Annotated in this window: 418 protein-coding genes and 3 tRNA genes (2 of these 421 running past the window's edge); 203 read left to right on the plus strand and 218 right to left on the minus strand. The window is 68.8% G+C overall.

Features of this window, described 5'->3' with window-relative positions; all coding sequences use genetic code 11:
• Both DBV35_RS09805 and DBV35_RS09810 read right to left on the minus strand, forming a co-directional pair.
• Window positions 1–1,208, minus strand: the 5' portion of a protein-coding gene (locus DBV35_RS09805; protein WP_170134899.1) for a glycosyltransferase. Its footprint begins 769 nt before the window's first position; the window shows 1,208 of its 1,977 coding nt (coding positions 1–1,208); it begins with the start codon at window positions 1,206–1,208; its stop codon lies off the left edge, out of view.
• Window positions 1,205–2,410 carry an HlyD family secretion protein gene (locus DBV35_RS09810; protein WP_108659967.1) on the minus strand — a complete coding sequence of 402 codons (1,206 nt, stop codon included), beginning with the start codon at window positions 2,408–2,410 and terminating at the stop codon, window positions 1,205–1,207. Before DBV35_RS09810 ends, DBV35_RS09805 begins: the two co-directional genes overlap by 4 nt.
• A 655-nt stretch (window positions 2,411–3,065) precedes the next feature.
• Between DBV35_RS09810 and DBV35_RS09815 the strand changes: the two genes are divergently transcribed.
• From DBV35_RS09815 to DBV35_RS09825, 3 genes are read left to right on the plus strand one after another with little or no spacing between them, the layout of a single operon-like run.
• On the plus strand, window positions 3,066–4,868 hold the full coding sequence (locus DBV35_RS09815; RefSeq protein ID WP_108660652.1) for an FAD-dependent oxidoreductase: 1,803 nt from the start codon (window positions 3,066–3,068) through the stop codon (window positions 4,866–4,868).
• Between the two features lie 12 nt (window positions 4,869–4,880).
• Window positions 4,881–6,686 (plus strand): 2-oxoacid:acceptor oxidoreductase subunit alpha, encoded by a 1,806-nt coding sequence (locus DBV35_RS09820; RefSeq protein WP_108659968.1) that lies wholly within the window; start codon window positions 4,881–4,883, stop codon window positions 6,684–6,686.
• A gap of 12 nt (window positions 6,687–6,698) precedes the next feature.
• A complete protein-coding gene (locus tag DBV35_RS09825; RefSeq protein WP_108659969.1) occupies window positions 6,699–7,754 on the plus strand; it encodes a 2-oxoacid:ferredoxin oxidoreductase subunit beta in 1,056 nt (351 codons plus the stop codon).
• Between the two features lie 26 nt (window positions 7,755–7,780).
• Here DBV35_RS09825 and DBV35_RS09830 read toward each other — a convergent pair whose 3' ends face one another.
• Entirely contained in the window at window positions 7,781–8,797 is a 1,017-nt protein-coding gene (locus DBV35_RS09830; protein WP_108659970.1) for a LysR family transcriptional regulator, read from the minus strand.
• A 174-nt stretch (window positions 8,798–8,971) separates the two neighbouring features.
• Between DBV35_RS09830 and DBV35_RS09835 the strand changes: the two genes are divergently transcribed.
• The 5 genes from DBV35_RS09835 (at window position 8,972) to DBV35_RS09855 (ending at window position 13,644) form a co-directional block, all read left to right on the plus strand.
• Window positions 8,972–10,195, plus strand: coding sequence for a metal-dependent hydrolase family protein (locus DBV35_RS09835; RefSeq protein WP_108659971.1), 1,224 nt, complete (start codon window positions 8,972–8,974; stop codon window positions 10,193–10,195).
• Between the two features lie 83 nt (window positions 10,196–10,278).
• Window positions 10,279–11,268, plus strand: a complete 990-nt coding sequence (locus tag DBV35_RS09840; protein ID WP_108659972.1) for a TRAP transporter substrate-binding protein — start codon at window positions 10,279–10,281, stop codon at window positions 11,266–11,268.
• Between the two features lie 102 nt (window positions 11,269–11,370).
• A complete protein-coding gene (locus DBV35_RS09845; protein ID WP_108659973.1) occupies window positions 11,371–11,904 on the plus strand; it encodes a TRAP transporter small permease subunit in 534 nt (177 codons plus the stop codon).
• Complete coding sequence (locus tag DBV35_RS09850) at window positions 11,897–13,201, plus strand: TRAP transporter large permease (RefSeq protein ID WP_108659974.1); 1,305 nt, start codon at window positions 11,897–11,899, stop codon at window positions 13,199–13,201. Before DBV35_RS09845 ends, DBV35_RS09850 begins: the two co-directional genes overlap by 8 nt.
• Window positions 13,198–13,644, plus strand: coding sequence for a hypothetical protein (locus tag DBV35_RS09855; protein ID WP_108659975.1), 447 nt, complete (start codon window positions 13,198–13,200; stop codon window positions 13,642–13,644). Before DBV35_RS09850 ends, DBV35_RS09855 begins: the two co-directional genes overlap by 4 nt.
• A gap of 35 nt (window positions 13,645–13,679) precedes the next feature.
• Here DBV35_RS09855 and DBV35_RS09860 read toward each other — a convergent pair whose 3' ends face one another.
• From DBV35_RS09860 to DBV35_RS09880, 5 genes are all read right to left on the minus strand, one after another.
• Window positions 13,680–14,450 carry an SDR family oxidoreductase gene (locus DBV35_RS09860; RefSeq protein ID WP_205648534.1) on the minus strand — a complete coding sequence of 257 codons (771 nt, stop codon included), beginning with the start codon at window positions 14,448–14,450 and terminating at the stop codon, window positions 13,680–13,682.
• 143 nt (window positions 14,451–14,593) lie between these two features.
• On the minus strand, window positions 14,594–15,133 hold the full coding sequence (locus DBV35_RS09865; protein WP_108659976.1) for a cupin domain-containing protein: 540 nt from the start codon (window positions 15,131–15,133) through the stop codon (window positions 14,594–14,596).
• 35 nt (window positions 15,134–15,168) lie between these two features.
• Entirely contained in the window at window positions 15,169–16,224 is a 1,056-nt protein-coding gene (locus tag DBV35_RS09870; protein WP_108660654.1) for a proline racemase family protein, read from the minus strand.
• 87 nt (window positions 16,225–16,311) lie between these two features.
• Window positions 16,312–17,358, minus strand: coding sequence for a LacI family DNA-binding transcriptional regulator (locus DBV35_RS09875; RefSeq protein ID WP_170134900.1), 1,047 nt, complete (start codon window positions 17,356–17,358; stop codon window positions 16,312–16,314).
• A 207-nt stretch (window positions 17,359–17,565) separates the two neighbouring features.
• Window positions 17,566–18,066 carry an Lrp/AsnC family transcriptional regulator gene (locus DBV35_RS09880; RefSeq protein WP_108659978.1) on the minus strand — a complete coding sequence of 167 codons (501 nt, stop codon included), beginning with the start codon at window positions 18,064–18,066 and terminating at the stop codon, window positions 17,566–17,568.
• An 87-nt stretch (window positions 18,067–18,153) separates the two neighbouring features.
• On the opposite strand from DBV35_RS09880, the gene DBV35_RS09885 reads away from it, so the two are divergent.
• Entirely contained in the window at window positions 18,154–19,326 is a 1,173-nt protein-coding gene (locus DBV35_RS09885) for an MFS transporter (protein ID WP_108659979.1), read from the plus strand.
• Window positions 19,327–19,346: 20 nt separating this feature from the next.
• Here DBV35_RS09885 and chrA read toward each other — a convergent pair whose 3' ends face one another.
• The 3 genes from chrA to DBV35_RS09900 form a co-directional block, all read right to left on the minus strand.
• The gene (gene chrA / locus DBV35_RS09890) at window positions 19,347–20,738 is read right to left on the minus strand and encodes a chromate efflux transporter (RefSeq protein ID WP_108659980.1); all 1,392 of its coding nucleotides are present in this window, start codon (window positions 20,736–20,738) and stop codon (window positions 19,347–19,349) included.
• On the minus strand, window positions 20,735–21,556 hold the full coding sequence (locus tag DBV35_RS09895; protein ID WP_108659981.1) for a chromate resistance protein ChrB domain-containing protein: 822 nt from the start codon (window positions 21,554–21,556) through the stop codon (window positions 20,735–20,737). Before DBV35_RS09895 ends, chrA begins: the two co-directional genes overlap by 4 nt.
• Before the next feature lie 165 nt (window positions 21,557–21,721).
• The gene (locus DBV35_RS09900) at window positions 21,722–22,699 is read right to left on the minus strand and encodes an AraC family transcriptional regulator (protein ID WP_170134901.1); all 978 of its coding nucleotides are present in this window, start codon (window positions 22,697–22,699) and stop codon (window positions 21,722–21,724) included.
• A 196-nt stretch (window positions 22,700–22,895) separates the two neighbouring features.
• On the opposite strand from DBV35_RS09900, the gene DBV35_RS09905 reads away from it, so the two are divergent.
• The 4 genes from DBV35_RS09905 to DBV35_RS09920 all read left to right on the plus strand — a co-directional run bounded on the left by DBV35_RS09905 (window position 22,896) and on the right by DBV35_RS09920 (window position 26,094).
• The gene (locus DBV35_RS09905; protein ID WP_157961660.1) at window positions 22,896–23,231 is read left to right on the plus strand and encodes a helix-turn-helix transcriptional regulator; all 336 of its coding nucleotides are present in this window, start codon (window positions 22,896–22,898) and stop codon (window positions 23,229–23,231) included.
• A 300-nt stretch (window positions 23,232–23,531) separates the two neighbouring features.
• On the plus strand, window positions 23,532–24,002 hold the full coding sequence (locus DBV35_RS09910) for a hypothetical protein (protein WP_245943891.1): 471 nt from the start codon (window positions 23,532–23,534) through the stop codon (window positions 24,000–24,002).
• Between the two features lie 147 nt (window positions 24,003–24,149).
• Window positions 24,150–24,413, plus strand: a complete 264-nt coding sequence (locus DBV35_RS09915) for a hypothetical protein (RefSeq protein ID WP_108659985.1) — start codon at window positions 24,150–24,152, stop codon at window positions 24,411–24,413.
• Window positions 24,414–24,576: 163 nt separating this feature from the next.
• Complete coding sequence (locus DBV35_RS09920) at window positions 24,577–26,094, plus strand: DUF1254 domain-containing protein (RefSeq protein ID WP_108659986.1); 1,518 nt, start codon at window positions 24,577–24,579, stop codon at window positions 26,092–26,094.
• A 49-nt stretch (window positions 26,095–26,143) separates the two neighbouring features.
• On the opposite strand, the gene DBV35_RS09925 is transcribed toward DBV35_RS09920, so the two are convergent.
• The 4 genes from DBV35_RS09925 to DBV35_RS09940 form a co-directional block, all read right to left on the minus strand.
• On the minus strand, window positions 26,144–26,521 hold the full coding sequence (locus DBV35_RS09925; protein ID WP_211099944.1) for a VOC family protein: 378 nt from the start codon (window positions 26,519–26,521) through the stop codon (window positions 26,144–26,146).
• 87 nt (window positions 26,522–26,608) lie between these two features.
• Entirely contained in the window at window positions 26,609–27,460 is an 852-nt protein-coding gene (locus tag DBV35_RS09930; protein WP_108659987.1) for a 3-hydroxybutyryl-CoA dehydrogenase, read from the minus strand.
• 125 nt (window positions 27,461–27,585) lie between these two features.
• The gene (locus DBV35_RS09935; protein WP_108659988.1) at window positions 27,586–28,560 is read right to left on the minus strand and encodes a PH domain-containing protein; all 975 of its coding nucleotides are present in this window, start codon (window positions 28,558–28,560) and stop codon (window positions 27,586–27,588) included.
• A 184-nt stretch (window positions 28,561–28,744) separates the two neighbouring features.
• Window positions 28,745–29,344: a TetR/AcrR family transcriptional regulator gene (locus tag DBV35_RS09940; protein ID WP_108659989.1), complete on the minus strand. Its 600-nt coding sequence runs from the start codon at window positions 29,342–29,344 to the stop codon at window positions 28,745–28,747.
• A gap of 154 nt (window positions 29,345–29,498) precedes the next feature.
• Here DBV35_RS09940 and DBV35_RS09945 point away from each other — a divergent pair, with 154 nt between their 5' ends.
• Complete coding sequence (locus tag DBV35_RS09945) at window positions 29,499–30,260, plus strand: SDR family NAD(P)-dependent oxidoreductase (RefSeq protein WP_108659990.1); 762 nt, start codon at window positions 29,499–29,501, stop codon at window positions 30,258–30,260.
• A gap of 38 nt (window positions 30,261–30,298) precedes the next feature.
• Here the strand turns inward: DBV35_RS09945 and DBV35_RS09950 are convergent, their stop codons facing one another.
• The 4 genes from DBV35_RS09950 to DBV35_RS09965 form a co-directional block, all read right to left on the minus strand.
• Window positions 30,299–31,549: a DUF5996 family protein gene (locus DBV35_RS09950; RefSeq protein WP_108659991.1), complete on the minus strand. Its 1,251-nt coding sequence runs from the start codon at window positions 31,547–31,549 to the stop codon at window positions 30,299–30,301.
• Between the two features lie 92 nt (window positions 31,550–31,641).
• The gene (locus DBV35_RS09955; protein ID WP_108659992.1) at window positions 31,642–32,577 is read right to left on the minus strand and encodes a pirin family protein; all 936 of its coding nucleotides are present in this window, start codon (window positions 32,575–32,577) and stop codon (window positions 31,642–31,644) included.
• 61 nt (window positions 32,578–32,638) lie between these two features.
• Window positions 32,639–33,277 (minus strand): hydrolase, encoded by a 639-nt coding sequence (locus DBV35_RS09960; protein WP_108659993.1) that lies wholly within the window; start codon window positions 33,275–33,277, stop codon window positions 32,639–32,641.
• 54 nt (window positions 33,278–33,331) lie between these two features.
• Window positions 33,332–33,967: a hydrolase gene (locus tag DBV35_RS09965; RefSeq protein WP_108659994.1), complete on the minus strand. Its 636-nt coding sequence runs from the start codon at window positions 33,965–33,967 to the stop codon at window positions 33,332–33,334.
• A 165-nt stretch (window positions 33,968–34,132) separates the two neighbouring features.
• Between DBV35_RS09965 and DBV35_RS09970 the strand changes: the two genes are divergently transcribed.
• Entirely contained in the window at window positions 34,133–35,077 is a 945-nt protein-coding gene (locus DBV35_RS09970; RefSeq protein WP_108659995.1) for a LysR substrate-binding domain-containing protein, read from the plus strand.
• 34 nt (window positions 35,078–35,111) lie between these two features.
• Here DBV35_RS09970 and DBV35_RS09975 read toward each other — a convergent pair whose 3' ends face one another.
• Window positions 35,112–36,806, minus strand: a complete 1,695-nt coding sequence (locus tag DBV35_RS09975; RefSeq protein ID WP_108659996.1) for an adenylate/guanylate cyclase domain-containing protein — start codon at window positions 36,804–36,806, stop codon at window positions 35,112–35,114.
• Window positions 36,807–36,886: 80 nt separating this feature from the next.
• Window positions 36,887–37,288, minus strand: coding sequence for a hypothetical protein (locus DBV35_RS30525; protein ID WP_170134902.1), 402 nt, complete (start codon window positions 37,286–37,288; stop codon window positions 36,887–36,889).
• Between the two features lie 162 nt (window positions 37,289–37,450).
• Between DBV35_RS30525 and DBV35_RS09980 the strand changes: the two genes are divergently transcribed.
• The 5 genes from DBV35_RS09980 to DBV35_RS10000 all read left to right on the plus strand — a co-directional run bounded on the left by DBV35_RS09980 (window position 37,451) and on the right by DBV35_RS10000 (window position 43,717).
• Complete coding sequence (locus DBV35_RS09980; RefSeq protein WP_170134903.1) at window positions 37,451–39,556, plus strand: AfsR/SARP family transcriptional regulator; 2,106 nt, start codon at window positions 37,451–37,453, stop codon at window positions 39,554–39,556.
• Window positions 39,557–39,638: 82 nt separating this feature from the next.
• The gene (locus DBV35_RS09985) at window positions 39,639–40,544 is read left to right on the plus strand and encodes a LysR family transcriptional regulator (RefSeq protein WP_108659998.1); all 906 of its coding nucleotides are present in this window, start codon (window positions 39,639–39,641) and stop codon (window positions 40,542–40,544) included.
• Window positions 40,545–40,666: 122 nt separating this feature from the next.
• Entirely contained in the window at window positions 40,667–42,058 is a 1,392-nt protein-coding gene (locus DBV35_RS09990) for a uracil-xanthine permease family protein (protein ID WP_108659999.1), read from the plus strand.
• Between the two features lie 184 nt (window positions 42,059–42,242).
• A complete protein-coding gene (locus DBV35_RS09995) occupies window positions 42,243–42,884 on the plus strand; it encodes a sulfotransferase family protein (RefSeq protein WP_108660000.1) in 642 nt (213 codons plus the stop codon).
• 137 nt (window positions 42,885–43,021) lie between these two features.
• Window positions 43,022–43,717, plus strand: coding sequence for a FadR/GntR family transcriptional regulator (locus tag DBV35_RS10000; protein ID WP_108660001.1), 696 nt, complete (start codon window positions 43,022–43,024; stop codon window positions 43,715–43,717).
• 27 nt (window positions 43,718–43,744) lie between these two features.
• On the opposite strand, the gene DBV35_RS10005 is transcribed toward DBV35_RS10000, so the two are convergent.
• The 6 genes from DBV35_RS10005 to DBV35_RS30165 all read right to left on the minus strand — a co-directional run bounded on the left by DBV35_RS10005 (window position 43,745) and on the right by DBV35_RS30165 (window position 49,665).
• The gene (locus DBV35_RS10005) at window positions 43,745–45,028 is read right to left on the minus strand and encodes a TRAP transporter large permease (protein WP_108660002.1); all 1,284 of its coding nucleotides are present in this window, start codon (window positions 45,026–45,028) and stop codon (window positions 43,745–43,747) included.
• A complete protein-coding gene (locus DBV35_RS10010) occupies window positions 45,028–45,576 on the minus strand; it encodes a TRAP transporter small permease (protein WP_108660003.1) in 549 nt (182 codons plus the stop codon). The genes DBV35_RS10005 and DBV35_RS10010 overlap by 1 nt, the downstream gene beginning before the upstream one ends.
• Complete coding sequence (locus DBV35_RS10015; protein ID WP_157961662.1) at window positions 45,576–46,574, minus strand: TRAP transporter substrate-binding protein; 999 nt, start codon at window positions 46,572–46,574, stop codon at window positions 45,576–45,578. The genes DBV35_RS10010 and DBV35_RS10015 overlap by 1 nt, the downstream gene beginning before the upstream one ends.
• A 91-nt stretch (window positions 46,575–46,665) precedes the next feature.
• Window positions 46,666–47,589, minus strand: coding sequence for an N-acetylneuraminate lyase (locus DBV35_RS10020; protein WP_205648535.1), 924 nt, complete (start codon window positions 47,587–47,589; stop codon window positions 46,666–46,668).
• The gene (locus DBV35_RS10025) at window positions 47,576–48,772 is read right to left on the minus strand and encodes a mandelate racemase/muconate lactonizing enzyme family protein (protein WP_205648536.1); all 1,197 of its coding nucleotides are present in this window, start codon (window positions 48,770–48,772) and stop codon (window positions 47,576–47,578) included. Before DBV35_RS10025 ends, DBV35_RS10020 begins: the two co-directional genes overlap by 14 nt.
• A complete protein-coding gene (locus DBV35_RS30165) occupies window positions 48,769–49,665 on the minus strand; it encodes a Gfo/Idh/MocA family protein (RefSeq protein WP_108660006.1) in 897 nt (298 codons plus the stop codon). Before DBV35_RS30165 ends, DBV35_RS10025 begins: the two co-directional genes overlap by 4 nt.
• 291 nt (window positions 49,666–49,956) lie before the next feature.
• Here DBV35_RS30165 and DBV35_RS10035 point away from each other — a divergent pair, with 291 nt between their 5' ends.
• The 11 genes from DBV35_RS10035 (at window position 49,957) to DBV35_RS10085 (ending at window position 60,185) form a co-directional block, all read left to right on the plus strand.
• The gene (locus tag DBV35_RS10035) at window positions 49,957–50,808 is read left to right on the plus strand and encodes an ABC transporter permease (protein ID WP_108660007.1); all 852 of its coding nucleotides are present in this window, start codon (window positions 49,957–49,959) and stop codon (window positions 50,806–50,808) included.
• 50 nt (window positions 50,809–50,858) lie between these two features.
• Window positions 50,859–51,863, plus strand: coding sequence for an ABC transporter substrate-binding protein (locus tag DBV35_RS10040; protein WP_108660008.1), 1,005 nt, complete (start codon window positions 50,859–50,861; stop codon window positions 51,861–51,863).
• A 19-nt stretch (window positions 51,864–51,882) separates the two neighbouring features.
• Window positions 51,883–52,374: a MaoC/PaaZ C-terminal domain-containing protein gene (locus tag DBV35_RS10045; RefSeq protein WP_108660009.1), complete on the plus strand. Its 492-nt coding sequence runs from the start codon at window positions 51,883–51,885 to the stop codon at window positions 52,372–52,374.
• Window positions 52,375–52,387: 13 nt separating this feature from the next.
• Window positions 52,388–53,218 (plus strand): ABC transporter ATP-binding protein, encoded by an 831-nt coding sequence (locus DBV35_RS10050; protein ID WP_108660657.1) that lies wholly within the window; start codon window positions 52,388–52,390, stop codon window positions 53,216–53,218.
• Complete coding sequence (locus DBV35_RS10055) at window positions 53,215–54,015, plus strand: enoyl-CoA hydratase/isomerase family protein (RefSeq protein WP_108660010.1); 801 nt, start codon at window positions 53,215–53,217, stop codon at window positions 54,013–54,015. Before DBV35_RS10050 ends, DBV35_RS10055 begins: the two co-directional genes overlap by 4 nt.
• Before the next feature lie 31 nt (window positions 54,016–54,046).
• A complete protein-coding gene (locus tag DBV35_RS10060; RefSeq protein ID WP_108660011.1) occupies window positions 54,047–54,886 on the plus strand; it encodes an IclR family transcriptional regulator in 840 nt (279 codons plus the stop codon).
• A gap of 16 nt (window positions 54,887–54,902) precedes the next feature.
• Window positions 54,903–56,495, plus strand: a complete 1,593-nt coding sequence (locus tag DBV35_RS10065) for an acyl CoA:acetate/3-ketoacid CoA transferase (protein ID WP_108660012.1) — start codon at window positions 54,903–54,905, stop codon at window positions 56,493–56,495.
• A 15-nt stretch (window positions 56,496–56,510) separates the two neighbouring features.
• Complete coding sequence (locus tag DBV35_RS10070) at window positions 56,511–57,209, plus strand: DUF4286 family protein (protein ID WP_108660013.1); 699 nt, start codon at window positions 56,511–56,513, stop codon at window positions 57,207–57,209.
• On the plus strand, window positions 57,206–58,042 hold the full coding sequence (locus DBV35_RS10075; RefSeq protein WP_108660014.1) for a fumarylacetoacetate hydrolase family protein: 837 nt from the start codon (window positions 57,206–57,208) through the stop codon (window positions 58,040–58,042). The genes DBV35_RS10070 and DBV35_RS10075 overlap by 4 nt, the downstream gene beginning before the upstream one ends.
• A complete protein-coding gene (locus tag DBV35_RS10080) occupies window positions 58,039–58,866 on the plus strand; it encodes a shikimate dehydrogenase family protein (protein WP_108660015.1) in 828 nt (275 codons plus the stop codon). The genes DBV35_RS10075 and DBV35_RS10080 overlap by 4 nt, the downstream gene beginning before the upstream one ends.
• Before the next feature lie 98 nt (window positions 58,867–58,964).
• A complete protein-coding gene (locus DBV35_RS10085; RefSeq protein WP_157961663.1) occupies window positions 58,965–60,185 on the plus strand; it encodes a serine hydrolase domain-containing protein in 1,221 nt (406 codons plus the stop codon).
• 11 nt (window positions 60,186–60,196) lie between these two features.
• Here DBV35_RS10085 and DBV35_RS10090 read toward each other — a convergent pair whose 3' ends face one another.
• The 9 genes from DBV35_RS10090 to DBV35_RS10130 form a co-directional block, all read right to left on the minus strand.
• On the minus strand, window positions 60,197–60,790 hold the full coding sequence (locus DBV35_RS10090) for an NADPH-dependent FMN reductase (RefSeq protein ID WP_108660017.1): 594 nt from the start codon (window positions 60,788–60,790) through the stop codon (window positions 60,197–60,199).
• Window positions 60,787–61,491: a polysaccharide deacetylase family protein gene (locus DBV35_RS10095; RefSeq protein ID WP_108660018.1), complete on the minus strand. Its 705-nt coding sequence runs from the start codon at window positions 61,489–61,491 to the stop codon at window positions 60,787–60,789. Before DBV35_RS10095 ends, DBV35_RS10090 begins: the two co-directional genes overlap by 4 nt.
• Window positions 61,488–62,105, minus strand: a complete 618-nt coding sequence (locus tag DBV35_RS10100; protein WP_108660019.1) for a hypothetical protein — start codon at window positions 62,103–62,105, stop codon at window positions 61,488–61,490. Before DBV35_RS10100 ends, DBV35_RS10095 begins: the two co-directional genes overlap by 4 nt.
• Entirely contained in the window at window positions 62,102–62,905 is an 804-nt protein-coding gene (locus DBV35_RS10105) for a GntR family transcriptional regulator (protein WP_281262230.1), read from the minus strand. The genes DBV35_RS10100 and DBV35_RS10105 overlap by 4 nt, the downstream gene beginning before the upstream one ends.
• Window positions 62,902–63,768: a fumarylacetoacetate hydrolase family protein gene (locus DBV35_RS30875; RefSeq protein WP_108660020.1), complete on the minus strand. Its 867-nt coding sequence runs from the start codon at window positions 63,766–63,768 to the stop codon at window positions 62,902–62,904. Before DBV35_RS30875 ends, DBV35_RS10105 begins: the two co-directional genes overlap by 4 nt.
• 340 nt (window positions 63,769–64,108) lie before the next feature.
• Complete coding sequence (locus DBV35_RS10115; RefSeq protein ID WP_108660021.1) at window positions 64,109–65,131, minus strand: uroporphyrinogen decarboxylase family protein; 1,023 nt, start codon at window positions 65,129–65,131, stop codon at window positions 64,109–64,111.
• 32 nt (window positions 65,132–65,163) lie between these two features.
• On the minus strand, window positions 65,164–66,675 hold the full coding sequence (locus DBV35_RS10120) for an amidohydrolase family protein (RefSeq protein ID WP_205648538.1): 1,512 nt from the start codon (window positions 66,673–66,675) through the stop codon (window positions 65,164–65,166).
• Window positions 66,676–66,710: 35 nt separating this feature from the next.
• On the minus strand, window positions 66,711–67,517 hold the full coding sequence (locus DBV35_RS10125; RefSeq protein ID WP_108660022.1) for an IclR family transcriptional regulator domain-containing protein: 807 nt from the start codon (window positions 67,515–67,517) through the stop codon (window positions 66,711–66,713).
• A 5-nt stretch (window positions 67,518–67,522) separates the two neighbouring features.
• Entirely contained in the window at window positions 67,523–68,386 is an 864-nt protein-coding gene (locus tag DBV35_RS10130) for a dioxygenase family protein (RefSeq protein ID WP_108660023.1), read from the minus strand.
• Between the two features lie 323 nt (window positions 68,387–68,709).
• Between DBV35_RS10130 and DBV35_RS10135 the strand changes: the two genes are divergently transcribed.
• The 3 genes from DBV35_RS10135 to DBV35_RS10145 are packed head-to-tail and all read left to right on the plus strand — an operon-like array spanning window position 68,710 to window position 71,665.
• Window positions 68,710–69,783, plus strand: a complete 1,074-nt coding sequence (locus tag DBV35_RS10135) for a C4-dicarboxylate TRAP transporter substrate-binding protein (protein ID WP_108660024.1) — start codon at window positions 68,710–68,712, stop codon at window positions 69,781–69,783.
• Window positions 69,784–69,791: 8 nt separating this feature from the next.
• On the plus strand, window positions 69,792–70,355 hold the full coding sequence (locus DBV35_RS10140; RefSeq protein WP_205648539.1) for a TRAP transporter small permease subunit: 564 nt from the start codon (window positions 69,792–69,794) through the stop codon (window positions 70,353–70,355).
• Complete coding sequence (locus tag DBV35_RS10145) at window positions 70,352–71,665, plus strand: TRAP transporter large permease (protein ID WP_108660025.1); 1,314 nt, start codon at window positions 70,352–70,354, stop codon at window positions 71,663–71,665. Before DBV35_RS10140 ends, DBV35_RS10145 begins: the two co-directional genes overlap by 4 nt.
• Window positions 71,666–71,687: 22 nt before the next feature.
• Here DBV35_RS10145 and DBV35_RS10150 read toward each other — a convergent pair whose 3' ends face one another.
• On the minus strand, window positions 71,688–72,779 hold the full coding sequence (locus tag DBV35_RS10150; protein WP_108660026.1) for a hypothetical protein: 1,092 nt from the start codon (window positions 72,777–72,779) through the stop codon (window positions 71,688–71,690).
• 313 nt (window positions 72,780–73,092) lie between these two features.
• Between DBV35_RS10150 and DBV35_RS10155 the strand changes: the two genes are divergently transcribed.
• Window positions 73,093–74,520 (plus strand): peptidoglycan-binding protein, encoded by a 1,428-nt coding sequence (locus DBV35_RS10155; protein ID WP_205648540.1) that lies wholly within the window; start codon window positions 73,093–73,095, stop codon window positions 74,518–74,520.
• A 15-nt stretch (window positions 74,521–74,535) separates the two neighbouring features.
• Here DBV35_RS10155 and DBV35_RS10160 read toward each other — a convergent pair whose 3' ends face one another.
• The 4 genes from DBV35_RS10160 to DBV35_RS10175 all read right to left on the minus strand — a co-directional run bounded on the left by DBV35_RS10160 (window position 74,536) and on the right by DBV35_RS10175 (window position 78,328).
• The gene (locus DBV35_RS10160; protein WP_108660028.1) at window positions 74,536–75,387 is read right to left on the minus strand and encodes an SMP-30/gluconolactonase/LRE family protein; all 852 of its coding nucleotides are present in this window, start codon (window positions 75,385–75,387) and stop codon (window positions 74,536–74,538) included.
• A gap of 83 nt (window positions 75,388–75,470) precedes the next feature.
• Window positions 75,471–76,769, minus strand: a complete 1,299-nt coding sequence (locus DBV35_RS10165) for a TRAP transporter large permease (RefSeq protein ID WP_108660029.1) — start codon at window positions 76,767–76,769, stop codon at window positions 75,471–75,473.
• A gap of 9 nt (window positions 76,770–76,778) precedes the next feature.
• Complete coding sequence (locus tag DBV35_RS10170; RefSeq protein WP_108660030.1) at window positions 76,779–77,321, minus strand: TRAP transporter small permease; 543 nt, start codon at window positions 77,319–77,321, stop codon at window positions 76,779–76,781.
• Between the two features lie 20 nt (window positions 77,322–77,341).
• A complete protein-coding gene (locus DBV35_RS10175) occupies window positions 77,342–78,328 on the minus strand; it encodes a TRAP transporter substrate-binding protein (RefSeq protein WP_157961664.1) in 987 nt (328 codons plus the stop codon).
• A gap of 288 nt (window positions 78,329–78,616) precedes the next feature.
• Here DBV35_RS10175 and DBV35_RS10180 point away from each other — a divergent pair, with 288 nt between their 5' ends.
• Together DBV35_RS10180 and DBV35_RS10185 are read left to right on the plus strand one after the other, a co-directional pair.
• Window positions 78,617–79,579, plus strand: a complete 963-nt coding sequence (locus tag DBV35_RS10180; protein ID WP_170134904.1) for a sugar-binding transcriptional regulator — start codon at window positions 78,617–78,619, stop codon at window positions 79,577–79,579.
• 175 nt (window positions 79,580–79,754) lie between these two features.
• On the plus strand, window positions 79,755–80,663 hold the full coding sequence (locus DBV35_RS10185; protein WP_205648541.1) for a dihydrodipicolinate synthase family protein: 909 nt from the start codon (window positions 79,755–79,757) through the stop codon (window positions 80,661–80,663).
• On the opposite strand, the gene DBV35_RS10190 is transcribed toward DBV35_RS10185, so the two are convergent.
• Window positions 80,655–81,605 (minus strand): LysR substrate-binding domain-containing protein, encoded by a 951-nt coding sequence (locus DBV35_RS10190; RefSeq protein WP_108660032.1) that lies wholly within the window; start codon window positions 81,603–81,605, stop codon window positions 80,655–80,657. The genes DBV35_RS10185 and DBV35_RS10190 overlap by 9 nt on opposite strands.
• A 465-nt stretch (window positions 81,606–82,070) precedes the next feature.
• Between DBV35_RS10190 and DBV35_RS10195 the strand changes: the two genes are divergently transcribed.
• The 11 genes from DBV35_RS10195 to DBV35_RS10245 all read left to right on the plus strand — a co-directional run bounded on the left by DBV35_RS10195 (window position 82,071) and on the right by DBV35_RS10245 (window position 92,699).
• The gene (locus tag DBV35_RS10195) at window positions 82,071–83,120 is read left to right on the plus strand and encodes an ABC transporter substrate-binding protein (RefSeq protein WP_108660033.1); all 1,050 of its coding nucleotides are present in this window, start codon (window positions 82,071–82,073) and stop codon (window positions 83,118–83,120) included.
• 34 nt (window positions 83,121–83,154) lie between these two features.
• Entirely contained in the window at window positions 83,155–84,210 is a 1,056-nt protein-coding gene (locus DBV35_RS10200; RefSeq protein WP_205648542.1) for an ABC transporter ATP-binding protein, read from the plus strand.
• Between the two features lie 42 nt (window positions 84,211–84,252).
• Window positions 84,253–85,599 carry an acyclic terpene utilization AtuA family protein gene (locus DBV35_RS10205; protein WP_108660035.1) on the plus strand — a complete coding sequence of 449 codons (1,347 nt, stop codon included), beginning with the start codon at window positions 84,253–84,255 and terminating at the stop codon, window positions 85,597–85,599.
• A 10-nt stretch (window positions 85,600–85,609) separates the two neighbouring features.
• Window positions 85,610–85,927, plus strand: coding sequence for a DUF4387 domain-containing protein (locus DBV35_RS10210; protein WP_108660663.1), 318 nt, complete (start codon window positions 85,610–85,612; stop codon window positions 85,925–85,927).
• 3 nt (window positions 85,928–85,930) lie between these two features.
• Window positions 85,931–86,770, plus strand: coding sequence for an ABC transporter permease (locus DBV35_RS10215; protein WP_108660036.1), 840 nt, complete (start codon window positions 85,931–85,933; stop codon window positions 86,768–86,770).
• Window positions 86,767–87,612: an ABC transporter permease gene (locus DBV35_RS10220; protein ID WP_108660037.1), complete on the plus strand. Its 846-nt coding sequence runs from the start codon at window positions 86,767–86,769 to the stop codon at window positions 87,610–87,612. The genes DBV35_RS10215 and DBV35_RS10220 overlap by 4 nt, the downstream gene beginning before the upstream one ends.
• Before the next feature lie 40 nt (window positions 87,613–87,652).
• A complete protein-coding gene (locus DBV35_RS10225) occupies window positions 87,653–88,660 on the plus strand; it encodes a proline racemase family protein (protein WP_108660038.1) in 1,008 nt (335 codons plus the stop codon).
• Window positions 88,653–89,873: a CaiB/BaiF CoA transferase family protein gene (locus tag DBV35_RS10230; RefSeq protein WP_108660039.1), complete on the plus strand. Its 1,221-nt coding sequence runs from the start codon at window positions 88,653–88,655 to the stop codon at window positions 89,871–89,873. Before DBV35_RS10225 ends, DBV35_RS10230 begins: the two co-directional genes overlap by 8 nt.
• Window positions 89,874–89,897: 24 nt before the next feature.
• The gene (locus DBV35_RS10235; protein ID WP_108660040.1) at window positions 89,898–91,061 is read left to right on the plus strand and encodes a thiolase family protein; all 1,164 of its coding nucleotides are present in this window, start codon (window positions 89,898–89,900) and stop codon (window positions 91,059–91,061) included.
• Entirely contained in the window at window positions 91,058–91,480 is a 423-nt protein-coding gene (locus DBV35_RS10240; protein WP_108660041.1) for a Zn-ribbon domain-containing OB-fold protein, read from the plus strand. The genes DBV35_RS10235 and DBV35_RS10240 overlap by 4 nt, the downstream gene beginning before the upstream one ends.
• A 100-nt stretch (window positions 91,481–91,580) precedes the next feature.
• Window positions 91,581–92,699, plus strand: coding sequence for an MFS transporter (locus DBV35_RS10245; protein WP_157961665.1), 1,119 nt, complete (start codon window positions 91,581–91,583; stop codon window positions 92,697–92,699).
• 19 nt (window positions 92,700–92,718) lie between these two features.
• On the opposite strand, the gene DBV35_RS10250 is transcribed toward DBV35_RS10245, so the two are convergent.
• The 6 genes from DBV35_RS10250 to DBV35_RS10275 are packed head-to-tail and all read right to left on the minus strand — an operon-like array spanning window position 92,719 to window position 97,623.
• Window positions 92,719–93,915: a CaiB/BaiF CoA transferase family protein gene (locus DBV35_RS10250; RefSeq protein ID WP_205648543.1), complete on the minus strand. Its 1,197-nt coding sequence runs from the start codon at window positions 93,913–93,915 to the stop codon at window positions 92,719–92,721.
• A gap of 32 nt (window positions 93,916–93,947) precedes the next feature.
• Window positions 93,948–94,766, minus strand: a complete 819-nt coding sequence (locus DBV35_RS10255) for an enoyl-CoA hydratase (RefSeq protein WP_108660044.1) — start codon at window positions 94,764–94,766, stop codon at window positions 93,948–93,950.
• 35 nt (window positions 94,767–94,801) lie between these two features.
• Window positions 94,802–95,557 (minus strand): SDR family oxidoreductase, encoded by a 756-nt coding sequence (locus DBV35_RS10260; RefSeq protein ID WP_108660045.1) that lies wholly within the window; start codon window positions 95,555–95,557, stop codon window positions 94,802–94,804.
• Window positions 95,554–96,009 (minus strand): MaoC family dehydratase, encoded by a 456-nt coding sequence (locus DBV35_RS10265; protein WP_108660046.1) that lies wholly within the window; start codon window positions 96,007–96,009, stop codon window positions 95,554–95,556. Before DBV35_RS10265 ends, DBV35_RS10260 begins: the two co-directional genes overlap by 4 nt.
• Complete coding sequence (locus DBV35_RS10270) at window positions 96,006–96,407, minus strand: Zn-ribbon domain-containing OB-fold protein (RefSeq protein ID WP_108660047.1); 402 nt, start codon at window positions 96,405–96,407, stop codon at window positions 96,006–96,008. Before DBV35_RS10270 ends, DBV35_RS10265 begins: the two co-directional genes overlap by 4 nt.
• A gap of 49 nt (window positions 96,408–96,456) precedes the next feature.
• Entirely contained in the window at window positions 96,457–97,623 is a 1,167-nt protein-coding gene (locus tag DBV35_RS10275) for a thiolase C-terminal domain-containing protein (RefSeq protein ID WP_108660048.1), read from the minus strand.
• A gap of 141 nt (window positions 97,624–97,764) precedes the next feature.
• Between DBV35_RS10275 and DBV35_RS10280 the strand changes: the two genes are divergently transcribed.
• The 6 genes from DBV35_RS10280 (at window position 97,765) to DBV35_RS10305 (ending at window position 101,699) form a co-directional block, all read left to right on the plus strand.
• Window positions 97,765–98,712 (plus strand): LysR substrate-binding domain-containing protein, encoded by a 948-nt coding sequence (locus DBV35_RS10280; protein ID WP_205648544.1) that lies wholly within the window; start codon window positions 97,765–97,767, stop codon window positions 98,710–98,712.
• A gap of 479 nt (window positions 98,713–99,191) precedes the next feature.
• Window positions 99,192–99,494, plus strand: a complete 303-nt coding sequence (locus DBV35_RS10285; RefSeq protein ID WP_170134905.1) for a PAN/Apple domain-containing protein — start codon at window positions 99,192–99,194, stop codon at window positions 99,492–99,494.
• A gap of 133 nt (window positions 99,495–99,627) precedes the next feature.
• On the plus strand, window positions 99,628–99,912 hold the full coding sequence (locus DBV35_RS10290) for a hypothetical protein (RefSeq protein WP_157961667.1): 285 nt from the start codon (window positions 99,628–99,630) through the stop codon (window positions 99,910–99,912).
• On the plus strand, window positions 99,909–100,484 hold the full coding sequence (locus tag DBV35_RS30170; protein WP_157961668.1) for a hypothetical protein: 576 nt from the start codon (window positions 99,909–99,911) through the stop codon (window positions 100,482–100,484). Before DBV35_RS10290 ends, DBV35_RS30170 begins: the two co-directional genes overlap by 4 nt.
• Before the next feature lie 65 nt (window positions 100,485–100,549).
• Window positions 100,550–101,113 (plus strand): helix-turn-helix domain-containing protein, encoded by a 564-nt coding sequence (locus DBV35_RS10300; RefSeq protein WP_108660052.1) that lies wholly within the window; start codon window positions 100,550–100,552, stop codon window positions 101,111–101,113.
• 70 nt (window positions 101,114–101,183) lie between these two features.
• The gene (locus DBV35_RS10305) at window positions 101,184–101,699 is read left to right on the plus strand and encodes a GNAT family N-acetyltransferase (RefSeq protein WP_108660665.1); all 516 of its coding nucleotides are present in this window, start codon (window positions 101,184–101,186) and stop codon (window positions 101,697–101,699) included.
• Between the two features lie 11 nt (window positions 101,700–101,710).
• On the opposite strand, the gene DBV35_RS10310 is transcribed toward DBV35_RS10305, so the two are convergent.
• A complete protein-coding gene (locus DBV35_RS10310) occupies window positions 101,711–102,562 on the minus strand; it encodes an NmrA family NAD(P)-binding protein (RefSeq protein WP_157961669.1) in 852 nt (283 codons plus the stop codon).
• 49 nt (window positions 102,563–102,611) lie between these two features.
• Between DBV35_RS10310 and DBV35_RS10315 the strand changes: the two genes are divergently transcribed.
• Window positions 102,612–102,905, plus strand: coding sequence for a DUF1330 domain-containing protein (locus tag DBV35_RS10315; protein ID WP_108660054.1), 294 nt, complete (start codon window positions 102,612–102,614; stop codon window positions 102,903–102,905).
• A 58-nt stretch (window positions 102,906–102,963) separates the two neighbouring features.
• Here the strand turns inward: DBV35_RS10315 and paoC are convergent, their stop codons facing one another.
• From paoC to DBV35_RS10375, 12 genes are all read right to left on the minus strand, one after another.
• Window positions 102,964–105,153: an aldehyde oxidoreductase molybdenum-binding subunit PaoC gene (paoC, locus tag DBV35_RS10320; RefSeq protein WP_108660055.1), complete on the minus strand. Its 2,190-nt coding sequence runs from the start codon at window positions 105,151–105,153 to the stop codon at window positions 102,964–102,966.
• Window positions 105,154–105,156: 3 nt separating this feature from the next.
• Window positions 105,157–106,107, minus strand: coding sequence for an FAD binding domain-containing protein (locus DBV35_RS10325; protein WP_108660056.1), 951 nt, complete (start codon window positions 106,105–106,107; stop codon window positions 105,157–105,159).
• Window positions 106,104–106,760: an aldehyde dehydrogenase iron-sulfur subunit PaoA gene (gene paoA / locus DBV35_RS10330; protein WP_108660057.1), complete on the minus strand. Its 657-nt coding sequence runs from the start codon at window positions 106,758–106,760 to the stop codon at window positions 106,104–106,106. Before paoA ends, DBV35_RS10325 begins: the two co-directional genes overlap by 4 nt.
• Before the next feature lie 142 nt (window positions 106,761–106,902).
• The gene (locus DBV35_RS10335) at window positions 106,903–108,282 is read right to left on the minus strand and encodes an adenylate/guanylate cyclase domain-containing protein (protein WP_108660058.1); all 1,380 of its coding nucleotides are present in this window, start codon (window positions 108,280–108,282) and stop codon (window positions 106,903–106,905) included.
• The gene (locus DBV35_RS10340) at window positions 108,275–108,769 is read right to left on the minus strand and encodes a hypothetical protein (protein ID WP_211099945.1); all 495 of its coding nucleotides are present in this window, start codon (window positions 108,767–108,769) and stop codon (window positions 108,275–108,277) included. Before DBV35_RS10340 ends, DBV35_RS10335 begins: the two co-directional genes overlap by 8 nt.
• A gap of 53 nt (window positions 108,770–108,822) precedes the next feature.
• The gene (locus DBV35_RS10345; protein WP_108660059.1) at window positions 108,823–109,341 is read right to left on the minus strand and encodes a DUF6152 family protein; all 519 of its coding nucleotides are present in this window, start codon (window positions 109,339–109,341) and stop codon (window positions 108,823–108,825) included.
• Between the two features lie 141 nt (window positions 109,342–109,482).
• On the minus strand, window positions 109,483–110,529 hold the full coding sequence (locus DBV35_RS10350; RefSeq protein WP_108660060.1) for a PQQ-dependent sugar dehydrogenase: 1,047 nt from the start codon (window positions 110,527–110,529) through the stop codon (window positions 109,483–109,485).
• 23 nt (window positions 110,530–110,552) lie between these two features.
• Window positions 110,553–110,990, minus strand: a complete 438-nt coding sequence (locus DBV35_RS10355; RefSeq protein ID WP_211099946.1) for a cyclophilin-like fold protein — start codon at window positions 110,988–110,990, stop codon at window positions 110,553–110,555.
• Window positions 110,987–112,411 carry an MFS transporter gene (locus DBV35_RS10360; RefSeq protein WP_108660061.1) on the minus strand — a complete coding sequence of 475 codons (1,425 nt, stop codon included), beginning with the start codon at window positions 112,409–112,411 and terminating at the stop codon, window positions 110,987–110,989. The genes DBV35_RS10355 and DBV35_RS10360 overlap by 4 nt, the downstream gene beginning before the upstream one ends.
• Before the next feature lie 74 nt (window positions 112,412–112,485).
• Window positions 112,486–112,962, minus strand: a complete 477-nt coding sequence (locus tag DBV35_RS10365) for a (R)-mandelonitrile lyase (RefSeq protein ID WP_245943892.1) — start codon at window positions 112,960–112,962, stop codon at window positions 112,486–112,488.
• Window positions 112,963–113,081: 119 nt separating this feature from the next.
• Window positions 113,082–113,786 carry a RibD family protein gene (locus DBV35_RS10370; protein WP_108660062.1) on the minus strand — a complete coding sequence of 235 codons (705 nt, stop codon included), beginning with the start codon at window positions 113,784–113,786 and terminating at the stop codon, window positions 113,082–113,084.
• 58 nt (window positions 113,787–113,844) lie between these two features.
• Window positions 113,845–114,240 (minus strand): (R)-mandelonitrile lyase, encoded by a 396-nt coding sequence (locus tag DBV35_RS10375; protein WP_108660063.1) that lies wholly within the window; start codon window positions 114,238–114,240, stop codon window positions 113,845–113,847.
• 206 nt (window positions 114,241–114,446) lie between these two features.
• Between DBV35_RS10375 and DBV35_RS10380 the strand changes: the two genes are divergently transcribed.
• Entirely contained in the window at window positions 114,447–115,337 is an 891-nt protein-coding gene (locus DBV35_RS10380) for a LysR family transcriptional regulator (protein ID WP_108660064.1), read from the plus strand.
• Between the two features lie 39 nt (window positions 115,338–115,376).
• Here the strand turns inward: DBV35_RS10380 and DBV35_RS10385 are convergent, their stop codons facing one another.
• The 7 genes from DBV35_RS10385 to DBV35_RS10415 all read right to left on the minus strand — a co-directional run bounded on the left by DBV35_RS10385 (window position 115,377) and on the right by DBV35_RS10415 (window position 125,029).
• Complete coding sequence (locus DBV35_RS10385) at window positions 115,377–116,141, minus strand: carboxymuconolactone decarboxylase family protein (RefSeq protein ID WP_108660065.1); 765 nt, start codon at window positions 116,139–116,141, stop codon at window positions 115,377–115,379.
• A gap of 154 nt (window positions 116,142–116,295) precedes the next feature.
• Window positions 116,296–117,558 carry an MgtC/SapB family protein gene (locus tag DBV35_RS10390; protein WP_170134906.1) on the minus strand — a complete coding sequence of 421 codons (1,263 nt, stop codon included), beginning with the start codon at window positions 117,556–117,558 and terminating at the stop codon, window positions 116,296–116,298.
• A 154-nt stretch (window positions 117,559–117,712) separates the two neighbouring features.
• A complete protein-coding gene (locus DBV35_RS10395) occupies window positions 117,713–121,606 on the minus strand; it encodes a choice-of-anchor I family protein (protein WP_108660067.1) in 3,894 nt (1,297 codons plus the stop codon).
• A gap of 433 nt (window positions 121,607–122,039) precedes the next feature.
• Window positions 122,040–122,339, minus strand: coding sequence for a hypothetical protein (locus DBV35_RS10400; RefSeq protein WP_108660068.1), 300 nt, complete (start codon window positions 122,337–122,339; stop codon window positions 122,040–122,042).
• Window positions 122,336–123,031, minus strand: coding sequence for an SH3 domain-containing protein (locus tag DBV35_RS10405; RefSeq protein WP_205648545.1), 696 nt, complete (start codon window positions 123,029–123,031; stop codon window positions 122,336–122,338). The genes DBV35_RS10400 and DBV35_RS10405 overlap by 4 nt, the downstream gene beginning before the upstream one ends.
• The gene (locus DBV35_RS10410) at window positions 123,028–123,285 is read right to left on the minus strand and encodes a cysteine rich repeat-containing protein (protein ID WP_108660070.1); all 258 of its coding nucleotides are present in this window, start codon (window positions 123,283–123,285) and stop codon (window positions 123,028–123,030) included. The genes DBV35_RS10405 and DBV35_RS10410 overlap by 4 nt, the downstream gene beginning before the upstream one ends.
• A 184-nt stretch (window positions 123,286–123,469) precedes the next feature.
• Window positions 123,470–125,029, minus strand: a complete 1,560-nt coding sequence (locus DBV35_RS10415; RefSeq protein WP_108660071.1) for an oleate hydratase — start codon at window positions 125,027–125,029, stop codon at window positions 123,470–123,472.
• Between the two features lie 227 nt (window positions 125,030–125,256).
• Between DBV35_RS10415 and DBV35_RS10420 the strand changes: the two genes are divergently transcribed.
• Window positions 125,257–126,411 (plus strand): DNA topoisomerase IB, encoded by a 1,155-nt coding sequence (locus DBV35_RS10420; RefSeq protein WP_108660072.1) that lies wholly within the window; start codon window positions 125,257–125,259, stop codon window positions 126,409–126,411.
• Between the two features lie 40 nt (window positions 126,412–126,451).
• Here DBV35_RS10420 and DBV35_RS10425 read toward each other — a convergent pair whose 3' ends face one another.
• The gene (locus DBV35_RS10425) at window positions 126,452–127,168 is read right to left on the minus strand and encodes a fumarylacetoacetate hydrolase family protein (RefSeq protein ID WP_108660073.1); all 717 of its coding nucleotides are present in this window, start codon (window positions 127,166–127,168) and stop codon (window positions 126,452–126,454) included.
• 163 nt (window positions 127,169–127,331) lie between these two features.
• On the opposite strand from DBV35_RS10425, the gene DBV35_RS10430 reads away from it, so the two are divergent.
• The 4 genes from DBV35_RS10430 to DBV35_RS10445 are packed head-to-tail and all read left to right on the plus strand — an operon-like array spanning window position 127,332 to window position 130,780.
• The gene (locus DBV35_RS10430) at window positions 127,332–128,345 is read left to right on the plus strand and encodes an ABC transporter substrate-binding protein (RefSeq protein WP_108660074.1); all 1,014 of its coding nucleotides are present in this window, start codon (window positions 127,332–127,334) and stop codon (window positions 128,343–128,345) included.
• On the plus strand, window positions 128,345–129,151 hold the full coding sequence (locus DBV35_RS10435; protein ID WP_108660075.1) for an ABC transporter ATP-binding protein: 807 nt from the start codon (window positions 128,345–128,347) through the stop codon (window positions 129,149–129,151). Before DBV35_RS10430 ends, DBV35_RS10435 begins: the two co-directional genes overlap by 1 nt.
• On the plus strand, window positions 129,148–130,023 hold the full coding sequence (locus tag DBV35_RS10440; RefSeq protein WP_245943893.1) for an ABC transporter permease: 876 nt from the start codon (window positions 129,148–129,150) through the stop codon (window positions 130,021–130,023). Before DBV35_RS10435 ends, DBV35_RS10440 begins: the two co-directional genes overlap by 4 nt.
• A gap of 22 nt (window positions 130,024–130,045) precedes the next feature.
• Window positions 130,046–130,780: a GntR family transcriptional regulator gene (locus DBV35_RS10445; RefSeq protein ID WP_108660076.1), complete on the plus strand. Its 735-nt coding sequence runs from the start codon at window positions 130,046–130,048 to the stop codon at window positions 130,778–130,780.
• Window positions 130,781–130,793: 13 nt separating this feature from the next.
• Here the strand turns inward: DBV35_RS10445 and DBV35_RS10450 are convergent, their stop codons facing one another.
• Both DBV35_RS10450 and DBV35_RS10455 read right to left on the minus strand, forming a co-directional pair.
• On the minus strand, window positions 130,794–131,990 hold the full coding sequence (locus DBV35_RS10450) for an AI-2E family transporter (RefSeq protein WP_108660077.1): 1,197 nt from the start codon (window positions 131,988–131,990) through the stop codon (window positions 130,794–130,796).
• A gap of 157 nt (window positions 131,991–132,147) precedes the next feature.
• Complete coding sequence (locus DBV35_RS10455; RefSeq protein ID WP_205648546.1) at window positions 132,148–133,191, minus strand: LacI family DNA-binding transcriptional regulator; 1,044 nt, start codon at window positions 133,189–133,191, stop codon at window positions 132,148–132,150.
• A gap of 147 nt (window positions 133,192–133,338) precedes the next feature.
• Here DBV35_RS10455 and DBV35_RS10460 point away from each other — a divergent pair, with 147 nt between their 5' ends.
• From DBV35_RS10460 to DBV35_RS10485, 6 genes are read left to right on the plus strand one after another with little or no spacing between them, the layout of a single operon-like run.
• Complete coding sequence (locus DBV35_RS10460) at window positions 133,339–134,352, plus strand: TRAP transporter substrate-binding protein (protein ID WP_108660079.1); 1,014 nt, start codon at window positions 133,339–133,341, stop codon at window positions 134,350–134,352.
• Window positions 134,352–134,885, plus strand: coding sequence for a TRAP transporter small permease (locus tag DBV35_RS10465; RefSeq protein ID WP_108660080.1), 534 nt, complete (start codon window positions 134,352–134,354; stop codon window positions 134,883–134,885). The genes DBV35_RS10460 and DBV35_RS10465 overlap by 1 nt, the downstream gene beginning before the upstream one ends.
• On the plus strand, window positions 134,882–136,159 hold the full coding sequence (locus tag DBV35_RS10470) for a TRAP transporter large permease (protein WP_108660081.1): 1,278 nt from the start codon (window positions 134,882–134,884) through the stop codon (window positions 136,157–136,159). Before DBV35_RS10465 ends, DBV35_RS10470 begins: the two co-directional genes overlap by 4 nt.
• Before the next feature lie 8 nt (window positions 136,160–136,167).
• On the plus strand, window positions 136,168–136,707 hold the full coding sequence (locus tag DBV35_RS10475; protein ID WP_108660082.1) for a VOC family protein: 540 nt from the start codon (window positions 136,168–136,170) through the stop codon (window positions 136,705–136,707).
• Between the two features lie 5 nt (window positions 136,708–136,712).
• Window positions 136,713–137,978: a ribulose-bisphosphate carboxylase large subunit family protein gene (locus DBV35_RS10480; protein ID WP_205648547.1), complete on the plus strand. Its 1,266-nt coding sequence runs from the start codon at window positions 136,713–136,715 to the stop codon at window positions 137,976–137,978.
• Window positions 137,978–139,222: a four-carbon acid sugar kinase family protein gene (locus tag DBV35_RS10485; protein ID WP_211099947.1), complete on the plus strand. Its 1,245-nt coding sequence runs from the start codon at window positions 137,978–137,980 to the stop codon at window positions 139,220–139,222. Before DBV35_RS10480 ends, DBV35_RS10485 begins: the two co-directional genes overlap by 1 nt.
• Before the next feature lie 27 nt (window positions 139,223–139,249).
• Here DBV35_RS10485 and DBV35_RS10490 read toward each other — a convergent pair whose 3' ends face one another.
• The 5 genes from DBV35_RS10490 to DBV35_RS10510 form a co-directional block, all read right to left on the minus strand.
• The gene (locus DBV35_RS10490) at window positions 139,250–140,575 is read right to left on the minus strand and encodes an aspartate aminotransferase family protein (protein ID WP_205648548.1); all 1,326 of its coding nucleotides are present in this window, start codon (window positions 140,573–140,575) and stop codon (window positions 139,250–139,252) included.
• A gap of 123 nt (window positions 140,576–140,698) precedes the next feature.
• Window positions 140,699–141,985, minus strand: a complete 1,287-nt coding sequence (locus DBV35_RS10495) for a TRAP transporter large permease (protein ID WP_108660084.1) — start codon at window positions 141,983–141,985, stop codon at window positions 140,699–140,701.
• Entirely contained in the window at window positions 141,982–142,461 is a 480-nt protein-coding gene (locus DBV35_RS10500; RefSeq protein WP_108660085.1) for a TRAP transporter small permease, read from the minus strand. Before DBV35_RS10500 ends, DBV35_RS10495 begins: the two co-directional genes overlap by 4 nt.
• A gap of 57 nt (window positions 142,462–142,518) precedes the next feature.
• The gene (locus tag DBV35_RS10505; protein ID WP_205648549.1) at window positions 142,519–143,523 is read right to left on the minus strand and encodes a TRAP transporter substrate-binding protein; all 1,005 of its coding nucleotides are present in this window, start codon (window positions 143,521–143,523) and stop codon (window positions 142,519–142,521) included.
• A gap of 88 nt (window positions 143,524–143,611) precedes the next feature.
• Window positions 143,612–144,271, minus strand: a complete 660-nt coding sequence (locus DBV35_RS10510) for an RraA family protein (RefSeq protein WP_108660087.1) — start codon at window positions 144,269–144,271, stop codon at window positions 143,612–143,614.
• A gap of 109 nt (window positions 144,272–144,380) precedes the next feature.
• On the opposite strand from DBV35_RS10510, the gene DBV35_RS10515 reads away from it, so the two are divergent.
• Complete coding sequence (locus DBV35_RS10515; RefSeq protein WP_108660088.1) at window positions 144,381–145,394, plus strand: LacI family DNA-binding transcriptional regulator; 1,014 nt, start codon at window positions 144,381–144,383, stop codon at window positions 145,392–145,394.
• 3 nt (window positions 145,395–145,397) lie between these two features.
• On the opposite strand, the gene DBV35_RS10520 is transcribed toward DBV35_RS10515, so the two are convergent.
• The 3 genes from DBV35_RS10520 to DBV35_RS10530 all read right to left on the minus strand — a co-directional run bounded on the left by DBV35_RS10520 (window position 145,398) and on the right by DBV35_RS10530 (window position 149,348).
• Entirely contained in the window at window positions 145,398–147,176 is a 1,779-nt protein-coding gene (locus tag DBV35_RS10520; protein WP_205648550.1) for an SLC13 family permease, read from the minus strand.
• Window positions 147,177–147,421: 245 nt separating this feature from the next.
• Window positions 147,422–148,099, minus strand: coding sequence for a Vgb family protein (locus tag DBV35_RS10525; RefSeq protein ID WP_108660090.1), 678 nt, complete (start codon window positions 148,097–148,099; stop codon window positions 147,422–147,424).
• A 28-nt stretch (window positions 148,100–148,127) separates the two neighbouring features.
• Entirely contained in the window at window positions 148,128–149,348 is a 1,221-nt protein-coding gene (locus tag DBV35_RS10530) for a helix-turn-helix domain-containing protein (protein ID WP_108660091.1), read from the minus strand.
• Between the two features lie 127 nt (window positions 149,349–149,475).
• On the opposite strand from DBV35_RS10530, the gene DBV35_RS10535 reads away from it, so the two are divergent.
• The 3 genes from DBV35_RS10535 to DBV35_RS10545 all read left to right on the plus strand — a co-directional run bounded on the left by DBV35_RS10535 (window position 149,476) and on the right by DBV35_RS10545 (window position 151,265).
• On the plus strand, window positions 149,476–150,264 hold the full coding sequence (locus tag DBV35_RS10535; protein ID WP_108660092.1) for a DUF899 domain-containing protein: 789 nt from the start codon (window positions 149,476–149,478) through the stop codon (window positions 150,262–150,264).
• Window positions 150,245–150,553: a hypothetical protein gene (locus tag DBV35_RS10540; protein ID WP_205648552.1), complete on the plus strand. Its 309-nt coding sequence runs from the start codon at window positions 150,245–150,247 to the stop codon at window positions 150,551–150,553. Before DBV35_RS10535 ends, DBV35_RS10540 begins: the two co-directional genes overlap by 20 nt.
• 139 nt (window positions 150,554–150,692) lie before the next feature.
• On the plus strand, window positions 150,693–151,265 hold the full coding sequence (locus tag DBV35_RS10545) for a transglycosylase SLT domain-containing protein (protein WP_205648553.1): 573 nt from the start codon (window positions 150,693–150,695) through the stop codon (window positions 151,263–151,265).
• Between the two features lie 33 nt (window positions 151,266–151,298).
• Here the strand turns inward: DBV35_RS10545 and DBV35_RS10550 are convergent, their stop codons facing one another.
• The 5 genes from DBV35_RS10550 to DBV35_RS10570 form a co-directional block, all read right to left on the minus strand.
• The gene (locus DBV35_RS10550; RefSeq protein WP_108660094.1) at window positions 151,299–152,603 is read right to left on the minus strand and encodes a TRAP transporter large permease; all 1,305 of its coding nucleotides are present in this window, start codon (window positions 152,601–152,603) and stop codon (window positions 151,299–151,301) included.
• Window positions 152,604–152,607: 4 nt separating this feature from the next.
• The gene (locus DBV35_RS10555) at window positions 152,608–153,075 is read right to left on the minus strand and encodes a TRAP transporter small permease (RefSeq protein ID WP_108660095.1); all 468 of its coding nucleotides are present in this window, start codon (window positions 153,073–153,075) and stop codon (window positions 152,608–152,610) included.
• A 74-nt stretch (window positions 153,076–153,149) separates the two neighbouring features.
• Window positions 153,150–154,154, minus strand: a complete 1,005-nt coding sequence (locus tag DBV35_RS10560; protein ID WP_108660096.1) for a TRAP transporter substrate-binding protein — start codon at window positions 154,152–154,154, stop codon at window positions 153,150–153,152.
• A 47-nt stretch (window positions 154,155–154,201) separates the two neighbouring features.
• Complete coding sequence (locus DBV35_RS10565; RefSeq protein ID WP_205648554.1) at window positions 154,202–155,524, minus strand: phenylacetate--CoA ligase family protein; 1,323 nt, start codon at window positions 155,522–155,524, stop codon at window positions 154,202–154,204.
• A gap of 5 nt (window positions 155,525–155,529) precedes the next feature.
• Window positions 155,530–156,315 (minus strand): citryl-CoA lyase, encoded by a 786-nt coding sequence (locus tag DBV35_RS10570; RefSeq protein WP_108660097.1) that lies wholly within the window; start codon window positions 156,313–156,315, stop codon window positions 155,530–155,532.
• Between the two features lie 198 nt (window positions 156,316–156,513).
• On the opposite strand from DBV35_RS10570, the gene DBV35_RS10575 reads away from it, so the two are divergent.
• Window positions 156,514–157,200: a GntR family transcriptional regulator gene (locus DBV35_RS10575; protein WP_205648555.1), complete on the plus strand. Its 687-nt coding sequence runs from the start codon at window positions 156,514–156,516 to the stop codon at window positions 157,198–157,200.
• A 70-nt stretch (window positions 157,201–157,270) separates the two neighbouring features.
• Window positions 157,271–158,311 carry a 5-methyltetrahydropteroyltriglutamate--homocysteine methyltransferase gene (locus DBV35_RS10580; protein ID WP_108660099.1) on the plus strand — a complete coding sequence of 347 codons (1,041 nt, stop codon included), beginning with the start codon at window positions 157,271–157,273 and terminating at the stop codon, window positions 158,309–158,311.
• A gap of 33 nt (window positions 158,312–158,344) precedes the next feature.
• Here DBV35_RS10580 and DBV35_RS10585 read toward each other — a convergent pair whose 3' ends face one another.
• From DBV35_RS10585 to DBV35_RS10620, 8 genes are all read right to left on the minus strand, one after another.
• On the minus strand, window positions 158,345–158,656 hold the full coding sequence (locus DBV35_RS10585; RefSeq protein WP_108660100.1) for an AtuA-related protein: 312 nt from the start codon (window positions 158,654–158,656) through the stop codon (window positions 158,345–158,347).
• 1 nt (window position 158,657) lies between these two features.
• Window positions 158,658–159,992, minus strand: coding sequence for an acyclic terpene utilization AtuA family protein (locus DBV35_RS10590; protein WP_108660101.1), 1,335 nt, complete (start codon window positions 159,990–159,992; stop codon window positions 158,658–158,660).
• Window positions 159,989–161,848: a TRAP transporter permease gene (locus tag DBV35_RS10595; RefSeq protein WP_108660102.1), complete on the minus strand. Its 1,860-nt coding sequence runs from the start codon at window positions 161,846–161,848 to the stop codon at window positions 159,989–159,991. The genes DBV35_RS10590 and DBV35_RS10595 overlap by 4 nt, the downstream gene beginning before the upstream one ends.
• Window positions 161,849–161,852: 4 nt before the next feature.
• Window positions 161,853–162,815 carry a TAXI family TRAP transporter solute-binding subunit gene (locus DBV35_RS10600; protein ID WP_108660103.1) on the minus strand — a complete coding sequence of 321 codons (963 nt, stop codon included), beginning with the start codon at window positions 162,813–162,815 and terminating at the stop codon, window positions 161,853–161,855.
• Between the two features lie 34 nt (window positions 162,816–162,849).
• Window positions 162,850–164,433, minus strand: a complete 1,584-nt coding sequence (locus tag DBV35_RS10605) for a tripartite tricarboxylate transporter permease (protein ID WP_108660104.1) — start codon at window positions 164,431–164,433, stop codon at window positions 162,850–162,852.
• Between the two features lie 15 nt (window positions 164,434–164,448).
• A complete protein-coding gene (locus DBV35_RS10610) occupies window positions 164,449–164,943 on the minus strand; it encodes a tripartite tricarboxylate transporter TctB family protein (RefSeq protein WP_108660105.1) in 495 nt (164 codons plus the stop codon).
• 89 nt (window positions 164,944–165,032) lie between these two features.
• A complete protein-coding gene (locus tag DBV35_RS10615; protein WP_108660106.1) occupies window positions 165,033–166,007 on the minus strand; it encodes a tripartite tricarboxylate transporter substrate binding protein in 975 nt (324 codons plus the stop codon).
• A 178-nt stretch (window positions 166,008–166,185) separates the two neighbouring features.
• Window positions 166,186–167,412 (minus strand): CaiB/BaiF CoA transferase family protein, encoded by a 1,227-nt coding sequence (locus tag DBV35_RS10620; protein ID WP_108660107.1) that lies wholly within the window; start codon window positions 167,410–167,412, stop codon window positions 166,186–166,188.
• A gap of 360 nt (window positions 167,413–167,772) precedes the next feature.
• On the opposite strand from DBV35_RS10620, the gene DBV35_RS10625 reads away from it, so the two are divergent.
• The 15 genes from DBV35_RS10625 to DBV35_RS10695 all read left to right on the plus strand — a co-directional run bounded on the left by DBV35_RS10625 (window position 167,773) and on the right by DBV35_RS10695 (window position 181,855).
• On the plus strand, window positions 167,773–168,933 hold the full coding sequence (locus DBV35_RS10625; protein WP_108660108.1) for an ABC transporter substrate-binding protein: 1,161 nt from the start codon (window positions 167,773–167,775) through the stop codon (window positions 168,931–168,933).
• A 59-nt stretch (window positions 168,934–168,992) separates the two neighbouring features.
• Window positions 168,993–169,742, plus strand: coding sequence for an SDR family NAD(P)-dependent oxidoreductase (locus DBV35_RS10630; RefSeq protein ID WP_108660109.1), 750 nt, complete (start codon window positions 168,993–168,995; stop codon window positions 169,740–169,742).
• Window positions 169,743–169,747: 5 nt separating this feature from the next.
• Window positions 169,748–170,698 (plus strand): NAD(P)-dependent oxidoreductase, encoded by a 951-nt coding sequence (locus DBV35_RS10635; protein ID WP_108660110.1) that lies wholly within the window; start codon window positions 169,748–169,750, stop codon window positions 170,696–170,698.
• Window positions 170,695–171,597 carry a branched-chain amino acid ABC transporter permease gene (locus DBV35_RS10640; RefSeq protein WP_108660111.1) on the plus strand — a complete coding sequence of 301 codons (903 nt, stop codon included), beginning with the start codon at window positions 170,695–170,697 and terminating at the stop codon, window positions 171,595–171,597. Before DBV35_RS10635 ends, DBV35_RS10640 begins: the two co-directional genes overlap by 4 nt.
• Complete coding sequence (locus DBV35_RS10645) at window positions 171,590–172,570, plus strand: branched-chain amino acid ABC transporter permease (RefSeq protein WP_205648556.1); 981 nt, start codon at window positions 171,590–171,592, stop codon at window positions 172,568–172,570. The genes DBV35_RS10640 and DBV35_RS10645 overlap by 8 nt, the downstream gene beginning before the upstream one ends.
• Entirely contained in the window at window positions 172,570–173,346 is a 777-nt protein-coding gene (locus DBV35_RS10650; protein WP_108660112.1) for an ABC transporter ATP-binding protein, read from the plus strand. The genes DBV35_RS10645 and DBV35_RS10650 overlap by 1 nt, the downstream gene beginning before the upstream one ends.
• Window positions 173,339–174,073 (plus strand): ABC transporter ATP-binding protein, encoded by a 735-nt coding sequence (locus DBV35_RS10655; protein WP_108660113.1) that lies wholly within the window; start codon window positions 173,339–173,341, stop codon window positions 174,071–174,073. The genes DBV35_RS10650 and DBV35_RS10655 overlap by 8 nt, the downstream gene beginning before the upstream one ends.
• A gap of 15 nt (window positions 174,074–174,088) precedes the next feature.
• Window positions 174,089–174,913 carry an N-acyl homoserine lactonase family protein gene (locus DBV35_RS10660; protein ID WP_108660114.1) on the plus strand — a complete coding sequence of 275 codons (825 nt, stop codon included), beginning with the start codon at window positions 174,089–174,091 and terminating at the stop codon, window positions 174,911–174,913.
• 72 nt (window positions 174,914–174,985) lie between these two features.
• Window positions 174,986–175,621, plus strand: a complete 636-nt coding sequence (locus DBV35_RS10665; RefSeq protein ID WP_205648557.1) for a GntR family transcriptional regulator — start codon at window positions 174,986–174,988, stop codon at window positions 175,619–175,621.
• Between the two features lie 80 nt (window positions 175,622–175,701).
• Window positions 175,702–176,280: a cysteine hydrolase family protein gene (locus DBV35_RS10670; protein WP_108660116.1), complete on the plus strand. Its 579-nt coding sequence runs from the start codon at window positions 175,702–175,704 to the stop codon at window positions 176,278–176,280.
• Between the two features lie 296 nt (window positions 176,281–176,576).
• Window positions 176,577–177,791, plus strand: a complete 1,215-nt coding sequence (locus DBV35_RS10675) for an FAS1-like dehydratase domain-containing protein (protein WP_108660675.1) — start codon at window positions 176,577–176,579, stop codon at window positions 177,789–177,791.
• Window positions 177,792–177,808: 17 nt separating this feature from the next.
• Window positions 177,809–178,978, plus strand: a complete 1,170-nt coding sequence (locus tag DBV35_RS10680) for a CaiB/BaiF CoA transferase family protein (RefSeq protein ID WP_108660676.1) — start codon at window positions 177,809–177,811, stop codon at window positions 178,976–178,978.
• A complete protein-coding gene (locus tag DBV35_RS10685) occupies window positions 178,975–180,168 on the plus strand; it encodes a CaiB/BaiF CoA transferase family protein (RefSeq protein WP_108660117.1) in 1,194 nt (397 codons plus the stop codon). The genes DBV35_RS10680 and DBV35_RS10685 overlap by 4 nt, the downstream gene beginning before the upstream one ends.
• Window positions 180,169–180,188: 20 nt before the next feature.
• Window positions 180,189–181,052 carry an HTD2 family dehydratase gene (locus DBV35_RS10690; RefSeq protein WP_108660118.1) on the plus strand — a complete coding sequence of 288 codons (864 nt, stop codon included), beginning with the start codon at window positions 180,189–180,191 and terminating at the stop codon, window positions 181,050–181,052.
• An 8-nt stretch (window positions 181,053–181,060) separates the two neighbouring features.
• A complete protein-coding gene (locus DBV35_RS10695; RefSeq protein ID WP_108660677.1) occupies window positions 181,061–181,855 on the plus strand; it encodes an HpcH/HpaI aldolase/citrate lyase family protein in 795 nt (264 codons plus the stop codon).
• Window positions 181,856–181,871: 16 nt separating this feature from the next.
• On the opposite strand, the gene DBV35_RS10700 is transcribed toward DBV35_RS10695, so the two are convergent.
• On the minus strand, window positions 181,872–182,960 hold the full coding sequence (locus DBV35_RS10700) for a M24 family metallopeptidase (RefSeq protein WP_170134907.1): 1,089 nt from the start codon (window positions 182,958–182,960) through the stop codon (window positions 181,872–181,874).
• Between the two features lie 196 nt (window positions 182,961–183,156).
• On the opposite strand from DBV35_RS10700, the gene DBV35_RS10705 reads away from it, so the two are divergent.
• Complete coding sequence (locus DBV35_RS10705; protein WP_157961670.1) at window positions 183,157–183,354, plus strand: hypothetical protein; 198 nt, start codon at window positions 183,157–183,159, stop codon at window positions 183,352–183,354.
• Window positions 183,351–184,736: an amidase gene (locus tag DBV35_RS10710; RefSeq protein ID WP_108660121.1), complete on the plus strand. Its 1,386-nt coding sequence runs from the start codon at window positions 183,351–183,353 to the stop codon at window positions 184,734–184,736. The genes DBV35_RS10705 and DBV35_RS10710 overlap by 4 nt, the downstream gene beginning before the upstream one ends.
• A gap of 17 nt (window positions 184,737–184,753) precedes the next feature.
• Here DBV35_RS10710 and DBV35_RS10715 read toward each other — a convergent pair whose 3' ends face one another.
• From DBV35_RS10715 to DBV35_RS10755, 9 genes are all read right to left on the minus strand, one after another.
• The gene (locus DBV35_RS10715; protein WP_108660122.1) at window positions 184,754–185,824 is read right to left on the minus strand and encodes an ABC transporter ATP-binding protein; all 1,071 of its coding nucleotides are present in this window, start codon (window positions 185,822–185,824) and stop codon (window positions 184,754–184,756) included.
• A 13-nt stretch (window positions 185,825–185,837) separates the two neighbouring features.
• Entirely contained in the window at window positions 185,838–186,674 is an 837-nt protein-coding gene (locus DBV35_RS10720; protein ID WP_108660123.1) for a carbohydrate ABC transporter permease, read from the minus strand.
• The gene (locus DBV35_RS10725; protein ID WP_108660124.1) at window positions 186,671–187,609 is read right to left on the minus strand and encodes a carbohydrate ABC transporter permease; all 939 of its coding nucleotides are present in this window, start codon (window positions 187,607–187,609) and stop codon (window positions 186,671–186,673) included. Before DBV35_RS10725 ends, DBV35_RS10720 begins: the two co-directional genes overlap by 4 nt.
• A 40-nt stretch (window positions 187,610–187,649) precedes the next feature.
• The gene (locus DBV35_RS10730; RefSeq protein WP_108660125.1) at window positions 187,650–188,981 is read right to left on the minus strand and encodes an ABC transporter substrate-binding protein; all 1,332 of its coding nucleotides are present in this window, start codon (window positions 188,979–188,981) and stop codon (window positions 187,650–187,652) included.
• Between the two features lie 17 nt (window positions 188,982–188,998).
• Window positions 188,999–189,640 carry a GntR family transcriptional regulator gene (locus DBV35_RS10735; protein WP_108660126.1) on the minus strand — a complete coding sequence of 214 codons (642 nt, stop codon included), beginning with the start codon at window positions 189,638–189,640 and terminating at the stop codon, window positions 188,999–189,001.
• 313 nt (window positions 189,641–189,953) lie between these two features.
• A complete protein-coding gene (locus tag DBV35_RS10740; RefSeq protein WP_108660127.1) occupies window positions 189,954–190,844 on the minus strand; it encodes a DUF1402 family protein in 891 nt (296 codons plus the stop codon).
• Window positions 190,845–191,349: 505 nt separating this feature from the next.
• Window positions 191,350–192,108 carry an anti-sigma factor family protein gene (locus DBV35_RS10745; RefSeq protein WP_157961671.1) on the minus strand — a complete coding sequence of 253 codons (759 nt, stop codon included), beginning with the start codon at window positions 192,106–192,108 and terminating at the stop codon, window positions 191,350–191,352.
• On the minus strand, window positions 192,092–192,634 hold the full coding sequence (locus DBV35_RS10750; RefSeq protein ID WP_108660129.1) for a sigma-70 family RNA polymerase sigma factor: 543 nt from the start codon (window positions 192,632–192,634) through the stop codon (window positions 192,092–192,094). The genes DBV35_RS10745 and DBV35_RS10750 overlap by 17 nt, the downstream gene beginning before the upstream one ends.
• 43 nt (window positions 192,635–192,677) lie before the next feature.
• Complete coding sequence (locus DBV35_RS10755; RefSeq protein ID WP_108660130.1) at window positions 192,678–193,844, minus strand: 2OG-Fe(II) oxygenase; 1,167 nt, start codon at window positions 193,842–193,844, stop codon at window positions 192,678–192,680.
• A 217-nt stretch (window positions 193,845–194,061) separates the two neighbouring features.
• Between DBV35_RS10755 and DBV35_RS10760 the strand changes: the two genes are divergently transcribed.
• From DBV35_RS10760 to DBV35_RS30175, 8 genes are all read left to right on the plus strand, one after another.
• A complete protein-coding gene (locus DBV35_RS10760; RefSeq protein ID WP_157961672.1) occupies window positions 194,062–195,033 on the plus strand; it encodes a TRAP transporter substrate-binding protein in 972 nt (323 codons plus the stop codon).
• Between the two features lie 26 nt (window positions 195,034–195,059).
• Window positions 195,060–195,566, plus strand: coding sequence for a TRAP transporter small permease (locus DBV35_RS10765; protein ID WP_108660131.1), 507 nt, complete (start codon window positions 195,060–195,062; stop codon window positions 195,564–195,566).
• Between the two features lie 4 nt (window positions 195,567–195,570).
• On the plus strand, window positions 195,571–196,860 hold the full coding sequence (locus tag DBV35_RS10770) for a TRAP transporter large permease (RefSeq protein WP_108660132.1): 1,290 nt from the start codon (window positions 195,571–195,573) through the stop codon (window positions 196,858–196,860).
• Window positions 196,861–196,982: 122 nt separating this feature from the next.
• Entirely contained in the window at window positions 196,983–197,936 is a 954-nt protein-coding gene (locus DBV35_RS10775; protein WP_108660133.1) for a LysR family transcriptional regulator, read from the plus strand.
• Window positions 197,937–198,055: 119 nt separating this feature from the next.
• Window positions 198,056–198,586 (plus strand): thiamine pyrophosphate-binding protein, encoded by a 531-nt coding sequence (locus DBV35_RS10780; RefSeq protein WP_108660134.1) that lies wholly within the window; start codon window positions 198,056–198,058, stop codon window positions 198,584–198,586.
• Complete coding sequence (locus DBV35_RS10785) at window positions 198,574–199,167, plus strand: thiamine pyrophosphate-dependent enzyme (RefSeq protein ID WP_205648559.1); 594 nt, start codon at window positions 198,574–198,576, stop codon at window positions 199,165–199,167. Before DBV35_RS10780 ends, DBV35_RS10785 begins: the two co-directional genes overlap by 13 nt.
• Before the next feature lie 105 nt (window positions 199,168–199,272).
• Complete coding sequence (locus DBV35_RS10790) at window positions 199,273–199,593, plus strand: mannonate dehydratase (RefSeq protein ID WP_425428455.1); 321 nt, start codon at window positions 199,273–199,275, stop codon at window positions 199,591–199,593.
• Between the two features lie 406 nt (window positions 199,594–199,999).
• Complete coding sequence (locus DBV35_RS30175) at window positions 200,000–200,509, plus strand: hypothetical protein (protein ID WP_157961673.1); 510 nt, start codon at window positions 200,000–200,002, stop codon at window positions 200,507–200,509.
• Between the two features lie 94 nt (window positions 200,510–200,603).
• Here the strand turns inward: DBV35_RS30175 and dgoD are convergent, their stop codons facing one another.
• Complete coding sequence (gene dgoD / locus DBV35_RS10795) at window positions 200,604–201,974, minus strand: galactonate dehydratase (RefSeq protein WP_281262223.1); 1,371 nt, start codon at window positions 201,972–201,974, stop codon at window positions 200,604–200,606.
• 186 nt (window positions 201,975–202,160) lie between these two features.
• Between dgoD and DBV35_RS10800 the strand changes: the two genes are divergently transcribed.
• From DBV35_RS10800 to ftsH, 8 genes are all read left to right on the plus strand, one after another.
• Complete coding sequence (locus tag DBV35_RS10800; protein WP_108660137.1) at window positions 202,161–203,573, plus strand: cytochrome ubiquinol oxidase subunit I; 1,413 nt, start codon at window positions 202,161–202,163, stop codon at window positions 203,571–203,573.
• A gap of 3 nt (window positions 203,574–203,576) precedes the next feature.
• Window positions 203,577–204,596: a cytochrome d ubiquinol oxidase subunit II gene (cydB, locus tag DBV35_RS10805; RefSeq protein ID WP_108660138.1), complete on the plus strand. Its 1,020-nt coding sequence runs from the start codon at window positions 203,577–203,579 to the stop codon at window positions 204,594–204,596.
• Between the two features lie 98 nt (window positions 204,597–204,694).
• Window positions 204,695–204,771, plus strand: a tRNA-Arg gene (locus DBV35_RS10810).
• A 166-nt stretch (window positions 204,772–204,937) separates the two neighbouring features.
• Window positions 204,938–206,500, plus strand: a complete 1,563-nt coding sequence (locus DBV35_RS10815; RefSeq protein WP_157961674.1) for a calcium-binding protein — start codon at window positions 204,938–204,940, stop codon at window positions 206,498–206,500.
• Between the two features lie 419 nt (window positions 206,501–206,919).
• Complete coding sequence (locus tag DBV35_RS10820) at window positions 206,920–207,921, plus strand: 6TM ABC transporter family protein (protein ID WP_108660140.1); 1,002 nt, start codon at window positions 206,920–206,922, stop codon at window positions 207,919–207,921.
• Window positions 207,922–208,040: 119 nt separating this feature from the next.
• Window positions 208,041–208,784, plus strand: a complete 744-nt coding sequence (aqpZ, locus tag DBV35_RS10825) for an aquaporin Z (RefSeq protein ID WP_108660141.1) — start codon at window positions 208,041–208,043, stop codon at window positions 208,782–208,784.
• Window positions 208,785–208,955: 171 nt separating this feature from the next.
• A complete protein-coding gene (locus DBV35_RS10830; RefSeq protein WP_108660142.1) occupies window positions 208,956–209,411 on the plus strand; it encodes a host attachment protein in 456 nt (151 codons plus the stop codon).
• 46 nt (window positions 209,412–209,457) lie between these two features.
• Window positions 209,458–211,332: an ATP-dependent zinc metalloprotease FtsH gene (ftsH, locus tag DBV35_RS10835; RefSeq protein WP_281262224.1), complete on the plus strand. Its 1,875-nt coding sequence runs from the start codon at window positions 209,458–209,460 to the stop codon at window positions 211,330–211,332.
• Between the two features lie 4 nt (window positions 211,333–211,336).
• Here the strand turns inward: ftsH and DBV35_RS10840 are convergent, their stop codons facing one another.
• The 4 genes from DBV35_RS10840 to DBV35_RS10855 form a co-directional block, all read right to left on the minus strand.
• A complete protein-coding gene (locus tag DBV35_RS10840) occupies window positions 211,337–212,014 on the minus strand; it encodes a dienelactone hydrolase family protein (RefSeq protein ID WP_108660143.1) in 678 nt (225 codons plus the stop codon).
• An 18-nt stretch (window positions 212,015–212,032) separates the two neighbouring features.
• Window positions 212,033–213,379, minus strand: a complete 1,347-nt coding sequence (locus DBV35_RS10845; protein WP_108660144.1) for an erythromycin esterase family protein — start codon at window positions 213,377–213,379, stop codon at window positions 212,033–212,035.
• A gap of 21 nt (window positions 213,380–213,400) precedes the next feature.
• Window positions 213,401–214,045 (minus strand): phosphoribosyltransferase, encoded by a 645-nt coding sequence (locus DBV35_RS10850; protein ID WP_108660145.1) that lies wholly within the window; start codon window positions 214,043–214,045, stop codon window positions 213,401–213,403.
• 99 nt (window positions 214,046–214,144) lie between these two features.
• Window positions 214,145–214,639: an NUDIX hydrolase gene (locus DBV35_RS10855; RefSeq protein ID WP_108660146.1), complete on the minus strand. Its 495-nt coding sequence runs from the start codon at window positions 214,637–214,639 to the stop codon at window positions 214,145–214,147.
• Window positions 214,640–214,789: 150 nt separating this feature from the next.
• Between DBV35_RS10855 and DBV35_RS10860 the strand changes: the two genes are divergently transcribed.
• The 3 genes from DBV35_RS10860 (at window position 214,790) to DBV35_RS10870 (ending at window position 218,165) form a co-directional block, all read left to right on the plus strand.
• Window positions 214,790–215,437 carry a BON domain-containing protein gene (locus tag DBV35_RS10860; protein WP_108660147.1) on the plus strand — a complete coding sequence of 216 codons (648 nt, stop codon included), beginning with the start codon at window positions 214,790–214,792 and terminating at the stop codon, window positions 215,435–215,437.
• 118 nt (window positions 215,438–215,555) lie between these two features.
• A complete protein-coding gene (locus tag DBV35_RS10865; RefSeq protein ID WP_108660148.1) occupies window positions 215,556–216,041 on the plus strand; it encodes an Hsp20/alpha crystallin family protein in 486 nt (161 codons plus the stop codon).
• Window positions 216,042–216,203: 162 nt separating this feature from the next.
• The gene (locus DBV35_RS10870) at window positions 216,204–218,165 is read left to right on the plus strand and encodes a PAS domain S-box protein (protein WP_205648560.1); all 1,962 of its coding nucleotides are present in this window, start codon (window positions 216,204–216,206) and stop codon (window positions 218,163–218,165) included.
• Between the two features lie 13 nt (window positions 218,166–218,178).
• Here DBV35_RS10870 and DBV35_RS10875 read toward each other — a convergent pair whose 3' ends face one another.
• Entirely contained in the window at window positions 218,179–218,931 is a 753-nt protein-coding gene (locus DBV35_RS10875; protein WP_170134908.1) for a response regulator, read from the minus strand.
• Between the two features lie 146 nt (window positions 218,932–219,077).
• Here DBV35_RS10875 and DBV35_RS10880 point away from each other — a divergent pair, with 146 nt between their 5' ends.
• A complete protein-coding gene (locus DBV35_RS10880) occupies window positions 219,078–219,761 on the plus strand; it encodes a Crp/Fnr family transcriptional regulator (protein WP_108660150.1) in 684 nt (227 codons plus the stop codon).
• Between the two features lie 63 nt (window positions 219,762–219,824).
• Here the strand turns inward: DBV35_RS10880 and DBV35_RS10885 are convergent, their stop codons facing one another.
• The 4 genes from DBV35_RS10885 to DBV35_RS10900 form a co-directional block, all read right to left on the minus strand.
• A complete protein-coding gene (locus tag DBV35_RS10885) occupies window positions 219,825–221,492 on the minus strand; it encodes a bifunctional protein tyrosine phosphatase family protein/NAD(P)/FAD-dependent oxidoreductase (protein ID WP_108660151.1) in 1,668 nt (555 codons plus the stop codon).
• 30 nt (window positions 221,493–221,522) lie between these two features.
• On the minus strand, window positions 221,523–221,897 hold the full coding sequence (locus DBV35_RS10890; protein WP_342752361.1) for an ArsR/SmtB family transcription factor: 375 nt from the start codon (window positions 221,895–221,897) through the stop codon (window positions 221,523–221,525).
• Between the two features lie 53 nt (window positions 221,898–221,950).
• Window positions 221,951–222,592 carry a peroxiredoxin gene (locus tag DBV35_RS10895; protein ID WP_205648561.1) on the minus strand — a complete coding sequence of 214 codons (642 nt, stop codon included), beginning with the start codon at window positions 222,590–222,592 and terminating at the stop codon, window positions 221,951–221,953.
• Window positions 222,593–222,896: 304 nt separating this feature from the next.
• Window positions 222,897–223,769 (minus strand): alpha/beta hydrolase, encoded by an 873-nt coding sequence (locus DBV35_RS10900; RefSeq protein ID WP_157961675.1) that lies wholly within the window; start codon window positions 223,767–223,769, stop codon window positions 222,897–222,899.
• A 213-nt stretch (window positions 223,770–223,982) separates the two neighbouring features.
• Between DBV35_RS10900 and DBV35_RS10905 the strand changes: the two genes are divergently transcribed.
• Complete coding sequence (locus DBV35_RS10905) at window positions 223,983–225,227, plus strand: MFS transporter (protein WP_108660154.1); 1,245 nt, start codon at window positions 223,983–223,985, stop codon at window positions 225,225–225,227.
• A 9-nt stretch (window positions 225,228–225,236) separates the two neighbouring features.
• On the opposite strand, the gene DBV35_RS10910 is transcribed toward DBV35_RS10905, so the two are convergent.
• The 3 genes from DBV35_RS10910 to DBV35_RS31045 form a co-directional block, all read right to left on the minus strand.
• Window positions 225,237–225,803, minus strand: coding sequence for a hypothetical protein (locus DBV35_RS10910; RefSeq protein ID WP_108660155.1), 567 nt, complete (start codon window positions 225,801–225,803; stop codon window positions 225,237–225,239).
• Between the two features lie 145 nt (window positions 225,804–225,948).
• Window positions 225,949–227,079 (minus strand): hypothetical protein, encoded by a 1,131-nt coding sequence (locus DBV35_RS31040; RefSeq protein WP_245943895.1) that lies wholly within the window; start codon window positions 227,077–227,079, stop codon window positions 225,949–225,951.
• Window positions 227,080–227,259: 180 nt separating this feature from the next.
• Complete coding sequence (locus tag DBV35_RS31045) at window positions 227,260–227,850, minus strand: DUF262 domain-containing protein (RefSeq protein WP_245943896.1); 591 nt, start codon at window positions 227,848–227,850, stop codon at window positions 227,260–227,262.
• Window positions 227,851–228,865: 1,015 nt separating this feature from the next.
• Between DBV35_RS31045 and DBV35_RS10920 the strand changes: the two genes are divergently transcribed.
• Together DBV35_RS10920 and DBV35_RS10925 are read left to right on the plus strand one after the other, a co-directional pair.
• Window positions 228,866–229,954, plus strand: coding sequence for a glycosyltransferase family 2 protein (locus tag DBV35_RS10920; protein ID WP_157961676.1), 1,089 nt, complete (start codon window positions 228,866–228,868; stop codon window positions 229,952–229,954).
• Window positions 229,955–230,007: 53 nt separating this feature from the next.
• Window positions 230,008–230,988: a glycosyltransferase family 2 protein gene (locus tag DBV35_RS10925; RefSeq protein ID WP_157961677.1), complete on the plus strand. Its 981-nt coding sequence runs from the start codon at window positions 230,008–230,010 to the stop codon at window positions 230,986–230,988.
• Between the two features lie 90 nt (window positions 230,989–231,078).
• Here DBV35_RS10925 and DBV35_RS10930 read toward each other — a convergent pair whose 3' ends face one another.
• Window positions 231,079–232,854 carry an ABC transporter ATP-binding protein gene (locus DBV35_RS10930; RefSeq protein WP_245943939.1) on the minus strand — a complete coding sequence of 592 codons (1,776 nt, stop codon included), beginning with the start codon at window positions 232,852–232,854 and terminating at the stop codon, window positions 231,079–231,081.
• 96 nt (window positions 232,855–232,950) lie between these two features.
• On the opposite strand from DBV35_RS10930, the gene DBV35_RS10935 reads away from it, so the two are divergent.
• The 8 genes from DBV35_RS10935 to DBV35_RS10970 all read left to right on the plus strand — a co-directional run bounded on the left by DBV35_RS10935 (window position 232,951) and on the right by DBV35_RS10970 (window position 240,281).
• Window positions 232,951–234,054, plus strand: a complete 1,104-nt coding sequence (locus DBV35_RS10935) for an acyltransferase family protein (protein WP_108660159.1) — start codon at window positions 232,951–232,953, stop codon at window positions 234,052–234,054.
• A gap of 126 nt (window positions 234,055–234,180) precedes the next feature.
• A complete protein-coding gene (locus DBV35_RS10940; RefSeq protein ID WP_108660160.1) occupies window positions 234,181–235,035 on the plus strand; it encodes a transketolase in 855 nt (284 codons plus the stop codon).
• Window positions 235,032–236,075 (plus strand): transketolase family protein, encoded by a 1,044-nt coding sequence (locus tag DBV35_RS10945; protein ID WP_108660161.1) that lies wholly within the window; start codon window positions 235,032–235,034, stop codon window positions 236,073–236,075. Before DBV35_RS10940 ends, DBV35_RS10945 begins: the two co-directional genes overlap by 4 nt.
• A gap of 62 nt (window positions 236,076–236,137) precedes the next feature.
• The gene (locus DBV35_RS10950; protein ID WP_108660162.1) at window positions 236,138–236,890 is read left to right on the plus strand and encodes an SDR family NAD(P)-dependent oxidoreductase; all 753 of its coding nucleotides are present in this window, start codon (window positions 236,138–236,140) and stop codon (window positions 236,888–236,890) included.
• Window positions 236,891–236,976: 86 nt separating this feature from the next.
• Window positions 236,977–237,942, plus strand: a complete 966-nt coding sequence (locus DBV35_RS10955; RefSeq protein ID WP_108660163.1) for a TRAP transporter substrate-binding protein — start codon at window positions 236,977–236,979, stop codon at window positions 237,940–237,942.
• Window positions 237,942–238,514: a TRAP transporter small permease gene (locus DBV35_RS10960; RefSeq protein WP_108660164.1), complete on the plus strand. Its 573-nt coding sequence runs from the start codon at window positions 237,942–237,944 to the stop codon at window positions 238,512–238,514. The genes DBV35_RS10955 and DBV35_RS10960 overlap by 1 nt, the downstream gene beginning before the upstream one ends.
• A gap of 45 nt (window positions 238,515–238,559) precedes the next feature.
• Complete coding sequence (locus DBV35_RS10965; protein ID WP_108660165.1) at window positions 238,560–239,816, plus strand: TRAP transporter large permease; 1,257 nt, start codon at window positions 238,560–238,562, stop codon at window positions 239,814–239,816.
• 78 nt (window positions 239,817–239,894) lie between these two features.
• Entirely contained in the window at window positions 239,895–240,281 is a 387-nt protein-coding gene (locus DBV35_RS10970; RefSeq protein WP_108660166.1) for an ester cyclase, read from the plus strand.
• A gap of 11 nt (window positions 240,282–240,292) precedes the next feature.
• Here DBV35_RS10970 and DBV35_RS10975 read toward each other — a convergent pair whose 3' ends face one another.
• Window positions 240,293–241,276, minus strand: coding sequence for a LysR family transcriptional regulator (locus DBV35_RS10975; RefSeq protein ID WP_108660167.1), 984 nt, complete (start codon window positions 241,274–241,276; stop codon window positions 240,293–240,295).
• 128 nt (window positions 241,277–241,404) lie between these two features.
• On the opposite strand from DBV35_RS10975, the gene DBV35_RS10980 reads away from it, so the two are divergent.
• A complete protein-coding gene (locus tag DBV35_RS10980; RefSeq protein WP_108660168.1) occupies window positions 241,405–242,295 on the plus strand; it encodes an alpha/beta hydrolase in 891 nt (296 codons plus the stop codon).
• Here the strand turns inward: DBV35_RS10980 and DBV35_RS10985 are convergent.
• A complete protein-coding gene (locus DBV35_RS10985) occupies window positions 242,283–243,884 on the minus strand; it encodes an FAD-dependent monooxygenase (protein WP_170134909.1) in 1,602 nt (533 codons plus the stop codon). The genes DBV35_RS10980 and DBV35_RS10985 overlap by 13 nt on opposite strands.
• Window positions 243,885–243,957: 73 nt before the next feature.
• Window positions 243,958–246,810 (minus strand): EAL domain-containing protein, encoded by a 2,853-nt coding sequence (locus DBV35_RS10990; RefSeq protein WP_108660170.1) that lies wholly within the window; start codon window positions 246,808–246,810, stop codon window positions 243,958–243,960.
• 419 nt (window positions 246,811–247,229) lie between these two features.
• Between DBV35_RS10990 and DBV35_RS10995 the strand changes: the two genes are divergently transcribed.
• On the plus strand, window positions 247,230–248,654 hold the full coding sequence (locus DBV35_RS10995; protein ID WP_245943897.1) for an alkaline phosphatase D family protein: 1,425 nt from the start codon (window positions 247,230–247,232) through the stop codon (window positions 248,652–248,654).
• 10 nt (window positions 248,655–248,664) lie between these two features.
• Here the strand turns inward: DBV35_RS10995 and DBV35_RS11000 are convergent, their stop codons facing one another.
• Window positions 248,665–249,804: a zinc-binding dehydrogenase gene (locus tag DBV35_RS11000; RefSeq protein ID WP_108660682.1), complete on the minus strand. Its 1,140-nt coding sequence runs from the start codon at window positions 249,802–249,804 to the stop codon at window positions 248,665–248,667.
• 87 nt (window positions 249,805–249,891) lie between these two features.
• Window positions 249,892–251,238 (minus strand): aspartate aminotransferase family protein, encoded by a 1,347-nt coding sequence (locus DBV35_RS11005; protein WP_108660172.1) that lies wholly within the window; start codon window positions 251,236–251,238, stop codon window positions 249,892–249,894.
• Between the two features lie 148 nt (window positions 251,239–251,386).
• Here DBV35_RS11005 and DBV35_RS11010 point away from each other — a divergent pair, with 148 nt between their 5' ends.
• The 5 genes from DBV35_RS11010 to DBV35_RS11030 all read left to right on the plus strand — a co-directional run bounded on the left by DBV35_RS11010 (window position 251,387) and on the right by DBV35_RS11030 (window position 258,090).
• Window positions 251,387–252,499, plus strand: coding sequence for an NAD(P)/FAD-dependent oxidoreductase (locus DBV35_RS11010; RefSeq protein ID WP_108660173.1), 1,113 nt, complete (start codon window positions 251,387–251,389; stop codon window positions 252,497–252,499).
• 124 nt (window positions 252,500–252,623) lie between these two features.
• Window positions 252,624–253,106 carry a (2Fe-2S)-binding protein gene (locus tag DBV35_RS11015; protein WP_108660174.1) on the plus strand — a complete coding sequence of 161 codons (483 nt, stop codon included), beginning with the start codon at window positions 252,624–252,626 and terminating at the stop codon, window positions 253,104–253,106.
• A complete protein-coding gene (locus tag DBV35_RS11020; protein WP_170134910.1) occupies window positions 253,103–255,232 on the plus strand; it encodes a xanthine dehydrogenase family protein molybdopterin-binding subunit in 2,130 nt (709 codons plus the stop codon). The genes DBV35_RS11015 and DBV35_RS11020 overlap by 4 nt, the downstream gene beginning before the upstream one ends.
• Window positions 255,229–256,704 (plus strand): amidase, encoded by a 1,476-nt coding sequence (locus tag DBV35_RS11025; protein WP_108660176.1) that lies wholly within the window; start codon window positions 255,229–255,231, stop codon window positions 256,702–256,704. Before DBV35_RS11020 ends, DBV35_RS11025 begins: the two co-directional genes overlap by 4 nt.
• Window positions 256,705–256,851: 147 nt before the next feature.
• Window positions 256,852–258,090, plus strand: coding sequence for a metal-dependent hydrolase family protein (locus DBV35_RS11030; RefSeq protein ID WP_108660683.1), 1,239 nt, complete (start codon window positions 256,852–256,854; stop codon window positions 258,088–258,090).
• Here the strand turns inward: DBV35_RS11030 and DBV35_RS11035 are convergent.
• On the minus strand, window positions 258,087–258,803 hold the full coding sequence (locus DBV35_RS11035; RefSeq protein ID WP_157961678.1) for a TetR/AcrR family transcriptional regulator: 717 nt from the start codon (window positions 258,801–258,803) through the stop codon (window positions 258,087–258,089). The genes DBV35_RS11030 and DBV35_RS11035 overlap by 4 nt on opposite strands.
• 350 nt (window positions 258,804–259,153) lie before the next feature.
• On the opposite strand from DBV35_RS11035, the gene DBV35_RS11040 reads away from it, so the two are divergent.
• The 7 genes from DBV35_RS11040 to DBV35_RS11070 all read left to right on the plus strand — a co-directional run bounded on the left by DBV35_RS11040 (window position 259,154) and on the right by DBV35_RS11070 (window position 265,093).
• Window positions 259,154–259,918 carry an ABC transporter ATP-binding protein gene (locus DBV35_RS11040; protein ID WP_108660684.1) on the plus strand — a complete coding sequence of 255 codons (765 nt, stop codon included), beginning with the start codon at window positions 259,154–259,156 and terminating at the stop codon, window positions 259,916–259,918.
• On the plus strand, window positions 259,915–260,622 hold the full coding sequence (locus tag DBV35_RS11045) for an ABC transporter ATP-binding protein (RefSeq protein ID WP_205648562.1): 708 nt from the start codon (window positions 259,915–259,917) through the stop codon (window positions 260,620–260,622). Before DBV35_RS11040 ends, DBV35_RS11045 begins: the two co-directional genes overlap by 4 nt.
• A 65-nt stretch (window positions 260,623–260,687) precedes the next feature.
• Entirely contained in the window at window positions 260,688–261,902 is a 1,215-nt protein-coding gene (locus tag DBV35_RS11050) for an ABC transporter substrate-binding protein (protein WP_108660178.1), read from the plus strand.
• A 2-nt stretch (window positions 261,903–261,904) separates the two neighbouring features.
• A complete protein-coding gene (locus DBV35_RS11055; RefSeq protein ID WP_205648563.1) occupies window positions 261,905–262,771 on the plus strand; it encodes a branched-chain amino acid ABC transporter permease in 867 nt (288 codons plus the stop codon).
• The gene (locus tag DBV35_RS11060) at window positions 262,771–263,670 is read left to right on the plus strand and encodes a branched-chain amino acid ABC transporter permease (protein ID WP_108660179.1); all 900 of its coding nucleotides are present in this window, start codon (window positions 262,771–262,773) and stop codon (window positions 263,668–263,670) included. The genes DBV35_RS11055 and DBV35_RS11060 overlap by 1 nt, the downstream gene beginning before the upstream one ends.
• The gene (locus DBV35_RS11065; protein WP_108660180.1) at window positions 263,667–264,155 is read left to right on the plus strand and encodes a GAF domain-containing protein; all 489 of its coding nucleotides are present in this window, start codon (window positions 263,667–263,669) and stop codon (window positions 264,153–264,155) included. Before DBV35_RS11060 ends, DBV35_RS11065 begins: the two co-directional genes overlap by 4 nt.
• 251 nt (window positions 264,156–264,406) lie before the next feature.
• Complete coding sequence (locus tag DBV35_RS11070; protein WP_205648564.1) at window positions 264,407–265,093, plus strand: formyltransferase family protein; 687 nt, start codon at window positions 264,407–264,409, stop codon at window positions 265,091–265,093.
• A gap of 216 nt (window positions 265,094–265,309) precedes the next feature.
• On the opposite strand, the gene DBV35_RS11075 is transcribed toward DBV35_RS11070, so the two are convergent.
• Together DBV35_RS11075 and pucL are read right to left on the minus strand one after the other, a co-directional pair.
• Window positions 265,310–266,647 (minus strand): 8-oxoguanine deaminase, encoded by a 1,338-nt coding sequence (locus DBV35_RS11075; RefSeq protein WP_108660181.1) that lies wholly within the window; start codon window positions 266,645–266,647, stop codon window positions 265,310–265,312.
• Between the two features lie 20 nt (window positions 266,648–266,667).
• Window positions 266,668–267,507 (minus strand): factor-independent urate hydroxylase, encoded by an 840-nt coding sequence (gene pucL, locus DBV35_RS11080; RefSeq protein ID WP_108660182.1) that lies wholly within the window; start codon window positions 267,505–267,507, stop codon window positions 266,668–266,670.
• 147 nt (window positions 267,508–267,654) lie between these two features.
• Here pucL and DBV35_RS11085 point away from each other — a divergent pair, with 147 nt between their 5' ends.
• On the plus strand, window positions 267,655–269,064 hold the full coding sequence (locus DBV35_RS11085; protein ID WP_108660183.1) for a uracil-xanthine permease family protein: 1,410 nt from the start codon (window positions 267,655–267,657) through the stop codon (window positions 269,062–269,064).
• Window positions 269,065–269,115: 51 nt separating this feature from the next.
• On the opposite strand, the gene DBV35_RS11090 is transcribed toward DBV35_RS11085, so the two are convergent.
• From DBV35_RS11090 to DBV35_RS11115, 6 genes are all read right to left on the minus strand, one after another.
• The gene (locus tag DBV35_RS11090; RefSeq protein WP_108660184.1) at window positions 269,116–269,778 is read right to left on the minus strand and encodes a class II aldolase/adducin family protein; all 663 of its coding nucleotides are present in this window, start codon (window positions 269,776–269,778) and stop codon (window positions 269,116–269,118) included.
• A 1-nt stretch (window position 269,779) separates the two neighbouring features.
• Window positions 269,780–270,892 carry an S-methyl-5-thioribose-1-phosphate isomerase gene (gene mtnA / locus DBV35_RS11095; RefSeq protein ID WP_108660185.1) on the minus strand — a complete coding sequence of 371 codons (1,113 nt, stop codon included), beginning with the start codon at window positions 270,890–270,892 and terminating at the stop codon, window positions 269,780–269,782.
• Complete coding sequence (gene mtnK, locus DBV35_RS11100) at window positions 270,889–272,211, minus strand: S-methyl-5-thioribose kinase (protein WP_108660186.1); 1,323 nt, start codon at window positions 272,209–272,211, stop codon at window positions 270,889–270,891. Before mtnK ends, mtnA begins: the two co-directional genes overlap by 4 nt.
• Window positions 272,212–272,384: 173 nt before the next feature.
• Entirely contained in the window at window positions 272,385–274,286 is a 1,902-nt protein-coding gene (gene ilvD / locus DBV35_RS11105) for a dihydroxy-acid dehydratase (RefSeq protein WP_108660187.1), read from the minus strand.
• 255 nt (window positions 274,287–274,541) lie between these two features.
• Entirely contained in the window at window positions 274,542–275,024 is a 483-nt protein-coding gene (locus DBV35_RS11110) for an Lrp/AsnC family transcriptional regulator (RefSeq protein ID WP_108660188.1), read from the minus strand.
• Between the two features lie 40 nt (window positions 275,025–275,064).
• Window positions 275,065–275,787, minus strand: coding sequence for a haloacid dehalogenase type II (locus DBV35_RS11115; protein ID WP_108660189.1), 723 nt, complete (start codon window positions 275,785–275,787; stop codon window positions 275,065–275,067).
• A gap of 330 nt (window positions 275,788–276,117) precedes the next feature.
• Between DBV35_RS11115 and hydA the strand changes: the two genes are divergently transcribed.
• The 3 genes from hydA to DBV35_RS11130 all read left to right on the plus strand — a co-directional run bounded on the left by hydA (window position 276,118) and on the right by DBV35_RS11130 (window position 279,060).
• The gene (hydA, locus tag DBV35_RS11120; protein WP_108660190.1) at window positions 276,118–277,602 is read left to right on the plus strand and encodes a dihydropyrimidinase; all 1,485 of its coding nucleotides are present in this window, start codon (window positions 276,118–276,120) and stop codon (window positions 277,600–277,602) included.
• A gap of 187 nt (window positions 277,603–277,789) precedes the next feature.
• Complete coding sequence (locus DBV35_RS11125) at window positions 277,790–278,728, plus strand: DnaJ C-terminal domain-containing protein (protein WP_108660191.1); 939 nt, start codon at window positions 277,790–277,792, stop codon at window positions 278,726–278,728.
• On the plus strand, window positions 278,725–279,060 hold the full coding sequence (locus DBV35_RS11130) for a chaperone modulator CbpM (protein ID WP_205648565.1): 336 nt from the start codon (window positions 278,725–278,727) through the stop codon (window positions 279,058–279,060). Before DBV35_RS11125 ends, DBV35_RS11130 begins: the two co-directional genes overlap by 4 nt.
• A 3-nt stretch (window positions 279,061–279,063) precedes the next feature.
• On the opposite strand, the gene cueR is transcribed toward DBV35_RS11130, so the two are convergent.
• Both cueR and DBV35_RS11140 read right to left on the minus strand, forming a co-directional pair.
• Entirely contained in the window at window positions 279,064–279,471 is a 408-nt protein-coding gene (gene cueR / locus DBV35_RS11135; protein WP_108660192.1) for a Cu(I)-responsive transcriptional regulator, read from the minus strand.
• Window positions 279,472–279,480: 9 nt separating this feature from the next.
• Window positions 279,481–281,994, minus strand: coding sequence for a heavy metal translocating P-type ATPase (locus DBV35_RS11140; protein WP_281262225.1), 2,514 nt, complete (start codon window positions 281,992–281,994; stop codon window positions 279,481–279,483).
• Between the two features lie 141 nt (window positions 281,995–282,135).
• On the opposite strand from DBV35_RS11140, the gene DBV35_RS11145 reads away from it, so the two are divergent.
• Window positions 282,136–282,333 carry a heavy-metal-associated domain-containing protein gene (locus tag DBV35_RS11145; RefSeq protein ID WP_108660194.1) on the plus strand — a complete coding sequence of 66 codons (198 nt, stop codon included), beginning with the start codon at window positions 282,136–282,138 and terminating at the stop codon, window positions 282,331–282,333.
• A 30-nt stretch (window positions 282,334–282,363) separates the two neighbouring features.
• Here DBV35_RS11145 and DBV35_RS11150 read toward each other — a convergent pair whose 3' ends face one another.
• Together DBV35_RS11150 and DBV35_RS11155 are read right to left on the minus strand one after the other, a co-directional pair.
• Complete coding sequence (locus DBV35_RS11150) at window positions 282,364–283,533, minus strand: TIGR03032 family protein (RefSeq protein ID WP_108660195.1); 1,170 nt, start codon at window positions 283,531–283,533, stop codon at window positions 282,364–282,366.
• A 151-nt stretch (window positions 283,534–283,684) separates the two neighbouring features.
• Entirely contained in the window at window positions 283,685–284,647 is a 963-nt protein-coding gene (locus tag DBV35_RS11155) for a homocysteine S-methyltransferase family protein (RefSeq protein WP_108660196.1), read from the minus strand.
• A 151-nt stretch (window positions 284,648–284,798) separates the two neighbouring features.
• Between DBV35_RS11155 and DBV35_RS11160 the strand changes: the two genes are divergently transcribed.
• The gene (locus tag DBV35_RS11160) at window positions 284,799–285,422 is read left to right on the plus strand and encodes a TetR/AcrR family transcriptional regulator (RefSeq protein WP_108660197.1); all 624 of its coding nucleotides are present in this window, start codon (window positions 284,799–284,801) and stop codon (window positions 285,420–285,422) included.
• A gap of 15 nt (window positions 285,423–285,437) precedes the next feature.
• Here the strand turns inward: DBV35_RS11160 and DBV35_RS11165 are convergent, their stop codons facing one another.
• Window positions 285,438–286,112, minus strand: coding sequence for a GntR family transcriptional regulator (locus DBV35_RS11165; protein WP_245943898.1), 675 nt, complete (start codon window positions 286,110–286,112; stop codon window positions 285,438–285,440).
• A 107-nt stretch (window positions 286,113–286,219) separates the two neighbouring features.
• On the opposite strand from DBV35_RS11165, the gene DBV35_RS11170 reads away from it, so the two are divergent.
• Genes DBV35_RS11170 through DBV35_RS11205 form a run of 8 tightly spaced genes read left to right on the plus strand, consistent with a single transcriptional unit; the run spans window position 286,220 to window position 293,890 of the window.
• Window positions 286,220–287,329, plus strand: a complete 1,110-nt coding sequence (locus tag DBV35_RS11170; protein ID WP_108660198.1) for a 4-hydroxythreonine-4-phosphate dehydrogenase PdxA — start codon at window positions 286,220–286,222, stop codon at window positions 287,327–287,329.
• Window positions 287,330–287,380: 51 nt separating this feature from the next.
• Window positions 287,381–288,349: a Bug family tripartite tricarboxylate transporter substrate binding protein gene (locus DBV35_RS11175; protein WP_108660199.1), complete on the plus strand. Its 969-nt coding sequence runs from the start codon at window positions 287,381–287,383 to the stop codon at window positions 288,347–288,349.
• A gap of 4 nt (window positions 288,350–288,353) precedes the next feature.
• Entirely contained in the window at window positions 288,354–288,857 is a 504-nt protein-coding gene (locus DBV35_RS11180) for a tripartite tricarboxylate transporter TctB family protein (RefSeq protein ID WP_108660200.1), read from the plus strand.
• Between the two features lie 10 nt (window positions 288,858–288,867).
• Entirely contained in the window at window positions 288,868–290,388 is a 1,521-nt protein-coding gene (locus tag DBV35_RS11185) for a tripartite tricarboxylate transporter permease (protein ID WP_108660201.1), read from the plus strand.
• 46 nt (window positions 290,389–290,434) lie between these two features.
• Window positions 290,435–291,430, plus strand: a complete 996-nt coding sequence (locus DBV35_RS11190; protein ID WP_205648566.1) for a TRAP transporter substrate-binding protein — start codon at window positions 290,435–290,437, stop codon at window positions 291,428–291,430.
• 26 nt (window positions 291,431–291,456) lie between these two features.
• The gene (locus tag DBV35_RS11195) at window positions 291,457–291,927 is read left to right on the plus strand and encodes a TRAP transporter small permease (RefSeq protein ID WP_108660202.1); all 471 of its coding nucleotides are present in this window, start codon (window positions 291,457–291,459) and stop codon (window positions 291,925–291,927) included.
• A complete protein-coding gene (locus DBV35_RS11200) occupies window positions 291,924–293,207 on the plus strand; it encodes a TRAP transporter large permease (RefSeq protein ID WP_108660203.1) in 1,284 nt (427 codons plus the stop codon). Before DBV35_RS11195 ends, DBV35_RS11200 begins: the two co-directional genes overlap by 4 nt.
• Before the next feature lie 5 nt (window positions 293,208–293,212).
• Window positions 293,213–293,890 carry a cyclase family protein gene (locus tag DBV35_RS11205; protein ID WP_108660204.1) on the plus strand — a complete coding sequence of 226 codons (678 nt, stop codon included), beginning with the start codon at window positions 293,213–293,215 and terminating at the stop codon, window positions 293,888–293,890.
• Window positions 293,891–294,151: 261 nt separating this feature from the next.
• Here the strand turns inward: DBV35_RS11205 and DBV35_RS11210 are convergent, their stop codons facing one another.
• From DBV35_RS11210 to DBV35_RS11245, 8 genes are all read right to left on the minus strand, one after another.
• On the minus strand, window positions 294,152–295,099 hold the full coding sequence (locus tag DBV35_RS11210) for a cyclase family protein (RefSeq protein WP_108660205.1): 948 nt from the start codon (window positions 295,097–295,099) through the stop codon (window positions 294,152–294,154).
• A 100-nt stretch (window positions 295,100–295,199) separates the two neighbouring features.
• Window positions 295,200–296,147, minus strand: a complete 948-nt coding sequence (locus tag DBV35_RS11215; RefSeq protein WP_108660206.1) for an ABC transporter permease — start codon at window positions 296,145–296,147, stop codon at window positions 295,200–295,202.
• Complete coding sequence (locus DBV35_RS11220; RefSeq protein WP_108660207.1) at window positions 296,144–297,010, minus strand: ABC transporter permease; 867 nt, start codon at window positions 297,008–297,010, stop codon at window positions 296,144–296,146. Before DBV35_RS11220 ends, DBV35_RS11215 begins: the two co-directional genes overlap by 4 nt.
• Window positions 297,007–299,067 (minus strand): ABC transporter ATP-binding protein, encoded by a 2,061-nt coding sequence (locus DBV35_RS11225; protein ID WP_108660208.1) that lies wholly within the window; start codon window positions 299,065–299,067, stop codon window positions 297,007–297,009. The genes DBV35_RS11220 and DBV35_RS11225 overlap by 4 nt, the downstream gene beginning before the upstream one ends.
• 45 nt (window positions 299,068–299,112) lie before the next feature.
• A complete protein-coding gene (locus tag DBV35_RS11230) occupies window positions 299,113–300,612 on the minus strand; it encodes an ABC transporter substrate-binding protein (protein ID WP_205648567.1) in 1,500 nt (499 codons plus the stop codon).
• A 474-nt stretch (window positions 300,613–301,086) separates the two neighbouring features.
• Window positions 301,087–301,878 carry an IclR family transcriptional regulator gene (locus DBV35_RS11235; RefSeq protein WP_108660210.1) on the minus strand — a complete coding sequence of 264 codons (792 nt, stop codon included), beginning with the start codon at window positions 301,876–301,878 and terminating at the stop codon, window positions 301,087–301,089.
• Window positions 301,879–301,930: 52 nt separating this feature from the next.
• Window positions 301,931–303,226, minus strand: a complete 1,296-nt coding sequence (locus DBV35_RS11240; RefSeq protein ID WP_108660211.1) for a type III PLP-dependent enzyme domain-containing protein — start codon at window positions 303,224–303,226, stop codon at window positions 301,931–301,933.
• Window positions 303,223–304,683, minus strand: coding sequence for a M81 family metallopeptidase (locus tag DBV35_RS11245; protein ID WP_108660212.1), 1,461 nt, complete (start codon window positions 304,681–304,683; stop codon window positions 303,223–303,225). The genes DBV35_RS11240 and DBV35_RS11245 overlap by 4 nt, the downstream gene beginning before the upstream one ends.
• A 242-nt stretch (window positions 304,684–304,925) precedes the next feature.
• On the opposite strand from DBV35_RS11245, the gene DBV35_RS11250 reads away from it, so the two are divergent.
• The 5 genes from DBV35_RS11250 to DBV35_RS11270 all read left to right on the plus strand — a co-directional run bounded on the left by DBV35_RS11250 (window position 304,926) and on the right by DBV35_RS11270 (window position 310,632).
• Entirely contained in the window at window positions 304,926–305,753 is an 828-nt protein-coding gene (locus tag DBV35_RS11250) for an IclR family transcriptional regulator (protein WP_108660213.1), read from the plus strand.
• Window positions 305,750–307,231 carry a M81 family metallopeptidase gene (locus DBV35_RS11255; protein WP_108660214.1) on the plus strand — a complete coding sequence of 494 codons (1,482 nt, stop codon included), beginning with the start codon at window positions 305,750–305,752 and terminating at the stop codon, window positions 307,229–307,231. The genes DBV35_RS11250 and DBV35_RS11255 overlap by 4 nt, the downstream gene beginning before the upstream one ends.
• A gap of 192 nt (window positions 307,232–307,423) precedes the next feature.
• Window positions 307,424–308,677: an aspartate aminotransferase family protein gene (locus tag DBV35_RS11260; protein WP_108660215.1), complete on the plus strand. Its 1,254-nt coding sequence runs from the start codon at window positions 307,424–307,426 to the stop codon at window positions 308,675–308,677.
• A gap of 71 nt (window positions 308,678–308,748) precedes the next feature.
• Window positions 308,749–310,218: a M81 family metallopeptidase gene (locus DBV35_RS11265; protein ID WP_108660216.1), complete on the plus strand. Its 1,470-nt coding sequence runs from the start codon at window positions 308,749–308,751 to the stop codon at window positions 310,216–310,218.
• Between the two features lie 96 nt (window positions 310,219–310,314).
• Complete coding sequence (locus tag DBV35_RS11270; protein ID WP_108660217.1) at window positions 310,315–310,632, plus strand: SH3 domain-containing protein; 318 nt, start codon at window positions 310,315–310,317, stop codon at window positions 310,630–310,632.
• Between the two features lie 84 nt (window positions 310,633–310,716).
• Here the strand turns inward: DBV35_RS11270 and DBV35_RS11275 are convergent, their stop codons facing one another.
• The 15 genes from DBV35_RS11275 to DBV35_RS11345 form a co-directional block, all read right to left on the minus strand.
• Window positions 310,717–312,018, minus strand: coding sequence for an ABC transporter substrate-binding protein (locus DBV35_RS11275; protein ID WP_108660218.1), 1,302 nt, complete (start codon window positions 312,016–312,018; stop codon window positions 310,717–310,719).
• A 72-nt stretch (window positions 312,019–312,090) separates the two neighbouring features.
• Window positions 312,091–313,179: an ABC transporter ATP-binding protein gene (locus DBV35_RS11280; RefSeq protein ID WP_108660219.1), complete on the minus strand. Its 1,089-nt coding sequence runs from the start codon at window positions 313,177–313,179 to the stop codon at window positions 312,091–312,093.
• An 8-nt stretch (window positions 313,180–313,187) separates the two neighbouring features.
• Window positions 313,188–314,045, minus strand: coding sequence for a carbohydrate ABC transporter permease (locus DBV35_RS11285; protein WP_108660220.1), 858 nt, complete (start codon window positions 314,043–314,045; stop codon window positions 313,188–313,190).
• Window positions 314,042–314,974: a carbohydrate ABC transporter permease gene (locus DBV35_RS11290; protein WP_108660221.1), complete on the minus strand. Its 933-nt coding sequence runs from the start codon at window positions 314,972–314,974 to the stop codon at window positions 314,042–314,044. Before DBV35_RS11290 ends, DBV35_RS11285 begins: the two co-directional genes overlap by 4 nt.
• 40 nt (window positions 314,975–315,014) lie before the next feature.
• Window positions 315,015–315,773 (minus strand): SDR family NAD(P)-dependent oxidoreductase, encoded by a 759-nt coding sequence (locus DBV35_RS11295; RefSeq protein WP_108660222.1) that lies wholly within the window; start codon window positions 315,771–315,773, stop codon window positions 315,015–315,017.
• A 39-nt stretch (window positions 315,774–315,812) separates the two neighbouring features.
• Window positions 315,813–316,592 carry an SDR family oxidoreductase gene (locus DBV35_RS11300; protein ID WP_108660223.1) on the minus strand — a complete coding sequence of 260 codons (780 nt, stop codon included), beginning with the start codon at window positions 316,590–316,592 and terminating at the stop codon, window positions 315,813–315,815.
• Entirely contained in the window at window positions 316,592–317,467 is an 876-nt protein-coding gene (locus DBV35_RS11305) for an NAD-dependent epimerase/dehydratase family protein (RefSeq protein WP_108660224.1), read from the minus strand. The genes DBV35_RS11300 and DBV35_RS11305 overlap by 1 nt, the downstream gene beginning before the upstream one ends.
• Entirely contained in the window at window positions 317,467–318,144 is a 678-nt protein-coding gene (locus DBV35_RS11310) for an RraA family protein (RefSeq protein WP_108660225.1), read from the minus strand. Before DBV35_RS11310 ends, DBV35_RS11305 begins: the two co-directional genes overlap by 1 nt.
• Window positions 318,145–318,149: 5 nt before the next feature.
• Window positions 318,150–319,424: a mandelate racemase/muconate lactonizing enzyme family protein gene (locus tag DBV35_RS11315; RefSeq protein ID WP_108660226.1), complete on the minus strand. Its 1,275-nt coding sequence runs from the start codon at window positions 319,422–319,424 to the stop codon at window positions 318,150–318,152.
• A complete protein-coding gene (locus DBV35_RS11320) occupies window positions 319,421–320,485 on the minus strand; it encodes an ABC transporter ATP-binding protein (protein ID WP_108660227.1) in 1,065 nt (354 codons plus the stop codon). The genes DBV35_RS11315 and DBV35_RS11320 overlap by 4 nt, the downstream gene beginning before the upstream one ends.
• Window positions 320,478–321,527 carry an ABC transporter ATP-binding protein gene (locus tag DBV35_RS11325; RefSeq protein ID WP_205648568.1) on the minus strand — a complete coding sequence of 350 codons (1,050 nt, stop codon included), beginning with the start codon at window positions 321,525–321,527 and terminating at the stop codon, window positions 320,478–320,480. Before DBV35_RS11325 ends, DBV35_RS11320 begins: the two co-directional genes overlap by 8 nt.
• A complete protein-coding gene (locus tag DBV35_RS11330) occupies window positions 321,502–322,638 on the minus strand; it encodes an ABC transporter permease (RefSeq protein WP_108660691.1) in 1,137 nt (378 codons plus the stop codon). The genes DBV35_RS11325 and DBV35_RS11330 overlap by 26 nt, the downstream gene beginning before the upstream one ends.
• A gap of 14 nt (window positions 322,639–322,652) precedes the next feature.
• Window positions 322,653–323,639 carry an ABC transporter permease gene (locus DBV35_RS11335; protein WP_108660229.1) on the minus strand — a complete coding sequence of 329 codons (987 nt, stop codon included), beginning with the start codon at window positions 323,637–323,639 and terminating at the stop codon, window positions 322,653–322,655.
• 36 nt (window positions 323,640–323,675) lie between these two features.
• Window positions 323,676–325,613, minus strand: a complete 1,938-nt coding sequence (locus DBV35_RS11340; protein ID WP_108660230.1) for an ABC transporter substrate-binding protein — start codon at window positions 325,611–325,613, stop codon at window positions 323,676–323,678.
• A 72-nt stretch (window positions 325,614–325,685) separates the two neighbouring features.
• The gene (locus tag DBV35_RS11345) at window positions 325,686–326,429 is read right to left on the minus strand and encodes a FadR/GntR family transcriptional regulator (RefSeq protein WP_108660231.1); all 744 of its coding nucleotides are present in this window, start codon (window positions 326,427–326,429) and stop codon (window positions 325,686–325,688) included.
• A gap of 509 nt (window positions 326,430–326,938) precedes the next feature.
• Between DBV35_RS11345 and DBV35_RS11350 the strand changes: the two genes are divergently transcribed.
• Window positions 326,939–327,211, plus strand: coding sequence for a hypothetical protein (locus tag DBV35_RS11350; RefSeq protein WP_108660232.1), 273 nt, complete (start codon window positions 326,939–326,941; stop codon window positions 327,209–327,211).
• A gap of 271 nt (window positions 327,212–327,482) precedes the next feature.
• Here the strand turns inward: DBV35_RS11350 and DBV35_RS11355 are convergent.
• Window positions 327,483–327,557: transfer RNA gene (locus DBV35_RS11355), tRNA-Asn, on the minus strand.
• A gap of 64 nt (window positions 327,558–327,621) precedes the next feature.
• On the opposite strand from DBV35_RS11355, the gene cobU reads away from it, so the two are divergent.
• The 3 genes from cobU (at window position 327,622) to cobO (ending at window position 332,487) form a co-directional block, all read left to right on the plus strand.
• Window positions 327,622–328,158, plus strand: a complete 537-nt coding sequence (gene cobU, locus DBV35_RS11360; protein ID WP_205648569.1) for a bifunctional adenosylcobinamide kinase/adenosylcobinamide-phosphate guanylyltransferase — start codon at window positions 327,622–327,624, stop codon at window positions 328,156–328,158.
• 91 nt (window positions 328,159–328,249) lie between these two features.
• Window positions 328,250–331,879: a cobaltochelatase subunit CobN gene (gene cobN / locus DBV35_RS11365; protein WP_108660233.1), complete on the plus strand. Its 3,630-nt coding sequence runs from the start codon at window positions 328,250–328,252 to the stop codon at window positions 331,877–331,879.
• Window positions 331,876–332,487, plus strand: coding sequence for a cob(I)yrinic acid a,c-diamide adenosyltransferase (gene cobO, locus DBV35_RS11370; protein ID WP_108660234.1), 612 nt, complete (start codon window positions 331,876–331,878; stop codon window positions 332,485–332,487). Before cobN ends, cobO begins: the two co-directional genes overlap by 4 nt.
• An 88-nt stretch (window positions 332,488–332,575) precedes the next feature.
• Here the strand turns inward: cobO and DBV35_RS11375 are convergent, their stop codons facing one another.
• Entirely contained in the window at window positions 332,576–332,833 is a 258-nt protein-coding gene (locus DBV35_RS11375) for a bacteriocin (protein ID WP_108660235.1), read from the minus strand.
• A 132-nt stretch (window positions 332,834–332,965) separates the two neighbouring features.
• On the opposite strand from DBV35_RS11375, the gene DBV35_RS11380 reads away from it, so the two are divergent.
• On the plus strand, window positions 332,966–334,426 hold the full coding sequence (locus DBV35_RS11380) for a cobyric acid synthase (RefSeq protein ID WP_108660236.1): 1,461 nt from the start codon (window positions 332,966–332,968) through the stop codon (window positions 334,424–334,426).
• Here DBV35_RS11380 and cbiB read toward each other — a convergent pair.
• From cbiB to DBV35_RS11400, 4 genes are all read right to left on the minus strand, one after another.
• Window positions 334,399–335,316, minus strand: coding sequence for an adenosylcobinamide-phosphate synthase CbiB (gene cbiB / locus DBV35_RS11385; protein ID WP_108660237.1), 918 nt, complete (start codon window positions 335,314–335,316; stop codon window positions 334,399–334,401). The genes DBV35_RS11380 and cbiB overlap by 28 nt on opposite strands.
• Window positions 335,313–336,311: a threonine-phosphate decarboxylase CobD gene (cobD, locus tag DBV35_RS11390; RefSeq protein WP_205648571.1), complete on the minus strand. Its 999-nt coding sequence runs from the start codon at window positions 336,309–336,311 to the stop codon at window positions 335,313–335,315. The genes cbiB and cobD overlap by 4 nt, the downstream gene beginning before the upstream one ends.
• A 197-nt stretch (window positions 336,312–336,508) precedes the next feature.
• Window positions 336,509–337,918, minus strand: coding sequence for a type I glutamate--ammonia ligase (gene glnA / locus DBV35_RS11395; RefSeq protein WP_108660238.1), 1,410 nt, complete (start codon window positions 337,916–337,918; stop codon window positions 336,509–336,511).
• 48 nt (window positions 337,919–337,966) lie between these two features.
• Window positions 337,967–338,305, minus strand: a complete 339-nt coding sequence (locus tag DBV35_RS11400; protein ID WP_108660694.1) for a P-II family nitrogen regulator — start codon at window positions 338,303–338,305, stop codon at window positions 337,967–337,969.
• A gap of 194 nt (window positions 338,306–338,499) precedes the next feature.
• On the opposite strand from DBV35_RS11400, the gene DBV35_RS11405 reads away from it, so the two are divergent.
• The 8 genes from DBV35_RS11405 to DBV35_RS11440 all read left to right on the plus strand — a co-directional run bounded on the left by DBV35_RS11405 (window position 338,500) and on the right by DBV35_RS11440 (window position 350,143).
• Window positions 338,500–339,960: an NAD(P)H-hydrate dehydratase gene (locus DBV35_RS11405; protein WP_342752354.1), complete on the plus strand. Its 1,461-nt coding sequence runs from the start codon at window positions 338,500–338,502 to the stop codon at window positions 339,958–339,960.
• A gap of 45 nt (window positions 339,961–340,005) precedes the next feature.
• Window positions 340,006–340,090, plus strand: a tRNA-Leu gene (locus DBV35_RS11410).
• A gap of 335 nt (window positions 340,091–340,425) precedes the next feature.
• Entirely contained in the window at window positions 340,426–342,753 is a 2,328-nt protein-coding gene (locus DBV35_RS11415) for an arylsulfatase (protein WP_245943899.1), read from the plus strand.
• A 330-nt stretch (window positions 342,754–343,083) separates the two neighbouring features.
• Window positions 343,084–344,538, plus strand: a complete 1,455-nt coding sequence (gene tig / locus DBV35_RS11420; protein ID WP_108660241.1) for a trigger factor — start codon at window positions 343,084–343,086, stop codon at window positions 344,536–344,538.
• Window positions 344,539–344,549: 11 nt separating this feature from the next.
• On the plus strand, window positions 344,550–345,173 hold the full coding sequence (locus tag DBV35_RS11425; RefSeq protein ID WP_108660242.1) for an ATP-dependent Clp protease proteolytic subunit: 624 nt from the start codon (window positions 344,550–344,552) through the stop codon (window positions 345,171–345,173).
• A gap of 286 nt (window positions 345,174–345,459) precedes the next feature.
• A complete protein-coding gene (gene clpX / locus DBV35_RS11430; protein ID WP_108660243.1) occupies window positions 345,460–346,728 on the plus strand; it encodes an ATP-dependent Clp protease ATP-binding subunit ClpX in 1,269 nt (422 codons plus the stop codon).
• A gap of 422 nt (window positions 346,729–347,150) precedes the next feature.
• On the plus strand, window positions 347,151–349,595 hold the full coding sequence (gene lon, locus DBV35_RS11435) for an endopeptidase La (RefSeq protein WP_108660244.1): 2,445 nt from the start codon (window positions 347,151–347,153) through the stop codon (window positions 349,593–349,595).
• A gap of 272 nt (window positions 349,596–349,867) precedes the next feature.
• Window positions 349,868–350,143, plus strand: a complete 276-nt coding sequence (locus tag DBV35_RS11440; protein WP_108660245.1) for an HU family DNA-binding protein — start codon at window positions 349,868–349,870, stop codon at window positions 350,141–350,143.
• 150 nt (window positions 350,144–350,293) lie between these two features.
• On the opposite strand, the gene DBV35_RS11445 is transcribed toward DBV35_RS11440, so the two are convergent.
• A complete protein-coding gene (locus DBV35_RS11445; protein WP_157961679.1) occupies window positions 350,294–351,367 on the minus strand; it encodes an AI-2E family transporter in 1,074 nt (357 codons plus the stop codon).
• A 343-nt stretch (window positions 351,368–351,710) separates the two neighbouring features.
• Here DBV35_RS11445 and DBV35_RS11450 point away from each other — a divergent pair, with 343 nt between their 5' ends.
• The 4 genes from DBV35_RS11450 (at window position 351,711) to DBV35_RS11465 (ending at window position 355,469) form a co-directional block, all read left to right on the plus strand.
• Window positions 351,711–352,589 (plus strand): YihY/virulence factor BrkB family protein, encoded by an 879-nt coding sequence (locus tag DBV35_RS11450; protein ID WP_157961680.1) that lies wholly within the window; start codon window positions 351,711–351,713, stop codon window positions 352,587–352,589.
• Between the two features lie 100 nt (window positions 352,590–352,689).
• Complete coding sequence (locus tag DBV35_RS11455; protein WP_108660248.1) at window positions 352,690–352,887, plus strand: CsbD family protein; 198 nt, start codon at window positions 352,690–352,692, stop codon at window positions 352,885–352,887.
• A gap of 128 nt (window positions 352,888–353,015) precedes the next feature.
• Window positions 353,016–354,797, plus strand: a complete 1,782-nt coding sequence (locus tag DBV35_RS11460; RefSeq protein WP_108660249.1) for a PAS domain-containing protein — start codon at window positions 353,016–353,018, stop codon at window positions 354,795–354,797.
• Between the two features lie 195 nt (window positions 354,798–354,992).
• Window positions 354,993–355,469 carry a pyridoxamine 5'-phosphate oxidase family protein gene (locus DBV35_RS11465; RefSeq protein ID WP_157961681.1) on the plus strand — a complete coding sequence of 159 codons (477 nt, stop codon included), beginning with the start codon at window positions 354,993–354,995 and terminating at the stop codon, window positions 355,467–355,469.
• 70 nt (window positions 355,470–355,539) lie between these two features.
• On the opposite strand, the gene DBV35_RS11470 is transcribed toward DBV35_RS11465, so the two are convergent.
• Both DBV35_RS11470 and DBV35_RS11475 read right to left on the minus strand, forming a co-directional pair.
• Window positions 355,540–356,076 carry a sigma-70 family RNA polymerase sigma factor gene (locus DBV35_RS11470; RefSeq protein WP_108660251.1) on the minus strand — a complete coding sequence of 179 codons (537 nt, stop codon included), beginning with the start codon at window positions 356,074–356,076 and terminating at the stop codon, window positions 355,540–355,542.
• Window positions 356,073–356,318 carry a NepR family anti-sigma factor gene (locus tag DBV35_RS11475; protein WP_108660252.1) on the minus strand — a complete coding sequence of 82 codons (246 nt, stop codon included), beginning with the start codon at window positions 356,316–356,318 and terminating at the stop codon, window positions 356,073–356,075. Before DBV35_RS11475 ends, DBV35_RS11470 begins: the two co-directional genes overlap by 4 nt.
• A 230-nt stretch (window positions 356,319–356,548) precedes the next feature.
• Between DBV35_RS11475 and DBV35_RS11480 the strand changes: the two genes are divergently transcribed.
• Window positions 356,549–357,361 (plus strand): response regulator, encoded by an 813-nt coding sequence (locus tag DBV35_RS11480; protein WP_108660253.1) that lies wholly within the window; start codon window positions 356,549–356,551, stop codon window positions 357,359–357,361.
• Between the two features lie 46 nt (window positions 357,362–357,407).
• Here DBV35_RS11480 and DBV35_RS11485 read toward each other — a convergent pair whose 3' ends face one another.
• Entirely contained in the window at window positions 357,408–358,772 is a 1,365-nt protein-coding gene (locus DBV35_RS11485) for a deoxyribodipyrimidine photo-lyase (protein ID WP_108660254.1), read from the minus strand.
• 270 nt (window positions 358,773–359,042) lie between these two features.
• Between DBV35_RS11485 and DBV35_RS11490 the strand changes: the two genes are divergently transcribed.
• The 4 genes from DBV35_RS11490 to DBV35_RS11505 all read left to right on the plus strand — a co-directional run bounded on the left by DBV35_RS11490 (window position 359,043) and on the right by DBV35_RS11505 (window position 366,454).
• Window positions 359,043–359,558 (plus strand): hypothetical protein, encoded by a 516-nt coding sequence (locus DBV35_RS11490; RefSeq protein ID WP_157961683.1) that lies wholly within the window; start codon window positions 359,043–359,045, stop codon window positions 359,556–359,558.
• 202 nt (window positions 359,559–359,760) lie between these two features.
• Window positions 359,761–360,969 (plus strand): MFS transporter, encoded by a 1,209-nt coding sequence (locus DBV35_RS11495; protein ID WP_108660256.1) that lies wholly within the window; start codon window positions 359,761–359,763, stop codon window positions 360,967–360,969.
• Between the two features lie 140 nt (window positions 360,970–361,109).
• On the plus strand, window positions 361,110–365,603 hold the full coding sequence (locus DBV35_RS11500) for a CheR family methyltransferase (RefSeq protein WP_108660257.1): 4,494 nt from the start codon (window positions 361,110–361,112) through the stop codon (window positions 365,601–365,603).
• Between the two features lie 41 nt (window positions 365,604–365,644).
• Window positions 365,645–366,454 carry a 2-keto-4-pentenoate hydratase gene (locus DBV35_RS11505; RefSeq protein ID WP_108660258.1) on the plus strand — a complete coding sequence of 270 codons (810 nt, stop codon included), beginning with the start codon at window positions 365,645–365,647 and terminating at the stop codon, window positions 366,452–366,454.
• Between the two features lie 15 nt (window positions 366,455–366,469).
• Here the strand turns inward: DBV35_RS11505 and DBV35_RS11510 are convergent, their stop codons facing one another.
• The 10 genes from DBV35_RS11510 to DBV35_RS11555 form a co-directional block, all read right to left on the minus strand.
• Window positions 366,470–368,194 (minus strand): ABC transporter ATP-binding protein, encoded by a 1,725-nt coding sequence (locus DBV35_RS11510; protein WP_108660259.1) that lies wholly within the window; start codon window positions 368,192–368,194, stop codon window positions 366,470–366,472.
• Between the two features lie 190 nt (window positions 368,195–368,384).
• Window positions 368,385–369,263: an MBL fold metallo-hydrolase gene (locus DBV35_RS11515; protein ID WP_108660260.1), complete on the minus strand. Its 879-nt coding sequence runs from the start codon at window positions 369,261–369,263 to the stop codon at window positions 368,385–368,387.
• A 94-nt stretch (window positions 369,264–369,357) separates the two neighbouring features.
• Window positions 369,358–370,353, minus strand: coding sequence for a YeiH family protein (locus DBV35_RS11520; protein ID WP_108660261.1), 996 nt, complete (start codon window positions 370,351–370,353; stop codon window positions 369,358–369,360).
• Between the two features lie 7 nt (window positions 370,354–370,360).
• On the minus strand, window positions 370,361–372,685 hold the full coding sequence (locus DBV35_RS11525; RefSeq protein WP_108660262.1) for a molybdopterin-dependent oxidoreductase: 2,325 nt from the start codon (window positions 372,683–372,685) through the stop codon (window positions 370,361–370,363).
• Complete coding sequence (locus DBV35_RS11530) at window positions 372,675–372,881, minus strand: tautomerase family protein (RefSeq protein ID WP_108660263.1); 207 nt, start codon at window positions 372,879–372,881, stop codon at window positions 372,675–372,677. Before DBV35_RS11530 ends, DBV35_RS11525 begins: the two co-directional genes overlap by 11 nt.
• Window positions 372,882–372,892: 11 nt before the next feature.
• Window positions 372,893–373,654 (minus strand): SDR family NAD(P)-dependent oxidoreductase, encoded by a 762-nt coding sequence (locus DBV35_RS11535; protein ID WP_108660264.1) that lies wholly within the window; start codon window positions 373,652–373,654, stop codon window positions 372,893–372,895.
• A 3-nt stretch (window positions 373,655–373,657) separates the two neighbouring features.
• Window positions 373,658–374,968, minus strand: coding sequence for a TRAP transporter large permease (locus DBV35_RS11540; protein WP_108660265.1), 1,311 nt, complete (start codon window positions 374,966–374,968; stop codon window positions 373,658–373,660).
• Window positions 374,968–375,462: a TRAP transporter small permease gene (locus DBV35_RS11545; protein WP_108660266.1), complete on the minus strand. Its 495-nt coding sequence runs from the start codon at window positions 375,460–375,462 to the stop codon at window positions 374,968–374,970. Before DBV35_RS11545 ends, DBV35_RS11540 begins: the two co-directional genes overlap by 1 nt.
• Before the next feature lie 48 nt (window positions 375,463–375,510).
• Window positions 375,511–376,500, minus strand: coding sequence for a TRAP transporter substrate-binding protein (locus DBV35_RS11550; RefSeq protein ID WP_108660267.1), 990 nt, complete (start codon window positions 376,498–376,500; stop codon window positions 375,511–375,513).
• Window positions 376,501–376,510: 10 nt separating this feature from the next.
• The gene (locus DBV35_RS11555) at window positions 376,511–377,446 is read right to left on the minus strand and encodes a 4-hydroxy-tetrahydrodipicolinate synthase family protein (protein ID WP_108660268.1); all 936 of its coding nucleotides are present in this window, start codon (window positions 377,444–377,446) and stop codon (window positions 376,511–376,513) included.
• Between the two features lie 350 nt (window positions 377,447–377,796).
• On the opposite strand from DBV35_RS11555, the gene DBV35_RS11560 reads away from it, so the two are divergent.
• Window positions 377,797–378,597, plus strand: coding sequence for an IclR family transcriptional regulator domain-containing protein (locus DBV35_RS11560; protein WP_108660269.1), 801 nt, complete (start codon window positions 377,797–377,799; stop codon window positions 378,595–378,597).
• 9 nt (window positions 378,598–378,606) lie between these two features.
• Here the strand turns inward: DBV35_RS11560 and DBV35_RS11565 are convergent, their stop codons facing one another.
• Window positions 378,607–380,322 carry an FAD-dependent oxidoreductase gene (locus DBV35_RS11565; RefSeq protein WP_170134911.1) on the minus strand — a complete coding sequence of 572 codons (1,716 nt, stop codon included), beginning with the start codon at window positions 380,320–380,322 and terminating at the stop codon, window positions 378,607–378,609.
• 107 nt (window positions 380,323–380,429) lie between these two features.
• Here DBV35_RS11565 and DBV35_RS11570 point away from each other — a divergent pair, with 107 nt between their 5' ends.
• Complete coding sequence (locus DBV35_RS11570; RefSeq protein ID WP_157961684.1) at window positions 380,430–381,188, plus strand: SDR family NAD(P)-dependent oxidoreductase; 759 nt, start codon at window positions 380,430–380,432, stop codon at window positions 381,186–381,188.
• A gap of 11 nt (window positions 381,189–381,199) precedes the next feature.
• Here DBV35_RS11570 and DBV35_RS11575 read toward each other — a convergent pair whose 3' ends face one another.
• The 3 genes from DBV35_RS11575 to DBV35_RS11585 all read right to left on the minus strand — a co-directional run bounded on the left by DBV35_RS11575 (window position 381,200) and on the right by DBV35_RS11585 (window position 383,646).
• Window positions 381,200–381,454 carry a hypothetical protein gene (locus tag DBV35_RS11575; RefSeq protein WP_108660272.1) on the minus strand — a complete coding sequence of 85 codons (255 nt, stop codon included), beginning with the start codon at window positions 381,452–381,454 and terminating at the stop codon, window positions 381,200–381,202.
• A gap of 99 nt (window positions 381,455–381,553) precedes the next feature.
• Complete coding sequence (locus DBV35_RS11580; RefSeq protein ID WP_205648574.1) at window positions 381,554–382,702, minus strand: NADH:flavin oxidoreductase/NADH oxidase; 1,149 nt, start codon at window positions 382,700–382,702, stop codon at window positions 381,554–381,556.
• Window positions 382,699–383,646: a dihydrodipicolinate synthase family protein gene (locus DBV35_RS11585; protein ID WP_108660273.1), complete on the minus strand. Its 948-nt coding sequence runs from the start codon at window positions 383,644–383,646 to the stop codon at window positions 382,699–382,701. The genes DBV35_RS11580 and DBV35_RS11585 overlap by 4 nt, the downstream gene beginning before the upstream one ends.
• Before the next feature lie 237 nt (window positions 383,647–383,883).
• Between DBV35_RS11585 and DBV35_RS11590 the strand changes: the two genes are divergently transcribed.
• On the plus strand, window positions 383,884–385,014 hold the full coding sequence (locus tag DBV35_RS11590; RefSeq protein ID WP_108660274.1) for an NAD(P)/FAD-dependent oxidoreductase: 1,131 nt from the start codon (window positions 383,884–383,886) through the stop codon (window positions 385,012–385,014).
• 6 nt (window positions 385,015–385,020) lie between these two features.
• Here the strand turns inward: DBV35_RS11590 and DBV35_RS11595 are convergent, their stop codons facing one another.
• The 5 genes from DBV35_RS11595 to DBV35_RS11615 form a co-directional block, all read right to left on the minus strand.
• On the minus strand, window positions 385,021–386,187 hold the full coding sequence (locus DBV35_RS11595; RefSeq protein ID WP_108660275.1) for a WD40/YVTN/BNR-like repeat-containing protein: 1,167 nt from the start codon (window positions 386,185–386,187) through the stop codon (window positions 385,021–385,023).
• Window positions 386,188–386,319: 132 nt separating this feature from the next.
• On the minus strand, window positions 386,320–387,057 hold the full coding sequence (locus DBV35_RS11600) for an amino acid ABC transporter ATP-binding protein (RefSeq protein ID WP_108660276.1): 738 nt from the start codon (window positions 387,055–387,057) through the stop codon (window positions 386,320–386,322).
• Between the two features lie 24 nt (window positions 387,058–387,081).
• Window positions 387,082–387,795 carry an amino acid ABC transporter permease gene (locus DBV35_RS11605; RefSeq protein WP_108660277.1) on the minus strand — a complete coding sequence of 238 codons (714 nt, stop codon included), beginning with the start codon at window positions 387,793–387,795 and terminating at the stop codon, window positions 387,082–387,084.
• Window positions 387,796–388,473: an amino acid ABC transporter permease gene (locus DBV35_RS11610; protein WP_108660278.1), complete on the minus strand. Its 678-nt coding sequence runs from the start codon at window positions 388,471–388,473 to the stop codon at window positions 387,796–387,798.
• 62 nt (window positions 388,474–388,535) lie between these two features.
• The gene (locus DBV35_RS11615; RefSeq protein WP_157961685.1) at window positions 388,536–389,342 is read right to left on the minus strand and encodes a transporter substrate-binding domain-containing protein; all 807 of its coding nucleotides are present in this window, start codon (window positions 389,340–389,342) and stop codon (window positions 388,536–388,538) included.
• A 243-nt stretch (window positions 389,343–389,585) separates the two neighbouring features.
• Here DBV35_RS11615 and DBV35_RS11620 point away from each other — a divergent pair, with 243 nt between their 5' ends.
• The 5 genes from DBV35_RS11620 (at window position 389,586) to DBV35_RS11640 (ending at window position 396,120) form a co-directional block, all read left to right on the plus strand.
• Window positions 389,586–390,356 (plus strand): SDR family NAD(P)-dependent oxidoreductase, encoded by a 771-nt coding sequence (locus DBV35_RS11620; RefSeq protein WP_157961686.1) that lies wholly within the window; start codon window positions 389,586–389,588, stop codon window positions 390,354–390,356.
• Between the two features lie 145 nt (window positions 390,357–390,501).
• On the plus strand, window positions 390,502–391,632 hold the full coding sequence (locus DBV35_RS11625; RefSeq protein WP_205648575.1) for an ATP-NAD kinase family protein: 1,131 nt from the start codon (window positions 390,502–390,504) through the stop codon (window positions 391,630–391,632).
• A gap of 12 nt (window positions 391,633–391,644) precedes the next feature.
• Window positions 391,645–393,045 carry an aminomethyl-transferring glycine dehydrogenase subunit GcvPA gene (gcvPA, locus tag DBV35_RS11630; protein ID WP_205648576.1) on the plus strand — a complete coding sequence of 467 codons (1,401 nt, stop codon included), beginning with the start codon at window positions 391,645–391,647 and terminating at the stop codon, window positions 393,043–393,045.
• The gene (gene gcvPB / locus DBV35_RS11635) at window positions 393,042–394,631 is read left to right on the plus strand and encodes an aminomethyl-transferring glycine dehydrogenase subunit GcvPB (protein ID WP_108660282.1); all 1,590 of its coding nucleotides are present in this window, start codon (window positions 393,042–393,044) and stop codon (window positions 394,629–394,631) included. The genes gcvPA and gcvPB overlap by 4 nt, the downstream gene beginning before the upstream one ends.
• A 25-nt stretch (window positions 394,632–394,656) precedes the next feature.
• Window positions 394,657–396,120: an aldo/keto reductase gene (locus DBV35_RS11640; RefSeq protein ID WP_108660283.1), complete on the plus strand. Its 1,464-nt coding sequence runs from the start codon at window positions 394,657–394,659 to the stop codon at window positions 396,118–396,120.
• Between the two features lie 9 nt (window positions 396,121–396,129).
• Here DBV35_RS11640 and DBV35_RS11645 read toward each other — a convergent pair whose 3' ends face one another.
• The 6 genes from DBV35_RS11645 to bcp form a co-directional block, all read right to left on the minus strand.
• Window positions 396,130–397,218 carry an OsmC family protein gene (locus tag DBV35_RS11645; protein WP_108660284.1) on the minus strand — a complete coding sequence of 363 codons (1,089 nt, stop codon included), beginning with the start codon at window positions 397,216–397,218 and terminating at the stop codon, window positions 396,130–396,132.
• A 97-nt stretch (window positions 397,219–397,315) separates the two neighbouring features.
• Window positions 397,316–398,167: a universal stress protein gene (locus DBV35_RS11650; protein WP_108660285.1), complete on the minus strand. Its 852-nt coding sequence runs from the start codon at window positions 398,165–398,167 to the stop codon at window positions 397,316–397,318.
• A gap of 13 nt (window positions 398,168–398,180) precedes the next feature.
• A complete protein-coding gene (locus DBV35_RS11655) occupies window positions 398,181–399,674 on the minus strand; it encodes a SulP family inorganic anion transporter (RefSeq protein ID WP_108660286.1) in 1,494 nt (497 codons plus the stop codon).
• Between the two features lie 216 nt (window positions 399,675–399,890).
• Window positions 399,891–400,826 (minus strand): extensin-like domain-containing protein, encoded by a 936-nt coding sequence (locus tag DBV35_RS11660; protein WP_108660287.1) that lies wholly within the window; start codon window positions 400,824–400,826, stop codon window positions 399,891–399,893.
• Window positions 400,823–401,644: a ferritin-like domain-containing protein gene (locus DBV35_RS11665; RefSeq protein WP_245943900.1), complete on the minus strand. Its 822-nt coding sequence runs from the start codon at window positions 401,642–401,644 to the stop codon at window positions 400,823–400,825. Before DBV35_RS11665 ends, DBV35_RS11660 begins: the two co-directional genes overlap by 4 nt.
• 58 nt (window positions 401,645–401,702) lie before the next feature.
• Window positions 401,703–402,170, minus strand: coding sequence for a thioredoxin-dependent thiol peroxidase (gene bcp / locus DBV35_RS11670; RefSeq protein ID WP_108660289.1), 468 nt, complete (start codon window positions 402,168–402,170; stop codon window positions 401,703–401,705).
• Window positions 402,171–402,317: 147 nt separating this feature from the next.
• On the opposite strand from bcp, the gene DBV35_RS11675 reads away from it, so the two are divergent.
• Window positions 402,318–405,512 carry an AsmA-like C-terminal domain-containing protein gene (locus tag DBV35_RS11675; RefSeq protein WP_108660290.1) on the plus strand — a complete coding sequence of 1,065 codons (3,195 nt, stop codon included), beginning with the start codon at window positions 402,318–402,320 and terminating at the stop codon, window positions 405,510–405,512.
• Window positions 405,513–405,560: 48 nt separating this feature from the next.
• On the opposite strand, the gene tyrS is transcribed toward DBV35_RS11675, so the two are convergent.
• Complete coding sequence (tyrS, locus tag DBV35_RS11680) at window positions 405,561–406,805, minus strand: tyrosine--tRNA ligase (RefSeq protein ID WP_425428457.1); 1,245 nt, start codon at window positions 406,803–406,805, stop codon at window positions 405,561–405,563.
• On the opposite strand from tyrS, the gene DBV35_RS11685 reads away from it, so the two are divergent.
• Window positions 406,804–407,973: an anhydro-N-acetylmuramic acid kinase gene (locus DBV35_RS11685; protein ID WP_342752355.1), complete on the plus strand. Its 1,170-nt coding sequence runs from the start codon at window positions 406,804–406,806 to the stop codon at window positions 407,971–407,973. The genes tyrS and DBV35_RS11685 overlap by 2 nt on opposite strands.
• Before the next feature lie 61 nt (window positions 407,974–408,034).
• On the opposite strand, the gene DBV35_RS11690 is transcribed toward DBV35_RS11685, so the two are convergent.
• Complete coding sequence (locus DBV35_RS11690) at window positions 408,035–408,691, minus strand: alpha/beta hydrolase (protein WP_108660697.1); 657 nt, start codon at window positions 408,689–408,691, stop codon at window positions 408,035–408,037.
• Window positions 408,692–408,791: 100 nt separating this feature from the next.
• Here DBV35_RS11690 and DBV35_RS11695 point away from each other — a divergent pair, with 100 nt between their 5' ends.
• The 7 genes from DBV35_RS11695 (at window position 408,792) to DBV35_RS11725 (ending at window position 415,632) form a co-directional block, all read left to right on the plus strand.
• Entirely contained in the window at window positions 408,792–409,916 is a 1,125-nt protein-coding gene (locus tag DBV35_RS11695) for a cysteine desulfurase family protein (RefSeq protein WP_108660293.1), read from the plus strand.
• Window positions 409,917–409,973: 57 nt separating this feature from the next.
• A complete protein-coding gene (sufB, locus tag DBV35_RS11700) occupies window positions 409,974–411,491 on the plus strand; it encodes a Fe-S cluster assembly protein SufB (RefSeq protein ID WP_108660294.1) in 1,518 nt (505 codons plus the stop codon).
• Window positions 411,492–411,563: 72 nt separating this feature from the next.
• On the plus strand, window positions 411,564–412,322 hold the full coding sequence (sufC, locus tag DBV35_RS11705; RefSeq protein WP_108660295.1) for a Fe-S cluster assembly ATPase SufC: 759 nt from the start codon (window positions 411,564–411,566) through the stop codon (window positions 412,320–412,322).
• A complete protein-coding gene (locus DBV35_RS11710; RefSeq protein ID WP_108660296.1) occupies window positions 412,322–413,605 on the plus strand; it encodes a SufB/SufD family protein in 1,284 nt (427 codons plus the stop codon). The genes sufC and DBV35_RS11710 overlap by 1 nt, the downstream gene beginning before the upstream one ends.
• A complete protein-coding gene (locus DBV35_RS11715) occupies window positions 413,605–414,843 on the plus strand; it encodes a cysteine desulfurase (protein ID WP_108660297.1) in 1,239 nt (412 codons plus the stop codon). The genes DBV35_RS11710 and DBV35_RS11715 overlap by 1 nt, the downstream gene beginning before the upstream one ends.
• Before the next feature lie 11 nt (window positions 414,844–414,854).
• Complete coding sequence (locus tag DBV35_RS11720; protein WP_108660298.1) at window positions 414,855–415,256, plus strand: SUF system Fe-S cluster assembly protein; 402 nt, start codon at window positions 414,855–414,857, stop codon at window positions 415,254–415,256.
• Between the two features lie 22 nt (window positions 415,257–415,278).
• On the plus strand, window positions 415,279–415,632 hold the full coding sequence (locus DBV35_RS11725; RefSeq protein ID WP_108660299.1) for a HesB/IscA family protein: 354 nt from the start codon (window positions 415,279–415,281) through the stop codon (window positions 415,630–415,632).
• A 73-nt stretch (window positions 415,633–415,705) separates the two neighbouring features.
• Here the strand turns inward: DBV35_RS11725 and DBV35_RS11730 are convergent, their stop codons facing one another.
• Entirely contained in the window at window positions 415,706–416,767 is a 1,062-nt protein-coding gene (locus DBV35_RS11730; RefSeq protein ID WP_108660300.1) for a hypothetical protein, read from the minus strand.
• Between the two features lie 333 nt (window positions 416,768–417,100).
• Window positions 417,101–418,606 carry a DEAD/DEAH box helicase gene (locus DBV35_RS11735; protein ID WP_108660301.1) on the minus strand — a complete coding sequence of 502 codons (1,506 nt, stop codon included), beginning with the start codon at window positions 418,604–418,606 and terminating at the stop codon, window positions 417,101–417,103.
• Window positions 418,607–418,813: 207 nt separating this feature from the next.
• On the opposite strand from DBV35_RS11735, the gene DBV35_RS11740 reads away from it, so the two are divergent.
• The gene (locus DBV35_RS11740; protein WP_108660302.1) at window positions 418,814–420,400 is read left to right on the plus strand and encodes a gamma-glutamyltransferase family protein; all 1,587 of its coding nucleotides are present in this window, start codon (window positions 418,814–418,816) and stop codon (window positions 420,398–420,400) included.
• Window positions 420,401–420,438: 38 nt separating this feature from the next.
• Here DBV35_RS11740 and DBV35_RS11745 read toward each other — a convergent pair whose 3' ends face one another.
• Window positions 420,439–421,956, minus strand: coding sequence for a S8 family serine peptidase (locus DBV35_RS11745; RefSeq protein ID WP_157961687.1), 1,518 nt, complete (start codon window positions 421,954–421,956; stop codon window positions 420,439–420,441).
• A 129-nt stretch (window positions 421,957–422,085) separates the two neighbouring features.
• Between DBV35_RS11745 and DBV35_RS11750 the strand changes: the two genes are divergently transcribed.
• The 5 genes from DBV35_RS11750 (at window position 422,086) to DBV35_RS11770 (ending at window position 426,505) form a co-directional block, all read left to right on the plus strand.
• Entirely contained in the window at window positions 422,086–422,634 is a 549-nt protein-coding gene (locus DBV35_RS11750) for an RNA polymerase sigma factor (protein ID WP_425428464.1), read from the plus strand.
• On the plus strand, window positions 422,631–423,428 hold the full coding sequence (locus DBV35_RS11755; RefSeq protein ID WP_157961688.1) for a zf-HC2 domain-containing protein: 798 nt from the start codon (window positions 422,631–422,633) through the stop codon (window positions 423,426–423,428). Before DBV35_RS11750 ends, DBV35_RS11755 begins: the two co-directional genes overlap by 4 nt.
• A gap of 96 nt (window positions 423,429–423,524) precedes the next feature.
• Window positions 423,525–423,968, plus strand: a complete 444-nt coding sequence (locus DBV35_RS11760) for a hypothetical protein (protein WP_108660306.1) — start codon at window positions 423,525–423,527, stop codon at window positions 423,966–423,968.
• Window positions 423,969–424,246: 278 nt separating this feature from the next.
• Window positions 424,247–425,095, plus strand: coding sequence for a FadR/GntR family transcriptional regulator (locus tag DBV35_RS11765; protein ID WP_108660307.1), 849 nt, complete (start codon window positions 424,247–424,249; stop codon window positions 425,093–425,095).
• Window positions 425,096–425,257: 162 nt separating this feature from the next.
• On the plus strand, window positions 425,258–426,505 hold the full coding sequence (locus tag DBV35_RS11770; protein WP_108660308.1) for a Zn-dependent hydrolase: 1,248 nt from the start codon (window positions 425,258–425,260) through the stop codon (window positions 426,503–426,505).
• A 12-nt stretch (window positions 426,506–426,517) separates the two neighbouring features.
• Here the strand turns inward: DBV35_RS11770 and DBV35_RS11775 are convergent, their stop codons facing one another.
• From DBV35_RS11775 to DBV35_RS11840, 14 genes are all read right to left on the minus strand, one after another.
• The gene (locus DBV35_RS11775; RefSeq protein WP_108660309.1) at window positions 426,518–427,474 is read right to left on the minus strand and encodes a DUF6963 family protein; all 957 of its coding nucleotides are present in this window, start codon (window positions 427,472–427,474) and stop codon (window positions 426,518–426,520) included.
• A complete protein-coding gene (locus DBV35_RS11780) occupies window positions 427,471–429,195 on the minus strand; it encodes an ABC transporter ATP-binding protein (RefSeq protein ID WP_108660310.1) in 1,725 nt (574 codons plus the stop codon). Before DBV35_RS11780 ends, DBV35_RS11775 begins: the two co-directional genes overlap by 4 nt.
• Window positions 429,195–430,073: a nickel transporter permease gene (nikC, locus tag DBV35_RS11785; RefSeq protein WP_108660311.1), complete on the minus strand. Its 879-nt coding sequence runs from the start codon at window positions 430,071–430,073 to the stop codon at window positions 429,195–429,197. The genes DBV35_RS11780 and nikC overlap by 1 nt, the downstream gene beginning before the upstream one ends.
• Entirely contained in the window at window positions 430,073–430,993 is a 921-nt protein-coding gene (locus DBV35_RS11790) for an ABC transporter permease (RefSeq protein ID WP_108660312.1), read from the minus strand. The genes nikC and DBV35_RS11790 overlap by 1 nt, the downstream gene beginning before the upstream one ends.
• 61 nt (window positions 430,994–431,054) lie before the next feature.
• Entirely contained in the window at window positions 431,055–432,608 is a 1,554-nt protein-coding gene (locus DBV35_RS11795; RefSeq protein ID WP_108660313.1) for an ABC transporter substrate-binding protein, read from the minus strand.
• 226 nt (window positions 432,609–432,834) lie between these two features.
• The gene (locus DBV35_RS11800; RefSeq protein WP_108660314.1) at window positions 432,835–433,683 is read right to left on the minus strand and encodes a MurR/RpiR family transcriptional regulator; all 849 of its coding nucleotides are present in this window, start codon (window positions 433,681–433,683) and stop codon (window positions 432,835–432,837) included.
• Window positions 433,684–433,762: 79 nt separating this feature from the next.
• Entirely contained in the window at window positions 433,763–435,022 is a 1,260-nt protein-coding gene (locus DBV35_RS11805) for a Zn-dependent hydrolase (RefSeq protein ID WP_108660315.1), read from the minus strand.
• A 51-nt stretch (window positions 435,023–435,073) separates the two neighbouring features.
• Window positions 435,074–436,027 (minus strand): ABC transporter ATP-binding protein, encoded by a 954-nt coding sequence (locus DBV35_RS11810; RefSeq protein ID WP_108660316.1) that lies wholly within the window; start codon window positions 436,025–436,027, stop codon window positions 435,074–435,076.
• Entirely contained in the window at window positions 436,024–437,007 is a 984-nt protein-coding gene (locus DBV35_RS11815; RefSeq protein WP_108660317.1) for an ABC transporter ATP-binding protein, read from the minus strand. The genes DBV35_RS11810 and DBV35_RS11815 overlap by 4 nt, the downstream gene beginning before the upstream one ends.
• A complete protein-coding gene (locus DBV35_RS11820; protein WP_108660318.1) occupies window positions 437,004–437,885 on the minus strand; it encodes an ABC transporter permease in 882 nt (293 codons plus the stop codon). The genes DBV35_RS11815 and DBV35_RS11820 overlap by 4 nt, the downstream gene beginning before the upstream one ends.
• Window positions 437,882–438,802, minus strand: a complete 921-nt coding sequence (locus DBV35_RS11825; protein ID WP_108660319.1) for an ABC transporter permease — start codon at window positions 438,800–438,802, stop codon at window positions 437,882–437,884. Before DBV35_RS11825 ends, DBV35_RS11820 begins: the two co-directional genes overlap by 4 nt.
• 194 nt (window positions 438,803–438,996) lie before the next feature.
• Window positions 438,997–440,508, minus strand: coding sequence for an ABC transporter substrate-binding protein (locus DBV35_RS11830; RefSeq protein ID WP_108660320.1), 1,512 nt, complete (start codon window positions 440,506–440,508; stop codon window positions 438,997–438,999).
• A gap of 23 nt (window positions 440,509–440,531) precedes the next feature.
• Window positions 440,532–442,073, minus strand: a complete 1,542-nt coding sequence (locus DBV35_RS11835; RefSeq protein WP_108660321.1) for a M81 family metallopeptidase — start codon at window positions 442,071–442,073, stop codon at window positions 440,532–440,534.
• Between the two features lie 4 nt (window positions 442,074–442,077).
• Window positions 442,078–443,508 carry an amidase family protein gene (locus tag DBV35_RS11840; protein ID WP_108660322.1) on the minus strand — a complete coding sequence of 477 codons (1,431 nt, stop codon included), beginning with the start codon at window positions 443,506–443,508 and terminating at the stop codon, window positions 442,078–442,080.
• Between the two features lie 328 nt (window positions 443,509–443,836).
• Between DBV35_RS11840 and DBV35_RS11845 the strand changes: the two genes are divergently transcribed.
• The 3 genes from DBV35_RS11845 to DBV35_RS11855 all read left to right on the plus strand — a co-directional run bounded on the left by DBV35_RS11845 (window position 443,837) and on the right by DBV35_RS11855 (window position 446,694).
• Window positions 443,837–444,766: a substrate-binding domain-containing protein gene (locus DBV35_RS11845; RefSeq protein WP_245943901.1), complete on the plus strand. Its 930-nt coding sequence runs from the start codon at window positions 443,837–443,839 to the stop codon at window positions 444,764–444,766.
• A 172-nt stretch (window positions 444,767–444,938) separates the two neighbouring features.
• Window positions 444,939–445,946: an ABC transporter permease gene (locus tag DBV35_RS11850; RefSeq protein ID WP_108660324.1), complete on the plus strand. Its 1,008-nt coding sequence runs from the start codon at window positions 444,939–444,941 to the stop codon at window positions 445,944–445,946.
• Window positions 445,947–445,950: 4 nt separating this feature from the next.
• Window positions 445,951–446,694, plus strand: a complete 744-nt coding sequence (locus DBV35_RS11855; protein ID WP_108660325.1) for an ATP-binding cassette domain-containing protein — start codon at window positions 445,951–445,953, stop codon at window positions 446,692–446,694.
• 3 nt (window positions 446,695–446,697) lie between these two features.
• Here DBV35_RS11855 and DBV35_RS11860 read toward each other — a convergent pair whose 3' ends face one another.
• Both DBV35_RS11860 and DBV35_RS11865 read right to left on the minus strand, forming a co-directional pair.
• On the minus strand, window positions 446,698–447,795 hold the full coding sequence (locus DBV35_RS11860) for a mannitol dehydrogenase family protein (RefSeq protein ID WP_108660326.1): 1,098 nt from the start codon (window positions 447,793–447,795) through the stop codon (window positions 446,698–446,700).
• A gap of 140 nt (window positions 447,796–447,935) precedes the next feature.
• Window positions 447,936–448,460: a hypothetical protein gene (locus DBV35_RS11865; RefSeq protein WP_108660327.1), complete on the minus strand. Its 525-nt coding sequence runs from the start codon at window positions 448,458–448,460 to the stop codon at window positions 447,936–447,938.
• 69 nt (window positions 448,461–448,529) lie between these two features.
• Between DBV35_RS11865 and DBV35_RS11870 the strand changes: the two genes are divergently transcribed.
• Window positions 448,530–449,258 (plus strand): class I SAM-dependent methyltransferase, encoded by a 729-nt coding sequence (locus DBV35_RS11870; protein ID WP_157961689.1) that lies wholly within the window; start codon window positions 448,530–448,532, stop codon window positions 449,256–449,258.
• 13 nt (window positions 449,259–449,271) lie between these two features.
• Here the strand turns inward: DBV35_RS11870 and DBV35_RS11875 are convergent, their stop codons facing one another.
• The 4 genes from DBV35_RS11875 to DBV35_RS11890 all read right to left on the minus strand — a co-directional run.
• Window positions 449,272–450,798 (minus strand): OpgD/OpgG family glucan biosynthesis protein, encoded by a 1,527-nt coding sequence (locus DBV35_RS11875; RefSeq protein ID WP_245943902.1) that lies wholly within the window; start codon window positions 450,796–450,798, stop codon window positions 449,272–449,274.
• 259 nt (window positions 450,799–451,057) lie between these two features.
• Window positions 451,058–452,605, minus strand: coding sequence for an adenylate/guanylate cyclase domain-containing protein (locus DBV35_RS11880; protein WP_108660329.1), 1,548 nt, complete (start codon window positions 452,603–452,605; stop codon window positions 451,058–451,060).
• 7 nt (window positions 452,606–452,612) lie between these two features.
• Complete coding sequence (locus DBV35_RS11885) at window positions 452,613–452,978, minus strand: response regulator (RefSeq protein ID WP_108660330.1); 366 nt, start codon at window positions 452,976–452,978, stop codon at window positions 452,613–452,615.
• 10 nt (window positions 452,979–452,988) lie between these two features.
• Window positions 452,989–453,774: the 3' end of a response regulator gene (locus DBV35_RS11890; protein ID WP_108660331.1), read on the minus strand. Its footprint extends 1,905 nt past the window's final position; only the last 786 of its 2,691 coding nucleotides appear in the window; its start codon lies beyond the right edge, outside the window; the stop codon is at window positions 452,989–452,991.

Consider the following 453,774-nt stretch of genomic DNA (forward strand, 5'->3'; position numbering starts at 1 on the left):
GCGTCCACGACCGTCACGTTGAAGAACCAGTAGAGGAGCGGGTAGGTGAGGGCGGCGATGCGGAAGGTGAAGGTCGTCGTCCAGTAGAGGACCGAATCGACCACGCTCCACCGGTCGCGAAGGCGCAGCCCGTTGCGCTTCATGGGGCCGAGCGGCCCGCGCGCGATCTGCATCAGCCCCAGACACCAGCGCGCGCGCTGGGTGATGTATTCCTTGAGCCCCTCGGGGGCGAGGCCCTCGGTCAGCGGCTCGTCGAGATAGACCGTGCGGAAGCCGGCATTCTGGAGCGCCAGCGTCACGAGGAAATCCTCGGTGATGCTGTCGGTCGGGAAGAAGCCGATGCGCTTCAGCGCGGAGAAGCGCATCACCGAGGAGGTGCCGCAGCAGAAGGCCGTGCCCCACGCGTCGCGCGAGGGCTGGAGGTGGTCGAAGAAGAAGCGCTGCTCGTCCGGATAGGAGCGGCTGAGGCCGAGATTGTGCTGGATCGGGTCCGGGTTGAAGAAGTGCTGCGGCGTCTGGACGAGGCCGACATCCTCCTCGTGGAAGAGGGCGAGGGCGCGCGAGACGAAATCATGATGCGGGACGAAGTCCGCGTCGAGGACGGCCACGAAGTCGGGCGGGTCGTCGCTCGCGGCGAGCATCGCGAGCGTGTGGTTGATATTGCCGGCCTTGGCGTGGGCGTTGTCGGGGCGCGTGATGTGGCGCGCGCCATAGCGGGCGCAGAACTCGGTGAGCCACGCGCGCCGCCCGTCATCGAGGACGAGGACCTCGCAGTTCGGATGGTCGAGGCTCGCCGCGCCCGTCAGCGTGCGCGCCAACACCTCGCGGTCCTCGTTGTAGGTGGCGATGAGGATCGAGACCTTCGGCACCCGGTCCGCCGGCCACCAGCCCGCGTGCGTGTCGGCCTCGACATGGCGGTGGCGCACGCGCGACAGGATCGTGAAGGCCGACAGCGAGGAGAGAACCGCGCCCGCCTCGATCGCGAAGAAGGACCAGCTCGCGAGGCAGTCGATCGAGAATTCGAACGGGGCGAGCGTCTCCGTCGCGCGCCACCACACGTAGCGCAGGGCGAGGATGCCCGCGACGGCGAAGATGATGGTCCGATGGGTGTTGTTGTTCCGGCTGAGGAGAGCCGGAAGGAGGATCGCGAGGCCGACGACGAGCGCGAGATGGACGAGGCTCGACTCGAAGGCCGTGAGGTAGATCACGGCAGGAGGCTCGTGACCGTGTTGCGCAGCCACTCCATCGGCCTTCGGTCGAAGAAGGCGCGCCCCGTCCGGCCGATCGCGCAGCCGAGCTCGGGGTCGCCGCGAAGGCCGGGGGAGAGCAGCGTCACGTCGTAGCGCTCCAGATGCTCCTCGCTCGGCGCGACGGCGAGGTTCGAATAGATCGTCGCCGCGCCCGAGCCCGCGAGGCGGGAGATCGTCCCCTCATAGGTGTTGGTCTCGCCGTTGACGCGGAAATTGGCCGCGTCGCCGATCTCGAGGCGGTTGTAGACGCTCTCCGCGACCGAGAGCGTGATGATGGTGGAGCCGCAATCGACGAGACGCACGATGTCGTCGCCGCGCTGGACGCGCTCGCCGTCGGCGGCGAGCATCTCCCACAGCCGCCCCTTCACGTTGGCGAGGACGATCGCCTCCTTGAGGCGGTTCACGCGCCGGCGCTCGGCGTTGATGCGCTCGGTGAGGGAGGCGACGCGGGCGGTGGTCTCGGAGAGATCGGCCTCGAGTTCGCTGCGCTTGAGGATCAGCTCCTCGGCGCGCTGCTCGGAGTAGGGGGCGTCGTTGTAGCTGTCGCCGAGGAAGACGCCGTCCTGCGCGGCGGCGAGCTGGATCTCGAGGACGCGCATCGCGCTGCGGCTCTGCTCCAGCACGCGCTCGGCGACGCGCGCGTCGGCGGTCGCCTGGTCAAAGGCGGCGGTGGTCGACACGCCGCGCTCGTTGAGCTGCTGGGCGCGGCGCAGCGTGCCCTGCGCCTCTTCGAGCCGGGCCTCCGCAGCGGCGGCGCTCGATTTCGAGGCCTCGATCTCCGCCTCGAGCTGGCGAATGCGCTCCGAACCGTAGCGCTTGGCGCGGTCGGACAGGATCTCCAGCGAGTCGTTGAGGGCGCTGATATGGTCGGTCAGCCGCGTGCGGAGCGACTCGGCGAGATTGCGTTCGAGAATCAGATCCTCGAGGCGGATATCATCGACGAGGGGATCGCTGATGCGGGCGATCTGCTCGCCCGCCGCCATCTGCGTCCCAAGCGCGCGCTCCGGCATCGCGATTTCGCCCGAGATGGGCGCCTGGAGCGTGGTCAGCCGCGCGTTAATCACCGCGTCGGCGCTGGCGCCGGAAAGCTGTTCGCCGACGATGATGAACCCGGCGCCAATAAAGATGACCAAACCGAGCAGGATTACGGCAATTCGCATGTCGTCGACTTCAAACTATTGTTCATCAAGCCACGCAATGTCGCGTTCATTCGCCACATGGCTCAGTGTATCAATGAAACCAGTCTTTCTAGCAAAAAAATACCGGTGACATGCCGTGCCGGTTGGAGATTTCCGATCACAAGTTCGCCAAGAATTGATTTTCTAAACGGATTGGACTTTCCGGGCGGCAGAACTTCGCGACCACCGGATCGCACGCGGTCGGCCCGATCCGCGACGGCGCTCGAACCCTGCGCGCGCCGGCGCTCCACTCCTGCACAGAGAAATTGTTGGTGTTGATTGCCGACAACAGGGGGGCTCAAAGCTGGAACATGTTCAGTTCGAGGCGCTGACCCGTCGCGATTCCGAGGCGAAAGCCGCCTGAATCCAGCACGCTTGGGTGCGCGACAGAGGCGCGCGCGGCACCCTCTTTCTTGCCGCATGTGTGGTCACAGTTGGGAGAGCGCGCTGCGTCGTTCTCAGAACGCTTCTTGAAAACACTACAAAACACCTCCAAAACGTGATCGCAGTGATGGTGCGTTAGATCGGGTCAGACATAAGAACCGACGGCCCATCTGGAGGGAGGGCGACAAGGATCATGCAAAAGGCCGAAATGGGCCGATTGGACGAATATTCGTCCGTGCCCGGCGCGGACGGAATGAAGCCGACCGATACGTCGAATCCCCAATATTTCCACAAAGTCGTCGATTGTCAGTGGGCCTGCCCGGCACACACGCCGGTCCCGGAATATATTCGCCTGATCGCGCAGCGCCGCTACGCGGACGCCTACATGCTGAACTGGGAAAGCAATGTGTTCCCCGGCATCCTGGGGCGCGTCTGCGACCGCCCATGCGAGCCCGCCTGCCGGCGCGGCCGCATCGAGGAGAAGCCCGTCGCGATCTGCCGCCTGAAGCGCGTCGCCGCCGACAACAAGGGTGACGTGTCGGCGATGCTGCCGCAGGGGCCGTTCGCGCCGAACGGGAAGACCGTGGCGCTGCTCGGGGCCGGGCCCGCATCCCTCACCGTCGCGCGCGATCTCCTGCCGCTCGGCTACCGCTGCGTCCTCTTCGAGAAGGACCCGGTGGGCGGCGGCCTCATGCGCTCCAACATTCCCGCCTTCCGCCTCCCGGCCGAGGTGCTCGACGAAGAGCTCGGCACGATTTACGGGCTCGGCGTCGAGACGCGCTTCGGCGAGGCGGTGACCAGCCTTGCCGCCGTGCTCGACGAAGGGTTCGATGCCGTCTTCGTCGGCACCGGCGCGCCGAAGGGCAAGGACCTCAAGGTGCCGGGGCGGGCGGAAGCGGCCGCCAACATCCGCATCGGGATCGAGTTCCTCACCTCCGTCGCGTTCGAGCATGTCGACAAGATCGGCAAGCGCGTCGTCGTCATCGGCGGCGGCAACACGGCGATGGATTGCTGCCGCACCGCGCTGCGCCTCGGCGCGGATGCGGTCACCGTGACCGTGCGCTCGCCGCGCAAGGACATGAAGGCGTCGGCCTGGGAGATCGAGGACGCCGAGCGCGAGGGCGTTCCGGTGCTCGACAATCACAGCCCGGCCGAGTTCCTCGTCGAGAACGGCAAGCTCGTCGGCGTGCGGTTCGACAAGATGCGCGCCGAATATGGCGAGGACGGGCGGCGCAGGCTGATCCCGACCGGGGAGAGCGTCGTCATCGAATGCGACGACGTGCTGATGGCGATCGGCCAGGACAATGCCTTCCCCTGGATCGAGCGCGATATCGGCGTCGACTTCGACGAAGGGGGTATGCCCGTCGTCGATCGCACGACTTTCGCCTCGACGCGTCCGGGTGTCTTCTTCGGCGGTGACGCGGCCTGGGGTCCGGAGAACATCATCTGGGCGGTCGCCCACGGCCACCAGGCCGCGATCTCGATCGACAAGCACTGCCAGGGCGAGCCGATCAGCGAGCGGCCGCAACCCGGCTTTAACCTCGTCAGCCAGAAGATGGGCATCCACGAGTGGTCCTATTCGAACGGCTACGATTCGGCACGCCGCGTGCCGGTGCCGCACGCCGACACCGCGACGTCGCTGCGCAACCTGAAGCTCGAGGTCGAGCTCGGCTTCGACGAGAAGCTGGCGCTCAAGGAAGTCGAGCGCTGTCTGAACTGCGATGTGGAGACGGTCTTCGAGCAGCCGAAATGCATCGAGTGCGATGCGTGCGTCGACATCTGCCCGGTGGATTGCATCACGTTCACACCGAACGCACCCGAGCCGATCCTGCGTGAGTTGCTGCGGGCGCCGGCGCAGAATCTCGACCAGGCGCTCTACGTCTCGGACAACCTGCCCACGGGCCGGGTGATGGTGAAGGACGAGGATGTCTGCCTGCATTGCGGGCTGTGCGCCGAGCGGTGCCCGACCGGCGCCTGGGACATGTCGAAGTTCAAGTATGTCGAGCGGCAAGCGGCGCCCGCCTGCCAACGCCATCTCGACGCGTATCTGGACTAACCGGAGAAAGTAATGAGCGGCGTCAACGATTTCGTGGTTCGATTCGCGACTGTCAACGGCTCCGGTTCTGCCAGCGCCAATTCGATCTTCGCCAAGACCGTGTTCCGCATGGGCGTCCCGGTCTCGGCCAAAAACATCTTCCCCTCCAACATCCAGGGCCTTCCGACCTGGTACGAGGTGCGCGCCTCCGAGGCCGGCTGGGTCGGCCGGCGCGACGGGGTCGACCTCATGGTCGCGATGAACGCGCAGACCTATGGGGAAGACCTCGCGGCGGTGATCCCCGGCGGCTGGCTCCTCTATGACAGCAGCATGCCGCGTATCTGGCCGCGCCAGGACATCAACATTCTCGGCATCCCGATCGCCGAGATCTGCGCGCGCAAGTGGCGCGACCCACGCCAGCGCCAGCTTCTGAAGAACATGGTCTATGTCGGCGCGCTGGCGGCGCTGCTGAAGATCGATCCGGCGGTGCTCGAAGGCGTGGTGCGCGACCAGTTCCGCGGCAAGGACAAGCTGATCGCCACCAATATGGAGGCGGTCGCGCTCGGGCAGGATTATGCGGAGGAGCATTTCGCCTGTCCGCTCCCGATCCACCTGCGCCGCGCCAAGGGGGCCGAGGGCAAGATCCTCGTCACCGGGAACGACGCGGCCGGGCTCGGCGCGGTCTATGCCGGCGCGACGGTGTGCGCCTGGTATCCGATCACCCCGTCCACCTCGCTGGTGGAGGCGTTCGAGCGCTTCTGCGGCAAGCTGCGCGTGACGGCCGACGGCGAGAAGCTCTACGGCGTCGTCCAGGCCGAGGACGAGCTTGCCGCGATCGGCATCGCGCTGGGGGCAGGGTGGAACGGCGCGCGCGCCTTCACCGCCACGTCCGGCCCCGGCATCTCGCTGATGTCGGAGTTTCTCGGCCTCGGCTATTTCGCCGAGATCCCGATGGTCCTCTACAACGTCGCCCGCGGCGGCCCGTCGACCGGCATGCCGACGCGCACGCAGCAATCGGACGTGCTCGCCTGCGCCTACGCCTCGCACGGCGACACCAAGCACGTGCTCCTCTTCCCCGGCGATCCGGGCGAGTGCTTCTCGATGAGCGCCGACGCCTTCGACCTCGCCGAGCGGCTCCAGACGCCGGTGATCGTGGTGTCCGACCTCGATATCGGCATGAACAGCTGGATGGTCGACCCGTTCGAATGGGACGACAACCGCACCTTCGACCGCGGCAAGGTGCTCGACGCCGCCGCGCTCGACGCGCTGGAATCCTACGGCCGCTACCGCGATGTCGACGGGGACGGCGTGCCCTACAGGACATTGCCGGGCACGCATCCGGAGAAGGGCGCCTTCTTCACGCGCGGCACCTCGCACGACGAGAACGCCCGCTACACCGAGGACGGCACCATCCACGCCCGCGTCCTCGACCGGATCGCGAAGAAGTTCGAGACGGCGGCGACGCTGACCCCCAAGGCGGAGATCATCTCCGCCGGTGCCGGGGCGCACGACGGCCTGATCTGCTTCGGCTCCACGCGCCCGGCGGTGCTGGAGGCGATCGACGCACTCGCCAGCGACGGTGTGCGCCTCGATGTCATGCGCCTGCGCAGCTTCCCCTTCGGCGACGAGGTGGCCGAGTTCTGCGCCGCCCATCGCCGCATCTTCGTCGTGGAGCAGAATCGCGATGCGCAGATGCGCTCGCTCCTGATCCTGGAGGCGGGCATCGCGGCCGAAAAGCTCATCCCCGTCCTCAATTATGACGGGATGCCGCTCACCGCAGAATTCGTGCGCAAGAGGGTCCTCGATGCGCGTCCCAGCGCCGCCGTGGCGGCCGAGTAGGGAGTCCGGATCATGAGCTTCATCGCCAAACCCCTCGCGCATCACCCGAAACTGAAGCGCAACGCCCTCGGCCTCACGCACCGCGACTATGAGGGCGCGATGTCGACGCTGTGCGCCGGCTGCGGGCACGATTCCATCACCGCGGCGCTAATCGAGGCGGTCTGCGAGCTCGACCTGCCGCCGCACCGGATCGCGAAGATCTCCGGCATCGGCTGCTCGTCGAAGGCGCCGACCTACTTCATGCGCCAGGCGCACGGCTTCAACTCCGTGCACGGCCGGATGCCGTCGGTCGCGACCGGGGCGAACCTTGCCAACCGCGACCTCATCTATCTCGGCGTCTCCGGCGACGGCGACACCGCCTCGATCGGCCTCGGCCAGTTCGCGCACGCCGTCCGGCGCAAGCTGAACATGGTCTATATCGTGATGAACAACGGCTGCTACGGCCTCACCAAGGGGCAGTTCTCGGCCACGAACGACCGCAACTCCCCCTCCAAGAAGGGGCAGCCGAACCCGTTCGACCCGATTGACCTGTGCCAGATGGCGATCTCGCTGGGGGCGGGCTTCGTCGCGCGCTCCTTCTCCGGCGACAAGGCGCAGCTGAAGCCCCTCATCAAGGCCGCGATCCGCTACAACGGCTTCGCGCTGCTCGACGTCATCAGCCCGTGCGTGACCTTCAACAACCACGCCACCTCGACGAAGAGCTACGAGTATGTGCGCGCCCACAACGAGGCGCTGGAACAGCTCGACTATGTGCCGGCGGAGGAGGAGATCCGCGCCGAGCTCGCCGAGGGCGAGTCGCGTGACGTCTCCTTGCACGACGGCTCGATCCTGCGCCTCCATCGGCTGGATTCCAGCCACGATCCGCAGGACGCTGATTCCGCCCTCTCGGCGATCCGCACCCGTGCGGCGCGCGGCGAGGTGGCGACGGGCCTCCTCTATCTCGACCCCGCCGAGCAGGATCTCCACGGCTCGCTCGGCACCGTCAAGCGTCCGCTGAACGAGATCCCCCTGGCGGATCTCTGCCCGCGCTCCGATCGTCTCGCCTCGATCAACGCGTCCTTCCGGTAGGGGCGCGCGGACCGGCCGACCGCGCCTCAGGGCAAGGCGGCGGCCGGGTCCGTCGTCGCGAGCGGCTGGTCGATGAGGCGCTGCGTGTCGGACCATGTGCGCCTTGCCTCCGACCGCAGCCAGCGGCGGAAGCGCAGGAGCGCCGGCTTCGTGCGCCGGCTCTTCGGATAGATGAGGTGGTAGCCCCAGGGGGAGCGCACCGCCGCGCGGTCGAGGAGGATGAGGCGGTTGTCGGCAAGCTCCGACAGCATCATGAAGGGCGGCATCATGATTGCCCCCATGCCGGACAGCGCCGCCTCCAGCCCCATCAGATATTGCTCGAAGCGGGGCCCCGCCATCGGGCGCGGATGGTCGATCCCCGCCGCGCGGAACCAGTCGCGCCACGCCGTCGGGCGGTGAAGGTGCTGGATCAGCGTCAGGTCGCGAAGGAGAAGGCCTGACGGCGCGGTATATTGCGGCAGGATGCGCGGGATCGCCGCCGGGACGATCACCTCGTCCATCAGGAATTCCGACAGGCTGTCCGGCCAGATGTCGTTGCCATAATGGATGACGCCGTCGAGGCCGCTCGCCGCAAGGTCGAAGTGGCCGATCTGGGCGGTGATGCGCACCTCGATCCGGGGATATTGCGCCATGAAGCGGTGGAGGCGCGGGGCGAGCCAGCGCCCGCCGAGGCTCGGCAGGGTCGCGATGCTCAAGGTCTCGTCCGCGTCGGCGAAGGTGGAGAGGCGGAGCGTCGCCGCGCCGAGATCGTCGATGATCGCCTGCACGTCGTCATAATAGACGCGGCCCTGCTCGGTGAGGACGAGGCCGTGGCCCGTGCGCTCGAAGAGGGTCGCGCCGGCGAGATCCTCGATCCCCTTGATGGCGCGGCTGACCCCGCTCTGGGTCATGCCGAGCTCGTCGGCCGCCTTGGAGAAACTGCGATACTGGGCCGAGAAGAGGAAGGCGCGCAGCGCACTGACCGGCGGCAGCATCCCCTCGCGATCGATGACGTTGCGGGGCGCGCGGGGGATCGACGGATGCGCTTTCGGAACGTCTGTCATCCCCGCTCCTCATGACTTTGAGTCATGCGTTTACGATTTCCGGTCTGTTGTCAACGCCGTCGCGCTCCGTTCAACTTTGTCACACAAGCGGACGGGGTGGGGTGTCCTTCCAAGGATACGTCAAGTCCTTCGTCGCTCTTCCCGGACAGACCGGTGCAATCCGATAGGCTTCCAGTGACGACAATCAGCATCCGCAACGCATCCGTGCTCGACGTGGCAGAAGGCGTTCTCGGCGATACAACCGATCTTCTGATCGTCGATGGGAAGATCGCCGAGATCGGCCCGGCCAATGCGGCGACGACGGTGGACCACACCGTCGATCTCGGTGGCCGCGTGCTGATGCCGGGGCTTTGCGACGCGCACGTCCATGCGATCGTGCCGATCAACAGCTTCGCACAGCTGACGCGCTGGTCGCCCTTCTACACCGCGATCCGGGCGATGCCGATCCTGGAAGGCATGCTGATGCGCGGCTTCACGACGGTGCGCGACGCCGGGGGCGCCGATTTCGGCATCGCCCGCGCCGTCGCCGAAGGGCTCATTCCGGGCCCGCGAATCCTCTATTCCGGCAAGGCCCTCTCCCAGTCGGGCGGCCATGGCGACATGCGCGGCGTCGGCGAAACGGTCCATGACGGGCACTATTATGTGCCGAGCCTCGGGCGCGTGGTCGACGGTGTCGACGCCGTGCGCGCCGCCGCCCGCGACGAACTCCGGCGCGGCGCGACGCAGGTCAAGCTGATGGTCGGCGGCGGGATCGCCTCCTACACCGACCCGATCCACTTCATCCAGTTCTCGCGGGACGAGATCCGCGCGGCCGTCGAGGAGGCCGAGCACGCCCACACCTACGTGATGGCCCACGCCTACACCGACGCTTGCATCCGCCATGCGGTCGAATGCGGCGTGCGCTCCATCGAGCACGGCAATTTCATCGCCGCTGAGACGGCGGCCTGGATGGCGCAGCAGCAGGCGATCCTGGTGCCGACCCTCGTCGCCTATTCCACCATGTGGGAGGAGGGGCTCTCGATCGGGATGCCGCCGGAGCTTCACGCCAAGATCTCGCCGGTGCTCGAAGTCGGCTCGGCCCAGCTCGAGATCGCCGCCTCGAACGGCCTCAAGATGGTGTACGGGACCGACCTCATCGGCCCGCTCCACCGGCACCAGTCGCTCGAATTCCGCATTCGCCGCGAGGTGCTGCCCGCGGCCGAGGTGATCCGCCACGCGACCTGCAATGCGGCGGACCTCTTCAACATGGCCGACCGGATCGGCCATGTGCGCGATGGCTATGTCGCCGACCTCATCGCCCTCGACGGCAACCCGCTCGACGATATCGAGGTGCTGATGGCGCCCGAGAAGCTTGCCCTCATCATGAAGGAGGGGCGGATCTTCCGCCAATCCGTGTGACCCGCCCGGCGCCTTCGTCGGCGCCGGTAAATCGATGCCGCCCCGCGACGGGGCACCCCGTGAACACAATCGGAGAACGTTCGATGCAGCTCAAGTCCTTGGCGTTGGCATTGCCGGTGGCGGTGCTCCTCTCGGGCGCCGCGATGGCGCAAGACTACACGCTCGACCTCGCGAACGAGTATTCCGCCGCGACCCCGCCGGGCCTCGCCGACATCCACTTCGCCGAGCTTGTCAAGGAGAAGACCGGGGGGCGTGTCGAGATCGTCAACCAGCTCGGCGGCTCGGCCGGTTTCCGTTCCGCCGACATGATCGACGCGATCGGCGCGGGCGCGCTGCCGATGGGCAACTTCCCGCTCGAAGTCGGCGCCGGGCGCAACCCGATGTATCTCGTCACCAACCTGCCGCTGATCGGCCAGACGCTCGCCGAAGCCGAGACCATGCAGAAGATCGCGCGCCCCTATGTCGAGGCGGCGATGGAGGAGGACAATCTCGCCCTTCTCTACATGGTGATCTGGCCGGCGGTCGGTGTGTGGTCGGCCGAGCCGATCGAGACGCCTGCGGACCTCGAAGGCCTCAAGATCCGCGTGAACCACCCGATCGCGATGGAGCTCTTCCGCGCCGCCGGGGCGAGCCCGGTGCAGATCTCCTGGGCCGACGTCGTCCCGCAGCTTCAGGTCGGCGCGATCGAGGCGGTCCACGCGTCGATCTCGGGCATCTCGCTCGGCCTGCCGATGGGCGTCGTCCCGGCCTATAACGACATCGGCACCCATGTCGGCCAGGCCGCTGCGGCGATCAACCTCGACACGCTGAACGAGCTTCCGGACGATCTTCGCGCCGCCGTGCTCGAAGCCGCGGCCGAGACGGAGGCCTGGAACCGTGCGCAGATCGCGGATCTCGTCGCCTCCGAGGAGAAGCATGTGGCCGACGAGGGCGGCATGATGGTGAAGGAATTCTCGCCCGAGCTCATCGCGTTCCTGCGCGAGAAGGCGCAGCCGGTGATCGACGACTGGCTCGCAAAGTCCGGTGACGCGGGCAAGACCTTCCTCGACGACTACCGCGCCGCCACGCAATAAGCGGAACCGGCGTCGCGCGGACGCGGGCGGACGGGGCCCCCGAAAGGGTCCGTCCGCCCGCATCGCGGACGCCATCGCCGAATTTCGTCCTGGGAGATCGTCATGAAGCGCTTCGCCTCGAGCTTCGACAGGGTCGCCGCCATCGGCGCGGTGGTCGGCGAACTCCTCGCGGGCGCGGCGGTGGTGTGGATGTTCGTCCACATCGTCGTCGAGATCGTCATGCGGGCGGTGTTCGCGACCTCCACCTTCGTGCTGGACGAGTTCGTCGGCTACATGGTGGCGACGCTGATCTTCGGCGCGGCCGGCGGATGCCTGAGGGCGAAGGCGCACCTTCGGGTCGGCCTCCTCCTCGACCGCCTCGGCCCCCGCGCGCGGGCCGTCGCAGAGGCGTTCGCCCTCCTGGCGCTGCTCTTCGTCTCCATCCTCATCACCCAATATTATTTCGCCGCGGCGGAGCGGGCCTGGTCGCGCGGCACGGTGAGCCAGACGGTCGCCGAGGTGCCGCTCTGGATCCCCCTCGGGATGGCGACGCTCGGCGCGGCCAATCTGGTGCTCCAGGGCCTGTCGCGCCTCGGCCTCATCCTGACCGGCCAGCTCGGCGCGGCGGACTTCGCCGAAGAGATGCACGATGCCTGATTTCGCACTCTCCTTCGCCGCCTTCTTCGGCCTCCTCCTCGTCCTCATCGGGGCGGGGCTCTGGCTCTTCGTCGCGATCCTGCTCATCGGCATCGGCGCGCTCTATGTCGATGCCGGCTGGTCGCTCACCCGCATCGGCCTCATCCTGCAGACGACGACGTGGAGCTCGGCGCGGGCGTGGGAGCTGTCGGCCATCCCGCTCTTCATCTGGATGGGCGAGCTCCTGATCCGCAGCAACATCGCCGCCGCCGTGTTCGAAGCGATCGCTCCGCTGACGCGCCGCATTCCGGGCGGCCTCGTCCACGCCAACGTGCTCGGCTCGACCCTCTTCGCCTCCGTGAGCGGCTCGACCGCCGCGACGACCGCCACGATCGGCCGCATCACGCTTCCCGCGCTCAGCCAGCAGAACTATCCGCGGCGTCTGGCGCTCGGCTCGATGGCCGCCTCGGGCAGCATCGGCATCCTCATTCCGCCGTCGATCCCGCTCATCGTCTATGGCGTGCTGGCGCAGGTCTCGATCAGCGACCTGTTCCTCGCCGGGATCCTGCCGGGGCTGATGGTGGCGGGCCTCTTCATGGCCTATATCGCACTCCTGTCGCTGCTGACGGGCTCGGACAAGCGCGTCACGCCCCCGGCCTCCAGCGCGACGAGCCTGCGGCGCGTTCTCGACGTGCTGCCGCTGGTCGCGATCATCCTCGCCGTCGTCGGCGGCATTTATACCGGCCTCGCGACCCCCTCGGAGGCGGCGGCCATCGGCCTCGGGGCGACGATCATCCTCATCATCCTGCGCGGCCAGTTCGGCCTGTCGCTGATGCGCGAGACGCTGCAGAGCACGGTCCGCGTGTCCTGCATGATCGGCATCCTCCTCGTCGTCTCTGGTTTCCTGTCCTCGGCGATGAGTTTCCTCCACATCCCGCAGCAGGCCGGGGCGGCGATCGCGGCGCTCGACCTGTCCCCGGCGCTACTGATCGTCTGCCTTACGGTCTTCTACCTTCTCCTCGGCTGCGTCCTCGACGGCGTCTCGATGATGGTGATGACGCTGCCGGTGACGGCGCCGATGGCGATCGCGGCGGGCTTCGACCCGGTGTGGCTCGGCATCTACTTCGTCCTCACCATGGAGCTTGGCCTCTTGACCCCACCGATCGGCTTCAACCTCTTCATCCTGCGCGGGATCACCGGGGAGGGGATCGGCAGGATCGCCCTGTCGGCGATGCCCTTCTTCCTGCTCCTGTGCCTCGCGATCGCGCTGCTCACGGTCTTCCCCGGCATCGCGCTCCTGCTGCCGGGCCTCTCGTGAGCGCGCCGTCCGATGCGCGCGCGGCGGGCTTCGACGCGCTCGTCCGCCTGATCGCCCGCTCCGGCGGGGTGCAATATTCGACGGTCCTCGCCTTCGAGGCAGATGGTGGCGGCCTTGCCGGGCGGCGCGTCTTCACAACGGTGCCGGACATTTATCCGACGGGCCGTTCGAAGCCCTTGCCGGCGAGCGAATGGCTCGACCACGTCCATCACCGCGCGGCCCTCTTCGTGGCCGACGGGGAAGCGGCGATCCGCGCGGCCTATCCGGATCCCGAGACCGTGTTCGGGCTCGGCGCGGTGCGGCTCGCGAACAAGCCGGTGATGGTCGGGGGACAGTGCGTCGCGCTCCTCAACGTCGCGCAGGGGCCGGGGCACGACTGGGACGCGCTCGCCGCAACGCTCGACGACGCGGCGGCGGTGGTCGCGGCGCTCCTCGCGCAGTAAGCGCGCGGCGGCCCGAGCCGGGCCGCCTCATCTCGTCACCAGATGGAGGAGCCGCCGTCCACCGTCATCATGGAGCCGGTGGCGTAGGAGGCGCGCTCCGACGCGAGCCAGACGATGGCGTTCGCGATCTCCTGCGGCGTGCCCCAGCGGTGCGTCGGCGCACGGGCGCGCAGGCCCTCCTTGAAGGCCTCGGGGTCCGCCACCTGGCCGAGCATCACGTCGAAATAGTTCGACCAGATGACGCCGGGCGCGACCGAGTTCACGCGGATATTGTCCGCCGCGAAATCGAGCGCCATGGAGCGGGTGAGGGCGGAGACGGCGCCCTTCGCGGCGACATAGGCCGCGCGGTCCTTGATCGCCATCGCCATGGAGATGTTGGACGCGGTGTTCACGATCGCGCCGCCGCCCCGCGCGCGCATCACTGGGATCGCGTATTTGGAGCAGAGGAACGTGCCGTTGAGACTGACGGCGACGATGTCGTTCCACTCCGACTCCACCGCCGTCTCGACGGTGCCGAGCATCCCCTTGCCGGCATTGTTCACGAGCACATCGAGCCCGCCATAGGTCGCGACGGCGAAGTCCACCATCGCCTGCGCCTCGGCCTCGACGCGCACGTCGACGCGGAAGGGGACGGCCGCGCCGCCATTCCCCGCGATCTCGCCGGCGACCTTCGCGGCGGTCTCCTCGACGAAATCCGCGACGACGACCTTCGCGCCCTCCTCGGCGAAGGTCCGGGCCGTGGCGGCGCCGATGCCCGATCCGGCGCCGGTGACGACGACGACTTTGTCTTTGAGGAACATGTCCATGAATGCGGCCTCCAATGGGGCTGAAGCGTCCGAAGTCCGCCCGCGCCAGGGTTGGCGCGCGGCGTCTCGGGTTTGTCGGAAGGGGCCCGCCTTCACGCTCCGCACGGACGACCGATGGCCCCGGCGGTGAAGGCGGACGCGGCTTAGTCCGGCGTGCGCTGGTCTTTCGGCTGCGGCGCGAAGGCGGTCCGCCGCTCGATCTCGAGCACATTGTCGGGCCGGGGGAAGGGCGTCGGGTCCGGCTGGCCGGGGACGACGGGGCGGCCGACCTCCTCGAAGAAGACCTCCAGCCCGTTCGGCTGGATGAACCAGAGCCAGTGCAGGTCGCGATCGGAATCGTTGATGAACATGTGGCGCCGGTTGCGGCCGACGAAGATCGTCACGCCTGGCTCCAGCCTGTACTCCACGCCATCGACCACGGCCTTGCCGGTGCCCGAGATGAAGTGCAGCGCCTCATCATGGTTCGGGTGCGAGTGCTCCCGCACATAACCGCCGGGCGGCACGGTCTGCGTGCCGATGCTGAAAGGCGTCTGAAGGTCCACGAAGTCGGGGGCGATGCGCACGTCGATCTGGCCGTTGGCCGGCGTCGGCTGCCAGAAGGTCTTGCCTTCGCCGGGGGCGAGGACGAGCACCTGCCCGCTGTCGGTGGCGGCGTCGGGCGGAATGGAGGCGGTGGGGCGCATATCGGCTTCTCCGGCGCGGTGAACGCGGGTGGGGTTCACGCGGACTGGACGGGGGTGAAGGTGGAGCCCGGCCATGTGTCGTTCAGCCGGTAGCCGCGGGGGAAGGGGTCGCTCGGGTCGAGCACGTGCTGGTGGAAGCCGGTGATCCAGGCCGAGCCGGTGATGGTCGGGCGCACCGCCGGCAGGCCGCCGACCGTCGTCGTCCCGGTGATCGTCCCGGTGAACTCGGTGCCGATGACGGATTCGTGGATGAACGTCTCGCCGGGCGCGATGTCTCCGCGCGCATGGAGGAGGGCGAGGCGCGCGCTGGTGCCCGTCCCGCAGGGCGAGCGGTCGAGGCGGCCGGGCGAGACGATGACGCTGTTCTTGGAGCGGCATCCGGTGGCCGTCTTCTCGAGCGGGCCGGCGAAGAGCGTCTGGTTGACGGTGTGGATCTGCGGGTTCTCCGGATGGACCGCGGGGATCTGTTCGGCGGCGGCGGCCTTGATGCGCTCGCCGAGCTCGACCATCGCCGCCGCCTCGTCGGCCACCACCGAGAAGCCGACGCTCGCCGCGTCGACGATCACGTAGATCATGCCGCCGTAGGCGACGTCGACGGTGAGGGCGCCGAGGCCCGGCACGTCGATCGTGCGTTCGCGCGCCATCACGAAGGCGGGGACGTTGTCGAAGCTGACGCTTCTGCACTTCCCGTTCTCGCAGACCGCGCTCACCTCGATGAGGCCGGCGGGGGCCTCGAGCGTCAGGCGCGTAACGGGCTCCGCCATCGCGACCATGCCGGTCTCGAGCGCGACGGTGACGGTGCAGATCGTGTTGGTGCCGGACATCGGGACGTAGAAGTCCGACTCCATGATGACGTAGCCGAAATCGGCCTTCGGATCGTTCGACGGCAGGATGAGGTTCATGCAGAGCGTGACCTTGCCGCGCGGGTCGTTGAGCAGGAACTGGCGCAGCGCGTCGGCGTGGTCGCGCAGGTGGACCATCTTGTCGAACATCGTCGCGCCGGGCACGTCGAGGACGCCGCCTGTGATGACGTCGTTGGGCTCGCCCGCGGCGTGGGCGCTGACGACGTTGACCATTCTGGAAAAGCGCACGGAGCAGGCCTCACTCTGGTGATTGGCCATTCTGTAAACGTTTACTTCGACCAGTCAAGGGCGCCCCGACTGCGGCGCTGCGCGGCCTCAGCTGGATGGCGGGCGGGTCGTCGAGCGGCGCAGGATCACTTCGGTTTCGTAGTGCGCCGAATGCATCGCCTCGCCGGTTTCGAGGTGGCGGATGATGGTCGCCGCCGCGTGCCGCCCCATCTCGATCGCCGGGACCGCGACCGAGGTCAGGGGCGGGTCGAGGAGCGAGGCATATTCCACATCGTCGAACCCGGTGAGGGAGAGGTCCTCCGGCACCTTCAATCCGAGGCGCCGGCACTCGGCGATGGCGCTGAAGGCGATCACGTCGCGGTTGCACAGGAGCGCCGTGAGGTCCGGACGAAGCGACATCAGGCGTTGCAGCGCGACCGCGCCGTTCGCCCGCTCATGCTCCACGTCCACCTGCTCGACGAGGGCGTCGAGCCCATGCTCGGCAAGGCAGTCCTCGAACGCCTTCGTGCGCGATTGCTGCCGGTCGTTGCCTGCGAGCGGCCCCGAGATCATGGCGATCTTCGTGTGACCGAGCTGGAGGAGGAGGTCGGTCAGCTGGCGCGTCGCGGCATAGTTGTCGATGCCGATCGTCGGGACGGTGGAGGCCTGGTCGTAGGAGTAGACCGTCACCAGCGGGATGTTCTGCTTGGCGGCGAAGTCGAGAAGATCCTCATCGTCGATCCGGCCGAAGACGATCAGTCCCTCAGCGCCTTTTTCGACGAGGGCGCGGCCGTGCGCATAGAGGGCGCGATTGTCGAAGCCGCAGGTCTGGAGGAAGCCGACATAATTGTGCTCGACGAGGGCGTCCTGGATGCCGCTCGCGACGAGGGAGAAGAGCGGATCGGCAAGGCGCGGGAGGAGCGTGCCGATCACCTGGGACCGCCGTCGCCTCAGCGCCTTCCCCACCGAATTGGCGGTGTAGCCGAGATCCTTCGCCGCCCGGAGCACCTCTTCGCGCAGCTCCGCACGGACGGCGTCCGGCGTGTTGAGGGCGCGCGAGACGGTCGCGATGGAGACGCCCGCGCGCTTCGCCACGTCGTGGACCGTGGCTTTGCCGCGCTTGGCTGGCTTGTCGGGCGGTCTCGACGTGCTCACGTGGAAGGCGGTCCCTGAGAGGCGCGGCGGGTGGGCGCGGCGGCGCACGGTCCGGCGCGCCGCAAGCTATTCGTTTTCAACCCCGCTGCAAGGCGGGGCCGCTTGACGCCTAGACCCGAGGCATCGGGCCACGACGCAAGTGTACGCGCATAGTCGGTGAGAGTAAACGTTTTCAGACGTGCCGCGAATGACCGCCCCGCGCGGCGCTCAATCGGGCGATGGGCCTCGCTCCAGGAAAGTCGACAGGGCGATGTAGCTGCGCACCGAGCGCACGCCCTCCAGACTCTGGATCTCCATCAGGAAGCTCTCCAGCGACTCGGTGTCGGCCGCGCGCACCTTCACGAGCACGCACCCGTCGCCCGCCACCGTGTGCAACTCCTCCACCTCCGGCCGGCCGGCGAAGGTCAACAGCTCGCGCGTCGCGCTGTAGCTGCTGGTGTCGACCACCAGGAAGGTTAGGAGAGACCGGCCGAGCTTGCAGCCGTCGAGGATCGCGGCCGTGCGCTTGATCACCCCGTCGCGTCGCAGCCGCTTCACCCGGTCGTGCACGGCGGGCGCGGAGAGGTTCACGAGCTTGCTGAGCTCGGCATAGCTGCGCGAGGCGTCCTCGGCGAGCGCGCCTAATATCTTTCGGTCGATCGGGTCGAGCTCGGCCGGATGGTGCCGGGCCTGCCGAACGACATCTGTTTCTGTCTCCGATGTGGGCATTCGCGCTTTATCTCCGAACACAATGTCTCATATGGGCGGTCGAGCCGAACGACGTTCGGCAAGAATCATCGCATACGGAGACTTTCCATGCCAGCGGCACTCTTCGCGCTGGCGATCGGCGCATTCGGTATCGGCCTGACCGAATTCGTGGTCGCCGGCATCCTCCCGCAGATTGCCAACGATTTCGGCGTCGACATCCCGACGGCCGGCCTCATGGCCACCACCTACGCCCTCGGCGTCTTCGTCGGCGCGCCGATCCTCACCGTTCTCGGGGCGAGGATCCCGCGCAAGCGGATGCTGATCGGCCTCGCCCTCGTCTTCACGCTCGGCAACGTGATCACCGCGCTCGCGCCGACCTTGCCGGTCGCGCTGGCGGGCCGCGTCCTGACGGCGTTCAACCACGGCACCTTCTTCGGCATCGGCTCGATCATCGCCGCCTCCCTCGTCGCCAAGGACCGGCAGACGAGCGCCATCGCCTTCATGTTCTCGGGGCTGACCCTGGCGAACCTCTTCGGCGTGCCGGTCGGCACCTGGCTCGCGCAGGTCTATGATTGGCGCCTGGTGTTCTGGCTCGTCACCGGGATCGGCCTCCTCACCGTCCTCAGCATCGCGACGCTCGTGCCGCGGATCGAGGCGGGCAGGGGGATCGCTCTCAAAGAGGAGCTGCGCGCCTTCATCGACCCGCAGGTTCTCCGCGCGATGGGCATCACCGTCTTCGGCCCGGCCGCCTTCTTCACCTCCATCACCTACATCGCGCCCATGATGGCGGAGGAGGCCGGTTTCTCCGATTCCGGCATCGCGCAGCTCATGGTCCTCTTCGGGCTCGGCCTTGCCGTCGGCAACTGGATCGGCGGGCGTTTCGCCGACCGTTCGCTCTTCGGGACGCTCTTCGTCACGCTCGCGGGGCAGGCGCTGGTCCTCTTCGTGTTCTGGCTCGGCGTCGGCAATGGCTGGGTCGCCTCGGCCTCGGTCTTCCTGATGGCGGCCTTCGGCTTCGCGACGGTCTCCCCGATCCAGAAGCTGGTGATGGACCGCGCGCGCCACGCCGGCGCCCCCACCATGGCGGCGTCGGTGAATATCGGGATGTTCAATCTCGGCAACGCGATCGGCGCATGGGTCGGCGGCGCGACCATCGCGGCGGGCTTCGGCCTCGCCTCGCCGAACTGGGCCGGCGCGATCCTCTCCCTCATCGGCCTCGGCCTCGCCCTGATCGCCTGGGCGAGCACGGGGCGGGATTATGCGGCGGTGCCGGCGGATTGACCGCCGGCCCGAAGGAGGCCTCAAGCCAACCCGGCGAGATGCAGCGCGATGCCGGCCGCGCCCGCGCCGGCGAGCACCGGGACGAGGCCGACCCGCAGCGCGAAGACGGCGACGAGGGTCGCCGCCGTCAGCATCGCCGCGACGGGGTCGAGCGAGGCGAGCACCGGAACCTCGGTGTCGAGCCCGTAGGCCGTCACGCGCCGCACCTCGGAGAAGAGGACGTGGAGCGCGAACCAGAGGGCGAGGTTCAGGACGACGCCGACGACCGCCGCCGTGATCGACGCGAGGCCCGCCGACAGCGCCCGGTTCGTCCGCAGCCGCTCCATGAACGGCCCGCCGACGAACACCCACAGGAAGCACGGCGCGAACGTCACCCATGTCGTGAGCAATCCGCCGAAAATCCCGGCGAGGAGCGGCGGCAGGTCGCCTGCATTGCGGTATGCGCCCATGAAGCCCACGAACTGCGTGACCATGATGAGGGGCCCCGGCGTCGTCTCCGCCATGCCGAGCCCGTCCAGCATCTCGCCGGGCGCCAGCCAGCCATAGGTGCCAACCGCCTCCTGCGCGACATAGGCAAGGACCGCGTAGGCGCCGCCGAAGGTCACGACCGCCATGGCCGAGAAGAATTTGGCGATCTCGGCGAAGACATTGTCGCCGCCGAGCGCCGCGACGAGCAACGCCGTCGGCGCGAGCCAAAGGGCGAGGAGGATCGCCGCCGTCAGCGCCATGCGACGCACGTCCGGGCGGGCGTGCTGGGGCGTCGCGTCGCCGAGGAGGGAGGCATGGTCCGCGAGATGCGGGCCCTTGCCGGCGCCATGACCGCCGCCCGCACGGAACGCCGGGAGCCCGGCGAGGCCGCCCGCAAGGCCGATGAGCCCCGCCGCGAGGACGATCAGCGGGAAGGGGAGGCCGAAGAAGAAGATCGCGACGAAGGAGGATGCCGCGATGAGGATCATCGCCGGCCCTTTCAGCGCGCGCTTGCCGATCCGCGCCACCGCGTTGACGACGATCGCGAGCACCGCCGCCTTCAGGCCGAAGAAGAGGCCCGAGACGATCCCGACATCGCCCCACACGGCATAGATGAGCGAGAGCGCCATGATGGCGACCGCACCTGGCAGCACGAAGAGGAGGCCGGCAAGGAGGCCGCCTGCCGTCCGGTGCATCAGCCAGCCGACATAGGTCGCGAGCTGCTGCGCCTCCGGCCCCGGCAGGAGCATGCAGAAATTGAGGGCATGGAGGAACCGGTCGTCCCCGATCCAGCGCCGCTCCTCGACGAGGATGCGGTGCATCACGGCGATCTGCCCGGCCGGTCCGCCGAAGGAGAGGAGCGCGATCCGCGTCCAGACCGGCACCGCCTCGGCAAGGCTCGGGAAGGCCGTTCGTGCCTCCCTCGTCTCTGTCATGACGCTCATGGCCGCGGCCCCTTGTTGGTCGGCCAGTTGTGGGTCTCCTCGGTCGCGTCGCGGCACCAGCGATAGAAGGCGTCGTAGAGGAGCATCCCGGCCTCGAGCTGCTCGAGATCGTCGGAGAACATCCGCGAGAGGCCGAGCGAGGCGGCGAGGAGGCCCGCCGCCTCCGGCGCGAGGTCGAGCCGCGCGGTGTCGGCCCCGCGCACCATGTCGGCAAGGCGCAGCAGAGGCGGGGTCGCGAGCGCGAACGCCTCGATCATGGTGTCGAAGGTGCAGCGCTCGCCGCGATGGCTGAAGCGCACGTCCTCGATGTCGAACGCCGTCGCGCCGAACCGGTCGGCGACCGCCGCGACCTCGGACGGGGCGACGAACAGGAACACGGCCGACGGGTCCACGAAGCGGCGGACGAGCCAGGGGCAGGCGATCCGGTCGATCTTCGGCCGCGCGCGCGTGACCCAGAGGGTGCGGCCGGCGGTGTCGCGGGGCGGGATCGCATCGTGCGGGACGAGGGGGAGGCCGGCATGGCGCCAGGCCTCGAAGCCGCCTTCCAGCGTCTCCGCGGCGACCTTCTCGTGCCGCAGCCAGGCCGCGACGCCCTGGCTGAGCTTCATGCCGCGCTGGCAGACGACGACGGCGGATCGTCCGGCAAGGCCGGGCGCCCATCCGGCGACGTCCTCGTGCCGGCGGCGGATCGCGCCCGGAAGGCCGCGCGCATCGGCGGCGGCGTCTTCGTCCGTGCGCACATCGATGAGCACGGGGCATCGGTGCGTGCCGATGAGGCGCGCGAGCTTTTCGGTGGTGATGGTGTCGGGTGCAGCCACGACCGTTCCTCCCCATGATGGGTGATTGCGGAACGCGACACTTGGGCTGACGCCTCGTGGGGAGATCGCGACATCCCCATGCGGCGGATCATGACGAAGGTCGGGGCCGGGCTCAAGTCGAAAAGCGGGGCCGGGGCCACACTCGGGCGGCGCCGCGCCGCGCGGTCAGCCCGGCCGCACGATCTGGCGATAGTCGCTGGGGGTGAGGCCCGAATATTTGCGGAAGGCGCGGGAGAAGTGCTGCGGGTTCTCGTAGCCCGCCATCAGCGCGACGTCGCTGACCCGCAGCGACGCGTCGCGCAGCCATTCGCGGGCGCATTCGAAGCGGGCCTGCTGCACGGTCTCGGCGAAGCTCGTGCCGCACAGCGTGAGGCGGCGCTGGAGCGTCCGCTGGCTCGTCCCCGCGATCTCGGCCGCGTGGGCGAGGCTGAACTGGCCTTCGCCGAGATAGGGGCGGATCGCGGCGCGCAACGCGGACTGGAAGGTCCAAAGGTCTTCCGGACCGTCCGCCGGCAGGGCGCCGAGGTCAGCGGGGCCGCCACGGGGGCTGCCGCGCGCCGGGGCGAGCGCGCCGGCCTGCACGATGATCGAGGTCTGCGGTTGGCCGCAGAGAATGCGCGTGCCGTCGAACGCTTCGAGGGCAGAGACCGGAGGCTTCGCCTGCGACACGAACGTGATCTCCTCGGGCGCCCATGCCGGGCCGAGAAAATCCCTTACGATGGCCGTCATCGCCATCACGTTCATCCATTCGACGAGGCAGGCGTGCGGGTGGCGCGCGAGGCGCGGCATCGTCGTGCAGAGGCGCAGATTCTCCCCGTCCTGCCAGACATCGGCGCGGACCGCCGTGTCCTCCAGCGCGGCGAGGCGGAAGGCGCGCCGGATCGCGGCGAGCCCGCTGACGCTCGTCGCGACGGACGTCTGCACCTTCCGGTCCAGCGAGCCGAGCGTCACGTGCCGCGAGGCCTGGAAGCCGAGCTCCATCGCCGTCATGTCGCTGCCCGTCTGCGCCATCCACGGCAGCGCGAGCGGCAGGCTGAGATAGGCGTCCGGCGTCTCTTCGACCGATCCGGGGAGGGTCGAGCGGGCCAGCGCGCGATCGACGGGCACGCCGGTCTCGCGGAAGAGGCGGATATACTGATGCAAATGCTTCGCGCGAAAAATTATAGGTATCGCCATGCAATCGCCTGCTGCTTTTCGAGGCCGCCGAAAGTGGCGCGCAGTGGTCTGGTGATCGAGAGCTGATACGGCAAGATCAATCGCCTCCGATGCGCTGCAATCTGGAGGAAAAATGACTCGTCGACACTATAGCACGCCCCATATGACACAAATATGGGCGACTATGGAAATACTTGCGCTGTCGGGGGCGCTGACGGTCGAGCGCCTCGCGAGCGAGCTCGGGACGAGCAACCGCACCCTCCAGCGCCGGCTCCGTGAGCAGGATCTGACCTTCCGGGACGCGCAGGCGCATGTGCGCCTCAAGGTGGCGCACACGCTGTTGTGCGAGACCGAGACGGCCGTTCAGGACATTGCCGCGCGGCTCGGCTACCGCAAGCCGGGCGCCTTCGCCCGTGCCTTCACGCGTTGGACCGGTCAGTCTCCAAGCGCCTACAGATACATCCACAGGTTGGATAATTTGGCGCGAAGTGGGCAGGACTCGGGGTCGGGTCGGTCATAGTTTCTTGCAGCGGTACATCCTCGGCAAGAAGGACACCACCGATGCTCGCTGGATCGCTCGCGCGGCAATCGCCGCCCCGACACGTCCGATTTCAAAGACTTCGGCTCTCCGTGACCCTGCCCGTCGCCCCTTCGCGACAGGGTTTGCCGAACAGTCCCGCGGTCTTCTCCCACACATAGGCTCGTCAACTCTCAGAAAATTCGAGGAGACATCTCGATGACGATAGAGAGAGACTTTCTGCGCAGAAATTCCAGCCGGCGGACGGTTCTGGCCGGCGCGGCAGGCATTGCGTCCCTGACCTTGAGCAGACCTTCGGCCGCCCAAGTCAATCCCAGCGCGGACCAGGCCGACTTCCTGTTCGTCCAGACGGCGAACGCGATGGCCTTCAATGCCGACGCCAGCGAGCTCGTGCTGCACGGGATCAGCCCGACGACGCTCTTCTTCGCCGACAGGCCCGAACGGATCGCCGGCAACATGAAGACGGCCGATTTCGTGCCGTTCTGGAGCGAGGGCACCGACAGCTTCCTCTCCGATCCGCCGAATGCCGATCTCTCCGTGCTCGAGAACGGCACGCTGCGCCAGGTCGTCGTGATCCTGAAGGATCCGCGCATCGACGGCGACACGCTCCGCTACACGGCGACGATCATCGACGGCGTGATGCCCGAGGAGGCCGTAGACGTCTCCATCTTCATCGACATCATCGGCATGCCGTTGACGCCGCTGTCCTACGCCGGTGCGCGCCGCCGCTTCTACAGACGCGCCTACCTCTGAGGGTTGGCGGCCGGATCGCCTCGACGGTCCGGCCAAGGTCTCGCGAGGGATCGACACAACGCGCGGTCCCTTCGTGGCGCCGGCTGTCGGCGCACCCGGAAATCGGAGCCCGGGCAACACGCTCCGCTTCAAAAAGGGAAGAACGCTATGAAGACGACACTCTATGCGGCGCTCGCCGGGATCCTCATCGCCTCGTTCGGGGCGGGGATCGCCAACGCGCAGACCGAGGGAGACTGCACGTCGGGGATCGAGGCGCTCAACACCGCGATCACCAGCCAGCAGGGCATCACCGAGTCGGCGCGCAGCGAAGCGCGGACCCTCTCCGAGCAGGCTTCCAACGCGAAGGACGCGAACGACTATGCGCGCTGCGTCGAGCTGGTGAAGCAGGCGAACACCGCGATCGGCAAGTAATCCGTCCATCGCAAGGCCGTCACCACGTCTGGGAGCCCTCGCGCTCCCAGGCGCTCGGCCGTGCGGCGCTCCGCTCCGGCTCCGTTTCGGCGTGAACGCCACGCGTCTCGGTCCGCGAACCCCAGAATTGGCCGCCGACAACAGGATCGGCAAAGGAAACCCGATGATCCGTGCTTTCGCCTTCCTCACCTGCGTCGCGGCCTCGGTCGCGACCCTCGCGCCGGTCGAGGCGCAGACCGCCCCCAAATTTTCCGCGGACGTGCCCGCCTGGATCACGACGCCCGACAGCGTCGACACGCGCATCGGCACGCTCCGCTTCCACCACGGCGCGCCGGACGCCGAGACCGCCAGCCGGGTCTATGACAATCTCGACTTCATGCGCGGGGTCGACGCGTTCCTGAACGGCATCCCGGCGACGTCGGTCCGCGCGATCTGCAACGGGCTCGCGAGCGTCGGCATCAAGGCCAATGAGGCGATCGGCATCACCGAAGACCTGATGGACGCGCGCTCGCTGTTCCTGACGCCGAACACGACGACGGTGTACTCGTTCGCCTGCCTCGACCTCTCGGACGGGCCGATGGTGCTGAAGGTGCCGACCGGCGTGCTCGGCCCGGTGGACGACGCCTATTTCCGCTGGGTCACCGATATCGGCCTCACCGGGCCCGATGGCGGGGCGGGCGGGCGCTATCTCTTCGTGCCGCCCGGCTACGAGGGTGATGTTCCGAGCGACGGCTATTTCGTCATGAAGCCGCGCACCAACACGCTCCTCATCTTCTTCCGTGCGTTCGTGAAGGATGGCGACATCCCCGGCGCGGTCGCGCACGTGAAGACGGGCGCCGACCTCTTCCCCCTCCACGCGGTCACCGAGAGCGGCAGTCCGCCGCCGACGAATTTCGTGAACACGTCCGGCCAGAAGTTCAACACGATCAGCGCCAACACGGCGCGCTTCTATGACGAGTTGAACGAGGTCGTGCAGGCCGAGCCCGCCGACTTCGTCGAGCCGGAGACGGTCGGCCTCTTCGCCGCCATCGGCATCCGCAAGGGGCAGCCTTTCGCGCCCGACGCGCGCATGAAGGCGATCCTCGACGATGCCGCTGCCGTCGGAAACGCCACGGCGCGCACGATCCTCTTCGACCCGCGCGATCCGGCATCCTACTTCTACCCGGACCGGAAGTGGTTCACCGGCTTCCTCGGCGGCAGCTATCTGTTCGAGGATGGGGCCGAACGGCTCCTCGATGCGCGCACCCTGTTCTTCTACTACGCGACGGGCATCACGCCGGCGATGGCGATGGCGAAGGTCGGCTCGGGCTCCGCCTATGCCGCCGCGGTGCGGGACGCGAATGGCGACGTTCTCGATGGCGGGAAGACGTACACGATCACCCTGCCGGGGCCGGTGCCCGCGCGGGAGTTCTGGTCCTTCGTCGTCTACGACAACCAGACCCGCTCCCTTCTGGAGACGGACCAGAAGCTTGCCGGCCTCGACAGTCACGGCGGCGCGAAGGCCGATGCCGACGGCTCGGTGACGGTCTGGTTCGGCCCGACCGCTCCGGCGGGGCATGAGGCGAACTGGGTCCAGACCATGCCGGGCAAGGGGTGGAACGTCCTCCTGCGCCTCTACGGCCCGCTCGAGCCGTGGTTCGACAAGACCTGGAAGCCCGGCGACATCACGCCGGCGGAGTGACCCGGCAAATGGGGGCGGGCGGCCGGACGCCGCCCCTTCCGCGTGCCGGCTATTGCGTCGCGATCCACCAGGTCGTCCCCGACGGGTCCCGCACGCCGCCGCGCAGATCGTCGTCGTCGCGCTTGCGCTCCAGCGCCTGCACGACGCTCGCCCCGGCGGCGACGGCGCGGTCGAACACGGGGCGCGCGTCCGGGACATAGAGGTGGATGTGGGGCCCGGCGGTCGGGTCGGTCTCGACGCCGCCGCCGATCATCACGACGCTGTCGTCGATGCGCACCTCGGCGTGCATCAGCGAGCCGTCGGGCCGGTCGAACCGGCGCTGCAGGACGCCGCCGAACGCCTTCTCGACGAAGCCGATCAGCGCGTCCCCGTCGCGGCAGCTGATATAGGGGCTCATCGAGGGATAATTCTGAGGCTTCCAGGTCATCGCAATCTCTCTCCCGAATGCCTCCGGAGAGGTAGAAGCGGCCACCTCTCCATCAATCCCTCCTCGACGCCACGCGCGGCCCGCGCGTCAGCCGTAGGTGAAGAAGCCGCGGCCGGATTTGCGGCCGAGCCAGCCGGCGGCCACCATCTGGCGCAGGAGCGGGCTCGGCCGGTATTTCGGATCGCCGAACCCGTCGACGAGCGTGTCCATCACGTTCAGCACCACGTCGAGGCCGATGAGGTCGGCGAGCGCCAGCGGGCCGATCGGGTGGTTGGCGCCGAGCTTCATCATCGCGTCGATGTCCTCGGCCGTCGCGAGGCCCTCGGCGAGCACATAGACCGCCTCGTTGATGTAGGGGACCAGCAGGCGGTTGACGACGAAGCCGGCGGAATCCTTGGCCGCCTTCGGCTGCTTGCCGATCTTCGCCGCCGCCTCCAGCACCGCCTCCGCGACCCAGTCCTCGGTCTGCAGCGCGCGGATGATCTCCACCAGCGCCATCACCGGCACAGGGTTGAAGAAGTGCATGCCGATGACGCGGCCGGGATGCGCCGAGTGCGCGGCGAGGCTCGTCAGCGAGATGGACGAGGTGTTCGAGGCGAAGATCGTCCGCTCGCCGCAGATCGCGTCGAGCTCCTTGATCACCGCCGCCTTCACGTCGAGCCGCTCCACGATCGCCTCCACGATGAGGTCGCGATCGGCAAGCGCGGAGATATCGGTGGTGGGGGAGATGCGCGCCAGCGTCGCCTCGGCGTCGCCGGCCGCGACGGTCCCCTTCTTCACGAGCCGGTCGAGGCTGCCGCGCACGGTCCCCATCGCCTTGTCGAGCGCCTCCGTCGAAAGGTCGCGCAGCACGACGCTGTAGCCGGCGGCGGCGAAGGCCTGGGCGATGCCGTTGCCCATGGTGCCGGCGCCGATCACGCCGATGGTCTCGATCGTCATTCAGTCTATCCTTCGAAGTGCGGCGCGGTGAGGCGGCATTGGACGCGGCGGGCGCGCGGGCTGTCTGGAGCCTAGCACGGGGCGATCATGATCCGCGCGTGCGTCGGCGCGGCGATCACCCGCCCTCACGGCGACGTCGCGTCCGGGCGGGCGCGGAAGAGGTGGCGGTAGAAGGTGGTGTCGGAGGTCGCGGCCAGCGAGAGGCCGATCAGCGCCGTCGCCACCGCCGCGAAGACGAGGCGGCCGAAGAGCACGCTGACGAGATCGGCCCCCGCGGCCACCACCACGATGGTGTCCTCGATGATCCCGTGGGCGAGCCCCATGAAGACGCACGAGAGGAAAATCTGGCGCGGTGGGATCGCGCCCCGCCGCGCCTCGCGGATGAGGAGTCCGCCGCCGAATGCGACACCGAGAAGCATCCCGATCGTGGTGAAGCTCGCCGCCTCCCGGCCGATGCCGACGAGGCGGAAGAAGGGCGAGAGCGCGCGGTCGACGGTCGCCATCGCCCCCACATATTTCAGCCCCTCGATGGCGAAGGTGAGGACGAAGAGGATCACGAACATCGACAGCAGCGTCTTGCCGAGGCCGATGATGAAGGCGAGCCACCCCGTGGGCTCGCCATCCGGCAGCCAGAGCGGGTTGATGGGCGTCGCGAGCCAACCCGTCGCCTCGAAGATGCGGTGGAGGATGAGCGCGAAGATCATCCCGCCCGCGAGGCGGATCAGGGTGCTCGCGACGATGCCGGGTCCCGCCTTCTGGATGATGCGCTGCTCCACCGGCAGCGCGTGGGCGAAGAGGATGAGGACGGCGAACACCGTCATGTCCGCCTCGGTGAGCGCGCCCGGTGGCATCATCGTGAACACCACCGTCACGCCCGCCCAGATGCCGACGAGGAGCGCGGTGAGCCACGCGATGGCGAGCTCCGGCGGCAGGCCGAACGTCCCCATGAAGCCCGAGAGGTAGGGGGCGAGGGCGTGGATCGCGCCGATCTCGGTGAGGATCCGTGCCAGGAGCGCGATCGGGATGATGATGCGCGCGAGCTCCCAATAGATGGCGAGGATGTCGCGCGTGATGCGCAGGATCGGGTGGGGGGCGCTCAAGACGGGGCCTTTCTGGCGTCGGCGGCGAAGCGGGCCGGGCGGCCGCGCTTCGGTGGGTCGCCGAGGGATAGCGCGGGCGGGCGGAGAATGGCGGTCAAAATCGCAACGCCGCGCCAACAAAGTTGCATCCGCCGCGGGCGCGCGACGTTGGGTGGTGGCTATCGGCTTGAAATCGCTTGCCCTTTCAGGGCGCCGCGCCGGACCCTTTCGGCCACCCCGCCATCGCCTGCTCGGCCGCCGCCTCCAGCGTCTCGCGGCCGACGCCGACCTTCGCCTGGACCGCGAAGCCGTGGATCAGCGCGGTGATGAAGGCGGCGAGGACCGCGGGGTCGGCGTCCGGCGGCAGGTCGCCCTCGGCCTTTGCGCGCGCGAAACGCGCCCGGATCTCCGCCTCGCCCGCGTCCCGCGCCTCGACCTGGATGCGGCGCAGGCACGCCGAATCGTCCGCGCCCACCAGCGCGCCGTTGAGGTTCAGGCAGCCCGGATGGTCGGGAAAGCGCGTGTTGAGTTCGATCGAGCCGCGGAGGATCGCGACGGCCACCTCCCGCGCGGTCGGCGCGGCGAGCGCCTTCGGGAAATAGTCCATGTAGTGGTCGTAATAGCGGTCGAGGACGCGGCGGAAGAGGGCCTCCTTGTTGCCGAACGCGGCGTAGAGGGAGGGGCGCTCGACGCCGGTCGCCTCCACCAGATCGGCGTAGGACGTCCCATCGAAGCCCTTCTTCCAGAACACGGACAGCGCCACGTCCAGCACCTCGTCCGCGTCGAACGCGCGACGCCGTCCCACCGGTCATCTCCTTTTTTGTAACTTCGATTATAGAACGGCTTGAAACCCGAGACCAGCCTCCGCATCTAGCCGTTCTGTAACGCGTATTAAATAATTGGCCCACCGGCGCGATGCCAGGCCCCGCGCGTTCGTCACAGATCGAGAGGAGTTCGGTATGTCTGAGGATCTGAAGGGGAAGGTCGCGCTCGTGACCGGCGGCTCGCGCGGCCTCGGCGCCGCGATCGCCGAAGCGCTCGCCGACCGGGGCGCGGACGTCGCGATCAGCTATGTCGCGTCCGCCGACAAGGCCGAGGCGGTCGTCGCGAAACTGAAGGCGAAGGGCGTCGACGCCATCGCCCTCCAGAGCGACCAGGCCGACATGGCCGCCGCGAAGCCGCTCGTCGACAAGGTGGTCCGCCACTTCGGCCGGCTCAACATCCTCGTCAACAACGCCGCGATCGCCGTGCAGGGCAAGACCGTCGACGATCCCGACCTCGACACGGTCAATCTCGACCGCCAGTGGCAGATCAACGTGATGGGCACCGTGGCGGCCACCAGGGCGGCGGCGCCGGTCCTGTCGGACGGTGGCCGGATCATCTTCATCGGCTCGGGCTTCAGCACCAATGTCGCGGTGCCGGGCGCGGCGGACTATGCCGGCACCAAGGCCGCCCTCGTCGGCTATGCGCGCGGCATCGCCCGCGATCTCGGCGGGCGCGACATCACGGTGAACGTCGTCCAGCCGGGCGTCATGCCGACCGACATGTCGGTCGCGGTGCTCGGCAAGGATGGCCCGCCCGAGGCGCTCCTCAACCTCCACGCCATCCGCCGCATCGCGACGCTGGAGGAGGTCTCCGCGCTCGTCGGCCACCTCGCGGGCCCCGATGCCGGCTACATGACGGGCAGCGTCATCGACGTCGCGGGCGGCATCAACATCTGACGCCCCGTGGCGCGAGGGTCGGCGTTTGCGCCCGGCCCTCAGCGCCGCAGCACGTCCTGCCACTCCGGGTGACGCTCGATCTGCGCCTTCGCGAAGGGGCAGAGGGGGATGATCGAGACCCCGTCGCGGCGCGCGTCCTCGATCGCCTGGCGCACCAGGCGCTCGCCGACCTTGCGGCCGCGCAGCGCGGCGGGAACCTCGGTGTGGTCGATGATGATCAGCCCGTTCCCGGCGCGGCTGTAGGTCATCTCCGCCTCGACGCCGTCGACGACGAGCCGGTAGCGCCCCTTCGCGGGGCCGTCCTCGCGCTCCACGGTTCCCTCGGCGGCGGCAGGGGCGCTCTTTTCCCGCTCGGCGTCGGCCGGACGCACCGTGCCCGGCCCGCCCGCCTCGCACTCCAGGAGGTCGCGGTCCCACTTGGCGAGGTTGGCCGCCGCCTCGTAGGTCGAGACGAGGAAGGCGAGGAGCGCGGCGTCGGGATCGGCCGCGCCTTGCACCGCCTCGTAGGGCAGGATGAACTCCGACAGGTCCTCGTGCCAGAAGGCGCCGTCGGGCGCGACCGGCGCGGCGCGGTAGCCGTTCGGCGCCGGATAGGCGTAGGCGTAGAAGGCCGGATAGTCGATGCCGCCGCCGCCCGGCCAGAAGCCCGCCGAGGACACCTCGCGGTCATAGGCTTCCTGCGCGACGTCGTCCGGCAGGGCCGGGACGCCGCCCGGATGGAGCGGCGCGCGCCGCCCCGAAAAGCGCGTGACGGCGAGGTCGAAGCTCCCCCAGAAGAGGTGCACCGGGCTCGACTTGCCGAGGAAGGACGCGCGGAAGGTCTTGAACACACGGTCGACCGCGAGGAGCGCGGCGTGGAAGCGCGCGACGGCGTCACCGTCATAGGGCCGCTCGCGCAGATCCTCGGCGAAGGGCACCGGGTAGGGCACCTCGTTCGGCTGGCCGTCGAAGGTCGGGTCGCCGCCGAGCGCGGTGACGAGCCCGACGAAGTCGGCATGGAAGGCGGCGACCGTCGTCGGCCCGAGCGCGAAGCTTTCCCGCCGGCCGTCCCCGCTGGTGCCGATCACCATGTGGTCGTGAAAGTCGAAGAGGATCTCGATGCCGGTCCCGTCCGGGATCAGCGAGGAGGTGAGCCCCCGCGGCGTCACGGTGAAGGTCGCGTTCCAGGAATGGTTCTGCCACGGGCTCCGGGCGAGCCGGTATTTGCCGGCGATCTGCAAATAGAGATGCAGGGCGGCGCACGTCTCACGCCAGCTCAGATAATCGAAGCAGGGCCAGTTGCCGGTCATTCTCGGTCCTCCACCGGGTCATCGCGCGGAACGCGCCGTCGGTCGTCTCGGACCGCCCGCGCCTTGCGCGGACGGTCGTTGCGTCGGGCCGGTCAGTCGGGGAGGGGGATGTGCTCGTCCCGGTCGTCGACCGGGAGATCGAAGCGTCCCTTGCCCCAATTCGCAGCGCGCCACTCGGTCTTGGCTGCTTCGATGCGCTCCTTGGAGGAGGCGACGAAGTTCCACCAGATATAGCGCGGCCCTTCTAGCGTCGCGCCACCGAGGATCATCAACCGCGCGCCTTTGCCGCCGCCCGCGACAGTGATCCTGTCGCCGGGGCGGAAGACCATCATCTGCGGCGCCGCGAACTCCTGGCCGGCGATCGAGACCGAGCCTTCCACGATGTAGATGCCGCGATCCTCGTGCTCGTCCGGCATCGGGAGGAGGGCGCCGGGCTCGAGCTTCACGTCGGCGTAGAAGGTGTCGGAGAACATCGTCGCCGGCGCGCTGAGGCCGTAGGCGGTGCCGAGGATGAGGCGGAGCGAGATGCCGCGATCCTCGATCACCGGCAGGCTCTCCTTGCCGTGATGCTCGAAGGAGGGGGCGATGTCCTCGTTCGCCTCGGGGAGGGCGAGCCATGTCTGGATGCCGAAGAGGCCGTTCGGCCCCTGCCGCGCCGCCGCGCTGGTGCGCTCCGAATGGGTGACGCCGCGCCCGGCGACCATCCAGTTCAGCGCGCCCGGCTGGATGATCTGGTCCGCCCCGGTCGAGTCGCGGTGATGGAAGTCACCGCGATAAAGGTAGGTGACGGTGCCGATGCCGATATGCGGGTGCGGCCGCACGTCGATGCCCTGTCCGGTCAGGAGCTCGGCCGGGCCCGCCTGGTCGAAGAAGATGAAGGGGCCGACCATCTGCCGCTTCGGCGCCGGCAGGGCGCGGCGGACCTCGAAGCCGCCAAGGTCGCGGGCCCGCGGGACGATGAGGGTCTCGATCGCGTCGATGCCGACCTCATCGGGGCAGCCGGGTGCGATTGCTGGGTTCCAACTCATGCGCGTTCTCTCTCAATCGGCTCTGCGAATGTGGCACGGCGCGCGGGATGCGCGGCGCGGCTCAGTGGCGCGGGGAATTCAGGAGCTGCATCTCCCACGCGAAGGCGACGCCGCTGCCGCCGCCATGCTCGGCAAGGACCGCCGCGAGGCCGGGGATCGTCGCCTCCCGCGCCCAGTCGCGCTGCCATTCGGACGCGACGGCGAGCCATGTCATCGGCGTCGCGCCGGCCGTGCTCATGCGGCGGACGGCCATGTCGTGCGCCTCGGCGGAGACGCCCCCGGACGCGTCCGTCACGATGAAGACCTCGTAGTCCTCGGCGAGCGCCTGGATCGTCGGCATCGCGAGGCAGATCTCGGTCCACAGCCCCGCGAGCACGAGCTGCCTGCGCCCGCTCTTGCGCACGACCTCCACGACGCGCTCATCCTCCCAGGTGTTGATGAAGGTGCGGTCGATCGGCTTCTGGTCCGGGAACACGTCCTGAAGGCCCTTGATGAGACGGCCGCCGCGGTCCTCGATGACGGTGGTGAGGACCACGGGAACGTCGAACACCTTCGCCGCCTTCGCGAGGCCGATGACGTTGTTCACGACCATCGTCGGCTCGTGGCTGTTGAGGTTCGCGAACTGGAACGGCTGGTGATCGATGAGGACGACGATGCTGTCCTCAGGGCGCAGCAGCGCCTCGAGACCTGTCTTGATCACGGGAGTCCCTCTTTGACTGTCGGGCTCTCGGCCCTTGGATGACGGGATGGGGCCTCAGGCGGCCGCGGCGGCCTTCTCGGGATTGAACCCGTCGGCGCTCTCGAACACGTCCATGAAGCCGGGGAGCGTCGCCTCGCGCGCCCAGTCGCGCTGGAGCTCGCAATACATCTGGACGCGGCTGATCAGCTTTGCGCCCGCCTGCTCGACCCGGCGCAGCGCCGCCTCGTGCGCGGCGAGCGAGGTGCCGCCGACCGCGTCGACCGGCACATAGACCTCATACCCCTCACGGAGCGCGTCGAGCGCGGGGAAGGCGAGGCACGCCTCGGTCCAGAGCGCGGTCATGATGAGCTTCTTGCGGCCGGTCGCCTTCACCGCGTCCTTGAAGGCGGTGTCCTCCCAGCTGTTGATGGAGGTGCGGTCATAGGTCGGCAGGTGCCCGAGCACCTCTTGCAGCGGCGCGATGGGCGGCTTGTTGCGGCCGGTCTCGACATTGACGGTCGAGTGGATGATCGGCAGGTCGTAATTCACCGCGGCCTTGGCGGTGCTCACGATGTTGAAGACCAGCTCGTCGCGCGGTATCGAGCGGATCGAGGACACCTGGATCGGCTGGTAGTCGATGATGATGAAGGCCGCGTTCTGGGGCGTCAGAAGATGGTCGGTCTCTGGGTTGCGGATCTGTTCGCTCGCCATGGGCAGGTCACTCCTGGATACTGGTACGCTGAGGCCGGCGGAGGCCGCTTCGGCGCCCCGCGTCCTCCGATCCCATTTGCCGAAATGCTTGGGAGCGTGGGCTAACATCGCAACGATGGCCGCTGAAGATTGCTGGACGCGACGCAGCGTTCTATGTGAAGGACGATGCGGGACCTCAACGACCTCTATTATTTCACCGCCGTCGTCGATCATGGCGGCTTCTCGGCGGCCGGGCGCGCGCTGGGGATCCAGAAATCGAGGCTGAGCCGGCGCATCCTCCTCCTGGAGCAGAGCCTCGGCGTGCGCCTCCTCAACCGCTCCTCGCGGCGCTTCTCCGTCACCGAGATCGGCCGTGAGTTCTACGAGCGCTGCGTCGCGATGCTCGTGGAGGCGGAGGCGGCGGAGCAGATCATCGCCGAGGCGCAGGCCGAGCCGCGCGGCGTCGTGCGCATGACGTGCCCGACCGGGCTCCTCTCTTTCCAGTTCGGCGCGCTCGTCGCCCGCTTCATGATGGAGCACCCCCTCATCAAGGTGCATCTCGAAAGCACCAACCGCCGCGTCGACGTGATCGCGGAGGGGATCGACCTCGCGATCCGCGTCCGCCTTCCGCCCCTGGAGCCGAGCGATCTCGTCATGCGCCGGCTCGACGAGAGCACGCAGTGCCTCGTCGCGGCGCCGGGCCTCGTGGGCAGGGCCGCCTCGGACCCGGCCGATCTCGAAGGCCTGCCGAGCCTCGATCTCGGCCGGTCCCATCAGGATTATGCCTGGCAGCTCCACCATGCGGACGGGCGCACGGCGACGGTGCGGCACGCGCCGCGCCTCGTCACCGACGACATGTCGGTCCTGCGCACGGCCGCGATCGCGGGGGTCGGCGCGGTGCAGCTTCCGACGATCCTGATCTGGGAGGATGTCAGCGCCGGCCGCCTCGTCCACGTCCTGCCCGACTGGCGGCCGGAGGCAGGCATCGTCCACGCCGTCTTCCCCTCGCGCCGTGGGCGACTACCCTCGGTGCGCGCGCTCGTGGAATTCTTCGCCCGCGAATGCGCGATCGAACGCAGCCGCGCCAACGAGATCATGCTGCCGCACGCCGCGGAGGCGGCGAGCGGCTGATCGCGCCGCGCGTCGCCGTCCGCGCCCGATGCCCTCATTCGGGGAAGCCGGCCTTGCGCAATCCGTCGACATAGCGGTCGAGCTCAGCCAAGTCGGCGTAGCACTCGGTCCGCGCCCAGGCCCCGATCCGGAAGCCCGGCACGAGCGCCAGGTAGGCGTCCCGCTCCTCGGCCGCCTTGTCCGCCTCGCCGAGGAGGGCGTGGACCGCCGACTTCAGCTTTCCCGCATAGTCCGGCGTGCTCATCCGGCTCAACTCGGCGAGCGCCAGCGCGTAGCGGCCCTGGTGGAAGCGGGCGAACGCCTTCACCCAATGGTACCAGTCCGGCCCGTTCGGATTGATCCGCATCGCGCGGTCGCATCGCTCGACCGCCTCGTCGAGATGGCCCGCATAGACGAGCGCTTCCGCCGTCCAGGCAAGGAGGTTGGCGTCGTTGGGGTTGATCTGGAGCGCCTTGTCGAACTCGGCCGCGCACAGCGCATGCTCGCCTTCGTGGAGGTGGACCGCGCCGAGCACCCAATGGGCGCGGAAATCCTCCGGATCGAGCGCGAGTGCGCGCAGCGAGAGCTGCACGGCCGGCGCGCGGATCTCGGCGAAGGATTTCGTGCCGAAGACCTTGAAGCGCACGAAATGGAGCCAGGCGAGGGCGGAGGAGGCGGGCGCGAGGTCCTCGTCGAGTTCCAGCGCCTTCAGATAGCAGGCCTCCGCCTCGTCGATCCCGGCATCGCCGTGCTTGTAGAAGAGGTGCCGGCCCTTGAGGTACCAGTCATAGGCCGAGCCTCCGGCGGCGGTGCGCTCGCGCGTCAGCCGCGCCGACCGCTCGATCACCCCGTCGGCCGCGCCGAGCGCGTGGACGATCGAGGCGACCATGTCGTCCTGGAGCGCGAAGAGGTCTCTCACCTCGCTGTCGAATCGCCCGGCCCAGACCTGCCGGCCCGACTTCGCCTCGGTGAGCCGCGCCGCCACCCTTGTGTGCCCGCCCGCGCGCCGCACGCTCCCTTCGAGCACCAGCTCGTCTCCCCCATGCGGCGACGCGCCCGGAAGGGCCGCGCGCGATACCACCCTGAGCGCCGGATTGCGGGAAAGGCCGACGATCAGATCCTCGCCGATCCCCTCGGCGAAATAGGCCTCGTCAGGGTCGGTGGAGAGGGTGCGGAACGGGCTCACCGCGATCGTCAGCGTCTCGACATCGGCCGGCCGCTCGCCGGCGTCCGCGACCGCGGCGCTCGCCTCAGGCCGCCACATCCAGACCCTCACGGGCCGCTCGATGTTTTTGAGATGGCGCTCGCCCCCGTCCTCGAAATGGGCGCCCATGCGGTCCCGGATCTGCTCGTGGACGGCGTCGGAAATGCAGAGCCCGCCGGTCTCCGATAGGCCTTCCAGACGAGAGGCGACGTTCACGCCGTCGCCCAGGATGTCCTTCCCCGCGACGACGATGTCACCGAGATTGATCCCGATCCGGAACGCGAGGGGCACCGCCTGGGCCTCGTCGGCGATCGTCGTCTGCCACGCGATCGCGCAATTCACCGCGTCGACCGTGCTGCGGAACTCGATCAGCAGCCCGTCGCCCATGACCTTCACGATCCGCCCGCGATGTGCCGCGACCAGCGGATTGATGAACGCGGTGAGCAAATTCGCCAGCGCCGCGAGGGTCGCGTCCTCGTCATGGCGCACGAGGCGCGAGTAGCCGGCGACGTCGGCAGCGAGAATGGCAGCGAGACGGCGTTCCATGCGATCGCCCCCGTGTCGGGCGAGAGTACAAGAGCGCCGGATGGAGGGCCATCCCGCGCCGCATCACGCCGCCGGGGCCGTCACGACATCATCGGCAGGAGGAGGCAGCGCACGCCCGCGATCCTGTAGGAGAACGGCGTCGCGGCCTCCAGCCGGGGGCACATCCAGGCCCGCCCGTCGGGGCTGCGGTCGCGCAGGATCGAGGCCGCCGGCACCGGGAAGCGCCGTCCGGCGACATGCACGCGGAAACCGCCGTCCAGCGTCAGCTCCAGTTGGGCTTGGCCGAGCGGGCGGCAATCATTGTTGCCGCAGCAGGCCTCCTCGTCCGCGTTCATCAGGCCCGCGATCCAGTCGTTCGCGGGGTTGCCGTCGGCGAGGATCGCGTGGCCCTTCGAGGCCGAGGGCGCCAGAAGGAGCGCCATGGCGAGTGCGGCGGCGAGCGCGCTGTGGCGCGGCCGCGCGCGGCGAATGGGGCTGGTCATGGTCTGTCCTTTCCTCATCGCGGGCGGCTTGGCGTGCCCGCGAGGAGATGCTCCGGGGCGGGCGTCTCGGGCGTGTCCCGGCGGCGTCGTCGCCGCGTCGTCGCGCCGTCTCCGGCTGCGTTGGGGCCGTCTTTGGGGTATGGTGAGGCGCGGGAGGCAACCATGCCGCTGTCGCTGAACCTCTTCGGCGGCTTTCGGCTCTCCTCGGGCCCCAGGCCGCCTCTGCCGCTGCCGGACCGGTCGAAGGCGGTGCTCGCCTTCGTCGCGGTGACGGACGGCCCGGTGCCGCGCCACACGCTCAGCGATCTCCTCTCCGACACGGGCACCGAAAGCCAGCGCGCCGCCGCGCTGCGGCAGGCCCTCTATCTCGTACGCAAGGCGACCGGCGCGCCGGGCCTCCTCGTCGCGGAAGGGGCGGGCGTGCGCCTCGACCACGCGCTGATCGATGTGGACGTCACGGCCTTTCGCGCCGCGCTCGCCGATGGCGGCTGCGAGGCGCTCGGCAAGGCGGCGGCGCTCTATGGCGGCCCCTTTCTCGACGGGGTCGCGGCGCCCTCCGAGGCGTTCGAGGAATGGCTCTGCGCCGAGCGCGCCGCGCACCTCGAAGCCGCCGTGGCGGCGCTCACCGGCCTTGCGCGATGCGACGCGGAGGCGGGCGACCTCCCGTCGGCGCTCACCCACGCGCGGCGGGCGCTCGCGCTGGACCCGCTGCACGAGGAGGCGCACCGCCTCGCGATCGAGGTGCTCGCCGGGATGGGCCAGCGGACCGGCGCGCTGAGGCAGTACGAGACCCTGCGCCGATCCCTCGCCGACGAGCTCGGCGTCACGCCCGGCGCCGACTGCGAGGCGCTGCGCCGTTCGCTTTCCGCGCCGAACGACGTTCCGCCGCCCAGCCCGCCGCAAATTCCTGGCTTGGCGGGCGATGAGGCAGGGGGCTTCGCCACCGCCCAACTCATCACACCCGAACGGCGCTGGCTCCTGGCGGTGGCCGCCGTCCTCGTCCTGGCGCTCGCCATCGGTCGCGGCTTCATCGCCGACCCGCCCATCATGACCGCGCGGACCGACCCGGCGGCGACGGTGATGGTCCGCCCCTTCGACGTCCTCGGCGACGCCGACGCGTCATTCGGCCCGTCGATCGCGGTCGAGCTTCGCGCCTTCCTGTCGCGCAGCCTCAACGTCCGCGTCGTCGCGCCGGACGCGGCGGGGTCGCCGGGCGGAGCGCCGGGGGCCGGCCGGCCGCGCTTCGTCGTCGAGGGGACGGTGAGCGACAACGGGAACGGCAAAGTCGTGACGGCGAGCCTCGTGGAGACGAGTGGGCGCACGGTCGTGTGGACCGGGCGGATCGGCGTTCGACCGTCGGAACAGGCGGAGGATGTCGCGGGGGCGATCGGCAGCCACCTCGTCGGCTTCAGGGGCGCGATCGCGGCCGAGATGCAGCGCGCGGCGTGGCGGGCCCCGTCCGGCGGCACGGCGGAGGATGCGATCCTGCGGGGCGAGCAATTCTACTTCCGCTTCGATCCGGCCGGGCAGGACATGGCCCGCACCATCTGGGAACACGCCGCGCAGCGCTTCCCCCGATCCGTCCTCCTCCAGGTGCGGCTCGCCGGCGTCTACCGGAACCGCGTCGAGGCGGGCTGGAGCAATGACCCCGCACGCGATCTGAAGGCCGCCTGGATGCACGCCCAGCGCGCGGCGGCTCTCCCGAACCAGACGCGGCGCGAGGAGTGGGAGACGCACCGCATCCTCGCCAAGGTCGCGCAATGGGCGCGGCACGATTTCCCGCTGTCGGTGGTCCACGCCCGCCTCGCCGTCGACCTTTCCCCGGACGAGCCGTTCGCGCTCTCCGATCTCAGCGAGGCGATGGCGAATGCCGGCCACCCGGACGAGGCCGTCGCCTGGTCGCAGAAGGCCGTCCGCGCGGCCCCCGGCGTCGCATGGATGCGGCGGGACCTTGCCTGGGCCTACCACCTCGCGGGCCGCGAGGCGGATGCGCTGCGCGAACTCGACGCGATGGAGAACCCGCCCCCGTTCCTCCTCGCGGCCGTCCACGACCGGCTCGGCGACAGGCGCCGCGCCGAAGCCGTCATCGCGTCGATGGACCCCGAGGCCCGCGCGAAGGCGGTGGCGGCCGAGCAGCGCCGTCCGCTCGCCGACCCCGTTGCCCGGCGCTGGCATGCGGAGCTGGAAGCGCTCGGCGTCTCGCTCGCGCCCGGCGCGATGGCGCACGCGTCGGAGGCGGAGGTCGCCGACAGCCGCCCGGGCCCGTAGCGCGCGTCTGCGCGAAAGGCACGCATCACCCCAAAGCGGTGCGGAAAATGCAACGGGCCCCTCGGCAACGAGCGGGGGTCCGATGCGGCATCTTTATACGTTCGCGCTGATCGAGGCGGTGGCGCGCGCCGGATCGATGCGCAAGGCGGCCGAGGACATGAACATCACCGCCTCCGCCCTCAACCGGCGGATCCGCGGCTTCGAGCAGGAATTCGGCAATCCCGTCTTCGAGCGGATCCCGAACGGGGTGCGGCTGAACCCGGCCGGCGAACTGCTGATGCACTATTTCCGCGCCACCCGCTCGGAGCTGAAGCGGGTGCAGGGGCAGGTCTCGGACCTTGCAGGAGAGCGGCGCGGGCATGTGGCGATCGCCTGCTCGCAGGCGATGATCCCTTATTTTCTGCCCGAGCAGATCGCCCGCTATCGCGCCGAGCATCCGGGCGTCACCTTCACGGTCAACGTGCGCGACAGGGCGCGGGCCGAGGCCGAGCTTGCCACCTTTCAGAGCGACATCGCGCTCGTCGTCGAGCCCGTCTACATGGTCGAGTTCGAGGTGCTCTCCTGCGTGCCGCAGCCGGTGGTGGCGATTCTGCCGGCGGGCCACCCGCTCGCGGGAAAGGCGGAGCTGCGGCTGCGCGACTGCCTCAACCATCCGCACATCGCGCCCGAGGCCTCCTACGGCGTGCGCCATCTCCTCGACTTCGCCGCGCGCAAGGTCGGGCGGCGGCTCGATCCGGTGATCGAGACCGAGAGCTTCGAGCTGATCCGCCACTATGTGCTGCACGAGAAGGTGATCGGCTTCCAGGTGCCGATCGGCCTCAAGCGGCCGGCCGACGGCGCGCTCGTCTTCCGCGCCATCGCCGAGCGCGACATGCCGCCCGCGAGCCTCATCCTCGGCCACATGCGCGGGCGCACATTGCCGGTCGCCGCCGCCCGCTTCGCCCTTCAGGTCACCGCCGCGCTCGAGGCCCAGGCTGGGCTGCGCTGAGTGGAGCGGGACGCCCCGTTGCCGAAAACGCACCGCCTCTCGAAAATCATAGCAATTCTTCGATCAGGGCGCCTCTGCCACTCTTTCGTCAGACAGAAACCCAAGGTGAATCGGAGACTTTCATGCAGGAGAACGCGGCGCACCGACCCCGTGTCCACGAGGACGTCATCTACCGGGTCGAGGACAAGCCGGCCTTCACCCCGGCGCTGCTGGCGGCCGTCCAGCACCTCCTCGCGGCCTTCGTCAACATCATCGCCCCGGCGATCGTCATCGGCGCGGCGCTCGGCCTCGGCCCCTACGTGCCCTACCTCATCGCCACCTCGCTCTTCGTCTCGGGGATCGCGACGTGGATCCAGTCGCAGAAGGTCGGGCCCGTGGGGTCGGGGCTTCTCAGCCTCCAGGGGACGAGCTTCGCGTTCGTCGCCGCGCTCATCACCTCCGGCAAGATCGCCCAGGAGGGCGGCGCGACGCCGGAAGAGGTCCTCGCCACGATCTTCGGCGTGTGCGCGGTCGCGAGCTTCATCGAGATCGGCATCGCCTACGCGCTCCCGTGGCTGCGGCGGGTCATCACGCCGGTCGTCTCCGGTAGCGTGGTGGTGCTGATCGGGATGAGCCTCATCCTGGTGTCGATCCGCGATATCGGCGGCGGTGCGGGCTCGGCCGATTTCGGCAACGGCACGAACGTGGCGCTCGCCGCCTTCGTGGTCGCGGTGATCCTCGGCTGCCAGTTCTCGACCAACCCGATGGTGCGCGTCAGCTCGATCGTGATCGGCCTCGTCGCCGGGACGATCCTCGCGCTCGCCACCGGCAACGTCGCGGCCCCCGATTTCAGCGCCGTCCCGTTCATCTCGGTGCCGGTCCCGTTCCGCTTCGGCATTTCCTTCGACTGGGTCTCCTTCATCCCCGTCGCCTTCATGTTCGTCATCACCTCGCTGGAGACGATGGGTGACATCACCGGCACCTCGCGCGTCTCCGGCGAGCCGACCGAGGGCAAGGTGTTCGAGGAGCGGGTGAAGGGCGGGGTGCTTGCCGACGGCGTCAACTCGCTGCTCGCCGCCGTGTTCGCGACCTTCCCGAACACGACCTTCAGCCAGAACACGGGCGTCGTGCAGCTGACCGGCGTCGCGAGCCGCCATGTCGGGCGCTATATCGCGGTGATCCTGGTGATCCTCGGCCTCTTCCCGATCCTCGGCGCGGTGCTCCAGCAGATCCCGCGCCCGGTGCTCGGCGGCTCGACCTTCGTGATGTTCAGCCTGATCGTCGTCTCCGGCATCCGCATCATCGGCAGCCAGTATCTGTCGAAGAAGGACACGATCACGGTGGCGCTCTCGGTCGGCATGGGTCTCGGCGTGCAGCTCCTGCCGGACGTTCTCAACTTCCTGCCGCCCTTGTGGAAGCAGATCTTCTCCTCCGGCATCACGACGGGCGGGCTGACGGCGATCCTGTGCGGCCTCCTCCTGCCGGAACACGTGAGGAAGCCCGCCCTCCAGGCCCAGCCGAGCGAGGCGTCCTGACCCGGCCGGCGCCATCTCCGACCGACCCGCCCCGCCGAACCGAGGTTCGGCGGGGTTCTCGCGTGCCCGCCGCCACCCTTTCGACTCGCGCGCCGAACCGCACGGGCGTACTCTTCCCGCCACCATCCGATCGCGCCAGCGACCACCAATCAGAGCCCGAAGGGCCGGGTGCAGGGAGAGCGTCGTGCCACTCGATATCGTCGGGGCGGGATTCGGACGGACGGGGACGAACTCGCTCAAGCTCGCCCTCGAAGCGCTCGGCTTCGGCCCCTGCCACCACATGCTCGAGGTTCGCGCCCACCCGGAACAGCAGGCCCATTGGTGCGCGATCGCGGCCGGCGCGGCGCCCGACTGGGACGCGGTGTTCGCGGGCTACCGGGCGGAGGTCGACTGGCCGGGCGCGCGCTTCTGGCGCGAGCTCGCGGACCACTATCCGGACGCCAAGGTGATCCTCACCGTGCGTGACCCCGACGCATGGTTCGACAGCGTCCAGGCGACGATCTACCCCTTCATGGAGGATCCGTCCCGGCACGAGGATCCGATGCTGCGCGCGCGCGCCGAGATGGCCCACGCGCTGATCGTCCGGCAGATCTTCGACGGCCGCCTCGACGACCGGGCGCACGCGATCGGCGTGTTCCAGGCGCACATCGCCGAGGTCCAGCGCACCATCGCGGCCGACCGCCTCCTCACCTACGACATCCGTTCCGGCTGGGAGCCGCTGTGCGATTTTCTGGACGTCCCGGTCCCGCCGGGGCCGATGCCGCACGAGAACACGCGCAGCGCCTTCAAGGCGCGGGGCCCCGGGCCGGTCCCCGGCCCGAGCTGAGCGCTTCCCGTGCGTCGACCCCCGTCCGATCGAGCGGCGGCTGTGCGAAGTCGCCCGGCGCGTCGCCGCCCCCTTCCTCGCGCCGGTGCGCGGCCATAGAGTCACCGGTCGAAGGTTGAAGCGGAAGGCGTCCCGGCGTGGCCGATCAGATCGATACGTCGCAGCGGAAGACCGGCCCCTCCATCGCCCGCAGGCTGGTGGAGGTGCTGTCCGAGCTCGGCATCCAGCCCGGTGACAAGATCCCGGTCGAGGCGGATCTGTGCGAGATGCTCGATGTCAGCCGCCCGGCGCTGCGGGAGGCGACGAGCATTCTTGAGGCGACCGGTCTTCTGATTGCGCGCAAGGGGAGCGGGCGCGTCCTGATGCCGATGCGCTTCGGGCACGCGATGAGCTTCGTGTCGAGCTACGCGCTGCCGAAGCGCAAGTGGCTCCTCGACCTCCTCTCGATCCGCCAGGTCACCGAGAGCGCGATGCTGCCGGTGTCGGTGCCGAAGCTGAGCGAGGAGGATTTCGCCGTCCTGGAGGCGGCGACGGCGGCGATGGAGGAGAAGGCGGCGCGCGGCGAGCACTTCGTCGCCGAGGACCGGGCCTTCCACCGCGCCCTCTACCGCCCGCTCGACAACGAGGTGCTGGAGGGGCTCCTGGAGCTCTTCTGGGAGATGTACGACAAGCTGAACCTTGACAGCCTGTCCCACTCTCAGCGGCTCGACGAGACCGCCGCCCATCACCGCCGCATCCTCGACGCGGTGAAGGCGGGGGATCTGCGCCTCGCCCAGCACGCGCTGAACGCGCACTTCTACGACACCTTCTTCGCCCTGCGCAGCCTCAACTGAGGCGGGCGGGCCGGGCCCGCCGCACCGTCAGAAGAGGAGGTTCGGGAGGAACAGCACCAGCGGCGGCACCAGCATGATGAGGATGTTGACGATCACCAGCGCGAGCACGAACGGGGCGATCCCGCGCGAGGCCTCCGAGATTTTGATCTTCGCGATCCCCGCCGCGATGAAGAGGAGGGTGCCGACCGGCGGCGTCACCCCGCCGATGAGGCAGGCGACGACGATGCACACCCCCGCGTGGACCGGGTCGTAGCCGAGCGAGGCCGACACCGCCGCAAGCGGCGCGGCGAACATGATCAGCACCGCCGTCGCGTCGATGAAGAGGCCGAGCCCGATGAGGGCGAGGAGGATGAGGACCATCTGCACCTCCGGCACCCCGCTCGCGCTCGCGAGGAGGTCGAGCAGCGTCGACTGGAAGCGCGCGCGGGTGAGGAGGTTCGCGAACACCGTCGATGTCGCGAGGATCAGCATCACCATCGCCGTGGTGAACCCCGCCTCCAGGAAGGCGGTGCGCAGCCGCGCGAGGGTGAACCCGCCATAGACGAAATGGCCGAGAAAGAGCACCACGACGACGGCGACGACGCCCGCCTCCGTCGGCGTCACGAACCCGCCGACGATGCCGCCGAGGATGATCGCGGGGATGAGGAAGGCCGGCCCGCACTCCTTGACGGTCTGCACGAAGCCGCGCCAGGTCCGCTCGCGCGCGGTGTCGTCGATCCCGATATTGTGGCGCACCGCGAGGATGTGGGCGGTGATCATCAGCGCCCCGCCGACGAGGACTCCGGGGATCGCCCCGCCGAGGAACATGCGGCCCGTCGAGGTGCCGGTGAGGTAGGCGAAGATGATCATCAGCGTGCTCGGCGGGATGATCGAGCCGATGACGGAGGCGGACGCCGTCACGCCCGCGGCGTAGGAGGGCGGGTATTTCTTCGACACCATGCCGGGGATCAGGATGGAGCCGAAGGCCGCGCTCTCGGCGACCGCGGAGCCGGTGATCCCGCCGAACAGCATCGCCGCCACGATGTTGCAATGGGCGAGCCCCGCGCGCATCCGGCCGACCATGAAGCTCGCCATTCCGACGATCTTTTCAGTGAGGTTGCAGGCCGAGGCGAGCGAGCCGGACAGGACGAAGAAGGGGATCGCCATCAGCGGGAAGGAGTCGATCCCGCCGAACATGCGGCTGACGACGAGCTCCAGCGGCAGGCGCCCGTCGAGCATGATCGGCACCAGCGCGCCGACGCCGATGGAGAAGGCGATCGGCACCCCGGCGAGGAGCAAGATCGCGAAGCAGCCGATGAGGACCGGGACCATTATTCGAACCCTCTCTGGAGGTCGCTTGCCGCAAGGCCGTCTGGGTCGGGCGCCGGGTCGCGCCGTCCGAGAAGGTCGAACGCGATCGCGCGCAGGGTCTCGTAGATGACGAGGGCGCCGCCGACGGGGATCGCGGCCTGCGCGTAGGCCATCGGCATGCTGAGCGAGGTGGAGAGCTGGCCGATATTGGCGAGCGAGAGGCGCGTGCCGTAGATCACGAGCACGCCGGCGAAGAACAGCACGATGGCGTGGGCGGCGTACTCGAACGCCTTGGCGAGGCGCGGCGGGAGGGCGCCGACCACGAGGTCGACGCCGAGATGGATCCCGTAGCGGGTGCCGAGGCCGGAGGCGAGCATCACCACCCAGATGCTGGTGTAGCGCGTCAGCTCCTCCGACCAGTAGATGCCGCCATAGCCGAGCGAACGCAGGAACGTCGACGCGAAGGTCAGCGCGACCATTACGACGAGGCCGCCGATGATGAGCGTCTCCACCAGCACGACATAGAACCGGTCCATGACGCCGCCGAGATCGTTCACCCGGCCGGCCATCAGTCTTCGTCCGCGTTGGCGACGTCGAGCATGTGCTGGTAGATCGCGTAGACGGTCTCGCCCTTGTCCTTGAAGTAGGTGTCCATCGCGGCGAGGACCGGGGTGCGGAACGCCTCGAGATCGTCCGGCTCGATGAACGTGACGCCGTGCGATTTCAGCGCCGCGTTGGCCGCATCCGTCGCCTCGCCGAGCAGCTCGGCCTGGTAGTCGGAGGCCTCGATGCCGGCTTCCTCGATGATGCGCTTCTGATCGTCGGTGAGGCTCTCCCAGGTCTGCATCGAGATCACGATGGGCTGCGGGTAGTAGTTGTGCCGCGTCTCGATGAGATACGGGGCATGCTCGTAAAAGCCGTTGCCGAGGAGCGATTCCGACGCGCCGTCGACCGCCTCCACCACGCCGCTTTCGAGGGAGGTGTAGGTCTCGCTGAGTGCGATGGCGGTGGGCGTCGCGCCCCATTGCTGGGCGAGCGCGATGAAGAGGGGCGTCTTCGGGATGCGGATCTTGAGGCCGGCCATGTCGGCGGGCGTGTGGATCGGCTTGTCGGCCATCACGTTGCGCGGGCCCTGGTACATCATGGAGATGAGGTGGAAGCCCTTCGGCTCCATCAGCGCGTTGAAATCGTCCTTCACGGCGCGTGAGACGCGGATGAGATCGTCGATGTCGGCGTAGGTGTAGAACGCCTCCATCACCTCCAGCTCGGGAACGAAGGCGCCGACGCCCGGCAGGCCGCTCATCACCATCTCGAGGCCGCCGAGGCGCGTCATCTCGGCCATCTCGCGCTCGCTGCCGATCTCCTCGCCGTAGAAGACCTCGACTTCGATGGCGCCGTTCGACTTCTCCTCGACGAGGCGCTCGAACTCGGCGGCGGCGCGCGAGTTGGAGTGGTCCTGCTTGTAGACGGTGCCGAAGCGCAGGTTGACGTCCGCGGCCTGTCCGGCGTGCGGCAGGAGCGCCGTCGCGAGTGCGGCGAGGACGAGTGTGCGTGTTGAATTCATCATGTTTCCTCCGGTTTTTGGCATGGCTTTCCCGTCCGGTCGGGCCGTGCCCGCCGGTGGGGGTCTTGCTCGGGTGAGGCGGGTCAGGCGGCGCTCAGTGCGCCGGCTGGGGGACCGTGCGGTCGTGCGCCAGCGCGTCGACGAGCGTGGCGAGGCGGCCCGATGTTCGGTCGCATAGCGTCGCGAGCGGGCGACGGCAGAGGGGCGTCTCGATGATCCCGAGCCGGTGGAGCGCGTATTTGAGGCCGGGGAAGACGCCGACGCGGCAGAGCTCGTCGATCACGGTGTTGGCGGCGGACTGGATCGCCCGCGCCCCGGCGACGTCGCCGGCGGCGAGCGCGCGCCGCAGCGCCACATAGCGGTCGCCGAGGATGTTGAACGTGCTGCCGATCGCCCCGTTCGCGCCCGAGGCGAGGCCGGCGAGGAGCATCTCGTCGAAGCCGTTGAGGATCACGAGGCCGGGGAGGGCGCGCCGCAGCCGCTCCATCTCGTACATGTCGTTGGCGGTCTGCTTCACGCCCGCGACGCCGGGGAGGCTGAGGAGGGCGAGGAGGTCGTCGAAGCCGAACCGCACGCCGCTCATGTTGGGGATGTTGTAGACGATCACCGGCACGCCGCGCGCGGCCTCGATGATGTCGGCATAGTAGCGCACGATCTCGTCGCGCCCGTAGGGGAAGTAGATCGGCGGGATGGCGGAGACGGCGTCGTAGCCGAGATCGGCGCAGCGGCTGGCGAGGGCGGCCGCCTCGCGCGTGCCAGGCGCGCCGACCTGGCCGATGACGACGAGGTCCCCGGCCGCGGCCCGCGCGGTTTCGAGGACGGCGATCCGCTCCTCGATCGACTGGAGGAGGAACTCCCCGGTCGAGCCGCCGACATAGATCCCGTCGAGGCCGAGGCCCGTGACGTGCGCGATGACGCGGCGGAGCGAGGCCGGCGAGACCGCGCCGTCCGCGTCGTAGGGGGTCGGCAGCGCGGCGTGGAGGCCGGCAAGGCGCGGGCGGGGGTCAGGCTTCGTCATGGTCATTGATGAAGTCCATGTCGAGTTCGAGGCCGAGGCCCGGAAGGTCCGGCACCTCCATGAAGCCGTTCACCGGACGCGGCGCGTCGCGGAAGGTGAGTGCGGTCATCTCCTCGAACATGACGAGGCATTCGAGGAAGAGGGCGTTCGGCATCGCGGCGACGAGGTGGAGGTGGATGTTCTCCATCGCGTGCGGGGCGAAGGGGATGTTGAAGGCCTGCGTCAGCGCGCCGATCTTCAGCATCTCGGTGTAGCCGCCCGCGCGGGCGCCGTCGGCCTGGACGATGTCCACCGCCTCGCCGAGGATGAGGTCGCGCACGCCGTATTTCGTGTACTCGTGCTCGCCGGTGCCGAGCGGGATGTCGGTCCCGCGCTTGAAGGCGCGCAGGCCCGGAATGTCGTCGGCGAAGACCGGCTCCTCGAAGAGGAAGATGTCGTACTCGCGCAGCATGTTGGCGAGCTTCACCGCGGCGGCGGCGGAGAAGGCGTTGTTGGCATCGACGAGGAGGCGCACGTCCGGGCCGATTGCCTCGCGCACCTTGGCGATGCGCGCCACATCGCGCCGCGGCTCGGTCCCCCCGCCATAGCCGACCTTCACCTTGACCGTGGTGAAGCCGCGCCGCGTCATGGCGAGGACCTCCTCGACGAGAGCCTCGTCGGAGAGCGAGGTCCAGCCGCCGCTCGCATAGACCGGCACCTTCGTGCGTCCGCCGCCGAGATAGCGCACCAGCGGCAGGCCGACGATCTTGCCCTTGAGGTCCCACAGCGCGGTGTCGACGGCGGAGAGGGCGCAGAAGGTGAGCCCCTTGCGGCCGATGCCGCGCAGATAGTGGAAGAACTCGGTCCACAGCATTTCGGTGTCGAACGGGTCGCGGCCGAGGAGGTGAGGGGTCATGTTGCGCCGGATCAGTTCCGTCGTCGCCTCGCCGCCGACCTCGTGATAGGTGACGCCGATCCCCTCCAGCCCCGCTTCGGTCGTGATGCGCACGATGACGAAGCCGAGGCGGTCGACCTTGCGCGTTGCGTCGCTGAGGTCGCCGCCGATGGGCATCGAGACGCGGTGGACGTCGACCTTCGCGATGCGGTGGCGCGGGGCGGTCGCGGCGGCGGTGTGGCGCGCGTCTCCCGTGTCCGGGGCCGCCCTGGGGCGTGTCCCGGCGGGGTGCGCGAGGTCGTCACTCATTGCGATCGGATCTCCATGGCGCGCGCGAGGGTGCCGGTGATGGCGGCGGCGAGCGCGAGTGTCGGCGAGGGCGTGCCGGGCGGCCGGCCGAGCATGTCGGCGAGCGTGTGCTCGAAGGCGCCGCGGCGGGAATAGTCGAGGTTGCGCCAGGCGATCTCCCCGGCATCCGAGCCGAACACGTACTCCTCGAGGCGCGTGGGCGCGTCCATCGACAATTCGACCGTCGACGTGCCGCGGGCATGGTCGAGGGCGAGGGTGGTGCCGGCCGGGCCGATGGTGCAGGCGGCGACCCGCTCGACCGGGCCGAGGCCCGTGATGAGCATGCTGAGCGCGTGGGGGCCAAGGTCCCACAGCGCGCCCTCCGGCTCGCGCCGCCAGGGCGAGGCGGCGAAGGCGCTGCCGGTGGTGACGCTGGAGAGGCGCATGATCACGTGCCCACGGGTCGGGGCGATCACCGCGGCGGCGTCGAGGAAGGCGGCGCCGGCCGGGATGGCGAGGCGGCTGAGATTGCAGGCGGCCCGAAGGCCGCGCCGCTCCACCGCCTCCACGATGGCCGCGGCGGTGGCGGGATCGCGCGAGACGGGCTTCTCCAGGAGGATGTGCCGGCCGGCCTCCGCCGCGCGAAGGGCGAGGCCGTCCTGCACCTGCGGCGGCACCGCGAAGCACACCGCGTCGCATACCGCGAGCATCGCGTCGAAATCGTCGAAGCCCGCGACGCCGGCCGTGCTGCACAGCGCCCCTCGGGCATCCGCGTTGCGGCCATGGACGGCGACGAGCGACACCCCTTCGGCCGCCATGAGACAAGGCAGCTGAACGTCTCGCGCCCACGGTCCCGTGCCGCACAGCCCGAACCGGATCGGGGTTTCGCGTCGCTGATCGGCCGCTGTGGCCATCCCTTCCTCCCATGGCGCGAGGTAGCTCCTCGCCCTAGTTGTCAAACAAATCGATCGTGAAAACCGGTTTTGTCAATCGTGGGACGTCAATTTTTTAAAAGCTGTCTGTCATATCGGGTGCAGCAGCGAATTCTGAGCGACCGTCCGACCGCCTCCGCTCAAGGGGCGGCGATCCCGGATCGGGAGTCGCGTTCGACGCGATTCACCGCTTGACGTCGGTTCAAGATTGAACGACGTTCCATCTTGGAACAAGGAGGCCGCGGTCAACAGCGGCCCTGGGAAGGAAGCGCGATGGCAGTTGAGGCATCCGAGGCCGGAATCGGCCGCCCCTCCATGCGGGACGCGGCGATTTTGCCGTCCCGCCGCACGGCGTTCGGCCGGGGCATCCGGTTCGTTGCCTGGAATTTGCTGCCGCCGCTGACCTTCGCCGCGCTCGTCGGCGTGTGGTGGGCCTCGATCAAGCTCTTCGCGATCCCGCCCTACCTCCTGCCGAGCCCCGGCGCGGTGTTCGACCGGCTAATCACCGACGCCGCTCTCCTGTGGCGCAACACGCAGATCACTCTGACCGAGATCATTCTCGGCTTCGCGCTCACCATCGTGTCGGCGATCCCGCTCGGCCTCTTCATCGCGCTGTCGCCGCTCGCCAAGCAGATCGTCTACCCGCCCGTCATGCTGCTCCAGCTCGTGCCGAAGATCGCGGTCGCGCCGCTCTTCCTCGTCTGGCTCGGGTTCGGCATCGAATCGAAGGTGGTGCTGACGATCCTGATGACCTTCTTCCCGCTGCTGATCGCCTCGATCAGCGCGTTCCAGATCCTCGACACGCGCTATCTCTACCTCACCCAGTCGATGGGTGCGACGACGGTGCAGACCTTCCGCTATCTGCGCTTCCCGGCGGCGCTGCCGGTGATCTTCTCCGGCATCAAGTCGTCCGCCACGATCGCCGCGACGGCGGCGATCGTCGCCGAGTTCGTCGGGGCCAACAAAGGCCTCGGCTATGTCCTCCTGAAAGGCACGAGCACGCTGGACCTCGACCTCACCTTCGCGGTGCTCGTGGTCCTCACGCTGATCGGCCTCGTCATCAACTATCTCGTCGAGTTCGCCGAGTGGCTGATGACCCCGTGGCAGCGCGCGAGCCGCAGCTGACCCGGCACCGAACGAACGACAACAACAACACAAAGAGAGAGGAAGCCCCGATGAAACACGTGCGCGCCAGCCGGATCCTCGCGATCGCCCTCGGCACGTCCATCCTCGCCGGCAGCGCCTTCGCGCAGGACCGGACCGAGCTCACCTTCCAGCTCAACTGGATCGCCGGCGGCGCCAATGCCGGCTTCGCCGCCGCCAAGGCCGAAGGCTTCTATGACGAGGCCGGCCTCGACGTCGACGTCGTCCAGGGCAACGGCTCGGCCAACACCGCCCAGCTCGTCGCGAGCGGCCAGGCGAGCCTTGCCTATGCCGACGCGGTGGCCGTCAGCCAGCTCATCGCCAAGGGCGCCCCGATGAAGATCGTGTCGACGATCTACCAGTCGAACCCGAACGAGGTGCTGACGAAGTCCGACAGCGGCATCGAGAGCCTCGACGGCCTCAAGGGCAAGAAGGTCGGCGTGCCGGCCGGCTCCTCGCAGACGACGATGCTGCCCCTCTTCCTCGACGCCAACGGCCTCACCGAGGCGGACTTCGAGATGATCAACATGCCGCCCTCCTCGATGGTGCCGGCGCTGCTGACGGGCCAGGTCGACGCCATCCTCGGCTCGATGGATTCCTACCGCATCCAGCTTGAAGCGCAGGGCGCGGAGCTGAACGGGTGGGAGTTCGCCTCCAATGGCGTGCCGACCGTCTCGACCTCGATCTTCGCGAGCCAGTCCTTCATCGACGAGCACCCGGACGTCCTCAAGAAGTTCATCGCCGCGAGCCTCAAGGGCTGGTCCTTCGCACTCGACAATCCTGAGAAGGCGGTCGCCGACGTGAAGGAGGTCTTCCCCGACACCGACCCGAAGCTCGTCGCCTCCGAGCTTGCCGCGATCACCACGCTCTTCTGCAGTGGCGACGCGGAATATCTCGGCAAGGCCGAGCCCGCCCATTGGGAGCGCACGCAGGAACTCCTGTCGAAGGTCGGCCTGCTGCCCGAGGGCGTCGACCCGACCAAGTATTATTCCAACGACTACCTGCCCGACCCGTCGGACATGCGGGCCTGCGACTGATCGCGAAGGACCCAGCGCCATGACCGACCGGCCGCGCCTCGGCTACCGCTATGACGATCTCTTCGTGGGAATGCGCTTCCGCAGTCCCGGCCGGACGATCACGGACGCCGACCTTGTGGGATTCGCCGGGCTCACCGGCGACTTCTCCGAGCTCCACACCAGCGACGTCTACGCGAAGGACAGCCAGTTCGGCCGGCGCGTCGCGCACGGCATGCTCGGCCTTGCCTACGCGCACGGGCTGATGTGGGCGAGGACGGGCGAATTGCGGGAGACCGCGATCGCCTTCCTCGGCATCTCCGACTGGCGCTTCGTCGCGCCGATCTTCGTCGGCGACACGATCTTCGTCGACTACACGCTCACCGAGCTTCGGGACTCCAAGTCGCGTCCCACCCAGGCGATCGCCTCGTTCGACGTCGCCGTCGTCAATCAGGCGAAGGCCGTGTGCCAACGGGGCGTGAAGGCGCTCCTCGTCTCAAAGGAACCGCTCGATGCCGTCACCGCTTCGCAGTGAGATGGACCCGACCATGGACGAACCGGGCCACGCCAGCGGACAGCGGATCCAGATCCGCAACGTCTCCAAGGTGTTCGGCGAGGATACGGCCAAGCCCTTCCGGGCGCTGAAGCCGGTCTCGATGGACATCCGCGCGGGCGAGTTCGTCTCCGTGGTCGGCCCGTCCGGCTGCGGCAAGAGCACGCTGATGCTGATGGTGGCGGGACTTCTCGCCCGCACCTCGGGCGACATCCTGGTGGGCGGCAGCATGGTGGACCGGCCGCTCACCGATGTCGGCATCGCCTTCCAGGACCACCTTCTCCTCGATTTCCGCACCGCGCTCGGCAACGTGATGCTCCACGCCGACATTCGCGGTCTGCCGAAGGGAGATATCGAGGCGCGGGCGAAGGAGCTCTTCGCCCAGCTCCGGCTCGAGCACGCGATGGGCAAATATCCGCGCCAGCTCTCCGGCGGGATGCGGCAGCGCGTGTCGCTGATCCGCACGCTGGTGCACGATCCCTCCGTCATCCTGATGGACGAGCCGTTCGGCGCGCTCGACGCGCTGACCCGCCTCCAGGTCCGCTCCGACCTCGAGGCGCTGTGGATGCGGCGCCGGCCGACGGTGCTCTTCATCACCCACAGCGTGGAGGAGGCTGTCGGCCTCTCGGACCGCATCTTCGTCATGAGCCCGAGCCCCGGCGAGGTGGTCGAGGAGATCCATGTGGACCTCCCGCGCCCGCGCCCGATCGCGCTCGGCGACGCGCCGGAGTTCGGCCACTATGTCGACCGCATCTATCGCCAGTTCGAGCGCATGGGCGTGCTCCACGGGTTGAGCGTGCCGGGCCGGGGCGGGGACGAGGCATGAGCGCCGCGCCCGCGACGGCCGAGGCCGCGCCGCCCGTCCGCCTCACCGTCCATGACGGCATCGCCGAGATCGCGCTCCAGGCGGGGCCGCTCAACCTCGTCACCCGCGAGGTTCTGCGGGCGCTGAACGGGGCCGCGCGCGAACTCGCCGGACGGGGCGACGTGCGCTGCGCGATCCTCCATGGGGGCGCCGCGCGCGCCTTCTGCGCGGGCAGCGACATCAAGGAATTCGCCGGCATGGGGGCCGACGCCAGCGAGCGGAAGATCCTCTTCGAGGACATGGTGTTGCGCCAGCTCGCGGCGCTGCCGATGCCGACCATCGCCGCGATCGACGGACACGCGCTCGGCGGCGGGCTGGAACTCGCGCTCGCCTGTGACCTGCGCGTCGCCGCGGCGGACGTCCGCCTCGGCCTCACCGAGGCGCAGCTCGGCGGGCTCGGCGGCTCCGGCGCGGTGCGGCTCACCCGGCTCGTCGGGCCGGCGCGCGCGATGGAGCTTCTCTTCACCGCCGAGCCGATCGACGCCGCGACCGCGTTCGCCTGGGGCCTCGTCAACCGCCTCGCCACGACGGGAAGCGCGCTCGACGCCGCCTTCGGCCTCGCCGCCACCATCGCGCGACGCGGCCCGGTCTCGAACCGCGAGGCGAAGCGCCTCGTCGCCGCCGCGCTGGACCTGCCGGCCGACGCCGCCTTGTCCCTCGCCAACGCCGCGCAGCAGCGCATCTTCGACACCGCCGATATCGACGCCGGCGTCGCCGCCTTCTTCGGCAAGCGCGAGCCGGAGTTCGCCGGCCGATGAGCGCCGATCGCACACGAGGAGAGATCTGACGATGTCGCACGTCCCGGCAGAGCGCTGCCTGTCCATCGTCCAGCTTCTCGCCGAGGACGCGGGCGCCATGTCCCTGCGCGACATCGCCGAGGAGCTCGACCTGCCGAAGAGCGGCGTGCATCGCCTGCTCTCCACGCTCGTCGATATCGGCTGGGTCGAGAAGGACGAGGCGACGAGCCTCTATCGCCTGACGATGCGCCTCGCGATCGTCGGCCAGCGCTTCTATCTCGCGACCGGCATCCCGGACGTGTGCCAGCCCGTCCTCGACCGTCTCGCCCGCGAATCGCGCGAGTTCGTGCGCCTCGCGGTGGTGGACGGCGATCACCTCGTGTGGGTGGCGCATGCGCAAGGGGCGAGCGTCGGCCTCGTCTACCAGCCCTCGATCGCCTCCGACGTGGTGCCGCTCCACGCGACCGCGACGGGCAAGGTCTGGCTCGCCTCGATGCCCAACGAGACGGCGACGCGCCTTGCCCTCGCGAACCAGCGCTTCGGCCAGGTCGGCCAGCACGGCCCGAACGTGGTGCGCACGCTGGAGACGCTGCTCTCCGCCATCGAGACGACGCGCGCGGCCGGTTACGGCGTCGCCGTCAACGAGGGCGAGCCCGGCGTCTCGGCCGTCGCCGTGCCCGTGTTCGCGGACGATGCGGGGCGCGTCGTCGGCACCGTCAGCGTCGCGGGCCCCAGCATCCGGATGACGCGGGAGCGGCTCGTGGAGCTCGTCCCGATGCTGCGCGAGGTGGCCGCCACGCTCGCCAACGTCTGGCCGCTGCGCCAACGGCCGAGCGCCGCCCCCGCGGCGACCGGCGAATCAGAACACGAGCCACGGCGCATCGCACGCTGAGGCGGGAGGAGAACCCATGAAAGTCGTTTCGGCGGCCGAGGCCGCAGCGTTGGTCAAGTCGGGTGACAGCGTGCTCGCGAGCGGATCGGGCGGCGGCCACGCGATCCCGGAAGCGTGCCTCGAAGCGCTGGAGGCCCGCTTCCTGGAGGGCGGCGAGCCGCGCGACCTCACCTTCATCCACGTCGTCGGCATCGGCGACCGCAAGGCGAAGGGCGCGGCGCGCGTCGCCCACAAGGGGATGCTGAAGCGCTCGATCACCTCCGCCCTCATCGACGCGCCCTCGATGATCCCGATGGCGCAGAATGACGACATTGAATCCTGGACGCTGCCCCAGGGCGTCCTCTCCCAGATCATGCGCGACATCGCGGCCGGACGTCCCGGCCTCATCACCCGCACCGGGCTCCACACCTTCATCGACCCGCGCCAGCGCGGCGCGCGGCAGAGCGCGAGCGCGAAGGACGATCTCGTGGAGCTGATGGAGATCGACGGGCGCGAGTGGCTGCGCTTCAAGCCGTTCCCGATCGACGTCGCCTTCCTGCGCGGCACCACCGCGGACGAGGACGGCAACATCACGATGGAGGAGGAGGCGATTCTGGGCGAGATGATCTCCTCCGCCCAGGCCGCGCGGCGTTCGGGCGGCATCGTGGTGGTGCAGGTGAAGCGCCTCGCGAGGCGCGGGACGCTGCCGGCGAAGAGCGTCAAGATCCCCGGCATCCTCGTCGACTATGTCGTCGTCGACCCCGAGCAGCGGCAGACCTACGCCACCGCCTACAGCCCCTCGATGGCCGGCGAGCTGCGCGTGCCCTCCGAAGGGCTGAAGCGGCTCCCCTTCACCGAGCGCAAGATCATCGCCCGGCGCGCGGCGATGGAGCTGGTGCCGGCCGCGATCTGCAATCTCGGCGCCGGGATCTCCACCGGCATTTCCGCGGTCGCCGCAGAGGAGGGGATCCTCGACGAGATGGTCCTCACCAACGAGCAGGGCTTCATCGGCGGCGCGCCCATGACGGGTCCGGATTCGGGCGGGGCGGAGAACTACATGGCCGCCATCGACCAGCCCTACCAGTTCGACTTCTATGACGGCGGCGGGCTCGACGTGGCGTTCCTCTCCTTCGCGGAGATCGACCCGCACGGCCACGTCAACATCTCCCGCTTCGGCACCAAGATCGTCGGCGTCGGCGGCTTCATCAACATCAGCCAGAACGCCAAGAAGGTCGTCTTCAGCGGGACCTTCACCGCCGGGGGCCTCGAGGTCGCCTGCGCGGACGGGCGGCTCACGATCGTGACCGAGGGGCGGATGAAGAAGTTCGTCCCGGCGATCGAGCAGATTTGCTACAACGCCGTCTTCGCCGAGGAGGAGGGGCGGCAGGCCGTCTTCGTCACAGAGCGCGCCGTCCTCGTCCCGCGCGAGGGGGCGCTCGAGGTGGTGGAGATCGCGCCGGGCGTCGACGTCGAGCGCGACGTCATCGCCCAGATGGGCTTCGCGCCGCGCGTCTCGCCCGACCTCAAGATGATGGATGCGCGCCTCTTCTCGCCCGCGCCGATGGGGCTTTCCGCCGACATGAAGGCCAAGCGGGCCGCCGCCGCGCGTCCGCTGCGCATGGTCGGCTGAGCGGAGGCGGACGGGATGAGCCTCAACGGGACCGGCGTCCTCGCGATCTGGAACGGGATCGCGCCCGCGGCCGAGGACGATTTCCTCGCCTGGCACGTCAGCGAGCACATGCCCGAGCGCGTGGCGCTGCCGGGCTTCAATCGCGGCCGCCGCTATGTCGCGCTCGACGGTGCGCCGAAATATTTCAACTTCTACGAAGCCGACAGCCCCGCCGTCTTCACCTCCGAGATCTACCGCGCCCGGCTCGATGACCCGACGCCGTGGAGCCGCCGCGTCATCGCCCACTTTGCCGACACGATGCGCACCGTCTGCCGCGTCGCCGTCAGCAAGGGGCGCGGCGGGGGTGGCTTCGTCGACGCGATCCGTCTGTCGGTCGCGGACGCGGACGCCTTCGTCGCCGCGCTCGCCGAGCGCGCCGGCGCGCTCCTCGCCGAGCCCGGCATCGTCGGCATCCATCTCCTCCACGGCCTCGCCGAGGCCTCGACCGGCGGCTCGGCCGAGAAGGCGCTGCGCGACCGGCCCGATGCGCTCGCCGACTGGGTGCTCCTCGTGGAGGCCGCCGACGCCGCGCCGCTGACGCGCCTGCGCGCCGGTCCGCTCGGCGACAACGCGCTCACCGCGCTCGGGGCCTCCGGCGCGGTCGAGCGCGGCATCTACCGCCTGCAATTCAGCCTCGACCACGCCGAGGCGGTGCAAGAAAGGACGACTCCGTGAAGTTCCTCCGATACGGCGACGCGGGTGCCGAAAAGCCCGGCGCGCTGGCCGCCGACGGCACCATCCGCGACCTCTCCGGCCGGATTGCCGACATCGATGCCGCGACCATCGCCGACGGCAGCCTCGCCGCGCTGTCCGGCATCGACCTCACCGCGCTGCCGGTGGTGCCGGACGGCGTGCGCATCGGCCCGCCGCTCGCCCGCACCGGCAATTTCATCGCCATCGGCCTCAACTATGCCGACCACGCCGAGGAGACGGGCGCGGCGATCCCGGCTGAGCCGATCCTCTTCAACAAGGCCCCGTCCTGCGTCGTCGGTCCGAACGACGACGTGATCCTGCCGCCGGGGTCGGAGAAGTCGGACTGGGAGGTCGAACTCGCCTTCGTCATCGGCAAGCGTGCGAGCTACATCGAGCGGTCCGACGCGCTCTCCCACATCGCCGGCTACATGATCTGCAACGATGTCTCCGAGCGCGCCTACCAGCTCGAGCGCGGCGGGCAGTGGATGAAGGGCAAGTGCTGCCCGACCTTCGGCCCGCTGGGGCCCTGGCTCGTGACGCCGGACGAGATCGCCGACCCGCAGGACCTGTCCCTGTGGCTGGAGGTCAACGGGGAGCGCGTGCAGAACGGCTCGACGCGCACGATGATCTTCCCGGTCGACGAGATCGTCGCCTATCTCAGCCGCTTCATGGTGCTGGAGCCGGGCGACGTCGTCACCACCGGCACGCCGCCGGGCGTCGGGCTCGGCATGAACCCGCCGCGCTTCCTGAAGCGCGGCGACACCATGCGCCTCGGCATCGACGGGCTCGGCGTGCAGGCGCAGTCCGTCCGGTGAGCGGGGCTCCGCCCGACGGCCACCTCGTCACCGGCGCGACGACGCTCTTCGGCATCGTCGGCGACCCGATCGCGCAGGCGAAGTCGCCGGCCGTCTGGAATCCGCTGATTGCGCGCGCCGGGGTGAACGCCGCGCTCGTCCCCCTCCACATCCGCGAGGCCGACTTCGCCGACGCGATCGGCGGCGTGATGCGGGTCGCGAACGTCACCGGCCTCGTCTTCACCCTGCCGTTCAAGCAGAAGGCGATGGCGCTCGCCGACAATGTCCGCCCCATCGGCGCGGCGGTCGGCGCGGTGAACGCCCTGCGGCGCGAGGCGGACGGGACCTGGACGGGCGAGATGTTCGACGGGCTCGGCCTCGTGAACGCGCTCGCGGCGGCCGGGGTGCCGGCGGCGGGCCGGCGCGTGATGCTGCTCGGCGCAGGCGGGGCGGGGAGCGCGATCGCGCTCTCCCTCGCGCTCGCCGGTGCGTCGGCGATCACGCTCCACGACCCCGAGACCCCGCGCGCCGAGGCGTGCGCGGATTGCGTGCGGCGGCTCGCGCCCGACTGCGCCGTCACCGTCGCCGCGCCCGACATCGGCGGCGCCGACATCCTCGTCAACGCCTCGCCGGTGGGAATGGCGCCCGGCGACGGCCTGCCCGCCGCCTTCCCGGCGCTCCCCGCGTCTCTCACCGTCGCCGACATCGTCCCCGCGCCGACGACGGCCCTCCTGCGCCTCGCGGCCGAGGCCGGCTGCCGCACCGTCGCGGCCGGCGCGATGGTGGGGGGCCAGGCCCGCGCGATCCTCGACTTCTTCGGCATCGATATCGGCGACCCGGCGTAGCGGCCGGGCGCCTTCCCTGTTGCCTGACGGTTGTCTTCTGGCGTCTACTCGCGTCGAAGATGTCGCCCGCCAGGCAAAAGAGCTCGAGACGCACCCCTATGATCGAGCCGGACCTCTCCCTCTCCGCCATCGAAGAGACGCAGAAATACTATAGCGAGGCGGCCAACCGCCCGAAGATCCTCGCGACGAGCGACCGCTCGCCTTACGTCTGGACGCATGTCTCAAACTTCTACGGCACGGACCTCGTCCTGCGGGACGGGCCGATCTCGCCGTTGCCGGAGCGGCCGGACGCCGCGATCGGCGCGATCACCGTCCCGTTCGCGGACGGAACGCGCCTGACGGTCGACGACTATTTCGCGGCCTCGACGATGGACGCGATGATCGTCCTGCGCGAAGGCGCGATTGTCTACGAGCGCACCAAGACGCTGCGCCCGTTCGACAAGCGCGTCTGGTTCTCGTGCAGCAAGACGATCGTCGCGACGATGATCGCGCTCCTGGAAGACGAGGGGAGGATCGACGTCGCGCAGCCGGTGAGCCTCTACCTGCCGGACCTCGCGGGCTCGGTCTGGGACAGCGTCACGCTCGACGAGACGCTCGACATGGCGACCGGGCTCGATTCCACCGAGCACGAGGAGCCGGACGCGCGCACCAACCCGATGCGCGGCTGGTACCAGTGGGCCGCGAGCATCGGCCTCTTCGAGGATCCGACCCGGCCCGCCGAGGGCCCCTTCGAGGTCCTGCGCCGCATGAAGCGCGAGAAGCCCGCCCACACGGTCTTCGAGTACAATTCCATCAACACGTTCGTGTGCCAGATGATCGTGGAGCGGCTCACCGGCGTGCCGCTCGCCGAGAGCTTCGGGGCGCGGATCTGGCGGCGGATCGGCGCGGCGGGCGACGGCTATTTCGCTCTCAGCAGACAGGGGCGGGCGCTCGCCTTCGGCTTCATGAACGCGTCGCTGCGCGACCTCGCGCGCTACGGCATGATCTTCACGCCGAGCGGGGCGAAATTCGACGGCGAGGCGATCCTGCCCGAGAGCGTCGCCCGGCGGCCGCACCGTGATCTGAGGCCGGACATGTACGACAAGGGCGCGTTCGGCGGCGTCATGGCGCGCGACTTCCCGCTTCCCGGCATCGCGAACCGTTATCAATGGGACATCGTCACGCCCGACGGGGACCAGTTCAAGGCCGGCCTCGGCGGGCAGGGGCTCTATATCTCCGCCCCGAACGACAGCGTCGTCGCTTTCTTCTCCACCGGCTCGCAGCGCGACGAGTCGCTCGGCGCATGGACCGCGCGCACGATCACGCAGACCTTCCGCTGAGGCGGCGCGCCTCAGCCCGGCACGTGGGCGCGGTGGGTGCGCACGAGGGCGGCGAGGCGCTTCAGATGCGCGGCGAGGAACTCGCGCGTCGGCTCGTGGATGAGACGCCCGGCCTCGTCGAACTTGTCGGCCGAGCCGCCGACCATCACTTCGGGACCGGCGAGCACGACGCCGTTCAGCACCACCAGGATTTGGCGCAGGTGATGGTTCGCGAAGGCCGCGCCGAGCGCGCCGCGGCTCGCCCCCATGATGGCGACGGGCTTGCCGTCGAACGGCTGGCTCGGCGGACGCGAGGCCCAGTCGATCGCGTTCTTGAGGAGCGCCGGGACGGAGCGGTTATATTCGGGCGAGGACATGATGATCGCGTCCGCCTCGGTCATCGCCGCGCGCAGCGCCGCGACGGACTCGGGATAGCCGGCGACGCGCACGTCGTCATTGTACATCGGGATCTCGGAGAGATCGAAAGGCTCGACCTTCATCCCCTCCGGCGCAAGCTCGACCGCGGCGTTAAGGAGCGCCGTGTTGAACGAGCCCTTCCGCAGGCTGCCGGAGAGGCCGAGGACACGGATCGGCGCGTCCGCGCCAGAAGATGAGGCTGTCGTCATGTCTGTCCACGCTGGCTGGGATGGGAAGGCTGCGCCTCCGCCGGCGCGACGCCGGAGGCGGGGGTGACGCAGGCGGCGAGTTCCGGGGTCGCAACGCCGCGCTCCATGAGGATGCACGACGGCGGGAAGGATTGCACGATGGCGATGCCGCGTGCCTCCAGCGCATCGCAGAAGCGGGCGAGCCGGTCGAGCATCCTGGCGATGAACGGATCGTGGAGGACGAGGAGGGACCAGTCCTGCGCATCGAGCGTCGCGAGCGCGGTCTCGAGCCAGGCTTCGTGCGGGGGGCGGAAGTCGCCGGGCACGTTGTTCCAGGTGATCACGGTGTAGCGGTTCGCCGCAAGATAGGCGACGGCGGCGGGGCTGAGGAGATGCGGGCCGAGCGCGCCCGCCCCATTGGGGCGAAAGAGCCGGTCGGGGTGGGCGAGCGGGCCGATCAGCCGCTCCGTCTCCCCGATCTCGCGCGCGACCCGCGCCGCGTCCCCCTCGCGGCCGAGCGGCGTCCCGTGGGAGAGCGTGTGGTTGCCGATCCAGTGGCCTTCCCGATGGGCGCGGCGCGCAAGCGCGAGCCCCGCCGCGTCGAGCCGGTCGCCGACGACAAAGAAGGTCGCCTTGATCGACCGCTCGCGCAGGAAGTCGAGAAGCGGCTCAGTCGCCCCTGGCTCCGGGCCGTTGTCGAAGCTGAAGGTGAGCCGCTTCATGGCCGCGCGACCCGTGCGAGGCCCGCCCTGCGGCAGCGTTTCGGGGCAGCGGTGGGGGCGGGTGTCTTCTCCGCCGTCGCCTCGCGTGGCGTCCGCGCGGCGTGGCGCCACGCGCCGGTCGCGCGATCGTTGTCGACGAGGCGCTCAACGGCGGCGTCGAGCGGCGCCGTCGCGCCCGGCTGCCGGCCATCGTCGACGTTGAAAGTAAGCTGCATGGCCGTGCGACCCGCGAAGCCTTCCCAGCGGCGGCGTATCGGGGTTCCGTGGGCGGGCGGTGTCGTCTCCGCCGTCGCCTCGCGTTGCGCTGGCGCGGCGTGGAGCCGTGCGCGGGTTGTGCGACCGTAGCCGACGACGCGATCGACCGCGTCGAGCGGGCCCGTCGTGCCCTGGTGCGGGCCGATGTCGAAAGTGAAGGTAAGCCTCTTCATGGCCGTGCGACCCGCGCGAGGTCTCCCCTGCGGGGGAGTTTCGGGGTGCGGGTGGGCGCAGGAGCGGCTCGTCGTCTCGCCATCGCGCTGCGACGGCGCGGCGTGGCGCCGCGCGCCGGTCGCGTCGAGCGGCTCCGTCTCGCCCGGCTGACAACCGTTGAGGAAGCTGAAGGCGAGCCGTCTCATGGTCGTGCGATCCGAGCCAGACCCGCCCTGCGGTGGCGTTTCGGGGCCGCGGTGGCGGCGGGGGCCGGGGTGGGTGGTATCGTCTCCGCCGTCGCCTCGCGTTGGGTCAGCGCGGCGTGGAGCCGGGCGCCGGTCGCGCGATAGTGGGCGACGAGGCGCTCGACCGCGGCGTCGGCGTCGCGCGCGAGCGCCGCCTCGGCGATCCTTCCATGCTCGGCCGCGACGTCCCGCTCCCCGGACGGGTGGAGGCGGGCGAGGAAGCGGTAGCGGTTGTTCTCGTCGTGGAACTGGTTCGCGAGCCGCAGGAGGAGCGGCGAGCCGCAGCCCGCGACGAGGCTCATGTGGAAGGCCTTGTGAAGGCGCTCCCATTCGAGGTCGATCGCGCCGTCCGCGCCGAACCGGTCGCGCGAGGCGAGGCGATAGCGCGCGAGCACGATCCCCTCCTGCCAGTCCGGCCCGCCCCGCGCGATGGCGAGGCGGAGGGCGCGCTCCTCGGTTGCGCAGCGCACGGCGAGAAGCTCCTCGAACTCGCCGGCCGCGACCTGTGCGACGCGGAAGCCACGCTGCTCGACCCGCTCCACGAGCCCGTCCGCGGCGAGCATGCTGAGCGCCTCGCGGATCGGCGTCGCGCCGAGCCCGTAGCGGGCGCGCAGCCCCTCGATCTTGAGCTTCGCGCCCGGCGCCAGATGCCCCTGGATGATGTCATCGCGCAGGCGGGCGCAAATCTCGCCGGTGCGCGAGCGGGACGCGCCGTCGCCAGCGCGCGCCGTGTTCGCCGGATCGGAACCGGCGCGCGTCAGGCTGGCGCCCTCTCGGCCGCGACCGGGTTCGTGAGCGTCCCGATCCCGTCGATCTCGATCGCGATCTCGTCGCCGGGGCGCAGGAAGACCGGCGGTTTGCGCGCGTAGCCGACACCCTCGGGCGTGCCGGTCGCGATGAGGTCGCCGGGCTGGAGCGTCATCACCTCGGAGAGGATCGCGATCGTGCGCGGGACGCTGAAGATCATGTGCGCCGTGTTGGAGTTCTGCATGATCGCCCCGTTGAGGCGCGAGCGGATGCCGATGCCGGCCGCGCCCGCCGGCAACTCGTCCGCGGTCACGATCCACGGGCCGACGGCGCCCGTCCCGTCGAAATTCTTGCCCGCCGTCCACTGCGTGGAGCGGCGCTGATAGTCGCGCACGCTGCCGTCATTGAAGATGGTGTAGCCGAAGATGACCGCCCCGGCCTCCTCCTCCATCACGTGACGGCATTCGGTGCCGATCACGATGGCGAGCTCGGCCTCATAGTCGAGCTTGTCCGAAGCGGTGGGGACGATCATGGGCGCGCCGGGACCGATCAGCGAAGTCGCCCCGCGCATGAAGAGGGCCGGGTAGCCGGGCAGCTCGTTCCCGCCTTCCTTCGCGTGGTCGGCATAATTGAGGCCGAGGCAGATCACCTTGCCGGGGTCGGGAAGAGGGGAGAGGAGATCCACCGCGCCGAGCGGCCGGCCGGATGCGCCCGCGATCGCCGCCTCGATCTCGCTTTGGAGCACATCGCCCCCCGCAATCACGTCGCGCATCGTGCGCACGGCGGGGAGGGCGGCGGTGAGGTCCACGACCGTGTCTTCCCCGACGAGCGCCCCGACCCTTGCTCCGGCCTCGGAGCTGAACATCACGTAGCGCATCGGTGGCCTCCGCCTTGCTGGTTTGGATCAGAGAATATCGATATTTTCCACAATCGCCATTGATTCTCGTATTCTCGATTTTTGGTTTGGTGTCCGGTGCGCCGCCGGGGGCCTCCGGCGGGCTCGGGCTCACCAACAATCAGGGCCGCCTGATCGCCGGAGCCGCCGTCGCTTTTTCCCCCTGGCAGCGGAGGCGGTGGGCCGCAAGGGCAAGCGGCTGCGCCGGCCTTCGGCCCCTTGCGGCCCACCGCCTCCGCCGCCTGATCGGGGGCGCGACGGCGGCTCCGACGATCAGGCTACGGCGGTGCCGTGTTCGCCCTTTGTCGGGGGCGTCATCCGGTCATTGCATCTCGGCGCGCACGATCGCGGCGCCTGCGGCCATCGCCTTCATCTTGCCGAACGCGACGTCGCGCGGGAGATATTTGAGGCCGCAATCAGGGGCGACGACCACCTTGTCGGCATCGACGTGCGGGAGCGCACGACGGATGCGCGCGGCGATCGTCTCCGGCGTCTCGACGCTGTGGTCCGACAGGTCGAGCACGCCGACGAGGATCGTCTTGCCGCGCACATTTTCGAGGACCGACGTGTCGAGATCGGCCTGCGCCGTCTCGATGCTGATCTGGTCGCAGGTGCAGTCCTTCATCTGCGGCAGGAAGGAGTAGCCCGCCGGCCGGCTCTTCGTCATCGCCGCATAGCCGAAGCAGATGTGGACCACCGTCGTCCCCGCCGCGCCCTCGAGCGCCGCGTTCAGCGCGTCGAGCCCGTATTCCTCCGCAAGCTCGGGCTTGGCCTGCAGCCACGGCTCGTCGAGCTGCACGATGTCGGCCCCGGCGGCGAAAAGGTCGGCCATCTCCTCCCTGACGGCCCGCGCATAGTCCATCGCCGCGTCGGCGACGGACGCGTAGTGGTCGTTCTGCGCCTGCTGGCTCATCGTGAAGGGGCCGGGGAGCGTGATCTTCACCTTCCGGTCGGTGTGCGCGCGCAGGAATTTGAGGTCCTCCACCTCGATCGGGTGGGCGCGGCGGATCGGGCCGACGATGCGCGGCACCGGGACGGGCGCGCCCGAGCGGGTGAGGACGGTGCCGTAATTGTCGAGGTCGAGCCCGTCGAGGGCGGTGGCGAAGCGGTTGGAGTAGCTCTCGCGCCGCACCTCGCCGTCGGTGATGATGTCGAGCCCGGCTTCCTCCTGCTCGCGGATCGCGACGCGCGTCGCGTCGTCCTGCGCCTCCTTCAGGAACGGGTCCGGAATGCGCCACAGCTCCGCCGCGCGGGTGCGGGGCGGGTACTGGCCCTTCAGCTTCTCGCGGTCGATGAGCCATTCGGGCTGGCAGTAGCTGCCGACGAGGGTGGTGGGGAACAACATGGATCGGTCCTTTGTGACGGCGGGTCGGCCCGTCAGGCGAAGAGATTGCGGTCCTGGCCCGCCGCGGCGAACAGATGGTCCCGGCTCGCCTCGAGCTCGGCGCGAAGGCGGCCGATGTCGACGCCGAGGAGCCGGCCGCGCCATTTCCTGACCCGGCCCGCGACGAGCACGGTGTCTACGTTCGAGCGGTCCATCAGCGTGACGACGGCGCCCGGCACGTTGTTGAGCGGGGCGACGTTGAGGGCCTCGGCGTCGAGGAGGACGATGTCCGCCTCCTTGCCGGGAGTGAGGCTCCCGGTCCTGGCCTCGAGCCCCAGCCCCTTCGCGCCCGCGATCGTCGCGTGGCCGATCGCGTCGATGCACTGCATGAGGTCGGGATAATCGCTCGCGCCGGAGAGGGCGGCCTCGTTGACGCTCATCCGCTGGAGGGTGATCAGCGCGCGCATCTGGGTGAAGAAGTCGGCCGTCATCGTGCACTCGACGTCCGAGGAGAGCGACATCGTCATGCCGAGATCGCGCGCCTTCTGGATCGGGGGCGTGCCGTGGCGCATGTGCATCTCGATCGGCACCGCGAGCGAGACGTGCGCCCCCGCGTCGGCCGCCGCCTTCCAGGCCATGTCGGACATGCCGGTCATGTGGATGAAGATGTTGTCGGGGCCGAACGCGCCGGAGGCGGCGAGCTGGTCGAACGTGTCGCGCATCCCGAACGTGCCGACGACGTGGAGCGCGATCTTGAGGCCGAGCTCGCGCCCGATCTTCCAGGATTCCTCGGCGCCGGGGAGGTAGATCTCGCCGCCCATCGCCATCGTGAGGAGCTGGTCGTCGGAGGCGAAATATTGGGCGCGGAGGCGCGCCGCGTCGCCCGGATATTTCGCCTTGTCGCCCCACCCCTCGAAATAGCCGAAGACGGCGCGGCGGCCGGCATCCCTGAGGCCCGCGATCGCGGCGTCCGAATGTTCGGGCGAATGGTGGATCTGCGAGACGTCCATCACCGTGGTGACGCCCGCATCGAGCTGGGCAAGGCCGCCGAAGAGCTCGCTGATATAGACGTCCTGCGGCCGGTAGACCATCGAGAAGGATTGCAGGATCGTCTCGTAATAGTTCCTGGCGTTCGCCGGGCGGCCGTCATTGATGAGGATGCCGTGGGCGAGCTGGCTGCGCAGCGCCGTCTCGAACTGGTGGTGGTGGGTGTCGATGAAGCCGGGCATCACGATCTTGCCCGCAGCCTCGATCAAAGCTGCGTCGGGCGCCTCGATCGCGGATCCCACGGCGACGATGCGCTTGCCTTCGACGAGGACGTCACCCGTCGCGTAATTCCCGACCGCCGGATCCATCGAGAGGACCGCGCCGCCGCGGATGAGGAGGCGGCGGCCCGGCGCGCCGATGCCGTCGGGAAGGTCTTCGCCGGCGGCGGGGTGGGGCGCGGGGGCGCTCGGGGCGCTCGGGGCGGCTGCGGCTGCGGCTGCGGCCGGCATCGCGCCGAGGGGCGCGGCGGCGGCGGCGGGCGCGCTGGCGGACGGGTCTTCCAGGCCGGGGTCGCACATTCGGCACATCGGTCGGGGTCCTTGAGGCTGGGCGTTCAGGGGGCGCAGAGGACCGCGCGCAGCATGGGATGCCGTGCGATCTGGTGGGAGACGTGCATCGCGCTCTCGCGCAGCGCCGGCAAGCGCTCGCGCACCATCGCCTCGGGCGTCACGAGCCCGGTATAGCCGGAGCTGTTGAGCGCCGCGATCGTGCGGCCCTCGCCGTCGCGGATCGGCACGGCGAGCGCGGTGATCCCGTAGTCGAGCTGGTCAACGGTGGTCGAATAGCCGTCGGCTGCGACGCGGAGGATCTCCTGGCGCAGGCAATCGCGGTCGGTCAGCGTCTTGGAGGTGAGGGCGACCGGGTCGAACGTGTCGAGATAGGCCTCGCGCGCATCCTCCGGGAGGGCTGCGAGGAGGACGCGGCCCATCGAGGTCGCGAAGGCGGGATAACGCGCGCCCGCGACCGCCATCGCGCGCCGCGCGCGCTGGACGGAGTGGTGGGCGAGATAGACGACGCTCGTCCCGTCGAGCGTGCCGATCGAGGAGGCGTCGCCGAACGTGTCGACGAGGGTCCTGAGGTCCGGCAACAGGATCTCGTCGATCCGCGCGGCGAGATAGAAGGAAGAGCCGAGCGTCATGATCTTCGGCTTCAGGTGGAAGCGCTTCGCCTGCCGCCCGACATAGCCGAGCGCCTCCAGCGTGAGGAGCGAGCGCCGCGCGGCCGCCGGCGAGAGGCCGACGAGGCGCGCGACCTCCGACAGCGTCATCTCCGGCGCGGAGCGGCCGAGCGCCTCGAGGATCGCCATGCCCTTGGCCAGCGCCTCCACGAAGTCCGTCGACCTGACCGCCCCGTCGCCCATCGATGTCAGCCTTCCGGCGCCAGCACGAAGTCGAACTCGCACACGGCGTCGGGCGCCTTCTCGAGGGTGAGCCCCTCGGTGTGGGCGGGCTTGGCGGGCACGATCTTCGTGATCAGCGACTTGCGCACGCCGAACACGGCGTCGTTGTCGATATATTCGGTGTTCTCGAAGAACACCTCGGTGATGATCGAGTTCATGCCCGGCGCGCGGACCATGTAGTGAAGGTGGGCGGCGCGCCATGCGTGGCGGTTGCCGGCGCGCAGGAGCTTCCCGACCGGCCCGTCATAGGGGACCGTGTAGGGCTTCGGCAGGACGGTCGTGTAGTAGTAGCGCCCTTCGGCATCGGCCTCGAAGATGCCGCGCAGATCGTACTTGTCCTGGCCCTTCTCCTGCTCCTGGATCGGGTAGGTGCCGGTGGCGTCGGCCTGCCATGTGTCGACGATCGCGCCGGGCAGCGGGTTGTGGAGCGTGTCCGTGACCTTGCCCTTCACGAGCACGAGCACACCCTCTCGCCCGTCCGACAGGTCCGCGCCGAGCGCCTTTCGGGGCGCGGCGTCGAGATAGAAGGGGCCGAGATTGGAGCCCTCCGTCGCCCCGCCCTTGCTGTTCACCATGTCGACGAGGGCGGAGAAGCCCACGACGTCCGAAAGCAGGATGAACTCGTGCCGTTCCGGCGTGGAGATCTTCCCGCAATCATAGAGGAAGTTGAGGATTCCGAGCCATTCCTGCTGCGTGAGATGATGCTCGCGCGTGAAATCGTGCAGATGGTCGATGAAGCCGTGGAGCAGGGTCTCGAACCGGCTTCCGGGCTCGGTCTTGAAGGAATTCTTCACGGCCTGGGTGACCGTGAACTGGTTGATATCCCGCATTCTTTGTCTCCCCCCGCGGACATCTCGCTGAAGCGGCCGGATCGACAGTGTCCGGGCGCCGTTCGATTGTCCGACGTGCAATTTTTTCGAAGCATTCGCGCTTCTGCCCGATTGCGATCGGCGGCGAAGCGTGTTCGCTTTCTCACTTGACGCAATCGTATGGGGCGGCAATTCTTTCGACAATAGAAAATAATTTCGCATTGCGAAAAATAAGGGGGGTCGCCACGCGCACAGACAAGCAGCGCCGATGACGGCGATCGCCTGCGCGCGGCAGCCGCCCGCATAGAAGAAACGACCACAATAACAAACAAACGGGAGGAACCATGAAGACGATCATCTGCGGCGCCATGTTGGCGACGGCCGTTGCGGCGATGCCGGCGACGGCACAGGAGACCATCAACCTCACCGTGGCGGCCAGCCATCCGCTGGTCGTGCCCTGGGTGGGGATGATCAAGTCCCATTTCATGGCGAAGACGGACGAGATCCTGGCCGGGACGGGGAACTACAAGATCGAGTGGAACGAGGCCTTCGGCGGCACGCTCTACAAGGCCAACGCGACGCTCACCTCCGTCGAGGAGGGGATCACGGATGTCGGATGGGTCTTCTCGTTCCTGGAGCAGGCGAAGCTGCCGCTGAGCCAGGCCTCCTCCAACGCGCCCTTCGCGACCTCCAACCCGCCGGTGCTCCTGGAGGTGATGGGGGAGCTTCTGGAGACCAACGAAGCGTTTCGCGAGGAGTGGGAGCAGCACAATCTGAAGGTCGTCGGCCTCACCGCGACGGACCTTTATGACATCTATACCAAGCAGCCTCTCAGCGGGATCGACGACATCGACGGGATGAAGATCTCGGCCCCCGGCGTGCTCGGCAACTGGCTGCGCGGGACCGGGGCCAACGCCGTCGACGGCGCGCTCACCACCTACTACACCGACGTGCAGACCGGCATCTCGGACGGCGTGCTGACGCTGGCGCTCGGCGCGCTGCCGATCAAGATCTACGAGGTCGCCCCCTTCATCAACCGCTTCGACGGGGGCTCGGCCTTCTCCGGCGCCGTCGCCGTCAACCGCGACACGTGGGACGGGCTTCCCGAGGAGGTCCAGAACGCGATGATCGAGGCGGGGAAATATTACACCGTCGCGCACGGCCAGGATCTCGTGGAGCGGCACGAGGCGGCGCTGAACAAGATGGTCGAGCTTGGCGCGAACCAGAACCCGCCGGTGCAGATCGTCGAGATGCCCGAGGGCGAGACGCTGAAGTGGGTGAACAAGCTCCCCGACATCGCCGAGGATTGGGCGGCACCGCTGGAGGCGCGCGGCATCCCCGCCCATGAATTCCTCTCCGCCTATCTCGACGGGCTGCGGGCGCGCGGCGAGGTTCCGGCCCGCAACTGGGACGAATAGGGGAGGTGGTGACCGACACCGGTCGAACCCCCGGCGCGCACGGCGCCGGGGCGCCTGTCGAGTCCGTCCTGGAGCGCGCCTGGCATCGCCTCGTCGAGGCGTTCGCCGTGCTCGGGACGGCGATGATCGGTGTCCTGATGGTGATCATCTGCGCCGACATCGTGGCGCGGAACGCGATGGGCGCGTCGCTGCCACTGGTATCGGAGGGCGGGGCGCTTCTCCTCGTGGTGCTGGTGGCGCTCCAGCTCGCGGCGACGGTGCGGGCGGGGCGGCTCGCTGGGACCGAAGTGATCCTGGAACCCTTGAGCGAGGCCTACCCGCGCGCCGGTGCGATCCTGTGCGCGCTCTTCGACCTCGTCGGCGCGGTGGTGTTCGGCACGATCGCGTGGGCGACGGTGCGCATCCTGGAGAAGGACCTCGCCTCGGCCGAGTTCATCGGCATCACCGGGATGGGGACGCTGCCGACCTGGCCCTTCCGCGTCCTGATCCTTCTCGGCTTCGCGGTCGCCGCGATCGAGTTCGTCGTCCAGGTCGTCGCCGGCCTCAAGCGCGCCTTGCGGAGCCGGCCATGAGCCCTGTCGAGATCGGCTGGATCGCCATCGCCGCGCTGGTGGTGCTGATCCTCCTCGGGATGCGGATCGCGGTCGCGATGCTGACCGTCTCGTTCGTGGGCGTCGCCCTCATCCGCGGCGACACGGTGGCGATCCGCATGATGGCGCAGGTCGCGAACGACAGCCTGGAAGAGTATCTCTTCGCCGTCGTGCCGCTCTTCGTGCTGATGGGCCTCCTCGTCACCGTCTCGGGCGTCGGGCGCGACACGTTCGACGTGTTCCAGAGCCTGATGCGCCGCGTCCTTGCGGGGCTTGGCCTCGCGACGGTGTTCGCCAACGCGGTGTTCGCCTCGATCACCGGCATCTCGATCGCTTCGGCGACGGTGTTCAGCCGGATCGCGGTGCCCGAGATGCGCCGCCACGGCTATTCGCGCAGCTTCGCGACGGGGGTCGTCGCGGGCTCGTCTGTGCTCGGGATGCTGATCCCGCCCTCGCTTCTGATGATCGTCTACGCGGTGCTCGCCGAGCAGTCGGTCGGGCGGATGTTCCTTGCCGGCATCGGGCCGGGGATCGTGCTCTCGCTGGTCTTCTGCGTCACCATCCTCGCGATGGCGCGCTGGCGCCGTTCGCTCGTGTTCGAGGCGGCGCCGGACGCGGCCCGCTTCGAGGTGATCGGGTTCGGGCAGATCGTGCGCAAGGCGATCCCCATCCTGGTGTTGATGACCGTGGTGCTCGGCGGCCTCTATGGCGGCTTCCTCAACCCGACCGAGGCCGGGGCCGCAGGCGCGTTCGGCGCGCTGGTGATCGCGATGCTGCGCCGCTCGCTGAACCGACGCTCGTTCTGGAATCTCCTCGTCGAGACGGGACAGATCACGGTGTCGGTGCTGCTCCTGATCCTCGCCGCGACCTTCTTCAGCCGGATGCTCGCCCTCTCGGGCGTGCCGCGCGAGCTCGCCGAGACGCTGCTCGGCGGCGGCCTCGGCCCGCACGGCTTCCTGCTGATCTACATCCTTCTCATCGTCGCGCTCGGGTGCCTGATCGATTCGATCTCGATCATGCTCATCATCCTGCCTGTCGCGCTGCCGGTGGCGGAGGCGGCCGGGTTCGACCTCATCTGGTTCGGCGTCATCACCGTGATCGCGGTGGAGATCGGGCTCCTCACCCCGCCCTTCGGCCTGTCGGTCTACACGATCAAGTCCGCGATGGACGACGCGGACCTCAAGGTCGGCGAGATCTTCCGCGGCGCGGCGCCCTTCGTGCTGGCGATGCTGGTGACGCTCGCGATCATCGTCGCCGCCCCGCCGATCGCGACCTGGCTTGCGATGCTTTAGCGGGGGGGACGGCGCGCCTTCGTCAGCCTCCGCCGGCATCGATGGCCGCGCGGGTCGCCTTCAGCAGCGTCTCGGCCTCTGCGTGACCGGCGGCGGTGCTCGCGATCGTGTCGAGCTGCACCGCCGCAGCGCCGAGGTCGCGCGCCTCCAGTCCCTTGCCGGACCCGAGGAGGATCGCGATTTCCAGGGGCCAGTTCTGCGTCGGATCCGCGCCCTCGAAATAGGCGGCCGCCATCGCGTAGGCGAGCGCCGTGCGGTGGGCGTCCGCGTCGAGGGCGCTCTGGAAGCATTCGGCGAGGGATGCTCCGCTTCCCGCATCTTTGAGCGCCTTCTTCACGCGGTAAGCCAGAATGTCCTGCGCCTCCGCCTCGGCCGCCTCTCTGGGCGACGTCCCCGCACGAGGGGGATTGGCGCGCTGTTCCGCGCTCCAGGTGGGGCACAGCGCGGCGAACTGGGCGCGAAGCGCGTCCCGCCTTTCGGCATTCGCCGCGAGGGCGTTCTCCGCGCGGATCGATTGGTCTTCCAGCGCGGCGTCGTAGAGGGCGTGCGCGTAGGCCGTGCCGTCGAGCACGTCGAGCGCCGCGAGGATCGCAGGGATCTTGGGGTGAGCGCCAACCTCGCCCGCGCTGGCCAGCGCGGCCTTGGCCTTGGCCATATCGCTCGCGCCGAGGGCGCCTGATCCGTAATAGGCCGCGAGCAGTCCGCCGCCACGCTCTCCGCCGCTGCGCGCGTTGAGGAGGGAGGCCCAGATGATGCCCGACCAATCGAGGCCGGCGGCGACCGTCACACCGACGCAGACATTGATGATCCCGTCCGCCTTGTCGGGATCCTTGATCATCTGACCGAGCGCCGCCGTCGCCTCGTCGACCGCGGCGAGCTTCTCGGCCGCCGCGATGTTGGGGTCGGCGAAGAACCCCCTCGCTTCACGGCCCGCGCATTGGGCGATCGCGCGCCTCGTCTTCTCCTGATCGCGCGCGTGCATCTTCTCAAGCTGCGGGCGGTAGCGGCGGCGGTAGTCCGCGAGGACGGTCGCGAGCAGGTTTTCCGCGTCCCGCCGCGCCTCGGCGATCGCCTGTTCGCTTGGCGGCGCCGGTGAGGCGGGCCAGGCCGGCATAGGCGCCAGGACGAGAAATCCAGACAGAAGAAGAAAAGGTGCGCTTCGCATGTCTTCCCCTCGTCGTTTGAGGTGAAAAGGTTATTCCAAGATTATGCGATGGTGAATGTTCCTCGCGCCAATTGGTTCGCAGTCACCGACAATTGACCGATCTTCCGCGCGATTATAGATTTTCGCTGGCGACTGGGCTGGTTTGGGGACGAACATGGTCGCGTTCTCGGATTCCGCAAAGCCATACAAGTGGTTGGGTATACTGGCCGCGACTTGCTTCGCATTCCTCAGTGCGATGCCGGGCCGAGCCGCCGCGGACACCGTGGTCCACTATTCCGAACGCGAGATCGCCTACGGATGGTGTGCCGGCGGCCGGCCGAGCACCCTCGATTCCTGTGCGCGCAACTGGTGCCAGAAGGGCGGGGGGACGGACTGCCGGGCCGTCGTGCGGTGCGGCAATGGCTGGGGCGCGATCGCGCGGCCGCAAGCGCCCGCGCGGGGCATCTCGATCGTCTGCGGCATGTCGAACGCCGCGGCGGTCCGCCTCTACACCCTCTTCCAGTGCACGGTCGCCGCGAACACGCTCTGCCACGTCGATGTCTCCTTCAGGGGGAATGGCAAGCGGACTTCGCAGGACGACAACCGCGCGTTCGAGCGGACCTTCGCCATCCAGACCCTGTTGCGGACGCTCTCGGTGCCGGGGGCGGGCGCACTCGACGGCAAGTACGGGCCGAAGACGAAGGCCGCGATCGTCAAGTTCCAGGCGATGGTGGGCCTCCCCGAGGACGGCCAGGCGACCGATGCGCTGCTTGGCGCGCTGATCGAGGCGACCGGCGGGCAGGCTCACCTCGTCGCCACCATGGGCGATTTCTTCACCGAGGGGTGGGCGAAGGACCACCCGATCCCCGCGGGCTACGGCTACGTGAAGATGGTGACGACCGTTCCGCGGCGCCCGTTCCACGAGGTGATCGGTGACCTGCCTCAGGACCAGCGCCTCGCGCGCCTCTCGATAATGGTTCGGGCGCGCGATCTGCCGTGCGCGACCCCGGCCGTGGGAGCGGAACGCAACGGCACCGTCTGGACCGTGCGCTGCAGGTCGCGCGACTACCGGATCGAGCAAGCCGACAACGGGCAAACGACGATCCGCTACCATATCGGCGACGAGGGCCGGACGCCGGCCGATTCCGAGGTGAAGGCGACCGAGGACCTCCTCAACGAACTCTTCGTCGGCACGACGCTCGCGTCGATGGCGGACGATTGGATCGAAGAAGATCAGTTGAAAGCCTATGTCGAACAGATCCACGCCAGAGCGAGCGCGACCGATCTCGCCGCTTGTGGCGAGATCGAAGCGAGGATCCCGGCGCTCTCCGGCGACGCCCCGCCTGCCGTTCGGCTGACGGGGCTCTACGACGCGGCGGATCGCGAACTTCGCGCGTACCTCGAGAAGCAGTCGGACGAAGCGGTGACCGACAGAGAACTCATCGCGATCCTTCAGCGCTACTCGGATTGCGCGTTTCTCGCCCGCTTCGAGAAAAGGCCGTGGGCCGCGCTGTTCAACATCATGATGCTGGCCGAACAAGTTCCGTTTCTCGGCCTCTATCCGAGCGTCATCCTCAGCTCCGGCGAACTCGGCGTGACCGACTTCAAGCGCGTCAGGCTCTACGCCGAACGGGCGAAGGACGACCCGAATCCGGACGCGGACTGGTCGCGCAAGATCCTGCCGCTGTTCATCGATCTCTCCCTGAAATAGGGCCGCCCCCGCCGCTCACCGCCCCCCGAAGAGCGCCAGCCCCGGTGTGTCGACGGAGGCGCGCAGCAGCGTCCCCGTCTCCGACTCGGTGATGAAGAGTTCGGTATTGTCCGCGCCGCCGAAGGCGACGTTCGTCGTGTGGGATCCGAGCGGGGAGACGATGCGGCGCTGCGGCTCGCCGGCCGGGGTCATGTGCCAGATCGTGCCGAGGCCGATATGGCAGATGACGAGGCCGCCATCGCGGTCGATCGCGATCCCGTCCGGACCCTGTCCGCCCGAGAGCTGGATGAAATTGCCCACCTTCGCGACGCCCCCGTCCGGCAGGAGCGGCACGCGCCAGATCGCGTTGGCGCGCGTCACCGCGACGTAGAGGACATTGTCGTCCGGCGACAGGACGAGCCCGTTGGGGCTCGGCACGTTGGAGAGCAGCAGCTCCGGGCTCTGGCCGGGGCGCACGCGGAAGACGCGCCCCGTCGGGTCGTGGAGCCCCGTCATCCCCTGGTCGGTGAAGTAGAGGTCGCCGGTGGAGGAGAAGGTGAGGTCGTTCACCGCCTTCAGCCGCTCCAGATGGTGGCGCTGCATGAAGGGGGTGATCCGGCCCGTCGCGGGGTCGAACACCATGATGCCGTTGCGATAATCGGCGATGAAGAGGCGGCCGTCCTCGTGGAAGGCGAGGCCGTTCGGCTCGCCGTCATAGGTCAGCATCACCTCGAACGCGCCGTCGGACGAGACGCGGAAGAGGCGGCCATAGGCGATGTCGACGCACCACAGATTGCCGGCGCGGTCGAAGGCGGGACCCTCGAGGAGGGAGTGCTCGGGCTGGTGCCCCGGCTGGCCGTCGCGCCATTCGGACGGCTCGCCATGCATGCGGAGCGCCTCGGGGAGGCGGGTGAAGACCGAGGCTTCGGATCTGGGAGGAGGAGCAAACACGTGTGGTCCGATCACCGGAGCTAGCGCATCGCCTGCGGCAGGAGCAGCGCGATTTGCGGTTCGACATAAAGGAGGAGGCAGAACGCCACGATGATGAGGGCGTAGGGCATCGAGGAGCGCCCGATCACCCCGAGCGGGGCGTTGCTGATCGATTGGACCGCGAAGAGGTTGAGGCCCATCGGCGGGGTGAGGGCGCCGAGCTCGATGAGGAGGACGAGGACGACACCCATCCAGACCGGGTCGTACCCCATCGCCTGGAAGACGGGGAAGAGCACCGGCACGGTGAGGAGCATGATCGACAGCCCGTCGATGAACATGCCGATCACCGCGTAGAGGACGAGGAGGAGGAGGAAGAAGGCGAACGGCCCGATCCCCGCATCCGCCATCGCGCCCGAGAGGCCCCGGCTGATGCCGGAGGTCACGATCGCGAAGCTGAGGAACTGGGCGTTGATGGTGATGAACATGACGACGCAGCTCGTCACCACCGCGTTGCGCAGCGCGTCGACCAGCGCCCCGACCGAGAGCTCGCGATAGGCGAGGCCGAGGATGAGGGCGAGGGCGCAGCCGAACCCGGCCGCCTCGGTGGGCGTCACGACGCCCGCATACATCCCGCCGATCACCGCGAGGATGAGGAGGGCGACGGGTGCGCTATCGATGACGCCACGCCAGCGCGCGCGCGTCCGCTCCTCCGCCTCGGGCGGCGGGGCGAGGCGCGGATTGAGGATGACGCGCGCGGCGATATAGAGCGTGAAGCAGAGCGCGAGGAGGAGCCCCGGCAGAATCCCCGCCATGAACACGGCGAGCACCGAGGTCTGCGTGATCGAGGCGTAGACGATCATCGGGATGCTCGGCGGGATGAGAATGCCGAGGCAGCCGCCGCCGGTCAGCGAGCCGAGGGTGAGGACGTCGCTATAGCCGCGCCGGCGCATCTCCGGCACCGCGACCGTGCCGATGGTGAGGGCGGTCGCGACGGTCGACCCGGCGAGGGCGGAGAAGGCGGCGCAGCCGACGATGTTGGTGTGGGCGAGCGCCCCCGGCAGACCGCGCAGGAGCACCGCGATGCCGTTATAGAAGCGCCGCGCGAGGCCGCTGCGCAGGATGATCTCGCCCATCAGCACGAAGAGCGGGATCGCGACGAGGGTGAAGCTCGTCGTGGTGTTCCAGATGATGTCGCCGAAGGTCGGCCACATGCGCGTGCCGCTCGCGAGCGTGACGCCGATGATGCCGACGAGGCCGATCGCGGTGCCGATGAGGACGCCGCCGAACAGGAACGCGCCGAGGAGAACCCCGTAGAGGAGGAGGGCCGTGGTCCAGTCCATGTCGCGCCCCTACCGCCCGGCGCCGAAGATGCGGCTCAACAGTTCCTCGGCGAAGGACAGCGCGAGGAGGGCGAAGCCGACCGGGAGCACGGCCTGCGGGATCCACAAGGGCGTCGTGGAGGCGAAGGCGGAGCCGGAGTTGAAGAGCCAGCTGAGCGCCCACGTCTTGTAGCCGGCATAAGCGGAGAAGGCGCACAGGACGAGGCTCGCAAGGCTCGCGACGGCGAGCGCGACGGGACGGCCGCGCCGCCCCATCAGGCCGAGCCCGAATTCCACCCGCAGGAGCGCCCCCGCCCGGTGGGCGTAGATCAACCCGGCGAGGATCACGAACGCGAAGCCGTACCCGCCATACTCGTCCGCGATGAGGGTCGAGACGCCGAAGAGGTAGCGGCTGACGATCTCGACATTCATGAGGCCGAACACCAGCGCGAGGACGATCATCGCGAGTCCCACGAGGAGGTGGGCGACGATGTCGAGTGCCCGGCGCAGGCCGCGCAGCCAGGGCGGCAGCGCGGCGGGGTCGATCGTGTCGGAGATGGCGGGGGCGTCCATCGGGGCAAGCCTCGGTCGGCTCAGTCGGCGCAGGCGGCGCTGACCTTGTCGAGCAGCTCCTTGGCGATGTCGCCGTTGGCATCGGCCCAGGCCTGCCAGATCGGCTTCGTGGTCTCCTGCGCGGTGGCGAAGTCATCGCTGCTCGGCGTGACGAGCGTCATGCCGGCGGCGGTGAGCTTGTCCGCGGCGGTCGCGGCGGCGGCGTCGATCGCTTCGCGGAACTTGCCTTCCCAGGCCTCGGCCGTCTTCGTCAGCGCGTCCTTCGTCTCCGGCGAGAGGGCGTCGAACGCGGACTGGTTCACCGCGATGAGCTGGTCGGTCATGGTGAAGTTCAGCATGTAGCCGTAGTCGGCCACCTCGTAGAACTTCCAGTCATAGGCGGGGATGACGGCGGTGATCGCGCCGTCGACGACGCCGCGCTGCAGGGCGGGGATGACTTCGGCCGGGGTGATCGCGACGCCCGACGCGCCGAGAAGCTCCAGCATCTCCACCTGGATCTTGTTCCAGGTGCGCACCTTGCGGCCCTTGAGGTCGCCGATGCCCTCGACGCCGTCGCGCAGCCACACTTGCTGGGGCGGCATCGTCCACCCGGCGAGCGCCTGCACCTTGAACTTGTCCTCAAGGCGCGCGTTGAAGATCGGCAGCGCTTCCTTGATCGCCGCGTAGAACTGGTCGGTCGACGTGCAGATGAAGGGGAGGCCGAACACCGTCAGCTCCGGCACGTCGCCCGCGACCGGGCCGAGGCCGAGATCGGCGATCTGGACCTGATTCGTCGCAAGCGCCTTCAGGACGTCGGTGTTCTTGTAAGGGAGCTCGCCGGCGGAGAAGACCTCGATCACGAGGTCGCCCTTGGTGGCCTCTGCAACGTCGCTCGCGAAGGCGCGATAGAGCTCGGTCGGCTTGTCGTTCGTCGCGAACGGCGTGAACAGCGACCATTTCGTTTCCGCGTGCAGCGGGCCCGTCATCGTCAGGAGCGCCGCGCCCGCGATGAACGTGAATTTTCTCAAAGACACAGTCCGTTCCTCCCTGTTCACGACCGCCGATCGCCGCGCGCCTTTGCCGGTGCGGGGTGCGGTGGTCCGGCCGGCTGATTCGTCCGGCTCTCTTGCGATCATTTGATCGATGGTCGATACATTATCCGAGTCCGTGGGGGTGTCAACGCGCTTGTCCTGGGGCGGGCGCGGTGCCCGGCGGACAGGGTTGTCGGGCCCGGATCCGACGCTAACATCGCGCAAACGCGGGCGAATCCGGCACCCGCGTCGGGTCTGCCAAGGGTGTTGCGAATGGACAGTGCGGTGAACGAGGAGCAAACCGACCGGCGGCTCGACCTTGCCGCGCGGGCGGCGTGGATGTCCTACGCGCGCAACCGCACGCAGGATCAGATCGCCCAGGAGCTCCAGGTCTCGCGCCAGGTGGTGCAGCGCCTGATCGCGCTCGCCCATCGGGCGGGGCTGATCGAGTTTCGCCTCAAGCACACGCTCACCGAATGCATCGAGCTCGCGGAGACCCTCAAGGACCGCTTCGGCCTGCGCTATTGCGAGGTCGCGCCCAACGAGCGCGTCGCGCCGAACGAGGACCTCGTGACGGTGGGCGCCCTCGCGGCGCAATATCTGGAGACGGTGCTGCCGGGGCGCGAGCCGCTGACGCTCGGCGTCGGCAACGGCAAGACGATGCGCGAGGTCTCGAACCATCTCGGCCGGATGGACCGTCCGAACTGCCGGTGCGTGTCGATGATGGGCAACCTCACGCGCAACGGGAAGGCGAGCCACCACGACGTCGTCACCTGGATGGCCAACCGCCTCAACGCCGACTGCTATCCGCGCCCGATGCCGGTGGTGACCGAGACGGTCGCCGAGTGCGAGGTGCTGAAGGCGCAGCCCGGCTACGCGCGGATCAGCGAGCTGATCGCGCAGGCGAACCTCCTCATCATGGGCATCGGCCACTGGGGGCGCGACGGCGCGCTCGTCGCCGACGGCTTCATCACCGAGGAGGAGGCGCACGAGGCGGTGGAGAGCGGGGCCGTCGGCGAGTTCCTGGGCTTCGCGATCGATGCCGGCGGCGCGGTCATCGAGGCGAGCTATCACGCGCGGCTCACCTCCTACTTCCCCGAGCCCGACCAGGAGCGGCCGGTGGTGATCGTCGCCTCCGGGCATCTGCGCGTCGCGGCCGTGCGCGCGGCGCTGACGGGGCGGCTCGCGAACGGCCTCGTCACGGACGAGAACACCGCCCGCCTCCTCATCGCCGACGGGGGCCGCTGAGCGCCGGCAGACCGTCCCGCGCGGCTCCGGATGCGATTGTGCCGCGCCGCTGTTCTGGCCCATCATGGCGGCAACGCGCGGGGATGCGCGCGACGCGGCCGCCCGGCCCGCGTCCGAAGAAGACCTGATGCCGCCTCACCCGATGCGGACACCGGCTCACCTGGAGGAAGCTCAATTGCTCGGCTCGATTGAAGGACTGTTCGTCGTGGCGCAGACGCCGTTCCAAGAGGACGGCGCGATCGACCTCGACAGCGTCGACACGCTGAGTGCGTTCTACCACAAGCACGGCGCGCGCGGTCTCACCGTGCTCGGCGTCAGCGGCGAGGCGGCGAAGCTGACGCCGACGGAGGCGGTGGCGGTCGCCTCGCGCTTCGTGACGGCCTTCCCGTCCGGCCCGGTGATCGTCGGCGTCTCCAATCCGAGCCTTGCCCAGCTGGGCGAGCTGACGGACACGGTGATGGCGGCCGGGGCGGCGGGGGTGATGATCGCGCCCGCCGGATCGGTCCGCACCGACGAGGACCTGATGCGCTATTTCGATGCCGTTTTCCGCCGCATCGGAGACGTGCCGGTCGTCCTCCAGGACTTTCCCTTCTCCTCGGGCGTGAAGATGTCCGTCCCGGCGATCCTGCGCCTCTTCGACGAGTTTCCGAACATCGAGGTCATCAAGGAAGAGGACCTTCCGAGCTGCAACAAGATCTCCCGCATGAAGGCGGAGATGCGGCGCCCCTTCCGGATCCTCACCGGCAACAACGCCCTCTATCTCACCCATGAGATGGAGCGTGGGATCGACGGGCCGATGGCCGGCTTCTCATTCCCCGAGGTGCTGTCGGGCGTCTACGACCTCATGGTCGCGGGCAAGCGTGAGGAGGCGCACGACCTCTTCGACCGCTTCCTGCCGCTGATGCGCTACGAGGCGCTCGGCGAATGGGGCATCGCGGTGCGCAAGTGGATCCTCCACCGCCGCGGCGCGATGGCCTCGCCCGCGATGCGCCAGCCGGGGCCGGCCCTCAACGAGACGGACCGTGAGGAGATCCGCTTCCTCGTCAACCGGATCGGCCTCGCCGACGCGCCGGACCTATCCTGACATCATCGTCCGCGCCGGCCCGCCAGAATCTCCGCCGCGCGGGCGCGGGCCGGCGCGGACGACCTCGTCGACATTCTCCGTCAGCATCTCCAGGAACGCGTCGGTGAGCGCCTGGCGGCGGCGCCCGGCGGGGAAGAGGAGGGCGAGGGTGAACTCGATCCGCGGCTCGAACGTGCGCACGGCGATCTCGCTGGGGTCGTACTCGAACACGCAGAACGGATCGACGACCGACACCCCGTACCCGTAGCCGACCAGCGTCACCGCGCTGACGGACTGGGCCGTCTCGATCTGGAGGCGGCGCTTCACGCCCTCGCGCTCGAACGTGCGGTCGATCTCCTGGCGGGCGCGATCCTCGTTGCCGAGCGAGATGAAGGGGAGGTCGGCGACGTCGGCCGCGTGGATCACCTCGCGCGCAGCGAGCGGATGGTCGCGCGGCACCGCGCACACGGCGCGCAGGTTCGACAGGCGCACCGTCTCGACCCCCGACCGGTCGCCCTGGAGGAGGCCGATGCCGATATCGGCCTGGTTGGCGGCGATCCAGTCTACCAGCGTGCGCGAGCGGCGGCTCTCGAACGAGACCTGCACGTTTGGCCGATCGCTGCAAAAGCGCGCGACGATCTTCGGCAGGAACCGGTTCGCCATGGCGGGGAAGGCGGCGATGTTGAGATTTCCCCAGCGCTGGGCGCGCAGGTCCGAAGCGACGCGGCCGATGCTCTCCACGCTCACATAGAGCCGCTCCACCTCGCCGAAGAGGATCTCCGCCTCCCGCGTCGGGGAGAGGCGATTGCCGTGCCGCTCGAACAGCGTCAGCCCGCAGGCCGCCTCCATGGCGCGGATGAGCTGGCTCATCGCGGGCTGCGAGATGTTCAGCACCTCCGCGCCGCGCGTCACGCTGCCGGTCAGCATAACCGCACGGAAGGCTTCAACGTGCCGGACGTTCATCGCGCGCTCCCTTTGCCGGTGCCGCAAGGTGCGGGGACCGCGCCCTCATGCGCCTTTGGAGCCTTTCATGCACGGATGAGACCCACAGGAACTGCTTTATCAAGTCCAATTGGTTCGTACCGTTGCATGGGTGTCCCCGGAGCGCGGCCCGGTCGGCCGGATGATGAGAGCATAAGAAGGACGAATGCGAGGCGTAAGTGAATTAATTGGACAACCTCGAACATCAGGTGATGTAATTCTCTGAATCATCTGCTCGACGATAAGTCCCGGGGCCTTGTGAGAGTGCCGTTCCCGGCTATGGAAGCGCTTATAGCGTAAGCAATTGCGTACAGTTTCAGCAACAGATGGCATCTGAGCGCGCGGCGTAGCGTGTGTTGATGTGGCATGGCGAGCAACGTCTTCTCGTCATGGTTGCTGGGCGCCAGACAACCTTGACGCGACTACATCACACATCGGAGAACTGAGATGAAGAAGTTCGATCCTGCAAAGTCTATCGCCTTGGCGTCGGTTGCTTTGCTTTCGACCGTGTCGGCCGCCGCGGCCCAGAACCTGACTGTAACGATTTATGGCGGCAGCTGGGGTGACGCGATCACCAAATGCATCACCGAGCCGTTCGCGGCCGAGACCGGCATCACGGTGACGCCGGAGCCGGGCACCTCCTCCGTCACCCTCGCGAAGCTGAAGCAGCAGCGCGACGCGCCGGCGATCGACGTCGCGTGGATGGACGGCGGCGTCTCCGAGCTTGCCGAGGCCGACGGTCTCGTCGCCGCGCTCGATCCGGCGGAACTGCCGAACATCGCCGGGATGTTCGACCAGGCCGTCTACAAGAATGCCGACGGAGAGATCTTCGCGCTCGGGACCGGCTTCTATTCGCTCGGCCTCGTCTACAACACCGACGAGATCTCCGAGCCGCCGACCTCCTGGGAAGACCTGTGGTCCCCGGATTATGCGCGCCTCGTCACCGTGCCGAGCCCGTCGAACGCCATGGGCGCGGCCTTCTTCGCGCTCGTCAACAAGATGGAGGGCGGCGAGGCCGGCGACTACGGGCCGGGCGCCGCGAAGATGAAGGCGCTCGACGTCTCCTCCTATTTCGACGCCTCCGGCAACGCCAGCAACGCGTTCGAGAGCGGCGAAGTCATCATCGGCGCGCACTATGCGTCCGCCGCGTGGGCGATCGCCGACAAGGGCCTCCCGATCGGCTACGCGATCCCGTCCGAGGGCGCGCCCTCCGGCGACATCCGCCTCCACGTCGCGGAAGGCACGCCGAACGCCGAGGCCGCCAAGAAGTTCGTGAACTTCGCGGTCGGCAAGGAGCCGGCGGCCTGCATGGTCAACACGCTCTATGTCGGCCCGGCGACCAAGGGCGTCGAGGTCTCCGACGAAGCGCGTCAGCGCCTGCCGTGGGGCGCCGACGGCTCGATCGAGAACCTCGCCATCACCGACTGGGTCGAGGTGAACGCCAATCGCGAGAAGATCACCGAGATCTTCAACCGCGAAGTCGCCGGCGGCCGCTGAGCGGACCGGCCCACAACACCCTATGGAGAACACGATGCGCGATGATCTGATCGTGGTGGACCGTCTAACCAAGCGCTACGGTCAGTTTCCCGCGCTCCTCGACGTGAATCTCAGGATCAAGCAGGGCGAGTTTCTCGCCCTGCTCGGCCCCAGCGGCTGCGGAAAGACGACGCTCCTGCGCACGATCGCGGGCTTCGTCGACCCGACCGAAGGGGAGATCCTGATCGAGGGCACGCCGATGTCGGCGGTTCCGCCGAACCGGCGTCCCGTCAACACCGTCTTCCAGCACTACGCGCTCTTCCCGCACATGACCGTCGCGGAGAACATCGCCTTCGGCCCGCGCCGCAAGCGCCAGGCGAAGGCGGAGATCGCCGGCATGGTGGAGGACGCGCTCGAAATGGTCGGGATGGGCGGCTATGGCGACCGCCGCCCCGGCGAACTCTCAGGCGGGCAGCAGCAGCGCATTGCGCTCGCCCGCGCGATCATCAACCGCCCCAAGGTGCTCCTCCTCGACGAGCCGCTCGGTGCGCTGGACCTCAAGCTGCGCAAGCGGATGCAGATCGAGCTGAAGCGCCTTCACGAGCAGCTCGGCATGACCTTCGTGTTCGTCACCCACGACCAGGAGGAGGCCCTCGTCATGGCCGACCGGATCGCGGTGATGGAGCAGGGGCGCCTCAGCCAGCTCGGCACGGGCGAGGAGATCTACCGCCAGCCGAACAGCCGCTATGTCGCCGACTTCATCGGCGAGGCGAACCTTCTCGACTGCACGCCGACCGCGAGCGGGGGCGTGACGCTCACCGCCACCGGCCAGCCCTTGCCTTATTCCGCGGCGGGCGCGACGGAGCCGACCCTCATGATCCGCCCCGAATGCATCGAGCTCGGCGCTGGCGGGGAGGGCGCCGTCACGATCTCCGGCACCGTGCGCGACCGCATGTTCCTCGGCGCCTCCGTGCGCCTGATGGTCGTCCTCGCCGAGGGCGTCGAGATCGCCGCGCAGCCGCACGCCGTCGCCGACGTCGAACGGCTGGAGCCCGGCCAGTCCATCTCTCTCCATTGGCGCACCGAGGACGGCCGCATCCTGCCGGCCTGACCGGCAGCGACCCCGCCCGCGCACCGACGACAAAGGACGTCCATGAACACGATCACTGTGCTGACGCCGACCGGCACGCTCGGCTACGGCTTTGGCGACGAAGCGCTCGCGCGCGGCCTCGCGATGGGGGCCGACGTCATCGCGGTCGACGCCGGCTCGACCGATCCCGGCCCTCATTATCTCGGGTCCGGCGAGACGCTGGTGTCCCGCTTCAGCACGAAGAAGGAGCTGCGCAAGCTGATCCGCGCGGGGCGCGAGAAGAATATCCCGCTGGTGGTCGGCAGCGCGGGCGGCGCTGGCACGAAGGCGCACGTCGACTGGACCGCCGACATCGTGCGCGAGATCGCCCGCGAGGACGGCCTCCACTTCAAGCTCGCCACCATTTACTCCGACGTGCCGATCGAGCGCGCCAAGGCCGCTGTTCGCGCAGGGGAGGTGGAGGATTTCGAGGCGGGCTTCGAGCTCACCGAAGGGCTCCTCGACGAGACGGTCTCGCTGGTGGCGCAGATGGGTTTCGAGCCGATCGACGCCGCGCTGAAGGCCGGGGCCGATGTCGTGATCGCCGGGCGCGCGTGCGACGACTGCACCATCGCCGCCTTCCCGATCTCGAAGGGCGGCGATGTCGCCAACGCGATCCACATGGGCAAGATCCTGGAGTGCGGCGCGTTCTCGGCCGAGCCGTTCGCGATGGACGTCATGCTCGGCATTCTCGGCCCGGACCATTTCCACCTGGAGCCCGGCAGCGAGAAGCGGCGTGCGTCGATCGCCTCCGTCGCCGCGCACAGCCTCTATGAGCGGGAGAACCCCTACAAGCAGGCGGGGCCCGGCCACGTCCTCGATCTCGAAAAGTGCGCGTTCGAGCAGGCGGGCGAGCGGCGCGTCAAAGTCACCGGCGCCGTCTCGCACGACACGCCGGACTATTGGGTGAAGCTCGAGGGGGCGCGCATCATCGGCTATCGCAGCATCTGCGTCGCCGGCATCCGCTGCCCGTCCATGATGCCCGTCCTCGACGAGATCCTGGAGGAGACGCGCGCGGCGGTCGTCGAATATTTCGAGGATCCGACCCTCAAGGTCCTCTTCCACGTCTATGGCCGCGACGGCGTGATGGGCGCGCTCGAACCCGAGGCCGGCCAGCGCGGGCACGAGATCGGCCTCGTGATCGAGACCATCGCCGGCGACCAGGAGCTTGCCCACGCGGCGTGCCACAACGCCAGCGGCCGGCTTCTGCATCTCCACTACGAGAACCAGTACAACACCTCCGGTAACCTGGCGTTTCTCTATTCCCCTTCGGAGATCGACGCGGGGCCGGCGTACGTCTTCTCGGCTTATCACCTCATGAAATTGACGGGGCCGATGGAAATCTTCCCGACCCGGATCGAGGATCTTTGAGATGCCGCAGATGAAGCCGCTCCGTGACCTCGCCAAGGTCGTCCGCAGCAAGAATGCCGGGCCCTATCGCCTGACGATCGACGTCATGTTCGCGACCACCGAAGCCTACGAGGCGGTCCGCGACACCGGCGCCATCAACGAGGATGCCGTCGCCGCCGCCTACGGCATCCCTGTCTCCTCCGTCTCCTCGCTCTACGCGGTGGACATGGCGAACGCCTACAAGATCACGCTCGTGCGCCCGATCGCCCAGTGCGATCCGGGGGAGAGCGACGTCTATGGCTGCCAGCAGCACGTGCCGATCCTCAACCTCGCCATCCCCGCGGCCTGATCGATGCGGATCAAGAACACCTGGGCGCTGGTTCTTCTCGGGCTGCCGGTCGCGTTCCTGACGGCGTTCTTCATCGTGCCGTTCCTGGTCGTCGTCGTGACCAGCCTGAAGGACGCGGAAGGGGCGTGGACGGGGGCGAACTACGCCCGGATGCTCGGCGACGTCTACTATCTGGAGACGATGCTCGTGACGCTGCGCATCGCGCTCTGGGTCGTGATCACCACCTTCGTCATCGGCTATCCGCTCGCCTACTACATGACGATGGTCGTCAAGAACAAGCTGATCCGGCGGCTGTTTTACGTCATCATCGTCGTGCCGCTGTTCACCAGCAACATCGTGCGCGCGTTCGGGTGGATCGTGCTTCTCGGACGGCGCGGCCTCGTCAACGACGCGCTGCTCTCGCTCGGCATCATCGAGCGGCCGATCCTGTGGCTCTACACCGAGACCAGCATCGTGATCGGCCTCTCCTACATCATGACGCCGTTCATGGTGCTGACCATCGCGAGCGTGCTGCAGAATATCGACCGCTCGCTGCTCGACGCCGCGCGCGACCTCGGCGGCAGCGCGCCGGCGACCTTCTGGCTGGTGACCTTCCCGCTCTCCATTCCGGGCGTCGTGGCGGGCTCGCTGATCGTCTTCACCCTCAGCGTCAGCGCTTACGTCACCCCGGCGATTCTCAGCGGCGGCAAGGTGATCGTGATGCCGATGCTGATTTTCCAGCAATACGCCTCGGTGTTCAATTTCCAGTTCGGCGCGACGCTCGCGGTCGGGCTCCTGGTGACGACCTTCATCATCATCATCGCCTACCTCTTCTGCATCGAGCGCAAGGGGAAGACAGCATGAGCGTGGTCTCGTCAGCCGCCCCCGCGCCGCGACCGCGGCGGCGCCTCCGCCTCAGCCCCGCGAGCGTTGCCATCGGCGCATTCGCGTGGGCGGGCCTCATCTTCATGGCGCTGCCGCTCGTGGTGATCATCTCGGCCTCCTTCACGGAGACCGAATATCTCGCCTTCCCGCCGCACGGCTTCACATGGCGCTGGTACGGCGCCTTCCTCGGCGACCCGTCCTACATCCATTCGATCGTGCTCAGCGCGAGCCTCGCGGTCGGCGCGACGATCGGGGCGACGCTCCTCGGCGTCCCGGCCGCGCTTATCCTCGCGCGCGTGCCCTTTACGGGGTCGAAGGCGATCGCGGCGCTCTTCCTGTCGCCGCTCATCCTGCCGGTCATCGTGATCGGCGTTGCGATCCTCCAATACGCCTCGGCGCTCGGCTTCGCGCGCACCTTCACGGCGCTCCTCGTCGGCCACATCGTGATCGTGATGCCCTACATCGTGCGCACGACGCTCGCCGCGCTCGCCGGCTTTCAGATCTCGATGGAGGAGGCGGCGCAGGATCTCGGCGCCAGCGCGACCGAGACCTTCTTCCTGGTGACGCTGCCGCAGATCAAGCCGGGGCTCATCGCCGGCTGCATCTTCGCGTTCATCATCTCGTGGATCAACGTGGAGCTCAGCGTCTTCAACACGACGGCGAACCTCCTCCCGATCCCGGTCAAGCTCTTCAACTACATCCAATACAACGTCGATCCGATGATCGCCGCGGTGTCGGCCGGCACGATCTACGTGTCGATCGTGATCGTCGTCATCGTCGACTGGACCATCGGCATCGACAAGGTCACCGGCACCCGATGAGCCAGCGCACCCCGTTCCCTTTCAACGAGATTGGAATGTCATGCTCACTTCGCGACTGATCCACACGATCGACTCCCACACCGGCGGTGAGCCGACCCGTCTCGTGATGAGCGGCATTCCCGTGCGCGGCAGCACGCTGCTCGAGCAGCGCGAATATATGCGCAACAATTGCGATGCGCTGCGCGCCGCCATCACCCGCGAGCCGCGCGGCCATCGCGGCATGTTCGGCGCCGTGGTCTGCCCGCCGACCCGCCCTGAGGTCGATTTCGGCATCATCTGGTTCGACCATGACGGGCGCTATCTCAACATGTGCGGCCACGGCTCGATCGGCATCGGCATCACCGCCGTCGAGTGCGGCCTGGTGCCGGTCGTGGAGCCGGTGACGACCATCAATGTCGACATGCCGGCCGGGCTCGTCACGATCGAGGTGAAGGTCGAGAACGGCCGCGCCGTCGACGCGACGATCACGAACGTCCCGTCCTTCCTCTACATGAAGGACAAGCGGATCAATGTGCCGGGCTATGGCGATCTCGACGTCGACATCTCCTTCGGCGGCTCCTTCTTCGGCGCGATCCGCGGCGAGCAGATCGGCGTCGAGGTGGTGCCCGAGAACGTGCGCGAGCTGGTCGCCGCGGGCCTTGCCATCCGCGACGCCTTCAACGCGCAGGTGAGCGTCGCCCACCCGACGCTCGATCACATCCGCTCGGTCGACCTCGTGACCATCTACGGGCCGGGCAAGGCGCCGGGCGCGAAGTACAAGAATATCCACGTCTTCAGCGACGGCTCGTTCGACCGCTCGCCCGGCGGCACCGGCACCTCGCACATGATGGCGCTCCTGATCGGTCGCGGCGAGATGGCGCCGGACGAGAAGATCATCTCCGAAGGCATCACCGGATCGACCTTCCGCGGCTCGATGTCGGGCCCGGTGAAAGTCGGCGAGTTCGACGCCTACATCCCCCGCTTCACCGGCGAGGCCTACGTCACCGGGATCCATCAGTTCGTGATCGACCCGAAGGACCCACTCCAGGAGGGCCTTTCCATTGGCTGAACCGGCAATCGCCGATCCGGTCCCCGATGCCGGCGCGCTCGGGGATCTGCGCGTCCTGGAGCTCGGCTCGATGCTCGCCGGCCCCTTCGTCGGCAGCCTCCTCGGCGATTTCGGCGCCGAGGTGATCAAGATCGAGAAGCCCGGCAAGCCCGACGCGCTGCGCGAGTGGCCGCCCCACAAGGGGGAGGTGCCGCTCTGGTGGAAGACGATGGCGCGCAACAAGCGCCTCGCGACGCTGGACCTCTCCAATCCCGGCGCGCGCGACGTGGCGCTCCCGCTGATCGGTCGCGCCGACATCGTGATCGAGAATTTCCGCCCCGGCACGATGGAGCGCTGGGGCTTCGACCCAGCGGTTCTCGCCGAGACCTTCCCGCACCTCATCTGGGTGCGCGTCAGCGGCTATGGGCAGACCGGCCCCTATGCGGGGCGCGGCGGCTACGCGACGATCGCGGAGGCCTATAGCGGCCTTGCCTCCTTCGCGGGCTATGCCGACCGGGGGCCGATGGTCTCCGCCTTCCCGATGGGCGACTATCTCGCCGGCACGTTCGGGGCCTACGGGGCGCTCGCCGCCGTCCACGCGCGTGGACGCACCGGGCGCGGGCAGGTGGTCGATGTCAGCCTCTTCGAGCCGCTCCTGCGCATCATCGAGTCGGTCGCCGTGCGCTACGACCAGACCGGCGCGCTGAAGCCCCGCCTCGGCAACCAGATGGAAGAGGACGTCCCGCGCAACATCTACGCGACCTCGGACGGCCACATCGCGGTGAGCTGCGGCTCGCAGCGCATCTTCGAGAACCTTCTCAGCGCCATGGACCGGCTCGACCTCGCCACCGATCCGCGCTTCGGCTCGATGGCCGCGCGGGTGGAGCACCGCGACGCGATCGACGCCATCGTCGGCGACTGGATGAAGGGGGTCGACACCGACACCGCCGAGGCGCGCCTCTCCAGCGCCGGCGTGGTGGCGGGGCGGGTCAACGACATGGCCGCCGTCATGGACGATCTCCACATCGCCGCGCGGCAGGCCTTCGCCACCGTCGCCGACCCCGATCTCGGCCCAGTGCGCATGCCCGCGCCCGTGCCGCGCCTCTCGGAAACGCCGGGCCGGATCAAGTGGGCCGGCAAAACCTCCGGCGCGGACAACGACTACGTCTTCCGCGACATCCTCGGCCTCGCGCCCGCGAAGATCGCCGCGCTCAGCGCCTCCGGCCTCATCTGACATCCCGACAAAGTATTCCGCACCATGTCCTCACGCCTCCTTCCCCGCGATATCGGGATCCTCGGCTATGGCTCGACGCAATACGTCAAGAAGACCCAGAAGCCGCTGATCACCGAGCTCGCGGAGGCCGGCCGCGCCGCACTCGCGTCCGCGGGCCTCAAGAAATCCGACATTGACGGCATCGCCATCGGCGCCTTCGAACTGCCGCCCGACAACACCGTCACCACCGCCGAGCAGCTCGGCCTCTCGCCCTCCTGGGCCTATCTCACGACGGGCGGCGGGGCGGGTCCGGTCGCCTCTGTGATCCAGGCGATCCGCGCCATCGAGGCCGGGCAGGCGACCACGGTCCTGTGCGTCGCCGGGGACGTCTACGATGTCGACGGCCTCTTCAAGCTCCTCGACAATTTCGGCGACGCGCTCACGAGCTACGGGACGCCCCACGGCTTCGGCGGGGCGAACGGGCTCTTCGGCATCGTCCAGCGCAAGCACATGGAGACCTACGGGACGCGGCGGGAGGATCTCGGCCGCATCTCGGTCGACCAGCGAGCCAATGCGCGCGCCAATCCGGCGGCGCTCCTGCGCGGCCCGATGACGATCGACGATTATCTCAACGCGCGCATGATCGCCGACCCCATCCGCCTCTTCGACTGCGTGCTTCCGTGCGCGGGCGCGGAGGCGGTGATCGTCGGCGCGCTCGACCGGGCGCCGGCGGGCAAGGGCGTGCGCGTCCTCTCCGGCTACGAGCAGCACAACCATCCGGCCGGCGAGATCAGCCCGCTGCGCGGCGGCTGGGAGCTCTTCCGCGACCGCCTCTATGACGATGCCGGCCTCGGCCCCAAGGACATGCAATTCGTCCAGGCCTATGACGACTATCCGATCATGGCGGCGATCCAGATCGAGGATCTCGGGTTCTGCGAAAAGGGGGAGGTCGGCCCCTTCCTCGGCGCGAACACCATGACATTCGACGGCTCGTTCCCGCTGAACACCGGCGGCGGTCAGCTCTCCTGCGGCCAATGCGGGGCGGGCGGGGGCATGATCGGCCTCACCGAGGCCGTGCGCCAGCTCCGCCATGAGGGGGAGGGGCGTCAGGTTCCGAACGCCACCCGCGGCCTCGTCTCCGGCTATGGCATGATCGGCTACGGCCACGGCCTCTCCACCAGCAGCGTCATCCTGGAGCGCGCATCGTGAGCGACCCCACCCTGAAGGACTACCCGCAGCCGCGCAGCCATCCGCACAACCGCCCCCTCATCGAGGGCTGGAAGGAGGGCAAGCTCCTCCTCCAGCATTGCGGGGATTGCGGCGCGGTCGTGTTCTATCCGCGGCAATTCTGCCCCGACTGCTGGTCCGACGCGCTCGAATGGCGCCAGGCGAGCGGGCGCGGCACGGTCGTGTCCTATTCGCTGGTCCACCGGCCGAACATGCCCGTTTTCCTCGACGAGGTGCCCATCGTCCTCGCCGAGGTGAAGCTCGCGGAGGGGCCGCCGATGCTCACCCGCATCGTCCATGTCGACGCTGGAACGGTTTACTCCGGAATGCCCGTAGAAGTGGTGGCGCCGGACGAGGCGGCGCGCTATCCCCTGCCTACGTTTCGACCTGCGACACTCTGATTCCTAGTCTGGGCGCTCACAAGGTCCTCCAACGCGTGAGGCGTGAATGCGCAGGCTCCATTCTTTCGTCTGGGTTGCGCCAGTCCATTCGTTACCGGTGGTGTGCGCGCTTGCCGTTCTCTCGCGCACGCTGCTCGTTACGCTCATCCCGCTGACCGCCTACGCCCAGCTCGGCTCGGCCGAGCGGGTGAGCGTCCTCTACCTTATCGCGAGCTTCACCGGCGTCGGGGCGAGCCTCACGATGCCGCTCGTGACGGGCCGTCTCGGGCGCGCCGCGTCGATGGTGCTGTGCACCACCGTTGCGTGCACGGCAGGCGTCCTCCTCGCCTTCGGCAACACGTCGATCTTCATTGTCGGGATGGGCCTGCAGATCTTCTCGACAACGGCGTTCGAGATCGTCCTCGCGCTCTATATCCAGGACAAGATCCCCCGCAGGCAGCTCGCCCAGTTCGAGCCGTGGCGTGTCTTCCTCGCGGCCTCCGCGTTCATGTCGGGCCCCTGGCTCGGGGTCTGGATCGCGCAGTCGGTCTACTGGCTGCCCTACGCGATCAGCGGCGTCGCGGCGATCGCCGCCACGGCGCTCGTGCTGACGCTGCCATCGCTCGCCGAGACGCGGGTGCGGACGGCGAAGCGCACGCCCTTCAACCCGGCCGCCTTCGCGCGCCGCTATTTCCGCCAGCCGCGGCTGCGCCTCGCATGGCTCCTCGCGATGGGGCGGTCCTCGTGGTGGGCGCTCTTCATCCTCTACACGCCGCTCTTCGCGGTCTCGTCGGGGCTTGGCCCGGAGGTCGGGAGCGCGCTCGTCTCGATCGGGTCGGGTGCGCTGCTCCTCGTCCCGATCTGGGGCATGATCGGCCGGCGCATCGGCCTGCGGCGCCTCCTCGCCATCGGCTATGTGCTCACGGGGACGGCGACCTTCCTCGCGGGTCTCACGACCGGTGAGCCTTGGATCGCGGGCGGGATGCTGGTCGCCGCCGCGGTCGCCGCGAGCGTGGTCGACGCGGCGGGCAACGTCCCTTTCCTGCGGGCGGTGCGTTCCTATGAGCGGCGGGAGATGACGTCGGTCTTCACGACCTATCGCGACACCGCCCAGATCATGACACCGGCCTTCGGCGCCGCCCTCATCTCGATCGGCGGCTTCGCGAGCGTCTTCGCCATTGGCGGCGTCCTGTGGGTGGGCCTCGCCCAATATTGCCGCTTCCTGCCCCGCCGCCTCTGAAGCGGGGCGGGCGCGCGCCTCAGACGGCGCCCTCCGCGCGCAGCCGGTCGACATCGCTCGCCCCGTAGCCGAGCTCGCGCAGGATCGCGTCGCTGTCGCCGCCGAGCGTCGGCGCGCCTGTGGGCGGCACATGGTGGCCCCGCATCTTGATCGGCAGGCCCACGAAGCGCCCGTCCGACCCCGGCGCGACCGGCTCCACCATGGCGCGATGCTTCACCTGCGGATCCTCCAGCGCCTCGGCGACGGTGTTGACCCGGCTCACCGGCACGTCCGCCGCCTCCAGCCGCTCCAGCCATTCCGCCTGCGGGCGGGTCGACAGCACCGCCTGGAGCATCGGCTCCAGCGCGCTGTGGTGCGCGTTGCGGGCGGAGCCGTCGACGAAGCGCGGATCGGCGACGAGCGCCTCCACACCAAGGGCGCCGCACATGCGCTCCCACTGCGCGTTGGTGTCGACGCAGATGGCGATGGGGCGGTCGGCGGTGGCGAAGACCTGGAAGGGGGCGACCAGCGGATGGCGGCTGCCGAGCCGCCCCGGCGTCTCGCCGACATTCAGCACGCGCGCGACGGCGTTCTCCATCAGCGCGAGCTGGCAGTCGAGCATCGCGACGTCGAGGTGCGTGCCCTCGCCGGTGCGGTGCCGGCTCTCGATCGCGGCGAGGATGCCGATGACGGTGAAGAGGCTCGCCCCGATGTCGCCGATGGAGGTGCCGACGCGGCAGGGGCCGCCGTCCGGCTCGCCGGTGATGCTCATCATGCCGGAGAGTGCCTGCGCGATCACGTCGAAGGCGGGCTTGTCCCGGTAGGGGCCGTCCTGGCCGAAGCCGGAGATCGAGGCGTAGACGAGGCGCGGATTGACCGCCTTCATCGCCTCGTAGCCGAGGCCGAGCCGGTCCATCACGCCGGCGCGGTTGTTCTCCACGAGAACGTCGCTGCGGGCGACGAGCGCGCGGAAGACGTCCTGCCCGGCGGGTGATTTGAGGTTTAGCGTCAGGCTGCGCTTGTGGCGGTTGACGCTCGTGAAATAGAGGCTCGCGTCCTCGAAGAAGGGCGCGATGATGCGGGTAAAATCACCCGCGCCCGGCCGCTCCACCTTGATGATCTCGGCCCCCAGCGCCCCGAGCACCCAGGTGCAGTAGGGGCCGGAGAGCATGTGCGTGAGGTCGAGCACGCGGATGCCCGCGAGCGGGCCCGTCGGTGCCGTGTCTTCGGTCTTCATTCCAGTCATTCCTGAAGGTGGCGGCGCCGGTGTCAGCGCCCGGACCAGACCGGGCGGCGCTTTTCGAGAAAGGCGCTCACGCCTTCGGCGTAGTCGGCGGAGGTGTAGCAGCGGGCGATGAGGTCGTCGTCCGGGATCGCCCCGATCGCCGCCTCCCGCATCCGCCGCATGGCCTCCTTGGTCGCGCCGAGCGTCAGCGGTGCGAAGCTCGCGAGTTCGAGGGCGACCTCTGCGGCGCGCGGCAGGAGCGCGTCGTCCGTCTCGCTCACCTCGCGCACGAGGCCGGTCTCCAGCATCTCCGGCGCCTGCCAGAGGCGCGCGCTGAAGATCATGTCCTTCGTGCGCCCCGGTCCGACGAGATCGGCAAGGCGCGAGAGGTTGCGCACCGTGAGGCAGTTGCCGACGGTGCGCGCGATCGGGAAGCCGAAGCGGGCGGACGGCGCGGCGATGCGCACGTCGCACGCCGCCGCGAAGATCGCGCCCGCGCCGATGCACGGCCCGGCGATGGCCGCCACCGTCGGGAGCGCGAGCGCTTCAAGTGCGGCGACGACCGACTCGGCGTGCGCTTCGAGCGCGAGCGAGGAGTCGAGCCCGGTGCTGGCGCCAAGGTCGCCGAAATCGGACCCCGCCATGAACGCGGCGCGCTTGCCCGGCGCGCCCGTGAAGACGACCGCGCCCACCTCCCGCGAGGCCGCGAGCTCGGCGAAGAGGGCGAGGAGGATCTCCTCCATCTCGTGCGTCATCGCGTTCATCGAGGCGGGACGGTTGAAGACGACCCACTGCACGGCCCCATCGCGCATGCAGTGGATTGGCGGGGATCCCTCGGGGACCGGGAGTGGCGTGGCGCTCATGCCTGGGTTTTCCGTGGGTGTGGGGGCGGGCGGCGTCAGTAGTCGCCGGTGGTCGCGCCGCCGTCGGTGACGAGGGTCTGACCGGTCATGTAGCTGGCGTCGTCGGAGGCGAGGAAGGCGACGACCGCCGCGATCTCCGCAGGCTGGCCGATGCGGCCGATCGGGGTCTTGTCGGCGTAGCTCTGGCGCAGCGCATCGGGCACGTCGGCGAGGATCGCGGTGTCCACCACGCCCGGCGCGACGGCGTTGACGAGGATGCCCCGCTTCGCGCCTTCGAGCGCCGCGGTGCGCGTGAGACCGACGATGCCGGCCTTCGCCGCCGCGTAGTTGGCCTGACCGAACGAGCCGAAGACGGCCGTCGACGCGATGTTGACGATCCGGCCCCAGCCGCGCGTGCCCACGAGCTTGAAGGCGGTCTGGCAGCCGAGCCATGTGCCGCGGAGGCTGATGTCGATGACGCTCTGCCACTCCTCGTCGCTCATCTTGGCGAGCGTGCGGTCGCGGACGATCCCGGCGAGGTTGACGACGATGTCGACCCCCGCGAACGCATCCGGCAGCGCGGCGACCATCGCCTCCCAGCTCGCCCGCTCGGCGACGTCGAGCGTGACCCCATGGGCCGCGAAGCCGTCGGCCCGGAGCGCCGCCGCGACGCTTTCGGCCGCAACGCCGTCCCGGTCGGCGACGATGACGGCCGCGCCCTCGGCCGCGAGCCGGGTGCAGACCGCGCGGCCGATCCCACCGCTGCCGCCGGTGACGAGCGCGACATGGCCGCCGAGCCGTGTGCAGGTCATGACAGATCCTCCGCCGGCCGGCGCGCGACGAGGAAGGTGTCCTCGCCGTCCTGCACCGTGACGCCGTCCTGTTTCTTGAGCCGCATCGCGACGCGCACGACGCCGCGGTCCGGCTTTGAGGCGCTCGGCCGGACCTCCAGCACCTCCGCCTCCACCTGGAGCGTGTCGCCGGCCATCACCGGGCCGACGAAGCGGCGGCGCGTCTCCAGGAAGGCGAGGATCGCGAAATCGTCGACCGTGGAGCGCATCCCCGTGCTCATCGCGTGGCCGAGCATCCCGTGGGCGATCGGGCGGCCGAACGGGGTCGCCTTCGCGGCCTCGGCGTCCATGTGGAGCGGGTTGAAGTCGCCGGTGAGGCCGGCGAAGAGCACGATGTGCGTCTCCGTCATCGTGACGCGGGTGGATAGATAGACCGCGCCCGGCTCGATATCGTCGAGATAGAGCGTGCTCATGCGCTGACCCTCTCGGTGAAGACCGGCAGGCTGATCGTCTCGTTGAGGTCCTCGAAGCTCACCTCGACGGGGAGGCCGATCGCGAGCCGATCGTCCGGCACGTCGACGAGATGGGTGAAGACGAGCGGCCCTTCCTCGAGCTCGACGAGCGCGCAGACATAGGGGGTGGGGATGCCCTCGCCGCCATAGTGGACGACTGAGTAAGAGAAGACGGTGCCCTTGCCGGATGCCTCCACCCACTCCGGCGTCTCGTGCGGGGCGGCGAGCGAATGGGCGCGCGGATACCACTGGAACGCGCCGGTGCGCGGGCACTTCTGGAGGAGGAGGCGCTTTTCCCGCGCGGCCTGCCAGAAGGGCTCGGTCAGCGCGTCGGGGACCGGGAGGGTGCGCTCGGTCATGGTGTGGGCCTCCTGCGGTGCGTGTCGTGGCGGGGCATCGGGCGCGGGCTCAGACGGCGAGGATCGCGGTGGCGGCCGCGCAGAAGGTGCCGCCGAGGCCGTGGACGAGTGCGGTGCGCGCATCCTCGACCTGCACGCCGGGGCCTTCCCCGCGAAGCTGCCGCACACCCTCGATCATCGCGAAGATGCCGCGCTTGCCGGGGTGGTTGGAGGAGAGGCCGCCGCCGTCGGTGTTGGTCGGCAGGCGGCCGCCGATGCCGAGATGGCCGGCCTCCACGAACGCGCCGCTCTCGCCCTTGCCGCAGAAGCCGAGGTCTTCGAGCGCCAGCATGGGAGTGATGGTGAAGGCGTCATAGATCTCGGCCACATCAATCGAATCGTGCGCGATCCCGGCGTCCGCGAACGCCTTCGCGCCGGAGATCTTCGCGGGGGTCGTCAGGTCCTTCGGGATCTGGCTCACCCCGGTGCGCGCAATCGCGCTCCCGAACCCCGTGATGTGGACGGGGCGCTTGCGGCAATCGCGCGCCCGCTCACGGCTCGTCATCACGATCGCGCCGCCCCCGTCGGTGACGACGCAGCAATCGAGCTTGTGGAGCGGGGAGGCGATCATCGGCGAGGCGAGCACGTCGTCGACGCTGATCGGGTCGCGGAAGCGGGCGTCGGGATTGTTGGCGGCGTGGGCGCGGAAGGTGACGGCGACCTGCGCGAGCTGCTCCGGCGTCGTCCCGTAGACGTGCATGTGACGCTGGGCGAAGAGGCCGTAGGTGGCGATGATGGTCGGTCCGTAGGGGAGCTCGAACTGGCCGGGGCCGGCCGGCAGCACGAACGGATCGAAGGAGGGCGTCGTCAGCGGCCACCAGCGCGGCGCGGAGGCGTAGGAGATGACCACGACCTCGGCGAGGCCGGCCGCGATGGCGGCGGCGGCCTGCCCGGCATGCACGATATAGGAGCAGCCGCCGACATCGGTGCTGTTGAAATAGGTCGGCGTGATGCCGGCATATTCGGCGAACTCGGTCACGCTCGTGACGCCGCCGCCCTCGGCCCAGTCGCTGGAGGCGACGCAAAGCCCGTCGACGTCGGAGAGGGCGAGCCCGGCATCGTCGAGCGCGGCGGTGACGCACTCCATCTGGAGCGCGAACGGGTGCTTTTGCGGGGCGCGCCGCGACGGGTGCTCGTAGACTCCGACGATGGCGGCCTTCTCCGTGGCGTCGCTCAATCTCTGCTCCGGGCGGTTGCAATCCGTTGACGTACGTCCACCATAAGCACCGGTAGAGGGGCGAAAAGCAGTTCGTGTGGGTGCAGTTGGTGCAGAAAATGCACGGATGGCCCGACCGACGCCAACCGCACGAGAGGGATCATGTCCAATATGCGCCGCCGGCTCCCGCCGCTGATCGCGCTGCGCGCCTTCGAGGCGTTCGCCCGCACCGGGGTCGTGCGCACGGCGGCGGAGGAGCTCGCCGTGTCGCACACGGTGGTGAGCCGCCACATCCAGAATCTGGAGGCCGCGCTCGGCGCGAAGCTCGTCAAGAAATCGGGCCGCGGGCTGGAGTTGACCTTACAGGGCGTGCGCTACGCCTCACACCTCACCGAGGCGTTCAACCTCATCGCCGAGGCGAGCGACGAGGTCTGGCGTGGGCCGGAGGAGCCGATCCACGTCTGCTGCATGGCGGGCCTTGCCTCCCGCCGGCTCCTCGGGCGGCTGCCGAAGCTCGAGGCGCGGCTCGGCGGGCAGGAGGTGATCCTGGAGCCGATGACGCGGCGCGCGAACTTCGCCCGCGGCGAGGCGCACGCCGAGATCACCTATCTCGTCCATCCCGAGTGCGGTCCGGGGCTTCGCATGGAGCTTCTGTGCCGGCCGCGGATCGTCCCGATCGCGAGCCCGTCCTTCCTCGCCGCCCACCCGTCGGTGAAGACGGTCGGGGACCTCCTGTCGCTGCCGCTGATCCACGAGCGGTCGACGCGCGAATGGCAGACGTGGCTCGCCCAGCTCGGTGAGACGCGCACGGCGCGCCTGCGCGGCCCGCGCCTGTGGCACGGCCACATGACGATGGAGGCGGCGCTGATCGGCCAGGGCGTCGCGCTGGTGAGCGAGCTTCTGGCGGAGGACCGCGTCGCGGCGGGCGACCTCGTGGAGGTGATCCCGAGCGCGGTCTATCTCGGCGGCTATTATTTCATTGCCCCGGCGCGCCGGTGGAACGACCCGCCGATCGCGAGCCTCTTCGCCTGGCTCGCGGAGGATCTCGCCAATCCCTCCCGCCGGGTGGGGGAAGGGGCGGTGCGGCCCGTGTCCGACGTCGAGGCGTGAGGCGATCCGGGGCTTCGGGGCGTCACCGGCGTGCCGGTGTGGGCGCGAAAATCCTATTGGATGCAGTCATTTGAACTGATCTCTTTATTAGCCAGTTTTCGCCCAGATAGACTTGTTCCAAAAGATTAGAGCCGCGCGGAAATCTGTCTGCGGTGTCCATCCTCCACGGCATCAAGAACTGCGAGAGGCGCGACAGAAGTCGTGCCGATCATGCGCGCGGGAGATGCCTTTTCCTGGAGTGGATTGTCGGGAGGTTGCCAAGAATGGCGTGTCGATGGTGACCGAATGTCATCGTCGTTGACTCCATACGGAACGATCGACAATCTATTTCGACATGTATGAAGGGAAATACGACGTAATTCTGCATTGTTGACGATAGATTATTTGTATTATTTCGGTGGTTCGACTTTGCGGGTGCGTTGTCGCCATTGCGGCCTTGGTTCTTGGAACGTGTGCGGGACAATAACGGAGAACGACTTGTGACGATGCGATACAGAACACTCTCTATTCTGGCGGCCGTCTCGGTTGCCTTTCTGGTGCAGCCGGCCGTTGGCGAGGAGCAGCACTGCAAGCTGTATCCGAACGGGGGACTTCTCTCCCAATCCTATGAGCTCGTCGGCGAGGCGGCCTGCAAGGCGTCGTGCTCGCAGACCAACGGGTGCACCGCCTGGTCCTACACGCCGCACAATTTCAATCCCAAGAACGGGCCCGGCGAATGCCGCCTCATGGCCGAGGTCGCGGAGGAGGTCGCGGACGCGCGCGACTATTGCGGCCGCATGTGAGTGCGCCCTTCAGGCCCTCGCCGTTGGACGAGCAATCGATTGCCCGATGGCGAGGGGCGAAGAGGGTGATTGGCTACGGCCGGTCCGGCGTTCGATCGGCCCGAACGAAGATCAGCACTTGAGGAAAACGCCCGTGATGAAGATGTTTTGGATTGCGGCCATCGCGCTTGGCATGGCCACCCCGACGCTTGCGCAGGACTACGAGCATTGCTCGATCACGCCGGTGGATCAGGTCGGTTTCATCGACAGCTTCACCGCCATCGACGATTGCGTCGCGGCGTGCAAATCGACAGAGGGCTGCGACAGCTGGTCGTTCCGCCCGCACAGCTTCGACAAGTCGATGCCGGGCCAGTGCAAGCTGATCAAGGGCGTCTTCAAGAAGGAAGAGACCGACAAGTCCTTCTGCGGTCAGCTATGACCGCCACGGCCCGGCATCGACACGCAAGGCGCCGGGCCGCCGCGATCGCGCTCGCCACGGCGCTGTCCGGGGCGATCCACGCCCCGGAGGCCCGCGCGGAGGGGCCGCTCGCCTTCTCCGACCTCGTCGCGCTGAAGGATGGCGCGGACGCGTGCTGGGTCCGCGACTATGACAACGCCCACCTCGCGCGCCACCCCGACCAGACCGTGACGCGCATGGCGCTGTCGCTCGACGTCTTCCACGACAGCGACCCGCAGACGCCCTCGCTCGGCTTCCTCCTCACCGCGCGGCGGCGGGGCGGGGACGGCGAACCGGGCGCAGTCGGGCGCTGCCAGCAGCGGGATGACGGCGTCGCGTGCTATGCCGAATGCGATGGCGGCGGCTTTCTCCTTCGCCGCGCCTCGTCCCCCGGCGCGATCCTCCTCGACATGCGCCATGTCGGCTGGCTCCGCCTTCACGATTGCGACGAGACCGAGGGCGACACACCGCGCAACCCGCCGCTCACCCCCGGCAAGGACGACGCCGTCTTCCGCCTCGACGCCGCTCCGATGGCGCGCTGCACCGGCCCATAGGCGCGCGCGGTCGAGGCGGCGCGACGCCCATTCCCATCGCCTCGATTGTCCACTATAGTGACGATATGGCCACGGGTGATGTCGACAGGAATATTGGCGCGCGGATCCGGATCGAGCGGGAGAGCCGGGGGTGGTCGCTGACCGAACTCGCGACGCGCGCCGGGATCTCACGCGCGATGATCCACAAGGTCGAGCGTGGGGAGAGCAGCCCCACCGCGCAGCTCCTCGGCAAGCTTTCGGGCGCGTTCGGGCTCAGCATGTCCACCCTCATCGCGCGGGCGGAGACCGGTGAGGGGCGGATGCTGCGGGCCGCCGACCAGCCGACATGGACGGACCCCGAGACCGGCTATGTCCGCCGCCACATCTCGCCGAAATCGGAGCTTCCCCTCGACCTCGTGCGCGTGACGCTCCCCGCCGGCGCGCACGTGCCGATGCCCGCCTCGGCCTACGCCTTCGCGCGCCAGCTCATCTGGGTGCTGGAGGGCGAACTCGTCTTCATCGAGGGCGCGGTGCGCCACGAGATGGCGTGCGGCGACTGCCTGGAACTCGGCCCGCCCATGGACTGCGCATTCGCGAACGAGAGCGCGGCCGACTGCACCTATCTCGTCGCCCTTCTCACGACGGCATAAGGTCCGACGCGTTGCCGGCGATCGTCCACTATGTTAGACGATGCAAAGGGTGAATTCGACGGAGGGCGGGATGGACATTCGCGACGCCGTGGCGGCCGACATCCCCGGCATCACGGCCATCTATAACGACGCCGTCCTCAACACGACGGCCATCTGGAACGAGATCGTGGTGGACGAGGCGAACCGCCTCGCGTGGCTGGAGGCACGCCGGGCGGCCAACTATCCCGTGCTCGTCGCGGCCGGAGCGGACGGGGCGGTCCTCGGCTACGCCTCGTTCGGGGACTGGCGGGCGTGGGACGGCTATCGCCACACGGTCGAGCATTCGGTCTATGTGCGGGCGGGGCAGCGCGGCGCGGGCATCGGCGCGGCGCTGATGGCGGCGCTCATTGACCGGGCGCGCGCGTGCGGCAAGCATGTGATGGTCGCCGGGATCGAGGCGGACAATCTCGCCTCCGTCCGCCTTCATGAGCGGCTCGGCTTCGAGAAGACCGGCCACCTCAAGGAGGTCGGCACCAAGTTCGGCCGCTGGCTCGACCTCGCCTTCCTCCAGCTCACGCTCGACCGGAACGCGCCGCCCGCCGCCTGAACGCGCGCCCCTCAGGGCGCGACGCGCGCGCGGTTGGCCGCCGCGAAATCCTCCAGCGCGGTCGCGGCGCGGCCCAGGAGTCGCGGCAGTTCGTCTCGCACCATGTTGTCGGCCGGGGTGTAGGCGGTGGCGATGTGGGAGAGGTCGAAGGCGCGCCAGTCCGGCAGGCCGGCGGCGAGTAGCCGGGCCTCGAACGCCGCCGGGGCGACCGGCTCGTAGCGCACCTCCCGCCCCGCGACGGCGGCGAAGATGGCGGCGATCTCGGCATAGGTGTGCGCGGCGGGCCCGGTGAGGGCGTAGCGCCTGCCTTCATGGGCGGCGGGGTCGGCGAGGACCGTCGCGGCCGCCGCGCCGACGTCCCCGGTGTCGACGACGGGGAAGCGCGCCGTGCCCATCGGGGCGACGAGGCGGCCCTCGTTGCGCATCATGTCGGCGGCGCGCAGGAGGTTCTGCATGTAGAGGTGCGGCTGAAGGATCGTCCACGCGAAGGGGCCGGACGTCACCATCCTGTCGACCTCCTCATGCTCGCGCATCAGGGCGACGGGGGAGGCGGGCGAGGCGCCGATCGCCGAGAGCTTCACGATGTGGCGCACGCCCGCCCGCTCGGCATGGGCGAGCACGCGGCGGTGCTGGGCGACCGATTCCGGACTGTCCCGCCCGGCGAGAAACAGGGTGTCGACACCGTCGCAGGCCGCGGCGAGGGCGCGATCATCGTCAAAACCGCCGGGGATGATCGCGACGGCGGGCGGAAAGGCGTGCCTGGACGGATCCCGGACCAGCGCCCGGGCGGAGATGCCCTTGGCGAGGAGGCCGGTCAATGCGGCGTTGCCGACCTGGCCGGTCGCGGCTGTTATGAGTATCAAGCTCGATCCTCTCACGTCCCCCGTCGCATAGCGCAAGAAGGCATCCGCAATGAAGGGCTACTGGCTGATCCACGCAACCGCCGTCTCCGACCCGTCGGCGAACGAGACCTACAACCGTCTCTGGAAGCCGATCGCGGAGAAATATGGCGCACGGATCAACGCGCACGGGACGGAGATCATCCACAAGGAGGCGCGGGACTCGGCGCGGGTCGTGACGGTCGAGTTCCCGTCCTACGCGATCGCCAAGGCCTGCTATGAGGATCCTGCCTACCAGGAGGCGCTGGAATACGCGCTGAAGGCCTCGCGGCGCGACCTTCTCATCCTGGAAGGCGAGCTCGCCTAGAAATGAAAAGGGGCGCGCTCGCGCACGCCCCTCGATCGTCCGGCGCGGCCGGGCCGGGTCAGACCGCCGGGAGGCGGTCGATCAGCTTGTCGAGCGTCACCGGATAGTCCCGCACGCGCACGCCGGTGGCGTTGTGGACCGCGTTCGCGACCGCCGCCGACACGCCGCAGAGGCCGAGCTCGCCGACACCTTTCGCCTTCAGCGGGGTCGAGGCCGCGTCGGGCGTGTCGAGGAAGATCACCTCCTGGCTCGGGATGTCCATGTGGACGGGCACCTCGTAGCCGGCGAGGTCGTGGTTGACGAAGAAGCCGTAGCGGGTGTCGACCGCGAGCTCCTCCATGATCGCCGCGCCGACGCCCATGGTCATCGCGCCGATCATCTGGCTGCGCGCCGTCATCGGGTTGAGGATGCGCCCCGCGTCGCAGACGGCCAGCATCCGCCGCACGCGGATCTCGCCCGTATAGGCGTGGACGCCGACCTCGACGAAATGCGCGCCGAAGGTCGCGAGCGAGAATTCGCCGCTGCGGAAATCGCCGAACTCGATGGAATCCTCGGCCGCGATCTCGCCATCGGCGATCGAGCCCAGCGGCCGCGAGGCGTTGCCGATGCGCACCATCCCGTCCTCGAGGACGATCTCGTCCGCTGCGACGCCGAGGTGCTCCGCGATCGCCTCGCGCAGCGCGACGCACGCGGCGTAGACGCCGGCCGTCGCGCTCGCCGCGCCCCACTGGCCGCCGGAGCCGGCCGAGACGGGGAAGCGCGAATCGCCGAGCTCCACCGACACCGCCCCGATCTCGACGCCCAGCACCTCCGCGGCGGTCTGCGCCATGATGGTGTAGGAGCCGGTGCCGATATCGGTCATGTCGGTCTCGACCCGGACCGTCCCGCCCGGCATCAGCACCACGCGGGCGCCGGATTTCGTGGCGGGCGCGCCGCGATAGGCGCCCGCGACGCCGTGGCCGACGAGCCAGACGCCGTCGCGCGTCGCGCCTGGCGCGGTGTTGCGGTCCGCCCAGCCGAAGCGCTCCGCACCGGTCCGCAGGCACTCCACGAAGTGACGCTGCGAGAAGGGAACGCCGCTGCCGGGATTCACCTCGGTGTCGTTGACGACGCGGAACTCGACCGGGTCCATGCCGAGGCGCTCGGCCATCTCGTCCATCGCGATCTCGAGCGCCATGAGGCCCGCGGTCTCGCCCGGCGCGCGCATCGCGTTGGAGTTCGGCAGGTGCATCGGGATGTTGCGCTGGACCATCAGACGGTTCGCGCCGGCGTAGAATTCCTGCGTCGGGGCAATCGCGTTCTCGCCGCCGCGCGCGTGGAGGGCGTTGGAGGCGTTGTCGTGGCCGATCGCGGTGATGCGGCCGTCCCGCTCCGCGCCGATCCGGATGCGCTGGATCGTCATGCCGCGATGGGTCGTGTTGTTCGCGATCATCGGGCGCGGCAGCATGACCTTGACCGGACGGCCGACCTTCTTCGCCGCGAGCGCGGCGAGGACGGCGTCGGCGCGCACGAAGAGCTTCGTGCCGAAGCCGCCGCCGAGGAAGGGGCAGTCGAGGCGGATATTGTCGGCCGGAATGCCGAGCGCCTTCGCCATCGACTGGCGGCCCCACTCGATCATCTGGTTCGAGGTCCAGAGCGTCAGCCGGTCGCCGTCCCACGCGGCGAGCGTCGCGTGCGGCTCCATCATCGCGTGGCTCTCGGCGGGGGTCGTGTAGGTCTCGTCGAGCGTCACGGGCGCGGCGGCGAAGGCGGCGTCGAAATCGCCGACATTCGAGGCGGGCTCGAAGTCGTGATGTCCGGCGGCGTCCACCGCGAGGTCGAACGAGGCGGCCGTGTCGGTCTCGTATTCGACGGTGAGGAGGTTCGCCGCGGCGCGCGCCGCCTCGAAGCTCTCCGCGACCACCACCGCGATCGCCTGGTGGTAGTGAATCACGTCGCGCCCGCCGAAATGGCGCACCGGGTCGTAGGCGAAGAGCTCCTCGATCGGGTCGTGCTCCAGCGTGGTCACGATGCCGACGACGCCCGGCGCGGCCTCGGCCGCGCGGGTGTCGATCGCGGCGATGCGGCCCTTCGCGATCCCCGAGCCCACCGGATAGCCGTAGGCCTGCCCGGCGGCGACGTCGTGCCGCTCATAAGCGTAGGGGGCGGTGCCGGTCGTCTTGCGCGGGCCGTCGATGCGCGGCACCGGCTGGCCGACCACCTTGGCCTTGTCGAAGAGGTTCTCGCCTGCGGGACTGTCGAAACGCATGGTCTACTCCTGCGGCGCGGCAAGGACGGCCGCGAGCGTGCGCTCGGCGAGGGCGACCTTGAAGGCGTTGTGTTCGGTGGGGTTGGCCTCGGCGAGGATCCCCGCCATGGCTGCCGACGCGCCCTCGGGGAGCGCCGCTTCCGCGCCCTCCACGCGCCAGGGCTTCGGCGCGACGCCGCCGAGCGCGACGCGGCCCGACCCGTCCGACTGGACGACGGCCGCGACGGAGACGAGCGCGAAGGCGTAGGACGCGCGGTCGCGGACCTTGTGGTAGGCGTGGCGGCCGCCGATCGGGGCGGGCAGCGTCACGGCGGTAATGATCTCGCCGGGCTCCAGCGCATTCTCCACCTGCGGCGTGTCGCCGGGGAGGGCGTGGAAGTCGGCGATCGGGATCGACCGCGTCGCGCCCTCGGCGTCGGTGGTCTCGACGGTGGCGTCGAGGACGCGCATGGCGACGGCCATGTCGGAGGGGTGCGTCGCGATGCAGGCATCGGACGTGCCGATGATGCCGAGCTGGCGCGAGACGCCCTCGATCGCGGCGCAGCCCGAGCCGGGATTGCGCTTATTGCAGGGCATGTTGGTGTCGTAGAAATACGGGCAGCGGGTGCGCTGGAGGAGGTTTCCGGCGGTCGTCGCCTTGTTGCGCAGCTGCCCCGAGGCGCCGGCGACGAGCGCGCGCGTCAGCACGCCATAATCGCGCCGCACGCGGGGGTGTGCGGCAAGGTCCGTGTTGCGCACCAGCGCGCCGATGCGCAGGCCCCCCTCGTCGGTGTCCCCGATGGTGTCGAGGCCGATGCCGTTGACGTCGATGAGGTGGGTGGGGGTCTCGATCTCGAGCTTCATGAGGTCGAGGAGGTTGGTGCCCCCGGCGATGAATTTCGCGCCCGGCGTCGCGATGGCGGCCGCCGCGGCGGCCTCGGGCGAGGTGGCGCGCTCGTAGGAGAAGGCTCTCATGCTTCGGTCTCCGCGACCTCGTTGATGGCGGCGAGAATGTTCGCGTACGCACCGCAGCGGCAGATGTTGCCGCTCATGCGCTCGCGGATCTCGGCGTCGCTGACCGTGATTTCGGCGTTGATGTCGGCGGTCACATGGCTCGGGATGCCGGCCTTGATCTCGGCGAGGACGGCCTTCGCCGAACAGATCTGGCCCGGCGTGCAGTAGCCGCACTGGTAGCCGTCATGGGCGATGAACGCGGCCTGCATGGGGTCGAGATCGTCGGGCGTGCCGATGCCCTCGATCGTCTCGATCTCGTCGCCCTCGTGCATCACGGCGAGCGTCAGGCAGGCATTGATGCGGCGGCCGTTGACCATGACGGTGCAGGCCCCGCACTGGCCGTGATCGCAGCCCTTCTTGCTGCCGGTGAGCTGGAGGCTCTCGCGCAGCGCGTCGAGGAGGGTGAGGCGGTTGTCGGCGGTGAGCTCACGCGCCACGCCGTTGACGGTGAAGCCCACCTTGGTCGAGACGGCGGCGGCAGGGGCGGCGGCCGCCGCGCGTGCTGCCGGGGCCTGCGCCCGCGCGCCATAGGGCAGCGTGGCGGCGACGGTGGTCGCGGCGCCCGCGACCACCACATGTCGTCGGGTCACGTGGAAATCGGGTCCTTTGGTCATCGATGCCGTTCCTCAGTCTTTGCCCGCCGCAAAGCGGGCCGCAGGGCGAGGCACGCCGCGGCGCGGGCCACCTGCGAATGTCGATCTGGACAAAATCTAGGGAGTCCGGGCCGCCCGATTAGGCGTCCCGCATTCATAGGTCCTATCGGCCCTGCCGATGAACGGAGGCGCGCGCGGGATCGGCGACGAGCCAGATGTCGACGGGCTCGCGCCGGCGGCGAACCGTCGTCGTCGGGCCGCGCACGAGGGTGGGGAGCACGTCGGTGGGCGCGATGCCGCATCGGCGCGCGGCCGCGATGAGGCTGTCGCTCGCGACGAGCCGTGTGTCGAGATCGCGCGTCAGCCGTTCGAGCCGTTCGGCGACGTTCACGGTGTCGCCGAGCGCGGTGAACTCGAGCCGCCGCGCGTCGCCCACATTGCCGACGATCACCTCGCCATAGTGGACGCCGAGGCCGAGCTGCACCGGGGCGCGTCCCTCCGCCGCGCGCTCCTCGTTCCACCGGTCGATCTCGGTGAGCATCGCGGCGGCGCATCGGAGCGCGCGCACCGGGTCGTCGTCGTGTGGCTGGGGCGTGCCGAAATGCACCATCAGCGCGTCGCCGATATATTTGTCGAGCGTGCCGTCGAAGGCGAAGACGGTGCGGGCGAGGCGGCTGTGGAATTCACGCAGGAGCGCGAAGAGGGCCTCGGGCGTCATCTGCTCCGAGGCGGTGGTGAAGGCCACCATGTCGGCAAAGAGGATCGCCGCCTTCTGCCGCCGCGGCTGGTCGAGCGCGGCGGACCCGGCCGTCAGCGTGCCGACGATGTTGGGGGAGAAATAGCGCGAGAGCGCAGCCCGCTCGGCCTCGGCCGCGATCTGGCGGCGCACGAGCGCGCGCGAGCGCCAGACCGCGAGCGTCAGGATCGCGGTGACGAGGACGAAGAAGACGATCTGGTTGACGAGGCTCGTGAGGCTCACCGAGGCGGAGTTCAGATAGATCGCGGCGACGCCGTCAGGCGAGGCGGCGTCCTCCATCACCTGCTGCGCGGTGTGGACGCGCGAGCCCGGCAGCGACGCGACCCAGAGATAGCCCGACGACCATACGAGGGTGACGGCCGCCCCGGTCCAGAGGACGAGCGCGGGCGAATAGCAGAGCGACACGCCGACGAGGAAGACGCCGAGATACATGAAGCTCGGGAGGCGGAGGTTGAGCTGCGCCGTCCACCCCTCGCTCATGAAGGGCGGGGGGAGGATGAGGAGGGTGGTGAGGAGGACGATGTCGGCGAGGAGGAAGAGCGCCGTCAACGAGGTGAGGCGGATGCCCCGCGCGGCGAGGAGGTAGGGCGGGAGGCCGAGGAGGGCGAAGGCCCCGAGCACGGCGAGATACTGGCTGGAGCGCTCGACGGGGATCGTCGCGAGGAGCCAGAGGCCGAGTGCCGCGAGGGCGACGAAGCGCGCGCGGTACATCGTGACGAGGCCTGCCAGTTCCTCGCGGGCGATGGCGGCGCTGACGGAGCCCGGCGTCGGGGTAGCATCACGCATAGGCAAGATAGCGCCCGGCGACGAGCGTGCCGGTCCAGGCGAGCGCGGAGACGCCGCCCGCGATGCGCGCGGCGCGCGGGGGGACGGGGTCGCCGCCCCATGTCGCGACGGTGCGATAGATGCCGCGGTGGAAGACGAGGATGTTGAGGCCCGCGGCGAGGATCAGGCCGAGCTTCCACGGCGCCGCCGCGCTCTCGCCCACCGAGAGGGCGATGCCGGCGAACATCGCGAGGCCGCTGAGGGCGGCGAGCGCGAAGCCCCAGTGGCAGAGCGGGAGGAGGTGTCCGAGCACGGTCGCGACCTCGATCCGCCGGCCCGCGAGGCCCAAAAGGCGCAGGTCCACCGCGATCGCCGGCCCGACGAGGAGCGCGATCGCGAAGATGTGGACGCTTTCGAGGATCGGGTAGAGCTGCGGCACCATCCGGACCGCAGCCCCCGGCGAGGACTGCTCGATTGCGATGAGCATCGTTTCGAGCGTGGCGTTCACCTGGGGCTCCTCCGCGGCGCGTTGCGCGGTTCGGTGCGGTGCGGTGCGGCGCGTCAGTCGGTCGCCGGGACCGGGCGGGAGGGGAAGGCGGTGAGCTGCTGCCAGACGCCCTGGCCGTCGGCGAGCCAGAACATCACCGGCCTAAGGTCGTGGGAGTCGGCGCTGCCGAGATAGCCGAGCACCTCGATCGTCTCGCCTTCGGCGAGCGGCCGGTCGAGCCCCCAGCGCGACATCCAGCCGGGGCCGGCGAGGGTGAGGTGGATCTCCTCGTGCTCGCCCTCATAGGGGCGGGCGGAGGCCATCGTGGCGCCCCCGTCGCGCGGGTCGGCGCCGGGCGGCAGGGGTCGCGCGCGGAAGCCCTCGGGGAGCGCGGCCGGATCGACGCGCAGGGTCACCTCGGAATGCGGGTTGCCCCACCGCACATATGTGACGGTGCCGCGGACATAGTAGGCGTAGCGCGTGTCGAACGAGCTCCACCCGTGGTGGGCCTCGGCGGGCGGGACGGGGCCGGTGAGGCCGAGGGGGACGGCGAGCATCACGAGGAGCGTGGTCGCGGCGAGGGGCTTGCGCATCGGTTGCAGTCTCCGGGATCGGGCGGAGGTCGTCCTCCGCGGCCTGTCGTCCACCCCATCTGGTGCGCGTCATTGCCCGCATTGACCGCCCGCCCCCGGAAGGACTTATGAGCCCGGCTCATGGGCGGGCGGAGGGATCGATCAAGGGCGCGGGGTGAGGCGGATCAGCCGGTCCGCGGACGGGCCGGCGGCGCGCGGCGAGCGGTTCGTGGTGATGAGGTAGAGGGTCTCGCCTGCCGCGATCACCTGCCGGATCCGGTCGCCGCCCGCATAGACGGTCTCCACCCCGTCGCCCGCCGTATTGAGCGCGAGGAGCGCCCGTTCGCGGAGCGAGGCGACGAGGAGGCTTCCGCCCGCGAAGGTGGCGCCCGATGGCGCCCAGGTGCTGCGGCCGGAGTGGACGAGCGGCTTCTCCATCCCCGCCCGCGTCTCGTCGCCGGAGACCAGCGGCCAGCCATAGTTGGCACCGGCGCGGACGCGGTTGATCTCGTCGTGCCCGGACTGCCCGTGCTCGGCGACATGGAACGCGCCCGCCGCGTCCCAGGCGAGGCCCTGCGGGTTGCGGTGGCCGTAGGAGTAGACGAGCGAGCCTGGGAACGGGTTGTCGGGCGGGACGGCGCCCTCCGGCGTCATCCGCAGGATTTTGCCCGCGAGGCTCTCGCGGTCCTGCGGCAGGTCATAGTCCTCGGTCCAGCCGGTGGTCGCGTAGAGGTGACCGTCGGGGCCGATGGCGATGCGGCCGCCATTGTAGAGCGGGTGGCCGGGGATGGCGTCGAGGAGGACGCCGGTCTCCGCCCAGCGCGCGCCGTCGAAGTGCGCGGCGATGATCCTGTTCGCCGGTCCCGTGGGGCTGGTGGTGGAGTGGTAGAAGAAGGCCCGGCCGCTCTCCGCGAAATCCGGGGCGAGCGCCAGGCCGAGGAGGCCCGCGCCGTTCTCGCTGCGGATTGGCTCACGAGTCTGGAGCGGGATCCGCCGGACCGCGCCGTCCGCTACCATGACGATGAAGCCCGCCTTCTCGGTGATGATCAGCGTCTCGCCGGAACGGGCGATGTCCCACGGATAGTCGAGCCCGTCCGCGACCGTTTCGGCCGTCCAGGCCTGCGCCGCCGCGGGCGCTGCGCCGAGGAGAAGGGAGAGGGCGGCCGCCAGGAGGACGGGCGACAGGGCGGCGCCTGCGCATTTCATCATGATGGTTCTCTCGGATGGGTTGGTCAGTCGGCCCGCTCGATCCGCGCCTGGAAGCTCGGTTTCGCGGCGAGGCGCGCGACATCGCCGTCGATCCGGCCGAGCCGGACGAGGCCGCGCGAGTAGCCGAAATCGCGGTAGAAGATCGCGAGATTGCCCCACGGCGCGAAGTAGGCGATGTCGCCGATCTCCGGGTCGATGCCCTCCGGCGCGCCCTCGGTGGAGAGGCGCTTGGGGAGGTCCGCCACCTTCTCGGTGCGGTGATAGTCGCCGAGCGTCAGGTCGAGCGGCAGGAGGGCGGCGAAGTCGCGCGCCGCCGCCGAACTCTCCAGCGTCGCGGCGAGGGGCTCGCCGTCGAGGATGATGCGAATCTTCATGGTGCCTTCGGTGAGTGGATCGGCGGCGACCGGCGACGCGAGGAGAAGCGCCGCCGTGGCCGCCAGAAGGGTGATGGATCGGGTCATGGCCGCTCCTGCGTGGCGATGGGACGAGTCCCATTGCGGGCGATCCCGACCACGAGAGCGCCGAGCACGGAGAAGCCCGTCGTGATGAGGACGATCGCGTTCCACCCGTCGAGGAGGCCCGCGATCCCGCCGGTCTCGCTGCCGTGCGCCATCAGGATCGCGCCGAGCGTGATGCCGATCGCGGAGCCGAGATAGCGGGCGGTGTTGTTGGCGCCCGAGCCCATCGCGCTGCGGTCGGGCGGGACGGTGGCGACGGCCTGTCGCCCGAGCGCGGCGTTGAGGATCCCGTTCGCCGCGCCCGCGAGGAAGAGGCCCGGCAGGAGGAGCGCCGCGCGCTCAGCCGACACGCCGAAGAGGAGCATCTGGGCGAGGGCGCAGGCGAGGAGGGCGCCGATCATGAGGCGACGCGGCGTCAGCGCTTCTGGCACCCAGCGCGCGCCAAGCGCGGTGACGATGCTGGTCGCCGACCACGCGGTCATGATGATCGCGGCCGAGAGGGCGCTCGCGCCCATCGCGCGCATCAGGAGCGTCGGCACCATCGTCATGAGGGCGAGGATCCCCGCGCCCGAGGCGAAGGCCGCCCACGTCGCCGCGCAGAAGGCCGCGCCGCGGAAGAGGCTGAGGTCGAGGATGGGGCGAGGATGCCTCAGCTCCACGAAGACGAAGGCGGCGAGCGCGGCCGCCCCGCCGCCGAGGAGCCCGACCACGGTGGGCGAGGCGAGGCCGAAGCGCATCTCGGTGAGGGCGGACATCAGCATCGCGAGGCCCGCCATCAGGAGGATCGTGCCGAGCCGGTCGGCCGGTTGCGGGCGGCGCGCCTCGGCGGGCGGCAGGAGGCCGCGTCCGGCGAGGAGGAGTGCGAGCGACAGGATCGCCGTGCCCCAATAGGCGGCCGGCCAGCCGCCGAGATCGGTCGCGAGCGCGGCGAGAATGGGTCCCGTCGCGACGCCCGCGCCGAGCCCCGCCGCCCACACTCCCGTGGCGGTCGCCCGCGCGCGGCCCTCCGGATAGAGGCGGCCGACGAGGCCGAGCCCGCACGCCATGACGGCCGCCCCGCCGAGCCCCTGTCCGACCCGCGCCGCGATGATGACGAGGCCCGACGGCGCGAGCGCGCCGATGACCGACGCCGCCGCCATGACGCCGAGGCCCCAGAGGAAGACCAGCGTGCGGCCGTGATCGTCGCCGAGCGCGGCCGAGCCGAGGAGGCCGGTCGCGGCACCCAGCGGCATCGCGCTGAGGAGCCAGGCCTCGGCCCCCGGCCCCAAAGCGAGCGCCTCGGCCGTGGGGCCGAGCGTCGTCAGCGGCACGGTGAAGACGATGAGCGCCAGCGCCGTCGCGGCGGAGACGATCGCCAGGCTGAGATGGGGGGCGGCGACCGGGGAGCGGGATCCCGCGTCGCGCGAGAGAACAGCGCCTGCCATGGCGGATCGGTCCAATCGTGGGTTGGGGTTCGGGCCGGGGGGAAGGCGGACCGCGCCGCCTTCCCGAGGGGCTGCTAGTCGGCGAGGGCGGAGAGGTAGTCCGCGTCCGAGACCGGCTCCATCCAGTTCACGGCCGAGCCGTCGACATTCACCTGGATCGCGTAGTGGGTGACGGCGGTCGTGTCGGTCGCGCCGTGCCAGTGCTTGACGCCCGGCGGGCACCAGACGACATCGCCCGCGTGCATCGCGTGCTTCTCGCCGCCTTCTGTCATCGTCCACCCGCTGCCCTCGATGACGACGAGCTGCTGGCCTGCCGGATGGTCGTGCCAGTTGGAGCGCGCACCCGGCAGGAAGGTCACCTTGCCGGCGCTGACGGGTGAGGCCTCCTTCGCGCCGAACACGGGTTCGACATAGACGGTGCCGACGAAATAGTCGGGCGAACCCAGCGAGCCGGCCTGCGTGCCGGATGTCGTGAGGGTCATGTCCTGTGCGAACGCCGGGGCCGTCAGCATGGCGGCAAGCGCGAGGGCGGTGGGGATCAAAGGCTTCATAAGGTCCTGCGTGGTTGTCGGGGAGGCAGCCAGAGGGCCGCGAGGAGACGCGCCCGCGCTCGGGCGCGCCTTCGCCAAGGGGCGAAGCGGGGCGCGACGGGCGCGCGATCGGGATGGGGTCAGTCGGCGACCATGTCGTGCCGGAGCCAGACGACGCCGCCCTCGAGCACCTCCGACGCGGTGAGGGCGAGATGCCGGCCCGCGGCGGGGCGGCTCCCGGCCGGGGCGGAATGCTCGTAGATGGCGGGGACGCCGGTGAGGCCGTCGAGCGCGGGCCAGATCAGCGTGCTCGTCGCATCGAGGAGGCCGGCGGCGAGGAACGCGCCGTTCACCGTCGCCCCACCTTCGAGGAGAAGATGAGAGACGCCGAATGCGGTGCCGATGGTGTCGAGCGCGGCGGCGAGGTCGTGGCCGTCGGGCCCCGCGAAGACGACCGACACACCGGCGGCGCGCAGCGCGTCGAGGCGCGCGTCCGCCACCCGCTCGCCGACAACGGCGACGACGTGGTCGCCGTCGAGATCGCCGCTTGTGAAATCGAGCCGGCCGGACGGGTCGAGCGCGACGGCAAGGCCGCGCGCGCCGCGTTCGGCGATGATGGCCGTTCGCGGGCGCGGGGCGTCGAGGAGGACGGGCGGCAGTTCGTCGACGAAGTCGCCCATCGTCTTGCGCCCGACGATCCATCCCTCGGCGTCGAGGCGGCTCGCGGTTTCGTCATAGATGCGCATCAGGCGGTCGAGGCCGTCGCCGGGGGCGTAGCTCCAGCGGTGCGGGTCGAGCCGCCCGTCGAGCGAGGTGACCATGTGGCAGGTGATCTTGGGTCGCATGCGCCGCCTTTCCGCGGGTCGTCGTCGGCCGGCGTGTCTGTGCCGGCGGGAAGGGGCGTCAGCCCGAATAGTCCGCGTCGCTGACCTTCTCGAGCCAGGTCACGGCCGTGCCGCCCTCGCTCTCCTGGATCGCGATGTGCGTCATCGCGGTGTCCGGCGAAGCGCCGTGCCAGTGCTTCTCGCCGGCCGGGAACCAGACGACGTCGCCGGGGTGGATCGTCTCGACGGGCCCGCCCTCGCGCTGCACGCGGCCGACGCCTTGCGTGACGATGAGGGTCTGGCCGAGTGGATGGGTGTGCCAGGCGGTGCGCGCGCCAGGCTCAAAGGTGACCGCGGCGCCGGACGTGCGGCCCGGCGCGTCGGCCGCGAACAGGGGATCGATGCGCACGCGCCCGGTGAACCAGTCCTGTGGGCCGGGGTTCGAGGGCTGCGTGCCGACGCGGGTGATCTTCATGGTTCAGCCTCGTGGAGTCGCCTCATGCGACGACTAGGGAGATAGGCCGCCCGGCGAGCCGGATTATGGGGCCAATCCCGCTTGCACTCATGAAGGGGGTTCATCAGTCCGGGCGCGCCCGCGTCGGCGGCGGGTCGAACGTGTCGCGGCCCGCATTCGGGCGTTCGGCGCTATAATCGAGGCAGTCTTATGAGGGCGCTGCATCAATGCTCCGACCGAACATTCTCGATCTGATGTCCTTCATCGTCGTCGCGCGGGTGGGGAGTTTTACCCGCGCCGCCGCGCAGATCGGCGTCTCCCAGTCCGCCCTCAGCCACGCGCTGCGGGGGCTCGAGGAGCGGCTCGGGATGCGCCTCCTCACGCGCACCACGCGCAAGGTCACGCCGACGGCGCAGGGGGAGCGGATCCTGGAGCGGATCGCCCCGCTTCTGGAATCGGTGGAGGAGGAGCTCGCCGCGATCATCGACCAGAAGGACCGCCCGGCCGGGACGATCCGCATCACCGCGACCGATTATGCGGCCGACACGGTGATCTGGCCGAAGCTCGCCCCGGTCCTGAAAGACTATCCGGACCTTCAGGTGGAGATCGTCACCGACTACGGCCTCACCGACATCGTCGCGCAGAAGATCGATGCCGGTGTGCGCCTCGGCGAGCAGGTGTCGGAGGGGATGATCGCGGTGCGCGTCGGGCCGGACTTCCGCATGCTCGCGATCGCCTCGCCGTCCTATTTGGCCGACCGCGAGATCCCGCGCACGCCGCAGGACCTCACGGCCCACAGGTGCATCAATCTGCGCCTGCCGACCCACGGGGGCCTCTATGCCTGGGAGTTCGAGAAGGACGGGAGGGAGGTGCGCGTGCGCGTCGACGGCCAGCTCATCTTCAACACGATCGACCCGGTCGTGGACGCCGCGCTCGCGGGCTACGGGATCGGCTTCGTGCCGGAGGGGCTGGTGCGCGCCCATATCGACGCGAACCGGCTCGTGAGCGTGCTCGAGGACTGGTGCCCGCCCTTTCCGGGCTACTATCTCTACTACCCGCACCGCAGGGCCGACTCACCGGCCTTCGCCGTCATCGTGGATGCCCTGCGCCAGGGGTGAGCGCCCCTGCCATGCGGCAGGGACGCCGAGCGTGGCGGTTCAGCCGTCGCGGCTCTCGAAGACATCCTTCGCGACGGGCATTGCCGAGAAGACGTTCGGCCAGCCGGCATAGAAGGCGATGTGGGCGAGCATCGCCGATGCCTCGTCCTTGGTGAGGCCGTTGTCCATCGCGCGGTTGAGGTGGAATGTCATCTGGTTGACGTGGCCGGCGGCGATCAGCGCGGCGACCGTCACGAGGCTGCGGTCGCGCGGCGCGAGCGCCGGGCGGAGCCACAGGTCGAGGAACAGAAGCGCCTCGGTGTTGTCGACGACGCCCTGCGAGACATCGCCATAGGTGTTCTGGACGTTGGTCTGCCGGCGCGTCTCGGCCTCCTCGTCGAGCGGCAGGCGTTCGGACGGGTCGGCCGCTGGGAGCGCGTCGGCGCCGATCCCGCGCGCCGCGTACACGTCGGCCGCGGCCGCGACGGCCGTCATCGCGTTCTGCCAGCCGGCATAGAAGGCAAGGTGGGTGATCGTTTCGGAGAGCTCGGCGGGGGTGACGCCATTGTCGAGCGCCTGCGCCATGATGGCGTCGAGGCCCTCCGCCTCGCTGCGCGCGATCAGGGCGGCGACGGTGACGAGGCTGCGGTCGCGCGGGGAGAGCGCCGCATCCTGCCAAACGCGGCCATAGAGGTCGTATCTCGTATAGGCTTCGAGCGCGGGGGCGACGGCGGCGAGCGCCGCGGTGTCGGCCGGAAGCCTCTCTTCGGCCGCAGCGGGCGTGGCAAGCATCAGCGGCACGGCAAGGGACGCGATCTTTCGCATGGAGCACCTTCATCATCGTTGCATCTCCCGGCAACTGCGGACGCACCGGGACATGATCGAGTTAGGGGCGCATGAGGCGGGGATTATCGGGCCGGGGCCGATAGGATTGGTGAGCGCGGCTCATGGGTCGCCGGCGCGCGTGAACACAAGCGCGCTATCGCGCCACCCAGAGGACTATGCCACCGACGACGAGCACCGCGGCATAGGCCGAGATGACGCGCATGCCGAGCACATTGCCGCCGATGGCGAGGCTCATCGCCGACTTCACCACCGTGTTGACCGAAACCGCGATGAAGATGGCGATGGCCGCGCTCGTCGTCGTGAGGTCGTCGCCGACGAGGCGGGCGACGGAGATGGTGAGCGCGTCGACATCGGTGATGCCGGAGATCGCCGCCGTCACGTAGACACCGCCCGTTCCGAGCCAAAGCTTCAGATAGTGGAGGGTGACGAGGATCGCGGCGAGGACCGCGGCGAAGAGGAATGCGGTCGTGAGTTCCAGCGGGTTCGAAATGCCGCCGATCTCGTCGCGCGGCGCGGGCCCTTTCGGCAGGAGGAGGTGCATGAGGAGTGCGCCGGCGAACCCGGTGCCAGCCATCGCGCCCATCGGATAGGCGAGCGCGGGGAGGAGGGCGGGCTGGAAGATCGCGACGAGGGCGATGATGCGCACGAACGTCACCGATCCCGCCACCACCACCCCGACCGCGGCGGGCTGGGCGAGGGAGGGGTCGCTCCGGACGCGGCGGGAGAGGGCCAGCGTCGTCGAGGTCGACGAGGCGAGGCCGCCGAAGAGGCCGGTCAGAAGGATGCCGAGGTCCGCCCCGCCGATCCGCATCGCGACATAGCCGAAGAAGGAGAGGGCGGCGACGACGACCGCGGCGAGCCACAGTGCGTAGGGGTTCAGCGTCCCGCCCGGCCCGAAGCCCTGGTTCGGCAGCACCGGCAGGATGACGACCGAGAGGAGGGCGAGGGTCAGCGCCGCGTCGAGCTCCAGGCGCCTGATGTGCGCCACCCACCCGTGCAGCCGGCTCTTCAGCGACAGGAGCAGCGTCGCGACCACGGCGACGGCGGCGGCGGGCGCCATCGCGCCGAGGACGCACGCCGCGCCCAGCATGAAGGTGAGGAGAAGCGCGGCCTCGGTCGTGAGGCCGACATCGGACGCGCGCTTCAGGCTCGCCCAGTAGCTGACCGAGAGGAGGATGGAGAGGGCGAGGAAGGCGGCCGCGAGGATGACGGGTCCGCTGACCATCGCGAGCCATCCGCTGCCGCCGCCCAAAAGGCCGACGATGGCGAAGGTGCGCACCCCCGCGACGCGGCTTCCCTCTGCCTCGTCGCGCGCGTGCCATCCCCGTTCGAGGCCGAAGAGGAGGCCGATGGCGAGCGCCATGCCGAGGCGCCGGAAGATCTCCGTCTCATCCATGGCAGCGAGACATGGCCGGCACTCGGACGCGGCCGGTCCTGGAGGCGTGAGGCGCAGTGTACATCGCGCTGTGCGGGCAGGCGACCGGGCGGAAACGAAAAGCCCGCCCGGCCGTGAAGGCCGGACGGGCAAAGCGTGTCGGACGATCGGCGGATCAGACGATGAGTTCGCCGAAATCGGCCGCCGTGAGGCTCGCCGCGTCGACGCCGCGCACGATGGCGAGGATGTCGCTGCCATAGCGGATCGTCGAGTTCACGAGGGTGAGGTCGTCGTAGCTGATGTCGTCGTCGGCGAGCTTGAGCGTGTCCTCGCCCACCACGAAGTCGCGGATCGTGCTGAAGCCGCGGCCCGTCCCGATGACGAACACGTCCTCGCCGCGCCCGCCGGTCAGGATGTTGAAGCCCGTGCCGCCGTCGATCACGTCGTCGCCGAGGCCGCCGAAGATCACATCGTTGCCTTCGCCGCCGTCGATGGTGTCCGAACCCCAGCCGCCGAGGATGCGATCGTTGCCCTCGTGGCCGAAGAGCGCATCGTCGCCGCCGCGGCCGAGAAGGAGATCGCGCAGGCTCCCGCCCGTAAGGACATCGCCATCGCGGTCGCCGACCAGCTGGAGCGGACGCACCGGCCCGACCTGGATCGTCGCCACGACCGGCTCATGGTCGGACGCGGAGGTCAGGAAGTCGTTGTTGACGTGGACGATGTCGACCTCCGCCTGACGCACGAGCCCGTTCGCGACGAAGATGTGGTCGAGCACCTGGCCGTTGCCGTCGAAGACGTAGGTGTAGCGGTCGCCGTCGACCTCGTTGATGAGGTTCTTCAGCACGCGCTCGGCGCCGACACCGGTGAGATCCTCCGACAATTCGTCGGTGAACTCGAAGGTGTTGAAGTCGCCCACCACGACGATGTTGGCGTCGGCATCGTCGGCGAGGAAGCCGTCGACGACCTCGTTCAAGGTCTTCGCCTGCGCCTCGCGCGCCGCCTCGTCGGCCTGCTCGAAGGGCTGGATGCCGCCGAAGATCGGGGTCGAGCCGGAGCGGGAGGCGAGGTGGTTGTTGATGACGATCACCTCCTCGCCGTTGAAGAGGAAGCGGCCGAGGAGCGGGTCGCGCGTCTCGGCGAAGGCGTCGGGGTCGGTGACGCCGAGCGCGGTCAGCTCTTCCGCGTCGAGGGTCACCGCCTCCTGAAGTGTCGTCCGCTCCGGGTTGTAGAGGAAGGCGTTGCGGATGTTGCCGCCCGGAATGCCGCCATTGACGCCGAATTCGTCGACTTCGGCCGAGACGAACTCGTAGCGCGGGCCGCCGGCTGCGACGATCGCGTCCACCAGCGCCTGGAGGGTCTCGTCGGCGGCGAGAACGCCGTCGTCGATCGCCTGTTCGTTGCTGTCGAACACGCCGTCATTGTCGAGGTCGATGAAGTTCGTGTTGCCCGGATCGCCCGGCGCGCCGTTGTTGTCCTGCACTTCCTGCAGGGCGATCACGTCGGGGCTGACGAGGTTGTCGACGATCTGTTGGGCGAGAAGCGCGATCTGCGCGTCATCGGCCGAGGTCGGCGACAGGTTGAGGACGTTGTAGGTCGCGATGGAGAGCTCGTCGGCGCTGCCCGTCACGCGGGTGCGCTCCGGCGTGTTGGTGCTCTCCTCGACGATCTCGAAGGCGTCTGTGACGAGGATCTCGTAGTTGCCGAAGTCGTAGGAGACGACGCCGGTGATGTCGGAGAGCGTGTCGCCGAGCAGGATCGCGGGCGGGTTGAACCCTTCCGGCAGGAGGTCGCCGAAGGAATCGTACTGGATCTGGATCCGCTCGGGGTTGAGGTCGCCATAGCCGTCCGCGTCGGCGTTGATGTTGAGGCCGCCGCGATCGTTGAGGCCCGGCGTCGAGTGGGCGCCGTTGTCGGCGAGGACCCAGGTCTCGTCATACTGGTTGGTGGTGGAGATCGCCGTCGGGTTGTCGACGGTGACGCGCATCCCCTCAAGGCTCTCGTAGAAGTCGATGCCGTCCTGTTCGGGGTCGAAATTGCCGGCCTCGTTCTGGAGGTTCACCGGCAGCTCGTCGTCGGAGATGACGATGTCGGACGGTGGCATCCGGCCAGCGGCGCCGAGGATGACGGCCTCCGGCAGCGCGTTGTCCTCGGAGATCAGCGTCGCCTCGCGCGCGGTGATCTGCGTGGTGGAGAGGTTGCCGGTCGAGGCACCGCCCGGAATGTACTCGGACACGACGCCTTCGATCTCGACCATGTCGCCGACCGAGACGATGTTCGGCGCGACGCCGTTGCCGGTGAAGACGAAGATCGCGTCGGACGTGGCGTCGTTGCCGTCGCCCTCGGCGTCCTGCAGGTAGTAGCCGTTATAGTCGACGGCGGTGACGATGCCGCTCGTGCGCACGGTCTCGCCGGCATAGGCCGAGACGTGGCCTTCGCCCTGGATGTCGAAGATGCTGACTTCGTCGACGACGGGGGAGAGCTCGAACGCCACGGTGGTGCCGGAGATCTCGTAGCTGACGACGGCGAGCGCCTTGCCGGTCGGGCTGTCCTCGGCGCTGACGAAGGTGATCGTCTCCGGGCCGGTCCGGAACGCCTCGCCGTCCTCCACGTCGTCCTCGAACACCGGGTCGATATAGTCGACGAAGTAGGCGTTCTCGGGATCGGTCACGTTGTAGATGAAGATGCCGGAATCGCGCTCGGCGCCGATCAGGGCATAGACCTCGCCGTCGACTTCGCCGACCGCGATGGCTTCCGGCTCCGGGCCCTTGTTGTCGGAGCGGTTCTCGTCGTTCGTGCCCTCGTCGTCGTTGAAGCGCTCGGGCGCGATCTCGGCGAGGATCTCTTCGAAATCCGCGCCGGAGTCGAAGACCACGTTGCCGTTCAGGTCGTAGATCGTGAAGGAGCGCGAGCCGAACGCGGTCAGGACGTCGATGTCGCCGTCCCCGTCCGTGTCGCCGTCGACGACGGAGATCGTCAGGCGCTCGAGCCCGGTGGTGTCGACGGACGGATCGATCGTGACCGCGCCGAACGCGCCATCATTGGCGATGATGTCGCCGACGCGGGCCTCGTCGCCGATATCGCTGATGCCGACGATCTCATCGTCTTCCTCGATGAAATAGTCGCCGCGCCCGTCGCCCTCGTTCGCCGAGAAAAGATACGTCTCGCCGTTGATCTCATAGGTCGCGATGCCGTCCGGCATCCGCAGGCCCTGGAGATTCTCGAACTGCGTGATGTCGATCTCGCCATTGTCGTCGACGTCGATCGCGTTCGTGCCCTCGGCATAGTTCGTGACGCCGGCGGAGAAGATCGACACGAGGGAGCCGGTGGAGAGGTCGATCGTGGCGAAGGCGTTGTTTTCCTGGAGGGAGACGATGGCGGTCGTCCCGTCCGGGGTGATCGTCACATATTCCGGCTCGACGTCGCGGCTGAACTCGATGCCGTCGCGGGTGCGCACGCCCGCCTCGACCAGCTCGTCAACGAGGGCGTCGGCGGCGGTGAAGTCGACCGTCTGGACCGGGGAGGCGCCGATATCGTCGGTGTCGAGCGTGATGATCGAGATCGTGCCGAGCGGGTTGTCGACGCTGTCGGTGTCGGCGTTGAACTCGCCCTCATTTGCGACGACGAGCTTCGTGCCGTCGGGCGTGAATTTCACCGAGTCAGGCAGGTTGCCGACATCGACGGTGCCGAGGAGGTCGCCGGTCTCGGCGTCGAAGAAGGCGATGAAGCCCGGCTGGGCGAAGTTGAGGCCGCCGGTCTCGGCGATCGCGCGCGCGATCGCGGCGGCGACGATGCCGTTCTTCACGTCGACGGACTGGACGCTGTCGTAGCCAGGGATCGCGGTGAGATCGAGGCTGTCGACGAGGCTGCCGGTGTCGGACAGCTCGAAGATGTCGATGCGGCCCATCTCGCCGTTCGTCACGTAGGCGCGCCCGTCTTCGACGGCGACGACCTCCGCGGCGGTCTCGCCGCCTTCGCCGACGAACTCGACGAACTCCGTGACGACGAGCTCGTCATTCTCGGGGAGGACAAACGCGGAAATCTGCGCGAGTCCGTTCGAATTGGTTTCCATGAAAATTGCCCGACGCTGTTGGGGAAGAGGGAGGCGATGGCCGGCGGCGAGGACCGCCGTTCAGCGCACGCGTTCGATTGACAGGTGTCGGGAGTGAGCCGGCGCTCGCGCGGACCGCGCGTGGCGGTGGCGGTACGGCGGACGGGCGGCGCGCATGCACCCCGTCCCTTGTCGTGTGTCACCCATGCCCATGCACTCGGACGTCTCAGCTCCCATTCGCGCGGGACGCTACGAGTATTGTGCGACAGTCCGATAACGGCGTTGCAAATTTATTTGTGACGGGAATACGTAGATCTGATGAAGGAATGAAGTAGAAAAGTATATTATGTAAATTATCTGAAATATTGTTTCTATTCTCGATGTCATCTCTTCGCGAAAGCTGCACGGCGGCCGGTCGACTCGCCGCGCAGCTTTGTGGCGTGAGGCCGCGCGTTCAGATTTGCGTCGGCATGATCCATTCGGGGGCGGGCTCCAGGCGCAGCTCCTGCTCGGGCGGCGCCGTCGTCTCGCGCGGCACGAAGAGGCAGCTCTCGATGCCGGTGTCGCGATCGTGGACGCAGGCCTCGTAGCCGCTCTCTTCCGCGCGCACGGTGAGGCAGGCCTCCGACCCCATCTCGTCCACGGTGAGGCAGATCTCGGCGGGGCCGGGCGGCGGGGCCTCGGCGGGCGTCGCGCCGCCGACGGTTCCGAGATGGAGGAAGCCCGCGAGCGCGAGGCTTAGCGGGCCGCTCATCGGGACACCACGCCGGTGCGGGTGGCGCCGCGCGGGCCGGTGCGGGTGACGCTGCATCCGCCGACCCCGCACTGACGGGAGGCGGTGCCGGTGTATCCGGCGGGCCCCGTCACGCTCTTCGTCGTCTCGCACGCGCCGCCGCCGCATGTGCGCGAGCGGGACGCGCTGCCGCCATAGACGCCCTCGACCGTGCCGGTCCGCGTGCAGGTTCCGCCGACGCAGCCGCCCGACACGGTGCGGCCGGTGACGCGCGGGGCGACATAGGGCGGGTAGGCCGCCCAGCGCCCATACCAGGGGTAGGCCACATAGTGGGTGTCCCAGTAGGCGCGCGAGAAGCCGACGACCACGATCCCGACAGTCGCCGCCGTCGCGGCCGTGACGGCCACCGTCGCGCCGCGGTGGGTCGCGGTGATGTAGGCGGAGGCCACCCAGCCACGATACGTCCCGAAGCTCACGTCGCACCAGGCGTAGGAGCTGGTGCAGCCGTGCGTCGCGACGGGCGCGCCCACCGGCACGACGACCACCACCGGATAGGCGGTCGAGGGGCCGGCGCGCAGGTTCACCGTCGCCGTCGCGACCGAGGGGATGGGCTTGCCGACCACCAGCGCATTCGCGGAGGTGGCGAGGGTGAGGCCGAGGAGTGCGCCGGCCGCGAGGCCGCCGATCCGGCGCAGGAACCCGCCCCCCATCATTGCGGCATCACCGCGATGAGCTGCGCCTTGCAGCTGTCGGAGAGGTTCGCGGCGTTTTCCTGCAGGCAGGTCCGCAATTCGCCGCCGCCGAAGCGCACGCTGGCGCAGAAGCGCTGCACGTCGCCGCGGCAGGCCTGCGCGACGGCGCGGGCCTGTTCGCGGGTGAGCTGCTGCTGGGCGATGGCGGGTGCGGTCGCGCAAAGGGCGGCGAGTGCCGCGAAAAGCGCGACGCGAAGGGGTCTGGTCTCGGCCATGGATCGATACTCCTTGCGGGCAGGCGGACGCCGCGCCGGCGCGCCGCCCGCGCCAGCCTCGAATGAGGCTCCCGGTTGATTTGGATTAAAGCTACGGGCGCGGAGTCGCTCGCGTTTGACCGGACGGTCTCGGCGCTTGCCGAAATGTCGAGCCTTTGTCCCGCTTTGTAACGGGCGCGGCCGGTCAGACGAGCGCCGAGAGGGCCTCGTAGAGGGCGCGCGGGTCGTGATGGCCCTGGTAGGGGGGCGGCGGGGCCTCGGTGCCGCAAAGCCGCGAGACCGCCTCCCGCGCGCTGCGCACCGCATATTCCATGGTGAACGCCGCCTCCTTCGGCACCTCCGAGAACTCCCCGATGAAGCCGAAATTGGTGGATCCCTCCGGCACCACGCGCGGCCGATCGGCCCGCGTGCGCACGAGCCAGGGCGTCCCCGCGTGCGGCAGGATGCACGGGATGCAGGTCGAGTTCGCGAGGATGTCGTCCATGTGCCGCTCGAAGCCGAGCTGCAGCACGGTCTCCCGCAGGATCTCTTCGCCCGTGCAGCCCGTCATCGGCTTGGCGACGAAATCGCCAACGCTGTCCGGGTAGAGGGCATAGCCCCACCACACCATCACGTCCGCCGGCTGGGCCACGAACTCGGGCTGGTGGAAGAGGGCGGTGGTGAGGAGCCAGGACGAGTCGCGCACGGTGAGGAGGCCGCCGCGCCCCGGCTCCGCCGCGGTGAGGTCGCTATAGAGGCGGAAGAAGGTCGGATCGCGCGTCGTCACCGTGAAGGTGACCCAGGTCGTGTCCGGCACGTGCGCGGCGCCGAAGAAGGTGTCGGGGTGGCCGAATTCGGGACGGCCCTCCGCGAGCCTGCGCCACAGGGCCAGCGCGGGGCCGTCATCGGTCGGCCGTGCGGCCTCGCGCATCGAGCCGATGCCGAGCCCCGCGGTCTGCGAGGCGGCGGTGACGAGGACGAGATCCTCCGGCGCGATTTCGATCGTGCGCGTCACGCCGCCCTCGACGATCTCGAGCGAGTTGACGGTCGTGCGCTCCAGCGTCGGCGCGAAGCCGATATCGGTGACGCGCGCGCCGGTGACGATCTTGACCCCCTGCCGCGTCAGCCACGCGACCACGGGCTCGATGAGCGCCTCATACTGGTTGAGCGGTGTGCGCCAGATGCGCGTCATCGTGGCGAGGTCGGGGAAGAGGTGGAGGAAGCGGTTGATGAAGCGGCGCATCTCCATCGCGCTGTGCTGCGGCAGCGCGTTCATCATCGAGACCCAGATGATCCAGAAATCGCTCTCAAAGAAGTCCGGCGCGAAGAAGTCCCGGATCGGCTTGCCGTCGAGCTGCCATTCCGGGGTGAGGGCGAGGCGGGCGAGGTCGAGCCGGTCGCGCGGGCTGAGGCCGAGATGGGGCGCGATCGCGACCGCCCCGCTCCGGTCGAGGAGGCGCACCTTGGCGTGGTAGCCGTAACGCGCGTTGAAGCGGACGATGTCGTCCCAGATCGAGCGCTGCGGGTTGGTGGCCGAGGGGACCAGCGAGAGGAGGTCGCGCGTGCAGCGAAACTCCTCCTCGAAGATGCGTCCGGTGGGCAGGACATAGCCGCCCGCCGGGTCGCCATACATCGCCATCGCGCCGCCCGGCTGGTCGGCGGCCTCGAAGATGGTGACATTTCCCGCGAGCACCCCGCCGTCCCGCACGAGCGTGGCCGCCGCCGCGAGCGAAGCGATGCCGGAGCCGACAAGATAGGCGCGCATGATCGTCCTCCCCGGTCGGGGGCCGCGCCCCCAGAGACCGGATCGGACCCCGAGTGCGCCCGCCTCGGCATGACATTGCGCAAATTCGGCGGCGGGCCCGGTCGGCGTGGGTGCGCGATGAGACCTTTCGGCGTCCTGGCGCGTTTGGCTCCGGAGTGGATCGGCCGGGATCAGGGCGCGCGGCGCGCCACGGCGGCGATCGGCACGAAGCCTGACTGTGAGCGCCCATGTCGCTGGAAGAGCATGCCTTTTCGGATCGTCTCGATCCGCGCGTCGCAGCCGACGAGGCGGGCCTGCGCTATGTCAACGCCGACGAACCGGGGCTCTCGCGCCGCCGCGCCGGCCGGGGCTTCACCTATCGCAACCCCGCCGGCCGCACGGTCCGTGAGGCCGCCGCGCTGAAGCGGATCCGGGCGCTCGCCGTGCCGCCGGCCTGGGTCGAGGTGTGGATCTGCGCCGACGGGAAGGGCCACATCCAGGCGACGGGGCGCGACCAGCGCGGGCGCAAGCAATACCGCTATCACCCTGATTTCCGCGCGCTGCGCGAGAGCGCCAAGTACGAGCAGATCCTCCATTTCGCGGAGCTTCTGCCGACGATCCGCACCACCGTCTCCGCGCACATGGGACTGCGCGGCCTGCCGCGCGAGAAGGTGCTCGCGACCACCGTCCACCTCCTCGAGACGACGCTGATCCGGGTCGGCAACGACGACTATGCCCGGCAGAACCGCTCCTACGGGCTGACGACGCTGCAGCGCCGGCATGTCGTGGTGAGCGGGTCGGAGCTGAAATTCCGCTTCATGGCGAAGAGCGGCAAGATGTGGGAGCGCAAGCTCACCGATCGGCGCGCGGCCCGCATCATCAAGGCGTGCCAGGAGCTGCCGGGCCAGGCACTCCTCCAATATGTCGACGCCGGGGGCGGGCGGCACGACGTCTCCTCAGGCGACGTGAACGAGTATCTGCGCGAGATCACCGGCAGCGACGTGACCGCGAAGCACTTCCGCACCTGGGCGGGGACGGTTTCGGCCGCGCTGGCGCTCGCGGAGCTGGAGGCGGTGGAGAGCCCGACGGCGGCCAAGCGCAATCTGCGCCGGGTGATCGACCGCGTGGCGAACCGGCTCGGCAACACGCCGACCATCTGCCGCAAATGCTACGTCCATCCCGAGATCGTGGACGCCTATCTGGGGGCCGCGCTGGAGCTGGAACTCGACGGGGTGGTGGATGTCGCCCCGCGCGGCGCTGCGCCCTGCAACCTCTATCCGGAGGAGGCGGCGGTGATCGCCTTCCTCCAGGGGCGCATCGAGGGCGCGCGCCCGGTCGTCGAGGGACGGGCGCTCGCGCGGCGGGCGGCCAACGAGGCCGCGCCGCTGTCGGCGAGCGCATAGCCCGCCCCGGCGGCCGGGGCGAGCGCGAGCGGGGTCGGCCTCAGGCCGGGACCGCGGGCTCGCCGATGGTGACGGTGAGGCTCCCGAGCGTCTCGATCGTGCCGACGAGGACGTTGCCGGGCACCACCGCGCCGACGCCGGAGGGCGTGCCGGTCATGATGATGTCCCCCGGCTCCAGCGAGAAGAAGCGCGACAGGGTCGCAATGATCTCGGGCGTCTTCCAGATCATCAGGCTGAGGTCCGAATCCTGGCGGGCGACGCCGTCGACCTCGAGCCGGATCGAGCCGGAGGAGGGGTGGCCGACATCGGCGACCGGGTAGATCGGCCCGCACGGGGCCGAATGGTCGAACGCCTTCTTCAATTCCCAGGGGATGCGCGGCCCGTCGGGCGAGCCGAGGACGGTGCGGCGCGTCATGTCGATGCAGATGCCGTAGCCGTAGATGTGCGACAGCGCGTCCTCGGGGCTGATCATGTAGCCGCCGGATTTCATGGCGACCATCATCTCCAGCTCATAGTGGAGATTGTCCGTGCCGGGCGGGTAGGGGACCGTGCCGCCATCATGAACCACCGCGTCGGCGGGCTTCTGGAACATCAGGGGGAAGTCGCGGGTCTCGTCGCCGCCCATCTCGCGCACGTGGGCGACATAGTTCCGGCCCACGCAATAGATGCGGCGCACCGGGAAGCGCGCCTCGGACCCCACAATCGGCAGCGTCGGGCGAACGGGGGCCGCAACGGCCAGCGTTTGATCGGATGTCATCGTCTGTCCTGGGTTTCGCTGGCGGGGAGAATATCCATCAACCAGGGCAAGTCTATAAGAATCTGCATTTTTTCTGAGATGAGCAAAAATAATGAATTTCTGTTGACACGCCCGCGACGCGATGCATCCTGTTGACCAGATAGACACCCGGAAGGAGTGCTGAATGTTTGGACGTCGGACTATTTTCGCGGCCGCCGCGTCTTTGCCCCTCTTCATGACGTCGGCACCGCTGCTGGCTCAAGATCTGACGGAGCTGACACTGGCTCTGCCGAGCCCGGGCGGCCTTGGTTACTTCGCGCTCTACAATGCCATGGGCGAGGGTTACTTCGAGGAAGAAGGTCTCGAAATCACCCCGCAGAGCGTCAACGGCTCCTCGCAGGTCATCCAGGCGCTGCTGGCGGGCCAGGCGCAGCTCGGCCATCCGGGGCCGGGCCCGGTCCTGAACGCCGTCGAGAACGGCGCGGACATCGTCTACATCTACAATTATTTCGCGCGCAGCCAGTTCAACCTGGTCGTGCCCGAATCCTCCGAATACCAGCAGCCGACCGACCTCAAGGGCAAGATCATCGGCGTCGGCACGTCCGATGGCGCGGAAGTCGCCTTCGTGCGCTCGATCCTCGACGATGCCGGCATGAAGGAGGGTGACGACTACACCTTCATCACCGTCGGCGAGGGCGGCATGGCGGTCGCCGGCTTCATGCAGGGCTCGATCGACGCCTATGCGTCCGACACGGCGGGCGTCGCGACGCTCCAGCTCCGCGGCGTGCCGCTGCGCATCCTCACCCCGCCGAAATTCCAGTCCTATTTCGGCAACGGCTACGCGGTCACCAACGAGTTCTTCGACAACAACCAGGACGTCCTGACCCGCTTCGGCCGTGCGCTGGTGAAGGGCATGAAGTTCGGCCTCGACCCCGCGAACCGCGAGGCGACGCTGGAGAACGCCAAGCTCGGCAACCCCCAGCAGCTCGAGGACATGGATTTCGCCGACGCCCTCCTCGACGTCTACTCCCACCTCACGTCCCCGCTCGACCCGTCGAAGGGGTTCGGCTACCAGAGCCCGGAAGCCTGGCAGCAGTGGCACGACACCCTCGTCGCCTCCGGTGATCTCGACGCGCCGATGGAGAACCTGGAAGCGGCCTATTCGAACGACCTCATCGACGCGTGGAACGCCGATTGATGACGAACGCGACTGCGGCGGCCGGGGCAGAGACCCGGCCAAAGCCAGTTTATGAGCTGACCAACGTCGCCAAGATCTACGGCGACGGTGAGGTTCGCGCCCTCGAGGGCGTGAGCCTCACGGTGTGCGAGGGGGAGTTCCACTCCGTCATCGGCTCGTCGGGCTGCGGGAAATCCACCCTCCTCAAGATCATGGCCGGCCTCACCCCGCCGACGCGCGGGCGGGTCGTCCTCTCCGGGACGCCCGTGATGGGCGCGCGGCCGGACATCGGCATGATGTTCCAGCAGGCGACGCTCTTCCCCTGGCGCACCACGCTGCAGAACATCCTCCTCCCGGTCGAGATCCGCGAGGGCAAGCGCGCGGCGGCGGCGGCCCGCACCCGCGCCATCGCCCTCCTGGAGCTCGTCGGCCTCAAGGGCTTCGAGGGCGCCTATCCGGCCCAGCTCTCCGGCGGCATGGCGCAGCGCGCGGCGATCTGCCGGATGCTCGTCTCCGAGCCGCAGATGCTGCTCCTCGACGAGCCGTTCAGCGCGCTCGACGAGATCACGCGCGACTTCATGAACATGGAGCTCCAGCGGATCTGCCTTGAGCGGAACGCCTCGGCCTTCCTCGTCACCCACTCGATCGCGGAGGCGGTGATCCTGTCGGACGTCGTGCACGTCATGTCGGCGCGGCCGGGGCGGATCGTGCGCTCCATCCCGATCGACCTGCCGCGCCCGCGCACGCTCGAGATGGCGACGCTGCCGGCCTTCGGCGCCTACGTGACCGAGATCCGCAACCTCCTCGACAAGGGAGCCTTCCTGTGAGCGAGCTTTCTCCCGCAGAGCCCCTCATCGAGGAGCTGGGCGACACGGTCTGGACCGAGCACGTCTCCGTCGCCTCGCGCGTGCCGCGCTGGGTCTCGATGGTGGTGCTCCTCATCGCCTTTCTCGGCATCTGGCAGCTCGTCACCGCGCTCGGCATCATCTCCCCGCTGATCCTGCCGAGCCCGGTCTCAACGGTCGAGGACGTGATCTTCGTCGGGCAGAATCTGATGTCGGGCGGCTACGCGCTGCCGGCGCTCTGGGTGACCGCGCAGGAGGTGATCTGGGGCTTCGTGTGGGCAGTGGCCATCGGGGTGACGCTCGGCGTCCTCGTCGGCGAGACGTCCATCGGCGAGCGGGCGGTGATGCCCTATATCGTCGCGATCGACACGATGCCGAAGCTCGCCTTCGCCCCTCTTTTCGTTGCCTGGCTCGGCTTCGGGATCGCCTCGAAGGTGGCGCTCGCCGCCTTCATCGCGGTCTTCCCGATCGTCGTCAGCACCGCCGCCGGGCTCCACGCGGCCGACGAGAACGCGAAGATGCTGTTCCGCTCCATCGGCGCCTCGCGCTGGCAGACGCTCCTCCAGCTCAAGATCCCGACGGGCCTGCCGCACTTCTTCACCGGGCTGAAGATCGCCGCGATCGGCGTCGTCTCCGGCGCGATCGCGGGCGAGTTCCTCGGCGGGGGCAGGGGCTTCGGCGAACTGATCCGCGTCGCGGCCGCGCAGCTCGACACCCCGCGCGTCTTCTCGTTGATTATCTATCTCAGCCTTCTCGGACTGTTGATGTTCGGTCTTGTCTCCTGGATGCAGTACAAGTTCGTCTTCTGGCACCGCTCGTCGCACGGACGCGCGAAGATGAAGGCGAAGGCGTAAGGGGGCCGGGGACCGGCGGAGCATGTCACAGCAATCGGAAAAGACCACGCAGGCGACGGCGATCTACCAGAAGCTCCGCGCCGACATCATCCACGGGGCCTACACGCCCGGCGCGAAGCTCCGCATCGACGGCATCGCCGCGAAATATGACGTCGGCAGCAATGCCGTGCGCGAGGCGCTGTCGCGCCTCTCCTCCGAACGCCTCGTCGAGCGGCACGAGCAGCGGGGCTACACCGTCCCGCCCGTCGCTCTCGGCGACTGGCAGGTGCTCGCCCGCACGCGCTGCTTCCTGGAGGGCAACGTCCTCAAGGAATCGATGCGCCATCGCGACGATCTGTGGGAGGAGAACATCGTCGTCGCCTTCCACCGCCTGTCGCGCTTCTCCTCCCGTGAAGGGTCGCGCGAGGGGTGGGAGGACGCGCACCGCAACTTCCACCGCGCGCTGATCGCCAATTGCGGCTCGCCCTGGCTGATCGATTTCTGCGACATCCTCGCCGACCACGCGGCGCGCTACATCTCCTTCTCCAACGCCTTCCGCAAGGCCCCGCGCGACGGGCTGCGCGAGCACGAGGCGCTGATGAAGGCGGTCCTGCACGGCACGCCCGAGGAGGCGTGCGAGTGCCTGACGCGGCACTATACGCGCACGCTGGAGGTGATCGAGGAGCTGTTCGAGCGCGACAAGCTTCCGGCCGCGCCGCCGAGCGCGGCCGTCGCCGACCTCGCCGGCTCCGTCGCCAAGCTGATGTCGAAGCCCTGACGCGGGGGCCTTCCTAGAAGGCGCTCTCCGTCGTCTTGACCGGGGCAGGGGGCGGGGCGGGAGCCGCTTCGGGCAGCGCCGGGGTCTCGGGGCCTGGCGTGCCGAACTCCGCCTCGCGCACCCACTCGCGCCAGATCGCGACGAGGAGCGCCATCAGCACCGGGCCGAGGAAGAGGCCGAGCACCCCCATCGTCTTCACCCCGCCGATGAGGCCGAAGAAGGTGGGCAGGAAGGGGAGCTTGATCGGTCCGCCGACGAGGTGGGGCCGCAGCGTCTTGTCGACGATGAAGAGCTCGATCGTGCCCCACATGAAGAGGGCGATGCCCGCGATCTCCGATCCGCTCGACACGAGATAGATCGAGATCAGCGTGAAGGTGAGGGGCGCGCCGCCGGGGACGAGCGCCATCACCGCCGTGATCGCGCCGAAGGTGACCGGGGAGGGCACACCCGCGAGCCAGTAGGCGATGCCGAGCACGATGCCTTCGCCGATCGCGATCAGCGTCATCCCGGTGACGGTGGCGCTGATGGTCGCCGGGACGGTGCGCGACAGGCGGCCCCAGCGCATCGGCAGGATGCGCTCGCCGAGGCGGTCGACCTGGGCCGCGAAGGATTCGCCGTCCCGGTAGATGCAGAAGAGCGTGATCAGCATGAAGAGGGCGGCGAGCACGAGGCCGAAGAGGCTCCCGCCCGCGGCGAGCACGCTGCGGTAGATGCTGCCGACATTCGCGCCGCTGACGAGCTGGATCAGCTCACCGACGCCGCCCGGATGGCTGAGCTTCTCCGTCCACGCCGTGTTCAGCCAATCGCCGACGAGGGGCAGAGTCGCGATCCAGTGCGGGGTCGTGGCGCCGGTCCGGTTCACCTCCATCACCCAGAACCACCACACCCGCACCTCGCCGATGGCATAGACGCCGGCGAGCGCGACGGGGACGACGATGAAGAGGAGGATCGACAGAAGCGCCAGCGTCGCGGCGAGGCTCTTGCGCTCGCCCGTCGCCGCCCGCAACCGGCGATAGAGTGGCCAGGTGGCGAACGCGATCACCAGCGCGGCGAGGACCGGGACCACGAATCCGTGGAAGAAATAGACGCCCGCGGCAAGGATCAGGAGGAGCAGCCAGCGCGCGACGGTCAGCGACGGAGCGACCGATATGCGGGACGAGGTCCCGAAAAGCTGCCTCTCCGCCTGCGGCTTTCGACTCAGATCATGCAACGCTCTGATCTCCAACGTGCGCCTATGGCCGTCCGCTCTGATCTCCACGATCGGCGGAAGGTCTACCCGGTCGGGGAGCAAAGCAAGAGGTTTGGTGCCGCGCCCCGCACCGCACCCGCTGCGCGCCGGTCGCGGGCGGCCCCGGCCCCGGCCGGGTCTAGGGCAGATTCTCGCGGAAGTAGATATCGAGCTTCATCGAACGGTGGCGCGGGGCTTGTCCGGAGAGGCTCGCGATCGCCCGGTCGATGAGGTCGTCGGGGTCGAGGTCGAACACCGCGTCCATCGTCCCGTCGAGGAGGGCGCGGCGGGTGTCGGGGGTGAGGCCGTGGCCGACGAAGACGACCGATTCGCGCCCCCGCTCGCGCAGCGCCCGCGTGATGCCGCCCGACGAGCCGCCCACATTGTAGATGCCGACAAGGTCCGGCACCTGGTCGAGGAGGGCGAGGGTGTGGCGGTAATTCTCGCCCGCATCGTCGTGCCCCTCGCGCATCCCGACGACGCGCAGGTGCGCGAACATCTCGTCCTGGATGCTGAGAAAGCCGGCCTCGCGCTCCGAATGGGCGCGGTAGTGGCGCGAGCCCGCGACGAGGGCGACAGAACCCGTCTGCGACTGGGCGAGGCGGCCGATGAGGAGGCCCGCCGTGCGGCCGACGGCGCGGTTGTCGAGCCCCACCGAATCGACGCCGGCGACGTGGCCGAGATCGGAGATGATGGTCACGAGGCGGGTGCCGCCGGCGCTGAGTTCGGCCGCGACCTCGCGCACCTGCGGGTGCTCGATGGCGAAGAAGGCGATCCCGTCCGCCCAGGCCGCGTTCTCGCGCAGCGCGTCGGCGAGGGCGGCGGCGTTGAAGCCCTCGATGAAGAAGCAGCGCAGGAACGGGTGGTTGAGGCTCGAGCGCGTGACGCGGTCGCGCACCCGCTCGCCGAGGCTGCGCAGATAGGGGTTGGTGCCGGAGGGCAGGAGCACGACGATGTTGAGCGGACGCTCGGCCCGGTAGAGGTCCGCGTCCTCGCGCGACAGGAAGCCGATATCCTGCGCGATTTCCAGAACGTGGCGGCGCGTGCGCTCCTTCACCCCCTTGCGGCGGTTGATGACCCGGTCGACCGTCGCGAGCGACACGCCGGCCCGGTCGGCGATGTCGGCGAGCTGGGGACGCCCCTCGTCTGATGCTTCAGTTTCCTGACGCACATCAAAAACCATCATTTTGTTTCCTTTGACGGAGGGTCGTCCGAAACATTAGCCTGGGTCAATACCGAAGTGATCTTCGGGCAAAGGCTGTGGTCATTCTCAGCGGCTCCCTCAAAACGCATCAAAACGCAGGGGAGCGGATTGTGGGGAGGAGATGAAATGAAGACTTCATTTGGCGTCAACCGCCGTACCGTTCTCGTCGGCGGCGCGGCCGCGCTCGCGGCCCCTTTCGTCGTGCGTCACGCGCACGCGGCGACGAGCCTTCGCTACGGGCACAACAACGAGGTGGCCTCGGTCGCCGGCGCGCAGGCCGACTGGTTCGCCGAGGCGCTCGGCCAGACCTCCGGCGGCGCGATCGAGGTGAAGGTCTATCCGAACAGCCAGCTCGGCAAGCTGCAGGAGCTCGCCGAGGCGGTCTCGCTCGGCACCATCGCCTTCTCGCACAACACCGCGGGCGCGCTCGGCTCGCTCTACCAGCCCTTCGCCGCGCTCGACACGCCCTACCTCTATCGCGACGTCGACCACCTGATGAAGGTCACCGACGTCGACAGCCCGGTGATGCAGGAATTGAATGACGGGCTGATCGCCGCCGCCAATGTGCGCGTGATCTACGCCCACTATTTCGGCCGCCGGAACCTCACCTGCAACAAGGCCGTCCTGTCGCCGGCCGACCTTGCGGGCGTGAAGATCCGCTCGGTGCCATTCCCGATCTACACCACCGCCGTCGAGGGCATGGGCGCCGTCGCCGTCCCCGTCGACTGGTCGGAGGTTCCGACCGCGCTCGCCACCGGCGTCGTCCAGGGCCAGGAGAACCCGGTCAACGTGGTCCTGAAGGTGAAGCTCTACGAGGTGCAGTCCCACCTCATGCTGACCGGCCACATGTCGAACGCCGAGGTCGTCGTGATGAACGAGGACGTGTGGCAGGGCATGAGCGACGCGGAGAAGGACGCCGTGCGCGAGGCCGCGAGCCAGACCCGCGAGAAGGCGACCAAGGCGATCCTCGACAACGAGGATGCCGAGACCGATCAGCTTCGCGAGCTCGGCATGACGGTCATCGGTCCGGACGAGGGCCTCGACCTCGAAGCCTTCCGCGCCTCCGTGAGCAAGCTCGTCGACGAGCGCTTCGGCGAGCAGTTCGGCGACCTCTACAGCAAGATCGCCGCGGTCGCCTGATGGTCGACGGCGTATCGGGCCGCGCGATTCTCGCGCGGCTCGTGCGGTTCGGGGCCGTGCTTGGAATGGTCCTGCTCTCGCTGATGGCGACGCTGGTGGTGCTCCAGGTCGCGGCGCGCAACTTCCTCGATCTCGGCCTTCCGTGGGCGGACGAGCTCGCGCGGTTCAGCGGGATCGGGGTCGTCTTCCTCACGGTGCCCTACCTTGCGGGGCGGCACGTCCTCGTCTCGGTCTCGATGCTCCCGGATGCGCTCGGCCCCCGCGGGCGGCGCGCGCTCTCCCTCGTCGGCGACCTCGCGACGCTCCTCTTCGCCGCGCTGATGCTGTGGAGCTTCGCCGAGTTCCTGCCGCGCGCCGGCAAGTTCCTGACTCCCGCGATGCGGATGCCGAACTGGGGCTATTACAGCCTCGCTCTCGCTGGCAGCGTGATGCTCGCCATCATGGCCGCCACCCGTGTCGGCGCCGCTCTCACGGGCCGCGATCCGACGTCGCCCTTCCATGAATCGCGAGACGATTCCGGCCTGCCGATATGAGCCTCCTTCTCCTGTCCATCTTCGCCGTCCTCCTGGTCCTCGGCGCGCCGATCGCCGTGTGCCTCGGCCTCTCCTCGGCGATCGTGATCGTGCTTGAGGGGCTGCCGGTCTCCGTGCTCGCCCAGCGCAGCCTCAATGCGCTCGATTCCTCGCCGCTCCTCGCGGTCCCGCTCTTCATCTTCGCCGCGAGCCTCCTCAACGCGACCGGGGTGACGACGCACCTCTTCGATCTCGTGCGCATGATCTTCGGCCGCATTCGCGGCGCGGTCGCGCAGGTGAGCGTCTTCGTCTCGCTGATCTTCTCCGGCGTCTCGGGCGCCGCGCTCGCCGATATCGGCGCCCTCGGCGCGATCCAGATTAACCAGATGAAGGCGCAGGGCTATCGCGAGGAGTTCGCGGCGGGCCTCACCATCGCCGCGGCCACCATCGGGCCCATCTTCCCGCCCTCGATCCCCATCATCATCTACGCCTCCGTCGCCAACGTGTCGGCGGTGCAGCTTCTCCTCGCTGGCGTCGTCCCGGCGCTCCTCCTCACCGCGCTTCTGATGATCCAGGTGGCCGTGGTGGCGCGGGTGAAGGGCCTGCCGCGCGACGACATCCGCGTCGGCCGCCGCGCAGTCGCCCGCAAGGCGCTGATCTCGCTGCCGGCGCTCCTCGCCCCGGTGATCCTCATCGGCGGACTGATGAGCGGCTATTTCGGACCGACCGAGGTCGCGGGCGTCACCGTCGCCTACGCGCTCTTCATCGGCGTCGCCATCTACCGCTCGCTCTCCGGCAAGGCGATCCTCGGCGCGCTGCGCGAGACGGTGGAGGCGACCGCGAACATCCTCTTCGTGGTCGCGACGGCGGCGCTGTTCGCGTGGGTGCTGACGCTCGATCAGGTGCCGATGAAGGTGTCGGGCTTCCTCCTCGGCCTCTCGGACAACCCGTTCGTCCTCCTCTTTCTCGTCAACGTGTTCCTGCTGATCGTCGGCATGGTGCTCGAGAGCATCGCGGCGATCCTCATCCTCGCGCCCATCGTGGCGCCGGCGCTGACCGCGGCGGGCGTCGACCCGCTGCAGCTCGGGATTGTCTTCGTCCTCAACCTGATGATCGGCCTCCTCACGCCGCCGGTCGGGATGAGCCTCTACATGATCACGATCATCACGCGGATGCCGGTCTCGCGGGTGATCGCCGGGGTGATGCCCTTCTTCATCCCGCTCCTTCTGTCGCTGGTCGTCGTCTCCGCCGTCCCGGCGCTGTCCACCTGGCTTCCCGAAACCCTGATGAAATAGGCTCTCACATGAGCAATCTACTCGGTCCCATCCGTCAGCTCGGCTATGTGGTCGACGACATCGAGGCCGGCATGAAGCACTGGTCCGAGGTCATGGGCGTCGGACCCTGGTTCTACAATCCGCGCGTGCCGATCGAGGACTACATGTTCGACGGCGTGCGCTACGAGCCGCACAATTCGGTCGCGCTCGCCAATTCCGGCCCGATGCAGGTGGAGCTGATCCAGACCCGCAACGACGTGCCGTCGATGTATCGCGACTACATGCAGCGCGGTCAGCGCGGCCTCCAGCACGTCGCCTTCTGGACCGTCGACTACGACGCCGATCTCGCGAGGATGCTCGCGCGCGGCTTCACGGTGAAGATGAGCGGCTGCGTCGGCCAGAATGGCCGCTTCGCTTATTTCGCCGAGGAGCAGCATCCCGGCACCTGCATCGAACTGTCCGAGGTGATGGGGCCGAAGGGCAAGATGTTCGACATGATCCGCGAGGCGTCCGTCGACTGGGACGGCAGCGACCCGGTGCGCCCGTTCCCCGACCTCTCCACCCTCTGAGCGCCGTGGACAGGATCGTCGCGGACTATCTCCTCGAGACACCGTTCCCGCTCGAGGAGGTCGCCGCCATGATGGCGGGCGAACAGTCGAGCGGGACGTTCGTGCGCGTCGCGGGCGAGACGGACGAATTGCGCGCCCGCGCCGCCGCCGAAGTGCTCTCGATCGAGCCGGAGGGCGAGGCCGACCATCCGAGCCTCGCCTCCGCCTATGTCGAGCGCAAGGAGAAGAAGGGGCCGTTCCGCCGTGCGCGGGTGAGGATCGCTTATCCGGTCGGCAATATCGGGCGGAACCTGCCGACGCTCGCCGCGACCGTCTCGGGCAATCTCTACGATATCGGCGAGATCACCGGGCTGAAGCTCCTCTCGCTCGACATTCCCGCCGCCTATCGCGCCCGCTATCCGCTTCCGGCTCTGGGTGTCGCGGGCACGCGGGCCGCACTCGGCGTCGCGGAGCGGCCGATCTTCGGCACCATCATCAAGCCGAATGTCGGGATGCGGCCGGGTGAGATCGCGGCGCTCGTCGACACGCTCTGCGCGGCGGGCGTCGACTTCATCAAGGACGACGAAGTCTGCGCGAACCCCGACATCGCCCCGCTCGCCGAACGCGTGCCGGCGGTGATGGCGGTGATCCGCGCGTGGCGCGAGAAGACGGGCCGGGCGGTGATGATGGCCTTCAACATCACCGACGAGACGGATGCGATGCGCCGCCACGCCGACCTCGTCGCGGCGGAGGGGGGCAACTGCGTGATGGCGAGCCTCAACTGGTGCGGCCTCTCGGCGATGGAATCGCTGCGCGCCCACACCCCGCTCGCGATCCACGCGCACCGCAACGGCTTCGGCGCGATGAGCCGCCATCCGCTCCTTGGCATCGGCTTTCAGGCCTACCACGCCCTCTACCGCCTCGCCGGGATCGACCACATGCACGTCCACGGCATCGGCGGGAAGTTCGTCGACGACGCCGAGGAGGTGACGGAGGCGGCGCGCGCGTGCCTGCGCCCGCTGTCGGTGGACGGCCCCGACGACCGGGTGATGCCGGCCTTCTCCTCCGGCCAGTGGGCGGGCACGCTGCCGCGCACGCTGGAGGCGGCCGGGAGCGCCGACCTCATGTTCATGTGCGGCGGCGGCATTCTCGCCCATCCGGACGGCCCCGCCGCCGGGATCGCCTCGCTGCGCGAGGCGTGGGAGGCGCTGCAGGCGGGCGAGGATCTCGCGGCGGCTGCGGAGACGCGTCCGGCGCTCGCCGCCGCGATCGGCTTCTTCGGGGCGCGCTGATGACGAGTGTCGTCTTCCTCGGCGACGATTTCACCGGCGCGTCCGACAGCCTCGCGACCTACGCGCGGGGCGGCTGGCGCGCGCGCCTGGTGCTCGACGCGGCGGAGGGCCGCGACCCGGCGGGGCTCGATGCGATGGGGCTGCCGACGGACCTGCGCTCCCTTGCCCCGCAACGGGCCGTGGCGGAGGTGGCGCGTCTCTGGCCCCGCATCGCGGAGGCCGACCCGCGAATCCTCCACTTCAAGGTTTGCTCCACATTCGATTCCGGCCCCGAGATCGGCTCGATCGGCGCGGTGGTCGCGGCGCTCAGGGAGCGCTTCCGGCCCGATATCGTCGCGGTGATCGGTGGCCAGCCGAGCCTTGGCCGCTACTGCGCCTTCGGCAACCTGTTCGCACGCGGGCCGGAGGGGGCGGTCCACCGCATCGACCGCCACCCGGTGATGAGCCGCCACCCCGTGACGCCCATGAACGAGGCGGACCTGCGCCGCCACCTCGCCCTCCAGGGGCTCGACGGGTTGACGCTCGTGCCGCTGACCGCGCTCACCGACATCGACAGGGCGGCCGCGACGCTGCGCGAGGGTCCCGTCCTCCTCGACGTCATGAGCGCGGAGGACCAGTACGCCATCGCAAGCGCGCTCGCCGCCGCCGGGGGGCGTCAGCTCCTTGTCGGGGCAAGTTCGGTCGCCGAGATTCTCGTCGCCGCGCAGGCGGGCGCGTCGGGTCCGGCCCGCGTCGCGCGCCCGACCTCGCCAAACGTGCTCCTCTTCGCCGGGAGCCGCTCGATCACCACCGCCGCGCAGGTCGACGCGGCGACGGGCTGCCGCAAGATCCCGCTCACCGCCGAGGCGCTCGCCACCGGCGCGGCGCGGGACGCGGCGGTCGCGCATCTGAAGGCGGGGGAGCGCGTCCTCATCCATCTCCTGCCGCACGAAGATTATGGCCTGTCGCCCGACGGGCTCGCCGACGCGTCGAGCCGCCTCGTCGGCGCGATCCTCGCGGAGGCCGATATCGGCTATCTCGGCCTTGCGGGCGGCGACACGTCGAGCCGGATCGCGACGCGGCTCGGCTTCGACGCGCTCGATTTCGAGGAGAGCCTCGGGGCGGGGGTGTGCGTGTGCGCGGCGACCCACCGCGACCCGCGCCGCGACCGGATGCGCGTCATGCTGAAGGGCGGCCAGATGGGCACGCCCGACCTCTTCGACCGCTTCGCCGCGCGGGCGGACACGGGCCTGCGCGCCGTCTGACGCGCAGGCTCCGCCGCCGCGGCCGCCTCAGGCGGCGCGCAGGTGCGCGAGGTGGGGCTCGGCCGTCTCGATCGCGGCCCGGAGCGCGGCCAGCGTGTCGTCCACGATCTCGTCCGTGTGGGCGGCGGAGAGGAACCATGCGCCGCGCTCCAGCGCGCGCACGCCGTGGCCGAGCATCGCCGTCGTGAGGTGCCGGTAGGCGGCTTTGTCGACCCCCTGCATCCCGCGATAGTTGATCGCCGGCTCCTTGAGGCCGAGTGCCACGTTGAAGATCTGCGGGAAGCCGGAGACCACCACCGGCAGCGCGGCGTCGGCGAACGCGTCGCGGATGCCGTTCATGAGGCGCGTGCCGACGCGCTCCATCCCCTCATAGACGCCCTGCTTGGAGAGCTCGTCGAGCGTCGCGACGGTCGCCGCCATCGCCATCGGCTGCGCGTTGTAGGTGCCGCCATGGAGGATCGTCCCGTCCGACAGGCGGTCCATGATGTCGGCACGGCCGGCGACGCAGGCGACGGAGAACCCGTTGGCGATGGCCTTCGCGAAGGTCGCAAGGTCCGGCGTCACGCCGAAGCGGCCCTGCGCGCCGCCGGGGCCGACGCGGAAGCCCGTGATCACCTCGTCGAAGATGAGGATCGTGCCGTGCTTGGTGCAGGCCTCGCGCACGGCCTCCAGATACCCGTCCAGCGGGAAGATGCCGCCGGTGTTGCACATCGCCGCTTCCATGATGAGCGCGGCGACATCGCCCTTGGCGAGGCGCTCGATCACCTGCTCGGGCCGGTTCCAGGAGAGGACATCGATGCTTTCGCCGGTCACGAGGTCCTGGCCCGCGCTCGCGGCGTAGGGGGTCGGGTCGTCCTCCGGTCCCATCTGGTCGGCCGGGGTCGCGTTCGACCACAGGACGCTGTCGAGCCAGCCATGATAGTGGCCCTCGAACTTCACGACCATGCGCCGCCCCGTCGCCGCGCGCGCGAGGCGGAGCGCAAGCTGCACGGCCTCCGACCCGGACGAGGCGAAGCGCACGCGGTCCGCGCACGGCACCATCTCGGTGATCTTCGTCGCGGCCTGATATTCGAGTTCGCTCTGCCCGCCATAGAGGAGGCCGCGTTCGAGCTGGGCGCGCGCCGCCTCGATCACCGGGGCGGGGCTGTGACCGAGCACCATCGGGCCGAGCGCGAGATAGTAGTCGATCAGGCGGTTGCCATCGATGTCGTAGAGATAGGCGCCTTCGCCCCGTTCGAAGACGAGCGGGGTGGGCGCGACGCCGAGGCGGAAATTGCTGCTGACCCCGCCCGGCATCACGGCGGTCGCCTCCCGGACCCTTTCGGCCGAACGGTCGAATCTGCACTCGGTCATTGCCAACCTTTCTTCACTGGACCGGGCCGGCAGGGGGCGCTGCCCCGCCCGTCATCCCGCACGCGCCTGCGCGCGGGGTCATGGGGAGGCGCGGCCGGGAGGGCCGCGCGGAACGCGTGCGTCTCAGCGGATGAGGCCGGCCATTCGGGGCAGCATCAGCGAGACGAAGGGCAGATAGGTGATGATCATGAGCGCGAGGAGCTTGATCGCATAGAAGGGCAGCAGCGCGCGCGCGATCGCCCCCATCGGCCGCCCCGTCACCGACGAGATGACGAAGAGGTTCGTCCCGATCGGCGGAGTGTTGAGGCCGACCATCAGGTTGACGATCACGATGATCGCGAAGTGGATCGGGTCGATTCCGTAGGAGAGGGCGGTCGGCTGGAGGATCGGCACGAAGATCAGGATCGCCGGGACCGTGTCGACGAAGCAGCCGACGACGAGGAGGAAGGCGTTCACGATGATGAGGAAGACGTAGCGGTTGTCCGTCATCGCCGCGAACATCGCCTTCGCCGCGCCCGGCACGTTCTCGATCGCGAGGAACCAGGCGAAGAGGGTGGAGGTCGCGACGACGATCATCACCGTCGCCGTGGTGAGCGCGCTCTCGCGGAAGATCTCGAAGAGGCTCTTCGCGTCGGCCGTGCGGTAGACGACGACGGTAAGGAAGAGCGCATAGGCCGCGAGGACCGCCGCCGCCTCCGTCGCGGTGAAGATGCCACCCCGCACGCCGCCGACGATGATGACGGGGGCGACGAGCACCGGCAGCGCGTCGAGCGTCGCGCGGGCAAGGCTGCGGTCATGCCGCTCGCGCGTCGGCGGCGGGGCGATCTTGTGGGCGCGCAGCGCGACGTAGAGCATCAGGAGGACGACGATGAGGAGGCCCGGCACGATGCCGGCGAAGAACATCGCCCCGATCGAGAGCTTCGTCGGGATCGCGTAGATCACCATGATGATGCTCGGCGGGATGATGGGGGCGATCATCGCGCCGGAAATGGTGAGGGCGGCGGCGAAGTCGGCCGAGTAGCCGCGCGCGCGCATCATCGGCGTCATCACCGATCCGAGCGCGGCGGTGTCGGCCGTCGCCGAGCCCGAGAGGCCAGCCATCAGCATGTTCGACAGGATGTTCACATAGGCGAGCCCGCCGCGCACCCGGCCGACGAGGAGGTCCACGAAGTCGACGAGCTTGCGGATGATGCCGCCGCCGACGAGGAGGTTGCCCGCGAGGATGAAGAGCGGCAGGGCGAGGAGGCCGTAGGAGTTCATCCCGGCGAACATGCGCTGCGCCGCAACCGGCGCGTTGCCGATGCCGGTGAAGAGGAGGCCCGCGAAGGCGATCACGCCGACGGCGAAGGCGATCGGCGTCTCGACCGCGAGGAGGATCGCGAGGAGGCCGAGGACGATGGCGGCGGTCACGAGCCGCTCTCCCCGGTCGCGTCGCGCCCCGTCAGGATGTTGCGCAGGACCATCGCGAGGCCGACGAGGGAGAGGGCGCAGGCGATCGGGATGATGAGATAGGGGATCGTCATCGGCAGGCGCAGCGCGGTGGAGGGCTGGCTCCACGCCCCGAGCGCGAGCCAGAAGCCGCCATAGCCGATATAGGCGAGGAAGATCGCGACGAGGACGAGGCCGGCCGCGCGCAGAAGGCGGTAGACGATCGGCCGCTTCGGCAGCCACTCGATCTTGATGTGCATGTTCTCGCCGAAGGCGCGGTACATGCCGAGGAATGAGATGCCGACGAGCAGGAACTGGGACAGTTCTTCGGGCCAGGGGAGCGGCGCGTGCCACAGATAGCGCAGCGCCACCTGGGTCACGAGCACGGCTGCGATGGTCGCAAGGGCGAGCACGAGCACCACGTCGATGACGCGGTTGACAATTCTGAGGACGGGCATGGCGTCACCTTGTGGTGCTCCCGGGCCGCGTGGGCCCGGGAGGGGGAGGAGGGGTGACTATTCGACGGCGGCGAGACGGTCCGCGCGGATCTTCTCGATCTCCGCGTAGACGGCGTCGACATAGGCCGGGTCGAGCTCCGTCTTGAGGTAGGCCTGCATCGGCTCCTTCACGGCCGAGGAGAAGGTGGCGAGCTCCTCGGCGGTCGGGGCGTAGACCTCCATGCCGAGCTCACGCAGCTTGTCGACGGCGCTGACGCGGGCCTGATAGTTGCGCTCGCCATATTCGGTGGCGGCCGCCATCTGGGCGCCGGTGACGACAACCGCACGCAGCTCCGGCGGGAGGCTCTGGAAGAAGTCCTCGTTCATCATCAGCGTGTTGATGCCGAGCTGGTGGTTGTCGAGCGTCAGGTGGTCCTGCACCTCGTAGAAGGAGTAGTCGAGCACGACGCCGACCGGGTTCTCCTGGCCGTCGACGACGCCGGACTGCATCGCGCCATAGAGCTCTTCCCACGGCACCGGTGTCGGCGAGCCGCCCATCGCCTTTACCATCTCGAGCGACATCGGGCTCGGCGGCACGCGCATGCGGATGCCCGCCATGTCGGCGGCCGACTTGATGGGCTTCACGTTGTTGGTGAAGCTGCGGAAGCCGTAGGAGGCGCCGGCGAGGAGGCGCATCCCCGACTCCTCGGCCATGGCGTCGCGCACGTCCATGAAGAAGTCGGAGTTGAGGAAGGCGAGGCCCTCTTCGTCGTTGCCGAAGAGGTAGGGCGTCGCGAGGATGAGCATGGGCTTGTAGAAGGTGCTCATCGTCTGCTCGTCGCCGTGGGCGAGCTGGATGGCGCCGGCCTTCACCTGCTCCAGCGCATCGGTCATCGAACCGAGCTGGCCGGCCGGGGAGATGTTGACCTCGATCTGGCCGCCGCTGGCGCTCTCGACATAGGCCTCGAAGACCTGCCAGCCCTTGTGGAGGGCGCTGTCGGTGGATTCACCGTGACTGGCCCGGATGGTGTAGTCAGCGGCCTCGGCCGCACTCAGTCCCGACGCGAGCACCAGGCTCGCCAACGCCACTCCACTCCAACGAATTCCCATGCGATGTTCCTTCTGGTTTGAGAGCACTCGGTCGTCGCGTCCAGTCCTCCCCAGACCGTCGCTACAGAACGCCGAATTTTTCGAAGACGTCCTTCAGAAGCGCACCCTGGAGAAGGGCGTCGCGCGTGTTGTTTTCGCTTTCGATCTTTTCGAGCGCGGTCGCGATCACCGTGTCGGCGACGTCCGCCGGGATGACGACGACACCGTCCGCGTCTCCGAAGATGAGGTCGCCCGAGGACACGGCGACGCCGGCGCACTCCACCGGCACGTCCATCGCCATCATCTTGGCGCGGCCCTTTGAATCGAGCGGGCCGATGCCGCCGTGGAAGACGGGGAAGTTGGCGGCGCGGATGTGGCGGATGTCGCGCACGAGCCCGTCGGTCACGCAGCCGACGGCGCCGCGCATCTTGGCCGCCGTCGTCAGAAGCTCGCCCCAGGGGGCGATCCGGTCGGTCGGCCCGTCGCAGGCGAGGACCGCGATCTCGAACGGCTTCAGATCGTCGATGAGGGCGATCTCCACCTCGTACGGGTTCTCGTCCGGCTCGACCGAATAGGCCTTCATGTAGAGGCCGGTGCGGGCGCGGCCGAAGAGGACGCTCTCCTCGTCGAGCGGGCGCACGAAGGGGCGCATCGCCTGCTGCATGAGGCCGACACTGTCCATCACGTCGGACAGGACGGCGGTGTAGAGGCGCTGCTGGAGGGCACTGAAATCATAATTCATGACAGCGGCCAATTCGTCCTGGTTAAACGTTTAATGTTGAGGCTAGGGTGGTTTTTTCTGCCGGTCAAGCGGCCTATTGCGAACTGAACGTTGCTTTTCGAGTGAGGTCATGGCGCGTCCTACTATCGTCGGTGTGGCGGCCCGAGCGGGGGTCTCCACCGCAACGGTGTCGAAGGTGGTCAACGGGATCGAGAGCGGGGTCTCGGAGGCGACGCGCGCGCGGGTCGTGGCCGCCATCAAGGAGCTCGGCTACCGGCCGAACCGGATGGGCCGAAGCCTGCGCACGCTGCGCCATTCCACGATCGGGCTCGCCATCGTCGACCCGTCCCCGCGCTTCCTCGCCGACCCGTTCACGACGAACCTCGTCGCGGGGATCAGCAATCATCTGGGCTCGCAAGGGTTCGGCCTGCTCCTCCACGGGGTGCGGCCCGGCAAGCTGTCCGAATCCTTCCTCGTGCGGGAGTCCGACGTCGACGCGCTCTGCCTCAATCTGTGCGGCGAACGGGCGGATCGGATCGCGGCGATGCGGCTCGCGGCGGGGCTCGGCCAGCCGGTCGTCATCATCCAGGATCGCCCGCTGCCGGGCCTGTCAGACGCCGCCTTCGTGCGCCAGGACGACAAGGCGGGGGCGGCCGCGCTCGCCGAGCATCTCCTCGCGCGCAAACCGCGCCGGGCGCTGATGGTAATCGCGGACGTCGCCTGGCCCGCGGTCGAGCATCGCGTCGCGGGGATCCGCTCGGTGTTCGAGGCGAACGGCGTCGCGCTCGACATCGTCGCCTGCGACGAGACGCGGAGCGAGGCGATCTCGGAGGCGATCAGCGCGGCGCTGACGCGGGCGGACCCGCCCGACATCATCGTCGGCCAGAACGACCAGATCGCCATCATCGCGATCCAGGTGCTGGGCGGTCTCGGCCTCAAGGTGCCGCACGATGTCGCCGTGTCCGGCTTCAACGCCTTCCCGTTCACGGGCCTTGCCGTGCCGGCGCTGACGACGGTGCGCTCGCGCGCCTACGAGCTCGGCACGGCGGCGGCGAAGGCGATCCTCGACCGGCTGGAGACCGGCCGCTTCGCCTCCACCGACCATCTCCTGCCGCTCGACCTCATCAAGGGCGAGTCGGCCTGAGGGCTACCAGAACCACTGGATCGCAAGGCAGCTCGCGAGGCCGACGACGATGTTCATCGGGATGCCGATCTTCATGAAGTCGGAGAAGCGATAGTCGCCCGCGCCGTAGACGAGCGTGTTCGTCTGGTAGCCGACGGGGGTCGCGAAGCTTGCCGAGGCCGCGACCATCACCGCGATGACGGCGGCGCGCGGGTCGTGCCCCGCCTCGTTCGCGAGCAGGATCGCGATCGGGGTAAAGATCACGGCGACCGCGTTGTTGGTGACGAGCTCCGTGAGCAGCGAGGTGAGGAGGTAGAGGCCGAGGATGAAGAGGAAGGGGGGCGCGGAGGCGAAGGTCGGCGCGATCCAGTCGACCACCATCTCGATCGTCCCCGCCTTCTGAAGGCCGAGCCCGATCGCGAGCATCGCGAAGACGAGGACGAGGAGCCCGCCATCGATCGAATCCCAGGCCTCCTCCGCATCGATGCAGCGCAGGATCAGGATCGCCGCGACCGCGATCATCGCGAGCGCCCCGATCGGCGCGATGCCGAGCGCGGCGAGAACCACGACAGCCGCCGCGCCGAGGATCGCGATCGGCGCACGGCCGCGCCGGAAGGGCCGCGACTCGGTGCGGTTGAGGCTCACGAACATGTTGCTGCGGGCAAGGCGGCCGATCGCATCCGGCTCGCCGCGCACCATGATGCGGTCCGCCGGTCGCAGGATCACGTTGTCGAGGCTCTCGCCCGGAAGATGGCCGTCGCGATGGACGCCGAGGAGGGCGATGTCGACGCGCTGGAGGAGGGCGATGTCGGCGATCCGCTGCCGCCCGCGCTGGCGGCTGGGGGCGAGGAAGGCTTCCGCTACCAGCGCCTCCTCGGTGAAGTCGCGCCGCCGCGTCTTGCCGACGATCACGCCCTCGACGCCTTCGAGGCTGAGGATTTCTTCGCGCGTCGCCTTGAGGACGAGCCGGTCCCCTTCGCGCAGCTCCTCCTCGTCGATCCCATCGCGCAGGAGCTTGCCGCCACGGCGCAGCGCCAGGAGGTGCAGCCCGTCCGGCCGCACGAGGCGCAGCTCGCCGAGCTTCGTCCCGATCTCGGCGAAGTCGCCCGTCAGCGCGATCTCGGTGAGGAAGGCAGCCCGGTCATCATCGGCGAAAGCCTCGGAGTGGTTGTCCCGGTCGGGCAGCAGCCAGCGTGAGGTGAGAAGGATCATAAGCGTGCCGGCCGCGGCGGCGACGAGGCCCACCGGCGTGATCTCGAAGATCGAGAAGGGGGCGAGCCCCTCGCTCTGCGCGACGCCCGCGACGACGAGATTGGTCGAGGTGCCGATGAGGGTGCAGGTGCCGCCGAGGATCGCGAAATAGGAGAGCGGGATCAGGAGCTTGGTCGATGCGATCCCGACCGTGCCGGCGAGACGGATCACGACCGGGATCAGCACCAGGACGACCGGCATGTTGTTGACGAAGGCGGACGCGGCGAGCGCACCGAGGAGGACGCTCGCGATCGCGATCGAGGGATGCGTCTCGGCGCGCTTGGTGATCCAGGTGGCGACCGCCTCCAACGTGCCGGTGCGCACGAGCGCGCCGGAGATCACGAACATCGCGGCGATGGTGATGAGGGCGGGCGAGGCGAGGACGCTCGCCACATCGTCGATCGTGAGGATCCCGAGCGCGATGAAGGCGCCCGCGGCGATGATCGCGACGGCGCTCGGCGCGAGGAGCTCGGTGGCGAAGGCCGCGAAGGTGAGGACGAGGAGGGCGAGCCCGACGAACGGCTGGACGGCCTCGGGGAGGAACGAGGTCAAGCCGCGCTCGCCGGCCGCCGGATGGTTGCCAATTGCGGCGTTTGCACTGAGCCTCTCCTGCGCCATCCGGACCGATCCGCCCCGTGGGAAGCGGCCGGCCCGGCAAACTCTCTTGTCCTGAATTTGTGGCGCACTTTCGTCGCGCGACAAGGCTCGGCGGACCCGCGCCGTTCGCTTTTTGGCAAACGGAGAGAGCGCCTCGCGCTACCCAGGCGCGGGTGCCCTTCCGCTGGCCGGCTGGCGGCTCAGGCCCCGAGCGTTTCGGCGGAGGCGGCGCCGGCGCCCTTGGCACCCGCCCCGTTGCGGCGCACGACGCGGACCTTTCCGCTCGGCCCGCCGCCGCAGAAAAAGCGCCCGGCCCCGTCGCTCTCGAGGCCGGAGATCCCGGTCCCGGACGGCATGTCCAGCGCCTCCAGCGTCTCCCCGGTGGCGGGGTCGAGGCGGCGGATGTCGCTGTCCTCGCCCTCCCAGGTCGCGTGCCAGAGCTCGCCGTCGACCCACGTCACCCCCGTGACGAAGCGGTTCGACTGGATCGTGCGCAGGATCTTGCCCGTCTCCGGGTCCACCTGATGGATCGAGCGGGCGCGATACTGGCCGACCCAGAGCGAGCCTTCCGCCCAGGCAAGGCCCGACGCGCCGCCCTCTGGCGCGGGGATCGACCCGATCACGCGGCCGGTCTCCGGATCGATCTTCTGGATCCGGTCCTCGGCGATCTGGAAGAGGTGCGCGCCGTCGAAGGCGGTGCCGGCGTGGGCCGGGACCTCGATGGAACGGATCGGGGCCCCGCTGTCGGGGTCGACGGCGTTCAGCCGGTCGCCCGAGGCGAACCACACGCTCTTCCCGTCGAAGGTGACGCCGTGCACGGCCTCGGCGCCGGGAAAGGGGCCGAGTTCCTGAATGATTTCGGCTTTCTGGTGCTTCATGGCTTTCATCCTTGCTGCGAGGACAGATCTAGCCGCCTGGCATCGGAGCTGGGAGTAACAAGGCTGTCGGGAAACCGGGGACGGGGGGCGTCATCCATCGTCGCGCCCGCGCGCGGCCGATCGCCTGGATCTTGCCGTCGGCCTCCAGCGCGAGGAGGGCACGCTGCACTGTGCGCTGGCTGGCGCCGAGCGCGAGGGCGAGCGCCGAGCTCGACCAGGCCTGACCGTCGGCGAGGAGGGCGAGGATGTCGGCGTGCGCGTCCTCCACCGGCGGGGTGAGGACGATCACGCCGGCCCCCTCGCGCGGCTCCAGTCGAAAGCCGCGATCGGTGGCGGTGATGGCCGCGAACGGGCCGATCTCCTTGCGCAGCCGCCCGATCTCGACGCGCAGCCGCGCGCGGTGGGACTCGTCCGCATGGCGGGCGCGGAAGGCGTTGAAGAGGAGGGCGGCGCGCGGCGCGTCGCCAGGAAAGGCGAGGGCGAGGGTACGCGCGAGGGCGAAGAGGACGGGCCGCCGCTCCAGCGCCACGAACGCGCCCGCATGGCGCACCCCGTGGCGGCACGCGTCGACGATGAGCGCCGACGAGGCGAAGACGGCCTCCACCTCGTCGAGGAGGAGGAGGCGGCTCCCGCCCGCTTCGACGAGCCGGGCGGCGGGCGCGTCGAGGGCGAGGGCGACCGCCTCCACCTCCGCCGCGAGCGCCGCGATGCCGGCCGCGCGGGACGAGGCCTCGGCGCGGGCGAGGGCGGCGCGGGCCGCGCCCGCATCGACGCGGCGCATCGCGATGCCCGCCGCGACGAGCTCGATCCCGACGGCGAGCGCCGGGGAGAAGAGCGAGGCGTCGAGACCGGCGAGCTTCGCCTCCGCCTCGTCGAGCCGGCCGATGAGGAGGAGGCGGCGGCCGGCGAGATAGCGGGCGAAGGCGGCATTGATCCGGTCGCCACGGCGCGAAAGGGTCGCCTCCGCGCCGTCGAGCGCCTTCACCGGCCAAGCGAGATCGCGCGAGACGAGGGCGATCTCGGCCTCGGCCACCACGCAACGGGCGCGCGCGACGGCCTCTCGCGGGCCGAAGGCGCGCGCGGCTCCAGCGAGGAGCGTCTTCGCCTTCTCGAAGTCACCGAGCTGGGCCATCGCGATGCCGCGCAGCGCAAGCGCGGGCGCATCCTCGCGCAGCGCGATCCAGTTCAGCGCGCCGAGCGTGTCACCGACGGCGAGGGCGCGCGCGGCGGCGTTGATCAGCGAGTCCATTCAAATCGCGCCAGACTTGTCACTCACGCCCCTCGCTCATCCTCGCCAAGTCTCTCCCGCAGCCGAGTGCCGCCCGCCCATTTCGAAGACTGGCGGCACGGCGGACAACGTCAATGGGAGAAGACTGATGGAAAATCATGCGATCGGCACGCGCGAAGAGTGGCTCGCGGCGCGCATGGACCTGCTCGAGGCCGAAAAAGAACTGACGCGGCAGAGCGATGCACTCGCCAAGCGCCGCCAGGGCCTTCCCTGGGTGCGCGTCGACAAGGCCTATGCGTTCGAGACCGACGCCGGGGCGGCCTCGCTGAAGGACCTCTTCCGCGGCCGGTCCCAGCTCCTCGTCTATCACTTCATGTTCGGGCCGGACTATCGGGCGGGTTGCCCGTCCTGCTCGGCGATCGCGGACGGGTTCGACGGCATCGTCGTTCACCTTGAGAACCACGACGTCGCGCTGACCACAGTCTCGCGCGCGCCGCTCCCGAAGCTGCAGGACTATAAGCGCCGCATGGGCTGGAGCTTCCCCTGGGCCTCCTCCTTCGGCAGCGACTTCAACCACGACTACGCGGTCTCCTTCACCGAGAGCGAGCAGAGCGAGGGGGGCATCGAGTACAATTATCGCCGCGAGCCGGCGATGGCGGCGCGGCCGGCGAACGAGCCCGCCATCCCCTCGCGCGCCGGGGCGGACGGGCCGACGACGGGGGCCGCCCAGTCGGGCACCGATGTCGCCACCTATGCCCGCGAGCGGCCGGGCCTCAGCGCCTTCGTCCTGCAGGACGGGGTCGTCTACCACACCTACTCGACCTTCTCGCGCGGGGTCGACGATCTGTGGGGCATGTACAAATGGTTCGACCGGGCACCCATGGGTCGCAACGAGACGAGCTTCTGGATCAGGCGCCATGACGAATACGGGGCCTGAGGCGATGGGCCGGCCGTCCGATCTCCCCGCGAGGGGCCTCGCGGCGCAGCCCGCCCCTAAAGTGGCCGCTCTCGCGCGCGGCGCGGCCGATGCGCTGTGCCTCGCCGCGACCCCCGTCTTCGCCTTCTGCGCCGTCCTCGCCCTTCCTGCGGGGGAGCACGGGATGCACGCGATGGCCGATCACGGCGGAGCCGCCGGCGGGTCGATGGCGCTGATGTATCTCCTCATGAGCGCGGCCCATGCCGGGGCCTGGCTCCGCCTCGTCGCGGGGGAGCGTCCCGGCCGCTGAGGCCGGCAGTGCGGCCGCGCGGGCTTCGGTCTGCGCGGCCGTTTCGATGTGAAGAAAGGCGGTTAAGCGATTTTAACCACTCTTCGCAAACGCCCTTTCACGAAGGGTCCGTATGGTTCGCCCCATGCGATACCGTACGATGGTCCTCCTCAGTGCCAGCCTCTTGATGCTCGCCGGGTGCGGAAGCACGCCGCCCGGCGCGATCAACGACATGTGCGCCGTGTTCGACCAGCGCAGCGGCTTCTTCAGCGACTGGTATTCGGAGGCCCGCCGCGCCGAGAAGCGCTACGGCATTCCCGTCCACGTCATGATGGCGACGATCCGGGTGGAATCGGGCTTCGACGGGGACGCGCGCCCGGCGCGCAAGAAATTCCTCGGCATCGTGCCCGGCAAGCGCCCGTCCTCGGCCTATGGCTACAGCCAGGCGCTGAACGGGACGTGGGACCAGTATCGCCGCGAGACCGGGCGCGGCATGGCGCGGCGCACCGATTTCGGCGACTCGATCGATTTCGTCGGCTGGTATTATTCGAAGACGGTGCAGAAATATGGCGTCCCACCGGACGACGCCTTCACCCTCTATCTCAGCTACCGCTACGGCTGGACGGGGTTCAGCCGGGGCAATTGGCGCAGCGATTCCGGCGCGATGAAGTCCGCCGCCCGCACCGCCAATTTCGCCGACACCTACGCCTTCCAGCTCGCCAAGTGCCGCTGAAGCCGGCTCGCGCCGGCGCCAGGAAGCGGTCTCTCACCCCATCATCAGGCTTGGCAGGGTGAGGGAGAGGGCCGGGATCATCACGAGCAGCGCGACGCGGACGAAGTCGGCGACGAGGAAGGGGAGCACCCCCACCGCGACCGTCTCGAATTTGAGGTCCGGCGCCGCGCTCGAGATGACGTAGAGGTTCATCCCGAGCGGGGGCGTGATCAGCCCGATCTCCACCACCGAGACGACGAGGATGCCGAACCAGATCGGGTCGTAGCCGAGCTCCAGGATGATCGGGAACACGATCGGGAGCGTGATCAGCATCATCGACAGGCTGTCGAGGAAGCAGCCGAGCACGACATAGACGAGGAGGATCATCACCACGACGCCGAGCGGCGGCAGGCCGAGGGCGTTGATCCAGTCGACGATCACGCGCGGCAGCGTGGAGGTCTCGATGAAGAATTGCAGCACCGACGTGCCGATGAGGATCATGAAGAGCATGCCGGTGGTGACGGCGGTCTCCACGAGCGCGGAGCGCGTCACCTCCCAGTTCAACGTGCCGCGCATCGCGGCGAGCACGATCGCGCCGAACGCGCCGACGCCGGCCGCCTCCGTGGGCGAGAAGATGCCCACATAGATGCCGCCCATCACCACCAGGAAGAGGAACAGGATCGGCGCCATCTGGCGCAGCGCCGCGAGGCGGTGGTGCGCGACTGGGTTCGGCGTGCGCGGGGCCCAGTGCGGCTTCAGCCGCGCCATCACCGCGACCGTGACCATGTAGAGGACGGCCGCGAGGATGCCGGGGATCAGCCCGGCGAGGAACATGCGCCCGATCGACTGCTCGGTCAGGATCGCGAAGATCACCATGATGATCGATGGCGGGATCAGGATGCCGAGCGTGCCGCCTGCGGCGAGCGCGCCGGAGGTGAGGCGGCGGTCGTAGCCGATGTCCGTCATCTCGGGGACGGCGACGCGGGCCATCGTGGCGGCGGTCGCAAGGCTCGACCCGCAGACCGAGCCGAAGAGGGCGCAGGCCCCGATCGTCGCCGAGGCGAGGCCGCCGCGCCAATGGCCGATGAGGCCGTGGAGCGCCTGGTAGAGCGAGGCGGAAAGGCCGGCGCGCGAGGCGAAGGCCCCCATCATCACGAAGAGGGGGATGACGGAGAGCGCGTAGCTCGACGAGGTGACGAAGGGCTGCGAGCCGAGCACGAAACCGAGGCTGAACCAGCCATTCAGATAGATGCCGCCGGCGATGCCGACGACGCCCATGGCGATCGCGACGGGCACGCGGATCGCGATGAGCGCGAGGAGCGCGACGAGGCCGAGAACGCCGACGAGTGGGGGCGACATCGCATCAGCCTCGCACGAGATCGCGCAGGAGCCGCGCGGCGAGCCAGAGATTGACCAGCGTCGCGATGGCGAGCCCCGCGACGAGCGGGATCCAGTACCAGACCATCGGGATGCCGATCGACTGGCTGCGGTCGCCATAGCCGTATTCGGTCAGCATCTGCTGGAAACCGAACCAGCTCGCGCCGGCGAGGAAGACGAGGCCGAGGATGGCGGCGAAGAACCGGCAGCCGGTTTCCACGCGACGCGGCAGGCGGCTCGTGAAGACGTCGATCGAGACCTGCTGGTCGGTGGCGAATCCGTAGGGGATGGCGAGCATCGCCCCGATCATCGTGCACAGGGTCACGATGTCGGTGAGGCCGTGGACGGTCAGCATGCTGACCGAGCGCAGCGCGATGTCGACCACGGTGAGCGCGACGGCGACGAGGAAGGCCAACGTCCCCGCGAGCGCCAGAATGAGCGTTGTCCGCGTCAAAGGAGAGCTCCGTCAGATTGAGGCGGGCGGCGAGGACCCTCGCCGCCCGAGCGGGTGAGCGCGCGGCGCTTCCCTTACTGACAGGCCGTGACGGCCTCGCCCATCTTGGCGTAGAGGGCCTTCGCCTCGTCCGCCGGCAGGTCGGAATCGTTGGCGAGGTAGTTGTCGATCAGCGGCTGGAGCCGTTCGCGCCAGGCTTCGCGGTCCTCGCCCGACATCGGGATGACCTCGTTGCCGGCCGCCTTCGCCGCGTCGATCGCCTCTTGGTCGGTTTCCTTCCACCAGCGGCCCCAGTTGGCGAACGTCTCCGCGCTCACCTCGTCGATGACCTTCTGGATGTCCTCGGGCAGGCTGTCATACTTGCGCTGGTTGAAGACGACATACATGCCGACCGGGTTGATCGCCGCGTCGAGGTGGTACTTCAGCACTTCGTAGAGCTTGAAGGCGCCGACCGGGCCCCAGGGCATGATGTTGCCGTCGATCACGCCGCGCTCGACGCTCTCGTAGATCTCCGTGGGGGGCATGCCGACCGGGGTGGCGCCGATCAGCTCCAGCATCGCGGTGATCGCCGGAGTCGGGGTGCGCACGCGCATGCCCTTCAGGTCGTCGAGCGTCTTGATCTGCTTGTTGGTGTGCGCGCCGCTCGGCTCGGTGACCGTGAGGGAAAGGATGTGCGTGCCGTCGAAATCGGGCTGAATGTCGTCCTTCACCTTCATCAGCGCGCAGGTCCCGACTTCGGAATCGGGCACGGTGAAGGGCAATTCGATCAGCACCATGCGCGGATGGCGTCCGCGCGGGATGGCGGGGATGCCGACCGAGACGTCGACCACGCCGGCGCGCGCCTGGTCGAACTGCTTGGTGGCGTTGCCGAGCGAGGAGCCGGCGGGGAAGAAGGTGAAGTTCACCCGCCCATCCGTCCGCTTCGAGATCTCCTCGGCCCAGGGCTCCAGCGCCAGCGTCTGGATGTAGTGGGTCGACGGGAACATCGTCGACACCTTGAGCTCATATTCGGCCGCGTGTGCGCCGCTCGCCAGAACGGCGCCGGCGGCAAGGCCGAGAAGTCCAGTCAGCTTCTTCATTCTTGTTTCCTCCCGTCAGTCGTTTTTCGTTTTTGTCGCCGCGCCGGTCAGGTCGCTTCCTTGTAGTCGACGAGCTTGGACTTGTACTCGCTGCGCGGAAGCGTGCCGGGACCGACGAGGCTGATCTCGGTGGTGACCACCAGCTTGTCCCGAAGTCGCTGGCGGATCGAGTCGGCAAGTTGATCGCCGACGGCCCCCGCTTCGCTGAGTTCGACGAGAACCTTCAGCGGAGGCGATTGCTTCACCCCTTTGGTGCCGGGACGCACCGAGATGACGCCGGTGACGGCGGGGGCGAACTCGTTGACCACCTCGCGGATGGCGGAGGGGAAGACGTTGACGCCGCGCACGATCAGCATGTCGTCCGTGCGCCCGATGCAGCGCACGCGCGGCGAGGTGCGCCCGCACGAGCACGTGCTGGTGCCGACCATGACATGATCACGCGAGCGGAAGCGCAGGAGCGGGGCCGCGCGGTGGGCAAGGTGGGTGTAGACGAGCTCGCCCGTCGCGCCGTCCGTCATGGGGACGGGCGCACCGGTCTCCGGGTCGATCAGCTCGGCGTGGACGAAACCGCGGGCGCAGAAATGCATCCCGTCCTGCTCCTCGCACTCGCCCCAGAGGGAGGCGCCGATATCGCCGATGCCCATCGCCTCGGTGACCTTCGCGCCCCAGACTTCCTGGAGCTTGGCGCGCATCGCGGGCTCGCCCCCGCCGGGCTCGCCGGCGACGAGGATGCGCTTCACAGAGCTTGCCGGCAGGTCCATGCCCCGGCTCGCGCCCCACTCGGAGAGGTGGAGCGCGTAGGAGGGCGTGCAGGCGAGGGTCTGCGGTTTCAGGAGCGCGACCGCCGCCATCAGGCGCTCGGTGTTCCCGGTGCCGACCGGGATGTGGCAGAGGCCGAGCCGGTTGAACGCGTCGAGCGCGGCGCCCGCCACGAACGGGCCGGCATTGTAGGTGGTGATGATCCGCTCGCCCGCGACGACGCCCGAGGCGGCGTAGCTGCGCGAGGAGGTGCGGACCCAGTTGTCGAGGTCGCCGGTCGTCAGCGGAATGTAGCTCGGCGTGCCGGTGGTGCCGCTCGTCGAGTAGATGCGGGCGAGGCCGTCCATCGGCGCGGCGAGGTGGGTGCCGATCGGGTCGGCTTCGCTGCGGCTTGCGCGCAGCTCGTCCTTCTCGGTCAGCGGGAGGTTCGCGATATCGTCGATCCCGCCGACCGACGCCGCGTCCGAAAAGCCCGCCTCGGCGAGCTTCTTGCGATAGAAGCGCGAGTTCTCGAAGAGGTAGGCGATCTGCTTGCGGTAGAGGGCGTCGTCGGCCTTGCGCTGTTCGTCCCAGGGAAGGGTCTCGATCTCGGGCTCGTACATGTTCGCCATGGCGCTCAGCCTTCCGCGGGCTCGTAGGCGATCGCCGCCTCGGCGTGCGAGGCCATCAGGAAGCCGATCGGGTTCGCCTGCTCTTCGCTGAGATGGGCGAGGAGGCCGGCGGTGCGCGCCAGGATCGGGATCGCCTTCAGGAGCGCGGCTGGGAAGTCGAGGTCGAGAAGGACGGCCGCGATCGGCATCGAGACGTTCATCGGGAGCGGCTTGCCCCATGCCTCGGACGCGGCCGATTCGAACGCGATCGAGAGCTCCACATAGGGGCCGGCGACGCCGCGCTCGCGCGCAAGTTCCAGGATGCGCTGGGCGCGCGGGTCGACCGGGCGATGGAGCGGGTGGCCGAAGCCGGGCAGCTTGCCGCCGGAGGCCCTCGTCTCGCGTGCCATGTCGAGGGCGACGTCGGCCGCCGCCTCGCCCGCATCGACGCGCGCCTTCGCGCCTTGGAGGAGCTTGCCGCACAGTTCCGCCGTGCCGAGCACGACGGTGCCGCAGCCCAGAATGCCCGCCGCGACGGCCGCCTGAATGGATTGCGGGTCCGCGTCATAGGTCATGCGCGAGGCGATCGCCGTCGGCGTGAGGCCGTGCTCCGCGATCGCGACGAGGAGGAGATCCAGGAAATCGCGCTGGTCGTCGGTCGGCTCGTTGCCGGTGACGAGCAGGAAGAAGAACTCGGTGAACGTCAGCCGGCCCATCAGGTCGCTGCACAGGTCCCGATCGCGGATCGTGAGACTCGTGGGGTCCGCCGTGCAGATGCTGGTCGTGGCTTTTCCGTGCTTGCCGATGAGCACCGAAACCTCCCTGGTGCGGGCGCGCCAAGGCTCTCCGACCCGTGCGCCCTTGTTTCCTCATGCCGGTCACTTCGCGGTGTCCGGCTTGTTATGATGGGCAGTCTTGTAGGACAATATTGTCAGCGTCAAGCTTGTCACGAACAGGATCTGTCGATTATGTCGACACCGTCGCGGACCGGATCGGGGTGAGAGATGTCGATGGAGGAAGACGTCGCTGAGGGAATGGCCGGTGGTCGCGGCGGGACGGTCGACCGCCTGGTCGTCGGCTTGCGCGACGGCATCCTCAACAACCGCTACGCACCCGGACAGCGCCTGATCGAGGCCGATCTGACGCGCGATTTCGGCGTGAGCCGCGGCCCCTTGCGCGAGGCTTTCCGCCGCCTTTCGGCCGAGGGGCTGCTGGAGATCGTGCCCAATCGCGGCGCGCTCGTGCGGCGCCTCACCTATGTGGAGACGATCGAGCTCTTCCAGATCCGCACCGCGCTCGAAGCGCTCGCGGTGCGCCTCGCCGCCGCCGCGATCGACACCGACGGCAACGCCGCCCGGTTCGAGGCGGCGATCGAGCGGATCTGGGAGGATGTGCCGCGCACGAACGGCGCCGTCTATCACGAGGAGAACTGGCAGTTTCACCACGCCATTCTCGACGTGTGCGGAAATGCCCAGCTCGCGGCGCTCAGCCGTCAGCTCCAGCTTCCGCTCATCATGCTCCAGCTCAGCGGCGCGATGAATCCCGACATGTACCAGGCTTCGGTGAAGGAGCACCGCGCCATCGCGCGCGCGATCCTCGCCGGCGACCCCGACGCGGCGGAGGCGCGGATGCGCGGCCATCTCGGCCGGGCGCTTGAAATTGCCGCGGCGATGCCGGAGTCGATCTTCCGGCGCTAGATTGGCCGATGCCGGCGGCCGCGTGCCGACCGGGTCGCCGGCCCCATAAAACAAACACGAAGGGACCCCCATGTCCGACCAACACACGCTCCTGCCCACCTCGCTCGTCGGCTCCTATGCCCAGCCCGACTGGCTGATCGACCGCGAAAAGCTCGGCAAGCGCTTCCCGCCGCGCGTGCGCGCGAAGGAGCTCTGGCGGATCGACACGAAGTGGCTCGACGAGGCGCAGAACGACGCGACCATCGTCGCGATTCGCGACCAGGAGCGCGCCGGGCTCGATATCATCACCGACGGTGAGATCCGCCGCGAGAGCTACTCGAACCGATTCGCGACCGCGCTCGAGGGCGTCGACATCGACAATCCGGGCACCGCGCTCGACCGCAGCGGCCACCCGAACCCGGTGCCGCGCGTCGTCGGCAAGATCCGCCGCACGCGCCAGGTTGAGGTCGACGACGCGAACTTCCTGCGCGCCAACACCGACCGCCGCACGAAGATCACCGTGCCCGGCCCCTTCACGATGGCGCAGCAGGCGCAGAACGACTTCTATGCGAGCGATCGCGAGATGGCGCTCGACTATGCCGCCGCCATCAACGAGGAGATCCGCGACCTCTTCGCCGCCGGGATCGACATCGTGCAGATCGACGAGCCCTACATGCAGGCCCGGTCCGAGAAGGCCCGCGAATACGGCATCGAGGCGCTGAACCGCGCGCTCGACGGGATCGAGGGCGAGACGGCGGTCCACATCTGCTTCGGGTATGCCGCGATCATCCACGAGCGGCCGGAGGGATACTCGTTCCTGCCGGAGTTCACGGGTTCGCCGGTGAAGCACATCTCGATCGAGACCGCGCAGTCGAAGCTCGACTGCAAGGTGCTTGAGAACCTGCCGGGCAAGGGCATCATCCTCGGTGTCCTCGACCTGTCGGACCCCGAGGTGGAGACGGCCGAGACCGTCGCCGAGCGGATCCGCCGGGCGCTTCCCTATGTGGACGCGGCGCGGATCACCGTCGCACCCGATTGCGGGCTGAAATATCTCCCGCGCGCGACCGCCTTCGGGAAGATGAAGGCGATGGCGGACGGCGCGGCGATCGTGCGCGCCGAGCTCGCACGCTAAAATCCGGCGGCCGGTCCGGGTGCCGGGCCGGCCTTACGCCGCGGTGTCGATCTCCATGTCGAGGAGGACGGCGCCGAGGCACTTGCCGTGTGCGTCGAGGGCGAGCGAGCGCGTGACGCCGCCGCCGAGCGCGCCCTCCAGCACGAAATTCATCGCGTGGAGCTGCGGCAGCAGATAGCGCGTGACCTTGCCCTTCACCTGGGGGCCGAAATAGGCCGCGACGCGCTCCGGCGTCACCTCGCGCAGGAGGATCGGCCAGTCGCCCGCGTCATAGGCGATGACGGAGATGTTGCAGGTGTTGCCCTTGTCGCCGGTGCGCGAGTGGGCGAGCGCGTGGAGCTTCATCTCAATCCTCGAACATCTGGATCCGCGGGATCAGTGCGTCCTCCGGCAGGAGGGCGGAGGCGATCGCGATCACCTCGCGCACCGAGCGCGTGACGCCGCCACCGCCGGCGGGGCCGCACAGATAGAGCCCCTCCACCTCGGCGCCGATCCGCTCGGCGTCGGTGCGGGTCTGGCAGCGGGCGGAGAAGCGCAGGCGCACCTCGCGCGGGGCGCCGCGCGCCCCGTCGGTCCGGGCGACCGAATCGATGCCGATGAGGTCGGACCGCGTCTCGTCGACGGCCGGGCCGAAGCGCTCGATCCGCGTGCGCAGGATGTCGAGCGCCAGCGCGCCGCGATCCGCCGCGCCCGGTCCGGCATAGGTGATCTGCCCCTCGCCGACAAAGCCGTCGAGATAACCGACCGAGACCTTCAGCGTCCCGGTGCGCTTGCGGCCGGACGCGCCGCCGACCTGCACCTCGTCCGTGCCGATCTCGTCGAACGTGACGGCGGAGAAGTCGGCGACGACGTCGGGCTGGAAGTAGGCGGCGGGGTCGTGGATCTCGTAGAGGAGCTGCTCGGTGCAGGTCGCGCGCGACACCCTTCCGCCGGAACCGGGCGTCTTGCTGATCACCGCGCTCCCGTCCTCGGAGACGACGGCGAAGGGGAAGCCGACGAAGGCGAGATTGTCGACGTCCTTGCGGCCGGGGTCGGCGAAATAGCCGCCCGTCACCTGCGCCGAGCATTCGAGGAGATGGCCGACGACGGTGCCGCGTCCGAGCCGCTCCCAGTCGTCCATCGACCAGCCGAAGGTGTGGATGAGCGGGGCGAGGAAGAGGGCGGGGTCCGCCGCGCGGCCGGTGAGGACGATGTCGGCGCCGGCCGAGAGCGCATCCACGATGGAGCCCGCGCCGGTGTAGGCGTTCGCCGAGATGATGCGGTTGCCGAGATCGCGCACGGGCCGCCCCGTCATGTCGAGGACGGCATCGCTCGCGAGCATCGCGTCGAGCACGTCGTCGCCGGTGATGGCGGCGACCTTGAGGTGGGAGAGGCCGAGCTCCTTCGCGATCTCGCGCGTCTGCCGCGCCGCCGCCAGCGGGTTGGCGGCGCCCATGTTGCTGATCACCTTGGTGCCGTGGCGGGCGGCGACCGGCAGGACCGCCCGCATCCGCGCCTCGAGGAGTGGGTCATAGCCGCGCTCGGGGTCGATGCGGCGGGCCTGCTGGGCGAGCGCGATGGTGCGCTCGGCGAGGCACTCGAACACGACGAAGTCGAGCGCGCATTTCTCGATGAGGTCGATGGCGGGCTCGATCCGATCGCCCGAGAAGCCGGCGCCCGCGCCGATGCGCAACGTCTTCATGCGATGATCTCCCGCCGCCGGTTGCCGAGATAGCGCGCCCCCACGAGGAGGGCGAGCGCGGCGATGACGGCCCCCTCGTGTTGCCAGATCGCGAGCGCGATGGCGGCGGTGAAGACCGTCGCGTCGGCGACGCGGATGCCGGTGAGGCGCGCGCCGGAGACGAGGCCGGGGATCGCGACGACGAGGACGAAGCCGGAGACCGCGGCCTCGATCACCGCGAGGAATCCGCCCCGCATGGTCATCCCCGGATAGAGGAGGATCATGAAGGGGACGACGTAGGTGACCGCGCCGAGGCGGACCGCCTCGATCGCGGCGGGGAGCCAGTTGGTCTTCGCGATGCCGGATCCGACGAACACCGCGACGCAGACCGGCGGGGTGATGACGGAGATGGTGGCGAAGTAGAAGACAAAGAGGTGCGCGGCGAGCGGGTCGATCCCGACCCCGATCATCGCCGGGGCGAGGACGGCCGCGACGAGCACATAGGCCGCCGTCGTCGGCAGGCCCATCCCCATGACGAGGCACACGAGCGCGACGATGAGGGCGACGAGCCAGGCTGTGTCGCCCGCGAGCGAGACGATCATGGAGGAGAGGGTGACGCCGATGCCGGTGAGGTTGATCATCGAGACGAGGACCTGCGCCCCGGCGAGGAGGACGCCGATGATGACGAGGCCTTTGCCCGCGTCTTCGAAGCCGGAGACGATGCGGGCGAAGAGGGCGCGGGGCGGGAGGCGTCCGGCCTGCGTCGCGAGATAGGCGATGAGGAGGCCGACGATCCCGTAGAAGGCGGCCGTGGTGATCGAGCGGCCGAGCACGATCCCGGCCCCGAGCCCGCCGAGCGCGGCGACGATCGGCAGCACGTTGCGCAGCGCAAGGATCGTCCCCCAGCGCGGCAGCTCGTCCGCCGGCACCAGCGCGAGGTTGCGGTGCTGCGCCACGAAATGAACCGTCACGAAGACGGAGAGGTAGAAGAGGATCGCCGGCAGCGCCGCCGCGACGATGATGGTCACGTACGAGACGCCGAGGATCTCGGCCATCACGAAGGCCGCCGCGCCCATGATCGGCGGCGCGATCTGCCCGCCGGTGGAGGCGACCGCCTCGACGGCCGCCGCGAAGGAGCGCGGATAGCCGAGGCGGATCATCATCGGGATGGTGAAGTTGCCCGTCGTCGCGACGTTGGCGACGGCCGAGCCCGAGATCATCCCGAAGAGGCCGCTCGCGATTGTGGCGATCTTCGCCGCGCCGCCGACCTGGCGCCCGCCGAGCCGCATCGCGAGGTCCATGAAAGTCTGCCCGCCGCCGGTGTGGAGGAGGAGGGCGCCGAAGAGGACGAAGGTCGCGACGACGGTCGCCGCGACCCCGGTCAGCATCCCCCAGATGCCGAGATCGCCGAGGAAGATCGTCTCGGTGACGAAGGCGGTGTCGAAGCCGCGATGGCCGAGCTGGCCGGGGATCAGGTGGCCGAGGAGCGCGTAGGCGAGGCCGAGCCCGACGACCGCCGGGAAGATGATCCCGACGGTGCGGCGGCCGAACTCCAGGACCGCGATCACGAGGCCCGCGGTCAGCACCTTGTCGAGTGTGGTCGCCCAGGGAAGCGAGGCCATGATGGTCTCGTAATTCCAGACGAGATAGCCGGCCGCCGCCGCCGTCACGGCGACGAGGGCAAGGTCGATCGCGAGACCGACCGGGCGCCAGGGCTTCCCGTGCCCCAGCGGATAGAGGGCCGCGCCGAGCGCGATGACGAGGGCGAGGAACAGCGCGCGCTGCACCATGCCCTCGAACGGCCCCGCCGCCGCCGTGTAGAAGACGAATCCTCCGACGAGGAGGGCGAGAGCCTTCTGGACGCGCTCGATGCTCATCGTCCTACTCGGCGGGAATGAGCGCCGCGGGAACGTCGATGCCGGCTTCCTTGAAGTAGCGCACCGCGCCCGGATGGAGCGGGATCGTGCCATAGGCCATCGTCAATTCGGCAAGGTCGGTGTCCTTGATGGAGGAGAGCGCGTTCGCCTGGGCGTCCTTGTTCTCCATCACCGTCTTGACGATCTTGTAGGCGACCTCCTCGGGCATCGCGGACGTCGCGCCGACGCCGACGCCGAAGCTCCAGGTGGTGTAGGCGGGCAGGCTCCCCGCCGCGCCCGCCGGCACGTCGACGATCGACACGTCCGGCATCTCGGCGCGCAGCTTCTCCACCTGCTCGGGCGAGAGGCCGAGGATCGCGATGTCGGTGAAGGTCGCGACGTCCATGGTCGAGGCGTCGACCTTGTTGCCGCTACCGGACTTCACATAGCCCGCGACGCGGTTGTCCTTGATGGCGTCGGCGATGTCGGTGGTGGAGCCGCGCACATAGTCGGCCGAGAGGCCGAGCGTGTCGAAGACGGCTTCGGTCGTCGCCTCGGTCGCGGAGCCCCGGATGCCGGGATTGAAGCGCACGCCCTTGAGGCCGTCGAGCGAGGTGACGCCCGAATCGGTGCGCACGACGACATTCTGCGGCGCGCCGGTATAGACCCAGAGGAGGAGGAGGTCCTGCGGGCGGCCGTCGAACTCGTCGGTCCCGGCGACGGCGTGCTGGGCGACGTTGGTGGTGATGATGCCGAGATCCATCTGGCCGCGCTCCATGCGGCGGATGTTGTCGAGCGCGGCGCCGGTCTCGACGACGTTGGCGCGCAGCCCCTCGGCCTTCTCGTTGAGAAGCTGCCCGACGGCGACGATGTAGCCATAGTGGCTCGACGAGGCGGACGTGGAGCCGAAGAGGAGATCGGTCTCCTGCGCGCCGGCCGACCCTGCCGCGAGGCAGGTGATCGCAAGCGCGGTGGCTAGTCTCTTCATGATGTGATCCTCCCGGTTTTTCTTTGTCTTCGGACTATGTGCGCTCGGCGCCCGACACTGTGGCCGGGTTCTCCGGGTCCGCCGTCCGTGATTGGGGGCCGCTCGCGGCGCGCCCCTCCTTCGAGCGGGCGAACCGCATCGCGGCGACCAGCACCACGATGGCCAGACTTGCGCCGATTGCCAATGGACTTTTGAAGAGGGCCTCCAGCCAGTCGCCCCGGCTGATGAGGAGGGCGCGGCGGATCGCGCCTTCGGCCATCGGTGTGATCATGAAGGTGATCACGAGCGGCCCCTCGGGGATGCCGAGCACGCGCATCGCGAAGCCGAGGAGGCCGAACACCAGCATCAGGACCACGTGATAGGGGTTGCCCATGTAGGCGTAGGTCCCGACGACGGCGAGCACGATGACGAGCGGAATGAGGATCTCGCGCGGGAACATGCCGAGCCGCGCATAGATCAGCGCGAAGAAGCGGCCGATCCCCAGATTGACGAAATTGCCGAGGATCAGGATCACGAACAGCGCGTAGATGATCTCGCCGTGCAGCTCGAACATGCGCGGCGAGGGGGTGGCCCCGTGCAGCATCAGCGCCCCGCCGATGAGGGCCGCGACCGCGCTGCCGGGGATGCCGAAGACGAGGAGGGGGACGAGGGTCGGCCCCACCGTCGCGCTGTTGCCGGCTTCGGCGGCGGCGATCCGGGTGAGGGCGGACGCGTCGTCCTGCCGCCCGCCCGTCATCTTCATGGCGATGCCGAACATGATGAAGGCGGCGGCCGTCGCGCCGAGGCCGGGCAGCATCCCGATCAGCGTGCCGAGCACGATGCCGATGGTCATCACCTTCCAGGATGAGAGATATTCGCGCAGCTTGAGCCCCTCGCCCTTGATCGCGGCGGCGGCGCGGATCGAGGCGAAGGTGACGCTGACGCGCTCGTTGCGGGACAGGATGACGGCCATCTCCTCCAGCATCCGCCCGAGCGCGAAGATGCCGATCACGAGGGGGATGAGGTCGATCCCGTCGCGCAGCCACCAGATGCCGAACGTGTTGCGCGGGACCGCGCCGATCGGGTCGGTGCCGATGGTGGCGATGAACATGCCGATCCCGGCCGAGATCAGCGCCTTGGCGAAGTGGCGGCCGGAGAGCGCTCCGATGAGGATGATCGCCATCATCATGATCCAGAAGCGCTCGGACGGGCCGAACTGGAGGGCGACGACGGCAAGCACAGGGGCGATCAGGATGACGAGGATGTCGCTCGCAAGGTCCCCCGTGACGGAGGAGTAGAGCGCCATCAGGATCGCCTTCTTGCCCTTGCCGGCGCGGGTCAGGCGGTAGCCGTCATCGACGATGACGGCCGCCTCCGGCGCGCCCGGCGTCGCGAAGCTGATCGCCGAGATGGAGGAGCCGAAGATCGCCCCCTTGTAGAGGCCGATGAGGAGGCCGAGCGCGGAGGCGACCTCCATCTGGAAGGTGAGGGGCAGCATGAGCGCGACGCCGGTGACGGCGGTGAGGCCGGGAAGGGCGCCGACGCCGACGCCGACCGTGACCCCGACCACCAGCCAGAACAGGCAGTTGACGTTGAAGACGAGGGGCAGGGCGTCGAGGAAATTCTGCAAGTCGAACACGAGATCTCCCGCTCTTCAGAACGGCCAGACGGGCAAGGCGAAGCCGAGCAGCGAAAAGGCGGCGTAGACGAGGGCGGTCATCACCGCCGAGGCGATGGCGATGACGGTCGGCGCGCGGATCCCGAGCGCGAACATCAGCCCGGCGAGATAGAGGAGGCTCGCGAGCGGAAAGCCGATAAGGAGGATCGCGCGATAGAAGACGTAGATCGACAGGAGCGCGCCGATGGCGAGCCCGACGATCGGAAGCGTCAGGCGGTATTCGTCGCTCGAGTGGAAGGGCTCGCGCCGCTTGCCGTCGAACACCATCGAGATCGCGCAGACGAGCATCCCGCCGACGGTGAGGACCGGGATGATGCCGAGATAGAAGCCGTCGCGCAGCTCCCGGAAGGTCTCGGGCGAGGCGAGGAGATAGACGAGGAGGACGGCGAGGATCACCGCCAGGCAAATCGCGAAGGCGCGATTGCTGGCGAGCGACGAGACCGCCTGCCCCTCCTGATGTGGGCGTGTCATGGGTCGTCCTCCGAGAGCGGCCCGGCGGGGCCGGGGCTGCACGCGACGGGGATGCGGGCGGGGGACGCGCGGCCCCCCGCGGCGGATCGCTATTCGAGGAGGTCGATCGACCGCTTCATCTGCTCCACGAGCCGCTCGTAGCGGGGCTGCGCCTCGCTCGCGGGCACGTAGCCCGGCTCCTCGCCGGTCTGGCGGATCTGCTGCACCACCTTTTCGTCCGCCATCAGGGCGGCGAGGCGCTCGGAGAGGGCGGCGACGATCTCGTCCGGCGTGTCGGGATGGACGCCGACCCAGCGCGGGCTGGAGGAGGCCTCGAAGCCGAGATCGGTCGCGACCGGCGGCACGTCCTCGCCGAGCGCGGCGCGGACCTCCTCGGTCAGCTCCTGGTCGCTGGCGTTCAGCACCGCGACCACCTCGTCGGAGACGAGGGCGGCGACGGAGGTCGTCGTGCCGGCGAGGATGTCGACGTGCTTGCCGAGGAAGTCGGACACGGCGTCGGAGGTGCCGGGATAGGGCACGAAGGTCACCTGGATGCCGGCCTGGTCGAAGATGCCGGCGACGTTGATGAGGGGCGAATTCGTCCCCGCGACGGTGAGCTGGCCCGGATTCTCCTTGGCGTAGGCGACGAGCCCGTCCCAGTCCGACCATGGATTGCCGCGATGGGCGGCGAGCAGCGTCTCATACGTGCCGAGATAGCCGACGATCTTGGTCTCGGTCGGCGCGAAGAGCGGCTCTTTTTCGCTCAGAAGCGTGATGATGGGGGTGGGGCTCGCGTGGATCAGCGTCCTGCCGTCGGCGGGCTGGGCGAGAAGCTCCTGCCAGCCGAGCACCGCGCCGCCGCCCGGCCGGTTCTGGACGATGAAGGACCGGCCGAAATGCGGCTCGGCCTGCTCGGCGATGATGCGCGTCCACGTGTCCGCGCCACCGCCCGCGCTGAAGGGCACGATCCAGGTGAGCGGGCCGTCGGGGAGGGCCGTGTCCGCTATCGCGGGGGCCGGTGCGATCGCGCTCGCGAGAAGGGCGAGCGCCGCGCCGCAGCCGGCGCCTAGAAAGATCCGTTTCATCGGGCGTTCCTCATGGGTCTTGTTCTGGTCGTGTGATTGGGGCCTGTCGGCCCGGCGCTGCGCGGGGGGCGTCTTCGCGCGCCGCGCAGGTCGTGCGTCGCCGGCCCTTTGCGGCGGGCCGGCAGGTGTTATCAGGCGGCCCTCCGCGCGCCGGGATCGGCCGGCGCGGGGCCGTCAATCATTCGGCCGCCTTCGCGGGGCGCGCCCAGAGTTCGTCATGCGGGTCGCTGTCGTGCGCCGCGCCGTGCGCGACGAGGGCCTCGATGTCGCCTGCGCCGTAGCCGATCCGCGCCAGAAGCTCGCGCGTATGTTCGCCGAGGAGGGGCGGGGGCAGCTCGGCCTCGCCGTGCGCGGTCGCGGCCGGAAGCGGCAGGTCCGGCGCGGCGAAGGCGTAACCGGCGAAGTCGAACTCGGTGTATTTCTTCGGCTCGCGGGCCTGCGGCGCCTCGAGCACGCGGTCGGCCGACAGCACCTCGGTGTGGCCAACGCCGGCTGCGGTGAGGCGCTGGGCGAGCGCGTCATAGGTCGCCGACCGCACGGCGTCGCGCACCATTTCCTCCACCGCCTCGCGCTGGCGGCGGCGCTGGCGCAGGCTCGCGAGGTCGGGATCGGACGCGATCCCGGCGGCGCGGCAGAAGCGGTTCCAGTGCTCGTCCGTCAGCATGACGAGATAGATCCAGCGCCCGTCCGACGTCTCGTAGGCGCCATAGCCGGGGATCGAGAATTCGGGGGAGGGCTCCTGCTCGGGCCGGCCGAGGAGCTGGGATTTGAGCTGCACGCCCACGAGGTCGCGCGCGGCGACGTGGAGGCCGGTCTCGTAGAGGCCGAGCTCGATGTTGCGGCGGGCGGCGTCATCTTCGTCCGCGAGGAGGGCGGAGAGGATGGCGATCACCGCGTAGGAGCCGGCGAACTGGTCGTGATAGGAGGGGCCGAGGCGCGAGGGGCGGCCATCGACCCGGTTCGAGTACATGACGCCGGTCGCCGCCTCCGCGATCGGATTGGAGGCGACCTCCTCCTCGAGCGGTCCCGGCCCGTATCCCTTGATGTGGCAGTAGACGATGCCGGGGCGCGCCTTGGCGCAGCGCTCATAGGAGAGGCCGAGGCGGCGGGCGGCGCCCGGCGAAAGGTTGTGGAGCACGATGTCGGCGTTCGCGATGAGGCGCTCCAGGATCTCCTGGCCCTCGTCGGAGCGCAGGTCGAGGCAGGCGCTCTTCTTGCCGCGGCTGTAGGCGATATAGGTGCCGCTGGGGCCGCCGCGGACGAGCTTGCGGGTGGTGTCACCGGACGGCGGCTCGATCTTGATGACGTCCGCGCCGAGCTGGCTGAGGATGTGCGCCGCGAAGGGGGCGGCGATCATGCTTCCGAGTTCGAGGACGGTGCGGCCGGCGAGGATCCCAGGCGCCATTCGATATTTCCTTGTGGTGACGTTCTCTCCCATTCCTCATAAAATGCACAATCCATTACGATGCACAACCACCCGTCGGACAACGTGTCGCGAGTACCGTCTGCCGCGGATCCCCTGACGTTCTCCAGCCTGGCGGGCCGAAATAGTCAGATTTATCAGCGAATCCTGATGGGTGGAGTGGCGAATTCGATGTCGAGCAAGTCGCTCTAATGGTCGTATGATGCTGATGCATGATGCATTATTTTCTTGACGACAAACGCGCCCCGACCCTACCTTCGCGCCAATCATAAAACGGGGAGGATAGGCGTGCGACTTCTCAAAGCTACGAAATGGTCCCTATCGGTTGCCGCGACTGCCGCGATGCTATCAGCGGCCGGCACCGCCAGCGCTCAGAACATCGGCATCGACGAGGCGAACAAGACCGTCACGGTCGGCGCCTTCACGCCCATCACCGGGCCGGTGCCCTTCTATGCGATTCTGACCCACGCGGCCGACGCGTTCTACCGCAACCTCAATGAGAATGGCGGCATCGACGGCTGGACGGTCAACTACGTCACCAACGATGACGGGTACGAGCCGGCGCGCAGCGTCGCCGTCACCCGCCAGATGGTGGAAGGGGACGGCATCTTCGCCCTCTCGGCCGCCGTCGGCACCGCGACCAACGTCGCCGTCATCCCCTATGCGAAGGAAGTGGGCCTGCCGATGGTCAGCCCCATCGGCGGCGCGAGCGCCTTCTTCGCCGAGCCGAACATCTTCCCGCTGCTGCCCGACTATGGCTGGTCCGCCGCCTCGAATGTCGACTACGCGGTGAACGATCTCGGCCTCAAGAAGATCGCGCTCCTGTGGGAGAATGACGAGCTCGGCCGCTCCGCCAAGCGCGGCTTCGACACCTACATGGCCGAACTCGGCATCGAGCCCGCCGAATCGGTCTCCTTCGACGTGAAGACCACGAACTTCTCCCCGCAGATCCGCCGCATCGCCAATTCCGGCGCGGAGGCGGTCATCCTCTTCGGCTCCAACGCCAACCTCGCCGCGGCGCTGAAGGCGGCCGACCTCCAGGGGCTCGAAGCCGCCTGGTTCGCCCCCTTCTTCGCGGCCGACCCGTCGACCTTCAAACTCGCCGGCGACCTCCTCAACGGGGTCTATTTCTCCTCCTGGCTGATGCCGGTCTCGGCCGACGATCCGAACGTCGCGGCCTATCGCGACTCGATCGCCAAATATTATCCTGACGATCCGGTCGGTGTTTTCGGCCTCAACGGCTGGAGCAACGCCGCGTTGTTCGCGGTCGGCTTCAAGGCCCTTCTCGAGAGCGAGAAGGAGCTGACGCGGGAGAACCTGCTCGCCGCGCTGGAGACGCTCGAGAACGCGTCGGTCGGCGGCGCCCAGGGCGTCTCCTTCAAGCCCGGCGACCATCGCGGCACGCGCCAGGAGGGTGTCATCCAGGCGAAGGACGGCGCGTTCGTCCTCGTCAAGGAATTCCGCCCCTATCCGGCCGTCGTGTTCGAAGCTCCGGCAAACTGAGCCAAGCCGGTCCGGCGCCTCCCTCGCGGAGGCGCCGCTCCCGAACGCAGGAACATTCAATGACGCTCCACCCCCTCAGCGCGCCGCCGCGCCTCGACGGTCAAGTTGCGCTCGTCACGGGCGCCGCCGGCGGCATCGGCAAGGCGACGTGCCTCGCCCTCGCCGAAGCCGGCGCCACCGTGATCGCGACCGACATCGTCGACGATGTCGCCTACGAGGCGGCCGGCATCGCCTACCGCCGCTACGACGTCACCTCGATCCCGGAGACGGACGCCCTCGTTTCCGACCTCGTCGCCGCGCACGGAAGGATCGACATCCTGATCCTGTGCGCCGGCACCATCTCCCACCGTCCGCTCGGCGAGAGCACGGACGAGGAGTGGAACGCGATCCTCGACGTCAATCTCTTCGGCGTCCTCCACCCGCTGCGCGCGCTCTTCCCGGTCATGTGCGATCAGGGCTACGGCAAGGTCGTGGCGCTCGGCTCCATCGCGGCCAAGATTGGCGGCGTCGCCTCCGGCCCGTCCTATGTCGCGGCGAAGTCCGCCGTCCACGGCCTCATGAAGTGGGTCGCGAAGGCGGGGGCCAAGCACGGGGTCTATGCGAGCGTCGTTGCGCCCGGCCCGGTCGAGACGCCGATGTGGCAGACCGTGACGCAGCGCGCCGCGCCCTCGCCGAACGGCAGCGTCCCCCTCGGCCGCTTCGGCCAGCCTGAGGACATCGCCCAGGCGATCCTCTTCCTCTGCTCGCCCCAATCCAACTGGATCACCGGCACCGTTCTCGACGTGAACGGCGGCATGTTGATGGACTGAGACCAATGAGCGCCAGCACAACGATCGGATTCATCGGACTCGGCGTGATGGGCGGCCCCATGTGCCGCAACGTGGCGACGAAGCACGCGGGCGAGGTCCTCGCCTTCGACCTGTCCAAGGAGGCTTTCGCCGCCGTCGAGGGCACGAAGGCCGAGCCCGTCGCCTCCATCGAGGAGATCGCCGCGCGGGCCGACATCGTCTTCCTGTCGCTGCCGGGCGGCCCGCAGGTGGAGGCCGTCGCGCTCGGCCCCATCCTGCGCAGCGGCCGGCCGGGGATGGCCGTCGTCGACCTCTCCACCACGCCGGTCGCAGTTGCGCGCAAGGTGGACGCGGAGCTCGCCACCGCCGGCATCGATTTCGCCGACGCACCCGTCGCCCGCACCCGCGAGGCGGCCCAGAAGGGCGCGCTCTCCATCATGGTCGGAGCCTCCAAGGCGGTGTTCGCCCGCATCGAGCCGCTGCTCGCCTACATGGCGACCGACATCACCCATGGCGGCGATGTCGGCTGCGGCCAGGTGTTGAAGCTCGTCAACAACATGCTCGTGTTCGAGAATGTGGTGACGCTCGCCGAGATGATGGTCCTTGCCGAGCGGGCAGGGGTCTCCGGCGAGACGATGCTGGAGGCTGTCTCCAAGGGGTCGGGTGACAGCTTCGTCCTGCGCAATCACGGCCGCAAGGCGATGCTCCCGCGTGAGTTCCCGGAGAAGTCCTTCCCGCCCGAGTATGTCCTCAAGGACATGAGCTACGTGTTCGAGCTCGCGCAGGAGACGGGCGTCCCGATCCGTGCGGCCGAGACCGTGCGCAAATATTACGAGGCGGCCGTGAAGGCCGGGCTCGGCGGACGCTACTTCCCCGGCGTGATCCGCCTCGTGGAGGACGGCACCTTCGCCGATGATGCCGACGAAGCCGGCGTCGCCGCGCCCGCGAGCGCGAAAAGCTCGGAGCCGGTCAAATGACCGACTTCCTCGACAGCCTCGCCTACGATCTCTTCCCCCTCGTCTGGTCGGGGATCGTCACGGGCTGTCTCTACGCGCTCGGCGCGCTGGGGCTCGTGATGATCTTCAAGTGCTCGCGCGTCGTGAATTTCTCGCACGGCAATGTCGCGGGTTTCGCGGCCTTCCTCGTCTACGGCTTCTCCTCCGGCACGCTCCTCTCCCTCTCCTGGGGGACGGCGGTGCTGCTGGCGGCGGTCTTCGTCGTCGCGATCGCTTTCCTCACCTATGCCGTGATCTCGCCGCTCATCCAGGAGTCGGACCTCACGGCGACCATCGCGACGCTCGGCGTCGGCCTCATCGTGCAGGGGGCGACGCTTCTCCTCTTCGGCGCGGACATCGTGAGCCTCGACCTTCCGGTCCCCCGGTTCGCGACCTCCGTCCTCGGCCTGCGCATCACCGGCTACGATCTCACCGTGCTCTCGGTCGCGATCGTCACCATCGGCGCGCTCTTCCTCGTCATCGATTTCACCAAGCTCGGCATCGCCTTCCGCGCGATCTCCTCGAACGCCTTCGCGGCGGAGGTGTGCGGGCTGAACCTTGCCCGTGTGCAGATCTTCGCCTGGATCGCGGCGGCCGCGCTCGGCGTGGTCGGCGCGCTCCTCATCGTGCCGACGACGTTCCTCAGCGCCACGACCGTCGCCGCCTTCATGCTGCAGGCGTTCGCGGCGGCGGTGGTCGGCGGATTTGCGAGCCTCCCGGGCAGCCTCATCGGCGGCATCCTCATCGGGATCCTCATGAACCTCTTCACCTTCTACGTCTCGCCCGAATACACGAGCACCTTCCTGCTCATCGTGATCCTCGTGGCGCTCAACGTGTTCCCGAACGGCATTCTCGCGCCGGTGCGAGGCTCCCGTGTCTGACGCGCTCGCTCCCGCCACCGTGCGCCGCGCGATGCCCGTGCCGACGGCCGCCCTCATCCGGCGCGCCGGCACGGTCCTCCTCGTCGCCGCCCTCGCAATCGTTCCCTTCGTGGTGCAGGGCGCGTGGACCTACGCGCTCGGCGTCACCATCGCGAACGCCATCGGCGTCCTCTCCGTGTCGGTCCTCGTGCGCTATGGCGGCGAGGTCTCGATCGGGCACGGCTTCTTCGCCGCCGTCGGCGCGTACACGGTCGCGATCATGGAGCAGCGCCTCGGTGTGTCGCTGCTGATCTCGCTGCCGGTCGGCGTCGCGCTCGGCGTCGTGTGCGGCGTCGCCTTCGCCTGGCCCTCGCGCAACATCTCCGGCATCTATCTCGCCGTCTCCACGATGGCGCTGGCGCTCGCCTTGCCGGAGCTCATCAACAACATGGCGGACTGGACGGGCGGCTATCAGGGCCTCTACGTCGCCGAGCCCGCCATCCCCGGCGTCTCGATGAGCCTGCAGCGCTACTACGTGCCACTGATCGCGCTCATCGCCATCGCCTATGGCCTGTCGCAGCTGCGCCGCTCGCGCCAGGGCATGGCGATGCTGCTCGCCCGCACGCATCCGGCCGCCGCCGACGCCTTCGGCACGCGGCGCGTCTGGGCGCGCGTCGCGGTGATGGGCATCAGCTGCGGGATCGCGGCGCTCGCCGGCGCGGCGCTCGCCTTTTCGAGCTCCACCGTCTCGCCGAGCGGGTTCACGCTGTGGACCTCGATCTTCCTCCTCGTCGGCTCGGTGGTGAGCGTCTACGGCCTCACCCTGCCGCGTGCGCTGATCGGCGGCGCGTTCCTGACGCTGATCCCGCAGCTCCTCTCCGCCTCCGGCGCGTGGATCCCGGTGATGTACGGCGTCGCGCTCCTCGCGGTGATCCTCGCCGGCCACTTCGCCCCGCGCCTCGGCGCGCGCCTTCGCCGCGCGGGAGGCGCATGATGGATCAGCTCACACGCTCGCTGGTCGGGAAGGGGGTCTCGCTCTCCTTCGGCGGCATCAAGGTGCTGAAGGGCCTCGATGTCGAGTTCCGCTCCGGCGAGATCACCGGCCTCATCGGGCCGAACGGGGCGGGTAAGACCAGCCTCTTCAATTGCCTCACCGGCGCCTACAGCCCGCAGGAAGGCACCATCACTTATGCGGGCGACCGGCTCGACGGGCTCCCCCCGGCGCGGCGGGCGCAGAAGGGCGTCGTGCGCTCCTTCCAGACCGTCGCCCTCTGCCCCGACCTCACGGTGGTCGAGAATGTGATGTTGGGGCTCGCCCGCAACTATCACGCGGGCTGGCTCTCCGCCTTCCTGCCGCTGCCGCGCGGCCGGCGCGAGCGCGATGAGATGCGCCGCGAGGCGCTCGCCGCGCTCTCCGGCTTCGGGCTCGAAGGGGCGGCCGACGCCTTTCCTTCTTCGTTGCCGCCCGGCACGCAGCGCCTCGTCGAGATCGCGCGCGCGATCGTCGGCAAGCCCTCGGTCCTTCTCCTCGACGAGCCGGCGGCGGGCCTCAACAACGCCGAGACGCGCGACCTCACGCGCGCGCTCCGGCGTCTTGCGACGCCCGAGCTCGTGATGGTCGTCGTCGAGCACGACATGGATCTCGTGATGTCGATCTGCGACCGGATCTACGTCCTCAATTTCGGCGAGTTCGTCGCCTGCGGCACGCCCGACGCGGTGCGCCAGGACGCGGACGTCCAACGCATCTATCTGGGGACCGACGATGACTGACCTCATCCGCGTCGAGGGCCTCTCCGTCTTCTACGGCGCGAGCGCGCAGGCCGTGGAGGACGTCTCCTTCACCGTCGCCCCCGCCGCCGTCGTCGCGCTCCTCGGCGCGAACGGGGCGGGCAAGTCCTCCATCATGAAGGCGATCGCGGGCCTCGTGCGCGCCGAGGGCGCCGTCACCTTCGACGGCGAGCGGATCGACGGGCTCCCCGCGCGCGAGCGCGTCCGGCGCGGCATCGTCTACGTGCCGGAAGGGCGCGAGATCGTGGGCGACCTCACGGTGCGCGAGAACCTCGTGCTCGGCGGCTACAACGCCACCGCGCAGGACCGGCGCACGCGCCTCGACATGGTGCTGGAGCTTTTCCCCGAGATCGCCAACAAGGCGAACGGGGGCGCCTGGCGCCTCTCGGGCGGCGAGCAGCAGATGCTCGCGATCGGGCGCGGGCTGATGGCGGCGCCGCGCCTTCTCCTCCTCGACGAGCCCTCGCTGGGGCTCGCCCCGCTCCTCGTGCGCCGCGTTTTCGACCGCCTCGCCTCGATCCGGGGCGAGAGAGAGCTTGCGATCCTTCTCGTTGAGCAGAATCTTCGCATGACGATGCGCCTCGCCAACGAGATCCACTTTCTGCGCGGCGGCCGTCTCATCGGTCACAAACGGGCCGATGAGCTGAAGGACGAGGCGGCGCGACAGGAGGCGGTCGACGCCTATCTCGGGGTCGCGGCTGCGGAATAAGAAACGGACACGACGATGAACACTTCCTCCGAACCCGCTTTCTACGAAATCCACGCGATCCGCTACGGAATCAATGCGAACCGCACGCGCGGTCAGAATTTCATCCTGGAGACGCGGCCGAACGAGCCGCTCCAGCTCGATTTCTACTCCTGGGTCCTCATCGGCCCGGACGGCCCGATCGTGATCGACACCGGCATGGCCGACGAGAAGGCCGCACGCCACGGCCACACGATCCTGAAGAGCCCCGTCGACGCGCTGCGCGAACTCGGCGTCGACCCGGACGCGGTCGAGACCGTGATCCTCACCCACGCCCACTACGACCATCTCGGCCACCTGAAGGATTTCCCCAACGCGACCTTCCTGATGCAGGCCGAGGAGATGGCGGCCGTCACCGGCCCCTACATGCAGCGCCCCTGGTTCCGCCGCGCCTACGAGATGGACGAGATCGTGAGCCTCGTCGAATTCCTCTATGGCGGGCGCCTCATCCTCCACGGGCGCGACCGCGAGATCGCGGACGGGGTGAGCGTCCACTGGGTCGGCGGGCACTCGGCGGGCCAGGAGATCGTGCGGGTGCGCACGCGGCGCGGCTGGGTCGTCCTCGCCTCCGACGCGCTCCATTATTACGAGGAGTATGAGCGCGGCGTGCCGTTCGCGATCGTCTTCAACTCCACCGACATGATCGCCGCGCACGACAGGATCCGCGACCTCGCCGACAGCGACGACCATGTCGTCCCGGCCCACGACCCGCTCATCATCGACCTCTATCCGCCCTCGCGGCCCGACCTCGAGGGGAGCGTCGTGCGCCTCGACCTGCCGCCACAGCGTGTTGAGCGAGGATGAGCGCGATGCGCGACTGCACCGGCGCGGCCCAATCAGGGTATGACAGGCGTTCGGCAGCGAGAGGACGAACGCATGTTGCATCAGACGAAGGAGGAACGGGTCGCGGACTATCTGCGCGAGGGGATCATCTCGGGGCGTCTTCCGCGCGGCTCGAAGCTGAAGCAGGCCGAGATCGCGGCCGCCATCGGGACGAGCATCACGCCGGTGCGCGAGGCGATCAAGCTGCTGGAGGCGGAGGGGTTCGTCCATGCCTCCTCGCACAAGGGCGCGATCGTCGCCGAGTTCGACATCAACGCGACCGAGGAGATCGTGGACCTGCGCGTCACGCTGGAGTGCAAGCTTGCGCTGAAGGCGCTGCCGAAGCTGACCGGCGAGCAGGTGAACGAGCTGGTCGGCCTGCAGAAGGACATCGAGGCGGCCGCCGAGCGGGCCGACCGGGATGCCGTCCGCGTCATCAATTATCGCTTCCACGAGCTGATCTACATGGCGGCCGAGCAGCCGCTGACGCTGCGCTTCGTGCGCACGCTCTGGGCGCGCTACCCGTTCGACCTGATCAACCGCGTCGAGAACCGGATCGATCGCGCCTCGACCGAGCATCGCGAGATGCTGAGCGCGATCATCGCACGCGACGAGCCGGGGATGCTCGCCGCCCTTCACACCCACATCCGCGCCGGATGGGAGGAGTTCAAGTCGAGCTACTCCCCCTGAGGAGGAGGGCGGTCCCCTCGCTCCCGCCGCGCGGGACGGTCATCCGACCGTCGACCCTTCCGCGAACACTGGAGCGATAAATGGCGACCAACGCGATCCTTCTCGTCATGGACATGATGAACGACCTCGTCCATCCCGAGGGCGCCGGGGCCAACACCTATGCAGCGCGCTGCCGCGAGCGGGGCGTCTACGAGGCCACCAAGACGGCGATTGCCCGCGCCCGTTCGGCGGGGATCCGGGTCGGCTTCGTGCGCGTCGGCTTCTCGCCGGATTATCGCGAGTGCCCGCCGTCCTCGCCGGTCTTCTCCAAGGCGCGTGAGAACGGGCTCTTCAAGCTCGGCACCTGGGGCACGGAGGTCTATGCCGACTTCGCGCCGCAGGAGGGGGATGCGGACATCGTCAAGCACCGCGTGAGCCCGTTCTACGGGACGGCGCTCGAGCCGCTCCTGCGCGCCCAGTCCATCGAGCGACTGATTCTGACGGGCGTGTCGACCAACGGCGTGGTGTCGGCCGCGATCCGCGAGGGGCACGACCGGGGCTATGCGTGCGTGATGTTGGAGGATTGCTGCGCCGGCGCGACCGACGAGGAGCACGCTCACGCCCTCTCCGGATTGAAGCGATATGCAACCGTGACGACGGCCGCCGACTACGCGCTCTAAGCGGCGCGGTCGGGGAGGGGGGACGACTCGTCTCCGAACAAAGAATGCATTGTGTTGAGTTTGGATCAAGCTTGAGAGCCTCGATCCATTCTAGAAAACGCTAGAAAATACGAGAGAAGCCGCGTGGAGACCTTGTTGGGGGATCTGAAAGAATGCATTGACTCTCCCTCAAGATAATGCATTCTATTTGGAGATGAGCGCCGCCCGATCCGTTCGCGATCCGGCGGCCAGCAGCCGCGCAAAACCGGCTCCCACAACGACAATCACGCTTCAACGAGGAGACATGCGCCTTGACCATGCTCGAGACGGCCGACAAGCCGAAATACGAGGTCGGGAACGCCCCGGCGGAAGGCAAGATCACGGACGAGGCCGTCGCCAAGGCGCGCGACATGATCGGCCTTCAGCTGCGCCCCGAAGGCCCGTACCTGCAGGACGCCACGGCCGACACGCTGCGCAACTGGTGCAACGGCATCGGTGACCTCAACCCGCTCTATCGCGAAGCCGAGTACGGTCGGCAGACCCGTTATGGCGGCCAGATCGGCCACCCGATGTTCCCGATGGCCTTCGGCTGGATCGGCCGCACGCGTTGGGGCCTTCCTGGTGTCCACGGCTTCTATGCCGGCAATGACTGGGAGCTCTTCCGCCACGTCCGCCCCGGCGACCGGATCAGCGCCATCGAGCGCGTCGTCGGCGTGACGGAGAAGGAGAGCAAGTTCTCCGGCCGCCTCGTCCTCCAATATGTCGAGGCGACCTACACCAACCAGCGCGGCGAGCTCGTCGCCCGCGCGCTCGGCACCTGCACGCGCCACGAGCGCAAGGCCGCCCGCGACGCCGGCAAGTACAAGGACATCAAGACCCACGAATACACGCAGGAAGAATACGAGAAGATCGACGAGGCGATCCTGCGCGAAGACGAGCGGATGCGCGGCGCCAACGTGCGCTATTTCGAGGACGTGAATGAGGGCGAGGAGCTGGAGCCGATCGTGCGCGGCCCGCTCTCGCTGATGGACACGATGGGCTTCCTCGTCGGGTGCGGGCGCGGCCACACGCACGGCGTCGTCTTCAAGGCGGCGATGAAGCACCCCGGCCACTTCTTCCGCAATCCAGAAGCGGGCGGCGGCATCGAATATACCGGCATCGGCCACCACCGCGAATCGACCGCGAAGGAAGTCGGCGTGCCGGGCGTCTATGATTACGGCCCGCAGCGCTCGGCGTGGATGGCCTCGCTCGTCACCAACTGGATGGGCGATGCCGCGTTCCTGAAGCGGGTGCGCACCGAGATGCGCCGCTTCAACACCATGGGCGACTCGACCTGGTGCAAGGGCAAGGTCGTGAAGAAGTATCACAAGGACCGCCACGCCCTCGTCGACCTCGAGATCTGGGGCGAGAACCAGCGCGGCGAGATCACGACGCCGGGCCTTGCGACCGTGATCCTGCCCTCGCGCGACCCGAACATCCCCGTCACCATCGACGGCGCGGGCCTCGATCTCGAACTGCCCGTCGTGCGCTGAGGCTTCTGATGGCGACCATGTCGACCGATAAGCCGCTCGCCGGCATCACCGTCGTCGAACGCGCCGATGGCGTGGCGGCGGCCTACGCGGGGCGTCTCCTAGCCGCGATGGGCGCAGAGGTCGTCATGGTGGAGCCGCCGTCGGGGACGGCGCTGCGGCGCGAGCCGCCCTTTCTCGACGGTGAGGATAGGTGGAGCGCGCTCTTCTCCTACCTCTCGGTCGGGAAGAAGAGCGTCGTCATCGACCTTGAAGACACGGGGGAGCGCGCCGGGTTCGCCGCGCTTCTCGACCGGGCGGACGTCCTCCTCCTCGATACGCCCGTCGACGCGCGGCCCGCGCTCGGCCTCGATGCCGAGAGCGTGCGGCGCGCCCATCCACGCCTCGTCTACGGCTCCGTCCTGCCCTTCGGGGCGGTCGGGCCGAAGGCAGGGTGGAGCGGGGACGAGATCAACCTCATCCACGCGAGCGGGGAGGGCTTCCTCCTGCCGAACGGCCTCTCGGCCGATCTCTTCCCGGACCGTCCGCCCTTGAAGATCGCGGGCCGCTTCGCCGAGATCCAGGGCGGCGTCACCGCGCTCCTCGCCGTCCTCTCCGCCCTCTGGGCGGGCGGCGGCGAGGTCGACCTTTCGGTGCAGGACGCGAACGTCGCGATCGGCGCCTTCGCGATCCAGCGCCTCGGCGACGGCTCGGTGGAACACCGCCACCAGCGCTCCTTTCGCTATGGCGGCGTGATCGAGTGCGCGGACGGGTTCGTGGAGCTTCTGACGCTGGAAGAGCGCCAGTGGACGGCGCTCGTCGAGCTGATGGGGCGGCCCGCCTGGGCGCTCGCGCCGGAGATGAGCGATCCGGCCGTCCGCAGCGCCCGCGGACCGGACCTCAATGCGCGGATCAGGGCGTGGGCGCGCGGGGAGGCGGTCGCCGATCTCGTGGCGCGCGCGCAGCGTCTCGGCGTGCCGATGGCGCCCTACAACACCCCCGCCGACGTGCTTGCCGACCCCCACGAGGCGGCGCGCAACCTTTTCGCCGATGTGCGGATCGACGGGGTCGGCCCCGTCCCGGTGCTGACCGCGCCCTTCCGCTTCGGCCCCGATCCGCTCCCCGTCGCCGCGCCCCCGCCGGTGCTCGGCGCGGACCAGGACCTCCTCGACATGACGCGGCCCGAGGGGCGGCGAAGGGTGACGGCATGAGACCGCTTGAAGGCATCCGCATCGCAGACTTCACCGTTCACGCGGCGGGCCCCTTCTGCACGCACATGCTCTCCCTCCTCGGCGCGGAGTGCATCAAGGTCGAGACCGCGCTGCGGCCCGACATCTTCCGCAAGCCCCACACCGTCTACGGGCGCGCCGGGGCCGCGACCTTCGACCAGGTCGCCTCCAACAAGCTTTCGATCCGCCTGAACCTTAAGAAGGCGGAGGGGATCGACCTCGCGAAGCGCCTCGTCGCTGTGTCCGACGTCGCGGCCGAGAGCTTTCGCGCCGGCGTCATGGCCCGTCTCGGCCTCGGCTACGAGGCGCTCGCGGCGGTGAAGGCGGACATCGTGATGGTGTCCATCTCCTCCTCCGGTCAGAGCGGGCCGGATTCCCACTTCGCGGGCTACGCGCCGCTCTTCGGGGCGTGGGGCGGGCTCGGCTACATGACGGGCTATCCCGACGGCCCGCCCGTCGAGATGCGTCACGTGATGGACCACACGGTCGGGATGAACGCGGCTGCGGCGACGGTCGCCGCCCTCCACCAGCGGCGCCGGACGGGGAAGGGCGCCCATGTGGACGTCGCCGCGCGCGAGGTGGCGTCCGCGGTGATCGGCGACACGATGATGACCGCCGCGACCGGCCACCTCGTCGAGCGCCTCGGCAACGACGACCATTGCCGTGCCCCGCACGGCGTCTTCGCGACCGATACGCCGGACCGCTGGCTCACCCTCTCTGTCCGCGAGGAGAGAGAGTGGCATGCGCTCCTGTCCACCATGGGCCGCGAGGACCTCGCCCGCGCGCCGCAATTCGCGACCGCGGCCGACCGGCACGCGAACCGCGAGGCGCTCGGCGCGATCGTCGCGGACTGGGCGTCCCGGCAGAATGCCGATAGGATCGCCGCAGAGCTTCAGGCGGCCGGGGTCTCGGCGCACGTCTCCTGGTCGACTGAGGACATCGCGGCGGACGCGCATATGAGGAGCCGCGGCGCCATCGTCGACGTGACGGAGCGCGGCGGCGCGGTCCGTGCGGCGATCGGCCGGCCCGCCCGCTTCTCCGGCTGCGACGAGCCCGCCTTCGAGCGTGGCACGCCGGAGCTCGGTGAGCACGAGGACTATGTCTTCGGCTCCCTCCTCGGCCTCGGCCGTGCGGCCATCGACGATCTCGTCGACCGGCAGATCATCCACTGAGCGACGCAAGGAGCGAACGCATGAACGACACGACCCTTGCGAGCGATGGGGACCACAAGGACGCGATCGGCCGCACCGAGCGGCTCTCGGCGGTGATCTCGCCGGAGAAGGTGGACGCGCTCGCCGCGACGCTCGATCTCGACACCGCGACCGCTTCCATCGACACGCTGCCGCCCGGCTGGCACTGGATGTTCTTCAACCCGTTCGTGCGGCGCAGTTCCCTCGGCGTCGACGGTCACCCGAAGCGCGGCGGGTTCCTGCCCAACGTGTCCCTGCCGCGCCGCATGTGGGCGGGCGGGCGCCTCACCTATCGCGCGCCGCTGCCGATCGGCGTGCTCGCCACCCGCGAAAGCACGATCCTCGACGTCTCCTCGAAGGACGGGCGCAGCGGCCGTCTCGTCTTCGTGAAGGTCGGCCATCGCATCTCGTATGACGGCACCCTCGCCATCGAGGAGGAGCAGGACATCGTCTATCGCGAGGCGCAGGCCGGCCCGATGGCCCCGCCGAAGCCGAACACCGCACCGGACGGGGCGGCATGGTCGGAGGAGGTGGTGCCCGACACAGTGCTCCTCTTCCGCTATTCGGCGCTCACCGCGAACGGGCACCGCATCCACTATGACCGGCCCTACGCGATAGAGGAGGAGGGGTATCCGGACCTTCTCGTCCATGGCCCCCTGATCGCGACCTTCCTCCAGGGCTTCGCGGGGCGCTGCCATCCGGACGCGCCGCTCCACACCTTCGCCTTCCGCGGGATGTCGCCGCTCTTCTGCAGCAACCCGTTCCGGATCGAGGCGCGGGCGGGCGAGGCGGGCGGCCTTGCGCTCTGGGCGCGCGGGCCGCATGGCGAGCTTGCGATGCAGGCCGACGCCACCTTCGCGGCGTGAGCGGCGACATGGCGACCCCGCGCAGCTATCTGTTCGTCCCCGGCGACCGGGCGGACCGTTTCGCGAAGGCCGCCGCCTCCGGTGCCGACGCGATCATCCTCGACCTCGAAGACGCCGTCGCCCCGTCCGCAAAGGAGGGGGCGCGCGAGGCGGTGGCAGCCTGGTTCGCGGGCGGCGGGGCGGGGGTCGTGCGGATCAACGGCCTCGACACGCCCTTCGCCGAGGCGGACCTTGCGATGCTCGCGGACGCGGACGCCACGATCATGGTGCCGAAGGCGAGCCCTGCCGCGCTGGCTGAGGTCTCGATGCGCCTGCCCGGCCGGCCGCTGATCGCGCTGGTGGAGACGGTCGAGGGGCTCGTCAACGTCCAGGCGGTCGCGACGGTGACGGGCGTCGCGCGCCTCGCCTTCGGCAACCTCGATTTCGGCATGGACGCCCGCATTCCGGGCGAAGGCGACACGCTCGATCCGGCGCGCTTCGCGATCGCGATCGCCTCGCGCCACGCCAATCTCGTCCCGCCGGTCGACGGGGTGACGGTCGCCATCGGCGACGAGGCGCGGCTCGCCGAGGATGTGGCGCGCTCGCGCCGCCTCGGCTTCACCGCCAAATTGTGCATCCACCCCAAGCAGGTGGCCGCCGTGAACGCGGCCTTCTCCCCGAGCGCGGAGGACGTCGCCTGGGCAAAGCGCGTCCTTGCAGCGGTGTCGGAGGCCGAGGGCGTCGTCCAGCTCGACGGGAAGATGGTCGACGCGCCGGTGATCGCCCGCGCGCGGACGATCCTGGAGGCGGGCGAGGGGCGCTGAGGCCCCCGCCTGCGCGCTATGCGCCCGGCCAGTGCCGGGTCGGGATCGGCGTGAGATTCTCGGCGCCGTCGGCCGACACCATCACCATGTCCTCGATGCAGACCGAGCCGACCTCCGGCGGGATGATCATCGGCTCGAGGTAGAAGCACATGCCCTCCTCGAGGACGAGGGGACGGGCGGCGTCGAACATCGGCTCCTCCAGGAGATCGAGCCCGTAGCCGTGGCCGATGGTGAAGTCGTATCGGGCGTGGCCACGGTCGGCGATCACCGCCTTCATCGCCGCGACGACATCGAGGTCGGTCGCGCCGGGGCGCGTCGCCGCGTGGCCGGCCGCGAGGGCGGCGTCGCAGGTATCCAGCATGTCGGCGAGGGTGGGGTCGATCTCGCCGAGCACGATGTTGCGCGACATGTCGGACTGGTAGCCGCGATAGCGGCAGCCGAGATCGATCATCACGAGTGAGCCGGGCGTGACGCGCCGGTCGGGGCGCGGCGCGACATTCTTCAGCGCGCTGCGCGGCCCGCTCGCGACGAAGCAGCCGAAGGTCATCACCTCCGCCCCGCCCCGCACGCACCCGGCATGGGCAGCGGCGGCGATCTCGGATTCGGTGGCGCCGATCCTCGCCGCGGCGACGGCCTCTTCCATCCCCGCAGCGGTCATCGCGCCGAGACGGCGGATCAGGTCGCGCTCGGCGGCCGACTTCACCCGCCGCACGTCCTGCATGATCGCGCCGGCATCGGCGAGATCGAGCCCCGCTGCGCCGAAGAGGGCGGCGTGGAGGCCGTGGGGCAGGAGGGCGGGTTTGTGGACCGCCACGCGCGAGAGCCCCCACTCGGCGAGGACGTCGTTGACGGCCGCGAGGAAGGCCTCGGGCGCGGAGGAGGCGAGGCAGCGCACGTCCTCGATCCAGGCGGTCTGGATGTTGGAGTGCATCGGCTCGCGGTGCGCGATGGCGCTGGTGATGAGGGCGATGCGCCCGTCGGCGGACACGAGCGTGATCGACGCGCCGAGATAGGTGGGCGCGGACGCGAAGCCGGAGAGGTAGCGCGTGTTCGAGGTCTCGGCGCCGGCCTCGTGGACGAGAAGAACGTCCCGGTCGAGCGCCACCAGGGCGCGGCCGATCGGCGTGAGGCGACGTAAGTATTCATCGTTACTGAAATCGCGTTCAATGAGTTGACTTCGGGAGTTCCAACTGTAATCTATTCGACTTTGTACGTAGATATTAGGATTCATCTCGAATCAGACCTTGTATCTTATTCTGGTCTTCCGTAGGTTCCCGTCGATCCGAGAGTTGGAGTCGAACGTGACCGACACTGAAAAACCCACGCTGGAGATTCGCGCCGCAATCGCGCGGGCGTCCGGTGCCCCGGAGGAGTCGCTGGCGGGGATCGCCGCGGCGACCGCGCCCGTGGTGGGCGCGCTGCCGCAGGGGCGCGACCGTGCGCCGTTCGGCGTGGAGCCGGCGACCCATCTCGTGGTCCTTCGCGGCGCACGCCGATGACCTTGCCGGAGACGCTCGCCGCTGCGCTCGCCGCCCGCCAGGATGGGACGGTCACGGCCCGCGCGCTGACCGAGGCGTGCCTCGACCGGATCGCCGCCGGGGACGGGCGGCTCAACGCCTTCGTCCGCCTCGATGCCGAGGAGGCCCGCGCGGCCGCCGACCGGGCCGACCGCGCGTCGGGCCCGCTCGCCGGCATCCCGCTCGCCCACAAGGACATGTTCTTCCGCAAGGGGCGCGTCTCCACCTGCGGCTCGCGCGGCTTCGCGGCGCGGCGCGCGGACGAGACGGCGGGCGTCCTCACCCGGCTCGACGCGGCCGGCGCCGTCGATCTCGGCACGCTCCACATGGCCGAGCTCGCCCACAACAGCACCGGCCACAACGCCTTCCTCGGCGCGGCGCACAATCCCTGGAACGCCGACCACATGCCGGGCGGCTCCTCGTCCGGCCCGGCGGTCGCTGTCGGGGCGGGGTTCGCCTTCGCCGCGCTCGGCTCGGACACGGGCGGCTCGATCCGGATGCCGGCCCATTTCTGCGGCGTCACGGGGCTGAAGCCCACGCAGGGGCTCGTCACCCGCGCCGGCGCGATGGCGCTCTCCTTCTCGCTCGACACGATCGGCCCGCTCGCCCGCAGCGCGGAGGACGTCGCGATCGTGCTCGAGCACATCGTCGGCGCCGACCCGGCGGATCCGACCGCCGAGCCCGCCGGTCCGGTCCGCTATCGCGCGGCGACCGGCGATCCCGTCGCGGGCCGCGTCATCGGCATTCCGGATGCCTTCTATTTCGAGGATCTCTCGCCCGACATCGCCCGCGCCTTCGAGGCGGCGCGCGCCACGTTCGAGGGGCTCGGCGTGCGCGTCGTCGACATCAGCCTGCCCGACCAGGAGGCGCTCAGCGCCGCGCAGCTCGTCCTCGTCGCGAGCGAGGCGTGCAGCCAGCATCGCGACCGGCTGATCGACAGGCCGGAGGATTTCGAGCCGCAGATCCGCAACCGTCTCCTCAACGGCTTCGGCTACGCGGCGCTCGACTATCTGGAGGCGGTGCGCGGCCGCGGCCCGGCGCTCGCGGCCCATCTCGCCGCGTGCGAGGGGATCGACGCGATCCTGACGCCCGTCGCCCCGTTCGACGCGCCGACACTGGCGGAGACCGATGTCGGCGGCGGGGCGGGCGCGGAGGCGCTGATCCGCAGCATCAGCCGCTTCATGCGGCCGGCCAACTATCTCGGCACCCCGGCGCTCGCATTCCCGGCGGGCTTCTCCGGGCGCGGCCTGCCGGTCGGGCTCCAGCTCGTCGGCCGCCCGTTCGGGGAGGCGGACCTCTTCGCCCTCGTCGGCGCCTTCCAGCGCGCCACCGACCACCACCGCCAACGCCCGCCGCACGGCTGAGGAGGCTCCCGCGCGCCTCACGCCGCCGGCAGCCGCAGGCCGGCGGCGTCGAAATGGTGGAGGGCGGCGACGGAGAAGTTCACCGGAACGCTGTCGCCGGTCGCGTAGGGGCACTCGCCGCGCATCGAGGCGCGCACCTCGCCGACGGCGGTCGTCAGGTAGACGATCGTGCGCTCGCCGAGCCGCTCCACGAGCGCGACCGTCCCATCGAGCACGCCGGGGCCGTCGCCGAGGAGGACGTCCTCCGGCCGGACGCCGAGGGTGATCCGCTCGCCGGCCGTGCGCCCGGCGGGGGCGCCCGCGAGGCGCTGGCCCTCGCACACGAGGCCGCCGCCCGCCGACACGCACGCGAAGAGGTTCATCGCCGGCATCCCGACGAAGCCCGCGACGAACACGGTGGCCGGGCGCAGATAGATCGTGCTCGGCGTGTCGAACTGCTCGATCCGCCCCCCGTTCATCACACAGATCCGGTCGGAGACGGCCATCGCCTCCTCCTGGTCGTGGGTGACGAACACCGTCGTCGTGCGCAGCGCATTGGTGAGGAGCTTCAACTCCTTGCGCAGTTCGATCTTGAGCTTGGCGTCGAGGCTGCTCATCGGCTCGTCGAGGAGGAAGAGGTCGGGCTTGCGGATGAGCGCGCGCCCGAGCGCCACGCGCTGGCGCTGCCCGCCCGAGGCCTGAGCCGGATATTTGTCGAGGAGGGCGGTGATGCGCAGGCTCTCCGCCATCGCCTCGACGCGGGCCGCCCGCTCGGTCGGCGCAACCCGCTGGAGCTTCAGGGGATAGGCGAGGTTCTCGCGGATGCGCATGTGCGGGTAGACCGTCGCGTCCTGGAAGCACATGCCGATATTGCGCTCCTGGGGCATCGTGCGCGTGCGGTCGACGCCGCCAATGCGGATCGCCCCGCTCGTCGGCCGCTCGAGCCCCGCGATGCAGCGCAGCGTCGTCGTCTTGCCGCAGCCGCTCGGGCCGAGAAGCGAGACGAACTCGCCCTCCACGACATCGAGCGAGACGCCGTGGAGCACCGTCTCCATCCGCCCGCGGACGGGAAAGGTCTTCGTCAGGTCGCTGACTGCGAGATGGGACATCGTGGAAAGGGTCCTATCCAAGCCGCAGGCCGAGGATGAGGTAGCGCTGCAGGAAATAGACGAGAAGGAGAGGGGGGATCGCGGCGATCGCGGCGCCGGCCATGATGAGGCCCCAGTGGACGCTGTGCTGGTCGATGAAGGTCAGCATCCCGGTCGAGATGGTCCACATCCGGCTGTCGGTGAGGAGGATGCTCGCCATCGTGAAGTCGCCCCACGAGATGGCGAAGGCGAAGACGGCGACGGCGGCCATGCCGGGCCGCGCCATCGGGAGCACCACGTCGATGAGGGCGCGGCCGGGGCTCGCCCCATCCATCCAGGCGGCGTGCTCGTAGTTCACCGGGATCGCCTGGAAGAACTTCCACATCAGCCAGACCGCGAAGGGCAGGGTCAGCGAGACGTGGGCGAGGATGAGGCCCGGATAGGTGTTGAGGAGGCCGTATTGCCGCCCGAGGATGTAGAGCGGGATGCCGATCATCAGCGGCGAGAACATGTAGGAGACGAGGAGCACCCGCGCGATCACCACCTTGCCCCGCAGCCGCGCGCGGGCGAGCCCGTATCCTGCGAGCACGGAGGCGACGAGGGTGATGAGGCAGGTGCCGAGCGCCGCGATCGTCGTGTTGAGGAGATAGCGCGGGAACTGCGTCTCGAAGAGGACGCCGCGGAAATTCGCGAGCGTTGCCCGCTCCGGGATGTAGGCGACCACACGCGACATGAGGTCGACCTCCGGTTTGAAGGCGCTGATGATCATCCAGTAGACCGGAAAGAACATCACGATGCCGATCACCCAGCCGACGATCGTGCGCCGCCAGGGGACCTGCGCGAGGCGCAGGGCAAGGGTCGAGCGCGTCATGTGCGCGTCTCCGTGTCGGGTCCGCTCACCATGAAGAAGATGATGGCGACCACGAGGAGCTGGACGAAAAGGAGCATCGCGATCGCCGCCGCTGCGCCGAGCTCGAAGTTCGTGAAGGCGGTCTCGAAGATGTAGATCGGCAGGGTGCGCGTGGATTCGCCGGGCCCGCCCTTCGTCGTCGTGTAGAGAAGGTCGAACTTGTTGAACATCCACACGAAGCGCAGGAGCAGCACGACGAGGACGACGCTGCGGATCTGCGGCAGCGTGATGTCGAAGAACTGGCGGACGGGGCCGGCCCCGTCCATCCGCGCCGCGTCGTAGAGGCGGTCGGGGATCGACTGGAGGCGGGCGATCACCATCAGCGTGACGAAGCCCGTATATTGCCAGGAGGCGACGAAGACGAGCGCGGCGAGCGCGGTCTCGGGCGTGCCGAAGAAGGGCACGGGCTTCGACAGGATGCCGACCTTCAGGAGGATGTCGTTGATGACGCCGTTCTGGGCAAGGGTCATCCACTTGAAGGTGAGGGCGATCACGATCGGCGGCAGCAGGTAGGCGACGAAGACCATCGCCCGCACCAGTGAGGTGCCGGGGAAGGGTCGGTTCAAGGCGACCGCGATCAGGATGCCGAAGCAGAGCTGGAGCGCCGTCGAGGCCGCGCCGAAGACGAGGCTGCGCAAACTCGCGCGCCAGAACTCGGCGCGGGAGAGGACGTCGGCATATTGGCCGATCCCGGTCCATTCCCAGTCCGGCGAGAACGGGTCGATGAGGTGGAGGCTCGCGTTGAAGGCCCAGCCGAGCGGGATCAGCGTCACCGACACGAAGAGGAGCACGGCCGGCAGGAGGGCGAGGAGCGCGATCGCGTCCTGCCGCTCCATCGCGAAGCGCCGCGGGGCCGCCTTTTGGGCGACCCCTGTCGTGGTGTGGGAGGCGGTCACGGCCGGCGCGCGCGCGTTCGGCCGCGAGGGCGGGCGGGGATCATCCCTGCTGGCGCTCCAGGAGGCGGCGCAGCGTCGTGCCGAGGGACTTCATCTCGTCCTTCGCGTCGTTGCCGCCATAGACGACATTGTAGACGGCGGTCGCCATCTCGAACGAGCCATAGAGAGGCTCCACGAAGGTGTTCACCGGGGAGACCTCGCCCGCGAAGGTGCGGCTGCGGCTCGCGATGTCGGCGACGGCGGCGAAGACCTCCGGGCCGAGCTGTTCCTGGATGAACGGGTCGTCGAGCATCTTCTCGGAGGTCGCGACCGAGGGGAAGGGCGACAGGTTGTGAAGCGGGTCGCGCTGGAGCATCCGGTAGTAGCGGTCGCCGGTGAAGAGGAACTTCGCGAACTCTTTCGCGGCATCCTTGCGCGGCGAGTTGCGGAAGCACATCAGGCCCTCGAAGGAGGCCATCGACACGCGCTCCGCGTTCCAGGGGAACTGCATCGGCCAGATGTCCTTCGCGAAGGGCTGGCCCTTGCGCGTCGCCTCCACCTTCGGCCGCGCGCCGACATAGGGGACGGTCGCCGCGTTGCCGGACCACATAGCCTCGATGAGGTTGCCGCAGCCGAAATCCTGCGCCGGGACGGAGACGTCCGAGACCTTTTTCCAGAAATTCAGAGCCTCGGCGGCCTTCTCGATATTCTCGTCGTCGTCGAGCGTGATGATGACCTTGCCGCCATCGTCGCGGCCGGTGACGCGGGTGCCGTTGCCCCACACGATGTTGAGGAAGTCGGAGGTGGTGCACCAGGACTTGCCGCCGCCGACGGTGGACCCGGCGGTCGCGGCCGCGTTCAGCTTGTCGACCGCGTCGATATAGGCGTCCCACTTCTCGGGCATGCCGGAGATTCCGGCCGCGTCGAGGAGGTCGCGGCGGACCCACATGTTGCCGGCCGAGCACCAGAGCGGGGCCAGATAGTCGGAACCTTCGAGGCGGATGCGGTAGGTGTCGCTCAGCGTGTCGCCGACTTCGGACTCGAGGTAGGAGACGACGTCGTCCATCGGCTCCAGGATACCGCGCAGCGCCATCGAATAGGCGCCATTGCCCATGTAGCCCTGGGTGAGGTCGGGCGGCGTGCCGGCCTGGAGCATCATCGACAGGCGCTGGGCGAGGCCGGTGTCGATCGGCAGATATTCGACGCGCACGGCGATGCCGGTCTCGTCGAGGAACTCCTTGGTCACCGCTTCCCAGAATTCGCGGAAGGAGGGGGTGCCTTCCTCGGTGAGGAAGACGACCTCGTCACCCTGCGCCCAGGCACGGGGAGAGGCGAAACCGCTGAGCGCGGCCGCGCCGAGCGACGATCCAACAAACAGACGCCTTGTAATCATGAAGAGCTCCCGTGGTCTCAGTTGCTGGGGAATCGGGATTCGCCGCGGCCGGCGAGGGCGGAGACGGCCGCTTCGCGACCGGAATCGATGTGGATTTCCATCGCGCGGCGGGCGCGGGCCGGATCGCGCGCGGCGAGCGCGTCGACGATCGTGTCGTGCTCGCCATAGGTGAAGCCGATGGCCGCGATCCGGCGCGAGGAGTGGAGGAGGCGCTCGATCTGCTCGGCGAGCGCCCGGTTCCCGCTCGCCCGCGCGATCAGGCAGTGGAAGTCGAAGCTGTGGGTGAGGGCGTCGGCCCCGTGGAGATGGGCGTGCTCGCCGCCGCGGCAGTCGTAGCGGGCAAGGTCGCGCAGCCGCTCGAGGTCGTCGGCGTCGATCCGCGCGGCGGCCCGCTCGGCGGCGGCGCCCTCCAGGATGAGGCGCAGGTCGAACGTGTCGAGGATCTCTTCAAGGCTCGGCGTGCGGACCATGTAGCCGCGCCGGGGAAAGAGCTGCACCAGCCCCTCGTCGCACAGCATCACCAGCGCCTCGCGCACGGGCGTCTTGCTCATGTCGAGGTCGGCGGCGATCTCCTTCTCCAGCAGAAAGTCGCCCGATTTCAGCGTCCCGCCGAGGATGCGGGCGCGCAGGATTTCGAGGGCCTTGGCGCGGAGGGTCATCGGTCACGTCCGGAATATTCAAGATATATCTCGAAGATATCTTACGGACGGCCAAACGCCGGGCAAGGCCAAAATTTGGGCCGTGCGTGACCACGAACGCGCCACGCGCACGCCGGTGACGGCGCGCAAATGCTGGGGAATGTGTGGCTTGGGAGGCGAGGGCGATCGATCCGCGGCAGGCGCCTGATGAAGACGCATACAGGGCGCTCGGGGCGCCTTGGCGGCGGATCGGAACAGACGAAGGCCGCCCTCGCGTTTCGCGGGGCGGCCTTGAGTCTTGGGAACGGAGCGCGGGTCCCGCCCGCGCCGCCGGTTAGTTCAGAAGATCGCGCAGCGTGTCGATGTGGTCTTCCACGAAGGCGCCATAATAGTTCACCTTCGGGCGGCCACGGGAGCGGCGGGCGCGTTCGCGCGGGTTGCCGAGATTGTAGAGCGTCGCGGTGATGCCCGGCTTGTCGGAGATGTCGACGCCGACGGCGCGGTAGGCCTGGATCGCGTCCACGATCACCGCGGCGATGACGTTCAGCGACTCGTCCGGATCGATGATCCGCTCATAGACGCGGTCGGCGTCCTTGTAGGTGATCGGCGGCAGCTTCGTCGTGTCCGACATCTTCAGCGCCGTCACCGGGGAGAGCTGGCCGAGGCCGTAGGTCTGGCCGGTCGCGAACGGGTTGAAGCAGGATTCGGTGAGGTTGCGGCGCGGCAGGCGCACCCCGTCCACCGACTTGCCGCGCACCTTCGACCAGTTCGACTCCACGCACGTCCAATAGGCGTTGGAGTTGCCGCGGCACTGCTTGAACTCGGGCATCGCGAGGACGCGCTCAAGCGAGACCTGGCCGCACGAGAACTCCACGTTCTGCATACGCCGGGCGAACTGGAGGGCGACCTGCTGGAGATTGTCGCGAATGTCGTAGTTGAGCGCGTGCTCGCCCACGATGGCGCCGAGGATGTGGATCGGGTCGATCCCGTAGGCGGCCGCTGTGCGCTTGATCTTCGACAGGAGCTGGCCCTGGCGCAGAACGTCGAGCGTGCGGCGCATCTTGATCGGGATGGTGGTGCGCGTCGCTTTCAGCCGCTCCTGCGTCGCCTGCGGGAGGGCGTGCTTGCCGTAGGTGGTCGGCGCGGAATTGGCCTGCGCCCACGCGGAGGCGGGCGCGCACAGGAACGTCAGCGCAAGCAACACGACGGCGAATGCGCGGCTCATACTAGCGATCTCCCAGAGCTGCAGGCCGTTCGAATGCGTGACCGAACTGCGGGTTGAATACATGACCCGATTGGGCAAGAATTTCGCTCTCAACTCTACTGCACCGGATCATGGCGCAAGACGGGGCCCGGCGTCCAATTGCGGCGCGCCCCGACGCCTGACCTCCGCCGCGGGCCGGGGCGGCCGACCGGAGACGCAGCGCACGCGAGACGGCTGCGGCTGGGCGCGCTCCAGCGGCCCCGAGGGCCGCGGGGCGGCGGGAGAGGGCGGGCGGCGAATATGGCAAATTCAACGGTTCACGTGGCATTGCAGCGGCGATTTCGGGACGCGACAGGGTTAAAGCGTGTGGTGAAGGCCCACGCATACACCAACTGACGCCCGCTCTGCCACAGCCGCGAATCGCCGGGATAGAGTGCCGCGGCGCGGGTGATCACAATCGCGCGAAGTCGCCGGGCGGCGGTGTCCGGCGCGCCACATTGGCGGCTGGGGCGGGCCCCCGCGCGCCTCAATTGAAGCGGCTCACGAGTTCGCCGACGCTGCGCGAGAGCTGGTCGGGGTGGCCCGAATTGTCGACGACCACATAGGCCGAGCGGCCGTGGTCGAAGACGGCGACCGTCCGCCCCTCATATTGGAAGGCGTCCGGCAGCGTCTCAGGCTCGGCCCCGAATTTCGCGACCGAGAAGAGCATGATGCGGCCAAGATCGGGCGTGTCGAGCACGATCGCGACGCCCGGCCTGTCGGGCGTCGCGACGATCTGCACGTCGCGCACGATCCAGTCCGGCAACAGGTTCGGCAGGTCGATGCCGAGCGCAGCGGTGATCTCCTGCGGGTCGAGGACGAGGCTCTCGGGCTGGGAGGCCATCCAGTGGCGCAGGTCGAGCGCGGCCTCCGCGTCGAGCGCGGCCTCGACCAGCGAGGCGGATGGGGCCGGCGCCGCCGACAGCATCGCCCCGCTCGCCCACCCGGCGAGGAAGAGGGCGACGGCGGCGGCATAGGGCATCGCGCGGCGGGCGAGGCGGCGGCGCGTGAGACGCCCCTCCAGGCGGCGCGCCTCGGCGAGCACCGGGCCGGGGGGCGGGGTCGCGGCCTCGCCGAGCGCGAGGCGCAGCCCCTCGGTCGCCCGCACGTCGGCGAGGACGGCGGCGGCCCGCTCGGGGTCGGCCGCGAGGTAGTCGGCGAGCGCGAACGCGCGCTCGGGGTCGATCTGGCCGTTCAGATAGGCGTGGAGATCGGCCTCGATCCCCGGATCATCGCTCGGTGTCATGTCCACCCCGCACCAGGCGCAGATTGCGCGGCCGAGAAAGTTCAGCGTTCCGGTCCTCGAAATTGCGCAGCGCCGCCCGCGCACGGCCGACGCGCGACATCACCGTCCCGACCGGGATCGCGAGGATCGCGCCGGCCTCGGCGACGCTGAGCCCCTCCACCGACACGAGGTGGAGCGCCTCGCGCTGGTCGCGGGGGAGGGAGAGGAAGGCGGCGCGAAGCTGCATCAGCCGTGCGGCCGCCTCGCCTTCCGGGTTCGCGAAGACGGGCTTCAGTTCCGCCCAGGCCTTCTCGCGCGCCTGCGCGGCCCTCGCGCTGCGGGTGCGGTCGATAAAGAGATTGTGCATCACCGACATCAGCCAGACCCGCACATTGGACCCGTCGCGAAAGCTCGACCGCCGCTCGAAGGCGCGCACGAAGGTCGCCTGGACGAGATCGTCGGCGGCCTCCTCGTCGCGCGTCAGGATCCGCGCATAGCGGCGCAGCGGCTCGATCTCCGCGACGATGTCGAACCCCTTGCGCGCCATCCTGTCCCCGTGCTCCAACCGCGTTCCGACAGCCGTCGTACCCTCAGCCTGCCGTCGCGCCGACGCTGACCGTCGCCCTGTAGCCCGACCCGGTGTCGCCGACGAAGCCGGCATTCTGCTCGCGGATGCGGGCGGCGGCGTCGTCATAGAGGAAGGGGAGGAAAGCGAAGCGGCGGCCGCGCGTGACGCGGCTCACCTTGTGGAGGAGGGAGCAGGAGAACACCACGGCCCCGCCCGGCGGCGCCTTGTAACCGCGCGACCCGTACTCGGGAAAGCTCACCTCGCCGCCGTCGAAATCGTCGTTGAGGTTGACCGAGACGGCGAAGCGGCGGTGCGCGGTGCCCTTCGTCGTGTTGTCGCGATGGGCGGAGAAGTGGCCGCCATCCTCGGCCGCGTAGCAGGAGACGATGTAGCGCTCCATCCGCGTCACGCGGAACTGGTGGACCTTCAGGATCTCCGGCACGACGCGGCGGATGAAGCGGTCCTGCAGCGTCCCCTTGAGGGCTGAATCCTCGAGGTTGAAGTCCTTGCGCCGCTTGAAGCTCGCGTCGGTGACGGCGACGGTGCGCCCGTCCACCTCGCGCATGAAGCCGCTCTCCTCGCCGCCCGACGCCTCATAGAGGCCGATGAGCTGTTGGCACAGTTCCGGCTCGAACACGCGCGGGAGGTAGAGGATCGGGGCCTGCAATTCGATCCCCGCGAAACGGTCGACCGGCGGCAGACCGTCGAGCACCGCGGTCACCTGTTGGATGTCCCGCCCGTCATTCTGGAAGGGGATGTTCGCGATCACGCGCATCGTCGGGTCGAGCACCAGCCAGTAGCGCGAAAGCTGGATGCTGCCCGGCTGCGGGTTCGGGTCATTCGGCACCACGCCATAAAGGCGCGAGACACCAAGGTCGAAATCCCAGATGAAGCGGTAGCCGGGGATGCGGTTCGCGACGCGGTTCTCCTCCTCGTCGCGCGCATCGATGCTGATTCCGAAGAAACAGGCGTGGTCGTCGTTGAAGATATCCGGGCGATCGAACATCGCCTGGATCGCGGCCTGGGACTGGGGATGGCCGGCCGAGCCGAAGAAGCACATCACGATATAGCGCCCGCCCGCCGTGTCGAAGGCGTAGCGCGGGTTTCCGGCGCTGCGCTGGGTGAAGATGGGGGCGGGATCGCCGGGCGCGGGGCGGGGGCGGAAATTGTCGGTCGGGGTCGAGTTCATGGCTCGTGAGGCTCCGATCATTATAGGCGGTGTACGGACCCGCGCTCGGCCCGCATCCCCGACATTAACCGGTCCCGATCGCGCCGGCACGCCGGAACGGCGAAACCCCGCGGAATCTCTCTTTAAGGTTGGCGGAAGGGCGGAAATTTGCTCTTGTGTGAATCAAGCACGCCATCAGGCGGCATCAAAACAATATTGGAGGAACGTCCTTATGCGAATGACGCGCATTGTGGCCGTCGCCGCGCTTCTCGCGGCCACGGTGTCCACCGCGAGCGCCGAGCGGGTGTTGAAGCTGAACGGCGTGCAGCCGCCGAACCACCCGGTCTCGATGACGCACGAGTTCTTCGCCGATCGCGTGGCGCAGCTCACCAACGGGTCGCTGAAGATCGACGTGAACCACGCGCGCGCCCTCGGCGATGCGGTGGAATCGGTGGAGAGCCTGCGCGACGGCACGCTCGCCTTCGTGACGGTCTCGGCCTCGAACCTGTCCCAGATCGACAAGCGGATGGACATGTTCTCGCTCCCGTTCCTGTTCAAGAACGCGGACCATTATTGGGATTATCTCACCTCCGCGAAGGCGGATGAGTTCGTCGCGCCGCTGCGCGACCGCGGCATCCGCGTTCTCGCCTTCATCGATTCGGGCGCGCGCAACTTCTTCGCGGACAACCCGATCCGCACCCCGGACGACCTCAAGGGCAAGAAGATCCGCGTGATGGCCTCGCCCGTGCAGGTGAAGATGATCGAGGCGATGGGCGGCACCGGCGTGCCGATCGCGTGGGGCGACCTCTACAACGCGCTGCAGACCGGCGTCGTCGACGGGGCCGAGAACAACCACCCCTCCGTCTTCGCCATGAAGTTCTACGAAGTGTCGGACTACTACACGCTCGACGAGCACGCCCGCATTCCGGACATCCTCCTCGTCTCGGAAGACGTCTTCGATAGCCTCTCCGAAGAGGAGCAGGCCGCGGTCGAGAAGGCGGCGGACGAGGCGGAAGCCTACATGCGCGGCGCCTGGGCGGCGTCCTCGCAGATGTCGCTCGAGCAGCTCCGTCCGCTCTTCACCGAGATCGTTGAGCCCGACAAGCAGCCCTTCATCGATGCCGTCACGCCGCTCCTGAAGGAGCAGGGCGAGGCGCTCGGCGTCTCCGACGAGGTGCAGTACCTCCTGGAATCGGGCTCCAAATATTAATCGCTGAGAGCAGGCGCACGCCCACGATGGCTTTGTTCAATCGCTTCGTCGACGCCGTCGTCTGGCTGGTGCGCCTGGTCGCACTGCTCCAGGCCACGGCGTTGTTCGTCATCGTCGTGGTGACGGTGGTCATGCGCTACGTCTTCAACGACGTCGTGTCGTGGTCCGAGGAAGTCCCGCGCTATCTCCTGATATGGCTGGGCTTTCTCGGCGCCGCGGCCGGCGTCGACGCGAAGGACCACGTCGCCTTCACCCTCTTCCTCGACAAGCTGAAGGGGATCCCGCACCGCCTGCTGTCGACGCTGCTGGATTGCGGCATCATCGCCTTCGGCGCGATCATCCTCGTCTACGGCTACCAGCTTGCCGAGCGGTTCGGCGGGGACTTCATGACCTCGCTCCCCTACACGAACATCTGGTTCTACGTCGCCGCACCGATCTCCGGAGCGCTGATGATCCTGTTCGCCGTGCGCAACCAGCTGAACGCTTGGCTGGGTATCGAACGCCCCACCCACATCGAACCGCTCTACGAGTGATCGCATGACAGTCCTGCTTCTCGTCGTGGCATTCGTCGCGCTGATGCTGATCGGCATGCCCATCGCGTTCGCGATCGGCATCTCTTCGGCCATCGCGGCGATGTCGATGGACGTCATGACCAACATGACGATCGTCCGGCGCATGATCTTCGGGATCAACTCGTTCCCGCTGCTCGCCGTGATCTTCTTCGTCTTCACCGGCGTGATTATGGCCAATGGCGGCGTCGCCGGCCGCCTCGTGCGCCTTGCCGAAGTCATCGTCGGGCGCCTGCCGGGCGGCCTCGGCCAGATCAACGTCATGTCGTCGATGCTGTTCGGCGGCGTGTCGGGCTCGGCGGTCGCCGACGTCTCCTCGATCGGGCGCATGATGATCGAGGCGATGGAGAAGGACGGCTACACCCGCCGCTTCGCGACCTCCCTCACGCTCGCCTCGGCGACCATGGGTCCGATCATCCCGCCCTCGATCTCGATGATCCTCTACGCCTATATCGCGGGATCGGTCTCGGTCGGCGGGCTTCTCCTGGCCGGCCTCGTCCCCGGCGTGATGATCGGCGGCAGCCTCCTCATCATCGCCTACATCCACGGGCGCCTCTATCACAACACGCGCACCCCGCCGCTGACGACGCGCGAGAAGCTCCATCGCGTGGTCGATGGCGGGCTCGGGATGATGACGCTCGTCATCATCCTCGGCGGCATCACGAGCGGCGTCTTCACCGCCACGGAGGCCGGCGCGATCGCGGCCGTCTACGCGCTCTTCCTCACGATGGTGATCTACCGCGAGGTGCGGGTGAAGGATCTCCCGAACCTCATGTGGGAGAGCATCGTGACGACGGCGGTCGTGCTCTTCCTGATCGCCACCACCTCGATCTTCACGTTCATCCTCACCTACGAGAACGTGCCGCAGTGGATCTCGGAGAACGTGCTGGGGCTCACCGACAACCGGTATCTCCTGCTCCTCATCATCAACATCCTGCTGCTGGTCACGGGTCTCTTCATCGACCTCACGCCGGCGCTCATCATGCTGGTGCCGATCCTCCTGCCGCTCGCCGACGCGATGGGGCTCGACCTCATCCATCTCGGCGTCATCATGGTGGTGAACCTCACCTTCGGCCTCATCACGCCGCCGGTCGGCACCGCGCTCTTCGTCGGCTGCCGCATCGCGCGAATATCCATGGTGGAGCTGATCCCGCCGCTTCTGCCGATGCTCGGCGCGATGCTCGTCGTCCTGATGATCATCACCTACGTGCCGGCGACCTTCATGTGGGTGCCGCGCATGTTCGGCTTCGTGCCCTGATCGGCTTCGCATCCTGATCAGGAAGGGTTCCGGGCTCCGGCCCGGACCCCGCCGCTCGACGCGCGATCCATTCCCTCCGATGATCGCGCGCGCCGTCGCGGCGGTCGCGCGGGAGGGATGATTTGGACGTCACGCAGCTGAAGACGCTGATCCATGTCGCCGAACTCGGCAGCCTCAGCCGGGCCGCGGACCGTCTGAACATCGCCCAGCCGGCGCTCAGCCGTCAGATCCGCCTGCTCGAGCAGGAGCTGGGCACGACCCTCTTCGAGCGGCACGGGCGCGGCATGATCATCACCGAGACGGGAAGCGAGATCCTCGGCCACGCGGTCAAGGTGATGGCCGAGCTCGAGGCGATCCGGAACGCCGCCGCCGCCGGCCGCACCTCCCTTCACGGCACCGTTCGGATCGGCACGACCCCCACCGTCGCCCAGTTCGTGACGCTGCCGCTCGTGGAGCGCATCCGCGCCGCCCATCCGCTGCTCGCCGTCCGCTTCGCCTCCGCCTTCAGCGGCTTCCTTCTCGACTGGCTCCAGCGCGGCGAGCTCGATGTCGTCGTCTCCTACGACCCGGAGCCGCTGCCATCGCTGCGCATCGTGCCGGTGATGATGGAGAAGCTCCTCTTCGTCGGCCCGGCGGACGCCGATTTCAGCCTCGACGACACGATGGCCTTCTCCCGCCTTGCCGATTGCGAACTGATCCTGCCGAGCCCGCGCCATGGCCTGCGCCGCCTGATGGACGCGTGCGCGACGCGGGCGGGGATCCGCCTCAACACCCGCGTCGAGGTGGAATCCTTCAGCGGGATGATCGACCTCGTGCGCGCTGGGCTCGGGATGACCGTCCTGCCGCTCGCCCCGATCCACGGCCTTATCGAGAGCGGGGCGATCCGCGCCGCCCAGCTCGTGGACCCGACGCCGGAGCGCCGCCTGGTCCTCGCCTACCGCTCCGACGCGCCGGTCGACCCCGCCGCCCGCTTCGTCGGCGAGGAGTTCCGCCGGATCGCCCGCGAGCTTGCCGCGCAGGGGTCCTGGATGGGCCAGATCCTCGATGAGACGATGGCGACGGGGCCGGGTGGCTAGACAGGCGAGCTAGACAATTCCGTTATATCTTATCGACGCCGTTGATAGTCGTGCGCAACGTCCGAACCGCATAGGACGAAGGGCGACGCGATCGACGCGGCCAACATCTCGGGGGGACGATGCAGGACGGTGAAACGGGGACGGATTGGCGCGAAGACGTCTACACCGTCCTGAAATCGCACGGCGTGAAGCACGTCGCCTACGTGCCCGACGCCGGCCACTCGACGGCGATCCGCCTTGCCGAGGCCGACAACGAGATGCACTCCGTGGTCCTCACCACCGAGGAGGAGGGGATCGGCTATCTCGCCGGCGCCTGGCTCGGCGGCGAGCGCGGCGCGCTCCTCATGCAGTCGAGCGGGGCCGGCAACTGCATGAACACGCTGGGCCTCGTCTCCAATGCGCGCTTCCCGTTCCTGACGCTCGTCACGATGCGGGGCGACTGGGCGGAGTTCAACGGCTGGCAGAACGCGATGGGGCAGGCGACGGAGAAGGCGCTCAACATGATGGGCGTCCTCACCTGGCGCGCCGACGAGGCGAAGGATGTCGTCCCGCTCGTCCACGGCGCGGCCTCGATGGCCTTCAACGGCGATGCGGCCTGCGCCGTCCTCCTCGGTCAGCGCCTCATCGGCGAGAAGAAGTGGGTGAAGTGATGGACGCCTTCCTCGACCGCCGCGCCGCCGTCGCCCGCCTCCTCGAAGGGCGGGACGGGCTCCTCGTCGTCACCGGCCTCGGCTCGCCCTCCTATGACGTGATGGCCGCCGGTGACCACGAGAACAACTACTATCTGTGGGCCGCGATGGGGAGCGCGGCGACCGTCGGACTCGGCCTCGCGAAGGCGCAGCCGGAACGCTCGGTCCTCGTCGTCACAGGCGACGGCGAATTGATGATGGGGATGGGCGCGCTCGCGACGATCGCGGTCGCGAAGCCCGCGAACCTCACGATCGCCGTCATCGACAACGGCCAGTTCGGCGAAACCGGGCACCAGATCAGCCACTCGGGACGCGGGGTGGAGATCGCGAAGATCGCCGAGAGCGTGGGCTTTGCCTGGACGGGGATCGTGCGCGACGACGCGGGCGTCGATGACCTGCGCCGGCGTCTCGCCGACCGGGACGGGCCCCGCCTTGCGACCATCAAGGTGTCGAGTGAGGAGGCCCCGCGCGTCCTCCCCCTGCGCGACGGCGTCTACATCAAGAACCGCTTCCGCGCCGCGCTCGGCTTCCAGCCGCTCTAGGCTCCTGAGCCTCAGGCGGGCGCTCGCCTTCGCCCGGCCGCGCCGCGACCGAGCCCCATCGCCCCCCGCCAGAAGGGGGCGAAAGCGGGCACGGGAGACCTCGGGGTGAAGCAGACTTGGCGGTGGTTCGGGCCGAAGGACATCGTCGGCATCGACGACATGCTGCAGGCGGGGGTGGAGAGCGTCGTCTCCGCCCTTCACCGTGTGCCGACGGGGACGGTGTGGACGGCGGACGAGATCGCGGCCCGCCAGCGCGCGATCACGACGCGGGCCGACGGCTCGCCCTCCGGCCTCGGCTGGGACGTCGTCGAGAGCTCTCCCGTCTCGGAGGACATCAAGCGGCAGACCAGGGACTGGCGCGGCCACTTCAAGGCCTATCGCGTGAGCCTCGAGAACCTCGCCGCGGCCGGGATCCGGACCATCTGATACAACTTCATGCCGGTCCTCGACTAGACGCGGACGGGCCTTGCCTATCGCGTGCGCCATGGCGGCACGGCGATGCGGTTCGACCTCGTCGATTTCGCCGCGTTCGACGCCGCGCACCAACCGCACCAGGATTCCGCCGGGGACCGGCCGCCCGACGGAGATGTCGCGAAGTTCCAGCCGGTTCGGCTCGATGACGCGGGAAACATCGGATCCGCGCTGAGACGAGAAGGCGGGGCGATTCTATCGCGGGGGGCGTGCGTGCAATAGTTGTACCCTGGATGGTCCGCCATTGACGGCATCTGGCGACGAGTGCGTGAAATGTCCTCGTTGGCGTGTCAGCTTCAAATAAAATGAAAATCCAATACGTTGGCGCATTGAAACTTCGAGTGTCTGGATGAAATTTTTGATGAATATCGTGCTCCATATCGGAGCTGCAATTTTATTGTCATCTTGCGTGGAGGAAAAGCTGGAGCTTGCGATAAACGATGTTTCGCCAGGTGTTTCCTATCCAAGTGATCCGCCAGGTTATGATCTCTTATTTAGTTCAATTGGCAAAGAAAAACTGTCGTCAGTTAAATATCATAGAATAAAACTGTTGGTTGATCCTACAGTTGATTCAAAGAAAATTTCAGTTGGTGTATTCACCGTCTCTCCTTGCATCCAACCGGCGGGGTATAAATATGCGTTTGTTGGAGTGACAGATTTTGAATATGACGATAAATCACGCATTTCAAAAATAGTATTATACGTATCCAGTGACATAAATTCGTTGCCTTATCGGTCTCCAGACGGCGTCGGTAAAATTGGATGGCCACTCGAAATCGCGTCATCGCGGCAATGTATCGAAGTTGACTTGAAGACAAGTGGACTATCCACGCTCTACCGAGGGTCTGCGAAAATCGACAATCTGTTCTAACAATTTTCGATCGCCCTTTGTGACGTCAAAGGTCGAACGGTCTCTCCATGCCATTGCGACACACTCGGACGCGGCGTTCACCGGCGGCCTGCCTTCACCACTCCGCGACGGAGCCGTCCGGATGGCGCCAGACGGGGGAGCGCCACTGGTGGCCGATCTTCGCGCGCTCGATCACCACCTCCTCGTCCACCTCGATGCCGAGGCCGGGGCCGGAGGGGATCGTGAGGTGGCCGTCGACATAGCCGAACACGTCGCGGTCCTTCACATAGTCGAGGAGGTCGCTGCCCTTGTTGTAGTGGATGCCGAGGCTCTGCTCCTGGATGAAGGCGTTGTGGGAGAGGGCGTCGACCTGGAGGCACGCCGCGAGCGCGATGGGGCCGAGCGGGCAGTGGGGGGCGAGCGCCACGTCGTGCGCCTCGGCCATCGCGGCGATCTTGCGGCACTCGGTGATGCCGCCGGCGTGGGAGAGGTCGGGCTGGATGATGTCGGCCGCGCCATTCTCCAGGATCTTGCGGAAATCCCAGCGCGAATAGAGCCGCTCGCCGGTCGCGATCGGAATGTGCGTCGACCGGGTGATTTCGGCCAGATGCTCCGGATATTCGGACAGGACCGGCTCCTCGATGAAGAGCGGGCGCACCGGCTCCAGCGCGTGGACGAGCACCTTCGCCATCGGCTTGTGGACGCGCCCGTGGAAGTCGATCGCGATGTCGAGCTCGTTGCCGTAGGCCTCGCGCAGCGCGGTGATGCGCGTCACGATCGTATCGATCGCCTTGATGCTGTCGACGATCTGGAGCTGGCTCGCCCCGTTGATCTTCACCGCGCGAAAGCCCCGGCTCATCGCCGCGCCCGCCGCCTCGATCAGTTCGTCCGCCCCGTCCCCGCCGATCCAGCTATAGGTGCGGATCGTGTCGCGGCAGCGCCCGCCGAGGAGCTCGTGCACCGGCGCGCCGTGATGCTTGCCCTTGATGTCCCACAGCGCCTGGTCGATCCCGGCGATCGCGCTCATGAGGACCGGGCCGCCGCGATAGAAGCCGCCCCGGTACATCACCTGCCAATGGTCCTCGATGCGCAGCGGGTCGGTGCCGACGAGCCCTTCCGCGAGCTCGGCGACGGCCGTCTCGACGGTGTCCGCGCGCCCCTCGACCACCGGCTCGCCCCAGCCCGAGGGCCCGGTGTCCGTGTCGATCTTCACGAACAGCCAGCGGGGCGGGACCTTGTAGGTCGTGATGCGGGTGATCTTCATGGGCCTCGTCCAGGAAGGCGGAGGCGCTGGCGCCGGTCCGCCGGGAAAATCGCCGCTGGCTCTACCGCGCTTCGCCGCCGATGAAAATCGCCTCAGTCGGGCCGCCGCGTCGCAGCCCCGTGCCCGCCGTGCGCGTGCTCTTTCTGTATCACCGCCGCGAAAGTTTCGGGTCGCCCGGCAAGCCTGTTCGGTCGCGCGTCGCGCCCCGTCGGGGCGAAACACGGCGGGAATTGTAAGTTTGCACGACCGTCCGCACAGGTCGCGCCGGTGCGCGACCGGTCAAAATCCGTCCGTTGGGCGGGTGCGGCGGATTGATCATGACGCCCCGCGCGACGTAGATTTGAAACAACCAAAAAACGTTCGGCGAACAAACGCCCGAGCCGCGCAGACAGCAGCAAGGATAGCCGGATGGAATTGGATCCCGTCCTCATCGCCCGCCTCCAGTTCGCCTTCACGGTGACGTTCCACATCATCTTCCCGTCCTTCACGATCGGCCTCGCGGCCTGGATCACGACGCTCGAAGGGATGTGGCTGAAGACGAAGAACGACCGCTATCACGAACTCGCCCGCTTCTGGACGAAGGTGTTCGCGGTCTCCTTCGGCATGGGCGTCGTCTCGGGGATCGTGCTCTCCTACCAGTTCGGCACCAACTGGAGCCGCTATTCGGAGGTCGTCGGCAACGTCATCGGCCCGCTCATCGGCTACGAGGTGCTGACCGCCTTCTTCCTGGAGGCGACCTTCCTCGGCCTCATGCTGTTCGGGTGGAACCGCGTGCCGCCCTGGCTCCATTTCTGCGCCTGCCTCGCGGTCGCGATCGGCACGACGATGTCGGCCTTCTGGATCCTGTCGGCCAACAGCTGGATGCAGTTCCCAGCCGGCCACGAGGTGCGCGACGGGATCGCCTATCCGGTCGACTGGCTGAAGATCATCTTCAACCCGACCTTCCCGACCCGCCTCGGCCACATGGTGGCGGCCGCCTACATCACCACCGCCTTCGTCGTCTTCGCGACCGGGGCGCGCTGGCTGATCGCGGGCATCGCGCCGGAGAGCGCCAAGACGATGGTGCGCATGGGGCTTGGCCTCCTCATCGTGCTCGTCCCGATCCAGGGCTTTCTCGGCGACGCGAGCGGCGAGAACACGCTGAAATACCAGCCGGTGAAGGTCGCCGCGATGGAGGCCCATTGGGGCGGGGAGGGGGAGACGACGGGGCCGATCCCCTGGGTCGTCTTCGCCTGGCCGAACGAGGCGGAGGAGCGCAACGACTACCAGATCGCGATCCCCTATCTCGGCAGCCTCATCCTGACCCGCACCCTCGACGGGACCATCAAGGGGCTGAAGGAATTCCCCGAGGATCTGCGGCCGCCCGTGGTGATCCCGTTCTTCACCTTCCGCATCATGATCGGCCTCTGGGGCCTCATGATGCTGACGATCCTCGCCGGCGGCATCCTGTGGGCGCGCGGCCGGCTTTTCGGCAGCACGCTCTACCTCAAATATGCGCGCTTCTTGTGGCCGATCGGGTTCCTCGCGATCCTTGCGGGCTGGTACACGACCGAGACCGGCCGCCAGCCCTGGGTCGCGACCGGGATCCTGCGCACCGCCGACGCGGTCTCGCCCGTCGCGGGTGGGGCGATGGCGACCTCGCTGGTTCTCTTCATCCTCGTCTACGGGATCGTCTTCTCGGCGGGCACCTACTACATCAACCGCCTCCTGCGGTACGGTCCCGATGTCGCCCGCGGCCGGGGCGACGAGGACGTCTCGGGCCTGCGCCCGCTCTCTGGCGCGAAGGACGCGGGCCGCAAGGTCCTCGAAGCGGGGGAATAGGCGATGGACACGCTCTGGTTCACCACCTACCTGCCGCTGATCTGGGCCGCCCTCATCGGCGTCGCGGTCGTGCTCTACGTCCTCCTCGACGGGTTCGATCTCGGGATGGGGATCCTCTTCCCCTTCACGAAGGACGAGCGCGAGCGCGACCAGATGATGAACTCGGTCGCCCCCTTCTGGGACGGCAACGAGACCTGGCTGATTCTGGGCGGCGGCGGCCTCTGGGTCGCCTTCCCGAAGGCCTACGCCATCATCATGCCGGCGGTGTACCTGCCGATCATCTTCATGCTCCTGGCGCTCGTCTTCCGCGGGGTCGCCTTCGAGTTCCGCTTCGTCTCCAAGCCGAACCACCGGAAGTGGGACATCGCCTTTGCGCTCGGCTCCACCGTCGCCGCCTTCTGCCAGGGGATGGTGCTGGGGGCGGTCGTCTACGGCGTGCCGGTGACGGACGCGCAATTCTCCGGCGGCCCGTTCGACTGGCTCCACCCGTTCTCGATCCTGTGCGGCGTCGGCCTCGTCGCGGGCTATGCGCTGCTCGGCTCCGGCTGGCTGATGATGCGGGTGGAGGGGGAGTTGCGCGAGAAGGCGCGGCGCTGGGCACGCCCGCTCCTCTTCGCGCTCGTCGCCTTCATCGCGGTTGTCTCGATCTGGACCCCGCTCGCGATCCCCCCGATCGCCGACCGCTGGTTCTCCTGGCCCGAGATCGCCTATCTCGTCCCGGTCCCGCTTTTGACGGCCTGGTTCACCTGGCTCGCCCTGCGCGGCGTGGAGGCAGGGAAGGGGGCGAAGACCTTCCTCTCCTCGGTCGCCCTGTTCGTCTTGTGCTTCGCAGGCCTCGCGATCTCGGTCTTCCCCTATCTGGTGCCGCGCAGCATCACCCTGTGGGAGGCCGCCGCCGCCCCCGAAAGCCAGCTCTTCCTGCTCCTCGGCGCGGTGCCGATGGTGCCGATCATCCTGATCTACACCGGCTTCATCTACTGGACCTTCCGCGGCACGCTGAAGCCCGGCGAAGGCTACCACTGACGGGCCTGCCTTTTGGCCTTTGGCGGGCAGCGGCGCCGGCGTCGCGCCCCCACGCGAGGGGGTGCATTCGGCGCCCGAATTCGCTATGGAGCGGGTGCGTCCTCGTAGCTCAGCAGGATAGAGCACAGGATTCCTAATCCTGGGGTCGCAGGTTCGAATCCTGCCGGGGACACCATCCAAAACGTCCAACGCGCTGCGTCGACCAAGCGACCTGCGGTTTCCGCCGCATGGCCGTCGGCGCGCACAAATCTTACCGTTTCGTCACTTGATCTTTGTGCGGAACATCCGCATATCGCGCACGAATTCTTGGTGTAATTTGAGAAAATTGGAAGTTCTGCGACGTGTATATTAAGTTTGACTTTATTCCGTTGGATGAAAAGCCTGAGCATCCGAACGAGCGTCTCTATCTCGCGGATTTGGATCTCGGTTATAAATATTATCGTGTTTCCGAGGTTTTCGAGCACACGCCGACTGACATTGTTGTCGGCGAGTGGGTCGAGATGGTCGTTTCGGAAATCTATATCCACACACGTCGTAACGGCATTCCGTCGGACTTCACGACGGACACGCTCTTCCGGACGTCATCCAGTCCGACATCGTACGTGAACGAGTGGGTGGTCAGATCGACCTCCGAAATGGATTCTCTGCCGCTGGATCTCATCGTCCTGCCCGAATTGCGGCCTGATGTGGCTGAGGCGCTCGACACCATCACCGCCATGGTCATGGAATTTGCCGCCGAGAACGGGATCTCGGACCAACGCGCCGAGCGCGCGATGGATTATCGCTCCGGCGCCTACCTCGCGATCGTCGACTACATCGAAGAGCAGATGAAGGCGGCTCAGCGATTTTCTGCCGGTCGAATGACAATCGAGCAGATGCGAAATCGCGTCTACGACCTCCAGAACCAGCTTGACGACGATCTTCGTGTCTTGTCCCTCTATGACAAAGTCGTCCCTCCTCCGATACGAGAGTTCCTGACGCAGATCCGGATTTCGTATTCGTCTGACGGGCGAGGGATCAATGACATCTCCCTCGCGGATTCCGTGACGGGCACCTCGGGCGATGACTTCATCATCGGAGGACGTGGGGACACCGTCTATTATGACGGCAAGGGCGATGACATCATCTTCGCTGGAGATGGTCACAGCGTCATCCACCAAGGCCCCGGCGACAACTTCTTTGTCGGCGGCACCGGTTTCACGCAGCTGGACTTTTCAAATCGGCCCGGCCGCGTGCGCGTCGACAGCGACGCGGGGACCGTCAACGACGAGAACGTCTTCTACAGGATGGCGGTCATCGGCGGCCCGAAGAACGACCGGATCATCGGCATCGAGACAGGCAGCTGGCTAGAGGGCGGCGACGGCAACGACCTGCTGGTCGGGCAGGACAGCCGGGACCACCTCATCGGGAACGCGGGCAACGACCGGATCAACGCCGGTGGCGGCGACGATGTGATCGAAGGCGGCGACGGAAATGACAAGCTTCGCGGCGGCTCAGGTTTCGACCTCATCACCGGTGGCGATGGCAATGACGTCATCATCGGTGGCGATAAGAACGACACCATCTACGGCGGCGCCGGCAACGACTTCATCAAGGGCGACCAAGGGGAGGACCGCATCTATGGCGGCCCCGGCAACGATCGGTTGACCGGCGGCGCGAACCGCGACCAGTTCTACTTCGAGGCGGATGGGGGCGTGGACCGGATCACCGATTTCGAACCAAACTTCGACTCGATTCGCCTCCCGCGCCATCAGTTCGACCAGGATGACATCTCGTTCAAGACGCTGAAAAACGGAGACATCGTCATCAAAGCGCCGGGCCTGACGATCGTCCTCGACGATTCTGCCGACCTCCACCCCTCGATGGGGTGGTTCCACTTCTACATCGACCCGACCGCTGCCTGATCTTGCCACGACGCGGGTGCCTCCGCGCTTAGGCGGGCGTTCGCGTCTGTGCACGGCCATCGACGATCGCGGCGACGACGCTGGGATTGATGGAGGAGTGCCCATCGCGCCACAGCCAATCGGATCAGGATCCCGCGCCCGTGTCGGGATCCGGCGGCGATTCGACCCCACGCGCACGCATCCTTGGACGGCTGCGCAGGGTGGCGCAGAGCCGCCTGAGTGGGGACGGCGCAGTTCCTCCGCGAGGCCAAACCCCAAGCGTCGCCTCCCCGGGGCGCGCCTCAAAGGGAGTGGCGTCAAGCCACCGCCACCGCCCGGCATGACAATCGTCAAGCCGGGCCGTGCGGCCGGGTCCAGGCTCCGGCCCTTCGCCACGGCTGCGCCAGGCGGCGCGCCGGCGTCATCGGTCAGCACGGGTCATGGACGCCCGCCCACTCTACCGCTTCATCCTGCGCACGAGCCGACGGGGCCAGGTCCGCGTCGCGTTCCTCACGAGCCTCGTGACGCCGCTTGCCTTCGTGCCGCTCGAGATCCAGCGACGGTTCGTCGAGACGGCGGTCGGGAGCCGGCAGGTGCGGATCCTCGCGATCCTCGGCGCGGTCTATCTCGCGGTGCTCCTCGTCCAGGGTACGCTGAAATATTTCCTCAACGTCACCAAGGGTGAGATCCTCGAGGAGGTGACGCGGGATCTGCGCCGCCGCGTCGTCGCGTGGGAGGAGGGGCTCGGCTCGGCGACCCCGCGCCCGCCGATCGACGAGGGGACGCGCGCCTCGATGATCATCTCGGAGGCGGAGGATGTCGGCGGGTTCGCGAGCGACAGCATCGCGCTGCCCCTCCTTCAGGCGGGCACGATCCTGTGGGTGCTCGCCTATCTCTTCTGGATCGAGTGGCCGATCGCCGTCCTCGCGATGGCGATCTACGCGCCGCAGGCCCTCATCGTCCCGCGGGTGCAGGCGACCATCAACCGGATGATCCGCATGAAGACGCTGCGCGTGCGGCGCCTCGGCGACGATGTCGGCCAGATGAGCCGCCTCCAGGCCGAGCAGCGGCTGCGCCTGCAGATCCACGCCGCGATCGCCATCGACAACGTCTTCCTGCTGCGCATGATGATCTATCGGCGGAAATACTTCCTCACGGCGCTCGGCAACTTCCTCGACGCGCTCGGGCCGCTGATGGTGCTGATGGTCGGCGGGACCATGGTGATCAGGGGCGAGACCGATGTCGCGACGCTCGTCGTCTTCATCTCGGGCTTTCAGAAAATCGCCGATCCGTGGGACGTTCTGGTGAATTTCTTCCGCACCGTGTCGAACGCGGTCGTGACCTTCGACCTCCTGATGGACACGCTGGAGGGCCGCACCGTGCGCCGCGCCCATCCCGTCGCGAGGCGGCGGATGGGGATGTCCGCGCGACGCCACGGGTGACGGCCAGAGGCCGCCCGTCCAAGTAAAAATGCCATCGAATATTTGCGCGACTCCGCCCGCCGCGAAGCATACAAGTTGAGCACGTGCCCCGCTGCGCTTCAGCGGTTTTGGAGGGTTCGATGCAGAACGACATGACACGACGCGTTGTTGCAGAGTTCTTCGGGACGTTCTGGCTTGTCTTCGGCGGATGCGGCGCGGCGATCTTCGCCGCGGGCTTCCCTGAGCTGGGGATCGGCTTTCTCGGCGTTGCCCTCGCCTTCGGCCTCACGGTCCTGAGCATGGCCTATGCCGTCGGCCACGTCTCGGGCGGCCACTTCAATCCGGCGGTGACGCTTGGCCTGTGGGCGGCGAACCGCTGCGCCAACAAGCACGTCCTGCCTTATATCGGCGCGCAGGTGATCGGCGCGATCTTCGCCGCCGCGGTGCTGTGGTTGATCGCCTCGGGCAAGCCGGAATGGGTGCCGGGCGGGTTCGCGGCGAACGGGTTCGGCGATCTCAGCCCCGGCAAATATTCGCTCGTCGCCTGCTTCACCGCGGAGGTGGTGGCGACCTTCTTCTTCCTCCTCATCATCGTCGGCACGACGTCGAAGGGCGCGGCGGTCGGCTTCGCGGGTATCCCGATCGGCCTGTCGCTGACGCTGATCCACCTCGTGACGATCCCGATCACCAACACCTCGGTGAACCCGGCGCGCAGCACCAGCCAGGCGCTCTTCGCGGGCGGCGACTATGTGGGCCAGCTCTGGCTTTTCTGGCTGGCGCCGATCCTCGGGGCGATGCTCGCGGGCCTCGCGACGCGGCTCATCTACGAGCCCGACATTCTGAGCAGCGCCCCCGTCGTGGAGCAGCGCAGCGTCTCGGCCTGAGGGCGGGGCGCGGACCATGAGCGGCCCCTCTCGTCATGGCGGAGGGGCCGGCCGCCATCAGTGGAGGGCGCGCACGTTCGCTCACGCGGCGGGCCGGCCGATGACTTTCGTCAAATCCTCGCCGGGCCGGGAGGTCCACCATCCGTCCAATGGGTGAGGAGGAGCCGTGCCATGACCCGAACCGACATTCGCCTGCGCCACAACGATCTCGTCCTCGTTGCCGATGGCAGCAAGGCCCTTCTCATGACCAACGAGGGCGACGCCTTCGCCCCCCGCCTGATGCTCGAGCACGTCGTCGAGATCGACAATCCGCCGACGCGCGATCAGGGGACGGAGCGCCCCGGCCATTTCGACAAGGGCGGGCGCACGCGGCGCGGCGCCTTCGAGGCGACCGACTTCCATGACGCCGCCGAGAATGATTTCGCCGCGCGCATCGCGGCGATGATGGAGGATCGCTCGTCCGAGTGGAGCAAGCGCTCGGTGGTGATCGTCGCGGCGCCGCGGATGCTCGGCCAGCTCCGCAAGCACCTGTCGAGCGCGGTGCGCGGTCACGTCTCGGCCGAGCTCGATGTCGACCTTGCCAACAAGCCGGTGAGCGAGATCGAGGCGCTTTTGTCCGTGCGTTAGGGCGCGCGCCGTGCCGATCGGCGCTTGTGAGTGAGTGGGGCGGGCCGTGCCGATACTCCAACGCGAGAACCGGTTCTTCTTCTGGTATTTCCTTCTGGTGTTCCTCGGCGCCACCTTCCTGCGCGACGCGTGGGTCGAGTACAGCGCGGTCGAGACGATCCCCTACAGCCAGTTCGAGACGCTCCTTTCCGGCGGCGAGATCAAGGACATCGTCGTCAGCGAGGACACGATCCGGGGCACCTACACGACGCCGCGCGAGGGCAAGACGAGCTTCAGGACCGCGCGGGTCGATCCCGCGCTCGCCGCCGAACTCGGCAAGAGCGGGGTCACCTTCTCGGGCGAGGTGGCGAACTCTCTCCTGACGGCGATCCTCTCCTGGGTCGTGCCGACGCTCCTCTTCTTCGGCCTCTGGTGGTTCCTCATCCGCCGCATGGCCGGGATGGGCGGCGTCGGCGGCCTCATGTCCGTCGGCAAGAGCCGGGCGCGGGTCTACATGGAGACCGACACGAAGGTCGGCTTCGACGACGTCGCCGGGGTCGACGAGGCGAAGGAGGAGCTGAAGGAGATCATCGAGTTCCTGAAGGCGCCGAAGGAATATGGCCGCCTCGGCGCGCGCATCCCGAAGGGGATCCTCCTCGTCGGGCCGCCCGGCACCGGCAAGACGCTCCTCGCGCGCGCCGTCGCGGGCGAGGCGGGGGTGCCCTTCTTCTCCATCTCGGGCTCGGAATTCGTGGAGATGTTCGTGGGCGTCGGCGCGGCGCGTGTGCGCGACCTCTTCGAGCAGGCGCGGCAGAAGGCGCCAGCGATCATCTTCATCGACGAGCTCGACGCGCTCGGAAGGGCGCGCGGCGCGTCCCAGCTCACCGGCGGGCACGATGAGCGCGAGCAGACGCTGAACCAGCTCCTGTCCGAACTCGACGGGTTCGACCCGAGCGTCGGCGTCGTCCTCCTCGCGGCGACGAACCGGCCCGAGATCCTCGACCCCGCGCTCCTGCGCGCCGGGCGGTTCGACCGGCAGATCCTCGTCGACCGGCCCGACCGCGCCGGACGCATCCAGATCCTCAACGTGCATCTGAAGAAGGTGACGCTCGCGCCCGACGTGAACGTGGAGGAGATCGCCGGCCTCACCACCGGCTTCAGCGGCGCGGACCTTGCGAATCTCGTCAACGAGGCGGCGCTGCTTGCCACGCGGCGGCGCGCGCCCTCCGTGGGCCTCGACGATTTCACCCGCGCGGTGGAGCGCATCGTCGCCGGGCTCGAGAAGCGCAACCGCCTCCTCAACCCGCACGAGCGCGAGGTCGTCGCCTATCACGAGATGGGCCACGCGCTGGTGGCGATGGCGCTGCCGGGGACCGACGAGGTCCACAAGGTCTCGATCATCCCGCGCGGCATCGGCGCGCTCGGCTACACGATCCAGCGGCCGACCGAGGACCGCTTCCTGATGACGCGCGAGGAGCTCGAGAACAAGATCGCCGTCCTGATGGGCGGGCGCGCGGCGGAGGAGATCGTCTTCGGCCAGCTCTCCACAGGCGCCGCCGACGACCTCGTGAAGGCGACCGACATCGCCCGCTCCATGGCCGCGCGCTACGGCATGGTCGAGGGGCTCGGCAATGTGAGCTACGACGTGGAGCGGCCGACCTTCATCGGCGGCGATCTCACGCCGCGTCTCGACCGCGGTTACAGCGAGCGCACCTCCGAGCAGCTCGACGAGGCGGTGCGCGCGATCACCGGCAGCGTCTACGAGCGGGCGAAGGACATCCTGCGCCGCAATGACGGCCTCCTCCACCGTGCGGCGGCCGAGCTTCTGGCCCACGAGACGCTGGAGGCGGGCGTTCTCGCCCAATACAAGGCCGACCTCGTCCGCGCTCCGCTGCCCGCGCTGAGGGAGCCGGCGCGGCCGTTGCCCGACACGGCGCGCTGAGCGCTCAGGCGGGCTCTCCGAAGGCCACGACGAACCAGTCCGCCGCCGCCTCCGCGACCGTCTCCAGCGCACCCTTCTCCTCGAAGAGGTGGGTCGCGCCGGGGACGAGGAAGAGGCGCGAATCCTCGTTGAGGCTCCGCAGCGCCTTCCGGTTCAGCGCCACGACGTCGACATCGTTGGTGCCGACGATGAGGAGCGTGGGCGCGCGCACATGTTCGAGCGCATCGCCCGCAAGGTCCGGCCGCCCGCCACGCGAGACCACCGCCGCGACGGCATTCCCCTGGCGCGCGGCGGCGACGAGGGCGGCGGCCGCCCCGGTGCTCGCCCCGAAATAGCCGAGGGCGAGCGGCCCGTCGTCCGCGGCATTCGCGATCACCCAGTCGCCGATCGCGCCGAGGCGTTCGGCGAGCATCGGGATGTCGAAGCGCAGGTGCGCGGTGTTGCGGTCGATCGCCTCCTCGCGTGCGGAGAGGAGGTCGATGAGGAGCGTGCCCATGCCCCGCTCGCGCAGCAGCCGCGCGACGGCGCGGTTGCGCGGGCTGTGCCGGCTGGAGCCGCTGCCGTGCGCGAAGACGACGACGCCCCGCGCCCCGGCGGGCACGTCGAGCGTGCCGTGGAGCGTCTCCGCGCCGACCCGCAGCGACACCTCGCGCTGCCGGGTCGCGGTCTCAAATTCGCCCATGACGGTCTCCTTCTCGGCTCACACTCCGGTCGGATAGGTCTCCAGCACGCCCATCTGCGGCTGCTGCGGGATCGGCGGCAGCGCCTCCAGCGCCCGGGTCACGTCCACGTGGATCACGGCGTCGAACTGGTCGGGAAGCTGGGCGAAGACGTAGTGGCTCTGCCGCTCGGTCTCCGGGAGGTAGAGGACGCCGATCGCGCGCTGGAGGCGGGAAAGCTCCAGGTGGCGGTGCATCACCGGATTGTCGCGCAGGACGAGGAGGAATTGCGGGATCCCCACCGCGTGGAAGAGCCCCTCATAGCTCCCGCTCATCCCCGGACGGACGGTCTTCACCTCGCCCGGCCCGTCCCACGCGCTCGCCGCGCGCACGGTGCCGTGGTGCGTCGTGAAGCCGATGAGGCAGGCGTTCCGCCCATGCGCCTCGCGCACCAGCGAGCCGATATTCCATTCCCCGCGCTGGCCCATCTCCGTCGCCCGCGCGTCGCCAACGTGCGAGTTGTGCGCCCACACGACGATCTTCGGCGTCGTGCCGCGCTGGATGTGGAGATGGTCGGCGAGGCCGAAGAGCGTGTCGGCCATGTGCCGGTCGCGCAGGTTCCAGGACGAGACGCGCCCCTCGAACATCGTGCGATAATAGTGCTCGGCGTTGCGCACCACCGCCGCGTTCTGCTCGGCGCAGTAGAAGTCCTCGCCGGCGGCGAACCCGTCGCGCGTCAGATAGTCGAAGCGCTTACGGCGCAGGACCGCCAGCTGGTCGAGGACCTCGCGCTCGCATCCGGGGGTGAGGCCGAGCATCGTCGCGTAGCCATATTGCTGCGGGTTGCGCGCGAAATGATGGTCGAAGCAGCCATAGTGCGCGCGGGCGAGGGTCGCCGCCGCCGGGTCCACCTTGTCGAGATAGGCGACGACCGCCTCGATCGAGGCTTCGAGGCTGTAGAGGTCGAGCCCGTAGAAGCCGATCCGCTCGGCGGGCGTGTCGATCGCCTCGTTGTGGGTGCGCAGCCACTCCACGAAATCGCGCACCACCGTGTTGCGCCACATCCAGCGCGGGAAGCGCTCGAACGCGGCGAGCGCGCTGTCGGCGCTGGTGATGGACGGCTCGCCCCGCACATAGCGGTTCACGCGGTAGGAGTCGGGCCAGTCCGCCTCGGCGGCGACGGCGGCGAAGCCGTGCTCCACGATGAGGCGCTTCGTGAGCTCGGCGCGGATCGCGTAGAATTCGTGCGTGCCGTGGGTCGCCTCGCCGATGAGGACGTAGCTGGCGTCCGCCGCCATCGCGACGAGGCGGTCCATCGCGGCGCCGGAGCGGTCGAGCGGGATCGCCTGGCCGCTGATCTCGGCGATGAGGTGTTCGGGCGCGTGCATGGGTCCCTCCGTGCTCGGGCGTCAGGCCGAGAGCGCGCGCGCGTCGGCCAGCAGGCGCTGGACCTCCGCGTCGCTCGTCTGGCTGAAATCGCGATAATAGAGGCCGACGCCGCCGAACGGCTCGGGCGTGGCGAGGGTGACGACGTCGTCGGCGATCTTGCCGAGCGCCGTCACCGCCTCGCGCGAGGCGACGGGCGCCGCGACGACGATGTGCGCCGCGCCGAGGGCCTCGGCCGCGCCGACGGCCGCGCGCATGTCGGCGCCGGTCGCGATCCCGTCATCGACGATGATGACGCTGCGATGCTTGAGGTCGGGCGCAGGCGCGCCGCCGCGATAGTGCTCGTTGCGCCGCTGCAGCTCCTCGCGCTCGCGCATGATCACCGCGTCGACCATCGGCTTCGGGATGTCGAGCGAGTCGATGACGCGCTGGTTCAGCACCTCCACGTCGCTGTTCGCGATCGCGCCCATGGCGAACTCCTCGTGCCCCGGCACCCCGAGCTTGCGCACCAGGAGGATGTCGAGCGGAAGCTCCAGCGCCTTCGCCACCTCGTAGGCGACGGGGACGCCGCCGCGCGGCAACGCGAGGACCAGCGCATTGGTCCCCTCGTGGACTTCGAGGCGCGCGGCGAGCCAGCGTCCCGCGTCGTGTCGATCCTTGAAATACATGCCTCTCCTCCCTTCCGGCCCGAGGTCTTTGTTCAGGACCGGACGCTAGTCGCGTTCGGAGGGGCGCAATTGACGGATCTCAAGTTTTCGCGCGCGCCGTCAGGGGGAGAGGAGCGCCTCCAGCCGGTCGAGGAGGGGGTGCTGGCTCGCGAGGAGCTTCACCCGCGCTTCTGCGAGGGCAAACCACGCCGCGCGGTCGACCTCGGGGAAGGCCTCGCTGCGCCCGCTCCCGCGCGGCCATTCGAGGGTGACGAGCCCGCCGCCCGGAATGGCGGCGGCGTCGGCCTCGCCCTCCGCGGCGAAGGCGATCACCACCTTGCCGCCCGTCTGGCGCACCTCGCCGAGCGGGTGGAGGGGGCCGTCCACCGCCGCGCCGACCTCCTCGCAGAACTCGCGCCGCGCAGCGGCCTCGATGTCCTCGTCGGGGCCATCCACGAGGCCCTTGGGGATCGACCAGGCGTCCGCATCCTTGCGCCGCCAGAACGGCCCGCCGGGGTGGACGAGGAGCACCTCCACCCCCTCGCGCCGGCGATACAGCAAGATGCCGGCGCTCAGTTTGTGCGGCGTCGCCCGGTCGGAGCGCGATCGCGCCATCTCACCCGTCCTCCCGCCGTCCGCGGGCGAGCCTTGGCAGCGTCGCCCCATCGGAAATCTTGACCAACATCAATTCCGGCCGGGCCGTGCGGTTCATGCTGAGCCAGCGGGTTTGCGCCGTTGCATCCCCATTGCCATCGGAGATCAGCCATGGACGACAAGACGCTACGGCAGGAAGTCCTGAACGAACTCGAATATGAGCCGGGGCTCGACGCCGAACACATCGGCGTGGCCGTGGAGAGAGGCGTGGTCATGCTCTCCGGCCACGTGAACAGCTATCACGAGAAGATGCTGACGGAGGAGACCGTCCAGCGCGTGAAGGGGGTGAAGGGGATCGCGGAGGAGATCGAGGTCCGCTACCCCTTCGAGAAGAAGACGGCGGACGACCAGATCGCCGAACGCGCGGTCAACGTCCTCACATGGGACGTGCGCGTCCCCGAAGACCACATCATGATCAAGGTCGAGCGCGGCTGGGTGACCCTCTCCGGCGAAGTCGACTGGCACTATCAGCGCCTCGCGGCGGCCGACGCGGTGCGCAAGCTCGGCGGCGTCGTCGGCGTCAACAACCGCGTGACGGTGAAGCGGCGGGCCTCCTCGGGCGACGTGAAGCGGAAGATCGAGGAGTCGCTGAAGCGCAGCGCCGAGATGGAGGCGAAGGCGATCGAGGTCAGCGTGTCGGAGGGGCGCGTCACCCTCGGCGGCCACGTCAACGCCTGGTACGAGCGGCGCCTTGCCGAGCGCGCGGCCTGGTCCGCACCCGGCGTCGCGGTCGTGGAGGATCACATCAAGGTCGGCTGAAGGGTGCCCCGCGCCGCGTGGTCGATTGACGATTCTCAAGGGCTGCCGCCCAAGACGCCGTAGCCCTCATCCCAGGATGCACCAAGCGGGGTGCACCCGTTGCGAAGGGCATGAAGCCATGAACTTGCCATTCCTGAAGAAGAACAGCGACGTGGTTCCCGGCGACGCCAATCCGTTCATCTCCCTTCAGCGCGAGATCGAGCGGGTGTTTTCCGACTTCAACCGCGGCTGGCCGAGCGTGAACTTCGACTGGCCGCGAGTCGCCGTGCCGCGCATGGACATCGTGGAGAAGGACGGCCGCATCGAGATGACCGCCGAGCTCCCCGGCCTCGAGGAGAAAGACGTCGACATCGAGGTCAACGACAACATCCTCACCATCAAGGGCGAGAAGAAGACCGAGCGGGAGGAGAAGCAGGGCGACAATTGCTACCTCACCGAGCGGAGCTACGGCACCTTCACCCGCGCGATCGAGCTGCCAGAGGGCGTCGATCCGAACGACGTGAAGGCCTCGATGGCGAAGGGCGTCCTGACGATCACCGTGCCGAAGCCCGCAAAGCTCGCGAAGGCATCGGCGAAGAAGATCGCGATCGGCCCCACCGCCTGATCCGCGCACGAGGGCGGCGGCGACGCCGTCCTCGGACCGCGCCTCGCCGGTGTGCGGGGCGCATCTATCCAAGTTGGCCTTCACTTTCCGTGCGGAAAAGGGCCAACTGGGGCCTGGGTCGACTTGCCGGTTTCCTTCTCGGTCTGGTGGATCGTGGCTACCATGGACAAACGAGCGACCGACGCGCGCCCGGACGGGGCGGACCGGACGGCGACCCCCGCGCACCCCTCGCGCGCGGGCCGCACGCTGCGCCGCGTCGAGCGGACCGGCCTCGTCGTCGCGCTCGGCTTCCTCGCCAACATGCTTTTCCTCGGCATCGACATCCGGATGCCGCAGCAATATGCGATCGCGATCCTCTACGCCGCGCCGATCATGGTCGCCTTCTGGCTGCCATCCCCGCGCGCGACCCTCATCCTGGCGCTCGCGGGCAGCGTCTGCTCGCTGATCGGCTACACGCTCACCCCAGTCGCGCCGCCGGTCGGCCCGGTCGAGACGGCGCTCTACCGCATCATCGCGATCGCGCTGATCTGGGTTGCCGCCTTTCTCGCGGTGCGCCACCAGATCGCCCGCGCCCATAGCGCGGAATCGGCGGTCGCGAGCCGCCACCAGATCGCGCTCCTCCAGGCGATCCTCGACACGTCGCCCGACGCGCTCGTGGTCATCGACGTGCACGGCACCATCCAGTCCTTCGGCCGTGCGGCGGAGCGTCTCTTCGGCTATTCGGCCGGCGAGGCGATCGGGCGGAACGTCTCGATCCTGATGCCGCACGGGGACCGGGAGGCGCACGACGGGTATCTGGCGCGCTATCTGCGCACCGGGGAGCGCCGCATCATCGGCATCGGCCGGGTCGTCGAGGGGGAGACGAAGGACGGCCGCAAATTCCCGGTCGAGCTCTCCGTCGGCGAGGCGCGGGTGGAGAGCCACCGCGTCTTCATCGGCTTCCTGCGCGACCTCTCCGCGCGTGTCAGGATCGAGGAGGAGCTGCGGCAGGCGCAGAAGATGGAGGCGATCGGCCAGCTCACCGGCGGCATCGCGCACGACTTCAACAACCTCCTCCTCGTCATCGGCGGGAACCTCGAACTCATCGAGACCCGGCCGGACCGTCCCGACCCCGTGGCGCTGCGCGATGCGCGCGAGGCGATCGAACTCGGCACACAGCTCACCGCGCGCCTCCTCGCCTTCGGCCGCAAGCAGACGCTCGACCCGAAGGAGGTCGACATCGCCGAGCTTGCGGGCGGCGTCGTCTCGATGCTCCGCCGCACGCTCGGCGACGACATCGAGGTCGCGCTCGACATTCCCGAGTCCCCCGGCAAGGCCGTCGTCGACGCCGCGCAGCTCCAGACCGCGCTCATCAACCTCGCGATCAACGCCCGCGACGCGCTGGAGCGAGGCGGGCGCATCGTCATCACCGTGCGCGACACCGAGATCGACGCGGCCTACGCGCAGAACCACCCCGAGGTCCGCCTCGGCCGCTACGTGGTGGTGGAGGTCGCCGACAACGGGGCCGGCATGAACGAGGAGGTCCGCGCGCGGGCGGTCGAGCCCTTCTTCACCACCAAGCCCTATGGGGCCGGCAACGGGCTCGGCCTCTCGATGGTCTACGGGTTCGTGAAGCAGTCGAACGGCCATTTCGAGATCGAGAGCGCCGTCGGGCAGGGCACCACCGTCACCCTCTATCTGCCGCACGCCGAGGGGCGGCGCGCGGGCGCGGCGCAGCCGGCGGCGACGGGCGCGGACCGGGGGGCGGGAGAGACGATCCTCGTCGTGGAGGACGACCGGCGGGTGCGGCGCATCGCGCTCGCCCGGCTGCGCGAACTCGGCTACCGCACCGTGGAGGCGAGCAACGGGGAGGAGGCGCTCGACGTGCTGCGATCCCCGGCGGCGGTGGACCTCCTCTTCACCGACATCGTCCTCGGCAGCGGCATGTCGGGCTTCGAGCTCGCGCGCCAGGCAAGGGCCGAGATGCCGGCGCTGCGGATCCTTTACACCACCGGCTATGCGAGCCCGGATGTGGTCGAGCGCGCGGGCGGCGTTCATCCCCCGGCGAGCCACATGCTGCGCAAGCCCTACACCAAGGAGCGCCTCGCGCGGACCGTCCGCATGATGCTCGACGCGCCGTCATGACGGCAGCGGGGGCTCAGAGCGCGATGTCGCGCGGGCCGCTCGCGGGCCTGGTGAAGGTCGCGGCCTCGGTCGGGACGCCGATCTTGTAGCCGAGCTGGCGCACGGTCGCGATCGTGTCGGGCGGCAGCTTCTTGCGCAGTCGGGCGACGGTGCTGTCGATCGCCCGGTCGAATGCGTCGACATCGTCGCCCCGCGCGGTGATTAGCGCGTCGCGCGTGAGCACGCGCCCGTTGGCCTCGGCGAGCGCCACGAGGATCGCGAATTCGCCCTGCGTCAACGGGATCGGCGCGCCGTCCGGCCCGAGGAGGAGATGGTCCGCGACGACGAGCTTCAGCGTGCCGATCAGGAAGCCCGGCGCGCCCGCCGGCGCACAGGGCGCGGCGTCGCCGCCCTCGTGCCGGCTCGTGCGGCGCAGCACCGAGCGCACCCGCGCGAGCAGCTCGCGCATGTGGAACGGCTTCACGAGGTAATCGTCCGCCCCGACCTCCAGCCCGACGATCCGGTCGATGACGTCGCCCTTGCCGGTGACCATGATGATCGGCACGTCGCTCGTGCGGCGGATCTTGCGCGCGATCTCGAGCCCGTCCGTCCCCGGCAGGGTCAGGTCCAGGATGATGAGATCGTAGGCGTGCTTTGCGATGAGGCCGAGAAGCGCCGGCTCGTCGGCCGCCTCGTCGACGTCGAATTCTTCCGCCTCCAGCGATCGCCGCAAGAGCGAGCGGACCCGTGGGTCATCGTCGACGACGACAATGCGTGCGCGATCCATCGTGCATCGGGACCTCTTCACAGAACAAAAGTCTACAGTTGCCATTGATCTGCAACAAGCCTGACACATCGGCGGCAAACCCATGCGAATTCGGTTTGCTTTAACGGCCACCCGCGGGAGACCTGCACCGATCGAGGAGGCCGAGAATGTCCGCAACTGATGCGCTGCATACCGCCTTTGACGGTATCGTCTGCACCCCGTCCGCCGCCCCGCATCTGCGGATCGGCCGCCAGGAGCACCTCTTCCATGAGGGTGATCCGGCCGACGCGATCTTCGTCGTGCTGAGCGGCGTCGTCGTCATCTATCGCACGGGGCTCGACGGGAACCGGCTCATCCATGGTCTGCGCTTTGCGGGCGAGCTCGTCGGCGTCGGCTATGGCGAGACGTTCGGCGTCAGCGCGGTGGCGGTCCGACCCTCGGTCGTGCGGCGCGTGTCGCGGGCGAGCCTCGAACGGCTCATCGACGAGGACCACGCGGCCGTGCGGCAGATCCTGAAGGTGCTGACGGCCGAGCTGATGCGCACGAGCGACCAGCTCATGGTGATCGGCAGCCGCACCGCCATCGGGCGCGTCGCGACCTGTCTCCTCGACATGTCCACGCGGGCGGCAGGCGGCGGCGAGACCTTCATCCTCCCGATCTGCCGCAGCGAGATGGCGGACTATCTGAGCCTCACCATCGAGACGGTGAGCCGCGCGATGTCCCGCCTCAAGTCGCTCGGGATCATCAGCCTGCCGCAGACCAACACGGTCACGATCCGGGACCGTGCGGCGCTCCAGGCGCTCGCCGCGGAAGACGGGGAGGGCGCGGCGCGGGGACGGCTCTGCGCCTGATCCCCGCCACCCGTCCCCGCGTCCGTCACAGCCCAACAGCGCCCGCACCCCGTCCGCGCCCCTTCACTTCCCGTGCGTGGGCTTCGCGAGGGGCTCGCGGCCCTTCAGCATGTAGCGCCAGTAGATCGGGGGGAGGATGCGCTCCTTCAGGATCCACGCGAGGCGCGACGGCTTCAGGTCGTTGATCAGCCATTTCGGGAAGCTCGGCGTGCGCCGTCCGCCATAGGCGAACTCGGCGAGCACGATCTTGCCGCGCTCCACGGTGAGCGGGCAGGAGCCGTACCCGTCATAGATCGCGGGGGCGGGAAGGCGGATCCTGCCCATCGCGGCGAGGAGGTTCTCGGCCACCACCGGCGCCTGCTTGCGCGCGGCGGCGGCGGTCTTGGCGTTCGGCGCGCTGATCACGTCGCCGAGCGCGTAGATGTTCTCATATTGCGTGTGCCGCAGCGTCTCCTGGTCGACCGAGACCCAGCCGGACTCCGCCGCGAGCGGGCTCGCCTTGATGAAGTCCGGCGCCGTCTGGGGCGGCACGACGTGGATCATGTCGAACGTGCGCTCGACGATCTCGCCCGCATCGCCCGCCTTCTTGAACCAGGCCTTCTTCGCCGGCCCGTCGATCTTCACGAGGTTGTGGCCGAAGGAGAGCTCGATCCCGTATTTCTTCACATACTCCATCAGCGCGGGGACGTAGTCGGCGACGCCGAAGAGGACGGGCCCAGCGTTCAGGAACTCCACCTTGGTCTTCCCGAGGAGGCCCTTGCGCCGCCAGGTGTCGCAGGAGAGGTACATCGCCTTCTGCGGCGCGCCGGCGCACTTGATCGGCATCGGCGGCTGGGTGAAGAGCGCCGTCCCGCCCCTGAAGGTGTTCACGAGCTCCCACGTGTAGGGCGCGAGATCGTAGCGATAGTTCGAGGTGACGCCGTTCTTGCCGAGCGTCTCGGGAAGCCCCTCGATGCCCGCCCAGTCGAGCTTCAGCCCCGGCGCCACCACGAGCCACTCATATTTGAGGACCTTGCAGCCCTCCAGGATCACGGCGTTGTTGGCCGGATCGAAGGCGACGACCCCGGCCTTGATCTGCCGCGCCCCGTGGGGGACGAGCTCGTCGAGGTTGGCGCGCGTGACCTCCGGCTCGAACACTCCGGCGCCGACGAGCGTCCAGCCCGGCTGGTAGTAGTGGGTGTCGGCCGGGTCGACGATCACGATGTCGAGCCCGTCGGCGCGCGCGAGCATGCTCGCCGCCACCGCGATGCCCGCCGCCCCGCCGCCGATGACGACGATCTGGTGGCTCTCGGCCGTGCCGTCGGCGATCACCTTGCCGCCGTTCGCGATGCGCGCGGCGACGCCGGAGAGGTCGTATCCCGCGCGCTTCGCGGTCGCGAGGATGTCGGGCACGGGGCGGGTCTTCGCCTGTGACAGCGCCCAGAGAGTCGTCGTGCGCGTGCCGGTGCGGCAGAAGCCGAGGGTGGGTGCGGGGAGCGCGGCGAGGGTCTCGGCGAAGGCCGCGACCTCGCCGTCGGTGATCTTGCCGGGCGTCACCGGAAGATAGCGCGCCTCGATCCCGGCTTCCTTCGCGGCGGCGTCGATCTCGGCGAAGGTCGGCTGGTCGGCGCCCTCGCTGTCCGGCCGGTTGACGATGATCGAGCGGAACCCCGCCTCGGCCGCCTCACGGACCTCGGCGGGCGAGATCTGGCCGGAGACGGAGAGGCGGTCGTTGATTGTCTTGGCGTCCATCGGTGCTTCCTCCGCGCCGCCGCCCTGCCTTCAGCGAGGCGTGGCGTCGCGCTCTTGTTGATGAGGGTCGAGAACCCGCGCGAACACGGCGGCATGGGCGGGCGCGGGCTTCGCCGGGCGCGTGCCCTTGCCGCCGGCCGGGGCCGGATCACGCGCGAAAAGGTGGTCGATCAGCGCCGCCGCGCGCGGGTCGACGAGGCGGTAGACCATCGCCTTTCCCTGGCGCCGGTCGGCAACGAGGCCGGCCTTGCGCAATTCCCCGATCTGCTGGGAGAGGGTCGGCTGGCGGATGCCGAGCGTCCTCTCAATCTCGCCCACCGACGCCTCCCCGTCGGCGAGGCGACGCAGGATCGCGAGGCGGTTGGGGTTGGCGAGGAGGCGCAAAAGCTCCGCCGCCGCCGCGATCGGCGGGCTCGATGCGGTGAGCGCGGGGGCGCTGCCGTCCGGCGAAGCGGGGCTCACGCCTTTGCCCCCAGCGGCCGGGTCTTGAAGAACCAGTCGGGGTCGAGCGGGCCTGGGCCCGTCGGCAGGGCCGGGGCGATGACATCGCCGCCCGGCTGCCATCCCTCCGGGGTGTAGACGCCGTGGGTATCGCTCGTCTGGAGCGCGCGCACGGTACGCAGCAGCTCGGCGACATTCCGGCCGATCGCCATCGGGTAGGTGGCGCTCATCCGCACGATCCCGTCGGGGTCGATGATGAAGGTCGCCCGCACGGTGCTGGAGTCGGCCGCATCCGGGCCGAGCATCCCGTAGGCCCGCGCGATCGCCATCGAGGGATCCTCGGCGATGGGAAACGTTATATGAGTTCCGAAAGTATCCTGGATCGCCTTCACCCACGCGAGATGGGACGGAAGGCTGTCGACCGAGAGGCCGAGGAGATCGCACCGGATCGCCTGGAAGGCGTCGAAAGCGGCCTGGAAGGCCAGGAATTCGGAGGTGCAGACGGGGGTGAAGTCGGCCGGATGGGAGAAGAAAACGAGCCAGCGCCCGCGAAAATCGTCGAGCGAGCGCTCGCCGAGCGTGGTGCGGCACTGAAAGCGCGGCGCCGCCGCCCCGATCTGTGCTCTGGCGGGCGTGTGGGGCGATGGCGTGTCAAGCAAGCGGAGCCCTCCGATGAAGAGAATTAAAAATTATGCATAATGATTATTTATTCAAGTCCCGCCGCGCGAGGGCGGCATGTGTGCGCCCGCGCTGAGGATGGCGGCACGTCCTCAACCCCGCCGCACGCCCGCCAGAAGGCGCGGCCACGCCTTCGAGGCGCGAAGACGTTCGTTTCGGGCCGAGCTTGCGGTGATCATTGTCGGCGGTACGTGCGCGACGGGCACGTCGCGCGGGGAGGACAGCGCAGACCCATGAACTGCGACGCCGCGACGTCGCCTCAGGGCCGTTCCCGCAGCCCTCGCGTCAGGGGGCAAATCCGGCGTCGAAGAAATGGAAGACGACGGGCACCATCGGCCGCCAATAGTTCCAATCGTGCGCTCCGTCGGAGACGCGCAGCTCCGGCTTCAGCCCCACTTCCCGCAAGGCGATGTACATGTCGACCGTGCCGTCATGGAGTTGCCAATAGTCGTCGTCGCCGACGGCAAGGAGGATCCTCGGCGGCGCCTCGAGCGCGCCGACGGCTGCCACGGAGGCAAACGGCGATTGCGCCTTGAAGACCTCCATGTCGAAGGTCGTGCCGGTCGTGCGCGGAAACCACTTCTCACGCTCCTGCGGCGGGTCAGCGGCGGGACCCGTGGCCCACGACAACGCATCCGGCCGCCACACGCCGGGGCTGAGCGCCGCGACCGCGCCGAACATGTCGGGGTGGCGGAAGGCGAGGCGGAGGGCGCCGTGGCCACCCATCGAGTTGCCGGCGATCGCGCGGCCGGCGGCGGTCTTGCGCGTCGGATAGGCGCGATCGATGGCGGGCACGAGATCGGCGACGATCGCCGTCTCATAGTCGCCCTCGCCGCCGAAGCGGGCGCTGTCGACATACCAGCTCTTCCCCGCCTCCGGCATGACCGCGATGACGGGCGCGATTTCGCCCGCCGCGATCATCCGGTCGAGCTGTTCGGCAAGGCGGCCGCCCTCGGCCCACTCGTGCCGCCCCCCGCCGAACCCGTGCAGGAGATAGACGACGGGAAAGGCCGCATCCGGCGCGTCATGCCCGTCCGGCAGATAGATGTTGTAGAGGAAGGGCCGGCCGAGCGCGTCGCTGTCGATCTGCGAATTCAGGCGAAGGTCTCCGGCATCGGCGCCGTGAGCCAAAAAGAGCCCCGCGACGACGCCAAGCAAAGGCCGCGATATCCCACGCATCCCGTTGCCCCGCCTGCTTTCGACAGAAGATCCGGCAGCCTGACACAGGCCCGGCACCAGGTCGACGGCAATTCGGGTCGCCCGATGGCTTTTGCGAAAACGATGAAACCCTTTCGAGCAAATTTCTGATAGATTAGCGCAATTACGCGCAAAATTTTGTATCGCCGATGATGAAATTGGGAGCGTGCCGCGATGAATCTTGCCAAATTCGCGCTGGCCTGGGTGGTGCTCGTCGACGTGATGGGGCAGGGGCTCGCCTTTCCGATCTTCAACACTTTGATGACCGACCCGTCCGCCGGATTTGCCCCGGCGAACATCAGTGCGAGCGCGGCGGGCTTCGACTTCAGCCTCCTCGTCGCGGTGTTCTTCCTCACCTGGTTCTTCGGCGTCGTCTTCGTCAGCCGCCTGTCGGACTCGGTCGGGCGGCGCCGGGGTCTCCTCATCTGCCTGACGGGGTCGCTCGTCGGCTATCTCCTCACCCTTCTCGCCATCTCCATCGACAGCTTCGCCCTCCTCCTCGCGAGCCGCGCGATCACCGGCTTTACCGCCGGCACCCAGCCGATCGCGCAAGCCGGCATGGTCGACCTTGCCACGGACGAGACCGACAAGGGCCGCAACATGGGCCTCGTGATGCTCGGCACCAGCGTCGGCCTCATCGCGGGGCCGGTGATCGGGGGCGTGTTCTCCGACAAGTCGCTGATCGGGGACATCGCCTCGCTGTGGCTGCCCTTCGTCATCGGCGGGGCCTTCAACCTCGCCGCGCTGGTGCTCGTCTTCGTCGGCTTCCGCGACCACAAGCGCTATGACGCGCCGCTGCGCATCAATCCGCTCGACGTCTTCCTGCTGCTGTGGGAGCTGCGGGACCATCCGCTGGTGCTCAGGGTGTGCGTGGTCTTCTTCTTCTTCGAGCTCTCCTTCCTCGGCGCCTACGTGTTCCTCGTCAATTATTTCGGCGCGGCGTTCGGGATGAAGACCGCAGGGACCGCGATCGGGATGCTCATCCTCGGCGTCGCGCTCGCCTTCGCGAGCATCGCCCTGGTCGGACCGGCGCTCGCCCGGCTCCCGCGCTGGGCGATCATCGCGGCGACGCAGGCCGGTATCGCGGCCTCGATCGCACTCATCGTCGCCGCGCCTTCGGCAATCCTCGCCTATGCCGCGCTGGTGCCGCTCGCGATCTCGTTCGGGGTCGGCTACCCGACCTTCCTCACGATCATCTCGGCGAGCGCGTCGGAGGACAGGCAGGGCTGGGTGATGGGCGTCGCGATCGCGCTCTTCACGCTCGCCGGCGGCCTCGTCTCGATCCTGAGCGGCGAACTCCTGTCGTTCGGGATGCGTGCGCCCTTCTATCTCGGGATCGCCGGCGGCCTCGTGGCGCTCGCCCTCATCGCCGCGCTGTGGCGCGTCCCTTCCATGCGGGGGATCGTCGGGAAGAGCTGAGCGGCGCCCCTATTGGTGGAAGCAGATGCCGGTCTGCCGCTCGGCGAGCTCGCCATAATGCTCGGCCAGCAGCGGGTGGTCCTCGGCGATCGTCGCCGGGAAATGGCAGATGCCGGAGGAGCGGCGCACGAAGAAGGCGGCATGCCAGGCGCCGAGGAGGCAGCCGTCGGTGGTTCTCAGCTCGATGCGATGGCCCTGGAGGTTGCCGACCCGCATGTTGGTGCCGCTGTTCTCCATCTCGGCCTGGAAGGCGATGCGGCCATTCTCGTAGAAGCGCCAGCGGACGGCCTTCCAGGTGCAGTGGTTGATGGTGCACGCCTCGCTCCAGCGCCACTCGCGCCAGGCGACCGCCTCGGCGCCGCGCTTTGGGACGCTCTCCCCATCGATCCGCGCCGCGCTCTCCCGCTCCACGGCGCGCTCCTCGCGCACGAAATGCTCCTCGTCGCGGGAGAGGGCGAAATGGTCCGGGTCGAAGCGGGCCTTCAGGAAGCGCGCGGCGTCCTTGCGCGTCTTGTCCGGGTCCATATTCAGGATCGGCCGCATCAGGAACGCGGTGGCCGTTGTGAAAATCGCCATGGATGGATCCCGAGATTCGCCGCCGCCCCCACTCTAGACGCAAACGCTCACAAAGGGCGACCGGCCGGGGAGGGCAGGCTATTGGATCGACAGGTCGAGATTGTAGTCGACGGTTTTGTTCGTGTCCTCGTCGTTTCCTGAGAAATTATGCCAAGGTTCGAGCGGCCTCTTCGGCGTCCTCGTCGTCTTCCACGTCCTCCCCCTCTTCGATCGACGTTCCCGCGTAAGCGGGCTTACCCATCGCAATCTCAATGAGGTTGAGCAGCTTTTTCTGGCGATCGTCCATAAAGGCCTCGAAATCATCTCTGCGCAGCAAGCCCGGCTCGATCAAATGTGAGCGCAAATATCCGTTTAAGGCGCTCTCAGCGATTGGAGGAGCCTTGCTGGTACCACTCTCCAATTTCTTAATGTATTCTGAGGGAGCGCCTCCGCCGATGATCCGATTGGTGCGATAGGAAAGGGGCGTCTTATTGATAATTGAGTCGTATATCGACGGTTTGATACCTCGCGTTTTGCACCACTCTTGCGGAAAGATGTGATGGATATCGACATTTTCTCCAAAGAATACCGTATGATTGAATTGTTGCCCCGACCTGAAATCCTGGGCTCCCTCTCGCATCAGGAGAGCGTTTACGCCTTTGTAGGCGGCCGAAAGCCTCATGCGCATCGTTTTTAATCGATCCGCTCGAAATATTGTCTCGCTTACAGTTGAGGGTTCAGGACCGCCCTGTAACCATGCTGGGACTTCGATAAAATCCCGTGCCATTCTTGACTCTACGGCTGAGCCGTAGAGTTCGCCGAATACCCCATTCCAATACCATTGGATAAGTTTTCCACGGTTTGCTTCATGTTCCCACGCTTCGCCAATGTCAGCAAGAATAGCAGCCAGAGGCACGATCTGCGTTTGGTAGGGTAGATCGAATATTCGATAGATGTGAAGCATGTGAAGGAATTTTGCGGCGCGCAGAAAACCTTCCTCCACTTGCTTTTCAAAGTTTTTATACGCTTCGAGTGGAAGGCCAAGCAGTGCTTGCCGGTTGCCCGAGACCGCCGGAAGTTCTTTGCCTTCTTTCTTGGCTGCTTCGGCGGTTCTTCGTCGCTCACGCGTGTAGAAAAGGGACACAGCCTGAAGAAAATCGGTGTTTGCGACACCTGCGAGAATGCCGTCCTCTGAATCACCTAAGCGAAGGGTGTCGGCTAGGCGTCGGTGCCGGCCCTTCGTTTCTTCGTGACCATACCAATCCTTCCGGAGCTCGTGCCCCGAGGCCGCATACATGGCCGTCACCAGCTCGAATGCGTCTAGTGGTTTGCCACCCGTGTTGACTTTTTCGAATACGACACAAACCGCTTCTTTCGAAGTTGAGCTATCGAGTGCTATAACTGGTACTCTATAATATTTAAAATTTTCGAGGACTTCTCTTTTGAATGTTCTAAATAATTCTCGATTTTCTCTGCCTTAATCTCCTGACCAGTGCTCATCAAAGCCATCTTGCCATTTGTCCCAGTCAAACACCTGGGTGACAGGATACATCAATGCCGCGTATTCTTTTTCGGGCGTGGAGAGATCCAGTGTGATCTCACGCGCGAAATCAATCCGCTCGACGCGGTCTTCCGGGACGCTCCGGATTGCGTCCTCGCGATCGATAGCGCCGTCAACGGCTTTCCGAATATCGATGTAGAACCAGCGCCGCACCTTCTTCCGCTTCGGTGTGACTGTCTCCACAACCTTTCCGCGAAGAGTCACTTGGTAGAGTGAGGTCATCCGCTGTTGACCATCCAACAAAAGCGATTGCGGAACAGCGCGCCGAGCCTCAGCTGGGGCGCCCTCAACCGGCCGTGGTTTGAAGTTCACCGGTCCACCAGTGACCAGTGACATCAACGCTCCGACAGGAAACGCTCGGGAAATGGAGGCGATCAAACTTTTGATGCGATCCTCGTCCCAGACCCAGCTTCTCTGAAAGTCTGGGAGTTGGATGACGCCCCGGTGGCACTCATCAAGGAGGCGATGCAGATCAATCGGATTGGTCTGGAAAGTCGAGCCCGGCATAGCGGTCCTTGAATAAATATTTTTTCGTTGATTGCCACTCTACACAGACAAGCAAGCAAACCACCTCGCAAAATCGAGCGCAATTTGAAGTTTTTGAAATGCAACGCAAAATGAAGTCGCGAGGCGTCGGGATCCAGAAAAGGAGCCCGATGGCTGCGCGGTCGCGATCCGTATCCGACCGGTGCTCCGCCAACTAGAGGCGCGATGGGTTAGGCATCGCTGTGGTCACGTTACCTCTCTGCGGACGGCAGGAACCCGAGCCACAGACGTGGCGGAAGGCAGGCGCCGCCCCTCGGCCGTCATTCGCCGCATCTCAATGCTGACACGACTGAATGTTAGTCCTCTGCGCAACAAGAGTGCGATGCGGCGGCGCGACCTTGCGAGATCGGCGCACCGCTATCCGCCGGAGAGGGGGAAGATGAGTGGTCACGACCACCGCGCCGCGTGTTCGCCTGTGCGCCCGAGCGCGCCAAGCACCGGATCTCACGGTGCTTTTCGGGGCTCATCTTCGCCCGCTCGGATTCAGGAAGAAGCACCGGCCTGTGTCGAATGACAACCGAGACGCATTCGCCGCGTCTGGCTGTCGCGGCTTGGTGGCATGGCGCCGATCCTCGGAAGGCATCCTGGGCGAGAATGTGGCGGACCTTTCGGCAACGCCGCGATCAATCGGACGGCTGGGCCCGGCCGGGCGCGGTACGACCCCAACCGACCTTCGCCGCGCGCAACGCCAGCGGTCCGGCTGAGAGCTGCCGTTGAGAGTGGCGTGCGATAACGGCTCATGTCGTATATTGCATAAGTCCAATCTGTATTGCCTATTTCATGGATTCTGTTCAGGTTAGTTTTGCTGGATACAACCGCTAGGGTAGAATCCGGCGATTCCTTGTCGAAGTTTTCTTTGCCTCTCTACATTTCGACTCCGCGCGCCTTAACAAACGAGTGGGACTCCTCTGTCGACGGGCTGCCAAATCAAGGCGTTCTGCCTTGTGGCACGTGTCATCCGTCTGGGGAGAAGCGTTTGCCGGACCGCCGTGTCAGTCCTCCGTTCGTCTCGATCTTGCTGCCCGTCTACAACGGCGCGGCCTATCTGACGGCAGCCCTCGACAGCCTCCGTGCGCAGACTCATTCGCGCCTGGAGATCATCGCCATCGACGACGGGTCGACGGACGGGAGCCTCGCGATCCTCGAGGCGGCGGCGCGCGACGACCATCGGATCGTCGTCGTCACGCGCGAGAATCGCGGCCTCGTCGCGACGCTGAACGAGGGGCTTGCGCGCGCGAGCGGGCGCCTCGTCGCGCGCATGGATGCCGACGATATCAGCTACCCCACCCGGATCGCGCGCCAGGTGGCGGCGTTCGCCGATCGGCCTGGGCTCGCCATGTGCGGCACCGGCTTCGACACGATCCGCCTCGACCGGGTGCGCGCGCGCCAGCTCGACCCGATCTTCAAGGAGGGGGATCTCGGCATCCTCTCCCTCTTCTTCACCCTCTTCATCCACCCGACGGTGATGTTCGACCGCGCGGTGATCGGCGACGGGCTCGCCTACGACCCGCGCTACCTCCACGCGGAGGATTTCGACCTCTTCCGCCGCCTCACCCGCGACCATCCCGTCCACGTCATCCCGGAGAGCCTCCTCGGCTATCGCCTTCACGAGATGAGCGTCACGCAGCGCCACAAGTCGGTGATGCGGCAGTCGCACATGCGCATCGTGTCGGAGAATCTGGCGCGCGAGGGCTTCTCTTTCGCGATCGCGCCCGAGGCGCTCGAGGTCGCGAGCGAGCGGGCGGTGGATCGCCTCGCCGTCCAGATGCTTGACCTGCGCGATGAGTTCGCGGCGCGCCCCGCCGCGCTGCGCCCGTCCTACGAGCACGGCTGGCAGCAGCTCTTCTATTTCTTCTTCGGGCACCTGTGCGACCAGCCGAGCCCGCACCTCGTCGCGCGCTATCTCGACGCGACCGACGGGTGGGGGCTCTGCCGGCGGCGTGACCGGGCGATCTATCGCGCCTGCGGTCGCTCCAAGTCGGTCGTGGCGGCCGGCCGCTCTCTCTCCAACGCCGCGGACGCGGTCATCGCGCTTGCCGGCCCGCGCGACATCCGGGCGGCCTGACCGTGGAATATTGGCGGTGGGCCCCCACGCGCTGGAAGCCGCGGGAGCTGACGGTGAGCGTCATCGTCTGCACGTTGAACCGTTTCAAATCGCTCGACCGCGCGCTCGCCTCCATTGCCGCCGCCCATGCCGAGACGCCGGGGCTCGGCCTTGAGCTGATCCTCGTCGACAACGGCTCCACCGACCCGACGCCGCACGTCGCCGCCGCCTTCGCGCGCGCGGTTCCGTTCCGCGTCGTCCTGGAGCACGAGCCGCGCCGGGGCCTCGCGCGGGCGCGCAATAGCGGGCTCGGCCGGGCGATGGGCGATCTCCTCGTCTTCCTCGACGACGATTGCGAGTTGCGGCCGGACTATTTCCGCGCGCTCCTGCGCGCCTACGCGGCGGACACGGATCTTGTCGTGCGGGGCGGGCGGGTGGAGCTTGCGGACGCGGCCGACCAGCCCGTCACGATCAAGCTGTCCGAGAGGGTGGAGGTACTCGACGCGCACACGGCGCCGGGCGGCTTCATCCACGGCTGCAACATGATCGTCCCGCGCGCGGCGGCCCGGCGCATCGGCGCGTTCGACGTCGCCTTCGGTGTCGGGGCGCGGTTTCGTTCGGCCGAGGATACCGACTATGTCGTGCGCGCCTACCTCGCGGGCCTGCGCGTCGAATATTCGCCCCACCTCGTCGTGCGGCACCGCCACGGGCGGCGCACGGAGGCGGCGGCGCGCGAGACGATCACGGGCTACGCGTTTGGCAACGGTGCGCTTTACGCCAAGCATCTGCGTGCCGCGCCCTACATGATGCGCCGCCACGTGCGCTGGACGGCGCGGTCGGCGCTGCGCGAATTCGTCGGCGGCGCGCCGTTCGAGCCGGGCATGGGCGTCTCCCACTGGCGGATCCTGCGAGCCAATCTCGGCGGCGTCCGCGCCTACCTGACGGCGGCGCTGAAGACGCGCATCACCCGCACGCCCGCGCCGGTGTCCGACGGGGCAGGGCGCGCCCCCGCCACGGCACGCCTTCTGCGGCTCGATGGCGCGGACCGGCGCTGAGGCGGCGCCGGCTCTGTCGGAACCGATAGGGCGGGGACCGCTCTACGACGGAGAGCCCGCAATCCGTCCGCGCTCGATTGGGTCCCCAACCTAGGCAGGGGCGCGCTGGTCGTAGAGCTCGTCCATCCCCAGCGAGGCGACGGCTTCGAGCGGCATCGTGCCGACCACCGCGCCGTCCGCGAGCACCACGACGTCATCGCATTGGGAGAGCGTGCGCCGGTGATGGCTGACGACGAGCGTCATCCGCCGCCCGCGCCGCGCCTTCAGCATCGCGAGGATCGCCGCCTCGGAGACGCTGTCCACCGCGTTGGTCGCCTCGTCGAGGATGAGGAGGTCGGGGTCGATGAGGAGTGCGCGCGCGAGCGCGATGCGCTGGCGCTGCCCGGCCGACAGGTTCGCGCCGCGATAGCCGAGCCGCGTCTCGAACCCCTCCGGCAGCGCCTCGATGAAGCCGGCGGCCTCCGCCATCGCGGCCGCGGTCCGGATCTCCACCGGGCTCGCATCGGGCCGGCCATAGGCGATGTTCTGCGCGACCGTCCCGTCGATGAGGTCGATGTCCTGGCTCGCGACCGCGATCCGGCCGCGCCAGCATTTCGGATCGATCTCGCGCAGCGGCCGCCCGTCGACGAGGATTGCGCCGCCGGTCGGCTCCAGGAGCCGGGCGAGGAGGGCGATGATGGTGGATTTGCCAGCACCCGACCGGCCGACGAGCGCCGTCGACCGCCCCGCCGCGAGGCGGAAGCTGATGCCGTTGAGGACCGGCGCGCCATCCGCCTCGTAGGCGAAGCGGACATCGTGGAACCGGATCCCCTCGCGGATCGTCTCGACGCTCTCCGCTCCGCGCGGCGCTTCGGGCTTGCCGGCGGGGTCGAGCAGGCCGCCGACCGCTTCCATCGAGCCCGTCCACCCCTTCAGCGCGTTCCACCCGCCCTGGAGCCCGCGCACGTAGGGCTGCAGGCGGTAGAGGAGCACGACGAACGTCGCGATCACCGGAAAGCCCACATCGTTCAGCCACGCGCCGACGATCAGCGACAGGAAGAGGCCCGCGAACAGGATTTCGGTCAGCACCGGGACGAGGCCGCTCCGCGCATGAAGGCGGAAGGCCGCGCGGCGCAGCGCGTCGGACGTCGCGCCGAAGCGGTCGAGCTCGGCCGTCTCCTGGCGGAACAGGCGGATGAGCTGCCCGCCATGGACCACGTGCAGCATCCGCGAGGCCATCTCGTTGTTGCGCGCCGTCTGGGCGCGGCTCGGCGCCTTGAGGCCGGCCGCGAGCACAGCGTGGATCGTCTGGATCAGCGCGAGGCCGACGAGGACGAAGAGCGTCATCTGCCATGAGAGGAGGACGAGGAATGTCAGGAAGATCAGCGCGCACGACAGGTTCACGATCATCGCGAGCACCGTCTGGATCGCGTCCGATACCCGCCACGACTCGTTCGAGAGGGTGTTGAGGAGATGCCCCGGATCCGCACGCTGCAGGAAGGGATATCCGACGCGCACGAGCCGTTCGGCGAGCGACAGGCGGATGCGGTGACCCGCATGGCCGTAAATGTAGCCGCCGAGGACGCCGTTCGCATAGGCGACGACATTCTTCACCGCGATCAGCCCGAACACGAGCGCGCACAGGACGAGAAGGCGCGTCCCTGGATCGAGGTCCGCGCCGATGCCGAGAAAGAGCCCCGCGAGGCCACCCTCGGGCGCCGCCTCCTGCGGGCCGATGATGATCGACAGGATCGGGATGATGAGCCCGATGCCGAGCCCTTCCAGCGTCGCGCTGAGGATCCCGAGAAGGATCACCGGCGCGAGGAGGCGGTGCTTGCCGTCGAGGGGCGCGCCGAGAAGGGGCCAGGCGCGCGAGGCTCGAAACATCATTCCGCAGACCTCATCAAATGCGAGTTCACGGACGGTGCTACGGCCTTAGGCTCGGCCTCACCACATCAAAGGTTGAAGAGGGGCCGCGGCACGATGGACTTCTTCAAGGATGGGACGAAGGGGCGCAGCCTCGGCTACATCCCCGCCCTCGACGGGCTGCGTGCGCTCGCGGTTCTCGCCGTCTTCGCGGAGCACTTCACCTACAATGACCTGATCCGGGGCTTCAATCCGGGGATGGTGGGGGTGCGGACCTTCTTCGTCCTCTCAGGCTTCCTCATCACGACCATCCTCCTCAACGAGCGGGGGACGGCTCCGGTTGCCACGCTCGCCGCCCGCTTCTGGTACCGCCGCGTGCTGCGCCTGATGCCGGTCTTCCTCATCGCGATCGCGCTCACCTGGGCGCTGAATCTCGGTGAGATGCGACAATCGATATACTGGCACCTTTCCTACCTCTCCAACGTCCAGGTCTTCGTGGAGCACCGCTGGACGGGGGCGGGCCATTTCTGGACGCTCGCCATCGAGGAGCAATTCTATCTCCTCTGGTTCCCGCTGGTGATGCTCCTGCCGGTGCGCTGGATCCTCCCGGCGATCGTGGCGGCGATCCTCGGCTCGCTCGCCTACAGGGGCGTCGTCACGGTCGGCATCGACAATTTCGCCAACGTGCTCCTGCCCGGCCAGCTCGACAGCCTCGCGATCGGGGCGCTCCTTGCGATCGTCGTGCGCACGCCGCGCCTCGCTTTCCTCGACCGCATGGTCAACGGCCCGGCTCTCGTGGCGGCCGGCGCGCTCGCCGTGGTGCTCCTGTCGCCGACGGTGCACGAGATGGCGAACCTCAACTGGCCCTATATCGGCTGGGTGGGGCTGCCCTTCCTGGTTGGGCTCGGGGCGGCGGCGCTCGTGCGGATGGCCTGTACGCCGGGGGCGCTCGCGCGGCACCTGTCGCACCCCGCCCTCATCCACATGGGGCAGATCTCCTACGGGCTCTATGTCTGGCACTATTTCGTGCCGCAATTCACCTACACCTACATCCCGAACTTCCATGTGCTCGACGAGGGGGCGCTCGCGCTGGTTCGGACAGTGATCTGGGTGGGGCTGACCTTTCTCCTCGCCGAGCTCACATGGTGGCTCGTGGAGCGGCCGCTGCGCGCGTTCCGCAATCTCCCGCGCGGGCCGATCCTCACCCCCGCGCCGGCCTGAGGCGGATTCCGCGGCCGTTCGGGAGTTGTGAAGCCCAGCTAATCAACTCCTGAATTTTTCGAACGATCTTTTGCCCCCGGCGAGTGGTACCCCGATCGCAAGAAGAAGCGACCTCAGGGGGGCCACATGGACGCCGATCGTCGCCGCAGCGCGACCTCCAACGTCTCGTTGGAACTGCGTGCCTACAATATCCGCCGCAAGTCGTTGCTGATGGGCGAGGTCCAGGGACAGGGCTATATCGGCCAGGCTCTCGGCGTCGCCGACGTGCTGGCCGCGTCCTATTTCCACGCGCTCGAATACCGGCCCGAGGATCCCGAATGGGAGGGGCGCGATCGCTTCCTCCTGTCGATCGGCCACTATGCGATCGCGCTCTATGCCGTCCTCATGGAGGCCGGCATCCTGCCCGAGGACGAGCTCGAGACCTACGGGATGGACGACAGCCGGATGCCGATGTCCGGCATGGCGTCCTACACGCCCGGCATGGAGATCACCGGCGGCTCGCTTGGCCACGGGCTCGGCATCGCCGTCGGCATGGCGCTCGGGCTGAAGCGGAAGAAGAACCCCGCCTTCGTCTACAACCTGATGTCGGACGGCGAGCTTGGCGAAGGCTCGACTTGGGAAGCCGCGATGGCCGGCGCCCACCACAGGCTCGACAATCTCATCTGCCTCGTCGACTTCAACAACCAGCAGGCCGACGGCCACTCGCGCCAGATGATGTCGTCCGAGCCGCTCGACGCGAAATGGGAGGCGTTCGGCTGGCACTGCCAGCGCGTCGACGGCAACGACCTCGATGCCGTCGTCGCCGCATTCGACGCCGCCCGCACGCTCGCCGAGCCGAAGCCGCGCGCCATCATCTTCGACACCCGCATGTGCAAGGGCGTGCCGTTCCTGGAGGAGCGCGAGATCACCCATTTCGTGCGCGTCGACCCCGACGAGTGGGGCAAGGCGCTCGCCATTCTCGAGGAAGGAAAGCCGAAATGACCCTCGCATCGATGGCGCGCAAGTACGAGCCCCGCCGCGTTCCGAAGAGCGAGGACGGGGTCCGTCTCACAACCTCGGCGATGATCGCCTCGCTCGCGGCGGAGGGCTACGACACGGTCGCCGCCCCCTTCGGCCACGCCCTCGTCGACCTTGCCAGGCGCGATGAGCGGATCGTCGGCCTCACCGCGGACCTGTCGAAATACACCGACCTCTACGTCTTCGCGAACGCGATGCCGGACCGCTTCTACCAGATGGGCATGGCCGAGCAGGTGATGGTCTCGGCCGCCGCGGGTCTTGCCCGCGAAGGCTTCATCCCGTTCGCGACGACCTACGCCGTCTTCGCCTCCCGCCGCGCCTACGACTTCATCGCGATGGCGATCGCGGAGGAGAATCTGCCGGTCAAGATCGTCTGCGCGCTGCCGGGCCTCACCACCGGATACGGGCCGAGCCACCAGGCGACCGAGGATCTCGCGATCTTCCGGGGCCTGCCCAACATGACGATCGTCGACCCGTGCGACGCGGACGACATCGCCGGGATGGTGCCCGCGATCGCCGCCCATGACGGGCCGGTCTATTGCCGGCTCCTGCGCGGCAAGGTGCCGACGGTGCTGACGCGCCACAAGCCGGACTACAAGTTCGAACTCGGCAAGGCTCAGCTCATCCGCGACGGGCGGGACGTCCTCGTCATCGCGTCCGGCTTCATGACGATGCGCGCGCTCGACGCGGCGGCGCAGCTTGCGAAAGATGGCGTCGACGTCGCCGTCCTCCACGTGCCGACCATCAAGCCGCTCGACGTCGACACCATCCTCGCCGAGGCGGGGAAGGGCGGTCGCCTCGTGGTGACGGCGGAGAACCACACCGTGGTCGGCGGCCTCGGCGAGGCGGTCGCGCGCACGCTCCTCGTGAACGGCGTCACCCCGGCCTTCCGCATGATCGGCCTGCCGGACGCCTTCCTCGAGGCCGGCGCGCTGCCGACGCTCCACGACATGTACGGCATCTCGGTCGACCGGGTCGCCGCGCAGATCAAGGGCTGGCTCTGACGCGAACGCGCCGGGCCTCCCCGCACAAAAACAACACGTGACGTTCAAGGGAGAACGGGCTGATGGGCCTCCTGGAGGGAAGATTCGCCATCGTGACCGGCGCGGCCTCCGCGCGCGGTCTCGGCAAGGCGACCGCGCGCCTCTTCGCCGAACATGGCGCGACGGTCGCGATCCTCGACCTCGACGCTGACGCGGCCGCCGCGGCGGCGGCCGATCTCGGGCCGGACCATGTGGGCCTTGCCTGCAATGTGACCGAAAAGGCCGCCTGCGCCGCCGCCGTCGAGGCGCTTCTCGCGCGCTGGGGCCGGATCGACATCCTCGTCAACAATGCGGGGATCACCCAGCCGCTCAAGATCATGGACGTCGCGCCGGAGAATTACGACGCGGTGCTCGACGTGAATCTGCGCGGCACGCTCTACATGAGCCAGGCGGTCATCCCGGCGATGCGCGCCCAGCGCTCCGGCGCGATCGTGAACCTCTCCTCGGTCTCCGCCCAGCGCGGCGGCGGCATCTTCGGCGGCCCGCATTATTCGGCCGCGAAGGCGGGCATTCTCGGCCTCACCAAGGCGATGGCGCGTGAACTCGCGCCCGATCAGATCCGCGTCAACGCGATCTGCCCCGGATTCATCGCGACCGACATCACCGCCGGCAAGCTCACCCCCGAGATGAAGACGCAGATCCTCGAAGGGATCCCCATGGGCCGCACCGGCGAGGCGTCGGACGTGGCGGGCTGCGCGCTGTTCCTGGCCTCCGACCTCGCCGCCTACTGCACCGGCACCGAGGTCGACGTGAACGGAGGTTCGCTCATCCACTGAGCCTCGGCCGTCCGCCCGCGCGGCTGGCCACACGGCGCCATCGGCGCCCCCCCAACGACAACAAAATGCATGGAGGAAACAGACCGATGAAGACGACAATGCTTGCGGCGCTCGCCGCCGCGACGATGCTCACCGCGCCGGCCTTCGCCGACGAGATCATCTTCGCCCACGGCGCCAATCCGGGGAACCCGCGCTACATCGCCGCCGAAGAATGGGCGAAGCTGATGGGCGAGTGCACCGGCGGCGACACCACCGTGAACGTCGCCCCGTCCGCGACCATGGGCGACGACGTGGAGATGCTCACCTCCGCGACCGCGGGCGTCATCAACGTGACCGCCAACAGCCAGGGCGCGATGTCCCAGATCGTGCCGGAGATCGGCCTTCTCGGCCTGCCTTTCCTCTTCGAGGACCTGCCGTCGGCCTGGGCCGTCCTCGACGGCGATGTCGGTGACATGCTCGATGCGCGCGCGCAGGAGGCCGGCCTCAAGATCCTCGGCTTCTGGGACAACGGCATCCGCCACGTCAGCCATGTGTCGAAGACCGTGCCGAACCCGGCCGACATCAAGGGCATGAAGATCCGCACCCCGCCTGACCAGATGACGGTCGACATCTTCGAGGCGCTCGGCGCCGCGCCCGCGCCGCTCGCCTTCTCCGAGCTCCCGACCGCGCTTCAGTCCGGCGTGTTCGACGGGCAGGAGAACCCGCTCACCAACATCTATTCCTCCAAGATCCACGAAATCACGAAGTTCATCACGCTGACCGGCCACAAGTACGAATCGACGCCGGTCGTCGCCGGTCTCGCCTGGTGGTCCGGACTCGACGAGGCGATGCAGAACTGCCTCCTGGAGGCGACCGCGAAGGCCGGCGAGGGTCAGCGAAAGACCTCGCAGGAGCAGGGCGAGAGCCTGCGCGCGACGATGGAAGGCGAGGGCGTCACCTTCGCCGAGGCGGACCATGACGCCTACGTCGCCGCGACCGCGTCGGTCTACGACAAGTACGCCGCGCAATATCCCGAGCTCGTGGACGCGCTGCGCACCGCATCGGGCCAGTGATGGCGACGCCGGTGGACGGCGTCCCGCGCACCGCAGGGATGGGGCCTCGCGGCCCCGTCCTCCGCTCGGCCGGCGCGATCGTCACCGCGCTCGACTGGAGCGGGCGGGTGATCGCGGCGGCGTGCCTCGCCTTCATGTTCGTCGCGCTGCTCGTCAACGTGATCCTGCGCTACATGTTCGGCTCCGGCATCGCGTGGGCCTATGAGATCCACGCGCTGCTCCTGCCCTGGCTCGTCGCGGGCGGGATCGTCATCGCCGCGGCGCGGGGGCGCAACATCGCGATCACGCTCCTGCCGGACATGCTCGACGCGAAGGCGCAGCGGATCCTCCTCGTGATCATCCACCTCGCGATCCTCGTCATCGCGCTCAGCGTCCTGTGGACGGGACAGCCGATCCTGAAGGCCTCGAAATTCCAGACCCTCTCGACCCTCGGGATCAAGCAGGTCTGGGGCTATGCGAGCCTCGTCTACGCGTTCGCCGCGATGGCCGTCATCGCGCTCGTCGACATCGTCCGCGTCCTCGGCGGCGCGCTCTCGATCGACACCGACCCCGGGCACGCGAGCCTCAGCTAGGCGCGCCCGGCCTCGCCTCCGTCAGACCGCAGAAGGGACGCCGCCATGGCTGCCGCGATGATCACCGTCTTCGTCCTCTGCCTCGCGATCGCGGTGCCGGTCGCCCATGCGATGCTCGGCGGGGTCGCCGCGGCGCTGTGGCTCGACGGCAAGCCGATGGCCGTCCTGATGCAGCGCCTCTACACCCCGACGCAGAGCTTCCCGATGCTCGCGATCCCCTTCTTCATCCTCGCCGGCAACCTCATGATGTCGGGCAAGTTTGGGGTCTATCTCGTCAACATCGCCCGCCTCCTCGTCGGCAACTTCAAGGGCGGGCTCGGCCAGGTCTCGATCCTCGGCTCGGTGATGTTCGGCGGTGTCTCGGGCTCGGCCGTCGCCGACGCCTCGGCGATCGGCAACGCGCTGATCCCGGTCCAGAAGGCGGAGGGCTATCCGGCGGGCTTCGCGGCCGCGATCAACTCGTCCTCCTCCACCGTCTCGGTGCTGATCCCGCCCTCGATCCCGCTGATCCTCTACGGGCTCGTCTCCAACGTCTCGATCGTCGATCTCTTCGTCGCGGGCATCCTGCCGGGGCTGATGCTTGGGGTGGGGCTCTTCGCGACGGTCGCCCTCGTCGCCCAGCGCCGCAACCTGCCGCGCTCGCCGCTCGCGGGCGGCTTCCGCGCCTTCCGCAACGAGATCTTCGCCGCGGTCCCGGCGCTCCTGATGCCGGTCTTCGTCATCGGCACGCTGCGCTTCGGCGTCGCGACGCCGACCGAGGTGAGCGTCATGGCCGTCGCCTACGCGCTCGTGGTGAGCGGCCTCATCTATCGTGACCTCACCTTCCGGGGGATGTGGCGCGCCGCGATCGAGACGGCGCTGATGACGGGCGCGGTGATGATCATCATCATGGCGTCCTCCACGGTGCAGTGGCTCCTCACCGCCGAGCGCGTGCCGCAGGATCTTGCCGTCTGGGTCGCGGCGACCTTCTCCGAGCCCTGGATGGTGATCCTCGCCCTCAACGTCGTGATGCTGATCGTCGGCGCCTTCCTCGACCTGCCGGCGGCCGTGCTCCTCCTCGGCCCGCTTTTCGTGACGATCGGCAAGGCGATCGGCCTCGACCCGGTGCAGCTCGGCCTCATGATGGTGGTGAACCTGTCGATCGGCCTCTACACCCCGCCGGTCGGCACGACGCTCTTCATCTCGGCCGCGATCGCGCGGGCCGGGATCGGCGAGACGGTGAAGGCGCTGATGCCCTTCTACCTCGTCGCGCTCCTGGTGCTCTTCCTGATCTCCTACATCCCGGCGCTCACCATCTACTAGAGAAGCGGCGGGCGCGTTGGACGCCCGCGTCCAGCGCCCTAGGCTTACCCGCACGGATCAGGAGATCGGAGCGGCCCCATGACCCCAGACGCGCTGCGCGAGGCCTATCGCCTCTACATCGACTGCCTGAACCGGCAGGACTGGGACAGTCTCGGCGACTTCGTGGACGATGCGGTCGAGTATAACGGGACGACCATCGGCCTCTCCGGCTACCGCGCGATGCTGGAGGGCGACTTCCGCGCCATCCCGGACCTCCGCTTCACCATCGAGCGCCTCAGCGCCGAGCCACCCCTGATCGCAAGCCGCCTCCAGTTCGACTGCACCCCGGTCGGGACGCTCTTCGCCCTTCCCGTGAACGGCCGGCGCGTCCGGTTCGCCGAGAACGTCTTCTACGAGTTCGCCGGGGGACGGGTGCGCAAAGTCTGGTCGATCATCGACAAGGCGGCGATCGCCGCGCAGCTCTGACCGGCGGCGCCTCAGCGCTCCGACGTCTTCACCTCGATGAGATCCGGCCCCTCCTCGGAGCGGAAGGTGCAGCCGCAGCCTTCGAGGAAGGCGCGTGCCTCGGCCTCGTGCGCCTGCGCGTGGCTGTGGATCCAGGCCGAGAAGCGGGCGACGATGCGCCGGTTGAAATGGCGCGGCGGGCAGACGAACCAATAGGCCGGGAAATCGACCACCGGGAATTCCGGCGCGAAGGGCACGAGCTCGCCGCGCTTCAATTCCGGCAGGCACAGCGTCACGCTGTCGAGGGCGACGCCGCCGCCTTGCTTCGCAAGCTCGATCGACATCGAGGAGCGGTCGAAGCGAAAAGGGCAGATCGGGTGGAAGTCGATCCGGTTGAGGGCGAGCCACACGTCCCAGCGGAAAAGCGCCTTCACGCTGTCGATGAGGCGCGCCGCGCCGAGCCGCGCGACCGGATCCTCCGTCTCCCGGCGCATCGCCTCCAGATAGTCGGGGCTGCACACCGGCAGGACGAGGTCGTTCATGATGCAGTTGACGGTGAGGCCGGCCCACCCGCCGAGCCCGTAGCGCACGTCGAGATCCACCACCTCGGTGTCGAAGGCGGAGAAGTCCGGCGTCGCGTCGATGCGCAAATTCCAGTCGGCATTCTGCTGGGCGAAGTCAGCGATGCGGGGGCCGAGCCAGCGCACCCCGAAGCTCGGCGAGACGCGGATCGTGAGGTTGCGGATGTTGCGCTGCCGGGCGATGGCGCTCCGCGCATTGCGGATCGCGATGAAGGCCTGCGTCGTCGTCTGAAACAGGCGGTCCCCGTCGAGGGTGAGGATGAGGCGGCGCTTCTCGCGGCGGAAGAGGCGCACGCCGAGCTGCGCCTCCAGCCCCTTCAGCTGCTGGCTGACGGCAGAGGGCGAGACGCCGAGCTCCTGCGCGGCTTTCGTGACCGTCCCGAGCCGTGCGACGGCCTCGAACGCCTCCGTCGCCTTGATGTTGATGTCGCGCATCGCCGCTCCTGCCCGCTCCCCCCGCGCCCGCCGATCGTACCTCTTCGCCGTTCTTGGCGGAGGGGACTTTGTCGTCGGGGCACCTCGGTTGATAATGCGGGGATTCGGGGCGGACGCGGGACGGGCGGATGAAACAGCTTCTGCAGCGATGGTTGGCGGTGGCGATCCTGTCGGTCGCCGCCCTCTCGCCCGCCGCAGCCCAGCGCCTCCCGCCCTTCAAGGACGGCTTCTTCTCCTACCCCCCGCTCGTCCTGTCGGAGTTCAATGGCGACTATCGCGTCTTCGCCTACGACCCGTTGCGCGATGCGGCGGGGCAGAACATGGCCTCCGGCACCCGCGTCACGCCGCAATCGGTCTCGCTCGCCGTGCGGCGCGACCAGCGCGACCTCATCACCAAGACGAGCGCCGGGCGGGTCGCCCACATCGCGGTCGGCGAGCGCAAGGGGGCGAGCCTCATCGTCGTCTACCTGCACGGGCAGGGCGCGAACCGCACCCACGGCGCGCACGACTTCCTCTCCGGCGGCAACTTCAACCGGATCAAGAATCTCGTGGTGCAGGCGGGCGGGCTGTACCTGTCGCCCGACTTCGCCGATTTCGAGGCGAAGGGCACGGGGCAGGTGGCCGCCCTCATCCAGCATTATGCCGTGGATTCGCCGGGCGCCCCGGTCTTCGTCGCGTGCGGCTCGGCGGGTGGGGCGATCTGCTACGGCCTTGCGGAAAACCCGGCGATCGTGCCGCTCCTCGGCGGCATCCTGATGCTCGGCTCCTTCCCCGACGAGCGCTTCCTCACGAGCGCCGGCTTCCGCCGCGGCGTCCCGATCCTGCTCGCCCATGGCGTCCTCGACAAGATCTTCGCGGTGGAGTGGGTGGAGGCCTTCTTCCAGATGATCCGCGACACCAAGCCCGGCTATCCGGTGAAGATGGTGAGCTTCGAGGAGGGCACGCACGGCGCGCCGCTCCGCCTCGTGGACTGGCGCGAGACGATCAACTGGATGCTGTCGCTCCGCTATCCGGGCTGACCCGTCCCGGCGCGGTACATGCGGCCGAGATGGGTGGCGAGCCGTTCGAGTTCGCCGGGCGCGCAGCAGAGGCTCACGAACCCGTCCGGCCGTATGACCACCAGCGTCGGCGCGTCCACCCCGAGCCGCTTGTGGAGGAGCCCTTCGCTGTCCTCGAGGGTGCCGGACGCGATGGCGGGCGCGCCGCGCGTCACGGTGAGGAACGCGATGTCGTCGAACCCGTCGAGCACCGGGGCGATCGCGGCCGCCATCTCGCGCACCGTCTCCGGCGCGGCGTCGGCGCCGAGGAGGAGGACGGTCGGCCCCGGATGGGCGAGGAGCTGGTGGAGGCTCGTCGCGCCCTCGGGGCCGAGGAGGCCGGCGGCGTCGCCGAGGCGTGCGCCCACCGCGGTCCCTTCGCTCATCCCCTCGCACACCATCGGGCTTTGCGGATAACAGAGGCCGATCTCGGTCTCCGCCATCGCGGCGACCGCCCGGCCCTCCGAGGTGGACAGGAAGGTGTAGAGCTCGGCGAGGCCTTCGCCGGTGGCGTCGGTGATCCAGGCGTAGGCCTCGTCGCCGGCATGGACGATCTCGCCGTCCACCGCGCGACGCTCCGCGTCATAGGAGGCGAGGAGCGCCTCGGTGCCGCGCCCGTTCACCACCGCGGCGAGCTTCCAGCCGAGATTGTGCGCGTCCTGGATGCCGGCATTCATGCCGTGCCCCTGGATCGGGTTCGAGGCGTGCGCGGCGTCGCCCGCGAGGAGCACGCGCCCGATCTGGAAGGTGCGGGCGAGCTTGGAGTGGGAGTGGAAATATTGCGGCGGCTGCGGGTCCGCGAGCCCGACATCCGGCTCCAGCGCGCGCAGCCGCGCCATCACTGGTTCCGGGACGCCCGGCTCGGCGACATCGGTGCGGAAATAGATGCGCCAGCGGTCCGCACCGAGCGGGAAGGGGAGCACCAGCGGCGTGTCGAGCTGGGCATGGACCGTGTCCCGCGCGCGGGGCCATTCGGTGAGCCGCGTGTCGAACACGCCCCACAATTCGGGATAGTTCCGGCCGTCAAAATCGTCGCCGATCGCCTCGCGCACGGCGCTGTGATAGCCGTCCGTCCCCACCACCCAGGCCGCCCGGCGCGTCGTGACGCCCTCGTCTGTGGAGCGGACTGTCACGTCCACCCCGTCCGCGTCCTGCGCGAGGCCGACGAACTCGGTCGCATACTCGACCCGGCCGCCAAGCTCGATGAAGCGCTCGGTGAGGAGGTGGATCGTGTCCGACTCGGAGATCGACAGCATGTTCTGGAAGGGCGAGTCGATGTTCTTGAACTCGTAGGCGGCGAGCTGGCGTCCCTCTGAGTGGAAGGTCACGCGGCGGACCCACTGGCCCTCAGCGATGAAGCGCTCGGCGAGGCCGAGGCTGGCGAGGATCTCGATCGTGCGCTGCTTGATGAAGATCGCCTGGCTCCACTCGACGGGTTTCGGCAGGCGGTCGATGAGGCGCACCGCCACCCCACGCCGCAACAACTCGATCGCGAGGAGGAGGCCGGTCGGCCCCGCGCCGACGACCATCACGGGGCTCTCGCCGGTCTGAAACGTGTCCTCGCCCGCCATCGCGGCCTCGTCTGGTGAGTGGGTCGTGGGGCGAGAGTTGCACCCGGCACGGGGGCCGTCCAGCGGCCTCGGCTCAGAGTCCGGTCGCGGCGAACCTCTGTCCGAGGAAGTTCTCGAAGGGCTCCGGCGCGCCGATGAAGAAGCCCTGCGCGCGGTCGATCCCGAGCGACTCCACGATGGCGAGCGTCTCGGCATTCTCGACCCATTCGGCGATGGTCGCGATGCCGAACGTGCGCCCGACCCCGACGATCGCCTGGACCACCTGCCGGTCCACCTCGCTCGTCGCGATGTTGCGCACGAAGCTGCCGTCGATCTTGATCTCGTTCGCGCGGAAATTGCGCAGATACGAGAAGGAGGAGAGGCCGACGCCGAAATCGTCGAGCGTGACGCGGCAGCCATATCTCTGCGCCGAGCGGCAGAAATCGACGGCGCTGCTCGTGTTGTTGACGATCGTCGTCTCGGTGATCTCGAAGCTGATGCGGCTCGGATCGATGTGCGAATGATCCATCCGCTCGCGCACGAACGACCACAGATAAGGGTCGTCGAGCGAGTTGGCCGAGATGTTGATCGCGACGTGCAGCCCGGTGTTGGCGTTGAGCTGGTAGGCGTAGTCGTTGAAGACGGTCATCAGCACCCAGCGGTCGATCTGGTGCATCAGCCCGTAGCGCTCGGCGGCGGGGATGAACTCGGACGGGGGGATCAGCTCCCCGTCGAGGTCGAGCATCCGCACGAGGATTTCGACGTGCTGGCCCTCGCCGGCGCCGCGCAGATCCCGGATCGGCTGGGCGAAGAGGGTGAAGCGGTTCGATTCCACCGCCGTGCGCAGCGTCGCCGCGATGTTGATCTGCCGGTGGAGCCGCTCCGCCGCGCTCCGGTCGCGCTGATAGACCGAGACCTTGCCGCGTCCCTCCGACTTCGCCGTGTAGCAGGCGACGTCCGCCTCCTTCATGACGGCGACGGCGTCGTGGTGCGTGCCGCTGATCTCGGCGACGCCGACGCTCGCGCCGATATCGTAGCGGCTCCCCTCCCAGGTGAAGGCATAGGAGATGATCGTCTCGACGATCCGCCGGCACAGGTCATAGCCGCCCTGGAGCGGGCATTGGGGGAGGAGGATCGCGAACTCGTCGCCGCCGATGCGGGCGAGCGTGTCGCCTTCGCGCAGGCACGAGCGCAGGAGCCGGCCGACCTCCACGAGGAGCGCGTCGCCGGCGGCGTGGCCGGCCGTGTCGTTCACGAGCTTGAAGCGGTCGAGATCGAGATAGCAGAGGCTGTGGCGGATCGCGCGACCCTGCACGTCGTCGCACAGGGCGGCGAGGGTGCGCTCGAAGGAGCGGCGGTTCGGCAGGCCCGTCAGGCTGTCATGGAGCGCGGCGTGGGCGAGTTCGCGCTGGAGCGCGTGCGCGCGCGTCACGTCCTGGAAGACGAGGACCGCGCCGATGATGTGGCCGGAGGCGGTGCGCACGGGCGCGGCCGAATCCTGGATGTTCAGCGTGCGCCCCTGCTTGGAGTGCAGCACCGCGCCCTCCTGGAGGTAGAAGGGCTCGAGCCGCGTGAGGCACTCCTCGATGGGGCTCTTGATCGGGAGCCCGGTCTCCCCGTCGAAGATGCGGAAGATCTCGGCGAGCGGCCGGCCTTCGGCGTCGATATAGGACCACTCGGTCAGCGCCTCGGCGATCGGGTTCATGAAGGTGATCTTCATGTCCGCGTCGGTGGTGATGACCGCGTCGCCGATGGAGTGGAGGGTGATGCGCAGCCGCTCCTTCTCCTCGAAGAGCTGGTCGCTGAGGAGCTTGTGGTCGGTGATGTCCCACAGCGTGCCGACGAGCTTGGTCGGCTGGCCCGCATCGTCGAAGACGGCCTGGGCGATGGAGCGCACGTGCCGCACGGCTCCGTCGCCCCGCACGATGCGCAGGTCCGTCCGCGTGCGCTTCCCGCTGCGTATGGCGTCCGGAAAGATGAACGCGCTGCGGTCGGCATCGTCGGGGTGGACGAAGGTGCGCCAGCTCTGCCGCGTGCCGTCGAAGCTGCCGGGCGCGATGCCGTAGAGTTCGTACATGCGCCGGTCCCACCGCGCCCGCTCGGTCGCAAGGTCGAACTCCCAGATGCCGACCTTGCCCGCCTCGACGGCAAGCTCGACGCGCTCGTTCGCCGTGCGCAGCTCCTCCTCGCGCATCTTGCGTTCGGAGATGTCGGTGTGGGTGCCGATCATGCGCACCGGCGTCCCGTCCGGCGCGCGCTCCATCACGCGACCGAAATTCGAGATCCAGATCCAGTGCCCGTCCTTGTGGCGCAGGCGAATCTCGCTGCGCGTGTCGTCCGTGCTGCCGGCGAAGGCGGCGCGGTCCGCCGCCTCCACGATGTGCCAGTCGTCGGGGTGGACGAGCTGGACCCAGGCCTCGCCCTCGTCGGAAAGTTCACCCGGCGCGTAGCCGATCATCGTGTACCAGGCGGTGGAGCGGAAGCTCGCCCCCGTCGCGAAATTGCGGTCCCACACGCCCTGGCCGGAGCTTTCGAGCGCGAAATTCAGCCGCGTCTCGCTCTCGGCGAGCGCGATCTCGGCGAGCTTGCGGCTGTGGATGCTCTCGATCTGCGAGATGAAGAAGCGGGGCGCGTTCGCCTCGTCGCGCACGAGGCTGACGACGAGGAGCGCCCACAGCACCCGCCCGTCCTTGTGGAGATAGCGCTTTTCAAGGCGGTAATTGCTGATCTCGCCGGCGAGCGTCGCGGCGAGGAGGTCGAGGTCGGCGTCGAGATCGTCGGGGTGGGTGATATCCTGGAAGGTGAGCTTCATCAGCTCGTCCGGCTCGTAGCCGAGAATTTTGCACAGCGCGTCGTTGACGCGCAGCCAGCCGCCGTCGAGCCCGACCAGCGCCATGCCGATCGCGGAATCCGCCATGGCGCGCGCGAAGAGGGCCTCTTCGTTCAATGCGCCCTCGCCAGCGGTCGGACCGTGCAACGCACCCGATAACCCTCTCGATTGTTTAAATGATTGTCCTCTAAGGACCCCTCGCAGGCAACCCGCGGGACGGCCCTCTCGCCAACTTGTGTTAATCCAATCTCGAACGCTTTGGTCCGCATGCCACCGCCGTGCCAGTTGCACCGGGAACCAACACAATTCCTGGTTTCGGGCAGGCCGACAGGCGCGCGCAGACGCACCGATTGCAATTCTGCGCTGCCTCTATGTCAAATTGATGGAATGCGTGCGCGCGCAACCGTTGCGACGCCGCGCACTGAGTGTTTCCGTCACGCCCCCCGCATGAGGCGTCGAAACGCGCGCGCTTCCACCCTACCTCCGCTGCGTTGTCTCGAACAATTTTATCAAGCGGAGCCATGGTCTCGGAGAATTTGGAACTCGCCGCCGGGGTGTCGGTCGGCCCGGTGCTGTTTCTGCGCGCCCACGAGGGAGAGGCCGTCCGCCTGGCGCTGATCGTCTCGGGGGAGGAGGGCTTCGCGGCGGGTCCGCTGACGACGGCGCTCGGCAGCTGGGAGGCGGAGCCGCTGGCGCGTCGTCTCGGGCTCGATGTCGTGCGTTACACCTTCGCCGTTCCGGCAGAGGCGTCCGCCTGGTACGAGTTCGGCGGCACGCGCTATGCGGTCAACGCCGACTTCACGGGGGATTGCCGCGTCGCCTTCGTCTCGTGCAACGGGCAGGAGCATGGCGATGAGGGGCGCGAGGAGGACGAGCGCAACCTGATGTGGCGCCGCCTCGCCGACCGGCATCGGGCCGCGCCCTTCAACCTCATGCTCCACGGCGGCGACCAGATCTATGCCGACGAGGTGACGCACGTTCACTCCGCCTCCAAGGACTGGCCGGACGAGGTCTCCGAGATCGACGAGGACGAGCGCCACTCGCTCGCCGAGGCGCTCCGCGACGGCTTCTTCCGCCGCTACGCCGCGCAGTTCGCGCACGCCGACTTCGCGTGGGCGGCGGCGCGCATTCCCTCCCTCGCGATGTGGGACGACCACGACATCTGCGACGGGTGGGGCTCGCTGCGGTCCGAGAAGCTCGACTCGGCTGTCGGCGTCACCCTCTTCGAGGTGGCGCGCGAGATGGCACTGCTCTTCCAGTTCGGCGCGCGGGCCGACGAGGTGCCGACGATCTGCCCGGACCGCTCCGGCGAGAGTCTCGGCTGGCGCGTCGCGTTGCCGGGCCTCACGGTCGTCGCGCCGGACCTGCGCTCCGAGCGCCGGCGCGACCGGGTGATGGGCCGCGCCGGCTGGGCGGGCTTCCGCGCGAGCATGGCGGATGCCGAGGGGAAGGTGATCGTCGTCTCCAGCGTCCCCGCGCTCGGGCCGCGCCTGTCGCTCGTGGAGCGGATGATGCGCCTCACGCCCTGGATGGAGCAGTATGAGGACGATCTGCGCGACCAGTGGCAGAGCTACCGCCACCGCGAGGAGTGGGCGGATTTTCTTGCCACGATGATGGACGCGCACGAGCGGGAGGGGACGAGCGTGACCGTCGTCTCCGGCGAGATCCACCTCGCGACCCGCGCGACGATGGCGACGGATGCCGGCGATCTCCACCAGCTCGTCGCCTCCGGCATCTCTCATCCCGCGCCGCCGACCGCCTATGCGACGGTGCTCGGGATGCTCGCGACCCTCGGCGAGGCGCCGTTGCCCGGCCATCCGATCCGGATCGTGCCGCTCCCCGGCCACAAGGCCCGCTACAAGGCCGAGCGCAACTTCCTCGTCCTGGAGCGGGCCGGCGGGGCGTGGAGCGCGGTCTGGGACCTCGAGGAATCCGGTCCGACAGAACCCCTGCCGATCTGAGCGGGGTGCATCAGACCGCGCGGGAGGGGTCGATCAGATATTTCTCCCCGGTCGCGCGGCGCGCATAGGCGCGCAGCGTGTCGAGGTCGAGCGCCTCGCGCAGCGAGATCTCGGCGGTGTAGTCGCTCGCGAAGGTGGTCTTCAGCCGGCCGGCGATCTCGCGGCGCATCGCGGCCGTGGTCTCCGCCCCGAAAGCGGCGAGGCGGGTCGGCATCAGCCATCCGCCGACCGACCAGGCGAAGCCCTGCGTGCGCCCGATGATCGTCGGGCCGGGGTCGAGAACGCCGTAGATGTAGGCCTGCTTCAGGGTCGTGGTGCCGTAGCGGTTGAACTGCGTCGCGCCGCGCGAGAGGGCACGCTCCATCGCCTCCAGGATCTGCCCGGCGAGGGGCCCGCCGCCGATCGCATCGAAGGCGAGCGTCGCGCCCGTTTCGGCGATCGCGTCGACGAGGGCGGCGGTGAAGTCGGGCCGGGTGCTGTTCAGCACCTGGGTCGCGCCGAGATCGCGCAGGATCGTCTCCTGCGCCTCGCTGCGCACGATGTTCACGAGCGGGACGTCCCGTTCGAGGCACAGCTTCGTCAGCATCTGGCCGAGATTGGAGGCGGCGGCGGTGTGGACGATCGCGCTGTGGTTCTCGCGCGTCATCGTCTCCAGCATGGCGAGCACGGTCAGCGGGTTGATGAAGGCGGACGCGCCCTCGCGCACGCTGACATCGTCGGGCAGTTCGATCACGTCGGCGCCCTTCAATACGCGATATTGCGCGTACATCCCGCCGCCGAAGGCGGTGACGCGGCGGCCGAGGAGGCGGCTCCCATTCGAGCCCGCGGCGACCACCGTGCCGGCCCCTTCGTTTCCGACCGGCATCGCCTTGTCGAGCCGGGCCGCGAGGACCGGCAGCGCCGTCTCCGGGACCGTGCCGGCGATGATCGGCGCGCCGGCCTTCCCCGCCGCCGTCAGCTTCAGGGGATCGGCGGGACCGAGGAGGAGGCCGAGATCGGACGGGTTGATCGGGCTCGCCTCGACGCGCACGACGATCTCGTCGGGGCCGGGGGCGGGGATCTCGACCGGGTCGAGGGCGAGGCGCAGCGTGCCGTCGCCTCCGATGCGGCTCGTCAGGTGCAGGCCGGTCGCCGGAACGTTCGGGCTCATGGTCACTCCCATCGCGTCTTCGCCGTGCTTGGCGATGCTCCCGGCATTTAGTTGCGGTGGCACATATTTAAAGCCACCCCGCGCAAATCACCCCGCGGCCGTCTTCGCGGCCTTGATGGCGTCCTCGATCCCCGCCGCCATCCGGGCGACGATCGTCGCGACGTCGTCCTCGGTCGCGATGTAGGGCGGGGCGAGGAGGACGTGGTCGCCCATGCGCCCGTCCACCGTGCCCGCGCTCGGATAGCAGGCGAGGCCGTGCAGATAGGCGTGGTGCTTCACGCGGTCGGCGAGCTTCAGGCCGGGCGCGAAGGGCGTCTTCGTCTCGCGGTCGGCGACGAGTTCGACCGCCTGGAAGAAGCCGCGCCCGCGAATGTCGCCGACATGGGGATGGTCGCCGAACGTCTCGTGAAGGCGCGCGGTCAGGATTTTGCCGACGGTGCGCACATTCTCGATGAGGTTCTCCTCCTCCACCACCTGCTGCACGGCGAGCGCGGCGGCGCAGGCGATCGGGTGCGCCGAATAGGTGTGGCCGTGGGCGTGGACGCCGCTTCCCCCGCGCAGCGCCGCCACGATCCGCTCGTGGATGAGGAGCCCGCCGATCGGCTGGTAGCCACCCCCGAGCCCCTTCGCGATCACCGAGATGTCGGGCACGACATGGTCCGCCTCGAAGGCGTGGCGCTCGCCCATCCGGCCGAGACCGCACATCACCTCGTCGAGGATGAGGAGCGCGCCGTGGCGGCGGCAGATCTCGGCGACGCCCTCGAAATAATGGGGCATCGCGCCGACCGCGCCGAGCGTCGCGCCGACCACCGGCTCGGCGATGAAGGCGATCACGCGATCGGGGCCGACCTCCTGGAAGGTCGCCTCGATCTCGTCGAGGAGGCGGGTGCGGTAGGCCTCGACCGTCTCGCCCGCGCGCTGGCCGCGATAGGCGTAGCAAGGGGAGACGAGGCGCACCTTCTGGTTCAGGATCGGCTCATAGGGCGCGCGCCGGCCGACATGGCCGCCGACCGCGAGGGCGCCCAGCGTGTTGCCGTGATAGCTCTGCCGGCGCGCGATGAAGTGGTCGCGCTGCCCCTCGCCGGTCTCCACCATGAACTGGCGCGCGAGCTTCAGCGCCGCTTCCGTCGCCTCCGACCCGCTCGACACGAAATAGGCGGCCGTGAGGGCTTCGGGGGCGCGCGCCACGAGATGGGCGGCCAGCGCCTCGGCCGGGGCGTTCGAGTAGATGCCGGTGTGGGCGTAGGCGATGTCGCCGAGCGCCTCGGTGATCGCGGCGATCACCTTCGGATGGCCGTGCCCGACACAGGCGACGGCGGCGCCGCCCGATCCGTCGATCACCTCGCGCCCGTCCGCGCCCTTGATGACGAGGCGGGCGCCCTTGCGGGCGATCGGCGGTTGTTCGGCCACGACGCGGTGGAGGAGGGATGACATGGGAGCTCCCCGTTTCATCGCCACGACATGCGATTTTGCGGCGGGTTCATAGACGATCGGCGAGGGCGCTGTACACTGTCCGTGATGGCCCGTTCGCGACGCCGTGATGGCTTTGCGTCGCGATCCCGCGGGCCGGAACGAGGACACCATGAAAGTCGCCGTGTGCGGCGCGGGCGCGATCGGCGCCGCGACCGCCTATTATCTGTCCCGCCTCGAGGCGGAGGTTGTCCTGATCGAGCGGACCGGGATCGCCTGCGCCGCCTCCGGCAAGTCGGGCGGCTTCCTGGCGCTCGACTGGTGCGACGGCTCACCGCTCGCCCCCCTGGCGCGCCGTAGCTTCGCCCTCCACGCCGAGCTTGCCGAGCGTTTCGGCAACCCGTGGGGCTATCGCCGTCTCACCACCTTCGGCGGGGCCGAGACCGGCGGCGCCAATGCGAGCCTCGTCGACTGGGTGACGCCCGCGATCGGCGTCGGCCAGCGCCTCGGCGACCTGCGCACCACGGCGCAGATCCATCCCGCCGCTTTCACCCGCGGCCTCGCATCCGCCGCGATCCAGCTCGGCGCCTCCCTCCTCAACGAGGAGGTGACCGGTCTCCTGTGGACGGCCGACGGGCGCGTCTGCGGGGTGAAGACCGAGGAGGAGGAGGTCGAGGCCGACGCCGTGGTGATCGCGATGGGGCCGTGGTCGATCCTCGCCGCGGCCTGGATCGACCTGCCGGCGATCTACGGCCTCAAGGGCCACAGCCTCGTCTATCGGACCGGCCATTCCGTCCCCGCCGAGGCGCTCTTCCTGGAGTGCCGCGAGGCGGACGGGTCGGTTGTCACGCCCGAGATCTTCCCCCGTCCCGACGGGACGACCTATGTATGCGGCCTCTCCGGAGACGGCGCGCTGCCGTTGGACCCGGCCGAGGTAAAGGCGGACGCCGGCGCCTTCCGCCGCCTCCAGGCGGTGTGCGCGAGTGTCTCGCCGCTTCTCACCGAGAGCCGCATCGTCGCCCGCCAGACCTGCTATCGCCCGGTGACGCGGGACGGGCTGCCTCTCATTGGGCCGGTGCCGGGATCGCCCGGCGCGTTCGTCGCGACCGGGCACAGCGTGTGGGGGATGCTGAACGCGCCGGCGACCGGCGAATCGCTCGCCGCTTTCATCATGGGCGAGGCGCCGGAAGTGGATCTCTCGCCTTTCGACCCCGGCCGCCTGCCGCCCGTCTCGCTGGGAGGCGAGCGCTACCGCCCCACCTATCACCGCGCGCCGCAGAGCTGACCATGACCGGCCCCGTCCGCCGCGGCGCTCGCGCGCATGGACTGTGCAATCGTTCGCATCCTAAAGTGACGCCACCGTCCGGCTGCGGCGCCTGACGGGTCTTGCGCGGGAGAAGGGTTTGTCTATGGCGAAGGAAGAGCGTGTGCGCCTCACCGTGAACGGCGCTTCGATGGAGGTCTCCGTCGATCCGGACACGCCGCTCCTCTACGTCCTGCGTGGCCCGCTGGGGCTGAAGGGCGCGCGGTTCGGGTGCGGGGAGGGCGTGTGCGGCGCGTGTAGCGTGATCGCGGACGGGAAGGCCGTGCGCGCCTGCGACGTCCCGGTCGGCACGCTCGCCGGCGCGAGCATCGAGACGGTGGAGGGTCTCTCCGCCTCCCCGCGCCATCCTTTGATCGAGGCCGTGATCGAGCGCCAGGCGGCGCAGTGCGGCTATTGCCTCCCCGGCATCATCATGAACGCGAAGGCGCTGCTCGACCGCACGCCGCGCCCCTCCCGGCGCGAGATCGCCGCGGCGCTCGACGACAATTTGTGCCGCTGCGGTACGCACGTGCGCATCCTCGACGCGATCGAGCGGGCGGCGGCGCGGATGGCGGAGACGGCCCGGTGAAGCGGCCGAGCCCGCTCGACGGCGCGCCGCTCATCCGCGACTGGATCGGCTTCTCGTCCGGTCGCGTGGAAGTCTATTCAGGCCGCGTGGAGCTCGGCCAGGGCAACCTCACCGCGCTCGCCCAGATCGCGGCGGAGGAGCTCGATGTCGACCTCGCCTTCGTGAACATCACCGGCGCCGACACGACGCGCACCCCGAACGAGGGGGTGACGGCGGGGAGCCTCTCCATCGCGATCGGCGGCATGGCGCTGCGCAAGGCCGCCTCCGCCGCGCGCCACGTCCTCCTCGCCGAGGCCGCGCGCCTCCTCCAGAGCGCGCCGGACGGGCTTACGATCGAGAACGGCGTGGTGCTGCGGGACGGGGAGGATGTCGGCCTCACGCTTTGGCGCGTCGCCGACACGGCCGACCTCGCCGTCCCGGTCGCCGACCACGCCGCGCCGAAGCCGCCGGAAGCGCGCCGCCTCGCCGGCACCTCCGCCGCCCGCATCGACCTCGAGGCGCGCGTCTTCGGCCACCCGTTCGTCCACGACCTCGCCCCCGAGGGGCTCCTCTACGGCAAGGCGATCCACCCGCCGACGATGACCGCGCGGCTCGGCCCCTTCGACCTCGACGCGCTGCGGGCGCGGCCGGGCGTCGTCGATGCGGTGCTTGACGGGTCGTTTCTCGGCCTTGTCGCTGAGAGCGAGACAGAAGCGCTCGCCGCCGCGCGCTGGGCCGCGAACCGCGCGCAATGGTCCGACGCGGGCGAGGCGCCGGACGACCCCGTCGCGGCGGTCGCGGGGTCGCAAGAGCCGCTCGTCATGGTCCACGAGCTCGGCGACGTGACGGAGGCGATGGGGACGGCCTACGAGGCGACAGTCTCGCGCCCCTATCTCAGCCACGGGTCGATCGGCCCATCCGCCGCGCTCGCGCAATGGCGGGACGGGCGTCTCGAGGTCCACACCCATTCGCAGGGCGTCTACCCGCTCCGCGGTGCGCTCGCCCTCGTCTTCGGCATGGATGCGGCCGCGATCGACGTGATCCACACGCCGGGCTCCGGCTGCTACGGCCACAACGGGGCCGATGATGTCGCGCTCGACGCGGCACTCATCGCGCGCATCGTGCCGGGGCGGCCGGTGCTCGTCGTCTGGAGCCGGGCGGACGAGTTCGCCCGCGCCCCGCTCGCCCCCGCGATGGTGACGCGCGCGCGGGCGATCGTCTCGGATAGCGGCGCGTTCTCGGCGTTCGAGGTGGTGGTGAACAGCCCGCCTCACGGCAACCGGCCCGGCCGCGCGACCTCGCCGAACCTGCGCGCCGCCGCCTATCTCGCGACCCCGTTCCCGCCGGACCGGTCGGCGGACCTCCCGGTCACCGCCGGCGGCGGGGCGGACCGGAACGCGACGCCCCTCTACAGCGCCGCCTCCCTCTCGATCGCAAAGCGCATCGTGCACGATCTGCCCTACCGCACCTCCTCGATGCGGGCGCTCGGCGCGACCATCAACATCCTCGCGATCGAGACGCTGATGGACGAGATCGCCGAGGAGCGGGGCGAAGATTCCGTCGCCTTCCGCCTTACCCACCTCGAAGACCCGCGCGCCCGCGCCGTGATCGAGGCCGTCGTCGCCGACGCTGGCGATCCCCTCGACACCGAGGGCGGGGAGGGTGCCGGCTGGGGCCTCGGCTTCGCGCGCTACAAGAACATCGCCGCCTATTGCGCGATCCTCGCCCGGATCGAGGTCGACGAGGAGGTGCGCGTCACGGACGTGTTCGCCGTCGTGGACACCGGCGAGATCATCAACCCGGACGGCGTGATCAACCAGATCGAGGGCGGCATCATCCAGGCGATCAGCTGGTCGTTGAAGGAGGCCGTGCGGTTCGACGGCCGGCGCGTCGCGACCGAGACCTGGCTCGACTATCCGATCCTGCGCTTCACCGAGGTGCCGAATATCGCGGTTCGCCTCCTCTCCCGGCCCGACGCGCCGCCGCTCGGCTGCGCGGAGGCGGCGCAGGGGCCGATGACGGCCGCCATCGGCAACGCGCTCTCGCGCGCCATCGGCGTGCGCGTCACGGCCTTGCCGTTCACGCGCGATCGGGTCATCGAGGCCATGATGCAGGCAGCCGCGTCCGAGGAGACGATCGAATCATGAGCGAACCCACCGATCTCAGCGCCACCGAGGCGCGGCGGCTCATCGGCACGAAGCGGCTGTCCCCGGTCGAGCTCCTCGACAGCGCCGTACGACGGATCGAGGCGGTGGACCACGCGATCAACGCCATCCCCGCCCGCGATTTCGACCGCGCCCGCGACACCGCCAGGGAGGCGGAGGCAGCGGTGATGCGCGGCGACGCGCTCGGCCCGCTCCACGGCCTCACCCTCGGCGTGAAGGACATGGTGGGCGTGCGCGGCCTCAAGACGACGTTCGGAAGCCCCGCCTATCGCGACAATGTCGCGACCCACGACGAGGGGGTCGTGAAGGCGCTGAAGGGGGCGGGGGCGATCGTCGTCGGCAAGACGAACGTGCCGGAGTGGAGCGCGGGCGCGAACTCGCGCAACCCCGTCTACGGCACGACCGGCAACCCGTTCGACCCGACGAAATCGGCGGCGGGCTCCTCCGGCGGGTCGGCGGCCGCGCTCGCGACCGGGATGGTCGCGCTCGCGACGGGGTCCGACACCGGCGGCTCGCTGCGCAACCCCGCCTCCTTCTGCGGCGTCGTCGGCTTCCGCCCGACGCCCGGCCTCGTCGCGTCCGAGACGCGCGGCATGGCCTGGCTCCAGCTTTCCACGCTGGGGCCGATGGGGCGCACCGTCGCCGACACCGCCCTGATGTTCTCCGCCATGACCGGGCGCGACAATCGCGATCCGCTCGCCCTCGTGGAGCGCGTCGACCCGGCAGCCCTTCGCAGCCTTCCCCCCATCGACCTCGCCTCGCTGAAGGTGGCGCTCACGCCCGATTTCGGCTTCGCGCCGGTGGAGCGGATGATCGCGGCGACGCTGCGCGAGAAGGTGGCCCGTTTCGGCTCCGTGTTCCGGAGGCTCGACGAGGCGACCCCCAATTGCGACGGGGCGGACGAATCCTTCGAGACGCTGCGCGCGATCGCCTTCCTCGGCCCCCACAAGCGCCTCGTCGAGGCCTCGCCCCATCTCGTCGGCGAGAACGTGACGGCGAATGTGGAGGAGGGGCTCGGCTACGGCGCGGCCGACATCGCGCGCGGCTTCGAATTGCAGACCAACCTCTATCGCCGCTGGCAGTCCTTCTTCGCCGAGCACGATTTCCTGCTGACCCCTTCCGTCGCCATCACCCCGCGCGACTGGCACGAGCTCTATCCGAAGGCGATCGAGGGCAAGCCGACGCGGACCTACTTCCATTGGCTGGCGCTCGCCTATGCGCCGACGCTCGCGGGGCATCCGGCGGTCTCGCTCCCGGTCGGGCTCGATGCGGCGGGGATGCCGTTCGGGCTCCAGATCGTCGGGCGGCGCGGCGCGGACCTCGAGACGCTCGCGATGGCGGCCGCGCTCGAGGCGCTTCTCGCCGGCGATCCGGTGACGGCGCGCCCGTCGCCGGATCTTTCCGCTCTCGCGAAGGCGCCGAACATCGCGGATATGGACGGCTTTTACCCCTGAGGCCCGGCTCCGGCCGCGCCTCCGGTGCGGCCAACTTGCAGACAGTCTCGTTTGTTAGTTGCTTTCGCGCGTGCCCCCTCGCTAGGCTTGGCGCGCACCGCGTGGCGCAACGAGGCGCCGCCCGATTTCCAGGTCCAAGAGCGATCCATGTCCCTCCTTACGATCAAGAACGCCCGCATCGTCGACGGCAGCAGCGACGCGCCGTCCGACCCCGTCGACATCGTCATCGAGAATGGCCGCTTCGTCGCGGTCGGCGCGAACGAGGCGCCGGCGAGCGGCGCGGGCGAGACGATCGATGCCGCCCACTATATCGTGATGCCGGGCCTCATCGACTGCCACGTCCACGTGATCGCGACGACCGCCAATCTCGGCCTCAATGCCGAGCTGCCGAGCTCGTGGGTGGCGCTGAAATCGGCCGAGATCATGAAGTCGATGCTGATGCGCGGCTTCACCACCGTGCGCGATCTCGGCGGCGCCGATGTCGGCCTGAAGCGGGCCAGCGATGAAGGGCTCATCGATGCGCCGCGCCTCATCATCTGCGGCAAGGCGCTCTCCCAGACCGGCGGGCACACCGACTATCGCGGCCCCTACAACAACCGTGACGTCAGCTGGTATGGCGACCGCCTCGGCACGCTCGGCCGCGTCGTCGACGGGGTCGACGGCATCCGCCGCATGGCCCGCGAGGAGCTGAAGAACGGCGCGGATTATGTGAAGGTGATGGCCGATGGCGGCGTCTCCTCGCCGTCCGACCCGGTCGGCTATCTCGTCTTCTCCGTCGACGAGTTGAAGGCGGTGGTCGAGGTCGCGAAAGGCTTCGGCACCTACGTGTCCGGCCACCTCTATGATGACCGCGCGATCAACCGCGCCCTCGATTGCGGCTTCGAATGCATCGAGCACGGCAATAACATGTCGGCCGCGACCGTGAAGCGCGTCGCCAAAGAAGGCGTCTTCGTGGTGCCGACCAACATCACCTATGATGTGCTCGCCAAGGAAGGTGCTGCGTTCGGCCTCCCGCCCGAATCGGTCGCGAAGATCGAGGACGTTCGCGCGAACGGCCTTGCGTGCCTCACGATGCTCCACGAGGCGGGCGTCACGATGGGCTACGGCTCCGACCTTCTCGGCGGGATGCATCCGCACCAGTCGGGCGAGTTCGTCCTGCGCGGGCGCTACATTCCGGCCAAGGACGTCATCCGCTCCGCGACGCTCGACGCCTCGAAGGTCGTGCGCAACGACGAGATCGGCGCGATCGAGGCCGGCCGCTTCGCCGACCTCATCTTCGTCGACGGCAACCCGCTCGACGATCTCGCCCTCCTCACCGAGCAGGGCGCGCACATGCCGCTCATCATGAAGGGCGGCGTCGCGAAGAAGCGGGCGAGCGCGATCTAGGCACCGCTCCCGGCCGGCGCGCCGGCGGTGATCGAGGCGGGTAGGGCCGCGAGGATGCGCTTCCACTCCGACAGGAGGCGCTCCGCGCTGTCCGGGTCCGTTTCGAAGCTCTTGTGAACGGCGATCCCGCGCAGGACGCACAGATTGAGCTGGACGAGCGTCGCGCTGTGCGGATCGTCCGGCGAGAGGCCGAGAAGCTCGGTGGTGAGGCCGTCGCGCAGCCGCGTCCAGCGGTGCATGAGTTCGTGGACGCCCGAGCTGATCGCGGCGTCCTTGCGCGCCGCGAGCATCAGCTCCAGCGCCGCGATATAGCGCTCGGTGCGGAAGATGCGCAGCCACATCTCGTCGGCGAGCTCGGGGAAGGTGAGGGGGCGGCCTTGTCCGATCTTCGCGCTCGCGAACGGCTCGTTCTCCTCCCACGCGCGGATCAGCCACTCATAGGCGGCGATGAAGAGGGCGTCGCGCGTCGGGAACTGGTGCGTCAGCGCCCCGCGCGAGAGGCCGGCGCGGCGGGCGATCTCCTGCGTGGAGATGCGCTCATAGCCGATGTCGACGAGCGCATCGAGCGTCGCCTCGCACACCCGCGCGCGGGTGTCGGCGGAGCGCTCGGCCTGCGTCCGGCGCCGGCCGGATGCCTGCCCGTTGGCGCGATCGTCGCCCATTCGCGCGCCATCGCGCGGATCGGAGAGGGCGGCCCCGCTCTTCGTCGTCATCGTCGGCTCCGGTCGTTGCCCGCAATTTATGCGGGGATGAGGCTTGCCCGTCGACCTCTGTCTGTTGCTACATTCAGACCCGTCGGTTTGTTTGTCGACACAAGGACGTGCGACGGTCACATTCGGCCGGCGATTCGAGCGAAAGGCCAAGACCTCATGCCGATCCTTCATCGCGTCGCTTCGGCACGCGAGGATATCGCCTTCCCGCCAGCAAATTTCGGCCTAAACTCGTCCGGACTTGTGGCGGGTGCGGCGGCCTTCTTCTGCTGACCCTCACGGGACGCACGGCAGGGTTCGATGGCGACGCAATTCTCGCAGCTTGATGTGCTCATCCCGTCAGGGTGCGCCGCGTGAGCGCGCTCCTGACCGTGCGCGGGGTGACGCGCAGCTTCTACGGCGTGTCGGCGCTGTCCGGCGTCGATTTCGAGATCGGCGAGGGGACGCTGACGGGCCTCATCGGTCCGAACGGGGCGGGGAAGTCCACGCTCTTCAACGTCGTCTCCGGCCTCTTTCCGCCCGATGGCGGCCGCGTCTCCTTCGCGGGCGAGGACATCACCGGCCGTCCGCCCAAGCGCGTCGTGGAGCGCGGGCTCGTGCGCACCTTCCAGCTCGCGCGCGGCTTCCCGAAGCTCTCCGTCTTCCAGCACCTGATGCTCTACGGCCCGCACCAGCCGGGCGAACATCTGTGGGCCGCGCTCTCGCGCGCCGCGACGGGCAGAAAGCGCGAGGAGGAGCTCGCCGAGCGCGCCTTCGGGATCGCCAGGCGCCTGAAGCTCGACCACGTCATCGACAACGCGGTGACGCACCTGTCGGGCGGACAGAAGAAGCTCCTCGAGATCGGCCGGGCGCTGATGTCCGAGCCGCGCATGATCCTGCTCGACGAGCCGATGGCGGGCGTGAACCCGACGCTCACCGGCGAGATCGCCGCGCACCTTGCCGACCTCCACCGCTCCGGCATCACGATCTGCCTCATCGAGCACGACATGGCGCTGATCCGCCAGCTCTGCGACCCGGTCATCGTCATGGCCGAGGGCAGGACGCTGACCGAGGGCACCTTCGCCGAGGTCGCCGCCGACACGCGGGTGCAGGAAGCCTATCTCGGGAGGCGTCATTGAGCCTGTTGTCGGTCGAGGGCGCGGTCGCGGGATACGGCGCCGCCGAGGAGATCCTGAAGGGCACCTCGATCCGCGTGGAGCCCGGCGAGATCGTGACCGTCATCGGCCCGAACGGTGCGGGCAAGTCGACCCTCCTCAAGGCCGTCGCCGGCCTCCTGCCGCTGAAGTCGGGCCACATCGCGTTCGAGGGGAATGATGTCACGCGCGAGAACGCGCTCGGCCGCGCCCGCGCCGGCCTCGCTTTCGTGCCGCAGGAGCGCAACGTCTTCGGCACGCTGACGGTCGACGAAAACCTCGTCACCAGCGCCTTCCTGTGGCCCGCCGCCGCGCGCGGCCGGGCCGACGCGCTCTATGAACGCTATCCGATGTTGGCGACGAAGCGCCGCCAGCTCGCCCGCACGCTCTCCGGCGGCCAGCGCCAGATCCTCGCGATGGCGATGGGGCTCATGACCGAGCCGCGCCTGATGCTCCTCGACGAGCCGACGGCCGGCCTCTCGCCGAGCGCGGCCGACGACCTCTTCGACGCCATCGTCACCCTCAACAAGGAGGGGATGCCCGTCCTCATGGTCGAGCAGCACGCGGTGGAGGCGCTCGCCGTCTCCCATCGCGGCTATGTCGTGGTGTCGGGACGAACCGAAGCGGAAGGGGCGGGCGAACAGCTCGCCGCCGATCCCGACATTCGACGCCTGTTTCTCGGAGGCTGACGCCTCACCGCCGGTCGGCGGCTCCCCCAAAAAGCCGGATGAGCCGGCGACAAGAAAGGAACGTCATGAGGATCACGAAGACATCCGTCTCCCGCCGCGGCGTCATCAAGGGCGCCGCTCTCCTCGCCGGCACGGCCGCCTTCGGCGGCACCGTCGCCTTCGCGCAGGACGGGCCCATCAAGGTCGGCGCGCTCGTCCCGCTGACGGGCGCCGGCGGCCCCTACGGCCCGGTGATGGCGAAGACCATGCAGGCCGTCGTCGACCAGGTGAACGAGGCCGGCGGCATCCACGGCCGCCAGGTCGAGCTGATCGTCGAAGACACCCAGACCAACCCGGAAGCGGCCGTGCGCGCGGCGCGCAAGCTGATCGAGGTCGACGGCGTGATCTCGATCTCCGGCACCTGGGCCTCCTCGGTGACGACCGCCGTCGCCCCGCTCGCCTGGCAGTCGGGCACCTTCCTCACCACCGTGTCGGGCGCCGATTCCATCACGCTCCTGCCGCACGAGGGCTACCTCATCCGCACCCAGCCGAACACGACCCTCCAGGGCCGCAAGTTCGGCGAGTTCGCGCTCGAGAACGGCGCGAAGAAGGTCGCGATGGTGTCGCCCCAGACCCCGTTCGTGGACAGCCAGTTCCAGAACATCACCAAGGCCGTCGAGGCCGCCGGCGGCACGACCGAGCTTCTCATCTATGACGACAAGAAGCCGTCCTACCGCTCCGAGGTCGACCAGATCCTGCGCGGCGAGCCGGACGTCATCGTCCTCGGCGGCTACACCCCCGACACGACGGTGATGCTGAAGGACCTCTATCGCGCCGGCTATGAGGGGCTGAAGATCGGCTTCGGCTATTCGGTCAACGAGAAGCTGATCGAGGGCGTCCCGGCCGACGTCGTGGAAGGCGTGATGACCATCTCGCCGTCCCCGAACGCCGAATCGAGCGCCTACGCGACGGTCGGCAAGCTCTCCGGCATGGAGAACCCGGACCCCTACACCTCCCAGGTCTATGACCAGATGAGCCTCATCCTCCTCGCGCTGGCCGCGACGGACAAGGAGGCCTCCGGCTCGACGCTGAAGGACACGGTCCGCACCGTCAGCCAGGGCGACGGCGAAGTCGTCGACAACGTCATCGACGGTCTCGCCCTTCTCAAGGAAGGCAAGGCGATCAACTATGACGGGGCGAGCGGCCCGGTCGACTTCGACGAGAAGGGCGACATCCAGGATTCGCGCTTCCGCTACGACGTCATCAAGGACGGCAAGATCGTCCTCCTGAAGATCGCCTGACGGTGCAGACGGCGATCCTGCAAGCGCTGCTGAACGGCCTGATGACGGGGGCGCTGATCGCGATCCCCGCCATCGGCTTCACCGCGATCTTCGCGGTGCTGCGCTATCCGAGCTTTGCGATCGCCGGCTACATCACGATCGGCGCCTTCGCGGGGTGGTCCATCAACGTCACCTTGGGGCTTCCGATCTGGGCGGCGTTGCCGGCGGCGGCGCTCGTCGCCGCCTGCGCCGCCGTCGCGACCGAGCAGACCATCATCGCCCGCCTGCGCCCCTCCGGGGCGCTGACGGCCGCGATCGGCTCGATCGCGATGAACCTCGTGCTCGAGAACATCGTGCGCTTCTTCTACGGCAACGATCTGCGCGGCTTCGACGTGCCGCTCGTGCCGGACGTGCGCTTCTGGGGCCTGCGCGTCGGGATGCAGCAGATCCAGACGCTCGGCATCTCGATCGTCGTGATGCTGCTCGTCTTCCTGTTCCTGTCGCGCACCCGCTTCGGCCGCGCGATGCGTGCCGTCGCCGACAATGCCGACCTCGCGCGCCTCAAGGGCATCGACCCGCGCCTCGTCTCGCTCGTGGCGGTGGCGCTCGCGGGCGCGCTCGCCGGGCTCGGCGGCGTCCTCCTCGGGGCGGACACCTCCATCGACCCGCTCACCGGCTTCCGCATCCTTCTCTCCGTCTTCGCCGCCGCCGTCCTCGGCGGGCTCGGCTCGGTGCCGGGGGCGGTCGTCGGCGCGCTCACCATCGGCGTCGCGGAGGAACTCTCGCTCCTCGTCCTGCCGGCGACCTATCGCGGGGCCGTCGGCTTCGTCGCCATCCTCGTGATGCTCACCTTCCGCCCGCGCGGACTCCTCGGCGAGAGGGCGCTCTGATGGTCAACTACCTCACCTTCATCGCCACCATCGGCGGGATCTACGCGCTCCTTGCCCTCAGCCTGAACCTTGCCTGGGGTTCGGTCGGGCTCGTCAATCTCGGCCTCGTCGGCTTCTTCGCCGTCGGCGCCTATGCCTCCGCGATCGTCACCACGGCCGGGGCGCCGGTGATCGCGGGCATCATCATCGCGGCGCTCGCGGGGGTCGTCGCGGGGCTGATCGTCACCTTCGCGACCCTGCGCCTGCGCGACGACTATCTCGCGATCGTCACGCTCGGCTTTGCCGAAGTCGTGCGCATCGTCGCCCTCAACGAGCGCTGGCTCACCAACGGGGCGGACGGGATCTCGGGGATCGTGACGCCGCTGCGCCAGACGCTCGGCGGGCGCGGGTTCGACGCCTTCTATCTGATCCTCGTCACCCTCGTCGTCGCGATCGTGTGGTTCGGCCTGCGCCGTCTCGACCTTTCCCCCTACGGCCGCGCGCTGAAAGCGGTGCGCGAGGACCAGCAGCTCGCCGCCTTCGCCGGCAAGGACGTGCTGCGGCTGAAATTCGAGGCGTTCGCCCTCTCCGCCGCGATCGCGGGCCTCGCGGGCGCGCTCTACGCGCACTTCCAGTCCTATGTCTCGCCCGACCACTTCCAGCCGCTGATCACGATCTACGTCTTCCTCGCGGTGACGGCGGGCGGGGTGGGCCGGCCGATCGGGGCGGTCCTCGGCGCCTACGCGGTGGTCGCCTTCATGGAGGCGACGCGCTTCCTCGCGGACCTGCCCTTCCTGGAGCCGGTCCAGGTCGCCGCGATGCGCGAGATCCTGATCGGCCTCGCCCTTGCCCTTATCCTCCTCCTGAAGCCGAGCGGGCTCATCCCCGAGCGGATCCCGAAAGCGACGCGCCACCCATGAACGAAGACATCCTCGCGATCCTGGCGACACAGGCGCTGCCCGGTCAGCCCGAGGCGACCTATGTCGCCCTCGAGCGCCTCACCCACCGCCTCGTCGGGCACAAGCTCTTCACCCTCCTTTATGTGGACGGGGACGAGGTCGCGCGCGTCTATTCGAGCCGGCCGGACGAGTATCCCGTCGCCGGGCGCAAGCCGATGGCGAAAACGCCCTGGGGCGACCTCGTGATGACGGGGCAGAAGCCCTATCTCGGCGCCGACAAGGCCGGGATCCGCTGGGCCTTCTTCGACCACGCCCTCATCGAGAGCATGGGGCTCGGCTCCGTGATCAACATCCCCGTCCTCTATGACGGGGCGTGCATCGGCACGATGAACATCCTCGACGCCGAGCACCACTATAAGGCGAGCGACATCGACCTCCTTCTGCCGCTCGCCCCGCTCCTGATCCCGGCCTTCCTGACCGCGCGCCATTCGGCCGGTCTCGCCTGAGCCGTCGCCGCCACACATGGCGGCCGGGTCGCCTGCCGCGGGCGGCCCGCGCCGGGCGAAGGGTGGCAGGGCGCGCCGAACCCCTCTACAACAACCGCCGCTTCACCATGCAAAGCGGATATTCTCCCATTCCGGACGCGTGTGAGGCATCACTCGCGGTGGGTTGAGGCCGGGCCCGCCGCGGAGGCGCGTCGCGATGCGTCCGGCTGATGTGTGGCGCGGTCCATTCGGTCCGCCGTGAAGGAGACGGCATGAAGGTCTTCCTCGCCGGCCAGAAGGCGTTCGGGGCCGCGGCGTTCGCAATGCTCCGCTCTAGCGGTTGCGAGATTGTCGGCGTGTCGGCGCCGCCGCTGCGCGAGGACGGGACGCGCCACGACCGCCTGCGCGCCGCCGCCGAGGATGCCGGGATCCCGTGGATGCCGTCCGGCACGCTGCGCAGCGAGACGCTGCCCGCCGGGACGGACCTTATCCTCGCCGCCCACAGCCACGATTTCATCGGACGGCGCACGCGCATGGCCGCGACCTTCGGCGCGATCGGCTACCACCCCTCGCTCCTGCCGCGCCATCGCGGCCGCGACGCGGTGCGCTGGACGATCCACATGAAGGACCCGATCGCCGGCGGCTCGGTCTACTGGCTCTCCGACAAGATGGACGGGGGCGACATCGCCGCCCAGGATTTCGTCTTCGTGTCGCCGGGCGAGACGGTGGATTCGCTCTGGCGCGAGAAGCTCTTCCCCCTGGGGCTGGAGCTCCTCGACGCGGCCGTGCGCGACATCGCGGCCGGCATCATCCGCCGCGAGCCCCAGAGCGAGACCTACGCCACCTGGGAGCCCTCCTGGGACCGCCCCCCGGCCGCCCGCCCCGAGCTCGACCTCCTCGGCCACCTCCCGAACGGCACCCACATCAAGCGCACGGCAGCGCGGGCGGGGCGGCGCTAGCCTGGGGTGTGCGCCGCGGCCGAAGGGGGCCGTGCCAAGCCGCTCCCGCCGACGGACCAGCATCGCCCGAGGCGGTTCGAGCCTCAACCCACGCTTCGCTCTTCGGGGTTGACCCTCGAACCGCCTCGGGCGAGCGCGGAAACAGTCGGCTCCGAGGGAAGGTCGGGCTTTCGTCTCTCCAAGGGAAGGGAGAGGGGGCGTGTGGCGGGGCCTCGCTCAGGCTTGGAGGGCGCGGGCGGCGGCCTGTTGGTCGGCGATGAGGCGGGGGATGTCGAGGCCGATGAGGGTGCCGTCGATGACGGTCCAGCGGCCCGCGATCATCACGCGGTCGGCGCGGTGGGCGCCGCAATTGACGAGGGCGGCGATCGGGTCGCCGTGACCCGCGAAGCGCAACTCGTCGAGCGTGAAGAGGGCAAGGTCCGCCGCCATGCCGACATCGATCCGGCCGAGCGCGTCGGCGCGGCCGATGCAGCGTGCCGAGCCGACCGTCGCCCAGCGCAGCGCGTCGAGATGGCTGATCGACGTGACACCATAATGGTGGCGCTGGAGGAGGAAGGCGTGCCGCACCTCCTGCATGAGGTTCGAGGCGTCCTGCGAGGCCGAGCCGTCGACGCCGAGCCCGACCGGGCAGCCGGCCGCCTCCAGCGCGTGGACCGGGCAGTGGCCGGAGCCCAGAATCATGTTGGAGCAGGCGCAATGGGTGATGCCCACCCCGGCCTTCGCGAGGCGCTGCTGGTCGGCGGGCGGGAAGTGGATGCCGTGGGCGAGCCACACATCGTCCGCGAGCCAGCCGACATCCTCCAGATAGTCGACCGGGCGCATCCCGAAGCGCGCCACGCAGAAATCCTCCTCGTCGAGTGTCTCGGCGAGATGGGTGTGGAGGCGCGCCCCGTGCGCGCGGGCGAGCGTCGCGCTCTCCTTCATGAGGTCGCGCGTTACCGAGAAGGGCGAGCACGGGGCGAGCGCGATCTGCACCATCGCGTGCGGGGAGGGGTCGTGATGGGCGGCCAGAAGCCGGGCGCTGTCGGCGAGGATCGCGTCGGCATCCTGCACGACATGGTCGGGCGGCAGGCCGCCGTCCTTCTGCGAGAGATTCATCGAGCCGCGCGTCATCACCACGCGCATGCCGAGGCGTTCGGCGGCGGCGATCTCGATGTCGATCGCGCCGTCGAGGCCGGCGGGGAAGAGATAATGATGGTCGGTCGTGGTGGTGCAGCCGGAGAGCATCAGCTCGGCCATCGCCGTCGTCGCCGCGAGCGCCAGCTTCTCCGGGTCGAGCCGCGCCCAGACCGGGTAGAGGGCCGTCAGCCAGGGGAAGAGCTCGCGGTTCAGCGCCGGCGGGAAGGCGCGCGTCAGCGTCTGGTAGAAATGGTGGTGGGTGTTGATGAGACCCGGCAGGACGACGTGGGACGAGGCGTCGAAGGTCTCGTCGATGTCGTGCGGGGGCGCGGCGCCCGCGGGGACGAGCGCGGCGATGCGTCCGTCCTCCACCACGAGGCCGCCCTCGGCCCCTTCGGCGAGGATCGCGAGCGGGGCCTTGATGAAGCGCCGCATCGCTCAGGCCCCCGTGATCGTCAGCGGGCGATCGTGCATTCGATCTGCCCGTGCGGCTCGTCGGTCGCGACGAAGACGGCGTTGGGGTTCGTCATCCCGAAGGGCGAGAGGTTCACCGGGATATAGTGCTTGTTGGGACAGGCGAGGCTGATGTCGGCGATCTCGGGCACGGCCTCCAGCGCAGCGCTCCCCATGCGGAAGAGGCTGTCCTGGACGCTGTGGCTGTAGGTCGTGGCGAAGACGGTGAGCATCGTGTCGAGGATCGTCCGGTTGGCGGCGGCATAATCGGACGGTTCGGCGCGCCACGTCCAGGAGGATTCCATCGCCGTCGCCGCGATCCGGTCGTCGGTCTCCTGGAGCGTCGTGTAGGGCTCCTTGATGTAGCCCGCCCAGCCCGACTGCGTCGCCTTCAGGAAGGTGAAGCCCGAGACGCCGGAGACGATCTTCGGCCCGTCGGCGTCGAGCGTCACGGACGCGAAGGGCTTGCCGTTGGCGTCCAGCGTGAAGGTGTGGGGGTGGGGGGCGCCGTCGACCGTGAGGCGCGTCCAGCGCGTCTCGTGCGCGGTGACGGCGGCCTTCGAGACGGGGCCGTAGTGGTCGAGGAGGCGCCTCGCGATCGCGAGCGCGAAGACTTCGAGCTCCGCTGTCGGCTCCTCGCGGGCGACGATGTTGACGACATTCTTGACAGTGTCGGTGCAGAGCGAGGTCGAATTGTCGGCCTCGGTATAGGCGCGGGCGAAGTCGCCCTCGACCATCGCGTGAATGCTCGCCTCACGCACCTCGTAGCGCGCATCGTCCTTGTGGACGCGCATCACGCGCACGCGGCCCTTGCCGTAGCGGTTTTGCACCAATGAGGCCATCTCGGCTTTCCTCTTCGAACGACGCGGCCGCAGGGGCGCGGGTGATGGGGAGATCGGCAAGGTCCGTGCCACGTCGCCGTGCGGATCGTCCCACCCATTGCGCTGGCCCGCAATTTGCAGAAAGCGTGGCAAACCGGAGAGTTGGCCATGGCACCACCGTCGATCTTGGGAACACCTGAGCAACTGCGCGATCCGAACTACACGCCGCCGCTGACGCACGCGATCCCGCTGGGCATCCAGCACGTGCTGGCGATGTTCATCTCGAACGTGACGCCGGCGATCATCGTCGCGGGCGCGGCCGGTTTCGGCTTCGGATCGAATTCGCCGGACTTTCCGGTGCTGATCTACATGATCCAGATGTCGATGTTCTTCGCCGGCATCGCGACCCTGTTTCAGACGATCGGGTTCGGCCCGGTCGGCGCGCGCCTTCCGATCGTGCAGGGGACGAGTTTTGCATTTTTGCCGATCATGATCCCGATCGTGGCCGGCCAGGGCGTCGCGGCGCTGCCGGTCCTTTTCGGCGGCGTCGTCATCGGCGGCATCTTCCACGCCTGCCTCGGCACGGTGATCGGCAAGATCCGCTTCGCCCTGCCGCCGCTTGTCACCGGCCTCGTCGTCCTCCTCATCGGCCTCTCCCTCATCCGCGTCGGCATCCAGTATGCGGCGGGCGGCGTGCCGGCGATCGACCAGCCCGAATATGGCAGCTTCCTCAACTGGATGGTCGCGATCACCGTCATCGTGGTGACCCTGGCGCTGAAATTCTTCGCCAAGGGGATCTGGTCGATCGCGGCAATCCTCCTCGGCCTCCTCGCGGGCTATGTCGTGGCGCTCCTCTTCGGGATGGTGAGCTTCGGCAATGTCGCGCGGGCGGCGATGTTCACCGTCCCGCATCCGTTCAGCTTCGGCTTCGCCTTCTCGGCGAGCGCGGTCCTCGGCTTCTGCCTGATGGCGTTCGTCTCGGCGGTGGAGACGGTCGGCGACGTCTCCGGCATCACCAAGGGCGGCGCGGGGCGCGAGGCGACCGACAAGGAGATCGTCGGCGCGACCTACGCGGACGGGCTCGGCTCGGCGATCGCGGGCGTCTTCGGCGCGCTTCCGAACACCTCCTTCAGCCAGAATGTCGGCCTCATCGCGATGACGGGGGTGATGAGCCGCCACGTCGTCACCTGCGGGGCGATCTTCCTCATCGTCGCGGGCCTCATCCCGAAGGTCGGCGCGGTGATCTCCACGATCCCGATCGAGGCGCTCGGCGGCAGCGTCATCGTGATGTTCGGCATGGTCGCGGCGGCGGGCGTCTCGATGCTCTCCGACGTCCAGTGGAACAAGCGCAACATGGTGATCTTCGCGGTGTCGCTGTCGGTCGGGCTCGGCCTCCAGCTGGAGCCGAAGGCGCTGCAATATCTGCCGCAGACGGCGCAAGTGCTGCTTGCCTCGGGCATCCTGCCGGGCGCCTTCCTCGCGATCCTCCTCAACCTCTTCCTGCCGCACGACCTCGACCATGAAGCGGTCAGCGAGGAGGCGGAGGCCGCCGGCGTGGAGGCGCAGCAGACGGCCTGATCGACGGGGCCGGCCGGGATTGTCCGGTCGGCCTAATCCTTCGTGGCGCGGTCAGGCCGTGTCGCGCGCGGGCTGGCGGCCATAATCCTTGAAGGCCGCGAGGACGCGGTCCATCTCGGCCGCGTCGAGGATGACCGGAAAGCCGAGGCCGCGCGCCACGGCATATTGGTGGGCGAGCGTCTCGATCTCGCCCGCGAGCCACAGTGCCTTCGCGATGGACGGTCCGAATGCGATCTGGCCGTGATTGCCGAGAAGGCAGGCCGTGCGGCCGTCCAGCGCCTCCAGCATCGCGTCCGAGAGGGCTTGCGTGCCGAACGTCTCGTAGCGCGCGCAGCGCACGTCGTGGCCGCCCGCGACGGCGACCATGTAGTGGAAGGCGGGGATCGCCTGGCGCAGGCACGAGAGTGCGGTCGCGTGGGTGGAGTGGACGTGGACGACCGCCCCCGCCTCGGCGCGGCCGGCATAGATGTCGCGATGCATCCGCCACTCGGAGGAGGGACGCCAGTCGCCCGTCCACGTCCCGTCCGGCTTCACGAAGACGATCTGGTCTGGGCTCATCTCCTTGTAGGGGACGCCGGAGGGGGTGATGAGCATCCCGCCCTTCACCCGCGCCGAGACGTTGCCGGAGGTGCCCTGGTTGAGGCCGCTCGCGTTCATCTCCAGGCACGCGGCGATGATCTCGTTGCGCAGCGCGAGGTGGGTGAGGCGGGCCATCTCAGGCCGCCGCCTTGGCGCGCTCGGGAAAGAGCGTCGCGATCGCGTGGCGCTCGGCCGCGACGACGCCCTTCTCGGTGATGAGGCCGGTGACGAGACGGGCCGGCGTCACGTCGAAGGCATAGTTCACCACCGGCGAGCCGTCGGGCGTCACCTGCACGGTCGTGATCTCGCCCGCGCCGGTGCGGCCCCAGACGTGGCTGACCTCCTCCGCGCCGCGCTCCTCGATCGGGATGTCGAAGCCGGAAGAGAGGGTGAAGTCGATCGTCGGCGAGGGGAGCGCGACGTAGAAGGGGACGCGATTGTCGTGGGCGGCGAGGGCCTTCAGGTAGGTGCCGATCTTGTTGCACACGTCGCCGTTCGCGGTCGTGCGGTCGGTGCCGACGATGACGAGATCGACCATCCCGTGCTGCATCAGGTGGCCGCCGGTGTTGTCGACGATGACGGCGTGCGGGACGCCGTGATTGTTGAGCTCCCAGGCGGTGAGGGCGGCGCCCTGGTTGCGCGGGCGCGTCTCGTCGACCCAGACATGGAGGGGGATGCCCGCCTCGTGCGCGTGGTAGATCGGCGAGGTGGCGGTGCCCCAGTCGACGGTCGCGAGCCAGCCGGCATTGCAGTGGGTGAGGATGTTCACCGGCGCGCCCTTCTTGCGCGCGGCGATCTCGCGGATGAGGGCGAGCCCGTTGAGGCCGATCTGGCGGCAGATCTCCACGTCCTCGTCGGCGATCTCGGCCGCGCGCGCCCAGGCGGCGGCTTCGCGGTCGGCCTCGGCGAGCGGGGTGAGCGTCGCCATCATCTCGTCGAGCGCCCAGCGCAGGTTCACCGCGGTCGGGCGCGTCGCGTGGAGCGTCTCGTAGGCGTGCGCGAGGCGGGCGTCGGACGCGTCGCCGTGGACCGCGAGCGCGACGCCATAGGCGGCCGTCGCGCCGATGAGGGGGGCGCCGCGCACCAGCATCGCCTTGATCGCGTGCGCGGCCTCCTCGAGCGACACGAGGCTGACCGTCTCGAACCGGTGGGGCAGGCGCGTCTGGTCGATGATGCCGACGGCGCCGGGTGCTGCGCCCGGCTCGCGCTCCACCCAGATCGTGCGCGTCGGTGTTCCGTTGACCTTCATTTCACGTCCCCCAGGATGGCCTTCGCCTCGTCGATCGCCTGCGCCACGGTCTTGATCCGCGCCCGCTCCACCACGAGGCGGCGGGCGAGCGCGAGGGCGCGCCGCTCGCAGGCGGCCCGGACCGCGGGCGGCTCGATCGTCTCCAGATCGGCGACGCCCGCAAGCCCCAGAATGCGCCGCGCCATCTTCGCCCCGGCAAATCCGAGCGAATCCTCCTCCACGCGGGCGAGGAAGGCGGTGAGCGCCGCCTCGCTCGCCTCGGCCTGGCCCTCGTCCTCGTAGAGGCTCGGCGGGTAGGCATCGCCCGTGCGCTCGGTGCGCCAGAGTTCGGCGAAGCGCGCGGCGAAGGTCTCCCATACGGTCGCGATCGCGTCGAGGAGCCAGGCCTGGAAGGGGGCGGGCCCGGCCCCGCGCCCGTCTTGCGCATAATAGTTGAGGAAGAGGTTCGCGATCGTCGCGCCGATGTCGAAGCCCATCGGGCCGTAGAAGGCGAATTCGGGGTCGATGAGGCGCACGTCCTCGCCGTCCGCGCCTTTCGCGACCATCACCGAGCCCGAGTGCGCATCGCCGTGGAGGAGCGCCTCGGCGCGCGTCAGGAACATGAATTTGAGGTCCTGGATCGCGATCTTCCACGCCGCGTCCGCGCGGATCGCGGCGACCGTGTCGTCGAGTTCGGGGCTCGTCCAGCGGTTCTGCTCGTGCTCGCGATAGGGGTCGGTGAAGACGAGGTCCTCGGTGATCTTGCAGAGCGCCGTGTTGGTGGAGAAGAGCGCCATCTCCCGCTTCTTCTCGGCCGCCGGCAGGCTGAGATCGGACGAGCGGAACAGCGTCTCTGCGAGGAAGCGGCCGATGATGGCGGGCGCGGTCTCGTGTCGCTCGCGCGCGATCAGCGCTTTGCGCCAGATGATGTGGGGGGAGAGGTTCTCCATCACGACGAGGCCTTGCGGGCCGTCGAAGTGGAGGATCTCGGGGACGTGGCCGCTGCGGGCGGCCTCGCGCACCAAGGCGTTGTACTCGTAGAAGGAGCGGGCGAGGGGGAGCGGCCAGCTCTCGCCGACGAGGCGCACATAAGGGAGCGCCTGCTTCACGCAGACCGAGCCCGCCGGTCCCTCCACGATGTAGACGAAGTTGAGGTTGCCGTCGCCGACCTCGCGGACGGCCCAATCCTGCGGCCGGCCGCCGAGCCGCGCCGCGATGGCGGGATAGGCGGCGAGGCGGGGCGGCACGGTCTCGATGGAGAGGGGCGCGTAGCTGCCATAGTCCGGCAGTTCCGACGCGCCGATCGCGCCCGCGGCGAATGAGGCCTCCGCACCGTCCATGCCCGCTCCCTCGATCCGGCCGTTCCGACCTTTTTCAAGGGGGTCTGACATAGGCGGCACACCGGGACAAGCATCGCGCGGGGTGCCGGACGGGGCGGCCGGGTGGTGCCGGAACGCGAAACGGGCGCGCCGGTGGCGCGCCCGTTCGTGTCTCTTGCCGCGGTGCGTGCGGCTTATTCGGCGGGCTCGGCCTCGCTCACGCGCGAGGGGGGCGCGGCGATGACCGGGCGGCGGAGCTGGTTCACGTCGCGCACCGCGCCGCGCGCCGCGCTGGTGGTGAGGGCGGCGTAGGCCTGGAGCGCCGTCGTCACCTTGCGCTTGCGGGGGCCGGGGTGCCACCCGTCGGCGCCGCGGGCGTCCATGTCGGCACGGCGGCGGGCCATCTCGGCGTCGGAGATCGCGAGGCGGATCGTCCGGTTCGGGATGTCGATCTCGATCGTGTCGCCATTCTCGACGAGGCCCATCGCGCCGCCTTCGGCCGCTTCCGGCGAGGCGTGGCCGATGGAGAGGCCCGAGGAGCCGCCGGAGAAGCGACCGTCGGTGACGAGGGCGCATTCCTTGCCGAGGCCGACGGACTTCAGATAGCTCGTCGGGTAGAGCATTTCCTGCATGCCCGGACCGCCCTTCGGACCCTCGTAGCGGATCACGACGACGTCGCCCGACTTCACCTGCTTGCCGAGAATGCCGGTGACGGCCGCGTCCTGGCTCTCGAACACGCAGGCGGGGCCGGTGAACTTCAGGATGCTCGCGTCGACGCCGGCCGTCTTCACGATGCAGCCATCCTCGGCGAGGTTGCCGTAGAGCACCGCGAGGCCGCCATCGGGGCTGTAGGCGTGCTCCTTGTCGCGCACGCAGCCGGCGACGCGGTCGACGTCGAGGGAGTCATAGCGCTCGGACTGGCTGAAGGCGACCTGCGTCGGCACGCCGCCGGGGCCCGCGCGATAGAAGGTCTTCACCTCCTCGGACGGGTTGCGCGCGATGTCCCAGATCTCGAGCGCCTCGCCGATGGTGGCGGAGTGGATGGTCGGCAGGTCGCGGTGGATGAGGCCGGCCCGGTCGAGCTCGCCGAGGATCGCCATGATGCCGCCGGCGCGGTGAACGTCCTCCATGTGGACGTTGGCGATGTTCGGGGCGACCTTGCACAGGCACGGCACGCCGCGCGACAGGCGGTCAATGTCGGCCATGGTGAAGTCGACCTCCGCCTCGTGGGCGGCGGCGAGGAGGTGGAGCACGGTGTTCGTGGACCCGCCCATCGCGAGGTCGACGGTCATCGCGTTCTCGAAGCCCTTGAAGGTCGCGATCGAGCGCGGCAGCACCGACTCGTCGTCGCCTTCATAGTAGCGCTTGGCGAGCGAGACGACCGTGCGGCCCGCCTCCTCGAAGAGGCGCTGGCGGTCGGCGTGGGTCGCAAGCGTCGAGCCGTTGCCGGGCAGCGACAGGCCGAGCGCCTCGGTGAGACAGTTCATCGAGTTGGCGGTGAACATGCCCGAGCACGAGCCGCAGGTCGGGCAGGCCGAGCGCTCGATGACCTGGACGTCCTCGTCGCTGATGCGGGTGTCGGCGGCGGCGATCATGGCGTCGACGAGGTCGAGCTTCTTCGCGCCCGACTTCAGCACCACCTTGCCGGCCTCCATCGGCCCGCCGGAGACGAAGACGGTCGGGATGTTGAGGCGGAGCGCCGCCATCAGCATGCCGGGGGTGATCTTGTCGCAGTTGGAGATGCACACCAGCGCGTCGGCGCAGTGGGCGTTCACCATGTACTCGACGCTGTCGGCGATCAGTTCGCGCGAGGGGAGGCTGTAGAGCATCCCGTCATGGCCCATCGCGATGCCGTCATCGACGGCGATCGTGTCGAATTCCTTCGCAACGCCGCCGGCCTTCTCGATCTCCCGCGCCACAAGCTGGCCGAGATCCTTCAGGTGGACGTGGCCGGGCACGAACTGGGTGAACGAGTTCGCGATCGCGATGATCGGCTTGCCGAAGTCTCCGTCGCGCATACCCGTGGCGCGCCAGAGGCCCCGCGCGCCGGCCATGTTGCGGCCGTGTGTCGTGGTGCGAGAGCGATAGGTTGGCATTGGATCATCCTGACATTGAACGGGAGCCCACATAGCAAACACGGAGCGCCTATTGAAGCATCAACCTGCCCGATGACGGACAATACTGGTCGCTGCATTGCACAAAGTGCTGCGCGTTTTGCGTATTCGGGTTCGGTTCCCCGGCCACCGGCGCGCATGTCCGCGCCTCTTGCGCTGCGCCATCAATGGTCTGGGATCGTTCCAATTTGCGCCTGTCGCGCCCTCACATCAAGTGGGGGACGGCCGCGCCTCGCCTCATTCGGGGATCAGCAGGCCGACCGGCACGCCGGGTCGCACGATCACGGTCTTGATGACCACGTAGCTGAAATATTTCTCAATCCCGACATTGCGATCGAGAAGGCCCTCGATGATGTCCTGATAGTGGGCGACGTTGCGGGCGACGAATTTCAGGAGATAGTCGTACCCGCCGCTCACGACGTGGCATTCGGTCACCGCCTCGACGCGTCGGATCTCGGCCTCGAAGCGAATGAAGTCTTCCCGCCTGTGGTCCGACAGCGTCACCTCGGTGAACACGATGATGTGCGCGGCGAGCTTCGTCCAGGCGATCTCGGCCCGGTAGCCCTCGATATAGCCCGCCGCCTCGAGCCGCTTGACACGGGTGAGGCAGGGGCTTGGGGACAGGCCGACCGCCGCCGCGAGGTCGACATTCGCCATCCGTCCGCTGCGCTGCAGCGTGGCGAGGATGGCGATGTCGATCCGGTCGAGCTTCGGCGGCATGTCCCCGGCGCGTCCTCAGCGTGTCCGCGGCGTCTGCGCGTCAGCCGCGCAGCGCCTCCTGGTGGGCCTTGGCGAGGTCGGCCATGGAGTTGAAGCGGAAATCATAGCGCGGCATCTCGCCGGGGTTCATCGTCGCGCCGAACCCTTCCTGGTCGTAGCGGCGATAGATCCAGCAATTGGCGAGGCCGTGGCGGTTCGCCGGGCCGTGATCGTGGAACATACTCTCGGCGGTGTGGAGGATGTCGCCCTTCTCGATGCCGAGCGTCGCGAGCTTCTCCAGCATGTACTCGAAATTGCGCTCGGACGGCTTGTAGGAGCCGACGTCCTCGGCGGTGTAGATCGCGTCGAAATCCACGCCGAGCTTCTTGTTGCTGTGCGCGAAGCTCACATTGTCGACGTTGGAGAGGATGACGAGCTTGTAGTGCTTCTTGAGGTACTGGAGCGCGCCGGCGGTGTCCGGGAAGGCCGGCCAGTCCTTCACGCTGTTGCCGTAGACCATGCACTCTTCGTACGAGACGGTGACGCCCCATTCCTCGGCGAGGCGCTTGTAGACCGCCGCGAGGAGGTCCGTGTAGCACTTGGCCGGCGTCCAGCGCTGCTGGCTCGATTCGTGGCGGGCGTGCGCTTCGAGGATCGCGTCGCGCGTCAGCGCCGTCCCGACCCGGCTCGTCAGCGGCTTCAGCGCCTCGAACATCCCCGTTTCCCAGTCGATCAGCGTGCCGTAGCAGTCGAACGTCAGCGCCTTGAAGTCGGTGAGGTTCATGTTCGTCCTCCGTCAATATGCGTCGGGGCGGGAGGGATTTGGCATATTCTGCCGCCGATTGCAGCGCCCTTCCGCCGGGTTCGCAGAGAGTTTTGCCCGATTTCTCTGGAATGGTCGGCGCGAAGCTTGCAGGGCAAAGGCCGCGTTGTCCCGAACTTCGCCCTCCGGACGGCATAATCTGCCGCGCGCGGGGGCCGGGCGCGGCGGCCGGGGCTCTTGCGTCGCCGCGCCCGCGGGCTGATGACAGCAGGAGCGACCCGGTGGCTCACCGGGACAGGACAATCGGGTTTGCCGGCCCGCCGGGGAATCCTGCGATCGAGAGGACCTTAGATGGCTGATTTCGACCTTGTGGTGCGCGGCGGCACCGTTGGCACCGCCTATGAGATGTTCGAGGCCGATATCGGTGTGAAGGATGGCAAGATCGAAGCCATCGGCCGCAATCTCGGCGCGGGCAAGGAAGAGGTCTCGGCCAAGGGCAGGCTCGTCCTGCCGGGCGGCATCGACAGCCACTGCCACATCGAGGAAGTCGGCCAGGACGGCGGCGTCCAGGAGGAGAGCTTCGCGTCGGGCTCGGCCGCCGCGCTCGCGGGCGGCACGACCTCCTTCATCTGCTTCCTGCCGCAGTGGAAGGGCCACACCCTCGCCGAGAGCGCGCCGGGCTATGCCGATCGCGCCCGCCAGTCCCGCGCCGACTATTCGTTCCACCAGATCATCACCGACCCGACTCCGGAGGTGATGCAGAAGGAAGTGCCGGCGCTCGTCGCCAAGGGCGTGCGCAGCCTCAAGGTCTTCCTCACCTACGACCCGCTCCAGCTCACCGATTCGCAGTTCCTGGAGGTGCTCGCCACCGCCCGCCGCCTCGGCGCGATGGTGACGGTCCATTGCGAGAATTTCGACGCCATCGGCTGGCGCATCAAGGCGCTGCTGGCGGCCGGGAAGACCGATCCGCTGCAGCACGCCTGGGCCCGCCCGCCGCTCGTGGAGCGGGAGGCGACGCACCGCGCGATCGCGCTCGCCGAGCTCGTCGACCAGCCGATCCAGGTCTTCCATGTCTCCTGCGAGGAGGCGGCGGCCGAGATCGCCCGCGCCCGTGGCCGCGGCCTCAAGGTGTGGGGCGAGACCTGCCCGCAATATCTGACCCTCTCCCATGAGGACCTCGACCAGCCCGATTTCGGCGGCGCGAAGGCGGTCTGCTCGCCGGCGCTGCGCGAGAAGGGCGAGAATGAGCGCGTGTGGGCCCGCATCAAGGACGGCACGCTCGACATCGTGACGTCCGACCATTGCGGCTTCTCCTTCGCCACCGCCAAGCGCAATCCGGGCGCGAGCGGCTACGGCCAGGGCGGGGCGACGGCGCGCGCCGACGGGATGCCCGCCTTCAACGCAATCCCGAACGGCGTGCCCGGCATCGAGACGCGCCTGCCGGTGCTCTTCTCCGAGGGCGTCAGCAAGGGCCGCATCAGCGTCAACGAGTTCGTGCGCATCACGTCCGCGAACTCGGCCCGCCTCTTCGGCCTCGGCGGGCGCAAGGGAGCGATCGTGCCGGGGGCGGACGCCGACCTCGTGTTGTGGGATCCGGACGCCGAGCGCACGATCGAGGTCGCCAAGATGCACCAGGCGATCGACTACACGCCGTGGGAAGGGCTGGACGTGAAGGGCTGGCCGGTCGTCACCATCCGCCGCGGTGAGATCGCGATGCGCGATGGCGAGATTCTGGCAGCCCCCGGCTCCGGCACCTTCCTCGCCCGCGGCCCCTATGATTTCATCGCCCCCACCGGCACCGTGCCGGACGGGTTCGACGCGGCCGCCATCGGCTGACGCGCCGCCTCTGGCGATCGTCAGGGTCCGCCGCCTCTGGCGAGCGTCAGAGTCCGCCGCCCCTGGCGGCCGGCGCCGCGGCGCCCAATCTTAGACAGGCGGAGGGGGCGCCGTTCCCTCCGCGAAGACCCGCGCTTCCGCCTCCGGGCGGCGGCGCGCAAGAAAGCGACAAGAAGGGCCCTCATTCGTGAATGACGATCCTTACACGACCCTCGGCGTCACCAAGAGCGCGACCGGGGACGAGATCCGGAAGGCCTACCGCAAACTCGCCAAGCAGCTTCACCCGGACCTCAATCCGGGCGACACGGAGGCCGAGGAGCGTTTCAAGGCGGTCGCCGGCGCCTACCAGCTCCTGAGCGATGAAGAGAAGCGCGCCCGCTTCGACAAGGGCGAGATCGACGCATCCGGCAACGAGCGCGCGCCTCAATACGACTTCTATCGCCAGTATGCGGACGCCGACCAAGGCTACCGCTACGCCCGCTCCAGCGGCTACGACGACTTCACCGAGGGCGAGGACATCTTCGCCGACCTCTTCGGCCGCGGTCAGGGCGGCGGCGGCGGTCGCGGCGGGCAGCGCTTCAAGATGCGCGGCCAGTCGGTGCGCTACCATCTCGAGGTCGACTTCGTGGACGCCGCCAAGGGGGCGACGCGCCGCGTGACGATGCCGGACGGCAACGCCCTCGACATCACCATCCCGGCCGGCATCGCCGACGGTGGCACGCTGCGCCTCAAGGGCAAGGGCGGCCCCGGCATCAATGGCGGCCCGCCGGGCGATGCGCTGATCGAGATCAGCGTGACGCCGCACAAGGTTTTCGCGCGGGACGGGGACGACATCGTCGTCGAATTGCCGATCACGATCGACGAGGCGATCATCGGCGGAAAGGTCGAGGTGCCGACGATCGGGGGCACCGTGAAGATGAGCGTGCCGAAGCGATCCTCCAGCGGGGACGTCCTGCGCCTGCGCGGGCGCGGCATCCACGCCAAGGGGAAGACGCCCGGCAACCAGCGCGTGGTGCTCAAGATCGTGATGCCCGAGACGGTCGATCCCGAGCTCGAGTCCTTCATGGAGACCTGGCGCGAGAGCCACGCCTACAACCCGCGCGCCAAGCTGAAGGTGTCGTCATGATGCGATGGACAGCGGCCCAGATCGTCGCCGAGGTGGGTTCGGTGACCCACGAGCGACTGACCGTGATGGTGGAGAATGGCTGGGTGAGCCCGGCCATCGGCCCCGAGGGGCCGGCCTTCGACGTCCTCGACAAGGCGCGGATCCGGCTGCTCTGCCAGCTCAGCGACGACCTGGAGCTCGACGACGAGACGATGCCCGTCGTCCTCTCCCTCCTCGACCAGCTTTACGGTCTCCGGCGCGAGTTGAAGGCGATCGGCACCGCGATCGACCGGCAGCCGGAGAGCGTGAAGGCCGACATCCGCTCCGCCTACAAGGCCTTCCTCGACGAGTAGGGCTCAGGCCGGCTGGAGCGGGTCGCTCGTCGCGAGGGTCTCGAGGATCGGGCAGTCCGGCCGGTCGTCGCCGTGGCAATTGTGGGCGAGGTGCTCGAGCGTGTCGGCCATCGCCTTCAGCTCCGCGATGCGCGTGTTCAGATCGTCGACATGGCGCATCGCGAGGGCCTTCACGTCCGCGCTCGCCCGGCTCCGGTCGCGCCAGAGGGCGAGGAGGGCGGAGATCTCCTCCATCGAGAAGCCGAGGCTGCGGGCGCGGCGGATGAAGGTCAGCGTGTTGATGTCCGCCGGCGAATAGCGGCGGTAGCCGGAGGCGGACCGGTCCGGCTTCGCGATCAGCCCGATCTCCTCATAATAGCGGATCATCTTGGCGGAGACGCCGGATGCGGCGGCAGCGTGGCCGATATTCATGCCGTCCTCCTATCGCGCCGGGGCGAGGGGGCCGACCGAGGGCGGCGCCGCAACCTCGGGCGGGGCAAAGCGCTTGAGGCGCAGCGCGTTGCCGACCACGAACACGTCCGACAATGCCATCGCGGCGGCGCCGAACATTGGCGAGAGCAGGATCCCGAACGAGGGGTAGAGCACCCCGGCCGCGACCGGCACCAGCGCCACATTGTAGGCGAAGGCCCAGAAGAGGTTCTCGCGGATATTGCGGATCGTGGCGCGCGAGAGCGCGATCGCGGTCGGCACGGCGCGCAGATCCCCCGACATCAGCACCACGTCCGCGGCCTCGATCGCGATGTCCGTGCCGGAGCCGAGCGCGATGCCGACATCGGCCTCCGCGAGCGCCGGCGCGTCGTTGATGCCGTCGCCGACGAAGGCGACCCGCCCGCCCGCCGCCCGCAGCGATTTCAGCGCGTCCACCTTGCCACCCGGCAGCACCTCGGCGACGACGGTGTCGATCCCGAGGGAGCGGGCGATCGCGTCCGCCGTCGCGCGATTGTCGCCGGTGATCATCGCGACCTTGAGGCTCATCGCGTGGAGGGCGGCGATCGCAGCGGGGGTCGTGTCCTTGATCGGGTCGGCGACCGCGATGATCGCGGCGAGGCGCCCGTCGACGGCGGCGTAGAGGGGCGACTTGCCCTCCGCCCCCATCTTGGCCGCCTCCTCGGCGAGCGGCGACACGTCGAGCCCGAGGCGCGCCATGTAGCGGTCGGCGCCGACGGCGACGGTGCGCCCGTCCGCCGTCGCGGTGACGCCGAGGCCCGGCATCGCCTCGAACGCGGCGGCGGCTGGCACCGCGACGCCCTCTGCCCGCGCCGCGGCGACGATCGCCTCCGCGATCGGATGCTCGGACGAGGCTTCGACGGCGGCGACGAGGGCGAGCACCTCGCCGCGCGTCAGGGCGCCCGTCACGGTGAGGTCGGTCAGTTCCGGCGCGCCCTTTGTCAGCGTGCCGGTCTTGTCGAGCGCGACCACCGAGGCCCCGCGCAGCGACTGGAGCGCGTCGCCGCGGCGGAAGAGGATGCCGAGCTCGGCCGCGCGGCCGGTCGCGACCATGATCGAGGTGGGCGTTGCGAGCCCCATCGCGCACGGGCAAGCGATGATGAGAACGGCGACGGCGTTCACCAGCGCGTAGCTGATGTCAGGCCCCCAGATCGCCCAGACGACGAACGTGCCGAGCGCGATCGCCATGATCACGGGCACGAACACCGCCGTCACCTTGTCGACCATCGCCTGGATCGGGAGCTTCGACCCCTGCGCGCTCTCCACCATCGCGATGATCTGCGAGAGCACCGTGTCCGCACCGACCTTGGTGGCGCGGAAGGAGAAGGCACCGGTCTTGTTGACGGTGCCGCCGACGACCGCGTCGCCGACGCCGCGCGCGACCGGGACGGGCTCGCCGGTGATCATCGACTGGTCGATGAAGCTTGACCCCTCCGTGACGATGCCGTCGACCGGCAACCGCTCGCCGGGCCGCACGAGGACGACGTCGCCGACGACGACCTCGCCGAGCGGCACCTCGGCCGGCGTCCCGTCGCGCATGACCCGCGCCGTCTTCGCCTGGAGGCGCATCAGGCGGCGGATCGCCTCGCCGGTGCGCCCGCGCGCCCGCACCTCGATGAGGCGGCCGACGAGGATCAGCGTCACGATCACCGCCGCCGCCTCGAAATAGACGTGCGCCGTCCCCTCCGGCATGAGCGCCGGCAGGAAGGTCGCGACGACGGAATAGGCCCAGGCCGCGCCGGAGCCGATCGCGGTGAGGGCGTTCATGTCGGGCGCGCCGTGGAGGAGGGCGGGGATGCCCTTCCGGAAGAAGCGCAGGCCCGGCCCGAAGAGGACGAGCGTCGTCAGCGCGAACTGGATGAGGCGGTTCGCCTCGGTGCCGATCTGCTGGTGGATGATGTGGCCGAAGCCGGGGATCACATGGGCGCCCATCTCCAGCACGAAGACGGGGAGGGTGAGGACGAAGGCGAGGAGGGCGGCGTTGCGCAGCGCCTTCTGCTCGGCCTCCTGCCGCGCCGTGCCGTCGTCCGCGCCGCGCTCGGCCGTGATCGTGCGGGCGTCGTAGCCGGCCCGGTCGATCGCCGCGATCAGCGTCGCGGCCGGAACCGCGCCCGCGATATGGCGGACCTCGGCCCGCTCGGTCGCAAGGTTCACCGACGCGCCGATCACCCCCGGCACCGCCGCGAGCGCCTTCTCGACGCGTGAAACGCAGGAGGCGCACGTCATCCCTTCGACGGAGAACCGTGTCGTGTCCTCGGCGACGTCGAAGCCGGACTGCTCCACCGCCTCTTTCAGGATCGCGGGGTCGACGTCGCCGACGATGTGGGCGCGCTCGGTCGCAAGGTTGATCGCGACGGCGTCGACGCCCGGCAACTTCGACAGCGCCCGCTCCACCCGGCCGACACAGGAGGCGCACGTCATCCCCTCGATCCGAAGGTCGACGCTGCTCTCCGCGGCGGGACGGGCGCGTTGGGCGGATGCACTCACGGGGGACTCCTCTCAGGCGACGGGCACTGAGGAGGAGATAAGGGTTCCCATGATGGGAAGGTCAATGCCTCGATGCCCTCTTGACCTTCCCACGGTGGGAAACTCCACATGTGATCGAAATCCAATGTGGGAGTATCGACGATGTTCACCCTGACCGTGCCGGACATGCATTGCGGCGGATGCGTGCGCAGCGTGACGCGCGCGCTGACCCGTCTCGACGGCGAGGCGAAGGTCGAGGCCGATCCCGGCACGCACGAGGTCAAGGTCGCGACGAGCGCGGACCTCTCGGCCGTCCTCGACACGCTGGCGGCGGCCGGCTTTCCGGCGAAGGCCGGCTGACGGGACCGGGCGGGGCGGCGCGGCGGCCCGTCAGGCCGCGTGCCAGCCCCGCTCCGACAGGGGCCGGTCCGGCGCTTCGATCGTGATGAAGCTCGCAAGGTCCGGCCCGAAGGTCGGCAGCGCCATCGGGCAGCGCACGCCCGGCAGGAAGCGCACGTCGAAGAGCTCGCGGATGTCGCCCTCGAGGCGGAGCCACTCCACGATGTCGCCGGTGCGCGTGTTGATGATCTGGAGCCCGCACCAGGCCTCGCCCTTGCGGCTGTCGATCTCGTCCTGAAGGGGGAGGCCGGAGAAGACGCCCTCGGTGCGCGCGAGCGACAGGCCGACGACGGCGTGGCCCGCATGGAAGGAGAGGCCGCGCAGGAAGCCGGGGCAGAAGGCGACGCGCTCGCGCGAGCCGCTCTCCCGGTCGATCCGCGTCAGATACCCGTTGCCCGAATCCAGCACCCACAGCGCCCCGTCATGGATGCGCGGCGAGTGGGGCATCGACAGCCCCTCGGCGACGATCGCGTCCGTCTCGACATCGACGATCACGCCCCCGTCGCGGCGATGGCTGCGCCATCCGTCGACGATGTCGGTGGTGGCGACGCAGGTGACGTAGCGCGGCACGCCATTCTCCATCGCGAGCCCGTTGAGGTGGCAGCGATCCTCCGGCGCGAGGCGGGAGATGAAGGGCGGCCGCCAGACCGGCTTGAACGAGTGGACGACGCTGTCCGTCGCGAGGCAGGAATATTTGGTGTTCGCGAAAATGAGCCGGCCGGCGGTGTCGATGCCGAGCTCGTGAACGTCGAGGTCGGCGACGGTCTGGCCGCGGCGCGGGACGTAGAGCTTGTCGAAATGGTCGTTGGCGCGCTCGTGCGGCGCGAGCACGTTCTCGAAGCGCCAGATCTGCGCGAGGCCTGCGAGGAGGAGGCGCTGCTGGTCGCCGATCAGCCCCATCGCCCGCACGAAATTGCGCTGATGCAGCGAGAGCGAGCCGTTCGGCATCGTGCCGACGAGGAAGAGCTGGCCGGTCTGGTAGGAGGTGAAGGCGAGCGAGCAATTGTGCATCGCGAGCCATTGGGAGAAGCCGCGCGAGCAGGTGATCTTGGTCTCGATCCGCTGGGGCTGGCCGGGAGCGGCGGCGGGAAGGTCGGCCGGAGCGGGCGCGGCGGCGGCATCGGCGACGGTCTCGATCGCCTCTTTCGTTTCGTCGGTCATGTCCCTCGGCTTGCGGCTCGTCGACGGTCGGCCGGAAGGCCGTTGGAAGAATCAAGTGAGACCGTAGCCCAACTTGCCCCATCCGCCATGCCCGGATTGTGGCCCGTCCCAGCCGGAGTTGCCGCCGGAACGGGCTTTGCGCCGTCGCCGCTCAGGCGGCCTCGGTCGACGCGGCCGTGGCGCGCACTTCGCGGACCCGGCGGGCGATCTCGTCGAGATGGCGCTCGCACGTGCCGCAGCAGCCGCCCCAGATGTCCATGTGGGGGTAGCGGGCGGCGACGCTCGCCATCTCGTGGCCGAGCGCGACCGGGTCGCCTTCTTCCAGGTGCCCGAGCTTGCAGAGCGCGATCTTGTCCATCTTCGCGGCGTTCGGCCGGATCGAGCGGATGCGGGTGATCCAGGATCCGGGAGTGAGGGCCGGCTCGAACTCGATCGGGTGCGAGCAGTTCACCGCGTAGAAGGCCGGATAGGCGTCCGTCTCCCGGTCGAGCCGCTCCACCGCCTCCGAAAGGGCGTAGCCGGAGGAGAGGCGCGAGTCGGACGCCAGCGAGAAGGACACCGCGATCGGCACGTCGAGGGCCTTCGCCGCGGCGACGACGCCCGCCGCCTCGACCGGGTTGTTGAACGTCATCGCCCAGGCAAGGTCCACTTCCGCCCGCTTCAGCGTGGCGAGCTGCACCGCGTGATAGTCCGTCGCCTGCGCCGCGCTCATCGTCTGGTTCAGCCGGTAGGCGTCGCCGCGCGGGCCAACATAGCCGACGATGCACGCCTCGGGGATCTCGCGCCGGTATTCGTGCGCCATCTCCTTCAGGAAGGCGATCGCGCCGAGATTGGCCTCGGCAAGCCCCTCGGCCGAATAGCCGAGCAGGGCGCCCCAGTCGGGGCTCGCCCGATAGTCGAACCCGCCGATGAGGGCGGCCATCCCGTTCTGCGCGACGACATCGAGATAGCGGCGGTACATGTCCCGGATGATGGTCCGGGAGGCCGGGTTCTCCAGCAGCGGGAACACCGCGAAGTGGGGGAGATCCTGGCCCCATTTGTACATGATCTCGGTCTCGATGCCGCCCTCGGTGAGCCACAGGCGGTCGGGGCGGGGGTCCGGAAATCGGCTCATGGTGCATCCTCCTTCGTTGTGACCCGGAGGATGGTGACGGGCCGGGGCGCGATCCACTGGACTTGCGGTACAGTTCGCGCCCGCGCGCCGCTGCCGGGTTGCGCGGGCGCGGCGGCGACCCCATCAAGAGCGGGAGGCTCTGGAGGGGGCGATGGCAGACGGGCGCAACACACGCGAGCGGATCCTCGACATCGCCGAGGCCGGCATCCTCGCCAAGGGCTTCGGCGCGACCTCGATCGAGGAGATCATCGCCGAGGCCTCGATCACGAAGAGCGGCTTCTTCTACCATTTTCGCGACAAGAACGAGCTCGCCCGCGCCCTCCTGCAACGCTATCTCGACACCGAAGAGGGGATCCTCGACGACATTTTCGCGCGCGCCGCGGCCGTCGAAACCGACCCGCTGGACCGCTTCCTCCTGGGGCTCCGGCTTTTCGCCGAGATGATGGCGGACCTGCCGAACGGGCATCCGGGCTGCCTCGTCGCGACCGTGTGCTACTCGGAACGCATGTTCGACCGCGAGGTGCGCGAACTGAACCGCACCGCGGTCCTCACCTGGCGCGCCCGCTTCCTCGCCATGTTCGAGGCGATCGCGGCCGTCCACCCGCCGCGCGAGCCGGTCGACCTGCGCGCCCTCGCCGACATGGTGTCGAGCACGGTGGAAGGGGGGATCGTCCTCTCGAAGGCCATCACGGAGCCGGCGGTCCTGTCGGAGCAGATCCTGCTCCTGCGCTCCTATGTGGGGCTTCTCTTCGCCCCCGGCGCCGCCGCGCGCTGACGGGGCGGCGCGCCGTCAGACGACGTGGCGCACGCGCTCCCAGGTCTTCATCATGTGGTCGTAGAGGACGTTGCCGAGCGCCTCGCCGTCACGCGCCTTCAGCGCCTCGATCATCGCCTCGTGCTCGACCACGGCGTCGGCCCAGCCCTGCGGCTCCTGGTTGCCGATGAAGCGTATCCGCTTCAGCCGCGCCTGGATGCTCGCCTGCGTCTCCAGAAGGGTCGGGTTGCCCGGCAGCGCCGAGATCATGGAATGGATCTGCTGATTCGCCTTGTAGTAGGGCAGGCGGTCGCGGCGGGCGTAGAAGTGCATCATCTCGTCATGCTTGGCGAAGATCGCGGCGATGTCCGCATCCGAGCCGCGCTCGCACCCGAGACGGCCGGCGAGCCGCTCGAGGTCGGCGAGCACCTCCAGCATGTGGAAAATGTCCTGCGAGCCGAGAGCGCGCACGACCGACCCGCGTGAGGGGCGCGTGTCGATGAGGTTTTCCGCCGCCAGCGTGCGCAACGCCTCGCGCAGCGGCGTGCGCGACACGCCGAGCTGCTCGACGAGCTGCGCCTCGCTGATTCGCGCGCCGGGCGCGAGATGGCCCTCGATGATCATGTCCCGGACGCGCTCCGTCACCTGCTCGTGCAGTGTTCTGCGCAGGATTGGCGCGGCCGAAGGCGCCTGATCGATCTCGGTCGACACCGACTTTCACTCCCTCAGACGACGACGTTCGCAACGATAGAGCGAAAGAACCCCTCTTGCACATCCCGAATTTTGTGTTTTGTATACTGCATTCTAACGAGGTGCGAATGCCCCATAAACCGATCATCGCCTTTGCCATCGGCGACCCAGCAGCCATCAGCCCCGAACTCGCCGTGCGCGTCCTCGCCAAGCACGACGAGGAGAGCGCGACGCTTCTCGTCCTCGGTGACGCGCGCGTCCTCGATCGCGGGCTCCTCCACGCCAACCTCGAAGATGCGGGCCTCGCCGGCACCATTGCGCGCGTGCGCCCCGAGGATATCGGGACAGCGCGGCCGACCCGGTCGGTCTTCGTCGACCTCGCCAATTGCGAGCTGGACGATGTCGAGATCGGTGTCGCGAGCGTCACTGGCGGCCGCGCCACGCTCGACAATTTCCGCGTCGCGCTGACGGCGGCCAACGAAGGCTTCGCCGACGCCGTCTATTTCACGCCCTTCAACAAGCACGCGATGCGGCTTGGCGAGGGCAACTATGTGGACGAGATCGGCTTCGTGAACCGGACCATCGGGGCCGAGCGCTCCGGCTCCGAGTTCAACGTGCTCGACGAGGTCTGGAATGCGCGCGTCACCTCGCACATCCCGCTCGCGAAGGTCGCCGAATCGCTGAACACCGACCGCATCTTCCGCGCCCTCCAGCTCACCACCGAGGTGATGGAAGGGGCCGGCATCCAGCGCCCGCGCATCGGCGTCGCCGCGCTGAACCCGCACGCCGGTGACGGCCGCAATTTCGGCACCGAGGACGAGGACATCATCTTCCCCGCGGTCGAGCGCGCGAAGGCGCACCAGCTCGCGGTCGAGGGGCCGATCCCGTCCGACACCGTGTTCGTGCGCGCCGTGAAGGGCGAGTTCGACGCCGTCCTCACCATGTTCCACGACCAGGGCCAGATCGCGATGAAGCTCATCGGCTTCGATCGCGGCGTGACGTTGATCGCGGGCTACCCGTTCCCGATCGCGACCCCCGCCCACGGCACCGCCTACGACATCGCCGGCAAGGGCATCGCCAATGACGGCGCGGCGCTGAAGGCGATCGAGCTCGCGACGCGGCTTGCCCGCCCGGCCTCGGAGGCCCCCGAGATCACCAAGACCTTTGCCGACGCCGTTCAGGGAACGCGCGCCGCCGCAGCCAACGCTTCGATTTCGGAAGGCGCACCCGTGCACTGACCGCCGCCCACTCGACCGAAGAAGAAGCAAAAAACCGGAGGAGACATCGAGATGAAGACGACCCTGAAGACGATTTTGCTCGGCGCGGTGGCGCTTGGGCTCGGCACCGGCGCCGCACTCGCCGAATACCCGGAGCGCCCGGTCACCGTGATCGTGCCCTGGGGCGCGGGCGGCGGCACCGACACCGTGACGCGCATCCTCGCGGCGGGCCTGGAGCAGGAGCTCGGCCAGCCGATCAACGTCGTGAACCGCACCGGCGGCAACGGCGTCGTCGGCCACATGGCGATCGCGAACGCCAAGCCCGACGGCTACACGATCGGCGCCTGCACGCCGGAAGTCTCCTACTTCAAGACGCTCGGCCTCTCCGACCTGACGCTCGACGATTTCACCATCATCTCGCGCATGGCGACGATCCCGGCGGGCCTCACCGTCAAGACCGGCTCCTATGACAATGCCGAGGCGCTGATCGAGGCGATCAAGTCCGAGCCGGCCGGCACCTTCTCCTCCTCGGGCTCCGGCGTCGGCGGCACCTGGCACATGGCCGCGGGCGGCCTGTCCGAGGCGCTCGGCCAGCCGGCGACCAAGATCAAGTTCATCCCGTCCCAGGGCGGCGCGCCGGCGCTTCAGGATCTCGTCGCGGGCGGCATCAACCTCTTCACCGGTTCGCCGATCGAGGCGCAGACGCTCGCCGACGCGGGCGAGGTGACGGTCCTCGCCGTCCTCAGCGACGAGCGCCTCTCCTCGATGCCCGACGTGCCGACGCTGAAGGAAGCGACCGGCGTCGACTACGAGATCAAGAACTTCTTCTCGCTCTGCGCCCCCGCCGGCATCCCGGCCGAGGTGACCGCGAAGCTCGAACAGGCGGGCGGCGTCGCCCATGCCGGCGACGCGGTCCAGTCCGCCCTCAAGGAGCGCGGCATCACCCCGGTCTGGGACGGCTCGGAGAAGGCGACCGCCGCGGTGCAGAGCTTCGCCGAGAACGCCAACCAGATCCTCACCAATCTCGGCGTCGCGAAGTAGAGCCATGCGGCTCGATGATCGTGTCATCGGAGGCGTCGCCGCACTGGGCGGCGGCGCCTACGCCGCCGTCGCCTTCGGCCTCCCGACCCTCCCGGGCCAGCCTTACGGCCCGGGCTTTTTCCCGTCGATCATCGGCGTCGCGATGACGCTCGCCGGCGTCGGCCTCCTGGTGCGCGGTTTCCGCGCCGCCGGCCGGACGTCCGCGATGGCGACGGCGGGGGCGGGTGCAGGCGGGGAGAGCGAAGAGGCGGGCACCGGGTTCCCCACCATCGGCGGGATCGCGCGCTATCTCGCCGTCCTCGCGGCGGTGATCTTCTACATCCTCGCCTCGCCGCATGTCGGGTTCGTCATCGCCGCCTTCGTGATCATGGTGGCGCTCGCGCTCGCCTTCGGGGAGGGGGTCGTGCGCGCGGTCATCGTCGCGCTTGCCGTCACCATCCTCCTCGCCGTGCTGTTCGGCCACCTCCTCAGGGTGCCGCTGCCGCCGGGCCCCATCGGCTTTTTGTGAAGGTTTGCCCGTGATCGATCAAATCTTCGCCGCGGTCGCCATCGTCGCCGACCCGCAGGTGCTCCTCACCATCCTCGCGGCGGCGGTGATGGGGATGATCATCGGCGCGATCCCCGGCCTCACGGCCGTCATGGGCGTCGCGCTCCTCGTCCCGCTCACCTTCTTCATGGAGCCGATCCCGGCGGTTGCGGCCATCGTCGCGCTTGCCGCGACCGCGATCTTCGCGGGCGACGTTCCGGGCGCGCTCCTGCGCATGCCCGGAACGCCGGCCTCGGCCGCCTATGTCGACGAGGCCTACGCGCTGACGCGCGCCGGCAAGCCCCAGGTGGGGCTCGGCCTCTGCCTCGGCGCGGCGGTGATCGGCGGGCTCGTCGGCACCTTCATCCTCATCGTCGCGGCGCCGCTTCTGGCCCGTGTCGCGCTCGGCTTCTCCACGGTCGAATATTTCTGGCTCTCGCTCCTCGGCCTCACCTGCGCGGCCTTCATCGCGGCGGGCGACCCGATCAAGGGCCTCATCTCGCTGCTCTTCGGGCTGATGTGCGCGACGGTCGGCATCGACCCGGCCTCGGGCAATCTGCGCTACACGATGGGGTCGGTCGACCTCATGGGCGGGATCAACATGATCCCCGCGATGATCGGCCTCTTCGCCGTCTCCGAGATCCTGCGCCAGGCGCTCTCGCGCGACGGGCGCGGGGCGGCCGAGCCGGTGACCGAGGTGCGCAGCGTCCAGCACGGGCTCGGCCAGCACCTTTGGCGCCTCCGGGGCAACGTCGCGCGCGGCTCGCTCGTCGGCACCATCATCGGCGCGCTGCCGGGGGCGGGGGCCGACATCGCGGCCTGGGTCGCCTACGCCGTCTCGCGCCGCTTCTCGAAGACCCCGGAGCGCTTCGGCAAGGGCCACGACGAGGGGCTCGCCGAGGCGGGCGCGGCGAACAATGGCGCGCTGTCCGGCGCGTGGGTGCCGACGCTCGTCTTCGGCATTCCGGGCGATTCCATCACCGCCATCGTGATCGGCGTCCTGATCCTCAAGGGTCTCGATCCGGGTCCGACGATCTTCCTGCGCCAGCCGGAACTCGTCTACGCGATCTTCCTCACCTTCATCCTCGCGAACCTCGTCCTGTGGCCGCTCGGCTGGCTCCTCATCCGCTTCGCGCGCCACATCGTGCGCGTGCCGCGCTCGCTCCTGCCGCCGATCGTCCTCGTCACCTGCATCATCGGCTCCTACGCCATCAACAACTCGCTGTTCGATGTCGGCGTGATGCTGGTCTTCGGGATCATCGGGTGGATCTTCGAGGAGAACGGCATCCCCGTCGCCCCCGCGATCCTCGCGATCGTCCTCGGCGGCACGGTCGAGTTCAACTTCACCACGACGATGCTGAAGGCCGATGGCGATCTCCTCGCCTTCTTCGCCCGCCCCGTCGCGGCGGGGCTCGGGGTGGTCACCCTCATCATCTGGATCTTCACCGCCTGGCGTGCCTGGCAATCGCGGCGTCCGTCGCCGCCACTCGTCGAGGCCGCCGGCGGCGACTGACCCCCGCGCGGCCCAACTTCAAACAAAACCGGGAGGAACAATCGACATGATCGACCGTCGCCAACTCATGATCGCGAGCGCGATCGTCGCCGGGGCGTGCGCCGCCGGCGCGCCGGCCCTCGCGCAGGACGTGACCCTGCGCTTCGGCCACTATGCCGCCCCCGCCGACACCGCCCACAAGGCGGCCGAGCGCTTCGCCGAACTCGTCGCCGAAAAGAGCGGCGGCGCGATGGCGATCGAGGTCTTCCCGGCGGGCGAGCTCGGCAACAGCCCGACCATGCTCGAAGGCGCGCGCCTCGGCACGATCGACCTCGTCCTCACCGGCAACCCGTACTTCACGGGCTTCGCCCCCGTCCTCAACCTCCTCGACCTGCCCTTCCTCTTCGAGAGCGACGCGCACGCCTACGCCGTTCTCGACGGCGAGGTCGGCCAGGCGCTGATGGACGCGATCCGTCCGTCCGGCCTCCAGGGCCTCGCCTTCTGGGAGCTCGGCTTCCGCAGCCTCACCAACAATGTGCGCCCGATCCGCGAGCCGGCCGACCTCAAGGGTCTGAAGCTGCGCACGACGCCGAACCCGGCCCACATCAAGGCCTTCGAGACGCTCGGCGCGAACCCGACCCCGATGCCTTTCACCGAAGTCTATGCCGCGCTCCAGACCGGCACGATCGACGGGCAGGAGAACCCGGTGAACCACATCTACGCCTCCAAGCTCCAGGAGGTGCAGAAATACCTGTCGCTCACCGAGCACGCCTACACGGCCGCCCCGCTCGTCATGAACGCGATGCGCTTCAACAGCCTCACCGACGAGCAGAAGCAAATCCTCCACGAGGCCGCCCTCGAGGCCGCCGCCTATGAGCGCCAGCTCAATGACGAGGAGGAGGCCGGCAGCCTCGAAGGGATGCGCGCCGCGGGGATGGAGATCATCGAGGACCCGGACCGCGAGGCCTTCCGCGACGCCGTCGCGGACGTCACGCGCGCGGCCTATGTCGCCGAGCACGGTTCCGAGCTCCTCGACAAGGCCATCGCCGCGGCCAAGGACTGAGCCGCAGCGCCGACACACGCCAAGCCATGCTTCCCGCCATTCAACGGTTCGATCAGGTCCTGCGCACGGCCGTGCGCTGGACCGCGGGCGGCCTTCTCCTCGCCGTGACGGTGCTCGCGGTGGTGCAGGTCTTCGCCCGCTATGTCCTCAACGATTCCATCGTCTGGGGGGAGGAGATGATCCGTCTCCTTTATGTGTGGCTTGTGCTCGTCGCGGCGACCGCGGCCCCGCACATGCGCATCGGCCTTCTGGCCGATGCCGCGACCGGCGTGCTCGGCTTCGTGCTCGCCTCGGTCCGCGTCGCGATCATGATCGCGCTTCTCCTCCTCCTCGTGCGCGGCGCGCTGACGCTGAATGCGAGCTTCGGGGGGGACCGCTACGTGACGCTCGGCATCACCAAGTCCTGGTATTGGAGCGGGGCGATCGTGTGCGGGATCCTGTGGATCGTGCTCCTCGTCACCGGCCTCCTGTCGCGCCGTGAGGAGACGGTCGAATGATGGTCGCCCTTCTCTTCGGCTCGATGATCGTGCTCGCCCTCATCGGCATCCCGCTCGTCTTCTCGATCCTCGGGGCGAGCGTCCTCACGATCCTCGTCGCCCGGCCCGAGATGCCGCTCGTCCTCGTCACCCAGCTCTTCATGAACGGGATGGACGCCTTCCTGCTGCTGGCGATCGGTTTCTTCTTCCTCGCGGGCGAGTTGATGAACCGGGGCGGCATCACGCGCCGCATCGTCGCCTTCGCCGACGCGCTCGTCGGCCATGTGCGCGGCGGGCTCGCGCAGGTGAACATCCTGTCGAGCCTCTTCTTCTCCGGCATCTCGGGCTCCGCCGTCGCCGACACCGCCGCCGTCGGCTCGGTCATGATCCCCTCCATGAAGGAGAAGGGCTATGGCGCGGCCTTCTCGGCCGCCGTCACCCAGGCCTCCTCCGTCGTGGGCCCGATCATCCCGCCCTCAATCCCGATCATCATCTACGCGCTGCTCGCCCAGCAATCGGTCGGCGCGATGTTCCTCGCCGGGATCGTGCCCGGCATCGTCATCGGCATCTGCCTGATGATCTGCGTCTTCATCATCGCCTCGCGGCAGAGCTTCCCGCGCTCCGAGCGCGCCTCGCTGAAGACGATCATTCTGACCGGCAAGGACGCGCTGCTGGCGCTCTTCGCCCCCATCATCGTCGTCGGCGGCATCCTCGGCGGGGTGATGACGGCGACCGAGGCGGGGGCGATCGCCTGCCTCTATGCCGCCATCGTGGGGGCCTTCTATTTCCGCGAGCTCACCTGGGGCGGCTTCTGGCGCGCGCTCTGCGATGCGGCGGAGGGGACGGCGACGATCCTCGTCATCGTCGGCGCCTCGGCGCTCTTCGCCTGGATCGTCGCGGACCTGCGCGTCAGCCGCTCGGTCGTCGAGATGATCACCTCGGTCAGCGACAGCCCGCTCCTCTTCCTGCTCTTCGTGAACCTCTTCGCGCTGCTCCTCGGGCTCTTCCTCGACCCGCTCGCCGCTCTCGTGATCCTCGTGCCGATCCTCCTGCCGGCGGCGACGCAGCTCGGCATCGACCCGATCCATTTCGGCATCGTCCTCGTCTTCAACCTGATGATCGGCCTCACGACCCCGCCGGTCGGCTACCTCATCTACCTCTCCGCCCGGATCGCAAACGAGCGGCCCGAGCGGGTGATGCGGGCCTCGATCCCGTTCATCCTCGCCCTCTTCGCCGCGCTCGCGATCCTGACCCTCGTGCCGGCGATCACCACGACGCTTCCCGCCCTCTATCAAGGATGACCCCGATGCGGCCCCGTATCATCGACCTGTCGATGCCGGTCCTCGACGACCATTTCCGCTGGCCCGCGCCGCGCGTGGTCACGGGCGACTATTCCGACAAGGCGCCCTTCCAGATCACGAAGATCACCCTCTCGGTCCACTCCTTCACCCACGTCGACGCGCGCCGCCACATGCTGCCGGACGCGCCGACCATCGAGGCGACCCCGCCCGAGGACGTCGCCGGGCCCGCCTTCGTCGTCGACCTCACCGATATCGCGCCGAACACGGAGATCCCGGCCGAGCGGATGGAGCGCGCGCTCGAAGGGCACGGCGACGAGGCGATCCTCCTCATGAAGAGCGCCTGGGACGAGAAGCGCGACTGGCGCACGCCCGAATATTGGCGCGAGGCGCCCTATATCGGCCGTCCCGCGGCCGAGGTGATCGCGGCGCGGAAGCCCAAGGCGATCGCGTTCGATTTTCCGCAGGACTACACGATCCGCCTCAACCTCGACGGGATCATCCCGCCGATGCCGGAGCACACGACCCACGACATCCTCCTGAGGAACGGGGTCACGCTGATCGAGTATCTCGTGAATGTCGGCAAGGTGCCGGGGCCGCGGACGTTCCTGTGCGCGCTGCCGATCAAGATCGACAAGGCGGACGGGGCGCCGGCCCGCGTGGTCGCGATGGAAGGGATCGTCTGAGGCTTGGCTTGCGGCGCGGCCTTTGGGGCCGTGCCATGCGCTCCCTCTGACTGCGATGCTCCCGCGGAGCGGGGCGAGCCTCAAGGCACGCTGCGCTCTTCGGCCTTGACCCTCGCCCCGCTCCGCGGGGTCCTGGAGGTGTCGGCTCCGCCGGAACGTCGCTTTTGGGAAGACGCGCCTCCGGCGGGTCTTCCACCGGAACGGGAGGGGGCGGCGGCCATTGGCGCCGCCTTTTTTGTTGGGCGGTCGTGAAGGGGGGCTTCAGCGAACGCGCATGCCGGTCGCGGTGTCGAAGTGGAGGGGGGTGTCGAATTTCGGGAGCGGTGCGTCCTGCGCGCTGATCGCGACGCCGTGCGGCCAGTCGGGCGGGCAGATCGCGATATAGCGGGCGTAGCCGCCGAGACCGCCGCCGAATTTCGGATAGCCGATGATGACGAGCGCGCCCGTCTCCGGCACCGCGTCGAGATGGGCGACGCCCTCGGCCTGCGCGAAGCCGTTGTGCATCAGCCAATATTCACCCTCGAGGGTGGGGGTGGAATCGGTGTCGAGCGGCTCGTGCCCGTGGAAGAGGATGTGGCGCTCATTGTGCAGGAATTTCAGCGCGTCGAGGCCGACCTGCGGGAATTCCTTGAGCGTCGCGAGGGCGGGGTCGGGCCAGGCCTTCGACCAGTCCGAGCGCACGAAGACGACCGACCCCTCGGGGATCCGGCCGTGCTCGGTCTCCCATGCCTCGATGTCGGCGACCGAGAGGGCGTAGTTCGGATTGCTCTTCAGCTGCTCCACGATCGAAATGACGACGAGGGGGCGGATCGCGTAGGTCGGCGGCAACTCGTCGATCGCGGCATATTCGGGCGCCCAGTGGGCCGGCGGGTCGAGCTGGGTGCCGAGCTGGTCGGTCCTCAGTGTGTACTCCGTCGCCTCGAAGCCGTGCGTCTCGTAGGTGTAGATGTCGCCCTTCTTCACGTACCCCTCGATGTCGACGCCGGCGCGCGCCGGGCCGAAGGTCGAGGGGGCGAAGCCCGCCCAGACGGGGATCGTCGGCGTGATCGTATGGGTGAGGTCGACATATTTGGCGCCCTTCAGCGCCTCGTCATAGACCGACCAGAGGCTCTTGTCGTCGGCCGCCCGCGCGCCGCTCGCGGCGGCGATGGCGAGGCCCGCGAGGAGGCCGGCAATGATGGCCGGGTTCCGCTGTCCGAGGATTGGCATAGTCCCCTCCTTCCGCGCGCGGCGGCCGGACGGCCGCGCCGCGCCTTGTGATGAGGGGGGAGCCTGCCACCGGCGCTGCCTCGCGGCAACGGCGGCGGGCTCAGCGATAGTCGATGCGCGGGTCGATATAGGCGTAGAGCACGTCGACGGTGAGGTTGATCGCGACGTAAAGGACGAGGATCACGAGGATGCATCCCTGGATGAGGGGATAGTCGCGCGTGCTGATCGCCTGGATGAGGAGACGGCCGAGCCCCGGATAGGTGAAGACCGCCTCCGTCACCACCGCCCCGCCGATGAAGCCCGCCATCATCAGCCCCACGATCGTGATGAAGGGGAGGAGGGCATTGCGCATCAGGTGGACCCAGACGATCTGGCGCTCCGGCAGGCCCTTCGCGCGGGCCGTGCGCACATAGTCGGCGCGAAGCTCCGTCACCAGCGAGGCGCGCAGGAAGCGGGCGAGGATCCCCGAGACGTAAATGCCGAGCGTGACGGCGGGGAGGATGAGGTTGCCGAGCGCGCGCACCGGATCCTCCCAGATCGCGACATAGCCGGAGGCCGAGGGAAGCCAGCGCAGCTCCACCGCGAAGAGGAGGATGAGGAGGATGCCGAGCCAGAAGGTCGGCACGCCGAGTGCGAGCGCGCTCCATCCCGACAGGATCCGGTCGAGCCAGGTGCCGGGGTGCAGCGCGCTCGCGATCGCGACCGGGATGCCGAGAATGAGGGCGACGATGGTCGCGGCGACCGCGAGGTGGAGGGTCGCCGGCAGGCGCTCGCCGATCAGCTGGAGGACCGGCGCGCGGCCATAATAGGAGTTGCCGAGATTGCCGGTGAGGGCGTTGCCGAGCCAGTCGACATATTGAACCACCACCGGCCGGTCGAGGCCGTATTGGGCGGTGACGGCGGCGATCTGCTCGGGCGTCGCGTTCTCGCCGACGATCGCGGCGACCGGGCCGCCGGGGACGGCGTACATCATCGCCCAGATGCCGACCGAGGCGATGAGGAGGACTGGCACGAGCTGGAGGAGGCGGCGGGCGATGAAGCTGATCATGGGGTGGCTCCGCCGGGGCTGACGAGGCCCCTGTCGTGGCGATCCTCGAGGATGGTGCCGAGCGCGCGGCCGAGCGTGTCGAAGGCGAGGATGGTGAGGGTGAGGACGATGCCGGGCAGGAGCGCGTAGGTCGGCGCCTCGTGGAGGTAGGATTTGCCGGTACGCAGCATCTCGCCCCAGCTCGGCGTCGGCGGGGCGACGCCGACGCCGAGGAAGGCGAGCGCGGCCTCGAGCAGGATCGCGACCGAGCACAGGACGACCACCTGGACGAGGATCGGGCTCCACGCGTTCGGCAGGATGGTGCGGAACATGCTGTAGCCCGACGAGCCGCCGAAGGATTCCACCGCCGTCACGAAGTCGCGCTTTCGGAGCGCCAGCGTCTGGGCGCGCACGATGCGGGCGAAGGTGGGGATGCCGGTGATGCCGACCGCCACGAACGCCGCCACCTGGCTGCGGCCGAGGACGGCGATGAGGGCCATCGCGAAGAGGATCGCTGGGAGGGCGAGGAGGACGTCGACGAGGCGCATCAGGGCCGCGTCGCGCCAGCCGCCGAAGAAGCCGCCGACGAGGCCGATCGGGATGCCGAACGCGGCCGCGACAGCGACCGCGCCCGCCGCCGTCAGGAGCGAGGTGCGCGCGCCATAGACGACGCGCGAGAGGATGTCGCGCCCGAGCTCGTCCGTGCCGAACCAGTATTTCTGCGACTGGCCGAGGAGGGAATCGAGGAGGCTCTGCTTGTAGGGGGCGAGCGGCAGGAAGTCGGCGAAAGCCGCCGCCAGCACCAGCACCACCAGGAAGAGGAGGGCGAGCGCGGAGCCGGGCCGGCTCATGAGGCGCGCGAGGACGGAGAGCGTGCCCCTCATGACGCGTGCTCCAGGGGGCGCGGGGCGAGCTCCGACGCGGCGTCGAGCGGGCCGGGGTGATGGCAGGAGAGGCGCGTCGCAAGACCCGGCGGGCGGGTGAAGGAGGGGGTCTCGCGGGCGCAGATCTCGCTCGCGCGGAAGCAGCGCGGGTGGAAGGTGCAGCCGGAGGGCGGCGCGGCGGGGTTCGGGATCTCGCCCTCGAGGACGATCCGCGCCCGGCTCGCGCGCAGCGCCGGGTCGGGGACGGGCGCGGCTGACAGGAGGCTCTGCGTGTAGGGGTGCGAGGGGGCGCCATAGAGCGCGTCGCGCTCACCCGTCTCCACGATGCGGCCGAGATACATGACCGCGATCCGGTCGGAGATGTGGCGCACCACGGAGAGATTGTGGGCGATGAAGAGATAGGCGAGGCCGAGCTCGCGTTGGAGATCCTGGAGGAGGTTCAGGATCTGCGCCTGGATCGAGACGTCGAGCGCGGCGACCGGCTCGTCGAGGATGAGGAGGCGCGGCTTCAGCGACAGGGCGCGGGCGATGCCGATGCGCTGCTTCTGGCCGCCGGAGAATTCGGACGGGTAGCGGCCGAGCATGGTGCGGGAGAGGCCGACCATGTCGAAGAGCTCGGCGATCCGCTTCGCGCCGCCGAGCTCATCGTAGGCGCCGTGGATGCGCATCGGCTCGGCGACGACCTCCTCCACCGTGAGGACGGGGTTGAGGGAGGAATACGGGTCCTGGAAGATGTACTGCATGTGCCGGCGCTCCCGGCGCATCTCGGCCCGGCCGAGCCCCAGGATCGAGCGACCCTCGAAGCGCACCGTGCCCGACGTCGCCGGGACGAGGCCCATGATGGTGCGCCCGGTCGTGGTCTTTCCGCACCCCGATTCGCCGACGAGGCTGACCGTCTCGCCCGCCCGCACGGTGAGGCTGACGCCGTCGACGGCGTGGACCGTGCCGACGATGCGGCGCAGGAGGCCGGCCTTGATGGGAAAATGGACGCGCAGGTCCTCGACCTCGAGGAGGGGGGCCTCGGTTTCGGCCGGTGCGGGCGCGGCAGCGGCGGCGGGCGCGGTCAGCGGGGCGACCGTCTCGGGCGCCTCCTCGGCAAAATGGCAGGCGGCGGTGTGGTCGGGCGCGACGGGGTGGAGTGCGGGCTCCTCGGCCGCGCAGCGGGCGCGCCCGTTCGCGAGCGCGCAGCGCGGGTGGAAGGTGCAGCCGGAGGGCAGGTGGATCGCGACCGGCGGCTGTCCGGGGATCGGCTCCAGCCGTTCCTCGTTGGCGTCGATGCGCGGCATCGAGCGCATGAGGGCGCGGGTGTAGGGGTGGCGCGGGGCGCGAAAGATCTCGTGGACCGGGCCGGTCTCCACGATGCGTCCGCCATACATCACCGCGACGCGGTCGGCGACCTCGGCGACGACGCCGAGATCGTGGGTGATGAGGACGACGGCGGAGCCCGTCTCGCGCTGGCGGCGGGCGAGGACGGAGAGGACCTGCGCCTGGACCGTCACGTCGAGCGCGGTCGTCGGCTCGTCGGCGATGATGAGGCGGGGGCGGCCGGCCATCGCCATCGCGATCACCGCGCGCTGGCGCATCCCGCCGGAGAATTGATGCGGATACTGGTCGATTCGGCCCTCGGGGTCGGCGATGTCGACCTCGCGCAGGAGCGTCGCGGCGCGGGCGCGGGCGGCGGACTTCGCGAGATGACCGTGCGCGACCTCGCCCTCCGTCACCTGCCGGCCGACCTTGAGGACGGGGTTGAGGGTGGTGGTCGGGTCCTGGAAGATGAACCGGACATCCTCGCCGCGCATCTGGCGCAGCGTCTCGGCGGAGGCGCTGCGCACGTCGACGCCGCCGAGGCGGATGTCGCCGCCGGTGCGGGCGTTCTCCGGGAGAAGGCCCGCCACGGCGAGCGAGGTGACGCTCTTGCCCGAGCCGGATTCTCCGACGATGCACAGCACCTCGTTGGCGTGCACGTCGAAGGAGATGCCCCGCACCACCGGCACGGGGCGTCCCGACCCGACGAAATCGACCGTCAGGTCGCGGACCCTGAGGACAGGCTCGTCCATCGCGTTGTCGTGTCGATCGGTCACGTCAGTCCTGTCGACGGCGCGTCACTTGAACCCGATCGTACGGGCGACGAAGAGATTGTCGATCTCGGGTGTGAAGCCGGCGACGTTCTCGGCGGCGACGATGAGGCCGACATCGTAGGAGTTGGTGGGGATCGCGAAGGCGCTCTCCACGAGGACGCGGTTCAGCTTGTCGTAGGCGGCCTTGACCTCGTCCTCGGCGACGGCGGCGTTCACCGCCTCGATCGCGGCGACATAGTCCGGGAAGGGGTGCGGGTCGCCGAAGACGGGGTTGTTGGCGGTGCGGTAGATGCTGTTCGTCGCGACGCGCGAGGGGAATTTCTGCACGTTGCCGATGCCCGCGAAGGTCGCCGCGAAATCGCCGCCGAGGAGCGCCTCGATCCACTCCGCGCTCTGGCGCACGTCGAGCTCGATCTCGATCCCGGCGTCGGCGAGCGAGGCCTGGACGATCTGGCTGAGGATGACGCTTGCCTGGTCGGAGCCGTTCACGAGGAGCGTCCAGTCGCTCATCGCCTCGGGCGAGAGGCCGGATTCGGCGAAGAGGGCCTTCGCCTTCTCCGGGTCGTAGGCGAACTCTTCCAGATAGGCGGCGTCGAAGGCGGGGCTCGCCGGGGCCCAGGGCAGCGCCACCGGCTCGCCGAGGCCCGCATAGGCGACGCGCAGCATCCCGTCACGCTCCATCAGGTAGTTGAAGGCCTGGCGGAATTTCGCGTTGGTGAAGGGCTCGCGCGTGGCGTTGATGCGGAACACCTGGACGAGCGGGCCGGGGCCGCGGAAGACGGTGTAGCCGGCATCGCCGAGGCGCTGGGCGCTACGGGCGGTGCCGCCATAGACGAGGTCGATGGAGCCCGATTCGAGCGCCGCGCTCGCCGCCGCGTCGTCGCTGAAGATGGTGAAGTCGACGGCCTCGGCGATCGGCTCGCCCTCGCGCCAATAGTCCTCGTTGGCGGCGAGCTGCACGCCCTGGCCGACCTTGCGCTCTACGAGGTCGTAGGCGCCGGTGCCGGCGGGCACGGTCTCGACCGTGTCGATCCCCGCCGCCTCGATCGGCATGGCGAATTCCAGGAGGTCGAGGATCTGGCGGGAGGGTACGGGCTGGGTGAAGTTGATGACGACCGTCTGGGCGTCCGGCGTGTCCCACCCGGCGATGATCGAGGTGGTCGCGTAGACGTTCTTGCCGCGCTCGGGGTCCTTCGCCTTTTCGAGCGTGGCGGCGACGTCGGCGGACGTGAAGGTCCCGCCACTCGCGAAGGTCACGCCCTCGCGCAGCGTCACGGACACGGACATGTTGTCCGGCGCGATCTCCCACGCGGTCGCGAGGCTCGGCACCGGCTCGCCGTCGGCGGTATACTCGATCAGGCTGTCATAGAGGTTCTTGATCAGGAAGAAGTTCACCGAGGAGAACTGCATCGGATCGAAGTTCGTCATGTCGGCGAGGATGCCGACGCGCAGCGTCCCGCCCTTCAGCGCCTCGTCTGCGTGCGCGTTGAGGGCGGACCCCGCCATCAGAGTGGCGACACCCAATACTGTCGCTAGCTTGGAAAGACTTCTCTTCATCTTGTTGCTCCTGTTGCGCTCTGACGGTTGGGGACAGCCGGGGGCTGCATGGCTTCAGAAGGCCGCGCCGGCGCGCGAAGGCGGGCGGGGTCGGTGCGGCGGAGGACGGGACGGAAGCGTCCGGGAGAAAGCGGGGGCGTGCGCGGTCGGCCGGGCCGTGGCGGCCGGCGGGATGGGCCGGCACCGCGCGAGGGGCGCGCCGGAGCGGGCGGAGCGGCGGGCCGATCAGCGCTCTAACTCGACCGGACCGCCGGGGCGTTCCGGCGTGTCAGGGAAGAGCCGCAAGGAAAAGGCTGCAAGTGCAATGTTGTCACGAGGCCTCTCAAGTGTTGCACGCTCTTCATCCAGTGTTCGCAGGCAGTCTTGTCACTGAAACTGAGCGTAAAATTCACCTATTCTAGGGTCAACGCGCGTTCGTTCCGCCTGTAGGAACAACGCGCCTCATGCGGCGACGGCGGTGCCGGGCGCGGGCTGGAGGCCGGTCCCGATGCGCATGGCGGCGGCCTTCAGGGCGGTCACCGCCTCGCCCGCGCGGCCGGCGAGGGTGCGGGTCTGCGGCGCGCACAGGCTGATCGCGGCGACGGGGTAGCCCGCGCGGTCGAGGATCGGCACGCCGATGCACATCATCCCGTCCTCGTTCTCGCCATTCTCGATCGCGTAGCCGCGCGTGCGCACATCGGCGACCTGGCGGCGGAAGCTCTGCGCATCGGTGAGCGTGTTGATGGTGCGGGCGGGGAGGTTCGGGTCGACGGCGAGGCCGTGCTCTCCCTCCGGCAGGAAGGCGACGATCGCCTTGCCGAGCGAGGTCGAGTGGACGAAATGGCGGTGGCCGACGCGGGCCTGACCACGGCCCGAGCGGCCGGGGTCGAGGATGTCGAGATAGACCACCATGCCGTCTGAGAGGATCGCGAGGTTCACCGTCTCGCGGAAGGTTTGGAGGAGCTGGTGCATCTCCGGCTGCGCCGTCTCGCGCAGGCCCTGGAAGGCGCGGTCGGCGGAGGCGAGGGCGCGGAAGCGCGGGCCGGCGCTGTAGCGGTCGCGATGGGCATCGTAGTCGAGATAGGCGGCGGCCGAGAGAGTCTGCAGATAGCGGAAGGCCGTGGTCTTCGGCAGCTTCAGCTCCTGCACGGTCTCGGTCAAGGTCACGTCGCGGCCCTGACTGATCACGTAGTCGAGCACGTTGAGCGCCTTCATCACCGGCTGGACGATATAATCATCGCTGACGTGGCTCATCTTCCCCAATCCTCTCCGATGCCTCGACCGGCCGTCCCTTCCACTCGCAAGGTCAGAAGAATGTCTTCAACGCGCCCGTGACGTTGTAGTCCGCGTCGGCGAGCACCAGCATCGCCCACTTGTCGAACGTCGTGCAGGGATGGCCGATGCCAAAGCCCACCATGTCACCGACCCGGAGGTGCGTCGGCGCGGCGCTGACGAGGTGACAATGCTGGTCGTTGAGGGCGACGACCTCGTGCCCGGCGGGCATCGGCTCGGGCGCCGCCATGCCGGAGCCGGGGCGATACCACCGCGCGGGGACGGGCATCCCCGCGTCGAAGCCGACATCGCGCTTGCCCATCGTCAGCATCGTGCGCTGCGCCTCGGGGCAGGACTGGACGTAGGCCCAGACCTCCAGCGCCGGCTTGAGGCCGCCTTCGGGCAGGGTCAGCGACGTCTCGGACAGGATGCGCGCGAACTGCTCGGCGTATCCGATGGAATCGTGGGTGAGATAGCAGCCCGAGCGCAGCACCTTGAGGAGCGTGCGCGACAGGGAGAGCGCGGCGAAGCGCTCGCCAACCCGGTCGAAGAAGGCCGATCCGCCGGCGCTCACCACGATCGGCGCTTCGGGCGGGAAGAGACTTTCGGCGAGCGCGACCTCGGCAAGGCGCGTCACCTCGGCGACGAGCGTATCGGCGGCGTCGGGCGTCGGCAGCAGCCCCTCGAAACACTCGAACCCGGCAAGGATGAGGCCTTCGGTGACGGCGACGGCGCGGGCAACGGCGAGCGCGTCCGTCCCGGAGCGCGCGCCGGTGCGCCCGCCGACGAAGCCAGCCTCCACGAGGATTCGGAGCGGGTTGCCGCGCGGGGCGGTGCGCTGCGCGCCGTCGGAGAGGAGGGCGAGGCCGTCGAGCCCGTCGACGAGGCAGTAGAGCTCGAAATCCGGGTCGGCCGCGAGGGCCTTGAAGGCGGCATCCACGGCGCGCGGGCCGACGAGCTGGTTCGCGAGGAGCACGCGCTTCACCCCGAAGCGGCGCGCGACCTCCAGCTGCTGCACGGTCGCGACCGTGATCCCCCACGCCCCGTCCGCGATCTGCAGGTCGAAGAGGTGCGGAGCCATCGTCGTTTTGCCGTGCGGGGCGATGAGGAGGCCGTTCGCCGCCGTGAAGGCGCCCATCCAGGCGCTGTTCGCGGCGAGGATGTCCTCGCGCACCACCGCGAGGGGGAGCGGCAGGTCCTCGGCGAGGATGTTCCAGCCCTGCCGGCCGACATCGCCGACCGTGAGGGGCGGCGCGTCGAAGGGGAGGCCCTTCGTCGCCGGGTCGAGGGAAAGCCCGTCGAGGGCGGCGATGTCGAGACGTGGGATCATAGGAGCGGGTTCGGGTCGAGAGGGGAAAGGGGCCGGCGGGCCTTGCGATAGACGACCTTGGTGGGGTCGGACGGGTAGGGGCCGCCGGTGTCGAGATAGTGGATCGAGGCCGCGATCGGGGCGAAGGCGGCGTAGAAGTGGTTGGAGGACTTCACCACCACGACTTTCTTCGCGCCGAGATCGATGCCGAGCTTGGTGAAGGCGGGCGGGCTGAAGGTCTGCGAGCGGCCGCTCGCGAGCACGATGTCGACATTGCCGATCGTGATCGCCGCCGAGGGGCCGAGCGAGACGAGGCTCTGCTCGAACGGGATGACGAGATCGTCGCTGACGCCGCGCACGGTGACGGTCGCGTCGATCGGCGCGCCCGAGGATGGGGCCGCCTTGCCGCAGAAGCGGAGTGGGATCTCCGCCCCGACCCCGGCCGCCCGGCAGAGCGCGACCGCGCCCGGATCCCACAGCGCACCGATCGCGGAGGGGATGTCCGGATGGTCGAGAAGGGCGCGCACCATGACCGATGAATCGCCCGCGACGCCGCCGCCCGGATTGTCCCACCGGTCGGCGAAAACGATGGGCTGCCCGCTTTCGCCGAGCGCGAGGCGGATCGCGTCGTGCGGCTTGTGGTGGACGGGGCCGGCTGAGGCGGGCCATGCGAGGATCTCGCGCCCCAGCGTTTCGGCGAGCGCGGCGGCCTTTGCCCTATTCGCCGCCCCGTCCGCGACCACGAACACCTTGGTGCCGACATCGTAGACGTCGGCCGCCTGGAAGCCGTGCGCGACGGAGATGGAGAGGATGCCGTCCTTGCCCTCCATCGCGCGCATGCGGTCGACGAAGCTGCGGCCGGGTTCGCGGCTCGTCATGAAGCCGGACATCGCGCGCGTGTCGAACACGGCCATCACCGGGTCGATCTCGCCGCGCGCGGCGGCGAGGCAGAGCGTCACCAGCTCCTCGGCGCGGGCGAGGAAGTCGGTGTGGGGGAATTCCTTGAACGCGATCAGGATGTCGGCCGCCGCGACGCGCGCGTCGGTCAGGTGGCAGTGCATGTCGAACTCGGCGCCGATCACGCAATCCGGGCCGACGATCGCGCGGGCGCGGGTGAGAAGATCGCCCTCACAATCGTCGTAGTCGCGCGCCACCATGGCGCCGTGGAGGCCGAACAGGGCGACGTCGAGGGGGAGGGCCGCGCGGAGCTGGTCGAGGATCTCGTCGCGCAGGCTCTCATAGGCCTCGCGCGAGACGAGGCCGGCGGGCTCGGCCCAGGTGGCGGTGCCCTCCACGAGCGTGAAGCCCTCGGCGCGGGCGCGCCGGCGGGCGGCGACCATCGGCGCGGAGCACAGCATCGGCGTCTCGGGGTGGGTGCCGGGCGGGCAGTAGAAGGCGTCCTCGAACGCGGACCGGTCCACGTAGAGCGGCGAGAACGTGTTCGTCTCGGTCGCGAGTGAGGCCACGAATGCGCGCACGGGCGTGTCACCTTCTCCGGGCGAGGTGCGATCCACATTGTGGGATCGCGTCATGCCAACGACTTGCAGATTAACAATGATTGCCCCGCCTTCTGTCAATGCCGTTTGGGCGCTTGCTAAATTTTCATGCGGAATGCTTGCAAATCTGGCGAGACGATCCCCTAATGACTGGGTCAGATCTCCCATAAGGCCGTTCCACGATATGAGACGCAGGTTCTCTGGGTTGACCTCGATCGGGCGCGATGCCGACCGGAATTAGCGAGAAGCGGCGCATCCCGCCCGAGGCGCGCATCCAGTCCATCGGCCGCGCCAAGGCGCTGCTCGACGCGATGAGCGGCGGCGGCTGGGTCAGCCTGAGGGGGCTCGCCGACGCGACGGGACTCGCCAAGACGACGACGTTCAACCTCGTCACCGCGCTGGTCGATGTCGGCCTTGCCGAGCACGACCCGAAGGCGGGGGCCTACCGCCTCAGCCTCCAGCACGTCGTCTACGGCAAGGCCGTCGAGCGGCGGCTCGACATCGCCGCGATCGCGGGGCCGCACCTCATCCGCCTCTGCGCCGCGACGCGCGAAACGGTGAACCTCGCCCTCCCGGCCCCGACCGATTGCGTGATCGTCGAAAGCCTCGAAGGGAGCCAGAGCCTGCGCGTCTCATCCTACTCCGGCACGCGCGCGGCCTACCACTCCACCGCCTGCGGGCGCGCGCTCCTCGCCTTCCAGACGACCGCTTTCCGCAACGTCATCTACGGGCTCGGCCCGCTGACGGCGGAGACGGCGCGCACCGTCACCGATCCGGAGGCGCTGGAGGCGCTCCTCGCCGAATGCCGCGAGGCCGGCTACGCGACCGAGTTCGAGGAGAACGAGATCGGAGGGGCATGCGTCGCCGCGCCGATCTTCGGGCCGGGCGGGGAGGCGGTCGCCTCGGTCAGCATCGCGGGTCCGGCCGCGCGCTTCGACGCCGCGACCATGACGCGCCTCGGCACGCTCCTGAAGGCGAGGCTCTCGGAGATCACCGCGGGCCTCTCCGAGGCCAGCATCCAGCCCCATCGCATCCGCCGGACGCCATCATGACCCGGATCCTGCTCGCCGGCCTCTTCCACGAGACCCACACCTTCGTCGACGACATCACCGGCTTTGCCGAGTTCACCATCCTGCGCGGCGAGGCAATCCTCGGCCGCCGCGGCGACGGCTCCACGATCGACGGCTTCATCGAAGTCGCCGACCGGGAGGGGTGGGAGATCGTGCCCGTCGTCGACTACGCCGCGCTTCCGGCCGGAACGGTCGACCATGCCGTGTTCGAGGCCTTCTGCGCCGACCTCGTCGAGGGGGCGCGCGTGGCGCTCGACGCAGGCCCGCTCGCCGGGATCTGGCTCGCCCTCCACGGGGCGATGGTGACGACCGAATGCGAGGACGCGGAGGGCGAACTCCTGCGGCGCCTGCGCGACGTGCCGGGCGCGGAGGCGCTGCCGGTCTTCGGCGTGTTCGACCTCCACGCGACCTTCACGCACGAGATGGCGCGCCACGCGGACGGCCTCGTCGGCTACCGCGAGAACCCGCACATCGACGCGCGCGACGCCGCCGTCCGCTCCGCCGAGCTTCTGGCGCGGTCGCTCTCGGAGGGGACGCGGCCCCACATGGTGGCGCGCAACGCGCCGATCGTCTGGGCCCCGCCCGGCACTGGTACCGCGGACCGCCCGATGCGCGACCTCGAGGCGCTTGCCCGCGCCATCGAGGCGGAGGAGCCGGGCGTCTGGGCCGCCAATGTCATCGGCGGCTTCTCCTTCTCCGACGTGGCGGACGCGGGCGTCGCCTTCAGCCTCGTCACCACGTTGGCGCCCGAGAGGGCGGAGGCGCTGCTCGACCGACTGGAGGCGCTGGCGCTCGAACTGAAGCATCTCGGCGTGCCGCACGAGTGGGACCTCGACGACGCGCTCGGCGAGATCCGCGACCGCTCCGGCGGCCCCTATCTGGTGGTGGAGCCGGCCGACAATATCGGCGGCGGCGCGCCCGGCGACGACACGGCCGTCCTCGCCGGCTTCCTGCGGCACGGCTTCGCGAACGCTGCGGTCGCGATCGCCGACGCCGAGGCGGTGCGCGCCTTCGCGGGCGCGGCGCCGGGCGAGACGCGGCGCGTCACCATCGGCGGAAAGGGAAGCCGCCTCGGCGCGGGACCGTTGGAGGTGGACGCGACCTTCCTGCGCCGCACCGACGGGGCCTTCGCGCTGGAGGACCGCAACAGCCACCTTGCAGCGTCGCAGGGCATCCACTTCTCCATGGGGCCGAGCGTGGTCGTCACGGTGGAAGGCGTCACCGTGCTCCTGTCGAGCCGCAAGACGCCGCCCTTCGACCTTGCCCAATGGCGCTCGCAGGGCGTCGATCCCGAGGGGCTGCACGCGATCGGTGTCAAGGCCGCGGTCGCCCACCGTCGCGCCTATGACCCGATCGCGGCGGGGAGCTACACGGTGAAGACCGCCGGTCCCTGCACCAGCGACCTCCACAGCCTGCCCTACCGGCGCCTGAGGGCCAACGTCTTCCCCTTCGCCGAATAGGCGGGTGAGGACGCGGAGAGGTTTCCGCCCCGCGAAACGCGCGGCGCTTCAACGGAGCGCCAACGCGTGGTTTGCTTCGGTTAGGGAGTGAGGAGGAATTCGTTGACTATTTCATCGCCAGAATCGACATCGGCCGGGGCGTTTCTCTCGTTCGACAAGTCGGCTGAGACGATCCGCCGGAATTCTCAATGGATGGCCGGCGGCGTCAACAGCAACTTCCGCCTCAATATTTCGCCGACCCCGCTCGTCTTCGAGCGCGGGGAGGGGCCGTACCTCTACGATGTCGATGGCAACCGGCTGATCGACTACTATCTCGGGATGGGGCCGATGATCCTCGGCCACTCGCCGCGACAGATCGTGGACGCGGTGAAGAGCCAGATCGACAGCGGCATCCTCTTCGCGGGGCAGACAGCGATCGAGGCGGAGGCGGCGCGCCTCGTGTGCGAGCTCGTCCCCTCGGCCGAGCGCATCCGCTTCGGCAGCTCCGGCTCGGAGGTGGACCAGGCCGCGATCCGCGTCGCGCGCGCCGCGACGGGCCGCGACAAGATCGTGAAGTTCGAGGGCCACTATCACGGCTGGTTCGACAATGTCCTGTGGTCGATCGCGCCCGGCCTCAACGCCGCAGGGCCGGAGGAGGCGCCGGTCCCGGTGCCCGGCAGCAAGGGCCAGCCCGCCACGAGCGCGGAGCATCTCGTGGTCCTCCCCTGGAACGACCTCGACCTTCTGGCCGCGCGGCTGGAGGCGGAGGACATCGCGGCGGTCATCATGGAGCCGGCGATGTGCAACCAGGGCGCCATCCACCCGGCGCCCGGTTACCTGGAAGGCGTGCGCGAGGTCTGTACCCGCACCGGGACGATCCTCATCTTCGACGAGGTGATCACCGGCTTCCGCCTCGCCCCAGGCGGCGCGCAGGAGCTCTTCGGCGTCACGCCCGACATCTCCACCTTCGGCAAGGCGATCGCCAACGGCTTCCCCGTCGCCGCGATCGCCGGGCGGGCCGACCTCATCGATCTTTTCTCCACCGGCGGCGTCGTCCATGGCGGCACCTACAACGCGCAGCCGATCGCGATGGCCGCGACGGTGGCGACGCTGCGCTCGCTGACGCCCGCGCTCTATGCCGGCATCGCGCCGAACGGCACGACGCTCGTCGCCGGGATGCGCGACATCCTCGCCCGCGCCGGGATCCCGGCGGTGGTGGACGGCTTCCCGCAGGTCTTCCACGTGGCGCTCGGCCTCGACGAACCGGCGCGGAGCTATCGCGACCTCACGCGGATGAACCGGCCGGCCTACGTGGCGCTCACGACCGCGCTCCTGAAGCGGGGCGTGCGCGCGCTGGAGCGGGGCGCCTGGTTCCTGTCCTCCGAGCACACCCCCGCGGTCGTCGACGCGACGCTCGACGCGTTCGAGGGCGCGGTGCGCGAGATCAAGGCCGACGGCGCGATCTGAGCCGCCGGCCTCCACAACGGACCGTCGCGCCCGCGCCGGTCCGCCCTCCACCCCTCACGGACAGCGACACCATGCGGCTCTTCATTGCGACGCTCGGCACCGAGACGAGCACCTTCGCCTCCTTCCCGACCGGCATCGAGGACTTCAAGGCGCAGCTCTGGAACGAGGGCGATATCGGCGCGGAGCCGACCTCGCCCTGGTCGGCCCCCGCCCAGCGCTGGCTCGCGGCGGGACGGGCCGAGGGGTGGGAGGTGGTGGAGAGCCTCCACGCCTTCGCCTCGCCCGCGGGTGTCACCGTGAAGAGCGCCTACGAAGAGATGCGCGAGCGCATCCTCGGCGACCTCGCCGCGGCGGGCCCGGTCGACGCGGTGCTGATGTTCCTCCACGGTGCGATGATCGCGGAGGGGTACGATGATTGCGAGGGCAACCTCGTCTCGCGGATGCGCGCACAGGTGGGTGACGCGACCCGCATCGGCATCGAGCTCGACCTGCACGCCCACATCGACGGCACGCTCGTCGGCGCGGCGGACATCATCGTCATCTACAAGACCTATCCGCATATCGACCATTCGGAGCGCGCCGACGATCTCTTCGCGCTGATGAAGCGCACGCTCGCGGGCGAGATCGACCCGAAGATGGCCCTCTTCGACTGCAAGACGATGGGCCTCTTCCCGACGACGATGGAGGGCCCGATGCCCGCCTTCGCCCAGTCGCTCACCGACGGGGAGGGCCAGGGCAAGATCCTCTCCCTCTCGCTGAACCACGGCTTCCCCTGGGCCGACGTGCCGCTGGCGGGCGCGAAGATGCTGGCCGTCGCCGATGGCGACATGGGTGCGGCCGAGGCCGCCGCGAAGGACTATGGCGAGCGCTTCTACCGGATCCGCGCGGAGGCGATGCTTCCCTTCACGCCGTTCGATGAGGCGATCGAGGAGGCGAAGATCAAGGGCGACAAGCCGCTCCTCATCGCCGACACGTCCGACCAGACGGGGAGCGGGGCGCCGGGCGACACGACCCACGTCCTCAGAGCGTTCGTCGAGGCCGGCATCCGCAACGCGGCGATAGCGCCGCTGTGGGACCCCTCGGCGGTCGGGATCTGCTTCAAGGTGGACGTCGGGGCCCGCCTCAAGCTGCGCATCGGCGGCAAGTTCGAGCCGCATTCCGGCCCGCCCTTCGACGCGGACGCCGAGGTGCTGTTCCTGAAGCGCGACGCCTATCAGGACCATCTGCCGGGCGAGCGGATCGCGATCGGCGACGTTGCGGTCGTGCGCGTGGAGGGGATCGAGATCCTCATGACCACGCACCGCACGAACCTCTACACGCTGAGCCTCCTCACGCTCCACGGCATCAGCTTCGAGGACAAGCAGGTCGTCTCCATCAAGAACCTCTACAAGCATAAGGATCTCTTCGTGGAGAACACGCGGCGGCAGCTCTTCGTCGCGACGCCAGGCACCAGCAATCCGGACTGGACCGCGCTCCCCTTCGAGCGCCTGCCGCGCCCCATGTGGCCGCTCGATCCGGACCCGCTCGGCCTCGACGGATAAGGCGGGAGGCACCGTCCGCGAGCACGCGGCGGGCGCTGCGACCACGGGTCTCCTCAATCGCTGGTCAAGCCCGGCGGAATCGGGGTAGAACGTGCCATGCTTACGAGCATGCGCATAATCGTCGTCGCGGCGACGGCGCTCGTCAGCGGGGCCGCTCTGTCGGATTCGATCGAAGCCCTCTCGATCTCATCCGACGTGTGGTTGCGCGACGGTCCCTCTACGTCGAATCGGCGCATCACCGGCCTGCCGCGCGGCACGGCGGTGATGGAGATCGCCGATCTCGACACGATGTCGGCCAGACATTCCGATCGCTGGGTCCAGGTCTATGTCCTGGAAGGGCGGGCGGCTGGCCGCGAGGGTTGGGTCTGGGGCAGCTACGTGAATTGTTGCGAAGCCCACGAGTGGATGCAGTAGGCACCGCTCGATAGACCCGGGACGCCGCGATGGGCTGCCTGCACGGGCCATGGGGTTGAACGCCCACGGCCCGCACGGCTCCGTCTACTGCGCGTCGTCGAACTTCGCCGCCGCCTCCTTCAGCGCCTCACCGGGGTCGATGCCGTCGACGAGGACGCGCGCCGTCGCCTCGTTGAGCGCGCTCTGCAGCGTGCGCGTGTTGCAGGCGGTCGGCTCCATCCAGCTGTTGGCGCTCCAGGCGTCGATCATGGTCGACACCCAGCCATTCTCCGGCTTCTTGAAGTAGTCGTCCTCGAGCAGCGAGCGGCGGGTCGGGACTTGTCCGCCGACGGTCGACCACAGCTTCACCCCGGCGGGGCTCACCATGTAGTCGATGAACTTGCCGGCCTCTTCGAGGTGGGGCGACTTGTTCCACGCCGCGACCCACCAGCCCGACACCGGCATCGGCCCGGAGCCTTCCCCGTCCCAGGTCGGCCAGGGGATCACGCCGATATTCTCCGCCCCGAACGAGGCGTTCTTCGCGATCACGCTGTAGCGCAGGATCGAGGTGATCGCGATCGCGTAGCGGCCGGCGGCGAACTGCTCGGTGATGTCGTCGACATTGTAGACGAGCGCGTCCTTCGGGGTGACGCCGTTGTTGATGAGGTCGACCGTGAAGGTGAGGGCGCGCCGGCCGGCCTCGGTGTCGAAGTTGGCCTTGCAGCCGTCGAACACCTGGTCGCCCCCTTCGAGCATCCCGATGAGGAGGGGCGTGCTCTCGGTCTTCAGCGGAGCGAGCGGCATCCCGAAGCCCCACACGTCGACGCGGCCGTCCCCGTCATTGTCCTTGGTGAGGGCCTTCGCGGCGGTCGCGATCCCGTCCCAGCTCGACAGCGTCTCGGGGTCGATCCCCGCCTCGGCGAGGAGGTCGCTGCGATAGTAGATCACGCTCGCCCCGTGGAAGAGGGGCAGGGCGACGAGCTCTCCCTCATGGCGAGCCGCTTCCCAGCCGGCCTCGACGAAGAAGTCGGCCTTCCCGTCCGGCGCCCACTTGTCGACGATGAGCTTCTCAAGGTCCGCCCCGGCGCCGGACTGCTGCAGGCCGCCCAGATTCTTGGCGTCGATCCAGACCACGTCCGGGTTGTTGCCGGTGCGGTGGCCGAGGAAGAATTTCGGCGGCATCTGCGCGAAATCCTGCGGTTCGACGCGCACCTTGATGCCCGGATTCTCCGCCTCGAAATCCTCGATCATCTGCTTCAGCGCGACCTCGCGCGGCGAGGTCTTCGCCGGGTCGAGGAAGGTCCACATGGTGACGGTCGTGTCGGCGTGGGCGGCCGTCGCCAGAAAAGCCGCGGTGAGTGTGAGGACGGCGGCGCGGCCCGCCGTTGTGATCGCGTGTCGATGCATGGCCGTTTCCTTCGCGCCCCATTCTTCTGTGACCGTCACGCTCGCCCGGGGCCGGCGGCGCACGGGAACGGGTCAGTGGAGATCGATCGCGACCCCCTTCTCGTCGAACGCCAGCAGGCGTTCGGGAATGATGGCGAGATGGATGTGCGCGCCGCGCTCGATGCGCGTCGCGGCGTCGACGCGGCAGGCAAGGTCGAGACCGCCGAGGGTGCGCGCGAAGACGATGATGTCAGGCCCCGCGGGCTCCACCTCGGTGACGCGCGCCTCGATCCCGCCCGCCTCGGCGATGCGCAGGCTTTCGGCGCGCAGGCCGAAGGTGACGCGGCGGCCGGTGAGGCGTGCGGCGCCCGGCGGGACGCGGCCGACACTCAGCGTGTCGTTCGCCGTCGCGATCTGGAGCGTGTCGTCCACGATGCGCGCCTCCCCGTCGAGGAGGAGGATTTCCCGCTCGCCGACGAAGTTCGCCACGAACACGTTGGCCGGGCGGTTGTAGATCTCGAACGGGGTCGCGAACTGCTGGAGGCGGCCCTTGTCGAACACGGCGATCCGCGTCGACATCGACATCGCCTCGGCCTGGTCGTGGGTGACGTAGATGATGGTGGAGCCGATCCGGTCGTGCAGCGCCTTCAGGTCGCGCCGCATCCGGATGCGCAGCCGCGCGTCGAGGTTGGAGAGCGGCTCGTCGAGGAGGAAGACCTTCGGGTCGCGCACCATCGCCCGGCCGAGCGCCACGCGCTGCTGCTGCCCGCCTGACAATTCCTTCGGATAGCGGTGGAGAAGCGCCTCGACGCCGAGGATCGCGGCGACCGCGGTGACGCGTTCCTCCACCTCGGCGCGCGGCACGCGCCGCCGTCGCGCGCGCAGCGGAAAGGCGATGTTCTCGAACACCGTCATGTGCGGGTAGAGGGCGTAGGACTGGAACACCATCGCGATGTCGCGCTTGTCGGGGCTGACATCGTTCACGACGCGCTCGCCGATCGCGATCTCGCCGTCGTCCGCGTCGAGGAGCCCGGCGAGGAGGTTCAGCGTCGTCGACTTGCCCGACCCCGACGGGCCGAGGAGCGAGACGAACTCGCCCTCCTCGACATGGAGGTTGAGGTCGGACAACGCCTCCACCGCCCCGAAGCGCTTGGTGACACCCGTGAAGTGGACGGAGCTCATGGCGGGCCTCACGATTTGACGCCGCCCGACGTCATCCCAGACAGGAAGAAGCGCTGGAAGGCGACGAAGACGGCGATGACGGGAAGGATGGAGAGGATCGCGGAGGCGGTGAGCGGCCCCCATTCGCGGCCGTAGAAGCCGAGATAGCCGTAGATGGCGACGGGCAGCGTCTTGTAGTCCTCCGAGGAGATCATCACGACGGCGACCACGAAGTCGTTCCACGCGAAGGTGAGGACGAAGAGGCCCGAGGCGACGAGGCCCGGCCCCGACAGGGGAAGAACGATCTTCACCAGCGTCTCGAAGCGGGAATAGCCGTCGATCCGCGCCGCGTTCTCCAGCTCGATCGGCAGCGACAGGAAGTAGCCGTAGAGGATCCAGACGACGATCGGCAGCTGATAGGCCGTGTAGAGGAGGGCGAGCCCGCTGCGCGAATTGATGAGGCCGAGATTGGCGAGGAAGGTGAAGGTCGGAACCAGCAGCGAGGGGAGCGGAATGCTCATGAGCGCGACGATCGCGAACATCAGCACCGTGCGGCCGCGGAAGGCGAGGCGCGCCATCGCATAGGCCGCGAGGCTCCCGACGACGAGCGTCGCGAGGACCGTCGCGACGGAGACCATCGCGCTGTTGAGGACGAAGCGGTGGATGCCGGTGCGAAAGAGGAGGGCGTAGTTCTCCAGCGTCGGCGCCGTCGGGATCAGCTCCGGCGGAAAGCGCAGGATGTCGCCCGGCGCCTTCAGCGAGGTCGAGAGGCCCCACAGGATCGGGAAGAGGGCGAAGAGCAGGATCAATCCGTTGACCGCGGCGCCGGTGAGGAGACGCGTGCGCCGCCGCGCGCGCCAGCTTGGCGTTGTGTCCCGCACGCTCATCGCGGTGTCCCCCGTCGCTGGCGGAAGAGGATGAGGTTGATCGCGATCAGGATGAGGTTGAACGCGAAGACCAGGAAGGCGAGCGCGTTCGCCTCGCCGAGGCGGAACTCCACGAAGCCGAGCCGGTACATCGCGAGGCCCAGCGTCTGCGTCGCGTTGTTGGGACCGCCGCCGGTCAGGATCAGCGCGAACGTGAGGACGTTCACGAAGTGGATCATCAGGCGCACGAGGGTGATGAGGATCGGGATCCGCATCAGCGGCACGGTGATCCGGCGGAAGCGCATCAATGGCCCGGCGCCGTCGACCCGCGCGGCGGCGAAGAGTTCGGGCGGGATGCTCTTGAGGCCCGCGAGGAGGAGGATCATCGCGAAGGCGCTGTCCCGCCACACCGCGTTGAAGATCAGCGCCCCCATCGCCGCCGTCGGGTCGGCGAGGATTGTCGCCTCGCCGAGCCCGAATGGCCCGAGGATCGCGCCGATGAGGCCGGCATCCTTGGAGAACATCCAGCGCAGGAGAAGTGAGCCGACGAGCATCGCGATCACGTAAGGGACGAGCGCGACGGCGCGCACGGCGACGTTCCAGCGCGTGTCCTTCTCGAGGTGAAGGGCGAGCGCCATCCCGACGGTGAGCGTGAGGAAGAGGGCGCCGATGGTGAAGACCACCGTCGCGCCGAGCGCGGCGATGATCGTCGGCGAGGAGAGCATCCGCGCGTAGTTGCCGAGGCCGCGAAACTCGGTCAGCTCGAAATAGTCGACGCGGAAGAGGCTGTAATAGAGGCCGAGGCAGAGGGGGACGGTGACGAACACCACCTCCAGCGCGACGAGGGGCGCGACGAAGCCGAAGGCGCGCCACTCGTCCGGGGCGAAGAGGCGGCGGCGCGGCCGGCCGGCCGCCGCCGCTGCCGGGGCGGTATCCGCGACGGGAGTCATGTAGCGCGCGCCTTCGGTGGTGTCGTCATCGCCGCTCTCCTCAATCCATCAAGAGGCCGCCATTCACGTCGATGAGCTCGCCGGTGATGTACCGGGCGCCCTCCGAGGCGAGGAAGAGGACCGCGGGGGCGACGTCGTCCGGCACGCCGCGGCGGGCGAGCGGGATCGTCGCGCGCAGGATCGCCGGGTCGTTGGTGAGGTCGAAATCCTTCGAGAAGGCGGTGTTGATGATCGAGCCGGGGGCGACGCCGTTGACGTTGATCCCGTCGTCCGCGAACTGGTGCGCGGCCGCCATCGTCAGCGCCCACACCGCCGCCTTCGACGAGGAATAGTGGGCATAGGGCAGGCGCCCGCCGGTCTTGCCCGAAATGGAGCAGATGTTGACGATCCGCCCGCCGCCGCGCTTGCGCATGTGCGGCACGGCCGCCTGCATCGCCCACAGCTTGCCCTTGATGTTCACGTCATAGACGCGGTCGAACTCCTCCGGCGTGATCTCCTCGATCGCGGCGAGGCTGACGATCCCGGCATTGTTGACGAGGACGTCGACGCCGCCATGGGTCGCCGCGATCTCGTCGACGGTCGCCTTCACCGCGTCGCGGTCCGTGACGTCGAGCGCGTGTCCGCTCGCCTTCGCGCCCGTGGCGGCGATCGCCTCGGCGGTGCCCTTGGCGCTGTTCCCGGCGATGTCGGTCACGGCGACGATCGCGCCCTCGCGCCCGAAATGCTCGGCGATCGAGCGGCCGATCCCCGCACCCGCCCCGGTGACGACCACGACTTTGCCGGCCAGTTGGTAGTCCATAGCGTTTCACGCTCCCATTGTTATCGTTGTGCGCCGGGCTCAGCGCCCGCCGGTGGCGTCCAGGAGGGCGCCGGTGACGAACGAGGCCCTGTCCGACAGGAGGAAGAGGACGACGTCCGCGATCTCGGCAGGCCGTCCGGGCCGGCCGAGCGGAATGATGGTGGACATGCGGGCATAGTGTTCGGGCCCGTCCGCCTCGTGCGCCTCGGTGACGATCGTCGCCGGGCGCACCGCGTTGACGCGGATCCCCTCGGGGGCGACCTCGGTGGAGAGGCCGAGCGTCAGCCCGTCGATCGCCGCCTTCGCCGCGCCATAGAGGACGATCCCCTTCGCCCCGTCCTTGCGCGCGACGGCGCCGCCGCGGCGCGAGCAGTCGGACGAGATGTTGACGATGGCGCCGCCCGCCCCGCCATGCGCGGTCGACATGCGCCGGATCGCCTCGCGCGAGCACAGGATCGTGGAGGTGACGTTGAGATCGAGGATGCCGCGAATGTCGGCGGCGGAGGATTCGTCGATGCGCCGGCCGTGCTCGCCGAGGAGGATCTTCGCCCCGCCCGCATTGTTGACGAGGCCCACAAGAGGGCTCAGCGCACCGTCGGCCTCGGCGAACATCGCCTCCACCTCCGCCTCGTCGGTGACGTCGGCCTTGATGGCGACCGCCTTCACCCCTTTGGCCCGGCACGCCTCGGCGACGCGCTCGGCGGCCTCCTTCGAGGTGTTGTAGTTGACGGCGACGTCATAGCCGGCGGCGGCCGCCGCCTTGGCGATCGCCGCGCCGATGCCCCGGCTTGCGGCGGTGACGAGGATCGTGCCGGACATCAGGCGGCCTCCGTTTCGTTGCGGGTGTCGATGCCCCCTGCGTGCCAGCGATGGCGTGGGGCGTAGCCAAGGACGCGCCGGGCGCGTTCGATCGAGAAAATCGGCGTCGCGGGGCCGATTTCGGACCCGCGCGGAACGCCCGGATAGGCGGCGGCGACGGCCTCGCGGATGTCGCCATCGACGAAGGGGCGGTCGGCCCCGATCTGGAGCGCGGCGAACCCGTCCGCCTCGACCTCGACCGCGAGGCGGAAGGCCTCGCCCGCGTCGCGCGCGTCGACATAGGCCCAGAGGCTCTTCACCGCCTGGACGGGGTTGCCGCGCCGCTTGCCGACATGGGCCGCGAACGTTTCGGGCGCCCAGATCACCGGCAGGCGCAGCGCGAAGGCGGCGACGCCTAGGCGCTCGGCGACGAGCGCGGCGAGCCCTTCGCCGGCGAGCTTGGAGAGCCCGTAGCCCTCGCGCGGGACGAGCGGATGGTCCTCGTCGACCGGGAGGCGCACGGGCGCGACGATCGACGGGGCGAGGGACTGGCCGAGCACCGTCTGGCTCGACGCGTAGACATAGCGGCCGATCTTCGCCTCGATCGCGGCGAAGGCGACGCGGGCGGCGAGCGTCACGTTCGTGCGGTAGACGACATCCTCGGGATGGTTGTCGAGGTTCGGGATCGCGGCGAGGTGGACGATCGCGTCCGCCTCGCGCGCCGCCGCGCCGAGCCCGTCCCACACGGCAAGGTCGGCGACGGTGACCTGCGCGGCCTCGCCCGCGAATGGCGCGGCGTCGACGGCGTGGACCTCATGGCCCGCCGCCGTCAGCGCGGCCGTCACGTGGCGGCCGAGATGGCCCGCCGCGCCGGTGACGAGGACGCGCATCGCCATCAGAACTTCCCGAACGTCGTGTAGAGGTCGGCGAGCGAGGTGCGCCCGTCGATCGCGTCGCGGATCTTGTCCTCCTTTCGGCTGACCTCCTCCGCCTTCTCCAGGACTTCGAGCGTGATCTCGGACGGAACGAAGACGACGCCGTCCTCGTCACCGAAGATGTAGTCGCCCGGATTGACGCGGACGCCGCCGATATTCACCCCGCACCCGAAGTCGACGATGTTGAAGCGGCCGACCGCGTCGGCGGGGCAGGTGAACTTGTAGAAGATCGGGAAGCGCTGGCGGCGGATGAAGGCGGTGTCGCGGATCGCGCCGTCGACCACCGCGCCGACGCAGCCGCGCTTGGCCGCCCCGTTCGACCAGAGCTCGCCCCACACCCCGGTGTCCTCGTTGCCCATCGTGTCGTAGGCGGCGACGACATGGGGGACGAACGAGTCGATCACCCGCGGGCCGACGCGCTTCGTGAGGTCCATCGTGGCGTTGTTGGTACCGACGATGGTGAAGGCGGGACCGGCGATCATCTGCGTGTGGTCGAGCGGGCGGATGTCGTGGTGGGCGTACTGGTGGCGCAGCCCGTATCCGTCGAGGACGTCGTTCACCGCGGGCGTGTAGAGGCGCTTGAAGCGCTCCGCGATCGCGGGCCAGTCGAGGTCTTGCATCGTGAATCTCGTGCTCATGGCGCTCACCAGGCCGGCATGCGCGGATGCCAGCCGGGGCGCGCGCTGTCGGCGATGGCGGGGTTGAGGAAGCGGTCGGCCGCGGCGCCGGAGCTCGCGAGCGCGCGGTATTTCTCGAGCTTGTCCTCGTCGATCTCGATGCCGAGGCCCGGCGCCTCGAGCGGGGCGACGATGCCGTCCTTCGGCTCGATCTTGCCGCCGACGATGATGTCGTCGACGAGGTGGAGGTTCATGCAGTCGATGGCGAGGCGCAGGTTCGGCATCGCGTAGGCGGTCTGGACCATCGCAGCCCAGCCGATGCCGAGCTCGGCGCCCGAATGCATGCCGAGATCGATGCCGTTCGCCGCGCACATCCGGTCGAGCGCCATCACCGCGCGCATCCCGCCCCAGTACCAGAGGTCCGCGAGGACGACGTCCACCGCCCCGATGGCGATCGCGGGATTGAACTCCTCGAACTGGGTCACGCACATGTTGGTGGCGAGCGGGGTGGTGACGCTCTTCCTCACCTTCGCCATCGCCGCCGCGTTCCAGCAGGGATCCTCATAATATTCGATGCCGATGGCATCGAGATCGCGCCCGATGCGGATCGCGGTCGCCGGCGTCCAGCTTCCCTGCGGGTCGATGCGCAGGCGCATGTCGCGGCCGAACTCGGCGCGCAGCGCCTCCATCACGTCGCGGTCGAAATTCGGCTCGAAATAGCCGCCCTTCAGCTTCATCGCGCCGAAGCCGTAGCGGGACGCCTGGTCGCGCGCGAAGGCGAGGACGTCCTCGACGGTGTGGATCTCGCCATGGCCGTCGGCGTTGGCGTGGCGGAAGAAGAGGTAGGAGGCGACCTCGACCGAGGTGTGGGCGCGCCCGCCGAGGAGACGGTAGATCGGCTCGCCGATCACCTTTCCCTGGATGTCGAGAAGGGCCATCTCGATCGCCGCCATCAGGGGCTCGGGCGTCTCGTAGGGGTAGTAGTTCCAGTTCTTGATGCGCTGGATGATCGTGCCCGAATCCCACGGATTCGCGCCGACGATGATGGGGGCGAAGCGGTTGAAGATGTCGGCCTTGTAGCGCCCCGAGGTCTCGCCCCAGCCCACGATCCCGTTGCTGGTGGTGATGCGCACGACGGCGCGCGAGTAGGAGCCGAGGGAGCCGTAACACGTCAGGATCGGCGCCTCGATGGGCACCACCACGGGGATGATGTCGATGGATTCGATGGCGAGGCTCGCGTCTCGCGCTTTGGTGCGGGTTTCCGCGTAGTCGGCGGCGTGTGCGCCGTTCCCTCGCGTCATGTCTGGGCTCCAAGGTTCAGGATGTTCTTGCGGTCGGGCAGGGAGGCGGTCGCGGTGCCGAAATCGGTGAGGTCGATCGTCTCTGCGTGATGACAGGCGACGCGCCGCCCGGGGGCGATGTCGCGCATGGCCGGGATCTCGGTCCGGCAGCGCTCGGTCGCGAAGGGGCAGCGCGGGTGATAGCGGCAGCCGGCGGGCGGGTTCGCGGGGTCGGCGACCTCGCCGCGCACCGTCGCGCGCGGCGGGCGCGCGCCGCGCCGCGGCACCGGGACTGCGGCGAGGAGGGCGGCCGTGTAGGGGTGGTAGGGGCGGGCGAAGAGCGCCTCGGTCGGCCCCGTCTCGACGAGCTTGCCGACGTACATGACGACCACGCGGTCCGCGATCGAGCGCACCAGGGCGAGGTCGTGCGAGATGAAGAGATAGGTGAGGCCGAGCCGCTCCTTCAGCGACCACAGGAGGTTCACGATCTGGCCGCGGATCGACACGTCGAGCGCCGAGACCGCCTCGTCGGCGACGAGGAGGCGCGGGTCGGTCGCGATCGCGCGGGCGATGCCGATGCGCTGTCGCTCGCCGCCGGAGAAGGCGTGCGGGTAACGGTCGATATATTCGGGACGGAGCCCGACGAGGTCGAGGAGCTCGGCGACGCGCGCCTTGATCTTGCCGCGCGGCACGAGGCCGAAATTGCGCAAGGGCTCGCCGATGACATCGACCACCCGCATCCGCGGATTGAGCGAGGATTGCGGATCCTGGAAGACCATCCGGATCTCGCGATAGTAGCGGGCGCGCGCCTCGGTGGAGAGGGCGGCAAGGTCGACCACCTCTCCGTCGCGGGTGCGGTAGCGGATCGCGCCCGCGGAGGGGCGGCGCACGCCCGTCAGCGTGCGGCCGAGGGTGGATTTCCCGCATCCCGACTCGCCGACGAGGCCGAGCGTCTCCCCTTCGAGGATCGAGAAAGAGACGCCGTCGACGGCGCGCACGGGCGGCCGCTCGCGCTCCAGAAGCCGGGCGGCGCGGCGATAGTGGATGCCGAGATCCTCGATGGAGACGAGCGGCTCAGCCATGACCGACCCCTCCCTCGCCATAGAGGTGGCAGGAGACGGTGGCCCCGTCCGGGAACCGCGTCGGCACCGGCTCGATCCGCTCGCACACGCCCGCGATGCGTGAGGGGCAGCGCGTGTTGAAGGGGCAGCCGGCGGGCCGGGCAAGCGGGTGCGGCACGATGCCGGGGATCGTCTCCAGGAGCCCCTTGCGGCCCGTCTCGGGGATGCAGCGCATCAGCCCTTGCGTGTAGGGGTGGCGGGGGGTGGCGAAGATGGTGTCGGCCGGCCCCCGTTCCGCGACCTCGCCGAGGTACATCACCACCACGTCGTCGGCGATTTCCGCCACCACGCCGAGATCGTGCGTGATGAAGAGGAGCGCCATGCGCAGCGTCGCGGTCAGCTCGGCGAGAAGCTCCAGGATCACCGCCTGCGTCGTGACGTCGAGCGCCGTCGTCGGCTCGTCGGCGATGAGGAGGGAGGGCTCGCACGCGAGCGCCATCGCGATGGCGACGCGCTGGCGCATCCCGCCGGAGAGCTGGAAGGGGTAGGCGTCGAGACGGGCGCGCGCGTTCGGAAAGCCCACCCGGTCGAGCACCTCCGCCGCCCGCTCGCGCGCGGCGCGGCGGGAGAGGCCCATGTGGATGGTGGCGGCCTCGGCGATCTGGCTCCCGATCGTGTGGACCGGGGAGAGGGCCGTCATCGGCTCCTGGAAGACCATCCCGATCTCGCCGCCGCGGATGGCGCGATAGGCGCGGCCCTTCGGCGGCAGCGTCGCAAGATCGACCGTCTCGCCCGCCTTGGTGCGGAAGAGCATCGATCCGCCGACGACGCGGCCGGGCTTCTGCAGGATGCCCATGATGGAGCGCGCGGTGATCGACTTGCCGGAGCCCGACTCGCCGACGACGCAGACCGTCTCGGCCGGGGCGATGTCGAAGCTCACCCCGTCCACCGCCTTCACCACGCCCTGGCGCGTGCCGAAATGGGTGCGCAGGTTCGCGACCGAGAGGACGGGAGCACGCTGCGGCATCGCGCGGCGCTCAACGTTGATAGGGATCGGCCGCATCGCGAAGTCCGTCACCGAGGAATGAGAGGGAAAGGACCGCCACCACCACCGCGATGCCGGGCGCGAGGAGCCAGGGCGCGGTCGCGAGGGAGCGGATGTTCTGCGCCTCCTTGAGGAGGACGCCCCACGAGATCAGCGGCGGCTGGAGGCCGAGCCCGATGAAGGAGAGGGCGGTCTCCGACAGGATCATGATGGGGATCGCGAGGGTCGTCGCCGCGATGATGTAGCTCGTCATCGAGGGCAGCATGTGGACGGTGATCACCCGCATCCGCGGCGCGCCGTCGAGGATCGCTGCGGTGACGAAATCTTCCTCCCGCAGCGACAGGAACTTGCCGCGCACGATGCGCGCGATCGTCGTCCAGCCGACGAGGGAGAGGATGATGGTGATCGCGAAATAGACCGCGAGCGGGTGCCAGGTGAGCGGCACCGAGGCGGCGAGACCCATCCAGAGCGGAATCGTCGGGATCGAGCGGATCACCTCGATGAGGCGCTGGATCGAGGCGTCGACCCAGCCGCCGAGATAGCCGGAGAGGCCGCCCAGCAGCGTGCCGATGATGAGGCTGAGCGTCACCCCGACGAGGCCGATCGACATCGAGATCTGCGCGCCGAACACGGTCCGGCTGAACACGTCGCGCCCGAGCCGGTCCGCGCCGAGGAGGAAGAAGGGGTCGCGCGGGTTGACCGGGCCGAAGAGGTGCCGGTCGGTCTCGAGGAGGCCGAGCACGGTGTGGGTCGGTCCCTTCACGAAGAGGCCGATCGGGATGATCTTCTCCGGGTCGACCACGAAGGTGCGCCGCAGCGCCACCGGGTCGAGCTCCACCTTGTAGCCGTGGACGTGTGGGGCGAACGCGAAGCCGTCATGGCCGAGGAAGTGGATCGCCTGGGGCGGGGCGTAGGTGTAGCGCGCGTTGGTCTTGTCGGGCGGGACGGGGGCGACGAAGCCCGCGAAGATCGCCGTCAGATAGATGAGGGTGGTGACGACGAGCCCCAGCATCGCGAGCTTGTGCCGGCGGAAGCGCCACCACATGAGGCGCCACTGGCCGGCGGTCGCGACCCGTGCCGCCCCCGCGCTCTCGGCGGGGGAGATGGCGGGCGCCGCGGGGGCGGTCATGGTGTCCTCGACGCTCATGAATAACGGATCCTCGGGTCGATGACGGCGAGCAGGACGTCGGACACCAGCGTCCCGATCACGGTGATCGCGGCGAGCATCAGGATGATCGCGCCGGCGAGGTACATGTCCTGCGCAAGGAGGGCGCGCAGGAGCAGCGGCCCGGTGGTCGGGATGTCGACGATGACGGAGACGATCGCCTCGGAGGACAGGATGATCGGCATCATCCAGCCGAGCTTGGAGACGATCGGGTTCAGCGCGATGCGGACCGGATAGCGCGCGATGAGGCGCGCCTCGCTGAGCCCCTTCGCGCGAGCCGTCTCGACATAGGGCTTCACGAGTTCGTCGAGCATCGTCGCGCGCATCACGCGGATCACCTCGGCCGTCCCCGCGAGGGTGAGGACGGTGATCGGGATCCACAGGTGCGCGGCGAGGTCGAGGACGCGGCCGAACGACCAGGGCGCGTTCTGATATTCGCGCGAGAAGAGGCCGCCCGGCTCGAGGCCGAAGGTGACGAAGGTGAAGTAGAGGAGGCCGAGCGTGAGGAGCACGTTCGGGATCGCGAGGCCGATGAAGCCGAAGAGCGTCGCGAGATGGTCGCCGAGCGAATATTGGCGCACCGCCGAGTAGACGCCGATCGGGATCGCGATGAGGCCGGTGAGGACGAGCACAGTGGAGGCGATGCCGAGCGTCAGCCCGAGGCGGGGCATGATGAGCTCGGCGATCGGCTTGTTCCACTCGAAGGATTGGCCGAAATCGCCGTGGAGGACGATCCCCGTGATCCAGTTGAGATACTGGACCACGAGGGGCTGATCGAGCCCGTAGCGGGCCCTGAGCGCCGCAAGCTGCGCGTCGTCGACGCGGTCGCCCTGGGAGGCCATCTGCGACACCAGCGTGTCGAGATAGTCCCCCGGCGGGAGCTGGATGACCGCGAACACGATGATCGAGATGAGGATCATCGTCGGGATCATCACGAGGACGCGTCTCAGGACGAAAGCGAGCATGACGGCTCCGGCGCTCTCGGTTTGACGGGCGGCGGACTAGTTCCCGGCCTTGTAGAACTGCTCGGGATTGGTCACGCCGATGTACGGGATGGGCCCGTAATTAACGATCGCGCTCGGCACGTTGTGCATCGCGTTGCCGACGACGCCGTAGCCTGGCGCGGGCAGCGCGATCCCGATCGTGTAGAAGGCGTCCTTCGCCCCGTCGATGATCGTCTGCATCGCCTCTTGCTGCACGGCGGGATCGGCCGCCGAGAGGAGCTTCTTGCGCGCGTCGAACTGGACCTTGACGCTCGCGGGCGGCTCTTCCGACGGCGACAGGCCGTGGAAATCGTTCGACCAGAGGAGCGCGAAGGTGCGGTAGCCGGTGTCGTCGGCGGGGAAGAAATTGTTCGCCTCGAGATAGAGGTCGGTGTCGAGGCCGCCATTGCCGATGAAGACGAAGGCGTCATGCTCGTTGGCGAGGGCGCGGCTGCGGATGAGGGCGCGGCCGAGCGGGCGGATCTGGAGGTCGACCCCGATCTGCTCCCACTGCGCCTTGATCAGCTCGACGACGTCGGTCCAGTCGGGCCGGAAGTCGGTCGGCACCTCCAGGAAGACCTGGATGCGGTTGCCGGACTTGTCGAGGCGGTAGCCGGAGGAGTCGCGCTCGGTGAAGCCGAGCTCGTCGAGGATGGCGTTGGCCTTCTCCGGATCGTACTCGGTGTACTGCTTCGCCATCTCCTCGTCATAGTGGACGGAGTCCGGCCGGGGCGCGGCCTGCCAGGGTTCGCCCTGGCCGAAATAGACGAGGTCGATGATCTCCTGGCGGTCGATGCCGTGGCTGAGCGCGACGCGGAAATCCTTGCTCTGGTAGAGTTCCCGCTTGGCCTGATCCGCGTTGTTGAGGTTCAGGTAGATGATCATCTGGTTATGATCGGGCGTCGGCACGTCGAAGAGGTGGTAGTTCCCCTTCTCCTGGTTGTCGAAGAGGACGGCCTTGTTCTTCAGCGTGCCGATCGTGCGATCCTGCAGGTCGATCTCCCCGGCGATCGCGCGCAGCACCATCGCTTCGGGATCCTGCACGACGCGGAATTCGTACCCGTCGAGATAGGGGAGCTGGTTGTTCTCCGTGTCGACCTTGAAATAGTAGGGGTTCCGCTCGGAGGCGACGAGGCCGCGATCGTCATAGGGCGAGGTCAGCATCCAGGGGAGCATCGTCGGCATCCCGGCCGTGCGCCAGCGCGAGAGGGGGCCGGTGATGTTGCCGAAGTGCTCAGCCCAGCTCGACGCGCCGGCCGCCTTCGCGTCCGCATCCGCGTTCGGATTGTACTTGGGCAGCAGCTTTTCGAGATAGTGGCGCGGGAAGAGGTGGATCGAGGCGACCTCGCCGATATTGGAGTTCGAGGCGAGCTTGCGCAGGAAGAGCCCGTTCGGCTCCTTGAAGCGGATCACGAAGGACCGGTCGTCGATCTTCTCGAGCTCGGCCGGACCGGACGCGGTGCTCAGCCAGCCGGGCGCCGCCGGGGTCAGTTCGCGATTGGTGAACACGTCCTCGTACCAGAACATGATGTCGTCGACGGTATACGGCTCGCCGTCCGACCATCTCAGCCCGTCGCGCAGGGTGAACTTGAACTCGGTCGCGGTGTCGTTCGCCTCGAAGCTCTCGGCAAGGTTCGGGATCAGCTTGCCCGTCTTCGGGTCGAAGCGGATCAGCGGCTCGTAGGAGACCGTCTTGATCAGCCACCAATGGTCGGACGCGCCGAGCATCGTCGCGCGCCACGTCCCGCCATACTGGCCGACCGATTCCTCCGGCGTCACCACCATGGGATTCTCCGGCAGGCGCTCGTCGACGGCGGGCAGCGCCCCGGCCTTCACCTTCGCGGCGAGGGCGGGGGCCTCATTGAAGTTCGCCGCCTCGGCCGCGGTCAGTCCGAACAGCGCGAACGCTGCGACGGCGAGTGCGAGCACACTCGTCGAGTTCGTCACCTTCAGCATGATGGGTCGCCTCCTCCTGGCGTTTTGGTCGTTTTTTGTTGGTTCGGAGGGAGGGCCGGTCGGGCCCTCCGTTCATTCTTGAGGGCCGTCTCCGAAATAGCGTTGCTCGGCGCGCTCCAGGAGCGCGAGCATTGCGGCGCGCGCGCCGGCCGCGTCGTGCGCCTCGAGGGCGGCGACGATGGCGCGGCGGTCGGCGACGGCCCTGCGGCGGTTCGCCGGCGTCACGACGCGGCGGCGCAGATGGTTCCACATGTCGCTGTCGCGCAGGTCCCACAGATGCTCGACGATCTGGGCGAGGATGCCGTTGTAACCGGCGCGGGCGAGGGTGGTGTGGAAGGTGTGGCCGAGATTGTCGTCGAAATCGCCGAGCGTCGGGTAGACCTCGGCCATCTTGTCGACGAGGCGGCTGAGCTCGGCGATCTCAGCGTTGGTGGCCATCACGGCCGCGCGCGCGGTGAGCTCGGGCTCGATCAGCTTGCGGGCCTGGAATTGTTCGAGCGGTCCGGGGCCGGGGTCGCCGTCCTTCGCCCAGGGCATCGGCATCCGCGTGCTCGCGATCTCGCGCACATAGGTGCCGTCGCCGGTACGCACCTCGATGGCGCCGGCGGCTTCGAGGGCGATCATTGCCTCGCGCACGGAGGGGCGGCTGACGCCGAACATCGTGGCGAGGTCACGCTCGGCCGGGAGCCGGTCGCCCGCGCGCATGCCCTTCTCGAGGATCAGCTCGCGGATCCGGTCGGCGATCTGCTCGTACACGCGGCGGGGCCGCGCGCTGCGCGCCGTCGCCATGTTGATTGCCGCCGAGCCGTCACCCACCGAACTGTCCTCCAAAATTGGTAAGGCCAATCTACCGATGATGGTCAGGCCGTCAAGCGGCTTTGGTCAGTCCTGATTGAATTTATGGTCAGACCACGACGGCGATCATCGAAAATTCTCCGCCACGGGTGAGGCGCGGTTGCCTAATAGCTAAGCTGCGATGTAGAGTCCTTGGGCGGATTGGCGTATATTCGTCATCGGTTCAGCGGAGAGAGGGACGCTCGCCAAGATCGATTGGTCTGGCCAATTTGCGCCCGACGCGGACCCGGCCCCTGAAGGTTTGAAACATCCGGGTCGGGTGGCATGATCGTTTTGTCACATTGTTGCGACAGTAGATCGTCAGTTATGCCTTTCCAGTCGTCAGCGATTGTTCTATCCGCAGAACGTTTACCTACGGCTGTACAAGGCAAAAATTTGTATTGGTACGGATCCGATCGTGGATCCGATACGTTAGTTCAATGCCATAACCGAGCCTCGAGCCTATCGGGGCCGAAAAACGGAGCGAACCCATGATGAAACGTCTTTCCGCCGCCGCCGCGATCCTCGCCATGTGTGCCGCCGTCCCGGCGATGGCCGCCTCCGAAGAAGAATGCGAAGCCGCGATCGCCAAGACGCAGAGCGACATGGAGAGCGATGCCGCGCTCCAGGCGAACGGCGACCGCATGAACGAGATGCAGACGCTGCTCGCCCAGGCGGGCGAAGCCGGCGAGCAGGGCAACTACGACCTCTGCCTCCAGCGGGTAAAGGACACCCGCGGCGCGGCCGGCCTGCGCGTCGAGTAAGCGCAACACATCCCGCCCGGCCGGCTCGAAGCCGGCCGGGCGTTCCATGCGTGCACCGCCGACGCGAACGGGCGGCCTCCCGACATCGAATCGAGAAGCACCAAGCGGCCCGTCTCGCGCCTGCGCGCCGAGCGGCTGCATTCGCGTGGGATCGCCGTGGAGGATGGGTGTACAGATGGCAGAAGAAGCGGCGGCGCTTCGCGGCAAGACGCTTCGCGGATTGTGTGGCTGAAGCGCCGCATTTCACGTCGGGCGTGAAATGCTTGGCGAGTGGCTCCCCGGGCCGGATTCGAACCAGCGACCAACCGGTTAACAGCCGGTTGCTCTACCACTGAGCTACCGGGGAATGACGCCGCGGCGTGGCGGCGATATAGCAACCACCTTCACGGGACGCAACACCGGATCTCGACGTGAGTGAATATCCTTTCGTGCTCGTGCTGGGCGGAGCCCGCTCGGGCAAGTCGCGCTATGCCGAGGCGTTGGCGACAAACGCCGCACAAACCGTGACTTATGTGGCGACCGCCGGCCCTCCGCGCGACGACGAGATGCGCGCCAGAATCGCTGTCCACAGGGCCCGCCGGCCGGCCGGATGGGTGACGCTGGAGGTGGAGCGCGCGATCGGCGAACCGATTCGCACCGCGGGCGGCGTGGTCCTCCTCGACTGCATGACGCTGTGGCTCACCAACGTGATGCTCGCCGAATGCGACATCGCGTCCGAGGTCGACGGGCTCCTCGAGGCCATCGCCGCGCGGCGGGGCCCCGTCGTCGCCGTCTCCAACGAGGTCGGCGAGGGTATCGTGCCGCAGACGTCCCTGGGGCGAGCCTTCCGCGACGAGCAGGGTGTGTTAAACCAGCGCCTCGCCCGGTCCGCGACGACCGTGGTGAAGATGGTTGCGGGCTATCCGCTCGTCGTCAAACCCTCCAGCCAGCCGGAGATCTCCCTATGATCGCGCGCATCCCCGTCACCATCGCCACCAGGCTTGCGGGTGCCGGGACGATGGCGCTCGTGGCGGGAATCGAGGGCCGGCAGGCCGCCTGATGCACCTCCTCGCTGCCGAGGCGCAGAGGATCGACGACGGCGAAGAGGCCGTTGATCTCGACCTCGCGCCCGCCCCGATCGTCGTCCTGTCCGCCGCGGACGGGGAGATCACGGCCCTCTCCCAGGCCGTGCGCCGCATGCCGGCGGGGCCCGAAGTGCGCCTTGCGAGCCTCGGCGCGCTGACGCACCCGATGTCGATCGACCTCCTTGCCCAGAAGACGCTGCGCGGGGTGCGGGTGGTCGCGCTGCGCGTCCTCGGGGGCGAGGGCTATTTCGCCTACGGCATCGAGGTCCTGCGCCGCATCGCGCTGACCTCCGGGGCGACGCTCCTCATCGTGCCGGGCGAGGCGGCCTTCGACGAGGCGCTCGCCGCACGTGGTACCGGCTCCATCGAGGATGCGCGCCGCTTCCACGCCTATTGCCGCGAGGGCGGGCCAACCAATCGCGAGCGTAGCATCGCCTTCCTGCGCGCGCTGCTGGGTGAGGGCGCGCGGCCGGAGCCTGCCTCGGCCGTTCCCGCCGCCGGGCTCTACGCCGCCGGCGCGGTGCTCCCAGACCTCTCCGCGCTCGACCACTATCCGGACGGGCCGCGCGTCGGCCTCGTCTTCTATCGCTCGCATCTGATGGACGGGCTCGTCGGCGGCATCGACGCGCTCGTCGCGGGGCTTGCCGAGGCGGGGCTGCGGCCGGTGCCGATCTTCGCCTCGAGCCTCAAGGACCCCGTCGCCGCCGCCGTCATCCGCGAGCTTGTCGAGGCGGCGGGGGCGGACGTCGTGCTGACCACGATGGCCTTCTCGGCGGGCGGGGCGGGGACCGCGCTCGACGATCACCGCCGCGTGGTGCTGGAGGTGGTCCAGGCCAGCGCGGACCCCGACGCGTGGGTGGCGAGCCTTGCCGGCCTCGGCGTGCGCGACCTTGCGATGAGCGTGGTGACGCCCGAGTTCGACGGCCGCGTCCTCGCGCGCGCCTTCGCCTTCAAGTCGCGCCAGGCCCGGTGCGAGGCGACCGGCGCCTTCCCGGTGGATTTCGTGCCGGTCGCGGATCGCGTGCGCTTCACCGCGGCGCTCGCCGCCGCGCACGCGCGCCTTGCCGCGACCCCGCCGGCCGAGACGCGCGTCGCCCTCGTCCTCGCGAACTATCCCGGCAAGGACGGGCGGATCGCGAACGGCGTGGGCTTCGACACGCCCGCCTCCACCGCCGCGCTCCTCGCCGCCCTCGCGGCCGCCGGCCACCACGTGACGGACGCGCCGGCCGACAGCGCCGCTCTGATGGCCCATCTCCTCGCCGGCCGCGCCGATCCGCCCGCGCGCCTGCCGCTCGCGCGCTACAAGGCCTGGTTCGCGGGCCTGCCCGACACCGCGCAAGCCGCCGTGAATGGGGCCTGGGGCCCGGTGGAGGCCGATCCGCTGATGCGCGGCGACGCGATCGCGGTCGCGGTGCATCTGTTCGGGAATGTCGCCGTCGCGATCCAGCCGACGCGCGCCTATGAGCGCGATCCGAAGGCGACCTATCACGATCCCGCCCTCGTCCCGACCCACGCCTATCTCGCCTTCTATCTCTATCTGCGTGAGACGTTCGGGGCGGCGGCCGTCGTCCACATGGGCAAGCACGGCAACATGGAGTGGCTGCCGGGGAAGGCGGTCGCGCTCTCCGAGACGTGCTGGCCGGAGATCGCCTTCGGGCCGACGCCGCACATCTACCCCTTCATCGTCAACGATCCGGGCGAGGGGACGCAGGCCAAGCGCCGCGCCCAGGCCGTGATCGTCGACCATCTGACGCCGCCGATGACGCGGGCCGAGAGCCACGGCAGTTCGGCCGAGATCGAGACGCTGATCGACGAGTACGCCTTCGCCCGCGCGCTCGACCCAAAGCGGGCCGACCGTCTCGCCGACGACATTATCGACGCCGCCGAGCGGCACGGCCTCGCGGCCGACCTCTCCCTCGATCTCGGCGGCGACCGGGACACGGCGATCGCCGCGCTCGACGCGCACATCTGCGATCTGAAGGAGATGCAGATCCGCGACGGGCTGCACATCCTGGGGGCGAGCCCCGAGGGTCGGCTGCGGCGCGACCTCCTCGTCGCGATCGGCCGTGCGCCGCGCGGGCCGGGCGCGTCCGGCCAGTCCCTCTCGCGCGCGATCGCGGCCGACCACGGCCTCGCCTTCGACCCGCTCGACGCCGCGCCCGCCGAACCCTGGGCCGGACCGCGCCCGGCCGCGCTCGACCGCGTGCCCGGTCCCTGGCGCACGGTCGGCGACACGATCGAGCGGATCGAGGCCTTCGCCGCGGCGCTCCTCGACGGGGCGGCGGAACCCGGCGAGGCCGCCGCCGCCGTCCTTGCCGAGCTCGACCGGATCGCGGCGGACCTCGACCGGTCGGGCGCGGACGAGATCGGCGCCGTCCTCGGCGCGCTCGGGGGGCGCTTCACGCCGCCCGGCCCCTCCGGCGCGCCGACGCGCGGCCGGCCCGACGTGCTCCCCACCGGGCGCAACTTCTTCGCCGTCGACATTCGCGGCATCCCGACCCGCGCGGCCTGGATGATCGGCGCAGCGGCGGCAGAGCGCGTCGTGGAGCGATACGTCATGGAGGAGGGCGACTGGCCGCGCGCCATCGTGCTGACCTGCTGGGGCACGTCCAACATGCGCACAGGCGGTGACGACATCGCCCAGGCGCTCGCCCTCATCGGCGCGGAGCCGACATGGGACGGGGCGCGCCTCACCGGCTTCACCGTGCGCCCGACGAGCGCGCTGATGCGTCCGCGCGTCGACGTCACGCTGCGGGTCTCCGGCTTCTTCCGTGACGCGTTCCCCGAGCAGATCGCCCTCTTCGATTCGGCCGTCCGCGCCGTCGCCGCCACCGACGAGCCCGACGACCAGAACCCCATCCGCCGCCGCTTCCGCGAGAGCGGGGCGGGGAGCGACGTGTCGGTCTTCGGCGCGATGCCGGGGGCCTATGGGGCGGGACTCCAGGCGCTGATCGACACCGGCGCGTGGGACGGCCGGAACGATCTCGCGGAAGCCTTCGTCGCCTGGGGCCGCTACGCCTACGGCAAGGGACGCGCGGGCGAGGTCGCCGAGGAGGCGCTGCGCACCCGTCTTGCCGGGATCGACGCGGTCGTCCAGGCGCAGGACAATCGCGAGCACGACATCCTCGACAGCGACGATTACTACCAGTTCGAGGGCGGCCTTGCCGCAGCCGTCGAGGCGGCGCGGGGGCGGGCCCCGGTCAGCCTCCATGTCGACACGAGCCGGGCCGAGCGGCCCGTCGCGCGCACGCTGCGCGAGGAGATCGCGCGCGTCGTGCGTGGCCGCGCGGCCAACCCCAAGTGGATCGCGGGCGTGATGCGGCACGGCTACAAGGGGGCGTTCGAGATCGCGGCGACGGTCGACTATCTCTTCGCCTTCGCCGCGACCACCAACGCCGTCGCCGACCATCATTTCGACCAGCTCTACGACGCCTATCTGGAGGACGATGCGGTGGTCCGCTTCCTCGCCGAGGCGAACGCGCCGGCGCTGGAGGAGATCCGCGGGCGGTTCGCCGAAGCGATCCGGCGTGGTCTATGGTCGCCGAAGAAGAACAGCGTCCACGCGCGCCTCGACGCCCTCATGAAGCTTGAGACATTGCCATGAATGACACCGAACTCGACTCGCGCCACGCCGAGAAGATGCGCAAGAAGAAGGCCGCGCGGGACAAGATCCTCGCGACCAAGACGATCGAGAAGGGCCTCGTCATCGTCCACACCGGTAAGGGCAAGGGCAAGTCGACCGCCGCCTTCGGCATGGTGATGCGCGCCATCGGGCACGGCTTCAAGGTCGGCGTCGTGCAGTTCATCAAGGGGCGGATCGAGACGGGCGAGAAAGCGGTTCTCGACCGCTTCGGCGACCAGGTGACGATCAAGCGCATGGGCGAGGGGTTCACCTGGGAGACGCAGGACCGCCAGCGCGACATCGCGGCGGCCCGGGCCGCCTGGGAGGCGGCGATGGCGATGATCTCATCCGGCGAGCACCGGATGGTGCTGCTCGACGAATTGAACATCGTGCTGCGCTACGACTATCTCGACGTCGCCGAGGTGGTGGACTTCCTGAAGGAGAAGAAGCCGGACGACGTCCACGTCATCATCACGGGACGCAACGCGAAGGACGAGCTGATCGAGATCGCGGACCTCGTCACCGAGATGACGATGATCAAGCACCCCTTCCGTTCCGGCGTGAAGCCGCAACAGGGGATCGAGTTCTAGAGATGCGCCACCCCATCGTGCGGTGGCGCGGGGGGCCGCGGGCGAATCATGCGATCCGCCCGGACCGATCAGGCCCTGGCCGCCGGAATCAGGGGCAGGGGACGGGATTGCCGTACTGGTTGACGCAGTTGCGCGGCGTGGTGGCCGCACCGATCACGGCGCCACCGACGGCGCTGGCCGCGGCCACGCCCAGCGTGGTGCCGGCATTGGCGCCAGCGGCGGAGGCGATCAGCGCGCCCGTGCCGGCGCCGACGGCGCCGCCGACCAGCGCGCGGTCGGTCTGGCTGTTCGAGTTGCAGGCGGCGAGGCCGGCAACCATCGCGATCGCGAGCACAAATTTCTTCATGGGATACTCCAGGGCTTTTCCCGCCGCGGACAGCGCGGCCAGAGCATTTTCAAATCACGGCCGGCGGATTAACGCCAGATGAAGGGAAATCGCGTTTTGGACCGCAGAGAGGGCGGAAATACGGCCGCGATCATGGTCCAGGGAACGGGCTCCGATGTCGGCAAATCGCTCATCGTTGCGGGTCTGTGTCGTGCATTCCGCCAGCGTGGCCTGAGAGTTTCCCCGTTCAAACCGCAAAACATGTCGAACAATGCCGCCGCGACGCCCGATGGCGGCGAGATCGGCCGTGCGCAAATGTTGCAGGCGCGTGCGGCAGGACGCCCGGCGACAGTTCACATGAACCCTGTGCTCTTGAAGCCGCAGTCGGAGACGGGGGCGCAGGTCGTCGTCCAGGGGCGGGTGGTCAAGTCTGTCGCAGCCCGCGATTACGCGGCCCTGAAGCCGATGCTGATGCCGCCCGTGCTGGAGAGCTTCAACCGCGTCGCCCGCGAATCGGACCTCGTGATCGTGGAGGGGGCGGGGAGCCCGGCGGAGGTGAATCTGCGCACGGGCGACATCGCCAATATGGGCTTCGCGCTTGCGACCGGGGTGCCCGTCATCCTGTGCGCCGACATCTCGCGTGGCGGGGTGATCGCGAACATCGTCGGCACCTCCGCCGTCCTTCGGCCCGATGAGCGGGATGCCGTGGGCGGCGTCCTCGTCAACAAGTTCCGCGGCGATGTCGGCCTCTTCGAGGGGGGCGTGAAGGCGATCGAGATGCGCACCAAGTGGCCGGTGCTCGGCGTCGTCCCCTGGTTCGCGGACGCGGGCGCGCTGCCGGCGGAGGACAGCCTCGGCCTACCGACCGAAGCGCGCGCCGAGGGGCTGAAGATCGTGATGCCCCGGCTGCCACACATCGCGAATTTCGACGACTGCGACCCGCTGCGGCTGGAGCCCGGCGTTTCGCTGCGCGTCGTCCCGCTCGATGAACCGCTGCCGGCCGACACCGACCTCGTCCTCCTGCCGGGCTCCAAGGCGACGGTCGCCGACATGCGCGCGCTCGATGCGGCGGGGTGGCGGGCCGATCTCATCGCCCATGTGCGCCGCGGCGGGCGCGTCCTGGGCCTCTGCGGTGGATACCAGATGCTCGGCCGCCTGATCCGCGACCCCGAGGGCTTCGAGGGGCCGCCGGGCGAGACCGCCGGTCTCGGCCTTCTCGACGTCGTCACCACCCTGAAGGCGCCGAAGACGACGCGTGAGACGCACGGCGTCTCCCGTCTGCCCGGCGCCGATGGCGTGCCGGTGCGCGGCTATCGCATCCACATGGGCGTGACGGAGGGGCCGGACACCGCGCGTGCGCTGGCCGATCTTGCCGAGGGGCCCGACGGAGCGGTCTCGGCGGACGGGCGCGTCATGGGCGGCTATCTCCACGGCCTCTTCGCGGAGGACGCGTTCCGCCGCGCCTTCCTCGCCAGCTTCGGCGCGGCCTCTGACCTTGCCTATGAGGCGCGGGTGGACGCGACGCTCGACACGCTCGCCGCCCATCTCGCGGCGGCGATCGACCTCGACCGCCTTCACGCCCTCGCTCAGACGAGAAGGAAGATCAGGGCGTAGAGGGCGATCTGGATCGCGGCGGCCTGGTTGCCGATCGCGATCGCGCGGCGCACGTCGACCATCGTCGGCGCGCGCCCCCGCGGGTTCAGCCACACACCGTCGACGCGCTCGCCCTCATAGGTGCGCGGGCCGCCGAGCGCGATTCCGAGCGCGGAGGCCATCGCCGCCTCGGGCCACCCGGCGTTGGGCGAGACGTGCCGCCCCGCATCGTCGATGATCGTCTCGCGGCGGCGGAAGGTCGAGGGCCGGGTCAGCATGATGAGCCCGGCGGTGATCCGCGCCGGCACGAAATTCATCGCATCGTCGAGCTTCGCCGCCGCCCAGCCGAACTTCGCGTAGCGCGGGGTGAGGTGGCCGATCATCGAATCGGCCGTGTTCACGACCTTGTAGGCGACGATGCCGGGAAGCCCTCCGATCGCGAGCCAGAAGGCGGGCGCGACCACCCCGTCCGACAGGCTCTCACTCAGCGTCTCGACGCTCGCCCGCGCGACGCCCGCCTCGTCGAGCGCTGCGACATCGCGCCCCACGATCATGGAGACGGCGGCGCGCGCCTCCTCGATCGAGGCGGCGTCGGTGACGCGCGCGACGTGGGTGTTGAGGCTCTTGTGGGCGAGGAGCGTGCTCGCGAGGAGGGCGAGGGCGATCGTCTCGAGCGGGCCGGGCAGGGCATCGAGGAAGCCCGTCAGCACCGTCGCTGGGAGGGCGAAGGCGAGGATCGCGACCACGATCGCGACGACGCCCTTGGCCTTGCGGCTGGGGCGGACATTGAGGCGGCGGTCGAGCGCGCCGATGAGGCCGCCGAACCAGGTGACGGGATGGCCGGTGCGCCGCCATACGCCCGGCGGGTCGCCGACGAACCAGTCGATGAGGAGGGCGAGGACGACGGTCATGATGCGATCCCGGCCGTCACCGCGTCGAGCGCGGCGGCGAGGCGGGGAAGGCCGTCGCCCGGAAGGCCGAAGCGGAGCCAGGTGGGCTGCGCGGGAAAGGCGCGCGTCCAGATCCCCTCCGCTGCCAGCGCCTTGTGCCAGCGCGCGGCGTCCGGCGTCGCGACGAGGCGATAGAGGTCGGTGCCGCCGATGGGGGTGAGGCCCGCCCCGGTGAGCGTCGCATCGAGCGCCTGGCGCTCCGCATCAAGGCGCGCACGCATGGCGTCGGCCCAGGCGGTGTCCGCCAGCGCAGCGGCGCCGATTTCGAGCGCCGGCCCGCCGACGGCCCAGGGCCCCAGCGCCTCGGTGAGACGGCCGACGAGACCCGGCGCGCCGATCGCGAAGCCGAGCCGGATCCCCGCGAGCCCATAGAACTTGCCGAAGCTCTTCAGCACCAGCGTGCCGGGAAGGCCTGCCACGCTGATCCCGGGCGTGACGTCGGCGAACGCCTCGTCGACGATGAGGGCGGGTGCCACGTCGTCCGCCCGCCGCGCGCGGGAGAGGAAGGCGGCGAGCGCCTCGCGCGTGTGGCGGCGGCCGTCCGGGTTGTTGGGGTTCACCACGACCGTGGTGTCGGCCGCCGCGTCCGCCGCCTCTTCAAGGCTCGCGCACGGGACGGTCTCGGCGTGGCGGGACCAGACGGCCTCGTGCTCCTGGTAGGTCGGGCCGACGATGGCGACGCGCCGCGCGGGGGCGATGAGGGGCAGCCACTGGAGAATCGCCTGCGTGCCGGGCGCGGCGGCGATCGCGGCGCCGTCCGGCACGCGATAGGCGGGGCGTGCGGCGGCGAGCAGCGTGTCGAGGGCGGCGCGCTGGGGGAGGCGTGTCAGCGCACTTTCGCTTGCGCGGGCGGGGTAGGCGTGCGGGTTGATCCCCGTCGAGAGGTCGAGCACCGGCCGTCCGCCGGCGAGCCCCTTCGCCTCCGCCAGGTCTCCGCCATGGATGATCGCGCTCAAGTTCCGCCTCCCGTTCGCCCATGGCCTCGCGCGCCAGAGCGCCGGCGTCAACGTCGCAGATGCGGGGCGGGGTGAAGCGGCGGGGGGTCGCCCATAAAGAAAGCGGTCACGGGCTTTCGCCGTCGTGACCGCCAGTGACCGCGGAGGGCGCGGTGGGGGCAGGGGAAGGGTGAGGCTTCCCCTGCAGGAGGGTCTGATTAGACCGAGTAGTACATGTCGAACTCGATGGGATGCGGCGCCATCTCGTACCGCATGTTCTCTTCCATCTTGAGCTCGATGTACGAGTCGATCTGGTCGTCGTCGAACACGCCGCCGGCCTTCAGGAACTCGCGGCCCTTGTCGAGCTCGCTGAGCGCCTCGCGGAGCGAACCGCACACGGTCGGGATGCCCTTCAGCTCTTCCGGCGGCAGGTCATAGAGGTCCTTGTCCATCGGGTCGCCCGGATGGATGCGGTTCTTGATGCCGTCGAGGCCGGCCATGCACATGGCGGCGTAGGCGAGATACGGGTTCGCGGACGGATCCGGGAAGCGGACCTCGAGGCGCTTGCCCTTCGGCGAGGACGCGATGGGGATACGGCAGGAGGCCGAACGGTTGCGCGCCGAGTAGGCGAGCAGCACCGGCGCTTCATAGCCCGGGACGAGACGCTTGTAGGAGTTCGTCGACGGGTTGGTGAAGGCGTTGAGGGCCTTCGCGTGCTTCAGGATGCCGCCGATATAGAACAGGCACATCTCGGAGAGGTCGGCATAGAGGTTGCCGGCGAAGAGCGGCTTGCCTTCCTTCCAGATCGACTGGTGGACGTGCATGCCCGTGCCGTTGTCGCCGAAGACCGGCTTCGGCATGAAGGTCGCCGTCTTGCCGTAGGCGTTCGCGACCTGATGCACGACATACTTATAGATCTGCATCTTGTCGGCGATGAGGGTCAGCGTGTCGAACTTGAGGCCAAGCTCGTGCTGGGCCGCGGCCACCTCGTGGTGGTGCTTTTCGACGGTGACGCCCATCTCGGTCATGACCGAGAGCATCTCGGAGCGCATGTCCTGCGCGGAGTCGATCGGCGGGACCGGGAAATAGCCGCCCTTGGTGCGCGGACGGTGGCCGAGGTTGCCGGTCTCGTAGTCGGTGCCGGTGTTGGTCGGCAGTTCGATCGAGTCGAGCTGGAACCCGGTGTCGTACGGGTTGGCCGCGAAGCGGACGTCGTCGAACACGAAGAATTCGGCTTCCGGACCCATCGTGATGGTGTCGCCGAAACCGCCCGACTTCACGTACGCCTCGGCCTTCTTGGCCGTGGTGCGCGGGTCGCGGTTGTAGGCTTCGCCCGTGGACGGCTCCAGGATGTCGCAGAAGAGCGCCATCGTGGTCTGCGCGAAGAAAGGATCGATGTGCGCGGTCTCGGGATCCGGCATGAGAAGCATGTCGGATTCGTTGATCGCTTTCCAGCCAGCGATAGAAGAGCCGTCGAACATCGTGCCGTCGGCGAAGATGTCTTCGTCGATCATGCTGACGTCCATGGTGACGTGCTGCATCTTACCGCGCGGGTCCGTGAAGCGCAGATCGACGAACTTTACGTCTTTGTCTTTGAGATCTTTAAGGACTTCTTGCGCTGTGCTCATTCGCATTCGCTTTCTTTAGGTCTTCTGACGCTTCTGGAGTTGTGGGTTTCAGATGGCGTCCTCACCGGACTCACCAGTCCGGATCCGGATTGCGCCCTCCACCGGGAGGACGAAGATCTTGCCATCGCCGATTCGTCCTGTCTGTGCGGCATTGCGGATCGCTTCTACGGCCGCAGGCAACAGGCTGTCCGGTACGATGAGTTCGATCTTCACTTTTGGAAGAAAGTCAACAACGTACTCGGCTCCGCGATAAAGTTCAGTATGGCCTTTCTGGCGGCCGAAACCGCGGGCTTCGAGCACGGTAATGCCCTGTAGGCCGACGTCTTGCAGCGCCTCCTTCACCTCATCGAGTTTGAACGGCTTTATGATGGCTTCGATCTTCTTCATAAGACCCCGTTGGGCGGCATACGGGAGGTCATCCGTCCGCTGGCGCTCGAAGGAATGCATCTCGTGTGCCAGATGAGGAAATTGGCGCGTTGAGCGGAAATTCGGCAGCGAAACACGCGCGTAGCGGATGATGTGATCAAAATTTGGGCGGTGTGCCCAAAAAACGATCCGAAAAATGAGAGGCCGGATCCGACGTGATCGAATTGCCAACGCCCGCCGAGATGGGCCTCGCCGACAAGCGCACCGCCGAGGCCGGAACGCCCATCGCCGTGTTGATGGACCGGGCCGGATATGCCGTCGCCGATCTCGTCGCGGCGGAGATCCGCCACGGCGCGCGCATCGTCGTCCTCGCCGGTCCCGGCGACAACGGGGGCGACGCCTTCGTCGCCGCGCGTGTGCTGCGCGAACGGGGCTATCATGTCGCACTCGTCGACCTCTCCAAGGGGGCGGGGTCGGACGCCGCGCGCGGCGCGCACGCGCGCTATCGCGGCGAGGTGATCGCCGCGGACGATCCCTCTGTCACCCGCGCGACGGTCGTGGTCGACGGCCTCTTCGGCGGCGGCCTCGCGCGCGACATAGAAGGAGAGTTCGCCGACCTCGTCGAACGGGTGAACGGGAGCGGGGCACGCATCTTCGCGATCGATCTGCCGAGCGGGATCGACGGGGCGACGGGCGCGGTGCGCGGCGTCGCGATCCGCGCCTATCGCACCATCACCTTCGAGCGGCGCAAGCCCGGCCATCTCCTCGTCCCCGGCCGCGCCCACGCGGGCCGCGTCTCGGTCGCCGATATCGGCATCAAGGACGAGACGATCGCGGGCACGGGCTGCCGCACCTTCGCGAACGAGCCGCCGCTGTGGCGCGACGCGCGGCCCCGCCTCGCGGACGCGGGGCACAAATATGATCGCGGCCACGCCGTCATCCTCTCCGGCCCGATGACCCAGACCGGCGCCGCGCGCCTTGCCGCGATGGCGGCGCTGCGGGCGGGGGCGGGGCTCGTCACCATGGCCTCGCCGACGGAGGCGCTCGCCGTCAACGCCGCCCACCTCACGACGGTGATGCTGACCCCCGTCGACGACGCCGACGGTCTCACCGCGCTCCTCTCCGACACGCGCAAGAACGCGGTCTGCCTCGGCCCCGGCCTGCCGCCGGACGGAGCGACCCGCGCCCTTGCCGAGGCGGCGCTCGCGGCCGAGGCCGCCGCCGTGCTCGACGCCGGCGCGATCACCGCCTTCCGCGAGGACGGGGCCGGCCTTGCCCGCGCAATCGGGGCGAGCCGCGCGGTGCTCACCCCGCACGAGGGCGAGTTCGCGCGCGTTTTCCCCGGCGAGGGCGACAAGCTGACCCGCGCCCGCCGCGCGGCCGAGGCGAGCGGCGCTGTGGTGGTCCTGAAGGGGCAGGACACGGTGATCGCCGCGCCGGACGGCCGCGCCGCGATCAACGCCAACGCGCCGCCGTACCTCGCGACAGCGGGTGCGGGGGACGTGCTCGCCGGCCTCGTCACCGCGTTCCTGGCCCAAGGCGCACCACCGTTCGAGGCGGCGGCGATGGGTGTCTTCCTCCACGGCGAGGCGGCGACCCGCGCCGGCCCCGCGCTGATCGCCGAGGATCTCCTCGACGCGATGCGCCTCACCCGCGCCGCCTTCGATACGCTCTGAGGGTGTTTGACCATGAACCACACTCGGCCTTAGGAGAGTGCAGGCGCGGGTGTGGCGGAATTGGTAGACGCACTTGGTTTAGGTCCAAGCGCCGCAAGGTGTGGGGGTTCGAGTCCCTCCACCCGCACCAACATCGACTTGAAAAAAAAGTAGCGAAATCAACGCCAGGTGCACCGGCGGCCGGAGTTCTGGTGCCCAAACGCGTACCCAATTCGGTCCCGCTCCACCCCCGAGATTTGGCTTTCGTCGGACGTCGGCCACCATGGATCTGAGCGGCGAGATGCGAAAGAGCGCCGGGTCTGGCCACTGCGCAGGCAGCGGCTCACCCAAGCGACGTTTGAGCGAACGCAATGAGTCTTGACACAGTTTGGCGCTAGTTTGCGGGGGCGCTATCGAAGCGTGACATAGATTTTGGGGGCATCGATGTTGTCGCATCTTTCCGGCGTCCTGTCGCGAGGAGGCGCGGTGGCTGCGCTGCTCGTGACCTCCACCTTTGCCTTTGGGCAAGAGGCGCCCCTTGACGGGTCGGTCCTGCCCCTGCCGGCAGCGCCCTTCGGCGGCGCGATCGCCAAGACGTTCGAGGGTTCGACGCAGGACTACCCGCGACCGGTAGCGCCCCCGGATGGCGCGCCAAATGTGCTGGTTGTGCTGATCGACGACCTCGGCTTCGGGCAGCCCGGCACATTCGGCGGTCCGGTTCCGACCCCGGCCATGGACGCCTTGGCCGAAGACGGTCTGCGCTTCACGCGGTTCCATACGACCGCGATCTGCTCGCCCACGCGTGCGGCACTCCTCACTGGACGCAACCATCACCAGAGCGGTTTCGGGACCATCACCGAGTTGTCCACGGGCTATCCCGGCTACAACAGTATCTGGCCGCGTTCCACGGCGACGATCGCGGAAATCCTGAAGGATCACGGCTACTCGACCGCTGCTTTCGGCAAGTGGCACAACACGCCGGATTGGGAAACCTCGCCCATGGGGCCGTTCGATCGCTGGCCCACCGGGCTGGGGTTTGAATATTGGTACGGTTTCCAAGGCGGTGAGACCAGCCAGTGGGAGCCACAGCTCTTCCGCAACACGACGCCGGTGGAGCCGGATACGCGCGCCGACGACGGATACAATCTGAATGTCGACCTCGTGGACGACGCGATTGCCTGGCTCGATCGCCAGAACTCCATCGCGCCCGACAAGCCGTTCTTCATCTATTTCGCCCCGGGCGCCGTCCACGCGCCGCTGCATGTCAGTGAAGAATGGATCGAGAAGTTCTCCGGTCAGTTCGATCAAGGCTGGGATGCGGTGCGCGAGGAAACGATCGCCCGGCAGAAGGGTCTCGGCCTTGTGCCGGAGAACACTGACCTCACGGTGCGCCCCAGTGAGATCGAGGCCTGGAATACGCTCGGAGACGATGCCAAGCGGCTCTTTGCCCGGCACCAGGAGGTGTTCGCAGGCTTTCTTGCGCAGACCGATCATGAGATCGGGCGGTTGATCGAGAAGGTGAAGGCGCTACCCGAGGCCGACAACACGCTGATCATACTCATCGCCGGGGACAACGGCCCAAGCGCCGAGGGCAGCCTCACGGGCACCTTGAACAACATCATGACCCAGAACGGCATCCCCGACACGGTGGAGGCTCAGCTGCCGGTGATTGATGAGATCGGCAGTTCTGCGCACGAGAATCACTATCCTGTCGGTTGGGCGTGGGCCGGGTCGGCGCCGTTCCAGTGGATGAAGCGCGTCCCCTCGCACTTCGGCGGCACCCGCAATGGGATGATCGTCAGCTGGCCAGCGCAGATCACCGACGGTGGCGGCATCCGCACGCAATTCCATCATGTCGTGGACATTGCCCCGACGATCCTCGAAGCGGTCGGCGTCCCCGAGCCCGAGGTCGTCAACGGGACCGAACAGACCCCCATGGCCGGGGTGAGCATGGAATACAGCTTCGGCGACGCCGCTGCGCCCGGAACCCGGCATACCCAATATTTCGAGACCGGCGGGCACCGCGCGCTTTATCACGACGGCTGGGTGGCGGCATCCTTCCACGGTGCGCCGTGGGTGCTCACCGGATCCGTCGGCTTCGATGACAGCGTTTGGGAACTCTACAACATCGACGAGGACTTTTCGGAGGCGCACGACCTTGCCGCCGAAAATCCGGAGAAGCTCGCGGAACTGCAGGCGCTGTTCGACGTGGAGGCGGAGAAGTTCGAGGTCTTTCCGCTCGACGACCGTTTTGCGGAACGTGCGACCAATCCCGAGCGACCGTCGGTCATCAAGGGACGCACGCGCTTCACCTATGCGCCGGGCACCGTGCGCGTCCCTGAGGGAAGCGCTGCGCCTCTTTATCAGCGTTCGCATCGTATCACGGCGGAGATCGAGGTTCCCGAGGAAGGCGCCAGCGGCGTCCTCATCGCCAACGGTGGGTCATCGGCGGGCTACACGCTGTATCTCGACGATGGCGTACCGGTCTACGAGTTCAACTATTTCGGGAAGAATCACTACCGTGTTGCGGGCGAGGCGCCGCTTGTGCCCGGTGCTCACGAGGTGAGCATGGTCTACGAGCAGGCACCATTCGAGCCGATGAAGGAGGTCACCGGCGGGATCGCGACCTTGCTGGTCGATGGCGTCGAAGTCGGCCGCGGAGAGATCGCCCAGGTGGTTCCCGCTCGCTACTCCGCGACGGAAACGATGGACATCGGCATGGACCTCGGGGCGACCGTCTCACGTGCCTATGAGGAAGAGGCACCCTTCGCGTTCACGGGAACGATCAAGCAGGTGAAGGTGGAGCTTCAGTAGGGCGGCCCTCAGCGGGGCTTGGCCGGCGTCTCTGCGCTGGTCGAGTCCCGCTCCGAGGGCTCGAGTCCCTCCACCCGCACCACCCAGCCGCCGGCCGGCCACCCGCCGCCTTCGCCCACGCAAAAACCGCAACGCAAGCGCAGCATGGCCGGCGCGTCCTGCGCGGGGCGTCGCAGGCCTGCAGGGCCACTCGGGAAACCCCGCCGTGGCTGTGGTGATCGCCTCTTCGCAAGGCGAAGCGACGCGGGGGCCATTGACTTCGCCTTGCCGTGGGGCGACATGAGGCGCCATTCCCCGACAACCTGAATTGTACCTGCGGAAAGTGAGCCCATGGAAGTGACGGAAACCCGCGCGGACGGTCTGCAGCGGGAGCTGAAAGTGGTGGTCCCCGCAGCGACCCTCGAAGAGCGTCTCCTCGCCTATCTCGACGACCTCTCCCATAAGGTGAGGCTGAAGGGGTTCCGGCCGGGCAAAGTCCCGATGGCGCATCTGAAGAAGATGTACGGTCGCTCGGCGATGGCCGAGGTCATCAACGACGTGATGTCCGAGTCGATCCGCAATGCGGTCGAGAAGCGCGACGAGAAGCCGGCCATGCAGCCCGCCATCGACCTCGACCAGGAGGCGATGCAGGACGTGATGGACGGCAAGAGCGATCTCGCCTTCGACATCAAGTACGAGGTCCTGCCGCAGATCGAGGTCACCGGCCTCGACGAGATCTCCATCGAGCGCCCCGTGGTCGAGGTGAGCGCGGAAGAGGTCGACAGCGAGCTGACCGAGCTTGCCAAGCGCTACCGCGACTATGAAGAGGTCGAGCGTCCGGGCGCGGACGGCGACCGCCTGAAGATCGATTTCGTCGGCAAGGTCGACGATGTCGCCTTCGAGGGCGGCACCGCCGAGGACATCGACATCGTGCTCGGCATGGGCCGGTTCATTCCGGGCTTCGAGGAGCAGCTCGTCGGCGCCGGCAAGGGTGACGCGCGGGTCGTCAACGTCTCCTTCCCGGACGATTATCCGGCCGCCGAGCTCGCCGGCAAGGCCGCCGTCTTCGACGTGACGGTGAAGGAAGTCGCTGCGCCGAAGGAAGACGCGATCGACGATGCGCTCGCCGAGAAGCTCGGCATGGAATCGCTCGAGAAGCTGCGCGAGGCGGTCCGCCTCCAGATGGAGCAGGGCTATGCCGGCGCGACGCGCGCCAAGGTGAAGCGTGCGCTCCTTGACGCGCTCGACGAGCGCTTCAAGTTCACGCTGCCGCAGAAGCTCGTGGAGTCCGAGTTCGAGACGATCTGGCGCCAGGTGACGGCCGACATGGAGCGTCGCGGCGAATCATTCGACGCCGATGCGGCGGACGATGCCGACGGCAGCGAGGCGAAGGCCCGTTCCGACTATCAGGGCATCGCCGAGCGCCGCGTGCGCCTCGGCCTGCTCCTGTCCGAGGTCGGCACGAAGGCCGAGGTCCAGGTCACGGACGAGGAGGTGCAGCGCGCGCTCTCCGAGCGGATGCGCCAGTTCCCGGGCCAGGAGCGTGAGGTCATCGAGTTCTATCGCAAGAACCCGCAGGCCATCGCGAGCCTTCGCGCACCAATCTTTGAGGACAAGGTCGTCGACTATCTCCTCGAGCTCGTTAAGGTGACGGACAAGGCGGTCTCGAAGGAGGAGCTCCTGAAGGACACCGAAGACGATCACGATCATGATCACCTGCACGACCACGACCACGATCATGATCATCACCACCATCATGATCACGGTCATCACCACCACGACCACGATCACCACCACGATCACTAGGCGCGCTTTCCATGAAAGATCCCGTTGAGTACGCAATGTCGACGCTCGTTCCCATGGTCGTCGAGCAGACGAACCGTGGTGAACGGGCCTACGACATCTTTTCGCGCCTCCTTTCGGAGCGGATCATCTTCATCACGGGTCCCATCGAGGACACCGTGGCGACGCTGGTCTGTGCGCAGTTGCTGTATCTCGAGGCGGATAATCCCAACAAGGAAATCTCCCTCTACATCAACTCTCCGGGCGGCATCGTGACCTCCGGGCTCGCGATCTACGACACGATGCAGTTCGTCCGGCCGACGATCTCGACGCTCTGCATCGGTCAGTCGGCCTCGATGGGGGCGATGCTGCTGGCGGCGGGCGAGAAGGGGATGCGCTTCTCGCTCCCCAACGCGCGCATCATGGTCCACCAGCCGTCGGGCGGCTTCCGCGGCACGGCGGCGGACATCCAGCTCCAGGCGCAGGAGATCCTGTCCCTGAAGCGCCGCCTCAACGAGATCTACCGCAAGCACACCGGCCAGGCGCTGGATGTGATCGAAACGTCGCTTGAGCGCGACAATTATATGACACCCGACGTTGCAAAGGACTTCGGGATCATCGACCAGGTCATTGAAAGCCGGGCGGCTCTTGACAACTAGAGCGTGTTTTTCGTTGCGTTGGTCCGCCGGGGCGCCTACTGATGAGGCCTGTTATGCCGGCAAATCATCGGTGGAGCGGCCTTGGGGGACTAACGAACCGACCCTGTGCGTTTTATGTTTAGTAACGGCTGGGTCGGTTGACTAAGCGACACGACCGTTTGCATCGGCGAAGGGCCACGGCCAATATGCCGGTGTGCGTTGCGAGACGGTCCCGCGGGACTGGAGTAGAGGGCCAACTGGCACGAAGCCTGCCAGGAGGACCTGCGGACGAAGCAGAGGTGAGTATATGAGCAAGGCGACCAACGGCGACGGGAAGAACACGCTCTATTGCTCGTTCTGCGGAAAGAGCCAGCATGAGGTGCGCAAGCTCATCGCCGGTCCCACCGTGTTCATCTGCGACGAGTGCGTCGAGCTGTGCATGGACATCATCCGCGAGGAGAACAAATCCTCGCTGGTGAAGGCGCGGGACGGGATCCCGACCCCGCTGGAGATCCGGAAGGTCCTTGACGATTATGTGATCGGGCAGAAGGAGGCCAAGAAGGTCCTCTCCGTCGCGGTCCACAATCACTACAAGCGGTTGAGCCACGCCTCGAAGTCGAACGACGTCGAGCTGGCGAAGTCGAACATCCTCCTGATCGGCCCGACCGGGTGCGGCAAAACGCTGCTCGCGCAGACGCTCGCCCGCATCCTCGACGTGCCCTTCACGATGGCCGACGCGACGACCCTCACCGAAGCCGGCTATGTCGGCGAGGACGTCGAGAACATCATCCTGAAGCTGCTCCAGGCGGCGGACTACAATGTCGAGCGCGCCCAGCGCGGCATCGTCTATATCGACGAGGTCGACAAGATCAGCCGCAAGTCCGACAACCCGTCCATCACGCGCGACGTGTCGGGCGAGGGCGTGCAGCAGGCCCTCCTGAAGATCATGGAAGGCACCGTCGCGTCCGTGCCGCCGCAAGGCGGGCGCAAGCACCCCCAGCAGGAATTCCTGCAGGTGGATACGACGAACATCCTCTTCATCTGCGGCGGCGCCTTCGCCGGGCTCGAGAAGATCATCTCGGACCGCGGCCGCGGCACGTCGATCGGCTTCAAGGCTCAGGTCTTCGCCCCCGAGGATCGCCGCACCGGCGAGCTCTTCCGCGAGGTGGAGCCCGAGGATCTCCTGAAGTTCGGCCTCATCCCCGAGTTCGTGGGCCGTCTCCCGGTCCTCGCGACGCTCGAGGATCTCGACGAGGTCGCCCTCGTGCAGATCCTGTCCGAGCCGAAGAACGCGCTCGTGAAGCAGTACCAGCGCCTCTTCGAGATGGAGGGCGTGGAGCTGACCTTCCATGCCGACGCGCTGAAGGCGATCGCCCGCCGCGCCATCGAGCGCAAGACCGGCGCAAGAGGCCTGCGCTCTATTCTGGAAGCGATCCTTCTGGACACGATGTACGAACTTCCGGGCCTCGACGGGGTCCGCGAGGTGGTCATCTCCGAGGAGGTCGTGGGGGGGACGGCGCGTCCGCTCTACATCTACGACGACCGTGCGGCGGAGCCGTCCCGCACGTCGGCATGATCAAGGCCGCGCCTGCCGCCGCGTCGACGGTGGGCAGGCGCGCCGACTCGAACTGTCTTCCGCCGTCCCTGGCATGAGCCGGGCCGCCGCCCATGACGCGCGGCGCCGAGGCGGTTCGTCGCGCCATGAGCCGAGCATCCGCGACGGGGATGGTATGCGTTTCCGGCGGTCGCATGAGGTGAGGCCGCGGCGTGCGGATTTTCGCCGCGACGGGGCGAGGGCCATCCTGTGACGAGACTTGACGTTCCAGGTCTCGAGGGCCACTTCGCAGCAAGGAGAGGATCTTCTTCTCCCCCCTCATCACCGCCACACCCAATCGACTATTCCGTGGGTGGTTGGGTGCCACAGTGCATGTGTGCGGTGTCGGTGGCTCGACTCGTGCATCCTATGGCGAGCCAGGGCCAAGCTGAAAGGACAGTTCCATGACTCAGTCGGACGACAACAGGGACACCAAGGCGTTGCGCTCTGCGGGCACTTACCCGGTGCTCCCGCTCAGGGACATCGTCGTGTTTCCCCACATGGTGGTCCCGCTTTTCGTCGGCCGTGAGAAATCCATCCGTGCGCTGGAAGAGGTCATGCGCGCGGACAATCAGATCCTCCTCGTCACGCAGCGTGAGGCTGGTGATGATGATCCCAAGCCCGATGGCCTCTTCTCCATCGGCACGCTCGCGACCGTGCTGCAGCTCCTCAAGCTGCCGGACGGCACCGTCAAGGTGCTCGTCGAGGGAAGCGCGCGCGCATCCATCGAATCCTTCACAGAGCGCTCGGACTATTTCGAGGCCGCGGTCGAGCCCGTCGAGGAGCCGGATTTTGACGGCACCGAGGCCCAGGCCCTCGCGCGCTCCGTCGTCGCCGAGTTCGAGAATTACGTCAAATTGAACAAGAAGATCTCGCCCGAGGTGATCAGCGCCGTCGGCCAGATCGAGGACTATGCCAAGCTCGCCGACACGGTGGCCTCCCACCTCGTAGTCAAGATCCCGGTCAAGCAGGAGATCCTGGGCACTGCCTCTGTGATCGAGCGCTTCGAGAAGGTGCTCGGCATCATGAACGGCGAGATTTCCGTTCTGCAGGTCGAGAAGCGCATCCGCAGCCGCGTCAAGCGCCAGATGGAGAAGACGCAGCGCGAGTACTACCTGAACGAACAGATGCGCGCGATCCAAAAGGAGCTTGGCGACTCCGAGGACGGCAAGGACGAGCTTGCCGAGCTGGAAGAGCGCATCAAGACGACCAAGCTGTCGAAGGAAGCGCGGGAGAAGGCGGAGGCGGAGCTGAAGAAGCTGCGCCAGATGAGCCCGATGTCCGCCGAAGCGACGGTGGTGCGAAACTATCTCGACTGGATCCTCTCGATCCCGTGGAAGAAGCCCTCGCGGATCAAGAACGATCTGGAGCACGCCGAGCAGGTCCTCGACGCCGATCATTATGGCCTCGACAAGGTCAAGGAGCGCATCCTCGAATACCTCGCCGTGCAGGCGCGCGCGAACAAGCTGAAGGGGCCGATCCTGTGCCTCGTCGGCCCTCCGGGCGTCGGCAAGACCTCGCTCGCGAAGTCCATCGCCAAGTCGACCGGGCGTGAGTATGTCCGCATGTCGCTCGGCGGCGTGCGCGACGAGGCGGAAATCCGCGGCCACCGCCGGACCTATATCGGCTCGATGCCCGGCAAGGTCATCCAGTCGATGAAGAAGGCGAAGCGGTCGAACCCGCTCTTCCTGCTCGACGAGATCGACAAGATGGGCATGGACTTCCGCGGCGATCCGTCTTCGGCCCTCCTCGAGGTGCTGGATCCGGAGCAGAACGCAACGTTCATGGATCACTATCTGGAGGTCGAGTACGACCTCTCGAACGTGATGTTCGTGACGACGGCGAACACGCTGAACATCCCGCCGGCCCTGATGGACCGCATGGAGGTGATTCGCATCGCCGGCTACACCGAGGACGAGAAGGTGGAGATCGCGCATCGCCACCTGTTCGCCAAGGCGGTCGCGGACCATGGCCTGAAGAGCGGCGAGTTCTCGATCGAGGACGAGGCGCTGCGCACGATGATCCGCCGCTACACCCGCGAATCGGGCGTGCGCAATCTCGAGCGCGAGATCGCGACCCTCGCCCGTAAGGCGGTGAAGGAGATCCTGTCCTCCAAGGGCAAGGTCACCTCGATCGTGGTCACCCCCGAGAAGCTCGAAGAGTATCTCGGCGTGCCGCGCTACCGCTACGGCCAGGCCGAGCTCGAGGATCAGGTCGGCGTCGTGACGGGTCTTGCCTGGACCGAGGTGGGGGGCGAGCTGCTCACCATCGAAGGGCTGATGATGCCCGGCAAGGGCAAGATGACGGTCACGGGCAACCTGCGTGACGTCATGAAGGAGTCGATCTCCGCGGCCGCATCCTACGTGCGCTCGCGGGCCGTGGACCTCGGGATCGAGCCGCCGCAATTCGAACGGCGCGACATCCACGTCCACGTGCCGGAAGGCGCGACGCCGAAGGACGGTCCGTCCGCCGGCATCGCCATGGCGACCGCGGTCGTCTCGGTGATGACGGGGATCCCGGTCCGTCGCGACATCGCGATGACGGGCGAGATCACCCTGCGTGGCCGCGTCCTGCCGATCGGTGGCCTGAAGGAGAAGCTCCTCGCGGCCCTGCGCGGCGGCATCACGACCGTGCTGATCCCGGAAGAGAACGCGAAGGACCTCGCGGACATTCCGGACAACGTGAAGAACGTGCTCGAGATCGTCCCCGTCGCGCGGATGGACGATGTCCTGAAGCGGGCCCTGGTGCGGATGCCGGAGGCCATCGAATGGACCGAACCCGTCTACAAGCCCAGCGATTCTACCGAGCGGGTGGAGGACGACGAATCGGCAAACTTTCGCGCACACTGATCGCGAAATAGGCACTGACTGAGAAAAGGGCGGGTTCACCCCGCCCTTTTTTCGATACAAACACACAACCTATGAATGAAAAGTGTGGTGAGTTTGCCTTCTTTCCACATGTTCGCGGGTCAAAGCAGCGCGCTGCGACGATTTTTGTGGTTTCGAAACGATTGATCCTCAATTTTTCTCAGGAGAACCGGGGCTCCTGAGGCAAAACGCACTTTGCGTGGGCTGTTGCCGATGAGAGTGTTACCGAGTCATCCGCGAGAAGGAGAGACGGAATGAAGAAAGCAGAACTCGCCGCAGAAGTGGCGCAGAACACCGACCTCAGCGCCAAGGACGCGGCGAAGGCCGTGGACGCCACCTTCAATGCGATCATCGCTGCACTGAAGGGTGGGGATGAGGTCCGCATCACCAACTTTGGCGTGTTCGCCGTGACCGACCGTCCCGAGTCCCAGGGTCGTGACCCGCGCTCTGGCGAGACGATTACGATCAAGGCAGCCAAGGTGCCGAAGTTCCGCCCGGGCAAGCCCCTCAAGGACGCGCTGAACGCCTGATTGGGCCGTTCCAACGTTCGTCGGGGCCCGCTCCGGCGGCAAACGATAAGGGGCTCGACCGCCGCTTCTGCGGCGTTCGACACCCCGCACCGGCGTCCGGTGTGCCGAGGGTCTGGAGCCAGCGCTCCATCCTCGGCACACCCACCGCCCTTACGCCTCGCGCGTGACGGGCACTTCTGATTCCTGCTCGGCCTGTGTGGCGCCTGACAGGAAGTCGCCGAACAGCTTGAGCGGCGGGACGTTGTCGCAGATGACCTTCACGATGATGAGGATCGGCACGGCGAGGACCACGCCCGCGACGCCCCAGATGAACCCCCACAGCGCAATCGAAAGCAGGATCGTCACCGGGTTGAGCTCCAACCGGTGGCCGAGGATCGACGGCGTAATGAAGTTGCCCTCGATGGTCGTCAGCGTGAAGTAGGCGAGGCCGGGAACGACTGCCCACCCGATATCCTGATAGGTCAGCAGCCCGACGAGAATGCCCATCGAGGTGCCGATCAGGGAGCCGACAAAGGGCAGGTAGTTGAGGAAGAAGCCGGCAAGGCCCCACAAAACCGGGCTCGGCATCCCGATGATCCACATCACGATCCCGATCGTCATGCCGAAGCAGAAGTTGATGATCGTGATGGTGAGAAGATAGCGCGAGACCACCGTGACGATGTTGTTCACGATGATCAGCGATCGCTTCTTGTCGCTGAGCTTCGGCGAGGCTTGGACGATCTTCTCGTAGATCAGGCGGTTCGTCGCGAGCAGGAAGTAGGTGAGGGCGATTGCGACGACGAGCGTGGACGCGATGCTGACGACGTTGCTCGCCGCCCTGTTCACGAGCCCCGGCTGCCGCACAACCACCTCGCGGACCTCGGGGTCCGTTGTCGAATTGGTGATCTCCTCCACTTCCTTACTGGCCCGCGTCACCGCCTCGACGGGTTCGCGGATGTCGGCGAGGCGCGTCTTCAGCATCTGGCCGACGCGTGGCGCGTCGTCGATCCACTCCGCGATCGGACCGGAGAGGGTGATCGTGGCGAGCGCGAAGACGAGGGTGAGCGACCCCACCAGGAGGAATGCAGATGCGCCGGCCCAGATCCGCCTTTGCAGCCACATGTTGACCGGTGTCAGCGTCAGTGACAGGACAAAGGCGAGCACGATGGGGAGCATCAGGCTCTGCGCGAAGTCGAGGGCTCCCAGGACGGCGATCGTCGCCAGGATGATGAGGGGGATCTTCACGCCCGCGCCAACATTGACGCGGGTTTTTTCCGGTTTTGGCTCCGTTGAGGCCTGGGGGGCAGCGGCGACGCTCAAGGCGGAACTCCTTATGGGAGGAAAGGGGCTTGTTCCGATGAACGCAGTCGGCCGGCTGAACGTTCGCCATTTTTTACCCTGAAACGAAACAAAGGTTACGCGACGAGTGGATGCCAGGTCGCGCATGAGATCGCTCAGCGAAGAGCGGGTCGGGGCACGCGCCAGCGTACCCCCAGCGAAACTCCCCTATCACGAGCGCCTACGCGGCCGCGCCGCGCGCACGCCGTTCGAAATCGGATGGCGCGGCTGGTGGGATGTTCTCGTCCGCATGGTCGAGCGTGTCTCGATCGACAATCTCGGCCTCATCACCGCGGGCGTGACATTCTATGTCTTCCTCGCGCTGATCCCCGCGATGATCGCGGTCGTGACCTCCTACAGCATCTTCACCGACTCGGTGACGCTTGCGAGCCACGTCTCCTTCCTGCACGGCTACCTGCCCGACCAGGCGATCGACTGGATCAGCGAGGAGATGGGCCGGGTGCGCCACCTCCACGAGAACGGTGTCACCTTCACCTTCATCGCGAGCATCGGCCTCTCCCTCTGGGCCATGAACAACGCGGTGATCGCCCTCTTCGGCGCGATGAACATCGCCTATGGCGAGATCGAGAAGCGCGGCACGATCGCGCTCTATCTGCGCTCCTTTTCCGTCACGATCACGGGGCTGCTGTTCGGCCTCATCATGGTGGGCGCGATCGTCCTCGTGCCGCTCCTCGTCGGCGCGGACGGGGTGAACGTGCTCGATTATGGCGGGCGGCGCGTCTCGGCCCCACTCCTCTTCATGGCGGTGACGGGGGCCTCGGCGGCGATCTACCGGATCGGGCCGAGCCGGCGGGCGGCGAAGTGGCGGTGGATCCTCGTCGGTGCGCTCGCGGTGGCGATCGGCTGGCTCGTCGCCTCGACGCTCCTGTCCTGGTACATCTCCAACATCGCCGACTACACGATCATGTACGGCTCGCTCGGCACGATCATCGCGCTGATGTTCTGGTTCTATATCTCCGTCTACATCCTCCTCCTCGGCGCCCAGCTCGCGGCGGAGGTGGAGCACCAGACGATGGTGGACACCACGATCGGCCCGGAGCAGCCGATGGGACGGCGCGGCGCCTATGTGGCCGATACTGTTGGCAAACAGGCAGGCGGCGCGCACTGAGGGGTGCGGCGCGGATACGCACTTTGATGGCGTAAAATCAATGAAACGGTTTGGCGTGCCGACCGTTGATTGCCTGCACAACCATGCAGGAGCGTTTCCAATGAATTGGGATCAGATCGAAGGCCAGTGGAAGCAGTGGCAGGGCCGCGCGCAGTCCGAATGGGGCCAGCTCACCGGTGACGATCTCACCGAAGTCCGCGGCGACCGCAAGCGTCTGGAAGGCAAAATCCAGGAACGTTACGGCAAGTCCAAAGAAGATGCCCGTGAGGCGGTCGACGCGTGGCTGTCCAGGCTCTAGGTTCTTTGCGATAGGTTAGGTTCGGGAGCCAATTCGCTTGTCCCACAAGGGATTGCAAAAATCGAAAATGCGGCCGTGGGGAACCCCTCACGGCCGCATTCTGCGCTTGCGCTGGGGCTAAGGGGGCCGTGCTCCAGGTCGTCTCCTGGCCCATCGCGCTCGGACAACTCGGCGCGGCGGCAACCTTGATCGTCTTCGCCATCGCGGCGACGGGGTGGAAGGTGCGCACGCTCGCCGTGCTGACGGCGTTCGTCATCATCGCCTCGACCCCCGGCCTCGGCATGGTGTTCGGCATCGGCGGCGGGCAGGGCATCATGTGGGCCTCGCCGATCATCGAGTTCGCGGTGAACGCGGCGGCGATCGCGAGCTTCTTCGTCGCCATCTGGATCTTCGTCCAGCGCGTGCTCCTGCCCTCGGCGCGGAAGGTGGTGCGCCGCAACAGCGTGGAACAGACGCTGGCCGCCTCGGACGCGCGCCAGATGCGGCTGCGCGACCTCCTGAAGCGCGAGCATCAGCGGCTGAAGACCGTGAACGAGATGCACCGCTGCTTCGAGCTCGCGACGCGCAACTCCCAGATCACCGTCTTCTATCAGGATGCCCAGCTCGCCTATCAGTGGGTCGTGAACCCGCGCCCGGCGCTGGCACCCGGCGACATCATCGGCAAGGTCGACGAGGAATTGCTGCCCGAATCGCTGCGGCCGCTGGTCATCGGCCACAAGCGCCGCGCGCTCGCGACCAACACGACCCAGACCTTCGAGGTCGAGCTCGCCGGGGAGGAGGAGCGCAACTGGTTCCGCGTCGACGTCGTGCCGATCGCCGACAAGGGCAAGGAGCCGGTCGGCATCGTCTGCACCGCGATCGACATCACCCGCTCCAAGCGCCTCGACATGATGCGCACCGATCTCTCGCGCCGTCTCGCCGAGACGCTGCAGCGGTTCAATCTGGCGCTGCGCAGCGAGCGGATCATGGTGTTCTCGCAGGACGCGCAGCTTCGTTACACCTGGGCCAATTCCGACGAGACGCAGGTCGGCTCCATCATCGGCCGCACCGACGACGAGGTGCTGCCGGAGGAGGACCGCGAGGCGATCGTCGCGATGAAGCGGCAGGTGATCGAGACCAAGCGGCCGGCCTCGGCCGAGGTCGGCGTCGGCTCCGGCGCGGAGCGGCGCTGGTACGACATGCACGTCGAGCCGAATATGCGCCCGGACGGGACCGTCTCGGGCGTCACCGGCGCGTCCATCGACATCACCCACCGCCGGCGCAACGAGGAGCAGATGCGCCTCGTCATGCGCGAGCTGACGCACCGCACGAAGAACCTCCTCACGGTGGTGATCGCGATCGCGCGCCAGACCTCGACGCAGGCGAAGACGGTGGAGAGCTTCATCCCCGCGCTCGTCGGGCGCCTGCGTGCGCTGAGCGCCGCGCAGGACCTCATCGTCGCCGACGAGTGGGCGGGCGTGAAGATCGGCGACCTCATCTCCGTGCTCGTCGGCCAATACGTGCCGCCCCATTCCTCGCGGGTCATGCTGACGGGGCCGGAGGTCGTGCTGTCGCCCGAATCCTCCCAGAATCTGGGCCTCGCGATCCATGAGCTCGCCGCGAACGCCATGCAATATGGCGCCTTCGCCAACACCTCGGGGATGCTCGCCGTCGACTGGCGCGTTTACGAGGCGCCCGAAGGCGAGAAGCTGGAGATCAGCTGGGTCGAGACCGGCGGGCCGCCCGTCGCAGAGCCGACGACGCGCGGCTTCGGCATGACGGTGATCGAGCGGAACCTGTCGCGCGCGCTCGGCGCGGAGGTGGACCTCACCTTCCCGAGAGCGGGCCTCTCCGCGAAGATCACGCTCCCGATGAAGAGCGTCGTTCCGTTCTCGAGCCCGGACCGGATCCGCCTCGCCGAGGCTTCCTGAACATCGCTTAACCCCTCACAACCCATCCGGGTGGCGATTGGTTCCCTCATTGCCGAAATACCAGCCTTTCCACAGAAGTGGACGCAGAAAGCCATCTTAGCCTGGAACAAGTCCCTGCATCTCCCTGTTGAATTCCACACGCACAAGGCGCGCGGGGCGGTCTCCGCCTCGCGCCTCTAGACCCTGGAGTTCAACGTGACTGGAGATGGACTGGACCTGGTGTGGACGACGATCGCGCGGATCGGCACATGCCTCATGATCACGGATATTGACGGCGCGGTGCAGGTGCGCCCGATGATCGGCAAGCCGGAAAGAGCCAAGGGGGTCATCTGGTTCGTCGCCGACCGTGAGCTGCAGAACGAGCTCGAAGCACGCGACGGGATGAACGTGATGCTCGGCTACGTGGACAGCACCTTCAACACCTACGTCGTGGTGACGGGCCGCGCGAGCGCCGTGGAGGACGAGCGCGCGTCGCGGATGGTCTACGGACAGGGCGCCGCAAACGGCGCGTCCAGCCGGGCGCCGCTGCTGATCGCCGTGGAGCCGCAGGGGGCCGAGTTCTGGGACAACCCGAACGCCGACCTCGTCGTCGCGATGCAGATGCTGACGAGCGCGAGTGGCGAGGCCAGCGGCCAGCCGGTCATCGGCGAGACCCAGCACGTCAGGATGTGAGGGGAGGGGCAAAGAAAAAGGCCAGGTCGGAACCTGGCCTTTTGGATTGGGAGCCCGCCGGGGCGGGCCGTCAGAATTTGCGGGCGTCGACCACCGAGCGGCTCTGATAATCCGGCCCGTAGTCGGCGCCGGACTGGAGCGAGAGGAGATCGGAGAGGCGCGAGCGCGCTCGGTTGACGCGGCTCTTCACCGTGCCGACGGCGCAGCCGCAGATCTCCGCCGCTTCGTCGTAGGAGAAGCCCGACGCGCCGACGAGGATCAGCGCTTCACGCTGGTCCGGCGCGAGCTGGCTCAAAGCCTCGCGAAAGTCGACCATGTCAAGGTGACCGGGCTGCTCCGGATGGGTCGCGAGATGGGCCGCCATCTTGCCGTCTGCATCCTCGACCTCGCGCCGCTTCTTGCGGAAGTCCGAGTAGTAGACATTGCGCAGGATGGTGAAGAGCCATGCACGCATGTTGGTCCCCGCCTCGAACATGTCGATGCTGGCCCACGCCTTCATGAGGGCCTCCTGCACGAGATCGTCGGCCCGCTCTGCATTGCCGCAGAGGCTGACCGCGAACGCGCGCAGGTTGGGGATCTGCCTGATCAGTTCATCGCGTACACTCATTTGCGGTCCGCGCTTTCCCCGTCAGACGCCATGTCGGCCTTGGCGGACTGCAGGCCGTTCGCGCCCGTCACATCGTCCAGCTTGACGAGGAGTTCGACGATCTTGTCCGGGATCGGTTCGACGAGGACCGAATCGTAGAGGCTGCGCAACTGCTTTCCGATCATGGTCTGCATCACGTCGTCCTCGGGGGAATTCCACCGATCCTCCTCAGACATGGGCAGCGACCATTCGCACCACAGCATGCGCCCTCCCGCGCTCCAATCCGGACCGGAACCGCCGGGATCTCTGCTTCAGTTCAGTCATTCTCAGCACGCCGTTGAAAACACTCTCTATGATGGAACGTTTCTTGTCGCCCGATCGTTCCATGATACCAAGCGTTTCCCTGCGAGGCGGGACGGGGGCGGCAAGCCCCAGGTCTGCCTCGCAGATTCTCGTGTGGTATCAGTCGAACTGCTTCCGCCAAGGACGTCACATGTCGCTCGCCAAGACCATCGCGCCGCACATCCCCTATCTGCGCCGTTTCGCTCGCTCCCTCACCGGGAGCCAGCCGAGCGGCGATGCCTATGTCGAGGCAGTGCTTCAGGCGCTCGTGGCCGACCCGACGATGTTCGCCACCGAGCTGCCGCCGCGCGTCGCCCTCTACCGGATCCTCATCAGCGTCTGGGACTCGGTCGACATCAACAACGAGGTCTCGCCCCGCACCGCCGTGTTCGAGAAGCGTCTCGACGCGATGGTCCCGCGCGCGCGTCAGGCCTTCCTGCTGACGACGGTCGAAGGGTTCTCGATGCAGGAGGCCGCCGCCATCCTCAATGTCGACATGGCCGGCGTGCGCGGCCTCATCGACGAGGCCGGCCGCTCCATCGCCGAGCAGGTCGCGACCAGCGTCCTCATCATCGAGGACGAGCCGATGATCGCGATGGACCTCGAAGCGCTCGTCGAAGGCCTCGGCCACGAGGTGGCCGGCATGGCCCGCACCCACACCGAGGCGATGGAGGCCGTGCGCCGCCGCCGTCCTGGCCTGGTGCTCGCCGACATCCAGCTCGCCGACGGCAGCTCGGGCCTCGACGCGGTGAACGAGATCCTCACCTCGATCAACGTGCCGGTGATCTTCATCACCGCCTATCCGGAACGTCTCTTGACGGGTGAGCGGCCGGAGCCCGCCTTCCTCATCACCAAGCCGTTCGAGACCGATACGGTGAAGGCGGTGGTGAGCCAGGCGCTCTTCTTCTCCTCGCCCGAGGATCGCGACACCGCCCCCGGCGAACTCGAAGCGCGCCCCTACTGATCAAGGATGCCCGGCCGCCCTCACGCGAGGCGGCCGGTCCTTCCTCTCAGAGCGCCTCCGCCCAGCGGACATAGGCGTCGATGTCGAATTTCCGCTTGAGGCCGCTCGGCGTCATCGTGCGGACCTTCCCGTAGACCTCCCGCTCCGGCCAGCCCCGGTCGTGCATCCCGAAGATCCAGGCGACGTTCGCGTAGGAGTTCGCGTCGCGCCCATCGAGGAAGTATTTGTTGTTGAGGGCGAGGGTAGTCTCGTAGGCCGTCTTCGGCGAGCGCATCCACCCGAGGATCCGTTTTCCCCAATACATCCTCAGATGGTTGTGGAGATATCCGGTGACGCGCATCTCCCGCATCGCGGCGTTCCAGTAGGGGTCCTCGGTCTTCCCGTCTTCCAGCTGCTTCGCCGTGTAGCTCGGCGCGCGCGTGTCGCCAGCGTGCTCGGCGAGCGTCTTCTTCGCCCAATCGGGCAGCGCGTCGAAGGAATCGTAGCGCCGGTTGTGGTGCACGAAATTCACGCCGAGCTCGCGCCGGACGAGCATCTCCTCCACGAACGAGTCCTGGCTCTCCCCCTTCGCCTTTGAATCCATCACCTTGTGATAGATCTCGAGCGGCGAGATCTGCCCGAAATGAAGGTAGGGGCTGAGGTGTGAGACGTGCCGGTCCACGATGTCGGCGCGATCGTCGCCATAGTGGGGAAGGTCCTGGCGCAGGAAGTGGGTGAGGCGGCTGCGCGCCTCGCTGGTGCCGCCGCGAAAGAAGGTGACGCGTCCGACGCTGGTATCGCAGCCGATCCGGTCGATGAACGCGCCGATATCGTCGAGCGACTGGTCGTCCTCGTGGCCGAGACCCTTCGCATTCACTTTCAGAGTCACTTCCCCCGGCAGGTCGAGGAAGTTCTTCAAAGCTTTGTGAAGTCTCGGCCGGATCGTTCGGGCGGCCGACTCCATCTTGTCGGTCGGCTCGTCGACCGGAACGATGACGTCACCCTCAACCTCTTCGACAAGAATGTCGACCGTCTCGGCCACCTCTTTGCGCCATTCCACGAGGTGGCGAAGGTAGGCCCGGTCGGTGACGAGGACGGCGGCGGAGCGGGCGAGCCTGGCGACCGTTTCGGCCGGCTTGCCGATGCGGAGCGAAAAATGCGCGCCCCGCTTGGCCGTTTCGGCCATCGTCTCCTTCAATCCTTCAAGCATAAAGTAAAAGTGACGCTCGCTGGCGTCCGGGTAATCGGGATCGACGACGAAGAGGACGCGCAAGGGGAGGGCGCATTCGTTCGCCCAATACGCTGCCCGTTCAAATGCCGGATTGGCGAAAGCCCGTTGGCTGTGCTGCATCCAGTAGAGCACACAGTCGCCGTCTTGCCGCGGCGGGTCGGACTTCAAGACTCGAATTCTACGTTCGATAGCACGCACCATCACACACCTTGCCCAAAATCGTTACCAGAGGTATACGAAAAAGGGTGGCGTTCGATGGAACGGAGTAGCGAGATTATCCATTGATTCGGCAACGAGGAAGCTCGAACAGCGTTAAATAGGTCGTTGGTAAATTTTGTCCCCCACTCTTGTTGCTAATTCGCAACATCACCATCTGACGGGGAATGGGGGAGCGGCTCAACGAAGCCGACAACAAACGGCCCGCCAATATGGCCGGCATAGCAGGTCGATCCCTGCGGAAGGAGAGCGCGGATGTCAGTGATCAGTCGGTACGCAGTTGCGGCGCTTGTGTTCACAGGATCCGTTGCTGCTGCAGCTTACGCTGCCAATCATGAAGATTTCTATAACAAGGTCACCGGATCCGTTTCTGGCCTCGCTGACAACGTGCTGATGGCCGGCGTGATGCTCTCGGGCGACGCTCACATCGACAATCCGTATGGCGACACCATCGGCAAGCGCGACAATGACCGTATCGAGTCGGCCTCTGTCGTGACGCACGTCGAAGTCATCGGTGGCGGCAAGAAGCAGCGCATCGTTCTTCTCGATCCGGACGGCCGCGAAGTCTATTCGCACGACCCCCTGAACAACACGACCATCATCGCGAAGGACGCGATCATCCCCTCCATCACCGTGCGTGACAGCGAGGACGAGATTGCGGAACTCCGCGTCGTGACCGCGGCCCCCGCGATCGAAGCACCGACCGAGCTGCGCCAGGCGCTGGCGTCGGGTGCCGATCAGCCGGAACTCTTCTACCGCGAAGATCTCTGATCGCCCCCACGGTGATCTTGGAAAGCGCGTCCCCCGAGGGCGCGCTTTTTCGTTTGCGGTCACGCCTGGCCGCTGTCTCGATTTCGCACCTCTGACCCCCGCACAACGGCCAGCTATTCCGGACTCCGGAGGTCGACTCTCCCGCTTCATTTGGTGAAGAAGGCGGGCGTGCCGTCTCGGCACGGTGTGTTCCGGAGTGCCCATGATTCTCTTGGTCCTGATGTTGGCGCCGTTCACCTTCTCGACGAGCGCCTTCGTCTTCGCCGGCGTCCTGCAGCCGATGGCGGCCGATCTCGGCATCTCCGTGAGCGTCGCGGGCCAGCTTCAGACCGCGTTCGCCGTCTCCTGCGCCATCGGCGGGCCGCTGCTCGCGGGCCTCACCGGCCGCCTGCCGCGCAAGCCGCTCCTCCTTTTCGTCCTCGCGACCTTGATGACCGCGAATATCCTGTGCGCGGTCGCCGAATCCTTCCCGATGCTCCTCGCGGTGCGGATCGCGGCCGGCTTCGTCGGCGCGCTGACCCTCCCGCTCGCTTCCACCATCGCGATCGGCTCGGTGCCGCCGGAGCGGGCGCCCATCGCGCTTGCGGCCGTGATGTCGGGCATCTCCATCGCGTTCCTGGTGGGCATCCCGGCCGGCAGCGTCGTCGGCGAGCATTTCGGCTGGCACGCCTCCTTCCTGCTCGCGGCGTGCGTCGCGGCCTTCGCGTTCACCATGATCGCACTTTTCGTCCCGTCCGTCGGACAGCATCCGGCCTCGCCGCTGAAGGCGATTCGCGGGATTCTGCGCTGGCCGCTGATCGGCTATTTCCTCCTCACTTACATCTCTTTCACCGGCACCTTCACGACCGTCGCCTATATCGGCCCGATCGTGACGCGCCTCACCGGGTTCGGCGGCACGGGCATCGGCGCGGTGCAATTCTGCGTGGGGCTCGGCGGCCTCGTCGGCCTTGCGATCGGCGCGATGCTCGCCCGGCGCGGCGGCCCGGCGATCGGCTTCCTGATGATGGGCTCGGTGACCGCGCAGGCGCTCTACACGATCGGCTTCATCCTCGATATCGGCGGCAACGGGGCTCTCGGCTACGTGATCTTCACCGCTGTGCTGGGATCCGTGACGCTGTTCGCCATCTCGCCGGTGCTCCAGACGCGGATCGCGCAGAGCGCCGGGAGCGCGGCGACCCTCGCCTTCGCCATCAACGGCTCGATGGTCTTCCTCGGCCAGGGCACGGGCGCGGCGACCGGCGGCTTCGTCGCGAGCCTTGCCGGGCTCGACTATCTCGGCTTCCTCGGCGCGACGCTCAGCAGCTTCGGCGTCGTCCTCGCCTTCCGCCTCTATTTCGCGACGCGCGGGCAGGTCGTGCAGGATCTGGACGCGATCCGCCGTTCCCTCGCCCCCGCTGCGAACGGCGACTGAACGCGAAGATCGGTCGAAAACTGAACAATCGGCAGGGCTTTGACGCGGGCGAGCCTTGATGTCGCTCGCGCCACTTCTATCCTTTCTCTAGCCCTTGTGTTTCCGCCGGAAATAGCGGGCACGCCGTGGAAGACGTGCCGATGCCACATCAGAAGCCAGAGCCGGACAGCAGCGCCGTGGCTCCGCCGGAATTGGCGGCCGCGGATGATGGCGTTCGCCTGGCCTCGGACGCGTGGGAGGAGGCGGACGGGGCGCTGATCGTCGTCGGGATCGGCGTCGCGCCGGCCGACATGGCGGTTCTCCCCGAACTTGTCGTCCGCGTCGCCCCGCACCCGCGCGTCGCCTATGTCGTCGTGCAGGGCGCGGGAGACGGGGCGGGCGGGACGGTCCCTCTCGGCCCGCCGCCGCTCCCCATCGTGGAAGTGGCAGGGGAGACGCGCCTTTCGGGCGGAACGGTTCACCTCCTGCCACCGGGCCGGCTCGGGCGCCTCCAGGCCGACAGTCTCGTCCTCGACGATGGCGCGGCCGACGCGGCGCCGGTCGACCATTTCTTCGCCTCCCTCGCGCAGGAGAAGGGGGCGCGCGGCGTCGGCATCGTGCTGACCGTTCCGGCCGAGGATGGCGGGCGCGGCGCGCAGCGTGTCAAGGAGGCGGGCGGCCTCGCGCTGATCCGCCCCTCCGTCACGCTCGACCGGAGCGGGCAGGACGGGGCGCCCGTCGCGCTCTCCGCCGGGATCATCGGCGTCATCGCCGAGGCGCTCGACACCCATCTCGAAAAGATCGACCCGTCCGCCGACGCGAAGCTGCGCTCGAACGACTGGGACGGCGGCTCGCTCGGCGAAATCTTCCGCCTCCTGCGGTCCGAGACCGGCTACGATTTCGAGGGCTACAAGCTCGGCACGCTGCAGCGGCGGATCGTGCGGCGGATGCGCCTCCACAAGTGCGACAGCCTGTCGGACTACACCGCGCGCCTCGCCCGCGACGCGAACGAGGTGCAGGCCCTCTTCAAGGACCTCCTCATCTCCGTCACCCGCTTCTTCCGCGATCCGGACGCGTGGTCGAGCCTTGAGAAGGACGTCGCCCCCGCGATCGTCGCCGCCCACGAGGAGGCGCGCCCGCTCCGCCTCTGGTGCGCCGGCTGCGCGACCGGGGAGGAGGCCTATTCGCTGGGCATGGTGTTCCTGGAGGAGATCGAGCGTCAGGGCCGCGCGATCGACATCCAGGTCTTCGCGACCGACATCGACGAATCGGCGATCGCACATGCGCGCGAGGGGCTCTACCCGGACGGGATCGCGCTCGGCGTCGCGCCCGACCGGCTCGCCCGGCACTTCACCCTTGAGGGCGGGCGGTATCGCATCTCCCAGCGCCTGCGGCAGGCGACGCGCTTCGCGGTGCAGAACGTCATCAACGAGCCGCCCTTCGCGAACATCGACCTCATCAGCTGCCGCAACGTCATGATCTATCTCGACGGGGCGATGCAGGCCCGCCTCGTCGACCTCCTGCATTTCGCCCTGGCGCCGGGCGGCTATCTCTTCGTCGGCGCGTCAGAGACGCTCGGCGGGCAGACGGACCTCTTCCGCCAGACGGTCGCGGGCGGGCGCATCTATCGCCGCTTCGACCGCTACGACCAGCACCGCGAGCCACGCCGGCCGGCCGCTTCGAGCCCGCGCGGGCGCGAGCAGCAGCAGCGCGTGCGCGCCCGCTCCCAGGCTGCCGCCGCCTGGTCCGATGCCGTGCGCAACGCGATGCTGGAGACGTTCGTGCCGCCTTCGGTCGTCGTCGACCGCCAGCAGCACGTCCAATTCTACCAGGGCAAGGTCCACCGCTTCCTGGAGATGCCGGAAGGTTCGCCGACGACGCGGCTCGCCCAGATGGTGCGCGACGATGCCCGCCCGCTCCTGCGTGCGGCGCTGAACCGGGCGATGCATGGCGGCGGTCCGGCCGCCGCGATCGTGCCCCGGTGGGGCGGGGCGGACGGCTCCATCGGCACCGTGCGCGTCGCCGTGCGCGCCCTCGAGATGCACGAGGACGGGCTCTTCATCGTCAGCTTCGACGAGATGCCCATCGACGTCAGCGCCGAGGGGGACGGGGAGCGCGCCCGCCTCGTCGACGAGGATGTCAGCCGCAATTTGATCGACCAGCTCGAATCGGAGCTGACCGTCACGCGCGAGGAGCTACAGACCGCGATCGAGGAGCTGGAGAGCTCCAACGAGGAGCTGAAGGCCTCGAACGAGGAGGTCATCTCCATCAACGAGGAGCTCCAGACCTCGAACGAGGAGCTGCAGACCTCCCGCACCAGCCTCCAGTCGCTGAACACCGAACTCGAGCATCTCAACACGCAGCTCGGGGAGAAGGTCGTCGAGCTCGAAGCCACGAACGACGACCTCTTCAACCTCCTCAGCTCCACCGACATCGCGACGATCTTCCTCGACACGAAGTTCCGCATCCGCCGCTTCACGCCCGCGACGACGCAGCTCCTGTCCCTCATCGACACCGATATCGGCCGGCCGATCACCGACATTTCCGGCCAGGTCCGCGACCCGCGCCTCCTCGAGGACATCAAGGCGGTGCTCGCCCGCCTCATCCCGCGCGAGGCGGAGGCCGAGAACGGGGACGGGCGCTGGTTCATCCGCCGCGCGCTGCCCTACCGCACGGGGGACGACAAGATCGCGGGCGTCGTCCTCACCTATTCGGACGCGACGACGCTGAAGGCGACCGGAGAGCGCCTCGCGGTGCGCGAGCGCCAGCAGGCCGCGATCGCCCGGCTCGGCCAGATCGCGACCCATTCGGACGTCTCGATGGACGCGCTCCTCGATGAGGTGGTGCGCGAGGTGAGCGAGCGGCTCGGTGTCCCGCTCGTGAAGATCCTCGAGCGGCACGACGCCTCGACCCTCACCCTGCGCGCCGGCATGGGCTGGCGGCCGGGCCTCGTCGGGACGGCCGAGATCCCGGCCGGGATCCACAGCCAGGGCGGCTACACGCTTCAGTCCCGCTCGCCGGTGATGGTGGTCGACCTCGCGCACGAGACGCGCTTCGAGGCGCCGGAGCTTCTCACCCAGCACAATGTCGTCTCCGGCATCAGCGTGGGGATCGGACCGGTCGACCGGCCGTGGGGCGTCGTCGGCGGCCACACCACGTGGCGGCGGGAGTTCTCGCAGGACGACATCAACTTCATGCAGGCGATCGCCAACATCATCTGGGCGACGGCGGAGCGACAGCAGATCTCCATCGCCCGCCAGGAGGCGGCAGAGCGCCTCCAGATCGCGATCCAGACCGGCCGCCTCGCCACCTGGGACTGGGACATCGCGACCGGCAATCTCGTCTGGAGCGACGGCCATTTCGCGCTCCTCGGCTACGAGGTGGGTGAAGTCGAGCCGAGCTATGATCTGTGGCTGAAGCACGTCTTCCCCGAAGACCAGGAGACGGCGCGCGCGGCGCTCGACATCGCGCTCTCGGGCGCGGCGAGCTATCATTGCGAATATCGCGTCACCCCGCGCGACGGGCCGCCCATCTGGCTTGAGGCGCGCGGCCATGCCGTCTTCGGCGAGGACGGCAAGCCGTACCGGATGTACGGCGTCATCATCGACATCGAGGAGCGCAAGCGGGCCGAGGAGCAGCAGAGCATCCTGCTCTACGAGCTCGACCACCGCGTGAAGAACATCCTCGCCAACATCGCCGCCCTTGCGCGGCAGACGAAGAGCAACGCGATCTCGGTCGACGGCTATGTCGGCGACTTCCTCGCCCGCCTCGATGCGATCGCGCGGGCGCACACGCTGCTGTCGAGCTCGCGCTGGGCGGGGGCGAGCCTTGCGACGTTGCTGGAGGAGGAGCTTGCCGCCTACCGCACCAAGGGCAGGGCGAACATCGCCCTGTCCGGCCCGGCGGTGCGGATGAAACCGGACGACGCGCAGATCTTCGCGATCGCCTTCCACGAGCTCGCCTCCAACGCCGCCAAATATGGCGCGCTCGCCGCGCCTGAGGGGCGGCTCGACATTCGCTGGCGCTTCGGCGAGGGGCGGGGCGGCGAGGCGCTCGTGATCGACTGGGTGGAGAGCGGCGGGCCGGCCGTGTGCGAGCCGACGCGCGCGGGCTTCGGCGCGACGGTGCTGCGCCGCCTCGTCCCGGCGCAGACCCACAGCGCGCTGACGCTCGACTTCGCGCCCGAAGGGCTGCGCTGCCATGTCGAGATCCCGCGCGCGCGCCTCGACGTGCAGCGCACCGGCCCGGACGCCGGCCGCGCGCGTCCCGGCGAGGCGGCGGCGGCCGAGACCGTCGAGGGCAAGCACGTCCTGATCGTGGAGGATTCCACGCTCACCGCGATGGATCTCGAGATGCTGCTGGAGGATCGCGGTGCCCTCGTCGTCGGCATCGCGCCAAGCCTTGCGGCCGCCGACGCCGCGCTCGACGCCGCGACCGTCGATGTCGCCGTCGTCGACCGCAATCTCGCCGGCGAGAGCACCGACAATCTCGCAAGGCGGCTCATCCGCGAGCGCATCCCCTTCGTCTTCGTCACCGGCTACAATGACGGCAACGTCCCGAGCGATCTCGTGGACGTCCCGCTGATCAACAAGCCGTTCGACGTCGACATCCTCATGAACCTCCTCGCATCGGTCGCGAGCCGCGCGAAGGGCTGAGGCGTCTCCCGTCGAGCCTGAGAAACGACCGGAGGAATCCCATGGCCCTCGACACTGCCGGGTCCGCGCCCGATCCCGAGGCGGTCGGCGGCGAAGTCGCCGACGCGCTCGCCGCGACCCGCCAGATCGCCCCCTTCTCGGACCGCTTTCCCGCCTTCTCCATGGAGGACGGCTATCGCGCCTCGTCCGTCCTGTGGCGGCTGCGCGGGGAGGAGAAGGTCGGCCGCAAGATCGGCTTCACCAACCAGACCCTGTGGGCGCGCTACGGCGTCGAGGGGCCGATGTGGGGAACGCTGTCGAGCCACAGCGTCGTGCGCCTGTCGGAGCGGCGAGAGATCCCGCTCGCATCCTTCTGCGAGCCGCGTATCGAGCCGGAGGTCGCCCTCCAGCTTGCCGCCGCGCCCCGACCGGACATGGACGAGGCGGCGCTCCTCGATTGCGTCGCCTGGTTCTCGCCCGCCTTCGAGATCGTGCACTCGATCTATCCCGGCTGGCGCTTCACCCTCGCCGACACCGCCGCCTGCAACGCGCTCCACGGCGCGCTCCTCCTCGGCGAGGCGGTGCCGAACGCGGGCTTCTCGCCGCAGCTGCTCTCGGACCTCAAGCTGCATCTGAAGAAGAACGAGGAGGTCGTCGAGACGGGGTCGGGGACGTTCGTCCTCGGCGGCCCGCTGTCGGCGCTGAAGCATCTGGTGCGCGGGCTCCACCAGTATGGCGGCGCGCCGCTTGAGGCAGGCGAGATCGTCACCACCGGCACGCTCACCGATGCCTGGCCGATCGCCCCCGGTGACACCTGGAGCGCGGACTATGAAGGGACGCCCTTCGCCGCGCCCACGGTGCGCTTCGTCTGATCGCGCCCGCCGGGGTCAGGCCCCGGCGAACTGCGCCTCGTGCAGGCGGCGATAGATCCCCTCGTTCGCGACGAGATCGCTGTGACGCCCCTCCTCGGCGATGCCGTCGGGCGTCACCACCACGATCCGGTCCGCGTCGCGGATCGTCGCGAGGCGGTGCGCGATCATCAGCGTGGTGCGCCCCTCGGACAGCTTCGCGAGGGAGGCCTGGATCTCGCGCTCGGTCTCCGAATCCAGCGCCGAAGTCGCCTCGTCGAGGATCAGGATCGGCGGGTCCTTCAGGAAGATCCGCGCGATCGCGAGGCGCTGCTTCTGGCCGCCCGAGAGCTTTACCCCGCGCTCACCGATCACGGTGTCGAGCCCTTCGGGCATCGAATCGATCAGCGTGTCGAGGCGGGCCGAGACGACGGCGGCGCGGATCTGGCTCTCCGTCGCGTCGAGGCGGCCATAGAGGATGTTCTGGCGGATCGTGCCGGCGAAGAGGAAGACGTCCTGCGCCACGATGCCGATCTGGCGGCGGAGCGAGGCGAGCGTCGCGTCGCGGATGTCGACGCCGTCGATGGTGATCCGGCCGCCCGTCGGCTCGTAGAAGCGGGGGAGGAGCGAGCAGATCGTCGTCTTGCCCGCACCCGAGGGGCCGACGAAGGCGACCGTCTCGCCCGCGCGGATCGTGAGGTCGATGCCCGACAGCACCTGCCGGGAGCCCGGATAGCCGAAGCTCACATTCTCGTAGCGGATCTCGCGCGCGATCTCCGGCAGCGCCACCGCGTTCGGGCGGTCGACGATGTCGGGTGCGGTGCCGAGAAGCTCTAGGTAGGAGCGGAATCCCGCGACGCCCTTCGGATAGACCTCGAGCACCGCGTTGATCTTGTCGATCGGGCGGAAGAAGACGTTGACGAGGAGGAGGAAGCTCACGAAGCCGCCGGCCGTCAATTCGCCCCGGATGACGAACCACGTCCCCGCCAGCATCACGACGACCTGGATGAGGCGCATGCCGAAATAGGAGAGGGCGGTGTTCGCCGCCATCATGCGATAGGCGGTGAGCTTGGTCGTGCGGTAGCGCGCGTTGTCGACCGCGAAGAGCGAGCGCTCGTGCTCCTCGTTGCCGAAGGCCTGGACGACGCGCATCCCGCCAACATTCTCCTCCAGCCGCGCGTTGAAGGCGCCGACGCTGCGGAAAAGGGCACGGAAATTGTGCGTCATGCGCGTGCCATAGTGCGTGATCAGCCACGCGATCAGCGGCACGATCGCGCCGGTGATCAGCGCAAGCTCCAGGTTTATCATCGCCATCAGGATGAACGCGCCGATGAAGGTCATCACCGCGAGGAAGACGTCCTCCGGCCCGTGGTGCGCGACCTCGCCGACCTCTTCGAGATCCTTCGTCACGCGCGCGACGAGGTGACCGGTCTTCTGGTTGTCGTAGAAGCTGAAGGAGAGCTTCTGGAGATGGTCGAACGCGCGGCGGCGCATCTCGGTCTCGATGTTGATCCCGAGCATGTGGCCCCAATAGGTGACGATCGACATCAGCCCCGTGTTGAGGACGTAGATTACGAGGAGGCCGATCGCGGCGGCGATGATGAGGCCCCAATTCTGCGCCGGCAGGAGATGGTCGATGAACGCCTTCACCGCCATCGGGAAGCCGAGCTCCAGGAGGCCGGACAGCACCGCGCAGCCAAAATCGAGGGCGAACAGGCCCCGGTACGGCGCGTAGTAGGAGAAGAACTGGCGCAGGAGGGTCATCGTCTCACGTCCTTCGGCACGTCGCGCAGCGTGCCGGGCTCCGCCATCCGGCGGAGAAGAAGAGCGGCGCGTAGAGGGGCAAAGTCCCGGCGCTCGGCAGCGCGTGCCGGATTGCTTTAGGCCCACTCGCCGCAAGCATCAATGCACGAGACGATGATCGGGCCCGCCGGCGTCGCGGCGGGCCGCGCGGTCAGGAGCGGCGCGGCTCGAAATAGTCGAGCGGGATCTTGAGATAGGCGCGCCCGTTGTCCTCCGGGTCGGGCTTGCGTCCGCCGCGAATGTTGATCTGGAGCGCGGCGAGCATGAGCTTCGGGAGCGGCAGCGTCGCGTCGCGCTTGTCGCGCACGGCGCGATAGTCCGCCTCGCTCACATTGTTCTTCACGTGGATGTTGAGCGCCTTCTGCTCGGCAACGGTCGATTCGCACCGCGCCTCGCGTCCGTCCGGCGCGTAGTCGTGGCCGACGAAGACGCGCGTCTCGTCCGGAAGGGCGAGGATCGCCATGATGCTGCGATAGAGGTCCGCCGAGGAGCCGCCGGGGAAGTCGGCCCGGCTGGTGCCCGAGTCCGGCATCATCAGCGTGTCGTGGACGAAGGCGGCGTCCCCCGCGACATAGGTGATGGAGGCGAGGGTGTGGCCGGGCGAGAACATCACGCGCACCGGAATGTTGCCGACGTGAAAGACCTCGCCGTCGGCGAAGAGATGGTCCCACTGGGATCCGTCGGTCGGGAGGTCGGGCAGGTTGTAGATCTCCTGCCAGAGCTTCTGCACCTTCACGACGTGGTCGCCGATCCCCGTCGGCGCGCCGAGGCGCTCCTTGAGGAGCGGCCCTGCCGAGAAATGGTCGGCATGGGGGTGGGTGTCGAGGATATAGGCGACACGGATGCCGGTCTCTTCAACGTAGGCGAGGATCTCGCCCATGCTGCGCGTCGTGGTGGCGGCGGCCTGCGGGTCGTAGTTCCACACCGGGTCGATGATGGCGCCGTCCATGGTGTCGGGGTCGTGGAAAACGTATTGCCAGCTCCCGGTCGCCTCGTCCCAGAACGCCTTTACGACAGGCTTGCTCGACATCGTCCCCTCCGGCGCGGTTCCTTCACGCATCCCTTTAATGGCGCGCGATTATGAAACTCCAATTTCGTCTGCGGCGCATTGATCAGGATCGCGGCTAGAACCACAGGAGAACGACGGCCGTCGCGGCGGAGAGCAGGATCAGCGTCTCCGTCACGATGAGGCCGACATGGCCGCCGCCGAGCTGAAACATTGCGGCGAGCGAGGTCTTCACCCCGAGCGCGGCGATCGCGATGACGAGGAGCGCGCGGGAGATCGTGGAGATGAACTCCGACAGCGCGTCCGGCACGAACCCCGTGCTGTTGATGAGCACGAAGACCGCGAAGGCGACCACGAACCAGGGAAGCGCGAGCCCCCGCACCGAGCCGCGATTGCTGGAGAAGGCGACCGCAAGGAGGACGATCGGCAGGAGCGCCACGCGTTCGAGCTTCACGAGGGTCGCGGTCGTGCCGGCGACGTCGCTCACCGAATAGCCCGCGCCCACCACCTGGGCGACATCGTGGATCGTGGAGCCGATGAGGAAGCCGATCTCCTCGTCCCCGAGCCCCAGCACCTGGAAGAGGATCGGGTAGCCGATCATCGCGATCGTCGAGAGGGCGGTGACGGCGATGACGGTGAAGAGCGTGTCGCGCTCCAGGCTCTCCGAGCGCGGCAGCACCGCCGCGAGCGCCAGCGCCGCCGAAGCGCCGCAGATCGCGACCGCCCCGCCGGTGAGGATCCCGAACGTCACCTTCCGCCCGAAGGCCGGGGCGAGGAGGACGCCGGAGAGGATGGTGAGCGTCAGGAGCCCGCAGACAGCGAGGATCGCCCCCGCGCCCATCGACAGGATGTCGTCGATGTGGAGGCGAAAGCCGAGGAGGGCGACGCCGAGGCGCAGCAGCGTCTTCGAGGCGAAGTCGATGCCGGGCGTGCACTGCGGCTGCTCGTGCAGGAAATGGAAGGCGAGCCCGATGAGGAGGGCGAACAGCATCGAGGGCGCGCCATAGTGGTCGGCGAGGAAGCCGGCGCACGCGCCGATCGTGGCAGCGAGGAAGAGACCGCGCCCGTAGCGCTGGACGAGGGTCACGGGGTTGCGGGTCGTGGTCAACACCATGGACGCCTCACATCAGACCGCCGCGCTCGGCCATTCGCGGCGGGTCGAAGATGGTGACCCGATCCGCCTCGCCCGCCTCGAAGCGTTCGATCTCGACGAGGGTGGTCATCGCGCTCGTCCCCTGGCCGAGGGAAGAGGTGCCTTTGTCGCGCGTCAGCGCATTGGGATTGCCGTGCCGCTCCAGCCGCGCGTTCGAGGCGGGGTCGGCCGCGTCGTACCAGGCGCCGGTCTGGAGGATCACGACGCCGGGGCGCACCGTCTCGGTGATGCGCACGGTCGCGAGCGTCGCGCCGCGCTCGTTGAAGAGGCGCACGGTGTCGCCGTCCCCGATCGAGCGCGCCTCGGCGTCGGCCGGGTTGATCATGGCCGGCTCGCGCCCGTTCATCTTGTTGCCCTGGCTGTGCGTGCTGGGGTCGAGCTGGCTGTGGAGCTTGCGCGCCGGCTGGCTCGAAATGAGGTGGAGCGGGAAGCGGGCCGCGAGCGGTGCGCCGAGCCACTCGGTCGGCGCGCGCCAGACCGGGTGGGGCGGGCAGTCCGCGTAGCCCATCGCGCCGATCGCCTCGGAATAGAGCTCGATCTTGCCGGAGGGGGTGGCGAGCGGGTTGGCGGCCGGGTCGGCGCGGAAGGCGCCGTGCAGGATGTCGGGCTCTGCCGGTGGCGGGGCCTCGTAGAGGCCGGCCTCCCAGAACGCCTCGAACGGGGGCATCGCGATGCCCTCCTGCCCGCCGGCGCGGGCGACCACCTCGTAGAGGCGGGCGAGCCAGCCCATCTCGTCGAGCCCTTCGGTGAAGGCGTCGGCGTAGCCGAGGCGCTCGGCCAGGGCGGTGAAAATCGCCGCGTCGTCGCGCGCCTCGCCGACCGGCTCGATCACCTTCTTCATCGCGAAGAGGTAGGGATCGCGCGAGGAGCCGCCGATATCATTGCGCTCCAGCGTCGTCGTTGCGGGGAAGACGATGTCGGCCCGCCGCGCGGTCGGCGTCCACCAGCTCTCGTTGACGATGATTGTCTCCGGCCGCTGCCACGCCGTCTCCAGGCGGTTGAGGTCCTGGTGGTGGTGGAACGGGTTGCCGCCCGCCCAGTAGACGAGGCGGATGTCCGGATAGGTGTAGCGCGCGCCGTTGAAATCGTAGGCGGCGCCGGGATTGAGGAGGAGGTCGGCGATCCGCGCGACGGGGATCGCGAGGTCGGCCGGGTTCCGCCCCGTCGGCAGCATCGGCGAGGGAAGGTGCGGGGCGGGATTTCCGACCCCGTTCAGCGAGCCGTGGCCGAAGCCGTAGCCGCCGCCCGGAAGGCCGATCCCGCCGAGCATCGCGGCGAGCGCGATCAGCATCCAGTAGGGCTGCTCGCCATTCTCGGCCCGTTGGAGCGACCATGTGGCGGTGAGGTATGTGCGGCCCGCCGCCATCCGGTGGGCAAGGCCCCGGATCGTCTCGGCCGGCACGTCGCAGATCGCCGCCGCCCATTCGGGGGTCGTCGCCGTGCCGGTGGTCTCGCCGAGAATGTAGGCGCGCAGCGCCTCGTAGCCGACGGTGTAGCGGTCGAGGAAGGGCTGGTCGACGAGGCCCTCGACGATCAGCGTGTGGGCGATGGCGAGCATGATCGCCGTGTCCGTGTTCGGACGCGGGGCGATCCATTCGGCGTCGAGCCAGTCCGGGATGTCGTCGGCGGTCGGGGACACCACCACGAAGGAGACGCCGCCCTTCGCCGCCTCGCGGGTCGCGTCCGGGATCATGTGCGTCCCCGCCCCGCCGGCCGTCACCTGCCAGTTCTTCGGGTTGAGCCCGCCGAAGGCGACGAAGAGGTCGGTGTGGTCGGCGATCGTGTCCCACGAGGTGTTGCGGCCCGAGACGGGCTGGTGCGTGCCGACGATGTGGGGGAGCAGGATCTGCGCCGCGCCCCAGGAATAGTTCGTCACCTGGTCGACGCAGCCGCCGCCGGTGAAGAGGAAGCGCCGGAGCTGCGAGCGGGCGTGATGGAAGCGTCCCGCGCTCGACCAGCCATAGGAACCGCCGAAGATCGCGCTCGCCCCGTGCCGGGTGCGCACGCGGGCGAGCTCGGCGGCGGCAAGGTCCAGCGCCTCGTCCCAGCCGACCGGCACGAACGGCTCGCGCCCGCGCCCCGTCCGGTCGCCGTCCGGCCCGTGGTCGAGATAGCCCTTGCGCACGGCCGGGGTCTCGATCCGCAGCGGCGAGTAGACCATCTCGGCGAGCGCATCGATGATCGGCGTCGGGTCGGGGTCGGCATCGAACGGGCGCACGCCGGTGAGGCGGCCGTTCTCGGTCTCTGTGACGAAGGCCCCCCAGTGGGAGAGGCTGAGCGTCTCAGCCTTCATTGCGTTCCCTGCGCCGCTCGGCGACCGTCTTTCCGGCGATCAGCCAGTCGTCGGCCTTCACGTCCTGGAAAACGACGTACGTGTCCTCGGGGCGCGCATTGGCGTGGGTCTCGAGGCTCGCCGTGATGTCCTCGGCGATCTTCTTCTTCGCCTCGGCGGAGCGTCCCTCGATGAGCTGGACGAGCACGTAGGGCATGAACGACCTCCTCAGGCGAGAGTGAGCCCGCCATCGACGTGGAGAAGCTGACCTGTGATGAACCCGGCATCGCGGGAGAGCAAGAAGGCGATCGCGGCGGCGACGTCGTCAGGCGTTGCGATGCGCTTCATCGGGGCGCGCGCGGCCGCCTTCTCCCAGGCCGCGGAGCCGAGCGCGGAATGGCCGGCCGCGTCCTTCCGGGTGTAGCCGGGGACGACGCAATTGACGGTGGTCCCCGTCGGGCCGAGCTGCACGGCGAGGCTTTTCGCGAGCGCCTCGAGCGCGCCCTTGCCGGCGGCGCTGACGGGGAAGAGCGAATCGGGCGCGAAGACGTGCGCGACGAACGAGGAGACGGCGACGAGGCGGCCCCAGTCGGAGCCTTCGAGGTGGGGAAGCGCCGCCTCGGCGAGCAGGAAGAGCGCCTCGGGCATCACCTTCAGCGACTGGGTGAGGGCGGCGTGGTCGACCTCGCCGATCAGGCGGCGGTCGGCGAGGCCGGCATTGCTCACGATCTGGTCGAGGCGGCCGAAGGCGTCGAGCGACGCGGCGACGAGGCGGGCGGGCGTTGCCGGGTCCACGAGGTCGGCGAGGATCGTCGCGGTCTTCGCGCCCTTCGCCTCGGCCTCGGCGGCGACCGCGTCGAGCCCGTCCTGGTTCTTGCGCGTGTGGAGGAGGATGGCCGTGCCGGGGGCCGCGATCCGCCGGACCGTCGCCGCGCCGATGCCGCTGCCGGCGCCGGTCACGATGACGGCACGTTCGATCGTCTCAGTCATGTTTCAAGTTCCGCTGCCGGCAAGCCCGAAGACCTGCGGCATCATGAGTTTGGGAAGGCCGAGGATGATGTCGGGGACGAGGATGCAAAGAAGGATGATGCCGACGGTGATCGCACAGATCGGCAGGATGGCGATCAGCGCCCGCTGCACGCTGATCCCGCCGATCTGCGCGGCGATCAGCAGGCAGACGCCATAGGGCGGCGTCACGAGGCCGATCGCGAGCGACATGATGGTGATGACGCCGAGCTGCACGGGATCGACGCCTGCCTCCGCGCCGAGCTGCTGGATGATCGGCAGGAAGATCAGGATCGCGGAGATCGGGTTGAGGAACGTCCCGATGATGAGGAGGAAGAACACGAGGAGCGCCATCAGCCCGAACGATGAATCGGTCAGCGAGGTGATGGCGTTCACCACGAGGTCGGCCGCGCCGAGAAAGGAGATCAGCCAGCCGAAGATGCTGGCCGAGGCGACCGTGAAGAGGGGGATCGCGAAGTCGATCACCGCCTCGCCGAGCATCCGCGGCAGCGCCCTGATGCTGACCGAGCGGTAGACCACGAAGGCAAGCAGCATCGCCCAGGCGACGGCGATGATCGCGGCCTCCGTGGGGGTGAAGACCCCGCCCGTGACCCCGCCGAGGATGAGGACGGGGATGAGGAGCGGCAGCGAGCCGCGCCAGGCGGCCTTGGCGAAGGTGCGCGCGCTCGCCCGCTCGTTCGCCGGATAGCCGTGCTTCAGCGCGAGGATGTAGGTGTAGACCATCATCGCGAGGCCGATGAGGATGCCCGGCACGAAGCCGCCCCAGAAGAGCGCGCCGATCGAGACGTTCCCGAACGCGCCGTAGATCACGAGGATGATGCTCGGCGGGATGATGACGCCGAGCGTGGAGGAGGCGGCGGTGAGGGCGACGGAGAAGGCGGGGTCGTAGCCGGCCTTCTTCATCGCCGGGATGATGATGGCGCCGACGCTCGCCGTGTCCGCTGCCGCCGAGCCGGAGAGGCTCGCGAAGATCATCGACACGAAGACGTTCACATGGCCGAGGCCGCCCCGGATGTGGCCGACCGAGGCGTCGGCGACGGCGAGCAGGCGGTCGGTGATGCCGCTATCGTTCAGGATGCGGCCGAGGAACATGAAGAAGGGGACGGCGAGGAGCGGGAAGGAATCGATCCCCGAATACATCTGGTTCAGCGAGGAGATGAGCGGCAGATCCTCGACCACGATGATGAGGAGCGAGGACAGCGCCAGCGCGAACGCGATCTCCACCCGCAGCGCGATGAGCACGAAGAAGGTGAGCATCAGGAGCGCGATCGGATCCATCAGCGCGGCACTCCGCGCATCACCGCCGCGAGGCGGACGAGGTCGGTGAACGCGATGTCGATCATGAAGAGGAGGATCAGCGCGCCGCAGAGCGGGATCGGCAGGAAGTACCAGAATTGCGAGATGCCGAGCGATTCCACCGTCATGCTCGTGCCGATATCGACGAACTCCACCCCGTGGACGAGCATCACGAGGGCGACGACGGTGATCGCGACATCGGAGAAGAGTTTGAGGACGAGGTTCGTCTTCAGCATCCCCTCGGGGAAGATCTCGATCACGTAGTGCATCCCGCGCCGCACGCCGACCGCCGCGCCGAGGAAGATGCACCAGGAGAAGAGGAGCTGTGCGACGTCCAGCGTCCAGAGCACCGCGATGCCGAGATTGCGCGTCGCGACCTGGAGCATGACGTCACCGATCAGCGCGGCGAAGAGCAGCGAGAACAGCCACAGGAGAACGCGCTCGATGGCGTCGAAGACGGCGTGGAGGTTCGGCATGTCTCGGACGGTGCTGGAGGCGGCGGCGCGGGCCGCCGCCTCGTCGGATCAGATGGAGCCGCGGATGACGGCGAGGAGGTCGCTCGCCCCGATCTCCTTGGCGAACTCCTCGTGCAGCGGGGTGATCGCCGCGATGAAGGGTTCGAGATCGGGCTTCGTGACGGTGACGCCGTGGTCCTTGGCGAGCACTTCGGCGAGGTTGTCGTCCGCCTCCATGCCCTTCTTCGTGCCGAGAAGGCCGGCTTCGGCCGCGACATCGGCGACGATCTTCTGCTGCTCGGGCGTGAGCTTGCCCCAGGAGCGCTCGCTCATCGCGAAATAGCTGCCATTGATCGAGTGCTGGGTGAGGGCGAGATAGGGCGCGACCTCGTAGAGCTTGCTGCCGAGATTGCCCGACAGCGTGCTCTCAAGCGCCTGGGCGACGCCGGTCTGGATCGCGGCGTAGAGCTCGGGCCAGGCGACCGTCACCGGCACCGTGCCGAACGCCTGCCACGACTTCGCGACGATCTGCGAAGGCGGCGTGCGCATCTTCAGGCCCTTGATGTCATCCAGCGTCTCGACCGGCCCGGTCGCGACCGAGAGGTTCCGGCTGCCCGAGCCGAAGAGGGCCAGGAACTTGATGCCGAGCTTGCGCTCGTCGGCAAGGCCCTGGAGGCTCTCGAAGACGGGGCTTCCCGGCGCGGTCGCCGCGTTGAACGCGTCATAGTCCGGGAAGATGTAATAGAGGTCGAAGATCTGGACCTGCGGGAGCTGCTTGGCGGCATTGTTCGTCGACGAGATCATCAGGTCGACGGTGCCGATGCGCAGCTCGTTGAAGACGGCATCGTCCTTCCCGAGCGAGGCGTTCGGGAAGATCTTGACGGTGACATCGCCGTTCGTCCGCTTCTCGACCTCGGCCTTGAAGAAATCGGCGACGTCGATGAAGGGGTGCGGTGCTGCGACCTGGGTCGACAGGCGCAGCGTCACCGCGTCGGCCGTGGCGACCGAGAGGGCGAGCGCCGCGACGGCGGCGAGGGTTGTGAGGATCCGGCCCTTCATGGCGCAGCCTTTACTCGGCGGCCTGAAGGGTCGCGCCGGTCAGCCCGTACTTCTTGTCGAGGCCGAGGCGGCGGACGATGTCGATGCCCTTCTGGAGCGCGGCGCCTTCGAGGTTGCGCAGCGGCTTGCGCAGGCGGCCGGCCGGCAGGCCCATGGCGCGCATCAGCGACTTCACCGGGACCGGGTTGATCGCCGAGTACATGAAGTGGAGGAGGGGCAGGCACTCGAGATAGGTCGCGCGGAAATCGTCGGCCTCCTGCCAGCTCTTCCACGGGCGCGAGAGGACCGCGAGTTCGGCCGGGGCGAGGTTGCCGCTCATATTGGCCGTGCCGTGGCCGCCGAGCGACATCGTCGGCACGACGAGGCCGAGATTGGGGGAATCGCAGCACATGACGGCGACGTCCGGCTGGGCGGCGAGGACCTGGGCGACCTGGCCGACGCGGGCGGTCGATTCCTTGTGCACCACGTAGTTCGGGTGCTTGAAGAGCCGCAGCAGCGCCTCGTGGCCGAGATCGGTCTTCACGCGCGGCGGGTTGTTGTAGATGCCGAGCGGCAGCTCGACCGAATCGGCCACTTCCTGGAAGTAGGCCTCGATGTCGTCCTCCGCGCCGCAAATATAGGCGGGCGCGGCGAGGATCGCGCCGTCCGCGCCCTCGGCGGTCGCGTAGCGCACCATGTCGATGGTGGTGTCGGTGTTGTTGCCGGTGCAGCCGTAGAAGAGCTTCATCTTGCCGGTCTTCATCTTCGCCGTGGCGGAGATGATGGCGCGGCGCTCGTCCGGGCTCAGCATCGAGACTTCGCCGCTCGAGCCCATGATGAGGACGGCGGCGGTGCCGTTCTCTTCCTGGAATTGCAGGAGGGTGCGGAACCCTTCGTAGTCGACGCTGCCGTCATTGTTGAACGGCGTGATCAGCGCGACGAACGAACCTTCGAGCTTCTGGCCCACTTCAAGTCTCCTTCTGTCCCGTCGGAAGGCAGAAAATCATGCTTTGAACGATCTGCGGCGCACTCTGGGGCGAACGTTCGCGAACGTCGAGTCCCCGCGCGCGGTCGCGCGACCGTCGGTTGGGATGAATTCAAACGCGCATTTGGAACTTTGGCAAGGCGTCGCCGATCACTTCTCCCGGCGCCGCGTCCTGGCCGGGGACGGGGCAGGGCTCTCCCGTCCCCATGCGTTTGACTTGTTTGGCGGACTAATCGAGACTATTCGCAATGCGAACAACTGTGCGCATTCCGCCGGCGCGCTCCGACGCGTCGCTCGCGCGGGGTGCCGCGCTCAGAAATCCGGGGGGAGACATGGCAGGCACCGCAGACCTGGAGCCCGATGGCGACGATTCCGGGTCCAGCCGCGATTTTGTCTCGTCCTTCTCGCGCGGGCTCGAGGTGATCCGCGCCTTCAGCCGCGCGCGCCCCTCCATGACGCTGAGCGAGATCGCCGCCGAGACGAACATGACCCGCGCGGCGGCGCGGCGCTTCCTCCTCACCCTCGTGCGCGAGGGCTATGCCGAGACCGACGGCAAGCATTTCCGCCTCAGCGCGAAGATCCTGGAGCTCGGCTTCTCCGTGCTTGCCTCGATGAACATCCTCGAGGTGCTCCAGCCCGCGATGGACGATCTCGCCAAGGAGATGAACGAGTCGTGCTTCGCCGCCGTGCTCGACGGCTTCTCGGTCATCTACATCGCTCGCGCCTCCTCGCTGCGCTTCTTCGATGTCGACATCCATATCGGGAGCCGCGTGCCGGCCCATTGCGTCTCGACCGGCCGCGTTCTCCTCGCCGCCCTGCCGCCGGAGGAGCTGGAGAAGCACCTCGCGGTCGCAAAGCTCGAGGCCTTCACCGAGACGACGGTGACGAACAAGGCCAAGCTCAGGAAGGCGATCGCGGACGTGCGCAAGCAGGGCTGGTCGCTTGTGGACCAGGAGCTCGAGATCGGCCTCCGCTCGATCTCCGCGCCGATCAAGGCGCCGAACGGGCGCACGGTCTGCGCGCTCAACATGTGCTGCCCGACGCCGCGCATCTCGCTCGACGATGTCCACGGCCGCTTCATCCCGAAGCTGGTGCAGACCGCCGAACGGATCTCCTTCGCGCTGATGTCCTGACGGACTCGCTCAGGCGGGCGGTGTGCCCGTCGCGATGAGGTCGGCGATCGTCACAGGCTTGATCGGCGCGCGTGGGGCGAAGAGCGAGAATTCGTGCGGAAGCCCGCCCTCGGTTTTGGCGATGAGGCTCGCGAGCACCGGGGCGCAATAGCGGCCCTGGCAGCGCCCCATGCCGAGCCGCGTCGCCCGCTTCACCTCGCCCATGGAGGCCGCGCCGTCGCTCATTGCGGCCTCGATCGAACTGAGACTCACCCCCTCGCAGCGGCAGATGGGGGTGTCGGGCGTCGCAAGCTCGGTCTGGTAGCGCGGCGCGGCGAAGGCCGACCAGAGCGCCGTCTGGAAGGCACGGTGGCGGGGGAGGCGCGCGCGGGCGGCGGCCGTTTCCGAAGCGAGTGCCTCCGGAAGGGCGTGGCCGAGCGAGGCGGCCGCGCTCGCGCCCGCGATGAGCCCCTCGTCCGCCGCGGCCGGCGCGCCGCCGAGCCCGCAACAATCACCGGCGGCGTAGAGGTGGGGGACTGAGGTCGCGCACGCTTCGTCCCGCACGGTCGCGAGGTGGCCGCGCGCCGGATCGAAGGCGTGGCGCGCACCGAGCGCGCGCAGCGCGTCGTTCTGCGGCTGGAAGCCGTAGCCGACGCAAACGATGTCGGTGGTGAAGGCGCCGGCGTCGCGGCCGGGCGCGTCGCCCTCGCGCTGGCGCAGCGTCGCCTTCAGGGCGTCGCCCTCGCGCGCCACCGCGCCGATCATCGTCTCGTAGAGGATGGGCACGCCCGCCCGCTTCAGCGCGGTGACGATGCCGAGCCCCTTGGCGGCGAGCTTCGGCGCGGCCGCGGCCATCCTAAGGCCCGCCCCCAAGGAGGGCGGCGCGGCGAGTTCGGCGACCGCGACGATCTCGGCCCCGCCGCGCTGAAGCTCCAGCGCGACCTGGAGGTTCAGCGGCCCGTTGCCGACGACGAGCACGCGCTTGCCCGCGAGGGTGCGATAGGAGCGCCAGAGCGTCTGCGCCGCGCCCGTCGTCATGACGCCCGGCAGCGTCCAGCCCGGAAAGGGGATCGCGCGCTCGTAGGCGCCGGAGGCGACGATCGCGCGCTGCGGCCGCATGATCGTGTTGCGCCCGGCGTGCAGGACGCCGAATTCGAGCGGCGGGAACGCGCCCCAGATCTCGGCCCCGAGGAGCATCTTGACCCCGGCGCGCTCGGCGCGCGCGATGAGGCTTGCGCCGCGCTCGGCCTGTTCGTCATCGTGCGCGTCGTGACGGAAGGGGGGCGCGGGCTGCTTGTAGAACTGGCCGCCCGGCATCGGCCGGTCGTCGATGAGGACGACCTCGGCCCCGACCTCCGCCGCCGCGGCGGCCGCGGAGAGGCCGGCCGCGCCGCCGCCGATCACGAGCACCTCCGGCGCGATCCCCTCGACCGCCCCGTGGTCGACCACGGGGACGGCCGCCTCGGCCGCCATCGGGTCGATGATGCGCTGGCGGGTGATCTCGTGCGGGCCGGTCACCTTCGTCATGCAGGCGCGGCGGTTCGGGGTGCCGTCGAGCGTGACGACGCACTCCTGGCACACGCCCATCCCGCAGAAGAGGCCGCGCGGCTCTCCGGGCTCGCCATCGCGCAAGGCCCGCTCGCCGGCGCGGGTGAGGGCGGCCGCGATCGATTCGCCGAGCCGGGCCGTGACGGGGCGTCCCTCGAACCGGATCGTGACCGTCGCGTCGTTGCCGCCAGCACTCATCGTGACACCCTTGCCCGCCGCTCTGGTCGATCGGCGCCGTCTATGGCACATCCTTGGAACGCGCACCGATGTGCGCTTAGCGTACAGAATTCGCAATGGGAATTTCGATGCCCAACCCGTCCCCGCTCCTCGCCGGCCGGCGCGCGCTCGTCACCGGCGCGGCCCGCGGCCTTGGCGCCGCGATCGCCCGCACCTTCGCCGAGGCGGGCGCGACCGGCGCCGCGCTCGACCTTGCCGCCCCCACGGGGCCGATGCCGGACGGATGGCACGCCCGCGCGGCGGACGTCACCGACGCGGCCGCCCTCGGGGCGGCGATCGACTCGGCCGCGATCGAACTCGGCGGGCTCGACGTTGTGGTGGCGAATGCCGGCCTCGTCCCGCCCTGGCGCCGGGTCGAGGCGCTCGATTTCGACGAGTGGGACCAGGTCTTCGCGGTCAATGTGCGCGGGGTCGCGGCGACGGTGAAGGCGGCGGTGCCGCACCTCAAGGGGCGCGGCGGCTCGATCGTGCTGATGGCCTCGCTGAACGGGCGACGCGCCCACCCGCGCCAGTGCGTCTACAGCGCGACCAAGCACGCGGTGATCGGCATCATGCGCGCCGCCGCGCTCGACCTTGGCGAGTTCGGCATCCGCGTGAACACCCTGTCGCCGGGGCCGATCGCGACGGAGGCGCTCAGAGGCCGCGTCGCGGCGCGGGCCGAGACCGGCACGCCCGTCGAGACGGCGTTCGCGGCGATGGCGGCGGCGTCCGCCCTCGGCCGCATCGCGACGGAGGAGGAGGTGGCGCGCGCTGCGCTCTTCCTCGCGAGCGATCTCGCCGGCGGGGTGACGGGGGTCGACGTCCCCGTGGACGCCGGGTTCGACTGAGGCGGGCGGGGTCAGCCGCCACCCGGCCCTTTGCCGCGCCACATCTGCGCGACCTTCCACACCCCGCCGAGCCAGATCCCGGTGCCGAGGAGGGTGATGATGATGGTGTCGACGCCCGTGGTCGGCCGGCTGGGGAATCTGCCGCCTTGCGTCACGGTCACGCTCGTGTCGCCCGAGGCGATCTGATCGATGAGCCCGAGCCAGAGGGCGAGCACGGCCGGCGCCATAATCGCGAGGCCGATCGAGAAGAGCCACTTCTTGTTCAACGTTCGCGCTCCATCCGGCTGGAGCGATGCCGGCTGCACCGCGCTGTGGCGGCACAGCTTAACATCGGAGGCCCGGCACACCCAGCGCCGGGCCGTCCCTCAGCTTTTCAGCCCGCGTGCGCGGCGGCGCAGGTGAAAGGCGTACTGCTCCGGCAGGACCGCGAACGGGTCGTCGAGACCGAGCGCTAGCGCGGCGCGGTAGGGCCAGGCTGAATCGGAGAGGAATTCGCGCGCGATCGCGATGAAGTCCGCCTTCTCTTCCGCCAGGATCGCCTCCGCCTGGAGCGGGTCGGTGATCATGCCGACGGCCATGGTCGGGATCCCCGCGCCCTCGCGGATTGCGGCCGACAGGGGCACCTGAAAACCCGGCCCCGGCTGCATCTTCTTCAGCGCGACCGGGCCGACGATGCCGCCCGAGGAGCAGTCGATCGCGTCGACGCCGCGCGCCTTCAATTCGCGGGCGAGGGCGACGGTGTCCTCCACGGTGAGGCCGCCTTCGAGGTCGTCGGTCACCGAGGCGCGGTAGAGGATCGGCTTATCCGCAGGCCAGACCGCTGCGATCGCCTCCGCGACGCGCAGCGGCAGCCGCATCCGGTTTTCCAGCGAGCCGCCATATTCATCCTCCCGCCGGTTGGCGAGCGGGGACATGAAGGTGTGCAGGAGATAGCCGTGCGCGCCGTGGATCTGGACGGTGTCGAAACCCGCCTGATCCGCGCGTTGGGCGGCGGCCGCGAAGGCGTCGACGATCGCGTCGATCTCGGCGATCGTCAGCGCGCGCGGGGTGTGCCAGCCGTCGATCGCGGCGATCGCGCTCGGCGCGACGGTGTCCCACGGACCCTCCGCCTCGCCGGGTGCGATGGAGCCCGCCCCGTCCCAGGGCCGCTTCGTCGAGGCCTTGCGGCCGGCATGGTTGAGCTGGATGCCCGCGAGCGTGCCGTGCGCGTGGTAGAGGTCCACGATCGCCTTGTAGCCGGGGATCTGGCTGTCGTCGTAGATCCCGGTGCAGCCGTGGGTGATCCGCCCCTCGCGCGTGATGCCCGTCGCCTCAACGATCGCCATCCCCGCTCCACCGAGGGCGAAGCGGCCATGGTGAGCATGGTGCCATTCGGTGACGCGGCCCTCGACCGCCGAATATTGGCACATCGGCGCGACGACGATGCGGTTCTTCACGGTGAGGCCTTTCAGCCGCATCGGCGTGAAGAGGAGGGGGAGGGTCGCCCCTCCCGCCTCGTGTTCTGCGAGACTCACGCGGCCGCGGGGCGGCGCTCGAGGTCGTCCATCAGCGTGTCGAGCTCGCCCATGATCGCGGTGATCTTGGCGACGCGGCGCTGACCTTCCGCGCCGAGCGCGGCGAAGGTGGTGAGCGGCGGACGCACGTCACCGACCGGGCAGCCGGCTGCGGCGGCGAGCGCCTTCGAGTAGCACTGGTGGCCGTAGGTCGGGTGGCCTTCGGCGATCACATGGTCGAGCTTGGTGATGAGGCGCTGGATCTTCTTCGCGTCCTCGATCCGCCCGGCGACCAGGAAGTCCCAGATGCGCGCTGAGGCCCTCGGGATGTAGTTGCCGTAGGGGTTCACGTAGCCGACCGCGCCGAGGAGGAAGGATTCCACGATCCGCTCGCCGGCGAAGACGTTCATCACGCCGTTCGTCGCCTCGACCACGTCGAAGACGCGGGCGACGTCCATGCTCGCTTCCTTGATGTAGCGGATGTTGTCGTGCGCGGCGGTGAGGCGCGCGACGAGGTTCGCCGACATGTCGACGTTCGACGTCACGGGGTTGTTGTAGAGCATGATGGGGATCGAGACGGCGTTCGCGATGGCGCCGTAATAGCCCGCGATCTCGTCCTCGGTCGGGGTGTAGTAGTAGGGCGGGACGATCATCAGGCCGTCGGCGCCGAGGTCCTCGGCCTCCTTCGAGTAGCGCACCGCGTTGGCGGTGTAGGCGTTCATCGTGCCGACGAGAACGTCCATCCGGCCGTCGACGTGCTTCACGGTCGTCTCGACGAGGCGGCGACGCTCGTCGTCGGAGATGGTGAGGAACTCGCCGGTGGTCCCGAGGACGATGATGCCCGGCACGTCGTTTTCGAGCTGCCAGTCGAGGAAGCGGCGCTGCGCGTCGAGGTCGAGTTCGGCGCCGCCTTCGGTGAACGGCGTGACACTGACCGTGTAGCTGCCGCGGAAAGTCTTCATCATGCTACTCTCTATTGAGCGTGTGGCGATTGCGCGCCGGCGGGTCGAGCCGACCGGCGCATGTGGCGCCGCGCGGCGTCACGGCACGCAACGTCGCCTTTGCGCGAGGCGGAACCTGACATGAGTGGGGCCAACTCGCATCGAAGGCTGTAACGTTATGCGCACAGAAGTTACCACTACGCACAGAACACTGTAAACCGTCGTCCGGACCAGGGTGGCCGGCGAGCGAGGAGAGACGCGGTGAAGGTCGATGTTGCGATCGTGGGTGGCGGCATCACGGGCTGTGCGACGGCCTACGAGCTCGCCGGTGGCGGGGCAAGCGTCGTCGTCCTGGAGCGGGGCGAGATCGCGGCCCTCGCGTCCGCCGCGAACGCCGGCTCGCTCCACGCGCAGATCCCGTTCGACCCGTTCCTGCAGAAGGGCGAGGGCTGGGCGCGCGACTATGCGCCGGTGACGCGGGTTATGAGCGCGGCGGTCGACGCCTGGAAGGACGTTGAGGCCGCGCTCGGCGTCTCGCTGGAGGTGAAGGTCGGCGGCGGCATCCTCGTCGCCGCCAGCGACGAGGCGATGCGCAACGCCGAGCGCAAGGCCCGGCTCGAGGCCGAGGCGGGGCTCGCGGTTGAGGTCTGGTCGGCGGCGGATCTGCGGCGCGAGGCGCCCTATCTCGCGCCCGACCATGTCGGCGGGGTGTTTTGCCCGAACGAGGGGAAGGCGAACCCGCTGCTCGCCGGCCGCGCCTTCGCGAGCGCGGCGACCCGGCGCGGGGCGGTGATCCGGCGCGGCACGGAGGTCGCGGCGCTGGAGCGGAGCGGCGGGGCGTGGCGGGTCCACCTCGCCGACGGATCGGACGTGGAGGCCGACATGGTGGTGAACGCGGCCGGGACCCTTGCGGCGGCCGTCGCGGCGCTCGCCGGGGTGCACATCGCCGCCGAGGGCTATCCGATCCAGTCGTGCGTGACGGAGCGCGCGACGCAGACCGTGCCCCACCTCGTCTACGCGACGCGCGAGAAGCTGACACTGAAGCAGACGGCCACGGGCTCGATGATCATCGGCGGCGGCTGGCCCTCGCGACAGGTCGGCAACGCGCCGCCGACGGTCGACCCGCGCAACATGCTGCGCAACCTGGAGGTCGCGACGGCGACGATGCCGTCGCTCGGGCGGCTGCGCGTCGTGCGAAGCTGGGCTGCCATCGTGAACGGCACCGAGGACTGGATGCCGGTCATCGGCGAAGCGGCGACGGCGCCGGGCTTCTTCAACGCCTACTTCCCGTGGATGGGCTTCACCGCCTCGCCGATCGTCGCGAAGACGATCGCGGCGGCGGTGCTCCAGCGCCGCGCCGACACCGCTCTCGGCGAGCTCGCGGGGCTCTGAGGAACTTCAGGCCGTCCCGCGCTCCATGATCTCGATCGAAAGGATCGTCGGCAGGTGGCGCGCGACCTCTTCCCAGGTCTCGCCTTCGTCCCGGCTCGCGAAGACTGAGCCGCTGTTGGTGCCGAAATAGACGCCCGCGGGTGTCTTCCGGTCGCCCGCCATCGCCTGCCGCAGGATCGTGAAAAAGCAGGATGTCTGCGGCAGACCTTCGCGCAGATCCTGCCAATTTTCGCCCGAATCGCGCGTGCGCCAGACGGCGGCCGCGGCGTTCGGCGGAAAGCGCCCCTCCATGTCGCCATTGAGGGGGATCGTCCAGGCCGTCGCCGGATCGCGCGGGTGGACGTGGATCGGGAAGCCGAATGTGGAGGGGAGGCCCTCGGTGATGTCGTCCCAGCTCCGCCCGCCATCGGCCGACCGCCAGACGCCGTGGTGGTTCTGCTGGTAGAGAATGTCCGGCTCACCCGCCGCGCGGACCATGTTGTGGACGCAATGGCCGACATCGCCGTCACGCGGCGCGGCGGGATGGGCGTGCGTCTCGGAGATCTCCGCGTTGGAGAGGCGGTTGCGCCGCGTCCACGTCGCGCCGCCATCCTCGGTCGCGAAGACGCCGGCGGCCGAGATGCCGAGCCACAGCGTGTCGGGGTCGCTCGGGTGGGGCACGATCGTGTGGAGGACGAGGCCGGCCGCGCCCGGGTTCCAGCTCTCGCGCGAGGCGTGCTCGCTGAGGCTCTTCTGCTCGGTCCATGATTGCCCGTCATCGGTGCTGACGAGGAGCTGCGCGGGCTTGGTGCCGGCATAGAGCGTGCCGTGCGCGTGGCAAAGGCTCCAGACCTGCGAGAACGCGTCGCCGAAGGGGAGGGGCGCGTCGGTCCACCCGATCATCGCGGCGAAGGACGCGTCGTTCGCGGCATAGCCGTCCATCATGCCGCGCGTGAGGCGCGTCAGCGTCCAGGTCGCCCCGCCATCGGTCGAGCGCCAGACGCCTGCGCCGAAGAAATCGCCGCCGCCGCCGGCCCAGATCGTCCCGCTCGCGGGATCGGCGATCATGTGGTTGATGGCCCAGCCGCCGCAGTGGGGCCCGCTGACGGACCAGCCGTCGCGATCGGGGCCGCCGGCCACCAGAAACGCGCCCTTCGTGGTCCCGACCAGAATTGTGACCGCGCCGTCCGCCATATGTGCCTCACCGTCGACCGGCGGCCGGAGCCCGCCGTCGGCTCAACCCTCAGGCCCTGTCCTGACTGGGGCCGGAGCCTAGACCCGCCGCGCGGGCCTTGCACCTAAACTTGGCGCAGGCGAAGCGGGCGGCTAGTGGCGCAGCACCTTGGCGAAGAAATCGCGGGCGCGCTCGGTCTTCGGCGCGTCGAAGATCTCGTGCGGCGCGCCTTCTTCCACGACCTTGCCGCCGTCCATCATGACGACCTTCGTCGACACCTCGCGCACGAAGCCCATCTCGTGGCTGACGATGAGCATCGTCATGCCGTCGGCGCGCAATTCGCGGATGGTGTCGAGCACCTCGCCGACGAGCTCGGGGTCGAGGGCCGAGGTCACCTCGTCGAGGAGGAGGAGTTTTGGCCGCAGGGCGAGGGCGCGGGCGATCGCGACGCGCTGCTGCTGGCCGCCAGAGAGCTGGTCGGGATAGGACTTGTACTTGTCGGCAAGGCCCACCTTCGCGAGCAGGCGCTTGGCCTCTTCCTCGACCTCCTTGCGGGGCCGCTTCTTGATCTTCGTCGGCGCGATCGTGACGTTGCGCAGGACGTCCATGTTCTGGAAGAGATTGTACTGCTGGAACACGATCGCGACGTCGTCGCGCAGCGCCCTGACGTCAGCCGCCTTCGCATAATTGATCGTCTTGCCGCCGACCGACACCGTCCCGCCCGAGGGCGGGGTGAGGCCCATCAGCACCCGCAAGATGGTGGATTTGCCCGAGCCGGACGGGCCGACGAGCCCCAGAACGTCGCCGCTCTCCGCCGAGAGGTCGATCCCCTTCAGGACGTCGAACGCGCCATACCTGGCAGTCAGTCCCTTGACGAGAAGATCCTGCATGGTCCGCGAAATGCCTTTCGTGTCTCAGATGCCGGGCAGGTTCATGGTGCGCGGCTCCTTGCGCCGCCGTTCGGCCCGCGTCTCCAGATGCTGTCCGAGCAGCGAGAGCGGATAGGACATCACGAAGTAGAGAAACGCGATCGTGCCGAACACCAGGATACCCGAATAGCCCTGGTTGTTGAGTTCCTTGCCGCGGAAGGTCAGCTCGAACACGCCGATCTGGCTGACGAGCGAGGTGTCCTTGATGAAGCCGACCGCGAAGGCGATGGCCGGCGGCAGGATGACGGGCCAGGCCTGCGGCAGCACCACCCAGAGCGTGGTCTGGAGGCGGGACATGTTCATTGCCCGCGCCGCCTCGATCTGCGTCATCGGCACCGATTCGATGCCGCCGCGGATGATCTCGGCCGTGTAGGCGACGGCGTAGATCGTGATCGCGATGACCGCGATCGAGAAGAGCGAGGCGTTCGAGACGAAGGCCTGGATGAAGAAGAGGACGAGGTAGGTCGTCACCAGGAAGGGGATGCGGCGGAAGATCTCGACATATGTCGTGACGATCACCCGCAACGGCAGCCACCAGATCCCCGGCGTCTGGCGCAGATAGACGAGGAAGAAGGCGAGGAAGAATCCGACCCCGCACCCGACCGCCGTCATCGACAGGGTGACGCCCATCGCCTCGAGGAGGAAGCTGACATTGTTCCACGAGAAGAAGCGCGGAATCTGTTCGAGGAGGCGATCCATCTAGAAGATCTTCGCTTTGACGCGGAAGGCCCAGCGGCCGACGAGGGCGAGGCCGATGCTCGCGATGAAGGTGAGGATCACGTACATCGCCGCGACGACGGTGAAATTCTCCAGCCAGCGATAGTTGATCGTCGACAGGTTGATCGCCTGCCCGGTCAATTCGTCGACCCCGATCAGGGCGCCGATCGACGTGCCCATGACGAGGATGACGATGAAGAAGTTGGCGAGCGCCGGGTAGATCGTCTTTGCGATGTGGGGGACGATCACGTAGCGCACCTGCTGCGCCACCGACATGCCGAGCGTCGCGGCCGCCTCGAGCTCGGTGCGCCGCACCGAGAGGAAGCCCGCGCGCATGATCATGGTGAGATAGGCGCCGGAGGACAGGGTCAGCCCGACGAGCACGCACGTCTCGTTCGACCAGCGGATCCGGAATTCGGGCAGCCCGAAATAGAGGAAGTAGATCTGGATCAGCGTCGGCGTGTTGGTGAAGAAGATGACATAGGCATCGACGATCCAGCGCAGCGGGCGCGGCCCGAAGGATTTCGTCGCAGCGCAGACGAGCCCGATGACGGACCCGAACGCGAAGGCCACCACGCCGAGCTGGAGCGTGAGCCAGGCCCCTTCGAGAAGGGTCGGGAACTCCCGCCAGACGACGTTGAACTGGAACGTATAGTTCATGAAGAGGCTCGTTTGTCCGCGGCGCGCAGAATGTCAGTCACGCTGCGCGCCGCGGACGACGATCAGAAGTACGGGCTCGGTTCGATCTTCACGAGCATCGGGGAGCCGTAATTCTTCTCCCAGAGCTCGTTGACCGTGCCGGAGGAGTGCAGGTCGAACATGATGATGTTCAGCACTTCCTTGAAGTTCGCCTCACCCTGCGGCAGGCCGATCGCGCAATAGCCGACGAAGATCGGCTCCTTCACGATGCGCCAGTTCACGTCCGGATAGTTCTTGGTGAAGCCGGTGAAGAAGTCGATGTTCTCAACGATCGCGTCGGCACGGCCCTGGCCGACGAGGCGGACCGTGTCGGCCAACGTGTCGACGAGCTCCATCTCGGCGTTCGGCATGTTCTCTTCGATCCAGCCGACCGACCAGTTGCCGCGCATGTTGGCGAGGACGACGCCTTCCTTGTTGAAGTCCTGCCAGGTGTCGCCTTCCGTCTTGTCCGTCGTGAGGACGGCCATCACCTCGGTGTGCAGCGGAACGGTGTAGTCGATCAGCTTCGCGCGCTCGGCGGTGCGGGTGAGGGCGCCGAGCGAGATGTCGATCCGGTCGGAGACGATGAAGGGCACGCGCTGCGGGGTCTCGGTGGGGACCCATTCGACCTCGACGCCGAGCTTCTCGGCGATCGCCTTGCCGACATCGATGTCGAAGCCTTCCCACTCGCCCGCATCATTGCGCACGCTCATGTTCGGGAAGTTCGGGTTGATCCCGATCCGGATCGTGCCCGAGGAGAGGATGTCGTCGAGCGAACGGGCATCCGCGGAAGGTGCGGTCGTGACAATGAGAGCGAGCGCAGCGGCGCCGACCCACAACGATCTCAACATGCTTCTCTCCTTCGCTGAGCAGCCTTTGCGCTGCTTATGAGGGTTCGCCTTTTGGCGTTCGGACCCTTGTCCGTGGCCGCTAGACTGCTCGACAACGGAACTGTTAGTCAATCGCTGTTCGCACCGCGCACAGGTGTACGCTCGAAACGAGAACGTGCGCCGGCGCCCACAACGGCGCGCTCGCGCGCCAGTCGCAACGGTCGCCGCTCCGCCGTGCGACTGCATATAAGCAGGGATCAGGCCATGAGTGGTGAGCTGTCGGGAAAAACCCTCCTCGTGACGGGGGCCTCCAAGGGGATCGGCGCCGCCATCGCGGGCGCGGCCGTGGCTGCCGGGGCGAATGTCGTCGCCCATTACGGGTCCGATCGCGCCGGGGCGGAGGCCGCGACGGCAGGCGCGCCGGCCGACCGCGTGAAGCTCGTGAGCACCGATCTGTCGGCTCCGCACGCGGCCATCGGCCTCGTCGAGACGGCGATCGCCTGGAAGGGGCGGCTCGACTGCGTCGTCAACAATGCCGCGATCATGCGCCTCGATGGCGGGATCGACAGCGATCTCGACCGCTGGGACGCGATCTGGGACGAGGCCTTCACCGTCAACGTGAAGGCGCCGGCCGACCTGATGCGCGCCGCCGTCGGCCACTTCCTGGAGGAGGGGGGCGGCACGCTCATCTCGATTTCGAGCTGGGCCGCCTATCGGGGGACGACTTCGGCGGGAGGACTTGCCTATTCCGCCTCGAAGGCGGCGACCGCGACCACCACCAAGGCGCTCGCGCGCGCCTATGCCGACAAGGGGCTCCTCGCCTACGTCATCTCGCCGGGCGTCGTCGCGACGCGGATGTCGGTGGAGGCGGCCGAACTCGGGGCGGGGCTCGACGCGGTCGTCGGCAACCTTGCCATGCGCGAGATGATCCCGCCCGAGGAGATCGGCGCGCTGTGCGTGTTCCTCGCGAGCGGGCGCTGCCGCCACCTCAACGGGGCGACGCTCGACATCAACGGGGCGAGCTATATTCGCTAGGCTTTGGCCCCAGAAACCGGGCGGCATCGTGTGCTTGCTTGACAGCGGCGGGCGGTCGGGAAAATGTGCACAAGTGTTCGCACAGCGCCCAAATCCCGCAGCGAGTGAGGCGACGTCAGGCTCGGCCGGCGGCGCGAGGGTGGGCTTGATCGTCAACCCGATCGCCGGCATCGGCGGACCCGTCGCGCTGAAGGGTTCGGACGGGGCGGCGACGGTGCTGGAAGCGCTGCGGCGCGGCGGCCGTCCCCTCGCTTCGCTGCGCGCGACACGGGCGCTCGAAGCCCTCGGCCGGCGCCTGTCCGGCTGCACGATCCTGACCGGGGCGGGCCCTCTCGGCGCCGCGATCGCGGAGCGTGCACGCTTCGTGACCGAGACGATCGCCCCCGTGACCGACATCGAGACCACGGCCGAGGACACGCGCCGCCTCGCCGCCGCGCTCCTGAAGGCGCGGCCCGACCTCATCCTCTTCGCGGGCGGGGACGGGACGGCGCGCGACGTGTTCGACATCGTCGGCGGCGACATCCCGCTCATCGGCATCCCGGCCGGGGTGAAGATGCATTCGGCCGTCTTCGCCCGCACGCCGGACGCGGCCGGCGAGGCCGCCGCGCGCTTCGTGGAAAGCGGCGAGCGGCGCACCCACGACGCGGAGATCATGGACATTGACGAGGCGGGTCTGCGCGAAGGCCGCGTCGGCGCCGAGCTCTACGGCTACGCCGCTTCGCCGCGCCTCGGCGGCTTCATGCAGAACGCGAAGTCCGGCCCCGCGCACCACGACGACGCCGCGCTCGACGCCGCGGCCCGCGAGGTCGCCCGCCGCCTCGACCCCTCGCGCCTCACCTTCGTCGGCCCCGGCACCACGACGCGGCGCGTCCTGCGCGCGCTCGGCCACGAGGGGACGCTCCTCGGCATCGACGCCGTCGCGGACGGCCGCCTCATCGGCACCGACCTCACGGCCGGGCAGATCAAGACTCTCCTCGACGGCACGACCCGCGCCGGCCTCGTCCTCGGCGTGATCGGCGGGCAGGGGTGCCTTCTGGGGCGCGGCAACCAGCAGCTCTCCCCGGAGATCCTGCGCCGGATCGGGCTCGGCAACATCACCATCCTCGCCGCCCTCGAGAAGCTCGCCGCGCTGAATTGCGGCGGCCTCTTCGTCGACACCGGCGACCTCGACCTCGACCGGGCGCTCGCGGGCTATCGCCGCGTCCACACCGGCCCCGGCATGACCTCAATCACCCGTATCGACGCGGCGAGCACGCTCGCCGGCCCCGCCGCCTGAGAGGAGCGACCATTGAGAGAAGGCACCGCACACCCCTGGATGGCGAATTCGACGCCAGAGGCGAAGGCCGCGATGCTGGAGGCGATCGGCGCACCGAGCATCGCGGCTCTGTTCGAGCAGATCCCGGCGGACCATCGTCTCGCCCGCCCGCTCGACCTGCCGGAGACGCTCGCCTCAGAGGCGGCGCTGAAGCGCCACCTTCTCGGCCTCCTCAAGAAGAACCAGTCGACCGAGGAGATGCTCTCCTTCCTCGGGGCCGGCACCTACCAGCACCACGTCCCGGCGGTGTGCGAGGAGGTGGCGCGGCGCTCCGAGTGGCTGATGTCGGTGTTCGGCTCGCCGATGTCGGACCACGGGCGCAACCAGGCCTGGTTCGAGTTCTGCAGCCTCCTTGCCGAGCTCATCAAGACCGACCTCGTCGGCCTCCCGGTCTATTCCTGGGGCGCCGCGATCGGCCACGCGATCCGTATGGCCTCGCGCCTCAACGGCCGCCGCGAGGCGCTCGTCGTGCGCGCGATCTGCCCGGAGCGGCTCGGCGTGGTACGCACCAATTGCGAGCCGGTCGAGATGGCGAGCCACATCAAGGTGACGGAAGTCGCCTATGACAAGGCGACCGGCCGCCTCGACATGGACGACTATCGCGCCAAGCTGACCGACAAGGTGACGGCCATCTATTTCGAGGTCCCGTCCTATCTCGGCGTGATCGAGACCGAGGGCGCCGAGATCGCCCGCCTCGCCCATGAGGCGGGGGCGGAGGTGATCGTCGGCGTCGACCCGTCCTCGCTCGGCATCCTGAAGGCCCCGCCCGACTATGGCGCCGACATCGTCGTCGGCACGATCCAGCCGCTGGGCGTGCCGATGAACGCCGGCGGCGGCGTCGGCGGCTTCATCGCGACGCGGGACGAGGAGCGCTATGCGCGCGAATATCCGACGCTGATGATCTCCATCGCGCCGACCGTCGCGGGCGAGATCGGGTTCGGCCTCAGCCTCTTCCACCAGACCTCCTACGGGATGCGGGACGAGGGGAAGGACTGGACGGGCAACTCCGTCTACATGTGGGCCGTGGTCGCCGCCGCCTATATGGGCCTCCTCGGCCCGGAAGGGTTCCGCGATCTCGGCGAGCGCATCATCGCGCGCGCCCACCATGCGGCGACGGTGCTCGCCACGGTGCCGGGCGTGCGGGTCGTCTTCCCGAACGGCTTCTTCAAGGAGTTCGTCGTCAACTTCGACGACACGGGCAAGAGCGTCGCCGAGATCAACGAGGCGCTGCGCGCCCACGGCATCTTCGGCGGCAAGGATCTCTCCGCCGATTTCCCCGAGCTTGGTCAGAGCGCGCTCTTCGCCGTGACCGAGATCCACAGCGCCGACGATATCGCGCGCCTTGCGGCCGCCCTCCAGGAGGTGATCCGATGACCGAGCAGACCCATCTGCGCCGCTACCATGCCGCGGTGTGGGACGAGCCCGTCATCCTCGAAATGGGCGCGCCCGGCCGTCGCGGCATCCTGTTCCCCGATGTCGAGCCCGCGATCACCGAGGCCGTCGGCGAGGCCGCGTCGCTCATCCCGGCCGCGATGGCGCGCACCGACCGCCCGGCGCTGCCGGAACTGTCGGAGCCGGAGGTGCTCCGCCACTTCCTGCACCTGTCGCAGGAGACGCTCGGCATGGTGGGGATCAGCCTCTTCGGCACCTGCACCATGAAATACAACGCGCCCGTCAGCGAGCAGCTCGCCTGGCGGCCCGAAATCGCCGCCGTGCACCCGGCGCAGGACGAGGAGACGCTCCAGGGTATCCTGGAGATCATCCACAATTTCGACCTCATCCTGCGTGAGGTCTCCGGCATGGACCAGTTCGTGTTCCAGGGGGGCGGCGGGGCTCACGCCGCCTACACCCATTGCGCGCTGACGCGGGCCTATTTCGCCGCGAAGGGCGAGCTTGAGCAGCGCGACGAGATCATCACGACGATCCAGACCCACCCCTGCAACGCGGCGACCGCGTCGGCGGCGGGCTTCAAGGTCATCACCTTGATGCTGGAGGAGGACGGCTATCCCTCGCTCGACGCGCTGAAGGCGGCGGTGTCGGAGCGCACGGCCGCCCTGATGATCAACAATCCCGACGACATGGGCATCTACAACCCGCACATCAAAGAGTGGGTGAAGACCGTCCACGAGGCTGGCGGCCTCTGCTTCTACGACCACGCCAACTTCAACGGCGTGATGGGCAAGATCCGCGCCCGCGAGCTCGGCTTCGACGCGTGCATGTACATGCTGCACAAGACGTTCGGCGCCCCGAAGGGCGGCGGCGGACCGGCCGTCGGCGCCTATGGCTGCTCGGATAAGCTCGCCCCGTTCCTGCCACGCCCGGTGGTGGTGAAGGAGGGCGGCCGCTATCGCCTCGACCAGGACCGCCCGCAATCGTGCGGCAAGATCCGCGAATATTTCGGCAACGTCCCGCAGGTCATGAAGGCCTATGCCTGGGCGCGCGCGATGGGGGCGGAGGGGATCGACGAGGCGTCGGACATCTCCGTCCTCGCCAACAACTACATGGAGAAGCGCCTCCTCGAAATTCGCGGCATCACCAAGAGCCACCCGGACAATGACGTGTGGCGCACCGAGATGACGCGCTACTCGTTCGAGGTGCTGAAGGACGAGACCGGCGTCGGCGTGCTCGACGTGCAGAACCGGATGATCGATTTCGGCATCGACGCCTTCTGGCTAAGCCACGAGCCCTGGGTGGTGCCGGAGCCCTTCACGCCGGAGGCCGGCGAGATGTACGGCAAGGAAGACCTCGACACCTGGATCGACGTCCTCGCCCAGATCAGCCACGAGGCCTACACCAACCCCGAGATCGTGAAGACCGCGCCGCACAACCAGACGATCCATCAGCTGAAGGGCGACGGGCTCGAAGACCCGTCGCGCTGGGCGATGACCTGGCGGGCGCATCTTCGCAAGAACGGCGCCGCGGGATCGACCGCGAGCGCGGAAGGCGTTCCGGCCGAGTGAGCCGGTGGAGAGAGACGGCAGTGTCATGAGCAACCCGATCGAGACCTGCCGTCTGGCACCCGATCTCACCATCACCCGCGTCGTCACGGGCCTGTGGCAGGTGGCCGACATGGAGAAGGACGGAACGCCCCTCGACCTCGACAAGGCGGCCGACCACCTCGACGCCTATGCGGCGGACGGCTTCTCCTCCTTCGACATGGCCGACCATTATGGCAGCGCCGAGCTGATCGCGGGGCGCGTGCTCGCGCGTCATCCGGGCGCCAGCCGGCCGCTCGCCTTCACCAAATGGTGCCCCGAGCCCGGACCGATGACGGCCGAGATCGTGCGCGCGGGGGTGGAGGAGCGCTGCCGCCGCCTCGGCGTCGACACCGTCGACCTCCTGCAATTCCACTGGTGGACGTTCGACCATCCGGCCTGGCTCGACGCGCTCCACGAGATGAAGCGCCTCCAGGAGGAGGGGCTGATCGGGGCGATCGGCGTCACCAATTTCGACGCCGCGCACCTTGCGCTCGCGCTCGCGGACGGGGTTCCGATCGTCTCCAACCAGGTGTCCTTCTCGCTGATCGACCGGCGCGCGGAGGGGCCGCTCGCCGCGCTCTGCGCCGCGCGCGGGGTGAAGCTCCTCGCCTATGGCACGCTGTGCGGCGGCTTCCTGTCGGAGCGCTGGCTCGGCAAGGCGGATCCGGAGACGATCGGCGACTGGAGCGGCATGAAATATCGCCGCTTCATCGAGGCGGCGGGCGGGTGGGATGCCTACCAGGGGATCCTTCGCGCCGCCGACGCCATCGCGCGCAAGCACGGCGTGTCGGTCTCGAACGTCGCGACGCGCTGGGTGCTGGAGCATGATTTCGTCGGCGGGGTGATCATCGGCGTGCGCCTCGGCGAGCGCGATCACCGGGCCGACAATCACCGCCTCTTCGCCTTCGCGCTCGACGCGGAGGACCACGCGCGCCTCGACGAGGCGTTCGCGGCGACCCGCCCGATCCCCGGCGATTGCGGCGACGAGTACCGCAAGCCGCCCTTCCTGACGGCCTCCGGCGACCTCAGCCATCACCTCTCGGCGATCCCCTCGGTCTACAGCCCCGGCGCGATGCCGGAACGGCCGGCGCGCAGCCGCGTCTCGTCGGGGAGCAAGTGGGAGCCGATCGCGGGCTATAGCCGCGCGGTGCGCGTCGGCAACCGGATCCTCGTGTCGGGCACCACGGCGACGCACGGGGAGGACCGCGTGGTCGCGCCCGGCGATGCCGGCGCGCAGGCGACCTACGCGCTCGACAAGATCATCGCCGCCATCCGCGCCCTCGGCGGCGCACCGGAGGACGTCGTGCGCACCCGCTGCTACCTGACCGACCCCGCCGAAGCGGAGGCCGTCTCGCGAGCGCACGGCGCGGTATTCGGCGACATTCGCCCGGCGAACACGCTCCTCGCGATCGGCGGGCTCATCGGCGACTATCGCGTCGAGATCGAGGCCGAGGCGGTCGTCGAAGGCTGACCGCCCGCCTCAGCGGATCGCGAGGCGGGGCCGCAGCGTCGCGGCGCAGAGGGCGTGCAGGAAGCACGTCCGCTCCGCCGCCTTCAGCATCTGAAGGATCTCGGGGTCGCTCGCCCCGCTCTCCAGGAACGCCCAGGTGAGGACGGGATCGGCCGCGGCCGGCGTGCCCTTGGCGGGCTCGGCGGCCTTCACGCGCGTCTCCTGGTGGAGGACGGCGCTCGTGAGCGAGGTCTTCGTCGTGTGGGCGTACCGGCCGAGTTGCGTCATGAAGCAGAAGGCGAGGCCCGCCGCGACATAGGCCTCCGGCGAGGGCGCGCGCGTCTCCCCGCCAAGCTCGGCGCGCAGGCGAAAGCGGCTCCCCTGCGGCGAGGTGAGCCGCACGACGGCCTCCACGATGCCCTTCTCGGCAATGCGGGCCTGCGCCTCCACGAGGACGGCCCGCTTCACGGTGTCGAGGATGCCGCTCCCCTTCACGGTGTAGGGAAGATCGCCCGACACCTTCTCCACGACGGACGCGGCGGCTGCCGCACCCGGCAGCGGCGCGGCGTCGAAATGGGGGAGCGGGCTCGGCCGCGGATCGAGCGGGATCGAATGCGGGATCGCCATCCGCGTCCCGTTGCGGCTCAGCGCGAAGCGGTTCGCGAGCGCGGCCCGCACGAAGGCGAAGGCGGGCGAGGCGAAGAGCGCGTCGTGGAGGAGCATCCGCAGCGCCGCGCGGTCGGCCTCCGGCGCGCGCACCGTGATCGAGGGCGCCATCGCCGAGCCGCGGATCGTGCCCTTCGCGTAGGATCCTTCGAGGTGGTAGGGCGTCTCGACCATGAGCTCGACGCCCGACAGGTCGATCCCGCCCTTGTTGAGGCGGGTGAGCGCGTCGAGCAGCGAGGCGGCGAGGCCGCCCGCGAAATAGCCGAGCGGGAAGGGGGCGAGGTCGTCCCCGCCGAGCGCCGGCCCCTCGTCGCTGAGGAGGCTCCACGCCGATTTCGGCGTGATGACGATCGCCTCCTTGCGCATCCCCTCGAGGCTGCGCGCAAGGGTCAGCGTCGAGGGCGCGTCGCGCTCGGGTCGGATGACGGGAAACGCAATCGGCCGGTTCAGCATGGCTCTGGCACGACGTGGCTCTCCTTCGAGGTCACGTGATTCTCTGACGGGGATCCAGGGAAAAGCGAACGGCGCGACTTTGCCGCAGCGTTCATCCTCAACGGAATAGGAGCACCGGGACGCGGCAGGCGCGCACCATCTCGCTGGTGGTCGAGCCGATGATCAGCGTGCGGATCCGGCTGTGGCCGTACGCGCCCATCACGAGGAGGTCGGCCCCGCCCTCGCCGACATGGGCGCCGATCACCTCGTCGGGCTGGCCCTCGACCAGCGAGGCGGTGATCGTGTTCCCGCCCGCCGCCGCGAGCGCCTTCGCCCCGTCGAGCTTGCGTTGATTCTCCACCGTGGCCGGGCCAACCATCAGGATGTGGCCGGTGAGGCCGGCGAAGAAGGGGCTGCGCCCGGCCATGTCCACCGCCTTCATCGCCGACGTGCCGCCGTCGAAGGCGAGGACGTAGGAGTTGATCGGCTTGAAGGCCCGGTTCGCGACGAGGACGGGCTTCGTCGACGAGCGGACGACCCGTTCGAGGTTCGAGCCGAGATGCAGCTTCGCGAAATCCGCCGCCTCGCCGCGCTTGCCGATCACGACGAGGCGCGATTCGGGCTCCAGCTCGCTGACCGTCTCGATGAGGTCGCCGTGGCGCAGGCGCTCCGAGACCTCGGCGACGCCGTCCGCCTCGACCCGCTCGCGCGCCGCGGCGAGGATCGCCCGGCCGCGCTTCTGGATGAGCTTGGCACGCTCGGCGTCGAGTTCGGCGAGCTCCTCGAGGAGGCTCGTGCGCGCCCCGAGGCCGATGCTGCCGGAGAGGTCCGCCGGCCCCGTCGTCTCGCGACGGCCGAGGACGTGGACGATCTCGACCGGGGTTCCGATGCGCTTCGCCGCCCACGCGGCGTGGTCGCACACACTCTCGGAGTAGATCGACCCGTCGATCAGCGCGATGACCTTGGACATGGCGTCTTCTCCCTCAGTGGCCCGGATCGAAGCGTTCCATCGCTCCGGGCTTGTCGTGGATGGCGAGCCGGTCGACGATCGTTTCACTCGCCTCGTTGAGGCCGATCACGTTCACGTCGGCACCTTCGCGGCGGAATTTGAGGACCACCGAATCGAGCGCGCTGACGCTCGAGATATCCCAGATGTGGGCGCGCGAGACGTCGATATCGACCCTGTCGAGCGCCTCGCGGAAATCGAACGCCGCCACGAACGACTCGGCCGAGGCGAAGAAGAGCTGGCCTTCCACGAAATAGGTCCGCGCCCGCCCGTCGTCCGAGAGGGTGGAGGTCACGCGGAAGATCTGCGCGATCTTGCCGGCGAAGAAGATGCCGGAGAGGAGGACGCCCGCGAGGACGCCGATCGCGAGATTGTGGGTCGCGACGACCACGACGACCGTCGTCAGCATCACCAGCGAGGACGAGCGGGGGTGGGTGCGCAGCGACTTGATAGAGGACCAGGAGAAGGTGCCGATCGAGACCATGATCATGATCGCGACGAGGGCGGCCATCGGGATCCGGCCCACGATGTCGCCGAGCACGACGACGAGGATCAGGAGGAAGATGCCGGCGACGAAGCAGGAGAGGCGCCCGCGCCCGCCTGACTTCACGTTGATCATCGACTGGCCGATCATCGCGCAGCCCGCCATCCCGCCGATGAAGCCCGTGCCGATATTGGCTAGGCCCTGGCCGATGCATTCGCGGTTCTTGTCGGACGTGGTGTCGGTGAGGTCGTCGACGATGGAGGCCGTCATCAGCGATTCCAGGAGGCCGACCGCCGCGATCGCCGCCGCGTAGGGCAGGATGATCTGGAGCGTCTCCAGCGTCAGCGGGATTTCCGGGATCAGGAAGGCCGGGAAGGCGGACGGGAGTTCGCCCATGTCCGCGACGGTGCGCAGATCGTCGAGGCCGAAAATGAGCGTCACGGCGGAGAGGACGAGGATGCACACGAGCGGAGAGGGGATCGCCTTCGTGATGCGCGGGAAGAGGTAGATGATCGCAAGCCCGGCGGCGACCATCGGGTAGGTGAGCCACGGCACGCCCGTGAGTTCGGGAAGCTGCGCCATGAAGATCAGGATCGCGAGGGCGTTGACGAAGCCCGTCATCACGGAGCGCGAGACGAAGCGCATCAGCGCGCCGAGCCGCAGGAAGCCCGCGCCGACCTGGAGGATGCCGGCGAGCACCGTGGTCGCGAGGAGATATTGGAGCCCGTAGTCGCGCACCAGCGTGACCATGAGGACGGCCGTCGCGGCGGTTGCGGCGGAGATCATCGCGGGCCGCCCGCCGGCGATCGCGGTGATCACGGCGATCGAGAAGGAGGCATAGAGGCCGACCTTCGGATCGACGCCGGCGATGATCGAGAAGGCGATCGCCTCGGGGATGAGGGCGAGGGCGACGACGAGACCGGACAGAAGATCGCCGCGGACATTGCCGAACCAATTGCGCCGAAAGGTGTCTACGTCGAAGCTCAAAAGGCTCTCCAGGCTGGGCACGCGGTCGGAAGGGCCGTCACCGGGGACGGCGCGCGGGGACGGGATGAGGGCAAGGCCGCTCGCGCCGCGATCAGGGACCACGGCGACACGCGCGGGCGTGTCTGCTGCGATGCAGCACAGTCCGCCCGCGAGCGCAACGCATGATGGCCGCGAATCTGCGATGCGCGGATGGGCGGCTGCGGCCCGGTTGAGGCCTTAGCGGCAATATTTGCTGCCGTTGCGGCGCTGTGCGGAGTCGAAATGGAGGTGGTCGTGGTGGGCGGGGTCCGAGCCCGGCCCCAGCACCGTCTTGAAGGTGTCGCAACCCTTCGCACGGATATCGGCCTGGAAGGCGGCGAGGGCGCGCGAGCGTCCCGGCCCCTTCGCCGCGACCGACATCGTCTCACCGTTGGAGAAGGCCATGCCGCGCACGTCGAGCGCGTTCGCGAGGCCGTGCTCGCTCAGCCGGTTCGACGGCCCGCGCCCGTTGCGCCGGTTGCGGCAATGGTAGCTCGCGGCGACGTAGATCTCCGTCGGCTGGGTTTTCAGATATTGCTGGGCGGCGGGGCGCAGGCCATCGCGGATCCACTTCGCGGCGGCGAGCGCCGCCTCGCAGCGCATGGTGGCGGCGGGTTTGAGGTTCACCCCCTGGATCATCGTGACCTTGAGGGGGCGCGGGGCGCCGCACGCGCCGTCCTTGATCGGGGGCAGCACCTCGAAGCTTACCTTGAGGGCGCGCAGGTCCGCCTCGCAATTGCCGCTGAGCTTCTGTGGGACGGCGCTGCTCTGCTGCTGCTGCGGGACGGTGCCGCGCGGGTCGACCGAAGCGAGCGTCGTCTTCGCCCGCGGCGGCACCTTGGGCTTCGCCTTCGGCACGACGTCGATGGTGGCGAAGATCGCGAAGGCGGCGGCGACCGCGGCCGAGGGTTCCGGCACGGGGGCGAGGCCGATCGCGTTCGGGCTGGGCGCAACATTCGCGATCGAGGCCACCGGCGGAGCGGGCGGGACCGGCGTTTCGGCCGTGGCGCTCTCGGCCGGGTCGGGGGCGGGGGCCGCGCGGTTCGGGTTCGCCTTCGGTAGCGGCACGGTGTCGGCGGCCATCGCCGCCCCGGCGCACACGATCAGGAGAGCGGCGAGCCAGTGGCGCTTCATGTCCGGATCATCTCGAGCGGGCGATAAAAGCCGGGCGTGAGGCACGCCGCCGAGCGCGCCCGGTCGTTGAAGGGCGGCTTCAGGGCGCCGCGAAAATGGGTGCGCACGAGGTGGTGGAAGGCGGGCTCGGCCGCGCGCCCCTCCCGGTCGCAGCGATAGCGGAACCAGGACGCGCCGACATAGACGTGGCCCTTCTCGTCCTCATAGATCCGGCGCAGGACCGCGGCGGTCTCCGCGTCGCCCGCCGCCTCGAAGGTCGCGATCATCGAGGGCGTCACGTCGAGCCCGCGCGCCTCCAGGACGAGCGGCACGATCGCGAGGCGCGCGGTGAGGTCGCCCGCCGTCGCCTCCGCCGCCTGCCAGAGACCGTCATGGGCCGGAAGGTCGCCATAGCGCGCGCCGAAGGTCGCGAGGCGGTCGCTGAGGAGGCCGAAATGGGTCGCCTCCTCGTCGCCGACGCGGACCCACTGGTCGAAGAAGGAGCGCGGCATCGATTCGCCGGCGAAGCGGCCGACGATGTCCCAGGCGAGGTCGACCGCGTTCAATTCGATGTGGGCGATCGCGTGGAGGAAGGCGATTCGCCCCTTCTGGCTGTTCAGCGACCGGCGCGGCATGTCGCGCGGCGGCAGGAGGGCGGGCGCATCGGGGCGGCCCGGCCGATCCGGCATCGAAAGGTCGAGGGTCGGGCGGTGCAGCGAGAGCGTGCGCGCGCGCCAAGCGTCCCGCGCGAGGCGGGTCAGGCGCCGCTTCTCCTGCGGATCGCGGGCCGCGACGATGCGCGCGGCCGCATCCGCGAGTGAGGCGAAAGGACGCTCCACCGCAATCTCAGTCAGCCCCGCTCTCCCCGCAATCGAATGACCCGGACGATCGTTCGCGTCACAGCGCCTTGGCCGCCGCGAGCACCGCGTCGACATGGCCAGGCACCTTCACCTTGCGCCAGATCCGCGCGATCTTGCCATCCCGGTCGATCAGGAAAGTCGAGCGATCCACACCCATGAACTTGCGGCCGTACATCGATTTCTCGACCCACACCCCATAGGCCTCTGCCGCCACCTTGTCGGTGTCGGACACGAGGGGAAAGGAGAGGTCGTGCTTGGATTTGAAGGAATCGTGGCTTGAAACCGAGTCCGGTGACACGCCAATGATGGCGACGCCGGCGGCCTCGAAGGCGGCGCGCTCGTCGTTGAAGGCGACCGCTTCCTTGGTGCATCCGGTCGTGTTGTCTTTGGGGTAAAAATAGAGGACCACCGGCTGTCCTCGGTAGGCGGAGATCGAGATTTCACTGGCGTTGTCGCCAGGCAGGGTAAAGTTCGGGGCTTCTGCCCCCTCGGCGAGGTCGCTCATCACGCATTGTCCCGTTCGTCGTTCATCGGAGCCTCATACTGGGCAATCCATGCGTAAGGTAGGGCACGCGCAGCGAAGGCGGAGTGCGAAGGGAGGCGTGTGATCGGCACTTTTGTGGCCGCCTTTCGTCGGCTGGCAGCGTTGGGTGTGTTCCGGCTCGTGCTCCTGTCCACCTTTTTCGTGGTGGGTCTCGTGGTGCTGCGCGTCATGGTTGCCCCGCTCGCGATCCCCCTTTCGGGCCTCGTCGCCGAGGGAATCGCCGAGAGAACGAATGCCGAAGTGAACATCGAGAGCGTGTCGGTGCGGCTCGGGATCGGCCGCATCCACCTCTATGTGCGCGACCTGCGCGTCGCCTCGGAACGGTTCGCCGCCAATATCGACGAGGTCGACATGGTGCAGGGCTTCTTCGGCGGGGCGCGCGAGCTCGTCGTGCGCGGCCCGCAGATGCGGCTCGACCCGACGGGCTCGGGCGGCGCGATCGTCCTGCCCGACCCCTCCGTCGCGCTGCCCCTCCTCGACAGGGCGCTCGCACAGGCCCTGACCGACGCCAAGAAGGGCGGCCTCTCCAACGTCACCATCCTCGACGGGCGGATCGACCTCATCAGCCCGCGCCGCCCGATCACCGAGGCGCGCGTCTTCCAGAACGTGACTGCGACGCTCGACGTCGCCGACGCGCTCCTCCTCACCGCGCGGATGGTGGGGGCGGGCGGCCCGATCACGCTCGACCTCGAGCGCCTCCCAACCGAGGAGGGGCACCGCATCGCGATCTCGGCGGGCGGCATCGTCCCGAAGGACCTCGCCCCCATCAAGCCGGTGCAGGACGGGTTCGCCCTGTCGCCGCGCCTCGACGCGCGCTTCGATTCCACCGGCGCCTTCACCGGCGCGACGCTGGATCTCGACGTCTCAGAGGGCACGGTGATCTTCGGCATCGACCCCCCGCGCGTCCTCGACAGCGCCCGGATGCGCTTCGTGATCCGCGGCGACGACCCGGCCATCGCCATCGAGGAGGCCGTGTTCGAGGCGGGCGGCACGCTCGTTGGGATCGGCGGGAGCCTGACGCCCGGCCCCGAGCCGACCGCGCCCTGGACCTTCGCGCTCCTTGCGAAGGACGCGATCTTCAACGCGCCGGACGTGAACGCCGCCCCCGTCATCATCGACACGCTCGATGTCTCCGGCCGGCTCGACCTGCCGAACAAGATCATCCATTTCGACACGCTCTCCGGGATCAGCGAGACGGGCCGCGTCGACGCGAGGCTCGACTTCGATTTCAGCGACGGCCCGCGCCTCTCGGGTGCGGCCCGCCTCGGCCCCTCCCTGATCCCGACTCTTCTCGGCGCCTGGCCGCCCGTCGTCGCCTACGATCCGCGCATCGCCGTCATGAACACCGTCCTCGGCGGCGTCGTGCGCGAAGGCGAAGTCGAGCTCGCCCTCACGCCGCTGGAGCTCGACGGCGACCCGACGACCAGCGACATGATCGAGGGCGGCATGTCGATCGACATCGCCTTCGCTGACGTCGCCTTCACGACGCCGGAGTTGCCGATCGCCGTCCAGCACGCGCACGGCCTCTTCCGGATGCGCGACAAGACGCTGATGGCGCGCATCGACGGAGGTGTCGTCAATGCCGGGGAGGGCGGCCAGCTCCGCCTCCTGGAAGGCACGTTCACGATCCCGACACTCGGCGCGAAGCCGGCGATGGCCGAGCTCACCGCGACGGTGGAGGGCCCGCTCTCGGCGGTCGTGAGCCTTGCCCACCTCTTCAAGCTGCCGCAGCTCAAGGAGACCGACCTCGAGCCCGGCGATGTCACCGGCACCGTGCGGGCGGACCTGCGCATGACCACCCCGCTCGGTCCCAACGTGAAGGACAGCGACCGCCGCTGGTCGATCGACGCGCGCCTCACCGATGCGGGCTCCGCCGTCCCCATCGGCGGGCAGAAGGTGGAGAACGCGAACCTCGAGGTGCTGATCAACCCCCGCCGGCTCGCCGCCCGCGGCCGCGCCTCGATCGACGGGCTGAAGGTCGACGTGAACTACAGCGAGCTCTTCGCCGGCGAGAAATCCGGCGCGGCCCGCTTCGTCCTCACCGACAAGGACCGCCGGGACCGTGGCTTCGACACCGGCTCCGCGGTCCGCGGCCCGGTCGTCGTGACCATCGAGCAGGGCGCTGAGGCCGGCCGCAGCTTCTCCGCCGACCTCACCGAGGCGGAGGTCGAGATTCCGGGCTTCACCAAGGCGGCCGGCGAATCGCTGATCGCCGAGGGGCAGATGACCGGCGAGGGCGGCTCCATCGCCCTCAACGACCTGCGCCTCGACGGCAAGGGGATCAACGTCGCGGGCCGCGTCGCGATCGAGAATGGCGGGCTCAGCGTCGCCGACATCTCCACCTTCGGCCTCTCCCAGGGCGACCGCGCGAAGCTGAAGATCACCGGGGAGGGGAAGGGCTACCGCGTCGCATTCGACGCGAGCGTGTTCGACGCGCGCAAGCTCGTGAAGAGCCTCGGCTCGATGTCGGACAACGGCGGCGAGAAGTCGAAGATGCCCCCGCTCACGATCGCGGCGAAGGCCCAGCGCCTGCGCGTCGCGGACGACGGCGTCATCTCCAACGTGACGCTCGACGCCCAGCAGGACGGCGACCGCCTCTCCCGCCTGTCGCTGACCGGGCTGATCGACGGGGTGAATGCCGGCTCCTTCGCCGTCCAGATGGCGCCTTCGACCGGCACCGACCGGCGCCTCCAGGCCGACATGACCGAGCTCGGCCGCCTTCTCTCCGCCTTCGACATCTACGAGCGGATGCGCGGCGGGCGCACGACGCTCGACGCGCGCATGGCGCCGGACGGCGCCATCACGGGCCGCGTCATCGTGCGCGATTTCGTCCTCGCCAACGAGCGCACGCTGGAGGAGATCATCGCGCGGTCCGAGCGGGCGAACGCGAACTCCTCCACCGGCCGCAACCCGTTGCCCTTGAGCTTCCAGGCCGCGAAGGGCGCCGTCAGCGAGGGCATGTCCTTCGACCGCCTCGTGATCGATTTCGAGAAGAAGGGCGACGTCATCACGATCATCGAGGCGATCCTGACCGGCAACGTCATCGGCGGGACGGCGAACGGAATCGTCAACCTCAAGTCCAAGGACATGACGCTGAACGGCACGCTGATCCCGGCCTATGGCGTGAACAACCTCTTCGGCCGCGTCCCCGTCGTCGGCCAGATCCTGGGCGGCGGCGACAGGGGCGGCCTCATCGGCGTCACCTTCCGCCTCGCCGGCCCCCTCAAGGGCCCGGAATTGTGGGTGAACCCGATTTCGGCGATCGCGCCGGGCATCTTCCGCAAGATTTTCGAGTTCCGCTGAGTGGCGCCTCCGAAGGCCCGTCCGCCGCCTGGGCGGACGGGGAGAGCGTCAGACGGCGCGCAGGAGGGCGTGCTTCTTGCGGCCGAGGGAGAGCTTGATGACGTCGCCGGAGAGGTCGGCGGCGCCGAGGACGCGCTTGTCGTCCTCCACCCGGTCGTCATTGATGCGCGCGCCGCCGCCCTGGATCGCGCGGCGCGCCTCGCTGTTGGAGGTGGCGAGGCCGGCGAGCACGAACGCGGAGAGGACCCCGATGCCGGCATCGAGGTCGGCCTTCGGCACCTCCACCGTCGGCAGGCCCTCGGCGAGGCCGCCGGCCTCGAAGGTGGTCTGTGCGGTCGCGGCGGCGGCGTCCGAGGCCTCGCGGCCGTGGATGAGGGCCGTCACCTCGTTGGCGAGGATCTTCTTCGCCTCGTTGATCTCGGCACCCTGGAGCGCGGCGAGGCGCGCCACCTCATCGAGCGGGAGCTTGGTGAAGAGCTTCAGGAAGCGCTCCACGTCCGCGTCCTCGGTGTTGCGCCAGAACTGCCAGAAATCGTACGGGCTCGTGAACTCGCTGTTCAGCCAGACCGCGCCGTCGGCGGTCTTGCCCATCTTGGCGCCGGACGCCGTCGTGATCAGCGCGGAGGTGAGGCCGTAGAGCTCGGCGCCGATGATGCGGCGGCCGAGATCGATGCCCGACACGATGTTCCCCCACTGGTCCGACCCGCCCATCTGGAGCTGGCAGCCATAGCGGCGGTTCAGCTCCACGAAGTCGTAGGCCTGGAGGACCATGTAGTTGAATTCGAGGAAGGAGAGCGGCTGCTCGCGGTCGAGGCGCAGCTTCACCGAATCGAAGGTGAGCATCCGGTTGACCGAGAAATGGCGGCCGACATCGCGCAGGAACGGCACGTAGGCGAGCGAATCCAGCCACTCGGCATTGTCGACGGTGATCGCGCCATTGCCGGTGTCGGAGAAGTTGAGGAGGCGGTCGAACACCTTGAAGATGCCGGCCTTGTTCTCGGCGATCTTCTCAGGCGTCAGGAGCTGTCGCTGCGCGTCGCGGCCGGAGGGGTCGCCGATCTTCGTCGTGCCGCCGCCCATCAGCGCGATCGGACGGTGCCCGGTCTCCTGCATCCAGTGGAGAAGGAGGATCTGCACGAGCGAGCCGACATGAAGGCTCGCTGCCGTACAGTCGAAACCGATATAACCTGTCACCATGCCGTCGGCACAGGCGGCATCGAGACCCTCGGGATCGCTCATCTGGTTGATGAACCCGCGGTCGGTGAGAACTTGAATGAATTCGGAGCGAGGCATGGCCAATCCGTTTGCACCAAAGGTCGAGGAAGGCAACACCATCCTTGCGGGGGCAGGCATGATCCCGCGTGAAGCGCGCGCGATCGGGGTGATCAGCGGCACTTCGATGGACGCCGTCGACGTCGCGCTGCTCGTGACCGATGGCGAGGAAATGATCAAGCGCGGGCCGAATCTTCTTCAGCCCTACACCCCGGCACAGCGCGCGACGATCCGCGCCGCGATGGCCGACGCGATGGCAGCGCCGACCGGCACGCACCGCACGCCCGCCCTTCTCGCGGCCGAGGCGGTCGTCACCGAGGCGCACGGCGACGCCATCGCCCGCTTCCTCGATGAGAGCGGGATCGAGGCGGACGTGATCGGCTGGCACGGCCAGACCGTCGCCCATGCGCCAGAGCGGCGCTTCACGATGCAGATCGGGGACGCGGGCGCGCTCGCCGACCGGTTCGGGATCCCGGTCGTCGCCGATTTCCGCTCCGACGATGTCGCGCGCGGCGGGCAGGGGGCGCCGCTCGTCCCGGTCTATCATCGCGCGCTGATCCGGCAGGCGGGGCTTTCCGAGCCCGCCTTGGTCGTCAATCTCGGGGGCGTCGCGAACGTCACCTATATCGACGGCGACACCCTCATCGCCTTCGACACCGGGCCCGCAAGCGCGCTTATCGACGATGCGATGGCTGAGACCGACGCGGACTATGATGCGGGCGGCCGGGTGGCTGCCACCGGCCGGGTCGACGCCGACGCGCTCGCCGCCCTGATGGACCATCCCTATTTCGCCGCGCCCGCGCCGAAATCGCTCGACCGCGATGCGTTCTCGGCCGCGCCCGTCGCCGGCCTCGCCTTCGCCGACCGGATCGCGACGCTGACGCGCTTCACCGCCGAGTCGCTCGCGGCCGGCGTGCGCCTCCTGCCGAAAGCGCCGCGCGCGGTGATCGCGTCCGGCGGCGGGACGCACAACGAAACGATGATCCGCTGGATCGGGGAGGCGATCGGCGCCGAGGTGGGCAACGCCAACGATGCCGGCTTCTCTTCCGACTTCATGGAGGCGGAAGCGTTCGCCTATCTCGCGCTGCGCACGTTGCGCGGCCTGCCGCTCACCTTTCCGGGCACGACGGGGATCGCTTCCCCGCTCACCGGCGGGCGGCTCTGGATGCCGCGCGCGGCGGCTGCCTGAGGGCCAAGAAAAAAGGCCGCCCTTGCGGGGCGGCCTTTTGGTCTTTCGCCGGCGGGGCGGGTCAGGCCGCGCTCTCGGCCTTGCCCAATCGTCGGTCGAGATAGCTCGAACAGATGCCGAGCAGCTCGTCGACCTGGCCCTCGAAGAAGTGGTTCGCGCCGGGGATGATCGTGTGGTCGATCACGATGCCCTTCTGCGTCTTCAATTTGTCGACGAGCGTCTGCGTGTCCTTCGGGATCGCCACCCGGTCCCTGTCGCCATGGACGATGAGGCCCGAGGATGGACAGGGGGCGAGGAACGAGAAGTCGTGCAGGTTGGCGGGCGGGGCGACGGAGATGAACCCCTCGACCTCCGGCCGGCGCATCAGGAGCTGCATCCCGATCCATGCGCCGAACGAGAAGCCCGCGATCCAGCAGCCGCGCGCCTCCGGGTGGATCGCCTGCAACCAGTCGAGCGCGGAGGCCGCGTCCGCAAGCTCGCCCGCGCCGTGGTCGAACTCGCCCTGGCTGCGTCCGACCCCCCGGAAATTGAAGCGCAGAACGGTGAAGTTGCGCTCCTTGAACATGTAAAACAGGTTATAAATGATCTGGTTGTTCATCGTGCCGCCGAAATGCGGATGCGGGTGCAGCACGATCGCAAGCGGCGCGCGCCGGTCTGAGGACGGTTGCAATCGTCCTTCGAGACGGCCGGCGGGGCCGGTGAAGATAACCTCAGGCATCACAGACCCGGTTGTTTGTGGTGAGGCGGGGTTATCTATCAATAGGTCGACGCGAATCAAGCGATTCGAACAAGGTCAATCACCCGTGCCACGATCTGCCATGCGTTTTTATCTCGACTGGAACGCGTCGGCGCCGGTCAGCGCCGCTGCGCGCGAGGCGGCGATCGCCGCGCTGACGGCGGGTGGCAACGCCTCTTCGGTCCATGCGGAGGGGCGCGCGAGCCGCGCGCTCGTCGAGACGGCGCGGCGTAAGATCGCCGCACGTTTCGCCGTCGCGGCGGACGGCGTGACCTTCACCTCCGGCGGCACCGAGGCGAACAACATGGCGCTGGCGCCGGGCGTGCGGCGGGGCGACGGCGCGCCGGTCGCCCGCCTCGTCGTCTCCGCGCTCGAGCATCCGGCCGTCCTCGCGGGGGGCCGTTTCGCGCCCGAGGATATGGTGTCGGTGGCGGCGGACGGCGACGGGCGGATCGACCTTGCCGCGCTGGAGGCAGCGCTCGGCGCCGATCCGCGCCCGGCCCTCGTCTCGCTGATGGCAGCGAACAACGAGACGGGCGTGATCCAGCCGCTCGCCGAGGCGCACGCGATCGCCCAAGCCCACGGCGCGATCCTCCACACCGATGCCGTCCAGGCCTTCGGGCGCGTGCCGGACGCAGCGCTCGCGGCCGATCTCGTGACGATCTCCGGCCACAAGATCGGCGCGCCGATCGGGGTGGGTGCGCTCGTCCGTCGCGCCGGCATCACCGTTCCGCCGCTCCTTCGCGGCGGCGGACAGGAGCGTGGCGCGCGCGGCGGGACGGAGAATGTCGCCGCGATCGCGGGCTTCGGCGCCGCGCTCGACGAGCCGGCCGCCGACCCCGCCGCCTGGGCCGAAACCGAGGCCGCGCGCGACCGGTTCGAAGAGGGGCTTTTCAAATCGTTCGCGAATGTCCAAATCTTTGGAAAGAGTGTACTGAGGCTCCCCAACACGAGCCTCTTCGCCATCGGGACGATGCCGGCCGAGCTCGCGCTGATCGGGCTCGACCTTGCCGGGTTCGCGGTGTCGTCAGGGTCGGCCTGCTCCTCCGGGAAGGTGAGCGTCAGCCATGTCCTCCTCGCCATGGGGGTGGACGCGGCGGTGGCGCGGCGCGCGGTCCGCGTGAGTGTGGGTCCGTTGGGGGCAGGGGACGCTCTGGAACGATTTTTGGTAGCGCTTCAGAAGGTGATTGTGCCAATGGAGGCGTGACCTACCTTTAGAACGTGTCCAACCTACGGGCTTTGAACCCGTGCGGAGGGGAATGTCATGCCAGCAGTTCAGGAGACGATCGATCGCGTCGCAGCGATCGACGTCGACAAGTACAAGTACGGGTTCGTCACCGACATCGAATCCGAGAAGGCGCCGAAGGGCCTCAACGAAGAGGTCATCGCCTTCATTTCCGCGAAAAAGGGCGAGCCGGAGTGGATGCTCCAATGGCGGCTCGAGGCCTATCGCCGCTGGCTGACTCTGGAAGAGCCCACCTGGTCGACGGTCCACTATCCGAAGATCGACTACAACGACATCTACTACTACGCCGCGCCGAAGATGAAGGACGCGCCGAAAAGCCTCGACGAGGTGGATCCGGAGCTCCTGCGCACCTACGAGAAGCTCGGCATCCCGCTGAAGGAGCAGGAGATCCTCGCCGGCGTGCGCAAGCAGGGCGAACCGAGCGATCTCGACGAGGCGGGCGACACGAACCCCTATGGCCGCGTGGCGGTCGACGCGGTGTTCGATTCGGTCTCGGTCGTGACGACCTTCAAGGACGAGCTTGCCAAGGCCGGCGTGATCTTCTGCCCGATCTCCGAGGCGATCCGCGAGCATCCCGAGCTTGTGAAGAAATATCTCGGCACCGTCGTTCCGACGTCCGACAATTATTTCGCGACGCTGAACTCGGCCGTCTTCACCGACGGCTCGTTCGTCTACGTGCCGCCGGGCGTGCGCTGCCCGATGGAGCTGTCGACCTATTTCCGCATCAACGAGCAGAATACCGGCCAGTTCGAGCGCACGCTGATCATCGCCGACAAGGGCTCCTACGTCTCCTATCTGGAAGGCTGCACGGCGCCCCAGCGCGACGACAACCAGCTCCACGCCGCCGTCGTCGAGCTGATCGCGCTCGATGATGCGGAGATCAAATATTCGACCGTCCAGAACTGGTATCCGGGCGACTCGGAAGGCCGTGGCGGGATCTACAATTTCGTCACGAAGCGCGGCGATTGCCGCGGCGCGCGCTCGAAGATCTCCTGGACGCAGGTCGAGACCGGCTCGGCGATCACCTGGAAATATCCGAGCTGCATCCTGCGCGGTGAGGAATCGCGCGGCGAGTTCTACTCGATCGCGATCTCCAACGGTCACCAGCAGATCGATTCCGGGACGAAGATGATCCACCTCGGCAAGAACACGTCGAGCCGCATCATCTCGAAGGGCATCGCGGCGGGCAAATCGCTGAACACCTATCGCGGCCTCGTCCGGGCGAACCCGCGCGCCAAGAATGCGCGCAACTTCACCCAGTGCGACTCGCTGCTGATCGGCGACAAGTGCGCCGCCGTCACGATCCCCTACGTGGAATCGCGCACCGGCACCGCGCAGTTCGAGCACGAGGCGACCACCTCGAAGATCTCCGACGACCAGCTCTTCTACTGCCGCGCCCGCGGGATCGGCGAGGAGGAGGCGGTCGCGCTGATCGTGAACGGGTTCGTGCGCGACGTGATCCAGCAGCTTCCGATGGAGTTCGCCGTCGAAGCGCAAAAGCTCATCGGCGTGAGCCTTGAAGGGTCCGTCGGCTAAGCGCCGGACCCCATCCGCCTTTCCCATTTGACGGCGCGGTCCGCCCGCAGCCGAAACAACGAGACGACGAACATGCTTGCAATCGAGAACCTCCACGCGAGTGTCGAGGACGGTGAGGGGACGCGTGAGATCCTGAAGGGTCTCGACCTCGAGATCTGGCCGGGCGAAGTCCACGCCATCATGGGCCCGAACGGCGCCGGCAAGTCGACGCTCGGCCACATCATCGCCGGCAAGGACGGCTACGAGGTGACCGAAGGGTCGGTGAAGTTCCAGGAAGAGGACCTTCTGGAGATGGAGCCGGAGGAGCGGGCCGCGGCCGGCATCTTCCTCGCCTTCCAGTATCCGGTCGAGGTTCCGGGCGTCGCGACGATGACCTTCCTCAAGACCGCCATGAACGCCCAGCGCCAGGCGCGCGGTGAGAAGGCGCTGTCGACGCCGGAATTCATGAAGGCGGTGAAGGGCGCGGCCGACAAGCTCGGCGTGAAGCAGGAGATGCTGCGCCGGCCGATCAATGTCGGCTTCTCGGGCGGTGAGAAGAAGCGCAACGAGATCATGCAGATGGCGCTGCTTGAGCCGAAGCTCTGCGTCCTCGACGAGACCGATTCCGGCCTCGACATCGACGCGCTGCGCATCGTGTCGGAAGGCGTCAACGCGCTGCGTTCGCCGGAGCGCTCCTTCCTGGTGATCACCCACTATCAGCGCCTGCTCGACTATATCGAGCCGGACTTCGTCCACGTCCTCGCCGGCGGCAAGATCGTGCGCTCGGGCGGGCCGGAGCTCGCCAAGGAGCTCGAGGCGCGCGGCTACGCCGAGTTCCTCGAGGCCGCGTGATGAAGGCACAACCGACGGACGCCGAGCGGGCCCTCTCGGCGCTTTTCGAGACCCGCCGGGCGACATTCGGCGCGGCGCCGCTCGATGCGGCGCGCGCGGATGCCTTCGCGCGCTTCGAGGCGGGCGGCCTGCCGCATCGCCGTGTCGAAGCCTACAAGTACACCGATCTCAAGGCCCGCCTGCGCGCGCTTCCCGCGCCCGCCGGCGCGGCCTCGGTCGACGCCGTCCGCACGGCTCTGGAGAGCCTTCCGGCGCTCGTGGAGGGCGCAGCGCGGATCGTGATCGCCAACGGGCGCTACGTGACCGAGGTGTCAGAGACGACCGCGAACGTCACCGTCGCTTCGCTTCTCGATCCTGCGGCCGACACCTCCGCCGTCGGCTCGCTTGTCGCGGAAGCCGATGACCCGCTGGTGCTCGCCAATGTCGGCCTCTTCGAGGGCGGCGTCGTCGTGCACGTCACCGGGCAGGCCGCGGCCCCGCTCGAGATCGTGCATCTCGCGCTCGGCGAAGGGCTCGTGATGGGCCGCGCCGCCGTGTTCGTCGCGCCGGAGGCCTCGGTCTCGGTGGTCGAGCGCGTCATCGGCGCGCCGGGCTCCATCGGCAACGACCTCACCGAGCTTTCCCTCGGTCGCCGCGCGCGGGTGGAGTGGATCCGCCTCGAGGCGGGTGTCGATGACGGAGCCGTCCAGCTCGGCACGCTCTCGACCCGGCTCGACGAGGTGGCGCACCTCGAACACCTCACCGTCTCGACCGGCAAGGGCCTGTCGCGCAACCAGGTCTTCGCCGCGATCGTCGGCGACGACGCGGACGCGCACTTCCGCGCTGCCACCGTCGCAATCGGCAAGCGGCACGTCGACAACACGATGGTCGTGCGCCACGACGCGCTGCACTCGCGCTCGTCGGAGGTGCTGCGTTCGGCGGTCGGCCACGGCGGGACGGCGATCGTCCAGGGGCGCATCATCGTCGATCCCGGCGCGCAGAAGACCGACGCGCGGATGATGTCGAACGCGCTCTTCCTCGACGATTCCGGCGAAGTGGTGAACAAGCCCGAGCTCGAGATCTTCGCCGACGACGTCCAGTGCGGCCACGGCGCGACCTCGGGCGATATCGACGAGGACATGATCTTCTATCTGCGCGCCCGCGGCATCCCCGAGGCGACCGCCCGGCGGCTGCTCGTGGAGGCCTTCCTGGTGGAGGCGCTGGAGCGGGTGGAGGACGAGGCGCTGCGCGAGCGGCTCGCCGACATGCTGCGCACCGCGCTCGACGAGGAGACGGCGCTGTGATGGATCGCGCTCCGGTCTCGGCCTACGACGTCGAGCGGGTGCGCGCGGATTTTCCGATCCTGACGCAGAAAATCCACGGCAAGCCGCTCGTCTATCTCGACAACGCCGCCTCGGCCCAGAAGCCGCGCGCGGTGCTCGACCGCCTCGAGCAGGCCTACGCGCAGGACTATGCCAACGTCCATCGCGGCCTGCACACGCTCGCGAACCGCTCCACCGAGGCCTATGAGGGCGCGCGCGAGATCGTGCGCGCGCATCTGAACGCCGCCTCGACGGACGAGATCATCTTCACCCGCTCCTCGACGGAGGCGATCAATCTCGTCGCCGCCTCCTACGGGCGCGGCCATATCGGCGAGGGGGACGAGATCGTCCTCTCGGTGATGGAGCACCACTCCAACATCGTGCCGTGGCACTTCCTGCGCGCCGAGAGGGGCGCGGTGCTGAAGTGGGTGGAGCTGACCGAGGACGGTTCGCTCGACATGGAGAGCTTCGAGCGGGCCCTGTCGCCGCGCACGAAGATGGTGGCGATCACGCACATGTCGAACGTGCTCGGCACCGTGACGCCGGTCGCCGAGATCTGCCGGATCGCCCACGCGCGCGGCATTCCCGTCCTCGTCGACGGGAGCCAGAGCACGGTCCACGGGCCGATCGACGTGCAGGCGATCGATTGCGACTTCTTCGCCTGCACGGGCCACAAGATCTACGGCCCGACCGGCATTGGCGTGCTCTATGGAAAGCGCGCTTTTCTGGAGGCGATGCCTCCGTTCCTCGGCGGCGGCGAGATGATCGGCTCCGTCACGCGGGACGAGGTGACTTACGCGGGGCTGCCGAATCGCTTTGAGGCAGGGACGCCGCCGATCGCGCAGGCGATCGGCCTCGGGGCCGCGCTCACCTATGTGAACGGGCTCGGCTGGGACGGCATCCAGGCGCACGAGAGCGCGCTGCGGGACTATGCGAGGGAACGCCTCAGGGGCATCAATGCGTTGACCCTTCATGGCGATGCGCCGGGCAAGGGGGCGGTCTTCGCCTTCAACCTTGCGGGCGCGCATCCTCATGATGTTGCGACGATTTTGGATCGCGAAGGCGTCGCGGTCCGGGCTGGCACGCATTGTGCCGAGCCGTTGATGGAGGCGCTCGGGGTGAGCGCGTCCTGCCGGGCATCGTTCGGTCTCTACAACACCCTCGCGGAGGTCGACCGCCTTGCGGAGGCCATCGAGAAAGCCCATAGATTCTTCGTGTGAGGAGGCACGGGATGGACGCCGTCACCGAAGCTGCGAGCGCCAAAGAGCAGGAAAGCAAGGTCGAGGACCCCGTCGAGGCGGGCGCGTCGGCCATTCCTGAGGAGGAGCTCGACCGCATCACGGCCGACATCGTCGCCGCGTTGAAGACGGTCTACGACCCCGAGATCCCGGTCGACATCTACGAGCTCGGCCTGATCTATCGGGTCGACATCGAGGATGATCGCTCGATCCGTGTGGACATGACGCTGACCGCGCCGGGTTGCCCGGTCGCCGGCGAAATGCCCGCCTGGGTGGAGAACGCCATCAGCTCGGTCGAAGGGGTCGGGGCCGTCACCGTCAACATGGTGTTCGATCCGCCCTGGGATCCCTCGCGCATGTCGGACGAGGCGCGCGTCGCGCTCGACATGTTCTGATCCGCGAATTCAGGAGGCCAAGATGCCTTTTCCTGCCGTGATGACGATGACCGACGAGGCCGCCGCGCGTGTGCGCGAGATTATGTCGCGTGAGGAGCCGCCGCTCGCGGGCCTGCGCGTCGGGATCAAGAAAGGCGGCTGCGCGGGCATGGAATACACCATGGAAGCCGTCGCCGAGGCGAACCCGAAGGACGAGACAGTGGAGCACGAGGGGGCGCGCGTCTTCATCGACCGCGCGGCCGTTCTCTTCCTGCTCGGCTCGCGCATGGGGTTCGAGGTGACGAAATTCCGCTCCGGCTTCACCTTCGAGAACCCGAACCAGGTCTCGGCCTGCGGCTGCGGCGAATCGGTGGAGCTGCGCGAAGCCGCCGAATAGGCGCTGCCGCATCCGAACGCGAAAGGGGCCCCGAGGGCCCCTTTTTTTTGTGCCTGCCCGAGCTGGCCGCCGGTCAGGAGGCGCGGCGCTGGGATTGCTTGCGCACGCGCGAGTCGGTCTCCAGCACCACCTGCGGCCCGTCCTCGCTCTCTGCCAGGCGCAGGCAATGCTCGGCGAGGCAGACGACGCTCGACGGGTCGTCGTCGCGGTGCATGGTCGCGACGCCCGCCGAGAAGATCACCGGCGCGTCCGGATGGGACTTCACCTGGTCGGCGACGGCCTTCTCCACCGCCTCCGCGATCCGCCCGGTGTGGCGCAGCGACTTGTCGGCGAGGCAGAGGCCGATCGCGTAGGGGGCGATCGCGTACGTCTTGCCGAGGTCGGCGAGGGCGATCGAGAGCGCCTTGTGGGTGCGGCGGAGCTGCGTCGCAGCCGCCGCCGAGTCGGCGCCCGGCACCCGTGCGAGGCGGACCGAGATGAGGAGGACGGTCGAGGGCGCGCGCTTGAAGGCCGAGCCCATCCAGGTGCGGCGCACGTCCCGCAGGAGCAGGCCGTGCTCGGAGACGAAGTCGCGCGGGCGGCTCCGTGCGGCGCCGGCCCCGACGCGGGCGAGCGCGGGAAGCTGCGGCGCGCGCTGGGGCTCCGGGGCGTCGTAGATGCGCGTCTCGGTGCGGCTCGCCTCGCGGACCGAGGCTTCGGCGATGGCCATCGCGAGGTCGGGCTCGGCCACCGGCGGCACGTTCGCGGGCGGCTCGTCGGCGGGCGGGAAGCCGCCGTGTGGGGGATGGCTGAGCGTGTCCGGGATCTCCGCGGCGGCCGAATCCAGCGGCGGCGAGTCCGTCAGGATCTCCGGGTGCACGTAGGCGATGCGGCGCGGGCCGTCCTCCTGCGGTGCGGCGGAGGCGGAGGCGGAGGCGAGTTGCGGCGCCTCGGGCGTCTCGGGCGCGGCCGGCGCGCGGTGGTGGCCGACCATCGCCGGCTGGTGCGTGCCGAGGCGCGCCGTCGCGGCGGTGTCGCGCACGGGGGCCGGCTGCGCGCCGGGGTGCGGCATCGCCTTGACGACGCGGCGAGGCTTCACCGGCTCGGAGTGGTCCTCGAGCGCGAGCGCAAGGCGCCCGGCGATTTCGGCCTGCATCTCGGGCGAGGGAAGGTGAGCGCGCCAACGCTCGCCAGAGAGATGACCGGAGGAATCGGTCCGCGAATGAATCGACGCGGAACGCGCCAACTTGGTGAGCGTCTGAGTCACGAAACTGCCTCGCATTTGCCGCGTCTGTCGCGCGATCTCTGCAGGCAAGCATTAAGCAAAATGGTTAACGGAACCCTTACCAGGCGGATCGGGATCGATCGGCCGGTTGGCGGATGGGGCGCCGGGCGGCGCCGTCAGGGTTCGTTCGGGGAGGTGAAGGGACGGCCGCGAGGGGCCGTCGGCGAGACGCGCGCGGGGCGCGTCTCGTTGCGTCGGGTGGGATCAGTCGGCCGCGGCGCTGGACTTCAGCGGGCGGCGCGGCTCGATCGGGCGGCGCAGGAAGGCCGGGACGTAAGGCGTGTCCTTGAAGGCGACGCGCGGCTCGTCGGGCTCGCCACGGCGGCCGCGATTGCGGCGACCCTCGCCGCCACCCTTCGATTCGTGGGGACGGGTGGACGCCTCGGGCTGCGGCCTCGCGCGCTCGGCCGGCCTCTCGGCGGGCTTCGCACTCTCAGCGGGCTTCGCATTCTCGACGGGCTTCGCCGGGGCCGGGGCAGCTGCCTTCGCCTCGGCCGGGGCGGCCGATTCGCGGGCGGCATGGTCACGGCGCGAATCGCGGCGCTCGTTGCGGCGCGGCCGGGATTCGGCCGGCGCGGCCTCCGCCGCCTCGCCCTCTTCGAGCCAGGTGACGCTGCGCTTGATCATCGATTCGATGGCGGCGACGAGCTTCTTGTCCATGGGCGTCGAGATCGTGAAGGCCTTGCCGGAACGACCCGCGCGGCCGGTGCGGCCGATGCGGTGAACATAGTCTTCCGCGTTGTGCGGCACGTCATAATTGAAGACGTGGCTCACCTTCGGGATGTCGAGGCCACGGGCCGCGACGTCGGAGGCGACGAGGAGAGTGATCTTGTTGTTCTTGAAGCCGTCGAGCGTCGCCATGCGGCTACGCTGGTCCATGTCGCCGTGGAGCGCGCCGACGGAAAAGCCGTGGCGCTCGAGCGAGCGGAACAGGGTGCCGATATCGCGCTTGCGGTTGCAGAAGATGATCCCGTTGGTGAGCTCATCCTCGGCCTTCAGGAGGCGGCGCAGCGTGGCGCGCTTGTCCTTCGGCGTCTCGCCGGAGCGAACGAAGCGCTGCTCCACGGTCTCGGCCGTCGAGGACGGCGGGGAGACTTCCACGCGCACGGGGTTGTGGAGGAAGCGGTCGACGAGGGACTGAATCTCCTTCGGCATCGTCGCCGAGAAGAAAAGCGTCTGCCGCGTTATCGGCAAAAGCTTGCAGATCCGCTCGATATCCGGGATGAAGCCCATGTCCAGCATGCGGTCCGCCTCGTCGATGACGAGGATCTCGATCTGCTGGAGGAGGAGCTTGCCGCGTTCGAGATGGTCGAGGAGACGCCCGGGAGTGGCGATCACAACGTCCGCGCCGCGATCGACCTTGCGGCTCTGCTCGTCGAACGAGACGCCGCCGATGAGCAGCGCCACGGTGAGCTTGTGGTTCACCCCGTACTTGTCGAAGCTCTCCGCGACCTGCGCGGCAAGCTCGCGCGTCGGCTCAAGGATGAGCGTGCGCGGCATTCTCGCGCGAGCGCGGCCGCGTTCGAGCAGCGAGAGCATGGGGAGAACGAAGGAGGCGGTTTTGCCTGTGCCGGTCTGGGCGAGGCCCAGCACGTCGCGCTTTTCGAGCGCGTGCGGGATCGCCGCCGCCTGGATGGGCGTTGGCCGCGTATATCCCGCAGCCTCTACGGCGGACAGCACCTTCGTGCTGAGGCCGAGTTCGTTGAACATCGGATCCGAAATGGCGAAAGTGTCTCTTGGTTGGCACGGCGCCGCGCCTGTGCGAGGTCGCCATGCGATGTCATTCGGCTCAAGAGCCGCTGAGAACTAGCTAAAGGGGAAAATTTCATTGTCAATGTGTGATCGGGGTGAAATGTGCCGCAATTCGGTGCATTTCATGGCAGTGTTGCCAAAGTATAATGTCGGAGCGCGGCGCGGATGAATTTCGACGAGCGCACGCTCTACCCTTCGGCGCGGTCCACGAATTTCGGTCGGGCGGCGGTGGCGGCGTCGGAGCCGCTGGCGGCTTCGGCCGGCCTTTCCATGATGAAACGCGGCGGAAATGCTGTCGATGCGGCGATCGCAACGGCCGCATGTCTCACCGTCACGGAGCCCACCAGCAACGGCATCGGGTCCGATGCGTTCGCCCTCATCTGGGACGGAACGAAGGTCCAGGGGCTGAATGCGAGCGGCCGTTCGCCCGCCGCGTGGACGCCGGAACGCTTCGCCGGCATGACTGCCATGCCGCCGCGCGGGTGGGACACGGTGTCGATCCCCGGCGCGGTCTCGGCCTGGCGGGCGATGTCCGACCGGTACGGCAAGCTTCCCTTCGCCGATCTCCTCGCGCCCGCGATCTTCTATGCCCGCGAGGGCTATGGCGTCGGCCCGGTGACGGCGGCGTCCTGGGCGCGCCAGGCGGGGGTTCTCGCCGACAAGCCCGGCTGGGCCGCCACCTTCATGCCGAACGGGCATCCGCCGAAGACAGGCGACCTCTTCAAGTTCCCGGGCGCTGCCGCGGGTCTTGAGTTGATCGCTGAGACGAAGGGCGACGCGTTCTACACCGGCGCGATCGCCGAGGAGATCGTGCGCGCCTCGCAGGCCGGCGGCGGCGCGCACACCATGGAAGATTTCGCCGCCCACACCGCCGAGTGGGTCGAGCCCGTCTCGGTCTCCGCCCACGGTGTCGAGGTGCACGAGATCCCGCCGAACGGGCAGGGCATCGCCGCCCTCATCGCGCTCGGCCTCATGGACCGGCTCGATCTCGGCGACGCGCCCGACAGCGTGCGCTCGATCCATCTGCAGATCGAGGCCGTGAAGTTCGCGCTCGCCGACCTCTACGCGCACGTCGCCGACATCGACCACATGCGCATCACGCCGGAAGAGCTCCTCGACCCGGCCTATCTCGACGAGCGGGTGAAGCTCATCGATCCCGCCAAGGCGCAGGCGCCGGAGACCGGCAAACCCCTCGCGGGCGGCACCGTGATCCTCACGGCGGCGGACCCGAGCGGGATGATGATCTCCTTCATCCAGTCGAACTATGAGGGGTTCGGCTCGGGCTGCGTCGTCGAGAAGTACGGCATCAGCCTGCAGAATCGCGGCATGGCCTTCTCGCTCGACCCGAAGAGCCCGAATGTCGTCGCGCCGCGCAAGCGTCCCTTCCACACCATCATTCCGGGCTTCGTCACCAAGGGCGGCGCGCCGCTGATGGCGTTCGGCGTGATGGGCGGGCCGATCCAGGCGCAGGCCCACGCGCAGGTCGTGACGCGCATGGCCCATTTCGGGCAGGGCGTGCAGACCGCGATCGACGCGCCGCGCTTCCGCGTCCTCGGCGGCAACCGCGTCGCGGTGGAGACGCACTTCCCCGCCGAGACGCTGGAGGGCCTCGCCGCCCTCGGCCACGAGCTCCAGCCCGAAGCGCCGGGCGTCGCCTTCGGCTTCGGCGGCGCGCAGACGATCATGCGCTGGGGTGATCTCTACGCGGCGGGTTCCGACCCGCGCAAGGACGGCCACGCGGTCGTCTTCTGAGGTGGATCCGCCCCGGCCTCGCGGCCGGGGCGGGCTCATCATTCTGCCGTGGCGGTCGTCGCGGCGAGGGCGGGCGCGTCGTTCGGGACGCAAAGGTCCGCCGCGTTCAGCAATCCCCACCCGAAGATCGGATCGCGGCCCGTGTCGCCGAGATCATGCACCCCGTCGCGCACGCGGGTGAGCGCGGCCGGCTTGTCCGTGGCGCCGTTGCGCGCGGCGAGGGCGAGGGCGGCTGCGACGAAGGGCGAGGCGAAGGACGTGCCGCTCTTCGGCTTCGCGCCGCGCACGGAGGCGGCGGTCCAGATCTCGACGCCCGGGGCGGCGAAATCCACGTGGTCGCCCCGCACCGCGCGGCGATAGATGCGGCTCTCGGCGTCGACCGCCGTCACCGCGACGACGGTGTCGTAGGCGGCCGGATATTGGGGCGGGGCGGCCGGCCCCTCGTTGCCGACGGCGGCGACGATGAGGATCCCTTTGTCGGCGACCGCGTCGAGCGCCTTCTCCAGGATCGCGTTCGCGGGCCCGCTGAGGCTGAGATTGAGGACGGTCGGCGTCTCGGCCGCCACGAGGTCGAGCGCGGCGACGAGGCGGTAGGCGTCGCTCAGCGTGCGGCCCTCCGCGTCGTCCTCGAAGGCGTCGACCGCGACGAGGCGGGCGCGCGGCAGAAGCCCCTTTATGCGCTCGTCCCCGCCGCCGACGAGGATGGAGGCGACGGCCGTGCCGTGGCTCTGCTGGGAGACCTGCGGCGTCTTGCCGAAGAGGGGGAGGAGGGCGATGTCGGCGGCGGCGAGCGCCTCGTGCGCGGGGTTGATGCCGGTGTCGACGATCGCGAGCGTGATCCCCGCGCCGCACCCGTCGGACGCGCGGGCCGCGACCGGCCAGCCGACGAGGCTGATCCCCATGCAGCCGACCCCCTCGCACGCATCCTCGCTCGGCACGTAGACCGAGTTCACGTCGACCGTCGCGTTCGGGGCGGCCGCGAGGACCGCCGTGCGCGCGGCGTCGAGGTCTGTCCCGGCGGGGACGGAGAGGCGGACGAGGTCGTCGCCGAGGAGGGCGATGGTCACGCGGTCGATCTCGCCATAGCCGGCCGCGACGAGGGCGGCGAGCGCCGCATCGTCGAGCCCGAGGGCGAGGATCTCGTTCGGGCGCTCCAGCGGTGCGGGCGGGATCTCCGGCGCAGGCGGCGTCACGGCGGGGGCGGCCGGTGCCGTGCGGCGGGCGCTCTGGCGCGGCGCGGCGCGGCGCGTCGGCGCGGCCTCACGCCGGGGTGAGGCGCGACGGGGCGCGGCCTGGCGTGGCCGGCGCGTGGTGCGCGGCGCGGGCTCGGCATTCGGCTCGACGATCACGCGGGTCGGGGGCGGCATGATGATCAGCCGGTCGGTGTTGCCGCCGCCATCATAGCCGCCGCCACCGCCGCGGCCATTGTTGTCGCCGCCACGGCCATCGAACGCCTCAGCCGGCCCCGTAAAGCCCGGGACCGTCGCGAGGATGCCAAGTGATAGCGCGGCCAGGAGCAGAATTGCGCGGCAGCCGACCGCTTTGATCATGCCCATCTGCGTTCTCCCGTGTGCACGCTTCGGCACGAACGTGCCGGCGAAGAATTGCACTTCTTCAACGCGCGCCCATTTCGTTTATTCCAATATTACGGCATGGACGTGGTTATTGAACGTGCTGGAGACAATGTGAGCGCCACGCCAGACGAGATCGGGCCGATGCTGATTGCCTCGCTGCCCACGCTGCGCCGCTTCGCGCTGTCGCTCTCGCGCCAGCCCGATATCGCCGATGATCTGGTGCAATCGGCCTGCGAGCGGGCGCTTGTGAACGCCGCGAGCTTCACCCCCGGCACGCGCTTCGATGCCTGGATGTTTCGGATCGTGCGCAATCTCTGGATCGACCGGATCCGTCGCACGAAGACACAGGCCGCCGCCCCCATCGAGGAGGGCGAGGCCGTGATGGGCACCGACGGGGAGGCGGTCGCGATCTCGCGGCTGGAGCTGTCCGACACCGGGCGCGCGATCCTGATGCTGCCGGAGGAGCAGCGCGAGGTGCTGACGCTCGTCTGCGTGGAGGGCCTGTCCTATGCTGAGGCGGCGGCGGTGATCGAGGCGCCGATCGGCACGGTGATGAGCCGCCTTGCGCGGGCGCGCACCCGCCTCGCCGCCATCCTGGAGGAGAAGGGAATAAAAGTGGGAGACGGCCGTTCTGCCTCCAAAGGGGATCGCACGAGATGAGTGATTTGAAAGGACGGCCCACCGACGAAGAACTGATGGCCTATGCCGACGGCGAGTGCTCGCCGGCGGCCGCGGCCGTGATCGAGGCGGCGCTGGAGACGGACCCCGAGGTCGCCGACCGGCTGGCCATCTTCATGGGCACCCGCGACCTGTCGGCGGAGGCCTTTCCGCTCGCGCCGGTGCCCGCCTCGCTCCAGGCCTCGGTCGAGGCGCTGATCGCGCGCCACACCGAGGCGGCCGCCCCCGCGACCCCGGCCCCCGCGCCCCCAGCCGCGGATGCGCCGGCCGACAATGTCGTCGCCTTCCGCCCCCGCGCCGCCACCAAGCCGACGCAGAGCACCTGGTTCATGGCGATGGCGGCCTCCGTCCTCGGCGTCGCCTTCGGTCTCGGCGCGTTCTTCGCGATGGGCGAGTTCGCGGGCGATCGCGGCGGCGGTGCGCCGGGCGCGGGCGTCCAGCAGCTTGCGTCCCTGCCGCTCGGCGAGCTCTTCGCGCTTCCCTCCGGCGAGGCGCGGCCCGTCGATGGCGGCACCGCGCGCATGGTCGCCGCCTTCCGCGACGGTTCGGGCAATCTCTGCCGCGAGTTCGAGGTGACGCGCGGCGACCGCGTGCAGGGCGTCGCGTGCCGGCAGGACGGGGCGTGGTCGGTGAATTTCGCCGTCGCCACGGCGGCGCCCACCGGCGGCTATGTCCCGGCCTCGGGCGCGGAGGCGCTTGACGCGTATCTCACCCAGATCGAGGCCGCCCCGCCGCTCAGCGCCGAGGAGGAGCGCGCCGCGCTCGCCGGGCAATAGGGCGTGAAAGGCTCTGGCGGCTCCATTGCCGCCATCAGCCGCGATGACACGGCATGGCGGACGGCACGGGCCGCCGCCCCCGAGGAGGAAGAGACCATGCGCACGATCCTGATCGCGATCCTGATGATGACCGGCCTCGCCGCCGGGCCCGCTTCAGCCGCCGACATCGACCGGACGGACCCGGCCGCGACCGCCGAGGCGTTCATCCTCGCCTTCAAGGCGCGCGACCTCCAGGCGCTCGCCGCGCTCGTCAACGAGGAGAATCGCGAATTCTTCGCCGCGCTCGCCGAGAAGGGCGAGGCGCACCGGGGCTATGACGACGTCTTCACCGGCTGGCGCGCCGAGGCGGCGGACGCCTGGGACGGGGCGATGGCCGACGCCCGCTACGAGAAGGCGGACGAGGTCTTCGTCCCCTTCGGTCCGATGGACGGGGATGAAGTGACGGTCATCGTCCTCACCAAGGAGGACATCGGCTGGGCGGTCGAGGACGTGAACAGCCCGGACCGCGCGCGCCTCATGGAGATGCCGACGACACCCTGATCCGCTCTACGGCGATCACCGCCAGAAACGCCCGTCCGGCCAGCCGGGCGGGCGTTTTGCGTTGCGCCGGGCCGGTGCCGGGCAGGGGGGACGATACTTCGTCGCAGTGGGGAATATGGCTCAGCGGTTGCATTCGTTTCGGCAGTGAGACATGAAAAAAGTCTTACGTTTAGATTAAGCCGGTCTTCCAAATTCATGGCGGGCCGGAGAAGTCGTGTTGATCCATCGACGGAGCCTGCGGATCGAAGGCTACAAGTCGCAGCGGCGGGGCGGGGCGAATGACCAACGTGCAGACTCGATCAAATGACCCGCCCGAGATCGTTCCGGCCGTCGGGAGCGGTTTACCTCCGACGATGCTGGACGAATATTACGAACAGGCCCTGCTTCTCCTCGGCGACACTGAAGAGGGCCGGAGCATCTTCGAGTCCACCCGACCGCGCTATCTCGTCGAGAAGGTCGAGGACGAGTGCGGCCGCCTCATCATCAGCCACAAGTTGAAGGTGGGCGAGCTCGTGACGCCCGACGTGCTGCCGGACACCATCAGCGGTGTCAGCCGCCCGATCTGGCGCGAGGCGATCCAGCAGCTCGCCGTGCGCGGCCTGGTACGCGCCATCAAGCGCAAGGGCACCGTGGTGACGGACCCCGGCGCCTGGAACCTCCTCGATGCCAAGGTGCTGCGCTGGTACAGCCAGACCGGACAGATCGCCGAGATCGTCGGCGACCTCGCCGAGGTGCGGCGGATGATCGAGCCGTTCGCGGCCGCCCGTTCCGCCGAGCGCGCGAGCGATGAGGACATTGCCCAGCTCTATCGGGCGATCGACGGGATCGACGCCTTCGTCGCCGGCGAGCGGGGCGACCTCATCGCGGGGATCGACCTTCATAGCGGGATCCTGAAGGCGAGCGGCAACCGGATGATCTACGGCATGGTGCCGGTTCTTCTCCACGCGCTCTACGCCATCTATCGCGGCATGTCGGTCCACGCGACGGCGTCGGCCGTCGGCGAGGTCACGCGGTATCTCCGCGCCGTGGTGGACGCGATCGCGCGGCACGACCCGACGGCGGCGGAAAAGGCAATGAACCTCGCGATCGACAAGACGCACGCCACCTTCGCGCGCGCGGCCGGCTGAGCCAAGAAGGCTGAGTCGAGGAGGCTGAGCCGGGAAGGCTGAACGCCGAGTGGCGGTCTCAGGCTGGCGCAACGCGCACAGCCGAGACAGGATCGCGGGGGAACCGACCGGCCGGAGCGCCCGTTCGCTTGATGACCGCAGGGCGCCGCGCGGAGAGATGTGATGCCCACTCCCGAACTCGCCGTCGACGGTGACCGCCTCGCAGCGCTTCTCGCCGGAATCAACCGCCACGGGGCCAACCCGTCGGCCGGCGGCTTCGATCGCCTCGCCTTCTCCCCCGCCGACATGGCCGCGCGCCGCTGGTTTGCCGAAGAGATGGCGCGCGACGGGCTCGCCGTCCGCTCCGACGCGGTCGGCAATGTGTTCGGCCGCTTCGGGCCGGCGGACGGGCCGACCGTGATGATCGGCTCCCATCTCGACACGGTGGCGCGCGGCGGCGCGTTCGATGGCGCGCTCGGCTGCGCGGTCGCGCTCGAATGCGTGCGTGCGCTGAAGGATGCGGGGCTCGGGCCGCGCCTGCCGATCGAGGTGGTGGCGACGGCCGACGAGGAGGGCCGTTTCGGCGGGATGCTCGGCTCGCAGGCGATCGCGGGCGCCGCGACCGAGGACTGGGTCGCGGGTGCGGCCGACGCCGACGGGGTCCGCCTCGTCGACGCGATGCGCGAGGCGGGGCTCGACCCGGACGGGGTCGCGGGCGCGGCGCGCGAGAAGGGTTCGATCCGCGCCTTCCTGGAACTCCACATCGAGCAGGGGCCGGTGCTGGAGGCGGAGGGCGTTCCGGTGGGAGTCGCGGACTCCGTGTCGGGCGTCTGCGTCCTCCAGGTGGAGCTTGCCGGGCGCGCGAACCATTCCGGCACCACGCCGATGGCGATGCGGTCCGACGCGTTCGTCGGACTCTCAGAGGTCGGGACCGCGATGCCTGACATCGCCGCCCGCCACGGCACCGACGAAGCGCGCATCACGATCGGCCATGTCGAGATCGCGCCCAACGCGCCGCACACGATCCCCGGCCGCGCGGTCTTCACCATCGTGATCCGGGACGTGACCATCGAAGCGATGCTCGCCTTGCGCGCGGCGGTCGGCGCGGCCATCGCGCAGGCGGCGGCCCGGCACGGGCTCGAGCACACGGTGGAGGCGCTGAGCTGGCTGAACCCCGTCCGCCTCGACACCGACCTTCACGCCCACCTCCTGGCGCTCGCGGCGAGCCTCGGCATCCGCGCCCGCTCGATGCCCTCCGGCGCCGGTCATGACGCGCAGACGATGGCCGCGATCGCCCCGACGGCGCTGATTTTCGTGCCGAGCGTCGGCGGCGTCAGCCACGCGCCGGAGGAGTTCACCGCCTGGGCCGACATCCTGCCCGGCGCGAACCTCGCGCTGCGAGCGCTCGCGGAGATTTCCGGGGCGATCTGAGCCGCGTCCAGCTCAGGCCCGGCGCGAGGGCTCGCGGATCGCGACGTTGATCGCCTCGCGCCCGCTCATCGTGACGAGCTGCCCGTTCATCGCCACGCAATAGGGCTCGAACACGATCGTGCCGATCGTCGCCCCGCCGCACTCCACCTCCGCGCCACGCGGGATCGCCGCCCCGTCCCAGCGGGGCCCCAGCCACACGTCACGGTCGACCTCGATGGAGGTCGCGTGGCCGTCGGGGGCGACGTGGATGAGCGGTTTCGGGCCATAGACAAGTGGGAGCCCGGCCGAGAAGGATATGAAGCGGTCCGAGCGGTCGGCGGGGGCGACGGCGTCGATCGCGGCGCTCGCGGCGACGAGGGCGACGGGCGCGACCGGGAAGATCGCGTTGTGGATCACGCCGACGGTGAGGCCGGACGCCTCGTCGGTGAGGAGGATCGAGCCGATATCGTCCCGCCGCATCACGCGCTCGGTGTTCGCGAGCGCCATCGACCCGTCGCGGCCGACCGCGATGACCCCGGCGTCCGCCTCCGGATTCGCCTTCACGATGCCGAGGGCGGCGTTCACGTCCGCGCCCTGCGCGAGCGCGTCGAGCACGGCAAGGTTCAGGGGGCCGCCTGTCGCGATCGGGACATTCGGCAGGCGGTGCCCGGTGATGAGGCCGGCGGAGAGGTCGCCGGGAGTGAACTGGCTGAGCGGGGCCGGCCGATCCGGCCCGCTCGACATGAGGACGGCGAGCGTCGCCTCGGCATAGGGCTCGGGCGGGAGGACGCCCGTCGTCTCGCCCGCGGTGAAGAGGGTGCGCGTGCCGCCCCGCTGCGTCTCGGCGCGCAGGAGCCCGTGCGTCGGCGAGATCGCGGCGTAGCTCACGAAGCCGCCGATGGCGCCGCGTGCGATCTGCTCCACCGCCGCCAGCGCGTGGAAGAGGGCGAGGCCGGCGCGCGGGCCGGAGACTGCGATGCCGATCGTCATTGGGCGACGAAGTGGCCGGGCGCGACTTCGGCGAGCGGCCCGCGCGGCAATGTGGCGATGTCGATGGTCGGCAGCTTTCCGCGCACGCGGGTGGGGTCTGGCGTCGGGACGGCGGCGAGCAGCGCCTCGGTGTAGGGGTGGCGGGGTGCGCCGAGCACCTCGCGCCGCGGACCGATCTCCACGATGCGGCCGCGATGCATGACGGCGATCCGGTGGCTGACCTCTTCCACGACGGCGACGTCGTGGCTGATGAAGAGGTAGGAGAGGCCGTAGGTCTGCTGCAGCTCCAGCATCAACTCCAGCACCTGCGCCTGGACGGAAACGTCGAGCGCGGAGGTCGGCTCGTCCGCCACCATCAGCTTCGGCCCGACGCCGAGCGCGCGGGCGATGCACAGGCGCTGGCGCTGCCCGCCGGAGAATTCGTGCGGATAGCGGCGGATGTGGCTGGATTCCAGGCCAACGCGGCGGAAGAGCTCTGCGACGCGGTCGGTGAGCTCGGAGCCGGAGGCGATGTTGTGGATCACCATCGGCTCGGCGACGAGCTGGCCGGCGCTCATGCGCGGGTTGAGCGCGGCGAACGGGTCCTGGAAGATCATCTGCATGTCGCGCCGCTGTCGGCGCAGCGCTCCGGTGGAAAGGCGGCGGATGTCGGTCCCGTCGAGATCGATGGCCCCCTCGTCGAGGTCGATGAGGCGCAGCACCGCGCGGCCGGTGGTGGATTTGCCCGACCCCGACTCGCCGACGAGCGCCAGCGTCTCGGCAGAGGAGAGGTCGAAGCTCACATCGTCCATTGCCTTGACGCCGGCATCCTTGCCGAAGAGCGTCCCGCCGCCGAACACCTTCGTCATCCCGGTCGCGGTGAGGAGGGGCTTGCCGACGCTCGCCGGGCTCGCCACGACGGAACGCGGGATCGCGGACTCGGCGTGCGCGCCGAGGCGGGGGACGGCGTCGAGGAGGCGGCGCGTGTAGGCCTCCCGCGGCGCCTCGAAGATCTGCCGGACCGGCCCTTCCTCGACCTTGCGCCCCTTGTTCATCACCACGACGCGGTCCGCCATCTCGGCGACGACGCCCATGTCGTGGGTGATGAGGATGATGCTCGTGTGGAAGCGGGACTTCAGGTCGCGCATGAGGTCCAGGATCTGCGCCTGGACCGTCACGTCGAGCGCCGTCGTCGGCTCGTCCGCGATGAGGATCGCGGGGTCGTTCGACATCGCCATCGCGATCATGACGCGCTGGCGCATGCCGCCCGAGAGCTGGTGCGGGAACTGGTTCATCCGCTTCTCGGGCTGGTCGAGGCCGACGAGGCGCAGCATCTCGACGGCGCGCGCGTGGGCCTCGTCCCGGCTCATCTCCGTGTGCTCCAGGAGCGGCTCCATGAGCTGGAGGCCGATCTTGAGGACCGGTGTCAGCGAGGTCATCGGCTCCTGGAAGATCATCGTGATCCGGTCACCCCGGATCTGGCGCTGCTCGCCCTCGGACATGGCGAGGAGGTCTCGCCCCTCGAACATCGCGCGGCCCGTTTCGATGGTGGCGCTGCGGCGGGGGAGGAGGCCGAGAAGGGCAAGGCTCGAGACCGACTTGCCGGAGCCCGACTCGCCCACGATCGCGAGCGTCTCGCCCCGGTTGAGCGTGTAGGAGAGGCCGCGCACGGCCCTGTTGCGTCGCGCGCCCGCGCCGAACGCGACGGTGAGGTTTTCGACGGAGAGAACGGGCGTGTCCATCAGCGGGCCCTCTGGCGGGGGTCGAGCACTTCGCGCACGCCGTCTCCGAGCAGGTTGAACCCGAGGACGGTGATCATGATGGCAAGGCCGGGGAAGATCATCATCCAGGGTGCGCGGGAGATGAGGTCGCGGCTCGACGACAGCATGAAGCCCCATTCGGGCTGCGGCGGCTGCGCGCCGAGGCCGAGAAAGGAGAGGCCGGCGGCCGCGAGCACGGCAGTCGAGACGCCGAGCGTACCGACGACGATGAGCGTCGGGAGCACGTTCGGCAGGAGGTGGACGAAGAGGAGGCGCAGATGCCCCGCGCCCGCCGAGACCGCGGCCTCGAAATAGGGCTTGTTCTTCTCCACGAGCACGACCGAGTGGGTGACGCGCGCGTAGAAGGGGATCGAGGCGATGCCGATCGCGATCATCGCGTTGGTGAGGCCGATGCCGAAGATCGCGAGGCAGGCGAGCGCGATGACGATCTCGGTGAAGGAGAAGAGGACGTCGACGAGGCGCATCAGGATGCGCTCGGTCCACTTCGAGCCGTAGCCCGCGACGAGGCCGAGGAGGAGGCCCGCCGTGAGCGAGATGCCGACCGCGATGACACCGATCTGGAGCGTGAGGCGCGCGCCGTAGACGATCCGGCTGAAGACGTCGCGCCCGAAATCGTCCGTGCCGAACCAGTGGGCGGCGGACGGCGGCTGGAGGCGGGGTCCGGCGGCCATGCGCAGCGGATCGAAGGGCGCGATCATCGGGGCGAAGAGGGCGACGACGATCAGCGTCAGGACGATGACGATGCCAATCGCGCCCGTCGGGCTCGTGATCAGCGCGTGGGGGATGGTGCGGCCCTTCGGGTCGGCCGCTTCCGTGATCTCGGGAATATCGACGGACATCAGCTGTACCGGATTCGAGGATCGAGGAGGGCGTAGAGGACGTCGATCACGACCGAGACGCAGACGACGACCGTGGCGAAGAACAGGATGAAGCCCTGGATGAGCGGGTAGTCGCGGGCGAACACGGCCTCGATCGCGAGGCGGCCGACGCCGTTCCAGGCGAAGACGTTCTCCACCACGATCGCCCCGCCCATGAGGTAGGCGAACTGGAGGCCGAGCATCGCGACGATCGGGACGAGGCCTGAGCGCAGCGCGTGGCGGTAGAGGACGAGCGCCTTCGGCAGCCCCTTGGCGTGGGCGGTGCGCACGAAATCCTGGTCGAAGATGTCGATCATCGCCGAGCGGGTGAGGCGGGCGAGGACGGCGGCGTTGGCAAGGCCCAGCGTCATCGCCGGCAGGATAAGGCTGCGCCAGTCCGAGCCCGCGACCGGGAGCCAGCCGAGATTGAGCGCGAAGAGGAAGAGGAGGAGGAGGCCGAGCCAGAAATGCGGCATCGAGACCCCGACGATCGCGAGGATCATCGCCCCCGCATCCACCATCGTCCCGCGCTTATAGGCGGCGAGGAAGCCGAGCGACATGCCGATCACGACCGCGATGAGGAGGCTGGTCGCCGCGAGCGCGACGGTCGGCGGGAAGCGGGTGAGGAGGATGTCGAGGACGGGCTGGTCGCCGACGATGGAGCGGCCGAGATCGCCTTCGAAGAGGCGCTCCATGTAGCGCACATACTGGATGTAGATCGGCTGATCGAGGCCGAGACGCTCGCGGATCGCTTCGATCTGCTCGGGCGTCGACTGGAACTTCGCGTACATGATCCGCACGGGATCGCCGGGGACGGCGTGGATCAGCAGCGTCACGGCGATGGTCGCGATCCAGATCGTGACGAGGGCGGCGAGAAGTCGTTTGGCGATGTAGCGCAGCATGCCGGCGGGTCCTCCCGGTGAGGTCGCCCCCGCGCGTCAGACGGCGGGGGCGAGAACGCAACTATTCGGCGACTTTGACGTCCTGAAACATCGGGTGGAGGAAGGCGCCGACCTTGAAGCCTTCGATCTCCGGGCGCACGGCGAAGACCCATTCCCAGCCGGGCGTGTAGAGGCCGACATGGACGGCGTTGTCCATCAGGTAGGCGATGACGTCCTGCACAGCCTTGAGGCGCTCGGCCTCGTCGATCGTGGTGCGCGTCTTCTCCAGCATCGCGTCGAGCTCGGGCGTCTGGAAGCCCGAATAGGCGCCGGGGGAGTGCCAGAGCGCGTAGAGGATGTCCGGGTCGTACCAGCCCCAGGTCATCATGTCGAAGGTGCCGGGGGTGTCCGAATCCTTCATCTCGTTCTGCTCTTTGACGCGGGCGTTCATGGTGCCGATGTCCATGATCTCGATCGCGGCCTTCACGCCGATCTGGGCGAGCTGGGCCTGGAAGATCTCCGCGAGCTTGTGGCGGTTGCCGCCGGTCCAGACGAACATCGTCGTCTCGAGCGGCTTGTCCGGCCCGTAGCCGAGCTCGGCGAGGAGGGCCTTGGCCTTCTCCGGGTCGTACGGATAGCCGTGGCTCTTGCAGAATTCCTGGTCGTTGCCGAACACGCCCTTGGCGACCGGGCACCATTCGCGCTGGCTGAGGCCGCCATAGATGATGTCGATCGCCATCTCGGGGTCGGTGCCGTAGGCGATCGCCTGGCGGGCGCGGATGTCATCGAAAGGCGGCCGGGAGATGGTGAATTCCCAGAAGACGTTCTGGCCGGTGGAGTCGGCGACGACGATGTCGAGTTCGCCCGAATCCTTGATGGCCGGAATGTCGTCGAACGGGGGCTCGGCGATGTGAACCTCACCGGTGCGCAGCGCCGCGAGGCGGGTCTGGGCTTCCGGCACGGTCTTCACGATCAGCTTGTCGATGTGCGGCGGGCCGTCATTCTCGACCGGCTTGCCGTAATTCTTGTAGTCGGGGTTCGCCTCGAGCTCGACGGTGTCGCCCTTCACCCATGAGATGAGCTTGAACGGACCGGTGCCGATGGCGGTCGAGGAGCCGAACTCGGCGTTGGTGTTGGAGTCGCAGATCATCGAGGAGAAGGAGTCGGCGAGGAACGGCAGGAACGCGCCGAACTTCGACGACATCGCGACCTTCACCGTCGTCGGGTCGACAACCTCGACGCTCTCGATCGGGCCCCAGCTCGTCTTGGTGAGGCTCGGATTGTCGCCGAAGGCGCGGTCGATCGTGAACTTCACGTCGTTCGCGTCGAAGGGCGAGCCGTCATGGCAGAGGACCCCCTCCTGCAGCGTCAGCGTGTAGGTCAGGCCGTCCTCGCTGATCTCCCAGGACTTGGCGAGGTTCGGCTGCGGCTTGCCGTTTTCGTCGAAAGCCAGCAACGTATCGTAGATCTGGTCCCACACCTGCATGGAGAGTGTGGACGTGGCGCGGTGCGGGTCGAGCGAATCGATGTCGCCATAGCGCGCCCAGACGAGTTCCTGGGCGCTTGCCGACGAGGCCGCGAAGGCGGCCGAGCCGAACAGAAAGACGGAACCGGCGAGTATTCGGGGAAGTGACATCGTGTGTGGCCTCCTGAGGGCGTGCGAGAGGTCGACAATCCGTTCGCGAGGCACTGTGCCGGTTTTGAAACTCGCCGGCAAAGATTTTTCAGATATGAGATGATTATTTTCAGTTCTGATGTTTTGTGATGAAACTTATGATGCTTGGGCCTCGCCCGAGAAACGCACGCAGCCTCTCGGCGCGGCGTGAGGGCCGGCTGCGCGCGATGGCGAGGCGAAAGAGGGATCAGTCCGGGTCGGACGGGTCGCGCCAGGCGGTGTGGATCTCTTCGATCTGGCGAAGGCGCTCGATCGCGGCGTAGCCGATCCGCCCCGCGAGCGCGGCGCACAGATAGGTGACGAGGCTGACCGCCGCCGTGTTCGACGGAAAAAGGGTCGGCCCCAGCGAGCGGCAGCGCAGGATCACGTTGGCGGACGACTTGTCACGCCCGGACAGCGCGTCGGTGATGAGGATGACGTGGGTGCCCGCCTGCATCGCCGAGCGCAGCACGTTGGAGAGCGCGCGCGAGCGGCGGCCGACGCCGAAGGCGAGCATCGTGTCGGATGAGGAGATCGAGGCGAACTCCTCCGGCACGGAGAAGCCGCCGATCGGGATCATGCGCACGTCCGGCCGGATCTTGATGACCAGCGCGCGGGCGAAATGGGCGAGGGGATAGTCGTCCCCGAAGCCGACGACCCAGAGCTTCTCGCCCTGCGCCAGCATCCGGATCGCGCGGGAAAGCTCGTCCGAGCGCTGGAGCTCGATCGTCTTGATGAGGTTGCGGACCTCGGCGTCGAGATGGGTGGAGAGGCTGAACTGGTCGCGCTGCCCCTCCTCGGCCGCCTTCGGCGCGGCGGACGGCCGTTCCTTCGGTGCGCCCTTCTGCGCGTCCTTGAAGCCGAGATAGCCGAGGCGCTGGAAGAGGCGTGCGGCGGTCGCCTTCGACACCCCGGCGCGCTGGGCAAGGTCGGTCGCCGATTCGTGCCGCAGCGTGCCGCCGCTTTCGAGGAGGAGGTCCGCGAGCTTGCGCTCGGCCCGCGGGATCTCGTCATAGGCCTCCAGGAGCCGCTGGCCGAGGGGACGCGTATCGTTCATGCCTGCTTCCTGTTTCGGAACTGAAACAATGGAAGCGTCGATTGCGTCTGGCAAGCGCGAAAGTGAGGCCTTTAGCGCCTCAGCGGTCGAGGATGCTGCCCTCGCCCGCGAGTTGCAGGACGGTGGTGAGGAGCACGTTCGCCCCGGCCTCGATCTGGTCCGGCGCGGTGTACTCGTGGACGTTGTGGCTGAGGCCGTGGCGGGAGGGCACGAACACCATCGCGGTCGGGCAGATCGGCGCGAACATCTGCGCATCGTGCCCCGCCCCGGACGGCATCCGCTTCACCCCGAGGCCGAGCCCGGCGGCATTCTCGGCGACGAGATCGACAAGGCGCGTATCGAACCGGACGGGCTCGAAGCGGGCGAGGGACCGCGCCGCCATCGCGCAGCCCTCCGCCTCCACCGCCGCCTGCGCGCCCTCGTGGAGGCGGCGCTCGGCGCGCTGGAGGTCGCGCTCGTCGGTGTGGCGCAGGTCCACCGTCAGCACCGCCTTGTCCGGCACGACATTGACGAGGTTCGGCTCCACCATGATGGACCCGACGGTCGCGACCTGGGGCGGGCCGGCCTCGGTCGCGATGCGGCGGGCGAGAAGGGCGATCTCCGCCGCAACGACGCCCGCGTCGTGGCGCATCGCCATCGGCGTCGTGCCGGCATGGTTGGAGACACCCTCGATGGTGAACTCGGTCCAGGAGATGCCCTGCACCCCCTCGACCGCGCCGATGGCGTATCCCTCGGCCTCCAGAACCGGCCCCTGCTCGATATGGAGCTCCAGGAAGGCGGCGGGGCGGATCGCGCCGACGGGGAGGTCCCCGCGATAGCCGATCCGGTCGAGCTCCTCGCCGACGCGGGTCCCGTCGATCCCCTTGGCGCGCAGCATGTCGTCGAGCGGCAGCGCGCCGGTCTGCGCGCCCGAGCCCATCATGTCGGGCGCGAAGCGGGCGCCTTCCTCGTTGGTGAAGGCGGCGACGGCGATCGGGCGGTGGGTCGTGATGCCGGCATCGTTCAGCGTCTCGACGATCTCGAGCCCGGCGAGGACGCCGAGCGCGCCGTCATAAAGGCCGCCGGTCGCCACCGTGTCGATGTGCGAGCCGAGGAGGATCGGCGCGGCGTCGCTGGATCCCGCGCGCGTGCCGATGATGTTGCCGATCACGTCGACCTCCACGCTGAGGCCGAGATCGCGCATCCAGGAGACGAGCCGGTCGCGCCCCACCTTGTCTTCATCGGTGAGGGCGAGGCGCTTCACGCCGCCGCCAGGCAGCGCGCCGATCGTGCCGAGTGCGGCAAGCCGGTCCATCAGCCGTGCGCCGTCGATCCTCAGATTGCCACTCATCGTCGTCATCCTCCCGATCCTCCTCTGGGCCTACCAAAATGTCGGGCGTGGAGGAAAGCGTCAGAGGTGGCAGGCGACCCGATGGAAGGCCGGACCTTCAAGCATCGGGTCGACATGATCGCAGGGCGCGAACGCCTTCGGGCAGCGCGGGTGGAAGCGGCACCCGGAGGGCACGTTGATCGGGTCCGGCGTCGCGGTGCCGAGGCCGAGCTCGGGAAGGCCGGTCTCGCCGTCGGCGGCGATGTCGAGCACCGATTCGCGCAGCGCCGCCGTGTAGGGATGGCGCGGCGCCTCGAACACGGCCGAGACCGCTCCTTCCTCCACCACGCGGCCGAGATAGAGGACGGCGACGGTGTCGGCGACGTGCTCCACCACCGCGAGATTGTGGCTGATGAAGAGCATCGCGACGCCCGTGTCGCGCCTCAGATCCGCGAGGAGGTTCAGGATCTGCGCCTGGACCGACACGTCGAGCGCGGAAGTCGGCTCGTCGCACACGAGAAGCTTCGGCTGGATCGCGAGGGCGCGGGCGATCGCAACGCGCTGGCGCTGGCCGCCGGAGAGTTCGCGCGGCCGCGCGCTCGCGGTGCGCGCCGGAAGCCCCACCTGGTCGATGAGGGTCGCGACGCGGCTCCTGCGGCTCGCCTTGTCGCCGATGCGGTGGACGGAGAGCGGCAGGCCGATGATCTCGGCAACGCTGTGGGAGGGGTTCAGCGAGGAGAAAGGGTCCTGGAAGACCGGCTGCACGTCGCGCGCAATGGTGCGCCGCGCATAGGCGGAGAGCGGCTTGCCGCCGAGCAGGATCTCGCCCGATGTCGGCGCTTCGAGGCCGATCGCGAGGCGGGCGAGGGTGGACTTGCCCGACCCGCTCTCGCCGACGAGGCCGAGGACACCACCCTCGGGGATCGAAAGGTCGACGCCCGCGAGCGCGTGGAGAGTGCGCTTCGGCACAAGCGGCCCGCTCGACACGTCGTAGGTCTTGTGGAGGCCCCGCACCTCGAGGATCGGCGGCGTCATTGTGCGGCCTCGCCGATGGGGTTGAAGCAGCGCACTTGGCGCATCCCGTCCCCTTCGAGGCGGGGCATCGTCTCGCGGCAGCGGGGGAGGGTGCGCGTGCAGCGCTCGGCGAAGGCGCACGCCTCCGGCGGATCGATCAGCGAGGGCACGGTGCCGGGGATCGTGGAGAGGCGCCGCCCGTCGCGATGGGCGGGGTCTGGCTTCGGCAGGCTGTCGAGGAGGCCGCGCGTGTAGGGATGGCGCGGATGGTTGAGGATCTCGGCCGTCGGCCCCGCTTCCACCACCTGCCCGGCATACATCACCGCCACGCGGTCGGCGATGTGGGAGACGACGCCGAGATCGTGGGTGATGAGGATCAGCCCCATGTCGAAATCGTCCGTCAGCGACTGGATGAGCTTCAGGAGCTGCATCTGGATCGTGACGTCGAGCGCGGTCGTCGGCTCGTCGGCGATGAGGAGGGTCGGCGAACACATCAGCGCCATCGCGATCATGACGCGCTGACGCAGTCCCCCGGAGAGCTGGTGCGGATATTGGTTGAGCCGCACCTCCGCGTTGGAGATGCCGACGCGGGCGAGAAGCTCGGCCGCCCGCGCCCGCGCCTCGCGCGCGCTCCCGCCCTTGTGGCGGCGGTAGACGGCCGTCAGCTGATCGCCGATGCGGAAGGTCGGGTTCAGCGCCGTCATCGGCTCCTGGAAGATCATCCCGACGCGCGCGCCGCGCAGCCGCGCGACGCCCTTCTTGCCGGCGGCGAGGATGTCCTCCCCCTCGAAGGCGTAGCGGTCCGCGCCGAGGCTCGCCCCCTGCGGCAGGAGGCCGAGGAGGCTCAGCGCCGTCATCGACTTGCCGCAGCCCGATTCGCCGACGATGCCGAGCGTCTCGCCGCGCGCCAGCGTGATGTCGACCCCGCGCACCGCCGAAAGCGGCCCGCCCTCGGTCGGCAGCGTGGCGGTCAGTCCCTCGACCGCGAGAAGCGCGCTCATCGCCGGACCCCGCGCGTCACGTCCCTCAGCCCGTCGCCCGCGAGGTTGATCGCGATGGTGAGGACGAAGAGGCAGACCCCCGGCAGCGTGATGAGCCAGGGGTCGAAGAACATGAAATTCTTCGCCTCCGACAGCATCAGCCCCCAGGACGGGAGCGGCGCCTGCACGCCGAGGCCGAGGAAGGAGAGGGCCGCCTCCAGGAGGATCGCGTTCGCAAGCTCCACCGTCGCGACGACGATGAGGGCGGGGGCGATGTTGGGCAGGATCTCGCGCAGGAGGATGTGCGGCAGCGAGCAGCCGAGCGCCTCGGCCGAGCGCACATATTCGGCGGAGCGGACCTGCTGCGTCGCGCTCCGGGCGACGACCGCGAACTGGTCCCAGATGAGGAAGCCGATCACCAGGATGACGGTGGTGAGGGAGCCCCCGGCGATCGCGACCACCGCGAGCGCGATGAGGATGACCGGCATCGAGAGGCGCGTCGTGATGATGAAGGAGATGAACGCGTCGACCTTCCCGCCAAAATAGCCCGCGATGAGGCCGAGCGTGATGCCGATGACGCTTGAGATCGCGACGGCGAAGAGGCCGATCACCAGCGAGATGCGCGCGCCGTAGAGGAGGCGGGTGAGATAGTCCCGGCCGAGCTGGTCGGTGCCGAGCGGATGGCCCGCGACTGTGCCCTCATCCCAGAAGGGCGGCTTCAGGCGGGCTTTGATGTCCGGCGCGTAGGGACTGTAGTCGGTGAGCCAGGGGGCGAGGATCGCGAGGAGCACGAAGAAGAGGATGATCGTCCCGCCGATCAGGATGCCGCGATGGGCAAGGAGGGCGCTGAGCGGCAGGGCGCGGGAGCGGGCGCGCGGGGCGGCGGTCGAGACGCTCATGCCGCGATCCTCACGCGCGGGTCCATCCAGGCATTGAGGAGGTCCGCGAGGAGGGTGAGGACGATATAGGCGAGCGAGACGAGGAGCACGATCGCCTGGATCACCGGCATGTCGGAGCGCGTCATCGACTGCCAGGCGAGGTAGCCGATCCCTTGGATCGCGAAGACGCTCTCGATGATGATCGAGCCGCCGAGCATGAAGCCGAACTGGACGGCGGTGAGCGAGACGACCGGCAGGAGCGCGTTGCGCAGGCCCCAGCGGAAGAGGATCGAGCGCTCGGAGAGCCCCATCGCGCGGTGCGTGCGCACATAGTCGGAGGCGAGCACGTCGAGCATCCCGGCGCGGGTGAGGCGCATGAGGGCGGGCATCGCGAACGAGCCGAGCGCGATCGTCGGCATCACGAAATGGGCGAGGCTGTCGCTCCCGGAGATCGGTAGCCATCGGAGCTGCACGCCGAAGAGGAGGATGAGGAGGAGCCCGGCCCAGAAATTCGGGATCGCCTGCCCCGTCACCGCCAGCGTGAGGGCGATGCGGTCGATGATGGAGTTGGGCTTCATAGCCGCCAGCACGCCGAGCGGGATCGACAGGAGGAGGGCGAAGGAGATCGACAGCACCGCGAGGAGTGACGTCGCGGGAAGGCGCTCGGCGATGAGGTCGATGACCGGGCGCTTGGTCAGATAGGACGTGCCGAGATCGAGCGTCACGAGACGGCCGAGATAGTCGCCATATTGCACGATAAGCGGCCGGTCGAAGCCGTAGAGGTCGCGGATCGCGGCGATGTCCTCGTCGGTCGCGCTGTCGCCGGCGACCGCGAGGGCCGGGTCGATCGCGACGTGGGAGAGGATGAAGGTCACCACGGACACGGCGAGCGCGACCGCGATCGCGACGCACAGGCGACGGAAGAGAAAGGCTGCCATCGTCAGCTCGCAGTCATTGTCAGCTCGCGGTCAATGCGGGGGGCGGGCCGGGCGGCAAAGGCGGCCGGGCCCTGACTGTTAGACTCATTCGCGCGTGAAGGAAATCGATCCCAGAAACGGTCGCACCTTCGGCGCCAGAGGGTCGCAGAGGCCGCCCCGTCCGCCGAATCTGGCGAAGGGGGCGGCCGGGCGCGTTACTTCCAGGAGGTGAGGAAGAAGCGGGGCAGCTCGTCGACGTGCGGCGTGAAGTCGAGATTGTCCTTGTAGGCGTAGCCCATGACGATGGTGTGCATCGGCACCCAGTAGGCCTTCTCGGAGATGATGCGGATCGCGTCGGCGAAGGCGGCCTTGCGCTCGTCCTCGTCCACGGTGGAGTTCGCCTTCTCGAGGAGGGCGATCACCTCTTCATCGCGCGCGCCGTCATTGGTGCTGGCGTTGAAGAAGTTGCCGATCGAGGCTGAGGAATCGGCGATCGAGAAGGAACCCCAGTCGCCATACCAGAGCGGCACCTGGCCTTCGCGCCAGGCCGAGAACGAGGCGCGGGCCTGGAGCATCTCGAGGTTCACGTTGATGCCGACGGCGGCGAGATAGGCCTGCACCGCCTCCGAACGCGCGCGGTCGCGATAGGCGCTCATGTCGACGGTGAAGCCGTCGGCATAGCCGGCCTCGGCGAGGAGGGCCTTCGCCTTCTCCGGGTCGTACTCGTAGACCACCGCCGCGCTCTCGTCGCAGCCGAACTGCATCGGGTAGCAGGGCACGTTGATGACCGCGCCGTCGCCGCCGACGAGGCTCTCCACGATCGCCTCACGGTCGATCGCGTGGTTCACGGCCTTGCGCACGCGCTCGTCCTGGAACGGGTTCTCGCCGGTGCGGCCGGCGGCGTCCATCGCGATCATCGCGATGCGCATGGTGTTGCCGAGCTCGGCGGTGAGGCCGGGGAAGCCGTTGATCTGCTCGATCTGGTCGGCCGGGACGTTCCAGGTCCAGTCGATGCCGCCGCCGAGAAGCTCGGCGATGCGGGTGGCGTCGTCCGGGATCGAGCGCACGATGATCGTGCCGATCGACGGAGTGCCCTTGCCGCCGCCGGTGAAATAGTCGGCGTTCGCTTCCAGCGTGTAGGTGCCGTCCGCCGCGTTCGCGAGCTTGTAGGGGCCGGTGCCGATCGGCGTCTGGCCGAACGCGTCCGCGCCCATCGCCTCGAAGGCGTCGGAGGGGTAGATCGGGAGCGAGCCGGCGACGAATTCGAGCGCGGCCGGGAACGGCTCCTTGGAGGTGATGCGCACGGTCAGATCGTCGAGAGCCTCGACCCCTTCGATCCACGACACGGACGCCTGCGAGCGGGCGCCGGCGGCGGGGTCGGAGAAGTGGTTGAGGGTGAAGGCGACGTCCTCTGCCGTCAGCGGCGAGCCGTCATGGAAGACGACGCCGTCGCGCAGCTTGAACTCGTAGGTGCGGTCGCTGACGCGGCGCCATTCGGCGGCGAGCAGCGGCTCGTACTCGAAGGTCTCCGGGTTGCGGTAGATGAGCGTGTCGAAGAGATGGCGCGTCATCACCACGCCGTCGCGCGAGGTGGAGATGTAGCCGTCGAAGCTCGGCAGCTCTTCGCCGAGGGCGATCGTGAGGGTGTTGTCCTCGGGCCCGGCGAGCGCCGGGGCGGCCGCCGCGAGCGTGGCCGCGAGGCTCACGGAGAGAAGAAGCGTCCTCATGACGATGATGTCCTCCAGGATCTCTAGTGTGACGAAGTTGCGGGAGCGGCGTCGGGGGCCGCCGTGTCGGGTCGGCGTGTGCCGGCGGGTGGGCGAAGCTGGCGTACGGCCGGCAGGTCGTTGAGGTTCGCGGTGACGGGACCGGGCGCGCAGGCGACGAGGATCGCCTTCGCCATCCCCTGGTAGGCCCCGCGAAAATGGACCGAGCTCTTCACCGCGAGGATGGGAAGGTCCGCGGGTTCGAGGCCGAGATGCCGGATGAGGGCGGGCTCCGAGGCCTGCATCCGGCGCGGGGCGACGATCACGCTCACCCCCTCGCGGGTGAGGAGCGCGACGGGGCCGAGATTGATCACCGTGCCGCCATACATCGGCCCGACGCCGGTGAAGGGACCGTCCGCGAGGGCGGAGACCGTCCAGGGGCCCGGCACCGGCGCGCCCGTCTCGGGAAGGGCGCGGCCGCCGATGGCGACGTCGATCACCGCCCCGAGCCCCGCCGCGTGCGCCGCCTCCACCGCCGCCGGATCGGCGATATGGACGAGCACGGCGCCCGCCGCACCGCCCGCGATCAGCGCTTCGAGGAGCCCGGTGGTGTCGCCCGGCCCGCCGCCGCCCGGATTGTCCTGCGTGTCGGCGATCACGACCGGGCCGGCGCCGGGCCCCGCGGCAAGGGCGATCGCCTCGGCGACGGCGCCGGCGGCGTCCGGGAGCGGACCGTCGAAATCTCCCTCCAGCGAGCGCCAGAGCGCGTCCATCCGCGCGGCCGCCGCGTCGGCAGTGGCGGCGTCCGGGTGCTGGGCGATCATGAGGGGGCCGGCGCAGGCGATGTCGGCGAGGGGGAAGCCGAACATCTGCGCGATGAAGAGGTCGGGATCCGCCGCCATCATTGCCTCCGCCGCCTCGATGACGGTCGCGCCCGGATGGGCGAGCGTCGCCTGAAAGGTGAGCGAGACCTGGAAGGGCGGGCGGCGGGTGCGGATCGCGGGCGCGGGCGTGCCGCCGATATGGGCGAGGAGGCGCGCCATCGCCCGCTCCCCGGTCTGGTACATGTCGACGTGCGGATAGGTCCGGTACGCCTCGATGAGCGTCGCGTGGTCGAAGAAGGCGTCGCTGAGATTGCCGTGGAGGTCGAGCGCGACGGCGATGGGGATGTCCGCCCCGATGCGGGCCCTGAGGCGCGAAAGGATCTCCGCCTCGGCGTCCTCGTGGCTCTCGGTGGTCATCGCGCCGTGAAGTTCGGCGAACACGCCGTCGAGCGGCGCCTCCGCGTGCGCGGCGGCGACCCCGTCCACGATGATCTCGACGAGACGGTCGAAGGCGGCATCCTCGACCGTGCCGCTCGGCAGCGCGATCGCCCAGAAGACCGGCGCGATGTCGACACCCGCGCGCGCGGCCTCGGCGAGCGCGCCGGTGGAGGCGATGCGGCTCCCGGCGAGCCCGGCCGGAACGTCCGCCCCGATGCTCATCTTCGGCCAGCCGCCGGGGGTGAGGAAATCGTCCCACCCCGTCAGCGTCGGAAGAAAGGTGTTGGTCTCGTGCTGGAGACCGAAGAGCGCCACGCGGGTCATCGCATCAATTCTCTAGGGCGAGAGCTGGGCGCTGGAACGGGACGGCCGCCTCGAACGCGGCGGAGGCCCTGAGGACGAGATCGTCGCGGAAGGGCGCGCCGACGATCTGGAGGCCGATCGGCAGGCCCGGCGCCTCGCGCGAATCCTCGTCGGTGAGCGCGCACACGATGCTCGCCGCCGGCTGCTGCGTCATGTTGAAGGCGAAGGTGTAGGGCGCCCACACCTCGCCGTGCATTTCGTACCAGTGCCGGTCGGTCGGGGCCTGCTGGATGCCGCTCTTGTGCGGCAGCACCGCCATCGTCGGCGTGATGAGGAGATCGTAACGCTGGTGGAACTCGATCATCGCCCGCTTCAGCCGGGCGCGCACATTGTTCGCCCAGATATAGTCGTTGACCGTGTAGCTGGACGCCATCTCGACGACGCGCGCGACGACCGGATCGAGCTTCGCCTGGTCCTCCTTGGAGAGGCGGCCGACATTGGCGGCGCGGTTGCAGAGGCGAATGATGTCGTAGGCCTCGAAGAGGTCGGGGAGGGCGGGGTCGGCCTCCTCCACCTCCGCGCCGAGCGCGGTGAAGCACGCGGCGGCGTCGTCGCAGGCCTTGGCGACCTCGGCATCGGGCTCGCGCACGCCCATCGTGCGGCTATAGGCGATGCGCAGGCCCTTGAGGCCATCCCCGTGGTGGAAGTGGAGCGCCGGCTCGTAGCGGGGCAGCGCGTCCGGATCGCGCGGGTCGGGACCGGCGATGATGGCGAGCATCGCCGCCGCATCGGTGACGGTCCAGCTCATCGGGCCGACATGGCCGAGGCTTCCCGCCGCGCTCGGCGGATAGGTGGCGACAAGGCCGTAGGTCGGCTTGATGCCGTAGCAGCCGCCGAAGCTCGCCGGCATGCGGATCGAGCCGGCCGCATCGTTCGCGAGCGCCAGAGGGCCGACGCCGGCCGCGAGCTGCGCCGCCGCACCCATCGAGGAGCCCGAGCAGCCATAGCGCGGGTTCCACGCGTTGCGCGTCTCGCCCGTCAGCGGACTGTAGGAGAAGGGCGAGCCGCCGAACTCGGTGGTGGTGGTCTTGGCGAAGAGCACGGCCCCGGCGGCGCGCAGCCGCGCAACGGACGGCGCGTCCTCCTCCCACGGTCCGGCCGGGTCGACCGTCTTCGAGCCGCGCAGGGTGGGCAGATCCTTGGTGAGGATCATGTCCTTCACGCTGACCGGAACGCCATCGAGTGCGCTCAGCGCCGTTCCCTCGCGCCAGCGCGCGCCGGATGCGGCGGCGGCCTCCCCGGCGCGCGCCTCGTCGAAGCGGCAGAAGGGGTTGAGGAGAGGCTGGACGGCGTGCGCGCGCTGGAGCACGGCGCGCAGAACCTCCTCGGGTGTGAAACGGCCACTGGCAAAGCCGGCCGTCATCTCGGCGGCGGATAGGGTCGCGAGATCAGTCATGAAGGCGTGTGCGTCTGCTCGATCTTGGGGGCGCGCCCGCAGGCGGAAGAATCGGGTGCGCGGAAATACAGGCGGTAGAGCATCATTCAACGATCATGCAAGTTGCCGGCCGTCCCCGCCATCCCATGCGGCAATCAAAACCCCGGCGCGGCGAAAGAGTGAGGCGCGCCGCAGGGTTTCGCCGCCAACCTGCGGCCTTTTCCACTTGACGGACGTGTGGCGGGGACGGAACACTGTGGGTTGAAAAAAACAATGTGCCGGCGAATGCGACAACCGCATCGAAATGCGCGGCGCAAGGGGAGGAAACGCTGTGAACCTTAGAAAGACAGTGCGTGGGCTTGCGCCCATCGTTCTCGGCGCCGGGCTTCTGGCGGGGCCGGCGGTCGCGCAGGATCTCACCATCGCGACCTCGGTGCCGAGCCTCGGCTTCCCGTTCTTCGTCCACATGGAAAACCAGCTGAACGCGGAAGCGAAGGAGCTCGGCGGGATCGAAATCCTGAACTATGACGGCCAGAACTCCTCGCCGAAGCAGACCGGCGACATGGAGGCGGCCATCATCCGCGGCGTCGACGGCGTGGTGATCTCCCCGCTCGACAGCGTGGCGATGGCCCCGGCCGTGCGCCAGGTGGTGGAAGCGGGCATCCCCGTCGTCACCATCGACCGCCGGGTCGATGGGGTGGACGGCATCATCTCCCACGTCGGCGCCGACAATGTGAAGGGCGGCGAGGCGCAGGGCGAACTGATCATGCAGCTCTATCCGGACGGAGCGCGCATCATCAATCTCCAGGGCCAGCCGGGCGCGAGCCCCGCGATCGACCGCAACAAGGGCCTCCACAACGTCCTCGACGCGGCGGGCGACAAGTACAAGTTCATCGCCGAGCAGACGGCGAACTTCGCGCGCGAGGAAGGGGCCTCCGTCACCGAGGCGCTGCTCGGCGGTCTCGACACTCCGCCGGACGTGATCGTCGCCGCGAACGACGACATGGCGCTCGGCGCGATGCAGGTTGCGCAGGAGCGCGGGCTCGATGTCGCGATCATCGGCTTCGACGCGCTGCCCGAGGCGCTGGCCGCGATCCGCGACGGCTCGCTGACCGCCACGATCGAGCAGATGCCGGGCGGCCAGAGCCGCAAGGCGATGCAGACCATCGTCGCCTTCATCCGCGACGGGACGAAGCCCGAGCCCCTCGTCCTCCTGACGCCGATCGCGATCACGAAGGACAATCTCGACAAGGCCGAACGCCTCGGCGAGATCGACTGAGGCGCGGCTCCGCCTGCCGCGCGGGCGCCGATGAAGGGCGCGGGGCGATCGATGGCATCGCCCCGGCCTTTTGGCGTGCTCGCGCGCCGCGCGGCTCCCCTCCCGAAGAAGCCGGCCCTCGCGGCCGGCCGTCTGCCGCCTGGCGCGGCCGTTTCACCTGCCAGAGGATTCGATGACAACGCGTGATCTCGGCCGGCCGGGGCTGGACTATGTCGGCATCCTGGCGCGCTTCGCCGCGCCGCTCTTCCTGCTCTTCCTGGTCGTGCTCTTCGCGCTCCTCGAGCCGCGCTTCCTCCACCCGCTGAACCTCATGAACATCCTGCGGCAGGTCTCCATCATGGGCCTCGTCGCGGTGGGGATGACGTTCGTGATCCTGACGGCGGGCATCGACCTTTCCGTCGGCTCGGTCGTGGCGCTCGCCGGCCTCGTCGGCGCCTATGTGGCCAAGGGCGGGCTCGACGACCGGTTCGCGGTCGGCGCGGCGGCGACGGCGGGGAACCCGGTCTTCCTCGCGATCCTCGCGGCGGTCGCGGTCGGGGCGGCCTGCGGCGCGCTCCAGGGGCTCGCCATCACGCGATTGCGGGTGCCGCCCTTCGTCGTGACGCTCGGCGGCCTCACCGCCTTTCGCGGCCTTGCCCTCATCTTCTCCGGCGGCGGCCCGATCAGCGGCTTCTCGCCCTCCTTCGTGTGGTGGGGTCAGGGGCGCATCTACGGCATCCCGGTGCCGGTGATCGTCTTCGCGGCCGTCGCGATGATCGCCCACGTGGTGCTGCGCTACACGCGCTTCGGCCTCCACGTCTACGCAACCGGCGGCAACAACCCGGCGGCGGAGCTGAACGGCGTCGCGGTCCGCCGCACCACCTTCTCGGTCTATGTGATCGTCGGCTTCCTGTCGGGCCTTGCCGCCTTTCTCCTCTCCGCCCGCCTCAACTCGGCCGAGGCCGTCGCCGGGCTGCAGCTCGAGCTCGACGTCATCGCGGCCGTCGTCATCGGCGGCACCTCGCTCTTCGGCGGCGTCGGCTCGATCTTCGGCACGGTCGTCGGCGTCCTTCTCATCGGGGTGTTGCGCAACGGGCTCGTCCTCATGAACGTCTCCTCCTTCGTGCAGCAGATCCTGATCGGTCTGATCCTCGTCCTCGCCGTCGCGGTCGATCAGCGCGCGGCGCTGCGGCGGAGCTGAGGCGATGGATCCGGTTCTCGAACTCCAGGGCGTCAGCAAGCGCTTCGGCGCCATCGAGGCGGTGCGCGACGTGGACTTCGCGCTGCGGCCCGGCGAAGTGGTCGGGCTGATGGGCGACAACGGGGCGGGGAAATCGACGCTCTGCCGCATCATCGCGGGCCGCTTCACGCCCACCACCGGGACGCTGCGCCTCAACGGGCACGAGGTCCACTTCCGTCGCCCGTCCGACGCGCGGGTGGAGGGGGTGGAGATGGTCCACCAGGACCTTGCCCTGTGCGACAATCTCACGGCCGCGCTCAACGTCTTCCTCGGGCGCGAGCTCACCGTCGGGTTCGGCCCGTTCCGCTTTCTCGACCGGCGACGGATGCAGGCGCGCGCGGCCGAACTCTTCGCGGAGCTGAAGTCGGAGACGCGACCGGGCGAACTCGTGAAGCGCATGTCGGGCGGGCAGCGCCAGGCGGTGGCGATCGCGCGCACGCGCCTCTCCGAGCCGAAGGTGGTGCTCCTCGACGAGCCGACCGCCGCGATCAGCGTGCGTCAGGTCGCCGAGGTGCTGGAGCTGATCCGCCGCCTGAAGGATGCCGGCATCGCGGTGATCCTCATCAGCCACCGCGCGCCGGACGTGTTCGCCGTCTGCGACCGCGTCGCGGTGCTGCGGCGCGGGGCGAAGGTCGCCGACAAGCCGGTCGCCGCAACCTCCCCGGAGGAGGTGACGGGCCTCATCACCGGCGCGATCGAGACGGCGTGACGATCAGGCCGCCCGCTCGATGATGCCGGCAAGGCGCGGCATCGGCGGGCCGCCCGTGCCGACCCAGTCGCGGAAGGTCGGCATCCGCCGCGCCACCTTCTGGCGGTGGTTCTGGGCGATGTCGGCGAGATAGTGGTCGAGGAAGGGGTTCTCCATCCGCTCCATGGTCGTCACGAGATAGTCCGCCGCGGCCGCGCCCATCCCCTTCGACGCGAATCCCGGCAGGATCTCCTGGACGTAGAGAAGCTCGATCTCGCCCCGGTCGGGACCGTCGAGGAAGGTGCGCACCATCTCGCCCGCGGGGCTGCCGCGCTGGCGCCAGATGTCCACCATCGCGCTGTGGCCGAGATTGAGGATGTGGAGCTTCAGCCGCTCATAGGGCTCGAGGTCGTCGACGACCAGGATCGAGGGGTGCGGACAGGGTGCCTCGACCCCCGGCCCCGCCTCGATCGCCCAGAGCGCGTAGGGCTCGGCGACGGCGCCGGCCGGCTCCAGCGGCTCCGACACGATCCGGTCGACGAGGCTGTTCGCCCAGACGAGCCCGTCGAGATAGGCGAGGAGCGCGTCGTCCGCCTTGTTCATGGCAGCGATCTCGAGGACGCGCGCCTTCAGCACCTGACCGTTGTCGGAGATCAGCTCCATCGGCATCACGCTCACCGGCGCGCCGCCGGCGCGGTGTCGGGCGGCGAGGAGGTGGAAGAGCTTCGCCGGATAGGACATCGCCTGCGAGGGCTCGGGCGCGCCATCGTGCGGGCTCGGCTCATAACCCGAATCGCCGGTGTTGGAGAGGATGAAGCGGGCCTCGCCGGCCGCGATCGCGGCGATCGCGTCCCAGTCGGTCGCGGTGGAGAGGGCGCGTTTCACGCTCGTGACGCGGCGCTCCTCGTCGATCCGCGTGCCGTCTTCGATGCCGCGGATGCGGACCGGATAGCCCCCCGGCGCGGTGAGCCCGGCGAGGCGGCCGCTGCGGGACGCATCGCCCGAGGATTGGACGACGGTGACGGTGACGGGCTCGGCGCTCTCGGTGAAGAAGAGGTCGGCGTGGGCCTGGAGGAAGCGGCTCGTGCCGAATTGCAGGATGGGGGTCGGGGTGGAAGACAAGGGCGTCCCTTTTGTGTTTCGGCAATCCTAGCGCTTGGCGCCGAGGCCCGGTCAACCTGAGCGAAGAGCAATCGCGCCAGATCGATGAAGCGAGCGCGCTTTCGCCGCGATGGGTATCGCCGAGGGGGACGGGTGTGCGCCTATTGAGAGGGTGCGGCGGGCGCGGCCGGGGTGACATCGGGGAGCGTCAGCGTGAGGGTGCCGCGCAGATAGGTGCTGCCGCCCTGGTCGATCGGGTCGATCCGCCGGCCGGAGAAGGCGCCGCCGCCGACCGCGCCGTCGAACCGGCCGGTGCCGCGCAGGTCGTGAAAGGTGGCGCTGACCTCGAAATCGTTGGCCGAGACCTCGTGCGCCTCGCCCTTGTAGGTGGCGGTGATCTCCGACCCGTCATCGAAGCGCCAGAGGGCGTATCCCTCGAACGGGCCGCTGCCGTCGCGAATGTCGAACTGGCCTTCATAACGGTGGAGGACGACTTCCTCGTCGTCGAACACGGCAAGGCCGCGGAAGGCGGCGATGCCGACGACATGGTCGCTCGCGCCGAAGACCGGGATCGTCTCGACCTTCCGCACGTGCATGACGGCCTGATACTGGCGCTCCAGCGTTTCGGCCGAGAGGCCGGTCGAGCCGAGGAGGAGGGCGAGCGTTGCGAGAAGGGCGCGATTCATCGGGCCTCCAACGGGCTGCATCGCGGCGGACTTTAGCACAGAATGGGGGCGCGGCGGAGGGTGGCAGCGATGGCGGACGCGGTCGATTATGGCGAGATCGCCGACGACTATGCCTTCTTCCTCGCCCACTCCACCGAGACCGAAGCGCAGCGTGCGGCCCTCGCCCCCCACATGGCGCGGCTCGGGTCGGAGGGCCGGCTCCTCGATTTCGGCGCGGGAGACGGGGCCTTCACGGCAGGTCTCGTCGCGGAACACGGCGCGCCCGCGTGCATAGCCTTCGTGGAGCCCTCACCGGTGCAGGCGGCGAAGGCCCGCGCCCGGCTCGCCGCTCTCGCTGAGACGCGTGAACTCGACGGCCTGGCCGGGGCGGGGCCGTTCGACCTCATCCTCGCCAACCACAGCCTCTATTATGTGGCCGATCCTCCCCGGACGGTCGCCGCGCTCGCCGACGCGCTCGCCCCGTCGGGCCGGCTCATCGCGGCGCTACTCGACCGCGAGAACGCGCTCGCGCGGATCTGGCGGGGCGCCTATGCGGCGGCGGGGCGGGATTTTCCGTTCTGGCTGGCGGATGACATCGCGCCGCTCCTCGCCCGCCACGGCGCGGTGGCCAGCGAATGGGTGGACTACCGGCTGGCGTTCGAGGACAGCCCGGCGGCGCGCGCCACAATCATGCGCTTTTTGACCGGCGGGACGTTGGGGGAGGCCGAGGCCGAGGCGCTCGCGCTCTTCGACCGGCACCGTGCGGGATCGCGCATCGTCATCGACACGCGATACCCGCATCTCGTTCTCACCCGCTGAGCGGGCGCGGGGCTCAGCCTTCGGCGAGCATCGTCCAGGTTTCGGTCATCGGCTCGCCCTTGTCGTTGTGGACGTAGACGCGCAGCTCCACCGGCACGGCAGGATCGGCCTCGAGGTCGAAGATCGCGCGCCAGCGCTTCTCGCCGACGACGGGGCGGATCGAGGGGCGGATGATCGTGCCGCCGCTGGAGTCCACCGAGAGCTCGGCGCCGTCCTTCAGGTCGTCGAGCGGGCCGCCCGCGAAGTCGATCACATATTTGGTGACGCCCTCGGGAAGCGGTTGGCCGGGGATGCCGCCGTCGCCGCGCCAGGTCGAGACCGCGTAGCCGACCGCGTCCGGCTTCGGATCGCGCTCGCGCCATTCGAGCGTGTAGTCGAAGGCGAGCTCGTCCCCGGCGGAGGGCTGCACGGCGGGCGTCCAGTAGGCGACGATGTTGTCGAACGTCTCGTCCCCGGTCGGGATCTCGACGAGCTGGACCGCGCCGTCGCCCCAGTCGCCGTTCGGCTTGATCCAGGCGCTCGGGCGGCGGTTATAGAACACGCCGTCGTCCTGGTAGTTGTGGAAGTCGCGGTCGCGCTGGACGAGGCCGAAGCCGCGCGGGTTGTTGTCGATGAAGCTCGTGGTCGTGACGCGCTTCGGGTTGCGCAGCGGCCGCCAAAGACGCTCGCCCGACCCTGTGTGGATCGCGAGGCCGTCGCTGTCGTGGATCTCGGGGCGCCAGTCGGTCGCGCTCGGCCGGTTGGTCTCCGAGTACCAGTACATCGAGGTGAGGGGGGCGATGCCGAGCCGCTCCACCCCGTTGCGGAAGAAGAGGCGCGATTCGATGTTGCAGTGCTGGTCCGGCACGCGCTGCACGCCGAAGCGGTAGGCGCCGGTGACGCTCGGCGAATCGAGGCGGGCGAAGATCACCACGTCCTCGCCGTCGCGCTCGCCGTCGCCGACCCAGAACTCGCTGAAGCGCGGGAATTCTTCCGGTGCCGAGAGGCCCGTGTTGATCGCGAGGCCGCGCGCGGAAAGGCCGTACTGGCCCTCCGGACCGTCAGCCCGGAAATAGGACGCGCCGAGATAGGAGATCCAGTCGGGCTTGTTGCCGGGGCGCATGAGACGCAGGCCCGCAAAGCCGGCCTCGGGGCCGAGCTCGTGGGCGGGGCTGTCGTCCGGCATGTCGAAGAGGCTCTCGGTGTAGAGCACCTGCCGCGACTGGCCGTCCTGGATGAGGTTGATGCGGACCGGCTCGCGCGCATAGCGGCCGAGATGGAAGAATTGGAGCGGCAGGTTGCCGACGAGGGGGGCGGCGTCCTCGCGGAAGCGGATCTGCCAGTGCTCGTCATAGCCGATCCGGTCGAGGACATCCGGATAGGGGACGGTCACGACCGGGTTCGGCATCCGCGCGGCGTGACGGGCGTTCTCGATGAGGGTCTCGAACGTGAAGGGCATGGCGCGGCCGAGCTGGACCTGACCTTGTGTCGCCGCGAAGGCGCGTCCGCCCCATGGCAGCGCCGTCGCCAGAAGACCCGCGACCGCACTACGTCGGTCCATCATCAACTTCGCCAATCTCACCTCCGCCTTTTCATCCACCCAAAGGGTGCGCAAGGCCGGGATCCCTCGACCCCGGTCCCTGTTCGGTCCGCACCGCGCCCGCGCCGCCATGGCGCGCAAAGCGAGGCTCATGTGAATGTGCCGCCCGCCCGGTTCAATGGCGCGCAATCGAGGTGAATAGAGGGCGCGCGCGACCATTCGTCGACCGGGGCGCGTGGGGCCGGGTGTCGCGGCGAAAATTTTCCGCGTCGAACTCGCCCTATTCGGGCATCAGGAGATAAGTCGGCACGTCCCCGATCCCCTTCAGGTGGACGCGCCCCTTCGGCACGATCTCCGCCGTCTCGCCGAGCGCCTTCAGCGTGGAGTGGGAAATCTGGATGCGGCCGGGGAAGCCGTGCGCCTCCAGCCGGCTCGCCAGATTCACCGTGTGGCCCCAGATGTCGTAGACGAAGCGCTTGCGGCCGATGAGCCCGGCGATCACCGGGCCGGAATGGATTCCGATGCGCAGCGCGATCGGCGGCGCGCCATTCTCCGGATTGGCGACATCGTGCATCAGCGCGCGGGCGAAGGCGACGGCGGCGACGGCGTGGTCGGCGCGCGGCTCCGGGATGCCGGAGGCGGCCATGTAGGCGTCGCCGATCGTCTTGATCTTCTCGATCCCATAATGGTCGGCAAGCTCGTCGAAGCGGGAGAAGAGCGCGCCGAGATGCTGGACGAGCGCGGCGGGTGCCGTGCGCGCCGCCATCGGCGTGAAGTCCACGATGTCGGCGAAGATGATCGTCGCGTCCTCGAAGCGGTCGGCGATCACCGCCTCGCCCCCTTCCAGCCGCCGCACGACCTGGGCGGGCAGGATCGAGTGGAGGAGGATGTTCGCCCGGTCCTTCTGCGCCTCGATCTCGGCGATGTAGGCCATCTCCCGCTCGCGCCAGCGCTTGCGCTCCAGGCTCGCCGAGATGCGGGCGCGCAGGAGGACGGTGTCGACCGGCTTCGGCAGATAGTCCTCCGCGCCGGACGCGATGCAGCGGAAGACGGCGTCCTCCTCCTTGAGGCCCGTCACCATCAGGACCGGGATGTCGCGCAGCCGCTCGTCCCGCTTGAGGCGGGCGAGAAGCTCGAGCCCGTTCATGTCCGGCATCAGGATGTCGAGGAGGATGAGGTCGACCTCCAGCGTCTCGAGCAGCAACAGCGCCTCGCGCCCGGTGTTCGCGGTGCTGACGGTGTGCCCGTCGCGGCGCAGGCGGCGGGTGAGGAGATCGCGGTTCGTCTCCGAATCGTCGACGACCAGGATGCGGCCGGGCTCTCCCGTCGGCGGCGCGGGCTGGGCGGAGATGGTGCGCGCGAGGTCGGCCGCGATGGTGCGCTCGACATCGCCCGCGCTCAGCGTGTCGCCGGGGTCTGGGGTGCCGATCGCGTCGATCTGTTCGAGCAGCGTGCGCGCCTCGCGCACGACGGTGCACAAATCCTCCAGCACGCGGGCGGAGAGGACTTCCTCGAAATCCTCCCGCACCATCTCGCTGTAGCCGAGGATGGCGTTGATCGGGGTGCGCAGGTCATGCCGCAGCGTCGCCTCGGCCTCGGGGGCGAGGGGGGAGGCGATCCCGGCGAGGTCGTCGATATGACGGTTGAGGGTGACGGCCGCCTCGAACACGCGCTGCAGGTCGTCGAGCGCGGCGGAGAGGCCGGCCTCGCGCACCTCGTCGATGATCAACTCCTGATAGCCGAGGATCGCCTGGGCGTGCGCGGCCAGGCGATGGGCGAGCCGCCCCGCCTGGGTCTGCGCCTGTCCGCTATGGTGGGTCGTGTTCACGAGAAGATCAGTTCCCGATCAGCCTGGTGATCTTGTCGATGAGGCCAGGCAGCTCGATGGGTTTGGTGTCGTAGTCGTCGCAGCCGGCCTCCAGCGCCTTCTCCCGGTCGCCCGCCATCGCGTGGGCGGTGAGGGCGATGATCGGGATCGCGGCGGTGTCGGGGTTGGCCTTGATGCGCCGCGTCGCCTCCCATCCGTCGACTACGGGCAGGCTCATGTCCATGAGGACGAGGTCCGGACGCACCGATTCGGTCGCCTCCACGCCCGCCTGCCCGTCGGCCGCGATGACGGTCGTGTACCCGCGCCGCTCCAGGCGGCGGGAGAGCATGTCCCGGTTCATCTCGTTGTCCTCGACGATCAGGATCGTTGGCATGCGCCACCTTTCAAGCCGTCTGTCCGGCCGCCAGATGGCGGCCGAGCGCGGCGACGAGTTCGGACCGTCCCGTGACGCCTTTTCTTACCACATCGCTCGTCCGGGCCTGTAGCCACTCGATTTCGGCACGCGACAGGTCCTTCGACGTGATGACGATCACGGGAAGGTCTTTCAACGCGGGGCGGTCCTGCAGCGCGGCGAGGAGCGCGAAGCCGTCCATGTGCGGCATCATGAGGTCGAGGAGCATCAGCGCGGGGCGGCTCTTCTCCAGCTTGTCGAGCGCCTCGTTGCCGTCGACCGCCTCGCACACCCGCCAGCCGTCGCGCGACAGGATCCGCCGGCACAGATTGCGCGTCGCCTGGTCGTCGTCGACGACGAGGATGGCGCGGTCCTCGGTGCGCGGGATCATCGCGAGGGTCGCGACGAGGCGGGCCGGGTCGATCGGCTTGGTGATGTGCTCGATCGCGCCGAAGGCGAGGCCCATCTCGCGGTCGTTGACGACGGTCGCGAGGACGACCGGCACGTCGCTGAGGGCGGGGTCGGACTTGATCTCCTGGAGCACCGACCACCCGTCCTGGCCGGGCATGATCACGTCGAGGACGATCGCGTCGGGCCGGTTGAGGCGGGCGAGCGCGATGCCGGCCGCCCCGCTCGCCGCCTCCTCGACCTGGTAGCCCGCCTGCCGCACGATGTCCGCGATCGCCTTGCGCGCCGCCGCCTCGTCGTCGATCACCACGACGCGGCCGGCGGATGCCGTCGCGCCGTCGGCCGCGACCGCGGGCGCCTCCTCGGCGGC

The sequence above is a fragment of the Acuticoccus kandeliae genome, assembly GCF_003073115.1.

Bases quoted from the DNA above. Each gene is read 5' to 3' on its own strand.
- DBV35_RS09810 (WP_108659967.1), bottom strand. From the start codon at position 2,410: ATGCGAATTGCCGTAATCCTGCTCGGTTTGGTCATCTTTATTGGCGCC.
- DBV35_RS09815 (WP_108660652.1), top strand. From the start codon at position 3,066: ATGAAGCCGACCGATACGTCGAATCCCCAATATTTCCACAAAGTCGTC.
- DBV35_RS09820 (WP_108659968.1), top strand. From the start codon at position 4,881: ATGAGCGGCGTCAACGATTTCGTGGTTCGATTCGCGACTGTCAACGGC.
- DBV35_RS09825 (WP_108659969.1), top strand. From the start codon at position 6,699: ATGAGCTTCATCGCCAAACCCCTCGCGCATCACCCGAAACTGAAGCGC.
- DBV35_RS09830 (WP_108659970.1), bottom strand. From the start codon at position 8,797: ATGACAGACGTTCCGAAAGCGCATCCGTCGATCCCCCGCGCGCCCCGC.
- DBV35_RS09840 (WP_108659972.1), top strand. From the start codon at position 10,279: ATGCAGCTCAAGTCCTTGGCGTTGGCATTGCCGGTGGCGGTGCTCCTC.
- DBV35_RS09845 (WP_108659973.1), top strand. From the start codon at position 11,371: ATGAAGCGCTTCGCCTCGAGCTTCGACAGGGTCGCCGCCATCGGCGCG.
- DBV35_RS09850 (WP_108659974.1), top strand. From the start codon at position 11,897: ATGCCTGATTTCGCACTCTCCTTCGCCGCCTTCTTCGGCCTCCTCCTC.
- DBV35_RS09860 (WP_205648534.1), bottom strand. From the start codon at position 14,450: ATGGACATGTTCCTCAAAGACAAAGTCGTCGTCGTCACCGGCGCCGGA.
- DBV35_RS09865 (WP_108659976.1), bottom strand. From the start codon at position 15,133: ATGCGCCCCACCGCCTCCATTCCGCCCGACGCCGCCACCGACAGCGGG.
- DBV35_RS09880 (WP_108659978.1), bottom strand. From the start codon at position 18,066: ATGCCCACATCGGAGACAGAAACAGATGTCGTTCGGCAGGCCCGGCAC.
- DBV35_RS09885 (WP_108659979.1), top strand. From the start codon at position 18,154: ATGCCAGCGGCACTCTTCGCGCTGGCGATCGGCGCATTCGGTATCGGC.
- chrA (WP_108659980.1), bottom strand. From the start codon at position 20,738: ATGAGCGTCATGACAGAGACGAGGGAGGCACGAACGGCCTTCCCGAGC.
- DBV35_RS09905 (WP_157961660.1), top strand. From the start codon at position 22,896: ATGGAAATACTTGCGCTGTCGGGGGCGCTGACGGTCGAGCGCCTCGCG.
- DBV35_RS09915 (WP_108659985.1), top strand. From the start codon at position 24,150: ATGAAGACGACACTCTATGCGGCGCTCGCCGGGATCCTCATCGCCTCG.
- DBV35_RS09920 (WP_108659986.1), top strand. From the start codon at position 24,577: ATGATCCGTGCTTTCGCCTTCCTCACCTGCGTCGCGGCCTCGGTCGCG.
- DBV35_RS09925 (WP_211099944.1), bottom strand. From the start codon at position 26,521: ATGACCTGGAAGCCTCAGAATTATCCCTCGATGAGCCCCTATATCAGC.
- DBV35_RS09930 (WP_108659987.1), bottom strand. From the start codon at position 27,460: ATGACGATCGAGACCATCGGCGTGATCGGCGCCGGCACCATGGGCAAC.
- DBV35_RS09945 (WP_108659990.1), top strand. From the start codon at position 29,499: ATGTCTGAGGATCTGAAGGGGAAGGTCGCGCTCGTGACCGGCGGCTCG.
- DBV35_RS09950 (WP_108659991.1), bottom strand. From the start codon at position 31,549: ATGACCGGCAACTGGCCCTGCTTCGATTATCTGAGCTGGCGTGAGACG.
- DBV35_RS09955 (WP_108659992.1), bottom strand. From the start codon at position 32,577: ATGAGTTGGAACCCAGCAATCGCACCCGGCTGCCCCGATGAGGTCGGC.
- DBV35_RS09965 (WP_108659994.1), bottom strand. From the start codon at position 33,967: ATGGCGAGCGAACAGATCCGCAACCCAGAGACCGACCATCTTCTGACG.
- DBV35_RS09970 (WP_108659995.1), top strand. From the start codon at position 34,133: ATGCGGGACCTCAACGACCTCTATTATTTCACCGCCGTCGTCGATCAT.
- DBV35_RS09975 (WP_108659996.1), bottom strand. From the start codon at position 36,806: ATGGAACGCCGTCTCGCTGCCATTCTCGCTGCCGACGTCGCCGGCTAC.
- DBV35_RS30525 (WP_170134902.1), bottom strand. From the start codon at position 37,288: ATGACCAGCCCCATTCGCCGCGCGCGGCCGCGCCACAGCGCGCTCGCC.
- DBV35_RS09980 (WP_170134903.1), top strand. From the start codon at position 37,451: ATGCCGCTGTCGCTGAACCTCTTCGGCGGCTTTCGGCTCTCCTCGGGC.
- DBV35_RS09985 (WP_108659998.1), top strand. From the start codon at position 39,639: ATGCGGCATCTTTATACGTTCGCGCTGATCGAGGCGGTGGCGCGCGCC.
- DBV35_RS09990 (WP_108659999.1), top strand. From the start codon at position 40,667: ATGCAGGAGAACGCGGCGCACCGACCCCGTGTCCACGAGGACGTCATC.
- DBV35_RS10005 (WP_108660002.1), bottom strand. From the start codon at position 45,028: ATGGTCCCGGTCCTCATCGGCTGCTTCGCGATCTTGCTCCTCGCCGGG.
- DBV35_RS10010 (WP_108660003.1), bottom strand. From the start codon at position 45,576: ATGGCCGGCCGGGTGAACGATCTCGGCGGCGTCATGGACCGGTTCTAT.
- DBV35_RS10015 (WP_157961662.1), bottom strand. From the start codon at position 46,574: ATGATGAATTCAACACGCACACTCGTCCTCGCCGCACTCGCGACGGCG.
- DBV35_RS10020 (WP_205648535.1), bottom strand. From the start codon at position 47,589: ATGACGAAGCCTGACCCCCGCCCGCGCCTTGCCGGCCTCCACGCCGCG.
- DBV35_RS10025 (WP_205648536.1), bottom strand. From the start codon at position 48,772: ATGAGTGACGACCTCGCGCACCCCGCCGGGACACGCCCCAGGGCGGCC.
- DBV35_RS30165 (WP_108660006.1), bottom strand. From the start codon at position 49,665: ATGGCCACAGCGGCCGATCAGCGACGCGAAACCCCGATCCGGTTCGGG.
- DBV35_RS10035 (WP_108660007.1), top strand. From the start codon at position 49,957: ATGGCAGTTGAGGCATCCGAGGCCGGAATCGGCCGCCCCTCCATGCGG.
- DBV35_RS10040 (WP_108660008.1), top strand. From the start codon at position 50,859: ATGAAACACGTGCGCGCCAGCCGGATCCTCGCGATCGCCCTCGGCACG.
- DBV35_RS10045 (WP_108660009.1), top strand. From the start codon at position 51,883: ATGACCGACCGGCCGCGCCTCGGCTACCGCTATGACGATCTCTTCGTG.
- DBV35_RS10050 (WP_108660657.1), top strand. From the start codon at position 52,388: ATGGACGAACCGGGCCACGCCAGCGGACAGCGGATCCAGATCCGCAAC.
- DBV35_RS10055 (WP_108660010.1), top strand. From the start codon at position 53,215: ATGAGCGCCGCGCCCGCGACGGCCGAGGCCGCGCCGCCCGTCCGCCTC.
- DBV35_RS10060 (WP_108660011.1), top strand. From the start codon at position 54,047: ATGTCGCACGTCCCGGCAGAGCGCTGCCTGTCCATCGTCCAGCTTCTC.
- DBV35_RS10065 (WP_108660012.1), top strand. From the start codon at position 54,903: ATGAAAGTCGTTTCGGCGGCCGAGGCCGCAGCGTTGGTCAAGTCGGGT.
- DBV35_RS10070 (WP_108660013.1), top strand. From the start codon at position 56,511: ATGAGCCTCAACGGGACCGGCGTCCTCGCGATCTGGAACGGGATCGCG.
- DBV35_RS10085 (WP_157961663.1), top strand. From the start codon at position 58,965: ATGATCGAGCCGGACCTCTCCCTCTCCGCCATCGAAGAGACGCAGAAA.
- DBV35_RS10090 (WP_108660017.1), bottom strand. From the start codon at position 60,790: ATGACGACAGCCTCATCTTCTGGCGCGGACGCGCCGATCCGTGTCCTC.
- DBV35_RS10095 (WP_108660018.1), bottom strand. From the start codon at position 61,491: ATGAAGCGGCTCACCTTCAGCTTCGACAACGGCCCGGAGCCAGGGGCG.
- DBV35_RS10100 (WP_108660019.1), bottom strand. From the start codon at position 62,105: ATGAGACGGCTCGCCTTCAGCTTCCTCAACGGTTGTCAGCCGGGCGAG.
- DBV35_RS30875 (WP_108660020.1), bottom strand. From the start codon at position 63,768: ATGCGCTACGTGATGTTCAGCTCCGAGGCCGGAGCAAGGGTCGGGGCG.
- DBV35_RS10115 (WP_108660021.1), bottom strand. From the start codon at position 65,131: ATGTTGTTCCCCACCACCCTCGTCGGCAGCTACTGCCAGCCCGAATGG.
- DBV35_RS10120 (WP_205648538.1), bottom strand. From the start codon at position 66,675: ATGTGCGACCCCGGCCTGGAAGACCCGTCCGCCAGCGCGCCCGCCGCC.
- DBV35_RS10125 (WP_108660022.1), bottom strand. From the start codon at position 67,517: ATGGGCGACGGGGCGGTCAGGTCGACGGACTTCGTGGAGGCGCTGGCC.
- DBV35_RS10130 (WP_108660023.1), bottom strand. From the start codon at position 68,386: ATGCGGGATATCAACCAGTTCACGGTCACCCAGGCCGTGAAGAATTCC.
- DBV35_RS10135 (WP_108660024.1), top strand. From the start codon at position 68,710: ATGAAGACGATCATCTGCGGCGCCATGTTGGCGACGGCCGTTGCGGCG.
- DBV35_RS10145 (WP_108660025.1), top strand. From the start codon at position 70,352: ATGAGCCCTGTCGAGATCGGCTGGATCGCCATCGCCGCGCTGGTGGTG.
- DBV35_RS10150 (WP_108660026.1), bottom strand. From the start codon at position 72,779: ATGCCGGCCTGGCCCGCCTCACCGGCGCCGCCAAGCGAACAGGCGATC.
- DBV35_RS10160 (WP_108660028.1), bottom strand. From the start codon at position 75,387: ATGCATGGCGAGCCGTCCGAATGGCGCGACGGCCAGCCGGGGCACCAG.
- DBV35_RS10165 (WP_108660029.1), bottom strand. From the start codon at position 76,769: ATGGACTGGACCACGGCCCTCCTCCTCTACGGGGTTCTCCTCGGCGCG.
- DBV35_RS10170 (WP_108660030.1), bottom strand. From the start codon at position 77,321: ATGGACGCCCCCGCCATCTCCGACACGATCGACCCCGCCGCGCTGCCG.
- DBV35_RS10190 (WP_108660032.1), bottom strand. From the start codon at position 81,605: ATGAACGTCCGGCACGTTGAAGCCTTCCGTGCGGTTATGCTGACCGGC.
- DBV35_RS10195 (WP_108660033.1), top strand. From the start codon at position 82,071: ATGAAGAAGTTCGATCCTGCAAAGTCTATCGCCTTGGCGTCGGTTGCT.
- DBV35_RS10200 (WP_205648542.1), top strand. From the start codon at position 83,155: ATGCGCGATGATCTGATCGTGGTGGACCGTCTAACCAAGCGCTACGGT.
- DBV35_RS10205 (WP_108660035.1), top strand. From the start codon at position 84,253: ATGAACACGATCACTGTGCTGACGCCGACCGGCACGCTCGGCTACGGC.
- DBV35_RS10210 (WP_108660663.1), top strand. From the start codon at position 85,610: ATGAAGCCGCTCCGTGACCTCGCCAAGGTCGTCCGCAGCAAGAATGCC.
- DBV35_RS10215 (WP_108660036.1), top strand. From the start codon at position 85,931: ATGCGGATCAAGAACACCTGGGCGCTGGTTCTTCTCGGGCTGCCGGTC.
- DBV35_RS10220 (WP_108660037.1), top strand. From the start codon at position 86,767: ATGAGCGTGGTCTCGTCAGCCGCCCCCGCGCCGCGACCGCGGCGGCGC.
- DBV35_RS10225 (WP_108660038.1), top strand. From the start codon at position 87,653: ATGCTCACTTCGCGACTGATCCACACGATCGACTCCCACACCGGCGGT.
- DBV35_RS10235 (WP_108660040.1), top strand. From the start codon at position 89,898: ATGTCCTCACGCCTCCTTCCCCGCGATATCGGGATCCTCGGCTATGGC.
- DBV35_RS10250 (WP_205648543.1), bottom strand. From the start codon at position 93,915: ATGAAGACCGAAGACACGGCACCGACGGGCCCGCTCGCGGGCATCCGC.
- DBV35_RS10255 (WP_108660044.1), bottom strand. From the start codon at position 94,766: ATGAGCGCCACGCCACTCCCGGTCCCCGAGGGATCCCCGCCAATCCAC.
- DBV35_RS10260 (WP_108660045.1), bottom strand. From the start codon at position 95,557: ATGACCTGCACACGGCTCGGCGGCCATGTCGCGCTCGTCACCGGCGGC.
- DBV35_RS10265 (WP_108660046.1), bottom strand. From the start codon at position 96,009: ATGAGCACGCTCTATCTCGACGATATCGAGCCGGGCGCGGTCTATCTA.
- DBV35_RS10270 (WP_108660047.1), bottom strand. From the start codon at position 96,407: ATGACCGAGCGCACCCTCCCGGTCCCCGACGCGCTGACCGAGCCCTTC.
- DBV35_RS10280 (WP_205648544.1), top strand. From the start codon at position 97,765: ATGTCCAATATGCGCCGCCGGCTCCCGCCGCTGATCGCGCTGCGCGCC.
- DBV35_RS30170 (WP_157961668.1), top strand. From the start codon at position 99,909: ATGACCGCCACGGCCCGGCATCGACACGCAAGGCGCCGGGCCGCCGCG.
- DBV35_RS10300 (WP_108660052.1), top strand. From the start codon at position 100,550: ATGGCCACGGGTGATGTCGACAGGAATATTGGCGCGCGGATCCGGATC.
- DBV35_RS10305 (WP_108660665.1), top strand. From the start codon at position 101,184: ATGGACATTCGCGACGCCGTGGCGGCCGACATCCCCGGCATCACGGCC.
- DBV35_RS10315 (WP_108660054.1), top strand. From the start codon at position 102,612: ATGAAGGGCTACTGGCTGATCCACGCAACCGCCGTCTCCGACCCGTCG.
- paoC (WP_108660055.1), bottom strand. From the start codon at position 105,153: ATGCGTTTCGACAGTCCCGCAGGCGAGAACCTCTTCGACAAGGCCAAG.
- DBV35_RS10325 (WP_108660056.1), bottom strand. From the start codon at position 106,107: ATGAGAGCCTTCTCCTACGAGCGCGCCACCTCGCCCGAGGCCGCCGCG.
- paoA (WP_108660057.1), bottom strand. From the start codon at position 106,760: ATGACCAAAGGACCCGATTTCCACGTGACCCGACGACATGTGGTGGTC.
- DBV35_RS10335 (WP_108660058.1), bottom strand. From the start codon at position 108,282: ATGCGTGATGCTACCCCGACGCCGGGCTCCGTCAGCGCCGCCATCGCC.
- DBV35_RS10345 (WP_108660059.1), bottom strand. From the start codon at position 109,341: ATGCGCAAGCCCCTCGCCGCGACCACGCTCCTCGTGATGCTCGCCGTC.
- DBV35_RS10350 (WP_108660060.1), bottom strand. From the start codon at position 110,529: ATGATGAAATGCGCAGGCGCCGCCCTGTCGCCCGTCCTCCTGGCGGCC.
- DBV35_RS10355 (WP_211099946.1), bottom strand. From the start codon at position 110,990: ATGACCCGATCCATCACCCTTCTGGCGGCCACGGCGGCGCTTCTCCTC.
- DBV35_RS10360 (WP_108660061.1), bottom strand. From the start codon at position 112,411: ATGGCAGGCGCTGTTCTCTCGCGCGACGCGGGATCCCGCTCCCCGGTC.
- DBV35_RS10365 (WP_245943892.1), bottom strand. From the start codon at position 112,962: ATGAAGCCTTTGATCCCCACCGCCCTCGCGCTTGCCGCCATGCTGACG.
- DBV35_RS10370 (WP_108660062.1), bottom strand. From the start codon at position 113,786: ATGCGACCCAAGATCACCTGCCACATGGTCACCTCGCTCGACGGGCGG.
- DBV35_RS10375 (WP_108660063.1), bottom strand. From the start codon at position 114,240: ATGAAGATCACCCGCGTCGGCACGCAGCCCTCGAACCCCGGCCCACAG.
- DBV35_RS10380 (WP_108660064.1), top strand. From the start codon at position 114,447: ATGCTCCGACCGAACATTCTCGATCTGATGTCCTTCATCGTCGTCGCG.
- DBV35_RS10385 (WP_108660065.1), bottom strand. From the start codon at position 116,141: ATGCGAAAGATCGCGTCCCTTGCCGTGCCGCTGATGCTTGCCACGCCC.
- DBV35_RS10390 (WP_170134906.1), bottom strand. From the start codon at position 117,558: ATGGATGAGACGGAGATCTTCCGGCGCCTCGGCATGGCGCTCGCCATC.
- DBV35_RS10395 (WP_108660067.1), bottom strand. From the start codon at position 121,606: ATGGAAACCAATTCGAACGGACTCGCGCAGATTTCCGCGTTTGTCCTC.
- DBV35_RS10400 (WP_108660068.1), bottom strand. From the start codon at position 122,339: ATGAGCGGCCCGCTAAGCCTCGCGCTCGCGGGCTTCCTCCATCTCGGA.
- DBV35_RS10405 (WP_205648545.1), bottom strand. From the start codon at position 123,031: ATGATGGGGGGCGGGTTCCTGCGCCGGATCGGCGGCCTCGCGGCCGGC.
- DBV35_RS10410 (WP_108660070.1), bottom strand. From the start codon at position 123,285: ATGGCCGAGACCAGACCCCTTCGCGTCGCGCTTTTCGCGGCACTCGCC.
- DBV35_RS10415 (WP_108660071.1), bottom strand. From the start codon at position 125,029: ATGCGCGCCTATCTTGTCGGCTCCGGCATCGCTTCGCTCGCGGCGGCG.
- DBV35_RS10420 (WP_108660072.1), top strand. From the start codon at position 125,257: ATGTCGCTGGAAGAGCATGCCTTTTCGGATCGTCTCGATCCGCGCGTC.
- DBV35_RS10425 (WP_108660073.1), bottom strand. From the start codon at position 127,168: ATGACATCCGATCAAACGCTGGCCGTTGCGGCCCCCGTTCGCCCGACG.
- DBV35_RS10430 (WP_108660074.1), top strand. From the start codon at position 127,332: ATGTTTGGACGTCGGACTATTTTCGCGGCCGCCGCGTCTTTGCCCCTC.
- DBV35_RS10435 (WP_108660075.1), top strand. From the start codon at position 128,345: ATGACGAACGCGACTGCGGCGGCCGGGGCAGAGACCCGGCCAAAGCCA.
- DBV35_RS10445 (WP_108660076.1), top strand. From the start codon at position 130,046: ATGTCACAGCAATCGGAAAAGACCACGCAGGCGACGGCGATCTACCAG.
- DBV35_RS10455 (WP_205648546.1), bottom strand. From the start codon at position 133,191: ATGGTTTTTGATGTGCGTCAGGAAACTGAAGCATCAGACGAGGGGCGT.
- DBV35_RS10460 (WP_108660079.1), top strand. From the start codon at position 133,339: ATGAAGACTTCATTTGGCGTCAACCGCCGTACCGTTCTCGTCGGCGGC.
- DBV35_RS10465 (WP_108660080.1), top strand. From the start codon at position 134,352: ATGGTCGACGGCGTATCGGGCCGCGCGATTCTCGCGCGGCTCGTGCGG.
- DBV35_RS10470 (WP_108660081.1), top strand. From the start codon at position 134,882: ATGAGCCTCCTTCTCCTGTCCATCTTCGCCGTCCTCCTGGTCCTCGGC.
- DBV35_RS10475 (WP_108660082.1), top strand. From the start codon at position 136,168: ATGAGCAATCTACTCGGTCCCATCCGTCAGCTCGGCTATGTGGTCGAC.
- DBV35_RS10485 (WP_211099947.1), top strand. From the start codon at position 137,978: ATGACGAGTGTCGTCTTCCTCGGCGACGATTTCACCGGCGCGTCCGAC.
- DBV35_RS10490 (WP_205648548.1), bottom strand. From the start codon at position 140,575: ATGACCGAGTGCAGATTCGACCGTTCGGCCGAAAGGGTCCGGGAGGCG.
- DBV35_RS10500 (WP_108660085.1), bottom strand. From the start codon at position 142,461: ATGCCCGTCCTCAGAATTGTCAACCGCGTCATCGACGTGGTGCTCGTG.
- DBV35_RS10510 (WP_108660087.1), bottom strand. From the start codon at position 144,271: ATGAATTATGATTTCAGTGCCCTCCAGCAGCGCCTCTACACCGCCGTC.
- DBV35_RS10515 (WP_108660088.1), top strand. From the start codon at position 144,381: ATGGCGCGTCCTACTATCGTCGGTGTGGCGGCCCGAGCGGGGGTCTCC.
- DBV35_RS10525 (WP_108660090.1), bottom strand. From the start codon at position 148,099: ATGAAGCACCAGAAAGCCGAAATCATTCAGGAACTCGGCCCCTTTCCC.
- DBV35_RS10530 (WP_108660091.1), bottom strand. From the start codon at position 149,348: ATGGACTCGCTGATCAACGCCGCCGCGCGCGCCCTCGCCGTCGGTGAC.
- DBV35_RS10535 (WP_108660092.1), top strand. From the start codon at position 149,476: ATGGAAAATCATGCGATCGGCACGCGCGAAGAGTGGCTCGCGGCGCGC.
- DBV35_RS10540 (WP_205648552.1), top strand. From the start codon at position 150,245: ATGACGAATACGGGGCCTGAGGCGATGGGCCGGCCGTCCGATCTCCCC.
- DBV35_RS10545 (WP_205648553.1), top strand. From the start codon at position 150,693: ATGGTCCTCCTCAGTGCCAGCCTCTTGATGCTCGCCGGGTGCGGAAGC.
- DBV35_RS10550 (WP_108660094.1), bottom strand. From the start codon at position 152,603: ATGTCGCCCCCACTCGTCGGCGTTCTCGGCCTCGTCGCGCTCCTCGCG.
- DBV35_RS10560 (WP_108660096.1), bottom strand. From the start codon at position 154,154: ATGAAGAAGCTGACTGGACTTCTCGGCCTTGCCGCCGGCGCCGTTCTG.
- DBV35_RS10565 (WP_205648554.1), bottom strand. From the start codon at position 155,524: ATGGCGAACATGTACGAGCCCGAGATCGAGACCCTTCCCTGGGACGAA.
- DBV35_RS10575 (WP_205648555.1), top strand. From the start codon at position 156,514: ATGGAGGAAGACGTCGCTGAGGGAATGGCCGGTGGTCGCGGCGGGACG.
- DBV35_RS10580 (WP_108660099.1), top strand. From the start codon at position 157,271: ATGTCCGACCAACACACGCTCCTGCCCACCTCGCTCGTCGGCTCCTAT.
- DBV35_RS10585 (WP_108660100.1), bottom strand. From the start codon at position 158,656: ATGAAGCTCCACGCGCTCGCCCACTCGCGCACCGGCGACAAGGGCAAC.
- DBV35_RS10590 (WP_108660101.1), bottom strand. From the start codon at position 159,992: ATGAAGACGTTGCGCATCGGCGCGGGCGCCGGCTTCTCGGGCGATCGG.
- DBV35_RS10595 (WP_108660102.1), bottom strand. From the start codon at position 161,848: ATGAGCATCGAGCGCGTCCAGAAGGCTCTCGCCCTCCTCGTCGGAGGA.
- DBV35_RS10600 (WP_108660103.1), bottom strand. From the start codon at position 162,815: ATGAAGAGACTAGCCACCGCGCTTGCGATCACCTGCCTCGCGGCAGGG.
- DBV35_RS10610 (WP_108660105.1), bottom strand. From the start codon at position 164,943: ATGACACGCCCACATCAGGAGGGGCAGGCGGTCTCGTCGCTCGCCAGC.
- DBV35_RS10615 (WP_108660106.1), bottom strand. From the start codon at position 166,007: ATGAAACGGATCTTTCTAGGCGCCGGCTGCGGCGCGGCGCTCGCCCTT.
- DBV35_RS10620 (WP_108660107.1), bottom strand. From the start codon at position 167,412: ATGGCGCCTGGGATCCTCGCCGGCCGCACCGTCCTCGAACTCGGAAGC.
- DBV35_RS10625 (WP_108660108.1), top strand. From the start codon at position 167,773: ATGCTATCAGCGGCCGGCACCGCCAGCGCTCAGAACATCGGCATCGAC.
- DBV35_RS10630 (WP_108660109.1), top strand. From the start codon at position 168,993: ATGACGCTCCACCCCCTCAGCGCGCCGCCGCGCCTCGACGGTCAAGTT.
- DBV35_RS10635 (WP_108660110.1), top strand. From the start codon at position 169,748: ATGAGCGCCAGCACAACGATCGGATTCATCGGACTCGGCGTGATGGGC.
- DBV35_RS10640 (WP_108660111.1), top strand. From the start codon at position 170,695: ATGACCGACTTCCTCGACAGCCTCGCCTACGATCTCTTCCCCCTCGTC.
- DBV35_RS10650 (WP_108660112.1), top strand. From the start codon at position 172,570: ATGGATCAGCTCACACGCTCGCTGGTCGGGAAGGGGGTCTCGCTCTCC.
- DBV35_RS10655 (WP_108660113.1), top strand. From the start codon at position 173,339: ATGACTGACCTCATCCGCGTCGAGGGCCTCTCCGTCTTCTACGGCGCG.
- DBV35_RS10660 (WP_108660114.1), top strand. From the start codon at position 174,089: ATGAACACTTCCTCCGAACCCGCTTTCTACGAAATCCACGCGATCCGC.
- DBV35_RS10665 (WP_205648557.1), top strand. From the start codon at position 174,986: ATGTTGCATCAGACGAAGGAGGAACGGGTCGCGGACTATCTGCGCGAG.
- DBV35_RS10670 (WP_108660116.1), top strand. From the start codon at position 175,702: ATGGCGACCAACGCGATCCTTCTCGTCATGGACATGATGAACGACCTC.
- DBV35_RS10675 (WP_108660675.1), top strand. From the start codon at position 176,577: ATGCTCGAGACGGCCGACAAGCCGAAATACGAGGTCGGGAACGCCCCG.
- DBV35_RS10680 (WP_108660676.1), top strand. From the start codon at position 177,809: ATGTCGACCGATAAGCCGCTCGCCGGCATCACCGTCGTCGAACGCGCC.
- DBV35_RS10685 (WP_108660117.1), top strand. From the start codon at position 178,975: ATGAGACCGCTTGAAGGCATCCGCATCGCAGACTTCACCGTTCACGCG.
- DBV35_RS10690 (WP_108660118.1), top strand. From the start codon at position 180,189: ATGAACGACACGACCCTTGCGAGCGATGGGGACCACAAGGACGCGATC.
- DBV35_RS10695 (WP_108660677.1), top strand. From the start codon at position 181,061: ATGGCGACCCCGCGCAGCTATCTGTTCGTCCCCGGCGACCGGGCGGAC.
- DBV35_RS10710 (WP_108660121.1), top strand. From the start codon at position 183,351: ATGACCTTGCCGGAGACGCTCGCCGCTGCGCTCGCCGCCCGCCAGGAT.
- DBV35_RS10715 (WP_108660122.1), bottom strand. From the start codon at position 185,824: ATGTCCCATCTCGCAGTCAGCGACCTGACGAAGACCTTTCCCGTCCGC.
- DBV35_RS10720 (WP_108660123.1), bottom strand. From the start codon at position 186,674: ATGACGCGCTCGACCCTTGCCCTGCGCCTCGCGCAGGTCCCCTGGCGG.
- DBV35_RS10730 (WP_108660125.1), bottom strand. From the start codon at position 188,981: ATGATTACAAGGCGTCTGTTTGTTGGATCGTCGCTCGGCGCGGCCGCG.
- DBV35_RS10735 (WP_108660126.1), bottom strand. From the start codon at position 189,640: ATGACCCTCCGCGCCAAGGCCCTCGAAATCCTGCGCGCCCGCATCCTC.
- DBV35_RS10740 (WP_108660127.1), bottom strand. From the start codon at position 190,844: ATGAGCCGCGCATTCGCCGTCGTGTTGCTTGCGCTGACGTTCCTGTGC.
- DBV35_RS10745 (WP_157961671.1), bottom strand. From the start codon at position 192,108: ATGACACCGAGCGATGATCCGGGGATCGAGGCCGATCTCCACGCCTAT.
- DBV35_RS10750 (WP_108660129.1), bottom strand. From the start codon at position 192,634: ATGGCGCGCAAGGGGTTCGACATCGTCGCGGAGATCGAGCCGCTGCGC.
- DBV35_RS10755 (WP_108660130.1), bottom strand. From the start codon at position 193,844: ATGAACTCGACCCCGACCGACAATTTCCGCCCCCGCCCCGCGCCCGGC.
- DBV35_RS10760 (WP_157961672.1), top strand. From the start codon at position 194,062: ATGACGCGCATTGTGGCCGTCGCCGCGCTTCTCGCGGCCACGGTGTCC.
- DBV35_RS10765 (WP_108660131.1), top strand. From the start codon at position 195,060: ATGGCTTTGTTCAATCGCTTCGTCGACGCCGTCGTCTGGCTGGTGCGC.
- DBV35_RS10770 (WP_108660132.1), top strand. From the start codon at position 195,571: ATGACAGTCCTGCTTCTCGTCGTGGCATTCGTCGCGCTGATGCTGATC.
- DBV35_RS10780 (WP_108660134.1), top strand. From the start codon at position 198,056: ATGCAGGACGGTGAAACGGGGACGGATTGGCGCGAAGACGTCTACACC.
- DBV35_RS30175 (WP_157961673.1), top strand. From the start codon at position 200,000: ATGAATATCGTGCTCCATATCGGAGCTGCAATTTTATTGTCATCTTGC.
- DBV35_RS10800 (WP_108660137.1), top strand. From the start codon at position 202,161: ATGGAATTGGATCCCGTCCTCATCGCCCGCCTCCAGTTCGCCTTCACG.
- cydB (WP_108660138.1), top strand. From the start codon at position 203,577: ATGGACACGCTCTGGTTCACCACCTACCTGCCGCTGATCTGGGCCGCC.
- DBV35_RS10820 (WP_108660140.1), top strand. From the start codon at position 206,920: ATGGACGCCCGCCCACTCTACCGCTTCATCCTGCGCACGAGCCGACGG.
- aqpZ (WP_108660141.1), top strand. From the start codon at position 208,041: ATGCAGAACGACATGACACGACGCGTTGTTGCAGAGTTCTTCGGGACG.
- DBV35_RS10830 (WP_108660142.1), top strand. From the start codon at position 208,956: ATGACCCGAACCGACATTCGCCTGCGCCACAACGATCTCGTCCTCGTT.
- DBV35_RS10840 (WP_108660143.1), bottom strand. From the start codon at position 212,014: ATGGGCGAATTTGAGACCGCGACCCGGCAGCGCGAGGTGTCGCTGCGG.
- DBV35_RS10845 (WP_108660144.1), bottom strand. From the start codon at position 213,379: ATGCACGCGCCCGAACACCTCATCGCCGAGATCAGCGGCCAGGCGATC.
- DBV35_RS10850 (WP_108660145.1), bottom strand. From the start codon at position 214,045: ATGTATTTCAAGGATCGACACGACGCGGGACGCTGGCTCGCCGCGCGC.
- DBV35_RS10855 (WP_108660146.1), bottom strand. From the start codon at position 214,639: ATGGCGCGATCGCGCTCCGACCGGGCGACGCCGCACAAACTGAGCGCC.
- DBV35_RS10860 (WP_108660147.1), top strand. From the start codon at position 214,790: ATGGACGACAAGACGCTACGGCAGGAAGTCCTGAACGAACTCGAATAT.
- DBV35_RS10865 (WP_108660148.1), top strand. From the start codon at position 215,556: ATGAACTTGCCATTCCTGAAGAAGAACAGCGACGTGGTTCCCGGCGAC.
- DBV35_RS10870 (WP_205648560.1), top strand. From the start codon at position 216,204: ATGGACAAACGAGCGACCGACGCGCGCCCGGACGGGGCGGACCGGACG.
- DBV35_RS10875 (WP_170134908.1), bottom strand. From the start codon at position 218,931: ATGGATCGCGCACGCATTGTCGTCGTCGACGATGACCCACGGGTCCGC.
- DBV35_RS10880 (WP_108660150.1), top strand. From the start codon at position 219,078: ATGTCCGCAACTGATGCGCTGCATACCGCCTTTGACGGTATCGTCTGC.
- DBV35_RS10885 (WP_108660151.1), bottom strand. From the start codon at position 221,492: ATGGACGCCAAGACAATCAACGACCGCCTCTCCGTCTCCGGCCAGATC.
- DBV35_RS10905 (WP_108660154.1), top strand. From the start codon at position 223,983: ATGAATCTTGCCAAATTCGCGCTGGCCTGGGTGGTGCTCGTCGACGTG.
- DBV35_RS10910 (WP_108660155.1), bottom strand. From the start codon at position 225,803: ATGGCGATTTTCACAACGGCCACCGCGTTCCTGATGCGGCCGATCCTG.
- DBV35_RS31040 (WP_245943895.1), bottom strand. From the start codon at position 227,079: ATGTATGCGGCCTCGGGGCACGAGCTCCGGAAGGATTGGTATGGTCAC.
- DBV35_RS31045 (WP_245943896.1), bottom strand. From the start codon at position 227,850: ATGCCGGGCTCGACTTTCCAGACCAATCCGATTGATCTGCATCGCCTC.
- DBV35_RS10930 (WP_245943939.1), bottom strand. From the start codon at position 232,854: ATGTTTCGAGCCTCGCGCGCCTGGCCCCTTCTCGGCGCGCCCCTCGAC.
- DBV35_RS10935 (WP_108660159.1), top strand. From the start codon at position 232,951: ATGGACTTCTTCAAGGATGGGACGAAGGGGCGCAGCCTCGGCTACATC.
- DBV35_RS10940 (WP_108660160.1), top strand. From the start codon at position 234,181: ATGGACGCCGATCGTCGCCGCAGCGCGACCTCCAACGTCTCGTTGGAA.
- DBV35_RS10945 (WP_108660161.1), top strand. From the start codon at position 235,032: ATGACCCTCGCATCGATGGCGCGCAAGTACGAGCCCCGCCGCGTTCCG.
- DBV35_RS10950 (WP_108660162.1), top strand. From the start codon at position 236,138: ATGGGCCTCCTGGAGGGAAGATTCGCCATCGTGACCGGCGCGGCCTCC.
- DBV35_RS10955 (WP_108660163.1), top strand. From the start codon at position 236,977: ATGAAGACGACAATGCTTGCGGCGCTCGCCGCCGCGACGATGCTCACC.
- DBV35_RS10960 (WP_108660164.1), top strand. From the start codon at position 237,942: ATGGCGACGCCGGTGGACGGCGTCCCGCGCACCGCAGGGATGGGGCCT.
- DBV35_RS10965 (WP_108660165.1), top strand. From the start codon at position 238,560: ATGGCTGCCGCGATGATCACCGTCTTCGTCCTCTGCCTCGCGATCGCG.
- DBV35_RS10970 (WP_108660166.1), top strand. From the start codon at position 239,895: ATGACCCCAGACGCGCTGCGCGAGGCCTATCGCCTCTACATCGACTGC.
- DBV35_RS10975 (WP_108660167.1), bottom strand. From the start codon at position 241,276: ATGCGCGACATCAACATCAAGGCGACGGAGGCGTTCGAGGCCGTCGCA.
- DBV35_RS10980 (WP_108660168.1), top strand. From the start codon at position 241,405: ATGAAACAGCTTCTGCAGCGATGGTTGGCGGTGGCGATCCTGTCGGTC.
- DBV35_RS10985 (WP_170134909.1), bottom strand. From the start codon at position 243,884: ATGGCGGGCGAGGACACGTTTCAGACCGGCGAGAGCCCCGTGATGGTC.
- DBV35_RS11000 (WP_108660682.1), bottom strand. From the start codon at position 249,804: ATGAGCCCGAACGTTCCGGCGACCGGCCTGCACCTGACGAGCCGCATC.
- DBV35_RS11005 (WP_108660172.1), bottom strand. From the start codon at position 251,238: ATGTCATCCCTCCTCCACCGCGTCGTGGCCGAACAACCGCCGATCGCC.
- DBV35_RS11010 (WP_108660173.1), top strand. From the start codon at position 251,387: ATGAAAGTCGCCGTGTGCGGCGCGGGCGCGATCGGCGCCGCGACCGCC.
- DBV35_RS11015 (WP_108660174.1), top strand. From the start codon at position 252,624: ATGGCGAAGGAAGAGCGTGTGCGCCTCACCGTGAACGGCGCTTCGATG.
- DBV35_RS11025 (WP_108660176.1), top strand. From the start codon at position 255,229: ATGAGCGAACCCACCGATCTCAGCGCCACCGAGGCGCGGCGGCTCATC.
- DBV35_RS11030 (WP_108660683.1), top strand. From the start codon at position 256,852: ATGTCCCTCCTTACGATCAAGAACGCCCGCATCGTCGACGGCAGCAGC.
- DBV35_RS11035 (WP_157961678.1), bottom strand. From the start codon at position 258,803: ATGACGACGAAGAGCGGGGCCGCCCTCTCCGATCCGCGCGATGGCGCG.
- DBV35_RS11050 (WP_108660178.1), top strand. From the start codon at position 260,688: ATGAGGATCACGAAGACATCCGTCTCCCGCCGCGGCGTCATCAAGGGC.
- DBV35_RS11060 (WP_108660179.1), top strand. From the start codon at position 262,771: ATGGTCAACTACCTCACCTTCATCGCCACCATCGGCGGGATCTACGCG.
- DBV35_RS11065 (WP_108660180.1), top strand. From the start codon at position 263,667: ATGAACGAAGACATCCTCGCGATCCTGGCGACACAGGCGCTGCCCGGT.
- DBV35_RS11070 (WP_205648564.1), top strand. From the start codon at position 264,407: ATGAAGGTCTTCCTCGCCGGCCAGAAGGCGTTCGGGGCCGCGGCGTTC.
- DBV35_RS11075 (WP_108660181.1), bottom strand. From the start codon at position 266,647: ATGCGGCGCTTCATCAAGGCCCCGCTCGCGATCCTCGCCGAAGGGGCC.
- pucL (WP_108660182.1), bottom strand. From the start codon at position 267,507: ATGGCCTCATTGGTGCAAAACCGCTACGGCAAGGGCCGCGTGCGCGTG.
- DBV35_RS11085 (WP_108660183.1), top strand. From the start codon at position 267,655: ATGGCACCACCGTCGATCTTGGGAACACCTGAGCAACTGCGCGATCCG.
- DBV35_RS11090 (WP_108660184.1), bottom strand. From the start codon at position 269,778: ATGGCCCGCCTCACCCACCTCGCGCTGCGCAACGAGATCATCGCCGCG.
- mtnA (WP_108660185.1), bottom strand. From the start codon at position 270,892: ATGAAGGTCAACGGAACACCGACGCGCACGATCTGGGTGGAGCGCGAG.
- mtnK (WP_108660186.1), bottom strand. From the start codon at position 272,211: ATGGACGGTGCGGAGGCCTCATTCGCCGCGGGCGCGATCGGCGCGTCG.
- ilvD (WP_108660187.1), bottom strand. From the start codon at position 274,286: ATGCCAACCTATCGCTCTCGCACCACGACACACGGCCGCAACATGGCC.
- DBV35_RS11110 (WP_108660188.1), bottom strand. From the start codon at position 275,024: ATGCCGCCGAAGCTCGACCGGATCGACATCGCCATCCTCGCCACGCTG.
- DBV35_RS11115 (WP_108660189.1), bottom strand. From the start codon at position 275,787: ATGAACCTCACCGACTTCAAGGCGCTGACGTTCGACTGCTACGGCACG.
- hydA (WP_108660190.1), top strand. From the start codon at position 276,118: ATGGCTGATTTCGACCTTGTGGTGCGCGGCGGCACCGTTGGCACCGCC.
- DBV35_RS11130 (WP_205648565.1), top strand. From the start codon at position 278,725: ATGATGCGATGGACAGCGGCCCAGATCGTCGCCGAGGTGGGTTCGGTG.
- cueR (WP_108660192.1), bottom strand. From the start codon at position 279,471: ATGAATATCGGCCACGCTGCCGCCGCATCCGGCGTCTCCGCCAAGATG.
- DBV35_RS11145 (WP_108660194.1), top strand. From the start codon at position 282,136: ATGTTCACCCTGACCGTGCCGGACATGCATTGCGGCGGATGCGTGCGC.
- DBV35_RS11150 (WP_108660195.1), bottom strand. From the start codon at position 283,533: ATGACCGACGAAACGAAAGAGGCGATCGAGACCGTCGCCGATGCCGCC.
- DBV35_RS11155 (WP_108660196.1), bottom strand. From the start codon at position 284,647: ATGAGCCGATTTCCGGACCCCCGCCCCGACCGCCTGTGGCTCACCGAG.
- DBV35_RS11160 (WP_108660197.1), top strand. From the start codon at position 284,799: ATGGCAGACGGGCGCAACACACGCGAGCGGATCCTCGACATCGCCGAG.
- DBV35_RS11170 (WP_108660198.1), top strand. From the start codon at position 286,220: ATGCCCCATAAACCGATCATCGCCTTTGCCATCGGCGACCCAGCAGCC.
- DBV35_RS11175 (WP_108660199.1), top strand. From the start codon at position 287,381: ATGAAGACGACCCTGAAGACGATTTTGCTCGGCGCGGTGGCGCTTGGG.
- DBV35_RS11180 (WP_108660200.1), top strand. From the start codon at position 288,354: ATGCGGCTCGATGATCGTGTCATCGGAGGCGTCGCCGCACTGGGCGGC.
- DBV35_RS11190 (WP_205648566.1), top strand. From the start codon at position 290,435: ATGATCGACCGTCGCCAACTCATGATCGCGAGCGCGATCGTCGCCGGG.
- DBV35_RS11195 (WP_108660202.1), top strand. From the start codon at position 291,457: ATGCTTCCCGCCATTCAACGGTTCGATCAGGTCCTGCGCACGGCCGTG.
- DBV35_RS11200 (WP_108660203.1), top strand. From the start codon at position 291,924: ATGATGGTCGCCCTTCTCTTCGGCTCGATGATCGTGCTCGCCCTCATC.
- DBV35_RS11205 (WP_108660204.1), top strand. From the start codon at position 293,213: ATGCGGCCCCGTATCATCGACCTGTCGATGCCGGTCCTCGACGACCAT.
- DBV35_RS11210 (WP_108660205.1), bottom strand. From the start codon at position 295,099: ATGCCAATCCTCGGACAGCGGAACCCGGCCATCATTGCCGGCCTCCTC.
- DBV35_RS11215 (WP_108660206.1), bottom strand. From the start codon at position 296,147: ATGATCAGCTTCATCGCCCGCCGCCTCCTCCAGCTCGTGCCAGTCCTC.
- DBV35_RS11220 (WP_108660207.1), bottom strand. From the start codon at position 297,010: ATGAGGGGCACGCTCTCCGTCCTCGCGCGCCTCATGAGCCGGCCCGGC.
- DBV35_RS11225 (WP_108660208.1), bottom strand. From the start codon at position 299,067: ATGGACGAGCCTGTCCTCAGGGTCCGCGACCTGACGGTCGATTTCGTC.
- DBV35_RS11235 (WP_108660210.1), bottom strand. From the start codon at position 301,878: ATGAGCCACGTCAGCGATGATTATATCGTCCAGCCGGTGATGAAGGCG.
- DBV35_RS11240 (WP_108660211.1), bottom strand. From the start codon at position 303,226: ATGATCCCACGTCTCGACATCGCCGCCCTCGACGGGCTTTCCCTCGAC.
- DBV35_RS11250 (WP_108660213.1), top strand. From the start codon at position 304,926: ATGCCGACCGGAATTAGCGAGAAGCGGCGCATCCCGCCCGAGGCGCGC.
- DBV35_RS11255 (WP_108660214.1), top strand. From the start codon at position 305,750: ATGACCCGGATCCTGCTCGCCGGCCTCTTCCACGAGACCCACACCTTC.
- DBV35_RS11260 (WP_108660215.1), top strand. From the start codon at position 307,424: ATGGCCGGCGGCGTCAACAGCAACTTCCGCCTCAATATTTCGCCGACC.
- DBV35_RS11265 (WP_108660216.1), top strand. From the start codon at position 308,749: ATGCGGCTCTTCATTGCGACGCTCGGCACCGAGACGAGCACCTTCGCC.
- DBV35_RS11270 (WP_108660217.1), top strand. From the start codon at position 310,315: ATGCTTACGAGCATGCGCATAATCGTCGTCGCGGCGACGGCGCTCGTC.
- DBV35_RS11275 (WP_108660218.1), bottom strand. From the start codon at position 312,018: ATGCATCGACACGCGATCACAACGGCGGGCCGCGCCGCCGTCCTCACA.
- DBV35_RS11280 (WP_108660219.1), bottom strand. From the start codon at position 313,179: ATGAGCTCCGTCCACTTCACGGGTGTCACCAAGCGCTTCGGGGCGGTG.
- DBV35_RS11285 (WP_108660220.1), bottom strand. From the start codon at position 314,045: ATGAGCGTGCGGGACACAACGCCAAGCTGGCGCGCGCGGCGGCGCACG.
- DBV35_RS11290 (WP_108660221.1), bottom strand. From the start codon at position 314,974: ATGACTCCCGTCGCGGATACCGCCCCGGCAGCGGCGGCGGCCGGCCGG.
- DBV35_RS11295 (WP_108660222.1), bottom strand. From the start codon at position 315,773: ATGGACTACCAACTGGCCGGCAAAGTCGTGGTCGTCACCGGGGCGGGT.
- DBV35_RS11300 (WP_108660223.1), bottom strand. From the start codon at position 316,592: ATGTCCGGCACGATCCTCGTCACCGCCGCAAGCCGGGGCATCGGCGCG.
- DBV35_RS11305 (WP_108660224.1), bottom strand. From the start codon at position 317,467: ATGGCGATGCGCGTCCTCGTCACCGGCGCGGCGGGCCATCTCGGCCGC.
- DBV35_RS11310 (WP_108660225.1), bottom strand. From the start codon at position 318,144: ATGAGCACGAGATTCACGATGCAAGACCTCGACTGGCCCGCGATCGCG.
- DBV35_RS11315 (WP_108660226.1), bottom strand. From the start codon at position 319,424: ATGACGCGAGGGAACGGCGCACACGCCGCCGACTACGCGGAAACCCGC.
- DBV35_RS11320 (WP_108660227.1), bottom strand. From the start codon at position 320,485: ATGGCTGAGCCGCTCGTCTCCATCGAGGATCTCGGCATCCACTATCGC.
- DBV35_RS11325 (WP_205648568.1), bottom strand. From the start codon at position 321,527: ATGCGGCCGATCCCTATCAACGTTGAGCGCCGCGCGATGCCGCAGCGT.
- DBV35_RS11330 (WP_108660691.1), bottom strand. From the start codon at position 322,638: ATGACCGCCCCCGCGGCGCCCGCCATCTCCCCCGCCGAGAGCGCGGGG.
- DBV35_RS11335 (WP_108660229.1), bottom strand. From the start codon at position 323,639: ATGCTCGCTTTCGTCCTGAGACGCGTCCTCGTGATGATCCCGACGATG.
- DBV35_RS11340 (WP_108660230.1), bottom strand. From the start codon at position 325,613: ATGCTGAAGGTGACGAACTCGACGAGTGTGCTCGCACTCGCCGTCGCA.
- DBV35_RS11350 (WP_108660232.1), top strand. From the start codon at position 326,939: ATGATGAAACGTCTTTCCGCCGCCGCCGCGATCCTCGCCATGTGTGCC.
- cobN (WP_108660233.1), top strand. From the start codon at position 328,250: ATGCACCTCCTCGCTGCCGAGGCGCAGAGGATCGACGACGGCGAAGAG.
- cobO (WP_108660234.1), top strand. From the start codon at position 331,876: ATGAATGACACCGAACTCGACTCGCGCCACGCCGAGAAGATGCGCAAG.
- DBV35_RS11375 (WP_108660235.1), bottom strand. From the start codon at position 332,833: ATGAAGAAATTTGTGCTCGCGATCGCGATGGTTGCCGGCCTCGCCGCC.
- DBV35_RS11380 (WP_108660236.1), top strand. From the start codon at position 332,966: ATGGTCCAGGGAACGGGCTCCGATGTCGGCAAATCGCTCATCGTTGCG.
- cbiB (WP_108660237.1), bottom strand. From the start codon at position 335,316: ATGACCGTCGTCCTCGCCCTCCTCATCGACTGGTTCGTCGGCGACCCG.
- glnA (WP_108660238.1), bottom strand. From the start codon at position 337,918: ATGAGCACAGCGCAAGAAGTCCTTAAAGATCTCAAAGACAAAGACGTA.
- DBV35_RS11400 (WP_108660694.1), bottom strand. From the start codon at position 338,305: ATGAAGAAGATCGAAGCCATCATAAAGCCGTTCAAACTCGATGAGGTG.
- tig (WP_108660241.1), top strand. From the start codon at position 343,084: ATGGAAGTGACGGAAACCCGCGCGGACGGTCTGCAGCGGGAGCTGAAA.
- DBV35_RS11425 (WP_108660242.1), top strand. From the start codon at position 344,550: ATGAAAGATCCCGTTGAGTACGCAATGTCGACGCTCGTTCCCATGGTC.
- clpX (WP_108660243.1), top strand. From the start codon at position 345,460: ATGAGCAAGGCGACCAACGGCGACGGGAAGAACACGCTCTATTGCTCG.
- lon (WP_108660244.1), top strand. From the start codon at position 347,151: ATGACTCAGTCGGACGACAACAGGGACACCAAGGCGTTGCGCTCTGCG.
- DBV35_RS11440 (WP_108660245.1), top strand. From the start codon at position 349,868: ATGAAGAAAGCAGAACTCGCCGCAGAAGTGGCGCAGAACACCGACCTC.
- DBV35_RS11450 (WP_157961680.1), top strand. From the start codon at position 351,711: ATGGTCGAGCGTGTCTCGATCGACAATCTCGGCCTCATCACCGCGGGC.
- DBV35_RS11455 (WP_108660248.1), top strand. From the start codon at position 352,690: ATGAATTGGGATCAGATCGAAGGCCAGTGGAAGCAGTGGCAGGGCCGC.
- DBV35_RS11470 (WP_108660251.1), bottom strand. From the start codon at position 356,076: ATGAGTGTACGCGATGAACTGATCAGGCAGATCCCCAACCTGCGCGCG.
- DBV35_RS11475 (WP_108660252.1), bottom strand. From the start codon at position 356,318: ATGCTGTGGTGCGAATGGTCGCTGCCCATGTCTGAGGAGGATCGGTGG.
- DBV35_RS11480 (WP_108660253.1), top strand. From the start codon at position 356,549: ATGTCGCTCGCCAAGACCATCGCGCCGCACATCCCCTATCTGCGCCGT.
- DBV35_RS11485 (WP_108660254.1), bottom strand. From the start codon at position 358,772: ATGGTGCGTGCTATCGAACGTAGAATTCGAGTCTTGAAGTCCGACCCG.
- DBV35_RS11490 (WP_157961683.1), top strand. From the start codon at position 359,043: ATGTCAGTGATCAGTCGGTACGCAGTTGCGGCGCTTGTGTTCACAGGA.
- DBV35_RS11495 (WP_108660256.1), top strand. From the start codon at position 359,761: ATGATTCTCTTGGTCCTGATGTTGGCGCCGTTCACCTTCTCGACGAGC.
- DBV35_RS11500 (WP_108660257.1), top strand. From the start codon at position 361,110: ATGCCACATCAGAAGCCAGAGCCGGACAGCAGCGCCGTGGCTCCGCCG.
- DBV35_RS11505 (WP_108660258.1), top strand. From the start codon at position 365,645: ATGGCCCTCGACACTGCCGGGTCCGCGCCCGATCCCGAGGCGGTCGGC.
- DBV35_RS11510 (WP_108660259.1), bottom strand. From the start codon at position 368,194: ATGACCCTCCTGCGCCAGTTCTTCTCCTACTACGCGCCGTACCGGGGC.
- DBV35_RS11515 (WP_108660260.1), bottom strand. From the start codon at position 369,263: ATGTCGAGCAAGCCTGTCGTAAAGGCGTTCTGGGACGAGGCGACCGGG.
- DBV35_RS11520 (WP_108660261.1), bottom strand. From the start codon at position 370,353: ATGGTGTTGACCACGACCCGCAACCCCGTGACCCTCGTCCAGCGCTAC.
- DBV35_RS11525 (WP_108660262.1), bottom strand. From the start codon at position 372,685: ATGAAGGCTGAGACGCTCAGCCTCTCCCACTGGGGGGCCTTCGTCACA.
- DBV35_RS11530 (WP_108660263.1), bottom strand. From the start codon at position 372,881: ATGCCCTACGTGCTCGTCCAGCTCATCGAGGGACGCTCCGCCGAGGCG.
- DBV35_RS11535 (WP_108660264.1), bottom strand. From the start codon at position 373,654: ATGACTGAGACGATCGAACGTGCCGTCATCGTGACCGGCGCCGGCAGC.
- DBV35_RS11540 (WP_108660265.1), bottom strand. From the start codon at position 374,968: ATGGATCCGATCGCGCTCCTGATGCTCACCTTCTTCGTGCTCATCGCG.
- DBV35_RS11545 (WP_108660266.1), bottom strand. From the start codon at position 375,462: ATGCCGAACCTCCACGCCGTCTTCGACGCCATCGAGCGCGTTCTCCTG.
- DBV35_RS11550 (WP_108660267.1), bottom strand. From the start codon at position 376,500: ATGAAGGGCCGGATCCTCACAACCCTCGCCGCCGTCGCGGCGCTCGCC.
- DBV35_RS11560 (WP_108660269.1), top strand. From the start codon at position 377,797: ATGGCAGGCACCGCAGACCTGGAGCCCGATGGCGACGATTCCGGGTCC.
- DBV35_RS11565 (WP_170134911.1), bottom strand. From the start codon at position 380,322: ATGAGTGCTGGCGGCAACGACGCGACGGTCACGATCCGGTTCGAGGGA.
- DBV35_RS11570 (WP_157961684.1), top strand. From the start codon at position 380,430: ATGCCCAACCCGTCCCCGCTCCTCGCCGGCCGGCGCGCGCTCGTCACC.
- DBV35_RS11585 (WP_108660273.1), bottom strand. From the start codon at position 383,646: ATGATGAAGACTTTCCGCGGCAGCTACACGGTCAGTGTCACGCCGTTC.
- DBV35_RS11595 (WP_108660275.1), bottom strand. From the start codon at position 386,187: ATGGCGGACGGCGCGGTCACAATTCTGGTCGGGACCACGAAGGGCGCG.
- DBV35_RS11600 (WP_108660276.1), bottom strand. From the start codon at position 387,057: ATGCAGGATCTTCTCGTCAAGGGACTGACTGCCAGGTATGGCGCGTTC.
- DBV35_RS11605 (WP_108660277.1), bottom strand. From the start codon at position 387,795: ATGGATCGCCTCCTCGAACAGATTCCGCGCTTCTTCTCGTGGAACAAT.
- DBV35_RS11610 (WP_108660278.1), bottom strand. From the start codon at position 388,473: ATGAACTATACGTTCCAGTTCAACGTCGTCTGGCGGGAGTTCCCGACC.
- DBV35_RS11615 (WP_157961685.1), bottom strand. From the start codon at position 389,342: ATGTTGAGATCGTTGTGGGTCGGCGCCGCTGCGCTCGCTCTCATTGTC.
- DBV35_RS11620 (WP_157961686.1), top strand. From the start codon at position 389,586: ATGAGTGGTGAGCTGTCGGGAAAAACCCTCCTCGTGACGGGGGCCTCC.
- gcvPB (WP_108660282.1), top strand. From the start codon at position 393,042: ATGACCGAGCAGACCCATCTGCGCCGCTACCATGCCGCGGTGTGGGAC.
- DBV35_RS11640 (WP_108660283.1), top strand. From the start codon at position 394,657: ATGAGCAACCCGATCGAGACCTGCCGTCTGGCACCCGATCTCACCATC.
- DBV35_RS11645 (WP_108660284.1), bottom strand. From the start codon at position 397,218: ATGCTGAACCGGCCGATTGCGTTTCCCGTCATCCGACCCGAGCGCGAC.
- DBV35_RS11650 (WP_108660285.1), bottom strand. From the start codon at position 398,167: ATGTCCAAGGTCATCGCGCTGATCGACGGGTCGATCTACTCCGAGAGT.
- DBV35_RS11660 (WP_108660287.1), bottom strand. From the start codon at position 400,826: ATGAAGCGCCACTGGCTCGCCGCTCTCCTGATCGTGTGCGCCGGGGCG.
- bcp (WP_108660289.1), bottom strand. From the start codon at position 402,170: ATGAGCGACCTCGCCGAGGGGGCAGAAGCCCCGAACTTTACCCTGCCT.
- DBV35_RS11685 (WP_342752355.1), top strand. From the start codon at position 406,804: ATGGCCAATCCGTTTGCACCAAAGGTCGAGGAAGGCAACACCATCCTT.
- tyrS (WP_425428457.1), bottom strand. From the start codon at position 406,805: ATGCCTCGCTCCGAATTCATTCAAGTTCTCACCGACCGCGGGTTCATC.
- DBV35_RS11690 (WP_108660697.1), bottom strand. From the start codon at position 408,691: ATGCCTGAGGTTATCTTCACCGGCCCCGCCGGCCGTCTCGAAGGACGA.
- DBV35_RS11695 (WP_108660293.1), top strand. From the start codon at position 408,792: ATGCGTTTTTATCTCGACTGGAACGCGTCGGCGCCGGTCAGCGCCGCT.
- sufB (WP_108660294.1), top strand. From the start codon at position 409,974: ATGCCAGCAGTTCAGGAGACGATCGATCGCGTCGCAGCGATCGACGTC.
- sufC (WP_108660295.1), top strand. From the start codon at position 411,564: ATGCTTGCAATCGAGAACCTCCACGCGAGTGTCGAGGACGGTGAGGGG.
- DBV35_RS11710 (WP_108660296.1), top strand. From the start codon at position 412,322: ATGAAGGCACAACCGACGGACGCCGAGCGGGCCCTCTCGGCGCTTTTC.
- DBV35_RS11715 (WP_108660297.1), top strand. From the start codon at position 413,605: ATGGATCGCGCTCCGGTCTCGGCCTACGACGTCGAGCGGGTGCGCGCG.
- DBV35_RS11720 (WP_108660298.1), top strand. From the start codon at position 414,855: ATGGACGCCGTCACCGAAGCTGCGAGCGCCAAAGAGCAGGAAAGCAAG.
- DBV35_RS11725 (WP_108660299.1), top strand. From the start codon at position 415,279: ATGCCTTTTCCTGCCGTGATGACGATGACCGACGAGGCCGCCGCGCGT.
- DBV35_RS11730 (WP_108660300.1), bottom strand. From the start codon at position 416,767: ATGCAGGCCGAAATCGCCGGGCGCCTTGCGCTCGCGCTCGAGGACCAC.
- DBV35_RS11735 (WP_108660301.1), bottom strand. From the start codon at position 418,606: ATGTTCAACGAACTCGGCCTCAGCACGAAGGTGCTGTCCGCCGTAGAG.
- DBV35_RS11740 (WP_108660302.1), top strand. From the start codon at position 418,814: ATGAATTTCGACGAGCGCACGCTCTACCCTTCGGCGCGGTCCACGAAT.
- DBV35_RS11745 (WP_157961687.1), bottom strand. From the start codon at position 421,956: ATGGGCATGATCAAAGCGGTCGGCTGCCGCGCAATTCTGCTCCTGGCC.
- DBV35_RS11755 (WP_157961688.1), top strand. From the start codon at position 422,631: ATGAGTGATTTGAAAGGACGGCCCACCGACGAAGAACTGATGGCCTAT.
- DBV35_RS11760 (WP_108660306.1), top strand. From the start codon at position 423,525: ATGCGCACGATCCTGATCGCGATCCTGATGATGACCGGCCTCGCCGCC.
- DBV35_RS11765 (WP_108660307.1), top strand. From the start codon at position 424,247: ATGACCAACGTGCAGACTCGATCAAATGACCCGCCCGAGATCGTTCCG.
- DBV35_RS11770 (WP_108660308.1), top strand. From the start codon at position 425,258: ATGCCCACTCCCGAACTCGCCGTCGACGGTGACCGCCTCGCAGCGCTT.
- DBV35_RS11775 (WP_108660309.1), bottom strand. From the start codon at position 427,474: ATGACGATCGGCATCGCAGTCTCCGGCCCGCGCGCCGGCCTCGCCCTC.
- DBV35_RS11780 (WP_108660310.1), bottom strand. From the start codon at position 429,195: ATGGACACGCCCGTTCTCTCCGTCGAAAACCTCACCGTCGCGTTCGGC.
- nikC (WP_108660311.1), bottom strand. From the start codon at position 430,073: ATGTCCGTCGATATTCCCGAGATCACGGAAGCGGCCGACCCGAAGGGC.
- DBV35_RS11790 (WP_108660312.1), bottom strand. From the start codon at position 430,993: ATGCTGCGCTACATCGCCAAACGACTTCTCGCCGCCCTCGTCACGATC.
- DBV35_RS11795 (WP_108660313.1), bottom strand. From the start codon at position 432,608: ATGTCACTTCCCCGAATACTCGCCGGTTCCGTCTTTCTGTTCGGCTCG.
- DBV35_RS11800 (WP_108660314.1), bottom strand. From the start codon at position 433,683: ATGAACGATACGCGTCCCCTCGGCCAGCGGCTCCTGGAGGCCTATGAC.
- DBV35_RS11805 (WP_108660315.1), bottom strand. From the start codon at position 435,022: ATGACGACGATGAGTGGCAATCTGAGGATCGACGGCGCACGGCTGATG.
- DBV35_RS11810 (WP_108660316.1), bottom strand. From the start codon at position 436,027: ATGACGCCGCCGATCCTCGAGGTGCGGGGCCTCCACAAGACCTACGAC.
- DBV35_RS11815 (WP_108660317.1), bottom strand. From the start codon at position 437,007: ATGAGCGCGCTTCTCGCGGTCGAGGGACTGACCGCCACGCTGCCGACC.
- DBV35_RS11820 (WP_108660318.1), bottom strand. From the start codon at position 437,885: ATGAGCGTCTCGACCGCCGCCCCGCGCGCCCGCTCCCGCGCCCTGCCG.
- DBV35_RS11825 (WP_108660319.1), bottom strand. From the start codon at position 438,802: ATGGCAGCCTTTCTCTTCCGTCGCCTGTGCGTCGCGATCGCGGTCGCG.
- DBV35_RS11830 (WP_108660320.1), bottom strand. From the start codon at position 440,508: ATGAGGACGCTTCTTCTCTCCGTGAGCCTCGCGGCCACGCTCGCGGCG.
- DBV35_RS11835 (WP_108660321.1), bottom strand. From the start codon at position 442,073: ATGACCCGCGTGGCGCTCTTCGGTCTCCAGCACGAGACCAACACCTTT.
- DBV35_RS11840 (WP_108660322.1), bottom strand. From the start codon at position 443,508: ATGACTGATCTCGCGACCCTATCCGCCGCCGAGATGACGGCCGGCTTT.
- DBV35_RS11850 (WP_108660324.1), top strand. From the start codon at position 444,939: ATGACAACGCGTGATCTCGGCCGGCCGGGGCTGGACTATGTCGGCATC.
- DBV35_RS11855 (WP_108660325.1), top strand. From the start codon at position 445,951: ATGGATCCGGTTCTCGAACTCCAGGGCGTCAGCAAGCGCTTCGGCGCC.
- DBV35_RS11865 (WP_108660327.1), bottom strand. From the start codon at position 448,460: ATGAATCGCGCCCTTCTCGCAACGCTCGCCCTCCTCCTCGGCTCGACC.
- DBV35_RS11870 (WP_157961689.1), top strand. From the start codon at position 448,530: ATGGCGGACGCGGTCGATTATGGCGAGATCGCCGACGACTATGCCTTC.
- DBV35_RS11875 (WP_245943902.1), bottom strand. From the start codon at position 450,798: ATGGACCGACGTAGTGCGGTCGCGGGTCTTCTGGCGACGGCGCTGCCA.
- DBV35_RS11885 (WP_108660330.1), bottom strand. From the start codon at position 452,978: ATGCCAACGATCCTGATCGTCGAGGACAACGAGATGAACCGGGACATG.